440 protein-coding genes, 10 tRNA genes and 1 other RNA gene (2 of these 451 only partly in view) are annotated in these 452,230 nt (G+C 71.8%); 262 read left to right on the top strand and 189 right to left on the bottom strand.

Going from position 1 to position 452,230, the window contains the following annotated elements:
- Both JI751_RS03310 and JI751_RS03305 read right to left on the bottom strand, forming a co-directional pair.
- Window positions 1-157 carry the 5' end (the start) of a hypothetical protein gene (locus tag JI751_RS03310; RefSeq protein ID WP_201933335.1) on the bottom strand. The gene continues 479 nt to the left of window position 1, outside the view, so the window shows 157 of its 636 coding nt (coding positions 1-157); it begins with the start codon at window positions 155-157; the stop codon falls past the left edge of the window.
- Window positions 157-594: a MarR family winged helix-turn-helix transcriptional regulator gene (locus JI751_RS03305; protein ID WP_201933334.1), complete on the bottom strand. Its 438-nt coding sequence runs from the start codon at window positions 592-594 to the stop codon at window positions 157-159. The genes JI751_RS03310 and JI751_RS03305 overlap by 1 nt, the downstream gene beginning before the upstream one ends.
- 218 nt (window positions 595-812) lie before the next feature.
- On the opposite strand from JI751_RS03305, the gene trxA reads away from it, so the two are divergent.
- The gene (gene trxA / locus JI751_RS03300) at window positions 813-1,136 is read left to right on the top strand and encodes a thioredoxin (protein WP_201933333.1); all 324 of its coding nucleotides are present in this window, start codon (window positions 813-815) and stop codon (window positions 1,134-1,136) included.
- An 8-nt stretch (window positions 1,137-1,144) separates the two neighbouring features.
- Here the strand turns inward: trxA and JI751_RS03295 are convergent, their stop codons facing one another.
- On the bottom strand, window positions 1,145-1,789 hold the full coding sequence (locus JI751_RS03295) for a GNAT family N-acetyltransferase (RefSeq protein ID WP_201933332.1): 645 nt from the start codon (window positions 1,787-1,789) through the stop codon (window positions 1,145-1,147).
- Window positions 1,790-1,831: 42 nt separating this feature from the next.
- Between JI751_RS03295 and JI751_RS03290 the strand changes: the two genes are divergently transcribed.
- Together JI751_RS03290 and JI751_RS03285 are read left to right on the top strand one after the other, a co-directional pair.
- Window positions 1,832-3,046 carry a pyridoxal phosphate-dependent aminotransferase gene (locus JI751_RS03290; RefSeq protein WP_201933331.1) on the top strand — a complete coding sequence of 405 codons (1,215 nt, stop codon included), beginning with the start codon at window positions 1,832-1,834 and terminating at the stop codon, window positions 3,044-3,046.
- 65 nt (window positions 3,047-3,111) lie between these two features.
- Entirely contained in the window at window positions 3,112-3,885 is a 774-nt protein-coding gene (locus tag JI751_RS03285; RefSeq protein WP_201933328.1) for a lysophospholipid acyltransferase family protein, read from the top strand.
- Window positions 3,886-4,136: 251 nt separating this feature from the next.
- On the opposite strand, the gene JI751_RS03280 is transcribed toward JI751_RS03285, so the two are convergent.
- The 8 genes from JI751_RS03280 to rpmH form a co-directional block, all read right to left on the bottom strand.
- Entirely contained in the window at window positions 4,137-5,144 is a 1,008-nt protein-coding gene (locus JI751_RS03280) for a ParB/RepB/Spo0J family partition protein (RefSeq protein WP_201933325.1), read from the bottom strand.
- The gene (locus JI751_RS03275) at window positions 5,141-6,118 is read right to left on the bottom strand and encodes a ParA family protein (protein WP_307813864.1); all 978 of its coding nucleotides are present in this window, start codon (window positions 6,116-6,118) and stop codon (window positions 5,141-5,143) included. Before JI751_RS03275 ends, JI751_RS03280 begins: the two co-directional genes overlap by 4 nt.
- Window positions 6,119-6,299: 181 nt before the next feature.
- Window positions 6,300-7,040, bottom strand: a complete 741-nt coding sequence (gene rsmG / locus JI751_RS03270) for a 16S rRNA (guanine(527)-N(7))-methyltransferase RsmG (RefSeq protein WP_201933322.1) — start codon at window positions 7,038-7,040, stop codon at window positions 6,300-6,302.
- Window positions 7,037-7,588 carry a Jag family protein gene (locus JI751_RS03265; RefSeq protein ID WP_307813762.1) on the bottom strand — a complete coding sequence of 184 codons (552 nt, stop codon included), beginning with the start codon at window positions 7,586-7,588 and terminating at the stop codon, window positions 7,037-7,039. Before JI751_RS03265 ends, rsmG begins: the two co-directional genes overlap by 4 nt.
- Before the next feature lie 61 nt (window positions 7,589-7,649).
- Window positions 7,650-8,627 (bottom strand): membrane protein insertase YidC, encoded by a 978-nt coding sequence (gene yidC, locus JI751_RS03260; RefSeq protein WP_201933321.1) that lies wholly within the window; start codon window positions 8,625-8,627, stop codon window positions 7,650-7,652.
- Window positions 8,628-8,882 (bottom strand): membrane protein insertion efficiency factor YidD, encoded by a 255-nt coding sequence (gene yidD / locus JI751_RS03255; protein ID WP_201933320.1) that lies wholly within the window; start codon window positions 8,880-8,882, stop codon window positions 8,628-8,630.
- A complete protein-coding gene (gene rnpA / locus JI751_RS03250) occupies window positions 8,879-9,229 on the bottom strand; it encodes a ribonuclease P protein component (protein ID WP_201933319.1) in 351 nt (116 codons plus the stop codon). Before rnpA ends, yidD begins: the two co-directional genes overlap by 4 nt.
- 24 nt (window positions 9,230-9,253) lie before the next feature.
- Window positions 9,254-9,391, bottom strand: coding sequence for a 50S ribosomal protein L34 (gene rpmH, locus JI751_RS03245; RefSeq protein ID WP_307813760.1), 138 nt, complete (start codon window positions 9,389-9,391; stop codon window positions 9,254-9,256).
- Window positions 9,392-9,917: 526 nt separating this feature from the next.
- Here rpmH and dnaA point away from each other — a divergent pair.
- The 14 genes from dnaA (at window position 9,918) to JI751_RS03180 (ending at window position 24,313) form a co-directional block, all read left to right on the top strand.
- Window positions 9,918-11,354, top strand: a complete 1,437-nt coding sequence (gene dnaA, locus JI751_RS03240; RefSeq protein WP_201933318.1) for a chromosomal replication initiator protein DnaA — start codon at window positions 9,918-9,920, stop codon at window positions 11,352-11,354.
- A gap of 403 nt (window positions 11,355-11,757) precedes the next feature.
- Window positions 11,758-12,891 carry a DNA polymerase III subunit beta gene (gene dnaN / locus JI751_RS03235; RefSeq protein ID WP_201933317.1) on the top strand — a complete coding sequence of 378 codons (1,134 nt, stop codon included), beginning with the start codon at window positions 11,758-11,760 and terminating at the stop codon, window positions 12,889-12,891.
- 58 nt (window positions 12,892-12,949) lie between these two features.
- A complete protein-coding gene (gene gnd / locus JI751_RS03230) occupies window positions 12,950-13,906 on the top strand; it encodes a phosphogluconate dehydrogenase (NAD(+)-dependent, decarboxylating) (RefSeq protein WP_201933311.1) in 957 nt (318 codons plus the stop codon).
- 8 nt (window positions 13,907-13,914) lie between these two features.
- Window positions 13,915-15,063, top strand: coding sequence for a DNA replication/repair protein RecF (recF, locus tag JI751_RS03225; protein ID WP_201933310.1), 1,149 nt, complete (start codon window positions 13,915-13,917; stop codon window positions 15,061-15,063).
- Window positions 15,053-15,607, top strand: a complete 555-nt coding sequence (locus JI751_RS03220; RefSeq protein WP_201933309.1) for a DciA family protein — start codon at window positions 15,053-15,055, stop codon at window positions 15,605-15,607. Before recF ends, JI751_RS03220 begins: the two co-directional genes overlap by 11 nt.
- Before the next feature lie 282 nt (window positions 15,608-15,889).
- Window positions 15,890-18,106, top strand: a complete 2,217-nt coding sequence (gene gyrB, locus JI751_RS03215; protein WP_201933308.1) for a DNA topoisomerase (ATP-hydrolyzing) subunit B — start codon at window positions 15,890-15,892, stop codon at window positions 18,104-18,106.
- Between the two features lie 175 nt (window positions 18,107-18,281).
- Complete coding sequence (gyrA, locus tag JI751_RS03210; RefSeq protein WP_201933306.1) at window positions 18,282-20,972, top strand: DNA gyrase subunit A; 2,691 nt, start codon at window positions 18,282-18,284, stop codon at window positions 20,970-20,972.
- 3 nt (window positions 20,973-20,975) lie between these two features.
- Window positions 20,976-21,521, top strand: coding sequence for a DUF3566 domain-containing protein (locus JI751_RS03205; protein WP_201933305.1), 546 nt, complete (start codon window positions 20,976-20,978; stop codon window positions 21,519-21,521).
- A gap of 81 nt (window positions 21,522-21,602) precedes the next feature.
- A tRNA-Ile gene (locus JI751_RS03200) sits at window positions 21,603-21,676 on the top strand.
- Between the two features lie 43 nt (window positions 21,677-21,719).
- Complete coding sequence (locus JI751_RS20810; protein ID WP_236665528.1) at window positions 21,720-21,845, top strand: DLW-39 family protein; 126 nt, start codon at window positions 21,720-21,722, stop codon at window positions 21,843-21,845.
- Between the two features lie 23 nt (window positions 21,846-21,868).
- Window positions 21,869-21,944 (top strand) — tRNA-Ala (locus tag JI751_RS03195).
- A gap of 91 nt (window positions 21,945-22,035) precedes the next feature.
- The gene (locus tag JI751_RS03190) at window positions 22,036-22,572 is read left to right on the top strand and encodes a P-loop NTPase family protein (RefSeq protein WP_201933302.1); all 537 of its coding nucleotides are present in this window, start codon (window positions 22,036-22,038) and stop codon (window positions 22,570-22,572) included.
- Between the two features lie 176 nt (window positions 22,573-22,748).
- Window positions 22,749-23,081 carry a YciI family protein gene (locus tag JI751_RS03185; RefSeq protein WP_201934556.1) on the top strand — a complete coding sequence of 111 codons (333 nt, stop codon included), beginning with the start codon at window positions 22,749-22,751 and terminating at the stop codon, window positions 23,079-23,081.
- On the top strand, window positions 23,078-24,313 hold the full coding sequence (locus tag JI751_RS03180) for an RNA polymerase sigma factor (protein ID WP_201933299.1): 1,236 nt from the start codon (window positions 23,078-23,080) through the stop codon (window positions 24,311-24,313). The genes JI751_RS03185 and JI751_RS03180 overlap by 4 nt, the downstream gene beginning before the upstream one ends.
- Here JI751_RS03180 and JI751_RS03175 read toward each other — a convergent pair.
- Window positions 24,310-24,966: a hypothetical protein gene (locus JI751_RS03175; protein ID WP_201933297.1), complete on the bottom strand. Its 657-nt coding sequence runs from the start codon at window positions 24,964-24,966 to the stop codon at window positions 24,310-24,312. The two genes, JI751_RS03180 and JI751_RS03175, sit on opposite strands and share 4 nt — an antisense overlap.
- A gap of 72 nt (window positions 24,967-25,038) precedes the next feature.
- Between JI751_RS03175 and JI751_RS03170 the strand changes: the two genes are divergently transcribed.
- The 4 genes from JI751_RS03170 to JI751_RS03155 are packed head-to-tail and all read left to right on the top strand — an operon-like array spanning window position 25,039 to window position 28,034.
- Window positions 25,039-25,776, top strand: coding sequence for an SURF1 family protein (locus tag JI751_RS03170; RefSeq protein ID WP_201933295.1), 738 nt, complete (start codon window positions 25,039-25,041; stop codon window positions 25,774-25,776).
- Window positions 25,777-25,786: 10 nt separating this feature from the next.
- Window positions 25,787-26,167 carry a DUF3817 domain-containing protein gene (locus JI751_RS03165; protein ID WP_307813758.1) on the top strand — a complete coding sequence of 127 codons (381 nt, stop codon included), beginning with the start codon at window positions 25,787-25,789 and terminating at the stop codon, window positions 26,165-26,167.
- Between the two features lie 17 nt (window positions 26,168-26,184).
- A complete protein-coding gene (locus JI751_RS03160; protein ID WP_201933293.1) occupies window positions 26,185-27,027 on the top strand; it encodes a patatin-like phospholipase family protein in 843 nt (280 codons plus the stop codon).
- On the top strand, window positions 27,027-28,034 hold the full coding sequence (locus JI751_RS03155; RefSeq protein WP_201933291.1) for a lysophospholipid acyltransferase family protein: 1,008 nt from the start codon (window positions 27,027-27,029) through the stop codon (window positions 28,032-28,034). The genes JI751_RS03160 and JI751_RS03155 overlap by 1 nt, the downstream gene beginning before the upstream one ends.
- 89 nt (window positions 28,035-28,123) lie before the next feature.
- Here the strand turns inward: JI751_RS03155 and JI751_RS03150 are convergent, their stop codons facing one another.
- Window positions 28,124-28,939 (bottom strand): hypothetical protein, encoded by an 816-nt coding sequence (locus JI751_RS03150; protein WP_201933289.1) that lies wholly within the window; start codon window positions 28,937-28,939, stop codon window positions 28,124-28,126.
- Between the two features lie 173 nt (window positions 28,940-29,112).
- Here JI751_RS03150 and JI751_RS03145 point away from each other — a divergent pair, with 173 nt between their 5' ends.
- Together JI751_RS03145 and JI751_RS03140 are read left to right on the top strand one after the other, a co-directional pair.
- Complete coding sequence (locus JI751_RS03145) at window positions 29,113-29,625, top strand: peptidylprolyl isomerase (RefSeq protein ID WP_201933287.1); 513 nt, start codon at window positions 29,113-29,115, stop codon at window positions 29,623-29,625.
- A gap of 21 nt (window positions 29,626-29,646) precedes the next feature.
- Complete coding sequence (locus JI751_RS03140) at window positions 29,647-30,600, top strand: rhomboid family intramembrane serine protease (protein WP_201933285.1); 954 nt, start codon at window positions 29,647-29,649, stop codon at window positions 30,598-30,600.
- Between the two features lie 333 nt (window positions 30,601-30,933).
- On the opposite strand, the gene JI751_RS21700 is transcribed toward JI751_RS03140, so the two are convergent.
- Window positions 30,934-31,434, bottom strand: coding sequence for a cell division protein CrgA (locus JI751_RS21700; RefSeq protein WP_372440550.1), 501 nt, complete (start codon window positions 31,432-31,434; stop codon window positions 30,934-30,936).
- A gap of 29 nt (window positions 31,435-31,463) precedes the next feature.
- Here JI751_RS21700 and JI751_RS03130 point away from each other — a divergent pair, with 29 nt between their 5' ends.
- Entirely contained in the window at window positions 31,464-32,216 is a 753-nt protein-coding gene (locus JI751_RS03130; RefSeq protein ID WP_201933280.1) for a DUF881 domain-containing protein, read from the top strand.
- 10 nt (window positions 32,217-32,226) lie between these two features.
- Here the strand turns inward: JI751_RS03130 and pknB are convergent, their stop codons facing one another.
- Genes pknB through JI751_RS03095 form a run of 7 tightly spaced genes read right to left on the bottom strand, consistent with a single transcriptional unit; the run spans window position 32,227 to window position 40,765 of the window.
- The gene (gene pknB / locus JI751_RS03125; protein WP_201933277.1) at window positions 32,227-33,999 is read right to left on the bottom strand and encodes a Stk1 family PASTA domain-containing Ser/Thr kinase; all 1,773 of its coding nucleotides are present in this window, start codon (window positions 33,997-33,999) and stop codon (window positions 32,227-32,229) included.
- The gene (locus JI751_RS03120; RefSeq protein WP_201933274.1) at window positions 33,996-35,444 is read right to left on the bottom strand and encodes a serine/threonine-protein kinase; all 1,449 of its coding nucleotides are present in this window, start codon (window positions 35,442-35,444) and stop codon (window positions 33,996-33,998) included. The genes pknB and JI751_RS03120 overlap by 4 nt, the downstream gene beginning before the upstream one ends.
- Window positions 35,441-36,901 carry a peptidoglycan D,D-transpeptidase FtsI family protein gene (locus JI751_RS03115; protein WP_201933271.1) on the bottom strand — a complete coding sequence of 487 codons (1,461 nt, stop codon included), beginning with the start codon at window positions 36,899-36,901 and terminating at the stop codon, window positions 35,441-35,443. The genes JI751_RS03120 and JI751_RS03115 overlap by 4 nt, the downstream gene beginning before the upstream one ends.
- Window positions 36,898-38,304, bottom strand: coding sequence for an FtsW/RodA/SpoVE family cell cycle protein (locus tag JI751_RS03110; RefSeq protein WP_201933259.1), 1,407 nt, complete (start codon window positions 38,302-38,304; stop codon window positions 36,898-36,900). The genes JI751_RS03115 and JI751_RS03110 overlap by 4 nt, the downstream gene beginning before the upstream one ends.
- Window positions 38,305-38,317: 13 nt before the next feature.
- Window positions 38,318-39,580 carry a protein phosphatase 2C domain-containing protein gene (locus tag JI751_RS03105; RefSeq protein ID WP_201934552.1) on the bottom strand — a complete coding sequence of 421 codons (1,263 nt, stop codon included), beginning with the start codon at window positions 39,578-39,580 and terminating at the stop codon, window positions 38,318-38,320.
- On the bottom strand, window positions 39,580-40,056 hold the full coding sequence (locus JI751_RS03100; protein WP_201933256.1) for an FHA domain-containing protein FhaB/FipA: 477 nt from the start codon (window positions 40,054-40,056) through the stop codon (window positions 39,580-39,582). The genes JI751_RS03105 and JI751_RS03100 overlap by 1 nt, the downstream gene beginning before the upstream one ends.
- Window positions 40,049-40,765, bottom strand: coding sequence for an FHA domain-containing protein (locus JI751_RS03095; protein WP_201933253.1), 717 nt, complete (start codon window positions 40,763-40,765; stop codon window positions 40,049-40,051). Before JI751_RS03095 ends, JI751_RS03100 begins: the two co-directional genes overlap by 8 nt.
- Before the next feature lie 347 nt (window positions 40,766-41,112).
- Between JI751_RS03095 and JI751_RS03090 the strand changes: the two genes are divergently transcribed.
- The 5 genes from JI751_RS03090 to JI751_RS03070 all read left to right on the top strand — a co-directional run bounded on the left by JI751_RS03090 (window position 41,113) and on the right by JI751_RS03070 (window position 44,111).
- Window positions 41,113-41,198, top strand: a tRNA-Leu gene (locus JI751_RS03090).
- 55 nt (window positions 41,199-41,253) lie between these two features.
- The gene (locus tag JI751_RS03085; protein ID WP_201933251.1) at window positions 41,254-41,550 is read left to right on the top strand and encodes a hypothetical protein; all 297 of its coding nucleotides are present in this window, start codon (window positions 41,254-41,256) and stop codon (window positions 41,548-41,550) included.
- A 45-nt stretch (window positions 41,551-41,595) separates the two neighbouring features.
- Window positions 41,596-42,594 (top strand): PASTA domain-containing protein, encoded by a 999-nt coding sequence (locus JI751_RS03080; RefSeq protein ID WP_201933250.1) that lies wholly within the window; start codon window positions 41,596-41,598, stop codon window positions 42,592-42,594.
- Between the two features lie 24 nt (window positions 42,595-42,618).
- The gene (locus JI751_RS03075) at window positions 42,619-43,095 is read left to right on the top strand and encodes a glutathione peroxidase (protein WP_201933248.1); all 477 of its coding nucleotides are present in this window, start codon (window positions 42,619-42,621) and stop codon (window positions 43,093-43,095) included.
- Window positions 43,096-43,097: 2 nt separating this feature from the next.
- Window positions 43,098-44,111 carry a right-handed parallel beta-helix repeat-containing protein gene (locus tag JI751_RS03070; RefSeq protein ID WP_201933244.1) on the top strand — a complete coding sequence of 338 codons (1,014 nt, stop codon included), beginning with the start codon at window positions 43,098-43,100 and terminating at the stop codon, window positions 44,109-44,111.
- Window positions 44,112-44,125: 14 nt separating this feature from the next.
- On the opposite strand, the gene JI751_RS03065 is transcribed toward JI751_RS03070, so the two are convergent.
- Window positions 44,126-44,404, bottom strand: coding sequence for a GNAT family N-acetyltransferase (locus JI751_RS03065; protein ID WP_201933243.1), 279 nt, complete (start codon window positions 44,402-44,404; stop codon window positions 44,126-44,128).
- 61 nt (window positions 44,405-44,465) lie between these two features.
- On the opposite strand from JI751_RS03065, the gene JI751_RS03060 reads away from it, so the two are divergent.
- Complete coding sequence (locus JI751_RS03060; RefSeq protein WP_201933241.1) at window positions 44,466-45,845, top strand: NAD-dependent malic enzyme; 1,380 nt, start codon at window positions 44,466-44,468, stop codon at window positions 45,843-45,845.
- Window positions 45,846-45,973: 128 nt separating this feature from the next.
- Here the strand turns inward: JI751_RS03060 and JI751_RS03055 are convergent, their stop codons facing one another.
- Window positions 45,974-48,064, bottom strand: coding sequence for an MMPL family transporter (locus JI751_RS03055; protein ID WP_201933239.1), 2,091 nt, complete (start codon window positions 48,062-48,064; stop codon window positions 45,974-45,976).
- A 117-nt stretch (window positions 48,065-48,181) separates the two neighbouring features.
- Here JI751_RS03055 and JI751_RS03050 point away from each other — a divergent pair, with 117 nt between their 5' ends.
- Entirely contained in the window at window positions 48,182-48,682 is a 501-nt protein-coding gene (locus JI751_RS03050) for a MarR family winged helix-turn-helix transcriptional regulator (protein WP_201933237.1), read from the top strand.
- A 31-nt stretch (window positions 48,683-48,713) separates the two neighbouring features.
- Here JI751_RS03050 and ppgK read toward each other — a convergent pair whose 3' ends face one another.
- Window positions 48,714-49,469: a polyphosphate--glucose phosphotransferase gene (ppgK, locus tag JI751_RS03045; RefSeq protein WP_201933234.1), complete on the bottom strand. Its 756-nt coding sequence runs from the start codon at window positions 49,467-49,469 to the stop codon at window positions 48,714-48,716.
- A 92-nt stretch (window positions 49,470-49,561) separates the two neighbouring features.
- Window positions 49,562-51,226 (bottom strand): alkaline phosphatase family protein, encoded by a 1,665-nt coding sequence (locus JI751_RS03040; protein WP_201933231.1) that lies wholly within the window; start codon window positions 51,224-51,226, stop codon window positions 49,562-49,564.
- Window positions 51,227-51,418: 192 nt separating this feature from the next.
- Here JI751_RS03040 and JI751_RS21695 point away from each other — a divergent pair, with 192 nt between their 5' ends.
- From JI751_RS21695 to JI751_RS03015, 5 genes are all read left to right on the top strand, one after another.
- Window positions 51,419-52,903: a fatty acid desaturase gene (locus JI751_RS21695; RefSeq protein WP_201933220.1), complete on the top strand. Its 1,485-nt coding sequence runs from the start codon at window positions 51,419-51,421 to the stop codon at window positions 52,901-52,903.
- A gap of 77 nt (window positions 52,904-52,980) precedes the next feature.
- Window positions 52,981-53,541, top strand: coding sequence for a TetR/AcrR family transcriptional regulator (locus tag JI751_RS03030; RefSeq protein ID WP_201933219.1), 561 nt, complete (start codon window positions 52,981-52,983; stop codon window positions 53,539-53,541).
- A gap of 16 nt (window positions 53,542-53,557) precedes the next feature.
- A complete protein-coding gene (locus JI751_RS03025) occupies window positions 53,558-54,958 on the top strand; it encodes an MFS transporter (protein WP_201933218.1) in 1,401 nt (466 codons plus the stop codon).
- 10 nt (window positions 54,959-54,968) lie between these two features.
- Entirely contained in the window at window positions 54,969-56,231 is a 1,263-nt protein-coding gene (locus JI751_RS03020; RefSeq protein ID WP_201933217.1) for a M15 family metallopeptidase, read from the top strand.
- A 75-nt stretch (window positions 56,232-56,306) separates the two neighbouring features.
- Window positions 56,307-57,284, top strand: a complete 978-nt coding sequence (locus JI751_RS03015) for an NADPH:quinone oxidoreductase family protein (RefSeq protein WP_201933215.1) — start codon at window positions 56,307-56,309, stop codon at window positions 57,282-57,284.
- Between the two features lie 3 nt (window positions 57,285-57,287).
- Here the strand turns inward: JI751_RS03015 and JI751_RS03010 are convergent, their stop codons facing one another.
- Window positions 57,288-58,688 (bottom strand): hypothetical protein, encoded by a 1,401-nt coding sequence (locus tag JI751_RS03010; protein WP_201933212.1) that lies wholly within the window; start codon window positions 58,686-58,688, stop codon window positions 57,288-57,290.
- Window positions 58,689-58,853: 165 nt separating this feature from the next.
- On the opposite strand from JI751_RS03010, the gene JI751_RS03005 reads away from it, so the two are divergent.
- Window positions 58,854-60,797 carry a M13 family metallopeptidase gene (locus tag JI751_RS03005; protein WP_201933209.1) on the top strand — a complete coding sequence of 648 codons (1,944 nt, stop codon included), beginning with the start codon at window positions 58,854-58,856 and terminating at the stop codon, window positions 60,795-60,797.
- 53 nt (window positions 60,798-60,850) lie between these two features.
- On the opposite strand, the gene JI751_RS03000 is transcribed toward JI751_RS03005, so the two are convergent.
- A complete protein-coding gene (locus tag JI751_RS03000) occupies window positions 60,851-61,420 on the bottom strand; it encodes a hypothetical protein (RefSeq protein ID WP_201933206.1) in 570 nt (189 codons plus the stop codon).
- A gap of 168 nt (window positions 61,421-61,588) precedes the next feature.
- Here JI751_RS03000 and JI751_RS02995 point away from each other — a divergent pair, with 168 nt between their 5' ends.
- The 4 genes from JI751_RS02995 to JI751_RS02980 all read left to right on the top strand — a co-directional run bounded on the left by JI751_RS02995 (window position 61,589) and on the right by JI751_RS02980 (window position 64,975).
- Window positions 61,589-62,392: a 2-phosphosulfolactate phosphatase gene (locus JI751_RS02995; protein ID WP_307813749.1), complete on the top strand. Its 804-nt coding sequence runs from the start codon at window positions 61,589-61,591 to the stop codon at window positions 62,390-62,392.
- Between the two features lie 91 nt (window positions 62,393-62,483).
- Window positions 62,484-63,491 carry a GDSL-type esterase/lipase family protein gene (locus JI751_RS02990; RefSeq protein WP_201933203.1) on the top strand — a complete coding sequence of 336 codons (1,008 nt, stop codon included), beginning with the start codon at window positions 62,484-62,486 and terminating at the stop codon, window positions 63,489-63,491.
- Window positions 63,492-63,524: 33 nt separating this feature from the next.
- A complete protein-coding gene (locus JI751_RS02985) occupies window positions 63,525-64,478 on the top strand; it encodes a hypothetical protein (protein ID WP_201933202.1) in 954 nt (317 codons plus the stop codon).
- The gene (locus JI751_RS02980; RefSeq protein ID WP_307813745.1) at window positions 64,475-64,975 is read left to right on the top strand and encodes a sigma-70 family RNA polymerase sigma factor; all 501 of its coding nucleotides are present in this window, start codon (window positions 64,475-64,477) and stop codon (window positions 64,973-64,975) included. Before JI751_RS02985 ends, JI751_RS02980 begins: the two co-directional genes overlap by 4 nt.
- Here the strand turns inward: JI751_RS02980 and JI751_RS02975 are convergent.
- Window positions 64,972-65,496: a hypothetical protein gene (locus JI751_RS02975; protein ID WP_201933201.1), complete on the bottom strand. Its 525-nt coding sequence runs from the start codon at window positions 65,494-65,496 to the stop codon at window positions 64,972-64,974. The genes JI751_RS02980 and JI751_RS02975 overlap by 4 nt on opposite strands.
- A complete protein-coding gene (locus JI751_RS02970; RefSeq protein WP_201933200.1) occupies window positions 65,477-66,040 on the bottom strand; it encodes a hypothetical protein in 564 nt (187 codons plus the stop codon). The genes JI751_RS02975 and JI751_RS02970 overlap by 20 nt, the downstream gene beginning before the upstream one ends.
- Window positions 66,041-66,103: 63 nt before the next feature.
- Between JI751_RS02970 and JI751_RS02965 the strand changes: the two genes are divergently transcribed.
- The 4 genes from JI751_RS02965 to JI751_RS02950 are packed head-to-tail and all read left to right on the top strand — an operon-like array spanning window position 66,104 to window position 69,881.
- Window positions 66,104-66,484, top strand: a complete 381-nt coding sequence (locus tag JI751_RS02965; protein WP_201933198.1) for a YbaB/EbfC family nucleoid-associated protein — start codon at window positions 66,104-66,106, stop codon at window positions 66,482-66,484.
- The gene (locus JI751_RS02960) at window positions 66,481-66,795 is read left to right on the top strand and encodes a type VII secretion target (RefSeq protein WP_201933190.1); all 315 of its coding nucleotides are present in this window, start codon (window positions 66,481-66,483) and stop codon (window positions 66,793-66,795) included. The genes JI751_RS02965 and JI751_RS02960 overlap by 4 nt, the downstream gene beginning before the upstream one ends.
- Entirely contained in the window at window positions 66,792-67,649 is an 858-nt protein-coding gene (locus JI751_RS02955) for a hypothetical protein (RefSeq protein WP_201933187.1), read from the top strand. The genes JI751_RS02960 and JI751_RS02955 overlap by 4 nt, the downstream gene beginning before the upstream one ends.
- Before the next feature lie 42 nt (window positions 67,650-67,691).
- The gene (locus JI751_RS02950; RefSeq protein WP_201933185.1) at window positions 67,692-69,881 is read left to right on the top strand and encodes a RecQ family ATP-dependent DNA helicase; all 2,190 of its coding nucleotides are present in this window, start codon (window positions 67,692-67,694) and stop codon (window positions 69,879-69,881) included.
- A 3-nt stretch (window positions 69,882-69,884) separates the two neighbouring features.
- On the opposite strand, the gene JI751_RS02945 is transcribed toward JI751_RS02950, so the two are convergent.
- From JI751_RS02945 to JI751_RS02930, 4 genes are all read right to left on the bottom strand, one after another.
- Window positions 69,885-71,108: an RNA polymerase sigma factor gene (locus JI751_RS02945; protein WP_201933184.1), complete on the bottom strand. Its 1,224-nt coding sequence runs from the start codon at window positions 71,106-71,108 to the stop codon at window positions 69,885-69,887.
- A gap of 11 nt (window positions 71,109-71,119) precedes the next feature.
- Window positions 71,120-71,488: a YciI family protein gene (locus JI751_RS02940; protein ID WP_201933183.1), complete on the bottom strand. Its 369-nt coding sequence runs from the start codon at window positions 71,486-71,488 to the stop codon at window positions 71,120-71,122.
- Between the two features lie 209 nt (window positions 71,489-71,697).
- The gene (locus tag JI751_RS02935) at window positions 71,698-73,200 is read right to left on the bottom strand and encodes a DHA2 family efflux MFS transporter permease subunit (RefSeq protein ID WP_201934533.1); all 1,503 of its coding nucleotides are present in this window, start codon (window positions 73,198-73,200) and stop codon (window positions 71,698-71,700) included.
- Between the two features lie 252 nt (window positions 73,201-73,452).
- Window positions 73,453-74,640: a dipeptidase gene (locus JI751_RS02930; protein ID WP_201933182.1), complete on the bottom strand. Its 1,188-nt coding sequence runs from the start codon at window positions 74,638-74,640 to the stop codon at window positions 73,453-73,455.
- Window positions 74,641-74,719: 79 nt separating this feature from the next.
- Here JI751_RS02930 and JI751_RS02925 point away from each other — a divergent pair, with 79 nt between their 5' ends.
- Both JI751_RS02925 and JI751_RS02920 read left to right on the top strand, forming a co-directional pair.
- Complete coding sequence (locus JI751_RS02925; protein WP_201933180.1) at window positions 74,720-77,425, top strand: DEAD/DEAH box helicase; 2,706 nt, start codon at window positions 74,720-74,722, stop codon at window positions 77,423-77,425.
- A gap of 91 nt (window positions 77,426-77,516) precedes the next feature.
- Window positions 77,517-78,206: an SWIM zinc finger family protein gene (locus tag JI751_RS02920; RefSeq protein WP_201933178.1), complete on the top strand. Its 690-nt coding sequence runs from the start codon at window positions 77,517-77,519 to the stop codon at window positions 78,204-78,206.
- Between the two features lie 20 nt (window positions 78,207-78,226).
- Here JI751_RS02920 and JI751_RS02915 read toward each other — a convergent pair whose 3' ends face one another.
- Complete coding sequence (locus JI751_RS02915) at window positions 78,227-78,778, bottom strand: SACE_7040 family transcriptional regulator (protein WP_201933176.1); 552 nt, start codon at window positions 78,776-78,778, stop codon at window positions 78,227-78,229.
- A gap of 361 nt (window positions 78,779-79,139) precedes the next feature.
- Here JI751_RS02915 and JI751_RS02910 point away from each other — a divergent pair, with 361 nt between their 5' ends.
- The 10 genes from JI751_RS02910 to JI751_RS02865 all read left to right on the top strand — a co-directional run bounded on the left by JI751_RS02910 (window position 79,140) and on the right by JI751_RS02865 (window position 90,363).
- Window positions 79,140-79,847 carry a response regulator transcription factor gene (locus JI751_RS02910; protein ID WP_236665526.1) on the top strand — a complete coding sequence of 236 codons (708 nt, stop codon included), beginning with the start codon at window positions 79,140-79,142 and terminating at the stop codon, window positions 79,845-79,847.
- Window positions 79,844-81,040, top strand: a complete 1,197-nt coding sequence (locus JI751_RS02905) for a sensor histidine kinase (protein WP_201933175.1) — start codon at window positions 79,844-79,846, stop codon at window positions 81,038-81,040. The genes JI751_RS02910 and JI751_RS02905 overlap by 4 nt, the downstream gene beginning before the upstream one ends.
- Window positions 81,041-81,082: 42 nt before the next feature.
- The gene (locus JI751_RS02900) at window positions 81,083-82,633 is read left to right on the top strand and encodes a carboxyl transferase domain-containing protein (protein ID WP_201934530.1); all 1,551 of its coding nucleotides are present in this window, start codon (window positions 81,083-81,085) and stop codon (window positions 82,631-82,633) included.
- Between the two features lie 112 nt (window positions 82,634-82,745).
- Entirely contained in the window at window positions 82,746-84,698 is a 1,953-nt protein-coding gene (locus tag JI751_RS02895; protein WP_201933174.1) for an acetyl/propionyl/methylcrotonyl-CoA carboxylase subunit alpha, read from the top strand.
- The gene (locus JI751_RS02890) at window positions 84,691-85,617 is read left to right on the top strand and encodes a hydroxymethylglutaryl-CoA lyase (protein ID WP_201933173.1); all 927 of its coding nucleotides are present in this window, start codon (window positions 84,691-84,693) and stop codon (window positions 85,615-85,617) included. The genes JI751_RS02895 and JI751_RS02890 overlap by 8 nt, the downstream gene beginning before the upstream one ends.
- 59 nt (window positions 85,618-85,676) lie before the next feature.
- On the top strand, window positions 85,677-86,762 hold the full coding sequence (locus tag JI751_RS02885) for a hypothetical protein (RefSeq protein WP_201933172.1): 1,086 nt from the start codon (window positions 85,677-85,679) through the stop codon (window positions 86,760-86,762).
- Window positions 86,759-87,883 carry a hypothetical protein gene (locus JI751_RS02880; protein ID WP_201933169.1) on the top strand — a complete coding sequence of 375 codons (1,125 nt, stop codon included), beginning with the start codon at window positions 86,759-86,761 and terminating at the stop codon, window positions 87,881-87,883. Before JI751_RS02885 ends, JI751_RS02880 begins: the two co-directional genes overlap by 4 nt.
- Entirely contained in the window at window positions 87,880-89,073 is a 1,194-nt protein-coding gene (locus tag JI751_RS02875; protein WP_201933167.1) for a hypothetical protein, read from the top strand. The genes JI751_RS02880 and JI751_RS02875 overlap by 4 nt, the downstream gene beginning before the upstream one ends.
- 4 nt (window positions 89,074-89,077) lie before the next feature.
- Window positions 89,078-89,692: a maleylpyruvate isomerase N-terminal domain-containing protein gene (locus JI751_RS02870; protein ID WP_201933165.1), complete on the top strand. Its 615-nt coding sequence runs from the start codon at window positions 89,078-89,080 to the stop codon at window positions 89,690-89,692.
- A 128-nt stretch (window positions 89,693-89,820) separates the two neighbouring features.
- Window positions 89,821-90,363 (top strand): NUDIX hydrolase, encoded by a 543-nt coding sequence (locus JI751_RS02865; RefSeq protein WP_201933162.1) that lies wholly within the window; start codon window positions 89,821-89,823, stop codon window positions 90,361-90,363.
- Between the two features lie 4 nt (window positions 90,364-90,367).
- On the opposite strand, the gene JI751_RS02860 is transcribed toward JI751_RS02865, so the two are convergent.
- Together JI751_RS02860 and JI751_RS02855 are read right to left on the bottom strand one after the other, a co-directional pair.
- The gene (locus JI751_RS02860) at window positions 90,368-91,045 is read right to left on the bottom strand and encodes an EcsC family protein (protein ID WP_201933160.1); all 678 of its coding nucleotides are present in this window, start codon (window positions 91,043-91,045) and stop codon (window positions 90,368-90,370) included.
- Window positions 91,046-91,097: 52 nt separating this feature from the next.
- Window positions 91,098-92,438 carry a calcium-binding protein gene (locus JI751_RS02855; protein ID WP_201933154.1) on the bottom strand — a complete coding sequence of 447 codons (1,341 nt, stop codon included), beginning with the start codon at window positions 92,436-92,438 and terminating at the stop codon, window positions 91,098-91,100.
- 73 nt (window positions 92,439-92,511) lie between these two features.
- Here JI751_RS02855 and aat point away from each other — a divergent pair, with 73 nt between their 5' ends.
- The 3 genes from aat to JI751_RS02840 all read left to right on the top strand — a co-directional run bounded on the left by aat (window position 92,512) and on the right by JI751_RS02840 (window position 94,243).
- Complete coding sequence (gene aat / locus JI751_RS02850; RefSeq protein ID WP_307813739.1) at window positions 92,512-93,204, top strand: leucyl/phenylalanyl-tRNA--protein transferase; 693 nt, start codon at window positions 92,512-92,514, stop codon at window positions 93,202-93,204.
- A 67-nt stretch (window positions 93,205-93,271) separates the two neighbouring features.
- Window positions 93,272-93,766, top strand: a complete 495-nt coding sequence (locus tag JI751_RS02845; protein ID WP_201933146.1) for a hypothetical protein — start codon at window positions 93,272-93,274, stop codon at window positions 93,764-93,766.
- Between the two features lie 96 nt (window positions 93,767-93,862).
- Window positions 93,863-94,243: a ClpX C4-type zinc finger protein gene (locus tag JI751_RS02840; RefSeq protein ID WP_201933143.1), complete on the top strand. Its 381-nt coding sequence runs from the start codon at window positions 93,863-93,865 to the stop codon at window positions 94,241-94,243.
- Window positions 94,244-94,346: 103 nt separating this feature from the next.
- Here JI751_RS02840 and JI751_RS02835 read toward each other — a convergent pair whose 3' ends face one another.
- Complete coding sequence (locus JI751_RS02835) at window positions 94,347-95,228, bottom strand: Fpg/Nei family DNA glycosylase (RefSeq protein ID WP_201933140.1); 882 nt, start codon at window positions 95,226-95,228, stop codon at window positions 94,347-94,349.
- Between the two features lie 207 nt (window positions 95,229-95,435).
- On the opposite strand from JI751_RS02835, the gene JI751_RS02830 reads away from it, so the two are divergent.
- Window positions 95,436-95,699 carry a hypothetical protein gene (locus tag JI751_RS02830; protein ID WP_201933139.1) on the top strand — a complete coding sequence of 88 codons (264 nt, stop codon included), beginning with the start codon at window positions 95,436-95,438 and terminating at the stop codon, window positions 95,697-95,699.
- On the opposite strand, the gene zwf is transcribed toward JI751_RS02830, so the two are convergent.
- A complete protein-coding gene (zwf, locus tag JI751_RS02825) occupies window positions 95,700-97,121 on the bottom strand; it encodes a glucose-6-phosphate dehydrogenase (RefSeq protein ID WP_201934529.1) in 1,422 nt (473 codons plus the stop codon).
- 162 nt (window positions 97,122-97,283) lie between these two features.
- Between zwf and JI751_RS02820 the strand changes: the two genes are divergently transcribed.
- On the top strand, window positions 97,284-98,480 hold the full coding sequence (locus JI751_RS02820) for an ATP-binding protein (protein ID WP_201933138.1): 1,197 nt from the start codon (window positions 97,284-97,286) through the stop codon (window positions 98,478-98,480).
- A gap of 117 nt (window positions 98,481-98,597) precedes the next feature.
- Here the strand turns inward: JI751_RS02820 and JI751_RS02815 are convergent, their stop codons facing one another.
- A complete protein-coding gene (locus JI751_RS02815) occupies window positions 98,598-100,010 on the bottom strand; it encodes a dihydrolipoyl dehydrogenase family protein (RefSeq protein WP_201933136.1) in 1,413 nt (470 codons plus the stop codon).
- 183 nt (window positions 100,011-100,193) lie between these two features.
- Here JI751_RS02815 and JI751_RS02810 point away from each other — a divergent pair, with 183 nt between their 5' ends.
- Window positions 100,194-101,201 carry a TerC/Alx family metal homeostasis membrane protein gene (locus JI751_RS02810; protein ID WP_201933134.1) on the top strand — a complete coding sequence of 336 codons (1,008 nt, stop codon included), beginning with the start codon at window positions 100,194-100,196 and terminating at the stop codon, window positions 101,199-101,201.
- Window positions 101,202-101,371: 170 nt separating this feature from the next.
- The gene (locus JI751_RS02805; RefSeq protein WP_201933130.1) at window positions 101,372-101,725 is read left to right on the top strand and encodes a hypothetical protein; all 354 of its coding nucleotides are present in this window, start codon (window positions 101,372-101,374) and stop codon (window positions 101,723-101,725) included.
- A gap of 10 nt (window positions 101,726-101,735) precedes the next feature.
- On the opposite strand, the gene JI751_RS02800 is transcribed toward JI751_RS02805, so the two are convergent.
- On the bottom strand, window positions 101,736-102,359 hold the full coding sequence (locus JI751_RS02800) for a LysE family translocator (protein WP_201933127.1): 624 nt from the start codon (window positions 102,357-102,359) through the stop codon (window positions 101,736-101,738).
- 99 nt (window positions 102,360-102,458) lie between these two features.
- The gene (locus JI751_RS02795; protein ID WP_236665525.1) at window positions 102,459-102,956 is read right to left on the bottom strand and encodes a hypothetical protein; all 498 of its coding nucleotides are present in this window, start codon (window positions 102,954-102,956) and stop codon (window positions 102,459-102,461) included.
- A 288-nt stretch (window positions 102,957-103,244) separates the two neighbouring features.
- Between JI751_RS02795 and JI751_RS02790 the strand changes: the two genes are divergently transcribed.
- Complete coding sequence (locus tag JI751_RS02790; RefSeq protein ID WP_201933124.1) at window positions 103,245-103,694, top strand: DUF2087 domain-containing protein; 450 nt, start codon at window positions 103,245-103,247, stop codon at window positions 103,692-103,694.
- Window positions 103,695-103,711: 17 nt separating this feature from the next.
- The gene (locus JI751_RS02785; RefSeq protein WP_201933122.1) at window positions 103,712-104,053 is read left to right on the top strand and encodes a UBP-type zinc finger domain-containing protein; all 342 of its coding nucleotides are present in this window, start codon (window positions 103,712-103,714) and stop codon (window positions 104,051-104,053) included.
- A 12-nt stretch (window positions 104,054-104,065) separates the two neighbouring features.
- On the opposite strand, the gene JI751_RS02780 is transcribed toward JI751_RS02785, so the two are convergent.
- Complete coding sequence (locus JI751_RS02780) at window positions 104,066-104,503, bottom strand: DUF2177 family protein (protein WP_201933120.1); 438 nt, start codon at window positions 104,501-104,503, stop codon at window positions 104,066-104,068.
- Between the two features lie 97 nt (window positions 104,504-104,600).
- Between JI751_RS02780 and JI751_RS02775 the strand changes: the two genes are divergently transcribed.
- Together JI751_RS02775 and JI751_RS02770 are read left to right on the top strand one after the other, a co-directional pair.
- Window positions 104,601-105,434 (top strand): glycerophosphodiester phosphodiesterase family protein, encoded by an 834-nt coding sequence (locus JI751_RS02775; RefSeq protein ID WP_201933117.1) that lies wholly within the window; start codon window positions 104,601-104,603, stop codon window positions 105,432-105,434.
- Window positions 105,435-105,444: 10 nt separating this feature from the next.
- Window positions 105,445-106,377 (top strand): DUF5926 family protein, encoded by a 933-nt coding sequence (locus JI751_RS02770; RefSeq protein WP_201933115.1) that lies wholly within the window; start codon window positions 105,445-105,447, stop codon window positions 106,375-106,377.
- Here JI751_RS02770 and JI751_RS02765 read toward each other — a convergent pair.
- The 7 genes from JI751_RS02765 to JI751_RS02735 all read right to left on the bottom strand — a co-directional run bounded on the left by JI751_RS02765 (window position 106,359) and on the right by JI751_RS02735 (window position 112,761).
- Window positions 106,359-106,934 (bottom strand): hypothetical protein, encoded by a 576-nt coding sequence (locus JI751_RS02765; RefSeq protein ID WP_201933111.1) that lies wholly within the window; start codon window positions 106,932-106,934, stop codon window positions 106,359-106,361. The genes JI751_RS02770 and JI751_RS02765 overlap by 19 nt on opposite strands.
- A 163-nt stretch (window positions 106,935-107,097) precedes the next feature.
- Window positions 107,098-108,108, bottom strand: coding sequence for an adenylate/guanylate cyclase domain-containing protein (locus tag JI751_RS02760; protein ID WP_236665524.1), 1,011 nt, complete (start codon window positions 108,106-108,108; stop codon window positions 107,098-107,100).
- A gap of 5 nt (window positions 108,109-108,113) precedes the next feature.
- Entirely contained in the window at window positions 108,114-108,488 is a 375-nt protein-coding gene (locus JI751_RS02755) for a cyclic nucleotide-binding domain-containing protein (RefSeq protein WP_201933109.1), read from the bottom strand.
- Window positions 108,489-108,543: 55 nt separating this feature from the next.
- Window positions 108,544-109,788, bottom strand: coding sequence for an arginine deiminase (locus tag JI751_RS02750; protein ID WP_201933107.1), 1,245 nt, complete (start codon window positions 109,786-109,788; stop codon window positions 108,544-108,546).
- Between the two features lie 389 nt (window positions 109,789-110,177).
- On the bottom strand, window positions 110,178-111,329 hold the full coding sequence (locus JI751_RS02745) for a GNAT family N-acetyltransferase (RefSeq protein WP_201933106.1): 1,152 nt from the start codon (window positions 111,327-111,329) through the stop codon (window positions 110,178-110,180).
- On the bottom strand, window positions 111,311-111,910 hold the full coding sequence (locus JI751_RS21690) for a TMEM165/GDT1 family protein (RefSeq protein ID WP_307813736.1): 600 nt from the start codon (window positions 111,908-111,910) through the stop codon (window positions 111,311-111,313). The genes JI751_RS02745 and JI751_RS21690 overlap by 19 nt, the downstream gene beginning before the upstream one ends.
- Window positions 111,911-111,924: 14 nt before the next feature.
- Complete coding sequence (locus tag JI751_RS02735; protein WP_307813734.1) at window positions 111,925-112,761, bottom strand: prephenate dehydratase; 837 nt, start codon at window positions 112,759-112,761, stop codon at window positions 111,925-111,927.
- Between the two features lie 68 nt (window positions 112,762-112,829).
- Between JI751_RS02735 and JI751_RS02730 the strand changes: the two genes are divergently transcribed.
- From JI751_RS02730 to JI751_RS02695, 8 genes are all read left to right on the top strand, one after another.
- Window positions 112,830-113,222, top strand: a complete 393-nt coding sequence (locus JI751_RS02730) for a DUF4446 family protein (RefSeq protein WP_201933103.1) — start codon at window positions 112,830-112,832, stop codon at window positions 113,220-113,222.
- A gap of 86 nt (window positions 113,223-113,308) precedes the next feature.
- Complete coding sequence (locus tag JI751_RS02725; RefSeq protein WP_201933102.1) at window positions 113,309-113,716, top strand: hypothetical protein; 408 nt, start codon at window positions 113,309-113,311, stop codon at window positions 113,714-113,716.
- Between the two features lie 185 nt (window positions 113,717-113,901).
- Window positions 113,902-113,991 (top strand): potassium-transporting ATPase subunit F, encoded by a 90-nt coding sequence (locus JI751_RS02720; protein ID WP_201933100.1) that lies wholly within the window; start codon window positions 113,902-113,904, stop codon window positions 113,989-113,991.
- Window positions 113,991-115,649 (top strand): potassium-transporting ATPase subunit KdpA, encoded by a 1,659-nt coding sequence (kdpA, locus tag JI751_RS02715; RefSeq protein ID WP_201933098.1) that lies wholly within the window; start codon window positions 113,991-113,993, stop codon window positions 115,647-115,649. Before JI751_RS02720 ends, kdpA begins: the two co-directional genes overlap by 1 nt.
- On the top strand, window positions 115,646-117,739 hold the full coding sequence (gene kdpB, locus JI751_RS02710) for a potassium-transporting ATPase subunit KdpB (protein ID WP_372440543.1): 2,094 nt from the start codon (window positions 115,646-115,648) through the stop codon (window positions 117,737-117,739). The genes kdpA and kdpB overlap by 4 nt, the downstream gene beginning before the upstream one ends.
- A gap of 11 nt (window positions 117,740-117,750) precedes the next feature.
- Window positions 117,751-118,335, top strand: a complete 585-nt coding sequence (gene kdpC / locus JI751_RS02705) for a potassium-transporting ATPase subunit KdpC (protein WP_201933096.1) — start codon at window positions 117,751-117,753, stop codon at window positions 118,333-118,335.
- A 4-nt stretch (window positions 118,336-118,339) separates the two neighbouring features.
- Complete coding sequence (locus tag JI751_RS02700) at window positions 118,340-120,901, top strand: ATP-binding protein (protein WP_201933093.1); 2,562 nt, start codon at window positions 118,340-118,342, stop codon at window positions 120,899-120,901.
- Window positions 120,898-121,575, top strand: coding sequence for a response regulator (locus JI751_RS02695; protein WP_201933090.1), 678 nt, complete (start codon window positions 120,898-120,900; stop codon window positions 121,573-121,575). Before JI751_RS02700 ends, JI751_RS02695 begins: the two co-directional genes overlap by 4 nt.
- Before the next feature lie 95 nt (window positions 121,576-121,670).
- Here JI751_RS02695 and JI751_RS02690 read toward each other — a convergent pair whose 3' ends face one another.
- Window positions 121,671-123,245, bottom strand: coding sequence for a bifunctional phosphatase PAP2/diacylglycerol kinase family protein (locus JI751_RS02690; RefSeq protein ID WP_307813733.1), 1,575 nt, complete (start codon window positions 123,243-123,245; stop codon window positions 121,671-121,673).
- A gap of 59 nt (window positions 123,246-123,304) precedes the next feature.
- On the opposite strand from JI751_RS02690, the gene serS reads away from it, so the two are divergent.
- The 5 genes from serS to JI751_RS02665 all read left to right on the top strand — a co-directional run bounded on the left by serS (window position 123,305) and on the right by JI751_RS02665 (window position 127,204).
- The gene (gene serS / locus JI751_RS02685; protein WP_201933088.1) at window positions 123,305-124,570 is read left to right on the top strand and encodes a serine--tRNA ligase; all 1,266 of its coding nucleotides are present in this window, start codon (window positions 123,305-123,307) and stop codon (window positions 124,568-124,570) included.
- The gene (locus tag JI751_RS02680) at window positions 124,563-125,408 is read left to right on the top strand and encodes an HAD family hydrolase (RefSeq protein ID WP_201933086.1); all 846 of its coding nucleotides are present in this window, start codon (window positions 124,563-124,565) and stop codon (window positions 125,406-125,408) included. The genes serS and JI751_RS02680 overlap by 8 nt, the downstream gene beginning before the upstream one ends.
- A gap of 13 nt (window positions 125,409-125,421) precedes the next feature.
- Window positions 125,422-125,742: a DUF1905 domain-containing protein gene (locus JI751_RS02675; protein WP_201933084.1), complete on the top strand. Its 321-nt coding sequence runs from the start codon at window positions 125,422-125,424 to the stop codon at window positions 125,740-125,742.
- On the top strand, window positions 125,739-126,548 hold the full coding sequence (locus tag JI751_RS02670; protein WP_201933082.1) for a Cof-type HAD-IIB family hydrolase: 810 nt from the start codon (window positions 125,739-125,741) through the stop codon (window positions 126,546-126,548). The genes JI751_RS02675 and JI751_RS02670 overlap by 4 nt, the downstream gene beginning before the upstream one ends.
- An 80-nt stretch (window positions 126,549-126,628) precedes the next feature.
- Window positions 126,629-127,204: a hypothetical protein gene (locus JI751_RS02665; RefSeq protein ID WP_201933080.1), complete on the top strand. Its 576-nt coding sequence runs from the start codon at window positions 126,629-126,631 to the stop codon at window positions 127,202-127,204.
- Between the two features lie 10 nt (window positions 127,205-127,214).
- Here the strand turns inward: JI751_RS02665 and JI751_RS02660 are convergent, their stop codons facing one another.
- The 4 genes from JI751_RS02660 to mobA form a co-directional block, all read right to left on the bottom strand.
- Complete coding sequence (locus tag JI751_RS02660; protein ID WP_269090343.1) at window positions 127,215-127,871, bottom strand: bacterial proteasome activator family protein; 657 nt, start codon at window positions 127,869-127,871, stop codon at window positions 127,215-127,217.
- A gap of 180 nt (window positions 127,872-128,051) precedes the next feature.
- Complete coding sequence (locus tag JI751_RS02655) at window positions 128,052-129,020, bottom strand: NAD(P)H-quinone oxidoreductase (protein WP_201933078.1); 969 nt, start codon at window positions 129,018-129,020, stop codon at window positions 128,052-128,054.
- Window positions 129,021-129,024: 4 nt separating this feature from the next.
- Window positions 129,025-129,348, bottom strand: a complete 324-nt coding sequence (locus JI751_RS02650; RefSeq protein ID WP_201933077.1) for a DUF6457 domain-containing protein — start codon at window positions 129,346-129,348, stop codon at window positions 129,025-129,027.
- A gap of 82 nt (window positions 129,349-129,430) precedes the next feature.
- Complete coding sequence (mobA, locus tag JI751_RS02645; protein WP_201933076.1) at window positions 129,431-130,006, bottom strand: molybdenum cofactor guanylyltransferase; 576 nt, start codon at window positions 130,004-130,006, stop codon at window positions 129,431-129,433.
- A 32-nt stretch (window positions 130,007-130,038) separates the two neighbouring features.
- On the opposite strand from mobA, the gene JI751_RS02640 reads away from it, so the two are divergent.
- The 5 genes from JI751_RS02640 (at window position 130,039) to JI751_RS02620 (ending at window position 134,151) form a co-directional block, all read left to right on the top strand.
- On the top strand, window positions 130,039-130,806 hold the full coding sequence (locus tag JI751_RS02640; protein WP_201933075.1) for a carbon-nitrogen hydrolase family protein: 768 nt from the start codon (window positions 130,039-130,041) through the stop codon (window positions 130,804-130,806).
- An 11-nt stretch (window positions 130,807-130,817) separates the two neighbouring features.
- Window positions 130,818-132,041: a hypothetical protein gene (locus JI751_RS02635; protein ID WP_201933074.1), complete on the top strand. Its 1,224-nt coding sequence runs from the start codon at window positions 130,818-130,820 to the stop codon at window positions 132,039-132,041.
- Between the two features lie 48 nt (window positions 132,042-132,089).
- Window positions 132,090-132,317, top strand: coding sequence for a biotin/lipoyl-binding carrier protein (locus JI751_RS02630; RefSeq protein ID WP_201933072.1), 228 nt, complete (start codon window positions 132,090-132,092; stop codon window positions 132,315-132,317).
- A 6-nt stretch (window positions 132,318-132,323) separates the two neighbouring features.
- Window positions 132,324-132,980, top strand: a complete 657-nt coding sequence (locus JI751_RS02625; protein ID WP_201933070.1) for a Pr6Pr family membrane protein — start codon at window positions 132,324-132,326, stop codon at window positions 132,978-132,980.
- 160 nt (window positions 132,981-133,140) lie between these two features.
- On the top strand, window positions 133,141-134,151 hold the full coding sequence (locus JI751_RS02620) for an aldo/keto reductase family protein (protein ID WP_201933069.1): 1,011 nt from the start codon (window positions 133,141-133,143) through the stop codon (window positions 134,149-134,151).
- A 106-nt stretch (window positions 134,152-134,257) separates the two neighbouring features.
- On the opposite strand, the gene JI751_RS02615 is transcribed toward JI751_RS02620, so the two are convergent.
- Together JI751_RS02615 and JI751_RS02610 are read right to left on the bottom strand one after the other, a co-directional pair.
- Entirely contained in the window at window positions 134,258-135,529 is a 1,272-nt protein-coding gene (locus JI751_RS02615; RefSeq protein ID WP_201933068.1) for an MFS transporter, read from the bottom strand.
- Window positions 135,530-135,571: 42 nt separating this feature from the next.
- The gene (locus tag JI751_RS02610; protein WP_201933067.1) at window positions 135,572-136,048 is read right to left on the bottom strand and encodes a DUF2231 domain-containing protein; all 477 of its coding nucleotides are present in this window, start codon (window positions 136,046-136,048) and stop codon (window positions 135,572-135,574) included.
- Between the two features lie 123 nt (window positions 136,049-136,171).
- On the opposite strand from JI751_RS02610, the gene JI751_RS02605 reads away from it, so the two are divergent.
- Together JI751_RS02605 and JI751_RS21380 are read left to right on the top strand one after the other, a co-directional pair.
- Window positions 136,172-136,837: a response regulator transcription factor gene (locus tag JI751_RS02605; RefSeq protein ID WP_201933066.1), complete on the top strand. Its 666-nt coding sequence runs from the start codon at window positions 136,172-136,174 to the stop codon at window positions 136,835-136,837.
- Window positions 136,837-138,186, top strand: coding sequence for a HAMP domain-containing sensor histidine kinase (locus JI751_RS21380; protein WP_201933065.1), 1,350 nt, complete (start codon window positions 136,837-136,839; stop codon window positions 138,184-138,186). Before JI751_RS02605 ends, JI751_RS21380 begins: the two co-directional genes overlap by 1 nt.
- Before the next feature lie 146 nt (window positions 138,187-138,332).
- Here JI751_RS21380 and JI751_RS02595 read toward each other — a convergent pair whose 3' ends face one another.
- Together JI751_RS02595 and JI751_RS02590 are read right to left on the bottom strand one after the other, a co-directional pair.
- The gene (locus tag JI751_RS02595) at window positions 138,333-139,082 is read right to left on the bottom strand and encodes an ABC transporter permease (RefSeq protein WP_201933064.1); all 750 of its coding nucleotides are present in this window, start codon (window positions 139,080-139,082) and stop codon (window positions 138,333-138,335) included.
- 25 nt (window positions 139,083-139,107) lie between these two features.
- Complete coding sequence (locus JI751_RS02590; RefSeq protein ID WP_201933062.1) at window positions 139,108-140,370, bottom strand: COG4705 family protein; 1,263 nt, start codon at window positions 140,368-140,370, stop codon at window positions 139,108-139,110.
- A 91-nt stretch (window positions 140,371-140,461) separates the two neighbouring features.
- Here JI751_RS02590 and JI751_RS02585 point away from each other — a divergent pair, with 91 nt between their 5' ends.
- The 9 genes from JI751_RS02585 to chrA all read left to right on the top strand — a co-directional run bounded on the left by JI751_RS02585 (window position 140,462) and on the right by chrA (window position 148,744).
- The gene (locus JI751_RS02585) at window positions 140,462-141,136 is read left to right on the top strand and encodes a response regulator transcription factor (protein WP_201933056.1); all 675 of its coding nucleotides are present in this window, start codon (window positions 140,462-140,464) and stop codon (window positions 141,134-141,136) included.
- A complete protein-coding gene (locus JI751_RS02580; protein WP_307813730.1) occupies window positions 141,133-142,545 on the top strand; it encodes a sensor histidine kinase in 1,413 nt (470 codons plus the stop codon). Before JI751_RS02585 ends, JI751_RS02580 begins: the two co-directional genes overlap by 4 nt.
- 43 nt (window positions 142,546-142,588) lie before the next feature.
- A complete protein-coding gene (locus JI751_RS02575) occupies window positions 142,589-143,557 on the top strand; it encodes an ABC transporter ATP-binding protein (protein ID WP_201933054.1) in 969 nt (322 codons plus the stop codon).
- The gene (locus JI751_RS02570; protein ID WP_201933051.1) at window positions 143,554-144,423 is read left to right on the top strand and encodes a DUF2705 family protein; all 870 of its coding nucleotides are present in this window, start codon (window positions 143,554-143,556) and stop codon (window positions 144,421-144,423) included. The genes JI751_RS02575 and JI751_RS02570 overlap by 4 nt, the downstream gene beginning before the upstream one ends.
- A gap of 2 nt (window positions 144,424-144,425) precedes the next feature.
- On the top strand, window positions 144,426-145,208 hold the full coding sequence (locus JI751_RS02565; RefSeq protein WP_201933048.1) for a hypothetical protein: 783 nt from the start codon (window positions 144,426-144,428) through the stop codon (window positions 145,206-145,208).
- Between the two features lie 48 nt (window positions 145,209-145,256).
- Complete coding sequence (locus tag JI751_RS02560) at window positions 145,257-146,165, top strand: cation diffusion facilitator family transporter (RefSeq protein ID WP_201933044.1); 909 nt, start codon at window positions 145,257-145,259, stop codon at window positions 146,163-146,165.
- Window positions 146,166-146,230: 65 nt separating this feature from the next.
- Window positions 146,231-146,857: a DUF2238 domain-containing protein gene (locus tag JI751_RS02555; protein ID WP_201933042.1), complete on the top strand. Its 627-nt coding sequence runs from the start codon at window positions 146,231-146,233 to the stop codon at window positions 146,855-146,857.
- Window positions 146,858-147,071: 214 nt separating this feature from the next.
- Window positions 147,072-147,314, top strand: coding sequence for a hypothetical protein (locus JI751_RS02550; protein ID WP_201933039.1), 243 nt, complete (start codon window positions 147,072-147,074; stop codon window positions 147,312-147,314).
- 65 nt (window positions 147,315-147,379) lie between these two features.
- Window positions 147,380-148,744, top strand: a complete 1,365-nt coding sequence (gene chrA, locus JI751_RS02545; protein ID WP_201933037.1) for a chromate efflux transporter — start codon at window positions 147,380-147,382, stop codon at window positions 148,742-148,744.
- Between the two features lie 15 nt (window positions 148,745-148,759).
- On the opposite strand, the gene JI751_RS02540 is transcribed toward chrA, so the two are convergent.
- From JI751_RS02540 to JI751_RS02530, 3 genes are all read right to left on the bottom strand, one after another.
- Complete coding sequence (locus JI751_RS02540) at window positions 148,760-149,530, bottom strand: HAD-IIA family hydrolase (RefSeq protein ID WP_236665675.1); 771 nt, start codon at window positions 149,528-149,530, stop codon at window positions 148,760-148,762.
- Window positions 149,531-149,679: 149 nt separating this feature from the next.
- Complete coding sequence (locus JI751_RS02535; protein ID WP_201933029.1) at window positions 149,680-152,181, bottom strand: MMPL family transporter; 2,502 nt, start codon at window positions 152,179-152,181, stop codon at window positions 149,680-149,682.
- Between the two features lie 42 nt (window positions 152,182-152,223).
- Window positions 152,224-152,844 (bottom strand): TetR/AcrR family transcriptional regulator, encoded by a 621-nt coding sequence (locus JI751_RS02530; protein WP_201933028.1) that lies wholly within the window; start codon window positions 152,842-152,844, stop codon window positions 152,224-152,226.
- Between the two features lie 60 nt (window positions 152,845-152,904).
- On the opposite strand from JI751_RS02530, the gene JI751_RS02525 reads away from it, so the two are divergent.
- Window positions 152,905-153,372 (top strand): aminoacyl-tRNA deacylase, encoded by a 468-nt coding sequence (locus tag JI751_RS02525; protein ID WP_201933027.1) that lies wholly within the window; start codon window positions 152,905-152,907, stop codon window positions 153,370-153,372.
- A 54-nt stretch (window positions 153,373-153,426) separates the two neighbouring features.
- On the opposite strand, the gene JI751_RS02520 is transcribed toward JI751_RS02525, so the two are convergent.
- A complete protein-coding gene (locus tag JI751_RS02520) occupies window positions 153,427-154,464 on the bottom strand; it encodes a zinc-dependent alcohol dehydrogenase family protein (RefSeq protein WP_201933025.1) in 1,038 nt (345 codons plus the stop codon).
- 69 nt (window positions 154,465-154,533) lie between these two features.
- Window positions 154,534-154,620 (bottom strand) — tRNA-Ser (locus JI751_RS02515).
- 168 nt (window positions 154,621-154,788) lie between these two features.
- On the opposite strand from JI751_RS02515, the gene JI751_RS02510 reads away from it, so the two are divergent.
- Genes JI751_RS02510 through JI751_RS02495 form a run of 4 tightly spaced genes read left to right on the top strand, consistent with a single transcriptional unit; the run spans window position 154,789 to window position 159,728 of the window.
- The gene (locus tag JI751_RS02510) at window positions 154,789-156,684 is read left to right on the top strand and encodes a lysophospholipid acyltransferase (RefSeq protein ID WP_201933023.1); all 1,896 of its coding nucleotides are present in this window, start codon (window positions 154,789-154,791) and stop codon (window positions 156,682-156,684) included.
- Window positions 156,681-158,114, top strand: a complete 1,434-nt coding sequence (locus JI751_RS02505; RefSeq protein WP_201933022.1) for an HAD-IB family hydrolase — start codon at window positions 156,681-156,683, stop codon at window positions 158,112-158,114. The genes JI751_RS02510 and JI751_RS02505 overlap by 4 nt, the downstream gene beginning before the upstream one ends.
- Entirely contained in the window at window positions 158,111-159,523 is a 1,413-nt protein-coding gene (locus JI751_RS02500; RefSeq protein WP_201933020.1) for a wax ester/triacylglycerol synthase domain-containing protein, read from the top strand. The genes JI751_RS02505 and JI751_RS02500 overlap by 4 nt, the downstream gene beginning before the upstream one ends.
- Complete coding sequence (locus JI751_RS02495; RefSeq protein ID WP_201933019.1) at window positions 159,516-159,728, top strand: hypothetical protein; 213 nt, start codon at window positions 159,516-159,518, stop codon at window positions 159,726-159,728. Before JI751_RS02500 ends, JI751_RS02495 begins: the two co-directional genes overlap by 8 nt.
- Before the next feature lie 102 nt (window positions 159,729-159,830).
- On the opposite strand, the gene JI751_RS02490 is transcribed toward JI751_RS02495, so the two are convergent.
- From JI751_RS02490 to JI751_RS02480, 3 genes are read right to left on the bottom strand one after another with little or no spacing between them, the layout of a single operon-like run.
- Window positions 159,831-160,298: a GNAT family N-acetyltransferase gene (locus tag JI751_RS02490; RefSeq protein WP_201933018.1), complete on the bottom strand. Its 468-nt coding sequence runs from the start codon at window positions 160,296-160,298 to the stop codon at window positions 159,831-159,833.
- Window positions 160,295-160,750 (bottom strand): nucleoside deaminase, encoded by a 456-nt coding sequence (locus tag JI751_RS02485; protein ID WP_201934505.1) that lies wholly within the window; start codon window positions 160,748-160,750, stop codon window positions 160,295-160,297. The genes JI751_RS02490 and JI751_RS02485 overlap by 4 nt, the downstream gene beginning before the upstream one ends.
- 38 nt (window positions 160,751-160,788) lie before the next feature.
- Window positions 160,789-161,274 carry a tRNA adenosine deaminase-associated protein gene (locus JI751_RS02480; protein WP_201933017.1) on the bottom strand — a complete coding sequence of 162 codons (486 nt, stop codon included), beginning with the start codon at window positions 161,272-161,274 and terminating at the stop codon, window positions 160,789-160,791.
- A 271-nt stretch (window positions 161,275-161,545) separates the two neighbouring features.
- Between JI751_RS02480 and upp the strand changes: the two genes are divergently transcribed.
- The gene (gene upp / locus JI751_RS02475) at window positions 161,546-162,187 is read left to right on the top strand and encodes a uracil phosphoribosyltransferase (RefSeq protein ID WP_201933015.1); all 642 of its coding nucleotides are present in this window, start codon (window positions 161,546-161,548) and stop codon (window positions 162,185-162,187) included.
- A gap of 51 nt (window positions 162,188-162,238) precedes the next feature.
- Here the strand turns inward: upp and JI751_RS02470 are convergent, their stop codons facing one another.
- The gene (locus JI751_RS02470) at window positions 162,239-163,150 is read right to left on the bottom strand and encodes a putative endonuclease domain-containing protein (RefSeq protein WP_201933014.1); all 912 of its coding nucleotides are present in this window, start codon (window positions 163,148-163,150) and stop codon (window positions 162,239-162,241) included.
- Window positions 163,151-163,266: 116 nt separating this feature from the next.
- Window positions 163,267-164,307: a LacI family DNA-binding transcriptional regulator gene (locus tag JI751_RS02465; RefSeq protein ID WP_201933013.1), complete on the bottom strand. Its 1,041-nt coding sequence runs from the start codon at window positions 164,305-164,307 to the stop codon at window positions 163,267-163,269.
- 158 nt (window positions 164,308-164,465) lie between these two features.
- On the opposite strand from JI751_RS02465, the gene JI751_RS02460 reads away from it, so the two are divergent.
- The 17 genes from JI751_RS02460 to pntB all read left to right on the top strand — a co-directional run bounded on the left by JI751_RS02460 (window position 164,466) and on the right by pntB (window position 187,416).
- Entirely contained in the window at window positions 164,466-165,983 is a 1,518-nt protein-coding gene (locus tag JI751_RS02460) for a sugar ABC transporter ATP-binding protein (RefSeq protein WP_201933012.1), read from the top strand.
- The gene (locus JI751_RS02455) at window positions 165,980-167,053 is read left to right on the top strand and encodes an ABC transporter permease (RefSeq protein WP_236665522.1); all 1,074 of its coding nucleotides are present in this window, start codon (window positions 165,980-165,982) and stop codon (window positions 167,051-167,053) included. Before JI751_RS02460 ends, JI751_RS02455 begins: the two co-directional genes overlap by 4 nt.
- Entirely contained in the window at window positions 167,050-168,144 is a 1,095-nt protein-coding gene (locus JI751_RS02450; RefSeq protein WP_201933010.1) for an ABC transporter permease, read from the top strand. Before JI751_RS02455 ends, JI751_RS02450 begins: the two co-directional genes overlap by 4 nt.
- Window positions 168,141-169,196, top strand: coding sequence for a rhamnose ABC transporter substrate-binding protein (gene rhaS / locus JI751_RS02445; RefSeq protein WP_201933008.1), 1,056 nt, complete (start codon window positions 168,141-168,143; stop codon window positions 169,194-169,196). The genes JI751_RS02450 and rhaS overlap by 4 nt, the downstream gene beginning before the upstream one ends.
- Before the next feature lie 93 nt (window positions 169,197-169,289).
- A complete protein-coding gene (locus tag JI751_RS02440) occupies window positions 169,290-169,676 on the top strand; it encodes an L-rhamnose mutarotase (protein WP_201933007.1) in 387 nt (128 codons plus the stop codon).
- On the top strand, window positions 169,673-170,854 hold the full coding sequence (gene rhaI / locus JI751_RS02435) for an L-rhamnose isomerase (RefSeq protein WP_201933006.1): 1,182 nt from the start codon (window positions 169,673-169,675) through the stop codon (window positions 170,852-170,854). The genes JI751_RS02440 and rhaI overlap by 4 nt, the downstream gene beginning before the upstream one ends.
- A 33-nt stretch (window positions 170,855-170,887) precedes the next feature.
- The gene (locus JI751_RS02430; RefSeq protein ID WP_201933005.1) at window positions 170,888-172,930 is read left to right on the top strand and encodes a bifunctional aldolase/short-chain dehydrogenase; all 2,043 of its coding nucleotides are present in this window, start codon (window positions 170,888-170,890) and stop codon (window positions 172,928-172,930) included.
- Window positions 172,927-174,414: a rhamnulokinase gene (locus JI751_RS02425; RefSeq protein ID WP_201933004.1), complete on the top strand. Its 1,488-nt coding sequence runs from the start codon at window positions 172,927-172,929 to the stop codon at window positions 174,412-174,414. Before JI751_RS02430 ends, JI751_RS02425 begins: the two co-directional genes overlap by 4 nt.
- A gap of 2 nt (window positions 174,415-174,416) precedes the next feature.
- Entirely contained in the window at window positions 174,417-174,641 is a 225-nt protein-coding gene (locus tag JI751_RS02420) for a LuxR C-terminal-related transcriptional regulator (RefSeq protein ID WP_201933003.1), read from the top strand.
- A 37-nt stretch (window positions 174,642-174,678) separates the two neighbouring features.
- Entirely contained in the window at window positions 174,679-175,500 is an 822-nt protein-coding gene (locus tag JI751_RS02415; protein WP_201933002.1) for a (Fe-S)-binding protein, read from the top strand.
- Window positions 175,497-176,990: a lactate utilization protein B gene (locus JI751_RS02410; RefSeq protein WP_201932999.1), complete on the top strand. Its 1,494-nt coding sequence runs from the start codon at window positions 175,497-175,499 to the stop codon at window positions 176,988-176,990. The genes JI751_RS02415 and JI751_RS02410 overlap by 4 nt, the downstream gene beginning before the upstream one ends.
- Window positions 176,987-177,571, top strand: a complete 585-nt coding sequence (locus JI751_RS02405; protein ID WP_201932996.1) for a LutC/YkgG family protein — start codon at window positions 176,987-176,989, stop codon at window positions 177,569-177,571. Before JI751_RS02410 ends, JI751_RS02405 begins: the two co-directional genes overlap by 4 nt.
- A 100-nt stretch (window positions 177,572-177,671) precedes the next feature.
- A complete protein-coding gene (locus JI751_RS02400; protein WP_201932991.1) occupies window positions 177,672-178,787 on the top strand; it encodes a sensor histidine kinase in 1,116 nt (371 codons plus the stop codon).
- Window positions 178,784-179,449, top strand: a complete 666-nt coding sequence (locus JI751_RS21685; RefSeq protein ID WP_201932988.1) for a response regulator transcription factor — start codon at window positions 178,784-178,786, stop codon at window positions 179,447-179,449. The genes JI751_RS02400 and JI751_RS21685 overlap by 4 nt, the downstream gene beginning before the upstream one ends.
- Before the next feature lie 669 nt (window positions 179,450-180,118).
- On the top strand, window positions 180,119-184,306 hold the full coding sequence (locus JI751_RS02390; protein WP_201932985.1) for a family 78 glycoside hydrolase catalytic domain: 4,188 nt from the start codon (window positions 180,119-180,121) through the stop codon (window positions 184,304-184,306).
- 157 nt (window positions 184,307-184,463) lie between these two features.
- A complete protein-coding gene (locus tag JI751_RS02385) occupies window positions 184,464-185,996 on the top strand; it encodes a Re/Si-specific NAD(P)(+) transhydrogenase subunit alpha (RefSeq protein WP_201932976.1) in 1,533 nt (510 codons plus the stop codon).
- Window positions 185,997-186,000: 4 nt separating this feature from the next.
- The gene (gene pntB / locus JI751_RS02380) at window positions 186,001-187,416 is read left to right on the top strand and encodes a Re/Si-specific NAD(P)(+) transhydrogenase subunit beta (RefSeq protein WP_201932967.1); all 1,416 of its coding nucleotides are present in this window, start codon (window positions 186,001-186,003) and stop codon (window positions 187,414-187,416) included.
- Between the two features lie 6 nt (window positions 187,417-187,422).
- Here the strand turns inward: pntB and JI751_RS02375 are convergent, their stop codons facing one another.
- Window positions 187,423-188,448 (bottom strand): LacI family DNA-binding transcriptional regulator, encoded by a 1,026-nt coding sequence (locus JI751_RS02375; protein WP_201932958.1) that lies wholly within the window; start codon window positions 188,446-188,448, stop codon window positions 187,423-187,425.
- A 132-nt stretch (window positions 188,449-188,580) separates the two neighbouring features.
- Between JI751_RS02375 and JI751_RS02370 the strand changes: the two genes are divergently transcribed.
- The 5 genes from JI751_RS02370 to JI751_RS02350 all read left to right on the top strand — a co-directional run bounded on the left by JI751_RS02370 (window position 188,581) and on the right by JI751_RS02350 (window position 195,338).
- Window positions 188,581-189,864 carry a sugar ABC transporter substrate-binding protein gene (locus JI751_RS02370; RefSeq protein WP_201932956.1) on the top strand — a complete coding sequence of 428 codons (1,284 nt, stop codon included), beginning with the start codon at window positions 188,581-188,583 and terminating at the stop codon, window positions 189,862-189,864.
- Window positions 189,865-190,023: 159 nt separating this feature from the next.
- Window positions 190,024-191,631 carry an ABC transporter permease subunit gene (locus JI751_RS02365; protein ID WP_201932954.1) on the top strand — a complete coding sequence of 536 codons (1,608 nt, stop codon included), beginning with the start codon at window positions 190,024-190,026 and terminating at the stop codon, window positions 191,629-191,631.
- A gap of 1 nt (window position 191,632) precedes the next feature.
- Window positions 191,633-192,589 carry a sugar ABC transporter permease gene (locus tag JI751_RS02360; protein ID WP_201932952.1) on the top strand — a complete coding sequence of 319 codons (957 nt, stop codon included), beginning with the start codon at window positions 191,633-191,635 and terminating at the stop codon, window positions 192,587-192,589.
- A gap of 2 nt (window positions 192,590-192,591) precedes the next feature.
- Window positions 192,592-194,481 (top strand): alpha-amylase family glycosyl hydrolase, encoded by a 1,890-nt coding sequence (locus tag JI751_RS02355; protein ID WP_201932951.1) that lies wholly within the window; start codon window positions 192,592-192,594, stop codon window positions 194,479-194,481.
- Window positions 194,478-195,338: a phosphotransferase family protein gene (locus tag JI751_RS02350; protein ID WP_201932950.1), complete on the top strand. Its 861-nt coding sequence runs from the start codon at window positions 194,478-194,480 to the stop codon at window positions 195,336-195,338. The genes JI751_RS02355 and JI751_RS02350 overlap by 4 nt, the downstream gene beginning before the upstream one ends.
- Before the next feature lie 105 nt (window positions 195,339-195,443).
- Here JI751_RS02350 and JI751_RS02345 read toward each other — a convergent pair whose 3' ends face one another.
- The 3 genes from JI751_RS02345 to JI751_RS02335 are packed head-to-tail and all read right to left on the bottom strand — an operon-like array spanning window position 195,444 to window position 197,930.
- A complete protein-coding gene (locus tag JI751_RS02345; RefSeq protein WP_201932948.1) occupies window positions 195,444-196,178 on the bottom strand; it encodes a VIT1/CCC1 transporter family protein in 735 nt (244 codons plus the stop codon).
- Between the two features lie 52 nt (window positions 196,179-196,230).
- Window positions 196,231-196,785 carry an RNA 2',3'-cyclic phosphodiesterase gene (thpR, locus tag JI751_RS02340; RefSeq protein WP_201932946.1) on the bottom strand — a complete coding sequence of 185 codons (555 nt, stop codon included), beginning with the start codon at window positions 196,783-196,785 and terminating at the stop codon, window positions 196,231-196,233.
- Complete coding sequence (locus JI751_RS02335) at window positions 196,785-197,930, bottom strand: acyl-CoA dehydrogenase family protein (protein ID WP_201932944.1); 1,146 nt, start codon at window positions 197,928-197,930, stop codon at window positions 196,785-196,787. The genes thpR and JI751_RS02335 overlap by 1 nt, the downstream gene beginning before the upstream one ends.
- Window positions 197,931-198,052: 122 nt before the next feature.
- Between JI751_RS02335 and JI751_RS21680 the strand changes: the two genes are divergently transcribed.
- Window positions 198,053-199,831 (top strand): sensor histidine kinase, encoded by a 1,779-nt coding sequence (locus tag JI751_RS21680; protein ID WP_307813725.1) that lies wholly within the window; start codon window positions 198,053-198,055, stop codon window positions 199,829-199,831.
- Between the two features lie 231 nt (window positions 199,832-200,062).
- The gene (locus tag JI751_RS02325) at window positions 200,063-201,847 is read left to right on the top strand and encodes a sensor histidine kinase (protein ID WP_201932941.1); all 1,785 of its coding nucleotides are present in this window, start codon (window positions 200,063-200,065) and stop codon (window positions 201,845-201,847) included.
- Here JI751_RS02325 and JI751_RS02320 read toward each other — a convergent pair.
- Window positions 201,772-202,470, bottom strand: coding sequence for an NAD-dependent deacylase (locus JI751_RS02320; protein ID WP_201932937.1), 699 nt, complete (start codon window positions 202,468-202,470; stop codon window positions 201,772-201,774). The genes JI751_RS02325 and JI751_RS02320 overlap by 76 nt on opposite strands.
- Before the next feature lie 81 nt (window positions 202,471-202,551).
- On the opposite strand from JI751_RS02320, the gene JI751_RS02315 reads away from it, so the two are divergent.
- From JI751_RS02315 to JI751_RS02305, 3 genes are read left to right on the top strand one after another with little or no spacing between them, the layout of a single operon-like run.
- Window positions 202,552-203,355, top strand: coding sequence for an N-formylglutamate amidohydrolase (locus JI751_RS02315; RefSeq protein ID WP_201932935.1), 804 nt, complete (start codon window positions 202,552-202,554; stop codon window positions 203,353-203,355).
- Window positions 203,352-204,527 carry a peptidase MATCAP family protein gene (locus JI751_RS02310; protein WP_201932923.1) on the top strand — a complete coding sequence of 392 codons (1,176 nt, stop codon included), beginning with the start codon at window positions 203,352-203,354 and terminating at the stop codon, window positions 204,525-204,527. Before JI751_RS02315 ends, JI751_RS02310 begins: the two co-directional genes overlap by 4 nt.
- Entirely contained in the window at window positions 204,524-205,564 is a 1,041-nt protein-coding gene (locus tag JI751_RS02305) for a glutathione synthetase (RefSeq protein ID WP_201932920.1), read from the top strand. The genes JI751_RS02310 and JI751_RS02305 overlap by 4 nt, the downstream gene beginning before the upstream one ends.
- Window positions 205,565-205,579: 15 nt before the next feature.
- On the opposite strand, the gene arfA is transcribed toward JI751_RS02305, so the two are convergent.
- The gene (gene arfA, locus JI751_RS02300; protein WP_201932918.1) at window positions 205,580-207,118 is read right to left on the bottom strand and encodes an arabinosylfuranosidase ArfA; all 1,539 of its coding nucleotides are present in this window, start codon (window positions 207,116-207,118) and stop codon (window positions 205,580-205,582) included.
- A gap of 144 nt (window positions 207,119-207,262) precedes the next feature.
- Here arfA and JI751_RS02295 point away from each other — a divergent pair, with 144 nt between their 5' ends.
- The 6 genes from JI751_RS02295 (at window position 207,263) to JI751_RS02270 (ending at window position 214,810) form a co-directional block, all read left to right on the top strand.
- Window positions 207,263-208,549 carry an extracellular solute-binding protein gene (locus JI751_RS02295; RefSeq protein ID WP_201932917.1) on the top strand — a complete coding sequence of 429 codons (1,287 nt, stop codon included), beginning with the start codon at window positions 207,263-207,265 and terminating at the stop codon, window positions 208,547-208,549.
- 8 nt (window positions 208,550-208,557) lie between these two features.
- Window positions 208,558-209,535 carry a carbohydrate ABC transporter permease gene (locus tag JI751_RS02290; protein ID WP_201932914.1) on the top strand — a complete coding sequence of 326 codons (978 nt, stop codon included), beginning with the start codon at window positions 208,558-208,560 and terminating at the stop codon, window positions 209,533-209,535.
- Window positions 209,536-209,588: 53 nt separating this feature from the next.
- The gene (locus tag JI751_RS02285; RefSeq protein ID WP_201932912.1) at window positions 209,589-210,422 is read left to right on the top strand and encodes a carbohydrate ABC transporter permease; all 834 of its coding nucleotides are present in this window, start codon (window positions 209,589-209,591) and stop codon (window positions 210,420-210,422) included.
- Window positions 210,423-210,519: 97 nt separating this feature from the next.
- The gene (locus JI751_RS02280) at window positions 210,520-211,515 is read left to right on the top strand and encodes a LacI family DNA-binding transcriptional regulator (protein ID WP_236665660.1); all 996 of its coding nucleotides are present in this window, start codon (window positions 210,520-210,522) and stop codon (window positions 211,513-211,515) included.
- Window positions 211,512-213,800: a glycoside hydrolase family 3 N-terminal domain-containing protein gene (locus JI751_RS02275; RefSeq protein ID WP_201932908.1), complete on the top strand. Its 2,289-nt coding sequence runs from the start codon at window positions 211,512-211,514 to the stop codon at window positions 213,798-213,800. The genes JI751_RS02280 and JI751_RS02275 overlap by 4 nt, the downstream gene beginning before the upstream one ends.
- Complete coding sequence (locus tag JI751_RS02270; protein ID WP_236665521.1) at window positions 213,800-214,810, top strand: acetylxylan esterase; 1,011 nt, start codon at window positions 213,800-213,802, stop codon at window positions 214,808-214,810. The genes JI751_RS02275 and JI751_RS02270 overlap by 1 nt, the downstream gene beginning before the upstream one ends.
- A 4-nt stretch (window positions 214,811-214,814) precedes the next feature.
- On the opposite strand, the gene JI751_RS02265 is transcribed toward JI751_RS02270, so the two are convergent.
- The 6 genes from JI751_RS02265 to JI751_RS02240 form a co-directional block, all read right to left on the bottom strand.
- A complete protein-coding gene (locus JI751_RS02265) occupies window positions 214,815-215,120 on the bottom strand; it encodes a hypothetical protein (protein WP_201932906.1) in 306 nt (101 codons plus the stop codon).
- Between the two features lie 24 nt (window positions 215,121-215,144).
- Complete coding sequence (locus tag JI751_RS21675; protein WP_201932904.1) at window positions 215,145-216,311, bottom strand: sterol desaturase family protein; 1,167 nt, start codon at window positions 216,309-216,311, stop codon at window positions 215,145-215,147.
- A 15-nt stretch (window positions 216,312-216,326) separates the two neighbouring features.
- A complete protein-coding gene (locus JI751_RS02255) occupies window positions 216,327-218,837 on the bottom strand; it encodes a polynucleotide kinase-phosphatase (protein ID WP_201932902.1) in 2,511 nt (836 codons plus the stop codon).
- Complete coding sequence (locus JI751_RS02250; RefSeq protein ID WP_201932900.1) at window positions 218,830-220,263, bottom strand: 3' terminal RNA ribose 2'-O-methyltransferase Hen1; 1,434 nt, start codon at window positions 220,261-220,263, stop codon at window positions 218,830-218,832. Before JI751_RS02250 ends, JI751_RS02255 begins: the two co-directional genes overlap by 8 nt.
- Before the next feature lie 18 nt (window positions 220,264-220,281).
- Window positions 220,282-221,196 carry a nucleotidyltransferase domain-containing protein gene (locus JI751_RS02245; protein ID WP_201932898.1) on the bottom strand — a complete coding sequence of 305 codons (915 nt, stop codon included), beginning with the start codon at window positions 221,194-221,196 and terminating at the stop codon, window positions 220,282-220,284.
- A 110-nt stretch (window positions 221,197-221,306) separates the two neighbouring features.
- Window positions 221,307-222,257, bottom strand: coding sequence for a 1,4-dihydroxy-2-naphthoyl-CoA synthase (locus JI751_RS02240; protein ID WP_201932895.1), 951 nt, complete (start codon window positions 222,255-222,257; stop codon window positions 221,307-221,309).
- Window positions 222,258-222,386: 129 nt separating this feature from the next.
- Here JI751_RS02240 and JI751_RS02235 point away from each other — a divergent pair, with 129 nt between their 5' ends.
- Complete coding sequence (locus JI751_RS02235) at window positions 222,387-222,827, top strand: nitroreductase family deazaflavin-dependent oxidoreductase (protein WP_201932893.1); 441 nt, start codon at window positions 222,387-222,389, stop codon at window positions 222,825-222,827.
- A gap of 34 nt (window positions 222,828-222,861) precedes the next feature.
- Here JI751_RS02235 and JI751_RS02230 read toward each other — a convergent pair whose 3' ends face one another.
- From JI751_RS02230 to JI751_RS02200, 7 genes are all read right to left on the bottom strand, one after another.
- The gene (locus JI751_RS02230) at window positions 222,862-223,458 is read right to left on the bottom strand and encodes an ACT domain-containing protein (protein ID WP_201932891.1); all 597 of its coding nucleotides are present in this window, start codon (window positions 223,456-223,458) and stop codon (window positions 222,862-222,864) included.
- A 64-nt stretch (window positions 223,459-223,522) separates the two neighbouring features.
- On the bottom strand, window positions 223,523-225,280 hold the full coding sequence (recD, locus tag JI751_RS02225; RefSeq protein WP_201932888.1) for an exodeoxyribonuclease V subunit alpha: 1,758 nt from the start codon (window positions 225,278-225,280) through the stop codon (window positions 223,523-223,525).
- Between the two features lie 84 nt (window positions 225,281-225,364).
- Entirely contained in the window at window positions 225,365-228,736 is a 3,372-nt protein-coding gene (locus JI751_RS02220) for a UvrD-helicase domain-containing protein (protein ID WP_236665520.1), read from the bottom strand.
- 1 nt (window position 228,737) lies between these two features.
- Window positions 228,738-232,088, bottom strand: a complete 3,351-nt coding sequence (gene recC / locus JI751_RS02215) for an exodeoxyribonuclease V subunit gamma (protein WP_201932886.1) — start codon at window positions 232,086-232,088, stop codon at window positions 228,738-228,740.
- 43 nt (window positions 232,089-232,131) lie between these two features.
- Window positions 232,132-232,884 carry a flavodoxin family protein gene (locus JI751_RS02210; protein WP_201932884.1) on the bottom strand — a complete coding sequence of 251 codons (753 nt, stop codon included), beginning with the start codon at window positions 232,882-232,884 and terminating at the stop codon, window positions 232,132-232,134.
- Between the two features lie 112 nt (window positions 232,885-232,996).
- Window positions 232,997-233,170, bottom strand: coding sequence for a CsbD family protein (locus tag JI751_RS02205; RefSeq protein ID WP_129478206.1), 174 nt, complete (start codon window positions 233,168-233,170; stop codon window positions 232,997-232,999).
- Between the two features lie 95 nt (window positions 233,171-233,265).
- Complete coding sequence (locus JI751_RS02200; RefSeq protein ID WP_201932882.1) at window positions 233,266-233,445, bottom strand: hypothetical protein; 180 nt, start codon at window positions 233,443-233,445, stop codon at window positions 233,266-233,268.
- Between the two features lie 86 nt (window positions 233,446-233,531).
- On the opposite strand from JI751_RS02200, the gene JI751_RS02195 reads away from it, so the two are divergent.
- Window positions 233,532-234,356 carry a DICT sensory domain-containing protein gene (locus tag JI751_RS02195; protein WP_201932879.1) on the top strand — a complete coding sequence of 275 codons (825 nt, stop codon included), beginning with the start codon at window positions 233,532-233,534 and terminating at the stop codon, window positions 234,354-234,356.
- A gap of 13 nt (window positions 234,357-234,369) precedes the next feature.
- Here JI751_RS02195 and JI751_RS02190 read toward each other — a convergent pair whose 3' ends face one another.
- Both JI751_RS02190 and JI751_RS02185 read right to left on the bottom strand, forming a co-directional pair.
- Complete coding sequence (locus JI751_RS02190) at window positions 234,370-234,648, bottom strand: Rho termination factor N-terminal domain-containing protein (protein WP_201932876.1); 279 nt, start codon at window positions 234,646-234,648, stop codon at window positions 234,370-234,372.
- A 1-nt stretch (window position 234,649) separates the two neighbouring features.
- Complete coding sequence (locus JI751_RS02185) at window positions 234,650-235,084, bottom strand: SRPBCC family protein (protein ID WP_201932874.1); 435 nt, start codon at window positions 235,082-235,084, stop codon at window positions 234,650-234,652.
- A 59-nt stretch (window positions 235,085-235,143) separates the two neighbouring features.
- On the opposite strand from JI751_RS02185, the gene JI751_RS02180 reads away from it, so the two are divergent.
- From JI751_RS02180 to JI751_RS02160, 5 genes are all read left to right on the top strand, one after another.
- Window positions 235,144-236,364: a hypothetical protein gene (locus tag JI751_RS02180; protein WP_201932871.1), complete on the top strand. Its 1,221-nt coding sequence runs from the start codon at window positions 235,144-235,146 to the stop codon at window positions 236,362-236,364.
- A gap of 194 nt (window positions 236,365-236,558) precedes the next feature.
- Window positions 236,559-237,650, top strand: a complete 1,092-nt coding sequence (locus tag JI751_RS02175) for a sugar ABC transporter substrate-binding protein (protein WP_307813721.1) — start codon at window positions 236,559-236,561, stop codon at window positions 237,648-237,650.
- 116 nt (window positions 237,651-237,766) lie between these two features.
- Window positions 237,767-238,543 (top strand): ATP-binding cassette domain-containing protein, encoded by a 777-nt coding sequence (locus JI751_RS02170; protein WP_201932868.1) that lies wholly within the window; start codon window positions 237,767-237,769, stop codon window positions 238,541-238,543.
- Between the two features lie 10 nt (window positions 238,544-238,553).
- On the top strand, window positions 238,554-239,834 hold the full coding sequence (locus tag JI751_RS02165; RefSeq protein WP_201932865.1) for a sugar ABC transporter permease: 1,281 nt from the start codon (window positions 238,554-238,556) through the stop codon (window positions 239,832-239,834).
- Window positions 239,835-239,844: 10 nt separating this feature from the next.
- Window positions 239,845-241,074, top strand: a complete 1,230-nt coding sequence (locus tag JI751_RS02160) for an ROK family transcriptional regulator (protein WP_201932862.1) — start codon at window positions 239,845-239,847, stop codon at window positions 241,072-241,074.
- A 10-nt stretch (window positions 241,075-241,084) separates the two neighbouring features.
- Here the strand turns inward: JI751_RS02160 and JI751_RS02155 are convergent, their stop codons facing one another.
- From JI751_RS02155 to xylB, 3 genes are read right to left on the bottom strand one after another with little or no spacing between them, the layout of a single operon-like run.
- Window positions 241,085-242,266 (bottom strand): ROK family protein, encoded by a 1,182-nt coding sequence (locus tag JI751_RS02155; RefSeq protein ID WP_201932860.1) that lies wholly within the window; start codon window positions 242,264-242,266, stop codon window positions 241,085-241,087.
- A gap of 23 nt (window positions 242,267-242,289) precedes the next feature.
- Entirely contained in the window at window positions 242,290-243,456 is a 1,167-nt protein-coding gene (xylA, locus tag JI751_RS02150) for a xylose isomerase (RefSeq protein WP_201932857.1), read from the bottom strand.
- 28 nt (window positions 243,457-243,484) lie between these two features.
- Window positions 243,485-244,873, bottom strand: a complete 1,389-nt coding sequence (gene xylB / locus JI751_RS02145) for a xylulokinase (protein WP_201932855.1) — start codon at window positions 244,871-244,873, stop codon at window positions 243,485-243,487.
- A gap of 114 nt (window positions 244,874-244,987) precedes the next feature.
- On the opposite strand from xylB, the gene JI751_RS02140 reads away from it, so the two are divergent.
- Both JI751_RS02140 and JI751_RS02135 read left to right on the top strand, forming a co-directional pair.
- Entirely contained in the window at window positions 244,988-245,566 is a 579-nt protein-coding gene (locus JI751_RS02140; RefSeq protein WP_201932853.1) for a TetR-like C-terminal domain-containing protein, read from the top strand.
- Window positions 245,563-246,687 (top strand): SGNH/GDSL hydrolase family protein, encoded by a 1,125-nt coding sequence (locus JI751_RS02135; RefSeq protein WP_201932851.1) that lies wholly within the window; start codon window positions 245,563-245,565, stop codon window positions 246,685-246,687. Before JI751_RS02140 ends, JI751_RS02135 begins: the two co-directional genes overlap by 4 nt.
- Window position 246,688: 1 nt before the next feature.
- Here the strand turns inward: JI751_RS02135 and JI751_RS02130 are convergent, their stop codons facing one another.
- Window positions 246,689-246,952, bottom strand: coding sequence for a DUF1905 domain-containing protein (locus tag JI751_RS02130; protein WP_201932847.1), 264 nt, complete (start codon window positions 246,950-246,952; stop codon window positions 246,689-246,691).
- 109 nt (window positions 246,953-247,061) lie between these two features.
- On the opposite strand from JI751_RS02130, the gene glyA reads away from it, so the two are divergent.
- The 3 genes from glyA to JI751_RS02115 all read left to right on the top strand — a co-directional run bounded on the left by glyA (window position 247,062) and on the right by JI751_RS02115 (window position 250,731).
- A complete protein-coding gene (gene glyA / locus JI751_RS02125) occupies window positions 247,062-248,393 on the top strand; it encodes a serine hydroxymethyltransferase (protein WP_201932845.1) in 1,332 nt (443 codons plus the stop codon).
- A 31-nt stretch (window positions 248,394-248,424) separates the two neighbouring features.
- Window positions 248,425-249,435, top strand: coding sequence for an agmatinase (speB, locus tag JI751_RS02120; protein WP_201932839.1), 1,011 nt, complete (start codon window positions 248,425-248,427; stop codon window positions 249,433-249,435).
- Window positions 249,436-249,531: 96 nt separating this feature from the next.
- Window positions 249,532-250,731 carry a glycoside hydrolase family 16 protein gene (locus tag JI751_RS02115; protein WP_201932837.1) on the top strand — a complete coding sequence of 400 codons (1,200 nt, stop codon included), beginning with the start codon at window positions 249,532-249,534 and terminating at the stop codon, window positions 250,729-250,731.
- Window positions 250,732-250,774: 43 nt separating this feature from the next.
- Here JI751_RS02115 and JI751_RS02110 read toward each other — a convergent pair whose 3' ends face one another.
- From JI751_RS02110 to JI751_RS21360, 3 genes are all read right to left on the bottom strand, one after another.
- On the bottom strand, window positions 250,775-251,662 hold the full coding sequence (locus JI751_RS02110; protein ID WP_201932836.1) for a hypothetical protein: 888 nt from the start codon (window positions 251,660-251,662) through the stop codon (window positions 250,775-250,777).
- 17 nt (window positions 251,663-251,679) lie between these two features.
- A complete protein-coding gene (gene ldt-CoaP, locus JI751_RS02105) occupies window positions 251,680-252,477 on the bottom strand; it encodes a L,D-transpeptidase (protein WP_201932833.1) in 798 nt (265 codons plus the stop codon).
- Between the two features lie 77 nt (window positions 252,478-252,554).
- Window positions 252,555-253,091, bottom strand: a complete 537-nt coding sequence (locus JI751_RS21360; protein ID WP_201932831.1) for a hemerythrin domain-containing protein — start codon at window positions 253,089-253,091, stop codon at window positions 252,555-252,557.
- A 157-nt stretch (window positions 253,092-253,248) separates the two neighbouring features.
- On the opposite strand from JI751_RS21360, the gene JI751_RS02095 reads away from it, so the two are divergent.
- Complete coding sequence (locus JI751_RS02095) at window positions 253,249-253,428, top strand: hypothetical protein (RefSeq protein WP_201932829.1); 180 nt, start codon at window positions 253,249-253,251, stop codon at window positions 253,426-253,428.
- 24 nt (window positions 253,429-253,452) lie between these two features.
- Here JI751_RS02095 and JI751_RS02090 read toward each other — a convergent pair.
- Window positions 253,453-253,525 (bottom strand) — tRNA-Arg (locus JI751_RS02090).
- 185 nt (window positions 253,526-253,710) lie between these two features.
- Between JI751_RS02090 and JI751_RS02085 the strand changes: the two genes are divergently transcribed.
- From JI751_RS02085 to JI751_RS02060, 6 genes are all read left to right on the top strand, one after another.
- Complete coding sequence (locus JI751_RS02085) at window positions 253,711-255,549, top strand: phosphoenolpyruvate carboxykinase (GTP) (protein WP_201932826.1); 1,839 nt, start codon at window positions 253,711-253,713, stop codon at window positions 255,547-255,549.
- Between the two features lie 48 nt (window positions 255,550-255,597).
- Complete coding sequence (locus JI751_RS02080; RefSeq protein WP_201932822.1) at window positions 255,598-257,835, top strand: putative bifunctional diguanylate cyclase/phosphodiesterase; 2,238 nt, start codon at window positions 255,598-255,600, stop codon at window positions 257,833-257,835.
- Window positions 257,836-257,838: 3 nt separating this feature from the next.
- Window positions 257,839-259,266 (top strand): glycosyltransferase family 2 protein, encoded by a 1,428-nt coding sequence (locus tag JI751_RS02075; RefSeq protein WP_201932819.1) that lies wholly within the window; start codon window positions 257,839-257,841, stop codon window positions 259,264-259,266.
- A gap of 1 nt (window position 259,267) precedes the next feature.
- A complete protein-coding gene (locus tag JI751_RS02070) occupies window positions 259,268-259,558 on the top strand; it encodes a hypothetical protein (RefSeq protein WP_201932816.1) in 291 nt (96 codons plus the stop codon).
- Window positions 259,559-259,683: 125 nt separating this feature from the next.
- Window positions 259,684-261,519, top strand: coding sequence for a phosphoenolpyruvate carboxykinase (GTP) (locus JI751_RS02065; RefSeq protein ID WP_201932813.1), 1,836 nt, complete (start codon window positions 259,684-259,686; stop codon window positions 261,517-261,519).
- Window positions 261,520-261,651: 132 nt separating this feature from the next.
- Window positions 261,652-262,659, top strand: coding sequence for a TrmB family transcriptional regulator (locus tag JI751_RS02060; protein WP_201932797.1), 1,008 nt, complete (start codon window positions 261,652-261,654; stop codon window positions 262,657-262,659).
- Window positions 262,660-262,819: 160 nt separating this feature from the next.
- Here the strand turns inward: JI751_RS02060 and JI751_RS21355 are convergent, their stop codons facing one another.
- From JI751_RS21355 to JI751_RS02050, 3 genes are all read right to left on the bottom strand, one after another.
- Window positions 262,820-262,951 carry a hypothetical protein gene (locus tag JI751_RS21355; RefSeq protein ID WP_269090340.1) on the bottom strand — a complete coding sequence of 44 codons (132 nt, stop codon included), beginning with the start codon at window positions 262,949-262,951 and terminating at the stop codon, window positions 262,820-262,822.
- Window positions 262,952-263,123: 172 nt separating this feature from the next.
- Window positions 263,124-263,217: transfer RNA gene (locus JI751_RS02055), tRNA-Ser, on the bottom strand.
- A gap of 89 nt (window positions 263,218-263,306) precedes the next feature.
- Complete coding sequence (locus JI751_RS02050) at window positions 263,307-263,768, bottom strand: hypothetical protein (protein WP_201932794.1); 462 nt, start codon at window positions 263,766-263,768, stop codon at window positions 263,307-263,309.
- Window positions 263,769-263,824: 56 nt separating this feature from the next.
- On the opposite strand from JI751_RS02050, the gene JI751_RS02045 reads away from it, so the two are divergent.
- From JI751_RS02045 to JI751_RS02035, 3 genes are all read left to right on the top strand, one after another.
- Window positions 263,825-263,909 (top strand) — tRNA-Ser (locus tag JI751_RS02045).
- A gap of 141 nt (window positions 263,910-264,050) precedes the next feature.
- Window positions 264,051-264,920: an AAA family ATPase gene (locus JI751_RS02040; protein WP_201932789.1), complete on the top strand. Its 870-nt coding sequence runs from the start codon at window positions 264,051-264,053 to the stop codon at window positions 264,918-264,920.
- Complete coding sequence (locus JI751_RS02035; protein WP_201932787.1) at window positions 264,917-266,284, top strand: VWA domain-containing protein; 1,368 nt, start codon at window positions 264,917-264,919, stop codon at window positions 266,282-266,284. Before JI751_RS02040 ends, JI751_RS02035 begins: the two co-directional genes overlap by 4 nt.
- 17 nt (window positions 266,285-266,301) lie before the next feature.
- Here the strand turns inward: JI751_RS02035 and JI751_RS02030 are convergent, their stop codons facing one another.
- Genes JI751_RS02030 through JI751_RS02020 form a run of 3 tightly spaced genes read right to left on the bottom strand, consistent with a single transcriptional unit; the run spans window position 266,302 to window position 268,995 of the window.
- Entirely contained in the window at window positions 266,302-267,636 is a 1,335-nt protein-coding gene (locus JI751_RS02030; protein ID WP_201932785.1) for a hypothetical protein, read from the bottom strand.
- Window positions 267,633-268,577: a hypothetical protein gene (locus tag JI751_RS02025; RefSeq protein WP_201932784.1), complete on the bottom strand. Its 945-nt coding sequence runs from the start codon at window positions 268,575-268,577 to the stop codon at window positions 267,633-267,635. The genes JI751_RS02030 and JI751_RS02025 overlap by 4 nt, the downstream gene beginning before the upstream one ends.
- A gap of 4 nt (window positions 268,578-268,581) precedes the next feature.
- Entirely contained in the window at window positions 268,582-268,995 is a 414-nt protein-coding gene (locus JI751_RS02020; protein WP_201932782.1) for a hypothetical protein, read from the bottom strand.
- A gap of 175 nt (window positions 268,996-269,170) precedes the next feature.
- Between JI751_RS02020 and JI751_RS02015 the strand changes: the two genes are divergently transcribed.
- A complete protein-coding gene (locus JI751_RS02015; protein WP_201932780.1) occupies window positions 269,171-270,688 on the top strand; it encodes a potassium/proton antiporter in 1,518 nt (505 codons plus the stop codon).
- 3 nt (window positions 270,689-270,691) lie between these two features.
- Here the strand turns inward: JI751_RS02015 and JI751_RS02010 are convergent, their stop codons facing one another.
- Both JI751_RS02010 and JI751_RS02005 read right to left on the bottom strand, forming a co-directional pair.
- Window positions 270,692-271,195: a LytR C-terminal domain-containing protein gene (locus JI751_RS02010; protein ID WP_201932778.1), complete on the bottom strand. Its 504-nt coding sequence runs from the start codon at window positions 271,193-271,195 to the stop codon at window positions 270,692-270,694.
- Entirely contained in the window at window positions 271,192-271,488 is a 297-nt protein-coding gene (locus JI751_RS02005) for a type II toxin-antitoxin system VapB family antitoxin (RefSeq protein ID WP_201932774.1), read from the bottom strand. The genes JI751_RS02010 and JI751_RS02005 overlap by 4 nt, the downstream gene beginning before the upstream one ends.
- A 170-nt stretch (window positions 271,489-271,658) precedes the next feature.
- On the opposite strand from JI751_RS02005, the gene JI751_RS02000 reads away from it, so the two are divergent.
- Entirely contained in the window at window positions 271,659-273,368 is a 1,710-nt protein-coding gene (locus tag JI751_RS02000) for a helicase HerA-like domain-containing protein (RefSeq protein WP_201932772.1), read from the top strand.
- Between the two features lie 98 nt (window positions 273,369-273,466).
- Here JI751_RS02000 and eccCa read toward each other — a convergent pair whose 3' ends face one another.
- Window positions 273,467-277,471, bottom strand: coding sequence for a type VII secretion protein EccCa (gene eccCa, locus JI751_RS01995; protein WP_307813713.1), 4,005 nt, complete (start codon window positions 277,469-277,471; stop codon window positions 273,467-273,469).
- Between the two features lie 129 nt (window positions 277,472-277,600).
- Between eccCa and JI751_RS01990 the strand changes: the two genes are divergently transcribed.
- The 10 genes from JI751_RS01990 (at window position 277,601) to JI751_RS01945 (ending at window position 288,297) form a co-directional block, all read left to right on the top strand.
- On the top strand, window positions 277,601-278,992 hold the full coding sequence (locus tag JI751_RS01990; RefSeq protein WP_201932771.1) for a ubiquitin family protein: 1,392 nt from the start codon (window positions 277,601-277,603) through the stop codon (window positions 278,990-278,992).
- Between the two features lie 226 nt (window positions 278,993-279,218).
- Window positions 279,219-279,530 (top strand): WXG100 family type VII secretion target, encoded by a 312-nt coding sequence (locus tag JI751_RS01985; RefSeq protein ID WP_201932770.1) that lies wholly within the window; start codon window positions 279,219-279,221, stop codon window positions 279,528-279,530.
- A gap of 34 nt (window positions 279,531-279,564) precedes the next feature.
- Window positions 279,565-279,855, top strand: coding sequence for a WXG100 family type VII secretion target (locus JI751_RS01980; RefSeq protein ID WP_165354368.1), 291 nt, complete (start codon window positions 279,565-279,567; stop codon window positions 279,853-279,855).
- Between the two features lie 142 nt (window positions 279,856-279,997).
- On the top strand, window positions 279,998-281,380 hold the full coding sequence (eccD, locus tag JI751_RS01975) for a type VII secretion integral membrane protein EccD (protein ID WP_201932769.1): 1,383 nt from the start codon (window positions 279,998-280,000) through the stop codon (window positions 281,378-281,380).
- A gap of 11 nt (window positions 281,381-281,391) precedes the next feature.
- Complete coding sequence (locus tag JI751_RS01970) at window positions 281,392-282,822, top strand: type VII secretion protein EccB (RefSeq protein ID WP_201932764.1); 1,431 nt, start codon at window positions 281,392-281,394, stop codon at window positions 282,820-282,822.
- Window positions 282,822-284,153 carry a S8 family serine peptidase gene (locus tag JI751_RS01965; RefSeq protein ID WP_201932761.1) on the top strand — a complete coding sequence of 444 codons (1,332 nt, stop codon included), beginning with the start codon at window positions 282,822-282,824 and terminating at the stop codon, window positions 284,151-284,153. The genes JI751_RS01970 and JI751_RS01965 overlap by 1 nt, the downstream gene beginning before the upstream one ends.
- Window positions 284,154-284,225: 72 nt before the next feature.
- A complete protein-coding gene (locus JI751_RS01960; RefSeq protein WP_201932760.1) occupies window positions 284,226-285,167 on the top strand; it encodes a hypothetical protein in 942 nt (313 codons plus the stop codon).
- A 14-nt stretch (window positions 285,168-285,181) separates the two neighbouring features.
- A complete protein-coding gene (locus JI751_RS01955; protein WP_201932759.1) occupies window positions 285,182-285,892 on the top strand; it encodes an HAD family hydrolase in 711 nt (236 codons plus the stop codon).
- Entirely contained in the window at window positions 285,889-286,956 is a 1,068-nt protein-coding gene (locus JI751_RS01950) for a sugar phosphate nucleotidyltransferase (protein ID WP_201932757.1), read from the top strand. The genes JI751_RS01955 and JI751_RS01950 overlap by 4 nt, the downstream gene beginning before the upstream one ends.
- Window positions 286,957-286,995: 39 nt before the next feature.
- Complete coding sequence (locus JI751_RS01945) at window positions 286,996-288,297, top strand: UDP-N-acetyl glucosamine 2-epimerase (protein ID WP_201932756.1); 1,302 nt, start codon at window positions 286,996-286,998, stop codon at window positions 288,295-288,297.
- Between the two features lie 66 nt (window positions 288,298-288,363).
- Here the strand turns inward: JI751_RS01945 and JI751_RS01940 are convergent.
- Window positions 288,364-288,449, bottom strand: a tRNA-Ser gene (locus tag JI751_RS01940).
- Between the two features lie 104 nt (window positions 288,450-288,553).
- Between JI751_RS01940 and ffs the strand changes: the two genes are divergently transcribed.
- From ffs to JI751_RS01905, 7 genes are all read left to right on the top strand, one after another.
- An RNA gene (gene ffs, locus JI751_RS01935) (signal recognition particle sRNA small type) lies at window positions 288,554-288,643 on the top strand.
- Window positions 288,644-288,744: 101 nt separating this feature from the next.
- Window positions 288,745-290,883 carry a DNA polymerase III subunit gamma and tau gene (locus JI751_RS01930; RefSeq protein ID WP_201932750.1) on the top strand — a complete coding sequence of 713 codons (2,139 nt, stop codon included), beginning with the start codon at window positions 288,745-288,747 and terminating at the stop codon, window positions 290,881-290,883.
- A gap of 37 nt (window positions 290,884-290,920) precedes the next feature.
- Window positions 290,921-291,301, top strand: coding sequence for a YbaB/EbfC family nucleoid-associated protein (locus JI751_RS01925; RefSeq protein ID WP_201932746.1), 381 nt, complete (start codon window positions 290,921-290,923; stop codon window positions 291,299-291,301).
- A gap of 9 nt (window positions 291,302-291,310) precedes the next feature.
- Window positions 291,311-291,907: a recombination mediator RecR gene (gene recR, locus JI751_RS01920; RefSeq protein WP_201932743.1), complete on the top strand. Its 597-nt coding sequence runs from the start codon at window positions 291,311-291,313 to the stop codon at window positions 291,905-291,907.
- A complete protein-coding gene (locus JI751_RS01915; protein WP_201932742.1) occupies window positions 291,904-292,497 on the top strand; it encodes a DUF5063 domain-containing protein in 594 nt (197 codons plus the stop codon). Before recR ends, JI751_RS01915 begins: the two co-directional genes overlap by 4 nt.
- 68 nt (window positions 292,498-292,565) lie before the next feature.
- The gene (locus JI751_RS01910; protein WP_201932740.1) at window positions 292,566-293,846 is read left to right on the top strand and encodes an aspartate kinase; all 1,281 of its coding nucleotides are present in this window, start codon (window positions 292,566-292,568) and stop codon (window positions 293,844-293,846) included.
- Window positions 293,847-293,967: 121 nt separating this feature from the next.
- Window positions 293,968-295,008, top strand: coding sequence for an aspartate-semialdehyde dehydrogenase (locus tag JI751_RS01905; protein WP_201932738.1), 1,041 nt, complete (start codon window positions 293,968-293,970; stop codon window positions 295,006-295,008).
- A gap of 99 nt (window positions 295,009-295,107) precedes the next feature.
- On the opposite strand, the gene JI751_RS01900 is transcribed toward JI751_RS01905, so the two are convergent.
- The 5 genes from JI751_RS01900 to JI751_RS01880 form a co-directional block, all read right to left on the bottom strand.
- Window positions 295,108-295,980 carry a hypothetical protein gene (locus JI751_RS01900; protein ID WP_201932736.1) on the bottom strand — a complete coding sequence of 291 codons (873 nt, stop codon included), beginning with the start codon at window positions 295,978-295,980 and terminating at the stop codon, window positions 295,108-295,110.
- Between the two features lie 19 nt (window positions 295,981-295,999).
- Window positions 296,000-296,770, bottom strand: coding sequence for an alpha/beta hydrolase (locus JI751_RS01895; protein ID WP_201932733.1), 771 nt, complete (start codon window positions 296,768-296,770; stop codon window positions 296,000-296,002).
- A gap of 64 nt (window positions 296,771-296,834) precedes the next feature.
- Window positions 296,835-296,908, bottom strand: a tRNA-Pro gene (locus JI751_RS01890).
- A gap of 162 nt (window positions 296,909-297,070) precedes the next feature.
- Entirely contained in the window at window positions 297,071-297,706 is a 636-nt protein-coding gene (locus tag JI751_RS01885; protein WP_201932728.1) for a dihydrofolate reductase family protein, read from the bottom strand.
- Window positions 297,706-298,656, bottom strand: a complete 951-nt coding sequence (locus tag JI751_RS01880) for a metallophosphoesterase (protein ID WP_201932725.1) — start codon at window positions 298,654-298,656, stop codon at window positions 297,706-297,708. The genes JI751_RS01885 and JI751_RS01880 overlap by 1 nt, the downstream gene beginning before the upstream one ends.
- A gap of 26 nt (window positions 298,657-298,682) precedes the next feature.
- Between JI751_RS01880 and JI751_RS01875 the strand changes: the two genes are divergently transcribed.
- Window positions 298,683-299,141 carry a GatB/YqeY domain-containing protein gene (locus JI751_RS01875; RefSeq protein WP_201932722.1) on the top strand — a complete coding sequence of 153 codons (459 nt, stop codon included), beginning with the start codon at window positions 298,683-298,685 and terminating at the stop codon, window positions 299,139-299,141.
- Window positions 299,142-299,146: 5 nt separating this feature from the next.
- Here the strand turns inward: JI751_RS01875 and JI751_RS01870 are convergent, their stop codons facing one another.
- Window positions 299,147-301,507 (bottom strand): transglycosylase domain-containing protein, encoded by a 2,361-nt coding sequence (locus JI751_RS01870; RefSeq protein WP_201932719.1) that lies wholly within the window; start codon window positions 301,505-301,507, stop codon window positions 299,147-299,149.
- A gap of 194 nt (window positions 301,508-301,701) precedes the next feature.
- Here JI751_RS01870 and JI751_RS01865 point away from each other — a divergent pair, with 194 nt between their 5' ends.
- On the top strand, window positions 301,702-301,989 hold the full coding sequence (locus JI751_RS01865; RefSeq protein WP_201934476.1) for a WhiB family transcriptional regulator: 288 nt from the start codon (window positions 301,702-301,704) through the stop codon (window positions 301,987-301,989).
- Between the two features lie 50 nt (window positions 301,990-302,039).
- Here the strand turns inward: JI751_RS01865 and bagB are convergent, their stop codons facing one another.
- The gene (gene bagB, locus JI751_RS01860) at window positions 302,040-303,200 is read right to left on the bottom strand and encodes an ArsA family ATPase (RefSeq protein WP_201932716.1); all 1,161 of its coding nucleotides are present in this window, start codon (window positions 303,198-303,200) and stop codon (window positions 302,040-302,042) included.
- The gene (gene bagA, locus JI751_RS01855) at window positions 303,197-304,222 is read right to left on the bottom strand and encodes an ATPase BagA (RefSeq protein ID WP_307813705.1); all 1,026 of its coding nucleotides are present in this window, start codon (window positions 304,220-304,222) and stop codon (window positions 303,197-303,199) included. Before bagA ends, bagB begins: the two co-directional genes overlap by 4 nt.
- A gap of 100 nt (window positions 304,223-304,322) precedes the next feature.
- On the opposite strand from bagA, the gene JI751_RS01850 reads away from it, so the two are divergent.
- On the top strand, window positions 304,323-305,162 hold the full coding sequence (locus JI751_RS01850; RefSeq protein WP_201932713.1) for a CoA transferase subunit A: 840 nt from the start codon (window positions 304,323-304,325) through the stop codon (window positions 305,160-305,162).
- A 1-nt stretch (window position 305,163) separates the two neighbouring features.
- Complete coding sequence (locus JI751_RS01845) at window positions 305,164-305,832, top strand: 3-oxoacid CoA-transferase subunit B (RefSeq protein WP_201932708.1); 669 nt, start codon at window positions 305,164-305,166, stop codon at window positions 305,830-305,832.
- A 77-nt stretch (window positions 305,833-305,909) separates the two neighbouring features.
- On the opposite strand, the gene JI751_RS01840 is transcribed toward JI751_RS01845, so the two are convergent.
- Together JI751_RS01840 and JI751_RS01835 are read right to left on the bottom strand one after the other, a co-directional pair.
- Window positions 305,910-306,806, bottom strand: a complete 897-nt coding sequence (locus JI751_RS01840; RefSeq protein WP_201932705.1) for a hypothetical protein — start codon at window positions 306,804-306,806, stop codon at window positions 305,910-305,912.
- 20 nt (window positions 306,807-306,826) lie between these two features.
- The gene (locus JI751_RS01835) at window positions 306,827-307,231 is read right to left on the bottom strand and encodes a VOC family protein (protein WP_201932702.1); all 405 of its coding nucleotides are present in this window, start codon (window positions 307,229-307,231) and stop codon (window positions 306,827-306,829) included.
- A gap of 221 nt (window positions 307,232-307,452) precedes the next feature.
- Here JI751_RS01835 and JI751_RS01830 point away from each other — a divergent pair, with 221 nt between their 5' ends.
- The 7 genes from JI751_RS01830 (at window position 307,453) to JI751_RS01800 (ending at window position 314,973) form a co-directional block, all read left to right on the top strand.
- Window positions 307,453-308,514 (top strand): LLM class flavin-dependent oxidoreductase, encoded by a 1,062-nt coding sequence (locus JI751_RS01830; RefSeq protein WP_201932700.1) that lies wholly within the window; start codon window positions 307,453-307,455, stop codon window positions 308,512-308,514.
- A gap of 116 nt (window positions 308,515-308,630) precedes the next feature.
- On the top strand, window positions 308,631-309,686 hold the full coding sequence (locus tag JI751_RS01825; protein WP_201932697.1) for an ABC transporter substrate-binding protein: 1,056 nt from the start codon (window positions 308,631-308,633) through the stop codon (window positions 309,684-309,686).
- Window positions 309,683-310,525: an ABC transporter permease gene (locus JI751_RS01820; RefSeq protein WP_201932694.1), complete on the top strand. Its 843-nt coding sequence runs from the start codon at window positions 309,683-309,685 to the stop codon at window positions 310,523-310,525. Before JI751_RS01825 ends, JI751_RS01820 begins: the two co-directional genes overlap by 4 nt.
- Window positions 310,501-311,292 (top strand): ABC transporter ATP-binding protein, encoded by a 792-nt coding sequence (locus JI751_RS01815; RefSeq protein ID WP_201932692.1) that lies wholly within the window; start codon window positions 310,501-310,503, stop codon window positions 311,290-311,292. The genes JI751_RS01820 and JI751_RS01815 overlap by 25 nt, the downstream gene beginning before the upstream one ends.
- The gene (locus tag JI751_RS01810) at window positions 311,289-312,623 is read left to right on the top strand and encodes an LLM class flavin-dependent oxidoreductase (RefSeq protein WP_201932691.1); all 1,335 of its coding nucleotides are present in this window, start codon (window positions 311,289-311,291) and stop codon (window positions 312,621-312,623) included. Before JI751_RS01815 ends, JI751_RS01810 begins: the two co-directional genes overlap by 4 nt.
- Complete coding sequence (locus JI751_RS01805) at window positions 312,620-313,666, top strand: aldo/keto reductase (RefSeq protein ID WP_201932688.1); 1,047 nt, start codon at window positions 312,620-312,622, stop codon at window positions 313,664-313,666. The genes JI751_RS01810 and JI751_RS01805 overlap by 4 nt, the downstream gene beginning before the upstream one ends.
- Before the next feature lie 218 nt (window positions 313,667-313,884).
- Window positions 313,885-314,973, top strand: a complete 1,089-nt coding sequence (locus JI751_RS01800; protein ID WP_201932683.1) for an alkene reductase — start codon at window positions 313,885-313,887, stop codon at window positions 314,971-314,973.
- Between the two features lie 139 nt (window positions 314,974-315,112).
- Here the strand turns inward: JI751_RS01800 and JI751_RS01795 are convergent, their stop codons facing one another.
- On the bottom strand, window positions 315,113-316,501 hold the full coding sequence (locus JI751_RS01795) for an MFS transporter (protein ID WP_201932681.1): 1,389 nt from the start codon (window positions 316,499-316,501) through the stop codon (window positions 315,113-315,115).
- A 91-nt stretch (window positions 316,502-316,592) separates the two neighbouring features.
- On the opposite strand from JI751_RS01795, the gene JI751_RS01790 reads away from it, so the two are divergent.
- Window positions 316,593-317,627 (top strand): LLM class flavin-dependent oxidoreductase, encoded by a 1,035-nt coding sequence (locus JI751_RS01790; protein ID WP_307813702.1) that lies wholly within the window; start codon window positions 316,593-316,595, stop codon window positions 317,625-317,627.
- Here the strand turns inward: JI751_RS01790 and JI751_RS01785 are convergent.
- Genes JI751_RS01785 through JI751_RS21670 form a run of 3 tightly spaced genes read right to left on the bottom strand, consistent with a single transcriptional unit; the run spans window position 317,621 to window position 320,721 of the window.
- Entirely contained in the window at window positions 317,621-318,019 is a 399-nt protein-coding gene (locus JI751_RS01785; RefSeq protein ID WP_201932675.1) for a low affinity iron permease family protein, read from the bottom strand. The genes JI751_RS01790 and JI751_RS01785 overlap by 7 nt on opposite strands.
- A 9-nt stretch (window positions 318,020-318,028) precedes the next feature.
- Window positions 318,029-318,703 (bottom strand): response regulator transcription factor, encoded by a 675-nt coding sequence (locus JI751_RS01780; RefSeq protein ID WP_201932672.1) that lies wholly within the window; start codon window positions 318,701-318,703, stop codon window positions 318,029-318,031.
- Window positions 318,700-320,721: a sensor histidine kinase gene (locus JI751_RS21670; protein ID WP_201932669.1), complete on the bottom strand. Its 2,022-nt coding sequence runs from the start codon at window positions 320,719-320,721 to the stop codon at window positions 318,700-318,702. The genes JI751_RS01780 and JI751_RS21670 overlap by 4 nt, the downstream gene beginning before the upstream one ends.
- Window positions 320,722-320,902: 181 nt before the next feature.
- Here JI751_RS21670 and JI751_RS01770 point away from each other — a divergent pair, with 181 nt between their 5' ends.
- The gene (locus tag JI751_RS01770; RefSeq protein WP_201932667.1) at window positions 320,903-321,523 is read left to right on the top strand and encodes a hypothetical protein; all 621 of its coding nucleotides are present in this window, start codon (window positions 320,903-320,905) and stop codon (window positions 321,521-321,523) included.
- 55 nt (window positions 321,524-321,578) lie between these two features.
- Here JI751_RS01770 and JI751_RS01765 read toward each other — a convergent pair whose 3' ends face one another.
- From JI751_RS01765 to JI751_RS01755, 3 genes are all read right to left on the bottom strand, one after another.
- The gene (locus tag JI751_RS01765; protein WP_201932662.1) at window positions 321,579-323,999 is read right to left on the bottom strand and encodes an ABC transporter permease; all 2,421 of its coding nucleotides are present in this window, start codon (window positions 323,997-323,999) and stop codon (window positions 321,579-321,581) included.
- On the bottom strand, window positions 323,999-324,745 hold the full coding sequence (locus tag JI751_RS01760) for an ABC transporter ATP-binding protein (RefSeq protein ID WP_201932660.1): 747 nt from the start codon (window positions 324,743-324,745) through the stop codon (window positions 323,999-324,001). Before JI751_RS01760 ends, JI751_RS01765 begins: the two co-directional genes overlap by 1 nt.
- Before the next feature lie 167 nt (window positions 324,746-324,912).
- The gene (locus JI751_RS01755) at window positions 324,913-325,761 is read right to left on the bottom strand and encodes an SDR family oxidoreductase (protein ID WP_201932657.1); all 849 of its coding nucleotides are present in this window, start codon (window positions 325,759-325,761) and stop codon (window positions 324,913-324,915) included.
- 83 nt (window positions 325,762-325,844) lie between these two features.
- On the opposite strand from JI751_RS01755, the gene JI751_RS01750 reads away from it, so the two are divergent.
- A complete protein-coding gene (locus JI751_RS01750; protein ID WP_307813698.1) occupies window positions 325,845-326,573 on the top strand; it encodes a TetR/AcrR family transcriptional regulator in 729 nt (242 codons plus the stop codon).
- On the opposite strand, the gene JI751_RS01745 is transcribed toward JI751_RS01750, so the two are convergent.
- Window positions 326,546-327,208 (bottom strand): response regulator, encoded by a 663-nt coding sequence (locus JI751_RS01745; protein ID WP_201932655.1) that lies wholly within the window; start codon window positions 327,206-327,208, stop codon window positions 326,546-326,548. The genes JI751_RS01750 and JI751_RS01745 overlap by 28 nt on opposite strands.
- Window positions 327,205-328,356, bottom strand: a complete 1,152-nt coding sequence (locus tag JI751_RS01740; protein ID WP_201932653.1) for a sensor histidine kinase — start codon at window positions 328,354-328,356, stop codon at window positions 327,205-327,207. Before JI751_RS01740 ends, JI751_RS01745 begins: the two co-directional genes overlap by 4 nt.
- A 92-nt stretch (window positions 328,357-328,448) precedes the next feature.
- Here JI751_RS01740 and sp36 point away from each other — a divergent pair, with 92 nt between their 5' ends.
- From sp36 to JI751_RS01720, 4 genes are all read left to right on the top strand, one after another.
- The gene (gene sp36 / locus JI751_RS01735; RefSeq protein WP_168218378.1) at window positions 328,449-328,601 is read left to right on the top strand and encodes a Sp36 family protein; all 153 of its coding nucleotides are present in this window, start codon (window positions 328,449-328,451) and stop codon (window positions 328,599-328,601) included.
- A 1-nt stretch (window position 328,602) separates the two neighbouring features.
- The gene (locus JI751_RS01730; RefSeq protein WP_201932651.1) at window positions 328,603-329,058 is read left to right on the top strand and encodes a RidA family protein; all 456 of its coding nucleotides are present in this window, start codon (window positions 328,603-328,605) and stop codon (window positions 329,056-329,058) included.
- A gap of 4 nt (window positions 329,059-329,062) precedes the next feature.
- The gene (locus JI751_RS01725) at window positions 329,063-329,932 is read left to right on the top strand and encodes an NUDIX hydrolase (RefSeq protein WP_201932649.1); all 870 of its coding nucleotides are present in this window, start codon (window positions 329,063-329,065) and stop codon (window positions 329,930-329,932) included.
- A 61-nt stretch (window positions 329,933-329,993) separates the two neighbouring features.
- Window positions 329,994-330,779, top strand: coding sequence for an MBL fold metallo-hydrolase (locus JI751_RS01720; RefSeq protein ID WP_201932647.1), 786 nt, complete (start codon window positions 329,994-329,996; stop codon window positions 330,777-330,779).
- On the opposite strand, the gene JI751_RS01715 is transcribed toward JI751_RS01720, so the two are convergent.
- Window positions 330,766-331,347, bottom strand: coding sequence for a hypothetical protein (locus tag JI751_RS01715; protein WP_201932644.1), 582 nt, complete (start codon window positions 331,345-331,347; stop codon window positions 330,766-330,768). The two genes, JI751_RS01720 and JI751_RS01715, sit on opposite strands and share 14 nt — an antisense overlap.
- A 131-nt stretch (window positions 331,348-331,478) precedes the next feature.
- On the opposite strand from JI751_RS01715, the gene JI751_RS20765 reads away from it, so the two are divergent.
- Both JI751_RS20765 and JI751_RS01705 read left to right on the top strand, forming a co-directional pair.
- Window positions 331,479-332,882, top strand: coding sequence for a helix-turn-helix transcriptional regulator (locus JI751_RS20765; RefSeq protein ID WP_236665516.1), 1,404 nt, complete (start codon window positions 331,479-331,481; stop codon window positions 332,880-332,882).
- Between the two features lie 9 nt (window positions 332,883-332,891).
- Window positions 332,892-333,419 (top strand): TIGR03086 family metal-binding protein, encoded by a 528-nt coding sequence (locus JI751_RS01705; protein ID WP_201932641.1) that lies wholly within the window; start codon window positions 332,892-332,894, stop codon window positions 333,417-333,419.
- Window positions 333,420-333,483: 64 nt separating this feature from the next.
- Here the strand turns inward: JI751_RS01705 and JI751_RS01700 are convergent, their stop codons facing one another.
- The 5 genes from JI751_RS01700 to JI751_RS01680 all read right to left on the bottom strand — a co-directional run bounded on the left by JI751_RS01700 (window position 333,484) and on the right by JI751_RS01680 (window position 337,826).
- Window positions 333,484-334,794 carry a WD40 repeat domain-containing protein gene (locus JI751_RS01700; RefSeq protein WP_201932639.1) on the bottom strand — a complete coding sequence of 437 codons (1,311 nt, stop codon included), beginning with the start codon at window positions 334,792-334,794 and terminating at the stop codon, window positions 333,484-333,486.
- Entirely contained in the window at window positions 334,791-335,288 is a 498-nt protein-coding gene (locus JI751_RS01695; protein ID WP_307813695.1) for a SigE family RNA polymerase sigma factor, read from the bottom strand. The genes JI751_RS01700 and JI751_RS01695 overlap by 4 nt, the downstream gene beginning before the upstream one ends.
- A 67-nt stretch (window positions 335,289-335,355) precedes the next feature.
- Window positions 335,356-336,582 (bottom strand): hypothetical protein, encoded by a 1,227-nt coding sequence (locus JI751_RS01690; RefSeq protein WP_201932637.1) that lies wholly within the window; start codon window positions 336,580-336,582, stop codon window positions 335,356-335,358.
- Window positions 336,579-337,070: a SigE family RNA polymerase sigma factor gene (locus JI751_RS01685; protein ID WP_201932636.1), complete on the bottom strand. Its 492-nt coding sequence runs from the start codon at window positions 337,068-337,070 to the stop codon at window positions 336,579-336,581. The genes JI751_RS01690 and JI751_RS01685 overlap by 4 nt, the downstream gene beginning before the upstream one ends.
- 78 nt (window positions 337,071-337,148) lie before the next feature.
- Entirely contained in the window at window positions 337,149-337,826 is a 678-nt protein-coding gene (locus JI751_RS01680) for a Crp/Fnr family transcriptional regulator (protein ID WP_201932635.1), read from the bottom strand.
- A 222-nt stretch (window positions 337,827-338,048) separates the two neighbouring features.
- On the opposite strand from JI751_RS01680, the gene nth reads away from it, so the two are divergent.
- The 4 genes from nth to JI751_RS01660 all read left to right on the top strand — a co-directional run bounded on the left by nth (window position 338,049) and on the right by JI751_RS01660 (window position 341,292).
- Window positions 338,049-338,705: an endonuclease III gene (gene nth, locus JI751_RS01675; protein ID WP_201934471.1), complete on the top strand. Its 657-nt coding sequence runs from the start codon at window positions 338,049-338,051 to the stop codon at window positions 338,703-338,705.
- Entirely contained in the window at window positions 338,702-339,310 is a 609-nt protein-coding gene (locus JI751_RS01670) for a TlpA family protein disulfide reductase (RefSeq protein ID WP_201932632.1), read from the top strand. The genes nth and JI751_RS01670 overlap by 4 nt, the downstream gene beginning before the upstream one ends.
- A 94-nt stretch (window positions 339,311-339,404) precedes the next feature.
- Entirely contained in the window at window positions 339,405-340,112 is a 708-nt protein-coding gene (locus tag JI751_RS01665; RefSeq protein WP_307813693.1) for an NUDIX hydrolase, read from the top strand.
- A gap of 4 nt (window positions 340,113-340,116) precedes the next feature.
- Entirely contained in the window at window positions 340,117-341,292 is a 1,176-nt protein-coding gene (locus JI751_RS01660) for a MarP family serine protease (RefSeq protein ID WP_201932630.1), read from the top strand.
- 38 nt (window positions 341,293-341,330) lie between these two features.
- On the opposite strand, the gene JI751_RS01655 is transcribed toward JI751_RS01660, so the two are convergent.
- A complete protein-coding gene (locus tag JI751_RS01655) occupies window positions 341,331-341,765 on the bottom strand; it encodes a phage holin family protein (RefSeq protein ID WP_201932628.1) in 435 nt (144 codons plus the stop codon).
- A gap of 180 nt (window positions 341,766-341,945) precedes the next feature.
- Between JI751_RS01655 and nhaA the strand changes: the two genes are divergently transcribed.
- Both nhaA and JI751_RS01645 read left to right on the top strand, forming a co-directional pair.
- The gene (gene nhaA / locus JI751_RS01650) at window positions 341,946-343,343 is read left to right on the top strand and encodes a Na+/H+ antiporter NhaA (RefSeq protein WP_201932627.1); all 1,398 of its coding nucleotides are present in this window, start codon (window positions 341,946-341,948) and stop codon (window positions 343,341-343,343) included.
- A 43-nt stretch (window positions 343,344-343,386) separates the two neighbouring features.
- A complete protein-coding gene (locus tag JI751_RS01645) occupies window positions 343,387-343,818 on the top strand; it encodes a VOC family protein (protein ID WP_201932625.1) in 432 nt (143 codons plus the stop codon).
- 106 nt (window positions 343,819-343,924) lie between these two features.
- Here the strand turns inward: JI751_RS01645 and JI751_RS01640 are convergent, their stop codons facing one another.
- The 7 genes from JI751_RS01640 to JI751_RS01610 form a co-directional block, all read right to left on the bottom strand.
- Complete coding sequence (locus tag JI751_RS01640; RefSeq protein ID WP_201932623.1) at window positions 343,925-345,058, bottom strand: sensor histidine kinase; 1,134 nt, start codon at window positions 345,056-345,058, stop codon at window positions 343,925-343,927.
- Between the two features lie 61 nt (window positions 345,059-345,119).
- Entirely contained in the window at window positions 345,120-345,806 is a 687-nt protein-coding gene (locus JI751_RS01635) for a response regulator transcription factor (protein ID WP_201932621.1), read from the bottom strand.
- A 6-nt stretch (window positions 345,807-345,812) separates the two neighbouring features.
- Window positions 345,813-346,226, bottom strand: a complete 414-nt coding sequence (locus JI751_RS01630; protein WP_201932618.1) for a hypothetical protein — start codon at window positions 346,224-346,226, stop codon at window positions 345,813-345,815.
- Window positions 346,227-346,288: 62 nt separating this feature from the next.
- Window positions 346,289-347,461 carry a molybdopterin-dependent oxidoreductase gene (locus JI751_RS01625; protein ID WP_201932616.1) on the bottom strand — a complete coding sequence of 391 codons (1,173 nt, stop codon included), beginning with the start codon at window positions 347,459-347,461 and terminating at the stop codon, window positions 346,289-346,291.
- The gene (locus JI751_RS01620; RefSeq protein ID WP_201932613.1) at window positions 347,458-348,096 is read right to left on the bottom strand and encodes a methyltransferase domain-containing protein; all 639 of its coding nucleotides are present in this window, start codon (window positions 348,094-348,096) and stop codon (window positions 347,458-347,460) included. Before JI751_RS01620 ends, JI751_RS01625 begins: the two co-directional genes overlap by 4 nt.
- Entirely contained in the window at window positions 348,093-348,755 is a 663-nt protein-coding gene (locus JI751_RS01615; RefSeq protein ID WP_201932610.1) for a TIGR04282 family arsenosugar biosynthesis glycosyltransferase, read from the bottom strand. The genes JI751_RS01620 and JI751_RS01615 overlap by 4 nt, the downstream gene beginning before the upstream one ends.
- The gene (locus tag JI751_RS01610; RefSeq protein WP_201932608.1) at window positions 348,752-349,408 is read right to left on the bottom strand and encodes a glycosyltransferase family 2 protein; all 657 of its coding nucleotides are present in this window, start codon (window positions 349,406-349,408) and stop codon (window positions 348,752-348,754) included. The genes JI751_RS01615 and JI751_RS01610 overlap by 4 nt, the downstream gene beginning before the upstream one ends.
- 114 nt (window positions 349,409-349,522) lie before the next feature.
- Between JI751_RS01610 and JI751_RS01605 the strand changes: the two genes are divergently transcribed.
- Complete coding sequence (locus tag JI751_RS01605) at window positions 349,523-350,845, top strand: hypothetical protein (RefSeq protein ID WP_201932606.1); 1,323 nt, start codon at window positions 349,523-349,525, stop codon at window positions 350,843-350,845.
- Between the two features lie 61 nt (window positions 350,846-350,906).
- On the opposite strand, the gene JI751_RS01600 is transcribed toward JI751_RS01605, so the two are convergent.
- The 5 genes from JI751_RS01600 to JI751_RS01580 form a co-directional block, all read right to left on the bottom strand.
- Window positions 350,907-351,956 carry an NAD-dependent epimerase/dehydratase family protein gene (locus JI751_RS01600; protein WP_201932604.1) on the bottom strand — a complete coding sequence of 350 codons (1,050 nt, stop codon included), beginning with the start codon at window positions 351,954-351,956 and terminating at the stop codon, window positions 350,907-350,909.
- On the bottom strand, window positions 351,953-352,753 hold the full coding sequence (locus JI751_RS01595; RefSeq protein WP_307813690.1) for an S-methyl-5'-thioadenosine phosphorylase: 801 nt from the start codon (window positions 352,751-352,753) through the stop codon (window positions 351,953-351,955). Before JI751_RS01595 ends, JI751_RS01600 begins: the two co-directional genes overlap by 4 nt.
- Before the next feature lie 92 nt (window positions 352,754-352,845).
- A complete protein-coding gene (acs, locus tag JI751_RS01590; protein ID WP_201932602.1) occupies window positions 352,846-354,855 on the bottom strand; it encodes an acetate--CoA ligase in 2,010 nt (669 codons plus the stop codon).
- Between the two features lie 96 nt (window positions 354,856-354,951).
- Window positions 354,952-355,674 carry a zf-HC2 domain-containing protein gene (locus JI751_RS01585; RefSeq protein ID WP_201932599.1) on the bottom strand — a complete coding sequence of 241 codons (723 nt, stop codon included), beginning with the start codon at window positions 355,672-355,674 and terminating at the stop codon, window positions 354,952-354,954.
- Complete coding sequence (locus JI751_RS01580; RefSeq protein WP_307813689.1) at window positions 355,671-356,219, bottom strand: sigma-70 family RNA polymerase sigma factor; 549 nt, start codon at window positions 356,217-356,219, stop codon at window positions 355,671-355,673. Before JI751_RS01580 ends, JI751_RS01585 begins: the two co-directional genes overlap by 4 nt.
- A gap of 246 nt (window positions 356,220-356,465) precedes the next feature.
- On the opposite strand from JI751_RS01580, the gene JI751_RS01575 reads away from it, so the two are divergent.
- Window positions 356,466-358,667: a beta strand repeat-containing protein gene (locus JI751_RS01575; protein ID WP_201932595.1), complete on the top strand. Its 2,202-nt coding sequence runs from the start codon at window positions 356,466-356,468 to the stop codon at window positions 358,665-358,667.
- 85 nt (window positions 358,668-358,752) lie between these two features.
- Here the strand turns inward: JI751_RS01575 and JI751_RS01570 are convergent, their stop codons facing one another.
- Both JI751_RS01570 and JI751_RS01565 read right to left on the bottom strand, forming a co-directional pair.
- Window positions 358,753-360,387 carry a monocarboxylic acid transporter gene (locus tag JI751_RS01570; protein WP_201932593.1) on the bottom strand — a complete coding sequence of 545 codons (1,635 nt, stop codon included), beginning with the start codon at window positions 360,385-360,387 and terminating at the stop codon, window positions 358,753-358,755.
- Between the two features lies 1 nt (window position 360,388).
- A complete protein-coding gene (locus JI751_RS01565; RefSeq protein ID WP_201932592.1) occupies window positions 360,389-360,742 on the bottom strand; it encodes a DUF485 domain-containing protein in 354 nt (117 codons plus the stop codon).
- A 208-nt stretch (window positions 360,743-360,950) separates the two neighbouring features.
- Between JI751_RS01565 and JI751_RS21665 the strand changes: the two genes are divergently transcribed.
- The 4 genes from JI751_RS21665 to JI751_RS21660 are packed head-to-tail and all read left to right on the top strand — an operon-like array spanning window position 360,951 to window position 364,560.
- The gene (locus JI751_RS21665; protein ID WP_201932590.1) at window positions 360,951-361,610 is read left to right on the top strand and encodes a phosphatase PAP2 family protein; all 660 of its coding nucleotides are present in this window, start codon (window positions 360,951-360,953) and stop codon (window positions 361,608-361,610) included.
- Complete coding sequence (locus tag JI751_RS01555) at window positions 361,607-362,509, top strand: NAD-dependent epimerase/dehydratase family protein (RefSeq protein ID WP_201932588.1); 903 nt, start codon at window positions 361,607-361,609, stop codon at window positions 362,507-362,509. The genes JI751_RS21665 and JI751_RS01555 overlap by 4 nt, the downstream gene beginning before the upstream one ends.
- 31 nt (window positions 362,510-362,540) lie before the next feature.
- Entirely contained in the window at window positions 362,541-363,533 is a 993-nt protein-coding gene (locus JI751_RS01550) for an aldo/keto reductase (protein ID WP_201932586.1), read from the top strand.
- Between the two features lie 19 nt (window positions 363,534-363,552).
- Window positions 363,553-364,560, top strand: a complete 1,008-nt coding sequence (locus tag JI751_RS21660) for an App1 family protein phosphatidate phosphatase (RefSeq protein ID WP_201932584.1) — start codon at window positions 363,553-363,555, stop codon at window positions 364,558-364,560.
- 220 nt (window positions 364,561-364,780) lie between these two features.
- Here the strand turns inward: JI751_RS21660 and JI751_RS01540 are convergent, their stop codons facing one another.
- Complete coding sequence (locus JI751_RS01540; protein ID WP_201932581.1) at window positions 364,781-366,079, bottom strand: FAD-binding protein; 1,299 nt, start codon at window positions 366,077-366,079, stop codon at window positions 364,781-364,783.
- A 96-nt stretch (window positions 366,080-366,175) separates the two neighbouring features.
- On the opposite strand from JI751_RS01540, the gene JI751_RS01535 reads away from it, so the two are divergent.
- The gene (locus JI751_RS01535) at window positions 366,176-367,123 is read left to right on the top strand and encodes an aldose epimerase family protein (protein WP_201932578.1); all 948 of its coding nucleotides are present in this window, start codon (window positions 366,176-366,178) and stop codon (window positions 367,121-367,123) included.
- Here the strand turns inward: JI751_RS01535 and JI751_RS01530 are convergent.
- The gene (locus JI751_RS01530; RefSeq protein ID WP_201932576.1) at window positions 367,113-367,526 is read right to left on the bottom strand and encodes a GNAT family N-acetyltransferase; all 414 of its coding nucleotides are present in this window, start codon (window positions 367,524-367,526) and stop codon (window positions 367,113-367,115) included. The two genes, JI751_RS01535 and JI751_RS01530, sit on opposite strands and share 11 nt — an antisense overlap.
- Window positions 367,527-367,596: 70 nt before the next feature.
- Between JI751_RS01530 and JI751_RS01525 the strand changes: the two genes are divergently transcribed.
- From JI751_RS01525 to JI751_RS01510, 4 genes are all read left to right on the top strand, one after another.
- Window positions 367,597-368,061: an SRPBCC family protein gene (locus JI751_RS01525; RefSeq protein WP_201932572.1), complete on the top strand. Its 465-nt coding sequence runs from the start codon at window positions 367,597-367,599 to the stop codon at window positions 368,059-368,061.
- Between the two features lie 207 nt (window positions 368,062-368,268).
- Window positions 368,269-368,472: a cold-shock protein gene (locus JI751_RS01520; protein ID WP_129475981.1), complete on the top strand. Its 204-nt coding sequence runs from the start codon at window positions 368,269-368,271 to the stop codon at window positions 368,470-368,472.
- A gap of 179 nt (window positions 368,473-368,651) precedes the next feature.
- Complete coding sequence (locus tag JI751_RS01515) at window positions 368,652-369,512, top strand: S1 family peptidase (protein WP_201932569.1); 861 nt, start codon at window positions 368,652-368,654, stop codon at window positions 369,510-369,512.
- 66 nt (window positions 369,513-369,578) lie between these two features.
- On the top strand, window positions 369,579-370,388 hold the full coding sequence (locus JI751_RS01510; RefSeq protein WP_201932566.1) for an SDR family NAD(P)-dependent oxidoreductase: 810 nt from the start codon (window positions 369,579-369,581) through the stop codon (window positions 370,386-370,388).
- On the opposite strand, the gene JI751_RS01505 is transcribed toward JI751_RS01510, so the two are convergent.
- From JI751_RS01505 to JI751_RS21350, 4 genes are all read right to left on the bottom strand, one after another.
- Window positions 370,385-371,179, bottom strand: a complete 795-nt coding sequence (locus tag JI751_RS01505) for an aldo/keto reductase (RefSeq protein ID WP_201932563.1) — start codon at window positions 371,177-371,179, stop codon at window positions 370,385-370,387. The two genes, JI751_RS01510 and JI751_RS01505, sit on opposite strands and share 4 nt — an antisense overlap.
- Window positions 371,180-371,299: 120 nt before the next feature.
- Window positions 371,300-372,040 carry an excalibur calcium-binding domain-containing protein gene (locus JI751_RS01500; protein WP_201932561.1) on the bottom strand — a complete coding sequence of 247 codons (741 nt, stop codon included), beginning with the start codon at window positions 372,038-372,040 and terminating at the stop codon, window positions 371,300-371,302.
- Between the two features lie 195 nt (window positions 372,041-372,235).
- A complete protein-coding gene (locus JI751_RS01495) occupies window positions 372,236-373,627 on the bottom strand; it encodes a sensor histidine kinase (RefSeq protein ID WP_201932558.1) in 1,392 nt (463 codons plus the stop codon).
- Window positions 373,624-375,261 carry an NAD(P)/FAD-dependent oxidoreductase gene (locus JI751_RS21350; protein WP_201932555.1) on the bottom strand — a complete coding sequence of 546 codons (1,638 nt, stop codon included), beginning with the start codon at window positions 375,259-375,261 and terminating at the stop codon, window positions 373,624-373,626. Before JI751_RS21350 ends, JI751_RS01495 begins: the two co-directional genes overlap by 4 nt.
- Window positions 375,262-375,573: 312 nt before the next feature.
- Here JI751_RS21350 and JI751_RS01485 point away from each other — a divergent pair, with 312 nt between their 5' ends.
- The 3 genes from JI751_RS01485 to JI751_RS01480 all read left to right on the top strand — a co-directional run bounded on the left by JI751_RS01485 (window position 375,574) and on the right by JI751_RS01480 (window position 377,546).
- Window positions 375,574-376,842 (top strand): NYN domain-containing protein, encoded by a 1,269-nt coding sequence (locus JI751_RS01485; protein ID WP_201932552.1) that lies wholly within the window; start codon window positions 375,574-375,576, stop codon window positions 376,840-376,842.
- Between the two features lie 89 nt (window positions 376,843-376,931).
- On the top strand, window positions 376,932-377,114 hold the full coding sequence (locus JI751_RS20740; protein WP_236665514.1) for a hypothetical protein: 183 nt from the start codon (window positions 376,932-376,934) through the stop codon (window positions 377,112-377,114).
- A 33-nt stretch (window positions 377,115-377,147) separates the two neighbouring features.
- Complete coding sequence (locus JI751_RS01480; RefSeq protein ID WP_201932549.1) at window positions 377,148-377,546, top strand: VOC family protein; 399 nt, start codon at window positions 377,148-377,150, stop codon at window positions 377,544-377,546.
- A 168-nt stretch (window positions 377,547-377,714) separates the two neighbouring features.
- Here JI751_RS01480 and soxR read toward each other — a convergent pair whose 3' ends face one another.
- A complete protein-coding gene (gene soxR / locus JI751_RS01475; RefSeq protein WP_201932547.1) occupies window positions 377,715-378,194 on the bottom strand; it encodes a redox-sensitive transcriptional activator SoxR in 480 nt (159 codons plus the stop codon).
- Window positions 378,195-378,243: 49 nt separating this feature from the next.
- Between soxR and JI751_RS01470 the strand changes: the two genes are divergently transcribed.
- From JI751_RS01470 to JI751_RS01460, 3 genes are read left to right on the top strand one after another with little or no spacing between them, the layout of a single operon-like run.
- Window positions 378,244-378,939, top strand: coding sequence for an SDR family NAD(P)-dependent oxidoreductase (locus JI751_RS01470; protein ID WP_201932545.1), 696 nt, complete (start codon window positions 378,244-378,246; stop codon window positions 378,937-378,939).
- Complete coding sequence (locus tag JI751_RS01465) at window positions 378,939-379,988, top strand: S-adenosylmethionine:tRNA ribosyltransferase-isomerase (protein WP_201932543.1); 1,050 nt, start codon at window positions 378,939-378,941, stop codon at window positions 379,986-379,988. The genes JI751_RS01470 and JI751_RS01465 overlap by 1 nt, the downstream gene beginning before the upstream one ends.
- Before the next feature lie 58 nt (window positions 379,989-380,046).
- Entirely contained in the window at window positions 380,047-381,303 is a 1,257-nt protein-coding gene (locus tag JI751_RS01460; RefSeq protein WP_201932540.1) for a PQQ-binding-like beta-propeller repeat protein, read from the top strand.
- Window positions 381,304-381,306: 3 nt separating this feature from the next.
- On the opposite strand, the gene JI751_RS01455 is transcribed toward JI751_RS01460, so the two are convergent.
- The 3 genes from JI751_RS01455 to JI751_RS01445 all read right to left on the bottom strand — a co-directional run bounded on the left by JI751_RS01455 (window position 381,307) and on the right by JI751_RS01445 (window position 383,911).
- Entirely contained in the window at window positions 381,307-382,389 is a 1,083-nt protein-coding gene (locus tag JI751_RS01455) for a serine hydrolase domain-containing protein (protein WP_201932538.1), read from the bottom strand.
- Window positions 382,376-383,557: an MFS transporter gene (locus JI751_RS01450; RefSeq protein WP_201932536.1), complete on the bottom strand. Its 1,182-nt coding sequence runs from the start codon at window positions 383,555-383,557 to the stop codon at window positions 382,376-382,378. The genes JI751_RS01455 and JI751_RS01450 overlap by 14 nt, the downstream gene beginning before the upstream one ends.
- Before the next feature lie 78 nt (window positions 383,558-383,635).
- Complete coding sequence (locus tag JI751_RS01445; RefSeq protein WP_201932534.1) at window positions 383,636-383,911, bottom strand: Fe-S cluster assembly protein HesB; 276 nt, start codon at window positions 383,909-383,911, stop codon at window positions 383,636-383,638.
- A 104-nt stretch (window positions 383,912-384,015) separates the two neighbouring features.
- On the opposite strand from JI751_RS01445, the gene JI751_RS21655 reads away from it, so the two are divergent.
- Together JI751_RS21655 and JI751_RS01435 are read left to right on the top strand one after the other, a co-directional pair.
- Complete coding sequence (locus JI751_RS21655; protein ID WP_201932533.1) at window positions 384,016-384,672, top strand: VOC family protein; 657 nt, start codon at window positions 384,016-384,018, stop codon at window positions 384,670-384,672.
- Window positions 384,673-384,714: 42 nt separating this feature from the next.
- Window positions 384,715-385,974, top strand: coding sequence for a hypothetical protein (locus tag JI751_RS01435; protein WP_201932531.1), 1,260 nt, complete (start codon window positions 384,715-384,717; stop codon window positions 385,972-385,974).
- Here JI751_RS01435 and JI751_RS01430 read toward each other — a convergent pair.
- The 7 genes from JI751_RS01430 to JI751_RS01400 all read right to left on the bottom strand — a co-directional run bounded on the left by JI751_RS01430 (window position 385,971) and on the right by JI751_RS01400 (window position 392,586).
- Window positions 385,971-386,429 carry a methyltransferase family protein gene (locus tag JI751_RS01430; RefSeq protein WP_201932529.1) on the bottom strand — a complete coding sequence of 153 codons (459 nt, stop codon included), beginning with the start codon at window positions 386,427-386,429 and terminating at the stop codon, window positions 385,971-385,973. The genes JI751_RS01435 and JI751_RS01430 overlap by 4 nt on opposite strands.
- 18 nt (window positions 386,430-386,447) lie before the next feature.
- Entirely contained in the window at window positions 386,448-387,962 is a 1,515-nt protein-coding gene (locus tag JI751_RS01425; protein WP_201932527.1) for a sodium/solute symporter, read from the bottom strand.
- Window positions 387,963-388,023: 61 nt separating this feature from the next.
- The gene (locus JI751_RS01420) at window positions 388,024-388,413 is read right to left on the bottom strand and encodes a hypothetical protein (protein WP_201932526.1); all 390 of its coding nucleotides are present in this window, start codon (window positions 388,411-388,413) and stop codon (window positions 388,024-388,026) included.
- A complete protein-coding gene (locus tag JI751_RS01415; protein WP_201932525.1) occupies window positions 388,410-389,123 on the bottom strand; it encodes a LytR/AlgR family response regulator transcription factor in 714 nt (237 codons plus the stop codon). The genes JI751_RS01420 and JI751_RS01415 overlap by 4 nt, the downstream gene beginning before the upstream one ends.
- Window positions 389,120-390,250, bottom strand: coding sequence for a sensor histidine kinase (locus JI751_RS01410; RefSeq protein ID WP_201932523.1), 1,131 nt, complete (start codon window positions 390,248-390,250; stop codon window positions 389,120-389,122). The genes JI751_RS01415 and JI751_RS01410 overlap by 4 nt, the downstream gene beginning before the upstream one ends.
- Before the next feature lie 40 nt (window positions 390,251-390,290).
- Entirely contained in the window at window positions 390,291-391,706 is a 1,416-nt protein-coding gene (locus JI751_RS01405) for a calcium-binding protein (protein WP_201934465.1), read from the bottom strand.
- 28 nt (window positions 391,707-391,734) lie between these two features.
- Complete coding sequence (locus JI751_RS01400) at window positions 391,735-392,586, bottom strand: class I SAM-dependent methyltransferase (protein WP_201932521.1); 852 nt, start codon at window positions 392,584-392,586, stop codon at window positions 391,735-391,737.
- Window positions 392,587-392,638: 52 nt separating this feature from the next.
- Between JI751_RS01400 and JI751_RS01395 the strand changes: the two genes are divergently transcribed.
- The 3 genes from JI751_RS01395 to JI751_RS01385 all read left to right on the top strand — a co-directional run bounded on the left by JI751_RS01395 (window position 392,639) and on the right by JI751_RS01385 (window position 394,765).
- Complete coding sequence (locus tag JI751_RS01395) at window positions 392,639-393,346, top strand: hypothetical protein (RefSeq protein ID WP_201932519.1); 708 nt, start codon at window positions 392,639-392,641, stop codon at window positions 393,344-393,346.
- Between the two features lie 26 nt (window positions 393,347-393,372).
- Window positions 393,373-394,089 carry a Fic family protein gene (locus JI751_RS01390; protein WP_201932517.1) on the top strand — a complete coding sequence of 239 codons (717 nt, stop codon included), beginning with the start codon at window positions 393,373-393,375 and terminating at the stop codon, window positions 394,087-394,089.
- 322 nt (window positions 394,090-394,411) lie between these two features.
- Window positions 394,412-394,765, top strand: coding sequence for a hypothetical protein (locus tag JI751_RS01385; protein ID WP_201932514.1), 354 nt, complete (start codon window positions 394,412-394,414; stop codon window positions 394,763-394,765).
- Between the two features lie 17 nt (window positions 394,766-394,782).
- Here the strand turns inward: JI751_RS01385 and JI751_RS01380 are convergent, their stop codons facing one another.
- Window positions 394,783-395,580 (bottom strand): HAD family hydrolase, encoded by a 798-nt coding sequence (locus JI751_RS01380; protein ID WP_201932511.1) that lies wholly within the window; start codon window positions 395,578-395,580, stop codon window positions 394,783-394,785.
- A 134-nt stretch (window positions 395,581-395,714) separates the two neighbouring features.
- Between JI751_RS01380 and ssd the strand changes: the two genes are divergently transcribed.
- The 7 genes from ssd to JI751_RS01345 all read left to right on the top strand — a co-directional run bounded on the left by ssd (window position 395,715) and on the right by JI751_RS01345 (window position 400,291).
- Window positions 395,715-396,725, top strand: a complete 1,011-nt coding sequence (ssd, locus tag JI751_RS01375) for a septum site-determining protein Ssd (RefSeq protein ID WP_201932508.1) — start codon at window positions 395,715-395,717, stop codon at window positions 396,723-396,725.
- The gene (locus tag JI751_RS01370) at window positions 396,722-397,891 is read left to right on the top strand and encodes a TadA family conjugal transfer-associated ATPase (RefSeq protein ID WP_201932504.1); all 1,170 of its coding nucleotides are present in this window, start codon (window positions 396,722-396,724) and stop codon (window positions 397,889-397,891) included. The genes ssd and JI751_RS01370 overlap by 4 nt, the downstream gene beginning before the upstream one ends.
- On the top strand, window positions 397,888-398,559 hold the full coding sequence (locus JI751_RS01365) for a type II secretion system F family protein (protein ID WP_307813681.1): 672 nt from the start codon (window positions 397,888-397,890) through the stop codon (window positions 398,557-398,559). The genes JI751_RS01370 and JI751_RS01365 overlap by 4 nt, the downstream gene beginning before the upstream one ends.
- Window positions 398,556-399,245: a type II secretion system F family protein gene (locus JI751_RS01360; RefSeq protein ID WP_201932485.1), complete on the top strand. Its 690-nt coding sequence runs from the start codon at window positions 398,556-398,558 to the stop codon at window positions 399,243-399,245. Before JI751_RS01365 ends, JI751_RS01360 begins: the two co-directional genes overlap by 4 nt.
- Window positions 399,246-399,384: 139 nt before the next feature.
- Window positions 399,385-399,564 carry a DUF4244 domain-containing protein gene (locus JI751_RS01355; protein WP_201932483.1) on the top strand — a complete coding sequence of 60 codons (180 nt, stop codon included), beginning with the start codon at window positions 399,385-399,387 and terminating at the stop codon, window positions 399,562-399,564.
- Window positions 399,564-399,944: a TadE family protein gene (locus JI751_RS01350; protein WP_201932480.1), complete on the top strand. Its 381-nt coding sequence runs from the start codon at window positions 399,564-399,566 to the stop codon at window positions 399,942-399,944. The genes JI751_RS01355 and JI751_RS01350 overlap by 1 nt, the downstream gene beginning before the upstream one ends.
- Complete coding sequence (locus JI751_RS01345; RefSeq protein ID WP_201932477.1) at window positions 399,941-400,291, top strand: Rv3654c family TadE-like protein; 351 nt, start codon at window positions 399,941-399,943, stop codon at window positions 400,289-400,291. Before JI751_RS01350 ends, JI751_RS01345 begins: the two co-directional genes overlap by 4 nt.
- Window positions 400,292-400,375: 84 nt before the next feature.
- On the opposite strand, the gene JI751_RS01340 is transcribed toward JI751_RS01345, so the two are convergent.
- Both JI751_RS01340 and sftH read right to left on the bottom strand, forming a co-directional pair.
- On the bottom strand, window positions 400,376-400,687 hold the full coding sequence (locus JI751_RS01340) for a hypothetical protein (protein WP_201932474.1): 312 nt from the start codon (window positions 400,685-400,687) through the stop codon (window positions 400,376-400,378).
- A 15-nt stretch (window positions 400,688-400,702) separates the two neighbouring features.
- Window positions 400,703-403,045, bottom strand: a complete 2,343-nt coding sequence (gene sftH, locus JI751_RS01335) for a DEAD/DEAH box helicase (RefSeq protein WP_307813678.1) — start codon at window positions 403,043-403,045, stop codon at window positions 400,703-400,705.
- A 175-nt stretch (window positions 403,046-403,220) separates the two neighbouring features.
- Between sftH and JI751_RS01330 the strand changes: the two genes are divergently transcribed.
- A complete protein-coding gene (locus tag JI751_RS01330) occupies window positions 403,221-403,556 on the top strand; it encodes an anti-sigma factor antagonist (RefSeq protein WP_129427178.1) in 336 nt (111 codons plus the stop codon).
- A gap of 201 nt (window positions 403,557-403,757) precedes the next feature.
- Complete coding sequence (locus JI751_RS01325; RefSeq protein WP_201932473.1) at window positions 403,758-406,097, top strand: sodium-translocating pyrophosphatase; 2,340 nt, start codon at window positions 403,758-403,760, stop codon at window positions 406,095-406,097.
- Between the two features lie 116 nt (window positions 406,098-406,213).
- On the opposite strand, the gene JI751_RS21650 is transcribed toward JI751_RS01325, so the two are convergent.
- Window positions 406,214-407,107, bottom strand: coding sequence for a phosphotransferase family protein (locus JI751_RS21650; RefSeq protein WP_201932472.1), 894 nt, complete (start codon window positions 407,105-407,107; stop codon window positions 406,214-406,216).
- Window positions 407,108-407,162: 55 nt separating this feature from the next.
- On the opposite strand from JI751_RS21650, the gene JI751_RS01315 reads away from it, so the two are divergent.
- Both JI751_RS01315 and JI751_RS01310 read left to right on the top strand, forming a co-directional pair.
- The gene (locus JI751_RS01315) at window positions 407,163-407,975 is read left to right on the top strand and encodes a metallophosphoesterase family protein (protein WP_201932471.1); all 813 of its coding nucleotides are present in this window, start codon (window positions 407,163-407,165) and stop codon (window positions 407,973-407,975) included.
- Window positions 407,972-409,438 (top strand): DUF7059 domain-containing protein, encoded by a 1,467-nt coding sequence (locus JI751_RS01310; RefSeq protein ID WP_201932470.1) that lies wholly within the window; start codon window positions 407,972-407,974, stop codon window positions 409,436-409,438. Before JI751_RS01315 ends, JI751_RS01310 begins: the two co-directional genes overlap by 4 nt.
- Here the strand turns inward: JI751_RS01310 and JI751_RS01305 are convergent.
- Window positions 409,431-410,090 (bottom strand): hypothetical protein, encoded by a 660-nt coding sequence (locus JI751_RS01305; protein WP_201932467.1) that lies wholly within the window; start codon window positions 410,088-410,090, stop codon window positions 409,431-409,433. The two genes, JI751_RS01310 and JI751_RS01305, sit on opposite strands and share 8 nt — an antisense overlap.
- Window positions 410,091-410,486: 396 nt before the next feature.
- On the opposite strand from JI751_RS01305, the gene topA reads away from it, so the two are divergent.
- From topA to JI751_RS01280, 5 genes are all read left to right on the top strand, one after another.
- Window positions 410,487-413,192 (top strand): type I DNA topoisomerase, encoded by a 2,706-nt coding sequence (gene topA, locus JI751_RS01300; RefSeq protein ID WP_201932464.1) that lies wholly within the window; start codon window positions 410,487-410,489, stop codon window positions 413,190-413,192.
- Window positions 413,193-413,273: 81 nt separating this feature from the next.
- Window positions 413,274-413,996 (top strand): hypothetical protein, encoded by a 723-nt coding sequence (locus tag JI751_RS01295; protein ID WP_201932461.1) that lies wholly within the window; start codon window positions 413,274-413,276, stop codon window positions 413,994-413,996.
- Between the two features lie 122 nt (window positions 413,997-414,118).
- On the top strand, window positions 414,119-414,757 hold the full coding sequence (tmk, locus tag JI751_RS01290; protein ID WP_307813676.1) for a dTMP kinase: 639 nt from the start codon (window positions 414,119-414,121) through the stop codon (window positions 414,755-414,757).
- The gene (locus JI751_RS01285; RefSeq protein WP_307813673.1) at window positions 414,754-415,929 is read left to right on the top strand and encodes a DNA polymerase III subunit delta'; all 1,176 of its coding nucleotides are present in this window, start codon (window positions 414,754-414,756) and stop codon (window positions 415,927-415,929) included. The genes tmk and JI751_RS01285 overlap by 4 nt, the downstream gene beginning before the upstream one ends.
- Window positions 415,926-417,482, top strand: coding sequence for an alpha/beta hydrolase (locus tag JI751_RS01280; RefSeq protein ID WP_201932456.1), 1,557 nt, complete (start codon window positions 415,926-415,928; stop codon window positions 417,480-417,482). The genes JI751_RS01285 and JI751_RS01280 overlap by 4 nt, the downstream gene beginning before the upstream one ends.
- Here JI751_RS01280 and JI751_RS01275 read toward each other — a convergent pair.
- Entirely contained in the window at window positions 417,479-417,922 is a 444-nt protein-coding gene (locus JI751_RS01275; protein ID WP_307813670.1) for an OsmC family protein, read from the bottom strand. The two genes, JI751_RS01280 and JI751_RS01275, sit on opposite strands and share 4 nt — an antisense overlap.
- Before the next feature lie 128 nt (window positions 417,923-418,050).
- Here JI751_RS01275 and JI751_RS01270 point away from each other — a divergent pair.
- Window positions 418,051-418,123 (top strand) — tRNA-Thr (locus JI751_RS01270).
- Between the two features lie 135 nt (window positions 418,124-418,258).
- Here the strand turns inward: JI751_RS01270 and JI751_RS01265 are convergent.
- Complete coding sequence (locus JI751_RS01265) at window positions 418,259-418,573, bottom strand: Dabb family protein (RefSeq protein ID WP_201932450.1); 315 nt, start codon at window positions 418,571-418,573, stop codon at window positions 418,259-418,261.
- Window positions 418,570-419,505: a quinone oxidoreductase family protein gene (locus JI751_RS01260; protein ID WP_201932448.1), complete on the bottom strand. Its 936-nt coding sequence runs from the start codon at window positions 419,503-419,505 to the stop codon at window positions 418,570-418,572. The genes JI751_RS01265 and JI751_RS01260 overlap by 4 nt, the downstream gene beginning before the upstream one ends.
- Before the next feature lie 59 nt (window positions 419,506-419,564).
- On the opposite strand from JI751_RS01260, the gene JI751_RS01255 reads away from it, so the two are divergent.
- Complete coding sequence (locus tag JI751_RS01255; protein ID WP_201932446.1) at window positions 419,565-419,804, top strand: hypothetical protein; 240 nt, start codon at window positions 419,565-419,567, stop codon at window positions 419,802-419,804.
- A 133-nt stretch (window positions 419,805-419,937) separates the two neighbouring features.
- On the opposite strand, the gene JI751_RS01250 is transcribed toward JI751_RS01255, so the two are convergent.
- A complete protein-coding gene (locus JI751_RS01250; RefSeq protein ID WP_201932443.1) occupies window positions 419,938-420,369 on the bottom strand; it encodes a GtrA family protein in 432 nt (143 codons plus the stop codon).
- Between the two features lie 143 nt (window positions 420,370-420,512).
- Here JI751_RS01250 and JI751_RS01245 point away from each other — a divergent pair, with 143 nt between their 5' ends.
- The 3 genes from JI751_RS01245 (at window position 420,513) to JI751_RS01235 (ending at window position 423,797) form a co-directional block, all read left to right on the top strand.
- A complete protein-coding gene (locus JI751_RS01245) occupies window positions 420,513-421,892 on the top strand; it encodes an L-serine ammonia-lyase (RefSeq protein WP_201932440.1) in 1,380 nt (459 codons plus the stop codon).
- Window positions 421,893-421,974: 82 nt separating this feature from the next.
- Window positions 421,975-422,997 carry an NADPH:quinone reductase gene (locus JI751_RS01240; RefSeq protein ID WP_201932439.1) on the top strand — a complete coding sequence of 341 codons (1,023 nt, stop codon included), beginning with the start codon at window positions 421,975-421,977 and terminating at the stop codon, window positions 422,995-422,997.
- Window positions 422,998-423,089: 92 nt separating this feature from the next.
- Window positions 423,090-423,797, top strand: coding sequence for a GAF and ANTAR domain-containing protein (locus JI751_RS01235; protein WP_201932438.1), 708 nt, complete (start codon window positions 423,090-423,092; stop codon window positions 423,795-423,797).
- A gap of 3 nt (window positions 423,798-423,800) precedes the next feature.
- Here JI751_RS01235 and JI751_RS01230 read toward each other — a convergent pair whose 3' ends face one another.
- Window positions 423,801-424,829, bottom strand: a complete 1,029-nt coding sequence (locus JI751_RS01230; RefSeq protein ID WP_307813667.1) for an alanine racemase — start codon at window positions 424,827-424,829, stop codon at window positions 423,801-423,803.
- 38 nt (window positions 424,830-424,867) lie between these two features.
- On the opposite strand from JI751_RS01230, the gene JI751_RS01225 reads away from it, so the two are divergent.
- Window positions 424,868-427,138 carry an aminotransferase class III-fold pyridoxal phosphate-dependent enzyme gene (locus JI751_RS01225; RefSeq protein ID WP_201932436.1) on the top strand — a complete coding sequence of 757 codons (2,271 nt, stop codon included), beginning with the start codon at window positions 424,868-424,870 and terminating at the stop codon, window positions 427,136-427,138.
- Here the strand turns inward: JI751_RS01225 and JI751_RS01220 are convergent.
- On the bottom strand, window positions 427,122-427,565 hold the full coding sequence (locus tag JI751_RS01220; protein WP_236665511.1) for an SRPBCC family protein: 444 nt from the start codon (window positions 427,563-427,565) through the stop codon (window positions 427,122-427,124). The two genes, JI751_RS01225 and JI751_RS01220, sit on opposite strands and share 17 nt — an antisense overlap.
- A 70-nt stretch (window positions 427,566-427,635) precedes the next feature.
- Here JI751_RS01220 and JI751_RS01215 point away from each other — a divergent pair, with 70 nt between their 5' ends.
- The 3 genes from JI751_RS01215 to JI751_RS01205 all read left to right on the top strand — a co-directional run bounded on the left by JI751_RS01215 (window position 427,636) and on the right by JI751_RS01205 (window position 429,549).
- Entirely contained in the window at window positions 427,636-428,115 is a 480-nt protein-coding gene (locus tag JI751_RS01215) for a PPOX class F420-dependent oxidoreductase (protein ID WP_201932434.1), read from the top strand.
- Window positions 428,116-428,155: 40 nt separating this feature from the next.
- Window positions 428,156-428,758, top strand: a complete 603-nt coding sequence (locus JI751_RS01210) for a rhomboid family intramembrane serine protease (protein ID WP_201932432.1) — start codon at window positions 428,156-428,158, stop codon at window positions 428,756-428,758.
- A gap of 182 nt (window positions 428,759-428,940) precedes the next feature.
- Window positions 428,941-429,549, top strand: a complete 609-nt coding sequence (locus JI751_RS01205; protein ID WP_201932424.1) for a flavodoxin family protein — start codon at window positions 428,941-428,943, stop codon at window positions 429,547-429,549.
- 3 nt (window positions 429,550-429,552) lie between these two features.
- On the opposite strand, the gene JI751_RS01200 is transcribed toward JI751_RS01205, so the two are convergent.
- On the bottom strand, window positions 429,553-430,224 hold the full coding sequence (locus JI751_RS01200) for an HAD family hydrolase (protein WP_201932422.1): 672 nt from the start codon (window positions 430,222-430,224) through the stop codon (window positions 429,553-429,555).
- Window positions 430,225-430,366: 142 nt separating this feature from the next.
- On the opposite strand from JI751_RS01200, the gene JI751_RS01195 reads away from it, so the two are divergent.
- Together JI751_RS01195 and JI751_RS01190 are read left to right on the top strand one after the other, a co-directional pair.
- The gene (locus JI751_RS01195) at window positions 430,367-431,023 is read left to right on the top strand and encodes a hypothetical protein (protein WP_201932419.1); all 657 of its coding nucleotides are present in this window, start codon (window positions 430,367-430,369) and stop codon (window positions 431,021-431,023) included.
- Window positions 431,024-431,091: 68 nt separating this feature from the next.
- Complete coding sequence (locus JI751_RS01190) at window positions 431,092-431,757, top strand: helix-turn-helix transcriptional regulator (protein WP_236665510.1); 666 nt, start codon at window positions 431,092-431,094, stop codon at window positions 431,755-431,757.
- Between the two features lie 67 nt (window positions 431,758-431,824).
- Here the strand turns inward: JI751_RS01190 and JI751_RS01185 are convergent, their stop codons facing one another.
- The 3 genes from JI751_RS01185 to JI751_RS01175 form a co-directional block, all read right to left on the bottom strand.
- Window positions 431,825-432,511: a helix-turn-helix domain-containing protein gene (locus JI751_RS01185; protein WP_201932417.1), complete on the bottom strand. Its 687-nt coding sequence runs from the start codon at window positions 432,509-432,511 to the stop codon at window positions 431,825-431,827.
- 417 nt (window positions 432,512-432,928) lie between these two features.
- Complete coding sequence (locus JI751_RS01180; protein WP_201932414.1) at window positions 432,929-433,939, bottom strand: SDR family NAD(P)-dependent oxidoreductase; 1,011 nt, start codon at window positions 433,937-433,939, stop codon at window positions 432,929-432,931.
- A 28-nt stretch (window positions 433,940-433,967) separates the two neighbouring features.
- Complete coding sequence (locus JI751_RS01175; protein WP_201932401.1) at window positions 433,968-434,438, bottom strand: hypothetical protein; 471 nt, start codon at window positions 434,436-434,438, stop codon at window positions 433,968-433,970.
- A 102-nt stretch (window positions 434,439-434,540) separates the two neighbouring features.
- On the opposite strand from JI751_RS01175, the gene JI751_RS01170 reads away from it, so the two are divergent.
- Genes JI751_RS01170 through JI751_RS01160 form a run of 3 tightly spaced genes read left to right on the top strand, consistent with a single transcriptional unit; the run spans window position 434,541 to window position 436,869 of the window.
- Window positions 434,541-435,722 carry a zinc-dependent alcohol dehydrogenase gene (locus JI751_RS01170; protein ID WP_201932400.1) on the top strand — a complete coding sequence of 394 codons (1,182 nt, stop codon included), beginning with the start codon at window positions 434,541-434,543 and terminating at the stop codon, window positions 435,720-435,722.
- A 2-nt stretch (window positions 435,723-435,724) separates the two neighbouring features.
- Window positions 435,725-436,660, top strand: coding sequence for an iron-containing redox enzyme family protein (locus JI751_RS01165; protein ID WP_236665619.1), 936 nt, complete (start codon window positions 435,725-435,727; stop codon window positions 436,658-436,660).
- The gene (locus JI751_RS01160) at window positions 436,657-436,869 is read left to right on the top strand and encodes a CDGSH iron-sulfur domain-containing protein (RefSeq protein WP_307813664.1); all 213 of its coding nucleotides are present in this window, start codon (window positions 436,657-436,659) and stop codon (window positions 436,867-436,869) included. Before JI751_RS01165 ends, JI751_RS01160 begins: the two co-directional genes overlap by 4 nt.
- A gap of 3 nt (window positions 436,870-436,872) precedes the next feature.
- Here the strand turns inward: JI751_RS01160 and JI751_RS01155 are convergent, their stop codons facing one another.
- The 4 genes from JI751_RS01155 to JI751_RS01140 all read right to left on the bottom strand — a co-directional run bounded on the left by JI751_RS01155 (window position 436,873) and on the right by JI751_RS01140 (window position 440,054).
- Entirely contained in the window at window positions 436,873-438,477 is a 1,605-nt protein-coding gene (locus JI751_RS01155) for a phytoene desaturase family protein (protein ID WP_201932395.1), read from the bottom strand.
- Window positions 438,474-438,911, bottom strand: coding sequence for an SRPBCC family protein (locus tag JI751_RS01150; RefSeq protein ID WP_201932393.1), 438 nt, complete (start codon window positions 438,909-438,911; stop codon window positions 438,474-438,476). Before JI751_RS01150 ends, JI751_RS01155 begins: the two co-directional genes overlap by 4 nt.
- Before the next feature lie 83 nt (window positions 438,912-438,994).
- A complete protein-coding gene (locus JI751_RS01145) occupies window positions 438,995-439,705 on the bottom strand; it encodes a GAF and ANTAR domain-containing protein (protein ID WP_201932391.1) in 711 nt (236 codons plus the stop codon).
- A 19-nt stretch (window positions 439,706-439,724) separates the two neighbouring features.
- Window positions 439,725-440,054, bottom strand: a complete 330-nt coding sequence (locus JI751_RS01140) for an ANTAR domain-containing protein (RefSeq protein WP_201932389.1) — start codon at window positions 440,052-440,054, stop codon at window positions 439,725-439,727.
- A 201-nt stretch (window positions 440,055-440,255) separates the two neighbouring features.
- Here JI751_RS01140 and JI751_RS01135 point away from each other — a divergent pair, with 201 nt between their 5' ends.
- Together JI751_RS01135 and JI751_RS01130 are read left to right on the top strand one after the other, a co-directional pair.
- On the top strand, window positions 440,256-441,221 hold the full coding sequence (locus JI751_RS01135; RefSeq protein ID WP_201932387.1) for a helix-turn-helix domain-containing protein: 966 nt from the start codon (window positions 440,256-440,258) through the stop codon (window positions 441,219-441,221).
- A gap of 146 nt (window positions 441,222-441,367) precedes the next feature.
- Window positions 441,368-442,204, top strand: coding sequence for a sigma-70 family RNA polymerase sigma factor (locus tag JI751_RS01130; protein WP_201932385.1), 837 nt, complete (start codon window positions 441,368-441,370; stop codon window positions 442,202-442,204).
- Between the two features lie 15 nt (window positions 442,205-442,219).
- On the opposite strand, the gene JI751_RS01125 is transcribed toward JI751_RS01130, so the two are convergent.
- From JI751_RS01125 to JI751_RS01115, 3 genes are read right to left on the bottom strand one after another with little or no spacing between them, the layout of a single operon-like run.
- Entirely contained in the window at window positions 442,220-443,644 is a 1,425-nt protein-coding gene (locus tag JI751_RS01125) for an NAD(P)/FAD-dependent oxidoreductase (RefSeq protein WP_201932377.1), read from the bottom strand.
- 14 nt (window positions 443,645-443,658) lie between these two features.
- Window positions 443,659-445,011, bottom strand: coding sequence for an aspartate aminotransferase family protein (locus JI751_RS01120; protein ID WP_201932374.1), 1,353 nt, complete (start codon window positions 445,009-445,011; stop codon window positions 443,659-443,661).
- Complete coding sequence (locus JI751_RS01115; protein ID WP_201932373.1) at window positions 445,004-446,539, bottom strand: CoA-acylating methylmalonate-semialdehyde dehydrogenase; 1,536 nt, start codon at window positions 446,537-446,539, stop codon at window positions 445,004-445,006. Before JI751_RS01115 ends, JI751_RS01120 begins: the two co-directional genes overlap by 8 nt.
- A 106-nt stretch (window positions 446,540-446,645) precedes the next feature.
- On the opposite strand from JI751_RS01115, the gene JI751_RS01110 reads away from it, so the two are divergent.
- Genes JI751_RS01110 through JI751_RS01100 form a run of 3 tightly spaced genes read left to right on the top strand, consistent with a single transcriptional unit; the run spans window position 446,646 to window position 450,082 of the window.
- Window positions 446,646-448,256, top strand: a complete 1,611-nt coding sequence (locus JI751_RS01110; protein ID WP_307813661.1) for a PucR family transcriptional regulator — start codon at window positions 446,646-446,648, stop codon at window positions 448,254-448,256.
- 49 nt (window positions 448,257-448,305) lie between these two features.
- Window positions 448,306-448,629, top strand: a complete 324-nt coding sequence (locus JI751_RS01105; protein WP_201932371.1) for a cupin domain-containing protein — start codon at window positions 448,306-448,308, stop codon at window positions 448,627-448,629.
- 25 nt (window positions 448,630-448,654) lie between these two features.
- Window positions 448,655-450,082 carry a gamma-aminobutyraldehyde dehydrogenase gene (locus tag JI751_RS01100; protein ID WP_201932369.1) on the top strand — a complete coding sequence of 476 codons (1,428 nt, stop codon included), beginning with the start codon at window positions 448,655-448,657 and terminating at the stop codon, window positions 450,080-450,082.
- Here JI751_RS01100 and JI751_RS01095 read toward each other — a convergent pair.
- The 3 genes from JI751_RS01095 to JI751_RS01085 form a co-directional block, all read right to left on the bottom strand.
- A complete protein-coding gene (locus JI751_RS01095) occupies window positions 450,076-450,639 on the bottom strand; it encodes a carboxymuconolactone decarboxylase family protein (protein WP_201932367.1) in 564 nt (187 codons plus the stop codon). The two genes, JI751_RS01100 and JI751_RS01095, sit on opposite strands and share 7 nt — an antisense overlap.
- Before the next feature lie 46 nt (window positions 450,640-450,685).
- Window positions 450,686-450,829: a hypothetical protein gene (locus JI751_RS01090; protein WP_201932357.1), complete on the bottom strand. Its 144-nt coding sequence runs from the start codon at window positions 450,827-450,829 to the stop codon at window positions 450,686-450,688.
- A gap of 64 nt (window positions 450,830-450,893) precedes the next feature.
- Window positions 450,894-451,067, bottom strand: coding sequence for a CsbD family protein (locus JI751_RS01085; RefSeq protein WP_201932354.1), 174 nt, complete (start codon window positions 451,065-451,067; stop codon window positions 450,894-450,896).
- Window positions 451,068-451,174: 107 nt separating this feature from the next.
- Between JI751_RS01085 and JI751_RS01080 the strand changes: the two genes are divergently transcribed.
- A complete protein-coding gene (locus JI751_RS01080) occupies window positions 451,175-451,603 on the top strand; it encodes a hypothetical protein (RefSeq protein WP_201932351.1) in 429 nt (142 codons plus the stop codon).
- A gap of 159 nt (window positions 451,604-451,762) precedes the next feature.
- Window positions 451,763-452,230: the 5' portion of a SurA N-terminal domain-containing protein gene (locus JI751_RS01075; protein WP_201932348.1), read on the top strand. The gene runs 300 nt beyond the window's last position; the window shows 468 of its 768 coding nt (coding positions 1-468); it begins with the start codon at window positions 451,763-451,765; its stop codon lies beyond the right edge, outside the window.

Below are 452,230 nucleotides of genomic sequence, written 5' to 3'. Positions count from 1 at the left end.
AGAGCATCGGGGCGACGAGGCGGGAGTAGCCGATGGGCGTCGTGCCGGCCGGTACGTCCGGACGGCGGGTGATCCAGCGCCCGAGGGCCAGGTAGAGCGTGATCTCCAGCTTGAGCGCGGCCCATGCCAGCCTCCGCGCGCGTCGTACGACGTCCATCACGCCTCCTCCATCAGTTGGGCGAACCGTTGGGTGGTCTCGTCGAGGACCTCGCCGAAGGTCGCCAGCCGCTCGGCCGGGACGTCGCCGAACAGCCGGTCCGCGAGGTCCGCGTGCGAGGTCGCCAGGCCGTCGACGGTGCGCGTGCCGAGGTCGGTGAGCGTCACGAGGGTGGCCCGGCGGTCGCCGGGGTGCGGCTCGCGGGTGACGTGGCCCGACCCGACCAGCCCGTCGACGAGCCCGGTCACGTTGCGCGGGGTCACGTCGAGGGCCGTGGCCAGGGACTGCTGGGTCGAGGGTCCGGATGCCCCGAGGACCCACAGGAGGTGTACGCGCGAGGTGCTCAGGCCCTCCTCGCGCTCGAAGCGGGCCAGGTCGGCCTGCACGAGGGTCGCGAGGTGCAGCACCCGGTCGAGCGCGTCCGTCGGGGTCGTCATGTAGTGAATCTACTTCACGATGTCCTCACTTCACCAATTTGCTTCGTGGTCCATGGCTCGTGGTCGTCCAGCAGGCCCTCCGACGACCCACACCCGCTGGACTACCCCGGGCTCGGCGTGGAGGGGAACATCTGTCGGTGGGGCGGTGTTGGATCAGAAGTACTAAGCCTCCGAGCTGACACCCCGCACCCGTGCGGGCACTACGAAAGGGAATCCCCGTGGCCAACATCGCCGCTGTCACCGACGCCGAGTTCGAGACCCAGGTCCTCAAGTCGGACAAGCCCGTCCTCGTCGACTTCTGGGCAGAGTGGTGCGGTCCGTGCCGCCAGGTCGCCCCGATCCTCGACGAGCTCAACGCCGAGCACGGCGAGAAGCTCACGTTCCTCAAGATGAACGTCGACGAGAACCCGGTCACGCCGTCGTCCTACCGCGTCACCGGTATCCCGACGATCAACGTCTACCAGGGCGGCGAGGTCGTGAAGTCCATCGTCGGCGCCAAGCCGAAGGCCGCGCTCCTCAAGGAGCTCGAGGGCCTCATCTGAGTCACAGCTCAGTGGCCGGAGGCGGCCCGCACCGATCCGATCGGGCGGGTCGCCTTCTGCGTGGGGCGTACGGCACCCCAGACCCGCTCCAGCGCGAGCTCGACCTCGTCCTTCCAGCTCAGCGCCGTCCGGAGCTCCATCCGCATCCGCGACGTCGTCGGGTGTGCGCGCTGGGTCTTGAACCCCACACCACCCCAGAACTCGGTGGGGAGCACGCACCCCTGCGTCCGCCCCCGCGTGTCGCCGTACGCCTCGATCGCGGTGTGGCCGCGCTGGACGAGGTCGGCGGCCATCGCCTGGACCAGGAGCCGGCCGAGCCCGCCTCCGCGCATCGCCGGCTCGATCCAGGCGGTCGCGGCGATGATCGCGTCGGGTGACGCCGGCGCCGTCGGCAGGACCGCGGCTCCGGGCAGGTAGGCCGCGGGCGCGTAGACGATGTGCCCGACCGTCCGGCCGTCGACGCGGACCACCCGACCGCACGAGCCCCACTCGCGCAGGACGCCGGAGAGCCAGCTCTCCTTCTCGGCGATGCGCTCCTGCTCGTCGAGCCGGGCGCGGTCCACCGGCCCCAGCTCCCAGAACAGGCACGACCGCACCGGATCGGCCAGCTCCGCGAGGTGGTCGACCGTCAGGCGCGCGGTCTTGCGTGACACGACTCTCAGGGTAGACCCGTGGGACGCCTGCGAGGATGAGGCGTGCGCCCGATCCGACAGAGCAAGAAGCTGCAAGGTGTCCGCTACGACGTGCGCGGGCCGATCCTCGTCGAGGCACAGCGGCTCGAGGCGGAGGGCCACCGGATCCTCAAGCTCAACATCGGCAACACCGCACCGTTCGGCTTCGAGGCGCCCGAGCAGATCCTCGCCGACATGATGCACCACCTGCCGCAGTCGCAGGGGTACGCCGACAGTCAGGGCATCTGGTCCGCGCGCACGGCCGTCATGCACTACTACCAGTCGCACGGACTGCGTGACGTCGGCGTCGAGGACATCTTCATCGGCAACGGGGTCTCCGAGCTGATCTCGATGGTGCTCCAGGCCTTCGTCGACGACGGCAACGAGATCCTGGTCCCGGCCCCGGACTACCCGCTGTGGACGGGTGCGGTCACCCTCGCCGGCGGCATCCCGGTGCACTACCGCTGCGACGAGGACGACGACTGGAACCCCGACCTCGCCGACATCGAGTCGAAGATCACCGAGAACACCCACGCGCTGGTGATCATCAACCCCAACAACCCGACCGGCGCGGTCTACAGCGAGGAGACGGTCAAGGGCCTGGTCGACATCGCGCGGCGCCACCAGCTGGTCGTGATGGCGGACGAGATCTACGAGAAGATCCTGTTCGAGGACGCGCAGCACCACCACGCGGCGACCTACGGCGGCAACGACGTGCTGACGTTGACGTTCTCCGGGCTGTCGAAGGCCTACCGCGTGTGCGGCTACCGTGCCGGCTGGGTGATGATCGCGGGCCCGAAGGAGCTGGCGACCGACTTCCTCGAAGGTCTCACGCTCATCGCCAACATGCGGATGTGCGCCAACGTGCCGGCGCAGCACGCGATCCAGACCGCGCTGGGCGGCTACCAGTCGATCGAGGAGCTGATCGGTCCCGGCGGCCGCTTCTACGAGCAGTCGATGCTCGCCCACCGCCTGCTCAACGAGATCCCGGGCGTCAGCAACGTGAAGCCCCGTGGCGCGCTCTACTGCTTCCCGCGGCTCGACCCCGAGGTCTACGCCATCGAGGACGACCAGGACTTCGTGATCGAGCTGCTCCGGGCCAAGAAGATCCTGGTCACGCACGGCACCGGCTTCAACTGGCCCACGCCCGACCACTTCCGGCTCGTCACGCTGCCCGAGGCGAGCGTGCTGGAGGAGGCGATCGGCCGGATCGCCGACTTCCTCGCCACGCGCCGCTGAGCCCCCGGCTGAGTCGCCGGTCACCATCCCTCGCGGCGCGCGTCGGCGGACCCTAGGCTTCGCGCATGCGTGACGTCACCTATCCCCCGATCATCGTCACGGCCAAGACGGCGTTCCGCGCTCTCGGCCAGAGCTTCCAGATGTCCGGCACCGAGCACGTGCCGCGCGAGGGCGGCGTGCTGCTGGCCTTCAACCACATCAGCTACGTCGACTTCATCTACGGCGGCTTCGCCGCGCACCCCTCGCGCCGGCTGGTCCGCTTCATGTCCAAGCGCGAGCTCTTCGACCACCGGTGGGTCGGCCCGCTCATGCGCTCGCTGCACCACATCGAGGTCGACCGCGGCGAGGGGATCGCCAGCTACCACACCGCAGTCGACTACCTGCGCAACGGGGAGGCGGTGGGGATCTTCCCCGAGGCGACCATCTCCCGGTCGATGGAGCTCAAGGAGTTCAAGTCCGGTGCCGTACGCATCGCGGCGGAGGCCGGCGTGCCCCTCGTGCCCGTCATCCTGTGGGGCACCCAGCGGATGATGACCAAGGGCCACCCGCGCGACTTCTCGCGCGGCAAGACGATCGCGATCCGGGTCGGCGAGCCGATGCACCCCACCGGCGCCAACCCGGTCGCCGAGACCGCCGAGCTGCGCTCGCGCATGAGCTCGATGCTGGCCGAGGTCGTCGCGGAATACCCCGCGGCCGAGCAGCCGCCGGGCTCCTGGTGGGTGCCCGCATCGATGGGCGGCTCCGCCCCCACGCCCGACGAGGCGCTCACCCTCGACGCCGCCGAGAAGCGCGAACGCGCCCGGAAGCGGGCCGAGAAGCGCGCCGCCAAGCGTCAGTAGCGACAGGTAGACAGGTCGATCTGTCGGTAGATCGCTTTGTCTTTTTGTTGTTTTGTCGACAATTCGCTGGGGGATGCGGTGTGTGAGGTGCGAGCGCCAGCGAGGCTCGAGCCCACGTCACGCCACGAGGAGAGCCGCTCCTCCTCCAGGGGTTTCGTCGCGCTCGTACGACCTCGTGCCTCGGTCGTGTCGCTTGCTCAACCTGGTCGAGCCCACGCGCCGACCTCGTGCCTCGGTCGACCCTGCTCGGCTCAGATGGGGCGGTCGTCCCGATTGCGGGGGTCCATGATGTCGACGATGCGGCGCAGGTCGTCGAGGCTGGCGAACTCGACGGTGATCTTGCCCTTGGCCTTGCCGAGGTCGACCTTCACGCGGGTCTCGAGGCGGTCGGAGAGCCGGTCGGCCAGGTCGGTCAGGCCGGGGGCGACGGGCTTGTTGCGGACCACCCGGGACGGGGCGTCGGGCTCGACACCCACCGAGACGATCTCCTCGAGCCCCCGCACCGAGATGCCCTCGGCGGTCACGCGCGCGGCGAGCCGGTCCTGGAGGTCGGCGTCGTCGACGGCGAGCAACGCGCGGGCGTGCCCGGCGGACAGGACCCCCGCGGCCACCCGGCGCTGGACGGCCGGGGACAGCTTGAGCAGACGCAGCGTGTTGGAGATCTGCGGTCGCGACCGGCCGATGCGCTGGGCGAGCTCCTCGTGGGTGCAACCGAAGTCCTCGAGCAGCTGGCCGTAGGCGGCCGCCTCCTCAAGCGGGTTGAGCTGCGAGCGGTGCAGGTTCTCCAGCAACGCGTCGCGCAGCATGTCGTTGTCGTCGGTCTCGCGGACGATCGCCGGGATCGTGTCGCGGCCGGCCTCCTGCGAGGCCCGCCAGCGCCGCTCGCCCATGATGAGCTCGTAGGACTCGTCACCGGTCTTGCGCACGACCACGGGCTGGAGGAGCCCGACCTCACGGATGGAGTGCACCAGCTCTGCCAGCGCCTCCTCCTCGAAGACGTGGCGCGGCTGGCGCGCGTTGGGACGCACCTGCGTGATGGGGAGCTCGGCGAAGTACGCGCCGGCCACCACGTGCGCGCCCTCGTCGGTCGCGGACACGCTCGCACCGTTGGTCGCTAATGCTGCGGGCGCGACCTCGGTGCCGGCGCTCGCCGGCGACTCGCCGGCGACCGTCTCGCTGGGAGCCGGCTGGCTGGGGGCGGTCGGGATCAGCGACCCCAGGCCTCGGCCGAGGCCACGGCGGGGCGGGTTGGCGTTCATGACGTGGGGGCTCCCTTGCTGGCGATCTCGCGCGCGGCCTCGAGGTAGGACAGTGCCCCGGCCGACGCCGGATCGTAGGTCATGACCGTCTGCCCATACGACGGCGCCTCCGACACGCGGACCGACCGCGGGACGGCCGTCTTGAGGACCTGGTCACCGAAGTGGCCGCGCACCTCGTCGGCCACGCCCGCGGCGAGCCTCGTGCGGGCGTCGTACATCGTGAGCAGGATCGTGGACACGATCAGCCGCGGGTTCAGGTGCTGGCGCACCATCTCGACTGTCTCGAGCAGCTGCCCGAGGCCCTCGAGCGCGTAGTACTCCGCCTGGATCGGGATGAACATCTCGCGGCCGGCCACGAGCGCGTTCAGCGTCAGGAGGCCCAGCGACGGCGGGCAGTCGACGAGGACGTAGTCGAACCGGTCGTCGCCGACCTCCTCGGCCGTGCCGACGAGAGGGTGCGCATTGATCGCGCGCGCCAGCCGCTGCTCGCGCGCCACGACGCTGACCAGCTCGATCTCGGCACCGGCGAGGTCGATGGTGGCCGGCACGACCCACAGACCGGGAAGGTCGGCGCACTCCGTCATCACGTCGGCGAGGGGCTGCCCCTCGACCAGCATGTCGTAGGTCGACGGGACCCCCCGGTGGTGGTCGACGCCGAGTGCGGTCGAGGCGTTGCCCTGGGGGTCGAGGTCGATGACGAGGACTCGCTGACCCAGCTGGGACAACCCCGCGGCCACGTTGACCGTCGACGTCGTCTTCCCCACGCCGCCCTTCTGGTTCGCCACCACCAGGACGCGGGTGGCGTCCGGCCTCGGCGCGCCCTGTCGCCGGAGACCTCCGGAGCGCGCAAGGACGGAGTGCTGCGCCGCCTGCGCGAGCGGAGTCCCAGCGTCGTGGTACGCGTCGTGCTGGTCCGCGAAGTCCGCAGCGGTGCGTACGTTCCACGCGGGTCGTGTTTCACGTGAAACAGACACGTCCGCCTGAGGAGAGGCCTCATCGGCGGTTTCACGTGAAACATCCACCGTCTGTGGAGAAGAGGACTGGTCCTGTGGATAACTGCGCTCAGATGCGGTGTCCTGACCGGTGGAAAACTTTCGCTCCGACTTGTCGGTGGCGTGCCGTCCACCCCAACCGCCGGGGTTGTCTCCGCTCACGTCACTGTGCCTCTCGTTGTGCTCGGCGCTGCTTCTGCCGTTGACGACTACTGCGCTGGGGTCCGCGGGCAAGGGGCCAACCTATCCGGCTCGGGTCGGCCCAGGACACCCGGAGGACCGTGGTCTGTGGATCCACGATCCCTGCCCCGAGCTCCAGCACCTCGGGCTCGGCGCACCGCCACGTGGTCAGGAGGCCCGCTGCCGCGGAGATCTCGTCGTGGACCGAGCGGCCCTTCATCGCCACCAGCGAGCCGGTGGGCGCGACCAGAGGCATGGACCAGCCCAGCAGTCGATCGAGTGGTGCCACCGCTCGCGAGGTGACCACGTCGAACGTCTCGGTGCCGTGGAGGTCCTCGGCACGACCGCGCACCACCCGGACGTGGTCCAACCCCAGCTCGGCCACCACCTCGTCGAGGAACGTCGTCCGGCGCAGGAGCGGCTCGACCAGGGTCATCGTGAGGTCGGGCCGAGCTATGGCCACGACGACGCCCGGGAGACCAGCGCCCGTACCGATGTCGCAGACGCGCGCACCCTGCGGGATCGCCTCTCCCAGCACGGCGGAGTTCAGCACGTGCCGATCCCACAGCTTGTCCGCCTCGCGCGGGCCGATCAGCCCACGCACCACGCCTTCGGTGGCGAGCAGCTCGGTGTAGCGCGCCGCCAGGCCCAGCCGGTCAGACGTGAACGCCCTCCGTGCCGCATCGGGCACGGAGGGCGTTTCACGTGAAACGTCGTCGCTCACGCCGGGAGGATCACCACGTGGCGCTTCGGCTCCGCACCCTCGGACTCGGACGAGAGGCCGGCGGCCGCCACCGCGTCGTGCACGACCTTGCGCTCGAAGGCGCTCATCGGCTCCAGGGAGAGCGGCTCGCCCTTCTCCTTCACCTCGGCGATCGACTTCTCGGCCAGCGCGACCAGACGTGTGCGCTGCTCGGCACGGTGACCGCCGACGTCGAGCATGAGCCGCGAGCGCTCACCGGTCTCGCGGTACACGGCCAGGCGGGTCAGCTCCTGGAGAGCCTCCAGCACCTCACCGTTGCGCCCCACGAGCTGCTGGAGGTCGGCGCCGTCGATCTGGACGCTCGCCCGGTCTCCCTCGACGTCCATGTCGAGGTCGCCGTCGAGGTCGGCGATGTCGAGGAGCTCCTCGAGGTAGTCGGCGGCGATGTCGCCCTCCGCCTCGAGCCGCTGGACCTTGGACGGTCGGCCGGCCTTGGCGTCGGCGTCACCCGCCGCGGGGGAGTCGTTCTCGACCTCGACGGTGTCGGTATCGGTCGTCTGCTCAGTCACGTGGAACTCCTGCTTCACTCGTGGATGCAGTGCCGCGAGGCACCGCCGAAACTCGTGGGGGTCAGCGCTTCTTCTTCTTGTTGCTGCTGCCCTGGGCCTTGGCGCGCTGCGCCTTGGTCTGGCGCTGCGGCTGCTGGCGCTGCGGCTGCGGCTTCTCCTCGACGAGGGTCGCCTGCTGAGCGGCGGCGGCGTCGGCCTCGGGCAGCTTGCCCTTGGCCTTGTCGCGCTCCTCCTTCGCCTTCGCGGCGGGCGTGCCCGGAGCCGGGTTGTTCCGGATGACGTAGAACTGCTGCGCCATGGTCCAGAGGTTCGAGACCGTCCAGTAGACGAGCACACCGATCGGGAACGCGATGCCACCGACCGCGAAGACCACGGGGAGCACGTAGAGCAGCATCTTCTGCTGCTGGGCGTACGGGCCCGAGAGCGCGTCGGCCGGCATGTTCTTGCTCATCAGCTGGCGCTGCGTGAGGAACGTCGTGGCCGTCATGGCGAGCACGAGGAACGCCGCGAGGATCATGACCTCGATGACGCCGCCGGTCTTGAGGAACGTCCCCGACACCGGGATGAGGTCGAAGATCTTCGAGTCGCCGAACTGCTTGGCGAGGGTCTCGTCGAGGAAGCCGTGCGCCTTGTCCTTCTTCGACGCCTGGTCGAGCATCCGGAACAGCGCCAGGAAGATCGGCATCTGCAGCAGGATCGGCAGGCACGAGGCGAACGGGTTGGTGCCCGAGTCCTTGTAGAGGGCCATCGTCTCCTGGGCGAGCTTCTCCCGGTCGTGGCCGTACTTCTTCTGCAGCTCGCGCACCTTGGGCTGGATCAGCTGCATGTTGCGACTCGACTTGATCTGCTTGACGAACAGCGGGATCAGCGCGGCACGGATGGTGAGCGTGAGGCCGACGATCGACAGCACCCAGGTGAGTCCACCGGCCGGGTCCATGAAGGTTGAGAAGAGCTTGTGGAACCCCACCAGGACGAAGGACACCGCGTAGTAGAGCGGCACCATGATCGCGTGGCCGATGGATCCGAAGAAGTCGAGCACTCAAGCTCCTCGAGTTGCAGGTGTCTTCGCGGCCGAGGTGGCGCGAGGGGGAACGGGGTCGTAGCCGCCGGCGGCCCACGGGTGGCAGCGAGCGATGCGGCGTACGGAGAGCCAGGTGCCGCGGACCGCCCCGTGCTCGGTGACGGCCTCGAGGGCGTACGCCGAGCAGGTGGGGTGGTAGCGACAGACCTGGCCGTAGAGCGGGCTGATCGCGAAGCGCCAGGCACGGATGAACCCGATGAGGAGGTGCTTCATGACGGGCTCACGCGCTCGAGCGTACGACCCAGGTCGTCGCCCAGAGCGGCGTACGACGCCTCGGCCGCGGCGGGCAGGGCCCGCACCACGAGAGCAGCACGACCCGGAAGCTCCTCCAACGAGGGGAGGTGCTCCCGGGTCAGGTGTCGAAGTCGTCTCTTCACGCGGTTGCGTGTGGCGGCGTTGCCCACGGCCTTGCTGACGGTGAACCCGACGCGCACCGGGCCCGTGACGTCCGGATCCACCCACAGGTGGACCACCAGCGTCGGGCTACCAGCACGGCGCCCACTCCTCACAGCACGACGGAAGTCGTCACTGTCGGTGAGGCGATGGGCCGCGGGGAGCACAGCGTGTGCCGCGGACCCTGGCCGTCAGACGGCCAGTTCCTTGCGGCCCTTGCGACGACGGGCGGACAGGATCGAGCGTCCGGCGCGGGTCCGCATGCGCAGACGGAAGCCGTGCACCTTGTGACGGCGACGGTTGTTCGGCTGGTACGTACGCTTGCTCACGGCTATTTCTCCGAAGGTTTCGAGGGATGTCCACTCCACTGAGAGGTCAGTGCGGCACGAACTGCATACTTCGGCCGGCACCGCCCACCCACGTGGCCGCCTGGTGGCGGATCGTGGACATGCGGCACCCGTCGACATGGAGCGACCGGCCAACGGTACGCGGTGGCGGAAGAGGGGGTCAAACCCACGAGCACCTACCCCGGTCGTGCCTGTGGATGACGTCTTGCCGCGGACCGCGCGAGGTTGTTACGTTCCGGGGGTCGCGATCTCCTCCCCACCGCGGTCCCACCAGGGATGACAGCCCACTGTGTCCCGGGTCACGTGCCCTTCCTCAGCGCCTCTGACCTGCAGAAACAACGGCGGGACCACCGGTGGCACGAGGTCGGGGCCTCCGGTCGAGTCGGTCGGGGCGGGCAGTTCACAGCTTGTGGACAACTCTGTGGACGCAGTCCACCCGGTGCCCGGCAGGAGCTCCAGTCAAGGCACGACACGAGCACGACAACAGTGAAGAGCGAAGGCGGTCCGGGTGGACGACCAGCAGGTAGATCTCGGGACGGCATGGCAGCAGATCGTCGAGGACCTCCAGCCCAACCAGCGCGCCTGGCTGCGGCCCAGCGTGCCGATGACGCTGCACGAGAACACCGCGATCATCGCCGTGCCCAACGACTTCACCCGTAACCAGCTCGAGGGTCGGCTGCGCAACCACATCGAGGACGCCCTCACCGAGGGCTTCGGGCGCGAGATCCGGATGCTCGTCACGGTCAACCCCGCCCTCGAGTCCGAGGAGCAGCCCCACATCGATGAATCGACAGATGGATCTGTCGCTTTATCGACAAACGAGCCGATGGCCGAGCCGGCGCCGATGGACTCCCTGGCCGAGAGCCACGAGCCGGTCAACACCGGCGAGCGGCGGTCGTCCGTCCTCGAGACCCGCCTCAACCCCAAGTACACGTTCGAGACGTTCGTCATCGGCTCGTCCAACCGGTTCCCCCACGCGGCCGCCGTCGCGGTCGCCGAGGCGCCGGGCAAGGCGTACAACCCGCTCCTCGTCTACGGCGACTCGGGCCTGGGCAAGACCCACCTGCTCCACGCGATCGGCCACTACGTCCGCAGCCTCTACAGCAACGCGAAGGTGCGCTACGTCTCCAGCGAGGAGTTCACCAACGAGTTCATCAACGCGATCCGCGACGACCGGCAGGACCGGTTCAAGCGGCGCTACCGCGACGTCGACGTCCTCCTGATCGACGACATCCAGTTCCTCGAGGGCAAGACCCAGACGCAGGAAGAGTTCTTCCACACCTTCAACACCCTCCACAACGCCAACAAGCAGATCGTGCTGACCTCCGACCGCGCGCCCAAGCGGCTCGAGGCGCTCGAGGACCGGCTGCGCAACCGGTTCGAGTGGGGGCTCATCACCGACGTCCAGCCGCCCGACCTGGAGACCCGCATCGCGATCCTGCGCAAGAAGGCGGCGATGGACCGCCTCACCGCGCCGCCGGACGTGCTCGAGTTCATCGCCTCGAAGATCCAGACCAACATCCGCGAGCTCGAGGGTGCGCTGATCCGGGTGACGGCCTTCGCCAACCTCAACCGGCAGGAGGTCGACATGACCCTGGCCGAGATCGTGCTCAAGGACCTGATCCCCGAGGGCGGCGAGCCCGAGATCACGCACGCGCTGATCATCGCGCAGACCGCGGCCTACTTCGGGGTCTCGCTCGAGGACCTCACCGGACCGTCCCGCGGCCGCCACCTCGTCATGGCGCGCCAGATCGGGATGTACCTCTGCCGCGAGCTGACGTCCATGTCGCTGCCGCAGATCGGACGCGAGTTCGGCGGCCGCGACCACACGACGGTGATGTACGCCGACCGCAAGATCCGCCAGCTCCTCGCCGAGCGCCGCGCCGTCTTCAACCAGGTCAGCGAGCTCACGAACCGCGTGAAGATGCAGGCCCGTCAGTCCTGAGTCGCCGACGCCCTCCGCACGTGTGGACAACATGTGGTTCGGCTCGGCCCGTCGTCCCCAGGCCCTGTGGACTCACCGGGACGAACCACACGAACGCCGGCTCGCTCCACATGCACGCGCGGCACGTCCCCGTGCGTCCCCACACGTCGTACACAGGTTGTCAGGGCGCTGACCTGCACGAACGAGCTTTGTCCACAGTTTCCACCGACCCTATGACCACTACGTACCTGAAGACTGGTCCCATCTCCCACCAACACCGAACACGCACTCCTCTGGGGAGAACCCTGCCGAAGCGTCGTGGGCCCGTGACAGGATGCACTTCCTACGCGCCCGCGCGTGGCCACGTCCTGCGCCCGCAGCGCACCACAACTTGTCGTGAGCAGTTCTTGCTGAGGAGTCCCTTGTGAAGTTCCGCGTCGAACGCGACGTCTTCGCCGATGCCGTTGCCTGGGCTGCCCGCAGCCTCCCGGTCCGTCCCAGCTCCCCGGTCCTCGCTGGCCTGCTGATCGAGGCCAGCGACGCCGGCCTGGTGCTCTCCACCTTCGACTACGAGACGTCGGCGCGCGCGACGCTCACGGCCGAGGTCAACGACGAGGGCAGGGCGCTCGTCAGCGGCCGGCTGCTCGCCGACATCTGCCGCAGCCTCCCGGCCAAGCCGGTCGAGCTCACCCTCGAGGGGCCGCGCGTCTCCCTCACCTGCGGCTCGGCCCGCTTCAGCCTCCAGACGATGCCGGTCGACGACTACCCGACGCTGCCGCAGATGCCGTCCGCCACCGGCACCGTCTCCAGCGCCGACTTCGCCCACGCCGTCGCCCAGGCCGTCACGGCTGCAGGGCGCGACGACATGCTCCCGGTGCTCACCGGCGTCCGCATCGAGATCGACGGCTCCACGATGGCGCTGCTCGCCACCGACCGATTCCGCCTCTCGCACCGCGAGCTCACCTGGAACCCGCAGTCGCCCGACGAGTCCGTCGCCGCGCTGGTCCCGGCGAAGGTGCTCGGCGACACCGCGAAGTCGCTCACCTCGGGTGCCGAGGTCACCATCGCGCTCGCCGCGAGCGGTGCCGGCGAGGGCCTGATCGGCTTCGAGGGCACCGGCCTGGGCGGCGTACGCCGCACCACGACCCGGTTGCTCGACGGCGAGTTCCCCAAGGTGCGCTCGCTCTTCCCGGCCGAGCACCTCACGGTCGCCAAGGTCAACAAGGCCGAGCTCATCGAGACCGTCAAGCGCGTCGCGCTCGTGGCCGAGCGCAACACGGCCGTCCAGATGAAGTTCGGCGACCACCAGATCGTGCTCGACGCCGGGTCCGGCGACGAGGCGATGGCGACCGAGGCCGTCGACGCCGAGATCAACGGCGACGACCTCACGACGGGCTTCAACCCGCAGTTCCTCCTCGACGGCCTCACCGCCATCGACGGGGAGTTCGTCGACCTGGCCTTCACCCAGGCCACCAAGCCGGTCGTCATCTCCGGCACCGACGCCGACGACAGCCAGACCTTCCGCTACCTCCTGATGCCACGCCGCCTGCTGAGCTGAGCGGCCTGCTGGTTGCTCGGCACCCGGCCACCTAGGGCGTGGGTCTACGCTCACGCCTATGGACATCGGACTCATCGGGCTGGGCAAGATGGGCGGCAACATGCGCGAGCGCATGCGTCGCGCGGGACTCACCGTGGTCGGCTTCGACCGCAATCCAGACGTCAGTGACGTCGACTCGCTCGGAGCGCTCGTCGAGGCGCTCCCGAGTCCCAAGGTCGTCTGGGTGATGGTGCCCGCGGGCGATCCGACGCGGGCGACGGTCAAGGAGCTCGCCGAGCTGCTCGCCGAGGGCGACGTCGTGGTCGACGGCGGCAACTCGCGCTGGACCGACGACATCGCCAACGCCGAGCTGCTCGCCGAGAAGGGCATCGGCTACGTCGACTGCGGCGTCTCCGGCGGCGTCTGGGGCCTGGAGAACGGCTACGCCCTGATGTACGGCGGCGACGCCGACGACATCGCCAAGGTCCAGGAGGCCTTCGACGCCCTCAAGCCCGAGGGTGACTTCGGCTCGGTCCACGCCGGCAAGGTCGGCGCCGGGCACTTCTCCAAGATGGTCCACAACGGCATCGAGTACGCGATTATGCAGGCGTACGCCGAGGGCTGGGAGCTGCTCGACAAGGCCGAGCTCACCGACAACGTGACCGAGGTCTTCCGCTCCTGGCGCGAGGGCACGGTCATCCGCTCGTGGCTGCTCGACCTGATGGTCACCGCCCTCGACGAGGACCCGGGCCTCAGCAAGATCGCCGGCTACGCCGCGGACTCGGGCGAGGGCCGGTGGACCGTCGAGGCCGGCATCGAGCACGGCGTCGCGACCCCCGCCATCACCGCCGCCCTCTACGCCCGCTTCGTCTCCCAGCAGGACGACTCCCCGACGATGAAGGCCGTCGCGGCGATGCGGAACCAGTTCGGTGGCCACGCCGTGAAGTCGTCCGCCCCCCAGGGCGGCGACGCCGCCGGCGAGTCGGGGGCCGAGCAGTCCGAGACGTCGAAGCAGGCCGGCGCCGGCGAGAGCTAGGACTCCCGTTGCACGTCGCACACCTCACCCTGCACAACTTCCGCTCCTACGCCGACGTCGACGTCGCGCTGGAGCCGGGGGCGACGGCGTTCATCGGCCGCAACGGCCAGGGCAAGACCAACCTCGTCGAGGCGATCGACTACCTCTCGCGGCTCTCGTCCCACCGGGTCGCCACCGACGCCCCGCTCGTGAAGGCCGGTGCCGACCAGGCCATCGTCCGCGCCTCGGTGGTGAAGGAGGGCCGGACGGCCCTGCTCGAGGTCGAGCTCAACCCGGGCCGCGCCAACCGGGCGCGCATCAACCGCTCTCCCCTGCCCCGGCCGCGCGAGATCGTCGGCCTGGTGCGGACGGTCGTCTTCGCTCCCGACGACCTCACGCTGGTGAAGGGCGACCCCTCCGACCGCCGCAAGCTGCTCGACGACCTGCTCGTGCTGCGTACGCCGCGCCTGGCCGGGGTGCGCTCGGACTACGACCGGATCCTCAAGCAGCGCAACAGCCTCCTCAAGACCGCCGGCATCGCGCGCGGGTCCTCGCGCGACGCCGCGATGTCGACGCTCGAGATCTGGGACGACAACCTCGCGCGCGTCGGCGCCGAGATCCTCGGTGCCCGCCTCCAGCTCGTCGACGACCTGCGCCCCTACCTCGGCAAGGCCTACGAGGCGGTCGCCCGCGGCGCGAGCCGGGACGACGCGGACCTGGACTACCGGGCGAGCGTCGACGTCGAGTCCTCGGGTGGCGACCTGCAGCAGGCGCTCCTCGACGCGATCGCCGCGAAGCGCAAGGACGAGCTCGACCGCGGGATCTCGCTCGTCGGCCCGCACCGCGACGAGCTGCTCCTCACCCTGGGCACCGGATCGGGACCGGACGACCTGCGCCTGCCGGTCAAGGGCTATGCCTCCCACGGGGAGTCGTGGTCGTTCGCGCTGGCACTCAGGCTGGCGTCCTACGACCTGCTGCGCGCCGACGGAGACGACCCGATCCTCGTGCTCGACGACGTCTTCGCCGAGCTCGACGCCGAGCGACGCAGCCAGCTCGCCGGGCTCGTCGCCGGCGCCGAGCAGGTGCTGGTCACCGCGGCGGTCGCCGCGGACGTGCCGGCCTCGCTCCAGGGCGTCCGCTTCCTCGTCGCCGACGGCCAGGTGACCCGTGACGAGTGACGACACCCCCGACCAGACGTCCGACCAGACTCCCGACGAGGCGCCCGAGCACCAGCCCGACGGGCTCGACCTCGCCCGCGCGGCCGCCAAGGCCGCGGCCGTCAGTCCGGGAGCGCGGCCGCGGAAGAAGACGGGTCCGTCCCGGCGGCGCACGTTCACGACGTCGTCCGGTGCGCGCGCCGACGACCGCGACCCCCAGCTCCTCGACGACGCGATGGGTCGCCTCATCGCCCACCACGGCTGGGAGGTGGACCTCAAGGTGCAGGGCGTCTTCGGCCGCTGGGCCGAGCTGGTCGGGCAGGAGGTCGCCGACCACTGCACGCCGGAGGCGTTCGAGGACGGCCGACTGGTGGTGCGCACCGACTCCACGGCCTGGGCGACCCAGCTCAAGCTGCTCGCCCCGAGCGTCGTACGGCGTCTCAACGAGGACCTGGGGCACGGCACCGTCACCGTGATCGAGGTGCTCGGCCCCCACCTGCCGACGTGGAAGAAGGGACGGCTCTCGAGCCGCGACGGACGGGGTCCGCGCGACACCTACGGATGAGCGGGTGCCCCGTCGAGGAGAGGCCCGATCTGCCGATCTGCGGGCCTCGCGGCGGTAGGGGGACCCACCGACCCCCCTGTTCGGCCCTCTGAACCGGCCTCATGTGGCCCCTGAGGGCCACTTTTTCCACCGATCCACCCCATCCTCGGGGCGGGTGCTTCGGTCTGGGGCCTCTGACCGGTAGTATGACAAGTCGAGTCGCACGCGTGGTTGCCCGGAGCAACAGCCGCGACTCGACTCATGTCGAACGCCCCTCGAGGGCGACGGGAAGAAGGCTGCGCCTTGAGCGAAGAGAACGTCGAGAACCACCCGACCACCGATTCAGCTCCCGGACCAGACCCCAGCGACAGCCCCTCGGAGGCCGAGCGCGCCGAGGCACTCGCGCAGACGGTCGAGGACAACGTCGAGGCCGCGGTCGAGGCCGTCGAGAAGCGGTCGTCGTCCGCCGTCGACAAGGACTTCGAGTACGACGCCTCGGCGATCACCGTCCTCGAGGGCCTCGAGGCGGTGCGCAAGCGCCCCGGCATGTACATCGGCTCCACCGGCGAGCGCGGCCTGCACCACCTGATCTGGGAGATCGTGGACAACGGCGTCGACGAGGCGCTGGCCGGCTACGCGACCCGGATCGTGCTGACGCTCCAGGCCGACGGCGGCGTGCGCGTCGAGGACAACGGTCGCGGCATCCCGACCGACACCGCCCCCGGCCAGGAGATGCCGGCGCTCACGATGGCCCTGACGATGCTCCACGCCGGCGGCAAGTTCGGCGGCGGCGGCTACAAGGTGTCCGGCGGTCTCCACGGCGTCGGCGTCTCGGTCGTCAACGCGCTGTCGACCCGCCTCGTCGCCGAGGTGAAGAACCGCGGTCACCTGTGGCGCCAGACCTTCCAGCTCGGCGTCCCCGACGCCGACCTCGAGCAGGTCCGCGAGATGGAGCCCGGCGAAGGCACCGGCACCACGGTGACCTGGTACGCCTCCGAGGACATCTTCGAGCACACCACCTACCACCTCGAGACGATCACCTCGCGCCTGCGCGAGATGGCGTTCCTCAACAAGGGCGTCGAGTTCGTCGTCCGCGACGAGCGGGCCGACGCCGAGTCGCGCGTCGACGCCGTCGAGGACGACACCATCGACAACTCGATCGACCACGCCGGCCACGACGCCATCAAGCGTGCCGAGGGCGGCGGCCTGGAGCAGGTCTTCAAGTACGACCGCGGCCTCGTCGACTACGTCGAGCACCTCAACCGCCGCAAGGCACCGGCCAACGTCAGCGTCATCTCCTTCGAGGCCGAGACCGCCGAGGGTGCGACCGGGCAGCACATGAGCCTCGAGGTCGCGATGCAGTGGAACACCTCCTACACCGAGTCGGTCCACACCTTCGCCAACAACATCAACACCCACGAGGGCGGCACCCACGAGGAGGGCTTCCGCGCCTCGCTCACCTCGCTCGTCAACCACTGGGGCGAGGAGTGGGGCCTGATCAAGAAGAAGGAGGACCGGGTCTCGGGTGACGACATCCGCGAGGGCCTGACCGCCATCATCTCGATCAAGCTCGGCGAGCCGCAGTTCGAGGGCCAGACGAAGACCAAGCTCGGCAACACCGAGGCCAAGGGCTTCACCCAGCGGATCATGAACGACCAGCTCGGCGCCTGGCTCGAGCAGAACCCGGCCGAGGGCAAGGAGATCGTCCGCAAGTCGCAGGCCGCGGCCAACGCCCGCATCGCCGCCCGCAAGGCGCGCGAGCTCGCCCGCGGTCGCAAGGGACTCCTCGGCGGCGGCGGCCTCCCCGGCAAGCTGAGCGACTGCCAGTCGACCAACCCCGAGGAGTGCGAGGTCTTCATCGTCGAGGGCGACTCGGCCGGCGGTTCGGCCCGCCAAGGGCGCGACCCGCGCATCCAGGCGATCCTCCCGATCCGCGGCAAGATCCTCAACGTCGAGAAGGCCCGCATCGACAAGGTGCTCGCCAACACCGAGGTCCAGGCGATCATCTCCGCGCTCGGCACCGGCATCCACGAGGAGTTCAACCTCGAGAAGCTGCGCTACCACAAGGTCGTGATGATGGCCGACGCCGACGTCGACGGCCACCACATCAACACCCTGCTGCTGACGCTGCTCTTCCGCTTCATGAAGCCGCTGATCGAGCACGGCTACGTCTACATGGCGCAGCCCCCGCTCTACCGCCTGCGCTGGAACAAGCCGGCCGAGCACGAGTTCGTCTACTCCGACGCCGAGCGCGACGCGCTCCAGGCCGACGGTCTCGCCCAGGGCAAGAAGCTGCCCAAGGAGAACCCGGTCCAGCGCTACAAGGGTCTCGGCGAGATGAACGCCGACGAGCTGTGGGAGACCACGATGGACCCCGACGCCCGCCTGATGCGGCAGGTGACCCTCGAGGACGCCGCCCAGGCCGACGAGATCTTCTCGATCCTCATGGGCGAGGACGTCGAGCAGCGACGCTCCTTCATCCAGCGCAACGCTAAAGACGTTCGCTTCCTGGATATCTGACAGGAGACGCGATGTACGCACGCTCGCCGCGTTGTCGGCGCTCGACGACCCGCTTCGCTCTGAGGTCGCCTTCGCGCCTCCGCCTTGCGATCGCACGCACCTCGCGCCTCCTGCCCACCTAGCCGGATATCGCGGAATCTAAGACTTCTAGTAGACGAGCCGAGAAAGACGAATCATGACTGAGACCCCCACCGGCACCGGCGGCGCAGGTGGCTTCGGATTCGGCGACGACCGCATCCAGCCGATCGAGCTGCAGACGCTCATGCAGCAGAGCTACATCGACTACGCGATGACCGTCATCGTCGGGCGCGCGCTGCCCGACGTGCGCGACGGGCTCAAGCCCGTGCACCGCCGCATCCTCTACGCGATGTACGACGGTGGCTACCGCCCCGACCGCGGCTTCTCGAAGTGCTCGCGCGTCGTCGGTGACGTGATGGGTCAGTACCACCCCCACGGTGACACCGCGATCTACGACACCATGGTCCGCCTCGCGCAGCCGTGGGTGCTGCGCTACCCGCTGATCAACGGCCAGGGCAACTTCGGCTCGCCGGGCAACGACTCCGCCGCCGCCATGCGCTACACCGAGTGCCGGATGGCGCCGCTGGCGATGGAGATGGTGCGCGACATCGACGAGGACACCGTCGACTTCCGCCCCAACTACGACGGTCGCTCGCAGGAGCCGACCATCCTGCCCTCGCGCTTCCCCAACCTGCTCGTCAACGGCTCGGCCGGCATCGCGGTCGGCATGGCGACCAACATCCCGCCGCACAACCTCATCGAGGTCGCCGAGGGCGCGACGTGGGCGCTCGAGCACCCCGACGCCACCAAGGAAGAGCTCCAGGACGCGCTCATCGAGCGCATCAAGGGCCCCGACTTCCCCAACGGCGCGCTCATCGTCGGCCGCCAGGGCATCGAGCAGGCCTACCGCACGGGTCGCGGCTCGATCACCCAGCGCGCGGTCGTCGAGATCGACGAGGACGCCAAGGGCCGGGTGATGCTGGTCATCAGCGAGCTCCCCTACATGGTCAACCCCGACAACCTCGCGCTCAAGATCGCCGAGCTCGCCGACACCGGCCGGATCCAGGGCATCTCCGACGTCCGCGACGACACCAGCTCGCGCACCGGCCAGCGCCTGGTGATCATCCTCAAGCGTGACGCCGTCGCGCGCGTCGTGCTCAACAACCTGTTCAAGCACACCGAGCTCCAGAGCAACTTCTCCGCCAACATGCTGGCGCTGGTCGACGGGGTGCCGCGCACCCTGCCGATCGACCAGTTCATCTCCAACTGGGTCACCCACCAGATCGAGGTCATCCAGCGGCGTACGCGCTTCCGCCTCGCCGAGGCCGAGCGCCAGGCCCACATCTACCGCGGTCTCGCCAAGGCGCTCGACGCCCTCGACGAGGTCATCGCGCTGATCCGCCGCAGCCCCGACGTCGAGGAGGCCCGCAGCGGCCTGATCGCGCTGCTCGAGATCGACGAGGTCCAGGCCAACGCGATCCTCGAGATGCAGCTGCGCCGCCTGGCCGCCCTCGAGCGCCAGAAGATCATGGACCGCCTCGCCGAGCTCGAGCTCGTGATCGCCGACCTCGAGGACATCCTCGCCAACGAGCCCCGCCAGCGGCAGATCGTCTCCGACGAGCTCAAGGAGATCACCGACAAGTACGGCAACGAGCGGCGTACGCAGATCATCGCCGCCGACGGTGACCTCTCGATGGAGGACCTGATCCCCGACGAGGAGCTCGTCGTCTCCATCACCCGCGGTGGTTACGCCAAGCGCACCCGCGCCGACCAGTACCGGCTCCAGAAGCGCGGCGGCAAGGGCGTACGCGGTGCGACGCTGCGCGGCGACGACGTCGTCCAGCACTTCATCGCGACCACCAACCACCACTGGCTGCTGTTCTTCACCACGGCCGGTCGCGTCTACCGGACCAAGGCCTACAACCTGCCCGAGGCGGCGCGCGACGCGAAGGGCGGCCACGTCGCCGGCCTGCTGAGCTTCCAGCCCGACGAGGACATCGCCCAGGTGCTGGCGATCCGCGACTACGAGCAGGCGCCCTACCTCGTGCTCGCCACCCGCACCGGCCTGGTCAAGAAGACCAAGCTCGGCGACTACAACAGCCCGCGCCAGGCCGGCGTCATCGCGATCAACTTCCGCGAGGACGACGACGAGCTGATCGGCGCCGAGCTGGTCGACGGCGACGACGACATCCTGCTGGTCTCCCGCAAGGGACAGTCGATCCGGTTCAAGGCCGACGACGACCAGCTGCGCCCGATGGGTCGCGCCACCGGTGGTGTGCGCGGCATGAAGTTCCGCGACGGCGACTCGCTCCTGTCGATGTCGGTCATCCGCGCCGAGCAGGTCGCGGCCGAGGAGGCCGTCGAGGGCGACGCGTCGGAGTCCGAGGAGGTCAAGGAGCAGTACGTCTTCACGATCACCGACGGCGGCTTCGCCAAGCGCAGCCGGATCAGCGACTACCGCCTCCAGTCCCGCGGCGGCATCGGCATCAAGGCGATGTCGCTCTCCAACGAGGACCGCGGCGGCCTGGTCGGCGCGTTCATCGTCGAGGAGGAGGACGAGGTCCTCTCGATCACCAGCGGCGGGCAGGTCGTCCGCAGCCCCATCGACGCCAACTTCCGGCCCACCGGACGCTCGACCATGGGCGTGAAGTTCGTGACGCCGAAGTCGGGCGACACGGTCGCGGTCGTGGCCCGCTCGGTCGAGGCGAAGGTCGTCGAGGAGGCTGAGGAGGCGGGTGCGGCTGCCGCCGCCGAATCGCCCGACGTGACCGACGGTGCAACAATCGAGGACCAGGACGCAGTCGATGCTGCTGACGAGACCGTCGCCGACGAAGACACCGAGGAGTGATCCATGGCGGACCGCACCGCGACTCCCAGTCGTACGACCGGCAAGCAGCCTCCCCGCAGGTCGCTGACCGAGCGGCTCCAGGACACCATGTCCAACGCCGCGCAGGAGCACCGCGCCAACGCCGAGACCGGGGCCGGGCGCGGTCGTCGGGCCTCGCGGGCGTCGGGACGACAGCCCCGTAGGGCACGGCTCCGGCTGACGCGGATCGACCCCTGGTCGGTCATGAAGACGTCGTTCCTGCTGTCGGTCGCCTTCGGTGTCGTGACCTTCGTGGCGATCTTCATGGTGTGGTCGGTGCTCGGCGCCGCCGGCGTGTGGGACTCGATCAACTCGGCCGTCGCCAGCATCGTCGAGGGCGACAGCGGCAACTCGACCTTCGACGTCACCGACTACGTCGGCATGTCGCGGGTGCTCGGCTTCACCCTCCTGGTCTCGGTGCTCGACGTCGTCCTGCTGACGGCGATCGCCACCCTGACGGCGTTCCTCTACAACCTCGCCGCCGCCCTCCTCGGCGGCATCGAGGTCACCCTGGCCGAGGACGAGAAGTGATCGGTGCCCTCCCCGGGGCCTCGATTCGCACCGCCTGACCACGGTCGGGTAATCTTCGGCGTCGTCGCACAGCGGCACTGCGGGCCTATAGCTCAGACGGTTAGAGCGCTTCCCTGATAAGGAAGAGGTCGGAGGTTCAAGTCCTCCTAGGCCCACTCCATCCCCACTTCCCTCTCGACCTGTCACGAGGAGAACCGCATGAAGAAGCTCCTGCTGGTCATCCTCGCCGCGGCCGGTGCCCTGGTCGCGAAGAAGAAGATGGACGAGGGCAAGAACGAGCAGGCCCTCTGGGCCGAGGCCACGGACACCGTCCACAAGGCCTGACGCTCGTCCCCTCTGCAACACCTGGGGCCTTGGCGCAATTGGTAGCGCACCTGCTTTGCAAGCAGGGGGTTAGGGGTTCGAGTCCCCTAGGCTCCACCACTCCCGCAGGAGATGTGCCCGCGCAACTGGTAGCGGCTCCGCCGTTCCGCAAGCAGGGGGTGAGGGGTTCGAGTCCCCTAGGCTCCACCAGATGAATCCGTGCCGCGTCCTGGTGTTCGGCGCGACGGCCTCAGGCGTCACCACCCTCGGCAGGGCACTCGCTGCCCGCTGGTCGGTCCCGCACGCGGACACGGACGACTACTTCTGGGAGCCGACCGAGCCGCCGTACACGGTGAAGCGGGTCGAGGAGCGACGGCTCGAGCTGATGCAGGAGATGTTCCTGCCCCGACGTGCCTGGGTGCTGACCGGGTCCGTGATGGGCTGGGGTGAGCCGTTGCTCGACGCCGTCGACGTCCTGGTGTTCTGCAGCCTCGACCCGGACGTACGCCTGGAGCGCCTGCGCGCGCGGGAGGCGGTGCGCTACGGCGACCGCATCCTCCCCGGCGGCGACCTGGCCACCACGCACGAGGAGTTCGTGACGTGGGCGGCGGGCTACGAGGTCCCCGACTTCGCCGGCCGCAGCCGGACACTGCACGAGGCGTGGATGACGCGGTTCAGTGGACCGATCGTGCGCCTCGACACCTCGCGCCCGGTCGCCGACCTGGTCGGCGAGCTCGCAGACTCCTGAGCGAGCTTGTGCGGTGGCTGTGACGTGGCAGACGCGTCACGATCACCGCACAGTCACGAAGTCACCGGATATCCGGGGACTTCCGGAGACCGGCGCTGTCGTATCGGCGAGACCCCGTTCGTGGTACTGGTGAGAGGTCGCCCGACGGGGGTGGCCGTACACCGCTGGAGATGACCATGCACTACCTCCTTTCCGTGATCGACGACTCCGCGAACCCCGGCCCGGCCGACGAGCCCGGCGCGGTCGAGGCGTTCAACGACCAGCTGAAGAAGGACGGCTACTGGGTGTTCGCCGGCGGGCTCGAGCGGCTCGACGCGTCCACCGTGGTCGACGCCCGGTCGGGCGAGACCGCGATCACCGACGGTCCGTTCGCCGAGACCAAGGAGTTCCTCGCGGGCTTCTGGGTGATCGAGGCAGCCGACCTCGACGTCGCGCTCGAGCTCGCCGCCGGCGGGTCGAGGGCCTGCCACCGCAAGATCGAGGTCCGGCCCTTCGACGGGATCGCGTGAGCGAGCTCGACGAGGTCATCGCACGGGTCCACCGCGACGAGTGGGCCCGGGTGGTGGCCACCATCGCGCGGCGGTTCGGCGACCTCGACGTCGCCGAGGACGCGACGGCCGAGGCCTTCGCCACCGCCCTCGAGCACTGGCGTGCCCACGGCGTTCCGCCCAACCCGGGCGGCTGGCTCACCACCACCGCCGGCAACAAGGCCCTGGACCGCGTACGACGTGAGGGCCGGCGCGAGGAGAAGCAGAAGGAGGCGCAGATGCTCAGCGACCAGCTCTCCGGTCCCGCCGAACCCGTCGGGGCGGTCGACGACGACCGGCTGCGGATGCTCTTCACCTGCGCCCACCCGGCGCTGGCGATGGAGGCGCGCGTCGCGCTGACGCTGCGGATGGTCGGCGGGCTCACGGTCGCCGAGATCGCGCACGCCTTCCTCGTCCAGGAGACGACGATGGCCCAGCGGATCACCCGCGCCAAGGCGAAGATCAGGGCGGCCGGCATCCCGTTCCGCGTGCCGGCCGCGCCGGACCTGCCGACGCGGGTCGCCGGCGTCCTGGCCGTGCTCTACCTCGTCTTCAACGAGGGCTACCTCGCCACCGGTGAGGGCAGCGAGCCGGTGCGGGCCGAGCTGACGGGCGAGGCCCTGCGCCTGACCCGGCTGGTGCGCGAGCTCCTGCCGGACGACGGCGAGGTGGCCGGCCTGCTGGCGCTGATGCTGCTCATCGAGGCCCGCCGCACCGCCCGCGTGTCCGCGTCCGGTGAGCTGGTCACGCTCGAGCACCAGGACCGTGCCGCCTGGGACCGGACGCTCATCGCCGAGGGGCACGCGCTGGTGCGCGAGCGCCTGGCCAGCGGGCAGGCGCCCGGGCGCTACCAGGTCCTCGCCGCCATCAACGCCGTCCACACCGACGCGCACGACCTCCGCGACACCGACTGGTCGCAGGTCGTCGCGCTCTACGACCAGCTCGTCCGACTCGACCCGTCGCCTGTCGTGGTGCTGAACCGGGCGGTCGCGGTCGCCGAGCTCGACGGTCCGCAGGTCGCGCTCGCCCAGGTCGACGCCCTCACCGAGGCGCTCGACGGCTACCACGCGTTCCACGCCGCGCGCGCCGACCTGCTCCGCCGGCTCGGCAGGAGTGCCGACGCGCGGACGGCGTACGACCGCGCGATCGGGCTCGCCGGCAACACGGCCGAAGCGGCCTACCTCACCCGGCGACGCGACGAGCTCGCGCGCTAGGAGCGGGCCCACTCGGCGAGGACCTCGGTCCCGTCCGGGCCGACCGGCACCCGGACGAGGACGTCCTTCCCGCCCGGCCAGTGGATCCCCATCCGGCGCCACAGCTCGGTGACGACCCACCCGTCGACCAGGTGGTGCTGGTCGTCGGGGTGCGCCTTCGGCGGCGGGCGCAGGCGCGAGCGCGCGCGACGTACGGACACCTGCTGGAAGTACGGCGCGATGGCCGCCCGGTCCACGCCGACCGCCTCCGCGACGACGTCCGCATCCCCGAGCCACGACTCGTCGTACTCGCCGGCGCCGAAGTACTCCGGGATGTTGACGTGCCGGTCGAGCTCGGTCCCGCGGTCGACCAGGTGGTGCGACCACAGGACGTCCTCGTAGATCATGATCGCCGACGCGAGCGTGCCGAGCCGGAGGGTCATCTCGACGGCCAGGGCCTCGGGTGGCACCACGTAGTGGGGCCGCAGGTGGACCCAGCCGTCCCTGGCCGGCGCGACGAGCACGTCGTGACGGGTGAGCTGCGACGTCGACGGGTCGAACTCGTAGTGCACCTCGACCGGGTGGCCGAGGCTCCGCATGAACGACTGGAACACGTCGGCGACCTCGTCGGCGTCGGTGCTGCGCAGTGCGACGGCGCTCTCCATGACACCCATGCGCGGCATGCTCGCACGCGGGGCCACGCACCGCTGGGGGTTCGCTCAGGATCGGCTGGGACAATCGGAGCCGTGACCGCTCCGCGCCGACCCGGCCTGCTGACCGACCTCGGCGCGGCGGCCCTCACCCTCGTGCTGGTCGGGATCGCGGGCTGGCTCGGGATGTGGCAGTACGACGCGTGGCAGGCGCACCGCACGGCCGAGGCGCGCGACCTGACCGACGTCGCGCCCGTGCCGCTGACCGACGTGATGGGCAGCGACGACCCGTTCCCGGGCCAGGACGTCGGTCGTCCGGTCGAGATGACGGGCACGTGGATCGACGGCGGGTTCTGGGTCCGCGACCGCACGCTCGGCGACCGCGACGGCTACTGGGCCGTGGCACCCCTCCAGGTCGACGACGCCGCCGTGCTCGTCGTACGCGGGTGGGCCGCCGAGCCCGACCCGACCCTGCTCGCCGCGACCGGCGAGGCCGACGTGACCGGCTGGCTGCAGGCGCCCGAGGGCAGCCTGGTCACCGACGACGACGCCGATGACGACGTCTTCCCCGAGATCCGGGTCGCCGACGCCGTCCAGCGCGTCGACGTCGACCTCTACTCCGCCTATGCCGTCAGCCAGACGCCGGCCGACGGGCTGGAGGCCGCCGAGCTCGAGGCGCTGCCGAGCCCGAGCCGCTTCACCGGCATCCGCAACCTGCTCTACGCCGTCGAGTGGTGGATCTTCGGGGCCTTCGCGGCCTTCATCTGGTGGCGTTGGCGGCAGGACGAGACCGCTCCCGAGGTCGAGGAGCTGCCGCTACCGGTCGACGGATAAGTTGGCGGTCGTGTCCCGCAACCTCACCGCCTACCGCGTGATGGCCACGATCGTCGGCGTCCTGCTCGTGGTCCTGTGCCTGGTCGGCGTCCCCCTCGCGAACTTCGACGGCTCGCCCATGTGGGGCGTCTTCGACAGCACGCCGGCCTGGGTGACGACCGGCTCCGACGTCAACGAGCTCGGCGAGATGATCACGACCTACCTGGGCGTCGCGCACGGCTGGCTCTACATGATCTTCCTGCTCAGCGCGTTCCTGCTCTCGCGCCGGGCGCGGTGGGACCTGCCCTTCACCCTGGTGACGCTCGTCTGCGGCACGATCCCGCTCCTGTCCTTCTGGGCCGAGCACCGCGCGACGCAGCGCGTGCGCGCGGAGCACCCCGAGCTGGCCTGAGTCACTAGGGTCGTGCCATGACCACCGCCTTCGTCCTCGGCGGCGGCGGGGTCCTCGGCGCCGTCGAGGTCGGCATGCTCCGCGCGCTCCTCGAGCGCGACATCGTGCCGGACCTCGTGCTCGGCACGAGCGTCGGCGCCCTCAACGGCGCGATGGTGGCGCGGCAGCCCGACCTGGCCGTGGTCGAGCGACTCACCGAGCTGTGGGCGGCCACCGCGCGCAGCCGGGACGTGTACGGCGACCGGCCGCTGCGCACCGTACGGCGAGCCGTCACCTCCGGCACCCACATCTACTCCTCCGCCCCGCTGCGCCAGCGCCTCGAGGAGGAGCTCGGCGACACCACCTTCGAGGACCTGCCGGTGCGCCTGGGGGTCTGCGCGGCGAGCATCGAGCGGGCGGCGGAGCACTGGTTCACCAGCGGCCCGCTCGTGCCGGCGATCCTCGCGAGCGCCGCCGTGCCGGGCCTGCTCCCGCCAGCCGAGATCGACGGCGAGCACTTTCTCGACGGCGGCCTGGTCAACTCCGTGCCCGTCGGCCGGGCCGTCGAGCTCGGTGCGACCCGGGTCTTCGTGCTCCAGGTCGGCCGCATCGACCGACCGCTCAAGCCACCCACCCGCCCGTGGGAGGTCGCCCGGGTGAGCTTCGAGGTCGCCCGCCGGCACCGCTTCATGCGCGACATGGCGACGATCCCCGAGGGCGTCGAGGCCCACGTGCTGCCGGCGGTCGGCACGTCGTCGAAGGACGACTCGCTGCTCGCCCACCGGGCCCTCCTCGATGGACACGGCGGCAGCGTGCAGTCGCGCATCGACGCGACGTACGACGCCTCCCGTCGCTACCTCGACGACGTGCTCGGCAGCTGATGAGCCCCGGCGTCTGGGCCCTGCGCCGACTCGTCGTCGCTCCGGCGGTGATCGCCCTGACGGTCGCGATCTGGGTGACCCTGCCGCTGTGGGTGATCGGCGCCGCCGCGCTGTCGCCGCTCCTGCCGGGCCGCTGGCGGGCGTTGCGGCTCTTCTGGGTCGCGGTCGTCTACCTGACCTTCGAGTCCCTGCTGCTCACGGTGATGCTCGGCCTGTGGCTGGCCAGCGGCTTCGGTTGGCGGATCCGGTCGCCCTACTTCGCCGGCATCCACTACGACCTGGTGCAGGGCACGCTCATCGTGTTCTTCCGCGAGGCACGTCGCGTGCTCGCGCTGCGGATCCGCACCGACGGACCGCACCCCCCGCGCACCCCGGAACGGCCCGTGCTGGTGATGTGCCGCCACGCCGGGCCGGGCGACTCGTTCATCCTGATGTACGCCCTGCTGCACTGGTACGCCCGCGAGCCGCGCGTCGTCCTGAAGAACACCCTCGCCTGGGACCCGGCCATCGACGTGGTGCTGCGGCGGATCCCGGCGAAGTTCATCTCGCCCAACCCCGAAGCGGGTGAGGACCTCGAGTCCCAGATCTCCGCCCTGGCGTCCGGGCTCGACCGCAACGACGCGTTCGTGATCTTCCCCGAGGGCGGCAACTTCACCGCCGAGCGGCGCGAGAAGGCGATCACCCGGCTGCGCAGGCTCGGGCTCGAGGGGATGGCGCGGCGTGCGGAGGAGATGACCCACGTGCTGGCACCCCGTCCGGGCGGAGTGCTGGCGGCGCTCGAGGCGGCGCCCGACGCCGACGTCCTGATGGTCGCGCACACCGGGCTCGACCACCTGGTGACGGTCAGCGACGTGTGGCGCGAGCTGCCGATGGACAAGCAGATCACCATGCGGTGGTGGCAGGTGCCCCGCGACGAGATCCCCGAGGGCCGCGAGGAGCGGATCGACTGGCTCTACGGCTGGTGGGAGCGCGTCGACGGCTGGATCGAGGAGAACCGGCCCGCGTGAGCGGCCGGACATGACTCGAGCGGTGGCCCAGCCACGTCCCGTACGTCGGAGATGTGGGTGGACCACCGCTCGAGGTGGTGGTGCGGGGACTACTTCTTGTCGGCCGGCACGTCGTCGATGTCGATGATCTCGGCGGGCTCGTCCGGGGTGGTCGCCTCGTGGGCCCCCTCGACCGCGTCGCTGATCGCCTCACCGGGCGCGCCGCCACCGACGTCGTCGGTGGCCGGCGGGTCGACGGTGACCACGTCGTCGGCGCTCACGTCGTCCGGCAGCGGGTCGGTCAGCGGGTCGGCGTTGGGGTCGACCGTCGTCGTCGCCGCACCGACGGGTGCAGCCGCGGCGGCGGGCGTCGCCGGGGTGGCGGGCTTGGCGGGCGCCGGCGGGACGTAGGTCGACTGCCAGCCGGCGTCGGCGTCCTGCTTGGCACGCAGCTTGCTGAACACCACGCCGCCGATCGCGAGGAGACCGCTGATCAGCAGGAACTTCTTGAAGCGGCCGCCCTTGGGCTCCGGCTCGACGCCGCGCAGCTCGTTGGCCTTGGCGACGGCGGCGTCACGGGTGGACGCGGCCTGCTCGGCGGCGACCGCGGCCACGGACGAGGCACGCTCGGCGGCGGTCGCGCGGTACTCGGCCAGGAGCGGGGCGGCCTTGTCGCGCGCCTCGGCGGTCTTCGCCGCGGCGACGGCCGCACCGGCGGTGGCGGCCTCGGCGGCACGCGTGCGGCCCTCCTCGATCAGGGGCGTCGCCTTGTCGCGGGCGTCGGAGATCGCGGGGCCGGCCTTGTCCACGGCCTGCTCCCACACCTGCTCGATCTGCGGGATGACCGTCTCGGTGAACTGGTCCGAGAGCTGCTCGACGTAGTCGTGAGCCCGGTCCATCAGGGACTTCTTGCGGCCGAAAGGCATGCGGGGACCTCCTCTTTCTGTGTCCGTCCATCTCACCATGCCCACCAAGGGGCGACCAGCCCCGTCCGGGTGGGGGACGGGTGCACGCGTACGGGGTGGGGTGAGCGTGGCAGGATCGAGGCGCACCAATCGTGGCTCAGACCCCAGACTCAAGATCCGAGAGGCAACATCCCATGGCCGACCAGAAGGCGACCCTCAAGACCAACCGGGGCGACATCGTCATCGACCTCTTCCCGAACCACGCCCCCGAGACCGTCGAGAACTTCGTCGGCCTCGCCGAGGGCACCAAGGACTACCGCGACGACGCGGGCCGCACCGGGGAGAAGTACTACGACGGCCTCGGCTTCCACCGGGTGATCGACGGCTTCATGATCCAGGGCGGCTGCCCGCTCGGCACCGGCACCGGCGGCCCGGGCTACACGTTCAAGGACGAGATCCACCCCGAGCTCGTCTTCGACAAGCCCTACCTGCTCGCGATGGCCAACGCCGGCCCGGGCACCAACGGCTCGCAGTTCTTCATCACCGTCGGCGCCACCCCGTGGCTCAACCGCAAGCACACAATCTTCGGCGAGGTGGCCGACCAGGCCAGCCGCGACGTCGTGGACGCGATCGCCACCTCGCCCACCGGTGCGATGGACCGCCCCGTCGACGCCGTGGTGATCGAGTCCGTCACCATCGAGCGCTGAGCGCCTGATCCACACCGCACGATGACCCAGCCCTCCGAGGGCCCGGCCGCGACCGGGGTGCCGACCTGCTACCGGCACCCCGATCGCGAGACCTGGATCCGTTGCCAGCGCTGCGAGAAGCCGATCTGCCCCGACTGCATGCGCGACGCGGCGGTCGGCTTCCACTGCCCCGACTGCCTCAAGGAGGCCAACAAGGGCTCGCGGCAGCACCAGGCGCTCTACGGCGGCGAGCGCAGCGCCGACCCGCGCCTGACGACGTTCGTCCTGATCGGGATCAACGCCGTCATCTGGTTGGCGATCACCGCCACCGGTGGCAGTGCCTCGCAGCTCACCCGGCTGCTCGCGCTGATCCCGCAGGGCGCCTGCGGGTCGCGTTCTGCGCCCGGGGGCGTCTACCCCGGAGTCATCGACCCACAGCTGTGCGAGCTCGTCAACGGGGGTGACGGCGAGTGGCACGCCGGGTTCGCCGACGGTGCGTGGTGGCAGCCGCTCACCAGCATGTTCACCCACGTCGACGTCTGGCACATCGCGCTCAACATGATGGCGCTCTTCATCCTGGGCCCGGCCCTGGAGCGGATCGTCGGTCGCGTCCGGTTCCTGATGGTCTACCTGGTCGGTGGCCTCGGGGGCAGCGTGCTCGTGCTGTTCCTGTCAGGCGCCACCTCGGCGACCCTGGGAGCGTCGGGTGCGATCTACGCCGTGCTCGGTGCGCTCCTGGTGACCTTCCGCAAGGCGCGGCTCGACACCCAGTTCCTGATGCAGAACCTGCTGCTCGGTGTCGTGATCACCGTCGTGGGCTGGAGGTACATCTCGTGGCAGGGCCACCTCGGCGGCCTGCTCGCCGGCGCGGCGGTCGCTGCGATCGTGGCGTACGCCCCGAAGTCCCACCGCTCGCTGCTCCAGTGGGTGGGCGTCGGCGCGCTGACCGTGGTCCTGCTCGGCCTCGCCGTCATCCGCGCGGCAGCCCTCACCTGACACCCGCTCCACCACGGCCCCCGCGCTCCGTCGTACGACGGGGTGGCGGGGGCTCTGTCGTCCCCCGGGGGATTTCCCACAGGTGTGCACACAGCTGTGGATAACTACACGCATGTAATTCTCCACAGCCGTTGTCCACAGTGTGGAAATCCGAACGCATGTTTGCGTGCTCCCCGGTCGACCGGGGATCACTGAACGTGTCGGCCCGACCAGACGCCCCGAAATCGACTCGAGCGGTGAGAGAGACGCCTTCCCTTCCCCAGGAAGGCGCCTCACTCACCGCTCGAGGCGCGGGACCCCGAGCTCCGCAGAGCTCTCAGGTCGAGGGAGAACCTACTCCCACTTGGTCGCGAAGCTGAACCCGACTGCCATGAAGGCGATGCCGACGACGAGGTTCCACTGGCCGAGGTCGTTGAAGACCCAGAGCTTCGAGAGGTCGTCGGAGAAGACGTAGAAGGTGCAGATCCAGATCAGGCCGACCAGGAAGCAGCCGAGCATGCCGGCCACGACGCCGCGCCCGCGGCCCAGCGGGGTCGACGGGTGGGCGGAGACGACGAGGCCGAGCATCAGCAGGCCGAAGCCGATGGCGTAGTTCCAGCGGCCCAGGTCGGCGACGGCCTGGGGCGAGCCCTCGACCGGCGGGAACGCGAGCGGGTTGCCACGGGCCTGGGTGTAGTAGAAGACCAACCAGGCGATGCCGGCGACGATCAGGAGCAGGCTGATCAGGAACCTGACGGAGAAGAGGCGGGTCTTCTCCTCGGTGGCGATCGAGCTGGACTTCGACACTGCTGCTCCTGTGGCTGGGTTCGACTGGACGACGCGGGAGGGCGGGATGCGCCCGACGGGGGGTTAGCGTAGTCGGCATGTCGCCGGAGCCCCATTCATCCCCCGGTCGTCGACGCGTCTGGCGCGTGGCGACGCCGCTGGTGGTGCTGGTCAGCGGGACCCTCTTCGGCGTGAGCGCGCAGCAGAGCGACGGACTCGACCTCCGCGGCGGCCGGTTGACCGATCTCGCCTCCGTCGTGCGGGCCGAGCGCGACGACGCCGGCGACCTGACGGCGCAGGTGGCCGCCCTCAACAGCGAGGTCGAGGCGCTGAGCGCCGGACTGGGCGACCGCTCGGTCGCGCGCGTGCAGGAAGAGGTCGCCACGCTGGTCGACCCCGCCGGCCTGACCGAGAAGGCCGGCCCGGCCGTGCAGGTGACCCTCGACGACGCGAGCTTCGAGGCGCGGGCGGCCTACGAGGACGACCCCAACGACCTCGTCGTGCACCAGCAGGACATCCAGGCGGTGGCCAACGCGATGTGGAACGCGGGGGCCGTCGCGGTGACCATCCAGGGCCAGCGGCTGATCTCGACGACCGGCATCAAGTGCTCGGGCAACCAGGTGACGCTCAACGGCCTGCCCTACTCACCGCCCTACGTCATCGTGGGCATCGGTGACCCCGCCCGGATGCAGGCCGAGCTGACCGTCGACCCGACCCTGGCGATCTACCGCAGCTACACCACGATCGCCGGCGGCGGCGTCTTCTGGGACATGGCCGAGCTGGAGTCGGCGGTCGCGCCGGCGTACGACGGTCTGCTCGACCTCACCTACGCCACTCCGATCCCGGAGTGAGCGGGCCTGCTCAGCCGGTCGGCGGGGGCGTGGTGGGGCTCTCGGTGGGCAGCGTCGGCGTCTCGGTCGGCGTCTCGGTTGGCGTCTCGGTCGGGACCTCCGGCTCCTCGTAGGCCGAGACGAAGATGGTGATGGTGGCGCCCTGGTCCTGGGTGCCCCCGGCGGGGATCTGGTCGACGACCGTGCCCTTGGGCTCGGTGGACGTCGCATCGACGCGTACGTCCGGGACGAACCCGGCCTCGCGGATGGTCCGCTCGGCCTCGCCCTGCTTGAGCCCGCGCACGTCGGGGACCTTGGACGGGCCGTCGGAGTAGACGACGACGATCGTGGTGCCCTCGGCGACGGGCGTCCCGGGTGCCGGGTTGGTGCTCAGCACCTGGAACCTCGGCTCGTCGGAGTCCTCCTCCTCGAAGCGCACCTTGAGGTTGGCGGCGACGAGCGTCTCGCGCGCCTCCTTGCGGAGCCTGCCCACGACGAACGGGACCTCCACCTCGGGCTTGCCCAGGGAGAGCACGAAGCTGATCGAGGCCCCGGGGTCCTGGAAGGTGTCGCGGTTGGGGCTCTGCTCGATGACGGTGTCGGCCGGGGCGGTGTCGGAGGTCTCGCGGTCCACCCGCCCGACCTCGAAGCCGGCATCGGCGATCGCGAGGCGGGCCTCGTCCTCGGTCATCCCGACGAGGTTGGGCACGGGCTCGCGGGTGGGTGCGTCGTCGAAGAGCATGTCGTTCATCAGGTAGGCGCCGAGCAGGAGCAGGCCGACGACGAGGAAGCCGCCGAGGAACCACCAGCCGGCGCGGCCACGCCGCGGCTCGTCCTGGCGCGGCGGCGGGGCGCCCACGGCGGCCGCGGCCATCGTGGTCGTCGCGTCGGGGGGAGGGGCGACGTATTGCGTCTCCGCGACGGGTACGACGGCCGGCGCGTGGATCGGGTGACCGGCGAGGTAGCGCTCGATGTCGGACTTCATCGCCGCGGCGCTCTGGTAGCGGTCCTCGACGCGCTTGGCGAGCGACTTCATCACGATCGCGTCGATCTCGGGGTCGAGCTGGTCGTCGAGGTCGGACGGCGGCGACGCCTGCTCGCGCACGTGCTGGTAGGCGACGGCCACCGGGCTGTCGCCCACGAACGGCGGTCGACCGGTCAGCAGCTCGTAGAGCAGACAGCCGGTGGAGTAGACGTCGGAGCGCGAGTCGACGGTCTCGCCACGGGCCTGCTCCGGCGAGAGGTACTGCGCGGTGCCGACGACGGCGGCGGTCTGGGTCATCGTCGAGGAGGCGTCGGAGATGGCCCGCGCGATGCCGAAGTCCATCACCTTGACGTCGCCCGACGGCGTGAGCATCACGTTGCCGGGCTTGATGTCGCGGTGGATGATCCCCGCGCGGTGGCTGTAGTCGAGCGCCGACAGCACGCCGCTCGTGATCTCGAGGGCCCGCTCGGGCAGGATCTTGCGACCCTCGCGCAGGATGTCGCGGAGCGTGCGCCCCTCGACGCACTCCATGACGATGTAGGGCTGGGCGACGCCGGAGCCGTCGGTCGCCATCTCCTCGCCGGTGTCGTAGGTCGACACGATGGCAGGGTGGTTGAGGGACGCGGAGGACTGCGCCTCACGCCGGAAGCGGGCCTGGAAGGTGGCGTCGCTCGCGAGGTCGGTGCGCAGGCGCTTCACCGCGACCGTACGGCCGAGTCGCAGGTCCTTGCCCTTGCGCACCTCGGCCATGCCGCCGCGCCCGAGGGGCTCGCCGAGCTCGTAGCGGCCACCGATCAGTGTCGGCTCCGGCTGCGTCATTGCTGTCCTTCCTGGCCGGGTGCGGGCGGGGCGTCCTTCGGGGGCTTGCCGTAGAAGGTGACCGTCACGGCATCGCCCTCCTCGAGGGTGCCACTCGGATCCACGGCCGTGACGACACCCTCGACCTGGTCGCCGGGGTTCTCCAGCTCGGCCTTCTCCGGCCGCAGCCCGAGGTCGCGCAGCTCCTTCTCGACGTCCTTGTGGTCACGCCCGACGTAGGACGCCGGATCGACCTCGACGGTCGTCGGCTCGGGCTCCGTCTCCGTCGGGGTCTCGGTCGGGGTCTCGGTGGGCGTCTCGGTGGGCGTCTCGGTCGGTGTCTCCCGCGGGGTCTCCGACGACTGGCTGGGCGTCCGGGCCGGGGTCTGCTCGTCGGCCGACGTCGGGTCCGTGTCGCGGCTGCCGAGCCAGATCGCGACGAGCACCGCGAGCAGGATCGCGGCGATGCCGACGAAGAGGCCCCACGGCATGGCGGGGCGCGTACGCCGTTCGCGCGGGGCGGCGGCGACGGGCTGCGCGGGGGTCGGCGGGGCCGCCATCACCTGGGTGCCGTCGGCGACGACCGGTGCGACCACCGGGGCGACGACGGTGGCGGCCGCCGCGGACGACGGCTCGCGCAGCGCCCGGGCGAAGGCCGCGCCGTCGGCGAACCGCGCGCTGGGGTCCTTGGACAGCGCACGGCGTACGACGCCCGCGAGGTCGGCCGGCACCGAGCCGGGCAGGTCGGGCACGGGGTTGCGCAGGTGGGCGACGGCGGTGGCGACCGGGCTGTCCGCGACGAAGGGCTTGCGGCCCGCGAGGCACTCGAAGGCGACGACGCCGAGGGAGTAGACGTCGGAGGCGGCCGTGGCGGTGCCGCCCTCGGCCTGCTCGGGCGAGATGTAGGCGGGCGTGCCCATCACCTCACCGGTCTGCGTGAGCGCCATCCCCTCCGCGGCGCGGGCGATTCCGAAGTCGGTGACCTTGACCCGCCGGTCGGGGGTGACGAGGAGGTTGGCGGGCTTGACGTCGCGGTGGACGATGCCGCCCGCGTGCGCCACGCCGAGCGCCTCGGCGGCCTGCGCGAGCAGGTCGCGCGCCACCTCGGGGTCGAGCGGGGCGTCCGGTCGCAGCAGCGCGGAGAGCGGCTGGCCCTCGACGAGCTCCATCACGAGGTAGGGGCGCGGCGTGGACGAGCCGTCGTCGAGCGAGCTCGCGCCGTAGTCGTAGACCGACGCGATGCCGGGGTGCTGGAGCGCGGCCGCGTGCCGGGCCTCGGTCTCGAACCTCTGCCGGAACAGTGCGTCGTCGGCGTACTCGGTCTTGAGCACCTTCACCGCGACGGACCGGTCGAGCACGGTGTCGCGGGCGGACCACACCTCGCCCATGCCGCCGGTGGCGATGCGGGACTCCAGGACGTAGCGACGGGCCTCGTCGACGTGGCCGCCGGGGGCGAGCGCGGTCACGGGGCGATCACCGCCTCCATGATCGACTTGGCGATCGGCCCGCCGAGGACACCGCCGCCGATCTCGTCGGGCGAGGTGTCGCTCGACTGCACGAGCACGGCGACCGCGACCTGCGGGTCGTTGGCCGGGGCGAACGACACGAACCACGCGTAGGGCGGCCGGTCGCCGCTCGACTGCGCGGTGCCGGTCTTGCCGGCGACCTCGACGCCCGGGATCTGGGCCGGCGCGGCGGTGCCGTCGGCGACGGTGGCGACGAGCATCTTGGTGAGCTCGTCGGCCGTGGTGCTCGAGATCGCCTTGCTGATGCTCTGCGGGTCGGTGCGGTCGAGCACCGACAGGTTGGGCGCGCGCACCTCGTCGACGACGTAGGGGCGCATCACGTCGCCGTCGTTGGCGATCGCGGCGGCGACCATCGCCATCTGGAGCGGCGTGGCGGTGACGCTCGACTGGCCGATGCCGGACATCGCCGTCTGCGGGGCGTCCATGTCGCGCGGGTAGAGCGACTTCGCCTGGCCGCCGAGGTCCTCGAGCGAGGTGTCGTTGAAGCCGAACTTCTCGGCCTGCTCGGCCATCGCGTCGTTGCCGAGCTCGTTGGCGAGGGTCAGGAAGGTGACGTTGCACGAGACCTGGAGGGCCTGGGTGAGGGTGATCCGGCGACCGCCGCAGTTGCCGTCGTCGTAGTTGCCGATGGTGGTCTCCGACTGCGGCAGCTGGAACCGGTAGCCGCCGGGGACCATCGAGTCGGCGTCGTAGTTGCCCGACTCGATCGCCGCGGCGGCGGTGACGAGCTTGAACGTCGACCCGGGCGGCAGCGTGGTGCCGATAGCGCGGTTGATCAGCGGCTCGCGCTCGTCGGCGTTGAGCTTCTTGCCGAGCGCGTCCACCGCGCTGAAGTCGTGGGAGGCGAAGCCGTTGGGGTCGAAGGTCGGCGTCGAGGCCATCGCCAGCACCCGGCCGGTGGTGGGCTCGAGCGCCACGACCGCACCCTGGGCGTCGCCGGGCAGCGCCTCGAGGCCGTTCCAGGCGGCGTCCTGCGCGGCTCGGTCGATGGTCAGCTGGACGTTGCCGCCCTTGGGGTCGGAGTTGCTCAGCAGGTCGACCAGCCGGGTGACGAACAGGCGCGAGTCGTCGCCGGCGAGCACCGAGTTCTGCGAGCGCTCGACACCGGTCTGGCTGAACCACGAGAAGTAGCCGGTGATCGGGGCGTACTTGAAAGGCTCGGAGTAGGTGCGCTGGAACTTGTACTTGTCGTTGGACGGCACGCTGCGTGCGATCGCCTCCTTGCCCACCAGGATCGCGCCGCGCTCGCGGGAGAACGTCGCGGTGATGATGCGGCGGTTGCGCGGGTCGTCGGACAACCCGTCCGCGCGGACGTACATCAGGTAGGTGGCGTTGACGAGCAGCGCGAGGAACAGCAGCAGGCAGAACACGGAGACGACGCGGATCGGCTTGTTCATCGCAGCTTCACCACCTGGGTCGACTCGCTGTCGTCGGACGTGTCGTCGGCCGGCTCGAGGCGCGGGGCGGGGCGCCGCGCCTGGTCGGAGATCCGCAGCAGCAGGGCGATGATCACCCAGTTGGCGACGAGCGACGACCCGCCGTAGGACAGGAACGGCGTGGTGAGGCCGGTCAGCGGGATCAGGCCGGTGACGCCGCCGATCACCACGAAGACCTGGAGCGCGACGATCGAGCCGAGGCCGACCGCCATCAGCTTGCCGAACCCGTCACGCGAGATCAGCGCGATCCGCAGGGCCCGCTCCACGATCAGGCCGTAGCAGACGATGATCGCCATGACCGCGGTCAGGCCGAGCTCCTCACCGATCGTGGAGATGATGAAGTCGGAGTAGGCGAACGGCACCCGCTCGGGGAACCCGTTGCCGAGCCCGCGGCCGATCAGGCCGCCCCAGCCCTGCCCGAAGAGCGCCTCGACGAGCTGGTAGCTCCCCGGGGACGCGTCGTAGTAGTCGAGCGGGTGCAGCCAGAAGTTGAAGCGGTTCTGCACGTTGCCGACGAACGTGTACGCCGCCAGCGCGCCGGCGCCGAACATGAGCCCGCCGACGACGAGCCAGCCGGGCCGCTCGGTGGCGACGTAGAGCATCGCGAGGAACAGCCCGAAGAAGAGGAGCGAGGAGCCGAGGTCGTTCTGGAGCACCAGGATCATCATCGAGACCCCGAACATCGCCAGGATCGGGCCGAGGTCGCGCCCGCGGGGCAGGTCGATGAAGACCACCCGGCGACCCGCGAGGGCGAGGGCGTCGCGGTGGAGGACGAGGTAGCCGGAGAAGGCGATCACCAGCAGCACCTTGGCGACCTCACCGGGCTGGAAGCTGAAGCCGGCGAGGTTGATCCAGATGCGCGCGCCGTTGATGTTGCGCCCGATCACCGGGAGGAACGGCAGCACGAGCAGGAGGATGCCGGCCAGGCCGGCGGTGTAGGTCAGCCGCTGCAGGACGCGGTGGTCGCGCAGCAGCAGGAGCGTGGTCACGAAGAGGACGACACCGAGGGTCATCCAGATCAGCTGCTGGCGTGCGAACGTGTGCTGGTCCTGGCCCATGGCCTCGTAGGTGAGGTCGAGGCGGTGGATCACCGCGAGCCCGAGCCCGTTGAGCGCGGCGACGAGCGGCAGGAGCACCGGGTCGGCGTAGGGCGCCACGACGCGCACGGTGATGTGCGCGGCGATGATCAACCCGGTGAGCCAGCCGCCGTAGCCGACCATGTCGGCCGGGACGGCGCCCTCGACGCCGAGGCCGACGGCGGCGTAGGCCCCGATGCCGACGGCCAGTGCGAGCACGAGCAGGAACAGCTCCGCGCCCCGGCGACGCCGGTGCACGAAGCCCATGAGGGGTCCGGTCTGACTCATCGCAGTCCGCCCGTCAACCGGCCTCGACGTCCTGGCGCGCGGCGTAGAGATCGACGGTCGTGCGGGCGGCGTCGAGGTCGTCGGCCTCGAGGCCCTCACGGACCGCCTCCGCGTCGATGTCGCTCAGCCGGTCGAGGTCGACGTCGGTGACCTCGTAGGCGTGGGAGAGGGAGATGCCGGGCAGGTCGGCGTCGATGCCGCGGAAGATCGCGACCCTGCCGTCCTGGTCGGACACGTAGAACTGCTGCTGGCTCCACGACCAGCCGGCCGCGACCACGATCCAGGCGATTCCGAGCAGGACCAGGGCCACCATCAGGCGGCGCAGCCAGCCGTAGCGTCCGGGCGGCCGGGGCGCGTAGCGCGCGGCCTCGGGGTCGATCGGGTCGGCGACGTAGGCGCCGGCCGGCACGTCCTCGCCGGGCACCGGCGGGATCTCACCCGTGTCGCCGGAGCGGTGGCCGCGGAAGAGCCCGCCGACAGCGCCCGCCACGCCGCCGCCGATGGGCATGCGGCGGGGCAGGTCGGCGGCCGCACCGACCAGGAGGGGCTGGAGGTCGTCGGACGGCGCCTCCTCGGCGACGTCGGCCACGATGCAGGTGACGTTGTCGGTGCTGCCGGCCTCGAGGCTCGCGCGTACGAGCTCGACCGCGGCGAAGTCGGGCGTCCCGGTGCCGAGGATGTCCTTCATCCGCTCGTGGGTCAGCGTCCCGCACGCGCCGTCGCTGCAGACGAACACGCGGTCGCCGGCCTCCGCGGGGAACTCGAAGAGGTCGGGCTCCTCGTGGCGTACGCCGTCGAGGGCCTTGAGGATGAGGTTGCGGTGCGGGTGGGTCCGCGACTGCTCCTCGGTGATCCGGCCCTCGTCGATGAGGGACTGCACGAAGGTGTGGTCGTGGGTGAGCTGGCGCAGCTCGCCACGGCGGTAGAGGTAGGCGCGGCTGTCGCCGATGTGGCCCACGCCGAACCGGTTGCCGTCGAAGAGCACGACCGTCGCGGTGGTGGACGTGCCGTTGAGGGCGGGGTCCTCCTCGACGATCTCCGCGATCCGGTCGTCGGCGCGGTGCACACCGCCCGCGAGCTGGCCGAGGATGTCCTCGTCGGGCTGCTGGTCCAGCTTGCGCAGCGCCTGGACGGCCGTGCTCGAGGCGAGGTCGCCGCGGACGGCACCGCCGACGCCGTCGCAGACCGTGAGCAGCCACGGACCGGCGTACCCGCTGTCCTGGTTCTCCCGGCGGACGCGTCCTACGTCGGAGATCGCGGAGTAGTGGAGGAACATCACTTCCGCAGCTCCAGGATGGTCTTGCCGACGCGGACCTGGACCCCGAGGCCGATGGTGGTGGGTTGGGTGATGCGGACCGGCCCGACGTAGGTGCCGTTGGTCGACCCGAGGTCCTCGACGAACCACTCGTCGCCGCTGGCGGCGACCCGCGCGTGGCGCGTGGAGACGTAGTCGTCGTCGAGCTTGATCGCCGCGTCGCTGCCGCGCCCGATGAGGAGCGGCGCGTCGGCGAGCTCGGCGCGGGTGCCGGGGTTCTCGCCCTCGACCACGACGAGGTGGGTGGGGGCGCCGCGGCGGGGCTTCCTGGCGGCCTTGCCCTTGCGGCGCTCGGGGACGGGTGCCGCGCCGCGGGCCGTCTCGGGCACGCGGGCGCCGAACATGTCGGAGCGGATCACCGAGATCGCGGACAGCACGAAGATCCAGAGGATCGCGAGGAAGGCCGCGCGGATCAGGAAGAGGGTCAGCTCAGACATTCCAGCCCCCGGCCTCGTCCCGCCCGCCGTCGATGCGGACCGTCATCTCGGTGTGCCCGATCTTGATCGTCGAGCCGTCGCGCAGCCGGGCGCGGCCGACCTTCGAGCCGTCGACGAGGATGCCGTTGGTGGAGCCGAGGTCGACCGCCTCGACGCCGTCGAGGGTGACCTCGAGCTCGAGGTGGCGCCGGCTCACGCCCGGGTCGTTGATCCGGAGGTCGGCCTCGGTGCCGCGGCCGATCACCAGGCCCGGTGGACGCAGCGGGTGGCGCGTGCCGTTGACCTCGAGGGTGGCGTGCGAGGCCCGCGTGCGGGTGCGCTGGTCGTTGTCGGTGACGCTGGCCTGGGCCTTGCTGCGGATGCGGAAGCGACCGGTGGTGAGGTCGTCGGCCTCCTCGAAGGCGACGGTGACCGGTCCGGTGAACACGTAGCCCTGCGCGTCGGCGTGGTCCTGGAGCTGGTCGACGAGGTCCTGCTCGAGCGCGCGGCCGAGGCCGAGCATCCGCTCGAGGTCGGTCGCGGACAGCTCGACGTGGAAGTCGTTGGGCACCAGCCGGCGCTGTCGGCTCATCACCTGTGCGTTGTTGTCGCACTCGCGCTGGAGGGCCGCGGCGATCTCGACCGGCTGCACCGCGCTGCGGAAGGCCCGGGCGAAGACGCCGGAGATCACGGACTCGAGCCGCTGCTCGAAGCGCTGCAGGGCGTTCATGCCAGACCTCCTCTCCTCACGCGTTCTGGTGGGCAGGCTTCACACGCCGCCCGGTCGGTGCCAGCGAGCGTACCGGCCGGTCGCCGTCGCGCCACGATGCCGCCCCGTCGGCGGTCGTACGGCTCGCTGCTGCCCGCGTGTGGGTGGCGGCACCCGACATCGCGCGGGCCGTGGGTGGCGGCGTACGACATCTTCTGGGCCGTGGGTGGCGGCGTACGACATCCGAGTCGGGCCGATCGATGTCGCCTGCCGCCACGGTCGGAGACGGCGCCGTCGTGTGCCGCCAGGGTGCCCGCGGCCGATTGGGAGCGCCCGTCACGCGTGGGGTATCTTTGCCGCTGCTTCACGCGCGAGTGGCGGAACGGCAGACGCGCTGCGTTCAGGTCGCAGTGTCCGAAAGGGCGTGGGGGTTCAAATCCCCCCTCGCGCACCACCTCGAAGGCCCCGGACAGTGTCCGGGGCCTTCGTCGTCCCGGCATGCTGGACGGGTGGACAGCGAGCCGACCGACGACGACAAGTGGCTCGTGGGGGACGGGCGACGCTGGCGGCGTACGGACCCAGCGATCCCCGACGACGCGCTCACGCGGCTGAAGTCCCACCTCGGCCGTGGCCGCTCCGGCGTGCGTACGGCGTCGGGCGACGCCGAGCTCGCGGCCACCCGGCACCGCACCCAGCTGGCCAAGGTCGGGCTGGGCGAGCGCGGGACCCCGTGGTGGGATCAGACCGACGACGAACGGCGTGAGCGCTGGGAGTCGGCGCTGGCCGAGCTCGACGCGCTGGACTGAGCCGCCGACCCGGGGGAGACTCCGGACACCAGACCGGGAGCGCCGATGGACGTCGAGCACTACCGAGCCGCGCGCCACCGGCGGCTCGTCGAGACCGCGATCGGCCTCGGCGTGCCGGAAGACCGGGCCGCGGAGGTGGTCGACCGGGTGCTCGACGCCCAGCGCCGCCGCATCCTCCGGTCCGCGGACCCGGACGAGGTCGTCCTACCGGCCCTGCGCGAGGAGGTCCTCGGCGGTCGCTCGCGTCGTCCCTCGCTCATCGTCGCCGGGTTGGTCGCGGTCGCGGCGACGGCCTTCGCGGTCCCGCTCCTGACCAACACCCCGGAGAGCGAGGAGGTCGAGCGCACCGTCGCGGTGCCGTCGCTCGTGGGCCTGACCTCGGCCGAGGCCGTGAGCCTGCTGGAGCGCTCCGGCATCACCGCGCGCGTCGACGAGGTGCCGCAGTGCGACCCGGCCGGGCAGGTGCTCGGCTCGGTGCCGCCCTCCGGTGACACCGTCCGGGCCGACCAGGCGGTGACGGTCGTCGCGACCGCGACCCCCGACTGGTCCTGCTCGCCGTCCGCCGGCCGCACCGTGGGCTGGGCGTTCCTGCGCTTCCTCGTGTCGGGCTCCGACCGCCCCCGGTTCGCGCAGGAGGTGCGCCTCTACGTCGACGGTGCCGCGTCGGGCACCGCCGACGGTCGCGAGCCGGCGACCTCGTCCGACTGGCGCTGGCGGGTGCGCGACCCGATCGTCGCCGGCGCCGTACGCCCGGTCGCCAACGACCTCGGGCAGCCCGTCATCTCGATCACCCGCGGGCGACCACCGCGCACCACGTGCGGACGGCGCACCCCGCGCCCGTCCGGCGTCTCGGCGGACTCCACCCGCGTGGTGCTCACCGGCGGACCGGACGAGTGCCCGCTGACGATCGATCTCTACGAGGACGACGACGGAGCGATCGCGGTCGTCTCCGTGGTCCTCCCGGGCGGCGTCGGCCTCGGTCCGCCGGCCTGGGTGCAGACCCGCGACGACCTCGACGCCCTCGACACCCCGGACGAGGGGTGAGACCCGGGTGGCAGACTCGGGAGCATGACGACTCTCTCCGACTTCTCGGCGCCGGCGATCGACGGCACGGACACCGACCTCTCGCAGTACGACGGCAAGGTCGTGCTCGTCGTGAACACCGCCTCGCAGTGCGGGTTCACCGGCCAGTACAAGGGCCTCCAGCAGCTGCAGGACACCTACGCGGACCAGGGCCTCGTCGTCCTCGGCTTCCCGTGCGACCAGTTCGGCAACCAGGAGCCGGGTGACGAGGCGGAGATCTCCGACTTCTGCGAGCGCAACTTCGGCGTGACGTTCCCGCTGTTCAGCAAGGTCGAGGTCAACGGCGACGGCGCCCACCCGCTCTTCGAGTGGCTGAAGGACTCCAAGGGCGGGATGCTCGGCAGCAAGATCAAGTGGAACTTCACCAAGTTCCTCGTCGGCCGCGACGGCCAGGTGATCAGCCGCTACGCGCCCACCACCGAGCCCGAGAAGCTCAGCAAGGACATCGAGAAGGCGCTGTAGCCGTGAGGCGGGCCGGGGTCCTCGCGGCGGCGGTCGTCGCGGTGGCGGTGGCGTCGGCTGCTCCCTCCTCCGGTTTCGTGACGGGCGCTGCGCGCCCTCCTCAACCATCGGTCGCCAGGACGGGCGGAACGGTCGTCGGCACCGGCACCCCTGCCTCGTGCACCTCGCGCGCCGTCGTACGGGCCGTGGCCAGGGGTGGCGTGATCACGTTCGACTGCGGCCCGCAGCCCGTGACGATCGAGATGAAGCGGACGGCCAAGGTCGTCAACACCTCCGCGTCCGTGGTGCTCGACGGCGGCGGGCTCGTCACGCTCAGCGGCGGGGGTGAGCGCCGGATCCTCTACATGAACACCTGCGACCGCGCCCAGGTCTGGACGACGTCGCACTGCAACGACCAGGCCGAGCCGCGGCTCGTCGTGAGGCGGATCCGCCTCGCCGACGGCGACGCGACCGGCGAGACCACCGACGGCGGTGGCGGCGGCGCGATCTTCGTCCGCGGCGGCCGGCTGAAGATCATCGACTCGCAGTTCGTCGGCAACCGCTGCGACCGGACCGGCCCCGACCTCGGTGGCGGTGCCGTCCGCGTCCTCGACCAGTACGCCGACCGCGCGGTGGTCGTCCGCCGCTCGACCTTCACCGGGGGCCGGTGCAGCAACGGCGCGGCGCTGAGCAGCATCGGGGTGTCCTGGCGGATCTCCGGGTCCACCTTCACCGACAACCGCGCGATCGGGCGGGGCGCCAACCCGCAGCGCACCGGCACCCCCGGCGGCGGATCGGGCGGCGCGATCTACCTGGACGGCGACGCGATCCACCTGCGCGTCCAGGACTCCACGATCACCGGCAACCACGCCCGCGAGGGCGGCGGCGCGATCTTCTTCGTCTCCAACGACCGCACCGGCACCCTGACGATCGACGGCTCGCAGCTGGCCGACAACCCGAGCGAGGGCTTCGAGACGCTGCCCGGGATCTTCTTCCTCGGCGCGAGCCGGACGATCACCGACAGCACGGTGCGCTGAGGGATCGCGCCACCTCAGTCGACGAGGTCGGCGTAGTCCGGGTGCTTCTCGATGTACGACGCCACGTAGGGGCACGACGGCACGACCCGCAGCCCGCGCGACCGGGCGTCGTCGAGCGCGCCCCGGGCGAGGGTCGCGGCGTGCCCCTGGCCGGCGTACTCGTCCCGCACCTCGGTGTGCACGAGCGTGATCACGCCGTCGCCCAGGCGATAGGCGAGGAGGCCGACGAGGTCGTCGCCGGAGCGCAGCTCGTAGCGGTGGTGGTCGGGGGAGTCGACGAACACTATGTCCACAACCCGAGCCTAGGCGCAGGTGACTTGTGCGTAACCCCGAGCGAGGGGGAGGGTGCTCGACATGGCAGCCACTGCGTCGTCGTACTCGATCACCATGCGGCTGTACACCGCACCCGACCACGGCGTCGTCGGTGCCGTCGCGACCCAGATCGCCGCGTCGGGCGGTGTGGTGACCGCGATCGACGTGACCGAGTCGCGCCACGACCGGCTCGTGGTCGACGTGACCTGCTCGGCCTCCGACGCCTCGCACTCCGAGGAGCTGGTCGCCGCGGTGGCCGGCGTCGAGGGCGTGACGGTGCACAAGGTCAGCGACCGCACGTTCCTGCTGCACCTCGGCGGGAAGATCTCGGTCAACAGCAAGGTGCCGCTGCGCACCCGTGACGACCTGTCGATGGCCTACACGCCCGGCGTCGGCCGGGTCTCGATGGCGATCTACGAGAACCCCGAGGACGTCCGCAAGCTCACGATCAAGGGCAACTCGGTCGCGGTCGTCACCGACGGCTCCGCCGTGCTCGGACTCGGCAACATCGGGCCGGGCGCCGCGATGCCGGTGATGGAGGGCAAGGCCGCGCTGTTCAAGCGGTTCGCCGACATCGACGCGTGGCCGATCTGCCTGGCCACCCAGGACACCGACGAGATCGTCCGCGCGGTCGAGATGATCGCGCCCGGCTTCGGGGGGATCAACCTCGAGGACATCGCCGCGCCGCGCTGCTTCGAGATCGAGCGCCGGCTGCGCGAGTCCCTCGACATCCCGGTCTTCCACGACGACCAGCACGGCACCGCCATCGTCGTGCTCGCCGCGCTGACCAACGCGCTGCGCTGCGTCGACAAGTCGCTGGAGACCGTACGGATCGTGGTGTCGGGAGCAGGCGCCGCGGGCACCGCGATCGTGACGCTGCTGCTCGCCGCCGGTGCGCAGGACGTCGTGGTGGTCGACCGGGACGGGGCGCTGTCGGCCGACGACTCCTCGCTGTCCGCCGCGCACACCGATCTCGCCGCCGCCACCAACCCGCGTCGCGCGACCGGCTCGCTGCAGGAGGTGCTCGTCGACGCCGACGTGTTCGTCGGTGTCTCCGCGCCCAACATCCTCGACGCCGAGTGGATCCCGACGATGGCGCCCAAGCCCGTCGTCTTCGCCCTGGCCAACCCCGACCCGGAGGTCGACCCCGCCGAGGCCGGGAAGTACGCCGCGGTCGTCGCGTCGGGCCGCTCGGACTACCCCAACCAGATCAACAACGTGCTGGCCTTCCCCGGTGTCTTCCGCGGCCTGCTCGACGCCGGCGCCGAGGACGTCACGGTCGACATGCTCCTCCGCGCGGCCAAGGCGATCGCCGACACGGTCAGCGCCGAGGAGCTCCACCCGGCCTTCATCATCCCGAGCGTGTTCCACCCCGACGTGACCAAGCGCGTCGCCTCCGCGATCAGCGGCCGCGAGAGCTAAGTACCGCTCGCTCCGCTGACATCACGGCGTGCTGGGCGGGCGAGTCGGACACTCGGAGGGGGTTGCAACGGCCACCAAGTGTCGGAGTCCCCGCACGTGCGGGGACTCCGACAGACCCCGTGGCCTCCCTAGCCCGAGACCTTCTCGCTGACCTTCCGCGGCCACCAGAACCGGTCGCCGAGGGTCAGGGCGAGCGCGGGCACCAGCACCGTGCGTACGACGAGGGTGTCGAGCAGCACGCCGACGAAGATGATCGCGCCGAGCTGGGCGAGCACCACGAGCGGCAGGACCCCGAGGACGGCGAACACCGCGGCCAGCAGGATGCCCGCGCTGGTGATCACGCCACCGGTGGCGGTCAGCGCACGGAGCATGCCCGTCCGGGTGCCGTGCTCGCGCGCCTCCTCGCGGGCGCGGGTGACGAGGAAGATGTTGTAGTCGACGCCCAGCGCGACGAGGAACAGGAACGCCAGGAGCGGCACCCCGGTGTCCATCGCGTCGAAGCCGAAGACCGAGCGGAAGAGCCACCACGACGCGCCCATGCTGGCGGCGTACGTCGCCACCACCGTCGCGACGAGCAGCAGCGGCGCCACGACCGAGCGCAGCAGCAGGAGCAGCGCGCCCAGCACGAGGGCGAGGATCAGCGGCAGGATCACCAGCCGGTCCTTCGCCGCGTAGTCGCCCGCGTCGAGCGACTCGGCGTCGCCGCCGCCGACGTAGGTGTCGTCGAAGTCCGCCACCGCGGCGCGTACGTCGACCACGACGGCCTGCGCGGCGTCGCTGCCGGGTGTCGCGTCGGGTACGGCGTCGATGCGGGCGATGCCGTCACCGGTGGTGGTGACCCTCGCGGAGTCGACGCCGTCGACCTGCTCGACGGCCTTCAGCACCTCGTCCGGGGTGGCACGGGTGACCACCTGCACCGGGTCGCTCGTACCGGCCGGAAAGGACTCACCGAGACGCTCGGCCGCCGAGATGGCCTCGGGCCGCTGGAGGAACTGGTCGGCGGGATCGAGCCCGGTCGTGATCGAGAGCGTGCCGGTCGCGAGCAGGGCCAGACCGGCGACGGTGCCGGCCACGAACGTGCGCGGGCGGCGGGCCACGGCGTCGCCGACGCGGTGCCAGAGCGAGTTCGAGTCGACGAGCACGGTGTCCCCGACGTGCGGCACGCGCGGCCAGAAGATCCAGCGGCCGAAGAGGACCAGCGCCGCCGGGAGCACCACGAGCGCGAACGTCGCCGCGACGACCACGCCGACCGCACACGCGACGCCGAGGCCGCGGGTGGTCGGGATGGCCGAGAGGACCAGGGTGAGGAGACCGAGCACGACGGTCGTCGCGCTCGAGAGGACCGCCTCGGTGGTGCGGGCCAGGGCGTGCGCCATCGCCTCGTGGCGCGAGTCGGTGGTCTTGAGCTCGTCGCGGTAGCGCGAGATGAGCAGCAGCGCGTAGTCGGTGCCGGCGCCGAAGACCAGCACGCTGAGGATGCCGACCGTCGACTCGTCCCACGCGAAGCCGGTGACCTCGAGCACGTTGGTCGACACCACGGCCGCGAGCCGGTCGGCGACGCCGACGACGGTGAGCGGCACCAGCCAGAGCAGCGGGCTGCGGTAGGTGATGATCAGGAGCAGGGCGACGACCGCGGCGGTCGAGAGCAGCAGCCGGAAGTCCGCGCCGTCGAAGACCTGGCCGATGTCGGCCTGGATGCCGGCCGGACCGGTGACCTCGACGGTGACGCCGTCGGGGGCGTCGGCCCGGAGGTCCTTGCGGAGCTCCTCGACCTTGTCGATGTTGTCGGTCGCCGACGACGAGGTGACCGGCAGGGCGACGAACGCAGCGGTCCCGTCCTCGGCGACGACCACCGGCGACTGACCGGCGCCACCCTGGGGCGCTCCCTCGGGAGCACCGCCGCCCCCGCTGGCCTTCAGCAGCTCGACGGCCTGCTGCGTGATGGCGCCCTGCGCGGCCTGGTCGAGCTCGCCCGAGTCGGCGGTCCAGAGCACGATCGCGACCTGCCCCTCGTCGTCGGGCAGCTGGTCGGCCAGCTCCACGGCGAGGGTGCTGTCGGCTCCCGCGGGGAGGGTGTCGGTCGGGCTCGCGTCGCGCTCGCCCTCGGGCACCAGGGCGAGCACCGCGATCGCGATCAGCAGGGGGACGAGTGCGACGAGCCAGGCCGTACGGCGTCCGGTGATGAAGCGAGCCGCGGCGGGGGTGCGGTGGGAGGACACAGGGGCTCCTGAGGTGACGGGAGGGAAGATCACTAGGAAGAATGGTTGCTAACCAAGTTACTCATCAAGTTAGCGGTATGGTGGGGTGCGACGCAACACGAGAGGTGGCACGAGGTCATGACGGACCAGGGACAGCCGACGGCACCGCCGTGGGTCGAGCGCGGGCAGGAGCCACAGCAGCCGCCGACGCTGCGGGCGCTGCGCGACCTGGTCAACGCCGGCAGCCGGGTCACCCACGCCGTGTCCCGGCGGGCCGGGCTGAGCGAGAGCGAGCTGGTCACCCTCGAGCACCTGAGCCGCGAGCAGATCGGTCCCGCCGAGGTGGCGCGCCGCCTCGAGGTCTCCACGGCCGCCGCCACCGGCATCGTCGACAAGCTCGTCTCGCGCGGCCACGTCGAGCGTCGCCCGCACGAGGTCGACCGTCGGCGCACCGAGCTGCACATCACCGACTCCGGGCGCGGCGAGATCATCGGGCACCTGATGCCGATGTTCGCCGCGCTCGACCGCCACGACGCCTCCTTCAGCGAGGAGGAGAAGGCGGTCGTCGAGCGCTACCTACGGGGTGCGACCGAGGCCTTCGAGCAGGTCGCCGGGCCGTCGCCGCGCGGCGGCGGCTGAGCCCGGGACTCAGTCGTGGCTCAGTCGTCGCTCAGTCGTCCTGGCCGGCCTTGCGGTGCGCGACGAGGGCGGCGCCGACGATGCCGGCGCGGTTCTCCAGCTTGGCCGGGATGATCTCGGTCTCGATCTCGATGAGGTGGCCGAACTTCTCCCACGACTTGCTCACGCCGCCGCCGACGACGAAGAGGTCGGGGGTGAAGAGGCGCTCGAGGTGGCGGAAGTAGCCCGTCAGCCGCTCGGACCACGCCTCCCAGCTCAGCCCCTCGCGCTCGCGCGCGCTGGTGGCGGCGCGGGACTCGGCGACGGCACCGTCGATCTCGAGGTGGCCCATCTCGGTGTTGGGCACGAGCTCGCCGTCCCAGATCAGGGCCGAGCCGATGCCGGTGCCGAGGGTGATGACCATGACCAGCCCGTCGCGCCCCTTGGCTGCGCCGAACTCGGCCTCGGCCAGGCCGGCCGCGTCGGCGTCGTTGACGACGTGCACCTCGCGGCCGAGCGCCTCGGTGAAGATCGCGTCGGCGTCCTCGCGGATCCACGACTTGTCGATGTTGGCGGCCGACAGCACCACGCCGCGTCGCACGATGCCCGGGACGGTCACGCCGACCGGCGTCGTCGACGACGGGAAGCTGTCGACGATCTGCTGGAAGACCGCGGCGACCGACTGCGGGTCGGCCGGCTTGGGGGTGTCGATCCGGACCCGGTCCTGCGCGAAGTCGCCGCGCTCGAGATCCACGGGCGCGCCCTTGATGCCGGTGCCGCCGAAGTCGATGCCGATGGGGTGCTCCATGGTGCAAACCCTAGGGCACCGCGTACGCCGTCCGGCCCGGTGTGCGACGGCCGTGGACGTGCCGTCGCACCCGGGCGGGCGGTGGCGCCGGTCTACTTGTTCTTGAGGGGCAGCGCGTAGGCGGTCCCGTCCGGGGTGAAGGTCGGCGTGATGCCCATCGCCTTCAGGATCGTCGGCATGATGTCGACCGATTTCACCTCGGCGTCGAGGTCGCGGTGGGAGAGGTAGGACCCTGCGAAGACGATCGGGACCTGCTGCGCCGAGCGCTGGATCCCGCCGTGGTCGCCCAGGACGGAGTACGTCGTGTCGTCCCGCAGCGTGGCGACCAGGTCGGGCCCGTACGGCGCGGCCTGGGTGTCGACGAGCTCCTGCGCCTTGGCGTCGAACCACGCCCTCTCGGCCTTGCCCATCAGCTGGTACTGGACCGGCGTCACGCGGGTGAAGCGGTCGCCGTCGCGTCGCCACACCGCGGTGACGTCGGGCATCGCCTTCATGAGCGTGGCGGCCTGCTCGACCTTCGCCGGGGCCTGGTCCGTGAGCCAGACGTTGAGAGAGGAGTCGCTGTAGGCGAAGCCCAGGTTGCCGGTGGCGACCAGCGGCTGGAGCGCGGGCTGCGGCTTGTCGTAGAAGACGTCGTTCTCCGGGTCGCCGTAGTACCAGTTGTAGTAGCCGTAGTCGTTGCCCGCGCCCAGCGTCCCGTGGAAGTGGCCCGCCTCCGCGGCGACCGAGCCGTGGTCGGCGGTCAGCACCACCAGGGTGCTGTCGAGCTCGCCGCTGTCCTTGAGCGCGCGCATGATCCGGCCCACCTGCTCGTCGGCGGTGCGGGTGGCGTACTCCATGTGCGTCATCGGGTCGTAGCCCGGCGTCGCGCCCTCCGGGTCGTTGACGCCACCCCACATGTGGGCCGCCTTGTCGACGCCGGGCAGGCTCACGAAGATGCCGCTCCAGCCGTCCTGCTCGTGGCCCATGATGTCGAGCACCGCGTCGGTCGCCCAGACGTCGCCACCCCGGTGCGCCGGGTCGTTGCCCACGACGTAGCGGTCGTCGGTGGCGGGGTAGAGCGAGGCCGGCAGCTGGCCGGTGTCGTAGATCGTGTCGCGGGCCACGACGTAGCGCGACCCGCAGTCGGCGGAGATGTATGCCGGCACGTTGACGCCGGTGGGCGCGCGTCGCCGTTGCGTGGCGCCCGTGGTGTCGCCGGGCACCGGGCAGGTCTTGCTGCCGAAGGTGATCACCGAGGTGCTCGCCGAGCCGGGGCCGCTGAGACCGTAGGCGGCGTACGCCTTGGGGCTCACGGTGAACACCTTGCCGGTGTCGTCGAGGTAGTCCGAGAGGTGGGGGGCACCCGCCGCCGTCTGCAGCGGCGTCATCTGCGCGGCCCCGAAGTTGCTGGTGAGCCAGAGCCCGCCCCGGGGGCCGGGCAGGAGCCCGTCGACGTCGCGGTAGCCCTCGTTGGTCCAGCCCATGTGCTTGGGCTGCATGCCGGTGGTGAGGACGTTGTGGGTGACGACGGTGACCGACCCGGTGTGGCCGAGGTAGCCGTTCGGGGTGTCGACGCCCTGCTGCATGAGCTTCTCGACGTTCTTCATGTGGTACTTCTCGACGATCTCCTTGCTGAGCGCGTCGACGACGATGACCACGACCTTGTCGGGCGGGCTCGCCTTGGGCTTCGCGGCGGCGCCGGGCGACCCGGCGGCGGCGAGCGAGGTGACCACCGCGAGGGCGGCCAGTGGGACGAGCAGGCGACGACGGGCCATGTGCACTCCTGGAGTTCGTGCGGACCCACACCCGCGGTCGATCCCGGCAATCTAGCCCCGCGCGCCGTCGCGTGGGAATGGGTCGACGGCGACGACCGGCGCTGGTCCAGCGCGGTTGACAAAAGCACGCCTCTTGTCAAACCGGTTTACAGATCGTATGGTCATGTAAACCCGATGCAGGAGGTCAGAGAGATGCCTGGCTACCCCACCCACATTCCTGGTCGCCTCGCTCCCAGCGGCACCGTCCCGGACGGCACGACGGAGCTGTGGAAGGACCGCAAGCGCTACCTGTGGCTGATCGGCCTCGTCGTGCCGAGCCTGGCGTTCATCGCGTTCGGCGGGTACGTCGCCACCGGCTGGAGCGTCTTCTTCTGGGTCGGCCCGATCGTGATCCTCGGGATCGTCCCGGCGATCGACCTGGTCGCGGGCCTCGACCGCTCGAACCCGCCGGACGACGTCATCGAGGCGCTCGAGCAGGATCGCTACTACCGGTGGATCACCTACCTCTTCCTGCCGATCCAGTACGTCGGCTTCCTCGGCGCGATGGCCGTCGTGGGCGGGTGGGACGTGTTCGGCGTGCTGGCCGACACGCCCCTGACGACCATCGACAAGATCGGGCTCGCGATCTCGATCGGCTGCATCGGCGGCATCGGCATCAACACCGCCCACGAGCTCGGCCACAAGAAGGAGGCCAACGAGCGCTGGCTCTCCAAGATCGCGCTGGCGCAGGTGTTCTACGGCCACTTCTACATCGAGCACAACCGCGGCCACCACGTCCGCGTGGCCACGCCGGAGGACCCGGCGAGCTCCCGGCTCGGTGAGAACTTCTACCAGTTCTGGCCCCGCACGGTGGGCGGCTCGGTGAAGTCCGCGTGGCGGCTGGAGAAGCGCCGGCTCGCCCGGCGCAAGCAGAGCCCGTGGCGCCTCGACAACGACGTGCTCAACGCGTGGGTCATGTCGATCGTCCTCTGGGCCGTGGTCCTCGCGGCGTTCGGCCTCGAGGTGGCGCCGTACCTCGTGATCCAGGCGGTCGTGGGCTTCTCGCTCCTCGAGGTCGTCAACTACATGGAGCACTACGGGATGCTGCGCCAGAAGGTCGGCGAGGGCGACCGGCAGCGCTACGAGCGCGTCCTGCCCGGCCACAGCTGGAACTCCAACAACATCGCGACCAACGTCCTGCTCTACCACCTCCAGCGGCACAGCGACCACCACGCCAACCCGACCCGGCGCTACCAGTCGCTGCGCGACTTCGAGGAGAGCCCGGTGCTGCCGACCGGCTACGCCGGGATGATCGTGCTCGCGATCGTCCCCGCCGTCTGGCGCCGGGTGATGGACCAGCGCGTGGTCGACCACTTCGGCGGCGACGTCTCGCTCGCCAACATCAGCCCGCGCAAGCGCGAGGCCTACCTCGAGCGCTACGACGCCGCCGGGCACGCGGCGCGCGTCGAGGCCGCGCGGATCGCGGCCGAGGTGCTCCCGGGCGCCGTCGACGAGGTGCTCGCCGCCCGCTGTCCCGGTTGTGAGTACGTCTACGAGGTCGCCGCCGGTGACGAGCACGAGGGCTTCGCCGCCGGCACCGCCTGGGCCGACATCCCGGCCGACTGGTGCTGTCCCGACTGCGGCGTGCGCGAGAAGGTCGACTTCGTCCCGTTCGAGCCCGAGCAATCGGTCGCCTAGCCCGGGTCGCCGGTCTCTCGCCTGCTGCGCGACGGCGTCGACCGGTGAACCCAGGCAGCGCCTCCTAGACTCGCTGCATGGCCTCCACCCGCGACCGCATCGTCGCGGCAGCCGTCGAGACGACCACCTCGTCGGGCTGGGCCGCGGTCACGATGGCCCGCCTCGCCGACACCGTCGGGGTCAGCCGGCAGACCGTCTACAACGAGGTCGGCTCCAAGCCGGCCCTCGCGGAGGCGATGGTGCTCGGGGAGCTCGCCCGCTTCCTCGGGATCGTCGAGCAGGCCTTCGACGCCGAGCCCGACGACCTCACCCGCGCCATCGAGGGGTCGGTCCGCGACGTGCTGACCTACGCCCGTGCCAACACGCTGCTCCACGCGGTCGTGAGCGCCACGCACGGCGCGGACACCGAGCTGCTCCCGCTGCTGACGACCAACGCCGGCTCGCTGCTCGGCGTGGCCAAGGACGTCGTCCGCGCCCGCGTCGCGCCGTACGGTCCCGGCATCGACCCCGCCCACCTCGACCCCGCGATCGACATGGTCGTCCGGGTGGTGCTGAGCCACGTGATGCAGCCGTCCTCCTCGCCGGAGCAGACGGGCGCGGACATCGCCTGGCTCGCCGGGCGCGTCCTCGCGGGCTGAGCCCTAGGCTCTGCTCGTGAGCGGAGACGCGGCGGGAGTCGCCTGGGGTACGCCGACCGCGCGGGGGATCATCGCCGCGGCGACCCTCGGTTCGGGGCTGACGTTGCTCGACGGCTCGGTGGTCAACGTCGCCCTGCGCACGATCGGCACGGACCTCGACGCCTCGCTGGTGCAGCTGCAGTGGGTGGTCAACGGCTACTTCCTCTCGCTGGCGTCCCTGATCCTGCTCGGCGGGTCCCTGGGCGACCGCTTCGGCCGGCGACGGGTGTTCGTCATCGGCACCATCTGGTTCGCCGCCGCCTCCTTGCTCTGCGGGCTCGCGCCGACCGCCGAGGTGCTGATCGCCGCGCGGGTGCTCCAGGGCATCGGCGGCGCGCTCCTCACCCCCGGCAGCCTGGCGATGATCCAGGGCGCGTTCGCGTCCGCGGACCGTGGTCGCGCGATCGGCGCCTGGTCGGGACTCGGCGGCATCGCGGCGGCCGTCGGACCACTGGTGGGCGGACTGCTCGTCGACCACGCCTCGTGGCGCTGGATCTTCCTCATCAACCTGCCGCTCGCCGCCCTCACCGTCTGGCTGGCCCTGCGCTTCGTGCCGGAGACGCGGGACCCGCGCACCCATCACGGCTTCGACGTCAGCGGGGCCGTCCTCGCGTCGCTGACGCTGGCGGCGCTGACCTTCGCCCTCACCGACTGGCACAGCCCGCTGATGCCGTACGCCCTGGTCGTCGCCGTGCTCAGCGGCGTCGCGTTCCTCGTCACCGAACGCCGCAGGTCGGAGCCGATGGTCCCGCTCGGGCTCTTCGCCGAGCGCACCTTCAGCGCCGCCAACGCGATGACGCTCGTCGTCTACGCCGCGCTCGGGGCGATCCTGTTCTTCCTCGTCCTCCAGCTCCAGACCGTCGGCGGGTACACCGCCCTCGAGGCCGGCCTCGCGACCCTCCCGGTGACCGTCGTGATGCTCGCCCTCGCCGCCCGTGGCGGGGCGCTGGGGCAGCGGATCGGCCCGCGGATCCCGATGACCTTCGGGCCCGTCGTGATGGCCGCCGGCACGACCTGGCTGATGGTGGTCGGGCCGGACGTCTCCTGGTGGCGCGACGTGCTGCCCGGGCTGGCCGTGTTCTCGCTCGGCCTGGCCCTCATGGTGGCCCCGCTGACCGCGACCGTGATGGCAGCGGCCCCGGACGACAGCGCGGGCATCGCCAGCGGCATCAACAACGCCGTTGCCCGGGCCGGGTCGCTCCTCGCCGTCGCGGCGCTCCCGGTCGTGGTCGGGCTCGGGGGCGACGACTACGCCGACCCGGCCGTCTTCGACTCGGCGTACGACACCGCGATGCTGGTCTGCGCCGGGCTGCTCCTGCTCGGGGGCACGGTCTCGTGGTTCGCGATTCCCCACCGGGTCCGCACACCCGCCGCCTAATCTCGACATCATGCGCGTACGACGGGGGTCGAGGTGGACGGGGGCTGCGGCGACCGCTGCCCTCCTCCTCGTGCTCAGCGCGTGCAGCGGCGACGACGGTGCGGAGGAGCCCGACCCGACCCCGGCCGGTCAGACGTCGACGACCGGCAAGCCCGAGGCGGCCAAGGAGACCAAGAAGACCAGGAAGACCAGGACGGCGGTGCCGGTCGCCGACCCGGAGCACGCGGTCGACCCGCCCGGCAAGCGCGACGGCCGGCTGTGGAGCGCCGACATCCTCGTGCAGTGGGACAAGGCCCTCGACGCCGCCACGGTGAAGAAGATCGAGAAGCTCAAGGGGGTCGCCCACACCGAGCGGATCGGCCTCGGTCAGGTCAGTCTCGAGAACCGCGTGCTGACGGTCGCCTCCGTCGACCCCGGTCGCTACCGCAACTTCACGCCGTTCGAGGTCGCGGACTCCCGGGTGACGTGGGACCGCGTCGCCGGCGGCGAGATGGCGACCGACAAGACGATCGCCAAGCGGCTGGCCGACAAGGACGGGATGATCCGGCTCGGCTCGGAGGACTCGGCCCCGACCCTGCACGTCGGGGCGTACACCCAGACCCCTCCCATCCCGACCATCGACATGGTGGTCAACACGGCCTGGGCCGGCGACATCGGGATGGCCACCGACAACGGCCTGCTGATCTCCACCACCAACATCGCGCCGGCGACGATCCGCAAGCCGCTCGAGAAGCTGGTCGGCAAGGACGCGTCGGTGCAAATGCTCGACGTCGCCTCGGTGCTCGGCCTCGACCCCGACGCCACGCTGACCGCGATCCCGACCGGCGGCAGCATAGGCAGCGTCGTCGGCACCTATCGATACACCGTCATCGGCGGCGGCCGGATCGCGCCGGAGTCGTCGTGGGTCGCGGCCAACATCCGCACCGAGGCGGTGCCGATCCTCGGCAGCGTGACCTGTCACAAGGACCTGTTCCCCCAGCTGCGCAACGCCCTGCTGGAGATCCAGCAGACGGGGCTGGCCGCGGAGATCCACCCCGACGAGTACGCCGGGTGCTACTACCCGCGCTTCATCGCCGGCACCACGACGCTGTCCAACCACTCCTTCGGCCTTGCCCTCGACCTCAACGTCCCCGGCAACGGCCGCGGCACGGTCGGCGAGATGAACCGCGCGGTCGTGGCGATCTTCGAGAAGTGGGGCTTCGCGTGGGGCGGCGACTGGCGCTACACCGACCCGATGCACTTCGAGCTGCGGGAGATCAAGCGCGCCGGCTGACCCACCCTCACGGTTGGTCGAGGAAGGACGAAGTCCTGTCACGAGACCCGGCGCCCGATGGCTAGGGTCGCTCCCATGAAGGCAGTCCAGGTCGTCACGCTCACCGGTCCCTCCGACGTCGAGGTGCGCGAGGTCCCCGAGCCGACCCCCACCGCGCACGACGTGCTCGTCGAGGTGCACAGCGTCGGCATCTCGTTCCCCGACCTGCTGCTCAGCCGCGGGGAGTACCAGTTCAAGCCGGAGCCGCCGTTCACCCTCGGCGTCGACTTCGCCGGCACGGTCCTCGACCCGGGTGCCGCGGAGTCGAGCGGCTTCACCGTCGGCCAGCGCGTCGCGGGGGTCAACCTCCACGGTGGCGCGGCCGAGCAGGTCGCCAACCCGGTGATCTTCACCTTCCCCCTCCCCGACGAGATGTCGTACGACGAGGGCGCCGCGCTGCCGATGAACTACCTCACGGCCCTGTTCGCGCTCGAGGAGCGCGGCGGCCTGCGCGAGCGCGAGACGGTCCTCGTCCACGGCGCAGCCGGCGGCGTCGGCACGGCCACCCTGCAGGTCGCCAAGGGCCTCGGTGCCCGGACCATCGCGGTCGTCAGCACCCGGGCGAAGGCCGACTTCGCGAAGGCCGCCGGCGCCGACGAGGTCGTGATCGGCCCGGACTTCAAGGACGCGGTCAAGGAGCTCACCGGCGGCAGGGGCGTCGACGTGGTGCTCGACGTCGTCGGCGGCGACGCCTTCACCGACTCGCTCCGCTGCCTCGCCGAGCAGGGCCGCATCCTCGTGGTCGGCTTCGCCGCCGGCCAGGGCATCCCCGAGGTCAAGGTCAACCGGCTGCTGCTCGGCAACACCGACGTCCGCGGCGTCGGCTGGGGGGCCTACGCCATGACCCGCCCCGGCTACATGCAGCAGCAGTGGCACCGGCTCGCCCCGATGATCGAGTCGGGTGTGGTCAAGCCGCCGATCGGCGCGACCTACGACCTCGCCGACTTCGGGCGGGCGCTCGTCGACATGGACGAGCGCCGCACCCTGGGAAAGTCGGTCGTGCGCGTCCGCTGACGCTCACCGACGCACCGTCAGCCTCACCGTCGCGTCGTCGTAGGCCCGCTTGGTCGCGCGGGCGGTGAAGCTCCCGGGTCGCCTCGCGGAGAACCGGATCGTGCAGCGACCCGCACCGTTGGTGGTGCAGCGCTCGCCGCCCGCCCTCACCTTGGCACGAGCGACGCCGCCGTCGACGTCGGTGACCTTGAGGACCACGGTCTGCGCGCGGCCGCTCGACCACCGACGCGGGCTCGCCCTGAGCGTCAGCTGGGCGGCGACGGAGCGGGCCAGGAGCCGGATCGGATCGCTGTCGTCGGCCGCGACCAGCAGCACCTCCGCGCGCAGGTCGGTCGAGGCCGACACCGAGACGCCGAAGCTGGCGAACAGGTCGGGCAGCATCGTCGGGCGCCTGTCGGTGTCCCACCCGCGCTCGGCCACGCGGGAGGCCCGGGGCTCGTAGCCGATCGGACCGGCCGAGACGACCCACAGGTGGCCGTCGGGGAGCACGGCCAGCTCGGGTGCGCTCGCCCCGTCGTGGCCGCGTACCCGGTGGACCCGGTTGGCCGTGATGTCCCAGAGGACGACCCGGTCGTCCAGCATGTACGCCGCCATCGGACCGACGCCGGGCCGGTTGACGAGCGCCATCGGCTGGCCGGGGTTGGTGAAGCCTCCCGGACCGCGCACCGGCGCTCCGAGGCTCGGCCACACCTGCCGGGCGAAGACGCCGTCGGCGCGGATGCTCTGGTAGACGACCCACACGGCCGACCCGCTGCTGATGAGCGAGGCGGACACCGCGTCCATGTCGGTGAACTCGGAGTTCGTCGTGGTGGGCTCGGCGGCCTCGGGGATCGCGCCGACGTGCCAGTGGAAGCCTCCCGTGTCGCCGTACCCGCCGAGCACGGTGCCGTCGGGCAGGTGGACGAAGGTGCTGCCGCCACCGCTGGCGTCGCTGACCGCGAGCACCTCGCGCGGCACCACCCACGTGGCGCCGCCGTCGGAGGAGACCGCGGAGTAGACGCCGCGGTAGGTGAAGAAGTTGGCGGTGTCGCCGTCGAGCGCGCCGCGGAACGAGACCCGGAGCCGCCCGGCAGCGTCGACCTCGAGGTCGACCGGGGTGCTGAGCTGACCCCACGTGTCCGTGAGCACCCGGGTCGTCGCCCCCTGGCGACCCGACGCGTCGATCGTGGTGTGGAGGTAGTTCGCGCCCGCGCCCTCGTCGATGATCCACACGACGTGCTGGAGACCGTCGCCGGTCCGTACGGTGCTCGCCTGCGCGAAGTTGGGAGACGAGCTCGCCGTGAGGGCGGTCCACGACCTCGCGGTCACCTGCGCGGACGCCAACGCGTTGCCCGGCGGGGCCCCGAGCGTGGCGGTGACGGTGAGGGCGATCAGTGGTGCAGCGAGCTGGTGACGTACGCGCATGGTTCCTCCCGATGGACACGGATCCCGATCGATCCAGAGTCCTCCTCGCGTCGGTGCTTGCCACTCGTGCGAGCACGTGGTCTGGACCGGTCTGGTCCAGCAGCGGGTCGAACCTTGCGGATGCGTGCGATGACCCGGTAGGCGCGCGGGGTTAGGGTCGCCCTCGTGACGATCCTCGACTCAGCACGCGACGGCATGGACCCCGACATCCGTCCCCAGGACGACCTCTTCGGCCACGTCAACGGACGGTGGCTGGAGGACACCGAGATCCCCTCCGACAAGTCGAGCTGGGGCGCGTTCATCGCGCTCGCCGACGCCGCGGAGCAGCAGGTGCGCGACATCATCACCGAGCTCGCCGACCGTCCGGCCGACCAGCTCGACGCCGACGAGCGCAAGATCGGCGACCTCTACGCCTCCTTCATGGACACCGAGACCATCCAGGCCTTGGGGCTCCAGCCGATCGAGGGGCTGCTCGAGCGCGCCCGCTCGATCGCCGACCTCACCGAGCTCGCCGCGTTCCTCGGGATGTTCGAGCGCATCGGCGGCCCCGGCCTCTTCGGCTCCTACATCACGCCCGACCGCGGTGACGCGTCGAAGAACATCGTCTACCTCGCCCAGGGCGGGCTCGGCCTGCCCGACGAGTCCTACTACCGCGACGACAAGTTCGCCGAGATCCGCGCGAAGTACGTCGACTACCTCACCACGCTGCTCACGCTGAGCAAGCACGCCGACCCGGCCGGCGCCGCCGCCCGCGTCCTGGCCTACGAGACCCGCGTCGCCGAGGGTCACTGGGAGGCCGCCGAGACGCGCGACGTGCAGAAGACCACCAACCACAAGTCGCTCGACGAGCTGCGCGAGCTGTGCCCGGCCTTCGACTGGGTCACCTACGTCACCGGTCTCGGCGGCACCGAGGAGACCCTGCGCACGACCATCGTGATGCAGCCAGACTTCTTCTCCCACCTCTCCACGGTGCTCGAGGAGACCCCGATCGAGACGTGGCGCGACGTGATGCACCTGCGCATCGTGCGCAGCTCGGCGCCCTACCTGCCCGACGAGTTCGTCCAGGCCAACTTCGACTTCTACGGCCGCACCCTCAACGGCACCCCCGAGCTGCGCGCCCGTTGGAAGCGCGGCGTCGACTTCGTCGAGGGCGCGATCGGCGAGGCCGTCGGCAAGGTCTACGTCTCGCGCCACTTCCCGCCGACCTCGAAGGCGATGATGGACGAGCTGGTCGCCAACCTCGTCACGGCCTACCGCCGCTCGATCGAGACGCTCGACTGGATGGGCGAGGACACCAAGCAGAAGGCGTACGACAAGCTCGACCGCTTCTACCCCAAGATCGGCTACCCGACGGAGTTCCGCGACTACTCCGCACTCACCGTCTCCGCCACCGACCTGCTGGGCAATGTTAACGCCGCGTCGGCGTTCGAGACCGACCGGCAGCTCGAGAAGGTCGGCCAGCCGGTCGACCGCGACGAGTGGCTGATGCTCCCGCAGACCGTCAACGCCTACTACCACCCGGGCACCAACGAGATCTGCTTCCCGGCCGCGATCCTGCAGCCGCCGTTCTTCAGCCCCGACGCCGAGGAGGCCGAGAACTACGGCGGCATCGGCGCGGTCATCGGCCACGAGCTCGGCCACGGCTTCGACGACCAGGGCGCCCAGTACGACGGCGACGGCAATCTCCACGACTGGTGGACCGCCGCCGACAAGACGGCCTTCGAGGCCAAGTCGCAGGCGCTCGTCAAGCAGTACGACGAGTTCGAGCCGCGCACCCTCCCCGGCGAGCACGTCAACGGCAGCCTCACCGTCGGCGAGAACATCGGCGACCTCGGCGGCCTGACCATCGCCCACAAGGCCTACGTCATCAGCAAGGACGGCAACGCCTCGCTCGACGACCGCCGCACCCTGTTCCTCAACTGGGCCCACGTGTGGCGCACCAAGCGCCGCAAGGAGCAGGAGCTCCAGTACCTCACCATCGACCCCCACAGCCCCGCCGAGTTCCGCGCCAACATCGTGCGCAACCTCGACGAGTTCCACGAGGTCTTCGGCACCGAGCCCGGTGACGGCCTCTGGCTCGAGCCCGAGGGCCGCGTCCGGATCTGGTGATCAGTGGAGCCCCGGGACGCACCTGGCGTCCTGGGGCTCCGCTGTCCGGTGCCTCAGTCCGGGACGTTGGCGCAGACGACGTCGAGGGTGAGGGTGTTGGCGAGGAGCGAGCCCAGCAGTGGCAGCGGGATTCCCACCGTCTGGAACGAGGAGTCGTCGACGCGCGTCACCTGGCTCACCAGGTTGCCGACGGGAGTGGCGAACGAACTCGTGGCGGCGATCGCCTTCTTGCCCGCGGGACAGGCAGCCGTCAACGGGTTCGTCGTCGAGCCCAGCCCGGCCGGGATGGCCAGGGTGTTGGTGATGACCTCGAAGCCGCTGAGCCCCGGAATGCCGGGGAGGCCGGGGAGGCCGGAGCTGCCCGCGGGACCGGCCGGGCCCGCCGGGCCGCGAGCTCCAGTGGCTCCGGTGGCACCCGTACGGCCCTTGAGCTTGGTCTGCGCCTTGGTCGAGAGGTCCTTGACCTTGAGGCTCTTGTTCTTGATGTCCTGGCTGGTGACCGAGTTGTCCTTGATCTGCTTGCCGCTGATCATCAGCGCGGCGGTCGCGCCGGCGCCGGCCGTGGCCAGCAGGGCGATGGCGGCGACGACCACCACCAGTGCGGTGCGGGGCGTGAGCGACATGTGCGATCTCCTGGTGTGAAGCACCCGAGATCGATGTTGACGTCCTGTGGACGTCCGTTGGTGATCGAGAGTAGGGCGAAGCCGGGTCGCGCGCCGGGATTTCGCGGAATCCGCCGGCCGTCGATCGCGGAGTTCCCGATCGCGCGGAGCCGGTAGTTCAATGACTCCGTGACACTGCCCGGCCACGACCAGTCCAGCTCCCGGATCCGCATGGAGTGGGGACCGACCGGCGCCGCGGCCGTCCCCGCCGACTACGCGGTGGTCGTCGACGTGCTGTCCTTCACCACCACGCTGAGCGTCGCGATCGAGCGCGGGATCGAGGTCTTCCCGTTCCGCTGGAAGGACTCACGCGCCACCGAGCACGCGATGCGCCACGGCGCGACCCTCGCGATCGGTCGCTTCGAGGCGCTCTCACGCGGCGACGCGCGCCACGTCTCGCTCTCGCCGGCCAGCCTGTCGGAGGTCGAGGGGATCGAGCGGCTGGTGCTGCCCTCGCCCAACGGCTCGACCATCGCCTTCGCGCTCGCCGACTCCGGGGCGCAGGTCGTGGGTGCCTGCCTCCGCAACGCCGGCGCGGTCGCCCGCTGGCTCGCACCCCGCGTCGCGGACGGCGCCAGCGTCGTCGTCGTACCCGCCGGAGAGCGGTGGTACGACGACACGCTCCGGCCCGCGGTCGAGGACCTCTGGGGTGCGGGGGCGGTCCTCGACGCGCTGGGGAGCGAGGACGAGGTCGCCACCGCCAGCCCGGAGGCGCGAATGGCCGTCGCTGCCTGGCGCGCCGCGCGGTTGCCCGACGACCTGCTCCGGTGCGCCGGCGGGGTCGAGCTGACCGAGGCCGGCTTCGTGGCGGACGTGGAGATCGCCGCGCAGCACGACGTCAGCGAGGTGGTGCCGCTGCTGGTGGGCGAATCCTTCCGGGACGCCACCGAGGTCCGCCCGACGGGGCCGCGGCTGCGTCGGGTCGACGGGTGACCTGACCGATCGCCTCTGGCGACGGGGCACGCGAGTCCCTACTGTGATCGTGGCCACACTCGGGTGGCCACTGTCTCGACAGGACTACTCGATGATTCGCACGTCTCGCCTCGCGGTGCTCGGTGCCGCCCTCGCCGGCCTCGTCACGCCGCTCCTCGTCCAGCCCGCCCAGGCTGCCGCACCGTCCTACGTGGCACTGGGCGACTCCTACGCCTCGGGCACCGGCACCCGCTCCTACATCGCCGACGGCACCAGCTGCCAGCGCTCCACGGCGGCCTACCCCAGCCTCATCGCCGCGGCCCGCGGCTACGCGCTCAACTTCCGCGCGTGCTCGGGCGCGACCGTCGCCGACGTCACCAACACCCAGCTCTCGGCGCTCACCTCGGCGACGAGCTACGTCTCGATCTCGGTCGGCGGCAACGACGCGGGATTCGCCGACGTGCTCACCGAGTGCGCGCAGCCGGGCTGGATGAGCAACTGCGACGGCGCGATCAACACCGCGCAGTCGTTCATCAACAGCACCCTTCCCACGCGGCTGAGCACCCTCTACTCCGGCATCCGCAGCCGCGCGCCGTACGCCAAGGTCGTCGTCGTCGGCTACCCGCGGATCTTCATGGGCGAGGACTGCAACGCCTTCACCTGGTTCTCCCCGGCCGAGGAGTCGCGGCTCAACCAGACCGCCGACCTGCTCAACAGCCGGCTCGCGTCGGCCGCGTCTGCGGCCGGCTTCTCCTTCGCCAACCCGACCAGTCGCTTCATCGGGCACGCCGTGTGCGACGCCGACGAGTGGATCAACGGCCTCTCGAACCCGATCAGCGAGAGCTACCACCCCAAGGCCACCGGTCACGCCGGCGGCTACACGCCGACGGTCAGCCCGCTGCTCACCGGTGCCGCCGTCGCGGTGACCTCGCAGGTGGTGGCCGACTCCGCCGCCAGCGCCGGCAGCCAGGCAGCGCTCCAGCAGCAGTACGCCGACGCGGACCGCACGATCGAGCCGGAGGTCTTCACCGCCCCCGACCTGACCACGCCTGCTGCCCGGAAGGCGGCTCGTCGGGCGGGCGTCGACATCGAGCGCTTCCTGGAGAAGTCCGGGTCGTGACAACCTCCGGGGATGCCGGCACGTCGAGGGGACATGAGTCCTGAGACCGACCTGCTGACCCGGCTCGACCGCGAGCTCGGCGGACTGCCCGTCGTCCCGGCGGAGGCCTACCTCCACGAGGGGCGGCGGGCACGCCGGCGTCGGACGGGCGCGGTGGCGCTGGCGACACCCGTGGCAGCCGCGGCTGCGATCGCCCTCGCCGTCTCGCTCGGCACGGGCGGGAGCGGCAAGGAGGCCTCGCTCGCCCAGGAGCCGACGGCTCCTGGCTCGCCCCCTGCGTCCCCGGCGATCGACTACTCCTACGACCCCGACTTCGTCGCGCCCGAGCCCAACAACGCCCTCGAGGCGCAGGACGGGCTCGCCGGCGTTGACTGGTTCACCACCGACGACATCCCCTCGTGGGCGCAGGAGTACGGCAACCACGGGCCGATCGCGTACGCGCCGGACGGACGGTTGTGGGTGGCGCCGGACGCCACCGTGCAACGCGTCGTGGTGGATCCCTACACCTACGGCGAGCCGGGCTTGGTGAGCTCGATCGCGGTCGAGGCGCTGTGCACCTGCGCACCGGAGGATATGGCGGACGACGTGGTCTGGGTGTGGATCTCGTCGGCGGGCGACGGGGAGATGGACACCCCGGGCGGTCGCACCGACGACTTCGAGCTCTGGGTCGACAGCGTGACTGCCTACCCGCAGGGCCGGCCGTCGGTCTCCGAGCGGTTCGCTCGCTTCGCAGGCGACCGCACGAGCCGGATGGTCGCCGGCGCCCCCGGGGTGCGCCTGCTCCACCAGAAGGCCGACGTGGACCTGGGCTCGGGTCGGGTCACGCACACCCGATCCGGCGCAGCCGAGGTGGAGTACGCCGGGGAGACCTTCTACGTCGTCGGCGTGGACCCGGAGGAAGGCGGGGAGTGGTACCAGTACTGGCCGGGCGACTCCCAGCCCGACTTCGCCTCGTTCCTCACGATGCTGAAGGGCAACTGGACGTGAGGGCCTACGACGCGGACTACGTCGAGTTCGTCGAGGCCCGGCAGGGCGTGCTTCGCCGGATCGCGTACGCCGTCTGCCGCGACGACGCGCGTGCCGAGGACGTGCTCCAGGAGGCGCTGGTCAAGCTCTACCTGGCCTGGCCGCGGGTCGGCGGCAGCGGTCGCGAGGAGGCGTACGCCCGGCGGATCATCGTCAACGCCGACCTCGACCAGCGCCGCCGTCCGTGGCACCGGCGCCGCTCGGCCGTGCCGGTCGAGCTGCTCGACAGCCCGGTGCGCGACGGGGCGGGAGCCGAGGACCGGCTCGAGCTCCTGACCGAGCTCCGTCGCCTGCCCGCGATGCAGCGGCGGACGGTCGTGCTGCGCCACTGGCTGGGCTTCTCGGTCGAGGACACGGCGCGCGAGCTGTCGATCAGCGAGGGCACGGTCAAGAGCCACGCGTCCCGCGGACTCGCGACGCTGCGGGCGCGGATGGGTGAGCAGGTCGGGACCGGCTAGCGACCCCACGTCGTGGAGAGCCCGGGCCGCTCCCGCACGACCGGCTCCAGCGCGTCGAGCAGCGGCTGGAGGCTCTCGAACCGCGCGGTGGTCACCTCGATCTCGATCCGCCCGCCCGATGGCGTGCTGCCCGTGAGCCGGACGTAGTGGTCCCACCGGCCCGGGGTGAGCGGGCCGAGGCTGCCCTCGCATCCCACCTCGACCGAGGTCAGGTCGGCGAGGTCGACGCCGGTCCGGGGCTCGCCGAACCGCGTGGTCTCGACGCGGGTCCCGGACACGCGTACGCCGCTCGTGCCGGCGTCGGCGGCGAGCGCGAGCGGGGCGCCGACGAAGATGAGCGTGCAGCCGATCGCCGTCAGCAGCGCGAGCCCGCGGCGGTCGTGCGTGCTCCGCCACGCCCGCCACGTGCGCCACACCGGCCAGGCGCAGAGGGCGGCCACGAGCAGGCATCCGGCGACGAGCGCCGTGCGGGGCTCGAGCTCGACCCAGGTGCTGGAAGCCTCAGCCGCGCTGGGTGCCACGGCCCCGGCCGAGGTCGGCGACGTACTCCTCGAAGAGCGTGCGGTGGACGTCGTGCGGCAGCAGCTCGGGCCGCCGCGCCACCACGGGCGCGAGCGCGAGGAGCAGCGGGTCGATGCTCTCGACGGTCTGCGCCGTCACCTTGAGGCCCCGCCTCCGGCCGTCGGTCGTCCGCCCGACCAGCGTGACCGCCTTGTTCCAGAACTCCGGGGTCGCCGCTCCGGCCGATCCGTCGACGCTCGGCCGGACCTCGACCAGGTCGTCGAAGGCGAAGGTGCGCACGTCCCGCTCCCCCCGGCGTACGACGACGCGGTCGGGGTGGACGACGATCGTGCGGCCTCGCGAGAACCAGATCGCCCACGCGGGAAGAACCACCATCACCAGGGCGACCGCTGCGGTCAGCAGCGCCCGTTGCGACCCACCCGCCGCCCAGGTGGCCGGGACCAGCACGATCCCGACGACGAGCACCCCGATCGCGAGGTTGCGGACGAGCGGTCGCGGGGTCAGGACGGTGGCCGGTTGGGACGCTCCGAGAGGGCTCTCCATGTTTGCCCACACTAGGGCGGGGAAGATGCTCGGTGCACCACCACACCCCAGGAGGACGAACCCATGAGCTCACGGCTCGACGCCTACCTGGCCGCGATGAACGAGTCGTTCGACGCGGCCGAGGCCCGCATCGACCAGGCGCAGGCCCTGGCCACCACCACCGAGCAGATGCGGGTGGAGGGAGAGTCCACCGACCGGATGGTCACGGTCATCGTCGACGGCACCGGCCAGATGGTCGACGTGCGCTTCGACGACCAGTTCGCCCGGCTCGACGCCGGTCAGCTGGCGCACGGCGTGCTCGAGGCGCACGCGCAGGCCAAGCGCCGGCTGAGCTTCGAGGTCGAGCAGGCCGCCCGTGAGATCTACGGGCCCGACGTGGCCGCCGCGGCCGCGATCACCGGGTCCTACCGCAGCACCTTCGGCTACGAGGAGTACTCCCGATGACCCTCGACGTCTCCCTCTCCGCGATGCGGAGCCACGCCGGCAAGGTCGACGCCCTCAAGGGGCAGGCCGACCGCGCCGTCCAGGCGGCCGACTCGGTCTCCTTCCACCCCAACGCCTACGGCAAGATCGGCGCCGCGCTGGTCTACCCGCTGATCGCGCCCCTCGAGGTAGCCGGCGTCGGCGCCACCCGCGCCGCGAGCGGCTCGCTGGCCGCGACCGCCACCGGCATGCGGGCCGCCGCCGACCTGTTCCAGCTCGTCGACGAGACCGTCGCCGAGCTCAACGAAGCCCTCCAGAAGGGTCTGTCATGAACGACCTCATCGCCCAGGCCGACCGCAACCCGGGCTTCAACGACATGACCGACGGTCTCAAGATGATCGACGGCGCCGCCGACTCCGCCGAGGCCTTCGGTCGCGGCGACTGGATCGAGGGCTCGGTCAACGGGCTCAGCGCCGGGCTCGACATGGTCGGCGCAGTCGTCGACCCGATCGGCACCATCGGGTCGATGTTCGCCGGCTGGCTGATCTCGCACATCGGGCCCGTCCAGGACGCGCTCGACGAGCTGCTGGGCGACCCCGCGACCATCGAGTCCTTCGCCCAGACCTGGCAGAACTGCGCCACGCACCTCGGCGGCCTCGCCGACGACTACCGCTCGGCGGTCGCCGGCGACCTGTCCGGTCTCCGCGGGATGACCATGGACGCCTACCGTGACTTCGCCGAGGTCGAGGAGTCGCTCGTACGCGGCATGGCCAACGTCTGCACCGGCGTCGGCGCCGGCGTCGCCCTCGGCGGCACGGTGCTCGCCGGTGTCCGCGAGTTCATCGTGCAGATCATGTCCGACGCCATCGGCCAGATCATCAAGCTGCTCGCCGAGGCCGCGGCCACCCTCGGCATCATGGCTCCGCACGCCGTCGTCACGGCGGGCAACAAGGCGCGCGAGCTGATCCAGCGCACCCGCACACTGATGACCGACCTGGCCAGGTCGCTCGACCGGTTCGCCGACCTGGTCTCCGACATCTCGCCCGCCCTCGAGAACGCCTCGACCGCACTGGCCAAGGCCTCGCGCTACGCCTCGCAGATGAACGAGACCGAGCTGACCGCCCTCACCCAGCTGATCAAGTCGGCCTCGCAGGTGGACAACTACCGCGATCCACAGCCTGCGTAGCCGGCTGCGCACGCAGTCGGTGGTGGTTGGTAGACAGGGCCCATGAGCACTGCGACCGCCGTCAGCGACGACGTACGACGTTCCGCGCGCGAGGCCGCGGAGGGGCACCTCCGGGCCCTCGTCGGTCCCAGGGACGGGCAGGGTGACGCCGTGCTCCGCGAGGACCAGTGGGCCGCCATCGAGGCGCTCGCCGTCGACGCACGCCGCGCACTCGTGGTCCAGCGCACCGGGTGGGGCAAGTCGGCGGTCTACTTCGTCGCGACCAAGCTGCTGCGCGAGGCGGGCGCCGGACCGACCGTCATCGTCAGCCCGCTCCTCGCGCTGATGCGCAACCAGATCGCCGCCGCCGAGCGCGCCGGCATCCGCGCGGTCACGATCAACTCCACCAACATCGACCAGTGGCAGCCGATCCAGGACCAGATCCAGGCCGGCGAGGTCGACGTCCTGCTCGTCAGTCCGGAGCGGCTCAACAACCCCGGCTTCCGCGACGAGGTGCTGCCCCGGCTCGCCGCGACCTGTGGCCTGCTGGTGGTCGACGAGGCCCACTGCATCTCCGACTGGGGCCACGACTTCCGCCCCGACTACCGCCGGCTCCGCACGCTCCTCGCCGAGCTGCCGGCGGGGATCCCGGTGCTGGCGACCACCGCGACGGCCAACGCGCGGGTGACCGCCGACGTCGCCGAGCAGCTGGGCGTGCACGCACCGTCTGCGTCGGTCGAGGAGGGTGACCAGCGCCCGTCGCGAGAGTCCTCCGACGAGGTGCTGGTCCAGCGCGGCACCCTCGACCGTGAGTCGCTGCGGCTCGGGGTGGTGCAGCTGAAGACACCGCAGCAACGACTCGCGTGGCTCGCCGACCACCTCGCCGAGCAGCCGGGCTCCGGCATCGTCTACTGCCTCACCGTCGCCGCCACCCAGGAGGTCGCGGGCTACCTCCGCGACCGCGGCCTCGAGGTCGCGGCCTACTCCGGCCAGACCGATCCCGACGAGCGGCACGCCCTCGAGCAGGCGCTCGTCGACGGCCGGGTCAAGGCCCTCATCGCGACGAGCGCGCTGGGCATGGGCTTCGACGCGAGCCTCGGGTTCGTGATCAACCTCGGGGCCCCGCAGTCGCCGGTGGCCTACTACCAGCAGGTCGGTCGTGCCGGCCGCGGCACCGACGACGCCACCGTCGTGCTGCTCCCGCAGATCGAGGACCGCGACATCTGGGCCTACTTCGCCTCCCTCGGCTTCCCGCGCGAGGAGCAGGTCCGCGAGACCCTGGCTGCCCTCGCCGAGTCCGACCGTCCGATGTCCACCGCCACCCTCGAGACGCGCGTCGAGCTCGGCCGCAACCGGCTCGAGTCGATGCTCAAGGTGCTCGACGTCGACGGCGCCGTCCAGCGGGTGCAGGGCGGGTGGGTGGCCACCGGTCGGTCGTGGGACTACGACGCCGAGCGCTACGCCCGGGTCTCGGAGGCGCGCGAGCGCGAGCAGCAGGCGATGCTCGACTACCTGAGGACCGACCGGTGCCGGATGCGGTTCCTGCGCGAGCAGCTCGACGATCCCGAGGCAGGCGACTGCGGCCGCTGCGACAACTGCGGCGGCCTCACCCTCAGCACCGACGTGAGCGAGGCGTCGGTGGCCGAGGCCGGCGAGCGGCTCGCGCGCCCCGGTGTGGTCGTCGAGCCCCGCAAGATGTGGCCCACTGCGCTCGCCCACCTCGGGCTCGACCTCAAGGGCAAGATCGCCGAGGGCGCCGCGCCCGGTCGCGCGGTCGCCCGGCTCACCGACCTCGGCCACGGGCAGGCGCTCCGCGCGCTGTTCCGTGAGGACACCCCCGACGGCCCCGTGCCGCCGCCGCTCGCGCAGGCGGTGATGGAGGTGATGAAGGACTGGGCGCCCGAGTGGGAGTCGCGTCCCGATGCCATCGTGGTGGTCGAGTCCGCGACCCGGCCGACCCTCACCCGCGACCTGGCCGAGGGACTGTCCCGCGTGATGCAGGTGCCGATCGTCGGCACCTGGGCGATCCGCGACCACTCCGTCCCGCCCCGCGCCGGCCAGACCAACTCGGCACAGCGCGTCGCCGCCACCCGCCGCCGGGGCGGGCTCGACGCCGAGGTGCCGCCCGGCGCGACCGTGCTGCTGGTCGATGACCAGGTCGCCACCGGGTGGACGCTGACGGTCGCGGCCGCCGCGATCCGCGACGCCGGCGCGAGCGCCGTGCTCCCGCTGGTCCTCGCCACCCAGGGCTGACGCTCACGACCCGTCGTCGAGCCTCCTCCGGTGCAGCCGGGTCGTCAGCAACCGGCGCTCGGCATCGTTGGTGGTGAGCTCGAGGGCCCGGCGGTTCGCGGCCGCGGCCTCGTCGTGTCGACCGAGGTCGCTCAGCAGCTGCGCCCGGGTGGCGTGGAACAGGTGGTAGTCGGCCAGTGGCGCGGCCAGACCGTCGAGCTGCCGGAGCGATTCGGCCGGCCCGAGCACCTGCGCCTGCGCGACCGCCTGGTTGAGCCGCACGACGGGCGAGGGGTCGAAGCGGGCCAACTCGTCGTAGAGGAGGGCGATCTGGAGCCAGTCGGTGTCGGCCCAGCTCGCGCCGGTGGCGTGCACCGCCGCGATCGCTGCCTGCAGCTGGTAGGGCCCCGGGCGACGCAGCGCGGCCGCCCGCTCGATCAGCCGCTCTCCCTCGGCGATCGCCGCCGCGTCCCAGAGCCCGCGGTCCTGGTCGCGCAGCAGCACGAGGTCGCCGTCGACGAAGCGTGCCCGGCTGCGCGCGTGCTGGATCGTCAGCAGCGCGGCGAGTCCCCACGCCTCGGCCTCGCGGGGCAGCGCGGTGGCGACGACACCCGCGAGCCAGACGGCATCGGCGGCGAGGTCACGGTCCTGGGTCGCGCCGGTCGAGGAGACGAACCCCTCGTTGAACATCACGTAGACCACCGCCAGCACGTCGCCGAGGCGCTCGGTGAGCTCGGACTCGGCCGGCACGGCCAGCGAGATGCGGGCCGAGACGATCTTGCGCTTCGCGCGCACGATGCGCTGGGCGAGCGTGCTCTCGTGCACGAGGAACGCCCGCGCGATCTGCGGGGTGGTCAGACCGACGACGGCGCGGAGGGTGAGCGCCAGCCGGGCCTCCGGTGCGATCGCCGGGTGGCAGCAGGCGAAGAGGAGGGCGAGCCGCTCGTCGGTGTCGCGCGCCCCCTGGTCGGGAAGGCGTACGTCGGCGCGTGCCGCGAGTGCCCGCTGCCGGTCGCGCAGCCGCATCCCGTCCATCGCGTTCCGGTCGGCGGCGACCTGGAGCCAGGCGCCCGGCCGCTGCGGAGGACCGTCGCGCCGCCAGGCCGACAGTGCCTCGACGACCGCGCCCTGCACGGCCTCCTCGGCCAGGTCGAAGTCGCCGAACCTCCGCGAGAGCCGAGCCACCAGCGGGCCGGCCTCCTCGCGCAGCGTGCGCGCGAGGAGGTCGTCCGAGCTGCTGCTGCTCATCCGGTCGTCCGTCATCCCTCCATGTGCGAGTAGTCCTCGACCATGGGGCGGATCTCGACGGCGACGCCCGGCAGGTCGAGCAGCGGCCAGGTCTTCACGACGGCGATGGCGGCGTCCATGTCGGCCACGTCGATGACGCTGAACCCGCCGATCACCTCCTTGGCCTCGTTGAAGGGACCGTCGACGACGACTGCGCCGTCGGCGGCGTGCCGGACGGTGGTCGCGGTCTCGACGCCGAGCAGCTCGGCGCCCGAGTCGGCCATCACGCCGGCGTTCTCGCCGAACCACTCGTAGACGCGCTTGTAGATCGCCTGGGCGGCCTCGGGGTCGGTGCCCGCGTCCAGGTCGGGACGGGAGGTGTACATCAGGACGTACTTCATGGTGGTGCCTCTCTGCTGCGGCCCCGCCGGTCGGGGTCGTTCACCACCCCGTCGCCGCCCGGTGCCGGAAATCGACAGCCTGCGCAGACTTTCCTGCCGACATCATGCTCGCCACCGGGGTCAGCCGTCAGGTGTGCTCGACGTCGGGAGCGACTCGGCCCGCCCTCCACGCAGGAGGACGGGCCGCTCGGTCGTGCACGTGGTGCGGGTCAGTGACCCATCATCGCCGTCGGGTCCACCGGGGCGACCTTCCTGCGCGGCAGGAAGGCGGCCGGGACCAGGCAGCACGCCACCAGGATCGTGGCGACGATGAAGACCGTCGCGAACGAGTCGGCCAGCTCGACCTTGCCGGATGCGGCGAAGCCGGTGAACTGGTCGACGGTCAGGCCGAGCTTGTCGGCGATCCCGGCGAGGACGTCCTGGTCACCCTCGGCCGAGCGTGCGGCGAGGTAGGCACCCGCCGTGTCGCTGCCCTTGATCTGGTTGGTGAGGATCACCGAGAACAGGGCCGTGCCGATCGAGGCCGCGACCTGCTGGGTGATGTTGAGCAGCGTCGAGCCGCGGGCCACGTTGTGCGCGGTCAGCGTCGCGAGCGCCGCGGTCATGATCGGCATCATCGTGCCGCCCATGCCGAGACCCATGATGAAGAGCGCCCCGAGGATGTAGGTGTAGGAGGTGTCCGCACCGATCTGGGTGAACATCGCCATGCCGACCGTGATCACCGTGATGCCGGCGAGGACGATCTTCCCGGGCCCGATCCTGTCGGCCAGGATGCCGGCGATCGGCATCGTGATCATCGCGCCGACGCCCTGCGGCGCGAGCAGCAGGCCGGCGCCGAGCGCGTCCTCGCCACGGACCTGGATGAAGTAGAGCGGGAACAGCAAGGACGCACCGAAGAACGCGATCGCGAAGAGCATCATCGCGATGATGGCGACCGTCATGTTCCTGTTGGTGAACAGGCGCAGCTCGACCAGCGGGTGGATGTTGCGGCGGTTGAGCGCCCACGGCACGAACGCGACGATCAGCGCGATGCCCAGGACGGCCGGCAGCCAGACCTCGGTGGCCGACACGGATCCGTGCTCGGGGATCGAGCTCACGCCGTAGAGGAAGGCCGCGAGGCCGGGGGACAGCAGCACCATGCCCAGCCAGTCGAAGGTCTCGGACGGCTCGACCTCGTCCTTCGGCAGCACGATCCAGGCGTAGACGATCGCGGCGATGCCGATGGGCAGGTTGATCAGGAAGATCCAGTGCCAGGAGGCGCTGTCGATCAGGGCGCCACCGAGGATCGGGCCGAAGATCGGGCCGAGCAGCATCGGGATGCCGAGCACGGCCATCACGCGACCGACGCGCTCCGGGCCGGCGGCGCGGGTCAGGATCGTCATGCCGAGCGGCATCAGCATGCCGCCGCCGAGGCCCTGCAGGACCCGGTAGAGGACCAGCAGCTCGAGCGAGGACGCGGTCGCGCACAGCACGGAGCCAGCGGTGAACAGGAGGACGGCCAAGAGGTAGAGCCGCTTGGTGCCGAAGCGGTCGGCGGCCCAGCCGGTGAGCGGGATGACGCTGGCGAGCGCCAGGGTGTAGCCGGTCATCGTCCACGCGACCTCGGCGGCGGTCGCGTCGAACTCGCGCTGGAAGGTCTCGAGCGCGACGGAGACGACCGTGATGTCGAGGATGGACATGATGGCGCCGAGGACGACCACACCGGCCACCATCAGGACGCTCTTGTCGAGCTTGTCGGAGCTGCCGGGCTGCGTCTCGCCGGGCTGGAGCTGCGTGTCGGTCACCCGCCAAGATTATTGGTTGCCACGGACAACGAACCAATCCTTTTGCCGACCCGGCAGGGTGCGCTGCGTCACCCCTCCCTCGCCCGGCGGGGTGGACGTCGTCCGGGCGCTGCTCCCGGTGCCAGGCCGGGCCGGAGTGACGCGCGTCCGTCGTACCGGGCACGCCACCCAGCGGGCAGTTCAGCTGCGGACGCCGTCGAGGTCCTCGATCCGGGCCAGGCTGGGGCCGCGTACGGCCTGGATGCGCCGGGCGGCGTCCTCCACCTCGCGCATCACGCGGAGGGTGTTGCGGCAGGTCAGCCTCGCGAGGTCGTCGGCGGACCAGCCGCGGTCCGCGAGCGCGGACAGCAGGGCGGGGTAGGTCGAGACGTCCTCGAGCCCGGTGGGCAGCACCTCGACGCCGTCGTAGTCGCCGCCCAGCCCGATGTGGTCGATGCCGGCGACCTCGCGCACGTGCTCGCAGTGCGCGACGACGTCGGCGAGGGTCGCGGTGGGGACGGGGTGGTCGACGACCCAGGCCTCCTCGAACGCCGCGAACCGTACGCCGTCGGACTCCAGGATCCCCTCGGCCTCGGCCGCCGCGACCGTCTCGCGGTGCGCGTCGGCGCAGGCGGCGTTCACGAACTTCGGCACGAAGGTCACCATGCAGACGCCGCCTCCCGCGGCCATCCGCTCGAGCACGTCGTCGGGCGCGTTGCGCCGGCTGTCGGTGACCGCGCGGGCCGAGCTGTGGCTGAAGATCACCGGCGCCTCGGCGACCTCGAGCGCGTCGCGCATCGTGTCGGCCGAGACGTGGGAGAGGTCGACCATCATCCCGATCCGGTTCATCTCGCGCACGACCTCGCGGCCGAAGGCCGTCAGGCCGCCGACGGCCGGCCGGTCCGTCGCGGAGTCGGCCCACGGGGTGTTCGCGTTGTGGGTGAGCGTCATGTAGCGGACGCCCAGCTCGTGCAGCCGGCGCAGCGTGCCCAGCGAGCAGTTGATCGAGTGCCCGCCCTCGGCCCCCGTCAGCGACGCCATCCGGCCCGACGCCCAGGCCGCCTCGACCTCGTCGGCGGTGGTCGCCCACGCCAGCTGGTCGGCGTACGAGCTGGTCAGGTGGCGGGCCGCGTCGACCTGCTCCAGGGTCGCGCTGACCGCGTCGTCGCCGGTGAGCCGGCACGGGACGTAGACCGACCAGAACTGCGCGCCCATCCCGCCGGCGCGCATCCGCGGCAGGTCCGTGTGGGTGGGGGTCCCGCCGGTGCCGACGTCGAGCCGCGTGAAGTCGTACGCCACCTGGGCGCGCGCCTCCCACAACAGGTCGTTGTGCCCGTCGATCACCGGGTGGTCCGCGAGCAGCGCCGAGAGGTCCAGTTCCGAGGTCATGGTGCTCGACCGTAGCGGTCGGGAACTCCCTGTCGGTCCGAGGCGTTAGCGTCAGGTCGAGCGCAACGAAGGGTGCTGCATGAATCTTGTCCCGGTGACCGGTCCCGCCAGGCTGCTGGTGGGGGAGCCGCCCCGGGAGGGCTCGATCGAGTTCACCGACGACCGGCGCACGATCGTGATGCCGATCCGTGGTGCGCTGCCGGTGCTCGGCAAGGTGCGCGACCAGGACGACCTCCACCCGTCGGTCGCCCTGCTCGCGGGTGCGGCGCTGATGGGCCTCCAGCTGGTGGCCTCCGGTCGCTTCGCGCCCGACCCCGAGGGCCGGCACTGGCAGGTGGCCGGTCTCGACCCGTCCGACGAGCAGCGGATCGCCGCCCTCGCCAGCTCGCGGGCGAGCGACGGCTTCGACGCCGCCACCGCCGAGGGCATGGTGCGCGGGCTCCTCGACGCGGTCGTCGACACGATGCCGCGCACCACCCCGGGACGCTCCCGCCACGGTTCGCGGCTGCCGGCCCGACCGGCGCCGCGACCCTCCACGCCCGACGACTTCAGCGACCAGCTCCAGCAGCGCATCGCCCGGATCCGCTCGCGGGGCCGTGACGACCGCCCGCACCTGGTGTCCATCTCGTTCCGGATCGAGGCCGACGAGGAGGAGCTCGTCGCCGGCGCCGTACGCCTCGTGCTCCAGGTCCACGCCGTCGACAACGCCGCCCACATGGCCGACGCCTCCGAGCTGTGGGCCGACACCGGTCCCGAGGCGGCGCACGGCTTCGGCGAGCGCGCACGCACCCACGCGGCCATCGCCCTGCGGTCCGCTGCCGACGCGTGGCCGGTGCTCGACCGGCTGCTCGACCTGCGGATCCCCGACGAGATCGGGCTCGACTCCGACGAGATCCTCTCCCTCCTCGACGGCGGGGCGGCGGCGCTGACCGAGGCCGGGCACCCGGTCATGTGGCCGAAGTACCTCGACCGGGAGGTCACCCACCGCGTCGAGCTCGGCCGGCAGCGCTCGGCCGTCGGGGTGCGCGAGGAGCCGCTCCAGGACGGGCTCTTCGGTCCGCAGGCCCTCTTCGGCTTCGAGTGGCAGCTGTCGCTGCACGGCGAGGAGCTGACCGACGACGAGATGGACGAGCTCTCGCGCGCGACCAGCCCGATCATCAAGCTGCGCGACAACTGGATCGCGGTCGACTCCTCGGTGATCAAGCGCGCCCGCAAGCGGCTGATCCGCACGATCACCCCCGTGCAGGCGCTCGCGGTGACCCTCACCGGGGTCGTCGACGTCGAGGACGTGCCCTACGAGGCGATCGTCGGCGCCAGCCTGCTGAAGGTCCGCGACCGGTTGCAGGCGGCTGCGACCGGCGACCTCGTGGACCTGCCGTCCGGGCTGCACGCCGACCTGCGCGACTACCAGCGGCGCGGGCTCAGCTGGCTGGCCGAGCTCACCTCGCTCGGCCTCGGTGCCTGCCTGGCCGACGACATGGGGCTCGGCAAGACGATCACGCTGATCGCGCTGCACCTGCACCGCGCCGAGGCGGAGAGCGCTGGTGGTCCGACGCTCGTGGTCTGCCCGGCGTCGCTGCTCGGCAACTGGGAGGCCGAGATCCGCCGGTTCGCGCCGGGCGTCCCGGTGCGCCGCCACCACGGCAGCGCCCGCGACCTCGACGGCGTGAGCGGCTTCGTGCTGACGACCTACGGGACCATGCGCAACGACGCGGCGCTGCTCGCCGAGGTCCCGTGGGACCTGGTCGTCGCCGACGAGGCCCAGCACATCAAGAACTCGCGGTCCGCCGCCGCGCGCGCCCTGCGCACCATCCCGAGCGCCGCGCGGGTGGCGCTCACCGGGACCCCGGTCGAGAACGACCTCACCGAGCTCTGGTCGATCCTCGACTGGGCCATCCCCGGCCTGCTCGGCAGCCGCAACGCCTTCCGCAAGGTCTGGGCGGGGCCGATCGAGTCGGGCCTCGAGCCCACCAAGGCGCGCCAGTTCGCCGACCTCATCGGTCCCTTCCTGCTGCGCCGACGCAAGTCCGACCCCGGCATCGCGCCCGAGCTGCCGGCCAAGACCGAGACCGACCACCTGCTCGGGATGACCCGCGAGCAGGTCGTCCTCTACGAGACGCTCGTGCGCGAGTCGATGCGCCGCATCGAGGAGGCCGACGAGGAGACCCGGCGCGGGCTGGTGCTCAAGCTGCTGACCGGCCTCAAGCAGATCTGCAACCACCCGGCCCACTACCTGCGCCAGGCCAACCCCAAGCTGCGCGGCCGGTCGGAGAAGCTCGAGCTCCTCGACGAGCTCGTCGGCACCGTGATCGCCGAGGAGGGCGCGGTCCTCGTCTTCACCCAGTACGTCGCGATGGCCCGGCTCCTCGAGCGCCACCTCGGCACCACGGGTGTGCCGCACCAGCTGCTGCACGGCGGCACTCCGGTGCGCGAGCGCGAGGCGATGGTCGCCCGCTTCCAGGCGGGCGAGATCCCGGTCTTCCTGCTGTCCCTCAAGGCGGGCGGCACCGGCCTCAACCTCACCGCGGCCGACCACGTGCTCCACTTCGACCGCTGGTGGAACCCCGCCGTCGAGGACCAGGCCACGGACCGCGCCTACCGGATCGGCCAGACCAAGCCGGTGCAGGTGCACCGGTTCGTCACCCAGGGCACCATCGAGGAGAAGATCGCCGAGCTGCTCACCCGCAAGCGCTCCATCGCCGACTCGGTGCTCGCCAGCGGCGAGACCGCACTGACCGAGCTCTCCGACGCCGAGCTCCGCGACCTCGTCGAGCTCCGTCGATGAAGCTCACCCCACGACGTTCTCCTCCCCCGCCCCGCTCCTCCGAACAACGCCGCGGGGACCCCGAGTGACTCCGAGGAACGATTCCCATCCCGTGACCCACCCGCGGCTGCCTGCCCGGCGTGGTGGCGGCTCCGGCACCTGGTGGAGCAAGGCGGTGCTCCGGGCGGTGGAGGAGGCCGCCTTCGGCGAGAAGGACCTCCGCACCGGCCGCGCCCTGGCCCGCGCCGGGGCCGTCGGCTCGATCACCGTCAGCGACGGCGGCGCGGTGGCGGCCGTGACCGACGGCCACGACGCGTGGACGGTCGAGGTGACCGTCCCCGTGCTCGACGACTCCGACGCGGCGGCGTTCACCGAGCTGGTCGCCGCGGAGTCCGGCCGCATCGCCGCGCTGCTCGCCGGGCAGCTGCCGCACGCCTTCGTCGAGGCCGTCGAGGAGGCCGGCGTCGAGCTGTTGCCGTACGGCGGTGAGCTGGGCTCGGCCTGCACCTGCGACGGGTGGCTCGACCCGTGCCCCCACGCCCTGGCCGTGCTGACCCAGCTCGCGTGGCTGATCCAGGGCGACCCGTTCGTGCTCACCCACCTGCGCGGGCTCTCCCGCGACCGGGTCATGCGCGACCTGCACCGCATCACGCGGCCCGCAGTGGACGTTGAGTCTCAAGGAGACTCAACGTCCAGCGAGGCGACCGACCCGGACGCGGTGGACGATCTCGTGATCGCCGAGGACGCCGCCGTCCGGGCGGCCCGGTTGCTGGAGCAGGACCGTCCGTTCGACGCCTGGTGACCCGAGGTCGGGACCCGTGATCAGGTGAGGCCGAGGGCTCCGTGAGCCATCTCGCGCAGCACGTCGTGCAGCTGCGGGTCGGGGAGACGGCCGCTGTGCGGCGTCGAGTTGAGCAGTCCGAACAGCACGTGGGACCGGGTGCGCGAGGCCTCCGGGCTCATCGAGCCGTCGTGGCGGCGGATCTGCGTCGCCCACACGTCGACGTAGGCGCGCTGGAGCGCGCGGACGCGCTCGCGTGCCTCGTCGGGCAGGCTGCTCCAGTCGCGGTCCTGGACGACGATGAGCGCGCGGTGGTCGATCGCGAACTCGATGTGCCACTCGACGAGTGCCTCGAGCGCCGCACGCGGGTCCTCGGCGCTGGCGACGCGGGAGCGACCCTCGGACAGCAGCGTCTCGCTGATGCTGACCAGCATCTCGGCCAGCATCGCGTCCTTGGACTCGAAGTGCTTGTAGAGCGCAGGCCCCGAGATGCCGCACGCGGCACCGAGCTCGGCGACGGACACACCGTGGAACCCCCGAGCGGCGAAGAGCTCGGCCGCGATGTCGAGGATCTGCTCACGGCGACTGGACACGTCGTCGAGGTTAGTGCCTGTTAACCCCTCGAGTGCCAGTTCGTCCGCAGAGCGTCGTGGCGACGGGAGCGTCACGTCGCGTCGCAGCTGTCGCTCCGGTTGCTCCCATATGGCGAGCGGAATCACACATGCCTCCCCTTGGTGCTTCCAGTGGGCTGCACCCCCGCAACAGCCCTCTGGTCTGATCCCCACGATCAACGCACCACGTGTGCCTCGAGTCTCGCTCGCGACCGGGGAGAAATCCAGTGGTGGCACCACCACCTTTCGACGGAGTTCCGGCCAACGACCTCCGTCGACGGGCGCGGAGAGGGTGGTGCCTGCTCTACCGACGCCCGGCGAGGCCCGTGGCTACAGTGCCGACATGTCGCAGATCCGAGTGGTCCTCGCCGAGGACGGGGACCTCCTCCGCGCCGGCGTCCTCGCGCTGCTCGACGGGTTCGACGACATCGACGTCGTGGCGACCGCGACCAACCTGCCCGAGCTCCTCGCCAGGGTCGAGGAGCACCGGCCCGACGTGCTGCTGACCGACATCCGGATGCCGCCCGACTTCACCGACGAGGGCATCCGCGCGGCAGCCGTGCTGCGGCGTACGCATCCCGGCATCGGCGTCGTCGCCCTCACGCAGTACTCCGACGTGGAGTACGCCCTCGACCTGGTCCGCGACGGCAGCGACGGTCGCGGCTACCTCCTGAAGGAACGGGTGGCCGACGTCGACGAGCTGGTGGCCGCCCTCCGTACGGTCGCCGCCGGAGGGTCGGTCATCGACCAGATCGTCGTCGACGCGCTGGTGGCGACCGGGACGCGCCGCCACGACTCGCTCCTCGACCGGCTGACCCCGCGCGAGCTCGAGGTCCTCTCCATGATCGCGCGGGGCATGACCAACAGGGCGATCGCCGACGAGCTGGTGATCACCGACCGGGCGGTGGAGAAGCACATCAACTCGATCCTGACCAAGCTCGACCTCCCCGCGGAGTCGCCCGTGCACCGCCGGGTCGCCGCGACGCTCGTGTTCCTGAGCGAGGCAGGCGTCGGTGGCGGCGTGAGCGGTCGGGTGGCGCCGCTCCGATGAGCCGCCTGCTCGCCGGGTGGGACTCCCTCGACCCGCCGCTCGTCCGGCTGCTGCGGATCAACCTCGTCGCGCTGACGTTCTCGACCGCGGTCCTCGGGACGGCGTACGTCCTGGGGTTCCGGCACACGGCCGTGCTGGTGGACCTCGCGGTGATGCTCCTCGCGACCGCGCTGATGCTGGTGACGCTGCCGCTCACCCCGCGCTACGGGGCGCGGGCGGTCCTGGTCGGCTTCGCGCTGTCGGCCGGCTCGTTCGCGGTGGGTGGCACCTACGCGACGCCCAACCTCTCGCCGCTCACCGCCATGTTGATGCTCGTCCCGATGCTGGTCGCGATCCCCTACGTCTCCCGGGCGTGGCTCAACGCCTTCCTCGTCTACGCGGTGGTGGGCAGCGCTGGCGTGGCGGCGCTCGCCGAGGCGCGTCGCGACGACGCGCTCAACGATCTCTGGTGGGTCAACGCCGTGGTGATCGCGTCGTCGTTGCCGGCCGTCGTGCTCGTGGTGACCTACCTGGTCCGCGACGCCTACCAGCGCCTCACCGAGAAGACCGAGCAGCTCGCGGAGTCGCGCACCCTCATCGTCGACGTCGCCGACGCCGCGCGCCGCAGCATCGAGCGCGACCTGCACGACGGGGCCCAGCAGCGGCTCCTGACCATGAGCGTGACGATCGAGCGCGCCCGCAAGGAGCTGCTGGCGGGGCGCCACGACGGTGCGGCCGTGCTGCTCGGCCAGCTCGCCGCCGACAACCGCGAGATCATGGGCGAGCTGCGTGAGCTCGCCCGCGGGATCTATCCGCCGCTGCTCGTCGAGCGCGGCCTGGTCATCGCCCTCCAGGCTATGGCCCGGCGCTCGGTCGTGCCGGTGACGCTCGAGGTGTTCGACGTCGGTCGCCAGACGCCGCAGGTCGAGGCGGCGGCGTACTTCTGCATCCTCGAGGCGCTCACCAACGTGGCCAAGCACGCCCGGGCCACGAAGGTCCTCGTGACCCTGCGGGGGCTGCCGCACCTCGAGTTCAGCGTGACCGACGACGGTCGCGGGTTCGACCGCCGTCAGGTCGAGCCGGGCGGGCTGCTGGGCATGGAGGCGCGCATCGCCGCGGCCGGCGGCATCCTCGAGGTGGTCTCGCTCCCGGGCCGCGGCACCACGGTGCAGGGGGAGTTCGCAGCACTGGACCCGCAGGTTAACGATCGCTAACCTAGCCGGGTGTCCGAGACCTCACCCGTGAGCACCCCGACCATGCGCGAGCTCGTCGACGACCTGCGCGCGCGGCTCGCCCGCGTCCGGCAGGGCGGCTCGGAGAGCGCGCGGAAGAAGCACACCGACCGGGGCAAGCTGCTCGCCCGCGACCGCGTCGACCGGCTGCTCGACGCCGGCAGCCCGTTCCTCGAGCTGGCGCCGCTGGCGGGCTACGGGATGTACGGCAGTGGGTCCGGGGGAGAGGGTGACGACTACGCCGTCCCGTCGGCAGGGGTCGTCGCCGGCATTGGCCGGGTCTCGGGCCGCGAGTGCGTCATCGTGGCCAACGACGCCACCGTCAAGGGCGGCACCTACTACCCGATGACGGTCAAGAAGCACCTCCGCGCGCAGGCGATCGCCCTGGAGAACCACCTGCCGTGCATCTACCTCGTCGACTCCGGCGGCGCCTTCCTGCCGATGCAGGACGAGGTGTTCCCCGACCGCGAGCACTTCGGCCGGATCTTCTTCAACCAGGCCAACCTGTCGGCGCAGGGGATCCCGCAGATCGCCAGCGTGATGGGCTCGTGCACCGCCGGCGGCGCCTACGTCCCGGCGATGTCCGACGAGACGGTGATCGTGCGCAACCAGGGCACGATCTTCCTCGGCGGCCCGCCCCTGGTGAAGGCCGCGACCGGCGAGGTCGTGACGGCCGAGGACCTCGGCGGCGGCGACGTCCACGCGCGTACGTCCGGGGTCGTCGACCACCTCGCCGAGGACGACGCCCACGCGCTGGCGATCGTCCGCTCGATCGTCGACACCCTCCCCGCGGTGAGCCCGGCCCGCGAGCCGAGGGCCGAGGTGGAGGAGCCGCACGAGCCGGCGGACTCGCTCTACGACGTCGTACCCACCGACACCCGCACGCCCTACGACGTGCGTGAGGTGATCCGGCGCGTGGTCGACGGCAGCCGGTTCCACGAGTTCAAGAAGCTCTACGGCGACACGCTCGTGTGCGGCTTCGCCCGGATCTTCGGTCACGAGGTCGGCATCGTCGCCAACAACGGCATCCTGTTCAGCGAGTCGGCACTCAAGGGCGCGCACTTCATCGAGCTGTGCAACCAGCGCAAGATCCCGCTGGTGTTCCTGCAGAACATCACCGGCTTCATGGTCGGCCGCGAGTACGAGAACCGCGGCATCGCGCGCGACGGCGCCAAGCTGGTCACCGCGGTCGCGTGCAGCGTGGTGCCGAAGTTCACCGTCGTCATCGGCGGCTCCTTCGGCGCCGGCAACTACGGCATGTGCGGTCGGGCCTACGACCCGCGCTTCCTCTGGATGTGGCCCAACGCGCGGATCTCGGTGATGGGCGGCGAGCAGGCCGCCTCGGTCCTCGCGACCGTGCGCACCGACCTGCAGGACGAGGAGGCGGTCGAGGCGTTCAAGGCCCCGATCCGCGAGCAGTACGAGACCCAGGGCTCGCCCTACTACGCCAGCGCCCGGCTCTGGGACGACGGGATCATCGACCCCGCCGACACCCGCCGCGTGCTCGGCATGGCCCTCGCCGCGACGTCCTACGCCCCGATCCCCGAGCCGTCCTACGGCATCTTCCGCATGTGATGGGCCTCGGTCCCGTGACAGGACTTCGTCCTTCCTCGACCAGCGGCACCGTTGGTCGAGGAGGTCGCGCAGCGACCGTCACGAGACCCGGCCACCAGGACCAGGAGAACCCATGAACACCCTCTTGATCGCCAACCGCGGCGAGATCGCGCTGCGCGTGATGCGTACGGCGAAGCGCCTCGGCTGGGGATGCGTCGCCATCCACACCGACCTCGACGCCGACGCGCCCCACGTGCGCGCGGCCGACCGGGCGGTGCGGGTCGGTTCCTACCTCGACATCGACGAGGTCGTGGCGGCCGCGCGCGAGACAGGCGCGGGCTACGTCCACCCCGGCTACGGCTTCCTGTCCGAGCGGGCGCCCTTCGCCCGCGCGCTGGCCGACGCCGGCATCACCCTGGTCGGCCCGTCGGCCGACGTGATGGACGCGATGGGCCGCAAGGACGCCGCCCGAGAGGTCGCGGTGGCGGCCGGGGTGCCGGTCGTGCCGTCGTACTCCCTGGCGGACGACAAGGACTCCTTCTCCTATCCCGTGCTGGTCAAGGCCGCGGCCGGCGGTGGCGGCAAGGGCATGCGCGTCGTGCGCTCGGCGAGCGAGTACGACGAGTCGTTCGCCGCCGCGCAGCGCGAGGCCCGGTCCTCCTTCGGCGACGACACGATCCTCGTCGAGAAGTACGTCGAGTCGGGTCGTCACATCGAGGTGCAGGTCATGGGGGACACCCACGGCACCGTCCTGCACTTCTTCGAGCGCGACTGCTCCACCCAGCGTCGCCACCAAAAGGTGCTCGAGGAGGCGCCGGCCCCGACGATCAGCGACGAGCAGCGGGCCGCGATCACGAGCTCCGCGGTCGCCCTGGCCGCGCAGTGCGGCTACACCGGCGCCGGCACGGTCGAGTTCCTGCTCGACAACGCCACCGGCGAGTTCTACTTCCTCGAGATGAACACCCGCCTCCAGGTCGAGCACCCGGTCACCGAGGAGGTCACCCGGGTCCGGTCCGAGAAGGGGAGCGAGCGGGTCGACCTCGTCGAGCTCCAGCTCCTCGTCGCGACCGGCGAGCCGCTGCCGTTCGCCCAGGACGCGATCACCCTCCACGGCCACGCCATCGAGGCCCGGGTCTACGCCGAGGACTCGTTCCACGGCTTCCTCCCGCAGGCCGGCGTCGCGACCGAGGTGACGTGGCCGGGCGCGCACTTCGCGGACGGCGTCGAGTCCGACCACGACCACGACACCGGGGCGGTCGTCGGGCGCCTGCGCGTCGACCACGCCCTCGAGTCCTTCCAGGAGGTGACGACGGCCTACGACCCGATGCTCGGGAAGGTGATCGCCTGGGGTCGGGACCGGGAGGACGCGCGCCGGAGGCTGGTCCGGGGTCTGGAGAGCACCCACATCCTCGGCCTCACCACCAACACGGGGTTCCTCGCGGCGCTCGCCCGCTCGGACGAGTTCCGTGACGCGACGATCGACACGGCGTGGCTCGACCACCACGAGGTGCCGGCCCCCGACCGCGACCTGGCCCGGCTCCTCGCCGCCCACGCGCTGGCGCCCCGCGAGGACGGGACGAGCGACCCGTGGCGGACCGACGGGTGGCGGATGGGCGGCGAGCCCGCACCGGTGGTCGTCGACGTCGACGGCCCGGTCACCGTCGAGCCCGCCTCTGCGTCGGTCGTCGTCTTCGAGTCCCACCAGTCGGGCCGGCACGCGTGGATCGACGCGGAGGTCGACGGACGGCGCGAGCACGCGACCGTGCGCGGCACCTCGTCGGCCGTCGAGGTGCTGCACCGGGGGCAGCGCTTCGTGTTCGACAGGCCAGACCCGTTCGCCGACCACGCCGGCGCGGCCGGTGACGGCACCCTGCTCGCCCCGATGCCCGGCACCGTCCTCGCGGTCAACGTCGCCGAGGGCCAGGCCGTGGCCGAGGGTGAGACGCTGGGCGTGATGGAGGCGATGAAGATGGAGCTCGCTCTCAAGGCGCCCTTCGCCGGCACGGTGACGACGGTCGGCGCCGCGGTGGGCGACCTCGTCAAGCTCGGCGCCGCGCTCTTCACCGTGGAGCCGTCCGATGGCTGACCTCCCGATGACCGTCCGCGCCGACGGCCTGCCGTCCGCCGTCACGATCTACGAGGTCGGTCCGCGTGACGGTCTCCAGAACGAGAAGGCGATCGTCCCGGTCGAGGTCAAGGCCGAGTTCGTACGACGCCTCGTCGCCGCCGGCCTGCCGATCGTCGAGGCGACCAGCTTCGTGCACCCCCGCTGGGTGCCGCAGCTCGCCGACGCCGCCGAGCTGATGACCGACCTCGGCGAGGAGGGTCGGCACCTCCCCGTGCTGGTGCCCAACGAGCGCGGCCTCGACCGGGCGCTCGCGCTCGGCCTGGAGCACGTCGCGATCTTCGGCAGCGCGACCGAGACCTTCGCGACCAAGAACCTCAACCGCACCTTCGACGAGCAGTTCGCCATGTTCGAGCCGACCGTGGAGCGCGCACACGAGGCCGGGATGGACGTCCGCGCCTACGTCTCGATGTGCTTCGGCGACCCGTGGGAGGGCGCCGTCCCGATCGAGCAGGTCGTCACCGCCGGCACCCGGCTCCTCGACCTCGGCGCGAGCCAGCTCAGCCTCGGCGACACCATCGGCGTCGCCACTGCCGGGCACGTCACGGCGCTCGTCGCAGCCTTCGCGGACGCGGGTGTCGGCACCGACCGGCTGGCGATGCACTTCCACGACACCTACGGCCAGGCGCTCGCCAACACCTACTCCGCGCTGCAGTCCGGCATCACCACGTTCGACGCGAGCGCCGGCGGCCTCGGGGGCTGCCCCTACGCGAAGTCGGCGACCGGCAACCTCGCCACCGAGGACCTCCTGTGGATGCTGACCGGGCTCGGCATCGACCACGGGGTCGACCTCGACGCCGTGGTCGCGACCAGCGTCTGGATGGCCGCGCACCTCGGCCGTCCGAGCCCCAGCGCCGTCGTCCGAGCGCTGGGCGCGTGACGCGATCGCCGGGTAGCCGGGGAAACTGACGGGGCCTGTCGACTGGCACAATCAGCGCCATGAGCCGTGTCGTCCACCTGCACATCGGTGCGCCCAAGACCGGGACGACCTACCTCCAGGACCGGCTGCTGCTCAATGCGTCGTCGCTGACCCGACACGGTGTGACCGTGCCGGTGGGCCGCGGTGGTCGCTCGGACCTGTTCCACTTCCGCGCGGCGCTCGACCTGCTCGACCAGGACTGGGGCGGCTCTCCCGGCCACGCCAACGGTGCGTGGGACGCCATGGTCAAGCGGGTCAATCGCGCCGACGGCAACGTCGTCATCAGCCACGAGATCCTCGCCGGTGCCAAGCCCGACAAGATCGCCAAGGCCATGAACGACCTCGCCGGCAACGAGGTGCACGTCGTCTACTCCGCGCGCGACCTCGGCCGCCAGCTGCCCGCCGCGTGGCAGGAGTCGATCAAGCAAGGTCGCAAGTGGCCGTTCAAGCGCTTCCTGACCAAGGTCGAGCGGGGCCAGACGTGGTTCTTCAACGCGATGGACCTGCCGCGCGTGCTGTCGCAGTGGGGCGCCAAGCTGCCGCCCGAGCGGGTCCACGTGGTCACCGTCCCGCACGACCGGGGTCCCAACGGCGACGAGCTGTGGCTGCGCTTCTGCCGTGCCTTCAGCATCGACCCTGCCTGGGCGCCACTGGACTCCGAGCGCGACAACCGGTCGCTCGGCATCGCCGAGACCTCGCTGCTGCGCAAGCTCAATCGTCGCCTCGAGCTCGGCGTGTGGCGCGAGCCGGCCTACGACAACCTCATCCGTGAGGTGCTCGCCCAGGAGGTGCTGGTCTCCCGCGCAGCGATCCCGGTGCGGCTGCCGCCCGAGCGTTTCGACTTCGCCGAGGAGCGCGCGCAGGCCTGGATCGACTGGGTGAAGGGCAGCGGCGTCGACGTCATCGGTGACGTCGAGGACCTCCGCCCCCGGCGCCCGGCCGAGGGCGAGGTGTGGCGCAACCCCGACCGCGTGCGCGCCAAGCTCGAGCTCGGGGCTGCCCTCGACGCGCTCGCCGTGATGACCCAGGAAGCCGCCAGCCGTGCAGCGGCCGACACCGTGAGCGACAAGGTGCGCCAGACCGTACGCCGGTTGCGCGACCGTTGACCGGCACCACCGACCCGTCCGCGCGCGCCCACGGCTGGGTCGCGCACCTGCGTGACGGGGGTACGACGCCCTGGCTCGCGTGGTCGGCCACCGGCACGCCGACCGCGCGCCCGCTGCCCGGTGCCCAGCAGCTCGAGCTGCTGCGCCGGCTCAACCTCGACCCCCGAGGTCCCGTGACCCCCGAGCTCGCGGACCGCGTGCTCGCCGCGCCGGCCGCCGGGCGCGGCAAGGCCGACCTCCCGCTCGTCGGGCTCCCGCACCGCGGCTTCGGCGCTGCGGCGGTCGACCCCGAGACGATCAGCGCCCACGAGCTGCTCCGGGTGGCGAGCGTCCTGCTCGCCGACGACCTGGTCGCCCTCGGCGCCGACCCGGTGGCCACCAGCTGGCCGCGGCCGTGGCGGCGCCGGATCCGCCTGGTCGGCGACCCGCTCGTGGCCACCGCGACCCGCGAGCACCTGCTGGGCGTGGGCCGTCCCGAGGGTGGTCCGCGCCCGTTCGTGGTCGCGATCGGCCGACCGCTCGACGAGCTGCTCGCCCGCACCTGGACCCAGCGCTGCTTCGAGACCGGCGCGACGCCGTGGGCCGAGTGGCTGCGGTTCTGGCGCGAGCGCGACCAGCTGCCCGACCGTGCCGACCTGGTGGCGTCCGTACGCCGCTGGGGCGGGCGCCGCCCGTTCGTCCGGGTCGTCACCGACCTCGACCGGCTGCCGCGCCAGGTCGGCGTCCGGTCGCTGCCGGTCGTGCGCGTGCCCGGTGCCGACCAGGCCGAGCTCGCGCGCCGGGTCGCTGCCGTCGTCGGGCTCCGGGTCGACCGGCAGGAGCGTCCGGGACTGATGCGGACCTTGCAGCGGCGGATCCCCGACAGCGGCGCCGCGCCCGTCGGCGTACCCGCCCGTGAGCACGAGTGGGTGGCGCGGTCCGCGGCCCGCACCGTCCGGGCCGTGACCCGTCGTGGCTACTCTGTCGTCGGCGACGTCGCGGACCTCCAGCCGCGCCCGGCACCGACGTCGTCCGTCCCGTCCGGTCCCGACGACCGGCAGGTGCTGGACCTGGCGATCCGGATGGTCGTCGACCCGGGCTGGCGGCGTGAGAGGCAGCGACGAGAGGAGGTGGAGCGGTGAGCACCAAGGTCCTGCTCCACGTCGGCTGCCCCAAGACCGGCACGTCCTACCTCCAGGACGTCCTCTTCCGGAACCAGAAGGTCCTGCGCGAGCACGACATCCTCTACCCGGCCGACCGCTTCGACGCCCACTTCCTCGCCGCGCTCGACCTGATGACGCTGCCGTGGGGCGGGCTGGAGACCGAGGCGGTCGGCGCCTGGGACTCGCTCGCCGCGCAGGTGCGCGACTGGCACGGCACCGCGATCATCAGCCACGAGATCTTCGCCCGCGCGACACCGACGCAGGTGGCGCGCGCGCTCGACTCGCTCGGCGACGCGGAGGTCCACCTCGTGCTGTCGGCGCGCGACCTCGTACGCCAGATCCCGGCGGAGTGGCAGGAGAACGTCAAGCACCGCAGCCACATCACCTACGCCTCGTTCCTCAGGACGATCCGCGACCCCGCGCGCGACTCGAAGATCGGCTCGTGGTTCTGGGCGGTGCAGGAGATCCCCGACATCCTCGACCGCTGGGGTGCCTCGCTCCCGCCGTCGCAGGTGCACCTGGTGACCGTGCCGCCGTCGGGCTCCGACCGCGGTGAGCTGTGGCGGCGGTTCTCGCACACCTTCGGCCTCGACGGGCTCGACCTCGACCTCGCCGCCGAGCGCGAGAACCCGTCGCTCGGCGTGCCCGAGACCTCGCTGCTGCGCACCATCAACCAGCGCGTCACCTCGGTCATCGCGCCGCCCGACTACCGCCCGCTCGTCCGCGAGCTGCTCGCCCACCAGACGCTGTCGCGCGGCGTCGCCTCAGCGCGCCTCGGCCTCGCGCCCGGCGACCACGCGTGGGCGCAGGAGCTGTGCCGCAGCTGGGTCGAGGCGATGGCCGACCGTGGGTATGACGTCAGCGGGTCGCTCGACGACCTGCTCGGGCCTGCACTCGGCACCTTCGCGGACCCCGACACCGTCCCCGCCGACGAGCTCCTCCCGCCCGCCCTCGACGCCATCTCGGCCCTGCTGGTCGAGGGCGCCCGCCTCCGTGCGGTCGAGGAGCGGCTCCACGAGGAGCTGCGCGAGGCCCGTGACGAGCGCGACCGCGCCCGGCTCACCCCCTCCTACCGCGTCAAGCGCAAGATCGTGACCTCGCTCGAGGACAGTGCCGCCGGTCGCGGCACCCTCGACGCCTATCGCCGGGCGCGCGGTCGGAAGCAGTAGCACCGTGCGACGGTCGTGGGAGGACGTGTACCTCGCCTTCGCGGAGGCGGCCGACTGGTTCGTCGCCACCGTCGCGCGCGTCGACGGCGCGTGGACCGGACCCGGGCTCGGCGAGTGGGACGTGCGCAGCCTGGTCGGACACACGAGTCGCGCGCTCCTCACCGTGGAGGCGTACGTCTCGCGGCCGGCCACGTCCGTGGTGGTCCCGTCGGCGATCGGCTACTTCGCGGCCACGAGCGCCGTCGCGGCCGGCCCCGACGTGGCCGCCCGGGGTCGGGACGCCGGCGTCGCCCTGGGCCCGGACCCGGCCGCCGCAGTCGCCGAGATCGCCGCCCGCGTGGTGCCGATCGTCGAGAGGTGCACGGGCGACGAGGTCATCGAGACCATCGCCGGCGGCATGCGCCTGGCGGACTACCTACCGACGCGCACCTTCGAGCTCGTCGCCCACACGATCGACCTGGCGTCCGCACTCGGGTTGCCGACCGACGTCCCGCCCCGGCCCGCGGCCGCCGCCCTCGAGCTGGTCGCCGGCCTGGCCGTCTCCGGCGGCCATGCAGGCCCGGTCCTGCGGGCCCTGCTCGGCCGGGACGGACTGCCCGAGGCCTTCACCGTCCTCTGACCGGGCTCGCCCATCGGTAGTCCAGTGAGGGATGGTCGTGCAAGGTCTCGATCAACGACCATCCCTCACTGGACTACCCCCGGCGTCACACGCCAGCACGGGCCCAGGCCGGATGACATGCTCGGGCCATGGACGCTGTCGACGAGGACGAACCCTTCCCCGCGCTCGTGGGTGAGGTCTACGTCGACTACGCCGAGGCGAGGATCAGGTACGTCAGCGGCATCGCGAAGGACGAGCTGGTCACGCGACTGCACCTCGTGGCGCTGACCGACGCGGGCGACGTGGTGGTCTGCCGCAGCTCCCAGGGCTGGCGCTTCCTGCCCGGCGGGACGCGCGAGGAAGGGGAGTCGCTCGTCGAGCTCGCTCGCCGCGAGCTGCGGGAGGAGGCGGGCGCCGCCCTCGTCGGCGACCTGCACTTCTTCTCGGCGCACGAGGCGGACAGCGACCGGGAGGCGCCGTACAAGCCGTACTTCCCGCACCCTCGCTCCTACTGGGCCTATGCCGTGGCGCATGTCGAGATCACGGGTGAGCCGCTGAACCCGCCGGACGGCGAGGAGGTCGTCGAGGTGCTGGCGCTCCCGGTCCATGAGGCTGCTGAGTTCCTGCGGGCTGATGACCCGATCCACGCTGACGTGGTCCTCGACGCCCACGTGCGGGGACTGCTCCGGTAGGGACCTACTTCTTGCGCGGGAGCAGCTCCCGGTCGGCGTAGCGGCCGATCTTCCAGGTGGCGTAGCCGTCGGCCCCGGCACCCACGACGCCGCCGACCACCGGCACCCGGCGACCGACGGTCGTGGCGAGCCGCTTGCCCGCCACGCGGGCGATGATGTCGGTCGCCACGACGGCGGAGACGACGCCGTCGATCGTCGGGTCGTGGGCCGGTGCGGTGGCGATGGCCATCGGCGTGCTCGGGATCTTCTTCCGCTTCACCAGGTCGTTGACCTGGTCCTCGCCGAGGAGCAGCGCGAGGATCGCGTTGCGGACGCGCGGGTCGTCGAGGTCGTGGCCGCGCAGGTGGGCGATGCCGGCGACCATCCGGCACTGGATCAGCGCCAGGCCGGTGACGTTGGCGGGGATGGTCACCGCCATCGTCACCAGGCCGCCGACGTTGGTCACGAACCCCTGGGCGCCGGCGAACCGGACGTTGTTCTCGATGACCTCGTGGATCGCGCGGTCCACGCTCCCGCGCTGCTCGTCGAGCTGCTTGTCGGCGGCGACGGCGGCGGGCGCGAGCGGCCCGACGCCGTCGATCGCCCGGTTGAGCGCCTCGCGCACGAAGCCCGAGGTCAGCCCGGGAGCGAGGTCCTGGATGCGCGGCGCGAGCTGGCGTCCGACGGTCGACTTGAGGCCCATGCCCCGATCGTACGGTCGGGTGCCACCCCGGTGCCGTACAGGAGGGCGGGCGTCAGCGGCGCCGCTCGCACGACGACACCCGCTCGCCGCGTAGGCACCGGTCGCGCCCGCTGCTGCCGTCGAGGCGGTCGCGACCGGGCCCGCCGTCAAGGACGTCGCGCGCCCAGCTGCCGGTGATCCGGTCGTCCCCGCCGCGACCGTAGGCGCGCACTGCGCGGTTGCTGTTCTCGAGGTCGGCCACGTCGTCGCCGCCGGTGCCGTACCAGGTGACCGGGCCGGCGTGCATCGCGTTGAGGTCGAGACGGGGTGCGGAGGAGAAGCGGACGACCGGCTCGCCCTCGATCGCGACGACTCCTCGGGTGCGTCCGATGACCACGCGCGTGCCCCGGGGCAGGTCGCGCATCACGTCGAGGCGTACCTCGTCGCGACCGGCCCCACCGTCGACCTCGACCACGCCGGGCTCGTCGACCACCGCCCACAGGACGTCGCGGCCGCCCTCGCCGTCGGCGACGGTGTCGCCCGAACCGCCGACGACGTCGCGACCGGGGCCGCCGAGGACCCGTGTCCCGCTGCCGGCGTCCGACCGCAGCGAGTCGTCCCCGGACCCTCCGGAGAGCACGTCAGCACCGTGACCGCCCACGATGTCGTCGTTGCCCGCGCCGCCGTCGACGACGTCGTCGCCCGGCTGGGGGTCGGCGCCGCGGGACCGGTAGCGGCTGAGGTCGTCGGCGTCGATCAGGTCGTCGCCTCCCTCGCCGGCGACGACGTCGTCACCGCCGCCGGCGGCGATCCAGTCCGGACCGTCGTGGCCCGTCAGCCGGTCGTCGTACGCCGATCCCTCGATGCCGCCGCCGAGGGTGATGGGGGCGAAGGTGTCCGTTCCCTCGCCGGTCGCGGTGCCCGCTCCGAGGTCCACGACCACGGGACCGGTGGCGTCCGCGTAGGACACCCGGTCCCAGTAGCCGATGTCGAGGTCGAACAGGTCCTCGGACTCGGGGTCGTGGCCGAGGTCGACGTGGTCGTCGCCCGGCCCGGGCGCGATGGTGTCGCCGAAGTAGTCGTCGTCGGGGAAGTACCGCTCGTCGAGGCCACCGAACAGGCGGTCGTCGCCCGGGCCACCCGTCAGGTCGTCGGCACCGGCGAGCCCGCAGATCCTGTCGTTGCCCCCGGCGCCGTCGATGTCGTCGGCCTGCGCGGTCCCGACGATGACGTCGTCGCCCGGCGTCCCGACGACCGGGTCGGTCCCGAACGAGCCCGGCTTCGGCGTGACGACGATGGTCGCGACCACCCCGTCGCACGTCTCGGCCGCTTGGGCCGGTGTGCCCGTCAGCCCGAGGCCCAGCGGCAGGGCCAGCAGGCCGGCGAGAGCGGTCAGGGTCGTCGTACGTCGCATGTCGTCCTCCGAGATCGGGTTCGGGCAGTACGACGCGCGGCGGCCGGCATCGGTTGTCGACTACGTTCGGGAGGTGCCGATCGCCCCCGCCCCGACGCCGTGGGGCTTCCCGCCCCGGTCGTCGTGGGACCCCGAGGACGACCTCGTCGCGGTCGGGGCGGACCTCGAGCCGGGCACCCTCGTCACCGCCTACGGCCTCGGGCTCTTCCCGATGCCGGTGACCCTGGGCGCCGAGGAGCACCTCGGCTGGTTCTCCCCGGTCGAGCGGGGCGTGCTGCCGCTGGACGGCATGCGGGTGTCGCGGTCGCTGCGACGCTCGGCGCGGGACTTCGAGATCCGCATCGACACCGCCTTCGACGAGGTGGTGGCCGCGTGCGGCAGCCCGGACCGGCCGGACGGCTGGATCAACGCCGACTTCCGGCAGGCCTACGGTCGGCTGCACCGCCTCGGCTGGGCCCACTCGGTCGAGGCGTGGCGTGACGGCCGGCTCGCCGGCGGGCTCTACGGCGTGAGCGTGGGCGGGCTGTTCGCAGGCGAGTCGATGTTCCACGTCGAGCGCGACGCGTCCAAGGTGGCGCTGCTCGCCCTGGTCGACCTGCTCCGCGACCAGCACGCCGACTGCCGGGTGCTCGACGTGCAGTGGCAGACGCCGCACCTGGCCTCGCTCGGCGTCGTACGCCGTCCGCGGGCGGAGTACCTCGAGTCGCTCGAGGCGTGCCTCCGGCTCCCGCCGCCGGCACCCTTCCGGGTGGACGACGAGGGGTGAGACGCGCAAGGGTGGGCGCCGACCACCACGCCACCGCGTGCGACCGAGCGACACCAGGGGGAGAACCATGGCCATCCGCACCACGTCCCGCACCCGCCTCACCGTCAGCGCCACCGTGCTCCTGATCGGCGCCGCGGCGTCCGCCTGCGGCGGAGGTGCCGGTGGCGGAGCCCCCACGGACGCGTCCGAGAAGGAGTTCTGCCAGACGCAGTCGAGCCTCCTCGAGGACCTCCTGCCCGAGGACATGGCCAACCCCGAGCTGCCCAGCGACGAGCAGATGGCCGAGGCGGTCAAGGACTGGGGTTCGAAGCTCGAGGAGGTCGGCACCCCCGAGGACATCCCGGACGACGCACGCAAGGGCTTCGAGGCGGTCGTCGAGCAGGCCAACGAGATCGACGCCTCCGACTTCTCGATCGAGAAGCTCGAGGAGCTCGAGGCCGGCGGCAAGGACGCCTCGGCCGAGGCCAAGAAGCAGGCAGCCGCCTTCGAGAAGTACCTCACCGACACCTGCGGCAACCCGCTCGACAACCTCGACCTGCCGGAGATGCCCGACTCCAACTAGTCCGTCCGGGGGGTGCTAGACCGCCCGAACTGACCCCGGCGGTGTCAGGGTGGGGCGGGTAGCATCGAAGCGAGGGGTCAGGGAGAGGACGACATGATGGTCGCGCGCGAGGGAAAGATCTGTTCGTTCTGCGCCACGCCGGGCTCGCGCGACCTCCAGCTCGTCGGCGGCCTCGGTGCGCAGGTCTGCGAGACCTGCATCGACGACTTCCACGCTCTCCTCCACGACCCGGAGAAGCGCGCAGCGTCGAAGGGTGCCTTCCCCTGGGAGGCGATGTCCGACGCGGAGGTGCTCGCGACGCTCCCGCAGATCATGGCGTCCGCGGAGCAGAACAACGCCTTCGCGCACGAGTGGGTCGACCTGCTCCGCGAGCGCAACATCTCCTGGGCCGAGATCGGCCGCACCCTCGGTGTGTCCCGGCAGGCCGCCTGGGAGCGTTTTGCCAGAAAAGGTGGAGACAAGTCCGAGACGGCGTGAGACGATCAGGCCTGAGTCAAGGTACGCTTGACAGTGCCGGGCGTCGGTCGGACTTCACGGGGGTGGGTCGGACCGACGCCCGTTGCCTCATTTCAGGCCACGGTCACTTCAGGAACTTCGACGTCCGCCGGTCCGCGAGCGGCTTGCCGCCCGTCTGGCAGGTCGCGCAGTACTGCAGGCTCGAGTCCGCGAACGACACCTCGCGCACGACGTCGCCGCACACCGGGCACTTCTCCCCGGTCTTGCCGTGCACGGCCAGGTTGGTCTTCTTCTCGCCCTTCAGCTCGCTGGCGGCGAGCCCGCTCGAGCGGCGCACGGCGTCGCCCAGCGTGCCGCGCACGGCGTCGTAGAGCGTCTGGAGCTCGTCGCCCTCGATGCTGCTGGCCGGCTTGTAGGGCGACATCCTCGCCGCGTGGAGGATCTCGTCGGAGTAGGCGTTGCCGATGCCGGCGATGATCGACTGCATCCGCATCACGCCCTTGATCTGCTTGCGGCCCTCCCGCTGGAGGATCTCGGACAGCACGTCGATCGTGAAGTCGTCGCCGAGCGGGTCGGGGCCGAGCCGCGCGACGCCCTCGACCTCCTGCGGGTCGCGGACGACGTAGATCGCCAGCCCCTTGCGGGTGCCGGCCTCGGTGATGTCGAGTCCCGGCTGGACGTCGAGGTCGGGGTCGTCGATCACCACCCGCGCGGCGAGCGGGTTCTTGCTGTTGGGGCGCGCGGGCAGCGCTGGCACCTCGTCGCGCCACCGGATCCAGCCGGCTCGCGCGAGGTGGATGACCACGTGGACCCCGCTCGCGTCGATGTCGAGGAACTTGCCGTGCCGGGTCACGTCGTCGACCAGCGTGCCGTGCAGTGCGTGCAGCGGCGGGTCGAAGGTCTTGAGCGCGCTGAACGCGGTCAGGTCGACGCGGCTGATCGCGCGGCCGACCAGACGACCGCGCAGGTCCTGGACGAGGGCTTCGACCTCGGGCAGCTCGGGCACGCAAGGAGTCTAGGGCGTGTCTCTCACGTCCATGGCCTGCTGCGCGCCGCCCTACGGGCACCTCGCTGCGTTGTCGTCAGTCGTCGATGCTGGCGCATCGCCTCCCTCCTCCGCCTTGCGATGCACTCCGCAGGACGACGCTCGCGACGGCCGAGACGTGACAGACGCGCCCTAGGCAGAACCACCGACGCGGGGTCAGAATGGCGCATGGCACAGCCGCGCACTCCTCGCACCGGGGCGGTCTTCCTCGACCCCCGCGGTGAGGACCGCTCGCTGCGCGTCACCTGGCACCAGGAGTCGCAGCTCGTCGTGCTGTCGCTGTGGCGCGACAACGTGTGCGCCGGCACCTTCCGGCTCGCCGCCGACGAGGTGCCCGACCTGATCGCGCTGCTGCGCCAGGGCCTCGACGAGGCCTACGACACCGCGCGCGAGCGGGTCGCGCGGCTGGAGCAACCGCACCAGGCGGGCTGACTACTTCTTCGCGCGCCACTCCCGCTCGAAGGGCAGCCGCCAGGCGTGCGGCGCCACCAGCTGGTGGATCGCGTTGGGTCCCCAGGTCCCCGGTGCGTACGGCTTCACCGGCGGCGGGTCGTCGAGCAGCGCGCGGGAGCGGTCCCACAGCGACTCGATGCCCTCGGCGGTGGTGAAGAGCGTGTGGTCGCCGCGCATCGCGTCGAGGATGAGCCGCTCGTAGGCCTCGAGCACGTCGCCGGCCGTCTCGGTCTCGCCGGTGGAGAACTGCATCGACAGCTTCTGGAGCCGCATCCCCGGACCGGGGCGCTTGCCGTAGAACGACAGCGACACCTTGGACTCGTCGGCGAGGTCGAAGGTGAGGTGGTCGGGCCCGGCCGACCCGACGCCGGAGTTGGCGGGGAACATCGAGCGCGGCGCCTCGCGGAAGGCGATCGAGATGATCCGCTTGCCCTCGGCCATCTCCTTGCCCGTGCGCAGGTAGAACGGCACGCCCGCCCAGCGCCAGTTGTCGAGGCGGCACTCCATCGCGATGAACGTCTCGGTGTCGGAGTCGGGGGACACGCCGGGGAGGTCGGTGTAGCCGGTGAACTGGCCCCGCACGACGTCCCTGGTCTCGATCGGCATCAGCGAGCGGAAGACCTTGTTCTTCTCCTCGCTGATCGCGCGCGGCTCGAGCGCCGTGGGCGGCTCCATCGCGACGAACGCCAGCACCTGGAAGAGGTGCGTGACGACCATGTCCTTGTAGGCGCCGGTCGACTCGTAGAAGTTGGCCCGCTGGTCGAGGCCGAGGGTCTCGGGGATGTCGATCTGCACGTGGTCGATGAAGTTGCGGTTCCAGATGGGTTCGAAGAGCCCGTTGGCGAACCGGAACGCCAGGATGTTCTGCGCCGCCTCCTTGCCGAGGAAGTGGTCGATCCGGAAGACCTGCGACTCGGCGAAGGTCTGGTGGACCCTGGCGTTGAGCTCGATCGCCGAGGAGAGGTCGGTCCCGAAGGGCTTCTCCATCACCACCCGCGCCCGCTTGACCAGGTCGGCCTCGCGGAGCATGTCGATCACGGGCAGCGCGGCCTTGGGCGGCACGGAGAGGTAGTGGAGACGGCGTACGTCCTCGCCGAGCGCCTGCTCTGCCCGGTGGACCGCCGCGGCCAGGGCGTCGGGTCCTGCGGATTGGGGAACATAGGTGAGGTTGTCGTCGAAGTGGTCCCACTGCTCGGCCGTGAGCTCCTTGTGGGCGAACTGCTCGACCGCGGTCCGGGCGAACTCCTTGAACTGCGCGTCGTCCAGGTCCTCCAGCGAGGTGCCGACGATGCGGATCTCGGGAGCCAGGTCGGAGACGACGAGGTGCGCCAGCCCGGGCAGCAGCTTGCGCCGCGCCAGGTCGCCGGTCGCGCCGAAGAGGACGATCACGTGCGGATCCATCCGCTCGTGCGCGTAGCGCGAGCTCGCCCGCGACTCCGCCGGGTAGGAGATGGTCTGCGGCTCGTGCGACTCGCTCACGGGTCGATCGTGGCACCGAATGCGTGACTCGCCGAGTATCCCGGCGTATCAGGAAATTCGTAGATTCCCCGATAGCGTCTGATCGTGGACCCCATCCGGAACCCGTACGCCCCCGGCGCGGGCCAGCGCCCGCCGGAGCTGGCCGGCCGCGACGAGCAGCTCGCCGCCTTCGAGGTCGTCCTCGAGCGCGTCGCCAAGGGCCGGCCCGAGCGCAGCCTCGTGCTCACCGGCCTGCGCGGCGTCGGCAAGACCGTGCTGCTCAACGCGCTCCGTGGCGCGGCGGTGCGCAAGGGCTGGGGGACCGGCAAGCTCGAGGCCCGCCCCGGGCAGGGTCTGCGCCGACCGCTGAGCAGCGCGCTGCACCAGGCCGTCCGCGAGCTCGGCCACGGCGACGAGGAGTCCGTCGACCACGTGCTCGGCGTCATCAAGTCCTTCGCCCACCGCGACGCCGGGACGGCCGCGAAGCTCAAGGACCAGTGGAGCCCGGGCATCGACGCGCCGGCCGTACGCGGTCGCGCCGACTCCGGCGACATCGAGATCGACCTGGTCGAGCTCTTCACCGACCTCGGAGGGCTCGCCGCCGACGTCGGCAAGGGCGTCGGGATCTTCATCGACGAGATGCAGGACCTCGGCGCCGACGACGTCTCGGCCCTGTGCGCCGCCTGCCACGAGCTCAGCCAGTCGGGACTGCCGGTGATCGTCGTCGGCGCCGGACTGCCGCACCTGCCCGCGGTGCTGAGTGCGAGCAAGTCCTACAGCGAGCGGCTCTTCCGCTACCAGCGCATCGACCGGCTCGCGCGCGAGGCCGCCGACCGCGCGCTCGAGGCGCCGGCCGCCGACGAGGACGCCGCCTTCGAGGACGACGCGCTCGCCGCGATGTACGACGCCACCGGCGGCTACCCCTACTTCATCCAGGCCTACGGCAAGGCCGTGTGGGACCTCGCGCCCCGCTCGCCGATCACCGCCGCGGACGTCGCGGTCGCGGCGCCCGAGGCGCAGTCCGAGCTGGCGGTCGGGTTCTTCGGCTCCCGCTACGAGCGCGCGACGCCGGGGGAGCGCGACTACCTGATGGCGATGGCCGACGTCGCCGCCGAGCGACCCTCCGACGACGAGGACTCGGTGCCCAGCGCCGACGTCGCGGCGCGGCTCGGCAAGAAGCCGCAGTCGCTCTCCCCGGCCCGCGACTCACTCCTCAAGAAGGGCCTCGTCTACTCCGGCGAGCGCGGCCGCATCGCCTTCACCGTCCCCCACTTCGGGCGCTACCTGCGCGAGCGCGGCTGACCCGTTCCCCACCTACCGGTGGTCGAGGAGGGACGAAGTCCCGTCACGAGACCCGGTCTCCCTGGATCTGGTTGCGTGACGGTCGCTGCGCGACCTCCTCGACCAGCGAGACGCAGGTCAGGCAGGCGGGCGGCGGAGCTCGGCGGGCAGCTCCTCGAGGAGCCGGAGCCAGAGCTCGGAGGCGGTCGGGTACGACGCCACCGCGTGGCGCAGGACGTGGACCGGGACCCCGCCGACGATGGCGACCGTCGCGGCGTGGACCAGCTCCCCGGCCTCGACGCCGACGAACGTCGCGCCGAGCAGCAGGTGCGTGCTCGCGTCGACGACGACCTGCGAGTCCCCGACCACGGTGTCGCGCAGCAGGCCGGTGCCCGCGGCTGACGAGGTCGGCACCCGCGAGACGACGACGTCGTGGCCGGCGGCACGTGCCTCGGCCTCGGTCATCCCGACGCTCGCCACCTCCGGGTCGCTGAAGACGACCTGCGGGACGGGCGCTTCGCGGTCCGGCTCCCACGCGACCTCGCCGGCGGCAGCCGCGGCGATCCGCGCACCGACGACGCGTGCCTGGTGCTTGCCCCAGTGGGTCAGCGGCGGACCGCCGCTCGCGTCACCCACGGCGTGCAGCCACTCTGGCAGCCGCCCGGCCGACACGTCGTCGGCGGTGAGGCCGACGGAGTCGAGGCCGAGGTCGTCGAGCCGCGGCGTCCGGCCGATCGAGAGGAGCAGCTCGTCGGCCTCGAGCTCGCCGGCCGACGTGGTGAGGGTGACGGTCCCGCCGTGGACCCGGCCGATCCCGGTCGCCTCCGGTGACTGACGGCGTACGTCGCTCACCTCGGTGCCGAGGTGGACGGTGATCCCGCGCTCGCGCAGGCCGGCCAGCACGGCCTCGCCGGCGAAGGGCTCGGTTCGCCCGAGCAGCCGCTGGTCGCGCACCACGAGCGTGACGTCCGAGCCGAGCGCCTTCATCCAGATCGCGGCCTCGCAGGCCACGACTCCGCCGCCGACGATGGCCAGCCGGTCGGGCACCTCGACCACTCCGGTGGCGTCGCGGGAGCCCCACGGGAGGGCGTCCGCGTACATCGGGGGCACGACAGGCTCGCTGCCGGTCGCGATCACGACCGCCCGGCGGGCGACGACGTCGACGTCGCCGTCCGACGACGTGACCCGGACCGTGCGCTCGCCGACGAGCCGACCGGCGCCGCGGACGACCGCGATGCCGGCGCCGTCGGCCCACGTGTCCTGGCCCGCGTCGTCGTAGCTCGAGACCCAGTAGTCGCGCCGCTCGAGCAGCGCCTTCGGCGCCACGTGCGCGGTCGAGACGCCGCCGAGGTCGGCGGTCAGGTCGGCCACCGCGATCGGTCGCAGCAGCGCCTTGCTGGGCATGCAGGCCCAGTAGCTGCACTCGCCGCCGAGCAGCTCGCGCTCGACGATCGCGCTCGACATGCCCGTGCCCTCGACGGCGTACTGCGCCGCGTTCTCCCCCGCCGGACCGCCGCCGATCACGACGACGTCGTACTCCCGTGTCTCCATGTCGTGGACGATACGTGTCCGCCGTGGACTTGGGATGCGCTTGCCGGTTCAACTAAACTGGGAGTGAGGGGAGTACCCCGCCAACACTCGTCGGTCACTACGGCGCCTCAGCAGGCGCCTCGGCGAGCGGCCTCACCACGGTGAGGCGGGAGAGACCTCAGGACATCCATCCTGAGGAGACCCATGTCGTCCATCGCGTCCCCCACTCTGTGGTTCCTGACCATCGGCGTGGTGCTCGCCCTGCTCGTCGTCGACTTCATCGCCACCCGTCGCCCGCACGAGGTGTCGATGAAGGAAGCCGTCGCCTGGTCGGCGTTCTACGTCGCCCTGCCGCTGCTCTTCGGCCTCTACGTCTGGAACGCCCACGGCGGCGATCGCGGGCTGGAGTACTACACCGGCTACCTCGTCGAGAAGACGCTCAGCGTCGACAACCTCTTCGTCTTCATGCTGCTGCTCGCGGCGTTCGCGGTGCCCGAGGTGCTCAAGCAGCGGGTGCTGCTCTACGGCATCGTCGGTGCGCTCGTGCTGCGCGGCATCTTCATCGCCCTCGGTGCGGCCGCGCTGTCCCGCTTCGACTGGGTCTTCCTGGTCTTCGGCCTCGTGCTGCTGCTCACCGGCGTCAAGCTGCTGCGCGACGCGATCTCCGGCCACGACCACGAGGTCGACGTCGCGGAGATGCGCGTGGTCAAGGTGATGAAGCGGTTCATGCCGGTCAGCGACGAGTACGACGGCGCGAAGTTCACCGTGCACAAGTTCGGCGCCCGCGCCCTGACGCCGTTCGCGCTGGTGACGGTCGCGGTCTTCGCGACCGACGTGGTCTTCGCGGTCGACTCGGTGCCCGCCGTCTACGGCATTACCGGTGACCCCTACCTCGTCTTCGTCACCAACGCCTTCGCCCTGCTCGGCCTCCGCGCGCTCTACTTCGTCCTCGAGGGAGCGCTCGGCGCGCTGGAGCACCTCAGCTACGGCCTGGCCGCGATCCTCGGGTTCATCGGGTTCAAGCTGGTGCTCCACTGGGCGCACCTGGTCTGGCCGTCGGTGCCCGACGTGCCGACGCTCATGTCGCTGTTCGTGATCCTCGGCATCCTGGGCGTCACGATCACCACGAGCCTGGTCGCCAACAAGCGCGCGAAGGCACAGGCCACCTCCACGGACGAGGACGAGCCGGTCGATCGCACCCCGGTGGTCTAGACAGACCACGCTCGTGGCCCCCGCGGTGGGTGTCGCGGGGGCAACGAGATCTCCACAAATCCGTACGTGCCGGCGTGTCACGTGGCGAGGCCCTACCGTCGTGTCCAGAAGAAAAGACGGAGACTCGGGAGAAAAATCACTGAATCCACGCCGGAACTGGAGGGTGAGCGATGTTTCAGTACGTCCTGTACGACGAGCCGTCGTTCGACGACGACATCCCCGAGTCACCGACCACGCCACCGTGGGCGCGCACGTCCACCGAGGACGTCGCGGACGCAGCGGTGGTCCACCTCGGCGGCTGTGCCGACACCGACTCGCCGCTCTACACCCTCCTGTGCTCGGAGCTCGGGGTCCCGGTCGCGGACTGGTCCGGAGCCACGGTGACGTCGGCACCCGGGCGGCACGTCGCCTGCGTGCTCGACGCCACCACGACCGTGGCGGTGCCGCTCGACGTGACCGACCGCTCGGTCGCGCTGCTCGAGCGCACGCTCGCGGCGCTGCACGTGTGGGAGCCGTCGGCCTGACGGAGCGGCCTCAGTCGACGGTGAGCATCGTCGCGCCGAGGCCGATCATCATCGTGCCGCCGGTGGCGCTGAGGGTGTCGAGACGCTGCGGCCGCCGGGCGAACCAGGTGCGAGCGGCACCCGCGGCGAGCGCCCAGGTGCCGTCGGAGGCCATGGCGAGCACGCCGAAGACCAGCCCGAGCAGCATCGTCTGGAGCCCGACCGACCCGGTGGGGTCGGTGAACTGCGGGAGGAAGGCGACGAAGAAGACGATCGTCTTGGGGTTGGTCGCGCCGACCGTGAAGCCGATGCGCACCGGGTGCCCGCGTCGCACCGGCGCGGCGTCTGCCATCGCGAGCCGGGCGTCGGCGCGGTGGCGGATGGCCTGGATCCCGAGCCACACGACGTACGCCGCTCCGAGCAGCTTGACCACGGTGTACGCCGTCGCGCTGGCCGCGACGACCGCGCCGAGGCCGATCGCCACGAGGGCGACCTGGGCCATCAGCCCGATCGCGTTGCCGACCACCGACAGCAGCGCCTCACGACGGCCGACCGTGAGGGCCCGGCCGATGGTGAACAGCAGGCTCGGGCCCGGCACCTGGATGAAGAGGATCGAGGCGACGAGGAACGCGAGCCACTGGCTGGACGACGGCATGGCCCCAGTGTGGGGCACGGACGCTCGATCGCTCACACCATTTCGCTGGTCGAGGTGCGAGCGGAGCGAGCCTCGCACCTCGACCAGCGAGGGGGCCGGTCAGCAGCCGCAGGTGTAGTAGGTGATGTCCCAGTGGTTGCTCTCGCGGGCGTAGACGTTGCCCGAGGGGGCGGTGTAGAGCGTCGCCCCGTCACCGCGCACCCCCGAGTAGGAGTAGTGGCTGGTGATGTAGCTGGAGACACAGGTCGTGGGGCTCACGTCGACCTTGTAGCCGTTGTAGTGGCTGTAGGTGCCCGACGCGTGGCCGACCTCCGTGCCGCCGGTGATCGTGATGGCGCAGCCGCTGATGGACTTGAAGGTCTTGATCCCGCTGACCGTCTCCTGGTTGATCTGCTCGTAGGACGTGCAGGTGGAGATGCTGCGGGTCGTGCAGCCGCCGCTCGACACGCGGGTGATGCCGACCGCCGAGAGCTGGCTCGCCGCCTGGGCGTCGGTCAGCTTGGTGACCGCGTGCGAGGGGCCGGCCAGCCCGGCCACCGCCATCAGCGAGGCCAGGAAGGTGAGCAGGAACCTGTTGATCGCAATGCGCATGCGCATGACTCCGTACGTCAGTGGCGAGACCCCCGATGGGCTCGCCGCTCACTCCACCTGACCAAGACCCTCGTGCGGGGTCAACCCCCGCGCAAAGTCTTTGCCGTGGCCCGCGAGTCTCTGGGAGACTCACCGCCGAGGGCGTCGTCCAACGCCCAGCCAGGCGCGTCGGCCCCAGCCCGAGCGAGGTGGCGAAGGGGAGCGGATCCTCGGGCGCACCACCTCCGTGAGTCACATCGATGACGCCCGCTGCAGCGGCGTGCTGGGGACGCAGCGCAGTCGAAGGTGATCGAGATGACCAGGGACAGTGACTTCAAGCAGGTCGTGCGCGCACGCATGGCCGGGACCGGTGAGAGCTACACCGCGGCGCGCGCGTCGCTCGAGCAGGAGGCGTACGACGCGGCGCGGGCGGAGCAGGAGCGGCTGGTCGGCCGGCTCTTCACCGACGGCCGCATCGCGCACGTCCCGGCCAGGCGCAAGGTCCGCGCGGCGGTGCTGCTGGAGGTGCTCGCGCGGTTCGAGCCGGGCCGTGAGTACGCCGAGCGGGAGGTCAACGAGGTGCTGCTCGGGGTGCACGAGGACTTCGCCTACCTCCGCCGCGAGCTGGTGAACTACCGCTACCTCGAGCGTCAGGACGGCCGCTACCGCACCGCGGCCCACGCTCCCGCGCGGTCCCCGATCGAGCGGCAGGAGATCCCGGCGTGGGAAGGCCACTGGCTGGAGGGCTTCCTCAGCGGACCGTGACGGTGCAGGGTGGGGCCATGAGCGAGGGGATCGATCCTGCCGTGGCCCCGTCCGGCCCGGGGTGCGTCGAGTGCGAGGAGGCCGGCGGCTGGTGGGTGCACCTGCGCCGGTGCGCGCAGTGCGGCCACATCGGCTGCTGCGACTCGAGCCCGGGCCAGCACGCGACCGCCCACTTCGAGGCGTCGGGCCACCCGGTCATGCAGAGCTTCGAGCCCGGCGAGGACTGGTTCTGGGACTTCGAGCGCTCCGTCGGCCTCGAGGGGCCGCGGTTGGCCGACCCGCAGAGCCACCCCGAGGACCAGCCGGTGCCCGGCCCCGCCGGTCGCGTGCCCGACGACTGGCGGCAGCACGTCCACTGAGCCCGACCCGGCTCAGCCCTCGGTCGTACCGATCCCCAGCCGACGCACCACTGCGTAGGTCGCGACGGACACGCTCGCCGCGAGGACCGTCCCCCACGCCAGGTCGATGGGCACCAGGCCCACGGGGAAGTCGCGCAGCACGGCGAGGTTCGTCAGGTCCCACGTGGCGTAGGTGACGAACCCGAAGAACGCACCCGAGCCCGCCGCGCGACGCCACGACGCCGCGGCCAGTGCCGGCGCGATGACGAACCACACCAGTCCAGCGACGAAGATCGCGTAGAAGGCCACGGCCGCGCCGAGGTTCGGTGAGTTGGCGAGCAGGTCACCGAGGAAGTGGTCGTAGGTGGGCTGGGCGAGGGTGCCGAGCCAGACCGCGTCGAGGAGGCAGAACGCGACCGCGGCCACGACGTACTGGACGGCGAGAGCGCGCGGCGTGGCCTCGGTGGTCATGACGCCACCCTCCCAGAGCGGTCCACGGTGCATCTCGGCGCGGCGCGCCCGGGAAGCCGGACGGGCCGATGGGCAGCCGGCGTGCCATGCTCAGCGCATGCGTCGTACGCCGCGCATCCGTCGCGCCCGTCAGCAGCAGGCCGAGTCGCGCACGCGACCGCAGGTCGTTGCCCACCGCGGCAGCAGCCACGACACCCCCGAGCACACCCTTGCCGCCTACGTGAAGGCGCTCGACGAGGGTGCCGACGCGCTCGAGTGCGACGTGCGGCTGACCGCCGACGGCCACCTGGTCTGCGTGCACGACCGCAACCTCAAGCGCACCGCGGCCAACTCCGGCATCGTGTCGACGATGAACCTGGCCGAGCTCGACGAGCTCGACTTCGCGTCGTGGAAGGACCCGTGGTCCGAGCTCGACGACGAGGCGCCGTCGCGCAACCCGCAGGACGGCAAGGTGCTGACGCTGCGCAAGCTGCTGGAGACCGTCGCCGACTACGACCGCCACGTCGAGCTGGCGATCGAGACCAAGCACCCGACGCGCTACGGCGGGCTCGTCGAGCGACGGCTGGTCGAGACGCTCGGCGACTTCGGCTGGACCGGTGCGGACTCGCCCGCCCGGGTGATGAGCTTCTCGCTCAACGCCATGAACCGCGTACGACGACTCGCCCCCGACCTCCAGGTCGTGATGCTCGTCGACAAGGCGCACCACTGGCCGGTGCTGCGCCCGATGGTGGCCGACGACTGGATCATCGGGCCGGGTGTCGAGGAGCTGCGCGACCACCCGGGCCTGGGCCGGCACCTGGCGAAGGCGGGCCGCGAGATCCACGTGTGGACCGTCAACACCGCCGAGGACCTCGAGATCTGCCTCGACCTGGGCGTCTCCGCCGTCATCAGCGACCGGCCGAAGTACATGCTGGAGCTGCTCGGCGGATAGGTTCTCGGGCATGGCCAAGAAGTCCCGCAAGCCCACCACGTCCGCCCCCGCAGCCGAGGGTGAGGTCGGACCCCGTCAGCCCTGCCCCTGCGGCTCCGGCAAGCGCTACAAGGCCTGCCACGGTGCGGCCGGCGGTGCAGCCCCGACCTTCGTCGCGCGTCCCTTCGAGGGGATGCCCGGCGAGTGCGACGTGATCGCGCTGCGCGAGCTGGTGCCCGCCGCGACCACTCCGCTGACGCTGAAGGACGGCGGCCGCACGATCCGCCTCGCGACCCTGCTCCCCGGCGCGGCCCCGGCGATGGTGCGCGAGTCCGGCGAGGTGTGGCTCGGCCTCCAGGTCCAGCACTCCTACGGCAACCCCGCCCGCGACCTCGGTGCCGTGCTCGAGCGCGCCCTCGCCACCGATGAGCCGGGCATCGTCGGCCTCCCGGCCGACCCGGGCGAGGGCCCGAGCATCCAGGACCTCATCACCGACACCAGCCTCGACATCACGGTCCACGACGGCTTCCAGTACTGGATCGACGACATCCCGGAGCGCGACGCGACCACGGAGGCCGCCCTCGAGCAGGCCAACGACGGCGTGATGCCGACGACGCGGCTCACCTCGGTCGAGGCGGCGTACTGGACCAACGTGGGCACCAAGGAGCACCTGCGCTGGGTCATGCCGCACCCCGAGGACCAGCTCCTCGACGCGCTCGCCCGCCTGCACGCTGCCGGCCAAGACTCGATCGCGGAGGGCTCGCGCTTCGTCGGCATGTTCCGCGCCCACGGACTGCTCGCCCCGGTCTGGGACCTGCCGCTCGGCACCGGCGCCGAGGTCCTCGAGGAGCCGGCCGCCCGCTTCGCCGCCGACCTCGAGAAGGCGCTCGCCAAGGGCGACCTGACGGCCGAGGAGCGCTCCGCCCGTGCCGGACTCGCCAACCGTCAGGTGACGATCCGGTGATACCCGTCCAACATCCGCGCCACAGGCGAGGAAGTTGGCGAACACAACCGGGCCAACGGTTGTGCCGCTGCTCGCGAGCGGAGTAGATTCGTGTCTGCCCGGTCGTTGTCGTTTCCCCCGTCGACAACGACCGGGTTTTCACTGTCCCGGGGTCCGTCAGAGGACGACCAGGTCGAGCCAGACCTCGTCCAGCCTCCGGCCGACACGTCGGCAGCGGAGACGACCAGGCGCGTGCGGCCGGTCAGACCGTGGACGGGCACCTCGCCATCGGCGTCGCCGATCGTGACCTCGCCCGACGGCGTGTCCAGGACCACGTCGCACACGACAGGCCTGTCGGGAGGGTCGAGGTCGTCGAGCACCCGGACGTGGAGCGTGCAGGTCGCCGGGTCGTCGTCGAGCCCGACGTCGTACGCGTGGCGCACGCACGGGACCACGGTGTCGCCACCCACGGTCACGAGCCGGTCCGGCTCGACGTCGGGGACGTGCCCGGCCGGGTCGCCCACGACCGCGATGCCCCAGTGCCACTCCCGCGTGAGGTCGAGCTGCCCGTCCGACATGGCGAGGAGCCTGGGCGAGCGGGGCGCGTGGGGGCCGGGGAGCGCTGGGCGGCCCGAGTGCCCGCGTCTTGAGCACTCGGGCCTGGTCCGCGCGTCACTCATGAATGACGGGTGAACCTGACTGTCGGTACCCCGTCGTCGCGATCGGATGCCCGGCGATCGTCTACGACTTCGCGGGCCGCACCCGCCACGCCTCGAGGTGGCTGAATCCCTTGGCCGAGACCCGGCGCAGCCGGCGCCAGCGGTAGCCTGGCCCGTCCTCGCCGGGAGCGTCCGCCTCGTCGGGGGTGAGTGCGTCGTGGACCCCCGCGTCCACCAGCACGGTGCCCGGGCGCGCGGCAGACGTCAGGCGGGAGGCGGCGTTGACGGTCGAGCCGAACACGTCACCCAGACGGCGTACGACGGCGCCGTGGGCGATGCCGGCCCGCACCGCCGGGAACGGGTCCTCCGCGTCGTCGCCGCGGGCCGTCAGCGCCAGGGCGATCTCCACGGCGGCGGCCGGGTCGGCGACCGTGAAGAGCACCTCGTCGCCGATGGTCTTGATGACCTGGCCGCCGTGGTCGACGACGAGGGTCGTGGTGTCCTGCTCGAAGCGGTCGACCCACTCGACGAGCTCGGCGCCGTCGAGGCTGCGGCTCCGGGTGGTGTAGCCGACGATGTCGACGAAGCAGACCGACAGCCGGGTCTCGGCGCTCGACAGCGTGCTGGTGTCCTCGAGCAGGTGCTGTGCCGCGCTCGCGAGGTGCCGGCGCCAGACGTAGGTCTGCAGCGCCTCGACCCGCGGCAGGACGTCGCTCGCGAGCTCCGTCAGCGCACTGGACGGGTCGCCGCCCTCGACGGCGACGCCCGCGAGCAGCGTGGTCTGCCACTCGGCGAGGCGGGCATAGCTGCGGCCCCAGGTGCGGACCAGCGCGGCCTGCGACTCGGGCGGCAGGATGCCGAGCCGGACGAGGTCGGAGGTGAGGCGCAGCGCCTCGACGTCGCTCTCGGCGAAGGCCACGTCGTCGTCACCTCGGTGCGGGAAGCCGAGCTGGTGCCACAGCTGCACGGCGAGCTCGAGCGGCACGCCGGCGCGCTCGGCGACCTGGACCCGGGTCAGGGTGGGCTCCTCGCCGAGGAGGTAGGCCTCCATGGCGCGCGCGATCTCGCCGGCGTCGTCGGGCTCGTCGGCCAACCGCGTCAGCTCCCCGCGACCCGCCCGGCAGCCGCCGCGCGGAGGGCGGCCCCGAAGGCCGGCACCTCGTCGGCGAGCGCCTCGATGCGCTCGCTGGTGAAGTGCACGACCTTGAGCGGCGTCAGCGCGACGACCGTGGCCGAGCGGAGGGTGCGGTTGACGATCGCCGCCTCGCCGACGACCGCGCCCGGACCGAGGGTGGCGATCTCGACGCCGCCCTTGCGGACCGAGACCTCGCCCTCGCAGATGAGGTAGGCCTTGTCGGCCGGGGTGCGCTCGGCGATGGGCGACCAGCCCTGAGGCAGCGTCAGCTCGTTGCCCGCGGCCAGGACGCGCTTGGCGTCGGCGGCCGAGAGGCCGTCCAGGATGGATTCAGTCATGCCTGCTCAACGATCCACGCAGTCGCGGGTGACGAGCATGTGTCCCACTCCACCTTCAGTCGACGTCGGCGTCCGTGCCCAGGGGTTCGCGCGAGATCGGGCAGCTCATGCAGCGCGGGCCACCGCGGCCCGAGCCCAGCTCGGAGCCGGCGATCCGGACGACCTCGATGCCGGCGTCCTCGAGCCGGTCGTTGGTCTCGTCGTTGCGCTCGTAGGCGACCGCGACGCGGGGTGCGAGGGCGAGGGTGTTGTTGCCGTCGTCCCACTGCTCGCGCTCGGCCGTCACCGGGTCGAGACCGGTGTCGATCTGGTGCAGCGTGTCGATCTGCATCGCCTTGGCGGCGGCGACGAGGAACGGCTCGGAGTCGCTGACGTCGAGGGAGAGGTCGGACTCGTCGGAGCCCTTGTCGCGCAGCGTCACGGTGACCGCGCGCAGGGTGTCGGCCACGTTGGGGTACATGACGACCTTGTCGACGTCGACCATCGTGCACACCGTGTCGAGGTGCATCGTCGCGCGCTCCTGCGCGATCGGGACGGCGAGGACCGTGTGGGCGAGCCCCGCGTGGAAGACCTGGCGGGCGAGCCGCTCGACGCCGGCGGGCGTCGTACGCTCCCCGACGCCGACCGCGATCACGCCGGGCGCGAGGAGGAGGACGTCGCCGCCCTCGACGTGCTCGTTGTGCCAGCCGTGGATCTTGCGCGTGCCGGCGAAGCGGGGGTGCTCGGTGTAGATCAGCTCGGTCAGCTGGGTCTCGCGCTTGCGCGCGGGCATCGCCAGGCTGGTCACGGCCACCCGGTCCTGCACCCACACGCTGGAGTCGCGGGTGAAGAGCAGGTTGGGCAGCGGGTCGATGAGGAAGTCGTGGGGGTCGAGCAGGCTGGTGACCAGGCCGTGGCCGCCCTTGACCTCGTCGTTGCGGATGCCGGCGGTCAGGGTGTCGGTCAGCTCGGCGGGCGTCTGGTCGCGGAGCGCCTGGGCGAGGTAGCGGCGCATCGTGTCGCCGAGGTGGAGGCCCGACAGCGCGCTGGTGATCGCATGGTTGCGGGCGAGCTCGCTCTCGAGCGTCTCGGTCAGCAGCTCGGTCAGGTAGAGGACCTCGACGCCGCGCTCGCGCAGGGTCGCGGCGAAGGCGTCGTGCTCGTCCTGCGCGCGGCTGACCCAGGGGATGCCGTCGAAGAGGAGCCGGTCGTTGTTGCGGGGGGTGAGCCTCTTGAGCTCGTTGCCGGGCCGGTGCAGCATCACGGTGGCCAGGCGGCCGACCTCGCTGTCGGCGCCGTGGGGCGCAGGGGTGGAGACCATGGCGCGACTCTAGCGGTGCCCGATCTCGACACGTGTCCGAGAAGTGGCCCTCCGGCGAAGTGATCGGGGGCCACGTCGCGAACACGTGTCGTCGTACGCCGTCACGCAGCGTCGGCGAAGCCCGGGAAGTGTGGCCGCCAGTCGTCGTGCAGGCGCAGGGGGACGCCCGGCATCCCGCGCGCCAGCAGGGCGCGGTGCACGCGGCCCAACGTCCGGAGGGGGTCCCTGTAGATGCCAGGGCTGATCACGACGCCGGGGCGTCGTCCGTCATCCACAGCCCGGCTTCGCCGGCGTACACGTGTCCGAGATGTTGCCCCCGGAACCCGCTGGCGGGGGCCACGTCGCGGACACGTGTGCGGCCACCAGGTCGTCCGACACGGGTCGAGCGGTCAGGTCGAGCGAGCCGCCCGCCACTCGTCGCGGAGGAGGCCGTACTCGTAGGAGTCGGTCCACCGTCCCTTGGACCAGAAGTCGCCGCGCTTGTGGACCTCGCGGCGCATGCCGAGGCGCTCGCAGAGGGCGGCGGAGCGGTCGTTGCGCGCGTCGAGGTTGGCGACGATCCGGCGCAGGCCGTAGTGCTCGAAGCCCAGCTCGAGCATCGCCCGTGCCGCCTCGGTGGCGTAGCCCCTGCCACCCTGCCCGGGGATGATCGTCCAGCCGATCTCGCCCTCGCTCAGGCCGGTGCCGCCGAGGATGAGGATCGAGTCGCCGACGACCTCGCCGTCGTGCTCGACGACCAGCCCGACGAACATGCCGTCACCCGGGTCCATCCGGCGGCGCACCATCTCGCCGACCTCGGCCGCGTTCATCGTCCGGGTCAGCAGCAGGCTGGCGTAGTCCTCGTCGGCCCACGCGCGGGTGAAGGCGGCCGCGTCGTCGGCCCGCCACTCGCGCAGCACCAGCCGCTCGGTGCGCAGCGGCAGCTCGGGCCGGACGGGCGTCAGGAACTCCCCGCGTGGTCTGTCCACCCACGTCTCCCGGCTCGTCGGACCGCCGAACCTGAGCCGGTCGTACGCCGTCATCGGCAGCAGCAGCGCGTCGAGGCCGGGCACCGCCAGCACCCCGTCGACGGCCTGGCCGAGCAATCCGCGCCCGATCTCGTCGTGCGGGTCGCGCCGCAGCAGGGCGACGGCCTCGGTGGCCTCGGCGATGCGCTCGGACTTCTGCCGCATCCGGCCGGGCGTGACGTCGCGCAGGCAGACGTACTGCCCGGAGAGGTACGCCGCCCACTCCTCCTCTCCGGTCGCCGGGTCGTCCTCCCAGAAGGCGACGAACCAGTCGTGCAGCCGGTCGTGCCCGCCCGCGACCTCGGCCAGCTCGCCGTGCGCGGCGGGGACCATGGGCGTGCCGTCGGAGAGGACGTACGACGGCAGCGGCAGGCGGTCCTCGAGCATGAGGCCCATCGCCGTGGGCGTGGCCGGCACGAAGTGCTCGCGGACGTAGGCGTCGTCCTCGGGGGTCATCGGGTGGTCGCCGTTGACGGCGACGAAGCGGTCGCGGACGGCAGCTGCGACCGGGTCGTTCAGCGAGTCATCTCCCACACCGTCAAGGCTGCCATGAGCACGCAGACCGTCGCACCCACATAGTGGAGGGCCGAGAGCCGCACCCGCTGCAGCAGCAGCCGGCCGACGATCACCGCGAGGCCGGAGACCGCGAGGAGCGCACCCCACGCGCCGAGGAACACCGACACCGGGTCGTCGTACTTCGCGACGAGGGAGATCGTCAGCAGCTGCGACAGGTCGCCCCACTCGGCGGCGAAGAGCACGAGGAACGACGTCACGATGACGCGGAAGCCCTGCGCAGTGGACCGGGCGGCGTACTCCTCCTCCGATTCCTTCTCGTCCTCGTCGGCCGAGCGGGCCTCGCGGAACAGGATGATCGCGCCGATCACGAACATCAGCGCCGCCACGGTGTGGATCAGCTGCTCGGGCAGGAACGACGCGGCCTTGCCGACGCCGACCGCGACGCCGGTCTGCACGAGGAAGGCGAGCGCGACGCCGATCCAGACGAACAGCGGGCGCATCTTCGTCGACATGACGAGCGTCGCGATGAACGTCTTGTCGGGCAGCTCGACGACGAAGATGGCGCCGAAGGCGAGGGCCACGACGAGGAGATCGATCACTTCTCGAGTGTGTCCTACTCGCCCCGGAACGCGTCCGCGGGGTAGACGCCGAGCACCTTCACCTCGGTGGTGAAGAAGGCCAGCTCCTCCAGCGCGTTGCGTACGCCCGGGTCGTCGGGGTGGCCGTCGACCTCGGCGAGGAACTGGGTGGCGGTGAAGTGGCCGCCGACCATGTAGCTCTCGAGCTTGGTCATGTTGACGCCGTTGGTCGCGAACCCGCCGAGCGCCTTGTAGAGCGCGGCCGGCAGGTTGCGGACGTTGAAGATGAAGGTGGTCACGACCGGGCCGTTGCCCCGCGGTGCCTGCTCGAAGTCGCGCGAGAGCACCACGAAGCGGGTCGTGTTGTGGTCCTCGTCCTCGATCTCCTCGCGCAGCACCTGGAGGCCGTAGATCCCGGCCGCCAGCGGCGGCGCGATCGCGGCCTGCGTCGGGTCGCCGGACTCCGACACCTCGCGCGCCGCGCCGGCGGTGTCGCCGGCCACGACGGGGGTGAGGCCGAGCTCGCGGATCACCCCGCGGCACTGGCCGAGGGCGTGGACGTGGCTGTGGACCGTGCGCAGCGAGTCGATGCTCGCCTCCGGCAGTGCCATCAGCGAAAACTGGATCCGCAGGAACCGCTCGCCCACGATGTGCAGGTCGGAGGTCGGCAGGAAGTGGTGGATGTCGGCCACCCGCCCGGCGATCGAGTTGTCGATCGGGATCATCGCGAGGTCGGCGTCGCCGGACTCGACGGCCGCGAAGGCGTCCTCGAACGACGCGCACGGCACCGGCTCCCAGTCGGGGTAGGCCTGTTGGCAGACCAGGTGGGAGTTGGCTCCGGGCTCTCCCTGGTAGGCGATGCGGCGGCTCACCCGGCGAGTCTTCCACGCGCCGCCGTGTCCGACCGGCCGTGACCGCCACCCGAACATAGGCTCAGCCAATGCTCGATGTGGTCGCCGTCGTCCTCGCCGCCCTGGCCTGCGTGCTCGCCGGCCTCGCGCTCCGCCGTACGACCTCGCGCCCCAGCGGCGACGGTGTCGAGGCGCTGCCCGAGGACGTGCACGGCCTGCGGCAGGAGGTCGCGGCCCTCAAGGCGGAGAACCGCGACGCGCTGCGACACCTCTCCGTCGTGCGCTACGACGCCTTCGGCGACGTCGGCGGGCACCTCAGCTGGAGCCTGGCGCTGCTCGACGACGCCGGCCACGGCACCGTCCTCACCTCGATCCACGGCCGCAGCGAGGCCCGCACCTATGCCAAGACGGTCGTCTCCTGGTCCTGCGAGCAGCAGCTCTCGCCGGAGGAGGAAGAGGCGATCGAGCACGCCCGTCCCTGACGGGAGGACCCGAACGCCGGACGCCCCGTCGGCGCGCGTGGGACGCTGTGCTCAGTCGAGACCACGGTGAGACCACGGGGGTGGTGATGGGTCGGGTCGGGTTCGCCCACGTCGTGGCCGCCTGCGCGGTCCTCCTTGCCGCGTGCGGCGGCGGGCCGGGGGCAGGTGCTCCGCGGGACGCGTCGATCGACGAGTTCTGCGAGGCCAAGGGCTGGATGGTTGCGGAGGGCATGGACCGCTTCTTCGAGAGCGGCCTCCCCTCCGACGACGAGCTCGTCGACCTCGTCCACGAGTGGGGCGACGAGCTGGCTCGCACCGGGACGCCGGACAACATGTCTGCGGAGGCGCGCGCCGGCTTCGAGAAGCTCGTCGGCCGCATCGACGGTCTGGAGTCCGGAGACGTCGACGAAGGCAGCTTCAACTGGGACGACGGCGCGTGGGAGGGCGAGGAGGAGAAGTCCTTCGCGAACTACGTGACCAACACCTGCCCCTGACCGCCCCCTGACAGGCCGGCGACCGGGCACGCGGCCAGCGCCGGAGGTCGTGGGTTGGGGGTCGGACGTACTGCCCGGACGCCCGTGCGTGCCGCGCGACACACGGTCGACAAGTGCTCGTCAACCGCCGCTAAGACGGCGTCAAGACCCCGTGGACCGGCCGTTCCGGGGAGGACGCTCGAGCCATGAGCCTCTTGTCCAGCCTGCTCGTGGTCGCGGTGGTCCTCGTCGCGCTCTACGTCCTCGCAGCACTGATCTTCCCGGAGCGTTTCTAGTGTCCGACACCCTCGGCGGTCTCCTCACGATCGCCCTCCTGGTGGCGCTCCTCGCTGCCGCGTACGTCCCCTACGGCGACTACATGGCGCGGGTCTACACGAGCACCACGCACCTGCGCGTCGAGCGCCTCGTCTACCGCCTCAGCGGCGTCGACCCCGACGCCGAGCAGGGCGCACGGTCCTACGCGTCGAGCGTCGTCGGCTTCAGCCTCGTGAGCATCGTGGTCCTGATGGGGATCCAGCTCGGCCAGGCGGCACTGCCGATGGACCGCGACCTGCCGGGCGTCCCGTTCTGGATGTCCTTCAACACCGCGGTGTCCTTCGTGACCAACACGAACTGGCAGTCCTACTCGGGTGAGTCGACACTGGGCTTCACCGCCCAGATGGCCGGCCTCGCGGTGCAGAACTTCCTCTCCGCCGCCGTCGGCATCGCGGTCGCGGTGGCACTCATCCGCGGCTTCGTCCGGTCGCGCAGCGGTTCGCTCGGGAACTTCTGGGTGGACCTCACCCGCGGCACGATCCGCATCCTGCTCCCGATCTCGTTCGTCGCCGCGATCCTGTTCGTCGCCGGTGGCGTCGTCCAGAGCTTCAGCGACACGACGATGCAGACGCTCGCCGGGCACTCGCAGGTCCTCACCGGCGGCCCGGTGGCGAGCCAGGAGGCCATCAAGGAGCTCGGCAACAACGGCGGCGGCTTCTTCAACGCCAACTCCGCGCACCCGTTCGAGAACCCCAGTGCGTACACCAACCTCCTCCAGGTCTTCCTGATCCTGGTCACCCCAGTGGCGCTGACCCGCACCCTCGGCACGATGCTCGGCAACCGTCGGCAGGGGGTCGCGATCCTCGGCGTGATGGGGATCCTCTACAGCCTCACGCTGGTCGCCGCCACCTGGTCGGAGGTGACCGGGCAGGGCGCCGCCGCGCAGGCCGCCGGCGCGGCGATGGAGGGCAAGGAGACCCGCTTCGGCGAGTGGGCGTCGGCGCTCTTCGCGGTGTCGACGACGGCCACGTCCACCGGGGCCGTCAACGCCTCGCACGACTCGCTGACACCTGTCGGTGGCGGTGCCGCCCTGTTCAACATGATGCTCGGGGAGATCGTCCCGGGAGGCGTGGGCGCCGGCATCTACGGCATCCTCGTGATGGCCGTCCTCGCGGTCTTCGTCGCCGGCCTGATGGTCGGGCGGACACCGGAGCTCCTGGGCAAGAAGATCAGCGCCAGGCAGATGACCTACGTCGCCCTCTACACGCTGACCACCCCCGCCCTCGTCCTGGTGGGCGCCGGGATCGCGATCTCACTGGACTCGACGGCCGATGCGATGGGCAGCTCCGGCGGTCACGGCTTCTCGGAGGTGCTGTACGCCTTCACGTCGGCGGCCAACAACAACGGGAGCGCGTTCGGCGGCATCACCGTGACGTCGGACTTCTTCCAGATCGCCCTGGGCCTCGCCATGCTCATCGGCCGGTTCCTGCCGATCGTGCTCGTCCTGCTGCTCGCCGGTTCGCTGGCCGAGCAGGGCACGGTGCCCGCCACCGCGGGCACGCTCCCCACCCACAAGCCCCTGTTCGTCGGGATGCTGGTCGGCGTCATCCTCGTGATGACCGGCCTCACCTACTTCCCGTCGCTCGCCCTCGGACCGATTGCTGAGGCCCTCGTATGATCTCCACCCTGACCCCGACCCCGCCCGAGACGCGGGAGCCGCACACCCACCACACCCGCCGTCCGGACGCCGGCATGACGCTCGGCGCGCTCGTCTCCCAGGGCAGCCGGCAGCTGCCCGAGGCGCTGCGCAAGCTGGACCCCCGCCACATGTGGCGCTCGCCGGTGATGTTCCTGGTGCTCCTCGGCTCCGTCGCGACCACCGTCGCGGCGATCGCCGACCCCAGCATCTTCACGATCTCCATCACGGTCTGGCTGTGGCTCACGGTCGTCTTCGGCAACCTCGCCGAGGCGGTGGCCGAGGGGCGCGGCAAGGCCCAGGCAGCGTCGCTGCGCGCCACCCGCACCGACACGGTCGCGCGCCTGCTCGCCGACGACGGCTCCGAGTCCGAGGTCGCCGCGACCCAGCTCGAGGTGGGGGACCGCGTCGTCGTCGAGGCCGGCGACGTGATCCCCGGCGACGGCGACATCGTCGAGGGCATCGCGTCGGTCGACGAGTCCGCGATCACCGGCGAGTCCGCCCCGGTCATCCGGGAGGCCGGCGGTGACCGCAGCGCCGTCACGGGAGGCACGCGCGTCCTGTCCGACCGGATCGTCGTACGGATCACGGCGGCGGCGGGCGACACGTTCCTCGACCGGATGATCGCGCTCGTCGAGGGCACGTCGCGCCGCAAGACGCCCAACGAGATCGCGCTGTCGATCCTGCTGGCGAGCCTGACGCTGGTGTTCCTGGCCGCCGTCGCGACGCTCGCCCCGATGGCCGACTACGCCGGAGCGCCGCAGGACGTCGTGGTCCTCGTCGCCCTGCTGGTCTGCCTCATCCCGACGACCATCGGTGCACTGCTCTCCGCCATCGGCATCGCCGGCATGGACCGCCTGGTGCGGGTCAACGTGCTCGCCATGTCGGGCCGAGCGGTCGAGGCCGCCGGCGACGTCAGCACGCTGCTGCTCGACAAGACCGGCACGATCACCTACGGCAACCGCCAGGCCAGCCGCTTCGTGGCGGCGCCGGGCATCGGCGCCGACGAGCTCCGTGACGCCGCCCGGCTGTCCAGCATCGCCGACCAGACGCCCGAGGGCCGCTCGGTGGTCGACCTCGCCCTGCAGCAGGGCGCGGACGACCGGGACCTGCCGACCGGCGCGGTCTTCGTCGAGTTCACCGCGCAGACCCGCATGTCCGGGGTCGACCTGTCCGACGGGACCGAGGTCCGCAAGGGCGCCGGTTCGGCGATCGCGGCCTGGCTCGGTGTCGAGCAGCCCGTCGAGGTGCACGACATCGTCGCGGACATCTCCCGCTCGGGAGGCACTCCGCTGGTGATCGGGCGCAAGGACGCCTCGGGTGCCGGTCGGGTGCTCGGCGTGATCCACCTCAAGGACGTCGTCAAGGAGGGCATGGCCGAGCGGTTCGCCGAGCTGCGCTCGATGGGCATCCGCACGGTGATGATCACCGGCGACAACGCCCTCACCGCCCAGGCGATCGCCGCCGAGGCCGGTGTCGACGACTTCCTCGCCGAGGCGACGCCCGAGGACAAGATGGCCTACATCCACCGGGAGCAGGAGGGCGGCCGGCTCGTCGCGATGACCGGCGACGGCACCAACGACGCCCCGGCGCTCGCCGCGGCCGACGTCGGCGTGGCGATGAACAGTGGTACGGCCGCCGCCAAGGAAGCCGGCAACATGGTCGACCTCGACTCCGACCCGACGAAGCTCATCGACATCGTCGAGATCGGCAAGCAGCTGCTCATCACCCGCGGCGCCCTCACGACGTTCTCCATCGCCAACGACGTCGCGAAGTACTTCGCGATCATCCCGGCGATGTTCGTCGTGGCCTACCCCTCGCTCGACAAGCTCAACGTGATGGGACTGGCGACCCCGCAGTCGGCGATCCTCTCGGCGGTCATCTTCAACGCCCTGGTGATCGTCGGGCTCATCCCGCTGGCGCTGCGCGGCGTGCGCTTCCGCGCCGCCTCGGCGTCCGCGGTGCTCCGTCGCAACATCCTGGTCTTCGGCCTCGGCGGCATCGTCGTGCCGTTCGTCGGGATCAAGCTCATCGACCTCGTCATCTCCACCATCCCCGGTCTCGGCTCCTAGAAGTGGGAAACATGTTCAGCGACCTCACCCGGCAGTCCCTCGCCGGACTCCGTCTCCTCCTCGTCATGACCGTCCTCACCGGCGTCCTCTACCCGGCCGCCGTGTGGGCGGCCGGCCAGGCCTTCGGCGACCGGGCCGACGGGTCCCCCGTCCGTGTCGACGGGGAGGTGGTCGGCTCCCGGCTCCTCGGCCAGCAGTTCGCGGGTGACGAGTGGTTCCTCTCGCGCCCGTCGGCCAACGACTACGACACCCTCGCCTCGGCGCCGAGCAACCTCGGCCCCCTCGACCCCGACCTGGTCGCCAGCATCGGCGACCGCTTGGCCGAGGTCGCGGCGCGCGAGGGCGTCGAGGAGTCGCAGGTACCCGCCGACGCGGTCACCGCGTCCGGCTCGGGCCTCGACCCGCACATCTCGGTGGCGTACGCCGAGCTCCAGGCGCCGCGCGTGGCGGAGGCCAACGGTCTCGACCTCGCCACGGTCGAGGACCTGGTCGAGGACAACACCGTCGGTCGGGGGCTCGGGTTCCTCGGCGAGCCGGGCGTCAACGTGCTCGAGCTCAACGTGGCCGTCGCTGCTGCCGTGCGTGGGGGAGACTGAGCGCATGGCCCACACCGGTGACCGCGGGCGGCTGCGCGTCTACCTCGGCGCGGCCCCGGGTGTCGGCAAGACCTACGCCATGCTCGACGAGGGGCACCGACGACGCGAGCGCGGCACCGACGTGGTCGTCGGCTACGTCGAGACCCACGGTCGCCCGAGGACGGAGAAGGCCCTCGACGGCCTGGAAGTCGTGCCACGGCGCTCGATCGACTACCGCGGCACGACGCTCGAGGAGATGGACCTCGAGGCCATCCTCGACCGGGCGCCCGACGTGGTGCTGGTCGACGAGCTCGCGCACACCAACGTCCCCGGCGGCGTCCACGGCCACGAGAAGCGCTGGCAGGACGTCGAGGCCCTGCTCGAGGCCGGCATCAAGGTCATCACCACCGTCAACATCCAGCACCTCGAGTCGCTCAACGACGTGACCGAGTCGATCACGGGCGTACGGCAGCGCGAGACGGTGCCGGACCACGTGGTCCGCTCCGCCGACCAGATCGAGCTCGTCGACATGAGCCCTCAGGCGCTGCGCCGCCGGATGGCCCACGGCAACATCTACACCGCCGACATGATCGACGCGGCGCTGTCCCGCTACTTCCGCGAGGGCAACCTCACGGCGCTGCGCGAGCTCGCGCTGCTCTGGCTGGCCGATCGCGTCGACGAGGGACTGGAGCGCTACCGCGACCAGCACGAGATCGACTCCACGTGGGCGACCCGCGAGCGCATCGTCGTCCCGGTCACCGGCGGTCCCGAGTCCTCCACCCTCATGCGGCGGGCCGCGCGCATCGCGACGCGTCGCTCGGGTGGCGAGTGGCAGGCGCTCTACGTCACGCGCCAGGACGGGCTGACCGGGATCTCGCCGGACCGGCTGACCCAGCTCGCCGCGAAGGCCGACGAGCTCGGGGGCTCGTTCCACACCGTCGTCGGTGACGACCCGGCCGACGCGATCCTGTCCTTCGCCCGCGCCGAGAACGCCACCCAGGTCGTCATCGGCGCCAGCCGACGCGGTCGGGTCTCCACCCTGCTCCGACCGGGGGTGGGTGAGCGGGTGGTCACCGGGTCGGGCGACATCGACGTCCACATCGTCACCCACGACTACGCCCGCCGCCGCTCGGCGAAGCCGCCGGTCGACAACCTCGGCCCCCGTCGCCGGCTGGCCGGGATGGTCTTCGGCGTGGTGGCGCCGGTGGTGCTGAGCGGCCTGCTCTACCTCACCGCCGACTTCCACGGGCTCCCGATCGAGGCGATGTCGCTGATGGTCGTGGTCGTCACGACCGCTCTCATCGGCGGTCTCTCGGCGGCCGTCGTCTCGGCGCTCGCGAGCGCCCTCCTGCTCAACTACCTCTTCACCCCGCCGCTCTACACCCTCACCATCGCCGAGCCGGAGAACGTGGTCACCATCGCGATCTTCGTCGCGGTCGGCATCGCGGTGGCCACCGTCGTCGACCTCGCCGCACGGCGTACGGCCCAGGCGAGGGAGGCACGTGCCGAGGCCGACGCCCTGACCGTGCTCGCCCACAGCCTGCTGACCTCGAGCGACGACGTCGAGGGGCTGCTCTCCTCGGCATGCCGGCTCTTCGGGGCCTCCGGCGCCGCCGTCCTGCGCCGTGGCGGATCGGGCGAGGACGAGGTCGTCGCGAGCTGCGGGTCGCCGCCGACCTCGGTCGATCGGGCGGACATGTCGGCCGCGATCGACGGTCAGAGCACGCTCGTGCTGTCGGGGGCGACACTGCCGGCGTCCGAACGCGGGCTGCTCAACGCCTATGCCGCCTACGCCAAGGTGATGGCGGAGCGGCGCCGGGCCACGGAGGCCGAGGTGGAGCGGTCGCGGCTGAAGGAGGCCGACCGGACGCGTACGGCCCTGCTCGCCGCCGTCTCGCACGACCTCCGCAACCCCCTCGCGGCGGCCAAGGTGGCCGTCGCGAGCCTCCGCTCGACCGACGTCACCTTCTCGCCGGAGGACCGGGCCGAGCTGCTCGAGACGATCGAGGAGTCCACCGACCGGCTCAGCGCCCTGGTGGCCAACCTGCTCGACATGAGCAGGATCCACACCGGCTCGGTGAGTCCGGTGCTGGTCGAGGTCGACCTGGCGGCGGCCGTACGGACCAGCATCGCGCCGCTGGCCGGCGGCGAGCGGATCGAGGTGGCGGTGGACCCCGAGGTCGTGGTGCTCGCCGACGCCGGGCTGCTGGACCGGGTGCTGGCCAACATCTGCGAGAACGCGCTGAAGTACACCCCCGTGAGCGCGCAGGTCCGCATCGACGCCGCGGCCGCGGGCGACCGCGTGGTGCTGCGGATCGCGGACACCGGACCGGGTGTCGAGGACCACGACCAGGAACGGCTGTTCGCCCCGTTCCAGCGGCTCGGTGACGTGCCCCAGCAGGACGGCGTGGGGCTCGGCCTCGCCGTGGCGCACGGCCTCGTGGAGGCGATGGGTGGGACCATCGCCACCGAGGAGACCCCCGGCGGGGGCCTCACCTTCGTCCTGGAGCTGCGCGCGCCCACGCACGACACCGACCACACCGACCAGCCCCACCAGCCCGACCAGCCCGACCGGGAGACCTCGTGACCTTCGTGCTCGTCGTCGACGACGACCCCGCGATGCGGCGCACGCTGTCGATCAACCTGCGTGCACGCGACTACGAGGTGGAGACCGCGGGCGACGGCCGGTCGGCGCTCCAGGTCGTCGACGAGCGGATGCCCGACGTCGTGCTCCTCGACCTCGGCCTGCCCGACCTCGACGGCATCGCGGTGCTGAAGCAGCTGCGCTCCTTCTCCCGGGTGCCGGTCATCGTCGTGTCGGCACGCACGGAGTCCGACGACAAGGTCGAGGCGCTCGACCTCGGCGCGGACGACTTCATCACCAAGCCGTTCTCCCTCGAGGAGCTGCTCGCCCGGGTCCGGGCGACGTCCCGCCGCGTCGGCCGCGAGGAGCCGGACCTCGTCGTCGAGGTCGACGGGCTGCGGCTCGACGTCACCGACTCCCGCGCGACCCGCGGTGACACGGAGATCCACCTGACGCCGATCGAGTGGAAGCTCGTCGAGGTCCTCGCCCGCCGCCGCGGCCGACTCGTGCGCCAGACCGAGCTGCTGACCGCGGTGTGGGGGCCGGCGTACGACACCCAGACCAACTACCTCCGGGTCCACATGGCGAGCATCCGCCGCAAGCTGGAGGCCGACCCGTCCCACCCGGTGCTCTTCGTGACCGAGCCCGGGATGGGCTACCGCTTCGCGCCCGGCTGACCTGCTGTAACGCCGGGTTACGAGCTGTACCCACCATCGTGCAAGGGGGTGGGTACAGCTACTAACCCGGCGTTACAGCGGGAGCGGAGGACGGGTCAGCGGGGAACCCGGACCAGCAGCCGGCCGTGGACGCACTCCATCCAGAGCTCGCGCCCCTCGCCGATCGAGTCGCCGTCGAGCTGGCGCGGGGTGGGTGCCGAGGCCTTGACCCGGACGCGCGCGCCGGTGCGGCGGTCGAGGGTCTCGTCGACGATCGTGCTCTTGCGCAGCACCCGCGAGGCGACCGTGATCCACGACAGGAACTGGCGCGGGTGGATGATCACGACGTCGAGGATCCCGTCGTCGATCGTGGCGTCGGGCAGGAGCGGCATCCCGGCCTGGAGGAAGCCGACGTTGCCGACGACGACGGTGCGGGCCCGGTGGGTCGTGGGCTCCTGGTCGTCGATCTGGATCTCCACCTTGATGGCGGGGAACATCAGCGACCGCAGTCCCGAGACGACGTACGCGATCCAGCCGATCTTCTTCTTGATCTCCTCGTTGACGCCCTCCATGATCGCGGCGTCGAAGCCCATCCCGGCCATCACCATGAAGTGGGTGTCCTCGATGCCGTCCCCGCCGACCTCCACGAGGTCGATCGCGCGGTCCTGGCCGTTGAGCGCGACGTCGATGGCGGCGCGGATGTAGAGCGGGATGTCGAGGTTGCGGGCGAGCAGGTTGCCGGTGCCGGCGGGGATGATCCCGACCGGGATGCCGGTGCCGGCGAGCTCCGCACAGACCTCGCGCACGGTGCCGTCGCCGCCGCACACGATGACCAGGTCGGCGCCCGAGACGGCCGCCTTCTCGGCCATGCCGGTGCCCGGGTCCTCGACGGTCGTGTACTGCCAGGTCGGCTCGGACCAGCCCGACTCCTTGGCCATCGCACTGACGACGGCGCGGAACTGGCCGACGTCCTCGACCTTGATCGGGTTGAGGATCACCGCGAGGCGACGCTCGTTGGTGAAGACCTCGGGCAGCGGCTCCGCCTTGGCGGCGGTCGAGCGGGGGCGCGGGTCGACGACCGCGATCGTGGCCAGGAAGACGAAGAGCGCGAGCAGCGTGCCGCCGATGACGTCGGTGGGGAAGTGCCGCCCGAGCATCATCCGGTCGAAGCAGACGACCAGCCACCAGACGACGACGAGCGTGATGCCGAGCCGCCGGAGGTTGGCCCGTCGCACGAAGAGGACGAGCAGCATGATCAGGAGACAGGAGTACGCCGCCACCGACGAGGCGTGGCCCGACGGGAAGCTGAAGTTGCTGTGCAGGTCGAGGGTGTCCTGCCAGTCGGGGCGGTCGCGGCCCAGCCAGCGCTTGAGGCCGGTGGTCGCGACCGAGGTCACGCTCATGACGACGACCACCACGAGGGCCGCCCAGCGCTGGCGTCGGAGCAGCAGCGCGCCTGCCAGCACGACGGTCAGGATCGTCATCCCGATCGTCCCGAACGCGACCTCGATCACCCGCAGCACGTGGACCAGGCCCGCGGAGTCGTCCGCCCAGTCCTCCATCGCCCGGCCCTCGACGTCGAAGGAGTCGAGGGGCGCGCGGTCCTGGCTCACGAGGAAGGCCAGGACGGCGAAGAGCGCACCGGCGAGGACGGCCCAGGCCACGGTGCGGTTGCGGGAAGCGGGGGTCACCCGCGAAGTATGCCCAAACCCCGTCGAGTCCCCCACGCCCGGACGGATAGCCTTGCGACATGATCGACCCGCGCCTCCTCCGTGACGACCCCGACCGCGTACGCGCCGCCCAGGCCAAGCGTCGGCTGTCCGACGACGTGGTGGACACGGCCCTCGCCGCGGACTCCGCGCGACGGCAGGCGATCGCCGACTTCGAGTCGAAGCGTGCGGAGCAGAAGGCCAGCGGCGCCCTCGTCGCGAAGGCGCAGGGCGAGGAGAAGCAGACCCTGCTCGCGCAGGTCAAGGAGCTCGCCGCCGGCGTGAAGGAGGCCGAGGCCGCGCGCGTCGCCGCCGAGGCCGCGTGGGACGAGGCGATCCGCGCGATCCCCAACATCGCCGACGACGCCGCCCCCGCCGGGCTCGAGGACGACTACACGGTCATCGAGCAGGTCGGCACGCCCCGCGAGTTCGACTTCGAGCCCCGCGACCACGTCGAGCTCGGCCAGCTGCTCGGTGCCTTCGACCTCGAGCGCGGCGCCAAGGTGTCGGGCTCGCGCTTCTACTTCCTCACCGGCATCGGCGCCCAGCTCCAGCTGGCGCTCGTCAACATGGCGATGGACCAGGCCCGCGCGCACGGCTTCATCCAGACGGCGGCCCCGTCGCTCGTACGCCCCCGCGCGATGGAGGGCACCGGGTTCCTCGGCCAGGCGGCCGACGACGTCTACCGGATCGAGGGCGAGGACCTCTACCTCGTCGGCACCTCGGAGGTGCCCATGGCGGCCTACCACTCCGACGAGATCCTCGACGCCGGCGCCCTGCCGCTGCGCTACGCCGCCTTCAGCCCGTGCTTCCGCAAGGAGGCCGGCTCGCACGGCAAGGACACCCGCGGCATCTGGCGCGTGCACTGGTTCGACAAGGTCGAGATGTTCGTCTACACGACCGTCGAGGAGTCCTACGCCGAGCACCAGCGGCTGCTGGAGTGGGAGAAGGAGTTCCTCGACAAGCTCGAGCTCTGCTACCGGATCATCGACACGGCAGCGGGCGACCTCGGGCTGAGCGCGGCGCGGAAGTTCGACTGCGAGGCGTGGATCCCGACCCGCCAGGGCTGGGGCGAGCTCACCTCGACCTCCAACTGCACGGAGTTCCAGGCCCGGCGCCTCGACATCCGTACGCGCGTGGACGGCTCGACGACCCCGGTCGCGACCCTCAACGGCACCCTCACCGCGGTCACCCGCGCGATCGTGGCGATCCTCGAGACCCACCAGAACGAGGACGGCTCGGTCACCGTGCCGCAGGCGCTGCGCCCCTACCTGGGCGGCCTCGAAGTGATGAAGCCCCTTGGTTGAGTGGACTCCCCGGGTCGTCGCGCTCGACATCGACGGCACCCTGCTCAAGTGGGTCGACGGGCAGACCGAGGACTACGAGACCATCCCCGAGCCGGTCCACGACGCGGTGCACCGTGCCCTCGACGCGGGCGCGCACATCGTGCTGTCGAGCGGTCGCTCGCCGCACGGCATGACCCGGATCGCCGACCTGCTGCACATCCCGCGTGAGGACGCCGACCGGCTGTGGATCGTCGCGTCCAACGGCGCGGTCGTCTTCCGCTACCCGCCGATGGAGGTCGTCCACGAGGAGACCTTCGACGCCGCCCCGGCGGTCGCGATGGTGCTGGAGCACCACCCCCACGCCCTGGTCGCGGTCGAGGAGCGCGAGATCGGCGGCTATCGCGTCAACCGGGTCTTCCCGGAGGGCGAGCTCCACGGCGAGCAGCTGATCACCCACGTCGACGACATCGTCGGCGAGCCGGTCAGCCGCGTGATCATCCGTGACCCCGAGGCCACCGCCGACGACTTCATCGAGCTGTCGGCCAGGCTCGGGCTGCACGGCACCGACTACGTCATCGGCTGGACCGCCTGGATGGACCTCTCGCCCGTCGGTGTCTCCAAGGCCTCCGGGCTCCAGCACGTGTGCGACGCCATCGGCGGCCTCGGCGCGGCCGACGTGCTGGCGATCGGTGACGGTCGCAACGACATCGAGATGCTCCGCTGGGCCGGTCGCGGAGTGGCGATGGGCCAGGCCGTCGACGAGGTCAAGGCGGCCGCGGACTTCGTCACCGACTCCGTCCACGACGATGGTGCGGCGGTCGAGATGTCGCGGTGGTTCCCCGCTCCCGAGCAGACCTGACGCGGGTCCGAGCATGCCCGACTCGTTCACCTTCACTGCGCCACTGTGGCGCTGGACGGCGCGCGAGGAGTCTGCGGACCAGGGTGCGTGGAGCTTCGTCACCGTGCCGCCCGAGGTGGCCGAGGAGGTCCGCGAGCGGTCCGGGGAGCCGCGCGGCTTCGGGTCCGTGCGCGTGCACGTCGAGGCAGCCGGGACGGCGTGGGACACGAGCGTCTTCCCCGACGCGAGCTCCGGCAGCTTCGTGCTCCCGGTCAAGAAGGCGGTCCGGGTCGCCGCCGACGTCGTCGAGGGCGACGATCTCACCGTGACGCTGTCCCTCCGAGAACCCACATGAGCGCCCGCGTGAGCGGGCGCCTGGTCGCGACCGACCTCGACGGCACCCTGCTGCGGTCCGACGGCACCGTCAGCGACCGCACGCGCGCCGTGCTCGACGAGCTCGACGACCGCGGCGTACCGGTCGTGTTCACCACCGGCCGGCCCGTCCGGTGGATGGAGGAGCTGTGGGACGCCGTCGGCGGGCACGGCCTGGCGATCTGCAGCAACGGCGGGATCGTGTACGACGTCGCCGAGCGCAGGGTCCGCGACTTCAGCGCGGTGCCGCGCGAGGTCGGTCTCGAGGTGGCCGAGCTGGTGCGCGCGGCCGTACCGGGGACGACGTTCGCGATCGAGCACACCTCGGGCTGGGCGAGCGAGGGCGGCTTCCCGCACCACCCCGACGATGCCGGGACGGTGCGCCGCGGACCGTGGGAGTCGATCTACGTCGACGACGTGGTCAAGGTCCTCGCCGTGCACCGCGAGCTCGACCCCGAGGACTTCTGGCGGCAGGTCGACGCGGCCGTCGGCGGGCTGGTCACCACCACGTGGTCCTCCACCTTCGCGCTCGTCGAGATCAGCGCGGCCGGCGTCACCAAGGCCACGACGCTCGCCGGGGTCGCTGCCGAGATGGGCGTCGGAGCGCAGGACGTCGTCGCCTTCGGTGACATGCCCAACGACCTGCCGATGCTGGAGTGGGCCGGCACGTCCTACGCGATGGCCAACGCCCACGCGTCCGTGCGCGACCTCGCCGACCACCTCGCGCCGGGCAACGACGAGGACGGGGTGGCCGCGGTGCTGGCCGACCTGTTCGGGCTGGCTCGCTAGGCACGTCAGTCGGAAATCGACCGTTGCGGGGCGGGGCGCAGCAGGTCGAGGTCCGACAGTCGTGCCATAGAGTGCGGCCCATGTTCCGAGCCGTCCGTCTTGCCGCAGCCTTGCTGCTCGCGTGCCTCGGACTCGTCTTCACGGTGACCTCGACGGCGTCCGCCGCCGACTGCACGTGCAAGCAGGCGGGGCTCGAGAAGCAGGTGGCCAAGGCGGACCTGGTCTTCGTCGGCACGGTCGACAAGGTCGAGGCGCAGGGCAACGGCTTCCTCTACGAGATTACCGCCTCCCGCGCCTACCAGGGCACGCCCGAGCGGAAGACGCAGGTGCTCTCGGCCGGTGGCCGCGACGCGTGCGGCCTCGGTGAGCTCGGTGTCGGCACGAGCTACGTGTTCTTCGCGACCGGCGCCGACACGCCGTACGCCGCCGACGCCTGCGGTGGCACGAGCGTCGCCAACCCGACGAAGGTCGACAAGGTCGAGGGCCTGCTCGGCCCGGGCACGGCGGTCGAGCCGCCCCCGCCGCCGACCGCCCAGCTGACCCCGATGGAGGATGCCGCGCCGGTCGGCTTCGCCCGGGCGGCAGCACCCGGTGCCGCGGCCGTCCTGGTCGGCCTCCTCGGCCTGGTCGTCGTACGCCGTCTGGCGCGCCGGTAGCCGGCTCGGGTCAGAGGTACATCCCGCTGGACGGCCCGTTGGGGTCGTCCTGGGGCTGCTCGCCGCCGGGCATGGTGGGCATGCCGACCGGCTGACCGTGACCCTGCTGGCCGCCCTGGCCCATCGGGAGGGCGCGGCGGATCTGCTCGAGCTGGGCGCGCGAGGCGACCTGCTGGGCGTAGATGGCGGTCTGGATGCCGTGGAAGAGGCCCTCGAGCCAGCCGACGAGCTGGGCCTGCGCGATCCGGAGCTCGCCCTCGGACGGGGTGGTGTCGTCGGTGAACGGCAGGGAGAGTCGGTCGAGCTCCTCGACGAGCTCGGGGGCCAGGCCCGACTCGAGCTCCTTGATCGACGCGGCGTGGATCTCCTTGAGCCGCTGGCGGCTGGCCTCGTCGAGAGGAGCCGCCTTCACCTCCTCGAGGAGCTGGCGGATCATGCTGCCGATCCGCATCACCTTCGCTGGCTGCTCGACCAGCTCGGTGATGTGGCGCTCGCCCTCACCGTTGCCCTCGCCGTCGGACTCGCCGGAGTCCTGGGTCATGTCGGGCAGCGCGCTCGCGGGGATGGTGCCGATGGGCTGGCCGTCCGGCCCGATCACGACGACCATGTCCTCGCTGTCGGAGCCTCGGGACTCGCTGGCGGACTCGGGCTGCTGCTGCTCGGTCATGCGCGCAACCCTAGTCGGGCGGCGGAAGCCTGCTGGAGCGGTGGTCGAGCCACATTTCCGAGGCCTCGAATGTGGGTGGGCCACCGCTCACGCGAGTGTCGTACGACGGCGCGCCGGCGGGCGGTGGTGCAGCCACATCTCGGGGTCCTCGAATGTGGGTGGGCCACCGCCCACGCAAGCTCAGAGGGTGAGGACGATCTTCCCGGAGTGCGACCCGTCCTCCATCAGCTGGTGGGCGCGCGCCACCTCCTCGAGCGGCATCGTCGTCTCCACGATCGGGCGGACGTCCCCGGAGGCGACGAGGGGCCAGACGTTCTCGACCACGCCGCAGCAGATGGCGGCCTTCTCGGTGACGGGCCGGGCGCGCAGCGAGGTTGCGGTGACCGATGCGCGCTTGCGGAGCAGGGCGTTGATGTCGAGCTCGCCCTTGGCGCCTCCCTGCATGCCGATGATCACGAGCCGGCCGCCGGTGGCGAGGGCGGTGACGTTGCGGCCGAGGTACTTCGCGCCCATGTTGTCGAGGATCACGTCGGCACCACCGGCGTCGGTGAGCACCTCGACGAAGTCGTCCTCGCGGTAGTCGATGGCGTGCGCGGCGCCGAGCGAGCGGCACAGCTCGAGCTTCTCCGGCGACCCGGCGGTCGTGAACACCTCGGCGCCCCGGGCGGCCGCGAGCTGGATCGCCATCGTGCCGATCCCGCCGGCACCGCCGTGGACCAGGAAGCGCTCGCCCTTCTGGAGGTGGGCGGTCATGAACACGTTGGACCACACGGTCGCGGCGACCTCGGGCAGGCACGCGGCCTCGACGAGGGAGACGCCGCCCGGCACCGGCATGACCTGTCCGACCGGCACCGCCACGCGTTCGGCGTACCCGCCGCCGGCGAGCAGCGCGCAGACCTCGTCGCCGACCGACCAGCCGGTCGCCCCGTCACCGAGCTCGACGATGCGGCCGCTGCACTCGAGCCCGATCGTGTCGGAGGCACCGGGCGGCGGCGGGTAGAAGCCCTGCCGCTGCAGGGTGTCGGCGCGGTTGACGGCCGTCGCGGCGACCTCGATCACGACTTCGCCCGCACCGGGTCGTGGTGCGTCGACCTCGCCGACGGACAGGACCTCGGGGCCGCCCGTGACGGCAGCGACGACTGCGCGCAAGGGGTCAGTCCTCGTAGCGGTCGGTGGAGTGGTCGACCGTCGAGTCGTCGGGCACGTCGTCGTCGACGTCGTCGGGGTCGGGGGCGTCGGCGGGCCGGTCCCAGCTCTCGGCGAGCTGCTGGGCCTTGCCCGCGAGCCGCTCGATCTTCTCGGGGTCGAGGTTGCCGGCACCTGCGGCGAAGCCGAGGAGGTACGCCGAGATCGGCGCGGCGGTCCTCTGCACCTCGTGCGCGGCGACGCGGGCGAGGTCGAGGATCAGTCCTTCGTCGACCTCGGTCTCGACGTCGAGCACGTCGGCGAGCTCATCGATCCAGTCGTGAAGGTTCACGGTCCCCATCTTGCTCACCCCACCCGTCGGCGGCAAGGCTGACCCGCCCTCGCCCGACCCTCATCCGATCCTCGTCCGACCTTCATCCGCCGAGGTCGCGCAGGTCGGCCCACGAGTCGATGTCGACCGCCTCGTCGCCGATCGCCGGCACCTTGGCGAGGTCGAGCGGAGCGAGCAGCCGGTGCAACGCCATGCCGTGCTGCGCCTCCAGTCCCGGTCGTACGCCGGCCAGGCGGGCCGCGTCGAGCACCCCGGCCAGCTGCCTCCGACCGTCGGCGCCGACCAGGAACGCGCCGTCCCGGCCCGTCGCGGCCTCGCGCAGCCGGCGCATCGTCGCGGGCGTCACGCGGGGCATGTCGACGGCGAGGACCCCGATGTGGGCCGGCCGGCGGAGCAGCACGTCGACACCGGTCAGGAGACCGGCGACAGGCCCACCGCGTGGCGGGTCCTCGTGGACGAAGGTCACCGGTCGCTCGGTCCGGACGCTCGCCGGCGCGACCACCACGACCTCGTCGGCGTCGACGAAGGCGTCGACCGCGAGCTCCAGCAGGGTGCGGCCGTGGAGCTCGACGGCGCCCTTGTCGATCCCGTCCATGCGGGCAGCCGTCCCGCCGGCGAGCACCACGCCGCAGAAGCGTGCCGCGAGGTCGAGGTCCATGCGGCCAGTCTCGCAGCCCTACGCTGGACGCCATGACCGAAACCCTGCGGGTCCGCGTGCACCAGTGGGCGAGCGGGCTGGATCCCGCCGCCAACCGGGCCCGTCTCGCCGAGGGCGTCACGCCCGGCGCCGACCTGGTGGTCCTCCCGGAGGCGTACGCGCGCGACTTCGGGGAGGCGGGCTCCGACGTGAGCGCGTTCGCCGAGCCCCTCGACGGCCCCTTCGCGAGCGAGCTCGACCGGGTCGCCCGAGCAGCCGACTGCACCGCCGTCGCGGGGATGTTCGAGGTCGCCGACGACCCCGCCCGGCCCTACAACACCCTCGTCGCCGCGGGCACCAGTGCAGGGCGCTACCGGAAGATCCACCTCTACGACTCGTTCGGCTACCGGGAGTCCGACCGCATCACCGGCGGCGCGACGGAGCCGGTGGTCATCGAGGTCGCAGGGTGGCAGGTGGGCCTGATGACCTGCTACGACCTGCGCTTCCCCGAGCTCGCGCGGCGCCTCGTGGACGCCGGCGCCGAGGTGATCGTCGTGCCGGCCGCGTGGCTGCCGGGCGACCGCAAGGTCGAGCACTGGCGCACCCTGCTGGCGGCCCGCGCGATCGAGAACACCTGCTTCGTGGTGGGCGCGGCCCAGCCCGAGCCGCGCTACTGCGGCCACTCCGCGGTCGTCGGCCCGATGGGTGAGGTGCTCGGCGAGGCAGCGGGTGGCGAGGCCACCTTCGAGGCCGTCCTCGACCGTGCCGACCTCAGCGCGACCCGTCGTACCAACCCGTCCCTGGCCAACCGACGGCTGTAACCTCCTCCGACGTGCCGACCACCCCCTCCGACAGCCCCCGCGGGTCCGCCCGCGGCAAGCGGGCCGCGGAGCGACCGCCGTCGCGGCTGCGCCGGCGCCGGGAGGCCGAGCCGAAGGAGCCGCCGCTCCCCGCGAAGGCCGCCCGGGACTCCGTGCCGGCGCCGGTCACGCCGCCCGACCGGGTCGGGTCGCCCGAGCCGCACGACCCCTCGACGGACGCGCCGGCACCCGAGGGTCCGCGCAAGGTGCTGCTGCTCCTCTGGTTCGCCGTGCTGCTGCTCGGTGCGGCGGCCCTGGGCGCCTCCGCGGTCGCCGGCATCCTCGGCCACGAGCCGACGGTCGAGGGCTTCACGCTCCCCGGGTGGCTCGACGGCGCCGGAGCGGTCGCCGTGGTGACCGCCCTGTCCTGGCTCCTCGCGACCCGTACGGCCGGCCGCGCGCTGGTCTCGGCGGGCCTCGCGCTGGCGCTCGGTGTCGCGAGCCTGGTCGTCGGCGGCCGGGTGCTGCCGACCGGGGCGGCGGTGCTGACCTGCGTGGTCGGCAGCGTGTACGCCGTCATGGTGACGGTGCCGGCGGTCACCTTCCTCAAGGCCGTCCGCGAGACCCTCATCGCATCCCTCGTCGCCGCCGTGACCGCCTTCGCGGCCGTCGGCTTCGAGCCCACGGTCGCCGCGGAGCGCTTCGACATCGCCGCGCTGCTGCTGGCGCTGGCCCTGGTCTTCACGATCGTCTACCGCCTCGGCGCCGGCCTCCACGGCCTCGGTCGACGCGGGCTGGTCATCGTCGCGATCGGGCTCGCCGTCCTCGTCGCGACCCTGGCGTACGCCGAGCTGCTGCGCCGCTACGGCGCCCAGACCTTCGTCTCGTCGGTGCTCGACTTCGCCGACGCCACGTCGGAGAGGATCGGTGCGTTCCCGCGGCCGCTCGTCGTGCTGCTCGGCATCCCGGCCATTGTCTGGGGCACCCACGTGCGTGCCCGTCGGCGCCAGGGCTGGTGGGTCTGCGCCTTCGGCGTCGCGGCGACCGTGCCGATCGCGTCGGGCCTGACGGCGATCGACACCTCCTACGCCGAGTCGGGACTGCGGGTGCTGTACTCCCTCGTGCTGGGGATCGTCCTCGGCTACCTCGTGATCCGCGTCGACCTGGCGCTGACCGGTCCGAAGGGCCGGGGCGCCCGTCGCGCCGAGGAGGCCGGGCCGCACCGTCCGGAGCCGAGCCGGTTCGCGGAGCTGTGAGCGGGGCCGATCGGCGGCTACGTGCCGGTAACCGCTAGCGTCGGGCGCATGGCCCGCAGCACCTCCCTCGAGATCGTGTCCGAGCTCGTCGCCAACGTGCTGACGATCGAGGTCGCCGAGGGCGACCGCGTCGAGGCCGGCGACACCGTCGTGCTGCTGGAGTCGATGAAGATGGAGATCCCGATGCTCGCCGAGCGGGCCGGGACGGTCACGGCGGTCAAGGTCACCGTCGGCGACGTGGTGCAGGACGGCGACGTCCTCGTGGTCCTGGACTGACGAGCGATGACCGCCACGCGTGCCCGGCAGGTGCACGTGGTCGTGGCGGTGGTGGCGTGGATCGCGCTGCTGCTCCAGCTCGCGCTGGTCGTCAAGGGGACGGTGATCCTCGACGAGACCGACCCGCCCGCGCTGCCGCTCCGCCTGGCGCGCTACTTCGCGTACTTCACGATCCAGAGCAACATCCTCGTCGCGGTCACCTCGAGCCTGCTCGCCCGCGACCCGGAGCGCGACGGGCGGGGCTTCCGGGTGGCGCGGCTCGCCGCCCTCGTCGGGATCACCGTCACCGGGCTCGTGCACTTCTTCCTGCTGCGCCCGCTCCTCGACCTCGACGGCGCCGACTGGGTCGCCGACAAGCTGCTGCACATGGTCGTCCCGGTCCTGGCCGTCGCGGCCTGGGCCCTCGTCGGCCCGCGGCCGCGCGCCGACCTGCGCGTGGCGGCGTACGCCCTGGTCTGGCCCGTGGTGTGGCTGGTCCTCACCCTCATTGTCGGCCGACTGTCGGGCTGGGTGCCCTACCCGTTCCTCGACCCCGACGAGGGCGGCTGGGGGGCGGTAGGGATCGCCTGCGCCGGCATCACGATCCTCTTCCTCCTCCTGTTCGCGCTCTACGCGTGGCTCGACCGGCGGCTGCGCCCGGTGCCTCGCGGGGTGGGCCGCTAACCCCCCGGTCGTCGCGAGAGCCGTCCAGCGCGTGCGATGGCAAGGCGGACGAGCGAAGGCGTGGCGCAGCCGCATCGAGCCGAGGACAACGCAGCCAGCGTGCATGATGGGCGGCTCGTAGCAGGCCGAGGGGTTTGCGGGACGCCCTAGTGTCGGTGGAATGGAATTTCGATACCTCGGCAACAGCGGACTGAAGATCTCTGAGATCACCTACGGCAACTGGCTCACCCACGGCTCCCAGGTCGAGAACGACGTCGCCACCCAGTGCGTGCGCGCCGCGCTCGACGAGGGGATCTCGACGTTCGACACCGCGGACGTGTACGCCAACACGGCGGCGGAGACCGTCCTCGGCGAGGCGCTGAAGGGCGAGCGCCGCGAGTCGCTGGAGATCTTCACGAAGGTCTACTGGCCGACCGGCCCGAAGGGCAAGAACGACACCGGCCTGTCCCGCAAGCACATCATGGAGGCGATCGACGGCTCCCTCGAGCGGCTGCAGACCGACTACGTCGACCTCTACCAGGCGCACCGCTGGGACCACGAGACGCCGCTCGAGGAGACGATGCAGGCGTTCGCCGACGTCGTCCGCCAGGGCAAGGCGCTCTACATCGGCGTCAGCGAGTGGACCGCCGACCAGCTCCGCCAGGGCGTCGAGCTGTCCAAGGAGCTCGGCTTCCAGCTGATCTCCAGCCAGCCGCAGTACTCGATGCTCTGGCGCGTCATCGAGGACGAGGTCGTCCCGGCCTCCCGCGAGCTCGGCGTCTCCCAGATCGTGTGGAGCCCGATCGCCCAGGGCGTGCTGACCGGCAAGTACAAGCCCGGAGCCGAGCCGCCGGCCGGCTCGCGCGCGACCGACACCAAGGGCGGGTCGGACATGATCGAGCGCTGGATGAAGGACGACGTGCTGACCGCCGTCCAGGGCCTCGAGCCGATCGCCGCCGACTGCGGGATCACCATGGCGCAGCTCGCGATCGCCTGGGTCCTCCAGAACGACAACGTCGCCGCCGCCCTCGTCGGCGCCTCCCGCCCCGAGCAGGTCGCCGACAACGTCAAGGCCGCCGGGGTGAAGCTCGACGACGACGTGATGAAGCGCATCGACGAGGCCCTCGGCTCGGTCGTGATCCGCGACCCGAAGCTGACCGCGGAGAACACCCCGAAGGGCCGCGTCGTCTGACCGTCGTGCGCCTGTGGTGGCGCACCCGCGCCGGACACGTGTCCGAGAGATGGCCCCTGGACCTGCGGATCGAGGGCCACAGCTCGGACACGTGTCCGCGTGAGCCTCAGGAGTACGTCGGCCGCGTGACGCGGTAGCGCACGAAGGCCGGTACGGCGAGGGCCGCCGCGACCGTGCCGACCACCACCAGCACGCCGCCACCCGCCGCGGCGACCGCCGCACCCGTGGCCGCGGCCGTGGCGCCGTGGGCGACGTCGGCGATGCGCGGGCCGCCGGCGACCACGACGATGAAGATGCCCTGGAGCCGCCCGCGGACCTCGTCGGCCGCGGCGGACTGCAGCATCGACGTACGGAAGGCGGCGGACGCCATGTCGGCGGCCCCGCCGATCGCGAGCATCAGGACCGCGACGCCGAGCATCAGCGCGGGGGCGTACGACGCCAGCATCGCCGCGACCCCGAAGCCGACCATCGCGAAGCCCCACACGAGGATCGCGACGACGACGGCGAGGCCCTGGCGCTCCACGCGCGACACCCAGCCGGACAGCACGCCGCCGACCACCGCGCCGAGCGGGATCGCGGCGAAGAGCAGGGCGAACGCCAGGCCGCCCTCGCTCGGTCCGCCGAAGTCGACGTCGGCCATCTCGGGGAACAGCGCCCGCGGCATCCCGAAGACCATCGCGATGATGTCGACGACGAAGGACATCATCAGCACCGGCTGGGTGCGGAGGTAGCGGAAGCCGTCGACGACAGCACCGAGGCCGGGCGCTACGGTCGCGCCGATCACCGGCAGCGCGGGCAGGCCGACGACGGCACCCAGGGTCGCGAAGAGGGTGATCGTGTCGAGCAGGTAGAGCCACGAGAAGCCGATGATCGGGATCAGCGCCCCGCCCACCAGCGGCCCCGCGATGCCGCCGGCCTGCATGACGGTCATGTTGAGCGAGTTGGCCGCGGGCAGCAGGTCGTGGTCGAGCAGTCGCGGCAGCAGCGCCGACCTGGTCGGCTGGTTGACCGCGAAGAACGCCTGCTGCACGGCGAAGAGCGTGAGCAGCAGCCACACGTCCTCGGCCCCCAGCGCGGCCTGCAGCCAGAAGCCGGCCGAGGTGAGGATCAGCCCCGTCGTGGTGACCAGCAGGAGCGTCCGGCGGTCGAAGGCGTCCGCGAGCGCACCGCCCCACAGCCCGAAGACCACCAGCGGGACCAGGCCGAAGACGCCGGTCAGGCCGACGTAGGCCGACGAGCCGGTCATCGCGTAGATCTGCGCGGGCACCGCCACGACGGTCAGCTGCGCGCCGATGACCGTGACGATGTTGGCCAGCCACAGGCGGCGAAAGTGGGGGTTGGCGAGCGGGCGGGTGTCCGCCAGCAGTCGCCTCTCCACCTCCGCAGGCTAGGCGAGGCCCGGACCCGGCCCCGCAGCAGGTCAGCCCGATGAGACCTGGTCGCCCCAGGCGGCGCGGGCGCCGGAGTCGCCGACGCGGTAGACCTGCACGCTGGTCGCGAGCGCGGCCACGAGGGCGAGCACGGCGACGGCCTTGAGCGACCCGGCCTGCGACGGCCGCGAGCCGGTGTCGGTGCTCCGGGGCGTACGCCGGTCGAGCCACACGAGCGCGGCGAGCAGGACGAGCATCGGCAGGGCGAACCAGATCAGCTGGTCACCCAGCTCCGCGTGCTCGCCGGGATTGCCGACGCGCTTCTCCAGCGCCTCGCCGCTCGACGTCGAGACGGGGATGAGGACCGTCGCCACGGCAGCGATCGCGACCAACAGCGGGCCGTAGGGTCGTCGCCACGAGGGACGTACGACGAGGGCGATCGTGCCGAGGGTGGCCAGTGGCAGCAGCACGACGACGGCGTGGACCACCAGCGGGTGGATCGGCAGGCCATTGATGAGATCGAACATGTCACCGACCCTAGGCCTCGAACCTGCACGCCACCTGACTGGAAGAAGGCGTTCAGTCAGGTTGTGTGCAGGCGCGATCGGGCAGGCTGGTCCCGTGACGTGCCCGGACCAGGTGATCGCCTGATGGCCCGCGTAGGCCTCTGCGAGGACGACGCGGCGATCCGTCGCGTCGTCGGCGACGCGATGCGGCTCGCGGGCCACGAGGTCGTCGTCGCGCACGACGGCGGCGAGGCGCTGCGCACGTTCGTCGAGGATGACGCACTCGACGTGGTGATCCTCGACATCGGCCTGCCCGACGCTGACGGGCGCGACGTGTGCCAGGCCCTGCGCTCGGCCGGCCAGTCGGCGCCGGTGCTGTTCCTCACGGCGCTCGGCGCGGTCCACGAACGGCTGGCCGGATTCAGTGCCGGCGCCGACGACTACCTCGCCAAGCCGTTCGACGTGCTCGAGCTGATCGCGCGCGTCGAGGCGCTCGCCAAGCGCGGCCGCCTCGTCGTCGCCGAGGCACCGACCGACCTCGTCCTCGACCCGGCCCGGCACTCGGTGTCCTGCAACGGCCGGGAGTCGATGCTGACGCCGACCGAGTTCCGGATGCTCGCGGCGATCACGTCGCGCCCCGGCGAGGTCGTACGACGTCGCGCGGTGGTCGCCGCCGCGTGGCCGCAGGGCGGCATCGTCAGCGACAACACCGTCGACTCCTACGTGCGCCGCATCCGGGTCAAGCTCCGGGAGGTCGACTCGCCCCTCGAGCTCACCACGGTGCGGGGCGTCGGCTACACACTGAGGTGATGGACGAGACCGCACCACCCGACTCCGAGCCGCCGGGGCTGCGCAGGTTCGCGCCGCAGTCCTTCCGGGCCTCGATCGTCGTCTCGACGGTCGGCTTCATGGCGCTCGCGATGGTCGTCGTGGTCCTCGGCACCCATCTCGTGCTCGAGTACGCCGCCAAGCGCGACATCCAGCAGGTGCTGCAGGACCGGTCCGCGGTGATGGTCGACCAGCTCGAGGAGATGTCAGGTGCCCTGAGCCTCACCGCGGACGACCTCCAGCCCGGCATGGTCGTCTACGACGCCTCCGGCGAGCGGGTTGCGGGGTCGGTCGAGGTCGAGGTCCGCGACGTCGCCGACTCGCTCGCGACCACGCGGACCGCCCGCCTGGCCCGAGGCGGCGAGCACGAGGACCGCTTGCTGGCCACCCCGTTCGTCACTGCGGACGGGGAGGCCGGCGTGCTCGTGGCGAGCCAGGAGTCCGGACCCTACGAGCGGTCGGAGCTGTACGCCTTCCTTGCCGCCGTCGTCCTGGGCGTGCTGGTCGTCGGGGCGACCGCCGTGATGGCGTGGCGCGTCACGGCGCAGGCGCTGAAGCCCGTCGCCGTGATGGCCGAGCGGGCCTCGGAGTGGAGCGAGCACGACCTCGCGCACCGCTTCGCGCTCGGTCCACCGAACAACGAGCTGGCCGCGCTCGGCGAGACGCTGGACCACCTGCTCGACCGGGTCGCCTCGGTCATCCGCTCCGAGCAGCGGCTGACCTCCGAGCTCGCCCACGAGCTGCGCACCCCGCTCACCGCGATCCAGGGGTCGGCCGACCTCGCGCTCCTGCGCGGTGTCGAGGAGCCGGCGGTGCGCGAGGACCTCGAGCAGATCGCCGCCTCCGCCCGCGAGATGGGCGCGGTCATCACCACCCTCCTTGACCTCGCCCGTGACCGCACGACGGCCGGCCGGGAAGAGTGCCGGGTCGCGGACCTCGTGCCGGGGCTCGTGGCGGCCGCCGCCGGTCGGGTCGAGGTCGTCGACCGGACCGCCGGCTCCACGGCCCGCATCGCCGCGCCCGCCGGCCTGGTCGTGCGCGCCGTCGCGCCCGTCGTGGACAACGCCGCCCGCCACGCCCGGCAGCGAGTCGTGGTCGAGGCCGTCGACCTGCCGGACCGGGTGGAGCTCGTGATCGCCGACGACGGCGACGGCGTCGACCCGTCCGTCCGCGAGCACCTCTTCCAGCCCGGCGTCTCCGCGGCCGGCGGTGCGGGACTCGGGCTGGGCATCGCCCAGCGGGTGGCGCGGTCCGTCGGTGGTGAGGTCGACCTCGACCCGCCCACGCCGGGCGGAGGAGCGCGCTTCCGCGTGCGGCTGCCGCGACGCTGAGGACCGGCAGTCAGGTTCCTTGCAGGTGCGGTGTCGCATCCTTCGTGAGGAGCGGGTCCGTCTTCCCCCGGGACGGACCCGCTCCCACCCCCAGCGGGTGACCGGGCTCGCTCGTTCCCCCCGGGGAAGGGTCCGCTCTCCGGAGGTCAGGACGGTGTGGCCGGCAGGTGGGGTGAGCGCCCCAGCAGCCGCGTGACGATCACCCCGGTGAGCGTCATCGCCAGCGCGATGCCGGCGAGCACGACGAGCTGGAACTGCGCAGCCACCGCCGGGCTCGCGCCACCGAAGAGCGCACCGACGAACGCGCCGGGCAGGGTGACGAGACCCGTCGAGCGGGTCTGGTCGAGGTTCGGCAGGAGCGACTCGCGCACGGCCTCCTGACCGATCTCGAGGTGTGCCCGCGACGGCGACGCACCGAGCGACAGCCACGCCTCGACCTCGTCGCGGCGGTGGCGCACACCCCGCAGGAAGTTGCGACCGGCCAGCGTCGCCGCGCTCATCGCGTTGCCGATGATGATCCCGGCGACCGCCACCAGGTAGCGCACCTCGAGGTCGACGAGGCGCAGGGCGAAGACCAGGACGAGCGCGGTCCCGGCGCCCGCGACGACGCCGAGGACCGCGATGCGTCGTCCGTGCCACAACTCGTGGAGCCGCCCGGACGCGGTCCAGGACGCCGTGGTCAGCATGAGGACGAGGAATGCGACGACGGTCCACGGCACGGTCAGGATGCCGCGGAGCAGCAGCGCCACGATGCCGAGCTGCACGACCGCACGGGCCAGCGAGGTCAGCGGCGCCCACCCGAGCCCGACGCCGGCGCGCCAGGCGACGGCGACCGTGCTGAGCACGACGACGAGCAGCCCGGCTCCGAACCAGGCGTAGTCGACGACGTCGTGCACAGCCCGACCGTAGCCGTCCGATGGGTCAGCCGAGCGTGGTGAGGAGCGCGCCCATCGCCTGGTCCTCGGTGGCGCGGTCGGGGCTCGAGGCGCGGACCGCGGTGAGCACGCCGTCGATCTGCGTGTCGACGAAGGTCCACGCCTGGCAGTTCTTCGGCTGCAGGGCGGCCTGGTCGTCGTCCCACGCGGTCTCGAGGTCGGTGACCCGGGTGGCCGCCGCCTGCGCGTCGCCGCCGTCGGCCAGGCTGCGGGTGTCCCGGACGATCGTGCGGTACTTCGCTACCTCGTCGCCGGGGAAGTCGCCGGCGACCTGCTGGGTCGCCTGCGCCTGGTCGAGGGCCGCGCCGCTGCTGCACGACGGTGCGGGGCCCTCCTCGGCGAGCGCGCTCTGGTGCGGCTGGGCGTTCGCCCAGGCGAGGAGCGCGACGGTGGCCGCGGCAGCAGCCACCATCACTGCGAGGGTGGCGCGTCGCCGCTGCGGCGAGGACTCCGGGACGTACGCCGTGTCGTCCTGCACCTCAATCACGTCGGCCTTGCTCCACGACAGGTAGGCGACCGTCGCGAGGATCGCGCCGAGGAAGATCAGGCTGGTGCCGAAGACGCCGATGCCGAGCCCCTGCTCGCTGCGCGGCAGGCCGAACCAGTCGCCGATGTTGGCGCCGAGCGGGCGGGTGAGGATGTAGGCGACCCAGAAGGCCAGCACCGCGTCGGCACCCGCGAACCACAGCAGGGTGACGAGCGCGATCAGGCCGAGGGGCAGCAGGATCGACAGGCCCGGTCCCCAGCCGGTCAGCTCGAGGGTCCAGTCGCCGGCCGCGGTGCCGAGCGCGAAGGTGACCAGCACGGCGAACCAGTAGAAGCCCTCGCGCGGGGTCGTGGTGATGCTGTGGATCGAGAGCGTGCGCTCGCGCGCCCACCAGACCGCGAAGGTCGCCGCGAGGAGCACCGAGAACACGGCGGTGCTGATCCAGAGCGGGACGCCGAGCTGGTCGGTGAGGATGTCGGTGTAGAGCGTCCCGGTCACGCTGACGACCACGACCGTCAGCCAGTAGGCGGCGGGCACGTAGCGGCGCAGGCGCATCTGCACCGCCAGCACGACGACGAACACGACGGTGAAGAGGAGCGCCGTGTTCACCAGCCCCACCCCGAGCGTCATGTTGATCCAGTCGGCGAAGCTCTCACCGACGGTCGTGCAGAGGATCTTGATCACCCAGAACCAGATGGTGACCTCGGGGACCTTGGTGAGCAGCTGCCGGGTCGTCGGCACGGGCACGGTGCGTGTGGTCATGGCACCACGGTGCGAGTGACAACCTGCCTCCTACCTGACTGGTGTGGTCGAGGGAGCGTTCCGGTGACGGCGAGGGGTGCAGAGTGGACGCATGCGCGTGCTGGTCGCCGAGGACGACTCCCGCCTCGCCGCGGTCCTCGCCCAAGGCCTGGCCGAGGCCGGGTGGGAAGTCGACGTCGTCGGTGACGGCCGGGCGGCGTACGCCAGGGCGCTGACCGAGCCCGCTCCAGACGTCCTGCTGCTCGACTGGATGCTGCCGGAGCTCGACGGACTCACCCTGTGCCGCCGCCTCCGCGACGTCGGCGTCACCACGCCGGTGCTCGTGCTCACCGCCCGGGGCAAGGTGCGCGACCGGATCCACGGCCTCGACGCCGGGGCCGACGACTACCTCGCCAAGCCGTTCGACCTCGACGAGCTGCTCGCCCGGCTGCGCGCACTCCTCCGGCGGTCGTCGTACGACGAGCAGCAGGCGGTGGCGGTCGGTGACCTCGTGGTCGACGTGGGTGCCCGGGCGGTCAGCCGGGGTGGGGTCGCCATCGAGCTCTCGGCCCGCGAGTTCGACATCCTCTGGCTGCTCGCCAGCCGCGCGGGCCGGGTGGTCTCGCGGTTCACGATCCTCGACGAGGTCTGGGACGGCGAGACCGACCTGCGCAGCAACGTGATCGACGTGCACCTCGGAGCGATCCGGGCCAAGGTCGACAAGCCGTTCGGGACCTCAAGCATCACCACCGTGCGCGGCGCTGGCTACCGGCTCGAGCGCGCGTGAACGTCCGCCGCCTCCCGCTGCGGGTGCGGCTCGTCGCCGGGTTCTCGGCCGCGATGCTCCTGCTCCTGGTGGTCGCCGGCGGGTTCGTCTACTGGCGCGTCCAGTACGCCCTCGACCGTGGCCTCGACACGGAGATCTCCGCCGCCCGCGGCGTGATCACCCCACTGGTGGACGCTGCCGGCACGGTCACCTCGGCCGCGGCGGCGGACGCGACCGGCACCGGATGGCAGGTGCTCGACGCCGGCGGAGCGGTGCTCGACTCGGGTGGTCCGGCGCCGGACCGACCACTCGTCCGACGCACCAGCCTGCCGACCATCGGGTCCAGCACCCTCGACGTCGGCAGCCTGCTGCCCGTCGCCGACGCGCCCTTCCGCGTGGAGGTGGCGGCCCTCGACGACGAGGGCGAGGCGGCATACCTCGTGATCGCGGTGCGCCGTGACCACCGTGACGAGGCGCTGCGCGAGCTGCTGCTCCAGATGTCGCTGGCCGGTCTGGGTGCGCTCGTCGTCGCCTCGCTGGTCGGCGACCAGCTCGCCCGGATGGCGCTGCGGCCGGTCGAGCGCTACCGCCGGCGGGCCGCCGAGATCGCGGCCGGGTCCTCTCACCTGAGGCTCGACGTGGACGACGAGCGGGACGACGAGGTGACCCGGCTGGGGCACACGCTCAACGAGATGCTCGCCGCCCTCGACGAGTCGCTGGACCGGGAGCGGCAGTTCGTCGGCGACGCCAGCCACGAGCTGCGCACACCGCTCACCCTGCTGCAGTCGCGCATCCAGCTCGCCCGTCGGCGCGAGCGCTCGGTCGCCGAGCACGAGGCGGTGCTCGCCGAGCTCGCCGTCGACGTGACCCGCCTGGCCGACCTCGCCGAGCGGCTCCTCGAGCTCGACCGCGAGCCCGCGGACGTAGCGCCTCCCGAGGGGGTGAGCGACCTGACCGCGGTCGCGCGCGGCGAGGTCACACGCTGGCAGGCGGCCCATCCCGACCGGGCGGCCGGGGTCGACGTGGCGACCAGCGACCCCGTCGAGGTCCGTGCCGACCGACAGTCGCTGGAGCGCATCGTCACCAACCTCCTCGCCAACGCCCTCGCGCACGGCGCGCCGCCGGTCCGGGTCGGGGTACGCCGGCAGGGGCAGGGGTCGTACGCCGTCCTCTCCGTGTCGGACGCCGGACCGGGCCTGCCGCCGGACCTCCTGGCGCAGGTCACGCGGCGGTTCAGCCGCGCCCCCGAGGCCAGGTCACGACCCGGCGCGGGCCTCGGGCTCTCCCTGGTCGAGCACCTCGTGGTGCGGTCGGGCGGGGAGCTGCGGCTGTGCTTCGACGGGCACCACGTCTCGACCGGCACGGCGACCGGGGAGGCCTGCGACCACGACGGCCGGATGACGGTGAGCGTGCTGCTGTCGCTCGGGTAGCGCCTTCATCGTTCCTTCATCCTCGGATTCCTACGTTGTGGGCATGACCCTGACAACCGATGCCGACCCCGCTGTGGACGTGGTCGGCGTGACCAAGAGGTACGGCCCGCTCGTGGCCGTCGACGACGTCTCGCTGCGGGTGGCGCCCGGCGAGGTGTACGGCATCCTCGGCCCCAACGGCGCCGGCAAGACGACCCTGCTCCGGATGCTCTTCGGCCTCATCCGGCCCGACAGCGGCACCATCGCCGTCTTCGGGCGCAGCTGGTCCCGCGACGACGTACGCACCCTGGACGGCGTCGCCGGCTTCATCGAGAGCCCGAAGTTCTACCCCTACCTGACCGGTCGGCAGAACCTCGAGGGGCTACGCCTGCTCGATGGCTCCGGCCTGCCCGACCGGCTCGAGGAGGTGCTCGACGTCGTCGACCTCACCGGCCGTGAGGACGACAAGGTCGGCGGCTACTCCTACGGCATGCGCCAGCGCCTCGGCGTCGCGGCGAGCCTGCTGCGCAGTCCGCGCCTACTGGTGCTCGACGAGCCCGCCAACGGCCTCGACCCGGGTGGCATCCGGGACATGCGGGCCCTCGTGAAGCGGCTCGCCGACGGCGGCCTCACGGTGCTGCTCTCCTCGCACCACATGGACGAGGTGGAGGAGATCTGCGACAACGTCACGATCATGAACCGCGGGTCGGTGGCCTTCCACGGCACCATCGACGACCTGCGCGCGATGGCACCCGACCCCGGACACCTGCTCCGCACCGGCGACGACCGGCAGGCCGTCGCGATCGGCCGCGCCCGGCACCCGGGCGTCGTCGTCGAGCCTGCGCCGGACGGCGGGCTCGTCGCCACGGGCTCCGAACGCGACCTGTCGGCCTACGTCGCCGACCTGGTCCGTGCGGAGGTGCCGCTGCTGGCCTTCACCCCGACGCGCACGCCCCTGGAGGCGCTGTTCTTCATGCTCACCGACGCCCGCCCGGACGACGTGCGACTGCGCGGGAAGGAGGCCGTGCGATGACCGCCAGCACCCTCGCCTCGCCTCGCCCGTCGAACACCTGTGCGAGGAAGGAAGCCGGCCTCGGCTCCGCGATCCTCTGGGAGACGCGCAAGCTGCGCGCCCAGCTGCGTTCGAGGGCTCTCCTCGTCGGCACCCTGCTCGCGCCGGTCGCCGTGGTGCTCGTCGTCGGTGCCCAGTCGCGGCCGCCCAAGGACAGCCTCTTCGGCCGCTTCTCCACCGAGAACGGCTTCGCGATGTCCCTGCTGGTCCTCGGCTTCGCCAGCCAGTGGATCCTCCCGCTCGTCACGGCGATCGTCGCCGGCGACGCCTTCGCGAGCGAGGACCAGCACGGCACCTGGAAGACGGTGCTCACCCGGTCGGTCAGCCGCTCGCGGCTGTTCTGGGCGAAGGTCCTCGTCTCGGTCGTCTTCGGGCTCGTGGCGCTGGTCGTGCTGGCCGCGGCCACCATCGGGGCCAGCCTCCTGATCGTCGGTCGCCAGCCGTTGACCGGGCTCTCGGGCCAGCTCATCGAGCCGGGCGCTGCTCTCGGGCTGGTGGCCGCGAGCTGGGCCACGATGGCTCCGCCGCTGATCGCCTTCACCTGTCTCGCGCTGCTCTTCTCGGTCTGGTCGCGCAACGCGGCCGTCGGCATCGCCGCCCCGGTCGTGATCGGCATGGTCATGCAGCTGGTGGGCTCGCTCGGCGGCATCGAGGCGATCCGCCCGTACCTGCTCACCACCCCCTTCGAGGCCTGGCACGGCCTCCTCGCGGAGCCCAGGTTCACCGGCCCGATCCTCGACGGCGTGCTCTCCAGCGCCGTGTGGAGCGGGGCCAGCCTGGTCGCCGCCTTCCTCGTCCTTCGTCACCGCGACATCACCGGAGGTTGACCATGCGTCGCTTCGTCATCAGTCTCGTCGCCGCGATCGTCGTCGTGCTCGCCGTCGGCGGCGCCGTCGTCGCCGGCTCGGGCGGCGGCAGCTCCATCACCCGCGCCCGTCTGGAGCGATCGCTGCCCACCACCTTCTCGAACCTGTACGCCGACCAGGCCGTGCTGCTCGGCCACCCTGGCGTCACTCCCGCGTCGCTCCACGCCACCGCGATGTGCGACAAGGGCGGCGCCGTCGAGCCCGACGTGGGCGCCGGCAGCAACTGGAACTGCCTGGTCAGCTGGACCGACCCCGACAACCCGATGCCGCCCGAGGGCTACGGCAAGTTCGAGCTCCAGGTCCACAGCAACGGCTGCTGGACCGCCGGTGGGCCCAGCAAGCTCGTCGGCTTCGCCACCCTCACCGACACGAAGGGCCGCGAGGTGACCAATCCCGTCTCGGAGTTCGACGGCTGCTTCGACCCCCACGGCGACAGCTCGCCCACCGGCGTCGAGTTCCCCTCACTCCTCGGCGTGACGACCACGGCCCTGCGCCCCGACAGAGACGGCCGCGTGTCGGTCCAGGCGACCTGCGGCACCGGCAGCGACGGGTGCCGCGGCACCATCACTGCGACTGCGGGCAGCACGGACCTCGGCACGGTGCCGATCGACGTCGACGAGGAGCAGACCGGCACGTTCTCCTTCGACACGCCCGTTCCGACAGCTGCCGCCGAGGTGACCTTCACCGTCCGCCTCACCCGGGGAGTGGGACCGTCCAAGCCGGTGACGCTGGAGATGCCGGCCTGACGGGCGACCTATCATCGGTCCTCCCAAGGACAGCCGAGGGGAGGACCGATGGGGCACGGGCACTCGCACGGCCACGCCGGCCACGCCGGTGGTCGGCACCGCTGGCGGCTGGCCGTCGCGTTCGGCCTCGTCGCCGCCTTCTTCGGCGTCGAGCTCGTGGTCGGCCTGGTCAGTGGCTCGCTGGCGCTGATCTCCGACGCCGGCCACATGGCCGCCGACGTGGTCGCCCTCGGCGCCGCGCTCGTCGCGACGAAGATCGCGACCCGGCCCGACGGCACCGGTCGTCGTACGTACGGCTCCTACCGCGCCGAGGTCTTCGCCTCCGGCTTCACGGTGCTCGTCATGCTCGGCGTCAGTGCCTACGTCGTCCTGGAGGCCGTACGCCGGATCGGCGAGGACGTCGCCGTGTCGTCCGGACCGATGCTGGTCGTCGGCGCGATCGGGCTCGTCATCAACCTCGTCTGCCTGGCGCTGCTGCGCGGCGGGGCGCAGGAGTCGATCAACGTCAAGGGTGCCTACCTCGAGGTGATGGCGGACGCGGCCGGCAGTGTCGGCGTCATCGCCGCCGGTGTCCTCGTCGGCCTCACCGGTGCGGCGCAGTGGGACACCGCGGTCGCCGTCGCGATCGGGGTCTTCGTCGCGGTCCGCGCGGTCATGCTCGGCCGCGAGGTGCTGGCCGTCCTCGGCCAGCACGCGCCCGAGGGGCTCGACCTCGACGCGGTCGTCCGCGACCTCGAGGGCGTCGCCGGCGTCGCGGAGGTGCACGACCTGCACGCCTGGACGCTGACCTCGGGGATGAACGTCGCGACCGCCCACCTCGTCACCGGTGTCGGCGCGGACCCGCAGGCCGTGCTGGCCGGCGCCCAGTCCACCCTGCGCGAGGTCCACGGCATCGAGCACGCGACCCTCCAGGTCGAGGTCACCCCCGCGCGGGAGTGCCGCGAAGCCACGTGGTGACGCGACTGCTGGCACACTGACCGGTCCACGCACCCCGTCGGGGGCGACGAAGGGTGGGGTTGCGCGTGTCCGAGATTGCCGTCGAGCGATCGGCGACGCCGACCTTCGCCAAGAGCGCCAACGTGTTCGCCAAGGGCGCCCTCGTGCTGATGCTGGTCTTCGCGGTGCTCTACCCCGACCAGGCCAACCTGCGCGACAAGGCCGCCGGCATGCGCGCCATCGCCTATCCGCTGATCTCGTTCACTGTGCCGCTGCTGTGGTGGGCGCAGTGGCGCGACCGGATGTCCTTCCCCTGGCTGCCCGACCTGCTGATCACGATCACCTGCTTCACCGACATCCTCGGCAACCGGATGGACCTCTACGACACGGTCGTGTGGTTCGACGACTGGATGCACCTCATGAACACCGGCCTCCTCGCGGCGGCGTTCATCCTGCTCACGCTGCCGCGCGACGTCGGCCTCGGCCGCGTCCTCGAGCGCGGCCTCGCCTTCGGCGCCACGGCGGCGATCGCGTGGGAGGTGGCCGAGTTCTTCGCCTTCATCAGCAAGTCGACCGAGCGCGAGTTCGCGTACGCCGACACGCTGGGCGACCTCTCGCTGGGCACCGCGGGTGCCGTGCTCGCGGCGCTGGTCATCCACCGGGCCTGGCGACGCGGGTACCTCCGCGAGCCCGCACCGCTCTCCGCGGCCTGACCCCCGGCGTACTCCACCGGGTCCTGGCTGCCCCGCCCGGGTAGTCCACCGGGTTCTGGCTGTCCGGAGGCCCTCAGGACGACCACATGCCGGTGGACTACCACCCGCGGGCGGAGCGGCAGGAGTGCTTGACGGAACTCACACCGCCGCAGACTTGGATCGTTCCAATTGCATCGCCACACTGGATGTAGCAGACCTTCCGAAGGAGAGTTCCATGAGACTGATCGACGAGCTCAACCAGCTGCACGACCACTACGCGCGCCAGGTCAACGAGGCCGTCGAGCGGGACGACATCGCGACCGCCGAGCAGCTCGCCCAGGGCTACGAGGACGACGCGATCCTCCTGATGGCGCAGCGCGAGGGCCTGACCCACCTGCTGCCCCTGAAGCGGTCCGCGCCCCACGAGAGCTCGCTGCACCGCCTCGTGCGCCGGCTCCGCCCCAGCCGCGCCGCCTGATCCACCGGGTCCAAACTCGACCGGCTGACTTGACTTAGCCGGACCGCGCGCGGTCGAGTGCTCCCGTGACCGCACCGGAGCAGTCGACCCGCGACGTCATCCCGCTGCGGGAGGCGACGAAGGCGTGGTTCGCGATCTCGCTGCAGACCTTCGGCGGACCGGCCGGCCAGATCGCCGTCATGCAGCGCACGCTGGTCGACGAGAGGCGGTGGATCGGCCAGCAGCGGTTCCTCTTCGCGCTCTCCTACTGCACGCTGCTGCCCGGCCCCGAGGCCCAGCAGCTCGCGACCTACGTCGGGTGGCTCCTCAACGGTGTTCGCGGAGCGCTCGTCGCCGGCATCCTCTTCATCCTGCCCGGCGTGGTCGCACTGCTCGTCCTGTCCGGCATCTACGTCGGCTTCGGCGACACCACCCTCGTCGAGTCGCTCTTCCTGGGCCTCGCGCCCGCAGTCATCGCGATCGTCGTGCAGGCCGTGGTCCGCGTCGGGCGCAAGGGGCTCGGTCATCCCGCCCTCGTCGCGCTGGCCGTGGCCTCGTTCGTCGCCCTCACCTTCTTCGCCGTGCCGTTCCCCGCCGTCGTGCTCGTCGCAGCGATCGCCGGCTGGGTGCTCGGTCGTCGGCTTCCCACGCTGACCGCACCGCCGAAAGCGGCGGCGGACGACGGCCCGCCACCGCTGATCAGCGACGACGCGCTGCACACCGAGCGCCCCTCGGGTCGCCGCGCCGCGCTGACCCTCGCGGTCGGCCTGGTCGCCTGGTGGGCGCCCGTCGCCGCAGCGGGGGTGCTGTTCGGTCGCTCGAGCATCTTCGTCGATCAGGGGGTCTTCTTCTCCGGGGCCGCGCTCGTCACCTTCGGCGGGGCGTACGCCGTCCTGGCCTACGTCGCGCAGCAGGCGGTCGAGGTCTACGGCTGGCTGGCGCCCGGCGAGATGGTCCGCGGCCTCGCCCTCGCCGAGACCACGCCGGGTCCGCTCGTGATGGTGGTGCAGTTCGTCGCATTCGTCGGCGCCTACCGCGCGCCCCGCGACCTCGACCCGTGGGTCGCGGCAGTCCTGGCGGCGTTGCTGACGACCTGGGTGACGTTCGTCCCGTGCTTCCTCTTCATCCTCCTCGGAGCGCCGTACGTCGAGCGGCTCCGCGGCAACCGCGACCTCGCCGCCGCGCTGGCCGGGATCACCGCGGCCGTCGTCGGCGTCATCGCGAGCCTCGCGGTCTTCTTCACCCTGCACATGCTCTTCGACGACACCCGCACGCTCACCAGCGGGCCGCTGGACGTCGAGCTCCCGGTCCTCACCGCGATCGACCCGGCGTCGCTCGCGATCACCGTCCTCGGGTGCGTGCTCATCTTCTGGCGCAGGTGGTCCGTGCTGCGCACCCTCGGCGCGTGCGCGCTCGCCGGGATCGTGCTGGGCCTGGCGATGGCGGCATGAGGCCGACCGGAGCGCTCAGTCCGCGTCGGGCAGGTACATCTCGCTGACCAGCGGGACGACGTCGGCGATCGAGTCGACGACCCGGGTGGGGCGGTAGGGGAAGTCCTCCACCTGGTGCCGCTCGGTCGCACCGGTGGCGACGAGGATCGTCCGCATGCCGGCCTCGAGCCCGCTGATGATGTCGGTGTCCATCCGGTCGCCGATCATCACCGTCGTCTCCGAGTGCGCCTCGATCTGGTTGAGCGCGCTGCGCATCATCAGCGGGTTGGGCTTGCCGATGAAGTAGGGCTGTCGACCCGTCGCGGTGCTGATCAGCGCCGCGACCGAGCCGGTGGCCGGCAGCATCCCCTGCGCGCTGGGCCCGCTCGGGTCGGGGTTGGTCGCGATGAAGCGCGCGCCGCCGTTGATCAGCCGGATCGCCTTGGTGATGGCCTCGAACGAGTAGGTCCGGGTCTCGCCGAGCACGACGTAGTCGGGGTCCTGGTCCGTCATCACGTAGCCGATGTCGTGGACCGCCGCGGTCAGCCCGGCCTCGCCCACGACGTACGCCGTCCCTTCCGGACGCTGGTCGTCGAGGAACTGCGCCGTCGCCAGTGCGGACGTCCAGATCGACTCCTCCGGCACGTCGATCCCGCTGCTGCGCAGGAGCCGCTGGCGCAGGTCGCGCGGGGTGAAGATCGAATTGTTGGTGAGCACCAGGAACGGGATGCCGTGTTCGCGCAGGGTGGCGATGAACTCCTTCGCCCCGGGGATCGGGTCCTCCTCGCGGACCAGCACCCCGTCCATGTCGGTCAGCCACGTGTTCACCGGTCGTTGGTCGCTCACGGGATCATTGTCGGGCACGTCGGCCCGGTCGTAGGCGCGCGGACCAAAGTCGTTCGACGGCGCGCGCCCGAGCGTGGCGGCGGGCTGCGCAGGCACTTCGGTCCGCGCGCCTACGACGACACCGGCGCTGTGGTGTCCGCGGCGGCGTGCACCGCGTGGGTCCGCTCGAGCCGGGCACCCTCGACGTCGACGTCCGGGAGGAGCCGGTCGAGCCAACCCGGCAGCCACCAGGCCGCCTCGCCGAGCAGGTGCATCGCGGCCGGGATCAGCAGCATCCGGACCACGAACGCGTCGAGCAGCACGCCGAAGGCGAGCCCGAAACCGATCGGCTTGATGGTCGCGTCGTGGGAGAAGATGAAGCCCGCGAAGACCGAGATCATGATGATCGCGGCCGCCGTCACGACCGACCGACCGGCGCGCAGCCCGTGCTGCACCGCCACCCGTGCCGGCGCCCCGTGCGCGTGCGCCTCGCGCATCCCGGAGACCAGGAAGAGCTGGTAGTCCATCGCGAGGCCGAAGAGGATGCCGGTCGCGATGATCGGGAGGAAGCTCAGCACCGGGCCCGGCGCATGCACCCCGAACAGGTCGCCGAGGAAGCCGAGCTGGAAGATCGCGGTGATCCCGCCGAAGGCCGCCAGCAGTGACAGGACGAATCCGAGCGTGGCGGTCAGCGGCACCAGGATCGAGCGGAAGACCAGCACCAGGATGAGCATCGAGAGCCCGACCACCAGCACGAGGTAGACCGGCAGCACGCTCGAGAGCTGGTCGGAGATGTCGATGCCCGCGCTGGCGTTGCCGGCGACGCCGAGGGTGGCCTCGCCGCCCGACGCCGTGTCGAGCGTCGTCGAGCGCAGGTTCTGCACCAGCTCCGCGGTCGACCGGTCCGTCGGGGACCCACCGGGGACGACCTGGAAGGCCAGGGCGGACCGGTCCTTCGACGCACCGATGGGCACGACGGCGTCGACGTTCCAGGCCCGGCCGAGCTGCGCGCCGAGTGCGGCCTGCTCGGCGGTCACCTCGTCCTCGGCGATCGGGCCGGGCAGGTCGGCGACGACCAGCAGCGGGCCGTTGGAGCCGGCGCCAAACTTCTCCGCCTGCACCTCGTAGGCCTGGTAGGCAGCCGAGTCGGGCGGCTGGGTGGAGCCGTCGGGCAGCCCGAGCCGCATCTGGGTCGCGGGCGCGGCGACGACCAGCAGGGCCACGATGCCGAGCCCGAGCACCGTCCACGCGCGGGCGTCGCTCATGGGCTCGTCGGCCGCGGTCGTCGCGTGGTCGTCGTACGACGTCCCGGTGGTGCGGGTGCGCTCGCGCCGCTTCAGGATCCGCGGGCCGACCAGGGACAGCACGGCCGGGGTCAGCGTGACCGCCATGAGGATGGCGACCAGCACCGCGACGGCACCGACGGTGCCCATGAGGCCGAGGAAGCCGACACCGGTGACGTTGAGCGCGAGCAGGGCCACGATCACGGTCACCCCGGCGAAGACGACGGCGTTGCCGGACGTGCCGTTGGCCAGGCCGATCGACTCGGCGAGCTCGACGCCCTGCTTCAGCTGGCGACGGTGGCGGTTGATGATGAAGAGCGAGTAGTCGATGCCGACCGCGAGGCCGAGCATCACGCCGAGCACGGGCGTGACGGACACGAACTCGACGAGCCCGGAGAACGACAGCGACGCCAGCGAGGCGATCCCGACCCCGAGCAGCGCGGTGACCAGCGGCAGCGCGGCGCCGAGGACGGTGCCCAGCATGAGGAAGAGGACGATCGCGGCGATGACGACGCCGGCGACCTCGCCCGGGCCGAGGATCGACGGGACGGTCTGGGCGATGTCCTGGGAGGGGTAGATCGCGACGCCGTCGATGGCGGCGTCGGTGACGAGGTCCTCGATCGCGGTCTTGGTCTCGACGTCGACCTCGTTGATCGAGACGGGGAAGACGACGTTGGCGACGGCGGCGGACCCGTCCTCGGACACCGTGCGGAAGCCGGACGCCAGCCGGCTCAGGGTCTCGCCCTGCTCGAGCTGCGGCGCCTGCTCGTCGATCGTCGCGCGCTGGCGGTCGAGCTCGGCCTGGCCGTCGTCGAGCTGCTGCTCGGCCGCGTCGAGCTGGGCGCGTACGTCGGCCAGCGTGCCGTCGGCGCGGGCCTGGCGGCGCTGCTCCTCGAGCGCGGCCCGACCGCCGTCGATCTGCCCCTGTGCCTCGGTGATCTTCACCCGACCGTCGTTCAGCTGCTCGCGCCCGCCCGCCACCCGCTCCGCGGCGTCGTCCACCTGCTGCTGCGTGGCGAACGGGTCGGTCACCTCGTCGACCCCGTCGACCTGCTTGATGCGGTCGAAGAGCGCGAGCACCTCCTGCCTCTGGTCGTCCGTCAGCGCGGACCCGTCGGTCGACTCCACGACGATCGTGCCATTGCCGCCGCCGGTGCCCTCGAAGTCGCGCTCGAGCTGGCCGGAGACCCGCGTGGTCGGGGTGTCGGGCAGGGAGATCGCCGAGGACAGCGCGCCGGCGAACGACGCGTACGTCACCCCGGTCAGGACGAGGACCGCGAGCCAGGCGCCGATGACGGTCCAGTGGCGGCGCGCGGAGAAGCGACCGATGCGGTAGAGGAGCTCAGCCATGGGGATGGCCTTTCGGGTACGGGGGTCGGGCGTGGGGGTGGGTCAGCCGGCGGTGCCGGTGCGCAGCCGGAGCAGCAGCCGGTCGAGCAGGTCGTCCCAGTCGCGGCGGGCGCGATCCGGCACGACGGTCGGCAGGTCGGGATGGGCGTCGAGCCAGAGCCCGGCGATGGTGGAGATGCCGGCGAAGAGCAGCGCCAGCCCGAGCTCGAGGTCGATCGGGTCCAGGTCGCGGGCGCGCAGTCGCTCGCGCAGGAGGCCGCCGACGTGGTCGAAGGCCATCCGCGAGATGCGCTGGGCGCGCTCGTCCTCGGGCTCGGGGCAGCCGAGCATCCGGTGGATGGTGGCGATCGCTGTCGCCAGGTCGACACCTCGCGTCGCCTCGCCGACCGAGTCGAGGGCGGCCCGGCCGCCTGCCTCGTCGACGCGCTCGAGGATCGCGGTGGTGGCCTCGGCGAGGATCTGCTCGCACGCGGCGACGAGCAGGTCGTCGACCGTGGCGAAGTGGTTGAAGACGGTGCGGCGCGACACCCCCGCGAGCTGGGCGACCTGGTCGACGGTGAACCCGTCGGACCCGTGCGAGGTCGCGAGGCCACGGGCGGCGTCGACGATGGCGTCGCGTCGTTGCAGGCGGAGCGCGCCGCGGCCGTCGTTCGGTGAGGTCACGCCCTGATTGTTGCACTCAGTGCAAGTAACTCCTGCATCGCCAGCCGTACGCTCGCCGGTGTGGAGGACCAGAACACCGCGCTCGTCGCGCTGACCGAGTCCGGGATCGCGCACACCGTCACCCGCCACGGCCGCGTCGGCTCGCTGGCCGAGGCCGCCGCCGCGCGCGGCGTCGAGCCGTCGGCGATCGTGAAGACGATGGTGGTGCGCCGCGGCGAGGGCGACCACCTGCTCGTCCTCGTGCCCGGCGACCGCCAGATCTCCTGGCCCAAGCTGCGGTCGGTCCTCGGTGTGAACCGGATCTCGATGCCCGACGCCGACGCCGCCCGCGAGGTGACGGGCTACGAGCGCGGCACCATCACGCCGTTCGGCACGCGTACGCCGCTGCCGGTCGTCGCCGACGAGCGGATCGTCGGGCAGCAGATCTCGCTCGGTGCCGGCGGCCACGGGGTCGCCGCGACCCTCGCCGGCGACGACGTCGTACGCCACTTCGGTGCGCAGGTCGCGGACGTCACCGATCCCGCCTGACCGCGCCCGCCCGATGGATTTCCACTCGAGTGGAAGCTCATCGCGACGCCGCGCTCAGGTCGTCGGATCGACGATGGTCATCCCCGCCACGGTGGCGGAGTCGAAGACCGGCAGAAGCGCCGCGGCCTCGTCCAGGCCGATCACACGCTCGACGAGCAGCTCCGGCTGGAGGTGGCCGGCCTCGATGAGCGCCAGCATCGCCGGGTAGTCGGCGGCGGCCATGCCGTGGCTGCCGAGCAGGTCGAGCTCCCACCCGATGACGCGGGCCATCGGGACGCGGGGGTGGCCCTCGACCGGCGGCAGCAGGCCGACCTGCGCCAGCCGACCACGGCGGCGGAGGGAGAGGATCGCGTCGGCGCAGGTCTGCTCGCTGCCGACCGCGTCGACCGACACGTGGCTGCCGCCGCCGGTGAGGTCGGCGACGGCGGCGGGTACGTCGACGCCGTCCGCGAGCACCGTGCGGTCGGCGCCGAGCCGGGCCGCGACGGCCAGTGCCTCGGGGTTGCGGTCGACCGCGACCACCCGGGCGCCGACGGCCTTCGCGATCATCACGGCGCTGAGCCCGACACCCCCGGAGCCGACGACCGTCACCCACTCGCCCGGCGCGACCCGGGCCCGGGCCACGAGCGCGCGGTAGGCGGTGGCGAACCGGCAGCCCAGGCTCGCAGCGGTCGCCATCTCGACGCCGGCCGGCACGGCGACCAGGTTGGTGTCGGCAGCGTGGAGCGCGACGAGCTCGGCGAAGGACCCCCAGTGGGTGAAGCCGGGCTGGTGCTGGTCCGGGCACACCTGCGCGTCGCCCTGCCGGCACCACTCGCAGCGACCGCACCCGCAGACGAACGGCACGGTCACCCGGTCGCCCACCCGCCAGCGCTCGACGCCCGACCCGATCTCGACCACCTCGCCCGCCAGCTCGTGCCCGGGCACGTGCGGGAAGGCGATGTCGTCGTGCCCCGCCCACGCGTGCCAGTCGCTGCGGCACACGCCTGTCGCCAGGACGCGTACGACGACTCCGCCCGCGGGCGCCGAAGGATCGGCCACGTCCCGCACCTCGGGCTGGTGACGGACGGCATCGACGACCACGGCGCGCATGGGCAGATCCTGCCCGGTCCGGAAGACGAAGATCGGGCCGGTCCGCGAGGGACCGGCCCGATCTGTCGGCGGTGGCGGTGGGATTTGAACCCACGGTGGGTTTGACCCCACACAACATTTCGAGTGTTGCACCTTCGGCCGCTCGGACACGCCACCGCGGGAGACCATACCGGAGGGCCAGCGGCACCAGGAATTCGGCAACGGGTCCACGAACTGGGCCCGTGCCGTGGTCAGGGAGGGCCAGCGACGGTAACTTTCGGCGCACACCTGTGCTCGCCGCCACGACACCCCGTGGGGCTGGCCGGAAAGGAGCGGTGCGCAGACGTGACTGCCGTCCGACGAGTCCGAGACCTCGCCCGCTCAGCGCTGCCGAAGAGCGTCGGCGAGCGGCTGCCCGCCGCCCCGCCGCAGGAGGTGACCGAGCTCCTCCACGACAAGCGCTTCCAGGCCGCGGTCGCCGAGCAGGCCACCGAGCAGGGGCGTCCGGAGGAGGAGGTCTGGTCGGAGGTGAAGGGCTACCTCCACGAGATGTCCGCCGCCCACGACGAGCGCACCGCCCAGGGCTGGGTGCGGATGGGCGAGTGGTTCCTCCGGGCGTACGACGTCCTGGTCGACGAGGACGACATGCACGCGCTCAAGCGCCTCGACCGCTCCCACAGCCTCGCGCTCGCCTTCAGCCACCGGTCCTACCTCGACGGCATGGTCATCCCCAACGCGCTGGCGGCGCGGCGGTTCTCGCCGACCTACACGTTCGGCGGAGCCAACCTCAACCTCCCCGTCATCGGCACGGTCGCGAGCCGCACCGGCCTGATCTTCATCCGACGCTCGACGCAGGAGATCCCGGTCTACCGGCTTGCGCTGCGCTCCTACATCCGCCAGATGGTGACCAACAAGCGCAACATGGCGTGGTCGATCGAGGGCGGTCGCACCCGCACCGGCAAGCTCCGCCCGCCGGTGCACGGCATCCTCAAGTACCTGACGGACACCGTCGACGGCGAGGACGCGCCCGACGTCCAGGTCGTGCCGGTCTCGGTGGTCTACGACCAGCTCCACGAGGTCTCGCTGATGACCGAGGAGGCGCGCGGCGCCAACAAGACGCCGGAGGACTGGCGATGGCTGGTGCGCTTCGCGCGGCTCCAGCGCAACCGGCTCGGCCGCGCCTACCTCACCGTCGGGGAGCCGTTCTCCCTGCGCGACCGGATGGCCGAGCTCGAGGCCGACGGCGTCACCGGGCACGCCGCCGTCGAGCGGGTCGCGCTCGACATCTCCCACCGGCTCAACCGCGCCACCCCGGTCACCGTCACCGCGATCGTCTCGCTCGCGCTGCTGGGCGCCGACCGTGCGCTGACCGTCGACGAGGTGCTCGACACCGTCGAGCCGCTCGCCGCCTACATCGAGGCGCGCCAGTGGCCCGTCGCCGGCGCGGCCGACCTCCGGGACCGTTCGACCATCCGCCGGGCGCTCGCCGAGCTGGCCCGCAGCGGCGTGCTGACGGCGTACGACGCCGGGACGGAGCCGGTCTGGAAGATCGGGGACGACCAGCACCTGGTCGCCGCGTTCTACCGCAACACGGTCATCCACATCCTCGTCGAGCGAGCCATCGGCGAGCTCGCGCTGCTCACCGTCAGCGAGCTCGAGCCCGACGCCGAGCTGCCTCCCGGCGGCGAGCTGCAGGTGGGCTGGGAGGAGGCGAAGCGGATGCGCGACCTCCTCAAGTTCGAGTTCTTCTTCCCGAGCCGCGCCGGCTTCGAGGACGACCTGCGCGCCGAGCTCCAGCTGCTGGTCGGCGAAGGTGTCACGGAGATGACGCCGGTCAAGGCGCGCGAGCTGCTGGTCAACGCGCGGCCCCACCTCGCCCACCTCGTGCTGCGCCCGTTCCTCGACGCCTACCTCGTCCTGGCCGACCGGCTCGCCGACCGCGGCGACAGCGCGGTCGACGAGGACGACCTGCTCAAGGACTCGTTGGCCGTCGGCCAGCAGTGGGCGCTCCAGCGGCGGGTGGCGAGCGCCGAGTCGATCTCGCTCGAGCTGTTCCGTACGGCGATGGCGCTGGCGCGGCACAAGGGACTGCTCGACGGCGGCGAGGGCGTCGGCAGCGCGCGCGAGGCCTTCGCGGCCGAGCTGCGGGAGGCCGTGCGCCGGGTCAACGTCATCGGCGAGATCGCGGGCGAGCCGGTGCAGGTCGTGCTGCCCGAGCCCTACCCGCAGGACGCCACATGAGTGGACTCTCCGACGAGGTCCTGGCCGCGATCGACGCGATCGAGGCCGGGCCGCAGGGCCCGACCGTCGGCGCGTTCTTCGACCTCGACGGCACCCTGGTCGCGGGCTACACCGCCGCCACGTTCTACGGCGACCGGCTCAAGGGCCGCGACGTCTCGCCCGCCGAGTTCCTCCGCACGGTCGTCACCGCGGTCGACGGCGAGCTCGGCGGCGACCCGACCCGGATCGCGCACGTCGCGTTCTCCGCGATGCGTGGCGAGTCCGAGGAGGCCTTCGCCGACCTCGGCGAGCGGCTCTTCCGCTCCAAGATCGCCGGCACCATCCGTCGCGAATCGCGCGCGCTGGTGATGGCCCACCAGCGGGCCGGCCACACCGTCGCGGTCGCGTCCGCGGCGACGAAGTACCAGATCGCGCCGGTCGCCCGGGACCTCGGCGTCGAGCACCTCGTCTGCACCCGGCTCGTCGTCGAGGACGGCCAGTTCACCGGTGCCACCGACGGCCCGATGCTGTGGGGCCGGCACAAGGCGAGCGGCGTACGGGCGTTCGCGCGCGAGCACGACGTCGACCTGTCGGCTTCCTACGCCTACGGCAACGGCTACGAGGACGTCGCCTTCCTCTCCTCTGTCGGCAACCCCACCGCCCTCAACCCCCACCGCGACCTGCGCTCCGCCGCCGCTCGGCTCGGCTGGCCGGTGCTCGACCTCAGCGACCCGGTCGGCGGCTCGCTGATCGCCGCCGGTCGTACGGCGGCGGCGCTGGCCGGCATGAACACCGGTGTGGTCGCCGGGCTGTCCCTCGGCCTACTGACGGGCAACCTCAAGGAAGGCCGCAACACCGCCATCAAGCTGGCGACCTCGTTGCCGATGACGCTGGCGGGCGTGCGGCTCAACGTGCTCAACCGGGAGCGGCTCTGGACCCACCGCCCGGCGATCTTCGTGGCCAACCACCAGAGCGCGCTCGACATCCCGGTGCTCGGCAACCTGCTCGAGCGCGACTTCACGATCGTCGCCAAGAAGGAGGCGCGGTGGGACCCGCGCACCTTCGTCGGCTCGATCGTGATCGACCCGGCCTACATCGACCGCGGCGACTCCGAGTCGGCCCGCGCCACCCTCGACGGTGTCGCCGAGCGGATCCGCAGCGGGACCTCGCTGATGATCTTCCCCGAGGGGACGAGGTCCGCGACGCCCGTTCTCGGCCCGTTCCGCAAGGGCGCCTTCCACCTCGCCGCGCAGGCCGGCGTGCCGGTCGTGCCGGTCGTGCTGCGCAACACCGGCGAGCTGATGCGGCGCAGCTCGTTCGTGCTCAACCCGGGCGTCGTCGACGTGTGCGTGCTCGAGCCCGAGACTGACTGGAGCACCGACGACATGAGCGAGCGGATCGCCGCGCTGCACACGAAGTTCGAGGAGACCCTGGCGAGGTGGCCCGCGTGAGCAAGAGTGAGGACTTCGAGCGCTGGGGTGGCGCAGCCGCGTGGACCTCTGGCATCGAGCTGACCCCGATGCAGACGCTGATGTGGCGCGCCGAGCGGCACCCCGTCCAGTCGTCCACCTCGACCGTGATCCTCGACCTCGACCGGGCGCCGGACTGGAAGCGATTCGTCGCGGCGACCGAGTGGGGCACCGGGCTCGTACGCCGGCTGCGCCAGCGCGTCGTCGACCCGGTCGTCCCCACCGCGGCGCCGACCTGGGCCGACGACCCGACCTTCGACCTCGGCTACCACCTGCGCCGCGAGCTGGTGTCGAGCCGCGAGGAGATGCTCGCGCAGGCGGCCCAGATCGCGCTGCGCCCCTTCGACCGCTCGCGTCCGCTCTGGGAGGGCGTGCTCTTCGAGGGCCTGCCCGACGGAGCGGCGTACGTCCTCAAGATCCACCACGCGCTGGCCGACCCGCTCGGCACCGTGCAGCTGCTGTCGATGCTCCAGTCGGGCAAGCGCGCGCACACCGCGCGCAAGCCGGTCGGGGACGAGGTCGCCGCTCCGGCCGCCGCCGAGCCGGTCGACCTCGCGGTCTCGGGTCTGCGCACCGACGTCGCGACGCTGCCCGAGGCGGCGCTCTCGGCGCTGCGCAGGGCCGGCGTCGCGGCGACCCGGCCACAGGCGGTCCTCGCCTCGACCCTGCGCTACGGCGCGTCCGTACGCCGCCTGGTCACCCAGGCCGCGCCGGCCTCGCCCGAGCTGTCGCCGCGCACCGGGAAGATGTGGTCGTTCCTCACCCTCGACGCGCCGCTCGAGCAGCTGCGCGCGGTCGCGAAGCAGGGGGGTGGCACGCTCGACGACGCCGCTGTCGCGCTGGTCCTCGGCGGCCTGCGGCGCTACCACGAGCGACGCGGTGGCGCGGTGCGGGAGATCCCCGTCGGCGTACGGGTGTCCCTGGCCCGGGCCGACGACCTCGGCAACCGCTTCGCCGGCGCGATCATCTCCGGCCCGATCGCGATCGAGGACCCGGTCGACCGCGTCGCGGCCGTCCGCGGCGAGGTGCTGTCGCTCCACACCGAGCGGGCCCTCGAGGTGCTGGAGGCGGCCGCCCCCCTGCTCAACCGGATGCCGGCCTTCGTGGGCGCCGGCGCGCTCCAGACCGCCGCCGTCCCCGACGCGTTCGTCCTGACGCTCCCCGGCCCGCCGCGCCGGCGCTACATGGCAGGCGCGGAGGTGCAGGGGATGTACGTCCTCGGCCCGCTCCCCGGCGCCGCGCTCACCGTCTGCCTGGTGACCGTCGGCGACACCGCGTGCATCGGCGTCAACGTCGACGCGAGCGCGGTCGCCGACCTCCGCGAGCTGGAGGAGTGCCTGGTCGAGGGCGTCGAGGAAATGATCTCGGTCACGGCGTCCACCAGTGGCTGAGGACGACCTCACGACGTTGCTGGGCGAGGCCGTACGGGACCTGGTGCTGTTCATCGAGCACCGTCCGGAGGGTGCCGACACGTCGTTCGACGTGCGTGCGCTGGAGGGTTTCGCGGACCTCATGAGTCGTGTCCCGCCTCGCGACAGGGTGCGGGTGAGGCGCCTGCTCGGCGACGAGGTCTACGGATACCTCGGCTGGGACTGAGCCCGCGGTTCCTGCGCGAGGTCGACCTGGAGACGTGTCCGCGATGTTGCCCCGGAAGCTCGAGATCGAGGGCCACGCCTCGGACACGTGTTGCGACGAGGGTCAGGTCGCGGTCGGTCCGACGTAGCAGAGCATCCGGTAGTCCTCGCCCTCCTCGATGTTCACGAAACCGTGGCGCTCGTAGAAGCGACGAGTGCCCGTGTCGACCTCGTCGACGTTGATGTGCATCTCCGGCGAGCCCTTCTCGACGGCCAGGCGGCGGCAGAGGTCGAGGACCAGCGTGCCGATGCCGTGGTCCCGGAGGGCGGGTACGACGTAGAGCTCCTCGAGCTGGGAGACCGGACCGTCGAACCAGATGGCCGGCCGCAGGCTCACCAACGCGAAGCCGACCGCGGTGCCGTCGTCCTCGGCGAGCACCGCGACGATGTCGTCGAGCTCCAGCAGCCGGGCGAAGCGGACCGACAGGACGTCGACGTCGTCGACCTCGGTCTCGAACTCGGTGTTGAAGTCCCACAGCAGCCGGGCGAGCACGTCGGCGTCGCCGACGGCGGCTCGCCGGACGGTCGTCATGTCGCCTCGTGCCTGCCGGGCAGGCGGTGGCGGGCGAAGAAGGAGTCGAGCAGCGCGGTCGAGTCGGCGGCCAGCACGCCGGCCACGACCTCGGGGCGGTGGTTGAGGCGGCGGTCGCGGACCACGTCCCAGAGCGAGCCGACCGCGCCGAGCTTGTCGTCGTACGCCCCGAAGACGAGGCGGTCCACCCGGGCGAGCACGAGGGCGCCGGCGCACATCGTGCAGGGCTCGAGGGTGACGACGAGGGTGCAGCCGGTGAGCCGCCACTCGCCGCGGGTGGCAGCGGCGGCGCGGAGCGCGACGACCTCGGCGTGACCAGTGGGGTCGCCCTCGGCCTCGCGGGTGTTGCGTCCGGTGCCGATGACCGCGCCGGACTCGTCGAGCACGACGGCACCGACGGGGACGTCGTCACCGGACAGCGCTGCCTGCGCCTCGGCGAGGGCCACCCGCATGGGCTCGTCCCAGGCCGCCCGGGTGGTGAGGGGGGCGCTCATGCAGACGTGAGGCCGACGGCGTCGTCGAAGAGGTCTCCGAAGCCGAGTCGGCTCGCGATGTCGGACAGCACGTCGTCAGGGTAGAGCTCGACGTCGTCGAGCAGCGCGCCCATGTCGTAGGCATGCACCCCGAGGTCGCCGAGCAGGTCGAGGTCACCGGCCGGCACCTCGACGTCGTCGTCCTCGGGCGGCGGCAGGCCGAGGAACTCCACGACCGAGTGCGCGAGCTCCCACTCCTCGGCCGCGGTGACGTCGGAGAGCAGGACGCGGGTGGTCGAGCCGGCCACCCGGACCAGCACGAAGAAGTCCTCGTCGACGGCGACCATGCCGACGGCTCCGTCGGGGCCGGAGACCTGGCGCAACGCGTGGCTGAGGGAGTCGACGGAGTCGAAGGCAGGCGAGGCGATGTCCTGCAGCTGCCAGTCGCCGTCCTCGAGGAAGGCGACCAGCGCGTAGTCGACCGCACCGTTCAGTTCGGACATGCCGACCCCTCCCCAGGCTGCGGACTCCTCCAATGTCGCAGAAGCCGGCTGGACCAACAAGGAGGTTTGCGACTCGTTCACCTCAGCGCCGACCACTAGTGGCGCGCGCCCGCAGCCTTGCGCGGACGGCGCACCCCGGGCACGCACCTCGCTGCGTTGTCGAGGCTCGACGGGCCTGGGGGCCCGCCTTCGCCCCTCCGCCTTGCGATGCGCGCACCCGGAGCACGCCTTCCATCGCAGGGCTGCGCGCACACACCACTAGGGTGACCCCATGCGCCTGCACGTCGTCGATCACCCCCTCGTCTCCCACAAGCTGACCGTCCTCCGCGACGAGAACACCGACTCGCCGACCTTCAGGCGACTCACCGACGAGCTGGTGACCCTGCTCGCCTACGAGGCGACCCGCGAGGTGCGCGTCGACCCCCTCGACATCACCACCCCGGTCGGCCCGACCACGGGCGTCTACCTCGCCCAGCCGAAGCCGATGGTCGTCCCCATCCTGCGCGCCGGTCTCGGCATGCTCGACGGCATGATGCGGCTCCTGCCGACCGCCGAGGTCGGCTTCCTCGGCATGGTGCGCAACGAGGAGACGCTCGAGGCGTCGACCTACGCCGAGCGCCTGCCCGACGACCTGTCGGGCCGCCAGTGCTACGTCCTGGACCCGATGCTCGCGACCGGCGGCACCCTCGCCGCGGCAGTCAACTTCCTTACCTCGCGCGGCGCCGACGACATCACGGCCATCTGCCTGCTCGCGGCCCCCGAGGGCGTCGCCAACCTCGAGGCCGGCCTCGAGGGCCTCGACGTCCCCGTCACCGTCGTGACCGCGGCGCTCGACGAGAAGCTCAACGACAAGGGCTACATCGTCCCCGGCCTCGGCGACGCCGGCGACCGGTTGTACGGCGTCGCGCACTAGCCGTTCCGGGTCGAGTGCGCCCGAGGCACTGGTCGCCACGGGGCTGCGCACTCAACCCACGGTCGGCACGCCGAGTGCCACCAGGTCCTGGATCACCTCCCACGGCTCGTGGCGGAGCTCCCATGCCGAGCACTGGACGACGACGCGACGCGCGTTGGTCAGCCGACGGTTGCGCACCCGGTCCTCGCTCGCCTGCATGACGTCGTCGTGGAAGGCGCCGTCGACCTCGAGGACCAGCACCCGCCCGTCAGGCAGGAGCCACTCGGCATCGGTGTAACGCGTGCGTCCGCGACGGTCTGTCCGCTGGCGCTGGGACCGCGGCGGCTCGACACCATAGGTCCGACAGGCCTTGCGGAGGTCGACCTCGGCCATCGAGTGCGCTCCGTCCGCAACATCGGTGAGGAGTGCGCGCAGGTCGCGCGAGCGGCGCAGGGGCGCCAGCCGATCGATCCAGCTGTCGAGCGCGTCGGTCGTGGTGAGGCGCTGTTGCACGGCCGCGGTGACCGCACCCAGCGCCGTACGCAGGTGGGGCTCGTGCGCGGCGAACATCAGGACGGCCGGCTCCAGCCGACAGGCCGGGAGGTCGCCTGAGCCGAGCAGCACCTTGTAGGGGCGCCGGGTGCGGAAGAAGCGGTAGCCCGGCAGTGGCTCGAAGCTGAGCGGGTTGCCCACCAGGATCGTGATCTCGTCGCGGTGCCATCGTTTCAACCCACGCCGCGTGGCCGCGCTGAGGGCGCCGACCATCGCCGTCGGGCCGCCGTGGAGCACGCCCAGCCACAGCGCCTGCTCTGGTGACAGTGGTCCAGTGGTCGTGCTGATGACCGCGGCCGAGCGTACGGCCCAGCGCCCGACTCGCAGGTGGTTGCGGATCTCTCCACGAGACACACCCAGCTCACGCAGCTGGCGGTGGCTGAGGAGCCCTGCCTGCGCCTCAGCGAGTCCTGCCCAGAGTCGATCGACCACCGAGGCAGTGTGCGCGGGCTGGAGTTCCCGCCGCTGGGCCTGTCCACAGGCCACCGTGGTTGAGTGCGCGGCCCCGCGGCGACTACTACCGCGGGCGCACTCGACCCGGAGCGAGGTCAGCCGAGGGTCGAGGTGCGGGCGATCAGCTCGGGGGTGAACTCGACCTGCTGGTGCTCGTGGTCGGGGTTGTTGACCTCGTCTATGAGCAGCTCGGCTGCCGTACGCCCGAGCGACTGCCGCGGCTGGCGGACCGACGTGAGAGGCACGGCCGCGCCGGCGGCGAAGGCGATGTCGTCGTAGCCGACGATCGCGAGGTCCTCGGGGACCCGCTGGCCGGTCGAGACCACCTGCTGGAGCAGGCCGAGCGCGATGAGGTCGTTGGCGCAGAAGACCGCACTCGGACGGCTGCGCCGCGGCAGTCCAGCGATCCGCTCACCGGCGATACGCCCCTCCTCGAAGGACAGCGCCTCGGTCGCGACGTGGATGAGGTCCGCCTCGGCGAGCCCGGCGTCGTCCCACGCGGCCCGGGACCCCTCCCAGCGCTCGCGGACCTGGCCGAGCGACCAGGGCCCGCCTACGTAGGCGACGCGGGTGTGGCCGCGGTCGACGAGGTGCTCGATGGCCACCCGTCCGCCGAGCCGGTCGTCGACGGTGACGGAGCAGAAGGCCCCTGCGGTGTTGGCACGGTCGACGATCACGAGGGGTGTGCCCTGGGCGGTGATCCGTGCCAGCTCGGGTGCGTCGGGGTCGACCGGCGTGATGAGGATGCCGTCCACGCGCTGCTGCTGGAGGTGGGCCAGGTGGGCGCTCTCCCGGGCATCGCGGCCGTCGCTGTTGCAGAGGAAGAGCGAGAGGTCGGCCTTCTCGGCGGCGAGCTCGATGCCGCGGGCTACATCGGTGAAGAACGGATTGGTGGCGTCGAGCATGACGTAGGCGAACGTGTTGCTGCGCCCCATCCGGAGCTGGCGGGCCGACTCGTTGAGCACGAACCCGAGATCGGCCATCGCCCGCTCGACGCGCTCACGGGTGCCGGCACTGACGCGGTCGGGGCGGTTGAGCACGTTGCTCACGGTCCCGAGGGAGACCTGCGCACGCTCGGCGACGTCCTTGACCGATGGCCGACGTCCGTTGCGCGCCGCTGGGGTGCTGATGGACATCGGGCTCCTCGGGACGACAGACCCTCGGAGAGTAGTCCACGTCCACTCCCGATGAAACGTGCCAAGAAAATTAGCGGCGGTGCTTGACGAATGTGACGCCTGCCACTTACTTTCCTCTCGACGTGAAACCTTTCAACGCCGACAGCAGGGATCCCATCATGACCGCCAGCGACACCGCCGCACCGGTGCTCGAGCTGCGCGACGTCTCCAAGTCGTTCGGCCCCGTCGTCGCCCTGCGCTCGGGCAGTCTGCGGGTCGACGGCGGCTCGATCCACGCCTTGATCGGGGAGAACGGCGCCGGCAAGTCGACACTCGTCAAGGTCGTCGCCGGCGTGCACCGTCGCGACTCCGGGACCTTCGAGCTCGGCGGCGACGCGGTCGACTTCTCCTCGACCGCCGACTCCAAGGCGGCCGGGGTCGCGGTGATCTACCAGGAGCCGACGCTCTTCCCCGACCTCTCGGTCACCGAGAACATCTTCATGGGCCGCCAGCCGCTCGCCCGCGGCCGCCGCATCGACCGCGCCGCGATGATCGCGGAGGCCGAGGGCCTCTTCACCCGCCTCGGCGTACGCATCGACCCCCGTCGCCCTGCCGCCGGCCTCTCCATCGCAGACCAGCAGATCATCGAGATCGCCAAGGCCATCTCGCTCGACGCCCGCCTCCTGGTGATGGACGAGCCCACCGCCGCGCTCAGCGGCGTCGAGGTCGACCGGCTGTTCGCGGTCGCGCGGAGCCTGCGCGACGAGGGTCGCGCGCTGGTCTTCATCTCCCACCGCTTCGACGAGGTCTTCGCCCTCGCCGACACCGTCACCGTGATGCGCGACGGCTCCTACATCGACACCCGCCGCATCGACGAGACCTCGCCGTCCGAGCTCGTGTCGCTGATGGTCGGTCGCGACGTCGACGACCTCTTCCCCAAGGTCGCGGCAACCATTGGAGAGCCGGTCCTGCGGGTCAGCGGACTCAACCGGTCGGGCGTCTTCCACGACATCGACATCGAGGTGCGTGCCGGCGAGATCGTCGGCCTGGCCGGGCTCGTCGGCGCCGGGCGCAGCGAGGTCGCGCGCGCGGTCTTCGGCGTCGATCCCTACGACAGCGGTTCGGTGACGCTCAACGGCAAGGACGTCAGGGCGCACGACCCGCGATCCGCTATCCGTGCCGGCATGGCCTTCATCCCCGAGGACCGCCGCAAGCAGGGCCTGGTCATCGACTCCTCCGTCACCCGCAACGTCGCCGGGGTGATCCGTCGCGGCATCGCGAAGGCGGGACTCATCACCGCGGGCATGGAGAGCAAGGCAGCAGGCCCCTGGGCATCGCGCCTCGAGGTGAAGACCAGCGCGCTCGACATGAATGCCGCCACGATGTCGGGCGGCAACCAGCAGAAGGTCGTCATCGCCAAGTGGCTCGCGACCAACCCGACGCTGCTGATCATCGACGAGCCCACCCGCGGCATCGACGTCGGCACCAAGGCCGAGGTCCACCGGCTCCTGTCCGAGCTGGCCGGCCAGGGCCTCGCGATCCTGATGATCTCCTCCGAGCTGCCCGAGGTCCTCGGCATGGCCGACCGCGTCCTCGTCCTGTGCGAGGGCCACATCACCGCCGAGCTCGACCGCGCCGACGCCACCCCCGAGGCCGTCATGCACGCGGCGACCCACCACCTCGAGGACGCCTCATGACCACCCCCACCCAGACCCCCCACGCCGAGGTCAGCACCGGCGAGGCCCTTCTCGTCCAGCCGAGCCGGATGTCCCCGACCCGTCGCGCGCTGACCACCGTGCTCCGCTCGCGCGAGCTGTCGATCTTCCTCGTCCTCGTGGCGGTCGTCGTGCTCGCGACGACGAAGAACAACAGCTTCCTCTTCAGCTCCGACGGCTGGCGCAACTTCCTGCTCAACCCGTCGATCCTCGTGCTGCTCGCCGTCGGCCAGGGCGTCGTGATCATCACCCGCAACGTCGACCTGTCGGTCGGCTCGGTGATGGCGCTGACCGCCTACCTCACCGGCCGGCTCTTCGTCGACCACCCAGGGCTGCCCATCGTCGCGGTGATCGCCGCGTGCCTCCTCCTCGGTGCGGTCCTCGGTCTGGTCAACGGGATCCTCGTGGCCTACGGCAAGGTCCCGGCCCTCGTGATCACCCTCGGCACGCTCTACATCTACCGCGGCATCATGCTCACCTGGGCAGGCAGCGACCGGATCAACGCCGGCGACCTGCCGCGCGAGTTCCTCCGTCTCGGCACCCGCTCGGTGCTCGGTGTTCCGATGCTGACCATCGTCGCCGTGGTGGTCCTGGCCGTGGTCGGCTACTACCTCCACACCGCCCGCGGAGGCCGCGAGCTCTACGCGATCGGCTCCGACCCGGACGCGGCCGTGCTCTACGGCCTGCCCGTACGCCGGCGGCTGCTCGCCGCGTTCGTCCTGAGCGGCGCGCTGGCGGGACTCGCCGGTGCGCTCTACACCGCCCGCTACGGCACGGTGAGCTCCGGCGTCGGCAGCGGCATCGAGCTGCAGGCCGTCGCGGCGGCGGTCATCGGCGGGATCGCGATCTTCGGCGGCAGCGGCACCGTGTGGGGGGCGGCCATCGGGGCCTTCCTGCTCGTCACCATCAACCGGGCGCTCCCGAGCCTGGGCATCGAGGACTTCTGGCAGCGCGCCGTCGTCGGCGCCCTGATCCTCGGCGCGATCGTCCTCGACCGGGTCCTCGCCACCAGACAGGCCCGCAAGCTCGCCGAATCGAGGGACAGGTCATGAGCACCACGACGCAGGCACCGACCCGCACCTACGCGGCGTACTCCGCGCCCCTGTGGCAGCGACTGCTCCTCACCCGCGAGATGGCCGTCATCGCCCTGACCGCGGCGGTGATCCTCTACTCAATCGCCAACGTGCCCAACTTCGACGGCCCGCTGACCATCAAGTTCCTGCTCCAGGACATCGCGCCGATCCTGCTGATCGCCCTTCCGATGACGCTGGTGATCATCACCGGCGAGATCGACCTGTCGGTCGCCAGCATCATGGGCCTGAGCAGCGTGCTGCTTGGCGTGCTGCACGAGGGCGGGATGTCCGTCCCGGCCGCCGCGCTGCTCGCCCTGCTGGCCGGCCTGGCCTGCGGTGCCCTCAACGGCTTCCTCATCGCGTACGTCGGCCTGCCGTCGCTCGCGGTCACGATCGGCACCCTCGCCCTCTTCCGCGGCATCGCGGTCGGGCTGCTCGGCACCAAGGCGATCACCGACTTCACCGAGAAGTGGTCAGACCTCGCCACCGGGACGATCGGCGAGACCAGGATCCCGCTCGTCATGATCCCCTTCGGGGTCCTCGCGGTCGGCTTCGTGGTGCTGCTGCACTTCTCGACCTTCGGCCGCGGTGTCTACGACATCGGCCTCAACGACGAGGCGGCGCACTTCACCGGCGTCGACGTGGCCCGCACCAAGATGGTGCTGTTCCTGCTCTCCGGCGTCGTCTCGGCGCTCGCCGGCATCTACTTCACCCTGCGGTTCGGCTCCGCCCGCGGCGACAACGCCACCGGCTACGAGCTCCAGGTGATCGCGGCGGTGCTCCTCGGCGGCGTCTCGATCTTCGGCGGCCGCGGCCGGCTCCACGGCGTCCTCGCCGGGGTCGTGCTGATCGGCGTCATCTCCAGCGCGCTGCGCCTGGAGAGCGTGACGGTCAACGTCACCAACATCATCGTCGGCCTGCTCCTCGTGGCCTCGGTGATCCTCCCCAACGTCCTTGCCGCAGCCTCGTCGAGGCTCCCGCGCAAGGCGACACCGGCGGCTCCTCGGGAGTCCCAACCCCCAGAGAACGCGGCATCCGCCGGCGTCACAACGAGAGGCAGTGACTCATGAAGTTCCACACCAGGAAGCCCACGGCTCTGGCCGCGCTCCTCCTCACCGCGACCTTCGCCTTTGCCGGATGCGGCAGCGACGACGGCGGTGACGGTGGTTCGGCCGATGGCGGCAGCGGTGGCAGCGGCGGTGGTGACCTGTCCATCACGATGCTCCCGAAGAACCTGGGCAACGCGTACTTCGACACCTCGACCAAGGGTGCGGAGAAGGCTGCGGGTGAGCTGGACGCGGAGTTCGAGGAGGTCGGTCCGGAGACCGGCAGCCCCGACGCCCAGGTGTCCTACATCAACACCGTCGCCCAGCAGGGCAAGAGCGCGCTAATCATCTCGGCCAACGACCCCGACGCCCTGTGCGACGCGATCGACGAGGCCCGCAGCGCGGACGTGAAGGTCGTGACCTTCGACGCCGACACCAACCCGGACTGCCGTGACCTGTTCATCAACCAGGCCACTGCCGAGGGCATTGCGACCAAGCAGCTGGAGCTGATCAGCGAGGAGATCGGCGGCTCGGGCGAGATCGCCATCCTGTCGGCGTCGGCCAACGCGACGAACCAGAACGCGTGGATCGCCACGATGGAGGAGGAGCTGGCCTCGAACCCGGACTACGCCGACATCGAGCTGGTCGACACCGTCTACGGCGACGACGACGACCAGAAGTCGTTCGACCAGACCGAGGCGCTGCTGCAGAACCACCCGGACCTGAAGGGCATCATCTCGCCCACGACGGTCGGTATCGCTGCTGCTGCTCGTTACCTGTCGGACTCGGAGTACAAGGGCAAGGTCGCGCTGACCGGTCTCGGAACCCCGAACCAGATGCGTGAGTTCGTCGAGGACGGCACCGTCGGCTCGTTCGCCCTCTGGAACCCGGGCGACCTGGGCTACCTGGCCACGTACGCCGCCGCGGCGCTGGTCGACGGCAGCATCTCCGGCGAGGAGGGCGACTCCTTCGAGGCCGGCGAGCTCGGCGAGTTCGAGGTCGGTGCCGACGGCACCGTGCTCCTGGGTGAGCCGTTCACCTTCAACGCAGACAACATCGGCGACTTCGACTTCTGAGTCGACACCGCACCGCACCCCCAGCTCCCGGGGCCGTCGGCCCCCAGCCGGTCGCCGGCCCCGGGAACACCACCGACCAGCGAGGAGAGTGCGATGCCCCGCGTCTGCTTCACCCTGCAGGTCCGCCAGGACCGGATGGCCGAGTACGCCGAGCGCCACGCGAGCGTGTGGCCCGAGATGCTCCGCGCCCTCCATGACACCGGCTGGCACGACTACTCCCTCTTCCTGCGAGACGACGGCCTCCTGGTCGGCTACCTCGTGACCGACGACCTGGCCGCCGCACAGGCCGGGATGGCCCGCACCGACGTCAACGCCCGCTGGCAGGCGGAGATGGCCGAGTTCTTCGAGGAGCTCGACCTGCCGCCCGACCAGGGCTTCCGGCAGCTGGACGAGGTCTTCCACCTCGAGGACCAGCTCGCTGCGCTCGACCCCGCACCGCACACAGACCCTCCCGCTCCCACAGGCCAGGACCCGTCATGACCACCAGCTTCTCCGCCATCAGCGACCGGCTCGGCGACCTCGCCATCGAGGTGCCCTCCTGGGCCTATGGCAACTCCGGCACCCGTTTCAAGGTCTTCGGCTCCGCGGGCACCCCCCGCACCGTCGAGGAGAAGATCGCCGACGCCGCCGCCGTCCACCGCTTCACCGGCCTCGCGCCGACGGTGGCGCTCCACATCCCGTGGGACCAGGTCGACGACTTCGCCGCCCTGGCGACGTACGCCAAGGAGCAGGGCGTCGCGCTCGGCACCATCAACTCCAACACCTTCCAGGACGACGACTACAAGCTCGGCGCGCTCACCCACACCGACGCGCGCATCCGGCAGAAGGCGATCGACCACCACCTCGCCTGCATCGACGTGATGCACGAGACGGGCTCACGCGACCTGAAGATCTGGCTCGCCGAAGGCACCAACTACCCCGGGCAGGGCGACATGCGCGGGCGCCAGGACCGCCTGGCCGAGAGCCTCCGCACGATCTACGACGCGCTCTCCGAGGAGCAGCGGCTCGTGCTCGAGTACAAGTTCTTCGAGCCGGCGTTCTACCACACGGACGTCCCGGACTGGGGAACGTCGTACGTCCACGTGGCCGCCCTCGGCGACCGCGCCATGGTGTGCCTCGACACCGGCCACCACGCCCCCGGCACCAACATCGAGTTCATCGTCGCGCAGCTGCTGCGGCTCGGGAAGCTCGGCTCGTTCGACTTCAACAGCCGCTTCTACGCCGACGACGACCTGATCGTCGGAGCGGCCGACCCCTACCAGCTGTTCCGGATCATGGTCGAGGTCATCCGTGGCGGCGGCTTCGGGGCCAAGGCCGACGGCACGCCCAACGACGTCGCGCTGATGCTCGACCAGTGCCACAACATCGAGGCCAAGGTGCCGGGCCAGATCCGCTCCGTGCTCAACGTGCAGGAGATGACGGCCCGGGCGCTGCTCCTCGACACCGACGCCCTCGACGAGGCGCGCAGCGACGGCGACGTGCTCCTCGCCAACGAGATCTTCATGGACGCCTTCTACACCGACGTACGCCGTGACCTGGCGGCGTGGCGCGAGGAGCAAGGCCTCCCCGCCGACCCGATGCGCGCCTACCTCGCGTCCGGCTACCAGCAGCAGATCGAGGCGGACCGCGTCGGCGGCTCGCAGGCCGGCTGGAACTGACCTCCCCCTCCCGAAGACGAAGGAACCCTCACCGTGAGTGACCTCAACCCCACCGTCGCCGAGCTCGTCGAGCGCTCGAACCGGCTGGGCGCCGACCCGAAGAACACCAACTACGCCGGCGGCAACACCTCCGCCAAGGGCACCGAGACCGACCCCGTCACCGGCGAGGACGTCGAGCTGCTCTGGGTCAAGGGCTCCGGCGGCGACCTCGGCACCCTGGCGCCGGGAGGCCTGGCGGTGCTGCGGCTCGACCGGATGCGCACGTTGGTCGACGTCTACCCCGGCGTCGAGCGCGAGGACGAGATGGTCGCGGCGTTCGACTACTGCCTGCACGGCAAGGGCGGCGCTGCTCCGTCGATCGACACCGCGATGCACGGACTCGTCGACGCCGCGCACGTCGACCACCTCCACCCCGACTCCGGGATCGCGATCGCGACGGCCGCCGACGGCGAGCAGCTGACCAAGGAGGCCTTCGGCGACAAGGTCGTGTGGGTGCCGTGGCGTCGACCCGGCTTCCAGCTCGGCCTCGACATCGCGGCCATCAAGGAGGCCAACCCGCAGGCGATCGGCTGCATCCTCGGCGGCCACGGCATCACCGCATGGGGCGACACGAGCGCCAAGGCGGAGAAGAACTCGCTCTGGATCATCCGCACCGCCGAGCGCTACATCAAGCAGCACTCGAAGAAGCTGCCCTTCGGTGCCCGCGTGAAGAAGTACGAGCCGCTGCCGCCGGCCAGGCGCCGCGCCCGGGCTGCTGAGGTGGCGCCGCTGCTGCGCGGCGTCGCGTCGCAGGACCGCCCCATGGTCGGCCACTTCACCGACGACAGGGTCGTCCTCGACTTCCTCGCCTCCAGGAACATGCCGCGCCTGGCCGAGCTCGGCACGTCGTGCCCCGACCACTTCCTGCGGACCAAGGTCAAGCCGATGGTGCTCGACGTCGCGCCGGGTGCGTCGATGGACAAGGTGCGTGAGCGCGTCGCCGAGCTGCACGAGGCCTACCGCGCCGACTACGCGGCGTACTACGACCGCAACGCCTCCCAGGACAGCCCGGCGATGCGCGGTGCCGACCCGCTGATCATCCTGGTGCCCGGCGTCGGGATGTTCAGCTACGGCAAGGACAAGCAGACCGCCCGCGTCGCCGGCGAGTTCTACGTCAACGCGATCAACGTGATGCGCGGCGCGGAGGGCCTGTCGACGTACGCCCCGATCGACGAGTCGGAGAAGTTCCGGATCGAGTACTGGGCGCTCGAGGAGGCCAAGCTCCAGCGGATGCCGAAGCCGAAGCCGCTCGCGTCCCGGGTCGCGCTGGTCACCGGCGCCGCCTCGGGCATCGGCCTCGCCACGGCGAAGAAGCTCGCGTCCGAGGGCGCGTGCGTCGTCATCGCCGACCTGTCGCTGGAGAAGGCACAGTCCGCAGCGGCCGGGATCGGATCGAGCGACGTCGCGGTGGGCGTGCAGGTCGACGTCTCCGACGCGGCCGCCGTGCAGGCCGCGGTGGACGCGACCGTCCTCGCCTTCGGTGGCGTCGACCTCGTGGTCAACAACGCCGGCCTGTCGCTGTCTCGCTCGCTGCTCGACACCACCGAGAAGGACTGGGACCTCCAGCACGACGTGATGGCCAAGGGCTCGTTCCTGGTCGCGCAGGCGGCGGCGAAGGCGATGATCGACCAGGGGATCGGTGGCGACATCGTCTACATCTCCTCGAAGAACTCCATCTTCGCCGGCCCCAACAACGTCGCCTACGGCGCCGCCAAGGCCGACCAGGCCCACCAGGTGCGGCTGCTGGCCGCCGAGCTCGGCGAGCACGGCATCAAGGTCAACGGCGTCAACCCCGACGGCGTCGTGCAGGGCTCCGGCATCTTCGCCTCCGGGTGGGGAGCGAACCGCGCCGCGGTCTACGGCGTGGAGGAGCAGGACCTCGGCAAGTTCTACGCCCAGCGCACGATCCTCAAGCGCGAAGTGCTGCCGGACAACATCGCCAACGCCGTCTTCGTCCTCTGTTCCGACGAGCTCAGCCACACGACCGGCCTGCACATCCCCGTCGACGCCGGCGTGGCCGCCGCCTTCCTGCGATGACCCTGCGCGTCGCGGCCGTCGACCTCGGGGCGACCAGCGGTCGCGTCATGGCCGCGCGCGTGGGACCTGGGCACCTCTCCCTGAAGGAGGTGCACCGGTTCCCCAACGGCGGTGTGCCTGTGGGTGGCTCGCTGTTCTGGGACGTCCTCGGCATCCACCGCGAGGTGCTCTCGGGCATCGCCGAGGTCGCGCGCACCGGCCAGTTGGACGGCATCGGGATCGACTCGTGGGCCGTCGACTACGGCCTGTTGGACCGCGACGGCGAGCTGCTCGGCAACCCCCACAGCCACCGTGACCCGCGCACACGTGACGTCCCCGAGGTGGTGGCGAAGACGGTGGACGTGCAGGAGCAGTACGCCGTCAACGGCCTGCAGCAGCTGCCGTTCACCACCGTCTTCCAGCTCGTCGCCGCCCGCGGCACCGCGGCTCTCGAGTCCGCCCACACGCTGCTCCTGCTGCCCGACCTGCTCGGCTACTGGCTGACCGGCGAGATCGGAGCCGAGCGCACCAACGCCTCCACCACCGGTCTGCTCGACGTGACGACCGGCGAGTGGTCGAGCGACCTGGCGCGGCGGCTCGAGCTGCCGTGGTCGATCCTCCCGCCGCTGCGTGACGCAGGGAGCGTGGTGGGTCCGCTACGGCCGGAGGTCGCCGCCGACCTCGGGCTGGCTCCGGAGGTACCCGTCGTCGCAGTCGGGTCGCACGACACCGCCTCCGCCGTGGTGGCCGTCCCCGCCGAGTCCGGATCGTCCTTCGGCTACATCTCCTCCGGGACATGGTCGCTCGTCGGACTCGAGCTCGACGGCCCCGTGCTGACCGAGGACGCTCGCCGCGCCGACTTCACCAACGAGGGTGGGGTCGACGGGACCGTCCGCTTCCTCAAGAACGTGATGGGTCTCTGGGTGCTCTCGGAGTGCCTACGGGCCTGGCAGGACCGCGGCACCCCGGCGACCGACCTCGCGTCCCTGCTCGCCGGCGCCAGCACCGCCGCGCCACTGCGCACCGTCGTGGACATCAACCACCCCTCGCTGCTCGGGCCCGGCAGCGCGACGGACCCGATGCCGGAGCGCGTCGTCGGGCTCGCTCGCGCTGCTGGGGAGCCGCTCCCGCAGACCCCCGGCGAGATCACCCGGTGCGTCCTCGACAGCCTCGCGCTCGCCTACCGCCGCCACCTGCGGACCGCCGCTCGGCTGGCCGGTCGCGACCTCGAGGTCGTCCACGTCGTGGGTGGCGGCTCCCACAACCACCTGCTCTGCCAGCTCACCGCGGACGCGCTCGGCGTACCCGTCCTGGCCGGTCCCGGCGAGGCTGCGGCCCTCGGCAACGCGCTGGTGCAGGCACGTGCCCTCGGCGCCGACCTGCCCGACCTCGCAGCGATGCGTGCCCTCGTCCGCGAGACGCACGACGTACGACGTCACGACCCGCGCCCCGGCCTCGACTGGGACGCAGCCGACGGACGGGTCGGTCGGGAACCCGCGGGTTAGACATGGGTGCCACCGAGGAGCGAGAGGCGGCGCACGACCGGCTCACGGCGGTGGAGATCTACGTCCTGCGCCTGATGGCGGAGGGTGACACCATCGACGTCGTGGCCCGCAAGCTGGAGGTGTCCGAGCGCACCGTGCGCCGCAAGGCGCGGAGCGCGTGCGACAAGGTGGGGTGCGAGACCACGATCGAGGCGATCGTGTGGGCCGTGCGGCACGGACTGTTCTGAGCGGGACCACGATGGATGAGACGAAAGGACCAGGGACGTGAGGGTCGCCCTCCAGGTCACGTGCGTGAACGACGCGATGTTCCCCGACACCGGGAAGGCCGTCGTGCGGCTCCTGCGCCGGCTCGGGGTCGACGTCGACTTTCCGGGGGCGCAGACCTGCTGCGGCCAGCCGATGGTCAACACGGGGTACCTCGACGAGGCGGTGCCCGTGGTGCGGACGTTCGTCGACGCCTTCGCGGGCTACGACGCGATCGTGACGCCGTCGGGCTCGTGCGCCGGGTCGGCCCGCCACCAGCACTCGATCGTCGCCGAACGCTCCGGTGATCCCGCCCTCGTCGCGGCCGTCGCCGAGACAGGACCGAAGACCTACGAGCTGTCGGAGTTCCTCGTCGACGTGCTCGGGGTGACCGACGTCGGTGCCCACTTCCCGCACCGGGTGACCTACCACCCGACCTGCCACAGCCTGCGGATGCTCGGCGTGGGGGACCGGCCGCAGCGCCTGCTCGAGGCCGTCCGCGGCATCACGCTCGTCGACCTGCCGCAGGCGAATGAGTGCTGCGGGTTCGGCGGCACCTTCGCCCTCAAGAACGCCGACACGTCCGTCGCGATGGGCGCGGACAAGGCGCGCCACGTCCGCGACACCGGCGCCGAGGTGCTGGTGGCCGGTGACAACTCCTGCCTCATGCACATCGGCGGGATGCTCTCGCGCCAGCGGGCCGGCGTACGCGTCATGCACCTCGCCGAGATCCTCGCCTCCACCGAGGAGTCGGCAGGCGACCCGGAGCCTGACAACCCGCTGGTCGAGGAGGTCGCGCAGCGACCGTCACGAGACCAGGGCGACGAGGGAGACTTCCGATGAGCGCCACCTTCGTCGGCATGCCCGCCTTCCCGACGGCCGCGCGGGCGGCGTTGGGCGACACCCAGCTCCGCCGCAACATGGCCCACGCCACCCACACCATCCGCGAGAAGAGAGCCGCAGTCGTCGCCGAGGTCGAGGACTGGGAGGACCTGAGGCTCGCCGGGGCAGGAGTCAAGGAGGCCGCACTGCGCGACCTGGCCACCCACCTCGAGACACTGGAGGCATCGCTGACCCGGGCCGGCGCGACGGTCCACTGGGCCCGCGATGCCGAGGAGGCCTGCGCGATCGTCGCGCGCATCACCCATGCCCACGGCGTCGACGAGGTGGTCAAGGTGAAGTCGATGGCCACCGCCGAGATCGGCCTCAACGAGGCGCTCGAGGCCGAGGGCATCGCGGCGTGGGAGACCGACCTGGCCGAGCTCATCGTGCAGCTCGGCGACGACCTCCCCTCCCACATCCTGGTGCCGGCTATCCACCGCAACCGGGCGGAGATCCGCGAGATCTTCAGACGACGCATGGGCGACGTCGGCCGCGCCGCGCCCGGGGGTCTCACTGACGATCCGACCGCGCTCGCCGGTGCGGCACGCGAGCACCTGCGCGAGAAGTTCCTGGGCGCAAAGGTCGCGGTGAGCGGCGCCAACTTCGCCGTCGCCGACAGCGGCACGCTGGTGGTCGTCGAGTCCGAGGGCAACGGCCGCATGTGCCTGACGCTGCCCGAGGTCCTGATCAGCGTCGTCGGCATCGAGAAGGTGGTCGCCACCTGGTCCGACCTCGACCCGATGCTGCGTCTGCTACCCCGCTCCTCGACCGGCGAGCGGATGAACCCCTATACCTCGACCTGGTCGGGGGTGACCCCCGGCGACGGCCCGCAGGAGGTGCACGTCGTCCTGCTCGACAACGGCCGCACCCGCGCGCTCGCCGACGACGTCGGACGCCAGGCGCTGCGATGCATCCGCTGCTCGGCCTGCCTCAACGTCTGCCCGGTCTACGAGCGCACCGGCGGCCACGCCTACGGCTCGGTCTATCCCGGCCCGATCGGCGCGATCCTCAACCCGCTCCTGCGCGGGGTGGAGGACGAGCAGACGGCCTCGCTGCCGTACGCCTCCTCGCTGTGCGGCGCGTGCTTCGAGGTCTGTCCGGTCCGGATCGACATCCCGTCCGTGCTCGTCGACCAGCGGGCGGCGGTCGTCGACTCGCACCGCGACGACCGCGTGCCCAAGGCCGAAGCGGTCGCGATGAAGGCCGCGGCGTGGGCGTTCTCCGACTCGCGTCGGCTCGCGTGGGCCGAGAAGGCGTCCGGCCTCGGTGGCCGGGTCCTGCGCCGCTTCGGTCGCACGACGCTCCCCGGCGGACGCGCCGCCGCCGGCCGACTGCCCGGGCCCGGCGCCGGCTGGACCGGGGCGCGCGACCTGCCCGCGCCGCCGGAGGAGTCCTTCCGGGCGTGGTGGGACAGGACCGGCGGAGGCCAGTCAGAGGGGGGCCACTCATGAGCGCCCGCGACGACATCCTCCGGCGTGTCCGCGAGGCACTGGACGGCGTGTCCCCCGCGGTGGAGGTGCCTCCGGCCCCCCGTGCTCCCGACCGGGGCGACCTGGTCGCGCTCTTCGTCGAGCGCGTCGAGGACTACCGCGCCGTCGTCACCCGCTGCACCGCAGCCGGGCTGGGCGGTGCAGTGGCCGACGCGCTCGACGGCCGCAGCAGCGTCGTACCTCCCGGGCTCGACCTCGAGGTCGTCGGCTCCCTCGTCGACGACGGCCTGACCGCGGTCGAGCTCGACGCCATCGACGCGGTCGTCACCCGGGCTGCGGTGGGCATCGCCGAGACGGGCACGATCGTCATGGATCACCAGCCTGACCAGGGCCGACGCGCGATCAGCCTCGTCCCCGACCTGCACGTCTGCATCGTCGACGCCGTCCAGGTCGTCGCTGACGTGCCCGACGCGATCGCGCTCCTCGACCCCGCGCGTCCCCTCACCTGGATCAGCGGACCGTCTGCCACCAGCGACATCGAGCTCGACCGGGTCGAGGGCGTGCACGGGCCACGGACGCTGCACGTGGTGCTGGTGGGCTGAGGCAGGTGGTGCGGCTGTGACGGTGGAACCACACCAGCACGCAAGGGCGCGCGCCTCCCTGCGCGCGTTGCTCACCAGCCGGCGCGGATCGCTGCGTGCCGTGGACTTCCTGCTCGGCCTGCTGGTGCTGGCAGGCACGTTCGCCAGGATCGCTGAGGGCGAGAGGTGGACGATCATTCAGCCCCAAGCCGCCAGCGAGCTCTTCATCTTCCTCGCGGCCGCGGCGACCGTTGGCTCCCGGCTGTTCCCGCTTCCCGCGCTCGCTGCGACGGCGACCCTGGATGCTCTCGAGCACTGGCATGCCCTAGGAGGTGTGGGCATCCACGTCGCGTTCATGATCTGCACCTTCATGGTCGCGGCCCACGGCCCCCGCCGAGCCTGGGGGTTCGTCGTCGCGGCGGCGTTCTTCGCGCAGATGGTCTTCATGTCCTGGAGCCTGGGCTGGTGGTGGGGCCATGCGTTCGTAATGGTGGCTGGGATGTCTGCCCTCCTGCCCGCCGCCCTCGGCGCCGCTGCCCGGTCGCGTCGGGCAACGGTGGCGGCCCTCCAGGCGAGGGCCGACGCGGCCGAGCGGTCTCGCGAAGCCGAGGCGCGCAAGCTCCGGGCGGAGGAACGACTGCGCGTCGCGCGCGATCTGCACGACTCCGTGGCCCATCAGATAGCGGTGATGAACCTGAACGCCGCCGTCGCATCCCAGGCACTGCCCGAGCAACCGGAGGACGCCACGCGGGCACTCGTCACGGTCCGGGAGGCAGGCAGGGCGGTCATCGCCTCGATCGGCGAGCTGCTCAGCGGACTACGGGAGGGAGACTGGGACGAACGCGAGCAGCGGTACGACATCGACGACCTGCGCCAGCTGGTGAAGGAGTTCAGCACCCTCCTGCCGGCGGTGAACCTGAAGGTTCAGCCGACGGCAGCGAGCGCGCGCACCGTCGACGCCGTGCCCTACCTCGTCATTCGAGAGGGGCTGACCAACGCCTACAAGCACGGCAACCACGAGGCACCAGTCACCGTCAGGCTCGAACGTCTGGCACACGCGTGGTCCGTGCGGGTCGTCAACGGGGCGGGTGACGACACGTCCCACGTCGTCGAAGGCTTCGGCATCCAGGGCATGCGGGAACGGGTGAGCGCGACCGGGGGGCAGCTGCACGTGTCGCGCAGCAATGGGCTCTTCGTCCTGACCGCCCAGGTGCCGGAGAAAGGCCAGGAGCTGTGATCGACGTCCTCGTGGTCGACGACCAGCAGCTCATCCGCAACGCAGTCGCCGACCTGGTGACGCGCGAGTCCGACATGACCCTGGCAGGCACGGCCCAGAACGGCGTGGAGGCGGTCCGGAAGACGCGCGAGCTGGACCCCGACGTCGTCGTCATGGACATCCGGATGCCGGTCATGGACGGTATCGAGGCCACCCACCTCATCACGCAAGATGCTGATCGGCCAGGCGCGCGCGTGCTGATCCTGACGACCTTCGAGGACGACGCCGACTACGTGGTACGCGGGGTCCGCAGCGGGGCGGCCGGATTCGTGGGAAAGGGAGCCGAGCCCGAGGTGATCCTCGAGGCCATCCGGACGGTGCACCGCGGTGAGGGGTTGCTCACGCCGCGCGCGACGAGGAACCTCCTGGACCGTTACGCCGGGTCGACAACGCCTGGACGACTCCACCCGGACCTGCATTCCCTCACGCCCCGCGAGGTGGACATCCTGCGGCTGGTGGCAGAGGGGAACACCAACCAGGCCATCGCCGAGCGTCTCGGCATCTCCGTCCTCACGGTCAAGACCCACATCAACCGCACCATGGCCAAGGTCGCGCGCCACGACCGAGCCCAGCTCGTGGTGCTCGCTTTCGAGACCGGCCTCGTCACCCCGCACTACCGCTGAACCAGCAGGCAGGCTCTGCCCGCTCACGAACGCCGGTAGGTCCGAGGCCGCGCGTGCCGGGGATGACAGCTACGAGCTGCGCGAGACCGGGCGCACTACTGCGGGTGCAGTAGGCGTAATTGCAGCGACGGGCTGACGCGGCAGCGGCCGAGGCGGGTTGTACTTCCGACGTGACGAGCCGTCCGGTCTTGAAACGTCACAAGCCGACTCGAGGAGCCACCGTGAACTCTGTGAGAGACGCTCGCACCGTCCCTGACCGGACCACGCTGAACATCCTGGCTGCCTTGTCTCGAGGCAAGTCCGTCACCGAGGCAGCGATGTGTTGCAACGTGTCCGAGAGCACCCTTCGACGCAAGCTGGCCCTCCTCCGCGAGCAGTGGACCGTCCAGTCCACCGTGCAGATGATCGTCCTCGCGGTCCGCCGCGGCCTCATCTGAGTAGTCGGCTCTGCCGCGCTGGCCGAAACCAGTCAACTCTGCAACGTTTCATTGACGGTTCGTGTGTCGTCTTCGTACGTTGTGACCGCCGTCACTTCTGGGCCCTACGTTCGCCCGCGATCGGAGACCGGCACCAGGGACGAGATCCCGGGCGCGGCCAGCGCACCCGGTCCGGCCTGCCCTTCGTCATCGGCCGATGCGATGACCCCTACCCGCACTCGAAAGGGTTCACATGAAGAGGAAGAAGACCACCGGACTGGTGGCGGCGCTGGGGCTCTCCCTGGCGTTGGGGTCGACGGCTGCCGTCCTCCCCGCACTCTCGGCGCAGGCGGTGACGTCCGACGCCGGGCTGGTGAAGCTCGAGACCAACGCGACCCCACAGGCGCTGGGGCTCGACGACCCCACGCCGATGCTGTCGTGGAACATCGACTCCGATGAGCGCGGCACGATGCAGACCGCGTATCGGATCGTCGTGGCGACCACCGCTGCTCGTGCGCAGAACGGGCAAGGCAACGTCTGGGACTCCGGCAAGGTGGACTCGGACTCGACCGTCGTCGAGTACACCGGTCCCTCGTTGAAGTCCCGCACTCGCTACTACTGGAGCGTCAAGTCGTGGGTGCCCGGTGAGACAGTCTGGTCCGAGCCGACCTGGTTCGAGACGGCCTACCTCGATGCGGGCGAGTGGAAGGGCAGCTGGATCGCCGGCGCACCTCGCTCCACGGCGACCGGGACTACCGCGGAGGGCCAGGCCGACGATGTCGCTCTGCTCCCTGACACGACGCTGGCAGCGGCGGCCGCTGCGGGCGCCACGAACCTGAAGGTCACGAACGTCAACGGCTTCACGGTCGGCCAGCAGGTCAACGTCGGGCTCGGCGCCGGCGCCCAGAGCGTCACGGTCCAGAGCGTCGGCACTGCGGCCGTGCGCACCACCTTGGCCGCCCCGGCCGCGAGCGGCACCGAGCGGATCTACCTGAACTCCGTGACCGGCCTGGCGGTCGGAAGCGAGCTGCGGGTGGGCTCGTCGACCGTGACGATCACCAGCGTGGGCACAGCGGCGGGGAACGCCAGCCGCACTCTCGTCGCCGATGTCGCTGCCAGTGACACCAACATCAAGGTCAACAACGCCGGCGGCTTCACCGCCGGGCAGCCGGTCCTGATCGGCTCCGGAGACACCGCTGTCATCCGGACCGCAGTCACCGTCGGCACCGCGGGAGCCACCGGCACTGGCATCACCCTTGACGCGGCGGTGGGCACCGCGTTCGCCTCCGGCGTCGCGGCCCGCGGCCTGGGGTCGGGGGTCGGGGTGACCGCTCTGGCGGCTGCCGGCGCGCAGGGCGCGACCGCCTTCGCGCCCGGGTCGGGGGTGGGCATCGACACGCCGCTCACCGCCGCCCGTGACGAAGGCGTCACGGTGCGGCGTGCCGGGAACGGCGATGTCTGCCGTCCCGTCGGCAACTCTCCCAATGCGGGCGTCTGCAAGCCCATCCGGCCGACCTTCCTCATGCGCAAGACCTTCCAGGTGCCTGCCCAGTCGGCCCACGGCAAGATCGTCAAGGCGCGTCTCTACTCGTCCGGCCTCGGCTTCAGCGAGCCGTCGATCAACGGCAAGAAGACGCAGCCCGCCGGTCACCTGAACCCCGGCTTCACCGACTACCAGGACAGCGTGCAGTACACGACGGACGACGTCACCGCCCTGATCCAGCAGGCTCCCTCGGCGGCCACCCCGAACGTGCTCGCCAGCGAGATCGGCGCCGGTCGCTACAACTCGGAGTCGGTCCCCAGCAACCACCGCTTCGAGACCGCGCAGTGGCGCGCGCAGGAGACTCTGCGTGCCGACCTGTGGCTGACGTACGCGGACGGGACAGAGCAGCTGGTGAAGTCCGACGACTCGTGGAAGACGAGCATCGACGGTCCGACTCGCTACAACGACTTCGACAACGGCGAGACCTACGACGCACGCAAGGTCATCCCGGGGTGGAACACCGCGGCGTACAACGCCGCGGGATGGAGCAACACGCGCTTCATCGACGGCCCCCAAGGTGACGTGATCTCCATGATCAACGAACCCACCGAGCTGGTGGCCGAGCACGAGGGTCCCTTCTACAGCTGGCGCACGCCGGAGGGGGCTCTTGCCTTCGACACCGAGCGGCAGCGCATCGGCTGGGCCAAGATCGCCGTGTGGGGCGCCGAGCCCGGTCAGGTCATCCGCGTCCAGTACATCGAGCGTCGCAACGACGACCTGAGCATCGACGACCCGAACGTCCCGGGCACCGGTCAGGACGGTGCACTCGCTCCTCCCGGCAGCCTTCAGCAGGGCTACTACGTCTCCGACGGCACCGGCACCGAGGCCAACCCCGAGATCTTCCAGATGAACTGGAACTTCGCAGGCTTCCAGTGGGTGCAGATCGACGGGAACGGTGGCGCCAAGCTGCCTGACAACGTCAAGGTGGACGTGAAGTCGGTCCAGGAGGTCCGCACGGCGTTCGACGAGGTCGGCACCTTCGAGACCAACGTGGACCTGCTCAACAAGATCTACGCCAACGTCCGCGGCTCGGTGTCGGCCGACTGGATCAACGGCTACTCGATGGACACGCCGACCTACGAGAAGGACGGCTGGACGGGTGACGCCCAGATCATCCTGCCCACGGTGGCGAACATCTTCGACATCCAGCGGAACCTGCAGAAGCTCTCGCGAGACGCCACTGAGTCGCAGTGGGAGGACGGCCAGGTCGGATTGCTGATCCCCGGCGCGCAGGGCTACGGGTACTGCTCGCCGAGCGCCACCGACCCGACGGTCTCCTATGTTCCGTGCGGCACGAGCCCCTCGCTCAACGTGTTCAAGAGCTCGGGCAACGGCGCCACTCCGATTTGGGACGCCTACCTGATGGTCCTCCCGTGGGAGAACTACAACCGCTACGACGACCTCACGGGCGTGAAGACGGCCTACCCCTCGATGATCCGCTACCTGGACGACTGGATCCAGGGCGGCAAGCCCTACGGTCAGGGCCCTGGCGGGTGGTTCGTCCGTGACGGTTCGGACGACTGGACGCTGAGCACCCACCTGGGTGACTGGGCCTTCGTTACCGGCGCAGACGGCAATGCGGCGGAGGGCACGAACCTCAACGTCGGTGGTCTGCAGGCGGCGTCGGGGACGGCGTTCACGGCGTACATCGTCAAGCTCACGGCCGACATGGCACGGCTCCTCGCTGAGGACACGGGGGACGAGTCCTACCTTGCCGACGCCGCTCGCTACGACGAGCTCTTCGAGAACATCCGCGCCGACTTCAACAAGCGCTGGTGGGATGAGGAGCGCGGCTTCTACGCCGAGAACCCGACGCAGGAGCTTCGGCAGGGATTCCAGGCCTGGGCCATCGGCTTCGGGCTCGTCGAGGAGCAGAACCGCGAGGCCCTCATGGAGAAGCTCGCCCGCGACGTCGCTGTCACCCGCTCTGGTCACATGATGATCGGGTTCGTGGGGATGCGGTGGATGTGGCCAGTGCTGACCGAGGCCGCACACCTCGGCGTGCCGCACGCCAAGGAGGCGCTCTTCTCAGTGGCACAGCAGACGACCTACCCGTCGTACGGCTACCACATCGGGCTGGGCTACACCGGCGTCGGTGAGTACTGGGAGGCCTCCACCCGGACCCGCAACCACCAGTTCCAAGGCTCGATCGGGCAGTGGTTCTACGAGGAGCTCGCCGGCATCAAGCAGGCCGCTCCCGGCTTCAAGGAGATCACCGTCCGGCCGCTCATCGGATCCGAGTACGGCGTCAACGAGGTCGCTGCCGAGCACGAGTCCCTCCACGGCCTGATCAAGTCGAGCTGGAAGGACACCGAGGACGAGCTGGTCATGGACGTGACGATCCCGGCCAACACCACGGCACGGGTGCACGTACCGGCCGAGGTCGCAGAGGCGATCACCGAGAGTGGCACCGGTACACCGAGCCCCGCGGCGTCCGCACCCGGTGTGACGCTCGTCGGTCCCGAGAACGACGCGATCGTCTTCGAGGTCGGGTCGGGGACCTACCGGTTCACCGTCGACAAGGCCTACGAGCCGACCGACCCGCCGCCGACCACGGTCCCGCCGACCACGGCCCCGCCGACCACGGTCCCGCCGACGACGGTCCCGCCGACGACGGTCCCGCCGACCCCGGACGTGGCGCCGAAGGTGCGGGTCAAGGACAAGGTGCGGGCCGGTGCGAAGCTCCGGATCCGCGGGCGTGACCTGTCGGTGAACAAGGTGAGCATCACCCTGGGCGGCAAGAAGCTCGGCACCGCGAAGGTGGCCGACGGCCGCTTCTCGGTGAAGCGCGGGGTGCCCATGAGCCTCTCCGGCAAGACGGTGCTGCGGGTGCTGGACCGCAAGGGCGAGGTCATCGTCCGGGCCACCGTCCGCGTGGTGAGGAGGAAAGCGGCGTAAGGGAGGTTCCTGAGCCGCTCCGAGCAGGGGGCCACGCCGTGCGGGCGTGGCCCCCTGTGGTCATTCCAGTGAGAGGGCCTTCCAGTTCGGTACGTTGTGCGCGGCCCGCACGCCGCTCCGGCTCGATCCGGTCGGAGCCCCCACCCAGGAGGCAGCAGTGCGCATCGGCATCCCGCGCGAGTCACGACCCGGCGAGACCCTCGTCGCGGCCACCCCGAAGACGGCGGCGCAGCTCGCCGCGCTCGGCTACGACGTGGTGGTGGAGCAGGGCGCGGGTGCGGCTGCCGACCAGCCGGACTCCGCCTTCATCGAGGCCGGCATCGACATCGGCACGAGCACCGAAGTGTGGTCGAGCGACGTCGTCGTCAAGGTCAATGCGCCCACCGACGACGAGATCGGGCTGCTGCGTCGCGGCGCCACCGTCGTCGCGCTGCTGGCGCCCGCCCGCAGCCCCGAGCTCGTCGAGAAGCTCGGCGCCGCCGGCGTCACCGCCCTCGCTATGGACGCCGTCCCCCGCATCTCGCGTGCACAGTCGATGGACGTCCTCTCGAGCATGGCCAACGTCGCGGGCTACCGCGCGGTGATCGAGGCGGCCCACGAGTTCGGCCGGCTCTTCACCGGCCAGGTCACCGCGGCCGGCAAGGTGCCGCCGGCCCGCGTCTTCGTCGTCGGTGCGGGAGTCGCCGGCCTCGCCGCCATCGGTGCGGCTGGTTCGCTGGGTGCGATCGTCCGCGCGTTCGACGTACGCCCCGAGGTGGCAGAGCAGGTCGAGTCGATGGGCGCACAGTTCGTCACCGTCGACATGGAGCAGGAGGTCAGCTCCGACGGCTACGCCAAGGAGATGACCGCCGAGCAGGAGGCCGCCACCGCCGCGATGTACGACGAGGAGGCGCGCGCCGCCGACATCGTCATCACCACCGCGCTGATCCCCGGCCGTCCCGCGCCGCTGCTGGTCACGGCCGACACGGTCGCGGCCATGCAGCCGGGCTCGGTCGTGGTCGACATGGCGGCGGCCAACGGCGGCAACGTCGCGGCGACGGTCAAGGACGAGCGGGTCGTCACCGACAACGGCGTCACCGTCCTCGGCTACACCGACCTCGCCGGCCGGCTCGCCGCCCAGACCAGCCAGCTCTACGGCACCAACATCGTCAACCTCCTCAAGCTGCTGACCCCCGAGAAGGACGGCCAGCTCACGCTCGACATGGACGACGTCATCCAGCGCGGCATCTCGGTGACGCGCGACGGCGAGGTCATGTGGCCGCCGCCGCCCGTGCAGGTCTCCGCCGCGCCGACGGCGGAGCAGACCGCGGTGCTCCCGGTCGAGAAGGCGCCGACCGCCCCGCCCGACCCCCGCCGGAGGGCGTACGCCGTCGGGCTCGCCGCCGTGGTCTTCCTCGCGCTCGCGACCCTCTCGCCGGCCTACTTCCTGCCGAGCCTCACGGTCTTCGTGCTCGCCGTCGTCATCGGCTTCTACGTGATCGGCAACGTCCACCACGCGCTGCACACCCCGCTCATGAGCGTCACCAACGCCATCAGCGGGATCATCGTCGTCGGTGCGATCCTCCAGGCGCCGATCGACCAGCCCGTCGTCCAGGTGATCGCCGGGGTGGCCATCCTGCTCGCCAGCATCAACGTCTTCGGTGGCTTCATGGTCACCCGGCGGATGCTCAACATGTTCCAGAAGGGCTGAGCCGGTGGTCGAGTTCGTCCAGGGCGCCTACATCCTCGCGGCGCTCCTCTTCATCCTCGCCCTCGCCGGCCTGAGCAAGCACGAGACCGCTCGACGCGGCAACCAGTTCGGCATGGCCGGCATGGGGCTCGCCGTCGGCGCGACCCTCCTGCTCGTCCTCGACCAGGTCACGTCGTACGACAGCGCCGCAGGCTGGTTCGGGGTGGTCATCATCCTCGTCGCGGGCTCCATCGGAGCCGTCATCGGCATCCGGCTGGCACGCGGGGTCGAGATGACCGGCATGCCCGAGCTGATCGCGATGATGCACAGCTTCGTCGGTCTGGCCGCCGTCCTCGTCGGCTACAACACCTGGATCGAGGTGGCCGACTTCGCGGGCTCCGCCGACGGGATCCACAACGCCGAGGTCTTCATCGGGGTCTTCATCGGCGCCGTGACGTTCACCGGCTCGATCGTGGCCAACCTCAAGCTCAGCGCGAAGATGAAGTCCGCGCCGATGACGCTGCCCGGTCGCCACCTGCTCAACCTCGGCATCCTCGTGCTGTCCGCGATCCTGCTGGTCTGGTTCATGAACGCCGACGGCTGGGGCGGGACCGCCCCCCTCGTGATCATGACCGTCCTCGCCCTGGTGCTCGGCTTCCACCTCGTCGCCGCGATCGGCGGCGGCGACATGCCCGTCGTCGTGTCGATGCTCAACAGCTACTCCGGGTGGGCGGCGGCCGCTGCGGGCTTCATGCTCGGCAACGACCTGCTGATCATCACCGGCGCACTGGTCGGCTCCTCGGGTGCGATCCTCAGCTACATCATGTGCAAGGCGATGAACCGCTCGTTCGTCAGCGTCATCGCCGGTGGCTTCGGCTCCGACGGCACCGTGTCGGGCGAAGACCGCGACTACGGCGAGCACCGCGAGATCCAGGCCGACGAGGTCGCCGCGCTCCTGGCCGACGCGTCGTCGGTGGTGATCACGCCCGGCTACGGCATGGCGGTCGCCCAGGCGCAGTACCCCGTCGCCGAGATGACGCGCAAGCTGCGCGAGAAGGGCGTCGACGTCCGGTTCGGCATCCACCCCGTCGCCGGCCGGCTTCCCGGCCACATGAACGTGCTGCTCGCCGAGGCCAAGGTGCCCTACGACATCGTGCTCGAGATGGACGAGATCAACGACGACCTCCCCGAGATCGACGTCGTGCTGGTGATCGGAGCCAACGACACCGTCAACCCGGCGGCGCTGGAGGAGCCCGGCTCGCCGATCGCCGGCATGCCGGTCATCGAGGTGTGGAAGGCCAAGGACGTCGTCGTCTTCAAGCGCTCGATGGCCACCGGGTACGCCGGCGTGCAGAACCCGCTGTTCTTCAAGGACAACACCCAGATGCTCTTCGGCGACGCCAAGGACAAGGTCAACGAGATCGTCGCCGCGCTGGGCTGACCGCCCTCACGCGGACTCGGGCGCACGCGCGGTCGAGCCACGCACCACCAGCTCGGGCCGGTAGAGCACCTCGCCCGAGTGCGGTCGCGCACCGGCCATCTGCTCGGCGATCTCCTCGCTCGCGGCCTGGGCGAGTGCCTCGGCCGGCTGGCGCACCGTGGTCAGGGGCGGGTCGGCGAACTCCATCATCTGGCTGTCGTCGCTGCCGACGACGGAGACGTCCTCGGGCACCCGCAGGCCCCGCTGCCGGACGGCCCGGATGACACCGAGGGCCATCACGTCCGAGCCGCAGACGATGCCCGTGACGCCCAGGTCGAGGAGGCGCTCGGCGGCGCGCCGGCCGCCCTCGACGGAGTACGCCGTGGTGTGCACGAGGTCCGCGGCCCGGTGGCCGTCCGGCACCAGGTCGCGCTCGCGCATCACGCGGAGGAAGGCCTCGCGCTTGCGCTGCGACGGGAGGTAGCGCAGCTGGCCGAGGGCGGCACCGATGCGGCGGTGCCCCATGTGCTCGAGGTGCTGGACGGCCAGCTCGACCGACGCGGCATCGTCGGTGGACACGGTCGGTGCCTCCAGCCCGGCGAGCGCACCGTTGACGAGGACGAAGGGGAGGTTGAGGTCCAGCAGCCGCTGGTAGCGGGCCGGATCGCTGTCGACGAGGGCGTGCACGCCGGAGACGAAGACGATGCCGGCCACCGAGTGCTCGAGGAGCATCGCGACGTAGTCGTCCTCGTGGACCCCGCCCAGCGTCTGGCTGCACAGCACGGGGGAGAGGCCGAGGCGTCCCAGCGCCACCTCGAGGTGGTGCGCGAGGCGCGGGAAGTACGGGTTCTCCAGCTCGGGGAGCACGAGTCCGACGAGGCCGCCGGCGCGTGGACGCAGTCGCACGGGCCGGTCGTATCCCAGGACGTCGATCGCCGTGAGCACCTGGCGACGGGTGTGCTGGCTGACCCCGGGCTGCTCGTTGAGCACGCGGCTGACCGTGCTGATGCTCACGCCGGAGCGCTCTGCGATCTCGCTCAGCCTGATCTTCACTCGCACACCCTAGTGACCGGGGTCACGATCCGGGGACGGCGTATGAAAAAATTTGCAGGGTCTTCCCAGTCATGAAATTCCGCTGCTACGGTGTGGCGGCCCTCACACTGCCGCACCTCGGAGGATTTTTTCATGCGCAGACTCACCCGCACCCTCGGCCCCGTGGCCGTCGCGGTGCTCGCCCTCACCGCCGCCGGTTGCGGCGGTGACTCCGGGTCGAGCAGCAGCTCGTCGAGCTCGGACACCTCGAGCTCGAGCCCGTCGGAGGACACCGGAGGCGGCGACGCCGACCTCCTCGTGTGGACCGACTCCCTCAAGATCGACGCCGTCAAGCAGGTCGCTGACTCCTTCGGCGAGGCCAACGGCATCACCGTCAAGGTCCAGGCCATCTCGGAGGACCTGCAGGGCAGCTTCGTCACCGCGGACGCGGCCGGCAACGGCCCCGACGTGGTCGTCGGCGCCCACGACTGGATCGGCAACCTGGTCCAGAACGGTGCGATCGACCCCCTCAACCTCACCCCCGACGAGCTCTCCGGCTACTCCGAGAAGGCCGTCCAGGCCACGACGTACGACGGCAAGCTCTACGGCGTGCCCTACGGCATCGAGGCCCTCGCGCTCTACCGCAACAAGGACGTCGTGCCCGACGAGCCGGCCTCCATGGACGACGCCATCGCCTCCGGCGAGGCCGCGGTGAAGTCCGGCAAGGTCGAGTCGGCGCTCAACCTGCCCGTCGGCGAGCTCGGCGACGCCTACCACATGGAGCCGATCCTGACCTCGTTCGGCGGCTACATCTTCTCCTACGACGAGGCCACGGGCTACGACGCCCAGGACGTCGGCATCGGCAAGGACGGCTCGATCAAGGCCGCCGAGGAGATCTCCAGGCTCGCCAAGGCCAAGGTGCTGCGCACCTCGATCAGCGGCGACAACTCCATCGCCCTGTTCACCAGCGGCAAGGCCGCCTACCTGATCTCCGGACCGTGGGCGCTCGCCGACGTGAAGAAGGCCGGCTTCGACTACGGCATCCAGCCCGTCCCGGGCTTCGCCGGCCAGGACCCCGCGCAGCCGTTCATGGGAGCCCAGGCCTTCATGGTCGCGGCCAACGGCAAGAACAAGGACATCGCGCAGGAGTTCGTCAACAACGGCGTCAACAGCGAGGACGCCATGATGACCCTCTTCGAGGGCACGCAGCTGCCGCCCGCGATGACCGCCGTGCAGGACCAGGTCGACGACCCCGACCTCACGGTCTTCACCGAGGCCGCCAACGGCGCCGCCCCGATGCCCGCCATCCCGGCCATGGCGTCGGTGTGGGAGCCGCTGGGCAAGGCGTACTCCGCCATCGTCAGCGGCAAGGACCCGGTCGCGACGATCAAGTCCGCCGGCGACACGATCAACAAGGCGATCGCCGACGCAGGCTGATCCACCCGCTGATCTCGTGCTGATCGACAGCGCCACGCACCCCGGCGGGCGGCACCAGCCGCCCGCCGGGGCCACCGGCCGCGCCTGACCGGTCCGCAGTCCCGCACGACCCGCACCACCCAGAACCCGGCCCCGCTCCTCCCGCGAAGGGGATACGCCATGGCGGACCCGATCGACTCCACCGACACCTCGCACCGCCGCACGCGCTCCTCGCGCAGGCCCGGCCGCGACGACGTACCCGCGATCCTGGTGAAGGTCCTCCTCCTCGGCATCGTCATCGGCACCGCGGTCGCCCTGACCCCGGCCCTGGTCGGCGAGGAGTCGTGGATCTTCCTCGTCGCGACCTGGCTGATCGCGCTGGTCCTCGTCGCGACGTACGCCACCGGGCGGGCGCTGCCGGCCAAGTACCTCGTGCCGGGCACGCTGATGCTGGCACTCTTCGTCGTCTTCCCGATCGCGCTCACGGCGAAGACGTCGTTCACCAACTACGGCGACGGCACGCGCAACGACCAGCAGACGACCGTCGACCAGATCGTCGGCTCGTCCGTCACCCGCGCCGACGACTCGCCCCAGTACAACCTGACGATCGCCACCGACGGCGACCCGTCCTCCGGCCCCTTCACCTACTTCCTCGTCCCGCAGGACGACCCGGAGACGGTCTACGAGGGCACCGAGGACGGCCTCGAGGAGGACCCCGGCGGCGTCACGGTCGAGAACGGCCGCGTCACCGCGGTCGACGGCTACACGATCCTCAACATCAAGCAGATCAGCGCCGCCTCCGACGCCCTCGACGAGATCGCCATCCCGACCGAGAGCGACACCTTCATCGTCCGCGACGGCACGAGCGAGGCCTTCGAGGGTGCGCCGACGCTCGTCTACGACGCGGACGCCGACACCATCACCGACGAGGCCGACGACGTCGTCTACACCGTCCAGCAGCAGGGCGACCGGGAGTACTTCGCCGACGAGACCGGCAAGCGGCTCTCCGACCAGTCGTGGACCGCCAACGTCGGCACCCGCAACTTCAACAAGATCTTCACCGACAGCCGCATCAGCAGCAGCTTCATCGGGATCTTCATCTGGACCGTCGTCTTCGCGACGCTCTCGGTGGTCGGCACGTTCCTGCTGGGGCTGGCGTTCGCGATCACGCTCAACGACCCCCGGGTGCGCGGGCAGAAGATCTACCGGGCCCTGCTGATCCTCCCCTACGCGATCCCGGGCTTCATCTCGCTGCTGCTCTGGTCGAGCTTCTACAACCAGGACTTCGGCCTGATCAACGACATCACAGGGCTCAACATCAACTGGTTCGGCGGCTCGTTCAGCGCTAAGGTCGCCGTCCTCCTCACCAACCTCTGGATGGGCTTCCCCTACATGTTCCTGGTCTCGACGGGGGCACTGCAGGCGATCCCGGAGGACCTGACCGAGGCGGCCCGCATCGACGGGGCGAGCGGCTTCGCCGGCTTCCGCCGGATCACCTTCCCGCTGCTGCTGGTCACCGTCGCACCCCTGCTGGTGGCGACCTTCGCCTTCAACTTCAACAACTTCGGTGCGATCTACCTGCTCACCGGTGGCGGGCCCTTCAGCCCGGACAACCCCACCGCGGGCGGCACCGACATCCTCATCAGCTACACCTACCGCCTCGCCTTCGGCGCCGGTGGCGTGCAGATCGGCTTCGCCGCTGCCGTCTCCGTCGTCCTCTTCGTGATCACCGGCGTCATCGCTGCCCTGCAGTTCCGCGCCACCCGCTCGCTCGAGGATGTGAACTGACATGACACAGGTCCAGGGCCCCCCGCCCGGCACGACGATCGTCGAGGACGCTCCCGCTGCCGCGTCATCCGGCCGTGGCAAGGGCGGCGACAAGGCGCCGCGGGTCAAGATGGGTGCGAGCCGGTGGTTCCGCGAGATCGGCTGGCGCCACCTGGTCGGGGTGCTCGCCGTCGTCTGGGCGCTGTTCCCGGTGTCCTACCTCGTCTCGGCCTCGCTCAACCCGCTCGGCAACGTGGTGACCTCGACGCTGATCCCGCAGGCGTTCAGCCTCGACAACTACACCAAGCTGCTCGACGAGCAGCCGTTCGGCACCTGGTACCGCAACAGCATCATCGTGTGCGCCGCCGTGGTGTTCGTCCAGCTGTTCTTCAGCGCCCTCGCGGCCTTCGCCTTCTCCCGCTTCCGCTTCACCGGGCGTCGCGGCGGCCTGCTGGCGCTGCTGCTGATCCAGATGTTCCCGCAGTTCCTCGCCGCGGTCGCCCTCTACCTGATGTTCACCGACATCGGCGCCGTCATCCCGGCGATCGGCCTCGACACCCTCGCCGGCTACATCCTGATGATGTGCGGCGGCTCGCTCGGCCAGGTGTGGCTGATCAAGGGCTTCTTCGACTCGATCCCGATGTCGCTCGACGAGGCCGCGATGCTCGACGGCGCCAGCCACGTCCAGGTGTTCTTCCGGATCATCCTGCCGCTCGTCCGACCGATCCTCGCCGTCTGCGGCCTGCTGGTCTTCGTCGGCGTGATCGGCGAGTTCCTGATGGCCTCGATCTTCCTGCGCGACGAGGGCAACAAGACGCTGGCGACCGGTCTCTACGGCCTCATCGACGCCGACCGGTCCAACAACCTGGGCGTCTTCGCGGCGGGGTCGATCATGACGGCCATCCCGGTCGTCCTGCTCTTCCTCTACCTCCAGCGGTTCATCGTCGGCGGCATCACCGCCGGCGGTGTGAAGGGCTAGGCGTGTCGGCAGAGCCCCACGCCCTCGACCCGCACCACGACGGTTCCCCGCTCTACGTCTCCACCCCGGCTCCGTCGCTGGGCGACGTGGTGACCCTGCGCGTCCGGGTGCCGCACCGCGAGGACCGTACGCCGGGCGCGACCGAGGTCGTGCTGCGCACGGTGCGCGACGGCGAGCCCGCGATCAGCAGGGCCGAGCGGGTCGACGAGGACGCCGCCGGCGCGTGGTGGGAGGTCGGCCTGCGCATCGTCAACCGGGTCACGTCCTACCGCTTCCTCGTCTCCACCGGTCCCGCCGACTTCCGGTGGCTCACCGCCACCGGCGTGCACGCGCGCGACGTGACCGACGGTGGGGACTTCCGGATCAGCACCCAGCACCGGCTGCCCGACTGGGTGCTCGACCAGGTCGGCTACCAGGTCTTCCCGGACCGCTTCGCGAAGACCGAGGTGACGGCCCCGGCGCCGGACTGGGCGATCCCGTGCGAGTGGGACCAGCCCGTCGTCCACCAGGGGCCCGACGTGCCGTACCAGTGGTACGGCGGCACGCTCGACGGGGTCGCCGAGCACCTCGACCACCTCGACCACCTCGGCGCGACCCTGCTCTACCTGACGCCGGTGTTCGAGGCGTGGTCCACGCACCGCTACGACGCGGTGTCGTTCGACCGCGTGGACCCGCTCCTCGGCGGGGACGCCGCCCTCCAGCGGCTCGGCGACGCCGTGCACGACCACGGCCTCCGCCTCATGGGCGACCTCACCACCAACCACACCGGCGAGCACCACGACTGGTTCGAGAAGGCCCGGGAGGACCCGGCGTCGCCGGAGCGGTCGTTCTACCGCTTCTCCGACGACGAGGAGCACGGCTACGCCGCGTGGCTCGACATCCCGAGCCTGCCCAAGCTCGACCACTCCTCGGCCGAGCTCGCCCGCCGGCTCTACGCCGGACCGGAGTCGATCGCCGCGCACTGGCTGCGCAACGGCCTCGACGGCTGGCGGGTCGACGTCGCCAACATGACCGGGCGGATGGGCGCCGACGACCTCGCCCACACCGTGGCCGAGGCGCTGCGCCGCACGATGGACGAGGTCGCCGACGACGGCTGGCTGCTGGCCGAGCACGGTCACGACGCGACCGCCGACCTCACCGGTGCCGGCTGGCACGGGACGATGGACTACGCCGGCTTCACGCGCCCGGTGTGGTGCTGGCTCAATGGCGGCGCTCCCGGCGGCCCCGGCATCCCGCACGGCCTCGACTACCTCGGCCTGCCCGTCGACATCCCGGTCCTCCCCGGCACCGCCGCCGTCGCGACGATGCGCGACGTCCACGGCTCGATCCCGTGGACGGCGTGGCAGGGCTCGACCATGCACCTCGACTCCCACGACACCCCGCGCTTCCGCACCGTCGCGGGTGGGGGCACCGACGGAGGCACCGACCTGGCCGGTCGCGGCCGTGACCTCCACCTGGTCGGCCTCGGTCTGCAGATGTCGATGCCCGGCGTGCCGGTGGTCTTCATGGGCGACGAGCTCGGCCTCACCGCCGTCGACGGCGAGCACGCGCGTACGCCCTACCCCTGGGCGCACCGCGAGACGTGGGACGAGCCGACGATGGCCGCCTACCTCCAGTGGATCGCGCTGCGCCGCGAGCACGTCGCGCTGCGCCGCGGCGGCCTGCGGTGGCTGCACGCCGGCGAGGACTCGATGACCTTCCTGCGCGAGCACCCGGGACAGACGCTCCTGGTGCACGCCGTACGCCGTCCCACGGAGCCGGTCGACCTGCCCCTGCACGCGCTGGGCCCGTCGCCCGCCCTCCGCTGCCTGGTCGGCGTGACGTCCTCGGTCGGCGACGGACGGCTCACCCTGCCCGGCGAGCCCGGCGTCTCCCTCCACGAGGTCGGGTGAGCACCGACCCGCTCGCGCTGATGCGGACGGCCGGCTACGACGTCACGCACGAGCTCGGCCGGGGCATGGAAGGTGTCGTCGCCGCCCTGGACGACGCGCGCGTCGTGAAGCTGTGGGACCGGCGTCCGCTCGACGAGGTCGAGCGGCTGCGCACGTTCTACGACGCCGTCGAGGCCGGGCTGGGCGCGGCCGGTGCGCCGATCGCCGTGCCGCGGATCCTGGAGGTCGCCGAGGCCGACGGCCTGGTGCTGACCGTGCAGCGACGGCTGCGGGGGACGTCCGTCGGCGGCGCGCGACCGGAGCCGGTGCTCGACGTGCTCGAGGCGCTGGCGCGGGTGCCGGCCCACCCCGACCTCGCGGTGCTGCCCGTGCCCGACGGCGAGCCGCCCTTCGACCCCGCCGTCCCGTTCGGCGAGTCGCTCGCCGCGCTCGTGGTGCGCCGCGCGCCGCTCGTCGACGGCCTCGAGGACGGAGCGGTCGAGGAGATGGCCGCAGCGCTGCGGGCGCTCACGCCCGTGCCTGCCCGCTTGGTCCACGGCGACCTCGGACCGGTGCACGTGCTGCTCGAGGACGGTCGGGTCTCCGGGCTGCTCGACTTCGGCTACGTCTCCACGGTCGGCGACCCGGCCTTCGACGCCGCCGTCGCCGCCTGCCTGCAGGACATGTTCGGTCCGGGCGCGGCCGACGCCACGGCCGGCTTCGACCGGCTGGCCGTGCAGCGGTTCGGCTACGAGCCCGAGGTGCTCGTGCTCCACCGGGCGGCGTACGGCCTGGTCACCGCGAGCTGCCTGGCCGGCTACCCGGGGCGGCACCTCGACTGGTGCCTGGCCCTGGTCGACACCTGGGCTCAGTCCTGACGCTTCGATGGTCCTTCCGTCGGTCGAGGAGGGACGAAGTCCCGTCACGAGACCAGGTCTCGTGACAGGCGCCAAGGCGCCTTCCTCGACCAGCGGGGGTGGGCGTCAGCCGAGGTGGATGCCGGCGAACGCGCCGATGGCGTAGGTGACGCCCATCGCGAGCAGGCCGCCGGCGACGTTGCGCACGACGGCGGGCAGGCGCGGGCTGAGCCCGATCCGGGCGCTCACGAACCCGGTGAGCGCCAGGGCGAGCACGACGCTCAGCACGGTCACCAGCACGCGCACGGCGTCGGGCACGAACGCCACGATGAGCAGCGGCAGGAGCGCGCCGACCGTGAAGGCCACCATCGAGGCCCAGGCGGCGTGCCACGGGTTGGTGAGGTTGTCGGGGTCGATGCCGAACTCGATGTCGGCGTGCGCGCGGAGTGCGTCGTGCTCGGTGAGCTCGCGGGCGACCTGCTTCGCGGTCTCCGGCGCGAGACCCTTCTCGACGTACATCTTCGCGAGCTCGCGCTCCTCGGTCTCCGGCATCTGCCGCAGCTCGGTGGCCTCGAGCTCGAGGATCGACTTCTCGGAGTCGCGCTGCGTGCTGACCGAGACGTACTCGCCCGTGCCCATGCTGAGCGCACCCGCGGTCAGCGCGGCGATGCCGGCGATCACGATGGTGCCGCGGTCGTCGGTCGCACCCGCGACGCCCATGACGACGCCGGCGGTCGAGACGATGCCGTCGTTGGCGCCGAGCACGGCCGCGCGCAGCCAGTTCAGCCGCGTGCCGACGTGGTCGCCGATGTCGTCGTGGAAGTGCCGGGGCTGCTCGTCGGTGCCGATCTCCGTGCTCACCCCCTGATCCTGACGGTGCGGGAGCGTGCTTTCAACGAAGGTGAGGCTGTGCTCAGGCGAGCGCGTAGGTGCCCAGGACCTCGTGGCGAGGGCGCCGACGCTGACCCTCGCCGAGGTGCGAGGCGACCAGTGCGACCTCGCCGACCTCCCACGCCGGGCCGTCGTAAGCGTCGAGGAGGCGGACCCACGAGGTGACGTTGGCCGGTCGTCCGAGGCGGGCGAGGGTGACGTGCGGGCGGAACCGCTGCCCGTCGACCCGCCCGCCCGCGCGCGACACGGCCGAACGGCTGGTGGTCGCGAGGCGCCCGAGCGCGTCGTCGTCGACCTCCAGGCCTGCGAAGAGGACGCGCGCCCCGTCCGCGTGCGGGAAGGCACCGCCGCCGGTGATCCGCATCCCGAACCGCCCGTGTCGCGCGGCCGCGTCGGTGAGCAGGTCGTCGAGCTCGTCGAGCGCCCGCTCGGGCAGCTCAGCGGTGAAGGCCAGCGTCACGTGCCACTGCCCGGGGTCGGACCACCGGAACCCCGCGGCTCCCCGACGCACGGACAGGAAGTCGTCGAGGTGCTCCACGACCTGCGCAGGAGGTACGACGGCGACGAAGGCCCGCATCAGAGCCCGAGGTCGCGCCCGATCAGCATCTTCATGATCTCGTTGGACCCGGCCCAGATCTTGGTCACCCGCGCATCGCGCCAGGCGCGGGCGACGCGGTACTCGTTCATATAGCCGTAGCCGCCGTGCACCTGGACGCAGTGGTCGAGGACGTCGTTCTGCACCTGCGAGGTCCACCACTTGGCCTTGGCGGCGTCGACCGGGGTGAGCTCCTGCTTGGTGTGCGCGACCACGCACTGGTCGACGAACGCCTGGGTGACGTCGATGCGCGTGACGAGGTCCGCGAGCAGGAACTGGGTGTTCTGGAAGGCGCCGATCGGCTGCCCGAACGCCTGGCGGTCCTTTGCGTACTGGATCGTCTCCTCGAGGATCTGCTTGGCGTGGGCGAGGTTGGTGATCGCCGAGCCGAGCCGCTCCTGCGGCAGGAACTGCATCATCGAGATGAAGCCGGTGTCGAGGGGACCGACGAGGTCGTCGTTGCTGACGCGCACGTCCTCGAAGGACAGCTCGGCCGTGTCGGACTCGTCCTGGCCGACCTTGTCGAGCACGCGGCCGACGCTGAAGCCGTCGAGGGTCGTGTCGACGGCGAAGAGCGAGATGCCCTTGGCCTTCTTCTCCGGGCTGGTGCGCGCGGCGACCAGGACCAGGTCGGCCGAGCCGCCGTTGGTGATGAAGGTCTTCGAGCCGTTGATGATCCAGTCGTCGCCGTCGCGCACTGCGGTCGTACGCAGGTTGGCCAGGTCGGAGCCGCCGCCGGGCTCGGTCATCCCGATCGCCGTGACGAGCTCGCCGGTCGCGGCGCGCGGCAGCCAGCGGGCCTTCTGCTCGTCGTTGGTGAGGTGCACGAGGTAGGGCACGGTGATGTCGGCGTGGATGCCGACGCAGCTCGGCAGGGTCATGTTGACCTTGGCGAGCTCCTCGGTGAGCACCGCGTTGAAGCGGTAGTCGTCCGCCTCCGAGCCACCGAACGACTCGGGGATCTCGAGGCCGAGGAAGCCCTGCTTGCCGGCCGCGATCCAGAAGTCGCGGTCGAGCCCGTGGTTCGAGGCGTACGTGTCGAGGTGGGGGACCACCTCGCGGTCCAGGAACTGCTTGACCGAGGAGCGGAAGGCCTCGTGGTCCTCGTCGTAGATCTCTCGCTTCATGAGGGCTATGTTACTCGCGGGTCACGAGGTGGTGGAAAACTTGACCAAAGGTCGCTCGCCAGCGTCGGCCGGGTCCGCGTAACGTGCCGTCCGCCAACCTCGTTATCGGGAACGGGAGCACGGTGAGGGAAGAAGACGGCCGGACGTACGAACGTCCACGAGGACAGGCGTGGGGCAACGATGCCCAGCGCGCGGTCCTGCACGCCATCGCCGAGGACGTCGCTCGTCGCTCGGACCACCGGGTCGTGGCCATCGAGGTGGTGCGCTCCGACGGCCACCTCGAGTTCGTCGCCATCGCGGGCGACGAGTCCGCCCGGGACAAGATGCTCGGGCAGGCCTCACCGCTGGAGCTGGGTCACATCCTCGAGCTCGGTGTCGAGATGGAGGGGTGGCGACACATCGCGGGCGATCGGCTCGACGAGATCACGCGCGCCTGGCTCGACGCCTACGGACACAGGCCCGACGTGCCCCCGTCGGAGCTGCCGGACGGGTGGCATCCCGACGACCAGATGGTGCGCCTGCTGTCGAACGAGGACGGCGAGCTCCGCGCCCTGCTCTACCTCGACGAACCGCTCTCCGGCCGGAGGCCGACCACGGAGACGGCGCGGACGATCAACGCCGAGTCGGGTGTGCTCTTCGACGCGATCATCAGCATCGTCGAGCGCGAGCTCTACGGAGAGCAGGTCCGCATGGTCGTCCAGGCGCGCCGCGCCTTCGAGACCGTACGACCCGGCCTGCCGTTCGACGAGCTGGTCCGCGAGCTCTCGCGCGCGCTGACCAGCGCGATGGACGTGGCGACCGTCGACGTGGTCGCGGCATCGTCGGTGGTGGAGGGGCTCGAGGACGGCCGCGACGAGGTGGCCGCGCTGATGCAGCGGCAGTGGGAGCGGCGTGGTCACGTGGTCGTCGAGCGCCAACGGACGTGGAGCATGCAGGAGGGGGCCATCGTCACCCCGCCCGCGCTGACCCGCCTCCTCGACACGCACGACCTCGAATCGGGGCTCCTCGTGCCGATCGGGGCGGGGGACGAGTACCTCGCCACGATGGCACTGGGCCGTGCCTCGGGCGCGCCCCGCTGGATCTCCTCCGAGATCCATGCGGCCACGATGGTGGCGGCGGACGTGGGCCGGTTGCTGCTCGAGGCGCGGTTGATGGAACGCGAGCGGGCCCTCAACGCCGAGATGCGCGCCACCAACGAGCACCGCCGCGACATGGTCGTCACGCTCGCCCACGAGCTGCGCAACCCCGTCAGCGTCATCTGGTCCCACCTCGAGCTGATGCAGCACGACGCCCCCACCGACATCGCCCGGGAGTCGCTCGACGCGATGGACCGGGCGGCCCGCCGGGTCGAGGACATGATCGATGCGCTGATGGCGCTGGCCGCGGTCAGCGACCCCGACCGCGCGGTCATCCGGGCCTCGGTCGACCTCTCCGCGACCGTTCGCGACAGTGACGAGTTCCTCGCCCAGGTCGCCGAGCGGGGCGGCGTGGACCTGGTCACCAGCGCGGCGGACGGCGTGGTGGTGCTGGGTGAGGAGGCCGCACTCCAGCGGATGGTCGCCAACCTGTTCTCCAACGCGGTGAAGTACACCCCCGCAGGAGGGCGGGTGTCCGTGACCCTCGAGGTCGACGACGGCGAGGCCGTGCTGACCTGCTCCGACACCGGGATCGGCATCAGCGAGGCCGACCTGCCCCACGTCTTCACGCCGTTCTTCCGGTCGGGGGACCCGGCCGCGCGCGACCGCCCCGGCACCGGCCTCGGGTTGTCCATCCTCGAGCGGGTCGTGCGTGCGCACGACGGGTCTGTCGACGTCACCTCGGAGGTCGGGGCCGGGACGACGTTCGTCGTACGGCTGCCGGTGGCACCGGGTGACGCACGGGCCGAGCCGGGCGCGGGCTAGGCCCGAGGACTAGGCGCGGACCACCCTTTCTGACCACCTGGAGCGGTCTAGACATACCCCTTCTCAACAGTTCCTCCACAGCATCCGGCAAGACGTGGGGAAAAACTTCCAGAGCCTCCGGCCCCCGCCTACGATCCGCGACAGGAGGACGAGACCGCCATGGACCAGGGGCGACCAGGGGAGCGCCGGACGCGCGACCTGAGTTGGGGTGACGCACGTGCTCGGGCGCTGATGCACGCCCTGGCGCGCGACGCGGCGACCCGTGCCGGGTTCCGGGTGTGCGCCATCGAGGTCGTCCGCCCGAAGGGGCTGCTGGAGTTCGTCGCGATCTACGGCGACATGACGAGCGCCGAGGAGCGGCTCGGCACCGCGTCGCGGCTGGCCGACATGCAGGCCGCCTTCGCCGACGGCGAGCCCTTCGGACACTTCATCTGGATCCCCGACGAGAGCTTCTCCGACAGCACCCGCGAGCTCATCGACGGCGTCGTGGTCGTGCCCGACATCCCGACCACCGGCAACCCCGACGACTGGCACCCGATGGACATGCTGGTCGCCCAGATCGCCGACGAGCGGGGCGACCTGCGCGCGCTGCTCTACCTCGACGTCCCGACCGACCTCAGGCGGCCCGACAAGGACCGGCTGCTCGAGATCTCCGACGAGCTCTCGATGACCCTGCGCTCGGTGGTCACCGCCATCGAGCGCGAGGAGTTCGCCGACCACATGCGGGTCATCCGGGCGACCCGCCGGCTGGCCCGGTCCAACCCGGCCCGGCACGACGTCCACCACCTCCTCCGCGAGGCCCGCGGCACGCTGCTCGGCGCGCTGTCGGTCGACGAGCTGGAGATCCACATCTTCCTCGACGAGGACGTCGAGACCCCGGACAGCCTGGGGCTGCAGATGGCTCCCGACGTACGCCAGGCGCTGGACGCCGCGGCCGCCCGCGCGTGGGCGGACCAACGGGTCCTCATCATCGAGCCGTCGCAGATCTGGGGCGACCCGGTGCTCGAGGCCGCGCACGCCGACTGGTTCGCCCGTGCCCTCGACGAGGCCGGCTTCGAGGCCGTCGTCGTCGCGCCCGTCGGGGTCGAGGACGAGGTGCTCGGCATGCTGATGGCGGCGCGCCGCACGGGCTCGCGGCGCTGGACCGACGGTGAGGGCGTGGCGGCCCTCGAGCTCGGCCACGACCTCGGTCGCGCGATCGCCAACGCCCACGCGACGCAGCGTGAGCGACGGCTGCTCGAGGAGCTGCGCGAGCTCGAGGAGGCCCGCCACCGGTTCCTGCGCGAGCTCACCCACGAGATCAACAACCCGATGACCGTGATCGCCGCCAACGCCGAGTTCCTCGCGACGGGCGAGCACCTCGACGAGCGCGACCAGCGGCGGGCGCAGGCGATCCTGCGCGGGACCGAGCGGCTCGGCGACCTGCTGGAGGGCTTGGCGATGCTGTCGCGGGTGAGCGACCCGCAGCACCCGCCGACGATGAAACGCATCGACCTCATGCCGATCGTCGACCAGACGCTCGGGTCGATGACCGCGGTGGCGGAGAAGGCCGGCATCACGCTCCACCTGGTCGGCGACCCCGGCCCCGCGACGGTGCACGCCGACCTGCGGGAGGTCGCGAGCGCCATCAGCAACCTCGTCGACAACGCCGTGAAGTACTCCAACGCGGGCGACGAGATCTGGCTCGGGGTCGAGCGCGGTGCCGACGGCTCGGTCACGTTCACGTGCCGCGACGAGGGCATCGGCATCTCCGACGCCGACCAGGCCAACCTCTTCGCGCCGCTGTTCCGCTCGACCAACGAGGACGCGCTCCAGCGCCCGGGGACCGGCCTGGGGCTCGGCATCGTGCGCGAGATCATGCAGCGCCACGGCGGCACCGTCGAGGTGGAGTCGCGGCTCGGGCGCGGCACGACCCTGCGGCTGCGCTTCCCGGCGCCGCCTCAGGAGGAGTTCGGGCCGCCGTCCCCGAGGACCTCGTCCACCCAGACCGGCACGAGGTGGGTCGCCGGCCCCTGACGTGACTCGGCGAAGTCACTGGCCCCCATGCTCGGCTCGAGGTTGAGCTCGAGGGTCCGCCCGCTCGCCCAGTGCACGAACGCGGCCGCCGGGTAGACGGCACCCGACGTACCGATCGACACGAACTGCTCGCACGACCACAGGGCTCGCTCGACGACGTCCATGCCGTAGGGGACCTCGCCGAACCACACGATGTCGGGGCGCAGCGCACGGTCGCCGCAGCCGGGGCACGGCGGGCGGTCGGCGAGCGGTCCGTCCCAGAGGTGCCGCTCGTCGCACGACGTGCACCAGGCCGACCGCAGGCTGCCGTGGATGTGGTGGACCCGGGTCGAGCCGGCCCGCTCGTGGAGGTCGTCGACGTTCTGCGTGACGACCAGGAGGTCGTCGCCGAGCGCCGCCTCCAGTCGCGCGAGGGCGACGTGCGCGGCGTTGGGCTCGACCCGCGACAGGGCCGCCCGCCGCTCGTCGTAGAACCTCTGCACCAGCGCCGGGTCGTCGTCGTACGCCTCCGGGGTGGCGACCTGCATCGGGTCGTGGCCCTCCCACAGCCCGTCGGCGTCACGGAAGGTGGACAGCCCGCTCTCCGCAGAGATCCCGGCACCGGTCAGGACGACGATCCGCACGGTCCAGTAGTAGCACCCCTCTCACCCGTGGGGGTGCGCGGCAGGACGGTCGTCGCCGCAGAGTGGGGTAGACAGTCGGACATGACGGACTTGGGAGGGACGTCGGACGTCGTCGCGTTCGCAGGTGACTGGCAGGGACCGGTCGTCGCGACCTCGGTGCACGCCGGCCACGGGCTGCGCCCGGAGATCGCCGACGCGATGGTGCTCGACGAGGACACACGGCTGCGCGAGGAGGACCCGTTCACCGACCGCATCGCAGCGGTCGTGCCGGACCGGGCGATCACGAGCCGCTCGCGGTTCGAGGCCGACCTCAACCGCCCGCGTCGCGAGGCGGTCTACCGCCGCCCCGAGGACTGCTGGGGCCTCGACGTGTGGCGCGGCGGCACGCTGTCGCGCGAGCTCTTCGAGGGCAGCCTGGCGACCTACGACGCCTTCTACGACGCCCTCGCGCCACGGCTCGACGCACTGGCCGAGCGCGGCCCCTTCGTCCTGCTCGACGTGCACTCCTACAACCACCGACGCAGCGGCGCGGACGCTGATCCCGCTCCGGCCGAGGACAACCCCGAGGTCAACGTCGGCACCGCCAGCATCGACCGGCAGACCTTTGGGCCCCTGGTGGAGCGGTTCGTGACCGACATCCGCGCCGGCGGGACCGGCTGCGGCCCCGTCGACGCCCGGGAGAACGTCTCCTTCGAGGGCCGCGCGCTCGCCTGGTTCGTCCACGACCGCTATCCCGGTGTCGGCTGCGTGCTCGCGCTGGAGTTCAAGAAGGTCTGGATGGACGAGTGGACGGCCGAGGTGGACGAGGAGCGGCTGAGCTGCGTGCGCGCCGCGCTCGCGGCCACCCTGCCGGGGCTCCACGAGGAGCTGGAGAAGCTGCGATGAGCGCCGAGGCGGGAGACGAGCTCAGCGCGTCCGACCTCGCGGTCGACCACCAGCTCGCGCTGCTCGCAGGCAGCTTCCGGTTCCTCCTCGACATCACCCCGGTCGACGCCGACGACCTGCGCGACGACTTCATCGAGGGCCGCGAGCCCGAGCCCCCGTTCACCTACCGCGAGCTCGAGGCCGACCCCGACGTCGTACGCGCCGAGCTGGCCGCCGTCGACCTCGGCGCCGTCGAGGACCCGGTGCTCGCGCAGCTGCTGCGCGCCAAGCACCGCGAGATGGAGCTCCAGCTCGACATGCTCGAGGCCCGCGACACCGAGGACTTCCTCCCGCTCAGCGTGGAGCTGTACGGCGGCGTCTCCCCGTCGCTGCGCACCCAGGCCGAGCAGCTGCTGGCCGGCATCACCCGCACCGAGCCGTCCGACGAGGCGCTCGACGCCGAGGAGTTCCTCGCCCTCGCCGACGAGGAGATCGCGCGCTACCGCGCGGAGGACCCCGACCTCGACATGCACGCGGAGATCCGCTCGGACGTCAACGGCGTGATGGTCTCCGGGGACGTGCTGCTGATCGGGCCGGAGACCAAGGTCCAGCGGGCGCGCGCGCAGGCGCTGCTGCACCACGAGGTCGGCACCCACCTGGTCACCCAGGCCAACGGCAGCCGCCAGCCGATCAAGGTGATGGGCGTCGGGCTCGCGGGCTACGACGAGACCCAGGAGGGCCTCGCCGTGCTGGCCGAGATCGCCTGCGGCGGGCTCACCGCCTTCCGGCTGCGCCAGCTCGCCAGCCGGGTCGTCACCGTGCACCGGATGATCGCCGGCGCGACGTTCGCCGAGGCCCACGAGGCGCTCGTGGCGGCCGACTTCCCCGAGGGCAGCGCGTGGACGACGGTGATGCGCGTCTACCGGTCCGGCGGGATGACCAAGGACGCGATCTACCTGCGCGGCCTGGTGGAGCTGCTCGAGCACCTCGGCGACGGCGGGTCGCTCGACCGGCTCTGGCTGGGCAAGTTCTCGCTGCGCGACCTGCCGCTCATCGGCGACCTGGAGGACCGGGGGCTGCTCAGGCCGCCGCGCGTCCTCCCTCGATACCTGCACGACCCGGAGGCCCACGCGAACCTCGCGCGGGCAGCCGGCACCGAAGACCTCGGCACGATCCTGGGAGGGAACGCATGAAGATCGGATTCGTCGTCAACGACATCGAGACCGAGAAGGCGGAGTACACCACCAACCGCCTCGCGATGGCGGCCAAGGAGATGGGCCACGAGGCCTGGTACATGGGGATCGGCGACTTCGCCTACGAGCCCGACGGCTCCCTGAGCACCAAGGCGCGGATGGGGCACGCCAAGTCGTACCGCTCCCTCGAGCGCCACATGGCCGACGTGAAGAAGCCCGATGTCGAGCAGCTGATCCCGATGTCGGAGTTCGACGTCGTGATGCTGCGCAACGACCCGGCCGACGACGCCGAGACCGACCCGTGGCGCAACAACGCCGGCGTGGCCTTCGGCCAGCTCATCGCTGCCAGCGGGGTGCTGGTCGTCAACGACCCGACCAGCCTCGCCAACGCGCTGTCGAAGGCGTACTTCCAGCACTTCCCCGAGATCGTGCGCCCCCGGACGCTGATCTCGCGCGACGAGGACATGATCGAGGCGTTCATCAAGGACCTCGGCGGCAAGGCGGTGCTCAAGCCGCTGCAGGGCTCGGGCGGCGCGGGGGTCTTCCTCGTGGACCGCAAGGAGGCGCCCAACCTCCAGCAGATCATCGAGGCCATCTCGCGCGACGGCTACGTCGTCGCCCAGGAGTACCTCCCGGAGGCGGCCAAGGGCGACGTCCGGATGTTCGTGATGAACGGCCAGCCGCTCACCGCCGACGGCAAGTACGCCGCGTTCCGCCGCACCAACACCACGAAGGACATCCGCTCCAACATGTCCGCCGGCGGCAAGGCGACGAAGGTGCAGGTCACCGACGCGATGCTCGAGATGGTCGAGATCGTGCGGCCCAAGCTGGTCAGCGACGGGATGTTCCTCGTCGGGCTCGACATCGTGGGCGACAAGCTGATGGAGATCAACGTCTTCAGCCCCGGCGGGCTCGGCAGCGCGCAGGCGCTCTACGAGGTCAACTTCGCACCGGCGATCATCGCCGAGCTCGAGCGCAAGGTGAACATCCGCAGGCACTACCCGGAGATCAACAACCACACGCTCGCGACGAGCTGAGGGCGAGCGGCGCGCTCACCCGGCGAGCGCCAGCGCGGTCCAGGACACGGGTGGGAGCACCACGCTCACCCGGCCGTCGGTCAGCTCGGCCGTGGTGTTGTCGATCAGCTGCACGCGCTCGGGGTCGTCGACCGTGTTGATCGCGAAGGGGTCGTCGTCGGACAGCGTCCTGCACTCCGTGACGCGGGTGACGGGGAGCCGGCTGACGTCGATCGTGACGGTGGCCGGGCGGTGCTCGTCACGGTTGACCAGGAACACCGCGCTGCGACCGGTCGTCTCGTCCCACGTGGCCACGGCGTCCACGACGTCGACCTCCCCGCGCGCGGCAGTCACGTGGCGGGACGAGGAGATCGCGACGTCGAGGCTGGACCCCCGCGCCAGCCGCGACGTGGTCGCAAAGGGGAAGAACGTCGTCTGGCGCCACGCGTGCGCGCCGGGCTCGGTCGTGATCGGCGCGATCACGTTGACCAGCTGCGCCATGCTCGCCGAGGTGACCCGGTCGGCGTGCCTGAGCAGCGACACGAGCAGGCTGCCGACCACGACGGCGTCGGCGACCGTGTAGGTGTCCTCCAGCAACCGCGGGGCGACCGGCCAGTTGCCGGTCCCGGTGATCTTGTCGACCTCCTCGTAGCGTCGGAAGTACCAGACGTTCCACTCGTCGAAGGAGATCTGGATCCGCTTGGCGGACCGCCTCTCGGCACCCACCTGGTCGGCCGTCGCCACGACCGTGTCGATGAACCTGTCCATGTCCACCGCGGAGGCGAGGAAGCTGCCCATGTCGTCGTCCTCGAGCTCGTAGTAGGCGTGGCACGAGATGTGGTCGACGTCGTCGTAGGTGTGCTGCAGGACCGTGCGCTCCCAGGCTCCGAAGGTCGGCATCCGCGACGACGAGCTGCCACAGACCACGAGCTCGAGGCTGGGGTCGAGCTGCCGCATGGCCCGTGCGGTCCGGGCCGCGAGCTTGCCGTAGTCGTCGGCGGAGCGGTGCCCGAGCTGCCACGGCCCGTCCATCTCGTTGCCGAGGCACCACATCCGGACGTCGTACGGCGCTGTGCGTCCGTGGGCGATCCGGGCGTCGGACCAGGTCGTGCCGCCAGGGATGTTCGTGTACTCCAGCAGGTCCAGCGCCTCGGCCACCCCGCGCGTGCCGAGGTTGACCGCGAGCATGACGTCGGCGCCCGCCCGTTCGGCCCACGCGGCGAACTCGTCGAGTCCCACCTGGTTGGTCTCCGTCGAGTGCCAGGCGAGGTCGAGGCGGGTCGGCCGCTCGTGGCGAGGACCGATGCCGTCCTCCCACCTGTAGCCCGAGACGAAGTTCCCGCCCGGGTAGCGGATGGTGCTGACACCCAGCTCCCGCACCAGCTCCAGCACGTCCGTGCGGAAGCCCCACTCATCGGCGAGGGGGTGGCTCGGCTCGTGGATGCCGTCGTAGATCCCGCGTCCGAGGTGCTCGACGAAGGAGCCGAACAGCCTCCGGTCGATCGCGCCGATCGTCGCGTCGGGGTCCAGGGTCAGGCGCGCGCCGAGCCCGGGTGGCGTTGCAGCGCGGTGCATGAGGCGGGTCCCCTCGCGGTGGGCGGTGTGTCGATGCGTGGATGGAAAACGTTATCGATAACGATTGACAAAGCCCAGAGCGGTGACTGAGGGTTCTGACATGTGGTCCACGTCACAAGGCGTGGCGAGTCAAGGAGGATCTCGATGTCCAGGAGTACCCGAGTGGCCGGACTGGCCTCTCTCTGCGCCGTCGCCCTGATGACCGCCGCCTGTGGCGGCGACGGCTCGTCGGAGGCGGACGACGCCAGCACCATCACGTGGTGGCACAACTCGAACAACGAGCCCGGCAAGGGCTACTACGAGCAGGTCGCCAAGGACTTCGAGGCGGACCACCCCGGCATCGACGTCCAGGTCAGCGCCATGGCGCACGAGGACATGGTCAGCAAGCTCGACGCGGCCTTCCAGAGCGGCGACGTCCCCGACATCTACATGGAGCGCGGCGGTGGCGAGCTCGCCGACCACGTCGAGGCCGGACTGGTCAGGGACCTGTCCGAGGATGCGGCCGACGAGATCGAGAACCTCGGCGGCAGCGTCGCCGGGTGGCAGTCGGAGGGCAAGACCTACGCGCTGCCGTTCTCGGTGGGCGTCGTCGGTTTCTGGTACAACAAGGACCTCTTCGAGGAGGCGGGCATCGACGCCCCGCCGACCACGATGGACGAGTTCTACGACGTGGTCGGTCAGCTCAAGGACGCCGGCATCGCGCCGGTCTCGGTCGGAGCCGGTGACAAGTGGCCGGCCGCCCACTACTGGTACTACACCGCTCTTCGCTCGTGCCCGCAGGACGTCCTCGAGGGCGCCGTGACGAGCCTCGACTTCTCCGACCCGTGCTTCGTCGAGGCCGGCGAGGTGCTCGAGGACGTGGTCGCCGCCGAGCCGTTCAACCCGGGCTTCCTGACCACCCCCGCGCAGGAGGGTGCGACGTCGGCGTCCGGCCTGCTCGCCACCGACAAGGTCGCCATGGAGCTGGCCGGGCACTGGGAGCCGGGCGTGATGCAGGGGCTCACCGACGACGGCAAGGGCCTGGGGGAGAAGACCGGCTGGTTCCCCTTCCCCGAGGTCGAGGGTGGTGGCGGTGACCCGACGGCCCAGCTGGGCGGTGGCGACGCCTGGGCCGTGGCCGAGTCCGCTCCCGACGAGGCGGTCGACCTGGTCAAGCTCCTCCTCTCCGACGACGTGCAGACCGGCTTCGCCGAGAACGACATGGGGCTGCCGACCAACCCGGCCGCCGGTGGCGCGGTCAGCGACCCGGCGCTCGCCGAGCTGCTGAAGGTCCGCGACGAGTCGCCCTACATCCAGCTCTACTTCGACACCGCCTTCGGCACGTCCGTGGGAGGCGCGATGAACGACGAGATCGCCCTGCTGTTCTCCGGCGACGCGACCCCGCAGGAGGTCGTGGACGCGACCCAGCAGGCCGCCGACCAGGAGATGTGACCGCACCCATGACGCAGCAGGGCGGCACCTTGGTCGCCACGCCACCGGAGGAGACGACTGCACGGCGCGACCCGCGCCGGGCAGTCGCCCCCCGGCCCCGGCTGGCGTGGCGCGAGCGCCTCGAGGTGCTGGTGTTCGTCGGTCCGGCGATCGCCCTGATGGCGGTCTTCATCCTGTGGCCCGTCGTCTCGGCGGTGCGGATGTCGTTCTACCGCTGGAAGGGCTTCGGCCCGATGGACGACTTCGTGGGCTGGGCCAACTACAGCCTGGTCCTGGGCGACGACGTCTTCCGGGGAGCGGTGGGCCACAACTTCCTCATCGTCGTCCTCTCGATCCTCGTGCAGCTGCCGCTGGGGCTGGGGCTGGCCCTGCTGCTCAACCGCAACATCCGGTTCCGCGGGGTGCTGCGCACGATCATCTTCGTTCCCTACGTGCTGGCCGAGGTCATCGCCGGGGTGATCTGGTTCCAGCTGCTCCAGCCCGGCTACGGGGTGGTCGACGGCCTGGTCGGGGCGGTCGGGCTGACGGCGCCCGAGCAGGGCTTCCTCGGCACGCCGGACCTCACGCTCTACACCGTGTTCGTCGTCCTCACCTGGAAGTACGTCGGCCTGGCCGTCCTGCTCTTCCTCGCGGGCCTGCAGGGGGTGCCCGCGGAGCTCTACGAGGCGGCGCAGATCGACGGCGCCTCGTGGTGGCAGACCCAGCGCCGGATCGCGGTCCCCCTGCTCGGGCCGACGATCCGCACGTGGGCCTTCCTGTCGATGATCGGCTCGATCCAGCTCTTCGACCTCGTCTGGGTGCTGACCGGGGGCGGACCGGCCAACGCGACGACCACCATGGCGACGTACCTCATCAACCAGGGCACGGCACGCGGGAACTACGGCATCGCCGGGGCAGCCTCGGTCGTGCTGTTCGTCATCGCGCTGGTGATGGCGGTCCTCTACCAGCGCCTCGTGCTCCGCCGCGACACCCACGAGGCCCGATGAAGGACCAGGGACGGACCGCAACGGCCACCAGGACGACGACGAGAGGACGCGTGATGACCGGGCGCAGGACGTTCGGCGGCGGTGGGCCACTCGTCTACTGCCTCGTCGCGGTGGTCGCCGCCCTCACCCTGGGCCCCGTGGCCTACGGCGCGCTCGGGGGGTTCCGGAGCAACGAGCAGCTGGCTCGTGACCCCGCGGGCCTGCCCGACCCGTGGGTGGTCGACAACTACCAGCGCGTCCTCACCAACGACAGCTTCTGGGTCTATGCCCTCAACTCCTCGGTCATCGCCGTGATCACCACGATCGTCACAGTGGTCTGCGGCGTGATGGCGGCCTACCCGCTGGCGCGCTACCAGTTCCGCTTCCGCGAGCCACTGTTCATGGTGTTCGTGCTCGGGCTGCTGTTCCCGCTCGCCGTCGCGATCATCCCGCTGTTCATCCTCATCACCCGGGACCTCCAGATGGGCAACACCTGGTGGGGCGTGGCGCTGCCGCAGGCAGCCTTCGCGCTGCCGATGACGGTGGTCATCCTGCGGCCGTTCCTCATGGCCCTGCCCAAGGAGCTGGAGGAGGCGGCGTTCATCGACGGCGCCTCGCGCATCGGCGTCTTCTGGCGCGTCGTGCTGCCGCTGTCCGTCCCGGGCATGGTGACCGTCGGCGTCCTCGCCTTCGTCGCGTCCTGGAACTCCTACCTGCTGCCGCTCCTGCTCCTGCGCGACAGGATGCGTACCCTGCCCCTCGGGGTCGCCGACTACTCGACCGAGTACTCGGCAGACACTGCCGGGGTGCTCGCGTTCACCAGCATCGCGATGATCCCCGCCCTCATCCTGTTCCTGACGATGCAGAAACGGATCGTCAGCGGGCTCCAGGGAGCGGTGAAGGGGTGATGTCCAGATGGTGAGGGAGGCCAAGCTCATGGAGACGACCGTGCCGGCGACCGACGGTGCCGGTGGTCGCGGACCCGGCCCTGGTGGTCGAGTGACCATGCAGCACGTCGCGGCGGAGGCCGGGGTCTCGGTGTCCACGGTCTCCAAGGTGATCAACGGCCGCTACGGCGTCGCCAGCGAGACGATCGAGCACGTCACCGGCGTGATCGAGCGCCTCGGCTTCGAGGCGAGCCTGGTGGCGCGGAGCCTGCGCAACCAGCGGACGAACGTCATCGGCGTGCTGGTGGCCGACTTCGAGCCGTTCAGCACCGAGGTGCTCAAGGGTGCCGCGGACGCGATCCGCGGCACCGGGTTCGAGCTGGTCGCCTATTCCGCGGGCGGTCGGGTCGATGCGCACGTGGGGTGGGAGCGCCGCTACCTGTCGCGGGTGATGGGCACGCTCGTCGACGGCGCGGTCCTGGTGACTCCGACCGTCACCGAGGTCCAGTACGACGGCCCCATCGTCGCGGTCGACCCGCACACGGGGCCGTCCAGCATGCCCACGGTGACGGCGCACAACCTCCAGGGGGCGACGCTCGCGGTCGACCACCTGATCGGGCTCGGCCACCGCAGGATCGGCATGGTCACCGGCCGCCCGGACCTCGTCTCGGCGCAGCTGCGCGAGCGCGGCTACCGGGAGGCCCACGCCCGCGCCGGGCTCGAGGTCGACGAGTCCCTGCTGGCGGCCGGAGCGTTCGAGCCCGAGCCGGCGCGTGCCGCGGCCCGGGCGTTGCTGACCCTGGCCGATCCGCCGACCGCGATCTTCGCGGCCAACGACCTGTCCGCGCTGGCCACGCTGGAGGCGGCCGCCGAGCTCGGCCTCAGCGTCCCGGACGACCTGTCGGTCGTGGGCTTCGACAACATCCCCGAGTCGGCACTGGCGGACCCGCCACTGACCACCGTGGACCAACGCATACGCCAGATGGGACGGGAGGCCATCACCATGCTGGTCACCATGATCGCGGGAGAGCACCCCTTGGAGAACGCACACGTCAACCTCGACACGACCCTCGTCGTGCGGCAGTCCGCCACGACTCCGGGGGGCACGTCGTGAGCGACGTGTGGCGCGATCCCTCCGCCCGTGTCGAGGACCGGGTGACCGACCTGGTCGCGCGGATGACGCTGGGGGAGAAGGTCGCCCAGCTGTCCGGTGTGTGGGGCGTCGACCCCGAGGTGGGCGACATGGCCCCGATGCTCCGTGACGCGATGGGTCCCGACCTGTCCTGGGAGGAGGTCATCGCCGACGGACTGGGGCAGCTGACCCGCCCCTTCGGCACCGAGCCCGTCGAGCCCGTCGAGGGGCTTCGCGCGCTGGCCGAGCGGCAGCGCCAGGTCATGGCCGCGAACCGGTTCGGCATCCCCGCCCAGGTGCACGAGGAGTGCCTGACCGGCCTGGCCGCGTGGCGGGCCACGGTCTACCCGTCCCCGCTGTGCTGGGCGGCGTCGTTCGACCCCGCCCTGGTGCAGGAGATGGGGGCCCGGATCGGCGCCTCGATGCGCAGCCTCGGCGTGCACCAGGGCCTTGCGCCCGTGCTGGACGTCGTCCGTGACCTGCGATGGGGACGGGTCGAGGAGACGATGGGCGAGGACCCGTTCCTGGTCGGCCTCATCGGCGGTGCCTACGTCCGGGGCGTCGAGAGCGCCGGTGTCGTGGCGACCCTGAAGCACTTCGCCGGCTACTCCGCCTCGCGGGCGGCGCGCAACCTGGCGCCCGTGGGGATCGGCCCGCGCGAGCTGGCCGACGTCATCCTGCCGCCGTTCGAGATGGCGCTGCGCGCCGGCGCGCGCTCGGTCATGAACTCCTACACCGACACCGACGGTGTGCCGGCTGCGTCGGACCGCACGCTGCTGACCACGTTGCTGCGTGACACCTACGGCTTCACCGGGACCGTCGTCGCTGACTACTTCTCGATCGCCTTCCTGCGCACGCTCCACCACGTCGCCGACACCAACCAGGAGGCTGCCCGTCTCGCGCTCGAGGCCGGCATCGACGTCGAGCTGCCGTCGCCCAACGCGTACGGCGACCCGCTGCTGGCCGGGATCGAGGACAGCTCGATCGACGAGAAGCTCGTCGACCGAGCCCTGGCCCGGGTGCTGCGACAGAAGTGCGAGCTCGGCCTGCTCGACCCGGGCTGGGAGCCCACCGAGGCGGACGAGGTGGACCTCGACGGCCCGGGTTCGAGGCAGGTCGCCCTCGAGCTTGCCCGGCGCTCGGTCGTGCTGCTCGCCAACGACGGTGCGCTGCCCCTGCGCGCGCGGTCCCGGCTGGCGGTCGTCGGCCCCCGCGCCGACACCTACCAGGCGATGCTCGGCTGCTACTCCTTCCCGATGCACGTGCTCGTGCACTACGAGGGTGTGGAGCGTGGTCTGGAGATCCGTACGCTCCGCGAGGCGCTCGCGGACTCGCACGACGTGACGTACGCACTGGGCTGCCCGGTGCTCGACGGCACCGACGAGCAGATCGCCGAGGCCGTCGCCGCAGCGGCGCAGGCGGACGTGTGCGTGGTCGCGCTGGGCGACCAGGCGGGACTCTTCGGCAACGGCACCTCCGGAGAAGGGTGCGACGTCGCGGACCTGCGACTGCCCGGGCGCCAGGACGAGCTGCTCGAGGCCCTGATCGCGACAGGCACCCCCGTGGTGGCGGTGCTCCTGGTCGGTCGGCCCTACGACCTGAGCCGGCACGCACCGGACCTGGCCGCCATCGTGTGTGGCTTCTTCCCGGGAGAGGAGGGAGCGCAGGCGCTGTCCGACGTGCTCACTGGCAGGGTCGACCCGTCAGGACGCCTGCCCGTCAGCTTCCCAGGCGCCGGCAGCACGCAGCCGTCGACCTACCTCGCCTCGGCTCTCGGACAGCGCAGCGAGGTCACCAACGTGGACCCCACGGCGCTGTTCCCCTTCGGCCACGGACTGTCCTACGCCCCGGCGACCTGGGGTCCGGTCACCTCGACCACCGGCCCGCGATGGGACGTCGACGGTGTCACCCGGTTGTCGGTTGAGCTGGGCAACGAGGCGGACCGGCTGGTCTCGGAGGTCGTCCAGGTCTACCTCCACGACGTCTCGGCCTCGGTCGTGCGCCCGGTGCGCCAGCTCATCGGCGCGGCTCGCGTCGACCTCGAGCCCGGCCAGCGCCGCCGGGTGACCTTCGACCTGCACGCCGACCTCACGTCGTTCACGGCTCGCGACCTGCTCCGGGTCGTCGAGACCGGCGCGGTGGAGCTGCACATCGGCGCGTCGAGCGCCGACATCCGCAGCACGCTCTCGCTCGAGCTGACGGGGGCGGCTCGCCACGTCGACGGGGACCGAGTGCTCGAGCCCGTCATCACGATCACCGAGGTCTGATGCGCTCGGACCTGCCCCTGTCCGAAGCGCGTGCCTACCGGCCGGACCTGATGGTTCCCGACGACCTGGCGGAGTTCTGGCGAGCGACCCTGGACGACGCCCCGGTGTCGTGGGATGCCGTGCGGGTCGACAACGGGCTGCTGGCGATCGAGACCCACGATGTCAGCTTCGCGGGCTTCGGCGGTGACCCCGTCCGCGCGTGGCTCCACCTGCCCGCACCCGGGCTGCGGAGCGGGCCGCTCCCCGGGGTGGTCCAGTTCCAGGGCTACAACGGAGGGCGCGGGCTCGCCCACGAGCACGTCTTCTGGGCGACGGCCGGCTACGCCCAGCTCGTCGTCGACACGCGTGGCCAGGGAAGTGGCTGGACGACGGGCGCCACGGGTGATGTCGGACCTGCGGGCCCGTCCCAGCCCGGATTCCTCACGCGGGGGATCGAGGACCGCGACACCTACTACTACCGACGCGCCTACGCCGACGCCTGTCGGGCGGTCGAGGTCCTGCGAGGACATGACGCCGTCGACCCGGCTCGCGTGGCCGTGGCAGGGGCCAGCCAGGGAGGTGCTCTGGCCCTGGCTGCCGCTGCCCTCGTCCCCGACCTGGTCGCGGCCGTCCTGTGCGACGTGCCCTTCCTGTGCGACCTGAGGCGGTCGGCCGACCTGGCGCAGGCCGAGCCGTGTCTCGAGCTGGTCCGCTACCTGGGGGCGCACCGCGATCGCGTCGAGCAGACCTTCGCCACGCTCGCCTACTTCGACGGTGCCGTCCTGGCCCGGCTGGCACGTGCACCGGCGCTGTTCTCGGTCGCCATGATGGACGTGATCTGCCCGCCGACCACGGTCTTCGCGGCGTTCAACGCCTACGGTGGGCCCAAGGGCGTCGAGGTCTACGAGTTCAACGACCACGAGGGAGGAGAGGCGTTCCAGCGCTCCCGCCAGCTCGTCTGGCTCCGCGCGGCGCTGGGCCCGGGTCGTGCCTCCCCGGAGATGGACGACCACGCCCTCCCCACCGGGTGATCGCTCAGTCGATGCCCCAGCCCTCGCGGAACTCCTCCGGGGTCAGCGTCTCCAGCTGGCGGCGCATCACCTCGAGGAGCACGGCGGCCGCCTCGGGCCCGCCGGCGGGCACGCGGAGCTCGAGCCCGCCGTCGCGGCGGCGCCGGACGACCACGACTCCCTCGTTGGTCAGGTCGAAGCGGCCCCCGGACATCGCGCACCACAGGTCGAGCGCCCCCGCGGCGAGCCGCCCGAGCCGGTCGCGCCGACGCGGCTCGACGTCGGCGGTGTAGACCTCGTCGGCCGTCGCGGGTTCGAGGGTGGCCGTCATGCGTCCAGCCTAGGTCGGCACCGATCAGGCGACGCCGGCTGCGGGTCGACGGGCGTACGCCCAGCCCGGCCGGCGCAGCAGGAACGAGAACCGGTCGTGCCAGTCGTCGGCCGCCGCGACGTCGGCCGCGATGTCGGCCCACTCGTGCGTCGCGATGCGCGCCGGGTTGTAGGAGTCGACATTGCTCGTCAGGCCGTAGACGACCGGCTCGTCCTCCTCCTCGAAGGTCCCGAACAGCCGGTCCCAGAGGATGAGGATGCTGCCGTGGTTGCGGTCGAGGTAGTCGCGGTTGGAGCCGTGGTGCACCCGGTGGTGCGACGGGGTGTTGAAGACCTTCTCCACCCAGCCGAGCCGCTGGATCGCCTCGGTGTGGATCCAGAACTGGTAGATCAGGTTGATCCCGCGCGCCTGCTCGATCAGCGCCGGGCGTACGCCGGCCAGCGCGAGCAGGCCGTAGGGGACGGTGAGGGTCACGCCCTCCGCGACGGGCTGGCGCAGCGCCGTCGAGAGGTTGTAGCGCTCGCTCGAGTGGTGCACCACGTGGACCGCCCACAGCCAGCGGCTCTCGTGGCTGGCGCGGTGGTTCCAGTAGTAGATGAAGTCCCAGCCGAGCACCGCCGCCACCGCGGCCCACGGACCGGTGCCGAGGTCGAGCGGGGAGCGGGCGAACAAGCGCTTCCCGGCCGTCATCGCCGCCCAGGTCGTCGAGGTCACCAGCGCCGTCGAGGCCACGGCGCTGACGGCGAGGGCGCCGTGCGTACGCCGCAGCACGGGGGCGATGGCCGGCCGCTCCTCGCGCGGCAGGGCAGGCCCGAGGCGGATGTCGGCGAGCTCGTCCTGCACCGCGCGCACCGCGGCCGGCACGGTCTGCGGCTCGGGCAGTGACCCGTCCCGCACCCGTCGGCGTACGACGTCACCGACGGTGGTCAGCACCGCTGCCGCAGCCCCGACCGCGAGCAACGTCCGGCCGTGCCGCCCGACGCCGGGGGTGACGGGGTCGAGCAGCCGTCGCGCGACGTAGGGGGCGGCCAGGCTGCCGAGGCCCATGCTGAGGCTCGCGACGGTGTCGGCGAGCTGGTAGTCACCGGCGCGCGTGCCGGGCTCGACGGGGTGCGCCCGCTGCCAGGCGTGCTCCGCGACCATCGCGCCGATGAACGCCGGGATGGCCGCCACGGTCAGGTCGATCTTCACCCGGCCATCATGCCGTCACAGCCGCGGGTCGACCGGCTCCGACTCCAGCGCGAGCACGGCGAACACGGCCTGGTGCACCTTCCAGAGCGGATCCCCGGCGACGAAGCCGGCGATCGCGTCCAGGCCGAGACCGTGCTCGCGCAGGGCGAGCTGCCGCTTCTTGCCGAGGTGGCGCTGGCGCAGGACGTCGAGCGACCCGGTGTAGTCCGGCCCGTAGATGATCCGGAGGTACTCCCGGCCGCGCACCTTGATCCCGGGCTGCACCCGGCCCTCGGTGAGGTGCGCCGGCTTCACGACCATGCCCTCCCCGCCCGCAGCGGTGAGGTCGAGCCACCACTGCGTCGCCGCCTCGCGCTCCTCGGGCGAGGACAGGTCGACGAAGCGGTGCCGCGTCGGCGTGATGACGTCGCCCGCGAGCCCGGCGAGCTGGTCGAGGTGCCACTCGTGCGACTCGGTGACCGCGAGCGCCCGGCCCTCGGCCGCGAGCACCTGGAACGGCGCCAGCGTGATCCCGTCGAGCCCGTCGGTCGGTCGGACGTATGCCGCGTAGGCGTCGCGGAACGCGTGGGCGTTGACCAGCCGCTCCCGGGTCCTCGTCGTCAGCGTGCCGACGTCGAGGCCCCGCGCGGCCGCCTGCTCCAGGACGGACAGCGCCTCCGGCAGCACGTGCCGCGCGGCTGCGCCGACCGATGCGTACTGCGCCTTGATCAGCTCGAGCGCCTTGGCCGACCACGGCAGCAGCTCGCAGTCGAGGGCCAGCCAGTCGGTGTCGAGCGACGCGAACAGCGGCTGTGCCGCCGACCTCACCTCGTCGACGAGCCCGCTGGTGTCCGGGAAGAACGGACGGCCGGTGCGCGTGTGGATGACGCCGGTCGTGCCGTCGGTGACGCCGAAGCGGCGTGCAGCCACGTCCGCGTCCTGCGCGATCACGGCGATGGCCCGCGAGCCCATGTGCTTCTCCTCGCACACCACTCGTGTGACGCCCCAGCCGGCGTACTCCTCGAACGCCTGCTCCGGGTGCTCGAGGTAGCCCTCGAGGGACGAGGTGGCGACCGGCGACATGGTCGGCGGCAGGTAGACCAGCCAGCGCGGGTCCACGGCGAACCGGCTCATGATCTCGAGGGCGGCAGCAGCGTTCTCCTCGGGCACCTTCACCTTGCCGGCGTGCGGCGACTCCAGCCAGCGGGTGCCGGCGACGTCGTCGATGGCGAGGGCGGACGGCTCCCGCTCGGTCACGGTCGGCGCGAGCGGGCGCACCGGCTCGTACCACTGCTGTTCCGCGGGGACCGAGACGATCTCGCGCTCGGGGTAGCGCAGCGCGGTGAGTGAGCCGCCGAAGACGACGCCGGTGTCGAGGCAGATCGTGTTGTTGATCCACTCGGCGGTCGGGACCGGGGTGTGGCCGTAGACGACCATCGCCTCGCCGCGGTACTCCTGCGCCCACGGGTAGCGGACGGGGAGTCCGTACTCGTCGGTCTCCCCGGTCGTGTCGCCGTAGAGCGCGAACGCGCGGACCCGTCCGGACGAGCGCCCGTGGTAGGCCTCCTTCAGCCCGGCGTGCGCCACCACGAGCCGGCCGTCGTCGAGGACGAAGTGGCTGATCAGCCCGTCCATGAAGCGGAGGGCGTCGGCCCGGAAGTCCTCGGGCTCGGCCTCGAGCTGCGCCAGCGACTCCGCGAGCCCGTGGGACACCTGGACCTTGGCGCCGCGCAGCGCCCGGACCAGCTTGGCCTCGTGGTTGCCCGAGACGCTGATCGCGGTGCCGGACGCGGCCATGCCCATCGCGAGCCGCAGCACGCCTGGGGTGTCGGGCCCGCGGTCGACCAGGTCGCCGACGAAGACCGCCTGCCGGCCCTCGGGGTGCGTCGCGTCGACGGCGACCCCGTCGACATAGGTGATCGACCAGCCCAGCTCGGTCAGCAGCGTGCGCAGCTCGGAGGCGCAACCGTGGACGTCGCCGATGATGTCGAACGGTCCGCGCAGGTCGCGCTTGTCGTTCCAGGAGCGCTCGCGCACGATCTCGACCGCGTCGACCTCCTCGGTCCCGCGCAGCACGTGGACCCGCCGGAAGCCCTCCTTGGTGAGCTTGCCGAGCGAGCGACGCAGGTCGCGGTGCTGCCGGGCGACGACGTGCGAGCCGAAGTCGCGGTCGGGCCGGGACGCGTTGCGCTCGTGCGCCAGCGACTCGGGTACGTCGATGACGATGGCGTCGACGAGGACGTTGTGCTCGCGCGCCAGCTTGACCAGCGACGCGCGCGCCGGCCGTTGCACGTTGGTGGCGTCGACGACCGTCAGCAGCCCGCGGCGCAGCCGCGTGCCCACGATGTAGTGGAGGACGTCGAACGCGTCGGGCGTCGCCGACTGGTCGTTCTCGTCGTCGGCGACCAGCCCGCGGCAGACGTCGCTCGAGACGACCTCGGTGGGCTTGAAGTGCGTGCGCGCGAAGGTGGACTTGCCGCTCCCGGACACGCCGACGAGCACGACCAGCCCCATGACGGGCAGGTTCAGCTGGCGTCGCTCAGTCATCGTCGTCCTTCGTGTCGGGCTTCTCGTCGCTCGTGCGCGTGAAGATCGCCAGCTGGGTGGGCGCACCGAGGGTGTCGTCGACCTCGCCGATCCCGCGGACCTCCACGGCGTAGCCGTAGGTGCGGCAGACCCGGTCGGCCCAGTCCACGAGCTCGGCGCGGGTCCACTCGAAGCGGTGGTCGGGGTGCCGCATGCCGACGAGGCCGTCGTACAGCACGTTGTACTCGCTGTTCGGGGTCGTCACGACCACCGCGCCGGGGCGGGCAGCGCCGAAGACCACCCGCTCGAGCGCCGCGAGCCGCGGTGGGTCGACGTGCTCGACCACCTCCATGAGCACGGCGGCGTCGTAGCCGGCGTAGCGCTGGTCCTCGTAGGTCAGGGCGCCCTGGAACAGCTCGATGCGCTCGGCCTGGCGCTCGCTCATCCGCTCCACGCGCAGCCGACGGGCGGCGTGCTGCAGCGAGCGCGTCGAGACGTCGCTGCCGGCGACCCGGGTGAACGACGACGTCCGGACGAGCCGCTGGAGGAACTGGCCGGGACCGCACCCGAGGTCGATCACCGAGCGGGCGCCGAGGTCGAGCAGGACCTGGTGGACCGCGTCGTGCCGCTGCGTGTTGAGGGGCACGCGCCTCTCCTCCGGCTGCGCGGCCTCCTCGTCCTCGGCGGGCTCGACGGCCTCCTCGAGGTCGTCGCCGAGCTCGGCCAGGCGCGCGAGCGCGGTGCGGGTGAGCGCCGTGCGTCGACCGAGGTAGCGCTGCGTGATCAGCGTCGCCTCGGGATGCGCGGCGAGCCAGCCCTCTCCCGAGCGCATCAGCTTGTCGACCTCGTCGGCGCCCTGCCAGTAGTGCTTGGACTCGTCCAGCACCGGCAGCAGCACGTGCAGCTGGTTGAGGGCGTCGGCGAGCCGGAGGGTGCCGGTGAGCCGGAGCCGGACGTAGCGCGAGTCGCCCCACTCCTCGATCGCCTCGTCGAGCGGGATCGGCTCGGCCTCGACGGTCCAGCCGAGCGGCTCGAAGAGCCGGTGCGCGACGGCCGCGCCGCCGCGGCACGGCAGCACCGGGATCGCGATCTCCAGCGGGATGGCCGAGTCGGCGAGCTCCTGGCGGGACCTGCAGGTGCCGCTGCGTGCGGTGCTGAACACGTCGGCCATCGCCACGCCGAGCAGGGACGAGGCGGCGTACGACCGGTCGTTGACGTACTGCGCGAGGCTGAAGTCGGGCGCGTTCCTCGCCCGCGAGCGCGCCAGCCGCACGGGGTCGACGTCGAGGACGAGGGCGACCGTGCAGCGCTCGTCGGTGGCCTCGGGGTAGAAGACGGTGACCGTGCCGAACGACTGGGAGAACTCCTGCACCCGGTCGGGGTGCTTGTGGAGCAGGTGGCCCAGGTCGGTCGCCGGGGTGTGGGTGGTCGTGACGGTGAGGAGCACTCCGGCATCGTGCCCGAGTCAGGGCGTCGCTGCCTCTCCATTCGGCGTCCGCTGCCAGTAGGCGAGGTGCGTGCGGTGGAGCCATGCGTCCACCCAGGCACGGTCGGGCTGGTCGGGCACGGTGCTCGACCCGCTCAGCGCGACCAGTCGTGCCTCGGCCGCGTCGATGGCGGCCACGACCTCCGCGAGCTCCACCTCGCCGCGTCGTACGGCACGCAGGCGCGAGAGGTCGGGCTCGGGGATCGGCAGCGTGATGCGGCCGGTGGTGAGCAGCTCGACGCCCTGGACGCCGAGCCGGAGGGCGTGCATGGCGAACTTGGTGTCGTAGCCGTGGACCGCGACCAGCTCGGGGCGGTTGGTGTGCGCGCCGACCTCGCCGGTCATCGCGGCCCGCTGCGAGCGGAGGTAGCCGATGAACCGGTCGGCCGCGAGCCTGGACACGAAGCGGTGGGCGTTGTCGACCAGCTCGGCGCCGACCTCGTCGCGGTGCACGACCTCCACGTCGGGGACGAACAGCACCAGCAGGACGGTCGGGTTGCCGGCCAGCGCGAGCGAGCACCACTTGCGCGCGGAGTAGATGATCACGTCGAGGTCGCCCGCGCCCGACCGGTTGGCGAGGCCGCCGGGCTGGTCCCAGACGGTGTGGCGCTGGTACTGCTCGAACGTCACCGGAGCGGCCTCGCCGCGCGTCCCGCTCGGCACCCGCGCGAGCCCGGTGACGTACGCCGACGGCTCGAGGCAGATCCCCATCTCGTCGCGGTCGTCCTGCCCAGCGATCGACGTCCCGTGGACGCCGGACCCGACCTGGACGCGCAGGATCGTCCCGTCCTCGGCGATCCGCCGCGCCTCCTCCGACGCGTGCGGGTGGTCGAAGCCCGCCGGCAGCGAGGTGTCGCCCTCGATCACCCGGGCGGGAGCGTCGTTGTCGGTCACCGGGCCGACGGTAGTCGCGGACCAGCGCCGGGACCTGCGGATATCTGAGGACGCCGTGGTCGGGTCACACACCGATCGACGTACGTCGCGTCCTCAGGTATCGCCTTCGCTCAGTAGTACCAGGGGTACGGCGACCAGTCGGGGTCGCGCTTCTCGAGGAACTGGTCGCGACCCTCCTGCGCCTCGTCGGTCATGTAGGCCAGGCGGGTGGTCTCGCCGGCGAAGAGCTGCTGACCGACCAGGCCGTCGTCGAGGAGGTTGAAGGAGTACTTCAGCATCCGCTGGGCGGTCGGCGACTTGCCGTTGATCTTGCGGCCCCAGTCGAGGGCGACCTTCTCGAGCTCGGCGTGCTCGACGACGCGGTTGACCGCACCCATCCGGTGCATCTCCTCGGCGTCGTACTCCTCGGCGAGGAAGAAGATCTCGCGGGCGAACTTCTGCCCGACCTGGCGCGCGAGGTAGGCCGAGCCGTAGCCGCCGTCGAACGAGCCGACGTCGGCGTCGGTCTGCTTGAAGCGGGCGTGCTCGCGGCTGGCGAGGGTGAGGTCGGCGACGACGTGGAGGCTGTGCCCGCCGCCCGCGGCCCAGCCGGGCACGACGCAGATGACGACCTTGGGCATGAAGCGGATCACCCGCTGGCACTCGAGGATGTGGAGGCGCGCGAGCTTGGCCTGGTCGATCGGGTTCGGCGGGGCGCCGGCGTCGCCCCCCGTCCGTTGCTCAGTTCCCTCGGTCTCGTACTGGTAGCCGAAGCGGCCGCGGATCCGCTGGTCGCCGCCGGTGCAGAAGGCCCACTTGCCGTTCTTCGCGCTCGGGCCGTTGCCGGTGAGCAGGACGCAGCCGACGTCGGCCGACATCCGCGCGTGCTCCAGCGTGCGCAGCAGCTCGTCGACGGTGTGCGGCCGGAAGGCGTTGAGCACGTCGGGGCGGTCGAAGGCGATGCGTACGGTGCCGTGCTCGCGGGCCCGGTGGTACGTCAGGTCGGTGAGGTCCTCGAACCCCGGCACCACGTCCCATGCCTCGGGGTCGAAGATCTCGCTGACGCCCTCGATCGCACTCATGCCGGGAGGCTATCGCCTGGGTAGTCCACCGGGTTCTGGCCGTCCCGCAGCGGGCTCGACGACCATTTCCCGGTGGACTACCCGGAGAGACGGTGGAAGAAGGGCCGTGCGCGTGGTGTTGTGTGAGGCATGGCACTGACTGGCACCTATGTCCCGAGCGCGACCGAGTGGGTCCGCAAGAACGTCGACGAGTACGAGGCGTCCAACGGCGAGGAGGGCGGCACGCTGCCCGGTACGCCGTACCCCGTCGTGGTCATCACGTCGGTCGGCGCGAAGTCCGGCAACCTGCGCAAGAACCCGGTGATGCGCGTCGAGCGCGACGGCTCCTACCTCGCGGTGGCGTCGAAGGGCGGCGCGCCCGACGACCCGGCGTGGGCCGACAACTTCCGGCAGCACCCCGAGGTCGAGCTCCAGGACAAGGCGGAGAAGCACACCTACTCGGTGCGCGAGCTCGACGGCGCGGAGTACGACGACTGGTGGGACCACGCGGTCGCCACGTGGTCGACCTACGCCGATTACAAGAAGAAGACGGACCGCAAGATCCCGCTCTTCCTGCTCGAACGCGCGTGACCTGAGGCTCGTGGCCTCCGTTCCGGGCGGGAGGTCAGCGGGCGATGGTGATCGCGAGCCCGAGCAGGTGCTCGAGGCGGGCGAGCTCGGAGTCGAGGAACTCCGGTCCGCCGCGGCGGCCCATCAGCACGACGTCGTCGCCGAACGGGGCGGCGCACTCGACGTAGACCTCGTCGCCGGGGAGGCGTACGGGCTCGGTGACCGGGGCGAACGAGAACTCGCTGGGGGAGGCGTCGGTCGCGTGGACCGCCTTCGCGCCGTCGGCCGTCACCCGCGCGGCCCAGTCGACGCGGAAGGCGATCGGCAGCAGGTCGATGAGCCGGTCCCGCGCGGTCGACGGGTCCTCGGTGAGGGACTCCACGACCTCGAGGTCGAGGAAGAGGTTGCCGCCCGCGGCGTAGCGGCTGATCCACAGGACGCTCACCCCGTCGAGCACGCTGCAGGCCGAGATGATCGAGTCGGGCATCGTGCCGGCCGGGATCTCGAGCAGCACGTCGTCGACCGCGAAGCCGTCGCGCTTCTCGACGATCTCGATCGCGTCGATGTCGCCCCCGGCCTCACCGATCGCGCTCGCGACGCGGCCCAGCGACCCCGGGACATCGGGGAGCTCGACACGCATCAGGTAGGGCATGCGACGAGGCTATCCCGATCGTGTGTCGGTCACGTTTCCGCATCTTGACCTGAGGACGCCGGGGTCAGGGCGCGGCCGCGAGGCGTACGGCGAGCCCGCTCGCGCGCTGCGCACGCCGGCCGATCGCCGCGCGGATCGCCGCCTCCGAGCCGACCACGCGCACGCGCGTCCGCGCCCGGGTGACCGCGGTGTAGAAGAGCTCGCGCGAGAGCAGCCGCGACTCCTCGTCGGGGAGCAGCACCGTGACCACGTCGGCCTGCGAGCCCTGCGACTTGTGGATGGTCATCGCGTGCATGGTCTCCACCTCGCCGAGCCGCGACGGCGCCAGGTCGCGCGGGCCGTCGCTCGCGGCGATGATCGCCCGCGGCCCACCCGGAGTGCGTACGACGACCCCGCTGTCGCCGTTGTAGACGCCGAGCTGGTGGTCGTTGGCCGTCACGAGGATCGGGCGGCCGATGTAGGCACGTTCGAAGAGCGGGTCGCCGGTCTCGGCGGTGAGCCACTGCTCGATGCGGCGGTTCCAGTGGCGCACGCCGTAGGGACCGTCGCGGTGCGCGCACAGGAGTCGGTGCTGGTCGAGCGCCCGGAGCGCGCCCGCGACGTCGCCGTGCTCGGCGGCGTCGCGGACGGCGAGCGCCGCGGCGAGGGCGGTGCTCCGGATCCGTGACGACGGGTCGGGCTCGGCGACCCACTCGACGGCCTCGTGGCCGGCAGCGAGGACCTCGAGCGCGCCGTCGGCGTCGCCGGTGCGCAGGGCCTCGGCCAGCGCGTGGATCTCGGCGCCGAACCGGTGGGTCGACTCGAGCGCCGCCACGGGTGAGTCGGGGCGTCCGAGGAAGCCCCGCACCACGTCGCTCAGCACCGCGCCGGCCTCGACCGACGACAGCTGGTGGGGGTCGCCGACCAGGACCAGCCGGGCCTCGGGACGCACCGCCTCGAGCAGCCGGGCCATCTGGGTCAGCGAGACCATCGACGACTCGTCGACCACGACGACGTCGTGGGGGAGGCGGTTGTCGCGGTGGTGGCGGAAGCGGGTGGAGTTGCCCGGATCCGGGCGCAGCAGCCGGTGGAGCGTGGACGCGGTGATGCCCGCCAGCCGCGCGCGATCCGCCTCGTCGAACGCCTCGGCCTCCTGGTGCACCGCCTGCTGGAGCCGGGCGGCCGCCTTGCCCGTCGGCGCCGCGAGCGCGATGCGCAGGCCGTCGGGGTGCTGGTCGAGCAGCCCGATCAGGAGGCTGGCAACCGCGGTCGTCTTGCCGGTGCCCGGCCCGCCGGTCAGCACGGTCGTCCACTGGCCGGCCGCGGCGAGGCACGCCGCCACCTGTTCGTCGTAGGACGACCCCGGGCGGGCCTGCTGCATCGCGGCCACGACCCGGGACATCGACGTCTCCATGAGTCCGGTGTCGACGGCGGGGCCGCTCGCGGCGCGGGCGAGCAGGTCGTCGACGACCTGGGTCTCCTGCTCGTGGTAGCGGTCGAGGTAGAGCAGGTCGTTGTCCCAGCGGACCAGTCCGAGCTCGACCAGCGGGCTCGCGGCGACGGCCGCGGTCCAGTCGTCGAGGGCGGGCCACGGCAGGGCCTCGGGGTCGGCGACGGTCGCCAGGTCGACGCAGACCGACCCTCCGCGCACCGCACGGACGGCCAGCGCGACCGCGAGCAGCACCCTCTCGTCGCTCTCGCGCCCCAGGCGGCCGAGGGCGAGGGCGATGTGCACGTCGGCGCTGGTCAGCACCCCGGCGGTGTTGAACGCGGCTAGCAGCCCGGTCGCTCCGAGCGCCAGCCGGGCGTCGGTGCTGTCGACAGGCTCGAAGAGGTCAGTCATCTCGGGGTCCCCGCGTCGTTGTCCGGAGGAGCGGAGCAGGGGAGGAGAACGTCGTGGGGTGCTCAGTCATTTCGGGGTGCTCAGTCATGGGTGGACTCCGTCGAGCAGGTCGGACAGGGCGGTCACGAGCGCGACGGGTGGCTGCCACGAGAAGACGCCGCACGGGCGCCCGTCGAGGACCGGGGTGTCCGGCCCGCACATCCCGCGGAGGTAGAGGTAGAGGACGCCGCCGAGGTGCTCCGCGGGGTCGTAGTCGGGCAACCGCCAGCGGAGGTAGCGGTGCAGGACGACCGTGTAGAGGAGGGCCTGGAGCGGGTAGTCGGAGTGGCCCATCGCCTCGTCGAGCACGGCGGGACGGTATTCCCAGGCGGTCGCCGGCGCGGTGCGGTCGCCGAGCCAGTTGGTCTTGTAGTCGATGGTGACGTAGCGCGTCCGACCCTCGACCGGCACGCGGACCACGACATCGATCGACCCCGTGAGGTAGCCGAGGAGCCGCTGGGACGCGAGGTCGGTGTCGCCGTCGAGGGTCTCGGCGAAGGCCAGCAGCGGGTCGCCGTCGGGGAGGTGGGCCCGCAGCAGGGGGCCGAGGTCGCCCAGCACGACGTGCGCCGCCGCGGAGTCGTCGTGCGGGGCGAGGTCGCCGCCCGCGAGCGGCAGCTCGAAGTCGAGCTCGCGCAGCCGGTCGGTCAGGCGGATCTCCCGCAGCGTCAGCCCGCCCGCCAGCGGGCCGAGCGGCGAGTCGCAGACCTGCACCAGCGCGTCGGCGAGCCTCTCGGCGTCGACCTCGACGGCCCACCACGCCCGGTGCTCCTCCACCTGCGCGAGCAGCTCGGCGCGCAGGTCGTCGGCGGCCGGGTCAACGTGCTCGAGCACCTCGTGGACCAGCGAGCCGAAGGCCGCGCCCACCGGCTGGTCGGCCATCGGCGACGCCACCGCGGTCAGCGTCAGGTCGGCTTCCGGAGCCGCTGCGTCGTCAGCGGGCTCGTCGAGCTCGAGGTCGTCGAGGTCGGGCGCGTCGTCGGGCTCCGACAGCACGCGGTCGGCCGTGCCCGCGTGCGGGGCACCGGCCGCGGCGAGCGCGGAGTAGGAGGTGCGTCGCCAGTCGGTGTCGACCCCGCGGTCGAACGAGCGCACCGACAGCGGCGGCAGGTCGCGGTCGATCGGGGTGGTGTCGACGGTGCCGGGGACGGCGAGCTCGGGCTGCGGTCCGCCCGCGGACTTCCAGCGACCGAGGATCTCGACGACCTCGTCGTCGCCGAGCACGGGCTGGTGGTCGTTGACGGTCGGGTGCCCTGGCGCACGGCCGAAGAGCATCCGGTGCAGCGGTGCGGGGGCGGTGTTGTTGGCGGTCGGGCAGTACCACGCGACGACCTGGGACTGCGCCCGCGTGAGCGCGACGTAGAGCAGTCGCAGCGACTCGCCCGCGTCCTCGTGCCGGCTGCGGATGACGGCGGCATCACGCCAGCGGCTCGGCCCACCGACGTCGCGGCACCGCTCACCACCGGCGTCGTGGAAGAGCGGCACCTCCTCGTCACGCACCCACCGGTCCCACAGGGTCGGGAGGTAGACGATCGGGTACTCGAGCCCCTTGCTGCCGTGGATCGTCACCAGCTGCACGGCGGCGGCGTCGGAGTCGAGTCGGCGGGTCCGCTCGGAGGCGACCTCGATCTTGTCGTCGGCCACCTGGGTGCGCAACCAGCCGAGCAGGCCGACCACGCCGAACCGTTCGCTGACCGTCACCTTGTGCAGCGCCTCGCCGATGTGGCGCAGGTCGGTCAGCGTGCGCTCGCCGCCGACCCGGCCGAGCACGCGCGCGGTCAGGCCGCCCAGGACCGCACTCTCCAGCACCGCTGCCACGCCCCGCGCCGCGAACACGTCGGCGAGGCGGCGTACGCGCTCGCTCAGCGCGTCGGTCGGGTCGTCGTCGGACTGGAGCTCCTCGGCCGTGCGGCCGAAGAAGTCCGTGAGCGCTGCGGCCCGCACGCGGTCGGCGCGGTGCGGTTGCTCGAGCGCCTCGAGCAGCGTCAGCCACTGGGTCGCGGCCGCGGTCTTGAAGACGGAGCCGCCGGCATTGAGGACCGCGGGCACCCCGACGGCGGCCAGGGCGTCCTGGGCGGCGAGCAGGTCGGCCCGCCGTGCGGCGAGCACCGCCACGTCCCTGGGGCGGACCGGTCGGCGCGGCTCGCCGGGGTCGTCGGTGGACAAGGTCGCCCCGCTGGTGAGCAGCCGCTTGATGTCGGCGGCGAGGTCGGCCAGCACCCGCTCGCGCCAGTCGCCGATGCGCGGCTTCTTGCGGCCGAGCTCCTCGTGGCGCACGACCCGCAGCCGGAACGGCGCACCGGCACCCTCGAGCCGTGACTCCGCGTGGTGGGCGGAGACGGGGTGCACGGGGATCCGGTCGTCGCCGAGCGCGGCACCCTCGATCAGCACGTGGAGCGAGTCGAGCAGCGGCTGGTCGGCGCGCCAGTTGACGCCGAGGGTCTGCCGGGTCGTGGCCTGGTCGGCGGCCGTGAGGTAGGTGACGATGTCGCCGCCGCGGAAGGCGTAGATCGCCTGCTTGGGATCGCCGATCAGGACGAGGGTGGAGACGCCGTGGAAGGCGCGCTCGAAGACCTGCCACTGCACGGGGTCGGTGTCCTGGAACTCGTCGATCAGCGCGACCTTCCACCGCGCCCGCATCCGGGCGCGGGCGGGTGAGTCGTCCGGCCCCAGCGCGTCGGCGAGCTGGCCGAGGAGGTCGTCATAGCTGAGCACGCCGAGCCGGCGCTTGCGACGGTCGATCTCGTCGAGCACCTCTCCGGCGAACCGCACGCGCGCGGCCGCGTCGCCGTCGGGGTCCTCGACCAGGGCCTCCTGCGGCGCCACCTGCGCGCGCGGGTCGTTGACCACCTCGCGAGCGAACGCGAGGGCCTCCTCCCGTGTCCAGGGCGCCTTGTCCCGGCGGGCGAACAGCTGGAGGTAGCGATCGTCGACGACCTCGCTGGTGAGCTGCTCGAGGTCCTCGACCAGCACCGCGCCGGTGTCGGTGTCGCCGGCGACCCCGAGGCTGCGGAGCACGAGCTGGCAGAACTGGTGGATCGTCGCGATGGTCGCCGCGTCGTAGGACGTCAGTGCGTCGGTGAGCCGGCCGAGCCGGGCCGCGCGCTCGGCGTCGTCGGCGTCGAGGAGCCACTCGTGCAGCGTGTTGTCCGGGTCGGCACCGGCCGGGTCGGCGAGCACGGCGGCGGCGCCGTCGAGCTGACGGCGTACGCGGTCGCGGAGCTCCTGGCTGGCCGCCCGGGTGAAGGTGACGACGAGCATCTCCTCCAGCGTCGCGACGCCCTCGGCGAGGTAGCGGGTGACGAGGGCGGCGATGGTCCAGGTCTTGCCCGTTCCGGCACTGGCCTCCAGCAGGGTCGTGCCGGAGGGCAGTGGACCGCGGATGTCGAAGGTCTCCATCGGAGGTGGCGTGGTCATCTCAGAGCCCCCGGACCAGCTCGACGGCGAGCAACGGCGACCAGACGCGGAGCGCGTAGTGGCCCAGGCGGTGGGGCCCCTCGCCGTCCTCGTCCGGCAGGAGCGGTGAGGCGAGCACCTCGTAGGGAGCGGCCTCGCCCCAGGCCCGGACGTGCCACTGGTCGCCGTCCTCCTTGGGGAAGCCGGTCTCGTTGAAGCGGGGCGTCACCCACTCGCCCTGCGCCTTGAGGTCGGGGTCGGCCTGTCCCTGCGCCCCGATCGCGAACTCCTCGGCGAACGCCAGGCTGGTCTTGATCGGGAGGGGCAGCGGCTCGCGCTGGCCACGCTCCATCACGTCGACGAGCTCGCGCAGGTGGGTGCGCGCATCGTGGTCGGGCATCGGCGAGATCTGTGCGCGGCGACCCGACCGGCCCCAGCGACCGATCGTGTGGGCGGTCCAGTTCTCGTCGGGGTGGCCGGCGGCGAGGGCGAGCGCGTCGAGCCAGGCGGCGAGGCGGTGCTTGGCACCGAGGCTGGAGTAGCTCACGGAGACGAGGTTGTTGCCGAAGACGCCCGAGACGGTGCCGGTGAGCCGGCGGTCGCCGAGGTCGATGTCGACGTCGAGGGTGCGCTTGGCGCCGGTTCGGTTCTCCATAGCGGTAAGAACCAAAGGGCGCGCGACCTTAATGATGTCCTCGAAAACGGATAGGCCCAGTTGCTCCGGGGGGAGCACGCCCGACAGCTTGATGGCTTCTCCTACGGCAATCGCGTCGGCGCCGTTCAACACCTCAGAGGCGAGATAGTCGCCGACCTGCCACTTCTCCAGCCCGTCGAGGGTGATCGGGACGGCGTCCTTGGTCTCCTCCACGTCGTAGGGGGTGGTCACCCGGAGCCGGTGCCGCAGGAAGCTCCGCACCGGGTGGGCGAAGAAGTCGTGCAGGTCGCTCAGCGACACCTCCGGCACCGGCTCGGGCGCGACGAGCGGGTCGGGGACGAGGGCCCGGGGCGCGGTCCGCGGCGCGCGCGCCGCCTCCGCACCCGCGAGCGCCGTGCGGTCGAAGGAGAACGGCCGGTCGACCGCGCGCACGAGCGCGCCGGAGGTCAGGTTGGCCTCGTCGAAGGGCTGGAGCGGGTGCTGGAGCAGGATGTCGGCGCGGACCGGCTCGCTGCAGGTGCGGTCGAGGGTGTCGAGCAGCTCGCCGAGAGGCACGGCCGGCGGCCTGTCGTCGTTGGTGTGCTCGCCGCGGCCGGCGTAGGTGATCACCAGCGTCTCCGTCGCGGCGCCGATCGCGTCGAGCAGCAGCTGGCGGTCCTCCGAGCGGATGTCGCGCTCGCCCGTCAGCGGGCGACGGGCCAGCACGTCGTCGCCGTCGACCGACTCGAGGCGCGGGAACACGCCGTCGTCGAGGCCGACCAGGCAGACGACCCGGTGCGGCACCGAGCGCATCGGCACCATTGTGCAGACGGTGAGCGTGCCGGTGCGGAAGTTGCTCCGCGTCGGCCGGCCACGCAGCCGGTGCCGCAGCAGCGCACGGAGGTCGGCATGGCGCAGGCGGGTCTCGTGGTCGCCGACGCCCGCGGAGATCCGGGCCAGCTCGCGGTCGAACTGGGCCACCCGCCAGGCGTCGTCCGGGCCGCTCGCAGTGAGGCCGTGCACGGCCGCGCCGAGCGCGTCGGTCCAGTCGGCGACCGAGGTGGCGTCGCCCGCCGCGCGGACGAAGGTGTGCAGCCGGTCGACCATCTCGACGAACGTCCCGACGAGCTCGAGGTGGCCGTCGCCGACGTCGTCGATCGGCAGGGTGGAGCGGACGTAGCGGTGGCCCTCGCCCGACATCGCGGCCCCGAGGAGCACCCGCTGGAGGCCGCTGAGCCAGGTGTTGGCGTCGAGGTCGAGTCCGAAGGCGCCGCGGTGGTCGCGGTCGTAGCCCCAGCGGATCGCCGCCTGGTCGACCCAGCGGGTGATCCGCTCGAGGTGGTCGTCGGTGAAGCCGAAGCGGGCCCGGACCGGCTCGGTCGCGGCGAGGTCGAGCACGGCCGTCGCGGTCATCCGACCGGCCGCGAGCTCGACGAGGTCGGCGGCGACCCCCAGCAGCGGGTTGGTCGCACCGGGCGAGCGGTCCGCGAGCCGGACCCGCAGCCGGTGGGCCGGGTGGCCGGCGGCCTCGTCGGCGACGTCGGCGAGGCCGAAGCCCGCCGAGATCAGTGGCGCGTAGGTCTCGATGTCGGGGCACATCACGAGGATGTCGCGCGGCTCGAGCGTCGGGTCGTCCTGGAGCAGGCCGACGAGCACCTCACGCAGCACGTCGACCTGGCGCGCGGTGCCGTGGCAGGCGTGCACCTGCACCGACTGGTCGGTCGCCGCCCGCACCCGGGTGGCGAGGGTCGCGGCGTCGGGCGAGCGGTTGGCGCGGAGGTCGGACTGGAGCCAGCCGAGGACGGTCGAGGGGTCGGCGTGCCCGGCGCTGTACTGGTCGGTCGCGAGCTCGCCGAGCGTACGGCGCAGCTCGCGCGAGTCGCGGCCGAGCGAGGCCAGGAGCGGGTGGGCGACCAGCGCGGCCGAGTCGTCGTCGGCGCGCGCGACCGGACCCACCGCCGCCGTCGGCGCGAGCGCCGCCCAGAGTGACGGCGAGGGCTGCGGGAGCCAGAGGTGCACGTCGCGGTGGCCACCGAGTGCGCGCAGCAGCTCGACCTCGGTCACCGGCAGCCGGGTGTGGCCGAACAGCGACAGCCGGCCGGGCAGGTCGAGACCCTCCGCGCCGCCCGCGAGGCGGGCGACCGTCTCGGCATGGCGGAGGTCGGGCGCTGGTGCGTCGACCTCGGCGACGAGCCGTCGCCACAGCTCGGCCTGCCACCTCAGGTCGGAGGCCAGCTCCTGCCCGTCGCCGTCGGTGTCGTCGCCCGCCCGCCAGTCGCGGACCAGCTGCGGGCGCTGGACGGCGTAGGACGAGAAGAGACCGGCGAGCCGTCGCGCGACGGCGTAGCGCCGGGCCGACCTCTCGTCGGTCGGGTCGCCGCCGCCGAGGTGGGTGGTGAGGTCCTCGAAGCCCGGTGTGCCCATCACGTCGTCGATCACCTCGAGCAGTGGCCAGGCCAACCGGTCGGGGCTCCACGGGTCCTCGGCGTCGCGGTCGAGCAGCATCGAGACCAGCGAGTGGGGAGTCACGAAGTCGACGCCCGCGCACACGCCGTCGCCACCGCGACTGCCCGCACCGAGCCGGTGCGACAGCCGCTGGGTGAGCCAGCGCTCGACGCCCCGCGCCGGGACGACCACCACCTCCCGCGCGAACGGGTCGGGCAGCGGGGTGACCAGCAGGTCCGCGAGGCCGTCGGCGAGCGCGTCGGTGCGCTCGGCGGTGTGGAGGTGCAGGGTCACGCGCGCCACCCTATGAGCGGCGACCGACATCAGGCCGCAGGCGTCACCGGTACTCGGGGTTGGGGTGGTCGGGGTCGGAGAGGTCCCAGTTGAACGTGCTGGTGCCGTGGGCCGGGATGCCTCCGGAGTCCTTGAGCCGCCGTGCCGCGTGCAGCATGTTCCACGCGGCGAAGACGGCGTTGCGGGTGGTCCAGTGGTTCTGGGCGCCACGGTCGTCGTCGAGGTAGGAGGGGCCCGGACCGGCCTCGCCGTTCCAGTAGGCGTCGACCTGCGGGGGAATCGTGAAGCCGATGTGGCTCAGGGCGTAGAGCATCTGCGCGGCGCAGTGCTTGCCGCCGTCCTCGTTGCCGGTGATGACGACGCCGCCGACCTTGCCGTAGTAGCTCCACTGACCCGCGGCGTTGAGCTCGCCGGACCAGCCGTAGAGCCGCTCGATCGCGAGCCTGGTCAGCGACGACTGGTCACCGAGCCAGATCGGAGTGGCGAGGATGACGATGTCGGCCGGCTCGACGAGGCTCCGGTAGAGGTCGGGGAAGTCGTCGGTCTCCCAGCCGTGCTCGCGCATGTCGGGCTGCACGCCGGGCGGGACGACGTGGTCCACGAGACGTACGACGTCCACGCGGGTGCCGACCCCTTCGAGCACCCGTCGGGTGATCTCGAGGAGGCCGTCGGTGTGGCTCGGCTCGGGCGACCGCTTGAGGGTGCCGTTGAGGACGACGGCCCGGAGGTCGTCGTAGCGGGTGGTCGCCGCGGCGACCTCGGCGTCGATGAACTGCGCCACGCTCTCGGGGATCATCCTGCGAGCCTAGGAGCAGACGGGCACCGCCGGCAGCCTCCGGATCCTTACGGTCCCGTGACGCACGAGAGCCGGCCCCCGCACCGCGGGGACCGGCCGACGCTCAGGGGACTCAGCCCTTGAAGACGTCCTTGATCTTCTCACCGGCCTGCTTGAGGTTGGCGCCCGCCTGGTCGCCCTTGCCCTCGGCCTCGAGCTGCTCGTTGTCGGTGGCCTTGCCGGTGGACTCCTTGGCCTGGCCCTTGAGCTCCTCGGCCTTGTTGCTGATCTTGTCGTCGAGACCCATCGTGGTTCCTCCTGTGATCGGGGCGACCGGTGCGGTCACTCTTCGAACGTGCCACGCGCACCGGCACCGGAAAGCACCCGATGGGGTGGGATCGGCTACGGGTCGATCGGTCGCGGCGGCGTGGCCGCTCGGCCCTCGAGCGCGGGGCCGGCTTGGCGCGGCGGCGGCGTGTGCTCGACCTCCTCGGCGCGCGACGCGTCGAGGCGCCAGATGAAGAAGCAGCCGACGATGGCCACGACGATCGCCACGGTGCCGATCAGGATCACTGTGCCCATGGAAGTCTCCTGGTGTGAGAGAGGAAAATACCTCTGCACTCATGTATAAGTTATCCGGACAACATGCACAAGTGTGAGGGGTGACGGTGGGACGAGCAGAGGGCTTCGGGATCGGGGTGCTCGCCGAGCGCACCGGACTCACGCCGACCGTGCTGCGCACCTGGGACAACCGCTTCGGCTTCCCGGCCGGCGCGCGTACGGCCTCCGGCCACCGCCGCTTCACCGACGCCGACGTCGACCTCGTCCACCAGGTGCTCGACCTGCGCGCGACCGGCGTCGGGCTCGGTGCGGCCATCGGGTCCGTCGAGCGCCGCCGGCGCCGACCGGACGAGTCGGTGCACGCGGTGATGACGCGCGACTTCCCGCACCTCGGCGTGCGGCGGCTGGGCAGGCGTGCCCTCGTCGCGGCGTCGTACGCCGTCGAGGACGAGGCGCTCGCCCGGGCCGAGCGCCCGCTCGTGCTGGGCACGTTCCAGGAGGGCGACCGGTTCGCCGACCAGCGCCGCCGGTGGGACGAGCTCGCGCGCACGGCCGCGTGGTCGGCCGTGGTGGCCGACTTCGACGACGACCTGTCGGCCGACCCGTCGGCGAGCCCGGCGCGGTGCCAGCTGGCCGAGGGCTCACCACTGCGCCGCGAGTGGACGGTCGTCACGGTGAGCGACGCCCGGGCCGCGCTCGTCTCGGCCTGGGAGGTGCCGGGCAGCGCCGGACCCGTCTACGAGTCCGTGGTGACCGGGCACCGCCCCGCGGCGATCGCGGCGGCGCGCGTCCTGCTCGACGCGGCCCGCGCGGCGGGAGCGGATCCGCCCGCGGACGTCGTACGACTCCTCGACGAGCCGGGCCGCGAGACCGCGGCCGTCGACGTCGACCGGATGTGGCTGAGGGCGCTGGCCCACCTCGATCGCGGCTGAGTCGCTCGGCGACTCAGTGGTGGCGGAGCGCCTCGATGAGGTCCACCTTGTTCATGCTCGAGCGTCCCTCGATGCCGAGCTCGCTCGCGCGCTTGCGCAGCTCGGCGACGGTGCGGTCCTCGTAGTCCTCGGCGCTGCCGCCGCGCTTGCCGACCTTGGACCTGCCCTGCGCGGCTGCGGCGTTGGCGATCCGCGCCGCCTTCTCCTTGCTCGCGCCCTCGTCGCGCAGCGCCTCGTAGACCTCGGGGTCCTTCACCGACGGCCCGGGCGAGCTCTTCTTCTTCGCGGGCACGTCAGACCTGCCGGTCGAGCGAGGCGCGGAGCTGGTCGACGGTCTTCCTCGCCAGGATCGGGAGGTACGCCGCCACCACGGGCGAGGCGAACCGGGAGAGCCCGCTGAACGACATCTCCGCGGTGTAGCGGACCTGCGAGCCGCGCCCGGCCGCGGTGATCTCGAAGATGTCGTGGCCCTCGAACTGCTCGTTGGTGCCGCGCAGGTGCACGCGCGTCGGCGGCGCGAGCTCGGCGGTCGTGTAGGTGATCTCGACCTCGCGGCCGAGGAACGTCGAGACGTTGCGGTAGGTCGTGCCGACGCCGCCGTCGCCCGAGGTGCGCTCGCACGTCTGCGTGCCCGGGTCCCACTCCTCGGCGTGGGTGAAGTCGGCGAGGTAGGCGTAGGCCGCGTCGGGCGTGGCGACCGTCGAGAAAGTGCGGGAGACCGATGGCATCCCGCCACGTTAGACAACGAGGGGCGCACGCGGGGCACCCCAACGGGCACACTCGGGTCGTGAGGTCCCGCCGCGCCGTCGTCGCAACCGTGGCCGCCGCGCTCGCGGCGGGCCTCGTCGCGTGCGACGACCCGCCCTCCGACCCGTCCTCCGACCCGCCGTCCGGCCTCGAACCGGTCGACGTCACCTGGACCGAGCGCCTGCTGCCCGACCCGGGCGGGCCGCCCGGCCGTACGGTCGTGCGCGACGCGGTCGAGTGCGGTGACGGCTGGTGGGTCGTGGGCGCGGTGTTCCTCGACCGCCCGACCGAGACCCGCGACACCCGGCCGGCCGCGTGGTTCTCGACCGACCGCGAGACGTGGACGTCGGTGCCGGTGGACGCGCGGACCTACTGGGGCAGGCGGGCGATCATCAACTCGGTGGCGTGCTCCCGCGACCGGGTGGCCATGCTCGGCGCGCGCTCCGGCGGTGCCCACGGCAACCCGCGCGTGACGTCGTTCTACGCCGACGGCAACCGGATCGTCGACGTCCGGGCCGTCTTCATCCAGTTCGGCGGGGTCACCGCGACCAACGTCGGAGCGGTCTCCGGCGGGCCGGAGGGCTGGCTGATCACCGGCAACCGGATCTCGGGACCGGGCGTCTGGGTCACCGACGACCCGCGCGAGTTCACCCGGGTCGAGGCAGAGCCCGGCCTGACCGACGACGGCGACCTCCAGTCGATCACCCAGGGCGGCGGCTGGGCCGGTAACGAGTGGATCGTCGTGGGCGGTGGCGCCCGCACCGGGCGGCTCATGGACCCCGACCCGCTCGCCTGGACCTCGCCCGACGGGCTGACGTGGCAGCCGCAGGAGATGCCGGCGACGACGGAGATCGAGGACGCCCAGCGGGTGGTGCTCCTCGACGACGACCGGCTGCTGGTGGTCGGGCGGAGCGGCGGGCGCTTCGCCGCGTGGCTGCGGAACGAGGGGGGTGACGACGACTGGGACGACGCCGTGACCTTCGGTGAGATCGCGGACGGTTCGGACTGGCGCGGAGCGCCCTACGTCGCGTCGCTCGCCCGGACGCCGCTCGGCGTCCTCGCCACGGTCAGCACCGGCGACCACTACGAGCTCTGGCGCACCGACGACGGCCGCGGCTGGGAGCGGGTCGTCGTACCCCTCGAGCCGGAGACGGCGGGCGACCACACCCTCGTGGCCGGCAGCGGCGAGGACGACCTGCTGCTCGTCGGCGACTCCGGCACCGGCGGCCGCGTCTGGACCGGTGCAGTGACGTCCGGCTGACGCACTGGTCCAGACCCGTCGGTACGCCATCCACGCGTGAGCGGTGACGTTTTCTGTAACAAAGCGGTCACAGCGGGCCGTGGCTCTGGACGTGACTGTCGTCACTCCATATGTTGTCCGACACAACATATGCACCCGCCTTGACGGTCCCGACGAGCCGAGGTGCGACCCCCAATCGCTAGGAGGCGGTTCGCGTGAAGCGGAAGCACAGCTTGGTCCTCGTTCCTCTGATCGGCCTGTCGATGGCGCTGACCGCGTGCGGCAGCGACGACGGTGGCGACTCCGGCACCGACGGCGGCGACAGCGGCAGCAGCGAGACCACCGGCAAGATCGGCGTGATCCTCCCCGACACCGAGTCCTCGGTGCGGTGGGAGAGCGCGGACCGCCCGGAGCTCGAGCGGGCCTTCAAGGAGGCCGGTGTCGAGTACGAGATCCAGAACGCCGAGGGCGACGCCGAGAAGATGACCACCATCGCGGACGGCATGATCGCCGACGGCGTCACGGTCCTCGCGATCGTCAACCTCGACTCCGAGTCGGGTGCGGCGATCCAGGAGAAGGCGGCCTCGCAGGGCGTCAAGACCCTCGACTACGACCGCCTCACGCTGGGCGGCTCGGCCGAGGCCTACATCTCCTTCGACAACAACAAGGTCGGCGCGCTGCAGGGCCAGGGCCTCGCGGACTGCCTCGGCGACAAGGACGCCAACATCGTCTACCTCAACGGCTCGCCCACCGACAACAACGCCACGCTGTTCTCGGCCGGCGCCCACGAGGTGCTCGATGCGATCAGCACGTACAAGGTCGTCGGCGAGCAGGCCGTCCCGGACTGGGACAACGAGCAGGCCGTGACGATCTTCGAGCAGCTCTACACGCAGGCTGACGGCGACGTCGACGGTGTGCTGGCCGCCAACGACGGTCTCGGCGGCGCCGCGATCTCCGTCCTGGAGAAGAACGGCGAGGCCGGCAAGGTCCCGGTCACCGGGCAGGACGCCACGGTCGAGGGCCTGCAGAACGTCCTCGCCGGCACCCAGTGCATGACGATCTACAAGTCCGCGAAGCTGGAGGCCGGCGCCCTCGCCGAGGCCGCCATCGCCCTGGTCAACGGCGACTCGCCCGCGACCACCGGTGTGACGAACGACGGCGAGCGCGACGTGCCGTCGGTCCTGCTCGACCCGGTGTCGATCACCAAGGACAACGTCAAGGACGTCATCGACGACGGTGGCCAGACCGCCGCCGACGTGTGCACGGACGACTTCGCCAAGTTCTGCGACGAGGCCGGTATCTCCTGATCGCTTGATCAGGCGACACTGAACGAGGCGCCCGGGTCGGCCTACCCGGCCCGGGCGCCTTTCGTTCGACCAGACAACGAATCCATGGCCCTCGTGGCCACGAGGGAGCAACGGACATGAGCGAGCCCCTGCTTGAGCTGCGCGGCGTCAACAAGAGTTTCGGTGTAGTACACGTCCTCCACGACATCGACTTCGCGGTCTACCCCGGCCAGGTGACCGCCCTCGTCGGCGACAACGGTGCCGGCAAGTCGACGCTCGTGAAGATCATCGCCGGCATCTACGGCCGCGACACCGGTGACTACCTCTTCGAGGGCAAGCCGGTCGAGGTCCACGGACCACGCGACGTCGCCGCCCTGGGCGTCGAGGTCGTCTACCAGGACCTCGCGCTCTGCGACAACCTGGACATCACCCAGAACATGTTCCTCGGCCGCGAGCAGACCAAGGGCGGGACGCTCGACGAGCCTGCCATGGAGGCCCGCGCCCGCGAGACGCTGGCCTCGCTGTCGGTCCGCACCGTGAAGTCGGTGCGCCAGACCGTCGCCAGCCTCTCCGGCGGCCAGCGCCAGACGGTGGCGATCGCCAAGGCCGTCCTCTGGAACTCCAAGATCGTCCTCCTCGACGAGCCCACCGCGGCCCTCGGCGTGGCGCAGACCCGCCAGGTCCTCGACCTCGTACGACGCCTCGCCGACCGTGGGCTCGGCGTCGTGCTGATCTCGCACAACATGGGCGACGTCTTCGAGGTCGCCGACCGGATCACGGCGCTCTACCTCGGTCGCGTGGCCGCTGACGTGCCGACGAAGGACGTCAACCACAGCCAGGTCGTCGAGCTCATCACTGCCGGCCGTTCCGGCAACCTCGGGATCTCCGAGAACCCCGCAACGGCGAGCGTCTGAGGAGGCGGCCATGACCACTGACACCAACGAGAGCGGCGGCACTGCCACCGTCGCCGACACCGACTTCGCGCGCGACAGCCTGCAGGCCCACTCGCTCGGCGAGGCCTTCCAGGCCTACCTCAACAAGCTCCGCGGCGGCGACATGGGCTCGCTCCCCGCGATCCTCGGCCTCATCGTCCTGGCGATCATCTTCGGCCTCGCCAGTGACACGTTCACCACCAAGCTCAACATCGCCAACCTGATCACCCAGGCCGGACCGATCTGCGTCCTGGCCCTCGCGCTCGTCCCCGTGCTGCTCCTCGGCGAGATCGACCTGTCCGCCGGCGTGGCCGGCAGCACCGGTGCGATGACGGCCGGCCTGATGATCGTCGACCACGGCCAGAGCTGGCCGGTCGCGTTCCTCGGCGCGGTGGTCGTCGGAGCCGTGATCGGCGTCGTGATCGGCCTGCTGGTGTCACGGCTCGGGATCCCGTCCTTCGTCGTCACCCTCGCCTTCTTCCTGGGGCTCCAGGGAGTCATGCTGAAGTTCATCGGCCAGGGCGGATCGGTGCGCTTCGACAACGAGTTCCTGCGTGGCCTGGCGATCAAGAACGTCGACCCCACCGTCGGCTGGATCGGTGCCATCGTGATCGTGGTCGTGTTCGCCGGGCTGTCCCTGCGGACCTACCGGACCCAGGTGAGCCAGAAGCTCCAGCACCCGCCGATGAGCGTCGTGGTCCTGCGGATCGCCGCGCTGGCAGTGATCCTGCTGGGCGTCGTCTGGTTCCTCAACCAGAACCGCAGCCGCAACCCCAACTTCCCCATCGAGGGCATCCCCCGCATGCTCATCGTGGTCGCCGTGCTGCTGATCGTGTGGATGTTCATCCTCAACCGCACCCGTTACGGCCGCTACCTCTACGCCGTGGGTGGCAACGCCGAGGCGGCTCGCCGTGCCGGTATCAACGTCGCCCGGATCCGTACGTCCGCGTTCGTCGCCTGCTCGATGATGGCGGCCGTGAGTGGCATCCTCCTGGCGGCCAACACGGGCAAGATCTCGCCCGGATCGGGTGGTGGCAACGTCCTGCTGTACGCCGTGGGCGCCGCGGTCATCGGTGGTGTCAGCCTCTTCGGCGGACGCGGTCGAGCCACCGACGCGATCATCGGCGGCCTGGTCATCGCCACGATCAACAACGGGCTCCTGCTGCTCAACAACGCCAGCTGGATCAACTCCGTCGTGACGGGCGGTGTCCTCCTCCTCGCCGCGAGCGTCGACGCGATCTCCCGTCGCCGTCGCTCTGCTGCCGGCGTCTAGGCGCCCGACCGTGAGCCCGCAGCGGCGCTCGGGCCTCGGGACCAACCAGGAGGCCATCCGGCGCCACAACCTCGGCACCGTGCTCCGGCACGTGCACGGCGCCGGCGAGATGTCGCGAGCCGAGCTGACCAGCCTGATGGGGCTGAACCGCAGCACGATCGCGGGGCTGGTCGGCGAGCTCGAGTCGCTGGGCATCACCGAGCGCGCCGACCCGGCCGAGGGTGTGCGCCAGGGTGCCGGACGGCCGTCTGCGGGCGTGCGGATCGCGGCGGACGGGCCCTACGTCATCGCGGTCGATCTCGGCGTGGACCGGGCGGTCGTCGCCCGGGTCGGCCTGGGCGGCCGCATCCTCCAGCGATCGCAGGCGCCGGTGCACAGCGACGGTGAGGCGTGGCAGGTCGGCGCGGCCGTCGCTGCGCTGATCCGCACCGTCGTCGAGGACGCGCCGGCCGCGTCGCCCCTCGTCGGCATCGGGATCTCCGTGCCGGGCCTGGTGCGACGCAACGACGGCCTCATCCGGCTCGCCCCCAACCTGGAGTGGCACGACGTGTCGTTCGGCGGGATCGTGCTGGCGGCGCTCGGGCTCGACGTCCCTGTCTGCCTGGCCAACGACGCCGACCTCGGCGCGCTCGCCGAGCACACCCGCGGCGCGGGCGTCGGCACCGACGAGCTCATCTACATCTCCGGCAACGTCGGTGTCGGTGCCGGGATCATCACCGGCGGCCACCGGCTCGAGGGAGCGGGCGGCTACGCCGGCGAGGTCGGCCACCTGCGCTTCAACCCGCAGGGCAGGCCGTGCCACTGCGGCAACCTCGGTTGCTGGGAGACCGAGGTCGGCGCGCACGCCATCGCCTCGGCGATCGCGTGCCCGCCCGACAAGGTGGTCCAGCTCGGCGAGGTCCTCGAGTCCTTCGGCAAGCCCTCGCCGGCCCTGCGGGCGACCGGCACGGCGCTGGGCCAGGGCCTTGCCAGCCTGGTCAACGCGTTCAACCCCCGCATGGTCATCCTCGGTGGCTACTTCAGGTCGCTCTACCTCCTCGTCGGCCGAGAGGTCGACGCCGGGCTGGCCGAGCGTGCGCTGCCCGCACCCCTGGAGTCGGTGACGCTCGCGCTCCCGGGCCTCGGTGCCGACTCGTCGCTGCTCGGGGCGGCCGAGATCGCGCTGGAGCCGCTCTTCGTCGACCCGGTCGCCGCGCTCGGCACGGCCATCGACGACGTACGCTCCCGCCTCGCGGGCTGACCCCGAGCGATCAGGCCAGCAGGTCGACCTCGCCGAGCAGCACCGGGCCGAAGGACTGCTCGGCCGCGCCCAGGGCGGCGGCCTCGATGCCGAGGGTGCTGGTCCGCAGCTCGGGCCTGACCTGTGCGGCGGAGACGAGCCGCTCGTCGAGGGTGCGACGCGCGGGCTCGAGGACGAGGTCACCCAGCACGGCGAAGTAGCCGCCCATCACCACGACCTCGGGGTCGAGGACGGTGCTCAGCACGGCGATGCCCAGCCCGACGTCGCGCCCGACGCGCTCGAGCCCGTCGCGGACGGACGCGTCGGTGGCCGCCCGTTCGGCGACCGCCTCGGCCGTCCGCAGCGGAGTGTCCAGCTCACTCATGTCGACGGCGGCGAGCATCGCCTTCATGCCGATCGACGCCTCCCAGCAGCCCCGCCTCCCGCAGCCGCACAGGGCGGTGGAGTCGCCGACCGCCATGTGGCCCACCTCGCCGGCGAACCCCGCGCCCCCACGTACGAGCTCGCCGTCCTGCACGATCCCGGCTCCGATGCCGACGGTGCCGGTGACGTAGAGGGCGTGGCTCGCACCGCGGGCGGCGCCGTGGTGCGACTCGGCGTACGCCGCGCAGTTGGCGTCGTTGCTGACGCCGACCCGCACGTCCGGGACCAGCGAGCCGAGCGCGTCGGCGAGATCAGCCCACTCGACGCGCAGGTTGGGCGCCCACGCCACGGTGCGGTCGTCGGCGCGCACGAGCGCCGGGACCGCGAGGGTCGTGCCGACCAGGACGTCGTCCGCCCCGACGTGCTCGTCGAGCGCGGACCGCGCGAGGTCGCTGAGGTCGTCGCTCGTGCCGCCCGCCCGACTGGTGGTGGAGACGATGTCACCCGCGAGGTCGAGCACCACGGCCGACACGTAGTCGACGTTGAGCTCGAGGCCCAGCGAGACGAACCGGTCACCCCGGAGGGCGACCGGGCGCCCGGGGCGACCGCGCACGCCCGGTCGCGACCCCTCCTCGGCGACGGCGCGCGCCGCCTCGAGGTCCGCGACGATCACACCGACCGTCGCCTTCGCGAGGCCGGTGTGCGTCGCCAGCTCGGACCGGGTGGACGGTCCGAGCTCGCGGAGCGCCCGGAGCACGGCGCCGGTGTTGGCGCGCCGCAGCCCCTCGGTGCCGGACGCCGAGCGCCGCAGCCCCTCGGTGTCGCTCACCGCACGCAGGTGTGGCCGCACGGTCAGCGGACGCCGTAGAGGTGCTCGAGCGCCAGCTGGTCCAGGTGCTCGGTCGCCGCGCCGATGGTGGCGAGCTGCTCGGGGTCGGGCAGCTGCCACTCGAGCAGCTGCTCCCAGCCCTCGCCCTCGCCGAGCGTGCTCTGGGCCAGCTCGGGCAGCCGCGCCGCCTCGAGTGCCGCCTGCACCTCGGGGTCGGCGCGGAACGCCTTCACCTTCTCGCGGAGGATGAGGTAGTTGCGCATGTTGGCGGCGGCGCTGACCCACACGCCGTCCTCGTCCTCGATCCGCGAGGGCTTGTAGTCGAAGTGCACGGGGCCGTCGTAGCCACCCGCGAGCAGCACGTCGACGATCCAGAAGGCACCGCGGACGTTGCCGGCGCCGAAGCGCAGGTCCTGGTCGTACTTCGGGCCGTTCTGGCCGTTGAGGTCGATGTGGTAGAGCTTGCCCTGCCACAGCGCCTGGGCGTAGCCGGCAGCGGCGTTCATGCCGGCCATCTCCTCGTGCCCGATCTCGGGGTTCACACCGACGAGCTCGGGGCGCTCGAGCTGGTTGATGAAGGCCAGCGCGTGCCCGATCGTCGGGAGCAGGATGTCACCGCGCGGCTCGTTGGGCTTGGGCTCGATCGCGAAGCGGAGGTCGTAGCCCTTCTCCGTGACGTAGTCGCCGAGGAGGTCGAAGGCCTCCTTCATCCGGTCGAGCGCGACGGCGGTGTCCTGCGAGGCGCCGTACTCCGCGCCCTCACGTCCGCCCCACGCGACGTAGACCTTGGCGCCGAGCTCGGCGGCGAGGTCGATGTTGCGCATCACCTTGCGCAGCGCGAAGCGGCGGATGTCGCGGTTGTTGTTGGTGAAGCCGCCGGCCTTGAAGACCGGGTGGCTGAAGAGGTTGGTCGTCGCGGTGGTGACGACGAGGCCGGTGTCGGCCAGGCCCTTCGTGAAGCGGTCGATGATCTGCTGGCGCGTCGCGTCGTCGCTGCCGAAGGGGATCACGTCGTCGTCGTGGAAGTTGACCCCGTAGGCGCCGAGCTCGGCGAGCTTCTCCAGCGCGTGGACGGTGTCCATCGGGGGGCGGGTGGCGCCGCCGAACGGATCCACGCCCTGCCAGCCGACGGTCCAGAGGCCGAAGGAGAACTTGTCCTCGGGGGTGGGCGTGGGGACATCGATGCTCATGAGGTGCCTTTCGGTGTTCGGCCGTACTTCAGTCGGTCCAGGTGGTGGTGCGCTCGCGGAGGTCTCCGTAGGCCTCGCGGACGTGGGGGGTGGGGTCGGCCTCGAGGACCGTGGTCTCGGCGGCCGGCCAGGCCGGGGGCGTTGCCGTGCCGGCGAGCGCCCAGGCGGCCTGCCGGGCCGCGCCGAGGGCGACGTACTCACCCGGGGGCGGCAGCACCACGGGGCAGCCGAGCACGGCGGGCGCGAGCTCGCGCAGCGCGGCGCTCTTCGTCGCGCCGCCGACCATGAGCACGCGCCTCGGCGTCTCGCCGGTCGCAGCGACCAGCCGGTCGACGGCGTCGGCGAGGGAGCAGAGCAGGGACTCGTACGCCGCCCGCGCGAGGTCCGCGCGAGTCGTGGCGGGCGTCAGGCCGGTCCAGGTGCCGACGGCGTCGGGCCGGTTGGGCGTGCGCTCGCCGCCGTAGTAGGGGAGAAGGGTGACCCCGCCCGCGCCGGGAGCTGACTGCAGGGCGAGGTCGGCGAGCCCGTCGTGGTCGACGCCGAGCCAGCGGGCCTGGAGGTCGAGGATCCCGGCGGCGTTCATCGTGGTGACCATCGGCAGGTAGCCGCCGCTGGCGTCGGCGAAGCCGGTGACGACGCCGGTGCCGTCGGCGACCGGCACGCTGCTGACGGCCGACGCCACGCCGGACGTGCCGACCGAGACGAGGACGTCGCCGGGCTCGAGCGCCATGCCGAGGGCGGCGCCCATGTTGTCGCCGGTGCCGCCGCCGATGGGCGTCCCGCTCGCGGTGTGGGCGGCGACGGTGCCGGGCGCGACGATGCGGGGCGTCTGCGCTGCGTGGCCGAGCGCCTGCTCGAGGAGGTCGTGCCGCCAGGCGTCGTGGCGGGCGTCGAAGTAGCCCGTGCCGGAGGCGTCGCCGCGGTCGGTGAACGGGTCGGTGCCCTCCGCCGCCAGGTGCCACGAGACGTAGTCGTGGGGGAGCAGCACCGTGGCGACCGCCGCCGCGTGGTCGGGCTCGTGGTCGCGCAGCCAGCGCAGCTTGGTGGAGGTGAACGACGCGACGAGGACGCTGCCGATCGCGTCGGCGCAGGCCTGCGGCCCGCCCATCTCCTCGATCAGCTCGACCGCGGCACCGGCGGAGCGGGTGTCGTTCCAGAGCAGCGCGTCGCGGACCGGCGTACCGGACGCGTCGAGCGCCACCATCCCGTGCTGCTGGCCGGCGACAGCCATCGCATCGGCGCGGTCGAGCAGACCGTCGGTCGCCTCGTCGACGGCGCTCAGCCATGCCCGTGGGTCGACCTCGGTGCCGGCCGGGTGCGACGCCGTACGCGCCTCGACGACCTCGCCGCTGTCGGCGTCCACCAAGAGGGCCTTGGTCGACTGGGTGGAGGAGTCGATGCCGAGGGTGAGAGCCACGTCACTATTAAGTACGAGTCTCGAACTAAAGTCAAGGTGGTCTGGCACGGCGGGGATTTGCAGATGAAATCTACGATGCATAGGTTTTGTCCTCATGAATGAAGGAGGTGTGTGATGCCGAGATCGGGACTCACCACTGCGCGGGTCGCCGAGGCTGCTGCCGAGCTCGCGGACGAGGTCGGCCTCGACGCCGTCACCCTGTCGGCGCTCGCGCGACGCTTCGACGTGGCCGCGCCGAGCCTCTACTCCCACGTCCGCAGCACGGCCGACGTCCGCGTCCGGGTCGCGCTGCTCGCGCTCGACGAGACCGCGGACCGGGTTGCGTCCGCCCTCGCCGGGGTCAGCCGACGCGAGGCGATCGCCGCCGTCGGCCAGGTCTGGCGGGCGTACGCCGTCGAGCACCCGGGGCGCTACGCCGCCACCCGGCTGCCGCTGGACGCGGACACCGCCGCCGCCAGCGCCGGCCCGCGGCACGCCGACCTGAGCCGTTCGTCCCTGCGCGGCTACGCGCTCGCGGACCACGACGTGACCCATGCCGTCCGGCTGGTCGGGGCGACCTTCCACGGCTACGCCGCCCTCGACGCGGCCGGGGCCTTCGGCCACGGCGGGCGCGGGGTGCCCACGTCCGACGAGACCTGGGAGCGCGTCGTCGACGGGCTCCACACCCTGCTGACCTCCTGGGAGGACCGATGATCGACCCCGCACTCGTCCACGGCGCCATCGAGCTCGAGCGCACGGACCGCGGCCTGCTGCCGCACCGGCTGCCCGCGTGGGCGCGGGCGCAGACGGACGACCCGCAGCTCCACCTCGTCGAGGCGCAGCCCGCGGGCGTACGCCTCGCGCTGCGCACCTCCGCGACCCGGCTCGAGCTCGACGTCCTGCCCACCAAGAGGCGCTACGCCGGCACGCCGCCGCGGCCCGATGGCTGGTACGACGTGCTCGTCGACGGCGAGCTCGTCCAGCGGCTCCAGGCGCCCGGTGGCAACGTCCTGGACGTCGAGATGATGACCGGAGCGAGCACCTTCACCGCCGGTGAGCCGCTGACGCTGGCGATCGCCCTGGCCGACGGCGAGAAGGACGTCGAGGTCTGGCTGCCCCACGACGAGCAGACCGAGCTGGTCGACCTGCGCGCCGACGCCCCTGTCGAGCCGCTGACGAGCGACCGGCCGCGGTGGCTGCACCACGGCAGCTCGATCAGCCACGGATCGATGGCGACGCACCCGACCGAGACCTGGCCCGTCGTCGCCGCGCGGCTGGCCGGCCTCGACCTCGTCAACCTCGGTCTCGGCGGCAGCGCCCTGCTCGACCCGTTCGTCGCGCGCACCATCCGGGACACCCCGGCCGACCTCATCTCGGTCAAGCTGGGCATCAACCTGGTCAACCAGGACCTGCTCCGCCGGCGCGCGCTCGGCCCGGCCGTCCACGGCTGGCTCGACACGATCCGCGACGGCCACCCGGAGACGCCGATCCGCCTCGTCTCGTCGATCCACTGCGGGATCCACGAGTCGACCCCGGGCCCGAGCGCGCCCGACATGGCGGCGCTCGCGGAGGGCCGGCTGGCGTTCGTCGCTGGCGGTGACCCGGCCACGGTGGCGCAGGGCGCGCTCACCCTGGAGGTGGTCCGGGAGGTCCTCGCCGAGGTGGTGGAGCGACGCGGCGACCCGCACCTGTCGTACGTCGACGGTCTCGCGCTCTACGGCGCCGAGGACGCCGAGCGGCTCCCGCTCCCCGACAACCTCCACCCCGACTCCGCGGCCCACCGGCTCATCGGCGAGCGGTTCGCGGCGCTGGGGGACTGGCTGGGGGACTGGTAGGTCAGCGGTCGGGGTCGACGACCAGCTCGACCTCGACCTCGTCGCCGGCTCCGCGACCGGTGCGCTTGCGCGTCTCGGCGTTGAAGGAGACGAGGTAGCGACCGCCCATCACACCGATCGTCGTCGTGTAGGTGTAGTCGCCGTCGATCGTGACGACCACTGGCACCCGCTTGCCGCGCTCGAAGGCCAGGACGACATCCTCGGGCACCACGATGCCCACGTTGTTGCCACCGGTGGCCTCGAGCGTGGTGCGGAAGACGGTCATGGGTGCAGTGTGGCTGAGTCCCGGATCGCGCGACAACGTGCCCGGCCGGCGACCACCGCCCCTAGGTTGTCGCTCGACCGCCTCGCCACCACTCTCCCCGGAGCCGACCATGACCGAGTCCCTCGCTCCCCGCCCCTGGCTGCCCGCGCCGGTCCGCGACCGCGTCGCGGAGGCGCTCGCCCCGCTCGGGGACCTCGACGCCCTCGGCGTGCAGGGCCTCCTCGCCGACCTGGTGGCGGACAACGGCCGCATCCACGACGAGACGTGCCTCAACCTCAACCCGGCCACCAACCGGATGAACCCGCGCGCCGAGGCGATGCTGTCGGCCCGCCTCGGGTCCCGTGCGTCACTGGGCTACCCGGGTGAGAAGTACGAGACCGGGCTGGAGGCGATCGAGCAGATCGAGGTCGTCGCCGCTGAGCTGGCTGCTCGTGTCTTCCACGCGTCGTTCGCTGAGGTCAGGGTGGGGTCCGGGGCACTGGCGAACCTCTACGCCTTCATGGCGGTCTGCGAGCCGGGCGACACGATCATCGCGCCGCCCGCGACCATCGCCGGACACGTCACGCACCACGGTGCCGGTGCCGCCGGGCTCTACCGGCTCCGCACGGTCGCCGCGCCGGTCGATGCCTCGACCTACACCGTCGACGTCACCGCGCTCGCGGAGCTGGCCCGGATGGAGCGACCGCGGATGATCACGATCGGCGGCAGCCTCAACCTCACCCACCACCCCGTGGCCCGGGTCCGCGGGATCGCGGACGAGGTCGGCGCTGTGGTGCTCTTCGACGCCGCGCACCTCGGTGGTGTGATCGCCGGTGGCGCCTGGCCCAACCCGCTCGACGAAGGCGCCCACCTGATGTCGATGAGCACCTACAAGAGCCTCGGCGGTCCCCCCGGTGGGCTGCTGCTGGGCAACGACCCCGTGCTCGCGGAGCGCATCGAGGCCATCGCCTACCCCGGTCTCACCGCCAACTTCGACGCGGGCAAGACGGCCGCCCTGGCCCAGACGATGCTCGACTGGCACGTCGCCGGCCGCGCCTACGCCCGCACGATGGTCGACACCGCAGCTGCGCTGGCCGAGGCACTCGTCGCCGCCGGCGTCCCCGTCTTCCGGCGCGACACGGTGGCCACCAGGTCGCACCAGTTCGCCGTCGAGGCAGCGGCCTACGGCGGTGGCCAGACCGCCGCCGCCCGCCTGCGGCGCGCCCACCTCCTGGCGTGCGGGATCGGACTGCCGCTCGACCCGGTCGACGGCGACCTCAACGGACTGCGCATCGGCACGCCCGAGCTGGTGCGCCTCGGGATGACGGTCGAGGACATGCCCACCCTGGCCGGTTTCATCGCGCGGGCGCTCACCCACGAGCCCGAGCCCGTCGCCGCCGAGGTCACGGCCTGGCGCAGCGGTTTCCGCGACATCCATTTCACGACCGACCGGCCCCACTGACGGACCCGCCGCCGGCCCCTAGAGTCCAGCCATGGCTCGCTACGGCGCTCAGTTCGGTCCCGACATCACGTTCCTGGGCGTGCCCGCCTGCGACCTCGACGACGAGTCGACCTACGCCGGCGCCGACGTCGTCGTGGTCGGTGCGCCGTTCGACGGAGGTACGTCGCACCGGCCGGGCACGCGCTTCGGCCCGCAGGCCATCCGGATGACCGACTACCTCCCGCACGACGGCTCGCGGCCCTCGCTCGCACTGCGCACCGACGGGCTCCAGGACCTGCGCGTCGTCGACGCCGGTGACGTCGAGATGCCGCCCGGCGACATCGAGCGTGCGCTCGGCGTGCTCGAGGCCGCGGTCGAGAAGGTGGCCCGTGCCGGAGCGATCCCGGTCGTCCTCGGCGGCGACCACTCGATCGCGTTCCCCGACGCCAAGGGCGTGGCCAACGTCCTCGGCCACGGCCGCGTCTCGATGATCCACTTCGACGCCCACGCCGACACCGGCGACATCGAGTTCGGCTCCCTCTGGGGGCACGGCCAGCCGATGCGCCGGCTGATCGAGTCGGGAGCCCTGCGCGGGGACCGCTTCCTCCAGGTCGGCCTGCGCGGCTACTGGCCCGGACCCGAGACGCTCGACTGGATGGCCGCCGAGAAGATGCGGTCCTACGAGATGACCGAGATCGTCCACCGCGGTCTCGAGGAGTGCCTGACCGAGGCCTTCACGATCGCGACCGACGAGTGCGACGGCGTCTTCCTCTCCGTCGACATCGACGTCTGCGACCCCGGGCACGCGCCCGGCACCGGCACCCCGGAGCCGGGTGGGCTGTCGGCCCGCCAGCTCCTCGACGCCGTACGCCGCATCTGTCTCGAGCTGCCCGTCGTCGGCGTCGACGTGGTCGAGGTCAGCCCTCCCTACGACCACGCCGACATCACCGCGGCCCTCGCCAACCGGGTCGTCCTCGAGGCGCTCTCCGCGATCGCCCGCAAGCGTCAGGACGAGCGCGACGGGACCACGTGGGATCCCGCGAGGCCGCTCCTCGACCGCTAGCCGACGGGACGTGTGGCCCGTCGTCGATTTGGGTCGAGGGCCGGTCCGGGAGACCCTCGAAGGACGACGACAGCCGCCACGAACGGAGAAGATCCCATGCCCGTACGCCGCGTGCTTGCCGGGGGCGCCCTCGCGCTGCTCCTGCCCGCCTCGCTCCTCACCGCTACCGAGACCGGCTCGGCCGCCGGCCCGTCCGCGCAGCCGGCCACCTCGACGGAGCGGGCGGCGACCCGCTCCCGGGTGCGCATCGCCGTGCTGCCGCAGATCGTCCAGCAGGGACGCCGCACCGCTCGCGCCGACGCCGCCAAGGTGGCCGTCGAGGCCACGGTGAAGCCGCGTCGGGCCGGTCGGCCCGTGCGGCTGCAGGTCAGGCGTGGATCAGGGTGGAAGAACGTGGGGAAGGCCCGCACGGACCGTCGTGGTCACGCGACCTTCTCCGCCCGGGCGCTGCGTCGCGGGGAGCCTGCGGCCTACCGTGTGACGACGCCCCGCTACCGCGGCCTCGCCCGCGCGGTCAGCCGTACGCGGAGCACCGAGCGCTGGCTCACCCCGACGTGGACCGACGAGTTCTCCGGCCGCGCCCTGGGCCCGGCGTGGAGCCACCGCGGACAGCGTTACGAGAAGGTGAGCCTCCGGCGCTGCTCCAAGGGCAGCCCGCAGTCCGTTCGCGTCAGCGGCGGCAAGGTGCGGCTGAGCGTCATCAAGGACCCGGACCGCTCCGGCACGTGCCGCGCGACCAAGCGGGGCAAGTCGTCCGGCCGCTACGCCTGGCGTCTCAACGGACACATCTCGACGCAGAACCGGGTGTCGTTCCGCTACGGCTTCGCGGCCGCGCGGGTCAGGATGCACGAGCGCCGGGGTCAGCACAGCAGCTTCTGGCTCCAGCCCCAGCGGTCGCAGGCCGGGACGCCTCGTACGGCGGGCGCGGAGATCGACGTGATCGAGTACTTCGGGAACAAGCACCCTCGAGGTGGGCTGACGAGCTTCATCCACTGGAAGAAGAACAACCGGGTGATCAAGACCGGGTCGTGGATCAAGAAGCCGCGCAGCTTCCTGAAGAACCGGCGCGACGGCTGGTCGAAGAACTACCACGTCTTCTCGGTCGAGTGGACGCCGAAGCACTACATCTTCCGCATCGACGGCCAGGAGACGTGGCGCACGAGCAAGGGAGTGTCCGGTCAGCCGGAGTACCCGATCCTCAGCCTGCTGTCCTCCGACTACGAGCTGTCGGAGATGAAGGACCGCCAGCTCCCGCAGCACATGTCCGTGGACTGGATCCGCATCTGGCAGGCGTGAGGCGATCGGCGCCCGCACCCCGCGCGGGCGCCGATCCCCGCCGTCACCCCGTGACGGGAGCCGAGGTCTTGACCGGCGTGGGCTTCGGAGCCTGCTTCGGGCCCTTGTTGGGCTTGGTCGGCGCCTGCTGGACGACCGGCTCGGCCTGCGGGCCGCCGCACGTGGCCGACGCGAGCACGGCGACCAGCTGACCGCCGACCTCGAGGCGCAGGCCCTCGACGGTGAAGTTCTCGCCGTCGGGCACCTGGTGGTTGAGGGTGATCTTCGCGACCGCGGCCAGCTCGGGCGGCAGCAGCTGGGTCTCGGGGGCGATTTCACCGGCGAGCACCGGCTGCGGCGCGCCGAGCACCTTGACGTCGCTCAGCGTGACGGTTCCGGTCTGGTCGGTGCACTGCGTCTTGAGCGTGCCGACCGTCGCGAGGTCGAGGATGTCGGTGTCGACCAGCTGGTTGCAGAAGGCCTGGGCGGCCTCGACGGTCGGCACCTCGACGACCGTGCCGAGGCCCGGGATCTGGTTGATCGCGTCGTTGATCGGGGTGAGCACCTGGTTGGCCTGACCGGCCTGGCCGAGCCCGGTGCACACCTGGTTGAGGTTGGCGATGCCGTCCTTGACCTCCGGCGGCAGCTGGGCGAGCGCGCTGCCGAGGGTCAGGTTGGTGACCGCGGCGGACGCGGCGTCGTCGCCGGCACTGACCTCGAGGACACCGCCGGAGGCGAGCGGACCGAGCTGGGCGGGCAGGGCGCCGCCGCCCGTCTGGGTGCTGGTGCCGTCGGACGCCACGGCCGGCTGGCCCGGCGTACCGCCCACGGAGGCACCGTAGGCCGACGAGCTGGAGACCGGGTCGCCGCTCGCGGTGGAGGTCGCCACGACGAGCAGGGTGGTGGCGGCCATCGCGATGCCGGCGATGCCGGCGGTGGTTGAGGTACGCATGGTGTTCTCCCGTTGGTTCACTGCTGATCGATGATGACGAGGGTGCCGAGCGGCACGTCGCGGAGCTGGTCGAGGGCATCGGCGGGCACGCGGACGCAGCCGTGGCTGATGGCCTGGCCGAAGACGGAGGTGTCCGTCCAGCCGTGGAGGGCGACGGTCCCGGGACCGCCCCCGTAGGTGTCGAGGGTGTCGCTGTGGGTGCCCAGCGGCAGGATCACCGGCGAGAAGCTCTGGTTCTCGTCGACGATCGAGCCGAGCAGGAAGGTGCGCCCGGTCGGCGTCGGCGTCTCCGGCGCACCCACCGCCACGCTCCACTCACCGATCGTCTCGCCGCTGCGGACGAGCTCCATCCGGCGCGAGCCGACGTGCACGCGCACCACGTAGGGCGTGTGGCGCTCGACGAGCTGCGCGGTCCGCAGCCAGCCGACGGACCCGTTGGGCCGCGACGGCAGCAGGACCTGGGTCCAGCCGGCCTCGCGGTTGATCACCGGCAGCCAGGTGTCGTTCATCTGCGTCGGCGTGACCTTGGCGAACGGCTTGCGACCCGGGGCGGCGTAGACCGGGAGCACGCGGCGCGGATGGACGACCTGCCCGTCGGTGGTGCCCGTCGGGTCGGGGTCGAGCGGCGCTCGGCCGAGCTTGGCCTTCGTGGTCGACGCGACGAGCTTGGTCAGGTCGACGTCCGCGGCGCCGCTGCGCTCGTCGGGCCTGCTGTCCCAGGTCGTCAGGACCGCGATCACGGTGACGACGACGAGCAGCAGCAGCACGCTGGTGAAGCGTGAGCCGGTGGTGTCGTTGGCCTGCTGATCGGTCATGGTCCCTCTCCTCCCGACCTGATCAACGAAGAAGTGACCGGTTGGTAACGGGGGACCGACAGTGAAATTGCGGCGTGCTAGACGCCGAGACCGAGCAGGCCGAGCGGCTCGGTCATCTCGATCTCCTCATAGGTGAAGTGCGACTCCAGGTCGGCCCGGAGGTCGGCGACCGCGTCGACCAGCTCCGCGACCCGCGACGGGTCGGCGTGCACCGCCACGGCCAGTCGGTCGACCCGCTCGAGGTGGTCGTGGATGACGAGGTGCTCCTCGGCCAGCCGCGCCGCCACCGGGGCGTACGTCTCCAGGGTCGCGACGGCCGGGAACATCGCCTGGTCCTCGATCGAGTGGTGCATCGTCAGGAACTGGCACACCTGTCGGCACAACCCGGACGCCTGCTGCGCGGTCAGTGCCGGTGCCAGGCCGTGCACCCCGGCGCGTACGACGTCCACGTCCCCGACGCCGTCGCGGACCTCCTCGACCGCCCGGGTCATCGCCTCGAGCTGTTGGCGGAAGTGGTCGTGGATCTGCCGGAGGTGGAGGCCCCCGACCTTCTGGTGCGGGGTCAGCTCGACGGCCCCCGCCACCCGCGGTCGGGTCGAGTCGTCGATCGGCACGGGGACGAGCCTAGGCGCCGGGGTGTGGCGACCTGGTCGTCGACCGGACGGACCACGCCCGCCCGGGACTTCGGCCCCCCACGTCGGGTCACTCGGACCTGCCCGCATGCCCAGACCTCGCGAGAGCGTGGTCCCACCCCACGAACCGGAGGTCCTCATGCCCGCCCACCAATACGTCCAGCACGACTGGCCCCCTGCCCTGTGGGCGCTGCTGCTGCTCGTCCTGGCGACCGTGGTCGTCATCGGGATGGGCCTGTTCCTCTGGGGCGCTGCTCGTCCGAAGCACTCCCAGTTCTCCGGCGAAGGTGCCGCGGACGCACGAACGGCCCGGTCGTGACGACCGGGCCGCTCCTTGCATCTGCGCGCCTGTAGGGATTCGAACCCCAAACCTTCTGATCCGTAGTCAGATGCTCTATCCGTTGAGCTACAGGCGCTCACCTGCGCTGGCCGACCGGCCCGCGAGGACTGGACGAGAATAGCCGACCCCCTCGGGCCGAGCGAAATCAGTGCCTCCCCCGAGGGCTGGTCCCACCCACTGAGACGATCCCCTAGGGTGCCTAGCACCCGCACACGCGACGCCGCGTCGACGACGTACGTCGCACGAGGAGAGGTAGCGCCGATGGCAGATCTCGAGGCAGTCATGGACGAGGCCGGGCTCACCAACCCGAAGGTCCGCGAGTTCGTGAAGGAGTACGCCGAGCTCACCGGCGCCGAGCGGATCGAGGTGGTCAACGCCTCCGACGACCGCCGTCTCCTGGACGAGGCCGTCGCGGCCGGCGAGCTGGAGAAGGCCGGCGAGGGGCGCTACTACTCCCGCAGCTACCACAAGGACACCGCCCGCTCCGAGGAGCGCACGATCGTCGCGACCAGCGACGAGAAGGACAGGGGCGTCTACAACAACTGGCGGCACTCCTCGGAGATGAAGCCCAAGCTCCACGACCTGATGCGTGGCGCCAGCGCGGGCAAGACGATGTACGTCGTCCCCTACCTGATGGCCCCGGCCGGCAATGCGCTCGCACCCTGGGCGGCCGGCGTCGAGATCACCGACACCCGCACGGTCGTGCTCCACATGATCCGGATGGCGCGCGTCGGCGTGCAGTTCGTCAACGACCTCGAGGACCCCGGCCACTTCGTGAAGGCGGTCCACGTCACCGGTGACCTGGAGAACCTCGGTCAGGGCACCGACGGCGACAAGCGCTACTTCGTGACCGTCGCCGACGAGCGCACGATCCTGCACTTCGGCTCGTCCTACGGCGGCAACGCGCTGCTCGGCAAGATCGCGCACGGCCTGCGGCAGGGGGCGTACGACGGCTGGGCGAGCAAGAAGTTCCTCGCCGAGCAGTACATGCTGATCGGGATCGACGACAAGGAGACCGGCAGGCGCTACCACATCTGCGGCGGCTTCCCGAGCGCCTCCGGCAAGACCAACCTGGCGATGATGGCCGCCCCCGACGCGCTCGGCGACCGCTATCACGTGTCGTTCTACGGCGACGACATCGCGTGGCTGTGGGTCGAGGAGGAGAGCGGCAAGCTCTACGGGATGAACCCGGAGTACGGCGTCTTCGGGGTCGCCAAGGACACCAACGAGAACACCAACCCCAACGCCCTCGCGTCGGTCGGCCACGGCACCGACTGCATCTTCACCAACGTCGCCTACAACCCGACCACCGGCGAGGTCTGGTGGGAGGGGCGCACCAAGGAGAAGCCGCGGGACCGCCACGGCTGGCTCGACTGGACGGGCTCGCCGGTCGCCGACCGCAAGGACGACGACACCGCTCCGTGGGCCCACCCCAACAGCCGCTTCACCACGACGCTCGCCAACGTCCCCAACATCGCGCAGGACTACGACGCCCCGATGGGGGTGCCGATCGACGCGATCATCTTCGGCGGCCGCACCCGCGACCGCGAGCCGCTGATCCGCGCGATCACCGACCTCGCCGAGGGCGTCTACGACGGCCTCACCCTGGGCGCCGAGGCGACCTCGGCCGCCGAGGGCAAGGAGGGGATCCTCCGCTACGACCCGATGTCCAACCGTCCGTTCATGGCCTACGGCGAGGGCGACTACGCGCGGCACTACCTCGACGTCGTCGGCGCGGCGACGGACCAGCCGATCTTCGCGCACGTCAACTGGTTCCAGCGCGACGCCGAGGACGGTCACTTCCTCTGGCCGGGCTACCGCGACAACCTGCGACCGCTGCTGTGGCTGCTCCAGCTCAAGAACGGCGAGGTGAAGGGACGGCGTACGGCTGTCGGCATCATCCCGACCGAGGAGGAGCTCGACCTGGAGGGCGTCGACATCGCTCCCGAGGACCTCGACCGGATCCTGTCGATCGACAAGGCGCGCTGGCAGCAGGAGATGGGCTTCCGCGAGGAGCACCTCGCCCAGTTCGACCGGATGCCCGAGGAGATCTGGGAGGCCCACCGGCGGGTCGCCGCGGAGCTCGATTCAGAGGTTTGACCCCGAAAACCCACACGCGGTGGGAAAGATCTACATAACATCAACTTTGTGTCAACAAAACGTCAACTCGGGGGTGCTGCCCTGTGGTCGGGCGACGGCAAGCCCGGTCTCGGACTGGCGGCGCCGTTCGCCGCGGTGGCCGCGGCGTGCCTCGCGGTCATCCTCGTGCCGCCCTACGTCAGCGCGTGGTGGGTCTACACGCTGGCCGCGGCCGTGCTGGCGTGCGTCGGCGGCTCCTTCGCGCTCTCGCTGCGGGAGGCCGAGCGGACGTGGCTCGACGCCGTGCCGGCGTACCTCATGTTCGTGTTCGTCGCCCTCGTCCACCACGCGGCCGGCGGAGCGGTCGGAGGGTCGTCGTCGGGCCTGAGCGCGGCCGTGCTGCTGCCGATCCTCTGGCTCGCGATCACCGGCACCCGGCGTGAGCTCGGGATCGCCAGTGGCCTCACTGTCCTGGTCTTCGTCGCGCCGATCGTCCTGGTCGGGCCCCCCGCCTACGGCTGGGGCGACTGGCGACGCATCGTGGTGTGGAGCGCGGTCGCGCTCGTCCTCGGTCCCCTCGTCCAGCGCATCGTGCACGACCTCGACCGGCAGACCCGCCGGGCGCGACTGGCCAACGAGCGGGTCGAGCGGTTGTTCGACGATGCCCCGCACGGGGTCGCGCTCCTCGACGCGGCCGGGGTGATCCTGCGGGTCAACACCTCGCTCGCGGTCACCGTGGGACTCGAGCCCTCGGAGATGGTCGGACACCACCTCGGCTCCTTCGAGACGCCGGGCGAGCACGCCATCGCCGACCACCTCGAGCGGCTGATGTCCGACCGCGTCGACATGGATGCCGAGTGTCGGCTCCGCGACTCCGGCGGCAACGACGTCGCGATCGCGCTGAGCAGCACCGTCGTCCCGGACCCTCAGGTCGGCGACATCGTCATGGTCAACGTGGTCGACATCTCCGACCGCCGTCGCTACCTGGACCGGCTGTCGCACCTCGCCGACCACGACGTGCTGACGGGTCTGGCCAACCGCCGGCGGTTCGAGGTCGAGCTGGAGCGTCACCTCGACCGGTGCCGCAGGCACGGTCCGGTCGGCGCGCTCCTGCTCCTCGACCTCGACAACTTCAAGCAGGTCAACGACTCGCTCGGCCACAACGCGGGAGACGAGCTGCTCGTGACGATCGCCGGCCTGCTCCGTCGATCGATCCGCAGCACCGACGTCGTGGCCCGCGTCGGCGGGGACGAGTTCGCCATCATGCTCACCGACGGCGACCAGGCCGCCACCCAGCGGGTGGCCGACCAGGTGGTCGAGCGGATCCGTGACCACGCGGCCACCCTGGACGGCGTACGCCGCCGGGTCTCCGCCAGCGTCGGTGCCGTCACCTTCGCCGCGGCCACCGAGCACTCCGCGGACATCCTCGCCCTCGCGGACATGACGATGTACGACGCCAAGGAGTCCGGGCGCAACCGCGTGGCGCTCCTCGCCGAGGGCGACTCGCGCAGCCCCCGCAGCTCGATGCGACTGCAGTGGCAGGCCCGGATCGAGGACGCGTTGGACAACGACCGCTTCGTCCTGCACTTCCAGCCGATCATGGACATCGCCACCGGGCGGATCGACTCCGCGGAGGTGCTGCTCCGGTTGCGTGGCGAGGACGGGGAGATCGTCCCGCCCGGCCGCTTCGTCTACATCGCCGAGCGCGCCGGCCTGATGCCGCGCGTCGACAGCTGGGTGCTGGACCGCAGCATCGAGATGCTCGCCCAGCTGCGCGAGCTGGTCCCGGACTTCTGCCTGGAGGTCAACATCTCCGGCGCGTCCATGGGCGACGCCTCGGTCGAGGCCACGATCCTGTCGGCGCTCCGACGCTTCGACGTGGACCCCAAGGCGCTCATCCTCGAGATCACCGAGACGTCCGCGGTGGCAGACGTCGCCCTGGCTCGCGAGTTCGCGGAGCGGATGGCCGCCATGGGGTGCCGGTTCGCGCTCGACGACTTCGGCGCTGGCTTCGGCTCCTTCTACTACCTCAAGCACCTGATCTTCGACTACGTGAAGATCGACGGCGAGTTCGTCGCCCACGTGCACCGCTCCTCCGTCGACCGCACGATCGTGCGCTCGATCGTCGGCATCGCCAAGGACCTGGGCAAGCAGACGGTCGCCGAGTTCGTGTCCGACCCCGAGATCTTCGACGTGGTGCGGGCCGAGGGCGTGGACTACGCGCAGGGATTCATGATCGGCAAGCCCGTGCCGATGGACGTCTTCGTCGAGGACTTCATGCTCACGCCGGCCGGGATGGTGGACTGAACGATGCAGATGTTGCAGCGCGCGGTCGGGCTCGCGATCATCGGCACGGCCGCGCTGGGTGCAGCCGCCCTCTGGGTGGCCGTCGCCTCGGGTGACCCAGCGGTCGGCGAGCGACCGTCCGAGGGCCTGCTGTTCGGCGTCTGGCAGGTCTTCTACGACACCGAGATGCCTCCGCGTCGGGTGCTGATCGCCGCCGTGGGCGTTGCCCTCCTCCTCGCGGCCGGCGTCGCCGCGCTCGAGCGCCGGCTGCTCAGCCGGGCCCGCCGCAGCGAGGACGGCAGCCGGATGCCGCTGGCCCCGAAGCTCGTGATGGCCGAGACCCGCGGGGAGTACGCCGGTCCGGTGACCATCACCGTCCTCATCCCTGCCCACAACGAGGAGGGCTGCATCGCCGAGACGCTCAAGTCGCTGCAGTCCCAGTCGCTGCCGCCGGCGCGGATCATCGTCGTCGCGGACAACTGCACCGACGCGACCGTGCGGATCGCGTACGACGCCGGCGTCGAGGTGTTCGAGACCGTCGACAACGCCCACAAGAAGGCGGGCGGGCTCAACCAGGCACTGGCGGAGGTGCTGCCAGGCCAGGGCGACAACGACTGCGTGATGGTCATGGACGCCGACACGACGCTCGACGCCGGCTTCCTCGCGGGCGCCGCGCGGCGGCTCACCGACGACCGTGCACTCATGGCGGTCGGCGGGCTGTTCTACGGCGAGGACGGGTTCGGCCTGATCGGGCAGTTCCAGCGCAACGAGTACACCCGCTACCAGCGCGACCTGCGCCGTCGGCGCGGCCGGGTCTTCGTCCTGACCGGTACGGCGTCGGTGTTCCGCCCGCGCGCGCTGCGCGCCGTGGCCGCCGAGCGCGGCAGGATCCTGCCCGGCGTCCCGGGCGACGTCTACGACACCGTCGCCCTGACCGAGGACAACGAGCTGACGATCGCGCTCAAGACCCTGGGCGCCCTGATGATCTCGCCGAGCGAGTGCACCGTCGTCACCGAGGTGATGCCGTCGTGGAGCGCGCTCTGGGCCCAGCGCCTGCGCTGGCAGCGCGGAGCGCTGGAGAACCTCGGTGCGTACGGCATGCGCCCGCAGACGTTCCGCTACTGGATGCAGCAGCTCGGCATCGGCTACGGCGTCATCGCGCTGGGTTCCTACCTGCTCCTCATCATCCTGATGGTGCTGGCGACCTCGGACTGGGTCTGGTTCCCGTTCTGGATCGGCATCGGGCTGGTGTTCACCCTCGAGCGCATCGTCACGGTCTGGCGTGGCGGACGTGGTGCCCGCCTGCTGGGGCTCTCGCTCTTCCCCGAGCTCTTCTACGCGATGTTCCTCAACGTGGTCTTCCTCAAGGGCATCCTCGACCTGACCCTCGCCCGGCAGGCCACCTGGAAGCACATCGTCCAGCCCGACTCGCGCGTGCGGACGGGGGTCTGACATGGCGGCCCTCGCCCCGGCCCTGGTCCCGATGGGGATCCTGCTGCCCGACAGCATCCTGCGCAACGAGGTGATCGCCGTGCTCGCTGCCTTCGTCGCGATCAACACGGTCGCCTACGTCGCGCTGGCCGTCGCCAAGATCCTGCCCAAGTTCTACCTCCGCGACTGGCTGGCGGCGCGCAACCGTCGTGCCGAGACCCGGAGCATCCACCCGGACGCCGCGGTCGGCGGACCCGTCGGTGGCTCGCTCGGCGAGCGGCTGGCGCAGCCGCGCCGGCGTACGTGGACGTAGCGAGACGCAGGTCACAACCCTTGGCACGATCCAATTCGTGCGTGCATTCACAAGCACTAGCGTCCCCGGAAAGTCGCCGACAACGAGGCCGCGCGAACCAGATGCCGCACGCTGAAGGAACGGTCATGACCGCAACGATCGACACTGCCACGACTCCCGCGACGACCCATGCAGGCATCCTCGCCTGGGTCACCGAGGTCGCCGAGCTCACCCAGCCCGACCGCATCCACTGGTGCACCGGATCCGACGAGGAGTGGGCCGAGCTCACCGCCTCCCTCGAGGCCACCGGCACCTTCACCCGCCTCAACCCCGACGTGATGCCCAACTCGTTCCACGCGGCGTCCGACCCCACCGACGTGGCGCGCGTCGAGGACCGCACCTACATCTGCTCCGTCGCCGAGCGCGACGCCGGCCCCACCAACAACTGGATGGAGCCGGAGAAGATGAAGGAGCTCATGCGCGGGCTCTACGCCGGCTGCATGCGCGGACGCACGATGTACGTCATCCCGTTCGTGATGGGCCACCTCGAGGCCGACAGCCCGATGTTCGGCATCGAGGTCACCGACTCGGCCTACGTCACCGTCTCCATGCGCGTGATGGCCCGCATGGGCACGGACGTGCTGCGTCGCATCGAGGAGCTCGAGTCCGCCGGTGAGTCGCCCGCCTGGGTGCCCGCCCTGCACTCGGTCGGCATGCCGCTCGAGGAGGGCCAGGAGGACGTCGCCTGGCCGTGCAACGACACCAAGTACATCGTCCAGTTCCCCGAGGAGCGGATGATCTGGAGCTTCGGCTCGGGCTACGGCGGCAACGCGCTGCTCGGCAAGAAGTGCTACGCGCTGCGCATCGCGTCGGTCATGGCCCGCGACGAGGGCTGGCTCGCCGAGCACATGCTCATCCTCAAGCTGACCTCGCCGCAGGGCGTCACCAAGTACGTCGCCGCGGCCTTCCCGAGCGCGTGCGGCAAGACCAACCTCGCGATGCTCAAGCCGACCATCCCCGGCTGGACCGTCGAGGCGATCGGTGACGACATCGCGTGGATGCGCATCGGCGAGGACGGCCGCCTGTGGGCGGTCAACCCGGAGTTCGGCTTCTTCGGCGTCGCGCCCGGCACCAACGAGCACACCAACCCGCACGCGATGGAGACCATCCGCAAGGGCAACTCGGTCTTCACCAACGTCGCGCTGACCCCGGACGGCAACGTGTGGTGGGAGGGCCTGGAGAACACGCCCGCCGAGGCCACGAGCTGGAAGGGCGAGCCCTGGACCCCCGAGTCCGGCGAGCTCTCGAGTCACGCCAACAGCCGCTACTGCACGCCGATCAAGCAGTGCTCGATCCTCGCCGACGAGTACGACGACCCGCGCGGCGTGCCGATCGACGCGATCCTCTTCGGCGGCCGCCGCAAGACGACCATCCCGCTCGTGACCGAGGCCCGCGACTGGAACCACGGCACCTTCATGGGCGCCACGCTCTCCTCGGAGACGACCGCGGCCGCCGTCGGCGCCGTGGGCGTCGTACGCCGTGACCCGATGGCGATGCTGCCCTTCATCGGCTACAACGCCGGTGACTACTTCGGTCACTGGGTCGGCATCGGCAAGGACAACGACGCGGCCAAGCTGCCGAAGATGTTCTACGTCAACTGGTTCCGCCGCGGCGACGACGGCGACTTCCTCTGGCCGGGCTTCGGCGAGAACAGCCGCGTCCTCAAGTGGGTCATCGAGCGCCTCGACGGCCAGGCCGCGGCGGTCGAGACCCCCATCGGCCACGTGCCGGCGCCGGGCTCGCTCGACGTCGACGGTCTCGACCTCACCGACGAGCAGCTCGCCCAGGCCCTCGCCGTGGACGTCGAGGAGTGGAAGGCCGAGCTGCCGCAGATCGAGGAGTGGTTCGAGAAGTTCGGCGACGACCTCCCGGCCGTGCTGTGGAGCGAGCTCGACACCCTGAAGGCCCGCCTCGACGCCTGATCGCTGCGCCTCGACCCGTCTACCCACGTGCGGAAGGCGGGTCGATGCACGTGCCGCCCCGTTTCGGCCGGTCCGCTGGGCCCCGTGTGGCACGATCCTCCCACTGGTCTCGTGGGAACTGGGAGGTGAGTCATGCCCTTCGGGCAGCACGAACGCGGCGTGTTCGAGGACGACTCCACCCCGCTCTACGAGGAGATCGTGAGTGCCGGCGGCGTCAGCGTCTCCGACCCACGCATCGCCCAGCGCGGCGAGCTCCACGAAGCCTTCCAGCTCCTGGTCGAGGTCGGCCTGGTCAACAAGAGCGACGACGGCGCCCAGTGGCGCGCGGTCGACCCGGCCGCGGTGCAGGCGCAGGTCGTGGCCCCGCTCGGCCAGCAGGGCGCGGAGCTGATCGCCGAGTCGGCGCACTGGGCACAGGCCTTCAGCACGCTCTCGCACGCCTGGCGCCGTTCACCGAGCGCTGTCGGCGGTCCGTTCGCCGAGCTCCGCGGAGAGGCGACGATCGGCACCTTCCTCGGTTCGCTTGTCAACGATGCGGAGGACGAGCTCCTCACTGCTCAGCCGCAGGACCGGCGCGGGGTCAAGCAGCTCGGGGCAGTCGTCGGCGCCCGTGACATCGCCGCGCTCAAGCGAGGCGTCAAGATGCGCACGCTCTACCAGCACGCCGCCCGGCGCGGCGTCGACACCCGCAAGTACGTCGCCGCGGTGACCGCCGCCGGTGCCGAGGTGCGCACCCTGGACGAGTTCTTCAACCGCCTGATCGTGGTCGACCGGAGGATCGCGATCATCCCCAGCCACGAGGGCGTCGACGCCGCGATGGTGATCAGCGACCGCTCGATGGTCGGCTACCTCGTCGACATGTTCGAGCGGCACTGGGAGCGCGCCCGCCCGTTCACCAGCAGCGAGACCTCCCTCATGCGCGACATCGCCGCCGAGCAGCGCGCGATGACCATCCGGATGCTCCTCGAGGGGCGCGCCGACCCGGCTGGTGCCAAGCGCCTGGGCGTCAGCCCCCGCACCTACGCGGCCTATGTCGCGGACCTCAAGAACGAGTTCGAGGTCGAGACGCGCTTCCAGCTCGGCTACGAGATGGGCAAGCGCGGGATCTCCGGGCGCGAGACGGACGAGCCCGCAAGCTGACGCTGCGACCCCGGGAACGAGGCGAGGGCAGCAGCTCGATGAGCTGCTGCCCTCGTGCCGGGACGGGCCTGTGGGGGAGGCCTCCAGACCAGAACTCGTGGGGGGTTGAGGGGTCCGTGTCCCGGCTTCTTCACTGCGTGCACATCATGGCACGACTGGATCAGTGGCTCTTGACCTTGGTGCCCCAGCTCGTGTCGATGCCGGCGTTGGCCGGGGCTGCGCCAAGACCGACGGCTCCGAATCCGAGGGCAGCCACGAGAGCGGCGGCGGCGATGCGGCGTACTGGAGTCATTTGACTTTCACCTCTATTGTCACGGTGTCACAGGGGATGACCTGTCCATTCTCTCGCACCCCCTGCGGCAGCGTCAGTGCGATGGTGCTGCAGGTCTGTGCATTGCAGGTTCTTGCAAAACTGCACGCGGCGCGATGGACCGGCCCCCTCACCCGAATGGGGGGCCGGTCTCTGGCGGAGGCGGAGGGATTTGAACCCTCGATGGGGTTTTAGCCCCAAACCCGCTTAGCAGGCGGGCGCCATAGACCGGACTAGGCGACGCCTCCATGCCCGGCTGTGGGCCGGGCGCACAGAAGGTTACAAGGCGCAGTGCGGGTGTGCCGAATCAGGTCGCACCGAGCGTGGTCGGAGCTGCTCAGAGCGGGCGGTGGCCCTGCCCGCGCCGGAGGTGCTGCTGCAGGTCGCGGACGAAGTCCTCGCGGTCGGTGGCGAGCACCTCGACGGGGATGGTGGTCGTACGACCGTCGCGCAGCCTCAGGACCACGACGGGCGCGTCGGCGATGGTCGTCGTCACCGCGTCCTCCACGTCCTTCCACCGCCCCGACGCCGTACCGACGCCGCGCACCCACTGCACGCGGTAGCCCTCAGGGGTGAACCGGACGACCCAGCCCTTCTGGCGCCAGGCCCACCAGTTGGCCGCCAGGACGACGAGGGTGATGCCGACCGGCACCAGGAGGAAGACCGTGTGCAGGTCGATGACCGCGATCGCGACGGTGCTGGCCAGGATCAGGACGGCGATCGCGCACAGCACCAGCCCCAGCAGTCGCGCCGCCACGGCGGGCGCGAGGCGGTGCACGGTCACGGTCTCGGTGCTCACCTGCAGATTTTCCCACGGTAGAGTTCCGCGGTGTGCGGCGCCTCTGCGCGGCACGAGGAGAGGTGCCGGAGCGGCCGATCGGAACCGCCTTGAAAGCGGTCGTAGGGAGACCTACCGCGGGTTCGAATCCCGCCCTCTCTGCTGAGGCCATCGCGGAGCGGTGGCCTCAGCAGAGACGTCTTTCACGGAAGAGCGTGAGCGCAGCGAGCGCCCGCGCCACCAACCGCGTTGCCAGAAGAGCTGAGCCGAGCCGCGTCACGGCGGCGGTCTAGGCTCGCCCGCGTGACGACGACCTGGTTCGAGTCCGCCGACGACGCGGCCGCGCGGCTGCGCGCGGCCGGCTACCTCACCGACGACGCCACCGCACTGACGGCGTACCTCGCGGGCGCACTCGAGAAGCCGCTGCTGGTCGAGGGTCCGGCAGGCGTCGGCAAGACCGAGCTGGCCAAGGCGGTGGCGCGGGCGGCGGGCGCGGAGCTGGTGCGGCTCCAGTGCTACGAGGGGCTCGACGAGGCGCGCGCGCTCTACGAGTGGAACTACAAGAAGCAGCTGCTCCGGATCCAGGCCAGTGGTGGTGAGGACACGTGGAGCGAGACCCACGACGACATCTTCACCGAGGAGTTCCTGCTCACCCGGCCGCTGCTGAGCGCGATCCGGCGCGACGAGCCGACCGTGCTCCTCGTCGACGAGGTCGACAAGACCGACGTCGAGGTGGAGGGCCTGCTGCTCGAGGTGCTGAGCGACTTCCAGGTGACCATCCCCGAGCTGGGCACGGTGACGGCGACCCGGCGACCGTTCGTCGTGCTGACCTCCAACGCGAGCCGCGAGCTGTCGGAGGCGGTCAAGCGTCGCTGCCTGTTCCTGCACCTCGACTACCCCGATGCCGAGCGCGAGCGGGCGATCGTCACCAGCCAGGTGCCCGGGCTGGACGACAAGGTCGCCGCGCAGCTCGTCGACGTCGTCGTACGCCTGCGCGAGCTCGAGCTCAAGAAGGCGCCCTCGATCGCGGAGTCCGTCGACTGGGCGCGCACGCTGATCGCGCTGCAGATCGGCGACCTCGACGAGGCGACCGTCGCGCGCACGCTCGGGGTCGTGCTCAAGCACGCCTCGGACCAGCAGCGCGCGATGAAGGAGCTGAAGCTCCCTCGATGACACTGCTCGACACCCACATCGGATTCGTCGAGGCGCTGCGCTCGGCGGGTCTGTCGGTGTCGCTGGCCGAGGGGCTCGACGCGATCAGCGCGCTCGAGAAGGTGAGCTGGCACGACCGCGAGACCGTGCGGGCGGCCTACGCGGCGACGCTGGTGAAGCGGCACCCGCAGCGGGTCACCTTCGACGCGGTCTTCGACATCTACTACCCGCGACTCATCGGCAGCGGGGTCGCCGGCGAGGACGCGGGGCCGGCACCCGACGGACCGCTGGACACCGGGCCCGAGCTGGCCCGGTTCCGCGAGGCGCTGGCCGAGGCCCTGGCGTCCGGCGACGAGCAGGCGTTGCAGGACCTCGCAGTCGAGGCGGTCGCGCGGTTCGGTGCGATGCCCGGCCGGGGGCCGGGCCTGTCGAGCTGGTCGGCCTACACCTCGCTCCAGCGGGTCTCGCCCGCCGAGCTGATGGACCGGCTCGTGCAGGGACTGCTGGCCGCGGGGCTCGACGACGAGCGGGCGGAGCGTACGGCCGGTCGGCGCATCGGTGACTTCACCCGCCTCGTCGAGGGCGACGCCCGCCGCCGGATCGCCGAGGAGAAGGGGCCCGAGCACGTCGTGGACGTCACCGTGCGCCCAACGATCGACCGGCTCGACTTCACCGCCGCCCGCCGCAGCGACCTCGAGGACATGCGTCGCGAGATCTACCCGCTGGCCCGCCGCCTCGCGGCCCGGCTCACCAAGGAGCAGCACGCGATGCGGCGCGGCCCCCTCGACGTACGCCGCACGGTGCGCGCGTCGATCGCCACGGGCGGGGTGCCGCTGACCACCCACCACCGACCTCGCCGCCCGCACCGCACCGACCTCGTCGTGCTGTGCGACGTGAGCGGGTCGGTCGCGAACTTCGCGCAGTTCACGCTGCTGCTCGTGTACGCCCTGCGCGAGGCGTTCAGCGGCGTGCGTGCGTTCACGTTCGTCGACGACGTCGTCGAGGTGAGCGACACGTTCCGTCCGGGTGCCGACGTCGTGGAGGTGATGGAGTCGCTGTCCGCGAGCATCTCGCACGCCGCGCTGTGGGTGCGGACCAACTACGGTCGCGCGCTCACCCGGTTCGCCGAGGAGCACGCCGACGCCATCGGCCCCCGGTCGTCACTGCTCGTCCTCGGGGACGCGCGCTCGAACTACAGCGACCTCGCCCTGCCCGTGCTGACCGACCTCGCCGGCCGCGCCCGCCACTCCTGGTGGCTCAACCCCGAGCACCCGCGCCACTGGGGCACCGGCGACAGCGCGGCCGAGCAGTACGGCCAGGTCGTCCCGATGGTCGAGTGCCGCAACCTCGCCCAGCTCGGGGAGTTCGTGCACCAGATCGTCTGAGCAACGGCGGGGACGGCTCAGCCGGCGAGGTAGCCCAGGTCCTGCATCCGGGCGATCTCGGCGCGCAGCTCGGGGTGCTCCGCGCTGTCGGCGGCCTTGGCGCCGGCGACGTAGAGCTCCGAGCCGGCGGAGGTGCCGGCGTCGAAGACGACCGTGAGCCGGTTGGGCGTCGAGGCGTTGATCAGCGACCCGAGGAGGGCGACCGGGTCGGAGCGGTCCTCCAGCGAGAGGACGCGGGTGGCCTCGGGGATCCGGGGCACCTGTGACGAGGGCGCACCGGCGGTGACGACCTGGTCGACGACGAAACGCGGCGAGCCGGCCGCGGCGGCGATCTCCGCCGCGACGGTGCCACCGGCCGCAGAGCCGACCAGCATCACGCGGGCGTCGTCCTCGGTCACGACCCTCTCGATCGCCCGGATCACCTGGCCGACCGACGTGGTCGGGTCGGCGCCGACGAGGCGCAGCCGTCCGGCCTCCGCGCCGAGGGAGCCCGGCAGGTAGGCGATGTAGCGGCCGGTGCCGACGCGCTGCACCGAGATCTTGCTGTCCTCGGCGAGCAGGGTGGCGATGAGCTCCTCGAGCGAGCGGGGCGGCTGGCCGGTGCCGGCCTCGGCCTCGGCCTCGGGCTCCTCCGCCTCGACGAAGGAGCCGGCCGAGTCGCGGAAAGCGGACACTGCGTCGGTCGGGAAGGGCTCGACGCCGATCGCGCGCAGGCCCCCGCGCGCCGCGTGGGCGCCCTGGTCGGAGGCCAGGACGCCGGCCGTGAGCAGCGAGCGCATGTGGAGGCCGTCGAGCAGGCCGCCACCACCGGAGAGGTGCTCCATGAGCTCGGGGTTGTTGTCGGCGAGCTCGCTCAGGTAGGCCGCGACGCCGTCGCGGTCCATCGCGTCGGTCTCGATCAGCCCGGCGCTGACGATGGCACCGCCGAGCGCGACCTCGGGGGCGAGGTAGCCGATGGCCCGGCCCGCGATGGAGCCGAGCGTCTTGTAGGCCGCCTGCTGGAGCTCGTCGATCCAGCGGTAGGTCAGCACCGTGGCACGTACGACGAGCGCGTCGGCGTCCAGCTCGACCGAGCGGGTCAGCAGTCCGTGCTTGCCCGTCATCGCGGCGCGGATGTCTTCCTCGACCTGGCCCCAGGTGGCCTTCGACAGCTCACCCGAGTCGACGACCTCGTCGTCGGCGAGGACCTCGGTGCCGAGGCGGGCGCGGGTGCGCATCTCGTTGCCCGAGGAGTCGAACAGGTCGGCGAGCGCCAGCATCTGGTCGTACTTGTCGGCCGCGACCGACGCCGACGAGTCGGTGGCCGGCGTCGCGTCGTCGGACGACGTGCGGGGGATGTCCAGGCCGCTCATCGCGCCACGTCCTCTCGGGTCGAGACCTGAGCGAGCACGGGTGCGAGCTCGGTGGCGAGGTCGTCGGGCCGGACGAGCGCGACGGAGACCCGGGCGCCGTCGTCGTGGCGAGGCGTGAGCGAGTGCCAGCCGTCGTTGAGGAGCACCCACGAGACCACGCCGACCGACGAGGTGGCGCCCTCGGCGACCTCGGCCGCGAGGATGCGGAGCCGGCCGCGGCTCTCGGAGTGGACGGCGGACAGGGCGGCGGTGGCCTCGGCCTCCCCGAGGACCTCGCCGTCGCCCCGGACCTCGCCGGTGGCCTGTGACATGAGGATCGGGACGAGGTCGGAGCGGGCGGACCGGACCGCCTCGCCGACCGAGTCGGCCAACGCGTAGGGCACGTCGAGGAGAGCGGGGACGCGCGAGGTGGTGAGCGGAAGGTCCTCGGGGACGGTCGTCACCCGGGCCAGCTCGACGGTCCACTGGTCGACCGGGAACCACGCGATCTCGAAGACGATGCCGTCGCACGTGGACAGGCTGGCGACGGCGCCGCCGGACTGGCGGTGCCAGGCCTTCACCTGGGTGGCGCCGGCCGCCACGTCCAGGTCGAGCGCGAGCCGGGGGGTGGCCAGCAGGCCGACCGCGCCGAGGAGGCCGGGGTCGGTGCCCTCTTCGGTGACGAGCCCGCGGCGGCGCATCGAGTCCTCGGGGTCGTGGAGGGTGCCGAGGGCGTCGGTGTAGGCCGAGTCCTCGGTGGCCCCACGGCTCGCCCCGAGGCGACCGGACAGGGCGCCCGCGTGGCCGGATGAGCCCTCGGGCTGGAGGTCGAAGGGGAGGGGCGCCCCACCGGCCATCTCGGCGACGAGGCGCAGCTCGGGCAGCGTCAGCGCGAGGCGCCGGGCCATGCCGTCGAGGAAGCTCGCCGGCGGGACCGGCGGCGTGGTCAGGTCGATGGTCACCATGTCAGAGTCCCGGGAGGTCGACGGTCAGCCAGTCGCGATGTCCGGCGGGGGGAGGGTCGAAGGCGACGAGGACCGCGTCGGCGTCGTCGGCCGGCGTGCCCTCGCTCGCCCGGGTGCGGGCGTCCTCGGTCAGTGTCGCGGCCTTGCGGGAGCGGATGTCGATGGCCTCCTTGAGCCGGTCCACCTCGGCGAGGTGCGCGGCCAGCGACTCGGCAGCGGTGTCGTGCTGGGCGGCGGCGGCGCGCAGGTGGCTCGCCCGCTCGCGGATGCGCTCGCGCATCGCCTCGGCGGCCTTGCCGTGCCACGGCACGGCCTCGGCCTGCGAGACGAGGCGGGCGGCGAGGGCGCGTACGTCCCCGCCCTGCTCGCGCAGCTGGGCCACGCGCTTGCGGCCCGCGGCAGTGTCGCCGTACATCGATCACGCCCTTTCGTCGGTGGCCGCCTACCCGCTGCAGCACGGGCCCAAACGTCCGCGCAGCGCATCCTCCCGCACCGGACAACGGTCGGGACACCTCGGCGCCACCGATAGGATCGAGTCCTCTGGCCGCCCCCGTCCACCCCGGATCTCCGCCCGATCGCACGAGGTGTGCATGACATTCGACGTCCACCAGCTCGACGTGTTCGTGCTGGTCGGCGCGGTCGTGACGCTTGCGGCGATCCTCGCGGTGCGGGTCTCGGCGGGAGCCGGGCTCCCGTCGCTGCTCATCTACCTCCTGATCGGCGTGCTGCTCGGCGAGGGCGGACCCTTCGCGATCCCCTTCGACGACGCCCAGCTCGCGCACGCGCTGGGGTTCGGCGCCCTCGCGATCATCCTCGCCGAAGGTGGTCTCACCACCGAGTGGCGGCAGATGCGCTCGAGCATCCGCCTGGGGCTGTCGCTCGCGACGGTCGGCGTCGCCGTGTCGGTGGCGGTCGTCGCCATCGGCACCCACTACCTCCTCGGTCTGCCGTGGGAGCTCGCCATCCTGCTGGGCGCGATCTGCTCGCCGACCGATGCGGCCGCCGTGTTCTCGGTGCTCCGCGCGCTCCCGCTGCCCAAGCGGCTCACCGGGGCGCTCGAGGCCGAGTCGGGGCTCAACGACGCGCCGACCGTCGTGCTCGTCGGCATCATCTCGACCGGCGCCGCCGCCGAGTCCGGGCTCCTCGAGGTCGCCGGCATCATCGTCTTCGAGCTGCTCGCCGGTGGCCTGATCGGCGTGGTGTGCGGGGTGGCGGGTGCGTGGGTGATGCGTCGGGCGGCGCTGCCGTCCTCCGGCCTCTACCCGCTCGCGGTTCTCTGCATCGCGTTCACGGCGTACGGCGCCGCGTCGTTCGTGCACGCCTCGGGCTTCGCCGCGATCTACGTCGCCGCGCTGATCCTCGGCAACAGCGAGCTGCCGCACCGCGTGGCGACCAGGTCGTTCGCCGAGGGTGTCGCCTGGCTCGCCCAGATCGGGCTCTTCGTGATGCTCGGCCTGCTGCTGTCGCCCGGCCGGATCGACGGCACCACCGTGGTGCAGGCGCTCGTGACCGGCCTCGTCCTGACGATCGTGGCGCGACCGCTGTCGGTGCTCGCCAGCAGCATCGCCCAGCCGATGGCGCTGCGCGACCTCGGCTTCATCTCGTGGGCCGGGCTGCGTGGCGCGGTGCCGATCGTCCTGGCGACCATCCCGCTCGCGGAGGGGGTCGACGGCGCCGACGACCTGTTCGACATCGTCTTCGTGATGGTCGTCGTCTACACGCTCCTCACCGGCCCGACCCTGCCGTGGGTGGCCCGACGGCTGCGCGTCGCGCGCCGCAACGAGCCGCGGGGGCTCGACGTCGAGGCCGCGCCCCTCGACCGCGTCGCCGCGGACCTGCTCCAGGTGACGATCGCGCCGACGTCGAAGATGCACGGCGTCGAGGTCGGCGAGCTGCGCCTGCCCCAGGGGGCCTCGGTCTCGCTGGTGATCCGCAGCGGCAGCTCACTGGTCCCCGAGCGGCGTACGGTCCTGCGCTCGGGCGACGACCTCCTCGTGGTCACGCCGCGCAAGCTGCGCGAGGCCACCGAGGACCGGCTGCGGCAGGTGTCGCAGAACGGCCGGCTCGCGCAGTGGCTCGGCGACCCGCGCCGCACCGACCGTGAGTAGGACTTACTCGGACCCGGTCGCGCGGCAGTAGGTCGCGTCCGCCTCGGCGAGCACGGACTCGACCTGCTTCTTCCTGAGGGTCTTGAACTTCTCGCCGACGACCACGACGATCCCGGCGCCGATCGCGTCGCCCGGGACGATCTTGGCCTTCTTGAACTGCTGCTGGACCAGCAGCACGGCGGGGTTCGTGGGCTCGGAGGACCAGATCTGCGTGGTGGCCGCGGGCAGCGGTGCGTCGCCGACGTCACCCTCGACGAAGCCCCGCTCGGCCAGCTCGGCCAGGGTGGAGCCGGCGAGCCCGGCGCGCTTGCTGCCGTTGAACACGCTGACCACGACCTGGTCGCGGCGCACCTCGCCGCCGGCGGCGACGTCCGTGGGCTCGCAGATCGCGACCGGCTCCTCCTTCGGCAACGGCTCGGTGAGCGCTGCCCAGCCCCAGACGGCGGCGACGAGCACCAGCGCGGCGAGGACGGCGAGGGTCAGGGCCGACTTGAGCGCGCCCGTCATTGATCGGCCTTGTGGACCCGGGCATGGAGGACGCTGCGCTGCTGGAGGGCGGCCCGGAGGGCACGGTGGAGTCCGTCCTCGAGGTAGAGGTCACCCTTCCACTGCACGACGTGGGCGAAGAGGTCGCCGTAGAACGTGGAGTCCTCGTCGAGCAGGGTGTCGAGCTGGAGGGTGTCCTTGGTGGTCACCAGCTCGTCGAGCCGGACCTGGCGCGGGGGCAGGTCGGCCCAGGTGCGCGAGGTCAGCCCGTGGTCGGGGTAGGGCCGGCCGACGCCCACCCGCTTGAAGATCACGCCGGTGATCATAACGACGGCACCGCGCGCCCCCCTCGTCGTCGCCTTCCGCCGTGACGAGGGGCTATGTCTCGATACGACCTGACGCGACCTCGTGCCTCGGTCGCGGGTCACTCGACCTCCTTCGCTGCACCGCGCGCGACTGCGTCGCTCGCGGCTACGCTCCGGACATGAGCGAGACCCCGGGGACGACGCCAGTGCCAGAGCCGACGCCGACGGAGGCCGCGCCCGCGGACGCATCAGCCGTCGAGCCCACTCCCGCCGACGCCGCGGCCGGCGAGGCGGTCACCGAGCCCAGCGCACCGCCGGAGCCTCCGGCTCCGACCGACCCGATCTCCGCGGCCGTCGCGCCGGGCTACCGGTTCGAGGGGCCGGCGCTCGAGCTCGGCGGGCTGATGCTCAACGCCGACGAGCTGAGCGACGTGCACATCAAGATCCCGCTGGGGATGCTCAACCGCCACGGCCTCGTCGCCGGCGCGACCGGCACCGGCAAGACCAAGACCCTCCAGCTGCTGGCCGAGCAGCTCAGCGCCAACGGCGTACCGGTGTTCGCGGCCGACATCAAGGGCGACCTGTCCGGCCTCAGCGTCGCGGGCGAGCCCAGCGACAAGCTCACCGCACGTACGGCCAGCGTCGGCCAGACGTGGACGGCGACCGGCTTCCCGACGGAGTTCTACGCGATCGGCGGCCAGGGCATCGGCGTCCCGGTGCGGGTCACGATGACCGCGTTCGGCCCGACCCTGCTCGCGAAGGTGCTCGGCCTCAACGAGACGCAGGAGTCCTCGCTCGGCCTGGTCTTCTACTACTGCGACAAGTCCGGCCTGCCGCTGCTCGACCTCGCCGACCTGCGCGCGGTGCTGCAGTACCTCACCGGCGACGAGGCCGGGAAGGCCGAGCTCAAGTCCATCGGCGGGCTCTCGCCGCAGACAGCCGGCGTGATCCTGCGCGAGCTGGTGTCCTTCGAGGCCCAGGGGGCCGGCGTCTTCTTCGGCGAGCCCGAGTTCGAGACCAAGGACTTCCTCCGCACGACCGACGACGGCCGCGGGGTGATCAGCCTGCTCGAGCTGCCCAACCTCCAGGACCGTCCGGCGATCTTCTCGACCTTCCTGATGTGGCTGCTCGCCGACCTGTTCCACGACCTGCCGGAGGAGGGCGACCTCGACAAGCCCAAGCTGGTCTTCTTCTTCGACGAGGCGCACCTGCTCTTCAACGACGCCTCCGACGCGTTCCTCGACCAGATCGCCCAGACCGTGCGGCTGATCCGCTCGAAGGGGGTCGGTGTCTTCTTCGTGACCCAGTCGCCGACCGACGTACCGGACGACGTGCTCGCCCAGCTCGGCTCGCGCGTGCAGCACCAGCTCCGCGCGCACACGCCCAACGACGCCAAGGCGCTCAAGGCGACCGTGAACACCTACCCGAACAGTGCGTACGACGACCTCGGCGAGGTCATCACGTCGCTCGGGATCGGCGAGGCCGTGGTCACCGTGATGAACGAGCGCGGCGCCCCGACCCCCGTCGCCTGGACCCGCCTCCGTGCGCCCGAGTCGCTGATGGACGCGGCCGAGACGTCGGCGATGGAGGCGACGGTGAAGGCCTCCCCGCTCGCCTCGAAGTACGCCGAGGGCATCGACCGCGAGTCCGCCCGCGAGCTGCTCGCCAAGAAGCTCGAGGAGGGCGCCCGCAAGGCTGCCGAGGACGCCCGGGTCAAGGAGATGGCCCGCGAGCAGAAGAACGAACGGGTCACGGAGAAGGCGAAGAAGGCCGAGAAGCCGAAGGACTCGATGGTGGAGAGCGTCGTGAAGTCGACGGCGTTCAAGGACTTCATGCGCACCGCCGCCCGCGAGATCGCCCGGGGGATGTTCAACTCCGGTCGCCGCTGACGGCTGGAGTCACCGGATGTCCGGTGACTCCCACGGTTGTCGGCCCAGATCTCGGCCGACAACCGTGGAGCTCGGGTGCCAAGTCCACCCGAAGCGGCTCACATGGTCGGGTCGAGCCAGGCCAGCTGGGCGGTCTGGGTGCCGCCGTCGCGGGTGACGACACGAGCCCGGCCCTCGGGTGCGGGCTGCGGGCGGATGTTGCCGATCAGCACGCCCTCGTCCCGCGGACCCGAGAGCATCACGCCCGGCATCGCGAGGTCGCGCAGCGACTGGATGACCGGCTCGTAGAGCGCGCGGGACGCACCGCCCGTACGGCGTGCCACGACGACGTGCAGGCCGACGTCGCGGGCCTGCGCCATGAGCGGCTGCAGCGACGAGACCGGTGAGGACTGGGCGGTGGCGACGAGGTCGTAGTCGTCGACGACGACGTAGACCTCCGCGCCGGTCCACCACGAGCGGCTCCGCAGCTGGTCGGGCGTCACGTCGGGGCCGGGGATGCGGCCCTCGAGGTAGGTCGCGATGTCCTTCAGCGTCGGCGTCGCCTGGGTGGCGGAGGTGAGGTAGTTGAGGAGGTACTCGTCGGGCACCTCGCCGAGCAGCGAGCGGCGGTAGTCGACGAGGACGATCTGCGCCTCCTTCGCCGTGCGGGTGCGCATGATCTCGTGGACGTAGGCGCGCAGCAGGGCGCTCTTGCCCGACTGCCCGTCGCCGAAGATGAGCATGTGCGGCTCGGCGTCGACGTCGAGGCCGATCGGCGCGAGCTCCTTCTCGTTGATGCCGAGGAGGATCTGGCGCTCGGGGACCATGCGGCGCACGGCGTCCTCGCGGACCGCCTCGAGGGTGACCTTGCCGGGCAGCAGCCGGAGCTTGGGGCCCTCCGGGCCGTGCCAGGCCGCGATCATCTTGTCGATCAGGTCGTCGACGCCGTCGCCGAGCGTCTCGCTGCTGCCGTCGCCGTCGATGCGCGGGAGGGCGCCGAGGAAGTGCAGCTTGGACGGCACGAGACCGCGACCCGGGCGGCCGGCCGGGACCAGCGCGGCGACCTTGCGGTCGACCTCGGAGTCGAGCGGGTCACCGAGGCGCAGCTCGAGCTTGGAGCCGAAGACGTCGCGCATCGCCGCGCGGTAGTCGGCCCAGCGGGTCGACGCCGTGACGATGTGGAGGCCGAACGTCAGACCGCGCGCGGCGAGCTGCTGGATCTCCATCTCGAGGTCGTCGAACTCGGCACGCAGCGTGCTCCACCCGTCGATGACGAGGAAGACGTCGCCCCAGCCGTCGTCGGCACGGCCCTGCGCGCGACGCGAGCGATAGGTCTCGATCGAGTCGATGCCGTTCTCGCGGAAGTAGGCCTCGCGCCGGTCGACGATGCCCTCGACCTCCGCCATGACACGGCGTACGACGTCGGGCTCGGAGCGGGTCGCGACACCGGAGACGTGCGGCAGCCGGGTCATCGGCGCGAACGCGCCACCACCGAAGTCGAGCACGAAGAACTGCGACTCCAGCGGCGTCGTCACCAGCGCCATGCTCGTCACGATGCTGCGCAGCAGCGTGCTCTTGCCGGACCGCGGGCCGCCGACGACGGCGACGTGGCCGGCCGCGCCGGTGAGGTTGAGCGTCATCGTGTCGCGGCGCTGCTCGCGCGGACGGTCCACCGTGCCGAGCGGGATCACGAGGCCGGGGACGTTGCGCCACTGCTGGGAGGTCAGGCCGTGCTCGGGGTGCGGCGCGAGGTCGGGCATCAGGTCGTCGAGCGTGTCGGGCACGTCGAGCGGCGGCAGCCAGACCTGGTGCGCCTCGGGGCCCTTGCCGATCATCCGGGTGACGGCGACGTCGAGCAGCGAGGGCTGCTCGCCCTGCTGCTGCGGCTGCGGCGCGACCACGTCCGCGCTCTCGTCGGGCGTCGGCTCGAGGGCCTGCACCTCCGAGATCGTGAAGGGCAGGATGCCGCGGATGCCGCCGCCCTCGTCGCGGGTGACCCGCGCGCGGCTCGACGGCGGCCCGGAGACGTACGCCGCCTTGAACCGGAGCAGCGTGGACTGATCGGGCTTGAGGTAGCCGAGACCCGGGACGGCGGGGAGCTCGTAGGCGTCCGGGACGCCGAGGACCGCCCGGGACTCGCCGGCGGAGAAGGTGCGGAGGCCGACCCGGTAGGAGAGGTGGGACTCCAGGCCGCGGAGCCGGCCCTCCTCGAGCCGCTGCGAGGCGAGCAGCAGGTGGAGCCCGAGCGAGCGGCCGAGGCGGCCGATGGCGACGAACAGGTCGATGAACTCCGGCTTGGCCGAGAGCATCTCGGAGAACTCGTCGACGACGATGAACAGCGACGGCATCGGCTCGAGCGGCTCGCCGTTGGCGCGGGCCTTCTCGTAGTCGCGGACCGAGGCGTAGTTGCCGGCGTCGCGCAGCAGCTCCTGGCGACGCGTCATCTCGCCGGACAGGGCGTCCTGCATGCGGTCGACGAGGGTGAGCTCGTTGGCGAGGTTGGTGATGACGGCCGAGACGTGCGGCATGTCCGCCATGCCGGCGAAGGTCGCACCACCCTTGAAGTCGACGAGCACGAGGTTGAGCTGCTCCGACGAGTGGGTCATCACGAGGCCGAGCACCAGCGTGCGGAGGAACTCCGACTTGCCGGATCCGGTCGCGCCGATCACCAGGCCGTGGGGGCCCATGCCCTGCTGGGCGGACTCCTTGATGTCGAGGTGGATCAGGCCGCCGGAGTCGCCGATGCCGATGGGCACGCGCAGCCGGTCGCGGACGGGCCGCGGGCGCCAGGCGGTCGCGGGGTCGTAGGCGAAGATGTCGCCGAGGCCGAGCAGGTCCATGTGGTCGGGCGTCGTCGAGGTGATGTCGACCGCGCCGCCGGCCGAGGCGGACTCGGCGCTCGCCGTCTTGAGCGGCGCGATGCGGCGGGCGAAGGCCTCCGCGGTCGCGAGGTCGCACTGGTCGGCGAGGGCCTTGATCGGCTCGCCGCGCAGCCGCAGCGCGCGCACCGGCCGCTTGCCGAGCTCGTCGGGACCGCCCGCGAACTCCAGCCGCAGCCGCGTCGAGTCCTCCAGCTCGTCCCACCGGGCCGGCAGGTCGAGCAGGGTGACGCCGTGCAGGCCGTCGGGCGGCACGATGTGGTTGCCGGGCGGCAGGTGCCCGCCGTCGATGACGAGCAGGATGTGCGGGGTCGCCGCGCGCTCGTCGGCGCCGAAGCGCGGCCGGTCGCTGAGGTCGGGCGGCAGCAGGTTGCCGAGGTCGTCGAGCGAGGTCGAGACCAGTCGCATCGGACCGACCGCGTCGGCCTCGCGGGTGCTCTGGGCGTGCGGGAGCCACTTCACCCAGTCCCAGTGGGTGAGGTTGGCCTCCGAGCTGAGCACCGCGACGATCAGCTGGTCGGGGTTCTGGAAGGCGGTGGCCGAGCAGATCATCGCCCGGGCCGTCGAGCGGGCCTCGTCGGCCTCGCCGCACAGCTCGATGCGGTCGAACGCGCGCAGGTCGATCGACGCCGGCAGGTTGGGCTGGAGCCGGTGCACGACGAGCAGCCGGTGCAGGGCGGAGGCGGCGGCCGGGTCGACCTGGTCGACGGGCGCGCTCTCCGGCGGTACCAGCTCGAGCGAGAGCGGCTGCGCGCACAGGCCGTAGCGCACGTGGAGGAAGTTGTCGTCGGTGCCGCTGTGCTCCCACAGCCGGGTGCGGTCCTCGGCGAGCGACGGCAGCGCCGACGGCTCCGGGTGGTGCCAGTTGAGGGCACGGCGCTGCTGGTCGGCGGCCTCGCGCGCGACCTTGCGGATGTTGCTGAGGTAGCGGAGGTACTCGGTGCGCGACCCGGTGACCTGCTGCGCGCGCTGCTTCCGCTGCCGGTCGATCTGGACGACGATGAAGCCGAGGGTGGCGAAGAGGAACATGCCCGCGGCCAGGAAGCTGCGGCCCCGGTTGGCGCCGCCGCCCATCGTCGCGACGAGCACGATCGAGCCGAGGCTGCCGAGCATCGGGATGGCGTTCATCAGCACGCCGCTGGCGCCCTCGCCCTCCTGGAGCTCCGGCGGCGGTTGCAGGACGATCTGCCCGCCCGGCATCTCCGGCTCGTCGAGCCGTTGTCCGCCTCGCAGTGTCGTGCTCACGCGTCCCCCGTTGCCTCACCCGATGAAGTCGCCCCGATGATAGGTGCTCCCTCCGGCGTCGCGACTGCGACCAAGGGCATGGCCTACTCTCCAGCGGAGAACCTGTTGGATCCACGCGAAGGGGGAATCGTGTCGGACGTCGTGGTGCCCGGCTCCGCCGACGCGACCATCGCCCTCAGCATCCACGGCCCGGCCGGGGTGCTCGACCTGGTCGTCCCGTCCGGCGCGACGGCGGTCGACGTCGCCCGCGAGTACGCCAAGCAGGCGAGCGAGTCGGGGGCCCACGCCGGCTCCGTGCCGGGCGTCCCGCTCCTGCAGACCGCACTGGGCGAGCGGCTCAACGCGGCCGTGTCGCTCGGCGAGGCCGGCGTCCAGCCCGGCGACGTGCTCGTCGCCACGAGCGGCGTGCACCGGCCGAGGAAGACGAACCTGCTCGACGCCGCCAAGAACGCCCCCGAGAGCCCCGCGCTCGCCTCGATGATCGCGACCGTCGCGTCGGCCGCCGCGGCGCTCGCGGCGTGGTACGCCGGCCGCGCGGGCGAGGAGACCTTCCGCACCGTGACGGTCGGGATCCTGCTCGCCTGCGCGCTGGTCGGGGTGCTCCCGGTCGGCCGACACCGCCGCCAGCGAAGCGCAGCGGCTCCGGCGTTCGCCGCGGCCGCCGCCTTCGCGGCCCTCTACGAGCCGGGCGTCCACCTGCTGCCGGCCATCCTGGGCGCCGCCGGGATCGCCGCCGCGGTCGTCGCCGGGATCGGCCGTGCGCTCGCGGCGCACAGCGACGAGACGAGCGTCGTGTGGATCGTCAGCGGGCTGGTGGTCTTCGCGTGCTGCGCCGTCCCGGCGATGCTCGGCTGGGACGCCCGGGTCTCGTGGACCCTCCTCGTCTTCCTGGCGATGATGGCCGCGCGCTTCGCGCCGTCGCTCGCCATCGACGTGCCCGACGAGGCGCTCCTCGACCTCGACCGCCTCGCGGTCACCGCCTGGTCGGCACGCGACACCCAGCGCAAGAGCCGACGCGGTCGCATCGTGGTCAGCTCGGACGCGATGGAGCGGCTCGTCCACCGGGCCTCGCGCATCGTCACCGGTGCGAGCGTGGCGATCCTGGTCGTCACCGTCACGGCGAGCCCGCTCCTGCTGCACAGCGCCACCATCGACCTCGACCGCATCGGCGCCCGCTGCCTCGTCCTCTTCGCGGGCCTGTCCCTGCTGCTCGCCGCCCGGTCCTACCGGCACGCCGCGGCCCGGGCCTTCCTCCGGCTGGCCGGCCTCGGCGCCCTCGCCGCGCTGGCCGAGCACCTCGTGGCCGGCCCCGGCGCCGGGCACCTCGACACCTTCTTCTACGTCGCCGTCGGTCTCGGCGTCGTCGCCCTCGCGGCCGCGGTCGCGACCGGACGCGGCTGGCGATCGGTCTGGTGGTCGCGCCGGGCCGAGGTCGCGGAGTCGCTGTGCGGCAGCTTCGCCTTCGCCGCGGCGGTCGTCGCAGCCGGCGTCTTCCGCAGGTTGTGGGAGATCACGTCCTGATGCGCAGCATGAATCCACCGAGACCTTCTCGGCTACGCGCCGCCGTGCGGGCGCTTTCGACGACGTTCGGTGGATTCATGTTTAGCCCCGATGCGGTCGGGTAGATGCACGTCAGCGCAGGGGGTCGGGACGTCTCCCTGAGCATCAGATCAACACCAAGACGGTGGGTCACCACCACACACCAGACACTCGGACGGTCAGACCGCCGGGGGAGAAGGAAACTTCCATGAGCGACATGTACGGCCAGACAGAGAAGGCCCTCTCCAAGGGCGCCGACCACGTCGACCAGGCCCGCGCTGACGTCAAGCAGAAGTGCGGCGTCCTCTCGGGCCAGATCCAGACCCTGATGTCCGGATGGGGTGGCCAGGGTGCGACCGCGTTCAACAACCTGATGATCTCGTGGGACCAGAAGCAGGAGACCATCCTCAAGGCGCTGGACCAGCTCTCCGCGTCGATGAAGGAGACCGAGCGCGACAACGTCTCGACCGACGAGAACCAGTCCGCCACCCACGCCAACCTCCAGGGCCGCCTCGGCTGACGCCGAGTCCCCACACAGACTTAGGAGATCGATGATGAGCTTCGACGGAATCAAGGTTCAGCACGGCCACCTCGACGCCGGTGCCGCCGACGTCATGAAGGCGGCCAAGGACATCGAGGCCCGCCTCGACCAGCTCGAGAGCGAGCTCAACCCGCTGCGCTCGGACTGGAACGGTAACGCCAAGATGGCCTACGACCAGGCCAAGGCCAAGTGGGACCAGGCCATGCAGGAGATGACCCTCCTGCTGCAGCAGGCCAGCCAGGGCGTGGACTCGTCCAACGCCGAGTACAAGGCGGCCGACGCTCGCGGTGCCAACCGCTTCTGAGCGTCCACTGCTCGACCGAGGCCGGTCGTCCCTGCGGGGATGACCGGCCTCGGGCCATTTGCGGGACGGTCTTCGCCTAGGCTGCTCCCCGTTCGGAATCCCGGCCCCCGGCCGGGACACGCTCATCAGGGGGAAGCGTCATATGAGTCAGGGGTCCTCGGTCGCCTCGGGCCTGGTCCGGGTCACGATCGCCTCGGGTTCACGTCGCGTCGACCTCGTGCTGCCGGGTTCGATCCCGGTCGCCGAGCTGGTGCCCGAGCTGGCCCGCTCGGTCGGCCTCCTCGACGCCTCCACCGTCTACGGCGGCTACCGCCTGGTGACGCAGGAGGGTCGGCTGCTCGCCGACAACGCCGGCCTCACGATGCAGGGCATCGAGGACGGCGGCCTGCTGACCGTCACCGCCGGCGTCGACGACAAGGCGCCCCGTGTGTACGACGACGTGGTCGAGGCGATGGCCGACGTCGTGGAGAACGAGCTGCGGCCATGGGAGCCGGCCGCCGGACGTCGTACGGCACTCGGGGCGGGCAGCGTCCTGCTCGGCCTCGGCGCGCTGGCCCTCCTGCTCCAGGGCGAGAGCCTGCTCGGCGGCGTCGCCGCCGCGGTGATCGCCGCGCTCCTCGTCGTCGGCGGGATCGTCCTCGCCCGCGCGCAGCAGGAGCCCGAGGCGGGCGTCGCGGTGTCCCTGCTCGCAGCCCTGTACGCCGGGGTGGCGGGCCTGCTGCTCGCGCCCGGCGACCTCCCGGCATGGAGCTGGCCGCTCGACGACGCCTTCTTCACCGACCCGCTGCTCTTCGCCGGCCTCGGCGTCCTCGCCGTCGGGCTCGTCGCGGTCGTCGGCCTCCAGGACGGCCGTCCGCTGGTGATCCCCGCCATCGTCGTCGGCGCCGTGCTCGTTGCCAGCTCGGTGCTGATCCGGGTCGCCTCGTGGGAGCCGGGCTCGGTCTTCACCGTGCTGATGACGCTGGTGGTGCTGGCCGGCAGCATCTTCCCCTGGCTCGCGCTGGGCGTCACCGGCACGAGCGTCGACCAGCTCTACTCGCTGCACGACATCACCGCAGACCCCGAGGAGATCGACCCCGACGAGGTGGCCGACGACGCCCGCGTGGGTCACGAGATCCTGCTCGCGGTGTCCGCCACCGTCGGCACGCTCCTCGTCCTCCTGGCCCCCTTCGCCGTCGACCGGGGCGTCTACGGCACGGTCCTCGCGGCGGTGTGCTGCCTCGCCGTCATGTTCCGCACCCGGCAGTACCGCACCGGCGCGGAGGTGCTGGCCGGCCTCACCTCCGGGATCCTCGGGCTGGTGTCCGTGGCGGTCTCGATGCTGCTCATCCACGACGGGTGGCGCGCCGGCGCCGCGATCGGTCTCGCCGCGGTCGGCGCGGTGCTGCTCGCCCTCACGCTCGTGCCCGCCTCCGCCTCCGTACGCCGCGGTCGGATGGGCGACGTCGTCGAGACGATGACGCTCATCGCCCTGCTGCCGCTGATGGTGCTGGCGGCCGGCTTCGTGTCCGCGGTGGCGGGCTGAGGAGCTGACGGGTGGCCACCAAGAAGGACCTCGTCGAGGCCCACGCGTTCAGCCGGCGGCGGCTGGTCACGGCGTTCGTGTCCGGCGCCCCCGGCGGCCGTGAGGTCGAGCCGGTGCGTCCCGGCCGGGTGCTGATCGGCGGCATCGCCCTGTCGGTGCTGCTGCTCGCCGGCGCCGCGATCGCCGGCTTCCTGCTGGGTCGTCCGCCCGCGCAGTGGCTCGCGCAGGGCAGCTTCATCATCTCCAAGGACACCGGCGAGCAGTACGTCGTCATGCAGGGCGAGCCCAGCCCTCTGCTCCAGCGGGTGCCCAACTACGTCTCCGCCCAGCTGCTGCTGGGCGACGCCGAGCTCACCCCGTTCACCGTCCGCGACAAGTACATCCGCACCGTCGCGCTCGGGGAGGACCTCGGGATCGAGGGCGCTCCCGCCGGCCTGCCCAGCGCGAGCGAGCTGGTCGACGACGGCTGGACTGCCTGCACCGGTGACGGCCTCGGCATCAAGCTGGCGGTCCAGGAGACCCCGGCGGTCCAGGACCTCACCGGGTCGGCGTTCCTCGTCGCGAGCGAGGGCAAGCAGTGGCTCATCGCCACCGCGCCGCCCGTCGGCGACCAGGAGGGCCGGGCCTGGCGCTTCGCGATGCCCGACGACGAGATCTCCGCCTCGACGGTCGGCAACCAGCTGCAGTTCGGCGCCACGCCGGTCGAGGTCGACGAGGAGTGGCTCAACCTCTTCCCGACCGCGTCCGGCACGGACCTGGAGAAGGAGTCCTTCGGGATCACCCGTGCCGGCCAGGCAGTGGGCTACGGCGACACCCGCACCGACCTCTCCCAGTTCGTGATCGGCGACCTCCTGATCTCCGCGGCGTCCGGTCGCTACTACCTGCTCGGCGACGACGCGCCGCAGCAGCTCTCGCCCTTCGCCGCGATGGTCTACGGCATCGTCGGCCGGCAGGCCGTCGAGGTCCCCAACGACCTCAACGCGAAGTTCGACGACACCACGGTCCCCGCCGAGTGGCCCACCAGCCTGCCGACGGCGGTGACGTCGGGGGCCATGTGCGCCGAGCTGCACCCCGGCCCGGCGACCGCCGCGCGGGTCAGCCTGGCCACCAACCCGACCGGTGCCGCGGACCCCGCCGGTGACGACCCGATCAGCCCGGGCCGCCACGACGTCGACGTCGAGCCGAGCGCCGGGGCCTACGTCCTCTCCGGCTCCGACGACGCGGCCACCGGCGGTACGCCCTACGTCATCGACACCAAGGGCGAGAAGTACCTCCTGGGGCCCCTCGTGCCGACCTACATCGGCTACGAGGACGTCACGCCGCCGCTGGTCCCGAGCACGTGGATGCAGTTCTTCGACACCGGTGTGCCCCTGACGACCAACAGCGCGCGCCGGGTGCCGGAGGACGCGCCGCCGGCCGACTCGGAAGCAGACGCAGGTTGATGCTCCACCCCACGACGGCCTCCTCCTCCGCTGCGCTCCCCCGGACAACGCCGCGGGGACCCCGGACCCGCCGACCGGGCGGTCGTCTGGTCCTCGCGGCCGGGATCCTCGCCGCCGCGGTCGTCCCGGTGTGGGCGGGCCCGGCGAACGCCGACCACGACGCCCCGTGCGCGGAGTCGGAGGTGCCGGGCTCCGAGCGCCTGGCCGACACGCACGAGAAGGTCAACCCCGCCTTCGACCGGATGCACGTGGAGCGGGCCCAGGAGCTCGCCACCGGCAAGGGCGTGAAGGTCGCCGTGATCGACAGCGGCATCGTGGGCGGCGAGGGCGCGGTGATCCCCTACGGCGGCCTCGCGGTCGCCGGCGTCAACCCCAACACCCGGCTCTCCGGGCACGGCACGATCGTCGCCAACCTGATCGCCGGTCCGCACGGGGTCGCGCGCGACGCGCAGGTCTTCGACGTGAAGGTCTTCGACGTCGAGGGTGCCGACACGACGCAGGGCGAGGTGCCGCTCACCTCCGCGGGGATGGTCGCCGCGATCGAGGACGTGATCGCCGCCAACCGGCGCGAGCGCTTCGACGTCGTCAACATCTCGCTCGCCGTCACCGCCAACGACCCCGCGCTCGAGGCGGCCGTGGCCCGTCTCGTCGCGCAGGACCTCGTCGTCGTGGCGTCGTCCGGCAACCGCGAGGAGGGTGACGCCGCCTCCGAGGACGACTTCAAGGGCACGCCCGGCAACAACGCCGACGTGTTCCCCGCCGACTACCCCGGGGTGGTGGCGGTCAGCGCGACCCCGCCCGACGGCGGCGACCCGAGCCAGTACGTCAAACCCAACACCGACACCGACGTCGCCGCCCCGACCCTGGGTGCGATCTCGGTCAACGCCACCGGTCAGGTGTGCGTCGTCCCGCAGGTCGCCACGTCGTGGGCCGCGGCCGAGGTCAGCGGCATCCTCGCCCTGCTGAGCGAGCGCTTCCCGCGCGAGACGCCCCGCCAGCTGGTCGCCCGGCTGGAGGCCACGACCGAGAGCGGCGGCGTACCGCCGTCCGAGGAGTCAGAGGAGTCCGAGGACGGCACCGTGGCGCGCGACCCGTGGATCGGGGCCGGCGTGGTCCAGGCGCACGACGCGCTGACCCGCCAGCTGAAGCCCGGTCGGCAGGGCAAGGTCGAGACGACCCTGCGCGAGACCCGGGCCGACGCGCAGGCGCCACCGGCGCCGCAGCGGGTCGACCTCTTCAGCACTCCGCGCGCGATCCTGCTGTGGTCGGGTCTCGTCGCCGGGGCGCTGCTCGCGCTCGCCTTCATGCTGCGTCCCTTGGTGCGTCGCTGACCGAACGGGCCACGACGCCGCTCCCGACGTGATGGAATCTGCGTCTGACGGCCGTCAGCGAGAGGAGGAGTGGTGGGCGACCTGGCCAAGTACATCGCGGAAGTCATCGAGTTCGTCGTGGCAGGCGTGCTCGTCCTCTTCTCGCTGCTCCTGCTCGGCTACGTCGTGGTCCGGCCCGACCTCGCCGAGCTGCCCGACGAGCTGCCGTTCCTCTCCTCCCTCGGCGCTCTGCTGCCGGTGGTGGGCGTCGCCTTCATCTACGCGCTCGGCATCCTCGCAGAGGGCATGAGCCGCATCATGTTCGAGCACGGGCTCGGCGAGCTCACCTTCGCCAAGCTCCGGGCCCGCGAGTTCGGGGTCGCCGTACCCGGTGCGGCGGTCAAGGCGGCGCACGACTCGGAGGTCGCGCACTACGAGAACCAGCGCGAGGAGTTCCGGATGTACGTGCTGGCGCACAGCCCGGCGCTCAGCGCCCAGGTCGAGGGCCAGCTCAAGCGGCTGCGCATCGAGCGTGCCGCCGCGTTGAGCGGTGGGATCAGTTCACTCGCCCTGCTCATCGACGTGGCCGTCATCTCGGGCAAGCACGACCTGGCCGTCCACGGTGTGCTGCTGGTCGTCCTGGTGCTCGCGTCCTGCGTCGCCGCTCGTCTGTGGCTGGTCGGGGAGCAGGTTCCGGGAGCGTCGGAGCTGGCCCCCGAACCAGCCGCCAGGGCCCGCGCGCTCCAGCTCTGGCTCACGGAGGTCCGCCGCAACCCGGCCCGGGCCGTGGCGCTGACGGGTGCGGTCCTCTCTGCGGTGCTGCTCGTCAGCATCGTCGCAGCGGCGGGAAGTGAGGCGGTGGCCCTCCGCGCCGCCCTCCTGGTCGGCGCGCTCGTCCTCACCGCCTGCTCCGTGGCGTTGTCGCTGGTCCGGCTCAAGCGCTACCTGGGCTCGATCGTCCGGTGCTACGACGCCCTGCAGAAGAGCTCCCCGTTCGCCGACGGGTCGCGGCCGGCAGGAGTCGCAGCGCCATGACCGATGGGCGATGCGTGATCTTCGATCTCGACGGCATCCTCGTCGACTCCGAGGTCCATTGGCGGGCGGGATTCCGGGAGACCATCGACGCCCTGGCGGTCGGCGCGGGTCTCGAACCGTTGGGGATCCCGGACGACGAGCTGGTCGCCTACGAGGGTGGCCGGGTGCCGGACACCATCCAGTCACTTGTGCGGGCCTACCTGCCGGCCCTCGCGCCCCTGAGCCCCGAGCGGCTCGGCGAGGCGACGGACACCTGTGTGGCCGCGTCATCGCGACGCATCGCCGTCGAGCCGCGTCGGATCGACGACAGCGTGCAGGCAGCCCGCGACCTCCACGACGCCGGCTTCACCCTTGCCGTCGCGTCGTCCTCGGCCGGGGCGTTCATCGATGCTGCGCTCCTGAGCATCGGCCTCGACGACGTCTTCGAGGTGCGTGAGTCGGCGTTCGACGTCGAGCACGCGAAGCCCCACCCCGAGGTCTACCTCAAGGCGATGGCCGCGCTCGCCACCGATGCCTCCCGATGCGTGGCCGTCGAGGACTCGGTCACCGGCGTACGGGCGTCGCTGGCCGCAGGGCTGTCCACGATCTGGCGCACCAGCGCGCCGCGTACCCTCGACGGCGTCGTCCCGTTGTCAGAGCACGACCTCCGAGCCCCCGGAACCCGCCCATGGCTGATCGCAGTGACGCAGGTCAGCTCCGACACGATCGCGAGTGCCTACCCATGACTGACACGTCCGACGAGCCGGTTGCCGTCATCCTGGCCGGGGGCCAGGGCTCGCGCCTGTGGCCGATCAGCCGCGACCGACGCCCCAAGCAGTTCCAGCCCGTCGTCGGCGGGCGGCCCCTGCTGACCGGCACTATCGACCGGCTGAGCGAGATCGTCGACCCGTCGCGCATCCACGTCTCGACCCGCGCCCGGTTCGCCGACGCGGCGCGCGCGACGCTCGGACCGGTGCCGCCGGAGAACCTGATCCTCGAGGAGGACCCGGCCGGCCCGGCGACCGCCTTCGCGCTGAGCATCGCCACGCTCGCGCAGAAGTACGGCAACGCGCCGGCGCTGGTCGCCCCGTCCGACCACCTCATCACCGAGGACGCGGCCTTCAACCAGGCCTCGCGCGACATGCTCACCCAGCTCGGCACGAGCCCGCAGTCGATGATCGTGCTCGGTGCCGAGCCGACCGGCTTCGACGGCACGCTCGGCTACATCCACACCGCCGGCGAGGGCGGGACCGTCGAGGTGATCACGAGCTTCTACGAGAAGCCCGACCCCGCGACGATCGACGAGCTCGGCGACCAGGGCGGGCTCTACTGGAACACCGCCTGCTACGGCGTACGGGTCCAGGAGGCGTGCAACGCCTACCGCGCCGCGATGCCGCTCGTCTTCGACGCCATCGAGAAGTTCGCCGCCGACCGGCCCGACGTCAACGGCTACACCGGCCCGGCGATCGGCGGCCACGAGCTCTACCCCCTGATCGCCGCCGGGATGGAGTGCCTCGTGGTCCCGCGCCACCTCGGCTGGAACGACATCGGCACCTGGAAGCGGCTGCAGAACGTGCTCGTCGAGCAGGAGCTCTACTCCATCGGCCCCGCGCTGCAGCTCGAGAGCGACGACGTGCTCGTCGCCAGCATGGACGGACGGCCGGTCGTGGTGCTCGGCGCCACCGGCCTGGTGGTCGTGACGCACGACGACGGGGTCTACGTCATGGACAAGCAGCGCGCGATGGGCGCCGGTCCCCTCGAGCACCTCCGCGCACTGGTCGCGGAGAGCCACCGACCCGACCTCCTCTGACCCACGCCCTCCCGCTCTCCCCGAATCGCGAAGGAACCCATGTCCCACGAGAACAGCCAGCACATCGTCGTCGTCGGCACCAAGCCCGACATCATCAAGCAGGCGCCGATCTACCACGAGCTGAAGAACCGGGGCCACGATGTGGTGCTGTGCCACACCGGCCAGCACTACGACCACAACCTGTCGCAGTCGATGCTCGACGAGTTCGGCGTGCGCGAGGACGTGAACCTCGAGGTGCGCGGCGGTGTCAACGACCTCGTCTCGGGCATCACCGCCAAGCTCGCGCTCTACCTGCGCGGCTTCGCCGAGCGCGGCGGGTTCCCCATCACGTACGTCCACGGCGACACCACGACCGCGATGGCCGGCGCGCTCGCGACCTTCGGGGAGCGCCAGGCGCTCGTCCACGTCGAGGCGGGCCTGCGCACCCTCTCGCCGAAGCCGGAGGTGCTCCGGGGCTGGCTCGACCAGGGCGCCGACCTGGACTGGGCAGCGTTCCGCGAGCAGTCGACCGACCGCACCAGCTGGTCCAAGGGCAGCCGCGAGCCGTCGCCCGAGCAGTTTAACACCCGCGTCGCCGACGCCGGCACCGACCTGCACGCCGCGCCCGTCGAGCTCAACCGCGAGTTCCTCGTCGACGAGGGCTTCGCACCCGCGGCCATCGACGTCGTCGGCAACTCGGTGGTCGACGCCCTCGCGCAGGCGATCGCCGGCAGCGACAAGAACCAGGTGCTCCAGAAGTTCCCGCAGATGGGCGACGGCTCGTTCCTACGCTTCTGCGTGCACCGCCGCGAGAACACCACCAACCGCGACCGCTTCAACCTGCTGATGGACGCGATGGAGGCGCTCCTCGAGCAGGGCCACCACATCCTCTTCATCCGCCTCCTCGGCACCGAGGCCGCCATCGACAACTTCGGCCGCCGTCAGTGGCTCGAGGACCTCGAGGCCAGGTACGGCGACGCGCTGATCTCGACGCCGGTGTGGGACAGCTACCTCGACGTCGTCGCGGCGATGTCGATGTGCGCGGTGATCGTGACCGACTCCGGCAGCATCGTGGAGGAGGCCAACGTGCTCGAGGTGCCGTGCGTGACGCTCCGCTTCGGCTCCGACCGCTCCGAGACCTTCCTCGCGGGCAGCAACTTCCTCGCACCGCCCATCGACAAGGCGCTGATGACCAGCGTCATCCACAACGTCTTCGAGCACCGCAAGGAGCTCTCCTGGGAACGCGTCTACCCCGAGGGCGCCTCGCGGATGCTGGTCGACGCCGTCGAGAAGCGGCTCGACGAGGGGAGCCTGCTGATCTCCGAGGAGTGGCGCTACGGGCTCAAGGCCCAGCTGCGCTGACCGGCGTACGCGCTGGCTCATCACGAAGGCCCCGCGCCCATCAGGGCGGCGGGGCCAACGTGTCGGCGGAGGTAGGGGGATTCGAACCCCCGAGGGCTATTAACCCAACCCGCTTTCCAAGCGAGCGCCATAGGCCACTAGGCGATACCTCCGCCGAGGAGCGTACCGGTCGTCCGGAGCGCGGTGAAATCGCCCGGGGTGCGGTTGGCCGCCCCTGGGTTTGGGCGCCGGATCGGCGCTCGCCTAGACTCCCCGCAACCCCCCACGCGGCGTCACCTCGCCCAATCCCCCAGGGCCGGAAGGCAGCAAGGGCAAGTGAGCTCTGACGGGTGCGTGGGGGGCCTTTGCATGTCCTGCTCACGTCGGGCTCACGTCGGGCTCTCGTCCGGTTCACCTCCGGGCCGTGCGCGGTGTCCTCTGTGGGTGGGCCCGGTTAGGGTTCACGACGTGGAGTCACCGCTCGCGCTCTATCGCCGCTACCGGCCCGAGACCTTCCAGGAGGTCATCGGGCAGGACCACGTGACCGAGCCGCTGCGCGCCGCCCTCGCGGCCAACCGGGTCAACCACGCCTACCTCTTCTCCGGCCCGCGCGGCTGCGGCAAGACCACGTCGGCGCGGATCCTGGCCCGCTCGCTCAACTGCGCGCAGGCGCCGATCTCCGACCCGTGCGGCGAGTGCGACAGCTGTCGCGACCTGGCGCGCGGCGGACCGGGGTCGATCGACGTCATCGAGATCGACGCCGCGTCCCACGGTGGCGTCGACGACGCGCGCGACCTGCGGGAGAAGGCGTTCTTCGCGCCGGTCCGCGACCGCTACAAGGTCTACATCATCGACGAGGCCCACATGGTCACCACGCAGGGCTTCAACGCCCTGCTCAAGCTGGTCGAGGAGCCCCCGCCGCACCTGCGGTTCATCTTCGCCACGACCGAGCCCGACAAGGTGCTGCCGACGATCCGCTCGCGCACCCACCACTACCCCTTCCGGCTGATCCCGCCGCGGCTGCTCAGCGACTACCTCTCCCAGCTCGCGGGCGAGGAGGGCGTGGCGATCGAGCCGGCCGCGCTGCCCCTGGTGGTCCGCGCCGGCGCGGGGTCGGCGCGCGACACGCTGTCCGTCCTCGACCAGCTGCTCGGCGGCGCCGGTGAGGCCGGGGTGACCCACAAGCTCGCCACCGACCTGCTCGGCTTCACACCCGACTCGCTGCTCGACGAGGTCGTCGAGGCGTTCGCGTCCCGCGACGGGGCCGGGGTGTTCTCCGTGGTCGACAAGGTCGTCGAGACCGGCCAGGACCCGCGCCGGTTCACCGAGGACCTGCTCCGTCGCCTGCGCGACCTCGTGATCGTCACCGCCGTGCCCGACGCGCCGGCGACCGGCCTCATCGACGTCCCGCAGGACGCGGGGGAGCGGCTCGTCGCCCAGGCCGCCCGGTTCGGTGCGATCGAGCTCAGCCGTGCCGCCGACATCGTCGCCGCGGGACTCACCGAGATGCGCGGCGCCACCGCGCCCCGGCTGCTGCTCGAGCTGCTGTGCGCCCGCGTCCTCCTGCCGGGCGCCGACCACACCTCCGACGGCGTGATGGCCCGGCTCGAGCGGCTCGAGCGTCGCCTCGACGTCACCGGCACGCCGGCCCCCGCAACACCGGTCGCGGCCGCGCGCGCCGCCGCTGCGCCCGCGCCCGCCTCGCCGCCGGCCTCGCCGGTGGAGGCCCCGGCCGCTGCTCCCGCCCCCGCCGCTCAGGCCGCGCCCGCACCGGTCCGCGACGAGCCCGCGCCGCCGCCCCCGGTGCCGACCTCCTTCCCCGCGCAGGACGGCCCGCCGCCGCCCCCGCCGATGCCGACGTCGGCCCCCGAGCCCGTCGTCGTCGCCGAGCCCGCTGCCGCCGCCCCGCCCGCGCCCGCCTCCGACGAGCCGGTCGCCGAGCAGCCGGGCGGACCGCAGGGCGGCCTCAGCCTCGTCGACGTACGCCGGCTGTGGCCCGACATCCTCGAGCAGACCAAGAACCGTCGCCGGCTCGCATGGATGGTGCTCTCGCAGCACGCCCACGTGGTCGACGTGGACGCCACCCGCCTCACGATCGGCTTCGCCAACGCGGGCGCGCGCGACTCCTTCGTCAACGGCGGGTGCGACGAGATCCTCCGCCAGGCGTCGATCGACGTCGTCGGGATGGACTGGAAGGTCGAGTCGATCGTCGACCCGAGCGGCGCGTCGGCCCAGGCGCCCGTCGTGCACCAGGCGGCCACCAGCACTCCCGCGGCCACGGACGCCGCTCCGGCCCCGTCGGCGCCGGACGCGCCGCCCGACTGGGTGACGGGTGGTCCCGCGCCGGCGGTCGAGGCCCCCAACGGCGAGCCCGTCCAGCCCCCGGCACCGGATCCCCAGCCGCAGGTCACCGCCGATGCCGCTCGCGAGGCGCTCGAGGCGGCCCGCGCCGGCGGCCCGGTCGCGCCGACCGAGCCCGTCCGCTCGGCCGACGACGACGTCGACCGCGACGACGACCGCGACGCCGAGTCGGCGGCGCTCGACACCGAGTCCCTCCTCAGCCAGACGCTCGGCGCCCGGCTGATCGAGGAGATCCGCAACGACTGATGAGCCGATCCCCCGTCCTTCCTCACCTGGAGACCCGATGACCCAGAACCCGTTCGACGCCCTCGGTGGCGGCTTCGACATGAATGCCCTCCTCCAGCAGGCCCAGCAGATGCAGCAGCAGCTCGAGGAGGCGCAGGCCGCGCTCGCCCGCCAGACCGTCGACGGCACCGTCGCCGGCGGTGCCGTCACCGTCACCGCCAACGGCGTGGGCGAGCTGGTCGGCGTCACCATCCGTGCGGGCGAGTTCGACGGCACCGACCCCGACGACCTCTCCGACCTCTCCGACCTGATCGTCGCCGCCTACCGCGACGCCCGGGCGAAGTCCGAGGCCCTGGCGGGCGACTCGCTCGGCCCGCTGTCCGAGGGCCTCGGCGGGTCCGGCGGCGGCATGGGCTTCACCCCGCCCTCGCTGGGCTGAGGACCTCCCTTGTACGAAGGCGTCGTCCAGGACCTCATCGACGAGCTGGGCAGGCTGCCCGGCGTCGGTCCCAAGAGCGCGCAACGCATCGCGTTCCACCTGCTGCAGGCCGAGCCCACCGACGTACGCCGGCTCGCCGACGTGCTGATCGAGGTCAAGGCCAAGGTGAAGTTCTGCTCGGTCTGCTTCAACGTCAGCGAGGACGAGCAGTGCCGGATCTGCCGCGACGAGCGGCGCGACCCGAGCGTGCTGTGCGTCGTCGAGGAGTACAAGGACGTCGTTGCCATCGAGCGCACCCGTGAGTTCCGCGGCCGCTACCACGTGCTCGGCGGTGCGATCTCGCCGATCGACGGCATCGGCCCCGACCAGCTCCACGTCAAGGAGCTCATGCCCCGCCTGGCCAACGGCACGGTCACCGAGGTCATCCTCGCCACCGACCCCAACCTCGAGGGCGAGGCGACCGCGACCTACCTCACACGCCTGCTGCTGCCGATGGGCTTGCGCGTGACCCGCTTGGCGAGTGGACTGCCGGTGGGCGGAGACTTGGAGTACGCCGACGAGGTCACGCTCGGGCGAGCGTTCGCCGGAAGGAGATCAGCCGAATGACCGACCAGACCGATCAGACCGAGAAGATCCGCTTCGAGGAGCAGATCGCCGACTCGGTGACGAGCTTCCTGCTCGCGCTGCGCGAGATCGCGCGCGAGGGCAACGGTGCGCAGGCCATCTCCCTGCTGCTGCTAGAGATCAGCCAGGTGCTGCTCGCCGGCGCGCGCCTGGGCGCCCAGACCGACTTCACCCCGCGCGAGGAGTTCCAGCCCGACGTCGGCCCCGAGGCCGACATCGACGAGCTGCGACTGCGCCTCGCCGAGATGCTCGAGGGTGTCGACGACTACACCTTCGTCTTCGACCCCTACGTGCCCGAGGTCGTCGAGAGCCGGCTCTCCGACGACCTCGCCTCGATCGCCATCGACCTGGAGAACGGGCTGCGCCACTTCCGCGCCGGCAACGTCGACGAGGCGCTCTGGTGGTGGCAGTTCTCCTACGTCAACAACTGGGGCAACCTCGCAGGGGCGGCGCTCAACGCGCTGATCACCGTCGTCGCCCACGACCGCTTCGACACCGACTTCGAGGCCGACGCCGAGCAGGTCGAGGTCGCCGATGAGATGCTGGAGAGCGCGCCCGCCGCCCAGCCGTAGAATTGGCTGCGTCCGCCGCCGACGGCGTCGACGGACACCGTCGCAACCGATCTTCCGAGGGACCAATCGTGGGCATTGTCGTGCAGAAGTACGGCGGCTCCTCGCTCGCCGACGCCGACGCCATCAAGCGCGTCGCGCGGCGCATCGTGGACGTCAAGAAGTCCGGCCACGACGTCGTGGTCGCCGTGTCGGCGATGGGTGACACGACCGACGACCTGCTCGACCTGGCCGCCGCCGTGACCCCGCTGCCCCCTGCGCGCGAGCTCGACATGCTGCAGTCCGCCGGCGAGCGGATCTCGATGGCGCTGGTCGCCATGGCGATCAGCGACCTCGGCTTCACCGCCCGCTCGTTCACCGGATCGCAGGCCGGTGTCATCACGGATGCGCAGCACGGCAAGGCCAAGATCATCGACGTCACGCCCGGGCGGGTCACCGAGGCGATCGCCGCGGGCCACATCGTGATCGTGGCGGGGTTCCAGGGCGTCAGCCAGGACACCAAGGAGATCACCACCCTCGGCCGTGGCGGTTCCGACACCACCGCCGTCGCCCTGGCGGCTGCGCTCGAGGCCGACGTCTGCGAGATCTACACCGACGTCGACGGTGTCTTCACCGCCGACCCGCGGATCGTGCCGAACGCCCGCAAGCTCGACAAGGTCTCCTACGAGGAGATGCTCGAGCTGGCCGCGTGCGGCGCGAAGATCCTGCACCTGCGCTGTGTGGAGTACGGCCGTCGCTACGGCATCCCGATCCACGTCCGTTCGTCGTTCAGCCAGCTCGAGGGCACCTGGGTCAGCAACGACCCGAAGCCCGGTCAGGAAGAGACCACCATGGAACAGCCCATCATCGCCGGGGTCGCCCACGACCGGAGCGAGGCCAAGATCACCGTGGTCGGCGTGCCCGACAAGGTCGGCGAGGCCGCGCGCATCTTCGAGGCGCTGGCCGACGCCCAGATCAACCTCGACATGATCGTGCAGAACATCTCCGCCGCCGCGACGAGCCTCACCGACATCTCGTTCACGCTGCCGCGCACCGACGGGCAGGTCGCGATGACCGCGCTGGCCCGGATCCAGGCCGAGGTCGGCTACGACAAGCTGCTCTACGACGACAAGATCGGCAAGGTCTCGCTCATCGGCGCCGGCATGCGCTCGCACCCCGGCATCACCTCCAAGTTCTTCGGCGCCCTGGCCTCGGCCGGCGTCAACATCGGGATGATCTCGACCTCGGAGATCCGGATCTCGGTGATCGTCGACGAGCACTCCGTCGACGACGCCGTCCGTGCCACGCACACGGCGTTCGACCTGGACGCCGACGAGGTCGAGGCCGTGGTCTACGGAGGCACCGGACGATGACGAAGGTCAACATCGGCATCGTCGGTGCCACCGGACAGCACACCCCACGCGGTTCTGTGCTCCTCCGCTTCGCTCCCCCGCACACAACCGCGCGGGGACCCCGTGCCGAGATGGAGTCCGCATGGTCTCGTTAGGGATAGTCGGTGCCACCGGACAGGTCGGCGTCGCGATGCGCCAGATCCTGCTCGAGCGCAACTTTCCCGCCGACCAGGTCCGCTTCTTCGCCTCCGCGCGCTCGGCCGGCAAGGTGCTGCCCTTCGGTGACCGCGACATCACCGTCGAGGACGCCGAGACGGCCGACCCGACCGGGCTCGACATCGCGCTGTTCTCCGCAGGTGCCACGACGTCCCGCGCCCTCGTGCCGAGGTTCGTCGAGGCCGGCGTGATCGTCGTCGACAACTCCTCGGCGTTCCGCAAGGACCCCGACATCCCGCTCGTCGTCTCCGAGGTCAACCCCGAGGCGATGTCCGGTGTGGTCGAGGCCGGCCGCGGCATCATCGCCAACCCCAACTGCACGACCATGGCCTTCATGCCGGTGCTCAAGCCGCTGCACGAGGAGGCCGGCCTCGCCCGGCTGGTGGTCTCCTCCTACCAGGCCGTCTCCGGCTCGGGCGTCGCCGGCGTCGAGGAGCTCTACGACGGCGTGGCCGCCGCAGGCGACAAGGCCCGTGAGCTGGCCTACGACGGCTCGGCGATCGCCTTCCCCGACCCGGTCAAGTACGTCGAGCCGATCGCCTACAACGTCCTGCCGATGGCCGGATCGATCGTCGACGACGGCCTCAACGAGACCGACGAGGAGCAGAAGCTCCGCAACGAGTCCCGCAAGATCCTCGGCATCCCGGAGCTCCCCGTGTCGGGCATCTGCGTCCGCGTCCCGGTCTTCACCGGCCACTCGCTGGCGATCAACGCCGAGTTCGAGCGTCCGATGTCGCCCGAGCGTGCCCGTGAGCTCCTCGCCTCGGCGCCCGGCGTCGAGCTCGACGACATACCGACCCCGCTCAAGGCTGCCGGGCGCGACCCGTCCTACGTCGGTCGCCTCCGCGCCGACGAGGGCGTGCCGGACGGCCGCGGGCTCGCGCTCTTCGTCAGCAGCGACAACCTGCGCAAGGGTGCCGCGCTCAACACCGTCCAGATCGCCGAGCTGATCGCCGCCGCCCGCTGATCGCTGCGTCGTCCAGTGATCCCCGGTCAGCCGGGGATCACTGGACATGTCGGCCCGTGCACGGCCTGACAGGTTCAGGGAGGGCCTGACAGGTCCTGCTCAGCGGACGTCGCGGGACTCCGCGACCTCCTGGGGTGCGTCGTCGCCGACGACGGCGTGGGTGACCCACCACGACGTGCAGTAGCCGATGACGGCGGTGACGGGTACGGCGACCAGTGCCCACGGCTCGTCCAGCGAGCCGAGCAGGAAGACCATCACCAGCACCGCGATGATGCCGACGGCCAGGAGGCTGGTGGAACCGTGCTCCGGCTCGCCGAAGAGGTCGAGCAGCCACGCGCCGGACACCGCGAGGAGTGCGAGCACGACGAGCAGGATCAGGAGGCCGGGGCCGCCTCCGCACGACGACGTACCGCGGACGGCCTCGCACGCGCGCGTCGCGAGCCACCAGAACAGCACCGCCAGGGCGCCGACCACCACACCGGTCGCCGCTGCGGCGGGCAGGCCGGAGAGCGGCAGCTCGCGGGGTTCGCGAGGCTGTGCGTCCTCCTCGATCTCCTGGTCGACCACTGGCACGACCACGGTCGGAGGCTCGTACGCCGCCGGTGCAGGCTCGGGCTCGGGCGCCGGAACCGGTGCGGGCCCAGGCGTCGACTCGGGGAGGGGCTGCGGCTCGGGCTCGGTCGTAGGAACCGGTGCGGGCTCGGGCTCGGGCTGGGGCTCCGGCTCCGGCTCCAGTTCGGGCTCCGGCTCGGGCTCGGGTTCGGGTTCGGGTTCCGGCTCGGGTTCCGGCTCGGGCTTCAGTTCGGGTTCGGGTTCGGGTTCGGGCTCGGGCTCGGACTCCGGAGCAACGTCCTCGCTCGCGACCTCCTCGGGCGGTGCCGTCTTCTTCCTCCGCCGGAGCGAGAAGGAGGGCATCTCCAGCGAGGGTCCCTCGTCCGTGCCGTCGTCGGCGGGCTTGCCCGTGTCTGCCATGGGGGCAGTGTGCCAAAGTTCAGCGCCGTGAGGACTCGGCCATCCAGGTGAGGACGTCCTGGATCTGGGCGTCCCAGAGCCCCCACTCGTGCACGCCGGGCCGGAAGTCGGTGGTGACGTCGAGCCCGCGCTCGCGTGCCGCGGCGACGAGTCGCTCGTTGGCCCCCATCAACCGGTCCTCCTCGGTGCCGCAGCCGATGTAGAACCGCGGAGCCGTAGCGGGGTCCACCGCGCCGAGCAGCTCGAACAGGTCGTCCTCGGGTCCCAGCTCGCCGCCGAACACCCGCTCGACGATCTCGGCGCGGTCGAGCCGCTCGCCGAGCTGTCGGATGTCCGCGACGCCCGACAGCGAGGCCACGCCCGCGTAGCGCTCGGGGTGGGTGACCGCGTGCTTGAGGGCCCCGTAGCCGCCCATCGACAACCCGGCCACGAACGTGTCGGCGGGGTCGTCGGAGACGCGGAGGAAACGGCGTACGACCTGCGGCAGCTCGTCGGACACGTAGTCCCAGTAGCGGTGCCCGTGCTTCTCGTTGGCGTAGAACGAGCGGTCGACCGCGGGCATCACGACGGCGAACCCGAGCGCGGTGGCGTAGCGCTCGATGGAGGTGTAGCGGAGCCAGGCGGTGTGGTCGTCGGAGAGCCCGTGGAGCAGGTAGAGCACCCGGGGCGGGTCCGTGAAGCCCGTCCCGCTCACCCCGATCTGCTCCTCGGTGGGCTGCGGCAGGACGACGGTCATCGAGGTCCCGAACGCGAGGGCGTCGGAGAAGAAGTCGCACGTCAGCAGGGCCATCGCTCCACTGTAGGGAGCCGGAAATGACGAACGGACCCACGTCTCACGTGGGTCCGTCCCGATGTCGGGCTGACAGGATTTGAACCTGCGGCCTCCTCGTCCCGAACGAGGCGCGCTACCAAGCTGCGCCACAGCCCGCCGCCCGGCCGAGAACCCCGGCTGGGCAACGCGGGCAACCATACCCGCTCGGTGAGGGCCGTCCGAAATCGCCCCTCACCCCGTGGACTGGGAGGGCGAGTCGGACACTGGGGGGCCGTTGCAACCCCCTCCCAGTGACGGAGTCCCCGCACGAGCGGGGACTCATGCAGGGCCGGTCGACCTCCGGGTCAGGGACAGGTGGGTGACCCCGGTCGAGGAGGAGGTGGCCTCGATGGCGTAGGTCTCCTCGAGGGCCTCGAGGCCGTCCCAGAGGCGCGTGCCGTGGCCGATCAGGATGGGTACGACGACGAGGTGGGCCTGGTCCACGAGGCCGGCGGCCAGGTAGTCGCGCAGGGTCGAGGAGCCGCCGCCGATGCGCACGTCGAGGTCGCCGGCGGCCTCCTTCGCGACCGCCAGTGCCTCCTCGGGAGAGGCGTCGAGGAAGTGGAAGGTCGTGCCGCCCTCCATCTCCATCGAGGCCCGCGGCCGGTGCGTGAGGACGTAGGTCGGCGTGTGGAACGGCGGGACCTCGCCCCACCAGCCGCGCCAGTCGGCGTCGTCCTGCCAGCCGGGCGGACCGAACTTGTTGGCGCCCATGATCTCGGCGCCGAAGCCGACGTCCCAGCGCTTCGCGAAGGCCAGGTCGACGTTGAACGGAGCGTCGTCCTGCCAGGTGGCGAACATCCACTGGTGGAGCTTGTGCCCGGCATGGCCGAACGGTGCCTCGAACGACTGGGGCTCACCGGCGCCGAAGCCGTCGAGCGAGATCGAGAAGTTGGTGACGCGGACGAGCGACATCAGGCCTCCTGGGCGGGACCGGTGGGGACGAGGGTCATCAGGGTGGCCTCGGGCCGGCAGGCCACCCGGATCCGGACGTAGGGGTTGGTCCCGAGCCCGGCCGACACGTGCAGCCAGGCCGAGCCGGCATCTCCGGGCGCGGAGTCCGCGGGGTGGCGGTGCAGGCCTCGGGCGCGGGCCGGCTCGATGTCGCAGTTGGTCGTCAGCGCGCGGCCTCCCCCGCTGAGGAGGGGCAGGCACACCTGCCCGCCATGGGTGTGTCCTGCGATGACCGCGTCGTAGCCGTCGGCGACGAACTGGTCGAGGACCCGGAGGTACGGCGCGTGGGTGACGGCGAGCCGCACGTCGGTCGCCGGGTCGGCCGGGCCCGCGACGCGCGCCAGGTCGTCGTACTGCAGGTGCGGGTCGTCGACCCCGGCGAAGGCGATCGAGGTGCCACCGACGTCCAGACGGCCGAAGCCGTTGGTGAGGTCGAGCCAGCCGGAGGAGCCGAAGCGCTCCTTGAGCTCGGGCCACGGCAGCTGGCGCCCGGACGTGTGCCGCTTGCCGGTGTCGGGAAGCAGGTAGAGGAACGGGTTGCGCATGCCGGGCACCCAGTAGTCGTTGGAGCCGAGGACGTAGACGCCGGGCACGTCGAGCAGTCCACCCAGCGCGTCAGCGACGACGGGCACCGAGCGGGAGTGCGCGAGGTTGTCACCGGTGTTGACGACCAGGTCGGGCTCGAGGGCGGCCAGTCCGCGCAGCCACTCCTGCTTGGCCCGCTGGTCCGGCGCCATGTGGATGTCGCTGAGGTGCAGCACCTTCAGGGGCGCGTGCCCCGGCGGCAGCAACGGCACCGTCACCCGGCGCAGGGTGTACTGCCGCGCCTCCCAGGCGGCGTACGCCGTCAGGCCCGCCCCGGCGAGGGCACCGAGGGCCGCGGTGCGCCGTACGACGGGGACGAAAGCCATTCGCCAAGGCTGCCACAATGGTGTGCATGAGTGCTCTGAAGGACCGTCTCCGCGCCGACCTCACCACCGCCATCAAGGCGCGTGACGAGGTGCGCTCCTCGACCCTGCGGATGGTGCTGACCTCCATCACCAACGCGGAGGTCGCCGGCAAGGAGGCCCGCGAGCTCACCGACGACGACATCCTCGGCGTGCTGTCGAGCGAGGCCAAGCGGCGCCGCGAGGCAGCCACCGCCTTCGCCGAGGGCGGTCGCGAGGAGATGGCGGCCAAGGAGGCCGCCGAGGGCGAGGTCATCGCGGAGTACCTCCCGACGCCGCTGACCGACGCCGAGATCTCCGAGCTCGTGTCGGCCGCGATCACCCGGACGGGCGCCGCCGAGGAGGGGATGCGCGCGATGGGCAAGGTGATGGGCGTCGTGACGCCCCAGGTCAAGGGTCGCGCCGACGGCGGCGCGGTCGCCGCCGAGGTGCGCAAGCAGCTCGGCTGATCCGCCTAGCGGTTGCCCCTGCCGCCGCCCTTGCCCTTCCCCTTGCCGCCGTTGCCCTTCGGCGGCGGCGGGACGTAGCCGGTCGAGGTGTAGATCGTGACGGTGTCGCCGCTGCTCAACGACGTGCCCGCGACGGGTGAGGTGGAGGCGACGAGGCCCTCGCCGACCTCGGAGTTGACCTGGCCGCCGTCGACGACGGTGAACCCGGCGTTCTCGATGGCCGCGGTCGCCGCCTCGACGGACTGACCCGTCACCTCGGGGACCAGGGTCAGCACCCCGGCGATCTCGTCGCCGGGCGGTGCCTGGAAGTCCTCGGAGGGGAGCTTGGCGGAGATCGCCGCCATCGCGTCACCCCAGATCGGGCCTGCGTAGCCCGAGCCGGACGCCTCGTAGATGATCTGTCCGCCCACGCTCTGGCCGCCCAGCTCGAGCCACTGGCCCTGCGCGTCGGCGCCGGCGATCATCGCCGCGGCGGAGATCGCCGGGGTGTAGCCGACGAACCACACCGAGCGGCCGCTGGTCGTCGTACCGGTCTTGCCGGCCGACGGCTTGTCGATGGCGAGGTTCTGCCCGAAGCCGCCGGGCTCCATGACACCGCGCAGGATGTCGTTGACGGCATCGGCGGTGGCGCCCGGCATGACCTGCTCGCACTGGGTCGAGTACTCCTTGAGCGGCTGGTTCTGCGAGTCCAGCACCTTGGTCACGGGTCGCGGGTCGCAGTGGAGCCCACGCGCCGCGAAGGTGGCGTAGGCCTGGGCCATCTCGAGCGGGTTGGAGTCGGACACGCCGAGGATCCACGACGGGACCTTCTGGGCGAGCGGGACCTTGACGCCCATGTCCTTCGCGAGCTGGAGCGGCTCGCACATGCCGGTCTCCACCTCCAGCTGGGCGAAGAAGGTGTTCACCGAGTTCTGGGTGCCGGAGTAGAGGTCGTAGGAGCCGAACCCGGTGGAGTTCTTGACGTCCCAGCCCATGCCGTCGCCGGCGTAGGGGCCGTCGCAGTTCTCGAACTCCTCGTCGTCGATGTGCATCTCCTGCGGCGAGTTGATCGTGGTGCTCAGCGGGATGCCCTGGTTGATCGCGGTGGCGAGGACGAAGACCTTGAACGTCGAGCCGGCCTGGAAGCCGTTGGCGGCGCCGTACTTCTTCGGGACTGTGTAGTTGATGGCGGTCTCACCGGCGGCCTTGTCCTGGCCCATCGGGCGCGACTGCGCCAGCGCGCGTACGTCGCCGGTGCCGGGCTCGACCATCGCCAGGCCGCCGATGGCCTGGTCGGTCTGGTAGACGTGGGCGGCGACGGACTGGTCGGCGGCCTTCTGCATGTCGAGGTCGATGGTCGTGTAGATCTTGAGGCCACCGTTGTTGAGCGTGCGGAGGCGCTCCTTGGGGGTGTCGCCGAGCACCGGGTCCTTGAGCAGGTAGTTGCGCACGTAGTCGCAGAAGAACGGAGCCTGCGACTGCTGGCAGCCGTTGGCGGCGTCGGTGACCTTGAGGGTCTCCTCGAGGGGGACGCCCTTGAGGCGCTCGGCCTTCTTCTCGGTGACCACGCCGAGCTGGGCGAGGCGGTCGAGGACGACGTTGCGGCGGCTCTCGGCGCGGTCGGGGTTGTCGATCGGGTCGTAGCCGACCGGGTTCTTGACCAGACCCGCAAGCGTGGCCGACTCCAGCAGGTTGAGCTTGCTGGCGTTCTTGGAGAAGAAGTGCTTCGCAGCCGCCTGGACGCCGAAGGCGCCGTCGCCGAAGTAGGCGATGTTGAGGTAGCGCTCGAGGATCCAGTCCTTGCTGTGGTTCTTCTCGAAGGCGATGGCGTAGCGCAGCTCGCGGATCTTGCGGGCGTAGGTCTCCTCGGTCGCGGCCTTGCGCTCCTCGTCGCTCTCCGCCTGGTAGAGCAGCGTCTGCTTCACCATCTGCTGGGTGATCGACGAGCCACCCTGGACCGAGCCGCCGTTGGCCTGGTTGGTGACGAAGGCGCGGAGCGTCCCCTTGAGGTCGAGCGCGCCGTGGTCGTAGAAGCGGTAGTCCTCGATCGCGACGATGGACTTCACCATCGGGCGCGAGATGGAGGTGAGCGGGACGTTGATCCGGTTCTGGTCGTAGAGCGAGGCGATGAGGTTGCCGTTGACGTCGTAGATCCGCGTCTTCTGCGACAGGTCCTTGGCCTCGAGCGACTCCGGGAGGTTGACCATGCCCTTGCTGACGTCCTTCGCGGCCACGCCGACCAGGCCCGCGAACGGGATGGCGAGGCAGGCGATGAGGACGCCCATGACCACCGCGACGGCGCCCATCACGGCGAGGTGCGAGGCGATGCGTCCGGCGTTCGGGCGCCCCTGGGGGCGCCTGGCGGGCGACGGCGTACGGGAGGACATGGGCACCAGAGTACGGGGGGAGGGCCTACCACCCTCAATTCCACTCGCGCAGCCGAATAGTCACATCGGACTATGCGAATTGAGCCACTCGGCCCCTGTCTGGACCGGGGCCAGGTCGTTTACTTTTCTACTCGAGATCGGGATGGCCGCTATGGGGGCGGCTGACCGGGCTCCATTGATCGTGGGGAATGACTATGTGGGTTGAGGACTGGGCATCGCGCGCCGCTTGCAAGGCGGACACGCCGGACGCACTCTTCGTGCGCGGAGCGGAGCAGAACAAGGCCAAGCAGGTCTGCGCGGGTTGCCCCGTGCGGACCGAGTGCCTGGCCGAGGCTCTGGACAACCAGATCGAGTGGGGTGTCTGGGGCGGCATGACCGAGCGTGAGCGCCGTGCGCTGCTCCGCCGTCGTCCCGACTCGTCGTGGCGCTCGATCCTCGAGACCGCCCGCACCAAGGTCGAGGCCCCGAGCGTCTCGGTCTGACCTCCGACGGATCCCTTACCCGCTCGTGCGGGGTACGAGCGGGCATCGGATCACTCCTCGTCGGCCAGCTTTCGGCCGATCTCCCGGAGGCCGTCGAGGTCGTGGACGTCGCCGGCCATGGCCGGCACGACCGTCGTCGGCACCTGCGGGTGCGAGGCCGCGAACCGCTCACGCAGGCGCTGCTCGCGCTCGACGATGCGGACCCGATCGGCGTGCAGCTGCAGCAGGCCCGCGGTCAGCGACGACGAGTCCTGGGCGCGCAGCCGGTCCGCCGCGGCGATCGCCTCCTCGGCCGACAGCTCCGTGCGTGCCGACGGGCTGGCCCGGTTGATCACGAGGCCGGCCAGCGGCATGTCGTCGTCGGTGAGCCGGTCCACGAAGTACGCCGCCTCGCGGAGCGCGTCGGGCTCGGGAGCCGCGACCACGATGAACGCGGTCCCGTCTGCCTGCAGCAGGGCGAACGTCTTCTCCGCCCGCTGCCGGAAGCTCCCGAAGAGGGTGTCGAGCGCGGTGACGAAGGTCTGGACGTCGCGCAGCATCTGGCCACCCAGGATCTTGCCGAGGGCATTCGTGACGACCGACAGCCCGGCCGTCATCAGCCGTGCCGGACCGCGCGCCGGCGCCACGAGCAGGCGGATCAGCCGGCCGTCGAGGAAGCTGGAGAGCCGTTCCGGGGCGTCGAGGAAGTCCAGGGCGGACCGTGACGGGGGCGTGTCGACGACGATGAGGTCGTAGGTGCCCTGACCGAGCGCCTCGCGGTGGAGCTGGCCGAGCTTCTCCATCGCCATGTACTCCTGGGTGCCGGCGAAGGAGCTCGACAGAGCGATGTAGAAGGGGTTCTCCAGGATCTGCTTCGCCTTCTCCGGGGTGGCCTGGCTCTCCACCACCTCGTCGAAGGTGCGCTTCATGTCGAGCATCATCGCGTCGAGGGCGCCGTCCCCGGAGGCCTCGATGCCGGCCACCGGCCGCGGCGTGTTGTCGAGCTTCTCGATGCCCATCGACTGCGCGAGCCGGCGCGCCGGGTCGATCGTCAGCACGACGACCTTGCGCCCCCGCTCGGCCGCCCGCAGGGCGAGCGCCGCCGACGTGGTGGTCTTGCCCACCCCGCCCGAGCCGCAGCACACGATGATCTCGGTGCCGCGGTCGTCGAGGAGCGCATCGACGTCCAGAACTGGCACTGGTCGACCTCCGTGGCGTCGGGCGGGCGTCATGCCAGGCCCTGCTGACGGAGGAGCTGGGCCAGCTCGAGCAGCGCGCCGCGGTCGATGCCGGCGGCCAGCCGGGGCAGCTCGTAGGTCGGGAGGTCCTCGGCCGCGACGAGCGCGCGCTGCTCGTCCTCGAGCTGACGGCGTACGGCGTGGTCGCGGCCCTCGTCGACCAGCGAGGCGACCAGCTCGGCGTCGACGTCGACCTTGGCGCGCGTGAGCTGCGAGGTGATCGCGGTGAGGTCGACCGCGTCGTCGCGCACCTGGGCGAGCGAGGCCGCGCTGAGGGCCTGCGGCCGCACGAGGTTCACGACCACGCCGCCGACGGGCAGCCCGGCGGCGCGCAGCTCGGCGACCGCGTCGCTGGTCTCCTGCACGGGCATCTCCTCGAGGATCGTGACCAGGTGCACGGCCGTCCGCGGGGAGCGCAGGAGGTTCATGATGTTGTCGGCCTGCGACTTGACCGGGCCCACCTTCGCGAGTCCGGCGAGCTCGGAGTTGACGTTGAGGAACTGACCGATCCGGCCGGTGGGCGGCGCGTCGAGCACCACGGCGTCGTACTGGACCTGGTCCTTCTTCCGACCTCCGCGCGGGCGCTGCACCGCCTCGTAGACCTTGCCGGTGAGCAGCACGTCGCGCACGCCGGGGGCGATGGTCGTGGCGAAGTCGATGACGCCGAAGCGGTCGAGCGCCCGCCCGGCGCGACCGAGTCGGTAGTACATCGCGAGGTACTCCAGCAGCGCCGACTCCGGGTCGATGTGCAGCGCGAAGACCTGGCCGGCGCGACCGCTCTCGTCCGGTGCGCCCTTGGCGATGCGGCGCTCCTCGTAGGGCAGCGGGTCGACGTCGAACATCTTCGCGATGCCCTGGCGACCCTCCACCTCGCACAGCAGCACGTTCTTGCCCGTCGTCGCCAGCGCCAGCGCGAGCGCCGCCGCCACGGTCGACTTCCCGGTGCCGCCCTTGCCGGTGACCACGTGCAGACCGACCTGCGGCCAGTCGGGGGAGCGGTCCGGGTAGGCGGTCACGGGACCAGCGTAGAGGCGGGCCGGGCACCCATCCGGAGGGCCGAAGTGTGGTCCCGGCCCACACAGTGGCGGCGCTCACACCCCCGCTAGGGTGCCGGGCATGGACAAAGTGGTCAGCTCGGCCGCCGCTGCAGTGGCCGACATCCCGGACGGTGCGACCCTCGCGGTCGGCGGATTCGGACTGTGCGGGATCCCGTCGGTCCTCATCGAGGCGGTGCTGGAGGCCGGCACGACCGACCTCGAGGCGGTCTCGAACAACTGTGGCGTGGACGAGTGGGGCCTGGGTCGGCTGCTCTTCGAGAAGCGGCTGCGCCGGATGATCTCGTCCTACGTCGGGGAGAACAAGGAGTTCGCCCGGCAGTACCTCTCCGGTGAGCTCGAGGTCGAGCTGACGCCGCAGGGCACGCTGGCGGAGCGGATGCGCGCCGGAGGGTCCGGCATCCCGGGCTTCTACACCGCGACCGGTGTCGGCACCCAGGTCGCCGAGGGCGGCCTGCCGTGGAAGTACGACGACGCGGGCAACGTCGTCGTGGCCTCGCCGCCGAAGGAGACCAAGGTCTTCGCGACGGCCACTTCGGATGGGGTGGTGGAGAAGGAGTACGTCCTCGAGGAGGCGATCGTCGCCGACTTCGGCCTGGTCCGCGCCTGGAAGGGCGACCGGCACGGCAACCTGATCTACCGCCAGTCCTCGCGCAACTTCAACCCGCTCGCGGCGATGTGCGGCCGGGTCACGATCGCCGAGGTCGAGGAGCTGGTCGAGCCCGGCGAGCTCGACCCCAACGACATCCACACCCCGGGTGTGTACGTCCAGCGCGTGGTGGCGCTGACCCCGGAGCAGGCCGCCGACAAGCGGATCGAGAAGACGACCACGCGACCGCGACCCGACTCGACCGAGGGTGCCCTCGTCGACGACGCAGCGACGCACGGGCTGGGAGGCTGACATGAGCTGGAGTCGTGAGGAGATGGCCGCGCGGGCGGCCTCGGAGCTCAAGGACGGGTCCTACGTCAACCTCGGCATCGGGTTGCCGACGCTGGTGCCCAACTACGTCGACGACGACGTGGAGCTGGTGCTGCAGTCGGAGAACGGCATCCTCGGCGTGGGTGCGTACCCCTTCGAAGGTGACGAGGACCCCGACCTGATCAACGCGGGGAAGGAGACGGTGACCCTGCGCAAGGGGGCGTCGTTCTTCGACTCCGCGCAGTCGTTCGGGATGATCCGCGGCGGGAAGATCGACGCCGCGATCCTCGGTGCGATGCAGGTCTCGGCCGCCGGCGACATCGCGAACTGGATGATCCCCGGGAAGATGGTCAAGGGCATGGGCGGCGCGATGGACCTGGTCCACGGCGCCAAGCGGGTGATCGTGCTGATGGAGCACACCGCCAAGGACGGCTCGCTGAAGATCCTCGACGAGTGCGACCTGCCCTACACCGGCAAGCGCGTGGTGCAGCGGATCATCACCGACCTGGCCGTCATCGACGTGATCGACCCGAGCACCGGCGAGGTGGCCCCGTCGGGCACCCTCGGCGACCGGGCGCTCAGGCTCGTCGAGCTCGCCCCCGGCGTCACCGAGGACGAGGTCCGCGAGAAGACCCAGCCCGAGCTGGTCTGACTCGGAAGTCCCCGGATATCCGGGGACCTGCCCGCTCACAGGTAGAGATCTCCACCTGTAAGCGGGAGTCTTGGGTGCTAAGTCCTGGACTCGGGGCCGCGTCTTCTCTCCAACCACGCCGCGAGGGCGCGCCGCGCATCCTCGTCGAGCGGGTTCGAGGGATCGGCCAGGATCTCGGCCTCGACGTGCTCGCGGGCGGCGTCGTACAGCGGCGGGGTGATCGCCCAGGGGACGTTGGCGACGTACCAGGGTCGGTAGACGCGCGCGCCCAGCGCCTGGAGCAGCTGCGTGATGATCCCCGGCCGGCCGCGGCGTACCCAGAAGCCGACGGCCCGGCCGACGACGGCGGCCACGGCGAGGGCCAGGGCCATCACGAAGACCGTCGAGACGATCTCGTCGCCCGCGAAGTTGTCGGTCAGCGTGAAGAAGTTGCCGTAGTAGACGGGGATCAGCACGTCCACCTGCTGCCGGAACGGCTCGACCTGGTCGGCCACCTCGGCCAGCTGTCGCAGGGAGTCGAGGTCGGGCCGCCCGTCGTAGGCGTTGCCGATGTGGCCGATCGCCTCGCGGACGTTGTCGAGGGTTCCGGAGATGCCGTCGATCTGGAGCGCGTCGCGGGCCGCGCCCACCTCGTCGTACGTCGACTCGATCGACTGCAGCGTCCGCATGCTCTCGTCCGCGGTCCGCTGGAGCTCGTCCTGCGGGAGCGTGTGCTCGTTGAGGTAGGTGATGGCGGACTGGATCTCCTCGCGGTGCGTGATGACGTACTGCGCCTCGTGCACCTTGTCGGCGAGGTTGGGCACCGCCCGGACTGCGTCACCGACCTTGCCGCCGGTGGTCTCGGAGTCGCTGAGCGCCACCGACAGCGCCGCGCCGGCGCCGTACGCCTTCACCAGCCACTCCAGGACCGAGCCGAGGAGCAGCCGACCGAGCTCCACCCTGCGCCGGATCGTCTGGAGGTCGAGGTCGGGCATGGGGGAGATCCTCGCAAACGTCAGGCGCCAGGGTCGTAGCCCTCGCCGCCGGCGCTCGCCGACCAGTCGGGAAGCTGCTGGAGCGCCCATCCGTTGCCGTCGGGGTCGGCGAAGAAGACGAACCGGCCCCAGGCCAGCTCGTCGACGTCGCTCACCTCGATCCCGCGGGCGACGAGGTCGGCGTGGGTCGCGTCGGCGTCGGCGATCACCATCTGCATGTTGTCCAGCGACCCGGGCTCCATCTGCGTGAGCCCCTTGCCGAACGCGATCGAGCAGGCCGACCCCGGCGGTGTCATCTGGACGAAGCGCACCTCGTCGCTGACCACCTGGTCGTGGTCGGTGTGGAAGCCGACCTTCTCGTAGAAGTCCCTCGCCCGGTCGACGTCGGTCACGGGCACCATCACCAGCTCCAGCTTCATGTCCATGGATCGAGGCTAGGACGCCTTCAGGTCATCCGGTGACCGCAATGGGTCGTGGTTTCCGGGCTCGCCCCCGCTCGTACGCCACTTGCCGACCGGGGATAACCGAGGACGTGGTGGTCGTGGTCGACGGTCGGATCCGTCCACCGCGTCCTCAGATATCGGGGATGTGGCTCCAGGTGTGCTATCTGTAGTAACCCAGTAGACAAATAGTTGAAAGGTGCGGCATGGAGTTCCTCTGGTACATCCCCAACCAGGTGATGGCCGGCCACCGGTCGGACCCGACGGTGGTGGGGCACAACAGCCTGGAGCGGCTGACGGCGCTCGCGCGGCTCACCGAGGACCACGGCTGGGGAGGGGCGCTGATCGGCACCGGCTGGAAGCGCCCGGACACGTTCACGGTGTCGACGGCGCTCGCTGCGGGCACGACGACCTTCAACCCACTCATCGCGATCCGGCCCGGCTACTGGACCCCGGCCCACTTCGCCTCCTCGGCCGCGACGCTCGACCAGCTCAGTGGCGGTCGGGTGAAGGTCAACATCGTGAGCGGACCGGACCACCAGCCGCAGTACGGCGACGACGAGGGCGACCAGGCCGCCCGGTACGCCCGCACGCGCGAGTTCATGCGGCTCGTACGCCGGTACTGGACCGAGGACGACGTGACGTTCGACGGCGATCACTACCGCGCCGAGGGCGCCACGCTCGAGCACAAGCCGGTCGCCCGCGAGGGACGCCCGCACCCGCAGCTCTACTTCGGCGGCGCGTCCGAGGCGGCCCAGCGAACCGCGGCCGCGGAGGCCGACGTGCAGCTGTTCTGGGGCGAGCCGCTCGACGGTGTCGCCGCGCGCATCGAGCACCTGAAGAAGCTGAGCGCCGAGCTCGACCGCGACCTGCCGCCGCTGGAGTTCGGCCTGCGGATCACCACGCTGGTCCGCGACACGACCGAAGAGGCCTGGGCCGACGCCGAGGCCAAGGTCGCGGCGATGGCCGAGGGCCAGCACGAGTGGGCCGCCGATCCGGGACGCCGCGTGGCCGAGGGCCAGCAGCGGCTGCTCGACCTCGCGGAGAAGGGTGACGTCCTCGACGACTGCCTCTACACCGCCCCGGGGCGCGTGGGTGGTGGCGGTGCCGGCACCACCTGGCTGGTCGGTTCTGCCGATGACGTGGCCAAGGCGCTGCGGCGCTACGCCGACCTCGGCGTCACCCACTTCGTGCTCAGCGACACGCCGTACGAGCAGGAGATCGTCCGCATCGGGGACTCCCTGCTCCCCCTGCTGCGCGGAGCCTGACGGCCCCGTCGGCCACCGCCTGCGTGACAGGGAACACGCTGCACCCGCTTTGTGTTGTTTGTCGACTGGCTTACATTACTTTGATCACCCCTGACCTCCCGACTAGGAGACCTTTGATGTCACGACGAGGGCTGAAGAGCCCCCTCATCCGCACTGCCCTGCTGACCGCCGCCGGCCTGATGGCGCTGTCGGCCTGCGGCGGCGCCGAGGCCGGGCCCAAGCTCGAGCTGACCGCCGCGCTCCCCGACAAGCCCGCCGACGGCACCGTCCTGCGCGTCGGCGACCCCGCGACGCAGGTCGCGCTCGAGACCTCCGGCGCCATCGACGACCTCGACGTCGACATCGAGTGGGCCAACATCACCGGTGGCCCCAAGACCCTCGAGGCCTTCCGTGCCGACGCGATCGACATCGGCTCCGTGGCCGACATCCCGCCGCTCTTCGCGCACTGGACCGGCACCGACGTCCGCATCGTCGCCGCTCGCGAGACGGTCGACCCCGAGACGCACCCGACCTACGAGCTCGGTGTCGCCCCTGGCGTCGACGTGACGTCGATCGAGGACCTCGCGGGCAAGAAGATCGCCTACAGCCCGGGCCAGGCCCAGGGCGCGCTGGTGCTCAACGTGCTCCGCGAGGCCGGCCTCAGCCAGGACGACGTCGAGCTGGTGGAGATGCAGAGCGTCGACGACGCCTTCTCCATCGCCCTGGGCAGCAAGCAGGTCGACGTCGCCCCGCTGCAGCAGGCGCTCGTGAAGACCTACCTCGCCAAGTACGAGCGCGACGGCGCGACCACCATCGAGTCGGGTGTGCGCGACGACGCCTGGACGCTCTACGCCCCGACCGCCGTGCTCGAGGACGCCGACAAGGCCGCCGCGATCAAGGAGTACGTCGCTGCGTGGGCGAAGGCCCAGCTGTGGATCTCCGAGCACCCCGACGAGTTCGCGAAGGCCTTCTACGAGGACCACGAGGGCCTGTCGGCCGAGGACGCGAAGTACGTCGTCGACGCCTACGGCCAGTACGCCGTGCCGACCAGCTGGGACGACTTCATCGCGCGCCACCAGGTCACCGTTGACACGCTCGTCGAGGGCCAGGACCAGGAGCCGCTCGACGTGGCGACCATCTACGACCGCCGCTTCGAGAAGGCCATCGCCGACGCTCTGGAGGGATCGTCGTGACGACCCTGACCGCTCCCTCGCGCCGCGCGATCTCGTCGGAGACCGAGGACGTACGCCCCTCGCGGCGCCGCCTCGGACCGGGTCAGCCGATCCGCTTCGGCGGGCTCGTCGGCATCGTCGCCCTGCTGGGGGCCTGGATCGTCGGCTCGGCCACCGGGCTCCTCGACCCGCGCACCCTGACCGAGCCGTGGACCGTCGTCGCGACGGCCGAGACGCTCATCGAGAACGGCCGGCTCCAGGAGAGCCTGGTGACCTCCGGCGTGCGCGCCGCTCTGGGCCTCGGCCTCGGGGTCGCCGTCGGCCTGGTGCTGGCGCTCGTCTCCGGGCTCTCGCGGGTCGGTGAGACCCTCATTGACGGCCCCATCCAGGTCAAGCGCTCGATCCCGACGCTCGCGCTGATCCCGCTGCTCATCCTCTGGCTGGGCATCGGCGAGCCGATGAAGATCATCACGATCGCCCTCGCGGTCTTCGTGCCGATCTACATCCACACCCACAATGGCCTGCGCACCATCGAGGGCCGGTATGCCGAGCTCGCCGAGACCCTCGGCGTCACCCGCTGGGAGTTCATCCGCCACGTGGTGCTCCCCGGCGCGATGCCCGGCTTCCTGCTCGGCCTGCGCTTCGCGGTGACCTCGTCGCTGCTCGCGCTGGTCGTCGTGGAGGTCATCAACGCCACGAGCGGGATCGGCCACATGATCACGCTGGCGTCCAGCTACGGCCAGACCGACATCATCGTCGTCGGCCTCGTCGTCTACGCACTGCTCGGCGTCACCGCCGACGCGGTGGTCCGCTTCATCGAGAGGAAGGCACTGTCATGGCGTCGTACGCTGGCGAGCTGAGTCCCCACCAGGACGCTGCGGTCCAGGTCACCGACCTGCACCGCAGCTTCAACAAGGCCGGTGGCGTGCTCAACGGCCTCGACCTCGAGATCGCGCCGGGCGAGTTCGTCGCCCTGCTGGGCCGCAGCGGCTCGGGCAAGAGCACGCTGCTGCGCGCGCTGGCCGGCCTCGACCGCGGCGTCGCGGGCACCGGTCGCGTCGAGGTGCCCGCGAAGGTGTCGGTCGTCTTCCAGGACTCGCGGCTGCTGCCGTGGAAGCGGGTCCTCGACAACGTGGTCCTCGGCCTCCGCGCGGGCGATGCCCGGGAGCGCGGCCTGCAGGCGCTCGCCGAGGTCGGCCTCGACGGACGCGACAAGGCGTGGCCCCACGAGCTGTCCGGCGGTGAGCAGCAGCGCGCCGCCCTCGCCCGCTCGCTGGTCCGCGACCCCGAGCTGCTGCTCGCGGACGAGCCCTTCGGCGCCCTCGACGCGCTGACCCGGATCCGGATGCACACGCTGCTCCGCAAGCTCTGCGAGGTGCACCAGCCGGCCGTGCTGCTGGTGACCCACGACGTCGACGAGGCCATCGTCCTGGCCGACCGCGTCATCGTGCTCGACGGAGGCGTCGTACGGCACGACGCGCGGATCGAGCTCGGCACCCGCCGCTCGCAGGCCGACCCGGCCTTCGCGCGGCTGCGCGCCCAGCTGCTCTCCGAGCTCGGTGTCGAGGACGACCACGACGCACCGCGCCCCACAGCCGGACGACTCAGTGAGAGGGCTGCCTCGTGACGCTCCACCTCAACCTCTTCATCTACCCCGACGGGCACCACGAAGCGGCGTGGCGGCGACCGGAGTCGCAGCCGGAGCGCATCACCGACATCTCCTACTACCAGGAGCTGGCGCAGCGCGCGGAGGCAGCGAAGTTCGACGCCGTCTTCTTCGCCGACGGTCCGGCGCTCGCGGACAACATCGCGTACGCCGCCCGCGCCGGGCTCGAGCCGATCACCAAGATGACCGCCATCGCGGCGGCCACCGAGCGGATCGGCGTCATCGGGACGTCGTCGACGACCTACAACGAGCCCTACAACCTGGCCCGGCAGTTCGCCTCGCTCGATCACCTCAGCAACGGCCGGGTCGGCTGGAACATCGTCACCACGTCGTCGGCCTCCGCGGCCCACAACTTCGGCCTCGACCAGCACCCGGTCCACGCCCAGCGCTACGAGCGCGCCGAGGAGTTCCTCGACGTCGTCACCAAGCTCTGGGACAGCTGGGAGGACGACGCCGTCGTCGCCGACCGCGGCAGCGGGATCTACGCCGACACCGACAAGATCCACCGCGTCGACCACGAGGGTGAGCACTTCCGCGTCCGCGGCCCGCTCAACGCGCCGCGCTCGCCGCAGGGCCGACCGGTCTACGTCCAGGCCGGGTCCTCGCCGGACGGCCGCTCCTTCGCGGCCCGCTGGGCCGAGGCGATCTTCACCGCGCACCAGACGCTGGAGAACGCCCAGGAGTTCTACTCCGACATCAAGTCCCGTGCGCGCGCGGCCGGTCGGAACCCCGACCAGCTGAAGGTGCTTCCCGGGATCAGCCCGTTCATCGGCTCCACGACGGCCGAGGCGCGCGCGCTCGAGGAGGAGTTCAACGACCTCACGCAGCCGGCGTACTCCCTCCAGCAGCTGAGCAACCTCGTCGGCGTCGACCTGACGGCGTACGACCTGGACGGGCCGTTCCCGACCGAGGTCGTGGCGCCGGTCGGTGACCGCGCCTTCCACAGCAGGTCGCAGCTCGTGCTCGACATCGTCGAGCGGGAGTCCCCGACGATCCGCCAGCTCTGCCACCGGCTCGCCGGCGCTCGGGGGCACCGGGTCTTCGCGGGCACGCCGGTCGAGGTCGCCGACACCATCCAGGAGTGGGCCGAGAAGGGTGCGGCCGACGGCTTCAACGTGATGCCGCCGTGGCTGCCGGGCGGGATCGACGTCTTCATCGAGGAGGTCGTCCCGATCCTGCGCTCCCGCGGGCTGTTCCGCACGGAGTACACAGGAAGCACGCTGCGCGACCACCTCGGGCTCTCCCGCCCCGCCAGCCAGTACGCACCCCGTCTCGAGAAGGAGACCGCATGACTTTCGAGCACTACCGACCGTTCGGCCGCACCGGCGTCCAGGTCAGCCCGCTGACCCTCGGCGCGATGATGTTCGGCGCGTGGGGCAACCCCGACCACGACGAGTCGATCGCGATCATCCACCGCGCGCTCGACGCCGGCATCAACGTCATCGACACCGCCGACGTCTACGCACGCGGCGAGTCCGAGGAGATCGTCGGCAAGGCGCTCCAGGCCCGCGCGGGCAGCCGCGACGACGTCTTCCTCGCCACCAAGTTCCACGGCAACATGCACGACGAGGACCCCAACCAGGCGGGCAACTCGCGCCGCTGGATCATCCGTGAGGTCGAGGACTCGCTGCGCCGCCTCCAGGTCGACCACATCGACCTCTACCAGGTGCACCGCCCGCGCCCGGAGGTCGACATCGACGAGACGCTCGGCGCGCTGACCGACCTCGTGCGGCAGGGCAAGATCCGCTACATCGGCACGTCGACATTCCTGCCGTCGCAGGTCGTCGAGGCGCAGTGGGTGGCCGAGAAGCGCGGCCGCGAGCGTCCCGTCAGCGAGCAGCCGCCGTACTCCATCCTCGCCCGCGAGGTGGAGCGCGACATCCTGCCGACCGCGCAGAAGTACGGCATCGGCGTGCTGCCGTGGAGCCCGCTCGCGGGCGGCTGGCTGTCCGGCCGCTACCGCCGTGGCGAGGACCCGTCGGTGACGTCGAGCCGGCTCAAGCGCCAGCCCGCGCGGCACGACCCCGCATCGCCCGAGAACAAGGTCAAGCTCGAGGCCGTCCACCAGCTCCAGGAGCTCGCCGACGAGGCCGGCCTGTCGCTGATCCACCTCGCCCTCGGCTTCGTGCTCGCGCACCCGGCGGTGTCGTCCGCCATCATCGGCCCGCGCACCCTCGAGCAGCTCGAGTCGCAGCTCGGCGTGGAGAAGGTCGTCCTCACGCCCGACGTGCTCGACCGGATCGACGAGATCGTCCCTCCGGGCACCACGCTCAACGAGGCGGACCGGGGTTACGCACCGCCGGCGCTCGTCGAGGCGGCGCTCCGGCGCCGCTGATGTCGGTGTGGGCAGGTCCCCGGATATCCGGGGACCTGCCCACTTACAGGTGGAGATCTCTACCTGTAAGCGGGCATCCCGGGTGCACAGTCCGTGCCAGGGCGTACGCCCGAGTGGTTGTGAGCCATCTCTCGAAACGCCTCGGAGGGGAACATCGACGGCCCGCGGGCCGCTGAGGAGGTCGTACAGTCCTCAACTTCCTGGAGGCACCACCCCTCATGTCCCGTGCATTCGAGTCCCTCACCGTCGGCCGCTGGCAGCTCCCGCAGCGCTTCGTCATGGCACCGCTGACGCGCAACCGCGCCGGTGCCGGCCACGCGCCGACGTCCCTGAACGCTGAGTACTACGGCCAGCGCGCCTCGGCCGGCCTCATCGTGACCGAGGGCATCGCGCCGAGCCAGGTCGGCCAGGGCTACCTCGACGTGCCCGGCCTCTACACCGACGAGCAGGTCGCCGGCTGGCGCCTCGTCGCCGACGCCGTGCACGCCCGCGACGGCGTGGTCGTCGCCCAGCTGATGCACGCCGGCCGGATCGCCCACGCCGACAACAAGGACGGCGTCGAGACCGTCGCCCCCAGCGCCGAGCAGGCGCCCGGCGAGATGGTCACCGCCCACGGCGGCCAGCCCCACGACGTACCCCGTGCGGTGACGACCGACGAGGTGGCCGGCCTGGTCGCCGACTTCGTCACCGCCGCCCGCAACGCGGTGGCCGCGGGCCTCGACGGTGTCGAGGTGCACGCCGCCAACGGCTACCTGCTCCACCAGTTCCTCGACCCGACGATCAACCTCCGCGACGATGTCTACGGAGGTACGCCGGACAACCGGGCGCGCTTCGTCGTCGAGGTCGTGAAGGCCGTCGCCGAGGCGATCGGCGCCGAGCGGGTCGGCCTGCGGCTGAGCCCGGGTCACCAGTTCAACGGTGTCGGCGAGGAGATCAACGCCGACCTCACCGCCACCTACCGTGCCGTCGTCGACGGCGTGGCCCCGCTGGGCCTGGCCTACCTGAGCCTGCTGGCCAGCCCGCTGGAGCCCCTCGAGACGCTGGTGCGCGACCTGCGCGAGCGCTTCGACGGCGTCGTCCTGCTCAACGACGGCTTCGGCGACGTGACCACGCTCGACTCGGTGGAGGAGCTGCTCGCCACCGGTCTCGCCGACGCGGTCGTCGTGGGACGACAGTTCCTCGCCAACCCCGACCTGGCCGACCGCTGGCGCCTCGGGGCGGAGCTCAACGAGCCCGACCAGGCCACGTTCTACGGCGGCGGCGCCGAGGGCTACACCGACTACCCGACGCTCGAGCAGGCCTCCTGACCTGCTGAGCCCCTGAGCCTCGCGCTCACCCAGAAACGTCCGGTCGGCCCTCTCCCCCGTGGGTCGGCCGGACTTCTGCTGTCCGGGTACCTAGGGACGATCTGGTAGGTCGAGGGGCCGGTTTCCACCCAGTTCGTCCCTAGGTGGTGGGTGGGGTGGGGGTGGTCGCCCGGCTGCGCGAGGCCGCCACCACGCCGAGCACGGCGGCCGCGGCCGCGAAGACGAAGACCGTCAGGAACGGGTCGACGGACCCGCGCTCGGCGGCGGCGAAGGCCGACCCCGCGATCGAGAGCGCGAGCGCGGCGCCGAGCGAGTCGGCGACCGTCAACGCCGAGGAGTTGAAGCCCCGGTCGCGGTCGGTCGACACCTCCAGCATCGCCACCCCGGTGCGCGGGTAGGCGAAGCCCATGCCCGCCCCCGCGAGGACGTACGACGCCGCCGGCAGCACGGCGGACGGCCCGTGTCCCGCGTCGTGGAGCAGCACCGACGCCGCGAGGGCGGTGAGGCCGGTCAGCACCAGGCAGGTGCCGACGACCATCGCCCGGGTGTGCGAGACCCGGCTGCCGAGCCGCGACTGCACCTGGCTCGCGGTCGCCCACGTCACGCCGACGCAGGTGAGCGCGATGCCGGCCCGGCCGGGGCTGAGCGACCAGTGGTCCTGGAGGACGTAGACGATGTAGGCCTCGGCGCAGAAGAACGTCGCCGCGAGGAGCCCGCGGGTCGCGATCACCGACGGCAGGCCACGACGCAGCGTGCGGGTGCCGGCGGGCAGCAGCCGGCCCAGCGAGAGCCAGACCGCGACGAGTGCGGCCACGGCACCAAGAGCCGTCACGCCGACAGCCGAGCCGAGCAGCTCGAGGACGAGCACCGCGACAGCCCCGAGCACGGCCCACCACAACCGCGACGCCGGTGTCGTCACGCCCTCGGTGTGCGGCTCGAGCCCGCGCAGCGCGGGTGCCAGCAGGACCAGCGCGATCGCGACGAACACGACCGTGCCGAGGAAGACCCAGCGCCAGCTCCACACGTCGGCGACGAGCGCGGCGAGCCCCGGGCCGAAGAGCGACGGCAGCACCCACGCGGCCGCGAAGGACGCGAAGACCGCGGGCCGCAGGTGGGCCGGGAAGCAGAGCCCGACCATGACGTACAACCCGACCGTCAGCGCGCCACCGCCCAGTCCCTGGAGCACGCGCCCGACGAGCAGCACCTCCATGTTCGGCGCCAACCCGCAGACGAGGAGCCCGACGGAGAACAGCGCCATCGACGCGAGCAGGGGCACGACGGGGCCGGTGCGGTCGCTCCACATCCCGGCCGCGACCATGCCGACCACGCCGCTCGCCAGCGGGGCGGCGAAGGCCAGCGCGAAGAGGTCGAGGCCGTCGAGGTCGCGGGCGACGGTCGGCATGACGGTGGCGACGGCCATCGCCTCGAAGGCGGCGAAGGCGATGAGCGCGAACATCGCGATCGTGGTCGCGGCGTAGGCCGGCGACAGGATCCGCTCGCGCGGCTCGGTGTCCATGGCGGTGCTCACTGTGCCGACGGTAGGACCTCAGGTGCACGTGAGGTCAATCGCTTGCGGAAGAGGGCGGAATAGGACGGCGTCCGCGGGCGCTGCACCGACAGTGACTGCCCTCTCCGTGCTCGACCTCGTGACCGTCCGCAGCGACCAGACCACCGGCGACGCCCTCGCCGCATCACGGCGTCTGGCGCAGACCGCCGACGAGCTGGGCTACACCCGCTACTGGGTGGCCGAGCACCACAACATGCCGGCCGTCGCATCCACGAACCCGCCGGTGATCATCGCGATGCTCGCCGCGGCGACGCAGCGGATCAAGGTCGGGTCGGGCGGCGTGATGCTGCCCAACCACGCGCCGCTGGTGGTCGCCGAGCAGTTCGCCCTGCTGGAGGCGGCGTTCCCCGGCCGCATCGACCTCGGCATCGGCCGCGCGCCCGGCACCGACCCGCTGACGAGGTACGTCCTCCGCGGCGGCAGCGCCGAGTCGGCCGACGACGCGGTGAGCAAGTTCCCGGAGTACGTCGAGGACATCCGCACGCTGATGTCGACCGAGGGCGTCGAGCTCCAGGTCGGCCCGCGGCGCCAGCCGTTGCGCGCGACCCCAGCGGCCCGCTCGGTCGCCGACATCTGGCTGCTCGGCTCGTCCGACTACTCCGCGCGGCTGGCCGCCGAGAAGGGCCTGCCGTACGTCTTCGCGCACCACTTCTCGGGTGAGGGGACCGGCACCGCGCTCGACCTGTACCGGTCGTCGTACCGCCCGTCGCCGGAGCACCCCGAGCCGCGCACCTTCCTCACCGTCAACGCCGTCGTCGCGGAGACCGAGGAGGAGGCGCGTCGCCGGGCGCTGCCCAACGTGCAGCAGATGATCGCACTGCGCACCGGTGCCCCGCTCCACCCGCAGCGGACCGTCGAGGAGGCCGAGGCGGTCGAGATGACGCCCGACCAGCGGGCCTTCGGTGAGGCGATGTCGAGGAAGTGGATCGTCGGCTCGCCCGACCAGGCGCGCGAGCAGCTCGAGAAGCTCGCCGCGGAGCACGACGTCGACGAGGTGATGGTGCACCCGGTGGCCGGCGCGTCGGCCGGCACCGACGCGACCACGTCACCGGCCCGCGAGGAGACGCTCCGCCTGCTGGTTCAGTGACGTTCCTCGAGGCCGACGGCCTCGCGGAGGTCGTCGATCGCCTCGCGCAGCTCGTGGCTGTCGTCGGTGAGCTGTGACTCCATGAGCGCGGCGAGCGCCTCGGCGATCACGTTGAGCTTCTCCTGCTGGGCCTCGGTGTTGCGGCGCCCGGCGTTCTCGAGGAGGACGAGCAGCAGCAGGGACAGCACGCCGCCGAAGGTGTGGATGGCCAGCTCCCACTTGGTGGTGCTCTTCCAGAGCGGGTAGCTCGCTCCCCAGAGGACGACGATCGCCACCACCACCGCGAAGAAGGGCGCCCTGCTGATCAGCTTCGTCGAGACCTCGACGAACTTCTCGAACGGGTCCAGCCCGTTGCTCGTTTCACGGCTCTCGGCCGCCTCGCTGCGCTCCATCCCCGGAATCTAGTGGTCGCGGACGCCCGCGTCGCCACCGTCTCGACCCAGCCCGGCGTCGCGTGCCCGGATGATCACGTCGGCGCGGTCGGTGGCCTGGAGCTTGGCGAGGATGCTGGTGATGTTGTTGCGGATCGTCTTGGGGGAGAGGAACAGCGTCTGCGCGATCTGACCGTTGTTGCGCCCCGCTGCGATGAGGTCGAGGATCTCGGTCTCCCGCTCGGTGAGCTCGGGGAACGGTCGGTCCGGCCGGGTCGCAGGCGCCAGCACCTCGGAGATCCGCGCGGCCAGCGAGGCGCCGAAGACCACACCGCCGCCGTGCACCGTCGAGACCGCGCGGACGATCTCGTCCTGCTCGGCGCCCTTGCGGAGGTAGCCGCGGGCGCCGGCGCGCAGGGCCGACAGGACCGTCCCGTCGTCCTCGCCCATCGTCAGGACCAGCACGCCCGTGCCCGGGTGGGCCGCCACGACCGCGCGGGTGGCGTCGATGCCGTTCATCACCGGCATCTGCACGTCCATGATCACCACGTCGGGCCGGTGCTCCTCGACCATCGCGACCGCCTCGGCGCCGTCGGACGCGCGGGCGACGACCTCGATCTCGGGCAGGGGGTCGAGCAGCGAGGCCAGACCGTCGCGGAAGACCGGGTGGTCGTCGGCGATCAGCAGCCGGATCGGATCCGTCATCCCGGCATCCTCTCCCCGTAGGGCAGCACCGCGCGGACGGTCGTACCCCCACCGTCGGGACACACGACCTCGCACCGGCCGCCGAGCTCCTCGGCACGCTCGCGCAGCGACAGCAGGCCGACGCCCGCGGTGACGTCCGGGCCGATGCCTCTGCCGTCGTCGGCCACCGTGACGGTGAGCGCGGTCGCCCCCGCGTCGAGGCGTACGTCGACCGCACCGGCGCCGGCGTGCTTGACCGCGTTGGCGAGCGACTCGGACACGATGCGGTAGGCAGCGACCTCGACGGCGGCCGGGAGGCCCGCGGCGCCGACGGCGGTGACGGTCACGTCCACCTCCGAGCGCACCCGCTCCGCCTGCTGGCGGACGGCCGCCTCGAGTCCGAGGTCGTCGAGGGCCGGTGGACGCAGGTCGTGCACGAGGCGGCGTACGTCGTCCAGGGCGTCACTGACCTCCGTCCGGGCCAGCCCGACGAGCTCGCGGGCGCGTGAGGGGTCGGACTCGATGGCGTTGCCCGCGGCCTGCAGCCGCAGCGCGACACCGCCGAGGACCGGACCGAGCCCGTCGTGCAGGTCCCGACGGATCCGGCGACGGTCGTCCTCGCGGCCGATCACCAGGCGCTCGCGGCTCTCCTGGAGCTCGCTCGCCAGCAGCCGCGCCCGGATCGCGACGGCGGCCTGCCGGACGAGGTCGACGAGCAGCCCCTGGTCGCGGTGGGACAGCATCGAGCGGAAGCCCTGCACCGGCAGCACGAGCCGGCCGACGTGCTCGCTTTGGTAGGCGATGTCGATCTCCTGCACCTCCGCGGGCGCACTGCCGTGGGTGGCCGACAGCAGACCGCCGTCGGGGGTGAGGACGTCGACGCGGACGTGCCCGACCTTGAAGGTCTCGGCGACGGCGCCGGCCAGCGCCGGGAGGGCCTCGTCGACCGACCCGGTCGTCTCGAGCCGTGCGGCGAGCGCCGACACCGCGCCGTACCGGTCGCCGCGTCGGCCCAGCAGGAGCCGGCGGACGAGACCCCCGAGCCAGGCGCGAAGCGGGCCGTAGACGACGACGGCGACGACCAGCACGACCAGTGTCACGTCACGCTCGTCGAGGCGCTCGCCCAGCATCCGGGTCCCAGCAGCGATGACCGCGAGGTCGACGGCGACCACGACGGCCGCGACGACCGCGGTCGTCAGCGTCCACGCCACCAGCGCGTCGACGTCGCCGAGACCCGGCCGGAGCAGGCCGATCGCGACCGAGACGGCGAGGGCAGCAACGGCGAGGTCGAGCAGGATCGTGGTGACGATGCCGCCCAGCGACAGCGTGCCGGCGGCGACGACCATCAGCACGCACATGATCCCGGCCCACAGCAGCCACCGGAGCTGCGTACGCTCGTGCGCCCCCGCCTGCCGGTGGCGCGTCCACACCAGCGCGACCGCGCCCACGATCGCCCCGAAGGTCAGCACCTGCGCGACGCGCAGCACGACCGTGAACGCGTCGTCGGAGAGCGGCAGCGACACCAGCTCGGTCGAGCCCACGGGTTCGCCGGCCGAGAAGACGACGGAGTCCGGCGCGAGCAGCAGCATCACCGGGAGCGCCGCCGACGCCACCAGCACGGTCACCGCGACCCGCCGCCACCGACCGGGCAGCAACCGGCCGGTCGGGTAGAGCAGCAGGAGCCCGACCAGGCCGGTGAGGAGGAAGGCGCCGAGGCGAGCGATGAACCAGTACGCCACATCGGAGCCGGGCAGGTCGTGCGCGAGGGAGTAGGGCGCCCAGCCGTAGAGGGCACCGTCGACGGTCCACACGACGGCCACGGCGCCGAGCAGCCGGCCCACCGCGTGCAAGGGGAGCGCGAGCAGCACCGCGACGGACGCGGCGGCCAGGAGCAGACCCGGCAGAGCGGTGGCGGTGGCCGGTTCGGTGAAGGCGGCAGCGCGCTCCTCGGCCGTCGTCGACAGGTCCAGCCAGACGGAGGCAGCGACCGCGAGCAGCGACACGACGGCGACGCCGACGGGCTCGAGGACTCTGCTCACGCGAGCAGTATCACTGCGCGGGTGTCCCGCCGTCCCGGGACCGAGGTCCCTCCGTGACGGGACCGGACGAGGGGACCGGGGTCGGGACGGCGCTCCCTGTGGGCCGGGGCGTCGGGACGGCGAGCCTTCCGGTGTGCCGCAGACCGCGGCTCCCACACCACACCTGACAGGAGTCACCATCGTGACGATCCAGCACTCTCCCGCTCCCGCCCGCTCCGACGTCGGCACCCCGGCTCCGACGGGCTCCAGCCCCCGCCACCCGTACGCCGTCCACGGCCGGGTCCTCACCGCCGGCGCCCTCGCCTGGTCGGCCTCCATGGCCTTCACGGGTCTCAACCCGGACGACACCGCCGGCCTCGTCATCCAGAGCCTGGGCGCAGGCCTCTTCCAGATCGGCCTCTTCTTCCTGCTCCGCACCCTGTGGCGCACCCGGGCGCTCGGCGAGGGCCGGCTCGCTCGAGGCGTGCTGCGCGTCGAGGCCGCTGCCGTGGCGCTCGCCATCGGTTCGACCTTCGTCGACGCCATCCAGGTCTCCGACCTGAGCCAGCCTGGCTGGGCGGCGCTCGACGCCTTCTGGCCCCTCTCGATGATGGGCATGTTCTTCATCGGCATCCGGATCGCCGTCGCGGGCCGGTGGAAGGGCGCCTCGCGCTGGTGGCCGATGGTCGCCGAGAGCTGGGCGGTCGTCACCATCCCGACCCTGGGCATCTTCGGCGAGTCCGCTGCGAACGTCGTGGCCTGCCTGCACCTCGTGGTGGGCTACGCCGTGCTCGGCGTGCTGGTCGCTCGTAAGACCGACTGACCGGCGCACGACGCAGGCCCCGGACCGCGCGGTCCGGGGCCTGCCTGTCGTGCGGTCAGTCCAGCGCCAGCCCGGCGGCCGGGGTGACGCGGGCCGCCCGGCGGGCCGGTAGGACGCACGCTGCCAGGCCGGCGACCGCAGCCACCAGCGCGATCGCGGCCAGCTGCCCGACCGGGATCCTCATCGTCACCCCCTCGACGACGGGGCTGATCATCACTCGCACCCCGACCCAGGCGAACACCAGCCCGATCGCCGTCCCCAGGACGGTGGCGACCGTCGAGAGCAGCAGTCCCTCCACTGCCATGGCCCGGCGCAGCTGCCGTCGGGTCAGGCCCATCGCCCGGAGCAGGGCGTTCTCCCGGCTCCGCTCGAGGACGGACAGGCCGAGCGTGTTCCCGATACCGATGAGCGCGATCAGCACGGCGATGCCGAGCAGCCCGACCACGGCCCCGGTCGTGATGTCCACCTGGAGGTCGACCCACGCGCGGTCGCCGTACCCGCCGCCGAGGACGGCCTGGTTGCCGGCCAGTGCCGCGAGGTCGCCGTCGAGGTCCTCCGCGTCGGCCCCCGGGGTGGCACGCACCCACGTCGCCACGGGTCGCGGGTCCGCGGTGAGCTCGGCCAGGGTGGCGACCGACACGAGGCCGGCCTGGCCCCACTCGGGACCGAGTCGCACGTCGAGGACGTGCTCGCGGCCGTCGACCCTCAGGGCGATCCGCTGGGACTCGAGGACCCGGTCGGCGACGCGCCGCGGCCACGAGTCGACCACGTCGAGGGACAGCAGGATCGTGCCGTCGGGCGGCGAGAGGTCGGTGGGTCCGCGCACCACGTCGGGGCGTCCGTCCACGCCGGCCACGGTGAGCGCCTCGCCGTCGACCGACGCGAGGACGCCGTCGAGGGTCGCGATGTCGGCCACGCCGTCGACCGCTGCGGTGCGCTCGACGAGCTGGTCGTCGAGCGGCGCGTCCACGGCGGTGAGCGTCACGTCGAGCGGGTAGTCGGTGTCCATCGCCTCGTCGAGCCCGGTCCGCGACGACGCCAGGCCGGTGAGGATGGCCGTGGTGAGGGTGACGCCCACCAGGAGCGACGCTGCCGTGGTGGCCGTACGCCGCGGGTTGCGCACCGCGTTGCCGGCGGCGAGGCGGCGTACGGGTCCGGTCCCGAGGAGGCGACTCGCACCGGTCAGCAGTGCCGGGACCAGCCACGGTCCGAGCAGCAGCACCCCGACGAAGGCGATCATCCCGCCGGAGAGCATGACCACGACGGATGCGAGCGACCCCGTCGTCACGGCGAGGGCGAGCAGACCGCTGCCCGAGCCGACGCACAGCAGCGCGAGGGCGACGCGCAGCCGGCCGGCCCGCGCCCGGACGTCCGGGCCGGTGTCGGGACGGAGGGCGGCGAGCGGTGGCACCCGGGTGACCTGTCGGGTGGGCAGCCAGGCGGCCGCGAGCGTGACGAGCACGCCGGTCGCGGCGGCGCCGACGACCCACCTCGGGTCCAGTGCCGCCGCGCCCATGTCGTCGAACCACAGACGCACGAGCGCGACCAGGCCGAGGCCGCCGAGCGCCCCGACAGCGACCCCCACGGCGGAGGCTGTCGCGCCTACCACGAGCGCCTCGACCCGGACCGAGCGACGGAGCTCGCGTGGCGTGACCCCGACGCATCGCAGCAGGGCGAACTCGCGCATCCGCTGGGCGAAGAGGATCGAGAAGGTGTTGGCGATGACGAGCACCGCGACGAAGAAGGCGATGGCGACGAAGACCAGCGCCAGGACGGCGATGACGTCGACGCCGCGCGAGATCTCCTTCTGCCGCTCGGCGACCCAGGTGTCCCGGTCCTGCACGGAGGCGCCGGGCACGAGGCGCTCCGCGACCTCGGTCGACCCGCCCCACGCGACCGCGTCCGCCCACAGGGTGTCGCGGAAGCGCTCGAGGGTGGGCCAGGGGACGTAGAGGTCGGCCCCCATCGCCGCCGGGCTGTCGACCAGCCCGACCACCTCGACCTCGGTGGCGGCCCGACCCGAGCCGATGCGCAGGACGTCGCCCACGACGACGCCGACGCGCTTCGCGGCGTTGACGTCGGCGACGGCCTCGTCGGCCGCGGCGGCCGTCCGCCCGTCCTCGACCTCCTGCCACTGCAGGCCGGGCCTGAGTGACGCCTCGGCGATGTCGGCCGACCGGCTGAGCTGGACCCCGTCACGCGAGACCGGCTCCATCGCGTAGCCCAGGACCAGCGCGGGCACGCCGTCCTCGGCCGCGCCGTCCATCAGCCGGACCGCGTCGCGCGCGTCGTCGACGCCCACGACGTGGTCGACGCCGACGACCGGGGCGCCGACGTCGGCGGTGAGCCCGGACCGCGTGGCCCCGGTGAGCATGCCGGTCACCACCACGAAGGCGACGCCGATCACGACCGCGACGGACGCGGCGACGTACCTCCTGGTGTGGTGGCGCAGCGACGCCAGCAGCACCCCGCGCATCAGGCGCCCCGCCCGGCCAGCGCAGCGACGAGCTCGTCCTGGCCGGGGTCGGTGAGGTGGGCGGTGACCGAGCCGTCGTGGATCACGACGACGTCGTCGGCGTACGCCGCTGCGGCGAGCTCGTGCGTCACCATCACGACCGTCATGCCGAGCTCGCATACCGAACGGCGGAGGTGGCCGAGCACCTCGGCGCTGGCCTCGCTGTCGAGGTTGCCGGTCGGCTCGTCGGCGAACACGATGTCGGGCTGCGTGACGAGCGCGCGGGCGATGGCCACGCGCTGCTGCTGGCCGCCGGAGAGCTGGCTGGGCAGGTGGCCGAGCCGGTCGCCGATCCCGAGGACGGCGACGACCTGGTCGTAGCGCTCGCGGTCGACCGGGCGGCCGGAGAGCTCGAGCGGGAGCACGATGTTCTGCCCGGCGGTGAGCATCGGCAGCAGGTTGAACGCCTGGAAGACGAAGCCGATGTGCTCGCGCCGGAAGAGGGTGAGCGCGGTGTCGTCGAGGCCCGCGAGGTCGCGACCGGCGACCGTGACGGTCCCGGCCGTGACGGCGTCGAGACCTGCGAGGCAGTGCATGAGGGTGGACTTGCCGGAGCCGCTCGGGCCCATGATCGCGGTGAACCGGCCGGCCGGCAGGTCGAGGTCGATGCCCCGCAGGGCCTGCACGGCGCTGTCGCCGTCGCCGTAGGTGCGGGTGAGGCCGCGGGCACTCGCCGCGGTGCTGGTTGTCTGGGCTGTGGTCGTCATGGGGTCAACGCTCGTCGTTCGCGACCTCGGGATCGTCGGCCCGCGGGAGTCACCTCGCGTCGGTCCGGGGACGGAGGCCGGGCGTCGTCGTACGACCGTGGGAGGACGCGGCACCCGAGCACGCGGCAGGACCAGGTGGCCCGGAGGGCGTCCTCGGAGGCCGGGTGTCAGGCCGACACGAGGGCGTCCTCCGCCGTCCGGGGCGTGCGGCCGAGGAGCTCGCCCAGCAGCGGGTCGGTGCCGGCGAAGTAGCCCGCCTGCGCGGCGCGGTAGAACCCGAGGAGGAAGCCCGACATGCGCTCCGGCGCACCGGCAGCGGCTTGCGCAGCGAGCCACTCGTCCTCGGTCAGCGGCGTGAAGGTGACGCTGCGGCCGGCGACCTCTGACGCGGTCGCGGCGAGCTCGGTGAAGGTCGGGGCGGCGGGCGCCGTCAGGGTCGTCGGGCCGTCGAAGGGCCGGTCCGAGAGCAGGATCGTGGCGGCTGCCTCAGCGACGTCCTCGCGTGCGGTCCACGACACTGGGCCGTCGCCGGGCACTGCGATCGTGCCCGTCTCACGCCAGGGCCCGGCCAGCCACTGCAGGCTGTGCGCGTAGAAGCCGTTGCGCAGGGAGGTCCACGGCACGCCGGAGGCCGCGAGGAGCTGCTCGGTGGCGAAGTGGACCGCGCCGGGGTGGAACGGGTTGTCGGGCGCCGCAGCCTGGTGGCTGGTGTAGAGGATCCGACCCACTCCGGCGGACGCGGCGGCCCGGATCGCGTCACCGTGCAGTGCCACGGTGTCGGCCGCGGGGTCGTTGGACGAGACGAGCAGCAGCTGGTCCGCGCCTTCGTAGGCAGCGGGGAGGGAGGCGGCGTCGGCGTAGTCACCCTGCCGCACCTCGACGCCGAGGCGGACGAATCGGTCGGCCTTGGTGACGTCGCGGGCGACCACGACGATCTCGCTGGGGGGAACGTGCTGGAGCAGGTGGTCGACGGTCGCGCCGTTGAGTGCGCCCGTGGCGCCGGTGACGATGATCATTGGTACGTCCTTCTTGTTACCGTTGATAACGCCACGATAGACATGCGCGATCGTCGATATCAAGACGCCGTTATCCTTGCTACGTGAGCGCACCACGCACGGACACGCGACGGGCCATCGTGGACGGGGCCGCCCGCCTGCTCCGCGAGGGTGGTCCGACCGCAATGACGACGCGTGGGGTCGCCGAGCTCGCCGGGGTGCAGGCCCCGACCATCTATCGCCTCTTCGGTGACAAGGACGGTCTCCTCGAAGCCGTCGCCGAGCACGTGATGGCGAGCTTCGTCGCCGACAAGACGGCCGAGATGGCAGCCTCGTCCGCGGCTGACGTCGACCCCGTGGACGACCTGAGGGCCAGCTGGCGACGCCAGGTGGACTTCAGCCTCGCGAATCCGGCGGTGTTCCGGTTGCTCAGCGACCCGGACCGGGTGGTCGGCTCGCCGGCTGCGCGTGCCGGGCGCGAGGTCCTCGCCTCGCGGGTGCACCGGCTGGCCGTCGCCGGTCTGCTGCTGGTGCCGGAGTCGCGGGCCGTCGACCTCATCCACGCGGCGGGGGTCGGCGTGATCCAGGCCCTGCTGGCCACCCCGGCCGATCAGCGTGACCCGGGGCTCGGTGAGGCGATGATCGACGCCGTCCTGGGTGCGATCCTGGTGGACGCCCCTGAGCAGCGCGAGGAGCCGAACGGTTCGCTCACCGCAGCCGTCTCACTCCGTGCGGTGGCCCCTGACCTCGACGTCCTCAGCCCGTCGGAGCGCCAGCTGCTGGTCGAGTGGCTCGACCGTGTGGCTCACGGCGTGACGAGGCCCGTCTCGTAGCCGAGCACCACCAGCTGGACGCGGTCGCGGGAGCCGGTCTTGGCCAGGATCCGGCCGACGTGGGTCTTCACCGTGGTCTCGGCGACGACGAGGTCGGTCGCGATCTCGGTGTTGGTCAGCCCGCGGGAGATGAGGGTCAGCACCTCGATCTCGCGCTCGGTGAGCAGGGCGAGGCGGTCGTCCGCCCCGGTCGGACCGGTCTGGTCGGGGAGGCCGGCGAAGTGGTCGAGCAGCCGCCGGGTGGTGCTCGGGGCGACGACGGCGTCGCCGGCCATCACCGCGCGGATCGCGCCGAGCAGGTCGGGCGGCGCGGCGTCCTTGAGCAGGAAGGCCGACGCGCCCGCGCGGATGGCGGCGAAGGCGTGCTCGTCGAGGTCGAAGGTGGTCAGCACGATCACCCGCGGCGCATCGGGCGTCGCGAGCAGCCGACGCGTGGCTTCGACACCGTCGAGGCGCGGCATCCGGACGTCCATCAGCACGACGTCGGCCGCGGTGACCGCCAGCCGCTCGAGTGCCTCGCCGCCGTCGCCCGCCTCACCGACGACCACCATGTCGTCCTGGCTCTCGACGAGCATCCGGAAGCCGGCGCGCACCATCTGCTGGTCGTCGACGAGGAACACCCGGACCGCGCTCACAGCGGCAGCCTCGCAGAGACCACGAACCCGCCACCGGCGGCAGGTCCGGCCTCCAGCACGCCACCGTGCGCGGCGGCCCGCTCGCGCATCCCGACGAGGCCGAGCCCGCGCCCGTCGGACGCACTGCTCGCCGCACCACGTCCGTCGTCGCGCACCTCGACCTCGAGGTCGTCCCCGACGGCGACGCGCACCGCGACGGTCGCGCCCGGGCCGGCGTGCTTGCGGACGTTGGTGAGCGCCTCCTGCACGATGCGGTACGCCGCCAGCGCGGCGCCGTCGGGCACCTCGGTCCCGCCAGGAGGCAGGTCGGCGTCGACCCGCGTGCCCGCACCGCGCGCCTCGGCCACCAGGTGGCGTACGTCGTCGAGGCCGGGCTGCGGTGCCACACCGGTGTCGCCGTCACGGAGCAGGCCGAGCAGCCGGCGCATCTCAGTGAGCGCCTCGCGTCCGGTGGTGGAGATCGTCTCGAGCGTCCCGGTCGCGACGTCGGGGTCCTTCGCCGCGGCGTAGCGTGCCCCGTCGGCCTGGACCACGATCACCGACAGCCCGTGCGCGACGACGTCGTGCATCTCTCGCGCGATGCGCGACCGCTCGTCGCGGGCGGCCAGCTCGACCTCGCGCTCGGCCATCCGCTCGGCCTGCTCGGCGCGCGCGACCAGCGAGGCGACGTACCGCTCGCGCTGCTGCCCGGCGAACCCCAGCGCCCAGGCAGCCGTGACGATCGCACTGATCGTCACGGCATAGGGCGCGAGGTTGCCCGGTGTGAGGTCGCCTGCGCCGAAGCCGAGCAGCCAGCGGACCGAGGCGACCAGCGCACCTGCGTACCCGACGAGCAGTGCGGTGACGCCCTGCCAGCGTGGCGCCCAGCGGGCGACGGAGTAGACGGCGACGGGAAAGGCGAGCTGCCCGACGACCGGCTCCTCCACGACGACCGCCTGCGCGAGGCTTGCCGCGGCGACCGCGAGGAAGACGGGCCACGCGTGCCGTCGGCGCCAGAGCAGGGGGAGGGCCTCGAGGACGGTGAAGACCGTCGACGCGGTCTGGCCGGCGACCACGTGGCCGGCGGCGAGGAGGACCAGCAGGCCGACGGCGGCCCGGTCGAACCAGCGCTGACCCCGCGGGCCGAGTCGCCACGGGTGCCGGTCCATGGGGCGAACGTTAGACCGCCGCTCGGCCGTGCGCGTCCGACCGTGGGAGGACGGCGGAGGCGTGCCCGTCGGTCCCGAGTAGGGTGCGATCCATGACCCAGTGGGAATACCAGGTGGCGCCGATTCCGCTCCACAACGAAGCGCTCATGCTCAACAACTTCGGCCAGGACGGCTGGGAGCTGGTGGCCATCCACACCAACGCCCAGGGCGGCCTGGTGGCCTTCCTCAAGAAGCCGAAGGCCTGACATGGGTGCGGAGGCACGCCTGGTCGAGCTGGGCATCACCGTCCCCGAGGTCGTCCCGCCGGTCGCGGCCTACCAGCCCACCGCGCGCACCGGCAACCTCGTCTTCACCGCCGGCCAGCTGCCCGCCCGCGACGGCGAGATGATCGCGGTCGGCAAGCTCGGCGGCGAGGTCACCGAGGAGCAGGGCTACGAGTGCGCCCGCCAGTGCGCGCTCAACGCACTGGCCGCGGTCAAGGCCGAGATCGGCTCGCTCGACGACGTGAAGCGCGTCGTCAAGGTGGTCGTCTTCGTCGCCTCGACGCCCGACTTCACCGGCCAGCCCAAGGTCGCCAACGGTGCGTCCGAGCTGCTCGGCGAGGTCTTCGGCGAGGCCGGCAAGCACGCCCGCTCGGCCGTCGGCGTCGCCGTGCTGCCGCTCGACGTGCCCGTCGAGGTCGAGATCACCGTCGAGGTCTGAGGGCATGGAGCGTCTGCCACTCCCGGAGGCGCTCGTCGCCCAGGCCAGGTCGTACGCCGAGGGCTCTGCGACGCCCGCCGAACCGCGGGACGCCGCCACGGTGGTCCTGCTGCGTCCCGGCGCGGATTCCTCCACGGGTCCGGAGATCTACCTGCTCCGGCGCCAGACCTCGATGGCCTTCGCCGGCGGGATGTGCGTCTTCCCCGGCGGTGGCGTCGATCCGCGCGACTACGCCGCCGACCTGGTCGACCGCGGCCTGTGGGCCGGCCCGACGCCGGCGGAATGGGCCTCGCTGCTCGGAGTCGACGAGCCCAAGGCGCGGGCGCTCGTCTGCGCTGCCGTGCGCGAGACCTTCGAGGAGTCGGGCGTCCTGCTGGCGGGGGCGGGTCCCGATGAGGTCGTCGCCGACACGACCGGTGCCGACTGGGAGGCCGACCGCGTCGCCCTGGAGTCGCGCGAGCTGTCGATGACGGCGTTCCTCGAGAAGCGGTCGCTGGTGCTGCGCACCGACCTGCTCGGCCCGTGGTCCGGCTGGCTGACGCCGGTCTTCGAGCCCCGTCGCTACCGCACGTGGTTCTTCGTCGCCGTCCTGCCCGAGGGCCAGGTCACCCGCGACGTCTCGTCGGAATCGTCGGCCGTGCAGTGGACCGCTGCCATGGATGCCGTCGAGCAGGTCGAGCAGCAGCAGATGATGATGATGCCGCCGACCTGGCTGACCTGCCTCGACGTCGGACAGCACGCCGACGTCGACGCCGTGCTGCGCGAGTCGCGCGACCGGACGGTCGACATCTACACGCCGGAGGTCGTGCGCGACGGGGACGACTGGATCCTCTCGACGCCGCCGCACTACAGCGCACTCATGGCGTCACGATGATCACCCCACGACGTTCTTCTCCGCCGCTGCGCTCCCCCGAACAACGCCGCAGGGACCCCGAATGAGCGCGTGGACCGGGGGCTCGTTCGGGGCGACCGGCACCTGCGTGCTGGCGCCCAACGCCAGCATCATGACCCTCGACGGCACCAACACCTGGGTGCTGCGCGACCCCGACTCGTCGCGGTCGGTGGTCGTCGACCCCGGTCCCTCGATCGACGCCCACCTCGACGCGATCGACGCGGCCGCCGGCGACGTCGCGGTCGTGCTGCTGACCCACCACCACGCCGACCACAGCGAGGCCGCCCGGGAGTACGCCGAGCGGCACGGGTGCGGCGTACGCGCGCTGGACCCGGCGCACCGGCTCGGCTCCGAGGGGCTCGGTGAGGGCGACGTCGTGGCGGTCGGCGGGCTCGAGGTGCACGTCGTCGCGACGCCGGGGCACACGTCCGACTCGCTGTCCTTCGTGGTCCCGCAGGACCGCGCGGTGCTGACCGGCGACACCGTCCTCGGCCGCGGCACCACCGTCGTCGCCCACCCCGACGGGGAGCTGGGGGCCTACCTCTCCTCCCTCCGGCGCCTGCACGCGCTCTGCGGCGAGCAGGGCATCACCACGGTCTGGCCCGGTCACGGCCCGGTCATCGACGACGCCCTCGGGGCGATCGACTTCTACCTCGCCCACCGCGAGCAGCGCCTCGAACAGGTGCGCGCCGCGCTGGCGACCCTGCCCGAGCAGGACGACCCGGCGCGCGCCGTGGTCGAGATCGTCTACGCCGACGTCGACCCGGTGCTGTGGGGTGCGGCCGAGCTCTCGGTCCGCGCCCAGCTGGCCTACCTCACGTCGTCGTAGCGCGACGGGCCCACAGCAGGCTGCCGAAGGCGACGACGAGCGCCACGTTGACCGGCACGGCCACGACGCCGATGTTGCCGATGTGGGCGATCGGCCACGCCACGATGGCCGCGAGGACGAGCGCCGCCTGCCACCGGTGGCCGAGGCGGGCCAGCGCCCACGCGACGAGGGCGAAGGACAACGGGAAGAAGAGGCCGAGCGGCTTGATCAGGTTGGCCGCGCCGGGCTGGTCGACGAGCGAGGCGTCGCCGAGCGAGAGATGGATGGCGTCGAAGCCGTAGGCGCTGTTGCCGACCGTGCCGATCACGCCGGTGAGCACGATCGCCGCGGCCAGGCGGGAGGTCCGGGGCAGCCGGGACGCGACGGCCAGGACGACGAGGCCGTACGCCATCGCGCCGAGCACGTGCAGCACCCCGGCGGTGGGGTCGTCCCAGCCGCGGACGGCGTACGTCGTGTCGGCGGCGAGGTAGAGGAGGGGTGCGACCGCGAGCGAGCCGGCGAGCAGCCGGTCGGTCGGGGTGGGCGCTGTGGCCTGGGTGGCGCCGGTGTCGGCGAAGAGGATGGTCATGCGTCCACGCTGGCGATGCGGCCGGCGGAGGACCACGGGGTTGACCCTGGACTCCGCTACCGGCCCGGTTTGAGTCCGGTTCCAGGGAGAACCCTGTGCCCTGCCGGCCCGTCCGGTGCCACGATGGCGCCATGAGCAGCACCCGGCTCCCGCGCGGCCTCGTGCCGCTGCTCGTCGTGAGCGGGTGCGTGCTGCTGGTGTCGTGGGGCCTGGCCGAGGGCCTCTGGCTGAGCAACCTCCACAACGGCCTGCTGGGGCTGTCGTTCTCCCTCGTCGGGGCCTACGTCCTCCTCCAGCGCCGCGACCACCCGGTCGGGGTGCTGATGCTCGCGGCCGGCGCGATGGCGGCCGTGATGTTCTGGGGCCGCCAGCTCGCCCACGCCGCCGACGCCACCGACCGGGGCGCGGTGCAGTGGGCCGCCTGGCTCGGCGTCTGGCCGATCGCGGCCAACATCGCGCTCGTGACGCTCGCGGTGCTCGTCTTCCCCGACGGCCGCCTGCCGTCGCCGAGGTGGCGTCCGGTGGCCCGGCTCGTCGTCGCCGTCGCGGTCGTCTGCTCGACGCTGTCGATGCTGTGGCCGGTGGAGTACGCCTCGGCCGGCGTGGCGCTCCCGCACCCCTTCGCCGGGGGTCCGCCCGCAGTGGTCGACGCCGTGTGGACGGTGCTGGCCCACCCGTCCTACGCCGTCCTCCAGCTGCTGTGGCCCCTCGCGATCTGGATGCGCTGGCGTGGCGCGACGGGCTGGGTACGCCTCCAGCTCGCGTGGCTGCTCCTGGGCGGCGCCGGTGCCGCGCTGGTGCTGGTCGTCGGGCTGGTCGGGTGGCGCTCGCCGACGCCGGGACTGCTCGCCGTCACGCTCGTCCCGGTGGTCGCCGGGCTGGCGGTGGTGCACGGCCGGCACGCCGCGGCGTACGCCGCCCTGACCTGGATGTCGCGTCGCGGTCCCGCAGCCGACGACCTGCCCACCGACCTCGCCCGCGCGACGTCGGAGGCACTGGGTGCCCCGGCGACGCTGTGGCTCGGGTCGGCCGCCGAGCTCCGCCCGGTCGGCGTACACCCGCCGAGGGCGGACGACCCCGCCCCCGTGGCGACAGCGGACCTCGGTGCGCGCGTGCACCGGCGGGTCGACCTCGACGGCGAGCGGGTCGGAGCGCTCACGGTGGACCGCGCCGAGGTGTCGCCCGCCGAGGGGCGGATCCTCGACGACCTCGCCGCCCAGGCGGCGCTGGTGCTCCAGCACCTCACCCTCGGCGAGCTGGTCGAGCGGGAGCGTCGCGCCGGACACCTCGAGGCGCTCACCCCGCGCGAGCGCGAGGTGCTCGAGCTGATGGCCGAGGGGCTCTCCAACGCCGCGATCTGCGAGCGGCTGCACCTGTCGGTGAAGACCGTCGAGCCGGCGGTGGGCTCGGTGTTCGCCAAGCTCCGGCTCCACCAGCAGCCCGACACCAACCGCCGCGTGCTTGCGGTGCTGGCCTACCTCCGCTCGGTCGACGTACCCGCTGAGGGGGTTGCGCCCCGGGCGTCCCGGGAGTGAGGTGGGGCCATGGACTCTCCCGTGGACCAGCTGGCGAAGGCGCTCGACCAGGCCGAACGGGCGCTCGGCACCGTTGCCGACGACAACCTCGACCACCCCACCCCGTGCTCCGACTGGACGGTGCGGCAGCTCGCCGCGCACGTCGCCGTGGGGCCGGGCACGTGGGCGCGCATGGCGCGCGGCGAGGAGGTGGACTGGAGCGCGATCCCCGACGTCCCGGACGGCGAGTGGACCTCCACCTTCCGCGCCGGGGCCGACGAGCTGCTCGAGTCGATGCGCGGTCTCCCCGAGGAGCAGCAGGGCAACGCGGCCTTCCAGGTCGCGGAGTACGCCGTGCACTCGTGGGACCTCGTGCAGGGCACCGGCGGTGCGGTGGACCTCGACGACTCCCTCGCCGAGACCGGGCTCGCCGCGATGCAGGGCGGGCTGACCGACGAGAACCGCCGGGGTGCCTTCGGGACCGAGGTGTCCGTGCCGGCGGACGCGTCGGCGTACGAGCGGCTCGCCGCGTTCTCCGGGCGGGACCCGCGGGCCTGACTGCCGGGTAGTTCAGGGGAAGGCGGTCGCCGGATGGCCTTCAGGACAGCCGTCTCACCCTGAACTACATCCCGGTCAGGCGGCGCCAGAGCCAGCGCAGGGCCAGGAGCACGGCGATCGCTGCCGCCACGCCGAGGCCGATGATCCACGAAATGTCGCGCTCCGGCGGTGGCGGGAAGTCGTACGTCAGCTCCTGCGACGACGTGCCGTCGAGGTCGGGGACCAGGTCGACCGCCAGGCTGAGCGTCGCGGCAGGCCCGACCTCGACCACGCCGACCGAGCGGCGCCACGTGCTGGTCGCATCGACCGCAGGCGTCGTGACGACGAGCTCGGCGACGTCGGGGTTGCTCGACTCCTGCACCAGCAGCAGCTGGAGCCGGTCGTCCAGCCAGCCCTGCGGCACGACGAACCCGTCCTCGAAGGTGCCGGCCGGGAACGGGTGCTCCAGCAGCTCCTCGGCGTCGATGTCGTAGGTGTACGACGCTGGACTGAGCGAGGAGCGCAGGGCGATCTGGCGCCCGTCGGGGGAGAACCGTCCGATCCCGAACCCGACGCCCCCCAGCTCCCGCTTGCTCGCGAGGGGTACCACGTCGCCCGTGCCGTAGATCCGCTCGAAGCCGCCGGACGCCCGGCTGAAGACCAGGGTCCCGTTGGCATCGACCGCCACGTCCTGGATGTTGCCGAACAGCTGCTGGGCCTGGCTGTCGGGCTCCGGTCCGGGGCGCAGGCGGCCCACCCACACCTCGGGTGAGTCATCGCAGATCCAAGCCAGCCACGACGAGTCGGACGACCACGACATCTCGCGCAGCCGCAGCCCCGCGATCGGCGGGAGGGGGCGGTAGGTGCTCGTGTCGCCGGTGACGAGGTCGAGCACGCCGACCGTGGCCCGACCGTCCTCGTCGTCGGCCCCCTGCCAGGCGAGGCGGGCACCGTCGGGGGACAGGGCGAGCGACTGGTTGACCCGGACCTCGTCCGGGTCCTGGCTGTTGGTCACCCAGCCCGCCAGGTCGAGCTCGTGGGGCACGCCGTCGACGGCGGTGATGACGACCGGCTCGCTGCTCTGCGAGATGAACGCCGCCGATGCCCGCCCCACCGCCAGGTCGCCCTCGGGGTCGAGGTCACCGGGGTCGACGATCGAGCGCGGGATCGCACCGCCCTCGACCACCTCGCCCGACGCCGTACGCGCCTCGCGGTCGTCACCTCCGACCAGGGTTGCAGTGCCTGCGACCGAGACGACGATCGCCAGCACGGCCGCGACCACGAGGACCTGTCCCCGGCGACGGGCGGCGACGCCCCGCTGCCAGAGGTCGTCGTCGACGGGCAGGGGGTCGACCGCGTCGCCCACGCGGTGCATCTGGGAGCGGAGGTCGTTCATCGGTCTGCTCCGATCAGCTCGGCCAGCTCGGGCGCGAGCGTCCGCAGCCGGGCCAGCGACTGGCGGGTCGTCGACTTCACCGTCGACGTCGAGAGCCCGAGCGCGCGCGCCGTCTCGACCTCGGTGAGGTCCTCGTAGAAGCGCAGCACCAGCACGGTGCGCTGCTTGGGCGTCAACCGGGCGAGCGCCTGGTCGAGCGTGAGCCGGAGGTCGGTGTCGGTGGCCGGGACCGCGCCGTCGTACGACTCCAGCGGGGACTCGGCGAGCTTGCGGCGCCGCCACCACGAGATGTTCTGGTGGTACATCGCCCGCCGGACGTAGGCCTCCGGCGAGGTGTGGATCCGCCGCCAGTGCCTCACGGCCTGCATCAGCGCGGCCTGCACCAGGTCCTGGGCGAGGTGGTGGTCCCCGGTCAGGAGGTACGCCGTGCGTGACAGCGCGGCGCTGCGGGCAGCGACGAACTCGTCGAAGCCTGCTGCGTCATTCGTGATCACGGTGCCCCCTTTCACGACGTACGACGCAGGCGCGGGCCGTGCCGGGTGGCACCAGGCGCGAGAAACTCTAGGCGCGCTTGACCATCATCCGGATGAAGGCGACGCCGACGAGCAGGATCAGCAGCCCGCTCATGATGACCCGCGCGACCATCCCGCTGGAGTCGCCCATCGGCTGCTCCTGTGCGAAGTCCCGGGTGAGCTGCTGGTCGGGGTCGCCGGTGAGGTCGGGGACGAGGTCGACGGCGATGCTCATGCTGAGAGCGGGAGGCAGCCGAGGCAGGAACTCGCGGTAGTCCACGTCGGACCCGGGTCTCTCGGGCGAAGCGATCAGGACCAGCCGCGGGTGCTCGACGACGTCGCTCTGCGGGGGGTCGATCGAGGCGACCAGGACGTCGTGCTCGACCCAGCCGATCGGCTGGACCACCGCGCCCTCCGGGTAGCGGTCGGCAGGAAGCTCGCTGACGGGGTCCGTGCCGGTCGCGGTCTCGAACTGCACGGCGTCGACGATGTCCGCGCTGTCCGGGATCACTGCGCTGACCCCACCGCCCGGCGCGACGATCCCGGTGAAAGGTGACGTGCCCGCGTCGCTCGTGGCCGGGTCGACGGTCCAGCCGACGGTCGGGGGCGGGTTCGTCCGCGTGGTTCTGCTCGTGGGCCTGCCGTAGACGTCGACCGCGATCCGGCCGTCGGCGGTCCACGACACGGCGAGCGGCGTGCCGGTGCCGGGAGGCGGCTCCACGAGGTCGCTCTCACCTGTGGTGAGATCGACGATGCGGTACCACGAGGTGATGAAGGTCTTCTGGCCCGGTTCGCGCTCGTCGACCGTCACCGTCGGATAGGCGAGCCGCCGTCCGTCCGGGGAGAGCGCCAGCCAGGAGCGGCGAGCGCTCTTCCCGGCGACCCGGAAAGCCTGTTGCGTCGGGAAGTCCGGCAGGAGCGTGCGGTGGGCCTTGCCGGTCGCTGCGTCGACCAGGACGGGCGTGGCGTCCTGGTCGACGTACGCCACCGAGGCGCTGCCGATGGCGAGGTCGGTGAGGAAGTCGTGCTCGGTGGGCGGGATGCGGCTCGGGAGTGCCCCGCCTGGCACGTCAGCCGGCTGCGGCGCCTGCCGGTCGGGACCTGTGGCGATCGCGCCGACCCCGACGACGAGCGCGACGACGGCGATCGCTGCGGCACCTCGGACGACGCGGGAGGTCCGCCGCGCGCGACGACCGCGGTCCCATGCGGACGGGTCGGGTGAGAAGGTCTGGGTCTCGGCGAGGGCGGTGAGCTCCTCGCGCAGGTCGGTGCTCATGCGTCTGCTCCCACCAGGTCGGCGAGCTCGGGGGCCAAGGCGCGCAGCCGCCGCAGGGCGTCGCGCGACATGGACTTGACCGCGCCGCTGGAGATGCCCAACTCGGCGGCCGTCTGGACCTCGGTGAGGTCCTCGAAGTAGCGCAGCACCAGCACCGTGCGCTGGCGGGGCGTGAGCCGGCGCAGGGCCTGCTCGAGGGTCAGCCGCACCGTCGGGTCGGCCGCGGGCACCGGGGCGTCGTACGACTCGAGAGGCGTCTCCGACAGCTTGCGGCGACGCCACCAGGAGATGTTCTGGTGGTACATCGTGCGCCGCACGTAGGCCTCGGGCGAGGTCTCGATGCGCTCCCAGTGCTTCGCCGCCTGCACGAGCGCGGCCTGCACGAGGTCCTCGGCGAGGTGGTGGTCACCAGTGAGGAGGTACGCCGTCCGCGCGAGGGCAGGACCGCGTGCGCGCACGAACGCGTCGAACCCGGATCGATCGGTCATCAGTCCCCCTTCACCTCGTCAGACGCACGGAGGCGTCTGGCCGGGGGTCGGGTCGGACGAAAAGTTGCGGAAGAACTTTCAGCGCGCGCGGCGGGAGAGGCGCTCGAGGTCCATGATCACCACGGAGCGGGGCTCCAGGCGCAGCCAGCCGCGCGAGGCGAAGTCGGCGAGCGCCTTGTTGACCGTCTCGCGGGAGGCGCCGACCAGCTGGGCGAGCTCCTCCTGGGTGAGGTCGTGGTGGACGTGGACACCGTCGTCGGCCGTACGGCCGAAGCGGTCGGCGAGGTCGAGGAGCGCCTTGGCGACGCGGCCCGGGACGTCGGAGAAGACGAGGTCGGCGACGACGTCGTTGGACTTGCGCAGGCGCGAGGCGAGCTGCGACAGCAGGCCGCGGGCGACCTGCGGGCGGCCCTCGAGCCAGCGGAGCAGGTCGTCGTGCGACAGCGAGCCGAAGGTCGCGTCGGTGACGGCGGTGACGGTCGCCGAGCGCGGGCCCGGGTCGAAGAGCGAGAGCTCGCCGAACATCTGGCCGGGGCCCATGATCGCCAGCAGGTTCTCGCGGCCGTCGGAGGAGGAGCGGCCGAGCTTCACCTTGCCCTCGGTGACGATGTAGAGCTTGTCGCCGGAGTCGCCCTCGTGGAAGAGGACGTCGCCGCGCCGCAGCGTCGTCTCGGCCATCGAGCTGCCGAGGGCGGTGGCCGCCTCGTCGTCGAGCGAGCTGAACAGCGGTGCCTGCCGAAGCACGTCGTTGTCCACGTCATTCCTCCAAGTCGTCGGACCCGCTGGGTCGGGATGATCCTAGCCGTGCTCCACCTCACAGGTGCGATTCCACCCACACCTCACGGGTGAGCGGCCCACGCGGGACTGTCGGTGGCGGACCGTACGCTGGGGGCCGTGCCCGCCCCCAGGTCCACCGCGAAGGTCCCCCAGGTCCCGCCCGCCAAGCCCGACACGACGCTCGTGCGACGGGCCCGCCGGATGGACCGGATCCTCGCCGAGACCTATCCCGACGCCGCCGCGGAGCTCGACTTCACCAACCCGTTCGAGTGCCTGGTGGTCACGGTGATCTCGGCGCAGACCACCGACCGCCGGGTCAACGCGGCGAGCCCGGCGCTCTTCGCGGCCTACCCGACGCCCGAGGCGATGGCCGCCGCTCCCCGCGAGCACCTCGAGCAGCTGCTCGGCCCGCTCGGCTTCTTCCGCGCCAAGACCGACTCGGTGCTCAAGCTGAGCCAGGCGCTCGTCGAGGACCACGACGGTGAGGTGCCGGCCCGGCTCGACGACCTGGTCAAGCTGCCGGGTGTCGGCCGCAAGACCGCCAACGTCGTGCTGGGCAACGCGTTCGGCCTGCCCGGCATCACCGTCGACACCCACTTCGGCAGGCTGGCGCGTCGCTTCGGCTGGACCGAGGAGACCGACCCGGTCAAGGTCGAGCTCGCCGTCGCCGCGCTGTTCCCCAAGCGCGACTGGACGATGCTGTCGCACCACCTCATCTGGCACGGCCGCCGCCGCTGCCACGCCAAGAAGCCCGCCTGCGGAGCCTGCCCGCTCGCGAAGCTCTGCCCGTCCTTCGGCGCCGGCCCGACCGACCCGATCGAGGCGGAGAAGCTCGTCACCACCCAGGGCCCCGCGTGAGGAAGCTCCTCGCGGCGCTCCTGCTCGCCGCCACGCTGACCGCCTGCTCGTCCGACGGCGGCATCAGCGTGCGGCCGCCCGACGTGCAGGTCGACACCCCCGAGCTGCGCGCTGCCAAGGACCGGATCGGGATGCTCGACTGCGAGCCCGGCACCGGCGAGCCCGTCGAGGGTGGGCTGCCCGACCTGACGCTGCCGTGCCTCGGCGGCGGCCCCGACGTCGATCTCGCCTCGCTGCGCGGCCCCGCGCTGATCAACCTCTGGCAGGCGCGGTGCGAGCCGTGCCGGCTCGAGATGCCGGCCCTGGAGAAGTTCCACCAGCAGTACGGCGACGAGGTGGCCGTGATCGGCATCGACTTCAACGACGTGCAGCCGGCCGCCGCGATGGCGCTGGCCGAGGAGACCGGGGTCACCTACCCGTCGATCGCCGACCCCGGCGGCGACCTGATGACCGAGGAGGCCTTCGCCATCGGCCGGCGTGGCCTGCCGGCGTTCCTCTTCGTCGCCGCCGACGGCACGGTCGCGGGCACCTCGTCCGGCGGCGTCGACTCGGTCACCGAGGTCAAGGGCCTCGTCGCGGAGCACCTCGGGATCGATCTTGACTGAGAGCACCCCGCGACGTTCCTCTCCTCCGCTGCGCTCCTCCGGGCAACGTCGCGTGGACCCCGACAAGCCTGACCTCCCGGGTTGGCTCGCCCCCGTGGTCGAAGCCGCCTCGACGATCACCGTGCACGAGCTCACCCGCTTCATGCCGCCCGAGGACAGCGACCCCCGCCGCGGCGCCGTGCTGATGGTCTTCGCCGACCGCGAGGGGGCGCCCGAGGCCCCCGACGACCTCGCCCACCGCGGCGAGCTGCTGCTCACCGAGCGCGCCCACCACATGCGCTCCCACCCCGGGCAGGTGTCCTTCCCCGGTGGCGGGCTCGACGACGGCGAGACGCCCGAGCAGGCGGCGTTGCGCGAGGCCTACGAGGAGATCGGCCTCGACCCGGCCGAGGTCGAGGTCTTCGGCGAGCTGCCCGAGCTGTGGCTGCCGCCGAGCAACTTCGCGGTCACCCCGATCCTGGGCTACTGGCGACACCCCGGCGACGTACGCATCGCGAGCCCCGACGAGGTCCACGAGATCCACCGCGTCGCGATCGCCGACCTGCTCGACCCCGACAACCGGATCAACGTCCGCCACCCGAGCGGGTGGATGGGGCCGGGCTTCCTGATCGGTCCCGAGCGCGACGTGATCCTGTGGGGCTTCACGGCGGGGATCATCGCCCGGCTGTTCTCCTACCTCGGCTGGGGCGAGGACTGGGACAGGGCGCGGGTGCGTGACCTGCCGGACCACATGCTGCAGGGTGTGCCGAGAGGCACCGACCTCGCAGACAATCCAGCGCAGAACACCCGGCTCGAGGAGTAGTGCAGTGAACGTCCTCGACTGGTGCCTGCTCGCACTCGTGGGGATCTATGCCCTCTCGGGCTACTGGCAGGGCTTCATCACCGGGGCGTTCGCGACCGCGGGCCTCCTGCTCGGCGGCCTGCTCGGCATCTGGGCGGCGCCTCTCGCGCTCGGTGACGCCGCGCCGTCGCTGTGGGTGTCGCTCGGTGCGCTGTTCATCGTGATTGCCGCCGCGTCGCTGGGCCAGGCGCTGTTGCAGTACGCCGGTTCCCGCATCCGCGCGCGCATCACCTGGCAGCCGATCCGGGCCGTCGACGCCGTCGGTGGATCGGCCCTGAGCGCCGTCGCCGTGCTCCTCGTGGCGTGGGCGCTCGGGGTCGCGGTCTCCGGCACGCGGATCGGTGGGATCACGCCGCTCGTGCGCGACTCGACGGTCCTCGCGAAGGTCAACACCGTGCTCCCGGCCGACTCGAGCCGCGTGCTCCAGACCTTCAACAACGTGGTCGGCACGACGTTCTTCCCGCGCTACCTCGAGCCCTTCGCGCCCGAGCGCATCGTGGCGGTCAAGCCCGGCGACAAGCGGATGCTGACCGACCCCGACGTGGTCGTCGCACAGTCGAGCGTGGTCAAGGTCCGCGGCACCAACGGCTGCGGCGGTGGCGTCGAGGGCACCGGCTTCTTCTACGCGCCGGGCCGGCTGATGACCAACGCCCACGTCGTCGCCGGGGTCACCCGGCCCGAGGTCGAGGTGGCCGGCTCGACCGTCGTCGCCTCGGTCGTGCTCTACGACGCCGACCTCGACATCGCGGTGCTGGCCCTGCCGGACACCGGCGTGCCGCACCTCAGGCTCGACACCGAGGTCGGGCCCGGCGACAACGTCGCGGTGCTCGGCTACCCCGAGGACGGCCCCTACGACGTCGAGGCCGGCCGGATCCGGTCGCAGCAGCGTCTGCGCTCGCCCGACATCTACGGTGACGGCACGGTCATCCGGCAGGTCTACTCGCTCCGCGCGCTCATCCGCCCGGGCAACTCCGGTGGTCCGATCGTCACCTCGGGCGGCGACGTCGCGGGCATGGTCTTCGCCGCCTCGGTGAGCGACAAGGACACCGGCTACGCCCTGACCGCCGGCCAGGTGAGCGAGTCGGCGGCCAAGGGGCTCACCCGGGAGAGCCCGGTCGACACCGGCACCTGCGTGCGCTGACGCCGTAGGTCGTCACGCTCACCGCAGGAGCGGACGCGTCAGCCCTTGCCCTTGAGGGCGTTGGGGATCTGCTTGCCCTGCTTGATCGCCTTCTCCGGCGCCTTGACCTGCTTGACCTGCTTGATGCCGATGAAGGCGAGCAGCCCCGCGATCAGGAGGTAGACCCCGAAGACGATCAGGAACGCCCAGTGGAGGTCGAGGCCGCTGCCGTTCCAGTGGATGAAGTAGGCCAGGGAGACCGACAGCATGATGATCGCCAGCAGGCCGAGGAAGGCCGCTGCGGCGAAGAGGCCGATCCCGACACCGCCGTGCTTGACGCTGACCTTGAGCTCGCTCTTGGCGAGCTCGATCTCCTTGGAGATGAGCGTCGAGATGTCGCGCTGGGCGTCCATCACGAGCTTGCCGAGCGTCGGATCGGTGTCCTTGACGATGTCCCGAGCCTGGTTCGGTTCCGGGGAGATCTGGTGCGCCATGCGGAGCGATCCTTCGGTGTACGACGGAGGTGTGCTGTCGGTCGCGACCCTACCAACGGGCCCAGGGCCACCCGCCGCCGTCTAGACTGGGGGACAGGTGAGCCGGGAAGTCTGGTCGGCCCGCGGCGTGCAGTCGCGGTCATGCGTTACCCCGTCGACCTCCAAAGGATGCGCCCCACCATGGCATCGACTCCTCCCCACCGCGCGCCCGACGACGACCTCTGGCTCACCGGGCCGGTCTACAGCGAGAGCGACCGGCCGCTGGCGCGGTTCGTCGCGCGGCCGGTGCGTGAGTTCCTCCGGGTCGAGGCGGCCGGCTCGCTCCTGCTGCTCCTCGCCGCGGCGGTCGCCCTCGTGTGGGCCAACAGCCCGTGGGCGTCGTCGTACGACTCCCTGTGGCACACCCACCTCGTCCTCGACGTCGGCCCGCTGCACCTCGACGAGTCGTTGCAGCACTGGGTCAACGACGCGCTGATGGTGATCTTCTTCTTCGTCGTCGGCCTCGAGATCAAGTACGAGCTGGTCAACGGCGACCTGCGCGACCCGAAGACCGCGGCACTGCCGATCGTCGCCGCGATCGGCGGCATGGTCGTCCCGGCCGGCCTCTACCTCGCGCTGAACCCGCCCGGTAGCGACGGCAACGCCGGGTGGGGGATCCCGATGGCGACCGACATCGCCTTCGCGGTCGGGGTGCTCGGCATCCTCGGACGACGGATCCCGTCGGCGGCACGGCTGTTCCTGCTGACGCTCGCGATCGTGGACGACATCGGCGCGATCCTCGTGATCGCGGTGTTTTACACCAGCGACCTGTCCCTGGGCTGGCTGGCGATCTCGCTGGGGCTGCTCGCCGCGATGGTCGTGGCCCGGCTGCTGCGCGTGTGGACCGTCGTGGTCTACGCCGTGCTCGGGGTCGGGGTCTGGTTCGCCCTGCTCGAGTCGGGCGTGCACGCCACGCTCGCCGGTGTCGCGATCGGTCTGCTCGCCCCCGCGACCCCGTTGCTCGAGGAGCGCGTCGCCCGCGAGCACGCGCGCGCGGCACTGCGCGACAACAAGCTCGACCCCGACGAGCTCGCGCGGCTGCGGTTCCTGCTCAAGGAGTCGGTCTCGGTCGTCGAGCGGCTCATCAGCACGCTGCACCCGGTGTCGGCGTACGTCGTCCTCCCGGTCTTCGCGCTCGCCAACGCAGGCGTCGAGCTCGGCGCCATCGGCAAGGTCTTCACCGAGCCCGTGGGTCTCGGCATCATGCTGGGTCTCGTGCTCGGCAAGCCGGTCGGCATCTTCGCCGCGTCCTACCTGGCCGTACGCCTCGGGCTGGGTCGCATGCCCGACCGGACCACGTGGCCGATGCTGTTCGGCCTCGGCGCGGTCGGCGGGATCGGCTTCACCGTCTCGATCTTCATCGCCGGGCTGTCGTTCCCCGGCGCCGACCTGCTGACCGAGGAGGCCAAGATCGCGATCCTGCTGGCCTCCCTCCTCGCCGCCGTCGTCGGTGTGGCGGTCCTCCTCGCCGCCACCTCCCGAGGTAGTTCAGGGGAGGACGGTCGTCAGGAGGACGCGGACTCGACCGTCTCACCCTGAACTACACGTGTCTGAGAATCCGGCCAAGGGGTACGGGGGCGGCATGGCACTCGTGAACAGCACCGGCTACGCCCACGTCCGACTGACCGTCACCGACATCGCCCGGTCCAAGGAGTTCTACGACCGGCTCTTCGGCTGGCCCGCCGCGATCGACAACTCCGGGCGGGTCGACGAGCCCGGCGTGCGCGACTCCGCCGAGGAGTTCTTCGGCGGCACCGTCTACCAGACCCCGCAGGGCACGCTCTTCGGTCTCCGGCCGGTGGGGACGCAGGGGTTCGACCCCGACGCGACCGGCCTCGACCACGTCAGCTTCGCGGTCGACTCCCGCGGCGACCTCGACTCGGCGCTGACCGCGCTGGACGAGGCCGGCATCGAGCACGGCGAGATCATGGACTTCCCGGACGCCGGGATGGCCATCCTGTCGCTCCAGGACCCCGACGACATCAACATCGAGCTGACCGCGCCCCTCGGCTGAGGCGATACCTGAGGACGTGGTGGACGAGATCGGGGCCTGAACCCGTTCACTCCGTCCTCAGGTGTCCAGGGACGATCTGGCAGGTCGGACGGCCGGCCCGCGTCGGTCAGGCGGGGAGGACGACCCGGAACCGGCAGCCGGCGGCGGCGGGGACGTTCTCGACCGCTACCCGGCCGTGGTGGGCCTCGACGATCCCCTTGACGATCGCGAGGCCCAGGCCGGCGCGGGCGGTGTGGACGTCCTGGAGCTCGCTGCCCTCGGGCGTACGCGACGAGGTCCCGCGGTAGCCGACCTCGAACAGCCGGTCGCGCGCGTCGTCGGCGATCCCGCCGCAGCCGTCGGTGACCGCGAGCTCGACGCCGCCGTCGACCGGCCGCGCGATCACGTGGACCGAGCCGTCGGCCGGGGTGTGGCGGATGCCGTTGACGATGAGGTTGGCGAGCACGCGGGAGAGGCCGGCGGGGTCGGCGTCGACCTGGAGGCCGTGGGGCACCTCGCCGCCGAGCTGTACGCCGCGGGCGCGGGCGACCGGGTCGGCGGCGGCGATCGCCTCGCTGACGAGGTCGCCGAGGGAGATGGCCTGCGGCTCGACGACGAGCTGGCCGGCGTGGATGCGGGAGAGCTCGAAGAGGTCGTCGACCATCAGCACCATCCGGTCGACCTCGCCGCGGATCTGCCGGTGGTAGCGCGACGGCTCGACCGCGACGCCGTCCTCCAGGGCCTCGGCCATCGCCCGGATCCCGGCCAGCGGGGTGCGGAGGTCGTGGGACACCCACGACACGAGCTCGCGCCGCGAGTCCTCCAGCCGCTGCTCGCGCTCGCGGGCCTCGGCCAGTCGGCGGTTGGCGTCGGCGAGGTCGCTCGCGAGCCCCTGGAACTCCGCCGGCCCGTGGCGGCCGGCGACCACCGCGCCGCCGTCACCGACACGGCGTACCTCCTCGCGCAGCGACTGCGACCACCGCACCAGTGCGGTCGCCAGCACCAGCGCGACCGCGAGCGACACCACCGCGGCGGCGCTCGTCACGATGAGGACGACGGAGCGGTCGTGGTCGGAGATCAGCATCTGCCGCGAGATGGCCTGCACGCCCACCAGGACCGTGAGGGTGGTGACGACGCCGACCACGGCGAGCTGCCAGCGCAGCGAGCGGTGCCGCAGCAGCCAGCCGGCGAGCAGGCCGGCCAGGCCGACGGCGACCCCGCTCCCGATCGCGACGAGCCAGATCTCGGCGAGGTCGCTCATGCGGGGTCCCCGCGGCGTCGTGCGGAGGAGCGGAGCGGGGGAGCAGGACGTCGTGGGGTGTTCATGAGGTGGTCTCCCAGCGGTAACCGACGCCCCAGACCGTACGCAGCCGCACGGGGTTGGTCGGGTCGGGCTCGACCTTCTCGCGCAGCCGGCGGACGTGGACGGTGACGGTCGACTGGTCGCCGAACGACCAGCCCCACACCTGCTGGAGCAGGTCGTCACGCGAGAAGGCGACGCCCGGGCGTGACACCAGGAACGCCAGCAGGTCGAACTCCCGCGTCGTCAGCGCGGTCTCCGCGCCGCCCCTCGTCACCAGCCGCCGGGCGCGGTCGACGACGAGGTCGCCGTCGGTGAGGACGGTCGGGGTGCTCGTGTCGAGGCTGCCGGCCGAGCGCCGCAGGATCGAGTCGACGCGGAGCACCAGCTCGCGCGGGCTGAAGGGCTTGGTGACGTAGTCGTCCGCACCGATCTCGAGGCCGACCACGCGGTCCTGCTCACTGCCGAGGGCGGTGAGCAGGACGATGGGGACGTCGGAGGCGACGCGCAGCCGGCGGGCGACCTCGAGCCCGTCGAGCCCGGGCATCATCACGTCGAGCACGATCAGGTCGGCGGGCTCGTCGCGCACGGCGTCGAGGGCACCGGGGCCGTCGACGGCCTCGCGGACCTCGTGCCCGGCGGCGCGCAGGTAGGACACGACGACCTCGCGGACCGTGGCGTCGTCGTCGACGACCAGCACCTTCGGCATCCGCCCTCAACCCCTCCGAGTGGCCCGGGGCGAGCGGAGGAGCCCCGCGACGGCCACGACGACGACCACGATGGCAGTCATCGTCCACCACGTCGCGGCATAGGGCCGGTCGAGGAGCGTGGCGTTGTCGGCGCGGGCCCCGGCACGGGTCAGCATCGGGATCGTGGCGATCGTGAGCGCGCCCCACACGACAAGCGCGATCGTCGCCGGCGCCCGCCACGCCTGCGGCAGCACCCGCGCGCCGACGAGGCACGTGCCGATCACCAGTGCGGAGAGCACGACGTCGTGCGCGACCACGCCGGCGCCGAACCAGATCGCGACCTCGAGCCACTGGCCCGGGTCCTGCCGGGTGAGGAAGAGGAGGGCGCCGTAGAGCCCGACGAGGACGCCGAGCGCGCCCAGTGCGAGTCGCGCCCTCACTCCGGGGTCCCTGCGGTGTTGTTCGGAGGAGCGGAGCGGGGGAGAAGGACGTCGGGGGGTGGTCATGTCGAGACCTCCAGCCGGGACAGCCACTTGGTCTGGAGCACGCCGGGCCGGTTGGGTGCGATCAGCCGGCAGGGGTAGCCGTGGTCGAGTGCCAGCGGCTCACCGGACAGGTCGAGGGCGAGCAGCGTGCGCTCGTCGGCGGCGAAGTTCGCCGGCAGGGTCGTGCGCCGGTAGGGGCCGCTCTCCTGGAGCGAGGTGATCGACACGTCGCGGTCCGCGGGTGCGTCGACCGACGCCAGCAGGTCGGCGAGCCGGACGCCGGACCAGGTGCCCTGCGCGCTCCAGCCCTCCACGCAGGCGATCGGCAGGCCGACCGTGTGCTGCGGCATCGCGCGCAGGTCGTCGTACGACAGCGCGGCGGCGACGGTGCCGTCGACGACCACCTCGAGCCGCCAGTCGGACGACGTCGCCGACTCCTCGACGCGCGCTGCCTTCGCGGACTTGTTGATCGGGACGCCGCCCGGTCCCTCGCCGGTGCGGACCGCGAAGACGGAGACGCGTCGCAGCAGCGGCACCGTGTTGCCGGCGGTCGCGAGGACGGCGACGCCGGCCGCGGCGAACGCCGTACGGACGAGGGCGCGCCGCGACAGCGGTCCGGGCTCGGTCGCGCCGGCCCGGTCGTGGGAGGTGGCGTCGATGTCGCTGGTGAGGACGTCGCGGATGATCGGCAGCTTGACGGCGATGTGCACGACGAGCGCGCCGATGGCGACCCACGCGATCGCGTAGTGGGTGGTGCGGAAGGAGAAGGAGGACCAGGGGTACCACTGGGCGGCGTTGGCCACGCCGGTCGCGAGCTGGAAGATCGACGCCGCGACGAGCACCGCGATGGATCCGCGCTCGAGGCCGGTGAGCACGAGCGCGCGCGGGTCGCGGAGCGGGAAGCCCTCGAAGAGCTTGGGCAGCACCGACCACAGCTTCACCAGCAGCAGCGGGATCGCGGCGATGCCGGTGACGACGTGGAGGCCCTGGGTGAGCCGGTAGCCCCAGCTCGGGCTGGTCGGGAACGGGATCGGGTGGCTGGGCAGCTGGGCGTAGTGGCTGATGAGTCCGGTCACGAAGCAGATGCCGAAGCTGATGCCGAGCCACAGGCCGACGCGCGCGGCGACCGCGGGGGAGCGCAGCCGCGACGTGAAGCTCTCGGGCGACGGGGGAGCGAGCCGCGCGGTCATGCCGCGGCCTCGGACAGGACGGCGGCCCACCGGTCCCCGAGCTGGTGCACGCCGCTGACGCCGAGGCCCGCGGCGTGGGCGGTCCGCGCGATGTCGTCGACGCCCAGGGTCGCCCACCGGAAGGGCCGGCTGCGGCAGTCGCTCGCCTCGAGCGAGGCCCAGCAGCTCATGACGGTGCTGCCGGGTCCTTCGAGCTCGACCACCACGCGACCGCCGGGCACCACCAGCGAGCGCACCCGCTGCAGCAGCCGGACCGGGTCGCCGCCGATGCCGATGTTGCCGTCGGCCAGCAGTGCGCTGTGCCAGCGGCCCTCGCCGGGCAGTCGGTCGAACACGTCCCGCTGCATCGCGGGCACCCCGCGGTCGGCGGTCATCGCGACCGCAGCGGGCACCACGTCGATGCCGAGCGCGATGTGGCCGTGCGTCGCCAGGGCCTCGGTGAGTCGACCCGGCCCGCAACCGATGTCGAGGGTCGGCCCGTCGCAGAGGGCGACGAGCGCGTGGTCGGTCTCGTCGGCCGACCGGCTCCAGAGGTGGACCGGGAGGGCGATCGGCTCGCCGCCGAGCCCGACGACGACGGTGGGCGCGCCGCCGAGGGCGCTGGCGAAGACCTCGCTGAAGGACTGCTCGATCACGACGCGACCTCCGCCCGCAGTGCGCGCCACGCCTCGGCGAAGCGGCTGTGCGGCGCCAGGCCGGCGACGAGGTCGGCGTCCTCGACCGTGTCGACGTCGGTCATGGCCGCGGCGTGCGCGACCCGGGCCCCGGCCCGCTCGAGCGCAGCCCGGGTCTCGACGCAGACGGTGTCGGTCGACATCTCGACCTCCGCCAGGTGGCGTACGACGTCAGGGTCGCGGCGGGCGAGCGCCCACCAGCCCCCGTCGGTGGCGGGTGCGAGCACGGCGTCGTGGCCGTCGATCGCGGCGGCCACCTCGCGGAGGGCGGCGCCGGTGACCTGCGGGGTGTCCATCCCGACCTGGACGACCAGCCCGGGGCCTGCGTCGAGGTGGGCGTTCACCAGCCGCTCGGCGAAGCCGTCGCCCCGCTGGGGCGTGATCGCCCAGCCGTCCAGGGCGGTCGCGATCTCCGCGCCGCGCACGGCCCCGGCCAGGTCGCCGGCGAGGCTGAGGTGTCCTGCGGCACCGGCGTCGTGGCAGGCGGCGAGGGTGTCGAGCAGTGCGGCGGCGGCGAGGTCGGCGGCCCGGTCGTCGCCGACGATCGCGCCGAGCCGGGTCTTCACGAGGCCGGCGACGGGCGCCTTGGCGACCACGAGGATCGTCAGGGGGCCGGTCATCGCAGCACCCGCATGAAGTCCCGTGCGGTGCGGGCCGTGCCCACGACGGACCCCGACACCTTGGAGCGGGTGCCGGCGGCGCGCGGGTGGTAGTCGACGTCGTGCTCGCTGACCCGCCAGCCCGCGACGGTGATCGCCTGCAACAGCTCGACGGGGTAGCCGAACCGACGGTCCTGCAGGTCGAGGTCGAGCAGCGCCTGTCGCCGGCAGACCCGCATGGGCGCGATGTCGTGGGCGTCCATGTCGATCCGGCGGCGCAGCCACGTGGCGATCAGCGCGTTGCCGACGCGTGCGTGCCACGGCCACACCCCGCGCTGCACCGGCCGACGTCGACCCACCGCGATGTCGGCCCGGCCGGACGCGACGTCGGCGAGCAGCGGGAGCAGCTGGTCGGGGTCGAACGACCCGTCGCCGTCCATGACCGCGACGAAGTCCGCGGTCGCGGCCTCGACGCCGGCGTGCACGGCGGCGCCGTAGCCCGGCGTCGTCTCGGTGACGACGCGCGCACCCAGCTCGCGAGCGACCTCGGCGGTGTCGTCGCGCGACCCGTTGTCGACGACGATCACGGAGAAGTTCGACGGGATCCTCGGGAGGAGGCCGCGCAGGGCGGGCCCCTCGTCCCGGCAGGGAAGCACGAGGTCGCAGGTGGTCACGCTGCCGACGCTGCCAGAACGGCGGGCCGCGGACCATGTTTCTCACCCTTACGAACCTGTGACGTGTGGCCGCCGGAGCGGGTCCCCGCGCACGCCGTCCCTAGGGTGGACGGCATGACCGACGCCCGTACCCCGCGCCGTGCGGCCGTGGGTCTGACCGTCGCCGGCGTCGTGCTGCTGGCGTCCTTCGTGGTCCCGCCACTGACCGGCTGGGACGTCGACGCGCGCAGCGACATGCTCGGCCTGCCGCCACTGCACGGCTTCGTCGACCTGCGCTTCTCGGCGGCATCGGTGCTGGCCATCCTGCTGGCCGCCGCCGGGATCTGGCGCGGCGAGGCACTGGCCCGCACGCTGTCGTGGCGCCGCCTGCTGCTGGTGTCGTACGTCGTCGGGCTGGCGTGGCTGCTCGCTCTCGCGCTGGTCGACGGCGGGGCCGGGCTGACGCGCGTGATGGACGCACCGAGCGAGTACATGGTCACCGCCCGCGAGATCACCGACGTGCCCGCGATGCTGCGGGAGTACGTCGACCGCATCCCCTACCGCTCGGCCGACAACTGGCCGATCCACCTCGCCGGCCACCCGCCGGGCGCCGTGCTCTTCCACGTCCTGCTGGTCCGGCTCGGCCTCGGCGGATCGCTCGTCGCGGCGCTGGTCGTCGTCGCGGTCGCGGCCACCATCCCGCTCGCGACCCTCGTGACCCTGCGCCGGCTCGGCGCCGAGGACCTGGCGCGGCTGGCCGCGCCGTTCCTCGTCCTGTCGCCGGCCGCGGTGTTCCTCGCGGTGTCGGCCGACGCGGTCTTCGCGGCCCTGGCCGCGTGGGGACTGGCGTCGCTCGCGGCAGCGGCCACCGCCTCCGGTCGCGCCCTCGTCGGCTGGGGCCTCCTGGCCGGCCTCCTGCTCGGCTGGTGCGTGATGAGCTCCTACGGCCTGCCGCTGCTGGGGATCCTGGCGCTGTCCGTGCTCTGGCTGGCGCGGTCGTGGAAGCCGCTGCCGGTGGCGGCGGCTGCGGCACTCGCCGTCGTCCTCGCGTTCGCCGCGTACGGCTTCGCGTGGTGGGAGGCCTACCCGGTGCTGCACGACCGCTACTGGGACGGCATCGCCAAGACCCGCCCGTTCGGCTACTGGGCGTGGGGCAACCTCGGTGCGCTCCTCGTCTCCGGCGGTCCGCTGCTGGGCGCCGGCCTCGCGGTCGCCGCTCGTCGCCACGCCGGGCCGGCGCGCACCGTGGCGGTGCTGGCCGGCGCGGCCGCACTGACGATCGCGATCGCCGACCTGAGCCGGATGTCGAAGGCCGAGGTCGAGCGGATCTGGCTGCCGTTCGTGCCGTGGCTGACGATCTCGCTCGCGCTGCTGCCCGGCAGCTGGCGGCGGTGGGGGCTGGGCCTCCAGGTGCTCACCGCGCTCGTCGTCGAGCACCTGCTCTACACGACCTGGTGATCACCGGGTCGAGTGCCGTCGAGGCAGTGGTCGCACCGAGGCTGCGCACTCGACCCAGTGGTCAGGCGCGCAGCGGGGCGGTGGCGAACTCCCGCAGGCCCTCGTCGGGGCCGATCGCGGCAGCGAACCCGAGCTCGGCGGCGGCCAGCTCGGGCGAGGCCACGACGTGCCGGACGTCGCCCGGCCGGAAGCCACCGGTCACCTCCGGCGCGATGTCGCGGCCGGTGCCCTCGGCGACCCGGGTGGCGACGTCGAGGATCGTCACCGGTTGCCCGGAGCAGACGTTGTAGGCCGACCACCGCGGCGTACTGCCCGAGGCGACCGCCTCGAGCGCGAGCACGTTGGCGCGGGCGACGTCGTCGACGTGCACGAAGTCCCGCATCTGCGCGCCGTCCTCGTAGACCTGCGGCGCCTCGCCGCGCTCGAGCGACGAGCGGAACATCGCGGCCACACCGCTGTAGGGGGTGTCGCGCGGCATCATCGGGCCGTAGACGTTGTGGTAGCGCAGGGCGACCGCGGCAGCGCCGGCCTGGCGCACCCACGACGACGCGTAGTGCTCCTGGGCGAGCTTGCTCGCGGCATAGCTGCTGCGCGGGTCGAGCCGGGCGTCCTCCGGGACGAGCTCCCAGGCGAGCGGGCGGTCACAGACCGGGCAGTGGTTGTCGAAGTCGCCGGCCTCCATCGCCGCTACCGCGCGCGGCGGCGGAGCCTGACGGCCGTGCTCGGCGCAGGCGTAGAGCCCTTCGCCGTAGACGACCATCGAGCTCGCCAGCACCATCCGGTCGACGTCCGCGTCGTGCATCGCGGCCAGCAGGGCGGCGGTGCCGAGGTCGTTGTGGGAGGCGTACGCCGGCAGGTCTCCGACCCGTACGCCCGCACCGACCAGCGCGGCCTGGTGGCAGACGACGTCGATGCCGCGCAGCAGGCCCGACCACTCGGCCGACCCGGCCTCGCGCACGTCGAGGTGGTGGACCCCGGCCGGCGGCGCGGACGAGCCGTGCGCGCTGTCGAGCATCAGGTCGACTCCGACGACCTCGTGCCCGGCGGCGGCCAACTGTCGCGCGATCGCGGTCCCGATGAAGCCGGCCGCCCCGGTGAGCAGCACCCTCATCGGCCAGGCACCTCGTAGGTCAGATCGATGCCGTCCGACCAGGTCGCGCACGTGCACCCGTCCGGGTCGGGGAGTGCGGCGATGGCCGCGGCGAGCAGCCCGGTGAGCCGGTCGAGGTTCTGCTTGAAGAGGGCGAAGACCTCGTCCTGGCCGACGCCGTCGCCCGACTCGGCGCCGGCGTCCATGTCGGTCACCAGCGCCAGCGGCGCGTAGCACTGGCCCATCTCGCGGGCGAGCTGCGCCTCGGGGGCGCCGGTCATGTTGATCAGGTCCCAGCCCTGCTCGGCGTAGTGCCGCGACTCGGCGCGCGTCGAGAACCGCGGCCCCTCGATCACGACCATCGTGCCGCCGACGCTGACGTCCTCCGAGGCACCGGCGAGGGCCCGCGAGACGCCCGGGCAGTAGGGATCGGCGAACGGCAGGTGCACCGCGCCCGACTCGACGTACGACCCGATGCGGCGGTGCGTGCGGTCGACGAGCTGGTCGGGGACGACGAGGTCACCGGGGGCGACGGTCTCGCGGAGCCCGCCGACGGCGCACGGCGCCAGCACCTGGCGTACGCCGAGGGAGCGCAGGGCCCACGCGTTCGCCCGGTAGGGGATGCCGTGCGGCGGGAAGTCGTGGTGCGGCCCGTGCCGCGGGACGAAGGCGACCTTCCGCCCGCCGACCTCGCCGATCGAGATCGGGCCCGACGGGGCGCCGTACGGCGTCTCGACCACGTGGTCGGTCGCGTCGGTCAGGAACGAGTAGAAGCCGGTGCCGCCGATGACGGCGACGTCCGCGCGCAAGGAGCTCACCTGTCCCACCCTAGGTCCGGTAGTTCAGGGGGAGATGGTCGCCCGGGAGGATCCCGGACAGCCGTCTCCCCCTGAACTACCGGAGCAGGACGTCAGTCCTCGGAGGCCGCCGAGCCTTCCTTGTCCTTGATCAGGTCCATCACCGTCGAGTCGGCGAGGGTGGTCACGTCGCCGACCTCGCGGTGCTCGGCGACGTCCTTGAGCAGGCGGCGCATGATCTTGCCGGAGCGGGTCTTCGGCAGCTCGGGCACGACCATGATCTGGCGCGGCTTGGCGATCGCGCCGATCTCCTTCTGGACGTGCTTGCGGAGCTCCTCGACGATGTCCGGCCCGCCGTCGCCCGCGGACTCGCGGAGGATGACGAAGGCGCAGACGGCCTGGCCGGTGGTCTCGTCGGCGGCACCGACGACGGCCGCCTCGGCGACCTTGGGGTGCGACACGAGCGCCGACTCGATCTCGGTGGTGGAGAGTCGGTGGCCCGACACGTTCATCACGTCGTCGACGCGGCCCAGCATCCAGAGGTCGCCGTCCTCGTCCTTCTTCGCGCCGTCGCCGGCGAAGTAGAAGCCCTGCTTGGGGTAGCGCGACCAGTAGGTGTCCTTGAAACGCTGGTCGTCGCCCCACAGCGTGCGCAGCATCGCCGGCCACGGCTTGGTCAGCACGAGGTAGCCGCCGGAGCCGTCGGGGACCGAGTTCCCGTCGTCGTCCACGACGTCCGCGCCGACGCCCGGCAGCGCCTTCATCGCCGACCCGGGCTTGCCGGCCGTGACGCCGGGCAGCGGGCTGATCATGATCTGGCCGGTCTCGGTCTGCCACCAGGTGTCGACGACCGGGCACCGGTCACCACCGATGACCTCGCGGTACCAGACGTACGCCTCCGGGTTGATCGGCTCGCCGACCGACCCGAGCAGCCGCAGCGACGACATGTCGTAGCCGTCGGGGATCTCGCGGCCCTGCTTCATGAAGGTACGGATCGCGGTGGGCGCGGTGTAGAAGATCGTGACCTTGTAGTCCTGCACGATCTGCCACCAGCGGCCCTTCTCGGGCGTGCCCTCGTACATCACCTGCGTCGCGCCGTTGGCGAGCGGGCCGTAGACCATGTAGCTGTGGCCGGTCACCCAGCCGACGTCGGCGGTGCACCAGTAGACGTCGGTGTCGGGCTTGAGGTCGAAGACCTCCCAGTGCGTGAACGACGTACCGGTGAGGTAGCCGCCGGTGGTGTGCAGGATGCCCTTCGGCTTGCCGGTCGTGCCGGAGGTGTACATGACGTAGAGCGGGTGCTCGGAGTCGTGCATCTCGGCCTCGTGCTTGGGCGAGGCGTTGTCGACGGCGTCGTGCCACCACACGTCGCGGCCCCCCTCTTCGCGACCGTGCCAGTCGACGTCCTGACCGGTGCGGCGCACGACGAGCACGTGCCGCACCAGGTCGCCGGTCTTCTCGACGGCCTCGTCGACTGCGGGCTTCAGCGCGGACGCGGCGCCGCGGCGGTAGCCACCGTCGCTCGTGATGACGACGTGGGCCTCGCAGTCCTCGAGCCGCGACGCGAGGGCGTCGGCGGAGAAGCCGCCGAAGACGACGGTGTGCGGGGCGCCGAGGCGGGCGCAGGCGAGCATCGCGACGACGACCTCGGGGATCATCGGCATGTAGATCGCGACCCGGTCGCCCTTCTTCACGCCGAGCTCGGTCAGCGCGTTGGCCGCCCTGGAGACCTCGTCCTTGAGCTGGGCGTAGGTGATGTCGCGGGTGTCGTCGTCGGGCTCGCCCACCCAGTGGAGGGCCACCTTGTCGCCGTTGCCGGCGTCGACGTGGCGGTCCACGCAGTTGACGGAGGCGTTGATCGTCCCGCCGACGAACCACTTCGCGAAGGGCGGGTTGGACCAGTCGAGGACCTGGTCCCACTTCTGGCCCCAGTCGAGGCGCTCGGCGGCCGCGGCCCAGAAGGCCTCGCGGTCGTCGTCCGCGCGGGCGTAGGCCTCCTCCTTGACGTTGGCGTCGGCGGCCAGGTCGGCGGGCGGCTCGAAGCGCCGCTCCTCACGGGACAGGTTGGACAGGGTCTGCTCGGACAAGGCTCTCTCCTCGGCGTGCGTGATCAGCGTCACCATCGAACCTACTGCCGAGAGGTTGGTCGTCGGGAGGTCGTCGGTGCGCGCGAGCGCCGGGCGGTCGCGCGAGCGCGACGGACGGACGGGTCCGATCGCTCAGAGGTCCGAGGAGAGCACGGTGTCGCCGCTCTCGTCGGTGACCAGCACCTGGGTGACGTCCTCGCGCATGGTCGCCGACTGCAGGAAGCAGGTCATCGGGCGCGTGCCGACCCCGCGGAACTCGCCGGCGGGCACGAGCCGTCCGTCCATCGTGCGGAACTCGACCCGGAAGGTCTCGCCCGCGTCGAAGCCCAGAGCCACGATGCGGAGCTCGACCCCCCACGTGTGGTCGACCAGGTCGGCGCTCTCGACCGTGACGTCCTCGTCCGAGCCCACGTCCATGGAGATGGCCTCCAGCGGGACCTGAGCGGGATCGGGAGCGGTGGCACGTCCGATGACCGCGCCGCCGACCAGGGCGACCAGGACGACGGCCGCTGCCGTCAGCGTGCCGACCCATCGGTGCCGACGCTGCTCGGCGGCCGCCGCGCGGCGCTGGGCGAGCTCGTCGGCATCACGCTCGGCACGAGCCTGCGACACGGCTCGGCGTACGTCCTCGCCGAGCGTGGGTGGTGGGACCGGGACGTCGCCGAAGGCCCGTGGGTCGACGAGGCCGAGGCGACCCGCCAGCGGCGCGAGCTCGTCGAGCTGGGCGCGGCACCCGGCGCAGCCGTCGAGGTGGGCGCGCAGGCGGTCCTCGTCGGGTCCGGAGAGGTGCCCCAGGGCGTACGACCCCAGCAGCTCGCGCAGCCCCCGGTGCGCGGCCTCGTCGTCGGCGCTCACAGGCTGACTCCCATCTCGTCCATCGCGGAGCGTAGGGCACGCATCGCGTAGAAGACCCTGCTGCGGAGCGTGCCGACGGGGATCGACAGCTCGGCGGCGACCTCGTCGTAGGGCCGGCCGAGCAGGTGCGTCTGCACCAGCGCCTCGCGGTGGTGGGGCGCGAGGCGCCGCATCCCTTCCTCGACCAGCCAGCCGTCGAGGACGGTGTCGGCGTGGTCCTCGACCGACCCCGCGGAGGCCTCGATCGTCGGCGCGTCCGCCAGGCTGCTCTGCCAGGGCCGGGCTCGCCGGGCACGCAGGTGGTCGATCATCGTGTTGCGGGCGATGCCGAAGAGCCACACGCGGAGCGAGGCCGTCTCGGGGTCGAAGCGGTGGCCGCTCCGCCAGGCCTTGACGAACGTCTCCTGGGTGACGTCCTGCGCCGCTCCGGGATCGGCGAGGCCGCGCAGTGCGAAGCGGTAGACCTCGGCCCCGTGCTGGCGGTAGGCCGCCACGACGCCGTCCTCGTCGTCGAGGGCCGGGACCGTGCCGTCGGGATCGCTCACACCACGCATTGTCCCGGTCACACCCATGCGTACGGCGCTCGGCCGGTCCGCGTTCAGTGGTCCAGACCTCGGGACGGCCGGAAGTCGGGTGAACGCCGGGACGGCGGGCGCCGTATCCACCTCTGTCGCCTCCCGGAACCGGGTGGAGACGCGAGGCGGCCGACACACCCTGCCGCCGGACGACGACCAGAAGGGCAGACAGAGATGTCAGCACTGAGGACAACAGGGCTGCGGGCGACCACCGGCGTGGCCGCATCAGCACTCGCACTAGCCGCCTTCGCGGTGGCACCGGCCAGCGCGGCCGACACGACGCAGGCGTCGGCCCAGGGCCAGTCGCAGCAGACCGTCGAGAAGACGCAGCAGGCGAAGACGCAGCGGGCGAGGAAGCAGCGCGTCTTCAAGGTGCGCACCGAGAAGCAGCTGCGCGCGGCCGTGCGCAAGGCCAACAAGACCTCCGGCAAGGACCGCATCGTCCTGCTGCGCTCGATCTCGTTCGCGACGGGCAAGAACGCCAAGGGCGGCGCCGGCCGCGGTGACCTCGACGTGCGGGGCAGCCTGGTCGTCATGGGCCGCGGGAAGTCGATCAACGCCAAGGGCGTCGACCGCGTGTTCGACGTGCGCAAGGGGAGCCGCCTGGTCATCAAGCGGCTGCGCCTGCGCAACGGCGCGCCGGCCGCGACCGAGAGCGGCGGCCTCATCCGCAGCCGGGGCGAGGTCCAGGTCCGCAAGTCGAGCCTGCTGAAGTCCACCGTCACCGGTGAAGGTGCGTCGGGCGGCGCGATCATGAACGACGGCGGGATGCTCCGCGTCGTCGAGAGCCGCGTCAAGCGCAACACCTCCGAGCGCGCGGGCGGCGGCATCGAGGCCAACGGCGGCTCGACCGTCATCGCCCGCAGCCGCCTCACCGGCAACAAGACCGGCGCGGTCCCCGGCAATGGCGGTGCCCTGCACCTGACCGGCACCGGCAGCGTCAAGGTCAAGGGCAGCCTGGTGGCCAACAACGACGCGGGCGCCGAGGGTGGCGGCCTGTGGAACTCCGCCACCGGCGAGCTCACTGTCGAGCGCACGACGTTCCGCAACAACGAGGCGGCCGGCGCGGAGGCCGACCAGGGTGGCGGCGCTCTCTACAACGACGGCGGTGTCCTGACGGTGCGCGGGAGCACCATCGAGAACAACGACGCGACCGGCGCAGCGGGCTCGGGCGGAGGAGTGCTGAACAACCTCGGCACGCTCACCCTGTCGACCACCGAGGTGCGGGGCAACACCGCACCTCGCGCCGGCGGCGGCATCGAGGCCAACGTCGGCACGACCACCGTGGTCGCCTCGACGATCGAGGGCAACAGCGCCGGCGCGGCCCCCGGCAACGGCGGCGGCCTGCACCTCACCGGTGCCGGCAAGGTCTCCGTCGACACCACGAAGGTGCTGAACAACAGTGCCGTCGAGGGTGGCGGACTGTGGAACGCCGCCACCGGAGCGATGTCGGTCTCGGGCTCCACGATCTCGGGCAACGTCGCTTCCGGTGCCGCTGCGGACCAGGGCGGCGGTGGCGTCTACACCGACGGCACCACGTCGATCTCGGGCTCCACGATCGAGGCCAACAAGGCGACCGGCACGGCGGGCTCGGGCGGTGGGGTGCTCAACAACCTCGGCACCCTCACGGTCAACGGCTCCACCATCAAGGACAACACGGCCAACCGCGCCGGCGGCGGGATCGAGGCCAACGTCGGCTCGACCTCGGTCATGCTCACGACGCTCCAGGGCAACAACGCCGGGACCGCTCCCGGCAACGGCGGTGGCCTGCACCTGACCGGCGCCGGCAAGGTCGAGGTCGGCCAGAGCAAGGTGCTCGAGAACGTGGCCGTCGAGGGTGGCGGCCTGTGGAACTCGGCGACCGGCACCATGACGGTCACCGGCACCCAGCTGCGCGGCAACACCGCCAGCGGTGCTGCCGCTGACCAGGGTGGCGGCGCGATCTACGACGACGGTGGCGCGCTGACCGTCAACGGCTCGACCATCGAGAGCAACAAGGCCACCGGCGCCGCCGGATCGGGCGGCGGCATCCTGTCGCTGAACGGGACGCTCAAGGTGAACGGGACCACCCTCAACGGCAACTCCGCGCCTCGCGCCGGTGGAGCCATCGAGGTCAACGCGGGCACGGCCGACCTGGCCGACGTGAACGCCGCTGACAACACCACCGGCGCTGCACCCGGCAACGGTGGTGCCCTGCACATCACCGGCGCGGGCACGGTCACCTGGACAACCGGGCGGATCACCGGCAACAGCGCCACCAACGAGGGCGGCGGCCTGTGGAACTCCACCACCGGCACCCTCACGGCGACCGGCATCACCTTCGAGGGCAACACCGCCCCCGAGGGCGCCGATGCCTACAACGACGGTGGCACGATGACCGTCAACGGTGCGGTGGTCCTCCCGATGACCGGGATCTGATCCACTCGCACGACCGCTCCACGCACGACGACGCCCCGGAAGGCCTGGCCTTCCGGGGCGTCGTACGTCGTGCGGGTGTCGGCGGTCAGTGCTTGGACGCCTGCTCGGCGCCGGCGCCGGTGAGGGCGCGGACCTCGAGCTCGGTGTAGCGCTCCTCGGCCGACGGCTCCTTCGAGGTGATGGTGCCGAGGTAGCCGAGCAGGAAGCCCAGCGGGATCGACACGATGCCGGGGTTCTCCAGCGGGAACCACGAGATGTCGATGCTGGTCGGCAGCAGCGAGAGGTTCTTGCCGGTGACCGCGTCCACGCCCTTGCCGCTGACGATCGGGCTGAAGATCACCAGTCCGACCGACGAGATCAGGCCGCCGTAGATGCTCCAGAGCGCGCCGCGGGTGTTGAAGCGCCGCCAGAACATGTTGTAGATGATCGCCGGCAGGTTGGCCGACGCCGCGACCGCGAAGGCCAGCGCCACGAGGAACGCGATGTTGAGCTTCTGAGCCGGGATGGCCAGCACGATCGCGATCAGTCCGATGACGCCTGCGGCGATCCGGGAGACCCGGATCTCCTCGGCCTCGGTGGCCTGGCCGTTGCGGAACACCGAGTTGTAGAGGTCGTGCGCCACCGACACCGACGAGGTCAGCGTGAGCCCGGCGACCACCGCGAGGATGGTCGCGAAGGCGACCGCCGCGATCACCGCCAGGAGGACTGCGCCTCCTGTCGAGCCCGGCCCGCCACCGACGGCCTCGGCCAGCAGGGGTGAGGCCAGGTTGCCGCCCGACGCGGCCACCTCGGCGTACGCATCCTTGTCCAGCAGCGCGGCGGCACCGAAGCCGAGGATCAGCGTGAAGAGGTAGAACACGCCGATCAGGCCGATGGCCCACAGCACCGACTTGCGTGCGTCACGCGACGTCGGCGTCGTGTAGAAGCGGATCAGGATGTGCGGCAGGCCCGCGGTGCCGAGCACGAGGGCGATGCCGAGGGAGATGAAGTCGATCTTCGACGTCGTCGAGACGCCGTACTTCAGACCGGGCTCGAGGAAGGCGCCGCCCTTGCCGCTGTTCTGCGCGGCGGTGCCGAGGAGCTCGGAGAGGTTGAAGCCGAATTTCGCCAGCACCAGCACGACGATGAGCGCGGAGCCCGCCATCAGGAGCACGGCCTTGACGATCTGCACCCACGTGGTGCCCTTCATGCCGCCGACGGTGACGTAGAAGATCATCAGCGCGCCGACGAAGAAGATCGTCAGGTTCTTCAACCCTTCGCTGCTGACGCCGAGGAGCAGTGCGACGAGCGCACCCGCACCGACCATCTGGGCGAGCAGGTAGAAGATCGAGACGACCACCGTGGACGTCGCGGCCGCCATCCGGACGGGCTTCTGCCTCATCCGGTAGGCCAGCTGGTCGGCCATCGTGTAGCGACCGGAGTTGCGCAGCACCTCGGCGACGAGGAGCAGGGCGACGAGCCAGGCGACGAGGAAGCCGATGGAGTAGAGGAAGCCGTCGTAGCCGGAGAGGGCGATGGCGCCGGAGATGCCGAGGAACGACGCCGCGGACATGTAGTCGCCGCCGATGGCGAGCCCGTTCTGGAAGCCGGAGAAGCCTCGGCCGCCGGCGTAGTGGTCGGCCGCACCCGAGGAGTTGCGGCTGGCCCAGATGGTGATGCCCACGGTGAGGGCGACGACGCCGAGGAACAGCGTCGTGGTGAGGATCTGGTGGCCTTCCATGTCAGCGCTCCCGTCCGTTGGTGCCGTCGTAGTAGGAGTCGGCCAGCTGGGCGGCCAGCGGGTCGAGCCGCGAGTTGGAGTAGCGGCTGTAGACGTAGGCCAGGGCGAACGTCGTCAGGAACTGCAGCAGGCCGAAGACCAGCGCGATGTTGATGTTGCCGACGACCTTGATGCTCATGAAGTCGTGGGCGAACATCGACATCAGGACGTAGAGCGCGTACCAGGCCAGGAAGGCCACGGTGGCGGGGATGACGAAGCCGCGATAGCGCGATCGCAGCTCCGCGAACTCCGGCCGCGCCGCCAGGTCGTCGTAGACGGGGTCGTGGCGTGCGGCCTGGTCGTGGGCGTCTGTCACGTCAGGGTCCTTCCGGGGACGGGTCACCGAGGTGTGACCGACGTCACCGTGGCACCGGACGTACGCCGCTCGGCAGGGGGCCGCGCGGGCCGGTCGGTCGGTGGACGCGGCGGAGCGACGGGCGGTCGGTGTCGTACGACGAGCGGTCGTCGGCACTCACCCCTGGGGGACTGCCGCTCGGCGCGTGCTGCTGGCACGCTCTGCTCTCGTGGAGATCAACCGCAGGACCCAGCAGGCCGCCCTCACCCTGACCGCGTGGTGGGTCGCCCTGACCGCCGCCGTCACGGCCGTCGGGTGGCTGATCACGCACCCGCTCGAGTCGACCGTCGAGCCGTGGGACGACGACATCGCCCGGTCCATCGCCGACCAGAGGACCCCTGACGGTGAGTTCCTCGCCAAGTGGGGCAGCCACGTCGCCGACACGATCGTCGGCGTGATCATCGCCGCGGTCGTGGCTCTGGTCCTGTGGCGGCTGCAGAAGACCCGGGTGCCGCTCGTCTACTTCACGGTGCTGGTCGCCGGCACGCTCGCGCTCTACCTCGTGGTGACGCTGCTGATCACCCGCGACCGGCCGCCGGTGAAGATCCTCGACCCGGGGCTGGTGCCGGACCACAGCTTCCCGTCGGGCCACGTGATGACGGCGATCGTCGTCTACTGCGCCCTCGCGATCTACCTCTTCCGGACCGTGCCGTCGTCCCGTCGATGGGCGTGGGTCCTGTTCCTCGCGCCGGTCATCGTCGCGCCGTCCCGGCTCTACGAGGGCGCCCACCACGTCACCGACGTGCTCACCAGCCTCGTCTTCGCCCCGATCTGGGTCGCGGTCGTCGCCCACGTGCTCCTGGGTCGCCCTGACAAGGTGGAGACATGACCTCCTCGATCGTCGTCGTGACCGGAGCCAACGGACTCGTGGGCAGCCACGTGGTGTCCGCGCTGAGCGAGAGGGGCGCGACGATCCGCGCGGTCGTACGCCGTCCCGGCACCGCGCCCGACGTGCCCGGCGTCGAGGAGCACGTCGGCGACTTCGGTGACGCGGCCTTCGCGGCGTCGGTCGTCGCGGGGGCCGACGCGCTCGTGACCACGGTCCACCCGCTCGGCGGCGACGCCGACGAGCAGCGGCGCATCGGCCTCGACGGCACGCTCGCCATCGCGTCTGCGGCGGGCGATGCGGGCGTACCGCTCGTCGTGCACATCTCGACTGCCGGCGTGTACGACCGCAGCCCGGGCACGGGCGACGTCACCGAGGAGTCGGCCTACGTCCCCGACGACTCCAACCCCTACGGCGTCATCAAGCGCGACCTCGACGAGGCGCTGGCGCGGCTGGGAGGTACGACCCGCGTCCTGGTGCGACCGCCGATGATCCTCGGCCCGGGCGAGTCGTCGGTGTGGAACACCGTCCAGCCGGCCGCCATCGCGCAGGACGAGTCGCGACGGCACGCGGTCGCCGACGCGACGGTGGCGTGGGTCCACGTCACCGACCTCGCCGCCCTCACCGCGGACCTGGCCACCGGTGCCATCCCGGTCCGCGACGACGTGTCCGCCGGCCCGGTGCTGGGCGGCTGCACCCCGGTCAACGTGGCCGCACCGCGCGCCACCCAGCGCGACTACCTCGGCGCGGTCTGCGACGCGCTCGGCGTCGAGCCGACCTGGGACGACCAGCCCGCCTGGACCGGCGCGATCCGCGCGGACCGCGCCGCGGGCTGGGGCTGGTCGCCGAGGGTCTCGCTCGACGAGGCGCTGGACGAGCTCCGGGCCGGCCTGCGTTCCTGACCCGTTGGCCGGCCCTGCAAGAGTGGCCGGCATGGAGCAGCGAACCCTCGGCAGGACCGGTCGCCCGGTCTCGGTGATCGGCCTCGGCACCTGGCAGCTCGGTGCCGACTGGGGCGATGTCAGCGAGGACGACGCCCGCGCGGTGCTGGAGGCGTCGGCCGAGGCGGGCGTGACGTTCTACGACACCGCCGACGTCTACGGCGACGGCCGCAGCGAGCAGCTCGTCGGTCGCTTCGTCGCCGAGCACGCCGACGCCGGGTTCGTGGTGGCGACCAAGATGGGCCGCCGCGAGGAGCAGGTGCCGGCCAACTACGTCGAGGCCAACTTCCGTGCCTGGCTCGACCGCTCGCGCCGCAACCTCGGCGTCGACACGATCGACCTCGTCCAGCTGCACTGCCCGCCCAGCGAGGTCATCGACGACGACGCGACCTACGACGTCCTCGACCGGCTCGTCGAGGAGCAGGTCATCGCGGCCTACGGCGTCAGCGTCGAGACCGCCGACCAGGCGCTCAGCGCGATCGCGCGGCCCCATGTCGCCAGCGTGCAGATCATTCTCAACGCGTTCCGGATGAAGCCGCTCGACGCCGTCCTGCCGGCTGCCGAGAAGGCCGGCGTCGGCATCATCGCCCGGGTGCCGCTGGCGTCGGGCCTGCTGTCGGGGAAGTACGGCCTGGACACGACGTTCGCCGAGGACGACCACCGCACCTACAACCGCGACGGCAGCGCCTTCGACGTCGGCGAGACGTTCTCCGGCGTCGACTTCGCCACTGGCGTCGAGGCGGCGCAGGAGTTCGCCCGGCTCGTCGCCGCGAGCGGCCTCGACGTGACGCCCGCGCAGGCCGCGATCGCGTGGGTCGCGCAGCTGTCGGGTGTCTCCACGGTCATTCCCGGTGCTCGCAACACCGACCAGGCCCGGTCCAACGCGGCCGCCGGTGCGGTCGGCTCCTTGCCCGACTCGCTGGTCGCTGCGATCGCGGACCTCTACGACCGTCGCATCCGGGAGCAGGTGCACGGACGCTGGTGACCCCGCCTACGGTGGCGTGGTGAACCTCAAGGGACTGGTCCTCGCGGCCGAGCGGGCCTGGGACTCGCGTGGAGGCGACAGCACTCCCGAGCACTTCCGGATCGAGCCCTACATCGGGCACGGCGGTCCTGCCGGAACGGTGGTGCGCGGCCGCGTGCTCGACAACCCGGTCGCCTCGGAGGCGATGCCCGAGGAGGGTGTGCGGGCAGCGACACGTCGTACGCTCCGGCACTTCGTCACCGACGAGCTGCCCGGGGTGCCGCTGCGGGTGACGGTCGCCGGCGTCTCGGTGGACGCCGAGTCCGACGCGGAGGGCTACTTCCTGGTGCGGGTGCCGACGCCGGCCGGCTCGCTGACCGCGCCGTGGACGACCGGGACCGTCGAGCTGCGGGGTGACTACCGCGGCGTCAGCGACGCCGAACCGGCGCTCGTCGAGGTGCGGGTCCCGGCGACCGACGCCCGGTTCGGTGTCCTCTCCGACGTCGACGACACGATCCTCGAGACCGGCGTGCAGCGGGCGCTGCGGATGGTCGTGCAGACCTTCACCGGCTCGGCGCTGACCCGGACGGCGTTCCCTGGGGCGCCGGAGCTCTACCGCGACCTCGCGGCCGGGGTGAACCCGGTCTTCTACGTCTCGTCGAGCCCGTGGAACCTCCACGCCTTCCTGCTCGCGTTCCTGCGGCACCGTGACTTCCCGCTCGGCCCGGTCCTGCTGCGCGACCTGCTCGGCAACCGGCACGGGCGCGAGCAGAAGCACACGCGGATCCGCGAGGTGCTCGACCTCCACCCGGACCTCTCCTTCGTGCTGCTCGGCGACTCCGGCGAGCGCGACCCGCAGATCTACGCCGACATCGTCCGCGAGTACCCCGACCGGATCCTCGCCGTCTACATCCGCGAGGTGCGCCTCAACCCGGGCGACGGGCGGGTGGAGGCGGTGTCGGACGCGTGGGGCTCGGACGTCCCGTTCGTGCTCTGCGCCGACTCCGACGCCGTACGTCTCCACGCGGAGGGCCTCGGCCTGCTCTGACCTCCGGCACTCGGGCCGTCGTGGCCCCGGGTGGGTGGCGGCACACAGCATCCGCGCTCGGCTGGGTGGCGGCACACCGCATGCCGGCGGCCCCGAGACGTGCCGTGTGCCGCCACCCACGGCCGGGGACGTGTCGTGTGCCGCCACCCACGGCCGGACGAGGACATGGCCGCCGTCGTGCGATCGAGGCGCGTACCGCCGTGCAGTGACCCCTCGGCGTTCAGGGCGTGCCGAGCACCCGGTCGACGACGGCATTGCGGAACTTCCCTGCGGGGTCCACCCGCTCGACCAGCGCTCGGAAGTCGTCGAGCAGTGGGTACTGGCCGTGGTCGATCCGGTCCCAGACCTTGCCCCAGTGCGGCCGGGCGCCGAAGGGCGACAGGGCGTCCTCGACGCGGCGGGCCATCGCGAGGACGGCCGCCGGCTCCCGCCGCCAGGTGAAGTGGAGCGCGACCGTCTCGCGCCCCTGCGCGGGCGACATCCACAGCTCGTCGGCGCGGATGCCGCGGATCTCACTCACGATGAGCAGCGCCGCGAGCTCACCGCTGGTGGCGTCGGCGAGGTCCGTGACCGCTCGCAGGGCAGCGGCGGCCGCCGCGGCAGGGACGAACCACTCCGACTGGATCTCCTCACCGAAGCTCGGCTGCCGATCGCCTCGGAAGTGGGGCAGCCGGTCGGACCACGGGCCGGGTGCGCCACGGACGGTGAGGTGGTCGCCCTCGCCGAGCGTGAGCGAGGCGGTGGTGGCCGGCACGGCCTCCGTGGCCCCGATCCAGTCCGCGGGGCTCCGGTCGTCGGTGGTGCGGGTCTTCACCAGCACCTCGGTCGGATCCGCGTCGTTCCACCGGCCGAAGACACTGACGCTGTACCCCGACGCGAGGACCGCGTCGATCTCCTCGACGACCTCGCTCCAGCGCAGGTGGGCGTAGAGGTCCTGGCGCACGTCGTAGGTCGGCTCCACGTCGAGGTCGAGCGAGACGACGGCCCCCAACGCGCCCAGCGCCACGACGGAGCCGTCGAAGTCCGCGTCGCCCCTGGCGACGGTGCGCAGCTCGCCGTCCGCGCCGATCAGCTCGATGCGGCTCACGGCCGCACCCAGGATGCGGTTGCCCGTGCCGGACCCGTGCGTGCCCGTCGACGTCGCGCCCGCCACCGAGATGTGGGGGAGCGAGCCCATGTTGGCCAGCGCGTGGCCGCGGGACTGGAGGTGCGCCGCCACGTCGTTGTACGGCGTACCGCCGGCGACCCGGACCGTACCGCGCTCGACGTCGAGCACCGGCTCGGCGACCAGACCGGTGAGGTCGAGCAGTGTCCCCTCGGTGTCGCACAGGGCGTTGAACGAGTGCCGGGTGCCGAGCAGTCGTACGCGCGCCGAGTCGCGGATGACCGTCTGCGCCTCCTCGACGGACCGCGCACGGACGTGGCGAGCCGCGCTGTAGGTGTGGTTGCCGGCCCAGTTGGTCCCCGGGGCCGAGGCCTCCGGGCGGGGCGTGACGTGCTCGGATGGTCGTGCGGACATGGCGCCTCCGTCGGTGAGGTGTGAACGTTAGCCAAGGGTCGTCCAGCCGAGGGTCGGTCCCCGCGTCACACCTGACGGTGGTCGAGGATGGAAGGCATGACCTCCCCACGCGTCTTCGGCCAGATGCCCGACGGACGCGACGTCCGGCTGCTGACGATCGGGTCCGCGCCAGGGCCGGTCGTCGAGGTGCTCACCCTGGGCGCAACGGTCCACCGGCTGCTGGTCGACGGCCGCAACGTCGTGCTGAGCCACGCCGATGTCGCCGAACGGCTGGCGAGCCCGGACTACGTCGGCGCGACCATCGGGCGCTACGCCAACCGCATCGCCGGCGGTCGCTTCGACCTGGGCGGTACGACGGTCCGGCTCGGGACGAACGACCGGGGCAACAACCTGCACGGCGGGCCCGAGGGCTTCGACGTACGGCTGTGGGACGTGGCGTCGCACACCGACGACGCGATCGAGCTGACGCTCACGAGTCCGGACGGGGACCAGGGCTTCCCGGGCGAGGTGACGGCCCGCGTGCGCTACGCGGTCGCAGGGAGCACGGTGATGGTCGAGATGTCAGCGACCGCCGATGCGCCGACGGTGGTGGGGATGACCAACCACGCCTACTTCGACCTCGACGGTGAGGGCACGATCGACGACCACGAGCTCGTCGTCGAGGCGGACCAGTACACGCCCGTCGACGACACGGGGATCCCGCTCGGCGAGCACGCGCCGGTGGCCGGTACGCCGTACGACCTCCGCTCGCCCGCTCCGTTGCGAGCATCGATCGACCACAACTACGTCGTGCGGGGCAACGGCCTCCGGCGGCACGCGGCGCTGTCGTCGGAACGGACGAGGCTCGAGGTGTGGAGCGACCAGCCCGGGCTGCAGGTCTACACCGGTGACGGATTCGACGGCACCGTCCACGCGCCCAGGTCGGGCGTCGCCCTCGAGCCGCAGCTCTTCCCCGACTCGCCCCACCACCCCGACTGGCCGTCGCCGGTGCTCGAGCCGGGGGAGACCTACCGCTCGACGATCGAGTGGCGCTTCAGCTCTTGATCATGAAGATCTCGGGGTTCGGCAGCGGCTCGAACCCGAACCGTGCGTAGACGTCGTGCGCGTCGCGCGTCGCGAGCAGGACGCGGCTGAGCCCGATCGGCTCGAGCCGCTCCATCACGCCCTCCACCAGCATCCGACCCACGCCGCGACCGCGGTGGTCGCGGTCGACGTACACATCGGCGAGCCAGCCGAAGTTCGCGTGGTCGGTGAGCACCCGGGCGTACGCCACCTGCTGCCCGTCGCTGGTGAAGATCCCGAAGTTGAGCGAGCTCCGCGCGGCCGTCTCGACGTTGTCGCGCGTGCGCCCCATCGCCCAGTAGGCGTCGGTGCTGAGCCACGGGTGGATGCGGTCGAAGTCCATGTCGGCGAGCTCGGTGCGGAGCTCGTAGCCCTCGGTCGTCATGCCGCCGATCCTGCCGCAGCCCCACTAGACCGGCCTTCCACCCCACCCACGGCAGGCAGATCATGAGTGCATGGGCGAGACGGAGCTCCACCTCGAACGCGTGGTCAGGGCGCCGATCGAGGCGGTCTTCGACAAGCTCGCCGACATCGAGTCGATCAACGAGTGGCAGCCGCACAAGGGCAGCATCCGGCGCGGCTCGCGCAAGACCTCGGACGGCCCGGTCGGGCTCGGGACGACGTACGAGGACCGGACGCTGTTCGGCAAGGCGCCCGGCGAGGTGGCGACGTTCGAGCAGCCGACGCGGCTCGTCTACCACTGGTGGCAGGACGCGCCGTGGGGCTCCCGGCTCGCCGAGGGCTGGCCGGGCTACACGCTCGAGGTGGTCAGCGCGCAGGAGACCCTCGTCCGCCACGACGCCCGCCTCAAGACGTACGGCCTCTACGGCCCCGCGACGCCGGTGATGAGGCGCATCGCCCTGCGCGAGCGGACCGCTGTGCTCGACGCGCTGGAGGCATCCTTCACCCGGGCGGGCTAGGTCGAAGGTCGCGGAAACGCCACAAGTGTGGTCGATGCCCTACTGTGGAGGGTGTTGAAGGGACGACCCCCAAGGTCGTCCTGGCCGTACAAGACGTACGGCTCGTGTCTTGTACTCCTGGTTTTCGGTTCGCTGGACTCCATCAGGTGGATGTCTTCAGCAGGTCGCCGGCACACAGCCCGCGAACGAAAACAAAGGAACAGCATCATGGCTTCAGGAACTGTCAAGTGGTTCAACGCTGACAAGGGCTTCGGCTTCATCGCGCAGGACGGTGGCGGCGAGGACGTGTTCGTCCACTTCTCCGCGATCCAGAGCAACGGCTACAAGTCGCTCGACGAGAACCAGAAGGTCGAGTTCGACCTGGCCCAGGGCCCCAAGGGTCCCCAGGCCGAGAACGTTCGCGTCTCCTGATCTGAACCACGAAGAGCCCCTGACCGCCTCGGCGGTCGGGGGCTCTTCTGCATGTGCACTGGACTAGTCCTTCGCGCTGACAAACCTGCACGGTCCCTGCGGTGTCGAGGTCCTTCCCGTCGCGCGGACGTGTGCCTAGCATCGATGGGCCCGGGGACCGACGAACGAAGGACGAGTGCATGCGATCTCGACTCAAGGCCGCCATGGCGGTGCTGGTGACCGCGCTGACGCTGGGTGCCATGACGGCGGCTCCAGCCGCTGCCGTGACCGGCGGTACGCCGGACGGCGACGCCCACCCCAACGTGGGGCTGATCCTCTTCTACGACGGCACCGGCCGGTTCCGCTGCTCGGCGACCCTCGTCACGCCCACGGTGCTGCTGACGGCCGCCCACTGCACGGACGGCACGAAGGGCAAGACGCTCGTGGACTTCCGGTCGGTCGTGAAGGAGACCGGCCCCAGCAGCGGTTACGCCGCCGCCGCGGATCCTGCCAACGGCTACACGCAGGCTGAGATCGAGGCGGCCGGCTTCCGGTCCGGCACGGCGTACACGCACCCCGAGTACTCCGACTTCACCGACCTGGACAACTGGAACGACGTCGGGGTGATCGTGCTGGACCGTCCGGTCACCGGCATCGAGCCGGCGAAGATCGCTCCGCTGAACTACCTGGACGACTACGCCCAGCCCAGGCTCAACAAGACGATCTTCACGTCGGTCGGCTACGGCACCGAGGTCCGCAAGCCCGACTCGGGCCCGCAGAAGCCGACCCCGATGACGTTCCCGCTGATCCGGAGATACGCCGACCAGCCGGGGCAGAAGCTGACCGACCAGATCCTCCAGCTCAACGGCAACCCCAACGACACCAAGGGCACCGGCGGGACCTGCTTCGGCGACTCGGGAGGCCCGACGTTCCTCAACGGCTACCTCGTGACCGTGACGAGCTACGCCTACACCGACAACTGCCGATACCTCGGTGGCTACCAGCGCGTCGACATCGAGGTCGCGCAGGACTGGCTCGCGCCGTTCCTCGCCACTTCCTGACCGGCTCCGGGCCCTCGACCGTCGCGGCGGTCGAGGGCCCTTCCGCGTCGTGGGAGGGTTTCGCCCATGCTGCCTGACGCGTTCAGCCTCGCCGGACGGGTCGCCTGGGTCACCGGTGCCGGCTCGCCGGACGGGATCGGCTTCGCGACCGCGTCGCTCCTCGGGGCCCTGGGTGCGGACGTCGCGCTGGGTGCGACCTCCGCCCGCGTCGAGGACCGGGTGGCCGAGCTGACCGAGCGCGGCGTTCGGGCCGTCGGTGTCATCGCGGACCTCACCGACGAGGAGCAGGTGCGCGACGCTCATGCCCGCGTGGCCGACGTGCTCGGCCCGCCGACGATCCTGGTGAACAACGCGGGGATGACGAGCACGAGCGCGCCCGCCTTCGGTCTGGCTTCCGGGAGCGGCGCGGAGACCGGCGGCGTCGACGGCCTGTCGTACGAGGCGTGGCGCTCGGCGCTGTCCCGCAACCTCGACACCGCGTTCCTCGCGACCCGCGCGGTCCTTCCCGGCATGCGCGAGGCCCGCTGGGGTCGGATCGTGATGGTGACGTCGGTGACCGGGGCGGTGATGGCGATGCGCGACGAGGCGGCGTACGCCGCTGCCAAGGCCGGGATGGTCGGCCTCGCGCGATCGGTGGCGGTAGACCATGCCGCCGACGGCATCACCGCCAACGCCGTCGCACCCGGGTGGATCGCCACGGGCAGCCAGACCGACGACGAGGTGCGGCAGGGACGTCGTACGCCGATCGGCAGGAGCGCGACGCCCGACGAGGTGGCCGCCGCCGTCGCTTTCCTCTGCACGCCCGGCTCGTCGTACGTCACCGGCCAGTGCCTCGTCGTCGACGGCGGCAACAGCATCGCCGAGGAGCGGGCCTAGCTGCCGCCGAGCCCGTCGAGCGTCGCCATGTCCTCGGCGCTGAGCTCGAACCCGCCGACGTCGGCGTTGGAGTGGATCCGGTCGGCGTTGACGGACTTCGGGATGACGACGGTCTCGTGCTGGAGGTGCCAGCGGATGATGACCTGGGCGGGCGTACGGTCCAGGCGCTCGGCGATCTCGCCGATCGCCGGGTGGTCGAGGGTGCCGCCGCGCAGCGCGCTGTAGCCCTCGAGCGCGACACCGCGGTCGCGGTGCTCGCTGACGGTCTGCGCGTCGAAGAGCAGCGGGCTCCAGCGGATCTGGTTGATGGCGGGAGCCTCGCCGGTGGCCTGGGTGACCTCGTCGAGGAGGGCTGCGTCGAAGTTGCTCACGCCGATCTCCTTGGTGAGTCCGGCGTCCCGCGCCTCGATGAACGCCTGCCAGAGCGTGGTGTTGTCCGAGCCGCTGCCCGGCCAGTGGATGAGCCAGAGGTCGACGTGGTCGAGCTGGAGCAGCTCCAGGCTCTTCTTGAGGGTGTCGATCTCCTTGCCGACGTTGTCCGGCGGGCACTTCGTCGTCACGAACACCTCGTCGCGCGCCACGCCGCTCTCGGCCAGCGCCCGCCCGACCTCAGCCTCGTTGCCGTACACCGTCGCAGTGTCGAGGTGCCGGTAGCCGGCCTCCAGCGCAGCGGCGGTCGCGCGCACGGCGTCGTCGCCCTTGATCTGCCAGGTGCCGAAGCCGAGGAGCGGGATCGTTGCTCCGCCGCTGAGGGTGAGGGTGTGGTCGGGTATGTGGGGAGAGTTGGTCATGCGTTCGACAGTAGCCACGGCTCGTCGGTGCCCGGTCACCCCTGAGGACGGCAAGCGGACGACTTGCGTCGCTGGCGGCGGACTGTCTCTCGTGTGAACAGCAGCTGAAGCGTGGGGTGGTCAGCAAGTGCCGTGGTAGCCCTTGGACCGGGCGATCGCCTTGCGCTCCCACCGCAGATAGGTGTTCTTGAAGCTGAAGCGCACGCTGCGATCGACGTTGGCGAAACCGGTGTCGATCTGGCTACCTCCGATGTCCCATCCACCCTTCTGGCGCTCCAGGGCGCGGTAGAGGTTGCCCTGCGCGTCGCGGTCGGGTGCCTTCTCGTCGATGTGGGATATCACGACCATGCCCGGCTTCACCCACGAGCGTAGATCCCTCTTGGCCGCCCTGGCCTCGCAAGATCGCTTCGGAACGGTGACCCCGAGAAGGTGCACGACTTCGGGAGAATTCGCGCCCTCGCGCACCTTGATCAACTGGCCGTTGATGACCCTCACTACGTGGATCACCTCGGCTGGGGGAGTCGGCGTCGGCGTCGGCGTTGGGATCGGAGTCGGTGTCTGAGTGGGTGTCGGAGTGGGTGTCGGCGTCGTCGCGGGCGTCGTCGGCGTCGTGCCGTAGGAGCAAGGGCAGGGGTTGCTCTCGCAAGCAACCCCGTCACCATCGGAGTCAAGAAAGTGGGGGTCCGAGTACGGACCACCGGCGGCCAGGAAGAACGACTGTGCCGAGGCCTGCGTGGAGAAATCGGTGCAGTCCATATCGGTGGCAGCCGATGCGCCTACGGCGCTAAGTCCAACCACTGCGCCCATCAGCAGCGCGAGGCTGGCAACGGCGGTGATGACGACGCGAAAGACGTGGGTCATTCTCGGGGACTCCCTCTGGTTCATGATCCCCGAGAGGCTAAACGTCCCCAACCCGTGCCGATGCCGAATCCGAAAATCGCATCGGCCGCGCCAACCTCGCTCCCATAGGTAGGAGCAGATCACTGAGCATGCGCCTCCAAGCGCTCAGAGAAGGAACCCCCGGTGCGTCAAGCCCCCGACAGTCGTCGGAAGGCCCTAACGCTCAACTCCCAGAGGCAGGCGCACGCGCACCACCGTCGCACCCGGAACCGACTCCACACCTATCTCACCCCCATGCCGCTCGACGATGATCCGCCGGGAGATGTCGAGGCCGAGGCCCGTGCCCTTGCCGACCTCCTTGGTCGTGAAGAAGGGCTCGAAGGCGTGGGCGGCGACCTCGTCGGTCATGCCGGGGCCGGTGTCGCAGATCTCGACGACGACGTGGCGCTCGTCGGCGTACGTCCGCACCGTCAGGGTGCCGCCGCCCTCCATGGCGTCGACGGCGTTGTCGATGAGGTTCGTCCAGACCTGGTTGAGCTCGCCGGGGTTGGCGGTGATCGGCGGGACGGCGTCGTCGTACTCGCGGACGACGGTGACGCCGCCCTCGCGGAGCTTGTGGCCGAGCATTATCAGGGTGCTCTCGAGGCCGTCGACGACGCGGATCTCCTGGACGGCGGCGCGGTCCATCTGGGAGTAGGACTTCACGGCCGAGACGAGGTCCGAGATGCGGCGGGTCGAGTCCTGCGCCTCGTTGATGAGGGCGGTCGTCGTGACGGCGGAGGCCACCCACTCAAGGCCCGCTTGGAGCGCCGGCCCCGACAGGGACGAAGCAGCCCGGTCGAGCAGGGACGACTGCACGCCCGCCGCAGCCAGGGCCGGAGCGATCGCCCACGACCGGTCGATGGTGTTGTCCTCGAGCCAGTCCGTGAGGGACTCCTCGAGGTCGGCCAGTGCGACACCGGAAGGCGCGGCGGAGACGTCGATCGAGCGCCGCAGCTCGTCGAGGGCGGTGAACTGCGCAGCGTCGATCCCTGCCCCGGCTAGCCGTTGGAGGGAGGCGAAGACGTCGTCGCTCGACTGCTGGAGCGCGCCGACCGAGCGGACCGCGGCCGACGCGGGGTTGTTGATCTCGTGTGCGAGCCCGGCGGCGAGCGTGCCGAGGGCCACGAGTGCCTCGCGCTCGCGGGCGTTGTGCTCGATGCGCCGGGCAGTCACGATCAGCCCGCACAGCAGGTGCACCGCGAACGGGAACCACTCCTGCCCGAACCGCGCCAGCTCGGAGGCACTCAGTCGGAAGACCCGGCTGGCGTCCATCACGCGCGCCGACCCCATGTAGACGCCGTGCTCGTCCCACGCGCGGAAGCCGCCGGCCCATTGGCCAGGGTTCTGGATGGTCACCATCGCGACCTCCTCGTTGCCGACCCGGCGCACGACGTCGATCCGGCCCTCGAGCATCACCCACCAGTGCTCGGCGGGGCGACCCTCGTCGAACATCCGGTCGCCCGGCTCGTACGCCACCTCCTCGCCGGCGGCGGCCAGCTCGGCCACCTGCTCGTCGGTGAAGCCGTCGAGGATCGAGATGGCGCGCAGCTCGGAGACCAGACTCATGTCGCCGCCAGGTAGCGGTGCACCAGGTAGACCGACATCGCGCCCTCGCCGACGGCCGAGGCGACGCGCTTCATCGAGTCACGGCGTACGTCGCCCGCGGCGAAGACGCCGGGCACGCTGGTCTCCAGTGCGAAGGGACCGCGCTCCAGTGGCCAGGCGGCGGAAGCGGGCAGGTCGGGCCCGGTGAGCACGAAGCCCCGCTCGTCGCGGGAGACGGCGTCCCCGAGCCAGTCGGTCCGTGGCGCGGCCCCGATGAAGATGTAGACCGAGCTGGTGGCGACCTCGTCGACCTCGCCCGCAGCACAGAGGGTGACGCCCTCGAGGTGGCCGTCGCCGCGGGTGCCGACGATCTCGGTCCGGAGCCGTACCTCGACGTTGGGGGTGTCGAGGATGCGGGTGACGAGGTACTGCGACATCGACGCCTCGAGCGACGAGCCGCGCACGACGAGCACGACCTTCGTGGCGTACTTGGCGAAGTTGAGCACGGCCTGCCCGGCCGAGTTCGCCGCGCCGACGACGTACACGTCCTCCCCGACGGTCTGCGGCGCCTCGCTCGCGCTGGCGCCGTAGTAGATCCCGCGGCCGACGAAGTCGTCGAGGCCGGGGGCGTCGAGACGGCGGTACGACACCCCGCTGGCCACCAGGACCGCGCGCGCCTCGATGTCTGCCGAGCCGTCGAGCAGCACCGCGCGTACGGGCCCGCGGGTCTCGAAGCCGACGACATCGCGCGCCAGCACCATCTCCGCGCCGAACCGTGACGCCTGCGCGACCGCGCGGTGCGTGAGGTCGGCGCCGGAGAGGCCCTTGGGGAAGCCCAGGTAGTTCTCGATCGACGCACTCTGCCCGGCCTGGCCGCCCGGGGCGTCGCGCTCCACCACGACGACCTGCAACCCCTCGGAGGCGGCGTACACCGCGGCCGCGAGGCCGGCCGGCCCGGCGCCGACGACGCAGAGGTCGTAGAGCGGCTTGGTCGCCTGGGTGTTGAGGCCGAGCGCGGTGGCGAGCTCGGTGGAGGTGGGGGAGCGGAGGACCGAGCCGTCGGGCAGCGCGACCACCGGGAGCTCGCCCTCGCCGGCGAGCTCGAGCAGCCGTGCGGCCTCGTCGGAAGAGTCGACCTCGAGCCAGCGGAAGGGCACGTGGTTGTGGGTGAGGAACGTCTTGACCTCGTGGGTCGCCTCGGACCAGCGGTGGCCGACGACGCGCACCTCGGAGTCGCGGTCGGGGTGGCCGTGCGTCCAGTCGCGGAGCAGCTCGTCGAGCACGGGGAAGAGGGTGTCCTCGGGCGGGTCCCACGGCTTCATCAGGTAGTAGTCGAGCCCGATCTCGTTGATCGCGCGGATCGCGACGTCGGTGTCGGCGTACGCCGTCAGCAGGCAGAGCTTGGTGTCGGGCGACTGCTCGCGCACCTGCTGGAGCACCTCGATGCCGGTCATCCCGGGCATCCGCTGGTCGCTCACGACGGCCGCGATCGGGCGGTCCTTGAGGAGCTGGTCGGCGAGGATCTCCAGCGCCTCGGGACCGGACGTCGCCCGCAGGACGCGGTAGTCCTGCCCGTATCGCTGCCGCAGGTCGCGCACCACGGCTGCGACCACCGCGACGTCGTCGTCGACCGCGAGGATGGCGGGCTTCGCCATCGGCGCACCTCCCCGTCGTCCGTCCGTCCTCGGACGTTACTTCCGCGACGGCGGGCAGAACAGGGTGGTCGAGACCAGTCGGGTGCCGCTCAGCGCGTACGTCGGGTGGCGTGCACCGCGGTCGCCGCGGCGTGGGCGACGGTGGCGGTGAGCATGCCGATGACCTGGGCGAACGAGCGGACGTAGAACGTGTTCACGCCGCGGAGTACCCCGGGTATGTCGCCGTCATGCGCAGTCCCCCGGTCGACTCGGCGGTGCACTTTCCGCGTGATTCCTCATCGCCGGTCTTCTCGCGGCGGCACACTTCGTCGCATGGGGGATGTTCGGAGCGCGCTCTACCTGGACTTCGACAATGTGTTCAGTGGGTTGCTCAAGCTGGACCCGGCCGTGGCCTTCCAGTTCGCGGAGGCGCCAGCGAAGTGGCTCGACCGCATGCGTACGGAGTCGGGTGCCTCGCGCCGCTGGCTCGTGCTGCGCTGCTACATGAACCCGTCCGGTTCGGTGCCGGACCCGCGTACGGAGGGCGCGCGCGTCACCTTCTTCAAGTTCCGCGGGGCCTTCACCGACGCCGGGTTCGAGGTGGTCGACTGCCCCCGCCTGTCGCACGCGAAGAACGGTGCCGACATCCGGCTGGTGATCGACGCGATCGAGGCGCTCGGTGCCGACGCGCACTACGACGAGTTCGTCATCGCGTCAGGTGACTCCGACATGACACCCCTCCTCGTGCGTCTGCGGGCAGCCGACCGGGTCGTCACCCTGATGTCGCCGTCCGACTCCGCGGTCGTCATGCAGGCGGTCGCCGACCGACTCATCGGCGGGGACGACCTGGTGGAGCTGATCGACACTCGCGTCGACGACCTGGAGGCGAGCCTCGAGATTGAGGCGGCGGCCCCGTCGGACGGAACGGCTGCAGCGGACCTGACCGAGGACGACGCGCGAGCGCAGTTCGCCCAGCGGATGACTGTGTACTACGCAGAGGCGACAGAACCGCTCAACCTGTCTGCGCTGGGTGGTCGCCTCCGCAACGAGCTGGGGCCGGTGACGACCGCCAGCGCCTGGTTCGGCAGCGGCGGCTTCCTGCGTGCGGTGCGCGCCCTGGACCTGCCCCGGATGCGCATCGAGGGCCACTACCTGTGGGACGAGTCGCGGCACACGCGGCCGTCCGATGGATCTGCCGAGGCGGCCGTCGTACATCCCGCGAACGTGCCCGAGGTGGTGGCAAGGGTGACCTCCGCCCTGAAGCTCACCGCCCTGACACCGGAGAGCTGGACACGCATCCACTCGTTCCTCGCCGCGTACGTCGCCACTCACGAGTTCAACCTCAGCGAGATGACCAAGGCGGCGCGGGACCAGCTCGGGGGTGACGGCCTCCAGATCAACAGGAAGGCGCCGTCGTTGGTGGTACATGGGGCGGCGTACGCCGGGTGCCCCCTCTTCCGCCAGCCTCCGCCGGCAGCGGACGAGATCGCGGACGCGTTCGTGGCCAACATCCTCGCCCGTGCAGCCGCCGCCGACGTCGAGCTCGCGGACCACGACGTGAAGGTCGTCCGCGAGTGGTTCGGGCGCCCTGTCAGCAGCTGACGGCATCACCAATATGGGCTAGCGGTCTGGTCCAGTCACCCGCCCGTGGCGCGCGCTTCAGTAAGGTGCCCGACCGGAAAGGCGTGGTCTTGGAGTGGTTGCTGCTGGTGTTGTGGCTCCTCATCGCGGCGGTGATCGTGTTCATACTCTGGGCGATCCGCCGCGCGGAGGGGTACCGCGGCATGCCCTCGATCCACATCCCGCGGCAACGATCCGAGTCGGCCCTCAAGGACAAGCCGGTCGGCGGGAAGCGCCGCGCTGACAGGCCTTGACCTCAGGTGCACCTGAGCCGGGACGATCGGGGCATGACCGATGTCCAGGAGTTCCGGATCACGCTGACCGTCGACGACTTCGACGCTGCCGTACGGGTCTACCGCGACGCGCTCGGGCTGCCCGAGGTGGCGGACTGGAGCGGCGACCAGGGGCGGGTGCTGCTGCTCGACGCCGGTCGGGCGACGCTCGAGCTCTTCGACGAGGCGCAGGCCGCGATGGTCGACGACCTCGAGGTCGGGCGGCGGGTGTCCGGGAAGGTGCGGTTTGCGCTGCGGGTGCCGGACGCCGCTGCGGCCGCTGCTTCGCTGGTCGACGCCGGCGCGACGGCGGTCGCGGACGCCGTACTCACTCCGTGGGGTGATCGCAACGCTCGGGTCGCTGCGCCCGACGGGATGCAGCTGACGTTGTTCACCCTCGGCGAGCCCGGGTAGTCCACCGGGTTCTGGTCGCGAGGGCGCGCGTTCTCCAGCCAATTCCCGGTGGACTACCCGCAGGAACCCGGTGGACTACCCCGACCGACCGACCCCGACCGACCGGGCCGGGTAGTCCAGTGACGTCTGGCTGCCGAACGGCCGTCCGGACAGCCACATCTCACTGGACTATCCGGAGGCACGCTTGGTCGGGTGGGGCTTGCGCAGGCTGTCGGGCAGAAGCTGGGCGCCGGGGCCCTGGGTCGCCGCCCAGTCGCCGGCGTTGGAGAAGGCGCAGGAGCGGAGGCTGAGGCAACCGCAGCCGATGCAGCTGTCGAGGCCGCCCTTGAGCCGCTGGAGTGCGGCGATCTGCTCGTCGAGCCTCGCCCCCCAGTGACGGGAGATGCGGTGCCAGTCGGCCTTGGTCGGAGTGCGATTGCCCGGCAGGCGGGCCAGCTCCGCACGGATCTCCTCGATCGAGAGCCCGACGTTGGAGGCCGCCCGGATGAACGCGAGCCGGCGCAGGACGCTGCGCTCGAACCGGCGCTGCCCGCCGCCCGAGCGGTGCGCCTCGATCAGCCCCTCGGCCTCGTAGAAGCGGATCGCCGACGCCGCGAAGCCGCTGCGCTGCGAGATCTCGCCCATCGGCAGCAGGTCACGAGCATCCATCAGAAGAACCCCTTGAACTCAAGTTCACTTGAACTTGAACGATGGTCGCATGGACACCAAGAACACGACAAGGGTGGCACTGATCACCGGGGGATCGGCCGGGCTCGGCCTGGCCCTGACCAGGGCGCTCGCGGCCGAAGGGTGGCGCGTGATCACCGACGGCCGGAGCGAGGAGAAGTTCAAGGAGGCAGACCTCCCCGACGGGGTGACGACCATCGTCGGCGACCTCACGGACGCCGACCACCGGGAGGGCCTGAGGGTCGAGGTCGAGAGGGCCGGACGCCTCGACCTGCTGGTCCACAACGCCAGCACCCTCGGCCCGCTCCTGATGAAGGAGCTCGAGGAGGTCGACATCGCCGACCTCACCCAGGTCTGGCGCACCAACATCGGCAGCCCGCTGGTCCTCACGAGCACGCTGCTGCCGTGGCTGCGCGAGGCGGACGGCGTACTCCTGTCGATCAGCTCCGACGCGGCGGTCAACCACTACGAGACGTGGGGGTTGTACGGCGCGAGCAAGGCGGCACTCGACCACGTGACGCTGACCTACGGAGCCGAGACCGGCCTCACGGCGTACGCCGTCGACCCGGGCGACATGCGCACCGCGATGCACCAGGACGCGTTCCCCGGCGAGGACATCTCCGACCGCCCGCTGCCGGAGACCGTGGTCCCGCACCTGCTCGCGCTCATCGAGCAGCGGCCGGAGACGGGGCGCTACCGGGCTGCTGACCTCAGGGGTGACGTCTGATGTCGCTGCTCACCGAGACCCCGCACACGCACTTCAAGGCGTCGGCCTTCGCGCCGCAGCCGGCCGAGGAGCGCGGGCTCGCCCGCGACGAGGTCCGCCTGCTGGTCGGCACCCCGGACGGGGTGTCCCACGAGCGGTTCCGGGACCTGCCGGACCACCTCCGCGCGGGCGACGTGCTGGTCGTGAACACCTCCGCCACGATCGCCGCCGAGGTCGACGCGACCACGGACGACGCCGAGATCGTGCTGCACGTCGCGCACCACCTCGACGACGGTGACCGCGTGGTCGAGCTGCGGACCGCACCCGACGCCGGCCGCGCGATCCTCGACGCGCGCCCGGGGCAGGAGGTCGTGGTCGGCGACGTGCGCCTCACGATCCGCGAGCCCTGGCCCGGCGCGGCCTCGTCCCCGACCGGTGTCGGAAACCGGCTGTGGCGGGCCTCGATCCGCGGCGACCTCGACCGTCAGCTCGCCTGGAACGGACGGCCGATCGCCTACGGCTACCTCGAGCGTCGCTACCCGCTCGCGAGCTACCAGACCGTCTTCGGCCGCCACCCCGGCAGTGCCGAGATGGCGTCGGCCGGGCGACCGTTCACCGACGCCCTCGTCACGCGCCTCGTCACGGCAGGCGTCCAGCTCGCGCCCGTCACGCTGCACACCGGCGTCTCGTCGCAGGAAGCGGGCGAGGCACCGGGGCCGGAGTGGTTCGAGGTCCCGCCGACCAGTGCGCGGATCATCAACGGCGCCCGCACCAACGGTGGCCGGGTGATCGCGGTCGGCACCACGGCGACCCGCGCGGTCGAGTCGGCGGTGCGCGGGTCGTACGTCGTCGCGCACCGCGGCTGGACCGAGCGGGTCATCACGCCCCAGGACCCGCCGCGGATCGTCGACGGACTCGTCACCGGCTGGCACGACCCGATGGCGTCGCACCTGCTCCTCGTCGAGGCGGTCGCGGGCGAGCGCCTGACGCAGGCGGCGTACGACGCGGCGGTGGCCGAGGGCTACCTGTGGCACGAGTTCGGCGACTCGGCGCTGCTGATGCGACGCTGACCGACAACTCATCGGGCCCCGGGCGCGTCATACGGGGACCTGACCCAAGGAGAAGTCCATGCGTTCGTCCATCGCCCTCGTCGCCGCGGCGGCCCTCGTCGTCGGCATGGGCGCGCCCGCGCAGGCGTACGACGTCCAGTGGCGCGACTCCAGCGAGCTGCCCGGCGACGGGCAGGTCCTCGCGGTCGACCAGGCCGACGGCGACGTGCTCGCGATGACCGTGCTCTTCCAGGGCAGCCAGGTCGTCCGTCGCCTCGACGGGCGCACAGGTGCGGTGGAGTGGAGCACCGAGGTGACCGGTGGCCTCACCTCGATCGAGGTCGACCCGACCGACGGCCGCGTCGTGCTGGCGGGGGCGTACCAGAGACCGCTGAGGATGGTGGTGCTCGACCGCGACGGTCAGGTGCTGCGCGACGAGGACACGGGCATCGCGATGAGCTCGGTCGCCGATCTCGAGGTCGACCCCGAGTCAGGGCTGGCCTGCGCGCTGGGGCCGGTGGGTGGCAAGCGTGACGCGTCGGGCTGGGTCACGAGCTGCTGGGACCGTTCGGGCGCGCTCGCCTTCTCGCGGGGGTGGAGACCGCGGGAGGGGCTGACGATCGCCGACGAGCTCCTGATCGACGCCGAGCGCGACCGCGTGTACGTCGCCGGCACGACGAGGCGCGTCGACCGTGCGCGCTCCAAGCGCCAGGACCTCGTCCTGCTGTCGTACGACACCGGTGGTGCGCTGCGATGGCAGAAGCGGAAGTCGGGGGTGGTCTTCCCCAGCCGTCTCGAGGCGGCCCTCGACCCTGCGCGCGGTCGGATCCACGTCCTGGCGGAGCCGACGACCATCCGGCAGCCGACGCAGCTGTTCTCCTTCGACGCCCGCGGACGCTCGAGGTTCGTCCGGAGCTATCGCGACGTCGGCAGCACCTTCGAGAGCGCGGTGGCGGTGACGCCGAAGGGGGACGTCGTCGCGGTGGTGGCCGCCGGGGACCGTACCTCGATCCGCACCTATCGTCCCTCGGGCCGGCTGCGCACCACCCACGTCGTGCGGACCGCCGATCGTGGCAACCCCGGCAGTCTCATCCCGCAGGTCGCCATCGACCCCGTCCGCGGCCGCGTGCACGTGGTCAACGACCGCGGCTTGGCTCGCGGTGCGGTCCTGTGGTCCTTCAACGCGGCCGGTCGTCGTACGTCGTCGGTGCTGGTGGACACCGCGAAGTCCCTCTTCCCCGTCTCGATCGCCCTCCACGCCGACTCCGGGACGGTGGTCACGTCCACCCACGCATGGCGGGAAGGCCTCGACCAGGTGGTGTCGGTGTGCCCGTGAGGCTCACGTCCTCGGTGCGTACGCCGTCCGGACCGCCTCCCACACGACCTCCCCGCGGTCGTGCCCGCCGAGGCCACGGGTGACGAAGGCGGCGCCGTAGCCGGCGGCCGGCTCGGCCCAGGCCGAGCAGCCACCCGCGCCGCCCATGCCGATCTCCGGGCGGCCGTCCTCCTCGTCGCGCTGGAAGCCCAGCGTCCACACCACCTCGCGGTCGAGCACGAGGTCGTGACCGGTCGCGGCCGGCGCGAGGTAGGCGCGCCACAACCTCGGCCCGAGCCGCTCGGCGACGAGTCCGTCGGGTCGGGAGAGGTCGTCGTACCAGCGAGCCAGCCCGAGCGCCGACGCGTGGAGCGCGACGGCCGGGAACGGCGTACGCCGGAAGCGCTCGGAGTTGAGCACCTCGGGGTCGAGCAGCCCATCGGGCCGGCCGAGGGCCGGTCCCCAGCGCGGGTCGGCCTCGTAGTCCGCGCGCCACGACGGTCCCATCTCGACGACCGCCGCCACGCGCTGCAGGTCGCGCTCGGGCAGGCGCAGGTGCAGGTCCCATCCACCCTCGGCCGCGATCCGGGCGAACCGGGTGGCGAGGTCCTCCCCGGTCGTGCGCCGGAGCACCTCGTCGAGCAGGTGGCCGTAGGTCAGCGCGTGCTCGGCCAGTCCCGCGCCGGGCTCGTGGACCGGCGTCGCCTCGGCCAACAGCGCGACCAGCGCGTCGTGGTCGTCGTACGCCACCTCGGCGGCGGCGTCCGGGAACGCTGGCAGGCCGGCCTGGTGGGCGAGCAGGTGGCGCATCGTCGTGGACCGCTTGCCGGCCGCGGCGTAGTCCGGCCAGACGTGGGCGACGAGGTCGTCGAGCTCGAACACGCCCTCGGCCACCGCGTCGAGGAAGGCGAGCGCTGCAACCGGCTTCGCGACGGAGTAGGTCATCACGAGCGTGGTGCTCGTCCACGGCTGCTCGCCGTCGACCGTGCCGGCCGCGTGGTCGACCTCGATGACCCCGTCGCGCACGACCGCGACCGCGCAGCCCGGATCGCGTCCGGACGCGACGAGCGCGTCCAGCGCTGCCGTGACGTCGTCAGGAGCCGTCATGGGCGGGGACTGTACGCGGACGCCGCAGGGCGAGGGGCAGTGTCGCCGCCGCGATCGCGCCGCAGATCAGGAAGGCGGTGGTGAACGAGGTGAGCTCGGCGATCACGCCGACCGCGACCGAGCCCAGCGCCGTACCCGCGTCGAAGCCGATGTTCCAGAAGGCGCTTGCCCGGTTGTGGTGCCGACGGGCGACCGCGGCGAACGAGATCAGCAGCGTGAGGTTCTGCAACCCTCCGTAACACAGCCCGAGCAGGAGCAGGGCGACGAGGAACGCGATGTCGCTGGGCCGTGCGACCGCCCACGCCACGCCGGCCATCGCCACTGCGGTGAGGGCGACCATGGGGACGACGAACCGCTGCGCGCCGTAGCGGTCGGCGAGCACGCCCGCCCGCCAGCGGCTGACCGCGGAGGCGAATCCCATCAGGAACAGGCCGGCCGCCGCGATCGACGGGCTGTCGACCGCCTGCGGGGTGAAGGTGACGACGGCGCCTCCGGCCAGGGTGACCGCGAGCAGGATCAGGATCGGGCTGAGCAGGTGGCGCAGGACGTCCTCGTCGTCGTCGACCGGATCGACCGGCGCGACCACCTCGGCGGTGGTGCGGCGGAGCGTCGACGCGAGCCGGAGCGCCGCCGGGATCCCGACGAGCGGCAGGACGTTGAGCGCGAACACCCACCCGAATCCGAAGGTCGCCGCGATCCACGGGCCGGCAGGGAGCAGGACGAGGTTCGGGATCGCGATCGCGAGGCCGTACGCCCCGATCGCCTCGCCGCGCCGCCGAGGGTCGACCAGGGCGGCGACCGCGGCGCTGCCGGTGACGGTGAGGATGCCGAAGCCGACACCCCGGAGCGCCGACAGCCCGAGGATCGCGGCGAGCCCGTCGTCGAGGCCGTACAGCATCCCGGGGACGCTCATCAGGCTGAGGCCGGCGGCGAGGACAGGCCCCCAGCCGAAGCGCTCCAGTGCGCGCGGGACCAGCAGCTGGGTGAGGACGGTGAAGAGGAGGAGGACGCCGTTGACGAGCCCGGACCCGGCGGTGCCCGCGCCGCCCTCGACCGCCCAGAGCGGGGCGACGGTGAGGAGGAGGGCGTAGCCGGAGAAGCCGGCACAGGTCATGAGGGCCAGCGCCGCCATCCCCGGCTCTCGCCAGATCGGCCCGCGCGCGCTCACGGCGGGCAGTCTAGGTGCGGACATAGGTGGAGCCCCGGGCCGTACCTACCGGCCCGGGGCTCCACTGACGCGTGTGGGTCAGGCCTGCTGGCCCAGCGCGAACTCGATGTTGCCCTCGGCGTCGACGCCGCCGTCGAGGATCTTGTCGTCGAGCAGCACCGCGGCCGCCTCGTCGACGTAGATGGTCGCGCCGTCCTGCTCGACGACCTGGTCGCCGGGGGCGGCCTGGTCGGCGGGGCTGACGGACAGCGACTGCCCGTCGGGCTCGGTGGCGATGCGGAGGCCGGAGATGGCCGGCACCTCCTCCTCGAGCTTCTTCACGATCTCGGTCACGTTCTCGGTGAGAGCAAGCATGGCTCTCCTTCCGAATAGCGAATGTGTCCCCTCCACCATCGCGGGGATCGGCCGCTCGATCAAACCGGGTCGCTCCCACGCCCGGACCCGCCTAGGTTGGCCGGGTGGCTTCTCGTCCCTACGCGCTCACCGTCCTCGCCGCCGATCCCGACAGGCTCGGTCTGTTCTGGCGCGACCTCCTGGGTGAGCACGACGTGCCGATCCCGCTCGTCTTCACGAAGGCCGACCTGCCGCGCCAGGGGTTGAACCAGATCCACTTCCACCTGACCAGCTACACCGCGACGCAGCAGGAGAACGTCGATCGCGCGCTGTCGCTCGGCGCGACCCACCTCGACGTCGGGCAGCTGCCCGACGAGGACCACGTGGTGCTCGCCGACCCGGAGGGCAACGAGTTCTGCGTCATCGAGTCGACGAACAACTGGCTCGCAGGGACGGGTTTCCTGGGCGAGGTGGCCGCGGACGGTACGCGCGAGGTGGGGCTGTTCTGGTCCGCGGCGCTCGACTGGCCGCTGGTCCACGACGAGGACGGCGAGACCGCGATCCGCACTCCCGACGGCCGGATGCTCATCGCGTGGGGCGGGCCACCGCTCAACGACAAATCTGCTCGCAACAAAATGCATCTCGTGCTCGTCACAACCGATGACCTCGACGACGAGGTGCAGCGCCTGGTGGCGCTGGGTGCGACCGAGGTCGGACGGTCGGGCGACGCGGTCGAGCTGGCCGATCCCGACGGGAACGAGTTCTGGTTGCGCCCTGCCTGACAGTCGTCGGGCGACAGTGAGGTCCTACCGGGAGGGGGAGCCGTGCGGCTCGTCAAGACAGCAGGGTCCGTAGCAGCAGCGCTCGCGATGCTCGGAGGTCTCGCCGCGCCGGCGAGCGCGCGGGCGCTCGACGTGGAGTGGCAGACCGACGCCGTGCTGAAGGCGTACGGCCAGTACCTCGAGGTCGACGAGGCGTCAGGTGACGTCTTCACGCTCCTCATGTACGCCGGTGACGGCACGGTGCTGCGTCGCCTCGACGCCGCGACGGGTGCCGTCGAGTGGGCCGTCCCGGTGCCCGGGATGACCGACTTCGTGTCCGACCCGACCACGGGCCAGGTCGTGCTGAGCGGCCTCCGGGACAAACGTCAGGTCGTGATGTTCGTCTCCGGGGGTGGCCAGGTGGCACGGGAGGTGGCCACGGACATCCCGGCGGCTCCGGTCGCGATGGCCGTCGACGAGACGACCGGTCAGGTGTGCAGCCTGGGGTCCAAGCGCAAGGCCGGCCAGTCGCTGATCACCTGGTACACCTCGTGCTGGACGTCGGCCGGGGACGCGGTCTTCACCGATGAGGAGGTGGTCGGGGACGGCAGGTCGTTCCCCAGCGCGCTCGACATCGACCCGAGGTCACACCGCGTGTACGCCGCCGGTACCTCCTCGGCGAGGAAGTTCAACGACGGTCGGGCAGGTCTCGTGGTGCTCCGGTCGTTCAACGCCTCGGGGAAGCTGACGTGGCAGGCGCGGACGAAGGTCCGGACGCCCGACGGCCGCATCCAGATGGCCATCGACTCCGAGCGCCGTCTCGTCCACGTCGTCGACCAGCCGGGTCGCATCGAGTCCCCGGTGTCGCTCGTGACGTACGACCGGCGCGGGAAGGCGCGGACCGTGCGCCGTTTCGAGGACATCGGCAGCATCTCGGACGTCGCGGTCGCGCTGACGCCCCGTGGACGCGTGCTCGTCGCCGCCGTCGACGTCGACCGCGCCGGCCTGCGGGTCTACAGCCCGCGCGGGCGGCTGCTGCGCAAGGCCAAGGTGCGCACCGAGCGCGACCGCTTCGAGGCCTACCACGCCGCGGTCGCCATCGACCCCGTCCGCGAGCAGGTGCACGTGCTCGGCGGGGGAGGGGACACGCCGTCGCAGGTCCACACCTTCACCACCCGCGGCAAGCGACTGTCCAGGGTGGTGGTCGACGACCGCCACGTCATCGAGGGAGACCTCGTCGTGCACCGGGCGACAGGTCGGGTGTTCGTCACCACGAGCCTCTTCCGGGAGGACCAGCAGCGGGTCACCGCACTGGGGGACTAGAGCCAGCGGCGCACCTTCGCGCGGTAGTCGTCGTACGGCTCGCCGAAGCGGGACTCGAGGAAACGCTCCTCGGGGAGGATCGCGCCCCAGAGGACGAGGGCGACGGCAAGCGGCAGGAGGACGAGCGCCCAGAAGCTCGACGCCAGCAGCGCGATGGCGAGGTAGAGGGCCAGAAGCCCCACGTAGAGCGGGTTTCGCGAGAGCCGGTAGGGCCCGGACTCGATCATCGAGGTCGTCGCGTCGCCCGGCAGGAGGCCGGTCTCGTGGTGCGCGAAGAGCCACAGCGACCAGCCGTTCCAGACCACGAAGACGGCGACCAGCAGCCAGCCGACGGGCACCCGCCAGGAGCCGGGCTCGACCGGGTCGTCCCAGGCCGCGCTGACGGCGAGGCCGGCGAGCAGGGGTACGCCGATCGCGACGGGCGGCCACAGGCGGAAGCTGACGACGTCGGTCATGGGCCGATTGTGCTCGTGTCAGCGCTGGAGGTCGACGGCCTCGGGAGTGTGGAGGCGGACCATGAAGCGGCCCGCGTGGGCGGGCACGGTGGCGGCGGTCAGCCGCGAGACGACGACCATCGTCAGGAACGACGCCGGCACCGACCAGGCGGCGGGCTGGCCGAGGAGCGCGGCCGTCCAGCCGGAGGACGACGACGTTCCCAGCGTCCAGGCGACGGCGGCACCCGAGCCGAGCCCGCCGACGAGCAGGCCGGCGACGGCGCCGGTCGGGGTGAGGCCGCGCCACCAGATGCCCAGCATCAGCAGCGGCGCGAAAGTGGAGGCGGTCACCGCGAAGGCCAGGCCGACGGTCCGCGCGACCGCGACGTCCTGGGCGGGAAGCGACATCAGCAGCGGCACGACGACGGCGATGACCGCCGCGACCCGGAAGGCCGCGACCCCGCCGAGCCGGCGCGTGCCCCACCGTCGGCCGGTCACGTCCTGCGACAGCACTCCGGCCACCGCGATGGTCAACCCCGACGACGTCGACAGGAAGGCGGCGAAGGCACCGGCGGTCACGAGTCCCGTCAGCACGGCCCCCAGCACGCCGCCCACCATCAGCGACGGCAGCTCGAGCACGAGCGTGTCCGACCCGCTGGCGACCAGGTCGGGTGCGTAGACGCGGCCGAGGGCGCCGTACACCGGCGGCAGGACGTAGAAGATGCCCAGCAGTCCGAGCACCGCGAGGGTCGTCCGGCGCGCGGCCCGGCCGTCGGGGTTGGTGTAGAAGCGGACGACCACGTGCGGGAGTCCCATCGTGCCGAGGAACGTCGCGACGACGAGGGAGTACGTCGTGTAGAGCCCGATGCCGCCGCCGGGCGTGGCGAGCGGGATCGACCACGACGCGGGTGCGGCGGACGCTGGATCGGCGGCGCCGTCGGCCATCCAGACCGCCAGCAGGACGAAGACGGGGACGAGGAGGGCGGTGAGCTTGAGCCAGTACTGGAAGGCCTGCACGAAGGTGATCGACCGCATCCCGCCCGGGCTCACCGACGCCAGCACGACGAGCGCGACGACGAGCGAGCCGGCCCACTGCGGCGCGCCGATCGTGGCGCGCAGGGTGACGCCCGCGCCCTGGAACTGCGGCAGGAGGTAGAGCCAGCCGATCGCGACGACCAGCACCGAGCAGAGCTTGCGGACGCCGCGCGAGCCCAGCCGGGCCTCGGCGAAGTCGGGCAGGGTGTAGGCCCCCGAGCGCCGCAGCGGCGCGGCGACCAGCACCAGCAGGACGAGGTAGCCCGCGGTCCACCCGACGGGGTACCAGAGCATCTCCGCGCCGAAGGTCAGCAGCAGGCCGGCGACGCCGAGGAAGGACGCGGCGGAGAGGTACTCCCCGCCGATCGCGCTGGCGTTGAGCCGCGGCCGCACGCTCCGCGACGCGACGAGGAAGTCGCTGGTGGTGCGCGAGATCCGCAGCCCGAAGGTGCCGATCGCCAGCGTCGCGACCGACACCAGCACGACGGCGACCACACCGGGCAGGATGCCGGTGCTCATGCGGGGTCCCCGCGGCGTTGTTCGGGGGAGCGCAGCGGAGGAGAAGAACGTCGTGGGGTGTTCATGGGAGGTCCTCGGGCACCACGGTCCCCACCAGGTCGGCGAAGTCGCGCTCGTTGCTCTCGACCCGGCGGATGTAGAGCCAGCCGAGCAGCACCAGCCACGGGTAGGTCAGCACCCCGAGCAGCAGCCACGCCAGCGGCACCGGCCCGACCCGCACCTCGCCGAGCGACGGGACGAGGTGGAAGGCCAGCGGCAGCAGCCCGACGGTGAGGCCGAGCGCCGCGATCACCTGCAGCGCGAGCACCAGCTGCTCGCGCAGCAGCGAGCGCATGAAGACCTCGCCCAGTGCGGACTCCGCGTCGATCTCACGCGCCCCCGCAGCCCGTACGACGTCCGCACGACGCCGCGGCGGTCCGGTCACCCGCACCCGGGGCAGGGGATCGCTCATGAGTCGCGCTTCGTGAGCACCGACCGCAGCTCGCGCGTGTGCCGCCGGCTGACCGGCAGCTCGGTGCCGCCGATCACGACGCTGACGCGGCCGCCCTCGCTGCGCACCTCCTCGACATGGGGGAGCGCGACCAGCACCGAGCGGTGGATCCGGACGAAGCCGGCGGGCGCCCACTGCTCGGCGAGCGACGACAGCGGCGTGCGGACCAGGTGCGAGCCGTCGGCGGTGTGCAGCCGCGCGTAGTCGCCCTGCGCCTCGACGTGGGTGATCTCGGAGCGGTTGATGAAGCGGGTGACGCCGCCGCGCTCGACGGGGATCTGCACGTCGCCCGACGGCGCCGGGCCGCCGGCCTCGACCACCCGGCGTACGGCCTCGGCGAGGCGTTCCTCGCGCACCGGCTTGAGGACGTAGTCGACCGCGCGCAGCTCGAAGGCGGCGACGGCGTGCTCCTCGTGGGCGGTCACGAAGACCACGGGCGGCGGGTTCTTGAAGCGCGACAGCACCTGCGCGAGGTCGAGGCCGGTGAGGCCGGGCATCTGGATGTCGAGGAAGACCGCGTCGACCTCCTCGGCCTGGAGCACCCGCAGCGCGTCGGTCGCGGAGTCGGACCCCCTCACCTCGCCGATGCGCGGGTCCCGGCCGAGCAGGAAGGTGAGCTCGTCGAGCGCGGGGCGCTCGTCGTCGATGACCAGCACACGCAGAGGACTCATACCTGCACTCCCGGGGCGAACTTCGGCACCCGCACGATCACCTTCGTGCCGGCGCCGGGTGCGGTCTCGACCACCAGACCGTAGTCGTCGCCGTAGGCGTTGCGCAGCCTCGCGTCGACGTTGCCCAGACCGACCGAGTCCATCGACGCATCGCCGGCGAGGGCCTGCCGGACCCGCTCGGGGTCCTCGCCGGTCCCGTCGTCCTCGACCTCGATCACGCACTCCTGATCGTGGTCGCGTGCGGTGATGGAGAGCCGACCGATCCCGTCGGCCTTGTCGGCGCTGGCCTCCAGCCCGTGGCGTACGGCGTTCTCGACGAGCGGCTGGATGCAGAGGAACGGCACCGCCACCGGCAGCACCTCGGGCGCGACCTGGAGCGTCACCTGGAGCCGGTCGCCGAAGCGCGCCTGCTCGAGCAGGAGGTAGCGCTCGACGGACCGGAGCTCCTCGGCGAGCGTCGTGTACTCGCCGTGGCGGCGGAAGGAGTAGCGGGTGAAGTCGGCGAACTCGAGCAGCAGCTCGCGCGCGCGGTCGGGGTCGGTCCGCACGAAGCTGGCGATCGCACCGAGGGAGTTGTAGATGAAGTGGGGGCTGATCTGCGCCCGCAGTGCCCGCACCTCGGCCTCCATCAGCCGGGTGCGCGAGAGGTCGAGCTCGGCGAGCTCGAGCTGGCCACTGACCCACGACGCGACCTCGTCGGCCGCGCGGACGAGGCCGCCGGTGGTGTGCGGGGCCCCGACGACGAGCGCACCGACGAGGGTGTCCTCCACGACCAGCGGGGTGACGATCGCCTGCGTCACCTGGCAGCCGCCGTCGTCGCAGACCAGGGTCCGCTCGTCGACGATCATCGTGCGCCCGGTCTCGGCGACCTGGCTGATCGTCGTGGCGAGCTGGCTGCGGTGGTGGGCGCCGAGGCCGTCCCACGCCAGCAGCCCGCTCGTGTCACCGAGCCCGGCGGCGGGCGTGCCGAGCAGTGCGCGCAGGTGGCCCACGGACCGCTCGGCGCTCGCCGACGTCAGTCCCTCGCGGAGCGCGGGGCTCGCGAGGGAGGCGTTGTGCAGGGCGCGGAAGGCGGCACGATCGGCCTCCCCGCCCAGCGACGTACGCCGCCACCTCCACCTCGCCACGCAGCAGACCCTAGGTGCCCGGCCGAGGCGTCGCTACGGGTCAGCGCTCGCAGGACCTACGACGCTCGGCGCGGCACAGGTCACGGCCCTGCTGGCCGTCGACCTTGTCGCGGCCGGGACCGCCGTAGAACGCGTCGTTCCCGTTGCCGAGGTCGGCACCGTCGTGGCCGGGGCCGCCGAAGACCGTGTCGTTGCTGCCGACGGCGTCGAACGTGTCGTTGCCGCGCCCGCCCACCATCCGGTCCTTCGAGCCCGCGCGACTGATGATCGTGTCGTGGCCGCGACCGCCGAGGAGCACCGCCGAGCCGATGCAGGTGTCGAACACGTCGAAGGTGCCGTCGGAGTGGATCGAGAGGCGATCGCGTCCGTCACGTCCGTCGATGCGGGCGTCGCAGCTGTTGGCGGCCAGGTCGTTCGGGCCGTCCGTGCCGACCAGGCGGGTACGCGCGGCGGAGACGAAGCCGTCCTCGAAGCCCCGTGCAGTGAACGAGCCGTCGTCGGTGGTCACCGCGCCGCTGCGCAGGTCCCACTCGACGGAGCCGTCCTCGGTGCCGAAGTCGAACCGGTCGCGCCCCTCGCCGCCCGCGAGCGTGCTGACGGCGGGAAGGGTGGCCATCACGCGGAGGCTGTCGTCGCCGGCACCGAGGTCACCGGTGAGGGGCATCGCGTCGAACAGCAGCAGCGACTCGGCAACCGCGCTGCCGCGGACCTCCAACGTCACGCCGGTGACGTCGGCGGGGCCCGCAGCAAACGACTCGACCGAGGTCCAGCGGCGCACGAGGGCGCCGTCGCGGCGCAGCTCGCCGGCCACGTTGTCGAGGAGCTGCGCTCCCGGTCGAAGCGCGAGCCCGAGCCGGTCGACACCCGACCCGCCGTCCAGGAGAGAGGCGTCGGTGAGGGTGCCGGCGTACGCCAAGCCGTCGTCGCCGTCGCCGCCCTGGAGCACGTCGCTGTTGGGCAGTCCGTCCTGCCCGCTGCGAAGGGAGTCGCCGCCGCCCCCGCCGATCAGCACGTCGGGGTCGGCGTCGGGGTAGCTGACGTCGGACCCGGCGACGACGACGTCGCCGGCCAGCACGTAGTCGTCGGACGCGCCACCCTCGAAGCGGTCGGCACCGGCTCCGAGCGTGACGTCCGCGCCCCACGACCGGGCGGCGGTGCCGTCGACCACGTCGTTGCCGGCCCCTGTGTCGATGCTGACGCCGTAGGTCGTCCCCCGCGGGCCGTCGCGCCCGGTGACACAGACCAGGTCGTCGCCGCCGAGCGTGTCGACCTGTCCGCTCCCGTTGGTCACGACGACGTCGCGGCCCTCGGTGCCGGTGATGACCTTGGTGCGCTCGCCGACGATCGTCGCGGCCTCGCCCCGGCAGGTCTCGCCGGCGGCTGACGCGGCGGTGGTCGGGGCGAGCAGGGCCAGGCCCAGCATCGCGGCAGCCGTCAGTGGCGTCGTACGACGCATGGTTCCCCCAAGAAGTGGTGCGGTGCGGTCAGCGGAAGTCGATGAGCAACATGTCCGTGTCGGTCCCGTCGCTCACGACCGGTCCCTCCTGTGACGGCGCGTCCCCGTCAGAAGTTGTCTGCTCGTCGCGATCGACGACGACAGCGCGGTAGCAGCGCGTGACGTAGGGGATCTGCATGCCGTCCATGCCGCGGCCGTAGTCGGCGTAGAAGGCACGCACCTCCTCGAGGTGCTGCTGCTTCTCGTCGTCGTCCATCACGAGGAAACTCGACCGCGACCGCGCGAGGTCGAGGATGCTCTCGCGGTTGACCTCCTGCCAGTGCTTGAAGGACGTCTCCTCCATGAAGCCGAAGAGGTCGCTGTGCACGAGGTGCTGCGCGGACGACGTGTTGCTGTCCTGCCGGCCGAGGATGTCGCCCATCCGGCGCACCCACGGGATCCGCTCGTCGCGGCTGTTCCACATCAGCGCGACGTGACCGCCGGGCTTGAGGATGCGCGCGATCTCCGGCAGCGCCACCTCGTGGTCGAACCAGTGGAACGCCTGCGCGACGACCACCACGTCGACGGAGCGGTCGTTGGCCGGGATCTCCTCGGCGGTCGCGACCTTGGCGCTGACCTCGGGCACCCGCTCGCGCAGCACCTCCAGCATCGCCTCGTCGGGATCGGTGGCGAAGACGGCGTGGCCGGCGTCGACGAGCTGGCGGGTGAGCTTGCCCGTGCCGGCGCCGAGCTCGAGGACGACCTTGGCCTCGCCGCCGGTCAGCCAGGCGACGGCTTCCTCGGGGTACGCCGGTCGCCCCCGGTCGTACGCCTCGGCGACGGTGCCGAAGGACCGTGCGCGTCCGCCGGTGGCTGGGGTCTCGGGGAGTTCGTCGCTCATCGTGGTCACCGTATCCCGCGGTCGGAGGCGGCAGCGCCCCTAGTGTGGGCGCGTGAGCTCGCTCGGACGCCTTGACGCGGGGCCGGTGCAGGAGACGGTCGCACGGCTCGAGTCGCGCATCGCGGCGCGCTTCCCCGATCGCGGCCTGCTGGCCGTCGCCGGTGAGCTCGTCGACCTGACCGCCCAGGTGAAGGGTGCGGCCCAGGACGTCCGCGACCGGCTGCGGTGGGTGCGGCTCGCGTCCCGCGCCGCGGCGCTCCTCGTGCTGGCGGCGACCGTGGTCGTCTTCGTGCTGGCCTCGCGCGACGCCGTACGGGCGGGGCCGGACCGGTCGTTCGAGTGGGTGCCGCTGATCGAGTCGACGATCATTGACCTGGTCTTCGCCGGCCTCGCGCTGTGGTTCCTCTACGCCCTGCCGCAGCGGCTCGTGCGTGGCCGCCTGCTCGACCTGCTCCACAAGCTGCGCTCGCTGGCGCACATCGTCGACATGCACCAGCTGACCAAGGACCCCGAACGGCTGCGGTCCGACTTCGTGCCGACCACCGCCACGGTCGACATCGGAGACCTCGACCGCAGCCAGATGGAGCACTACCTCGAGTACTGCTCCGAGCTGCTCTCGCTGATCGGCAAGGTCGCGGCCCTGTGCGCGGAGGAGTCGCAGGACTCCCTCGTGCTGACGACCGTGAGCGACCTCGAGACCTTGACGACGAGCATGTCGCGCAAGGTCTGGCAGAAGATCTCCCTGCTGCCGAAGAGCTAGCAACCGCCCGCCGATACCGTCCTCCCATGACCGATCCGCTCGCCTGGCTGACCGAGCTCGAGGGCGTCCCCTCGGCCTACGCCGGCACGCGTGACGGCATCGACGTGATGCTGCGTGACCGGGGGCTGCGGCGTACGTCGCCCGAGATGACCGCCGAGTCGCTGCTCCGCGGCGCCCATGCGAGCGCCGTGCTCGAGGGGTCTGCGTCGACGCTGGAGCAGGTGCGAGCGGGCGAGGTCGACGAGATCGCGGCCGACGCCGTCCGGCTCTCCGCATCCATGCTCGCGCTGGCCCCGCTGCTCAAGACCGCGCCGCTCCAGGCGATCGCGCGGCTGCACGCGGTCGTCGGGTCGTCGTCGTTGACCGCCGACGAGCTCGGCCGGCCGCGCGACGCAGCGTCGGCCGACCGGCTGCGCGGGGTGTCCGAGCTGCTCCTCTCCGGTACGTCGGCACCGGCGTTGCTCGTGGCCGCGATCGCGCACGCCGATGTCGCGACGGCCGCCCCGTTCGCCTCGCACAACGGGATCGTCGCCCGGGCCCTCGAGCGGCTGGTGCTGGTCTCCCGCGGCGTCGACGCCAAGTCGCTCGTCGTGCCCGAGGCCGGGCACCTCGCCCACCGGGCGGCGTACGAGTCCAACCTGCGCGCCTACCGCGACGGCGGTCCGAGCGGCGTCCACGCGTGGGCGCTGTACGGCGCCGAGGCGTTCGCCGCGGGGGCCGAGGCCTCGCCGCTGAGAGCCTGAACGTGCGAGCGGCACCCGTTCACGAGGATCGGGTGCCGCCGCTGACACGTGATGCCGTGGCTACCAAGCGTGCTCTTCTCAATCGCTGGCTCGGGCAGATCCCGAAGGACCAGCACCCCATCGGATGGGTGGATCGCCGCGTGGGTACCTGGATCACGTGCTGCTGTGGAGTTCTTCTTCAGTTCTAGTCCTCCGGGCCTGCACCTACAAGCCTTGACTTTCGCCCCGCCGGGCGCATCCGTGGCGTCTGCGCCCGAACCGCCTGGCCCAGGCCCGCGGGTACCGTGCCCCTGCCTGGCGACACGACACGACGGAGGATGGCGTGACCGACCACGGGTCCACCGACCGCCACGATGCGACCGCGTCGCCGCTCGACCGGACGGTGAAGCGGCTCGAGAGCCGGCAGCTGCTGCGCAGCGCGGTGCCGCTCATCGCGGCCGGCATCGGCACCACGTGGCTGTACGCCTACCTCGCTGTGTCGTCCGACCTCCGGCAGTTCTGGATCGGTGTTCCCCTCGCACTCCTCGGGAGCGTGCTCGCCGTCATCGGCTACCGCGGCCGGCTCCGGGAGATCCGCAGCCCGTGGCCCTCGACGGGGCGCCACTACCCGTGGCTGTTCCTCGGCTGGCTGTGCGTGATCGCCGGGCTGCTGGTCCCGCCCTACGCGCTGGCCTGACGGACCGGTCCGCGCGGTCAGGCCCCGGGAGCCCGCTTCCTGCGGTTGGCCCACATGACGCCGCCGGCGGCGACCGCACCGCCCACGGCGAGCGCCGCGAGGGTCGGCCTCGCCGGCGGCAGCGGGACACGTCGGCGCAGCGCGACAGGGCGTACGAAGCTCAGCACCGGCCACTCGTTGGCGGTCGCGATCCGCCGCAGCTCGCGGTCGGGGTTGACGGCGAACGGGTGCCCGACGACCTGCAGCATGTGCACGTCGGTGACCGAGTCGCTGTAGGCGTAGGACCCGGCGAGGTCGTAGCCGACGGTCTCGGCCAAGTGCTCGATGGCGCGCGCCTTCTCCTCGGCGTACGCGTAGTAGTCGATCTCGCCGGTGTACTTCCCGTCGACGATCTCCATCCGCGTCGCCACCACCCGGTCGGCGCCGAGCATCTGGCCGATCGGCTCGACCACCTCGGCGCCGCTCGCGGAGACGATCACGATGTCGCGCCCGGCCGCGCGGTGCTCCTCCATCAGCGTCACGGCCTCGTCGTAGACGAGCGGCTCGACGATGTTGTTGAGCGTCTCGTGGACGATCTCGCGCACCGTCGCGACGTCCCAGCCGGCGCAGAGCTGCGACATGAACTCGCGCATCTTGTCCATCTGGTCGTGGTCGGCGCCGCCGGTGAAGAAGACGAACTGGGCGTACGCCGAGCGCAGCATCGCGCGCCGGGAGATGAGTCCGCCCGCCTGGAACTCGCGGCTGAAGGCGAGCGTGCTCGACTTGGCGATGATCGTCTTGTCGAGGTCGAAGAAGGCCGCGGTCGGGCGGGACATGCGCCTCATCGTAGGGGCCGCCGGCCACGCTCGTGGGCCATCAGTCGTCCACAGGGGCCGTGGATGCGGCCTTCTCCACATGCCCCGCAGGCATCGGCTGCCCGGCGTCGGTCCTCGGGCCGAGCCTTGTCGCCATGGCCGTCCTCCTCCTCACCCGATCCGTCACCACCCACGAGACCGTCGTCGCGCTGTGCGCCGCGGCAGGCGTGGCGAGCGACGTCTGCGCGGACCCGTCGCTGTCCCTTGCGGCGTGGGGCGAGGCAGACCTGGTCCTGGTCGGCGCCGATCTCGCGGAGGAGGCCGTCGAGCTTGCGCCGCCGCGCAGGTCCGGCGTGCACGTCGTCGGGCCGGCACCGGGCGACGCCGTCTTCCGCCACGCCGTGGCCCTGGGAGCGGCGTCGGTGGTCGCGCTCCCCGAGGCGACGTCCTGGCTGGCAGACGCGCTGGCCGACGTGGGCGAGCGGGCGTCGCCCGGTCGCGTGGTCGGGGTGGTCGGCGGATCGGGTGGGGCAGGAGCCACGACGCTCGCGTGCGCGCTCGCCCAGTGGCACGCGGCCCGTGGCCCGACGCTCCTGGTCGACGGCGACCCGCTCGGACCGGGCGTCGACCGGCTGCTCGGCCTCGAGGGCCGTGGCGGCGTGCGCTGGGAGGGACTGGCCGAGACGGCCGGACGGCTCGGCGCGCGAGCGCTGAGGGAGGGCGTGCCGCGCGACGGTGCACTGGGCGTCCTGACCTGGGCGGGGGTCCGACGACGACTCGACGTGCCGACGGCCCGACGGATGCTCGATGCGGCGGTCCGCGGACACGAGCTCGTGGTGCTCGACCTGGCGCGACACGGCGGTCCGTCGCTGGTCGAGCTGGTCGACCGGTGCGACGACCTGCTGGTGGTCACTCCCGCCACGGTCCCGGGGCTGGCGGCGACCGCTCGCCTGGTCGCGCACCTCGGCTGCGCGGGGCGTGCCGGGCTGGTGGTGCGTCCGGGCGGGGTGGGCGACGCCGACGCAGCGCGCGTGACCGGTCTGCCGGTGGTGGCGACGCTGGGGGAGCAGCGCGGTCTGGCCGCCTCGGTCGATCGCGGACTCGGTCCGCTGTCCGCCCGCGGGCCCCTCGCTCGTGCGGCGCGCGACCTCCTGGACGCGGCATGAGCTCCCCTGCTGCTGTGCCGACCGAGGTGGTCGACGACGTACGCCGTCGGCTGGCCGGTGCGTCCGGCGACCTCACGCCCCATCGGGTGGCCGAGGCGTTGCGTGCGTCTGGCACGCCGGTGGGCGACGCGACCGTGCTCGCGGTGCACGACCTGCTGCGCCGCGACGTCCTCGGTGCCGGCCCCCTGGAGGAGCTGCTGCGGCTGCCCGACGTGACCGACGTGCTGGTCAACGGGCCCGACGACGTCTGGCTCGACCGTGGCCGCGGGCTCGAGCGGGCCTCGGTGTCCTTCCCCGACGACGCCTCGGTCAGGCGGCTCGCCCAGCGGCTCGCCGCCTCGGCGGGTCGTCGGTTGGACGACGCCACGCCGCACGCCGACGTCCGCCTGCCCGACGGCACGCGGTTCCACGCCGTGCTCGCTCCGGTGGCCCGCTCGGGGACGGTGCTCTCGCTCCGCATCCCGCGCGGTCGGGTGTGGACGCTGGCCGAGCTGGTGACCGCGGGTGCTCTGCCCCCGGACGGAGCCTTCCTGCTGGAGGAGGTCGTCGACGCGCGGTGCGCCTTCCTCGTCACGGGAGGCACCGGGACGGGCAAGACGTCGGTCCTGTCGGCCCTCCTGTCGCTCGTCGACACCGGCGAGCGGATCGTCCTCGTCGAGGACGCCAGCGAGCTGCGACCCGACCACCCGCACGTCGTCGCACTGGAGGGGCGACCGCCCAACATCGAGGGAGCCGGGGAGATCACCCTCCAGACGCTCGTGCGCCAGGCGTTGCGGATGCGGCCGGACCGGTTGGTCGTCGGCGAGGTGCGCGGCGCCGAGGTCGTCGACCTGCTGGCCGCGCTCAACACCGGGCACGGCGGCGGGTGCGGGACGCTCCACGCCAACTCGGCCGCCGACGTCCCGGCCCGGATCGAGGCCCTGTCGTTGGCCGCCGGTCTGCCGCGGGAGGCCGCGCACAGCCAGCTCGCGTCGGCGCTCGACGTCGTCGTGCACCTCGGTCGGGGGCGCGACGGGAGGCGTCGGGTGCTGGAGCTCGCGGTGCCGGAGCGCGAGCCGTCCGGGCTCGTGTCGTTGCGGACCGCGGCGACGTTCGAGCCCGACCGGGTGGTCCGTGGTCCGGCCGCGGGCGCGCTGGCCCGCCGACTGGGGTCGGTGGCGTGGTGAGCGGCTGGCTCGCGACGGCGCTGATGGCGCTCGCCGTGGCCGTGTGGTGGGCACCGCACCCACACCTGCCCCTGGAGGCGTCGACCCGTTCCCGTCCGTCGTGGGGGCGGTCCTGGGGAGCGGGTCGGCGCCGCGTGGCAGCGGACCAGGCGGCGGTGCTCGAGGCGTGCGACCTCCTCGCCGCCGAGCTCGCTGCCGGCCGACCACCCGGCGCGGCGCTCGCAGCCGCCGCCGAGCGGTGGCCGCCACTGGTCGCCGCGGTGGAGGCCATGCGCCTCGGCGCGGACGTCCCGGGCGCGCTCCGCTCGCTCGCCGCTGAGCACCGCGGCGCCGCCGACCTGCGCTGGGTGGCGGGCGCGTGGCAGGTGGCGCAGCGGTCGGGTCACGGCCTGGCCGCCGCTCTCGAACGCACCGCCGACAGCCTGCGGGCGCGACGTCGCACCCGACGCCTCGTCGACTCCGAGCTGGCCTCGGCACGCGCGACGGCGCGACTGGTCGCGTCGCTGCCGCTGGCCGTGCTGGTGATGGGGTCGGGTTCCGGGTCGGACCCGTGGTCCTTCCTCCTGCGTACGCCGCTCGGCTGGGCCTGCCTGGTGTCCGGGCTGGCGCTGGTCGCGCTGGGGCTGTGGTGGATCGAGCGGTTGGCCGACCGGGCGAGCGCGCCATGACCTGGGTGAGCGCCTTCGGAGCCGCGCTGGCGGTGCTGTGCTGGATGTCGCCCGGAGTCCGGCCGGCGGCGCGCGAGCGCGTCCCGTCCGGGTTCGGCCTCCGCCCCGTCGCTGCGGTGGGTGTCGGCGCCGGGGCCTGGCTGTTCGTGGGTGGATCGGCCGGGCCGGTCGCGGCGCTGGCGGCGGCCGCCGCTGCGTGGTGGGTCCTGGCGCGGGCGGAGGCCCCGTCGCGCCGACGGGAGCGCGAGGAGGTGGAGCGGACGCTGCCGCACCTCATCGACCTGTTCGCCTCGACGCTGCGTGCTGGCGCTGAGCCGACCGCCGGTCTTGCCCAGGTGTGCACGGCGCTGCCCGGCCCGGCGGCGGACCGGCTGGCGCCCGTCATCGACCGGTCCGCGTGGGGATCCTCGGGCGTCGAGGCGTGGCAGGCGATCCTCGACGATGACGAGCTCGCTCCGCTGGGTCGGGCGATGGTGCGCTCGCAGACGTCGGGCGCCTCCGTCGTGCAGACCGTGGAGCGGCTCGCCGACGAGCTCGCCCGTGAGTCCCTCGCACGTGCGGAGGACGCCGCGCGCCGCGTCGGCGTGAGCGCGGCCCTCCCGCTGGGCGTCTGCCTCCTGCCCGCGTTCCTCCTGCTGGGAGTGGTGCCGACGGTGGCCTCGCTCTTCGGCTCGGTCGCGCCATGACGGGCCACCCGACGTCCACAGGCCGGCGGGACACCTGCTCGTCCACAGGCCCACGGGTCCCCGGGTGCGGGCGGCTGCCGATCCTCCGAGGCTGGTCGGGACGGGGCTCGACAGGAGCCCCACGACGAGAGGAGTGCCGATGAGGATCGAGCGCCAGGAGCACGCAGAGGACGGCATCACCACCGCGGAGTACGCCGTCGGCACGGCCGCCGGGGCCGGGTTCGCCGGATTGCTCTACAAGCTGCTGACCGGCAGCTTCGGCGACCAGCTGCTGGGTCGGCTGTTCGACCACGTCATGGGTCTGCTCGGCATCGGCTGATGGGCGGACGGCGGGGCGCGCGGCGACGGGACGACCACGGCGCGGCGACGGCCGAGCTCGCGATCGGCATCCCGTTGCTGGTCGCCCTCACGGCCGGGCTGGTCTGGATGCTGGCCGTCGGCGCGGCTCAGGTGCGGGTCGTCGATGCCTCGCGAGAAGCAGCCCGGGCCGTGGCTCGCGGCGACGACGTGGCGTCGGCGGAGTCCGTCGCGCTGAGGATCGCCCCGGACGACGCGCGCGTCCGGATCGAGGCCGGCGACCGTCAGGTCACGGTGACGACCAGCGCGACGATCACCGGACCGGGTGGCCTGCTGGCCTCGCTGCCGGGCGTCACGGTCTCGGCCGAGGCGGTGGCGTTGATGGAGGCGGAGGCGTCGTGACGGCCCGCACCGATCGCGGAGGCGCCACTGTCCTGGTGGTGGCGATGGCCGGCCTGCTGATGTTCGTCATGACCGGGCTGGCCGCCGCCGGCGGGCTCGTGACCGCCCAGCGGCGGGCGCAGTCCGCGGCCGACCTCGCGGCGCTCGCCGGTGCGTCCCACCTCGACGACGCCTGCACATCCGCCCGTGAGGTGGCGAGCCGCAACGCCGGCGCCCTCGACGCGTGCCTCGTCGAGGGCCAGGAGGTCCTCGTCACCGTGTCGGTCGCCGGGCCGCGGGTGCCGTGGCGCGACGTGCGGGTCACGGCCGAGTCCCGTGCGGGTCCGCGGTCGCTGTCGCCGGGGTAAACCGGGAGGCTCGCCGGTGGACCGTGGAAGATCCGAGCCACCAGGTGACGTTCCGTGCTCAGCGAGCGCCCACGCGGGCCGGGGTCAGGTGCGGTCGCGGTCGGTGACCGTGTCGCCGTCCGCGCGGCGCTCGGCCTCGACCCGCTCGAGCTTGGCGTTGAGCTCGGTCAGCTCCTTGCGCTCCTTGCGGTGGGCGAGGCTGCGCTTGGTGCCCCACTTCGAGATCGAGAAGCCCCAGAGGATCGCGGCACCGGCGGCCACGCCGACCAGGAAGGCCTGGAGCGTGGTGACGTCGAGACCGAGCAGCTCACCGCCCGTGCCCGGCTGGCTCACGAAGAGCGCCGACAGGATCGCGATGCCGCCGAGAATCATGAGGACCAGACCCAGGATGACCATGACCCGAATCTAGCCCTATTCGCCACCACGCGGCGCACCCGCGAGGAGGGCATCCAGCAGCTGGATGGCGCCGACCTTGTCGAGGGGGTTGTTCTGGTTGCCGCACTTCGGCGACTGGATGCACGACGGACAGCCGCTGGTGCACTCACAGCCGGCGATCGCCTCGCGGGTCGCCGAGAGCCAGGCGACCGCGGTGTGGAAGCCGCGCTCCGAGAAGCCCGCGCCGCCCGGGTGGCCGTCGTACACGAACACGGTGAGCACGCCGGTGTCGGCGTGGCGGGCCGTCGAGACACCGCCGATGTCCCACCGGTCGCAGGTGGCGAAGAGAGGGAGGAGGCCGATCGAGCAGTGCTCGGCGGCGTGCGCCGCGCCCGGTACGTCGAGGGCGGCCAGGCCGGCCTCGGCCACGACGTCGTCGGGCACGGTCCACCACACGGCGCTCGTGCGGAGGGTGCGCTCCGGCAGGTCGAGCGGCTCCTCCGACAGCACCTCGCCGCCCGGCTGGCGTCGCCGGAGGAACGAGACGACCTGGTGCGAGACGTCCACCTCGCCGAGGGACAGCTCGCACCCCGCCCACGACCGGCGCTCGCGGGTGCTGACGATGCTGATGTCGGTGACCTCGCGGGCGGTCGTGCTGAACGACGGGTCGTCGCGTCGCATCGACGCGACGTGGTGCTCGAGGTCGAGGTCCTCGACGATCCAGGTCTCGCCCTGGTGGACGTAGACCGCCCCGGCGTGGGCCTGGTTGTGCGCACCGCTCGCGTCGACGGTGCCGACGACGCGGCCGGTGTCGGCCTCGATCAGCTGGACGGGCGAGCCGCCGGCGGAGCGGATGTCGGCGAGGTCGGCCGCCCGGCCGCGATCGGTCCAGAACCAGCCCCGCGGACGCTTCCGCAGCAGTCCGAGGGCCACGAGCTCGTCGACCACCTCGCGGGTGGTGGGCCCGAAGTGCGGCAGGTCGGCCTCGGTGAGGGGCGACTCCTGGGCGGCGGCGCAGAGGTGGGGGCCCATCACGTGGGGGTTGGACGGGTCGAAGACCGACGCCTCGACCGGCGCCCCGATCAGCGTCTCGGGGTGGGTGACGAGGTAGGTGTCGAGCGGGTCGTCCTTGGCCACCAGGATGCCGAGGGCGTCCTGCGCGCCCCGTCCGGCTCGACCCACCTGTTGCCAGAACGCGGCACGGGTGCCCGGGAAGCCGGCGATGAGCACGGCGTCGAGCCCGCTGATGTCGATGCCGAGCTCGAGGGCGTTGGTCGCGGCCAGCCCCATCAGGTCGCCCCGGCGCAGCGCGGCCTCGAGCGCGCGCCGCTCCTCGGGGAGGTAGCCCCCGCGGTAGGCCGCGACCCGGTCCGGAAGCGACGGATCGACCTCGGCGAGCAGGTCCTGGGCGGTGGCCGCCACCTGCTCGGCGCCGCGGCGCGACCGGATGAAGGCGAGTGTGCGCACGTCCTCGGCGACCAGGTCGGCCAGCAGGTCGGCCACCTCGGACGAGGCGGCCCGCCGCACCGGTGCGCCGTTCTCCCCGGCGTGCGAGGTGAAGGGCGGCTCCCACAGCAGCAGGGAGACGCGACCCCGGGGCGAGTCGTCGCGGGTGAGCGCGACGACGTCGAGGCCGGTCAGCCGCGACGCCGTCACCTCCGGCTGGGCGACCGTGGCCGAGGCGAGCACGAACGTCGGGTGCGCGCCGTACATCGCGCAGACCCGGCGCAGCCGGCGCAGCACGTGGGACACGTGCGCCCCGAAGACCCCGCGGTAGTGGTGGCACTCGTCCACCACGACGTACTGCAGCGAGCCGAGCAGCCGCGACCACCGGTGGTGGGAGGGGAGCAGCGAGCGGTGGAGCATGTCGGGGTTGGTGAGGACGTACTCGCCGTGGTCGCGCGTCCAGTCGCGCTCCTCGCGCGAGCTGTCTCCGTCGTGGGCGGCGAGGCGTACGTCGAGCCCGAGCGATGCGAGGCCGGAGAGCTGGTCGTGCGCGAGGGCCTTGGTCGGCGCGAGGTAGAGCACGGACGCTCCCCGTTCGCCGCGGGGCCCGCGCGCGGCGTGGATCGCCGAGAGCGCCGGCACCTGGTAGGCCAGGGACTTCCCCGACGCCGTGCCGGTGGCGACGATGACGTGGTCGCCGGCGTGGGCGGCGTCGGCGGCCACGACCTGGTGGCGCCACGGCCGCGCGACGCCCTGGGCGGCGAACGCGCCCCGTACGTCGTCAGGCACCCACTCCGGCCAGTCCTCGTGGACCGCCTCGCGTGCGGGCAGCACCTCGAGGTGACGGAGCCGGTCCTCGCGCCCGGGCACCTGGGTGAGCCGCCGCACGAGTTGCTCGACCGGAGGGAGCACGTCGGGGTGGGAGCGGTTCACGGACCGAGTCTGGCAAATGCCGCCGACAGCGACGGGCGCGGCGGGTCCGACGAGAAGTGTTGGGGACACCTGCGCAACGGGTGTGACTCGTGGTTTGATACCACCCGGAACAGGGGGACACACCGGGTGTCCTGCACGCGTCCAAGTCCGAGAATTCGGGAACCGGGGAGCAGTTGTGGATCTCACCCTTGCCACACGCGAGGTGGATGGTCGCGCCGTCGTCGCCGTCGGCGGGGAGATCGACGTCTACACCGCGCCCAAGCTGCGCGACTGCATCACCGAGCTCGTCGGCGCCGGCACCTACGACATCGTGATCGACCTCGAGGCCGTCGAGTTCCTCGACTCCACCGGCCTCGGTGTGCTGGTCGGTGGCCTCAAGAAGGTCCGCGCCCACGACGGGTCGCTCGACCTGGTCTGCACCCAGGAGCGGCTGCTCAAGATCTTCCGGATCACCGGGCTGGCGAAGGTGTTCGTCATCCACGACTCCGTCGGGCTCGCTCCCGGCGCCTGAGCGCCGCGCAGCAGACCGCCGCGCAGCAGACCGCCGCGCAGCGGACCGTCGCACCTCACCCCTCCGGGCACGCCCGGAGGGGCTTTGTACGTTCCAACCCGGTACCCCGGTGTGGTGTGGGTCACCCCGGCCCGTGATCTGGATCACTTCTGCGTAGACTCCGGCGCGTTCAACGATCTTTTACGTCCTAGGAGGACACGCATGACGGGGATCTTGCCCGCGGTCGTGAAGCCGGAGCTCGCAGGTGGAAACCTGGTCCTGGTCGTCGTCGTCGCCCTGATCGCGCTCGGCGCGCTCGGGATGGCTGCGATGTTCCGGTCCCAGGTCATGGCCGCCGGCGAGGGCACCGACAACATGAAGACCATCGCCCTCGCAGTCCAGGAGGGCGCCAACGCCTATCTGACTCGGCAGTTCCGGACCTTGGCCATCTTCGCGGCGATCGCGTTCTTCGCGCTGCTCGTGCTGCCGGCCGACGACACCACCGTGCGGATCTTCCGCTCGGTGTTCTTCATCGTCGGCGCCGGCTTCTCTGCAGCGGTGGGCTACCTCGGCATGAACCTCGCCGTGCGCGCCAACCTGCGGGTCGCCGCAGCGGCGGAGACCACGGGTCGCGAGCCGGCGATGACGATCGGCCTGCGCACCGGCGCCATGGTCGGCATGCTGACCGTCGGCCTCGGCCTCCTCGGTGCCAGCCTCGTCGTCCTGTTCTTCCAGGACGAGGCTCCCGACGTGCTGGAGGGCTTCGGCTTCGGTGCCGCGCTGCTCGCCATGTTCATGCGTGTCGGTGGCGGCATCTTCACCAAGGCCGCCGACGTCGGCGCCGACCTCGTCGGCAAGGTCGAGCAGGGCATCCCCGAGGACGACCCGCGCAACGCCGCGACGATCGCCGACAACGTCGGTGACAACGTGGGCGACTGCGCCGGCATGGCTGCCGACCTCTTCGAGTCGTACGCCGTCACGCTGGTCGCCGCGCTGATCCTCGGCTCGCAGGCCTTCGGCGACAAGGGCCTCGTCTTCCCGCTGCTCATCCCCGCCATCGGTGCCCTGACGGCCGTCGCGGGCGTCTACCTGACCAAGCCGAAGGCCGGCGAGAACGGCCTGACGACGATCAACAAGTCGTTCTACCTGTCCTCCGGCATCGCCGCGGTGGCCAGCATCGTGCTGTCGTACCTCTACCTGCCGAGCAGCTTCGCGGAGTTCACCAACATCGCCGTCGACCTGTCCGGCGCCGACGGCGACCCGCGGTTCATCGCCGCCTCCGCGGTGGTCATCGGCATCGTGATGTCGGCAGGCATCCTGGCCCTCACCGGCTACTACACCGGCACCGAGTACCGCCCGGTCAAGGACGTCGGCAAGACGTCCCTCACCGGCCCGGCCACGGTGATCCTGTCCGGCCTCTCGGTCGGCTTCGAGTCGGCCGTCTACACGACCCTCGTCATCGGTGCTGCCGTGTTCGGTGCCTACCTCCTCGGTGGCGCGGCCCTCACGGTGTCGCTCTTCGCCGTCGCCCTGGCCGGTTGTGGCCTGCTGACGACCGTCGGCGTCATCGTCGCGATGGACACCTTCGGCCCGGTCTCCGACAACGCACAGGGCATCGCCGAGATGTCCGGCGACGTCAGCGAGAACGGCGCGCAGATCCTCACCGAGCTCGACGCGGTCGGCAACACGACCAAGGCGATCACCAAGGGCATCGCGATCGCCACCGCGGTGCTCGCGGCGACCGCGCTGTTCGGCTCCTACGCCACCTCGGTGTTCGAGTCCCTCGCCGATGCCGACGTCAGCCCCGACGAGGCGTACCTGCTGGACTTCAGCGTCTTCAACCCGGCGGTCATCGTCGGCGTGCTGCTCGGTGCGGCCGTGGTGTTCCTCTTCTCCGGCCTCGCCATCAACGCGGTCGCCCGCGCTGCCGGCGCGGTCGTGATGGAGGTCCGCCGCCAGTTCCGCGACATCCCCGGGATCATGGAGGGCACCGGCCGTCCGGAGTACGGCAAGGTCGTCGACATCGTCACCAAGGACTCGCTGCGCGAGCTGATCACGCCCGGCATCCTCGCGGTGCTCGCCCCGATCGCCGTGGGCTTCGGCCTCGGCGCGACCGCACTGGCCGGCTTCCTCGCCGGTGCGATCGGCACCGGCACCCTGATGGCCGTCTTCCTGGCCAACGCCGGCGGTGCGTGGGACAACGCCAAGAAGCTGGTCGAGGACGGCCACCACGGTGGCAAGGGCTCGGACGCGCACGAGGCGACGATCATCGGTGACACCGTCGGTGACCCGTTCAAGGACACCGCCGGCCCGGCGATCAACCCGCTCATCAAGGTGATGAACCTGGTCTCGCTGCTCATCGCGAGCGCGGTCGTCTCCCTGAGCGTCGGCACAGACGAGAACGACGTCCTGCGTGTCGTGATCGCGCTCGTCGCGGTCGCGATCATCGCGGGCGCGGTGATCATCTCCAAGCGTCGCGAGGTCACGATCTCCGACGACGGGGACAACACCGGTTCGTCGTCGTTCACCCCGCACGACGTGCCCGACCCGCACAACGCCTGATCGCGTCCGGCGTCGGTGTCCGGCGCCGGGTCGCGATCCCCGGGTACCCGGGGAAACTGGAGCCTCACCCCCGAAACTTCGCGGGTGAGGCTCCAGTTTTGGTGGGGAGGCTCGGTCTACCCCTCGTCGAAGTGCGGGCGGGTGAGCTCGCCGGTGAGCCCGCCGAGCGCCGTACGGTCGTCGGCGTCGCCGACGTGCGGGCCCTGGAGCCACCGGGCGAACGACCAGATCTCCCCGAGGCGCCACTCGAGGTCGAAGAGCCGGACCATCTCGCGGTCGTGGGCGACGTCGCGGCCCTCGTGCACGAGCGTCGCGAGGTCACGCTCGCGCGGCGCGAGCACCAGCGACTCCCAGTCGATCAGCCACGTGCGCCCCTGCGCGAGCCACTGGTTGCGGACGTGCGGCTCGCCGTGCGTGACGACGTACGTCGACGGGTCGGCGAGGGCGAGCAGGCGCGCGTGCTCGCGCGCCCACGTCCCGATCTGGACGAGGTGCTCGCCCACGAGCTCGCGCGCGGCGGGGCCGAGCGGTCCGGACCACTCCTGCTGCAGCAGGTCACGGAGCAGGTCGCCCAGCCGGGGCTCGACCTCCGTCGACCAGGTGCGGGCACCGGCCGGCCGAGGCGCAGCGTGGAGCTCGGCGAGGAGTGACGGCAGCTCGGCGACCGACTCGGTCGGACGTGAGCCCTCGAGCCACCCGGTGACGCTGGCCTTGCGCGAGCCCAGCGCGACGACGTACGCACCGCTCGAGCCCGGCCGCGACGGCCAGACGAAGTCGAGGTCGAGGGAGGCGGCCGAGGAGTACGCCGCCTCGAGGCTGGCGAGCGTGTGCCGGGGGAGGTCGGGATCGAGGGTCAGGAAGAGCGTCGGCTCGCCCGCGACGTCGACGCGCCAGTGGTGCGCGCCCCAACCGACCGGCAGGTGCTCGACCGCGTCGGCGCGCGGCTCCCAGTGCTGGTGGACCAGGCCGAGGACCTCGTCGTCGGTCACGTCGGGTGGTCGCTCGAGCACCCGCCCATCCTCACACCCCCCGAGCCACGTCGGACGTGACGCCTACGCTGGCACCGTGCCTGATCCCACGCGCATCGCCCTCATCTCGGACGTCCATGGCAACCTGACGGCGCTCGAGGCGGTGCTGGCCGACATCGACAGGCGCGGGATCACCGCCGTCTACAACCTCGGCGACTACGTCGGGAAGGGGCCGCGCGGGCGCGAGGTGGTCGACCTGTGCCGCGAGCGCTGCGAGGTCAACCTGCTGGGCAACTGGGACGACTTCGTGCCCGATCCGGACCGGGAGTTCGACAGCGAGGCGCTGCAGTGGTGGCTCGCCCAGCTCGGGCCGGGACAGGGGGAGTGGCTGCGGTCGCTGCCCTTCAGCCACGACTTCCTCCTGTCGGGCCGGCGGGTGCGGCTGTTCCACGCGAGCGAGGAGACGGTGCACCGGCGCGTGCGCTACGTCCGTACGCAGGCCGAGTTCGAGGCGCTCTTCACCAACACCCCGGCCACCGGCTTCGAGTCGCCCGAGCCCGACCTCGTCGGCTACGGCGACACCCACGACCCGTTCTACGAGTGCCAGCTCGAGGGCCGTACGGCCTTCAACACCGGCGCCGTCGGCAACTGCATGGGCGACCCGACACCGCTCTACTGCATCCTCGAGGGGGTGCTCGGCTCCGAGGAGCCGGCGCCCTGGGCGGTCTCCTACGTCCGCGTCCCCTACGACGTCGAGGCCGAGCTGGCGGCGGCGCGCGAGCTCGGGATGCCGCTCTACGACGGCTACGAGCTCGAGCTGCGCCACGGCCTCTACCGGGGCATGCTCGACGAGTGGCGGTCGGGCGAGCCGGTCACCGGCTACCACGAGCGGGAGGCGGTGCGCGCATGACCGACCTCGGCTTCGTCGCCCCACTCCGCGACGCGCTCGTCGCCGCCGACTTCACCTACGACCGCGTGGCCGGGGACATCGGCGACGACGCGCACCGTGCGCTCGGCCGCAACGAGACCCTCCCCGCCCTGCGGCGTACGACGTCGGGGTCGCCCCTCGACACCCTGGTCCGGCTGTTCCTGCTGCAGGCTCCGGTGGCGCGCGACCACGCCGAGCGCGCCCTGCCCGGGCTCGTCGACCGGCTCTGCAACGCCGGCCTGCTCGAGCAGAGCGTGAGTGAGGTCGCCGCGCGGACCGACTGCCGCCCCTACGCGACGGAGGACCGCGACCTCTGGATCGTCTCCGACCTGACGCCCGGCCTCGACGGTGCGCCGGTCGCCGTCGGCCCCGACCACGTCCTCGGCATCTCGAGCGCGTCGACGAGCCTGGCGCAGCTGACCATGCGCGAACCCGTCGGCTCGGCCCTCGACCTCGGCACCGGCTGCGGCGTGCAGGCCCTGCACCTGGCCGGCCACGCCGACCGCGTCGTCGCCACCGACGTCAACAGCCGCGCCCTCTGGATGACCCGGCTCAACGCCGCGCTCAACGGTGTCGAGGTCGACGTGCGCAACGGGTCGTTCTTCGAGCCGGTCGCGGGGGAGCGCTTCGACCTGGTCTCGACCAACCCGCCCTTCGTGATCTCCCCGGCCACGGGCGAGCGGCTGGTCTACCGCGACTCCGGCCTGCCCGGCGACAGCGTCGTCGAGCACATCGTGCGCACCGGCCCCGACCACCTCACCGACGGCGGCTGGCTCCAGGTGCTGGCCAACTGGTCGGTCGTGGAGGGCCGGCCGTGGGACGAGCGACTCGGGTCGTGGCTGCGCGACGACTGCGACGCGCTGGTGGTGCAGCGCGAGACGCTCGACCCGGCGTCCTACGTCGAGCTCTGGCTCAAGGACTCCGGCCACCACGGCGGCCCGGACTACACCCGCCGCTACGACACCTGGTTGTCGTGGTTCGAGGAGTCCGGGATCGAGGGCATCGGCTTCGGGTGGATCAACGTCCGCCTCGGCGGGTCGGGGAGCCACCAGCTCCTCGAGTGGCCGTACGACGTCGAGCAGCCCATCGGGCCCGCGATCCACGCCTGGGGCGAGGCGGTCACCGACCTGCGCGGGCTGGGTGACGACCAGCTGCTCGAGACCACCCTCGTCGCCCGCGACGATGTCCAGCAGGAGACCGTCGGCCGGCCCGGTGCGGAGGACCCGGAGGCGATCGTGCTCCGCCAGCAGCGCGGCTTCCGCCGGGCCCGCACGGCCGACACGCTGGAGGCCGCCTTCCTCGGTGCCTGCGACGGCGACCTGACGGTCGGCCGGCTCCTCGGCGCGCTCGCCGCGCTGCTCGAGCGGGACGTCGACGAGCTGCGGTCGGCCTACCTCCCCGTGGTGCGCGAGCTGGTCCGCGAAGGCTTCCTCGAGGTCAGGTGACCTCGGGCAGTGCCCTGGCCCCCTCCGCAAGCGACCGGTCGCGCAGCTCCACGAGGTCGCGCCGGACCGAGGCGCAGAGCAGCTCGACCCGCCCCACCGCCGTGAGCGCGGGCGCGCCGGACGACCACGGGCGGGCACTGACCCAGCCGAGACGGCGTACGTGCCCGAGGACCTGCTGGCCGCAGGCGTTGAGCGAGGTGGTGCCGAGGTGGTCGGCGATCCGCACCTGCGTCACCGGGCCTTCGGGTCCGATGGCGGCGTTGGCCTTGCCGACCACCCACGCGACGCCGGCCGCGAGCCGCGCGGGCGTCATCCGCTCGGCGAGCTCGGGGTAGCGGTCCCGCGCCAGCAGCAGGCACTCGCGCAGAGGTGCCGCCAGCTCGGACGGGAGCAGTGCCTCCCGCAGGTCGGTCAGCAGCTCGTCGGCGACGAGCCACGGCTCGTCGGCCACGGGGTCGAGGTGCTCGCGCAGCCGCGGCATGGCGACGTGCGATCCCGTCATCGCGAGCAGGCCCTCACGACTGCCGGCCACGCAGTCGAGCCAGTGGAGCGCCTGGACGCGCCGGGGCAGCGGCGGTGGGCTCTGCACCACCTGCGGCCGGGCGGCGTCGTCATGGCGGCGCGCCACGTCGGCGTACGCGCTGTCCTCCACCCGCTCGCTCCAGGCGTCGACGAGGCGACCGTCGACGAAGACGAGGTGGCTGAGCCGCCCGCCCTCGTCGAGCCTCTCGCGGGTCGGGTGCAGAGCAGGTCGTCGTGGTAGCGGTGGTCGTACATCTCATCCTCCAGGTGACGGGACGGGGGTCGGTGTCCCCACCGTCGGCAGCCCGACCGACAGCGACGCTCCGCTCTCCACAGGGGCCGACGGTGGCCGGTCTGTCCACAGGGCACGAGGCCCGAGGTGGCCCGGTCCAGACCGGCGCTTCACGGAGGTGGACGTAGTCCACGCGAGGCCCTGTGGACGCCGCGGCGTGGTGAAAAACCGATCGGGCGCTACGGTGGCGGCGCCGAGCAACACTCGGCACGCATCAAGAGGGAGCAATCTGAAGTGGCAAAGCTCGTCATCGTCGAGTCCCCGGCCAAGGCCCGCACCATCGGCGGCTACCTGGGCAAGGACTACGTCGTCGAGTCCTCGATCGGGCACATCCGCGACCTGCCGAACAACGCGGCGGACACCCCGGCCAAGATCAAGGACAAGCCGTGGGGCCGCCTGGCGGTCGACGTCGACAACGGCTTCGAGCCCTACTACGTCGTGCCGCGCGACAAGAAGAGCCACATCGCCAAGCTGAAGAAGCTGGTGAAGGAGGCCGACGCCCTCTACCTCGCCACCGATGAGGACCGCGAGGGCGAGGCGATCGCGTGGCACCTCCTCGACGAGCTGAAGCCGCCGAAGGGCCTGCCGGTCCACCGGATGGTCTTCCACGAGATCACCAAGCCGGCGATCCTCGCCGCGGTCGAGAACCCCCGCGACATCAACGACGACCTCGTCGAGGCCCAGGAGGCGCGTCGCATCCTCGACCGCCTCTACGGCTACGAGGTCTCGCCGGTGCTGTGGAAGAAGGTCATGTCCGGCCTCTCCGCCGGCCGCGTGCAGTCGGTCGCGACCCGCCTGGTGGTCGACCGTGAGCGCGAGCGGATGAAGTTCCGCCTCGCGTCCTACTGGGACATCGACGCGACCTTCGACGCCGGCAGCGGCCACGACCCGCGGATGTTCCCCGCCAAGCTCTACTCCGTCGACGAGGTCCGCGTCGCCCGCGGCTCCGACTTCGACAACACCGGCGAGCTGAAGGGCAAGGGCGAGCGCGTCCACCTCAGCCGTGCCGACGCCGAGGCGCTGGCCGCCGGCCTCGCCGACGCGACGTACGACGTCCGCTCGGTCGAGTCCAAGCCCTACCGCCGCTCGCCCTACGCCCCCTTCCGCACGACCACGCTGCAGCAGGAGGCCAGCCGCAAGCTCGGGATGAGCGCCAGCGTGACGATGTCGGTCGCGCAGCGGCTCTACGAGAACGGCTTCATCACCTACATGCGTACCGACTCCACGACGCTCTCGGGCGCCGCGGTCGGTGCGGCGCGCGACCAGGTGCGTGAGCTGTACGGCGCCGAGTACCTGCCCGACGCGCCGCGGACCTACGCCTCCAAGGTCAAGAACGCCCAAGAGGCGCACGAGGCGATCCGTCCTGCCGGCGACACGTTCCGCACGCCCGCCCAGACCGGTCTCTCGGGTGAGCAGTTCCGCCTCTACGAGCTGATCTGGATGCGCACCGTCGCCTCGCAGATGAAGGACGCGGTCGGCAACTCGGTCACGATCCGCATCGGCGGCGCTGCCTCCGACGGTCGCGACGCGGTCTTCAGCGCGAGCGGTCGCACGATCACCTTCCACGGCTTCCTCAAGGCCTACGTCGAGGACATCGACGACGCCTCCAAGCGCAAGGACGACGCCGAGACCCGGCTGCCCAACCTCACCCAGGGTGCGGCGGTGACCGCCGCCACGCTCAGCCCCGAGGGCCACGAGACGAAGCCGCCCTCGCGCTACACCGAGGCGACGCTCATCAAGGAGCTCGAGGACCGCGAGATCGGTCGCCCGTCGACGTACGCCTCCATCATCGGCACCATCCTCAACCGCGGCTACGTCTACAAGAAGGGCACCGCGCTGGTGCCGGCGTGGCTGGCGTTCTCGGTGATCCGGCTGCTCGAGGAGCACTTCCCGCGGCAGGTGTCCTACGAGTTCACCGCCTCGATGGAGGACGTCCTCGACGAGATCGCCGGCGGTCGCAAGGACCGCGCGACGGAGCTCGGCGAGTTCTACTACGGCGCCGGCGACGTTGTCGGGCTCAAGACGCTCGTCACCGACCTCGGCGAGATCGACGCCAAGGAGATGGCGACCTTCCCGATCGGTGAGGGCATCGACCTGCGCGTCGGCCGCTACGGCCCGTACGTCGAGGGGCCGCCGTCCGAGGACGGCGACGGCGCCCCGGTCCGGGCCAACGTCCCCGACGACCTGCCGCCCGACGAGCTCACCGTGGCCAAGGCCAAGGAGCTGCTGGCCAACCCGGCCGGCGAGGAGCAGGTCGTGGGCAACCACCCCGACACCGGCCTCCAGATCGTGGCGAAGAACGGTCGCTTCGGCCCCTACGTCACCGAGGTGCTGCCCGACGACGCGCCCAAGAGCGCCAAGCCGCGCACCGGCTCGCTCTTCAAGTCGATGACCCTCGACACCGTGTCGCTCGAGGAGGCCGTCAAGCTGCTCGACCTGCCGCGCGTCGTCGGGACCGACGAGGACGGCACCGAGATCACCGCGCAGAACGGTCGCTACGGGCCCTACCTCAAGAAGGGCACCGACTCGCGGTCGCTCACCTCCGAGGACCAGATCTTCGACATCACCCTCGACCAGGCCAAGGCGATCTACGCCCAGCCCAAGCAGCGCGGCCGCGGTGCGGCCACCCCGCCGCTCAAGGAGCTCGGCAACGACCCCGTCTCCGGGCAGCCGGTCATCGTGAAGGCGGGCCGCTTCGGCGAGTACGTCACCGACGGCGAGTACAACGCCACCCTCCGCAAGGACGACACCGTCGAGTCGATCACCCTCGAGCGGGCGGCCGAGCTCTTGGCCGAGCGCCGCGAGCGCGGTCCGGCGAAGAAGGCGGCCAAGAAGGGCGCGAAGAAGGCTCCCGCCAAGAAGGCCGCGGCCAAGAAGACCACCGCCAAGAAGACGGCTGCGAAGAAGACGGCCGCGAAGAAGACCGCCAAGAAGTCCTGACGTCGACGGTGGAGCCTGCGGCCCGACCTAGGGGCGTCCCGCTCCACTGTCGCCGACCCCGTCCGGCACTACCCTTTCACCATGGGGGAGACGACGACGCTTTCGGTGCCTGCGCCACCGGCGTACGACGAGTGGCGGGACGGTCGCTGGCGGTTGACCGGTGCGGTCTTCGCGCTCGCCTGGCTCATCGTCCTCGTGACGATCCTGGCCGTGGGTGAGCGTCGCGCCGACCTGGGGTCGCTGCACGGCGTCCTGGCCGACGGGTCGGTCTCCGAGGTCGAGGTGACCGGCCTGCCCAAGGGGGGTCTGGGGCGCGGCTACTCGACCGTTCGCCTCGAGTGGGAGGCGCGCTTCATCCACCGCTACACCGAGATCCTGGTCGTCTCCTCGGATCGGCTGGGCCGGCGCGTCTCGAACCCGGACCACCTGCCCGTCGTGGTCGGCGACCCGGTGGTGACGTTGCAGGAGCTGCGACCTGACGTGGCGATCGTCAGGCACGACTACCGGAGCGGGAGCTGGTTCGAGGCAGCGGGATGGACCCTGCGCGGCGCTCCCGGATCGGCACTCCTGGTGCTATGGTTCGCGGCCCTGTTCATGGTGATGGGTGCGCCTGAGCCCTGGCGAGCGACGCGCTGGGCGTGGTTCTGGCTCGCGCTGGCGTCTCCGCTCATCGGAGCGATCGCCTATGTCCTGGTCGGCGGCCCACTCGGGGTGGGCCGGCCGCGCCACCCGGGCCGTCGGCTCACCGGCGGCTGGGCGTTCCTGCTCGCTGCCGTGATCTTCGGCGGCACCTCCGGCGCCTGACGCCGGTCGACGGACCGCATGCCCATCTGCCCACGCGCGGCGGGAGGACCCATGCCTGCGCGTCTCCGTCGCCGGCGGGCGCGGGACGGTACGTGTCCCACCCCGCCCGTAGGGTGTGCGACGTGAACCCAGGCGTCTACTCCGAGCACGGGCTCTTCGTGTGCTTCGAGGGGGGCGACGGGGCCGGCAAGTCCACCCAGTCGCGCCTGCTGCGCGACTGGCTGGTCGAGCAGGGGCGGACGGTGCTGCTGACCTTCGAGCCGGGGGACACCGAGGTCGGCAAGGAGATGCGCCGCATCGTGCTCGACCCGGCGACCGGTCACCTGTCCGACCGCACCGAGGCGCTGCTCTACATCGCCGACAAGGCCGAGCACGTCGACCACGTCGTGCTGCCCGCGCTCGCCCGGGGCGAGGTCGTGATCACCGACCGCTACGTCGACTCCACCCTGGCCTACCAGGGCGCCGGCCGGACGCTCGAGGTGTCGGAGGTCGAGGCCGTCGCCCGCTGGGCCACGGCCGACCTGCGCCCGCAACTCACCGTCGTGCTGGACCTGGCGCCGGAGGCCGGCCTCGGTCGCTTCGACGGGCGCGACCGCATCGAGGGCCAGTCGCTGGAGTTCCACCAGCGCGTGCGCCAGGGCTTCCTCGACCTCGCGGCCGCCGACCCCGACCACTACGCGGTCCTCGACGCCCGCGCGCCGATCGACGAGATCGCCGCCGCCATCCGTGCTCGCATCGCCCCCCTCCTGGAGACCCGGTGACCACCGCGACCACGACCGTGTGGGACGACCTCGTCGGTCAGCGCCCGACGATCGAGGTGCTCAAGCACGCCGCCGCCGGGACCGGGATGACCCACGCCTGGCTGATCACCGGCCCGCCCGGGTCGGGTCGTTCCAACGTCGCGCGCGCGTTCGCGGCGGCGCTGCAGTGCGAACGGCGTACGGGCTGCGGCCAGTGCGAGGCGTGCCGGCTCGGGATGAAGGGTTCGCACCCCGACATCACCTGGGTGAAGTCCGAGACCTCGGTGCTCTACGTCGACGACATGCGCGACCTCGTGCAGTCGGCGGCGAAGTTCCCCTCGATCGGCCGGTGGCAGATCGTCGTGATCGAGGACGCCGACCGTCTCGGCACGCCGGAGAACCCGCGCACCGGCAACGCCCTGCTCAAGGCGATCGAGGAGCCGACGCCCAAGACGCTGTGGCTGCTGTGCGCGCCGACCGTCCAGGACGTGCTGCCGACCATCCGGTCGCGCTGCCGCACGCTCACCCTGGCGACGCCCGGCACCGACGACGTCGCTCGGTTCCTCACCCGCAACGACGGGATCTCCGAGACCGTCGCCAGCTTCGCCGCCCGCGCCAGCCAGGGCCACATCGGTCGTGCCCGGGCGCTCGCCCTCGACGAGGAGACGCGCTCGCGGCGCCGGGAGGTGGTGAGCATCCCGGCGAGGCTGACCTCGCTCGGCGCCTGCATGACGGCCGCGACCAACCTCGCCGAGCTCGCCAAGGAGGAGACCGAGGCGATCACGGCCGACGCCGAGAAGCGCGAGCTCGAGGAGCTCCAGGCGATCTTCGGCAGCGAGCGCAAGGACACCGCCAGCCGCTCCTACCGGGCCGCGCTCGGCGCGCTGGAGAAGCTGCAGAAGCAGAAGGCCAAGCGCCGGGTGCTCGACGTGATCGACCGCGCGCTGATGGACCTGGTCTCGGTCTACCGCGACGCCATCGCCCTCGGCGTCGGGGCTCCCGGCATGCTCGTCAACGAGGAGCTCCGCGGCGACGTCCAGGCCGTCGCCCGGGCGGCCACGCCCGACGAGGTGCTGCGGATGATCGACGCGATCTTCACCGCCCGCGAGCAGATGCTGGAGTTCAACGTGCCGCCACAGCTGGCGCTCGAGTCGATGACGGTCGCACTGCGGCTGCCCGGAGGTCGTTCGTGAAGAAGGTCGTCGCCATCCTCGCGGTCGTCGCGCTCGCCCTCACGACGTTCGTCGCCGTCGGCCTCGCCGTCCGGGGTTCGCTCCCCGACGAGCCGACGGCCCGACCGACACCGTCGCCCACGACGCCGCCGCCGGCGACCGTGACGGCGGCGCCCGAGGCCGGCCTCGAGAACTACTACTCCCAGCGCATCGACTGGAAGCCGTGCGAGACCAACACCGACCAGGACTGCGGCACGCTCACCGTCCCGATCGACTACGCCGACCCCACGGGCGACACCATCGACCTCGCCCTGCTGCGGGTCCCCGCCAGCGGGTCGCGCGTCGGCTCGATGGTGGTCAACCCGGGTGGCCCCGGCGCACCCGGTACGTCCTACGCCGCCGCCGCTGCCCAGGTGTTCCGCCAGCCGCTCCTCGAGGGCTTCGACATCGTCGGCTTCGACCCGCGCGGCACCGGCCGTTCCGCACCGGTCGACTGCCTGAGCGACAGCGAGCTCGACGCCTACCTCGCGGGCGACCCCACGCCCGACACCCCGGCCGAGGAGCGGTCCTACGAGGACTCGGTCCTCTCGTTCGCCGCGAAGTGCGTGGCCAACTCGGGTCCCGACCTCGCCCACGTCACCACGATCGAGGCGGCGCGCGACATGGACGTCCTCCGGTCGGCGCTCGGCGAGGACACGCTGACCTACCTCGGGGCGTCCTACGGCACCAAGCTCGGCGCGACCTATGCCGAGCTCTTCCCCGAGAAGGTCGGCCGCCTCGTGCTCGACGGGGCCGTCGACGTGTCGCTCGACGCGCAGTCGATGGCGCTCCAGCAGGCCGAGGGCTTCGAGACCGCGCTCCGCGCCTACGTCCAGAACTGTCTCGACTCCACCGACAACTGCTTCCTCGGCGACACCGTCGACGAGGGCCTCGCCACGATCAGCGACCTGCTCGACTCGATCGAGGAGCAGCCGCTGCCGGCGGGTGACCGCGAGCTCGAGGTCGGCAACGCGTTCTACGGGATCATCACGCCGCTCTACAACCGGGACTACTGGTTCCTGCTGAGCACCGCGCTCACCTCGGCGCTCGAGGGTCAGGGGTCGGCACTGATGGACCTCGCCGACGCCTACGCATCGCGCAACCCCGACGGGTCCTACTCCGACAACTCCATCGAGGCCAACTACTCGATCAACTGCCTCGACGACCCGACGTCGGTCCCGTTCGAGAAGGTGTCGTCGCTGTTCCCGGCCTTCGAGGAGGCCTCGCCGACGTTCGGCCGGATCTTCGCGTGGGCGATGACGGGGTGCCAGGGCATCGAGGTGCAGTCGAGCGAGGAGCCGCTGACCATCACGGCCGAGGGCGCAGCACCGATCCTCGTCCTCGGCACCAGCCGCGACCCCGCGACGCCGCTGATCTGGGCCGAGGCGCTCGCCGGACAGCTCGACTCCGGCGTGCTCGTCGAGCGCGATGGCGACGGCCACACGGCCTACAACTCCGGCAACGAGTGCATCGACTCCATCGTCGAGGACTACCTCCTGGAGGGGGCAGTCCCCGACGACGGGACGACCTGCTAGCCCTCGAGCGCGGCGTCGAGCGTGATGTCGACTCCGGTCAGGGCCTTGCTGATCGGGCAGCTCGCCTTGGCCTTCTCGGCGGCCTCCGTGAAGCCGGCCTCGTCCAGGCCCTCGACCTCGCCGCGGACGGTGAGCTTGATGCCGGTGAGCTTGAAGCCGCCGGCCTCCTTGTCCTCGCCGAGCGACACGTCAGCGGTCACCTCGAGCGACTGCGGCGTCCCGCCGGCCTCGGCGATCAGGGCGGAGAGCTGCATCGCGTAGCAGGACGAGTGAGCGGCGGCGACGAGCTCCTCGGGGCTGGTCGTCCCGCCCGCGTCCTCGGCGGCACGCTTGGGGAACGAGACGTCGTACGTGCCGACGCCGGAGCTGGTGAGCTCGACCTGGCCGGAGCCGTCCTGGAGGCCGCCGTTCCAGGCGGTGCGGGCGGTGCGAGTGGGCATCATGGACTCCTGAGAGTGGCTGGGATGGGTCACTCCCGAACCTAGTCGGTCGGTCCCACCCCCGGATTTCTGTCCGGGCCGACGTGCTCCGTATACTCGCCGCGGTCGTCGAGCGCGTCTCGACGCCGGCCGCCTTAGCTCAGTCGGTAGAGCGAGTCACTCGTAATGACTAGGTCGTCAGTTCGATTCTGACAGGCGGCTCGAGAAGCCTCAGGGACCCGAGACCCTGGGGCTTCTTCTGCGTCCCGACCAAGATGCGGACGACGACGCCGAGCGCTCGTCGTTCCAGCGCGAGGTGATCGACGCGGCCCCATGAAGGCTTCGGTGACGTCGTGATCAGGCGACGTCGAGGTCGAAGACCAGGATCCCGTCGACGCCCCCGGCGGCAGCAGCGACGAGCTCGCCCGCGATGCGCTGGTGCTCGGGGTCGACGAGGTACGCGTCGCGAGCGGCCGCGTCGACGAAGTCGGCGATGAAGCCGTCGGCGTACCCCTTGTCCATCCCGGTCTCCGGGCTCACGTTGGGACCGCGGTGCACGGCGAGGAGGCCCGGCAGGCGATCGGTCAGCGCGGCCAGCTCGTCGAACAGCCCGACCCGGGTCGCTCGCGGGGTGTCCGGTGCGAAGCGGACGAGGACGCAGTGCCGGATCATCGGGGCACCAGGGCGAACTTGCCGCCGGGGTGGCCCTTCATCAGCAGCCTGGACGCCTCGACGGCGTCGGCGAGGGGGAAGGTGCGGGCCACGGGAACGATGAGGCGGCCGTCCGCGGCGAGCGCGACCAGGTCGGCGCGCACCGAGTCGCGGTAGGCCGAGCTGGCCGGCATCGAGCCGGCGATGGCGGTGATGCCGTCCCGTCCTGCCCTGTCGGCGGCCGCGATCGTCACGATGCGGCCGCGGTCGGCGACCAGGGCCAGCGAGACGTCGACCGCCTCGTCGGTCCCGACGCAGTCGAGAGCGGCGGCGACGCCGTCGGGGGCGAGGTCGCGGACCCGCTGCTCGAGCCCGTCGCCGTACGCCACCGGCTGCCCGCCGAAGCGCCGGACGGTCTCGAAGCTGCCCTCGCTCGCGGTGCCGATCACGGTCGCGCCTCGCAGGGCGGCCTGCTGGAGGACGCTGACGCCGACCGCGCCGGACGCGCCGTGGACCAGGATCGTGTCGCCCTCGCCGACGCCCGTGATGTGCAGCATCTCGGACGCGGTGCAGCCGGCGAGGAGCAGGTTCGCCGCCTCTCCCCACGAAAGTGACGCCGGCTTGGCGAGCACGTCCTTCGCCGGGACCGTCACCTCGCTGGCCCAGCCGCCGCTGATCCGGAACGCCAGCACCTCGTCGCCGACGCTCACCGGTCCCGACGCGATCATGGTGTCGGGACCGATCGCGGAGATGACTCCCGCGACCTCGTAGCCGACCGGGCGCGGGAAGTCCTGCGGCTTCCCGGCGGCGACGTGCTTGGCGTCGGCAGGGTTCATGCCGGCGGCGCGCACCGCGATCGTCACCTCCCCGTGCCCGGGGGGTGGGACGTCGTGGTCCTCGAGGGCGAGGACGTCGAGGTCGCCGGGACGGGTCGCGATCCAGTGCTGTGCCATGACGGCCACGGTAGTGCGGGGCCGGCCCCCCGATCGAACACATGTTCTATTCTGGGTCGATGCCGCGCCAGCCCCCGTTCCACGTGTGGGTCGACCTGACCGGCACGTGGGCAGGCGCGGCGCCCGGTGTCCTCCTGGCGTGGCGACACAGCGAGCGCCGCGGGTGGGAGGCCTGGGTCGTCCGCGCCGAGTCGTACTCCACCGGCATCGGGCTCGAGGTGCTCCTCACGCAGGCGTGGGTGCCGGCTGCTCTGGTGCGGCCGGCCGACGACCGGGAGCGGGCATCGCCTCGAGCCTGAGAGCGAGGTCCGCCAGCACCTCGGCAGCGGGACGTGGAGGCGGGTGCGGCATGAGCATGTCAGGACCGTACGGTCGCCCGACGCCGACGGCGGGGCCGTCCCGATGACAGGTGTGAACGTGACGTGAAGGCCGTCAGGTGCGGCCCGGCACCTGGGGGACCATGGCCAGCCGGAACACGGCGAAGCGGACGAGGCCGGTGCCGAGGTTGGCCGCGACCAGCACGGCGACCTCCTGGGTCCGCGACGGGGTGTCGACCAGGGCCTCGAGCAGCCAGAGCGAGCCGGCCGTCACGGCCAGGCTGAAGCCGAGCAGTGCGAGGCCCAGCGTCTGGTGCGTCACGGTCCGCTCCGGGCCACGCACGCCGAAGGTGATCCGGCGGTGACCCCAGGTCCCGGCGATGGTCGACACCACGAGCGCGACGGCGTTCGCCGGCTGGGCGCTGAGCTCGAGACGGAGGAGGAGGTACAGCAGCCCGTACAGCACGTTGAACGCCCCGCCGACGCAGGCGAAGACGACCAGCTGGAGGAGGATGGCGCGCCAGCGGGCGGGGCGGCTGGACGTCACGGGCGAAGCGTACGGCGTCACATCCCACGTTGCGCACCGTGCAACCCAACGCACTGGACGCAACGCACTACTTGCCCGGGCCCCGTGCAAGCCTCATCATGCGAGGTGTCGACCGCAACGGCGCGGGCGGCGGAGGGATCGCGATGACCATCAGCGTGTTCGACCTGTTCAAGGTCGGGATCGGTCCGTCCAGCTCGCACACGGTCGGGCCGATGCGGGCGGCGTACCTCTTCGTCGACGGGCTGCGCGCCGACGGTCTCCTTGCCGACGTCGCGCGGGTCCACGTCGAGCTCTTCGGGTCGCTCGGCGCGACCGGGCACGGGCACGGCAGCGTGAAGGCCGTCGTCCTCGGGCTCGCCGGCGAGCAACCCCACCTCGTCGACCCGGTGGCCGCCGACCCGATGGTGCAGGTGGTCCGCGACGGCAGGCGCCTGGACCTCGCCGGGACGCACGGCATCGACTTCGACCCCGACGACGACATCGTCATGCACCGCCGCAAGCGCCTCGACTTCCACACCAACGGCATGACCTTCCAGGCGTACGACGCGGCCGGCGCCGAGCTGCGCCGACGGGAGTACTACTCGGTCGGCGGCGGATTCGTCCTGGGCGAGGACGACCTCGGCAACGCGACAGTCGTGCCGGACGACACCCCCGTGCCGTACTCCTTCACCACGGCCGACGAGCTGCTGGCCATCACGCGCGAGACGGGCCTGAGGATCAGTGACGTGATGCTCGCCAACGAGCTGGTCCGACGCTCCGAGGGCGAGGTGCGCAGCGAGCTGCTGGCGATCTGGCAGGTGATGCGCGAGTGCGTCGACCGTGGCTGCCGGACGACGGGCGTGCTGCCGGGCGGGCTGAAGGTACGACGTCGCGCGGCCGAGCTGAAGACGAAGATCGACGTGGAGTGGGCCTCCGGCGTCACCGACCCGCTGGCCGCGATGGAGTGGGTGACGCTCTACGCGCTCGCCGTCAACGAGGAGAACGCCGCGGGTGGCCGGATCGTGACGGCGCCGACCAACGGTGCGGCCGGGATCGTCCCAGCGGTGCTGCTCTACTACCACCACTTCGTGCCGGGGGCCGACGACGACGGCGTCGTCCGCTTCCTGCTGACGGCCGCGGCGATCGGCCTGCTGTTCAAGGAGAACGCCTCCATCTCCGGTGCCGAGGTCGGCTGCCAGGGAGAGGTCGGCTCGGCCTGCTCGATGGCCGCCGGAGGGCTGGCCGAGCTGCTCGGCGGCAGTCCGGAGCAGGTGGAGAACGCCGCCGAGATCGGCATCGAGCACAACCTCGGGCTCACCTGCGACCCGGTCGGCGGCCTCGTCCAGATCCCCTGCATCGAGCGCAACGCGGTCGCCTCGATCAAGGCGATCACCGCCGCCCGGATGGCGGTCCGTGGCGACGGCTCGCACCACGTCTCGCTCGACAAGGCGATCAAGACCATGCGCGAGACCGGCCGCGACATGAAGGACAAGTACAAGGAGACCGCCCGCGGGGGACTGGCCCTCAACGTGGTGGAGTGCTGAGCTCCATCAGGGCAGCGCAGGCATAGACCGCGACCGGTCGGTGTTGGTCCGACGAGACGAATCCCCGAGGGAAGGACTCCTGATGCGTGCTGTGGTCTACACCGAGAGCGGCGACTCCGACGTGCTCGAGCTGGTCGAGCGGGAGGCCGCGGAGCCCGGACCGGGTGAGGTGCGGGTACGCATCGTGCGTGCCGGCGTGAACCCCACCGACTGGAAGTTCCGCGCCGGTGGCATGGGCAAGCTCGCCTTCCCCGAGATCGTGCCCGGCCAGGACGGTGCAGGCGTCGTCGACGCCGTCGGCGCGGGCGTCACGGACCTCGCGGTCGGTGACCGCGTCTGGACGATGCTCGCGCAGCACCAGCGTCCGGGCGGCACCGCGCAGGAGCAGGTCGTCATCCCGGCGGACCGGGTGACGGCGCTCCCCGACGCGGCGTCGTACGACCTGGGCGCCTCGCTCGGTGTCCCCGCGGTCACCGCCCACCGCGCCCTCACCACCAGCGAGGACGGGCCCGATCGGCTCGCGCCCGGCGCCCTGGACGGGACGACGGTGCTCGTCGCGGGCGGTGCCGGTGCCGTCGGCAACGCCGCGATCCAGCTGGCCCGGTGGGCGGGCGCGACCGTGATCAGCACGGTGAGCAGCGACGAGAAGGGTGCGCTGGCGACGGCTGCCGGCGCACACCACGTCGTCAACTACCGCGACGGCGACACCGCGGCCGCCATCCGCGACCTCGCACCCGACGGCGTCGACCTCGTCGTCGAGGTCGCCCCGGCCCAGAACCTCCGCCTCGACCTCGCCGTCATCAGGCCGCGCGCCACGATCGCGATCTACGCCAACAACGGTGGCGACGAGGTCGCGATCAGTGTGCGTGAGACCTTCTCGACCAATGCCCGCTTCCAGTGGGTGCTCCTCTACACCGTCGGCCAGGAGGCGCTGCGACGCGCTGCGGAGGACATCACCGCGGCCGTGGCCGACGGCGGCTTCCAGGTCGGCGAGGAGCACGGGCTGCCGCTCCACCACTTCCCGCTCGAGCGGACCGCCGAGGCGCACGCGGCTGTCGAGGACGGTGCCGTCGGCAAGGTGCTGGTCGACGTCTCGGAGGGCTGAAAGGGCGACCCCGGTTGGCACCCGGCGCAGCGGCAGTGAGAATGGCTCCTCGAGGGAGCCCGCCGCCTCGGCGGGCCAGCGGAGGAGTGACGTTGTCCGGGGAGCGCACGACCATGATGGAGTTCGCCGAGCTTGCCCGCGCCCTCGGCGCGGCAGGAGGCGAGAGCGACCGGCTGGGCATCGCCGTCGAGGCGGCCGTCGAGCTGATCCCCGGCTGCCTGCACGCGGGCGTGACCATCAACCGGGACGGCAAGTGCCACACGCTCGCGTCCTCCGGTGCGCTGCTGCACGTCATCAACGACCTCCAGAACGAGCTCGACGAGGGCCCGTGCCACACGCCCGGCCGCGAGGACGAGATCGTCGTGGTCGACGACCTGACGACCGACCCGCGCTTCGCGCGGTGGGGCGCTCGCGTGCACGCCGACCACCAGCTCGCGACGGTGGTCTCGATCCTGGTGTTTACCGCCCGCGGCTCCTACGGCACGCTCAGCATCTACGGCACCGGCCCGCACGCGTTCGACGCCGACGACCTCGCCACCGCCCAGGCGCTCGCCGGACACCTGGCGGTCGCGCTGGCGGCCGGACGCGAGATCGAGGGGATGGGTGCCGCCCTCCAGAGCCGGACGGTCATCGGGCAGGCCGAGGGCATCCTCATGGAGCGCCTCGACGTCGACAGCGACCAGGCCCTGGCCTACCTCAAGCGGATCTCGTCGCACACCAACACCAAGCTCGTGCAGGTCGCCGCCGACCTCGTGCGGACGCGCCGGTTGCCGGAGGCCCCGGACCGCTCGGCCGGCTGAGCCTCAGGTGTTGGCGCCCCGCGCGTCGACCCGCCACGTCGCGTCGCCGACGACGTACGCATCGGCGAGGTTGGCCGTGGTGCAGACGTGGTTGGGCACGACGCGCACGCGGGTGCCGCGCGGTGCGTCGAAGCCGGTGACGGTCGCGTGGTGCTCGGACAGCGCGGTGATGCGGGCATCCGGGTGGTCGAGCAACCGGCCGTGCCCGGTGGCGTACGACGCCCGGTCCGCGCCGAGCACCTTGCTGCCGGCATCGAGGACCACCCGGTCGGGGTAGCGGCCGACGACGGTCGCGACGACGGTGAGGGCCACCTGCTCGGGTGTCGCGACGCCGAGCTCCCACTGCTGCGCGTCGCCGAAGACGTACACACCCGGTCGCACCTCGGTCAGCACCTCGCCCCGGGAGAACTCGACCGACGGCGTCGACCCGCCGCTGAGGACCGGGCACGCGACCCCGACTCCGACGAGCGCGTCCCGGGCGACGGCCAGCTCGCGCTGCTCGTCCACGGCGGCGGCCGCGCGGCCGTCGGGGGAGTAGGCGTGGCCGGGGAACGTGAAGACGCCGTCGACGGCCAGGCCGGACTCGGCAGCGGCGGTCGCGACGGTGGCGGCGTCAGAGGCGGGCACGCCGCTGCGGTGGTGGCCGCTGTCGACCTCGACCCGCACACGGAGCCCCGACGAGGCCAGGGGTGCGAGCTGCCGGACGGACTCGACGGAGTCGACGCCCACCACGACCGACGCCCGCGACAGCACCCTCCGGAGGCGGGTGGCCCGCTCGTCGTCGACCCACAGCGGGTAGGCGACGAAGAGGTCTTCGCAGGCCCCGGCGAAGACCTCGGCCTCGGCGACCGTCGCGACGGTCAGCCCGACCGCGCCCGCGGCGAGCTGGAGCCGCGCAACCTCGAGCGACTTGTGGGTCTTGGCGTGCGGACGCAGGGCGAGGCCGACGGCGCTCGCCGCCTGCTGCATGGCGTCGATGTTGCGCTCGAGGACCTCGCGGTCGACGTGCACGTGGGGTGTGGGTCTGCTCACCTCGACATGCTCCCGCACCGACCCCCTACCCTTCGCGCATGGCGCACGACGTGCTCGACGAGCCCGCACCCCGGCTCACGATCGACGGTGTCCGTCGGCTGGTCGCCGAGCACTGGGGCGTGGACGCCGAGGTGACCCCACTCGCGAGCGAGCGCGACGTCAACGTCCTCGTCGGCTCGTCGCACGTCCTCAAGGTCGCCAACCCGGCGGAGTCGCGGGCGCTGCTCGAGATGGAGGTCGCAGCGATGCGGCACGTCGCGACGACCGACCCCGACCTCCCGGTCCCGCGGACGGTGCCGGCCGGAAACGACGACATCGTCACGATCACCGACGACGACGGTCGCGCCTGCCTCGCGCGGCTGATCACGACGGTGCCGGGCGACCAGCTCGAGGGACAGCTCATCACCGAGGACGTCGCCGAGCAGGTCGGCGCGGCCACCGCTCGTACGGCGCAGGCGCTGCGGGGCTTCTTCCACCCGGCCGCGGGCAGCCGGGAGCTCGACTGGGACGTACGCGCCCTCCCGCGGGTCGCGGCGCGGTGGGGCCTCACGGCCGACGACCCCCTGCACCCCGTCGTCGAGCGCGTGGCCGCGGTGCTGCCGCGCCTGGCCGCGCTGCCCAGCCAGGTCCACCACGCCGACGTCACGCTCACCAACCTGCTCGCGACCGACGGCACGATCACCGGAGTCATCGACTTCGGCGACATGTGCTTCACCGCCGACGTCGCCGACCTCGCGGTCGCGCTCACCTCGGTGCTGCGCAACACCAGCGACACCCAGGCCGCCTCGCCGTGGGAGCTCGCCGGTGCCGCGCTGCGCGGCTACCAACGCATCCGCCCGCTCTCGCCCGACGAGGTCGAGGTGCTCGGCGAGCTGGTGCTGTCGCGGCTCGTGCTCGGCACGATCATCTCCCGCGGTCGCGCGGCCGCCCACCCCGACAACACGGCGTACATCCTCCAGTACGACGACGCCAACACGCGTACGACGACCGAGCTGGCGCAGCTGTCCCCGAGCGAGCTGGCGCAGCGGCTGCACCGGCTCGCCGGGACCCGCGTGGTCGAGGCGGGCGACGACGTCGCGACCCGCCGGGCCACCGCGATGGGCGGCACGGTCGCGCCGCTCTTCTACGACCAGCCCCTGCAGATCGTCAGTGGCGAGGGCGCCTGGCTCACGGCCGCTGACGGACGGCGCTACCTCGACGCCTACAACAACGTCGCCGTGGTCGGGCACGCCGACCCGACGGTCGCACTGAGGGTCGGTCGCCAGCTCGGCCGGCTCAACACCCACTCGCGCTACCTGCACCCCGAGGTCGTCGAGCTCGCCGAGCGCATCGCCGCGACCATGCCCGACGAGCTGGACACGGTGCTCTTCACGACGTCCGGCACCGAGGCCAACGAGCTCGCCTGGCGGCTGGCGACCGAGTGGACCGGCGGCACCGGCGCGCTCATCGTCGAGCACGGCTACCACGGCACCACCCGGTGGATGGCCGACCTGAGCTCCAACGAGTGGCCGCCGGGGCACCGACCCGACGCGGTCGGCACCTTCCGTGCGCCGTACGCCGACGGCGACCTCTCAGCGGACGCCACCGCCGCGATGGTGCGTGCGGTCGCGCAGGACGTCGCGGCACGGGGACACCGGCCGGCCCTGCTGCTCGCGGACTCGGGGTTCACCAGTGAGGGCGTGCACGACGCGCCGCCGTCGTACGTCCGGGGGCTGCGCGACGGCGCCCACGCCGAGGGCGCGCTCTGGCTCGCCGACGAGGTGCAGATCGGCTACGGCCGCACGGGGCCGGCGATGTGGCGCTTCGCCACCTCCGGCGTGGTGCCCGACCTCGTCACCCTCGGCAAGCCAATGGGGGCGGGCTACCCGATCGGGGCGGTCGTCACGCGCCGCGAGGTCGTCGACCGGTTCGCCGAGCGCTGGGAGTACTTCTCGACGTTCGCCGCGACCCCTGCCGCGGCCGCCGCGGGCAACGCCGTGCTGGACGTCCTCGAGGACCGACGCCTGCCCGAGAAGGCCCTCGACACCGGCGCCCACCTCGAGGCCGCGCTCACCGACCTCGCCGCCGGCTCCGACCTGCTCGGCGACGTCCGCGCCCTCGGTCTGGTCGCCGGCGTCGACGTCGTCGACCGGCCGACGGCCCGGCGGCTGCTCCAGGCGCTCGTCGGCCGCGGCGCGCTCGCCGGCCTGACCGGACCCGGCGGCAACGTCCTGAAGGTGCGCCCACCGCTCGTCTGGGGCCGGGCGCACGTCGACCACTTCGTCGACGCCCTCGCCCGCGCGCTGGAGGACGTCAGGCCAGGCGGTTGAGCACCGTCGTCATGTCGTCCTCGGTGTCGCTGCCGATCTTCTCGAAGACGATCTTCATGATCGGGTCGGCCAGCTTGGCGGCGCCCTTCATCTCGATGTTCGCCTCGTAGGTCACCCGGCTGCCGGCACCGTCCGGGCTCGGCACGACGGTGATCGTGTCGGTGGAGGTGGCGCTGTCGTTGCGGCCGACCAGCACGATCGTGTCGGCCGTCAGGCTCTCGAGGGTGTAGTCGAGCTCGGTGCTGACGCCGGCGATCTTGGAGACGTTGTGCCAGGTCGACCCGACCTGGACGGGACCGCTCCCGTCCGTGCGGGTGCAGGACTCCGTGCCCGGGTCCCACTCCTCGGCGTTGCTGAAGTCCTTGAGGTAGTCGATCACCACGGAGGGCTGGGGGTGGACGTCGAACGTGCGGTTCACAGTGGTCATGCCGTCGACAGTAGGCACGCCGCTCCGCGGCACAGATCGCCCAGAGGGGTGCCCGCGCTAGCCTCGCGGGATGGCTCCCTCCATCGCGACCAACACCGACGTGGACCTCGAGCAGCTGCTGGACTTCGTCCGGCCGCGCCACCGGATGATCCTGATGACGCGCCGCGCCGACGGCTCGCCCCAGGCCTCGCCCGTCGCCGGCGGCGTCGACGACAGCGGCCGGATCGTCGTCGCGACCTATCCCCAGCGGGCGAAGACCCGCAACGCCCGCAAGCGCCCGGAGGTCTCGGTCGTCGTGCTGTCGGACGAGTGGGACGACGCGTGGGTGCAGGTGGACGGGACCTGCGAGGTGCTCGACGCCACCGACGGCGAGGAGGCCCTCGACGGGTTCGTGGAGTACTTCCGCAACATCGCCGGCGAGCACTCCGACTGGGACGAGTACCGCACGGCGATGGTCGAGCAGGGCAAGTCGCTGCTGCGGATCACGCCCACCCGGTGGGGCACGGTGTCGACCGGCGGCTTCCCGCCGGAGGTGGCCGCGCGCTCCTGATGGGGGGTCTCCCTTGTCAGCCCTTGTCACCATGGAGGGCATGCAGACGCGGCAGGGACAGCTCACGCAGCGCCGCGACAGCTGGCAGCAAGCAGCGCTGATCACCGGCGCGTTCGTCGTCGTGCTCTGGGCGCTCGAGATCGTCGACACCGCGACGGGCCACGCCCTCGACCCGTACGGCGTCCAGCCCCGCAGCGAGGACGGGCTGGTCGGCGTCGTCGTGGCTCCGCTGCTCCACTTCGGCTTCGGACACCTGGTCAGCAACACGGTCCCGGTCGCCGTCCTCGGCTTCCTGACCCTCGCGACCGGCATCGCGCGCGGCCTGCTCGCCACGGCGATCATCTGGGTCGTCGGCGGGCTCGGCGTCTGGGTCTTCGCGCAGCCCGACAGCAACCACGCGGGCGCGTCCGTGCTGATCTTCGGCTGGATCGTCTACCTCGTCGTGCGCGGCTTCCTCAACCGGAGCTCCACCGAGATCCTCATCGGCGTCGCGGTGTTCCTGCTCTACAGCGGCGCCCTGCTCGGGGTGCTGCCCGGTCAGCCCGGCGTCTCGTGGCAGGGGCACCTCTTCGGCGCGATCGGCGGCGTCGTCGCGGCCCGGGTGCTGACCCGGCGACGTCGTGACGACGACTTCTCCTCCTGACGCATGAGGCTCGACTACCGGGGTACCTGACTCGCGCTGGGGTCGCCCGCCGCGATCCCAGCCCCAGTTGTCGAGGTCCGTCGGGGGACTCACGCCGTACGCCGTGCGGAGGACCCCGACGGACCTCGCTTCATCTCATGGGCCTCGTCGCATGCAGGGGGCGACCTCGGGTACGGGCGGTCATGACTGATCTCTCCTGCCTCGTCCTGAGCTGCACCCTGAAGCGCTCGCCCGCCGAGTCGAGCTCCGATCTCCTCGGCTCGCAGGTGCTCGACGCGTTCCGCGACCTCGGCGTCGCCGGCACGATCGAGCGCGTGGTCGACCACGACGTCCGGTTCGGCGTCAGCACCGACGAGGGCGACGGCGACGGGTGGCCGATGCTGCGGAGGAAGATGCTGGACGCCGACATCCTCGTGCTCGTGACCCCGATCTGGATGGGCCAGCCCGCCTCCGTCGCGAAGGTCGTGCTCGAGCGTCTCGACGCGGAGATCTCCGAGACGGACGACGAGGGTCGGCCGCTCACCTTCGGCAAGGTCGCGGCGGTGGGTGTCGTCGGCAACGAGGACGGTGCCCACCACACGAGCGCCGAGATCTTCCAGGGTCTCAACGACGTCGGGTTCACCCTTCCGGCGCAGGCCGTGACCTACTGGGTCGGCGAGGCGATGCAGGCCGTCGACTACCAGGACCTCGACCGGACGCCCGAGAAGACGGCAGGCACGACCGAGGTCCTCGCCCGCAACGCGACGCACCTGGCGCGGCTGCTGAAGCAGTCCGCGTACCCCGCGGAGTGAGGATCAGCGCGCCGCGAGCAGACTCTCGTCGAGGTGGTCGAGCAGGTCCCGCGGACCCTCGTGGACCGCGACGGCGCCGGCTGCCAGCAGCCGCTCGGCGCTGACCCCGCCGCTCCGCAGCCCGATCGAAGCCACCCCCGCGGCGGCCGCGGACTCGACGTCCCACGTCGCGTCCCCGACCACCACGGCCGGTCCGCCGCCGGCCCGCTGCACCGCGAGCTCGACCAGGTCGGGCGCGGGCTTGCTCGCGGCCTCGTCGGACCCGGTGACGACGGCGTGCAGGCGGTGTCCGACCCCGGCGATGTCGAGGAGCTCGTCGACCAGGCCCGCCTCCGACGAGCTGGCGAGCACCACGCGGTGCCCGCGCTCGACCAGCGCGTCGACCAGCTCGGACGCCCCGTCGAGGGGACAGATGGTCCGTAGCCCCGCACGGAAGTAGGTGTCGTGCAGCCGCCGGACCTCGTCGCCCACGGCGCTCTCGGCGGACTCACCGGCGACCTCGGCGACCAGCCGGTCGCCGCCCATGCCGATGGACTCGTGGATGCGTACGGCGCCGACGTGGAGGCCGACGTCGTGGAAGGCGGCCTGCCACGAGGCCACGTGCTGGTAGACCGAGTCGACCAGGGTGCCGTCGAGGTCGAGGACGACGGTGGGGCGCAGGAGTGCAGAGCTCATCCTCGCGCCGTACCCCGACACCCCGCCGACATGCGCTCACGGGGGCCCGCGGGGCGCACGCCCGGGCGGGTGTGGTGGGGCGGGGTGCGAGGGGAGGAACATCGTGGGTTCTGGACCCATCGAGGATCGAGGGGCAACGCGCGTGGAGCTGCTGCCGCAGAGCAGGGAAGCCCTGGACGAGTACGTCACGCCCTCCGTCGACGACGTGGAGGGCCTGCTGCGCGTGATCGAGGGCTGGGCCGTGCGCACCGTTCCGGAGTGCGTCGCGCTGAGCGTGACGCTCCTCGACGACGACCTCACCTTCACCCTCGTCGACACCGATGCGGGTGCCGAGCGGCCGGTCGACCCGGCCGGTGACACCGCCCCCCGGCCCGACGCGGACTTCGCCCTCGACGAGCGCGGCTGGGCCGAGATGGCCCGCGAGCGCGCCTTCGCCGGCATCGCCAGCACCGTCTGCCTCCCGGTGGTCGAGGAGGGGCGGGCCGTGCTCAACATCGACCTCTACGCCTCGACCGCGCACGCGTTCCACGACCGGATCGACGGCCTCGTCGCCGCGCTCGGCGCCTGGCAGGCCGGTGCAGTGACCAACGCAGACCTGGGATTCGAGACCCTCCGCCGAGCCGAGGAGGCGCCCGAGCGGCTGCGGATGCAGCGCCTCGTCGACGTCGCGGTCGGTCTGGTGGCCGCTCGTGTCGGCGTCACCACCGACGCCGCCGCCGGCCTGCTCACCCAGGCGGCCGACCGGGCCGGTGTCTCCGAGTCGCAGGCCGCGACGGTCGCCCGGGTGCTGCTGGCCTGACGCCGGCTCGCGCGAGACGCTCCGGTCAGAGGGCGTATGCACCACGCCCATCGGGGTACCTCGGGGTCATGGATCGACAAGGCACCACAGCACCCCGGCACATCAAGGTCGCGATCATGGACGAGAGCGAGCTGGTCGTGCACGGCATCCGCGCCATGTTCGAGCCGCACTCCGCCGTCATCTCCGTCATGCCCTACCGCACGACCGGCCCGGCCCCGCTGTGCGACCTCACCCTCTACGAGCCCTCCGCCCACCGGCGTACGACGTCGGCTCCCCAGCGCTTCCCGACCCGCATGGTCGCCTTCGGCTGGGACTGCTCCCCCGAGGCCGTGTCGACCGAGATGTCGCGCGGTGCCGCGGGCTTCGTCAGCAAGTGGCTGCCCAGCCGGCGACTGATCTGGAACCTCCTCCAGATCGCCGACGGCCGCGTCGTCGTCGACGCTTGGTCCGGCAAGGGTGAGCCCGTCAAGCCGAGCGCCGACAAGTGGCCGCTGACCCACCGCGAGACCGAGGTGCTCTCGATGATCGCGTCGGGCCTGGCCAACCGCGACATCGCCGAGCAGACCAACCTCAGCATCAACTCGGTCAAGTCCTACATCCGTGGTGCCTACGCCAAGATCGAGGTGACCTCGCGGTCGCAGGCCGTCCTCTGGGCGATCCAGCACGGACTGCTGATGTCGAGCGACAACGTGGCCACCGCTCCGCGCCTCGCAGCGCAGCCCGCGCGCGTCTGAGGGACCCTCAGTCAGACGGGTCCGAAGGGCTCGTCTGGCTGCCTCGACGCCCGTGTCCTGACGCAGCTCAGGCGGCGCCGCCCCCGCTCGTGCCGCGCATCATCGCGCGGCAGTCCTCCCTCACTTCGTCGAGGTAGCGCACCTCTGCGCCGAGCTGGTGCACGGCCGGGTGGTCGTCAGGCGTGCCCTCGACCATGCGCTGCATCCGTTTCCAGAACGGCGACAGGCGGCACCTGATCGCCGGGTCTCCGATCCGCTTCGAGTGGTCGCGGGCACGGAACGCCTCGATCGAGGTCATCGACCGCAACCGCCGCGGCACCCACCACCCGGTCGCGGTGAGGTCCGTGTGCGCCGGATAACGCGAACCCCCGTGCGTGATGGCCCCGTCCGCACGCATGGGGCCCACCTCGTCTCCGGTCTCCTCGTCGTGGAACCGCATCCGCAACCGGGCCATCCGCAGCAGCCGCTCCATGACACTCATCCGCGGGCTGGTCCGACCGGTCTCCCACCGGGCGACGACCGACTGCGAGACGCCCAGCAGCGCGGCCAGCCCCCGCTGCGACACGTCGAGGATCCGCCTGATCCGGCGCACCATGCCCGGGATCCCGCCGTCGAACGGACCCATCTCCCACACGTCCCGCTCGGCCTGCGTCCAGTTCGCCATGCAGTCCCACGCCGCGCGCTGAGCCGCGAGCTGAGCCGCGAGCTGCTCGTCCACCAGCTCGTCAGCCAGCGCGTCCGTCTGTCCGTCCATGTCGTCACCTCTCGTCGTTCGCCCAGGGCGCCCGCCGGACCGAGCGCGTCGTACGACCAGCACAGACCCCACCACCGACAACCCCGCGACCTCATCCACAGCCAGCGAACCCAGCCGTCAGATCGCAGGCCTGTGGACACCTCGTGGCTCATGTCCTCCGCCCCGCGGGTGCACCGTCGCTGCGCCGGCCGGCACCCCTTGCCAGTGAGTCGCCGAGAGACTCACGGGCAACACGGGACGTGTCGGCTCGGCCACCCGCGCATGCCGACCTTGAGTCGCTCGGAGACTCACGGGCAAGCGAGGCTCGGGAGGCGAGGGGCATGGCATTGACGACGTGGCCGGACCGGTTGTCGCCGCTGTCGCGTCCGATGCCTCGGCTGGGTGTGACCACCGTCCGGGAGCTGGGACGCCCCCCGGTCAGCCGGCGTTGCCGTCCCTCAACGGGACGCCCGCGGGTCCCGCGGGCCGGCGGCGCCGGCGGACGACCTCGGCGAGGTTGGCGGCGATCCCGCGCAGGGCACTGCCCTGGTGCCCGCGGAGCCCGTTGCCGTCCTGCTGTGAGGCGAGGACGTTGCCCGGGCCGCGTACGACCGGTGCGACCAGGTCCTGCGCCACCACCGAGAAGAGCGGCCCCACGAGCCGGTCGTACGCCCACGGCAGCGCGGTGAAGCCGAAGCGGATCACGTCGTTGGAGACCCCGACCTGGCCGCCGCGCCACGGGTGGTCCGCGACGGTCAGCACCCGCCGGGCGATCGTCTCGGGGGAGCTGACCGGGAAGGGCGGGCGGCCGACCGAGTCGCCGTAGGTCGCGGCCTGCCGGTAGATCGGGGTGTCGACGCCCCCCGGCGCGACGTAGCCGAACCGGACGCCGGACCGGTCGCGGTTGTCGACCCGCAGCTGGCGCACGAGCCCGCGCACGCCCCACTTGCTGACGACGTACGCCGCCATGTCCGGGACCGCGATGTGGCCGATCACCGAGCCGACGAGCACCATGCTGCCCGCCCCGGCCCCGTCCCCCTGGGCGCGCAGCAGCGGGAGCGCATGACGGGCGAGGTTGACCGAGCCGAGCAGGTTCGTCGAGATGACGCCGTCGAACACGTCCGCCGGGACGTCGGCGATCTGGCCGTAGGCGACGACCCCGGCGCAGCCCACGACGACGTCGAGGCGTCCGTGGCGGGCGACGGCGGCGGACACGGCGGCGGCCACCTGCGCGTCGTCGGCCATGTCGGTCGGCACGACCAGGGTCGAGGCGGCGCCGAGCGAGTCGCAGTCGGTGGCGACGCGTGCGAGGGAGTCGGCGCCGCGGGCGAGCAGCACGACGTGGTCGCCCCGCACCGCCGCCAGGCGAGCGGTGGCCTCGCCGATGCCGCTGGAGGCGCCGGTGACGAGCACGACGCGGGGACGGGCGGTGGTCCGGGAACGGTGCATCCGGCCCCGTACCCACCCGGGCCCACTCCTACAGCGGGGCCTGGTCGTCGTACTCCGGGTCGCCCTCGACGTCCGCCGGCCGGGCCTCGTGACCGTCGCGGCCGCGGGTGCGGCGCAGCTCCTTCATCTCGGCCTCGAAGACGTGGCGCTGGCCGTCCATCAGCTCGTCGAGCGCGCGTTGGTGGAAGCCCTTGGCGGTGGCGTAGAACCCGTCGTCGTACTCCTCGACCATCTGGAACGACCACATGCCCGGCAGCGGGTTGGCGCCCAGCACGTCGCGGTCCATCGCGTCGGCGAGGTCGGTGTGGCCGGCCTCGCGCAGCAGCGCCTCGGCCTCCTCCATGGTGCTTTCCGCGCTGCCCATCAGGCGGTGGAAGGCGTAGAGGTGGCCGCGCGCGTCCTCGACGTGGTCAAGGGCGGCAGAGAGCTTGCCGACGGCCTCGACGGTCTCGTCGGTGACGCCCTCGGGGCGCCGGTGCTCGGGTGCGGGCCTGCTCATGACGCGAGCCTCACACGCGGCAGACCCGCCCGACCACCTTCCAACGGGGGACCGCCGTCGCCGGTCGTGCATGGCATCGGGAGGGCTGGGCACTGACCCGTCATGAGAGCAGTCACCTGGCAGGGCCGGCAGGACATGCAGGTCATCGACGTACCGGACCCCGTGATCGAGGACCCGACGGACGTGATCGTGGAGATCACCTCGACCGGACTGTGCGGTTCGGACCTCCACCTCTACGACCCGCTCACGCCGTTCATGACCGATGGCGACGTCGTCGGTCACGAGCCGATGGGCATCGTGCGCGAGGTCGGGTCGGCTGTCGCGACGCTGCAGGCGGGGGACCGTGTCGTGGTTCCCTTCAACATCAGCTGTGGCTCGTGCTGGATGTGCGACCGCGGCCTGTTCAGCCAGTGCGAGACAACCCAGAACCGCGAGTCCGGCACTGGCGCGAGCCTGTTCGGCTACAGCAAGCTCTACGGCTCCGTGCCGGGCGGCCAGGCCGAGCTCCTGCGCGTGCCCTTCGGTGACAAGCTCCCGATCAAGGTGCCGCACGGCCCGCCGGACGACCGCTTCCTCTTCCTCTCCGACGTGCTGCCCACCGCGTGGCAGGCCGTCGAGTACGCCGACGTCGAGGACGGCGGCACGCTCGCGGTCATCGGCGCCGGGCCGATCGGTGACATGGCCGCGCGCATCGCGATGCACCGCGGTCTCGACGTGATCGTGGTCGACAACGTGCGCGAGCGGCTCGCTCGCATCCACGGACGCGGCGGCCGGACCATCGACCACAGCGAGGTCGACGGAGTCGGTGACGCCATCCGCGCGATGACCGACGGTCGTGGCGCCGACGCCGTGATCGACGCCGTCGGCATGGAGGCCCACGGCTCTCCCGTGGCCGAGGTGGCCCAGAAGGCGCTCGCCCTGCTGCCCAAGAAGGTGCAGGAGAAGATGATGCTCACCGCCGGCTCGGACCGGCTGGCTGCGCTGATGAGCGCGATCGACTCGGTGCGGCGCGGCGGGACGATCAGCATCTCGGGTGTGTACGGCGCGCCCACCGACCCGCTGCCGATGTTCCAGCTCTTCGACAAGCAGGTGCAGATCCGGATGGGCCAGGCCAACGTGCACCGCTGGTCCGACGACATCCTCGACCTGCTCCAGCAGGACGAGGACGTGCTCGGCGTGGAGTCGTTCGCGACCCACCACCTGCCCCTCGAGGACGCCCCCGAGGCCTACCGGAAGTTCCGCGACAAGGAGGACGGCATGGTGAAGGTCGTGTTCACCCCGTGAGGATGCCCAAGCCGCGCGGCCCGCTCAGCGAGTGGGTCTCCGCGCGTCTCGCCACCCCGGTCGACGGCGGCCACGCCCCGTCCGCGGACGAGTGGGACGACGAGTGCATCGCCCTGTGGACCCTCCACGAGATGTCCTACCGCGGGTTCGAGGACGCCGCGGACGACGCCGAGTGGCAGCCCGCGATGCTCGGCGTGCGGCGCGAGCTCGAGGTGGCGCTCGAGCAGCGCCTGCGGCGGCGGTGGCCCGGTGCGAGCGCCGACGTCACCGACGTACCGGCCGCCCTCGAGGCGCTCGTCACCGCCGACGACGGCCCGTCGCTGGCCGACCACGTGCGCAGGCGCGCGACCACCGACGAGGTGCTCGAGCTGTTCCGCCAGCGGTCGGTCTACCAGCTCAAGGAGGCCGACCCGATGACGTGGGTGATCCCCCACTTGCCCACGCGGGCGAAGGCGGCGCTCGTCGAGGTCCAGTACGACGAGTACGGCGGCGGCAACCCCAACCGCATGCACTCGCACCTCTTCGCCCGGGGCATGGTCGCCGTCGGGCTGCGTGCCGAGTACGGCGCCTACGTCGACGACGCGCTGCCCGAGACCCTCGAGCTCAACAACGCGCTCTCCATGCTCGGCATGCACCGTCGACTGCGCGGTGCCGCAGTCGGCCACCTGGCGGCGTTCGAGATGACGAGCACGCTGCCCTCCCGGAAGATGGTGCAGGGCCTCGACCGGCTCGGTCTCGACGGTCCGATGGCCGCCTACTTCGACGAGCACGTCGAGGCGGACGCCATCCACGAGCTGCTCGCGGCGCGCGACATCTGCGGCGCGCTCGCCGAGGACGAGCCCGACCAGGCAGCCGAGATCCTCTTCGGCGCGTTCACCTGCCTCGACCTCGAGGCGCGCCTCGCCACCGCCCTGCTGACGTCGTGGGACGCCGCGTGACCGCGCGCCCCGAGGTCGAGGAGTTCGACCACCCCGACGTGGTCGTCGTGCCCCACGGCCCGATGCTGCTGCGCGGCGCCACCTCGGTGCAGGGCGTCGACGGCACCGTCCACGACGTCCGTCGCCCGGTCGTCGCGCTCTGCCGCTGCGACAAGTCCAGCCGGCTGCCGTTCTGCGACGGCACCCACAAGGTCATCCCGCGGCGCTGAGCCCTACGTCGTACGACGTCGGGGCAGCGAGCGCAGCCGGTGCTGCCACAAGGCGGCGCGGGCAGCGTTGGCGCCCGCGGCACCGTGGACGCCTCCGCCGGGATGCGCGGACGCGGAGCCGAGGAAGAGCCCGGGGACCCCGGTGGCGGAGCGGCCACGCATCGCGGGCACCGGGCGGAAGACGAGCTCCTGGTGGAGCTGCGACGTGCCGCCGTTGACGGCGCCGCCGACCAGGTTGGCGTTGCGCGACTCGAGCTCGTGGGGGCCGAGCACCCGACGGGCGCCGACCAGCGAGCCGAAGCCCGGTGCCCGCGCCTCGATCCGTGCCTGCATCCGGTCGGCGAAGCGTTCGAGGTCGTCGTGGTCCCAGCGGCCGCTGACCTCTCCGCCGGCATCGCCGCGGGTGGCCGCGGGCTGCGGGACGTGCGTGTAGGCCCAGAACGACTCGGTGCCGGCGGGGGAGCGCGACGGGTCGCTGGTGGTCATCTGGCCGGTGAGCAGGAACGGCCGGTCGGGGACCGTGCCCGACGCGACCTGCGCCAGAGTCCGGGTCATCTCCTCGACGGAGTCGGCGATGTGCACCGTGCCCGGCGCCGCGGCCGGGGTTCCGGTCCAGGGGACCGGTCCGGTCAGCGCCCAGTCGACCTTCACCGTGCCGGGGTCGAGCTCGAAGTCGCGCATGCCGCGCACCACCCGGGCCGGCAGGTCTTCGGTGTCGACGAGTCCCCCGAAGAGGTGCGGGGCCACGACGTCGGCCACCACGACCGGGGCGTCGTACGCCGCACCGTCACGCGTCACCACGCCGGCGACGGCTCCGTCGCGCACGACGACGCGGGTGACGGTCGCGTCGGTCTCGAGCCGTCCGCCCAGGCCGGTGAACCGGGCCACCAGCGCGTCGGTGAGCGCCTGCGCGCCTCCGCGCGGGACCGGGAACCCGACGGTCTGGCCGAGCATCGACATCAGCACCCCGAAGACGCCCGAGCCGGGTGAGTCCAGCGGGAAGTCGGCGTGGCCTGCGTTGCCGGCGAGCAGCAGGGGTCCGGCCGGACCGCCGAAGAGCTCACGTCCGAGCGAGGCCACCGGGGTCGCGAGTCGTCGTACGACGTCGAGGCCGCCGCTCCGGACGAGGCCGGGCAGCAGCCGTGCACCTGCGCGCACCGGCGGGAAGGGTGAGGTGAGGGCGTCGACGAGAGGACCGCCGATCCGGTCCCAGGTGCGGCAGAGGTCGAGCCAGGCCTCCCCGTCACCTGCGTGGAGCGCGTCGAGGCCGGCAGCGGTCAGGTGGCGGTCGCGGTGCAGCACCGCCCACTGCCCCTCGCCGAACGGGTGCCCGAGCACGGCCGGGGCGTGCTGCCACACCAGTCCGTGGTCCTCGAGCCGGAGCGAGGCCATCGCGCGCGACGCGACGGCGAGCGGGTAGAACGCGCTGAAGGTGTCGTGCACGAAGTCGGGGTGCACCTCCCGGTCGCTGCGGACGGCGCCGCCCGGAGTGGGCTGCGCCTCCAGCACCAGCACGTCCCAGCCGGCGTCGGCCAGCACGTTGGCCGCGACGAGCCCGTTGGGTCCTGCGCCGATGACGACGGCGTCGTGGCGGCGACCCGCGGTCACCGGGTGCGACCCTCCACCAGGTGGGCGAGCCTGTTCAGCGCCTCGACGTTGCGCAGGTGCAGCTGGGGGTCCTGGATCACCTTCGGGATCAGGGCACCGGGTCCGGAGGTGGCCTGCTCGACCATGGTGACGACCGCGCCGGCACCCCGGGGCTCGACGATGATCTCCACGTGGGCCTGGCCGGCCGGCCAGCCCCGGGCCAGCAGGAGCAGCCGCCGGTTCTCCTCGACCTCGAGCACCTCGGTCGTGTCGTCGATCAGGAGGGGCCATGAGCCCACGCTGTGGTGCAGCTGCGAGCCGACGTCGGGCCAGGTGTCGTCGACGCCGCGCATCCGGGCGGCCCCCACCACCCAGAGCGCGTAGAGCCAGCCGTCGGACAGCACCGACCACACCTGCTCCGGTGTCGCGGAGACGGGTCGGCTCGTCGTGCTCATGCGTGGCTCACCATGGTGTCCTCGTACCCCTGCCCGGGTCCACCATGCGGTCCGGAGCAGCCGCGCACGAGCAAGGGGCAGGCTCAGGACGGCAACGAGCCGTGGGCGAGCACGTGCTCGGCGACCTCGCCGACCTTCGTACGACGGCTGCGTGCGGCGGTGCGCAGGGAGTTGAAGGCGGCGACGGGGTCGAGGGACTCGCGAGCCATCAGGTAGCCGACCGCTCGCTCGATCACGACGCGGTAGTCGAGGGCGTACTGCAGCTGGCGGGCGAGCTCGCCGGCCGTGTGCGCCTGGACGGCAGCCGTGAGGGTGGTCGCGATGACCTCGGCGTAGCGGGCGAGGGCCGTCACCTCGCTGTCGTCCCAGTCGTGCGCTCGCTCGCGGTAGACGTCGAGCGTGCCGACGGGCACGCCGCCGATCCGCACCGGCGTGCCGAGCACGGCACGGATGGGCTGCATGGACATCGCGGCCGCGAGGACCGGCCACCGGTCGGTCTCGACGGTGACGTCGCGCGAGGTGACCACTGCCCCGCTGATGAACGCCTCGGTGCACGGCCCCTCGCCGGCCTCGGCCTCGGTCTGCTCGAGCATCCGACCCGGGCCGTCGGTGGAGGCGACGAAGCGCAGCACGTCCTGATCGTCGTTGATGAGGATGCCGGCGCCGTCGACGTCGAAGAGGGACACGCACGCGTCGAGCACCTGCTCGAGCGCTCCGACGATGCCGTCGTTGCCGTGCCCGGAGGTGGCGAGGCGGCGCAGGCTCTCGGCGAGGGCGAGTTCGTCGATGCTCATGGGACGCGATCCTAGGCGGCTACGCGGACGGACCGTGCGGCCATCCCGAGGCGGGCAGGTGGTGTTGGAACGAGCGGAGCAGGGCGAGGTCGTCGGGCGTGGCGGTGCCGTCATGGGTGGCGACGAGCACGCGGGCCACCGTGCGTACCTTGGTGTTGCTGTCCTGCGAGACCCGCAGGAGCGTGCGCCAGGCCTGCTCGGTGCTGCAGGCGTAGGTCGCCGACATCATGCCGATCGCCATGCCGATCGCGCGTTGCGACCGTACGGCTTCCTGGAGGTGGGCGATCTCGTCGCGCAGGTCGTCCCCGGGGAGGAGCGGCTCACCAGCAGTGGAGGATGTCCCGGACATGCATCACCTTTCAATGACGTCGGTCCGCGGACACAGGGCGGAGAGCAAGTCGTGCAGGTCGACATTACATGGTGGTACGCCCACCCTTGACAGGTGCTGGCACCCTCCGGTCGGCGATAGGATCGGGGCTGACTCCAGCCACCGGGTCGCCGTCCACTCCTCCGTCCAGGATGTCCAGTGCCGCATCGGTCTCGACGTGGGTTGCCGTCCACCTATGGCTTCGAGGGCACCGGTGACGACGCGCGCGCCTGGCTCGACGCGGCCTACGGAACACAGCTGCGGCTGTCGAGCGAGATCGGCACGGTGCGGCACGATCGGATCGACCACGGCGACGTCGTCTTCGACCACATCCGGATCGACGCCCGCTACTCCTTCGACTCCGACCCGATGCCGATGCTGGTGGTCGTCGACCTCCTGAGCGGCACCTACGAGTTCGTCCACGACGAGATGACCGACCGTGTGTCGGACGGTGGCTCGGTCCTCGTGGCGGGATGGGACATGCCGTTCTCCGGGTCGGCCGACCATCCCCGGCAGCGGTCGACCTCCCTGTCCCGGGAGGTCATGCTCGCCGCGGTCGCGGAGGCCGACCCGCACCACGCCGGCCGGCACGTCATCTTCACCTCCTACGTCCCCCGGTCGCCTGCGGCCGGGGCGCGGTGGCGGGCGACCGTCGACCAGGTGGGCGCGATGCTGGCGCCGGACGCGACCCCCGCCCAGGAGGACGCCGCGGGCCGACTGCTCGGCCACACCCTGCTGCACACGTTCGCCAACAACGTCGTCCTGCGCGCCACGCCGCCTGGCGGCAGCCCCGAGGACGTCGACGACTCCCCGTCGACGGTGCGTCGTGCCGCGCGCATCATCGAGGAGCACGCGTCGGAGGACCTCTCGCCCGGTGACCTCGCCCGCGAGTGCAACGTGACCCCGCGCGCCCTGCAGTACGCCTTCCGCAGGCACCTCGGCTGCACCCCGCAGGACTACCTGCGGCGCGTCCGGCTCGACCTGGTGCGCCAGTCCCTGCGCGACGGGTCCGTCGGATCGGTGGGTGACGCCGCGGCCACCAACGGGTTCTTCAACCCGGGCCGGTTCGCGGCGGACTACCGCCAGGTGTTCGAGGAGAACCCCGCCCAGACCCTGGCGCGGCGCCAGTCGGCCGAGGAGCCCCCCTAGGGGTGTAGTTGTGGCCCCGATCCGGGGCGCGGGGAGCGTGGACGTTCGCTTTCCGGCTGGTGGGGTGGTCTGGACCATGACACCGTCGGGGAGTCGTTTGCTGGAGACCACGGTGGACGCACCTACTGCAAGTTAGGAGCGAATCCGTGGTCACCACTGCGATCCTCCCCGAGCACACCCCTCTCGCCGTCCTCCCTGTCACCCGCTACGCGGTCGACGGCAGGGAACGCGCACGTCGCACCGACCACATCGTCGCCGACCTGCGCCTGGTGGAGTCCCAGACCCCCGACTCCCATGACCTCATCGACCAGCTGATCTCGACGAACGCGGGCGTGGCACGCTCCATGGCGGCCCGCTACCGCAACCGGGGCATCGACCTCGACGACCTCGAGCAGGTCGCCCTGCTGGGCCTCACCAAGGCAGCGCAGCGCTTCGACCCCGCCGCAGGCCACGACTTCCTGTCGTACGCCGTCCCGACCGTGCGCGGCGAGCTGCGCCGGCACTTCCGCGACGCCGGCTGGATGGTGAGGCCTCCGCGCCGGGTGCAGGACCTGCAGTCCCGCATCTCGCGGGCCCACGAGGAGCTGGAGCCACAGCTCGGCCGCTCGCCGCGCCCGAGCGAGCTCGCCGCGCACCTCGACGTCACCGTCGACGACGTCGTGGAGGCGCTGGCGGCCGACGGCTGCTTCACCCCCACCTCGCTCGACGGTCCGGTGGGTGACGGGTCCTCGTCGCTCGGCGACCTCCTCGGCTTCGAGGACCGCTCGGTCGTGGCCGCCGAGGCGCGCATCGTCCTGGAGCCCCTCGTGGCCACCCTCCCGGCCCGGGACCAGCAGATCCTGCGGATGCGGTTCGTCGACGAGGCGACCCAGCAGGAGATCGCCGAGACGGTCGGTCTGACGCAGGCGCAGGTGTCGCGCGTCCTGACGCGCATCCTCGCTGCCCTCCGCTCGGACCTGTCGGAGCCCCAGCCCGCCGCCTGAGCGCGCCGACTCGGTCTAGCTGTCGAAGCCGAGGCCGGCCGCGTCGAGGGCGCGCAGGAACACGTTGCGCCGCCCGCGACGGTGGTCGGCCCGGTCGAGGGACCAGCGCGTGAGGTTGATCCCGACCGAGGCGAACGGCTCGGGTGGGAAGGGCAGCGGCCGCTTGCGCACCATCGCGAGCTCCGTCCGCTCGGTCGGCTCGCCGGCGAGCAGGTCGAGCAGCACCTCGGCGGCGAACCGGGTCGCACCGACACCCAGCCCGGTGAAGCCCGCGGCGTGGGCGACCCGGTCGTCGTGGGTCAGGCCGTAGAACGCCGTGAACTGCGTGCTGGTGTCGATCGCGCCGGCCCAGCGGTGGCTGAACCGGACGTCCTCGAGCTGGGGAAAGGTCGCGAGGAAGTGCGACGCCAGGCGGGCGTGGCTGTCCGGCCGATCCTCGTGGCGGGCGGCCACCCGACCGCCGGCCGGGTAGATCGCGTCGTACCCGCCCCAGAGGATCCGGTCGTCCGCGCTCAACCGGGAGTAGTGGAACTGGTTGGCCAGGTCGCCGAGGCCCTGGCGCCCCGACCACCCGATCGACGCGAGCTGCTCGGCGGTGAGCGGCTCGGTCATCAGGACGTAGTCGTAGACCGGCACCGTCATCAGCCGGTTGCGCCGCAGCAGCGAGGGGAAGACGTTGGTCGCGAGGACGACGTGGTCGGAGGTCACGACTCCGCGGTCGGTGTGCACCTCCACGCCCGCTGACGTACGCCGCAGGGCGGTCGCGGCCGAGTGCTCGTGGACCTCGACCCGGAGGTCCGCCGCCACCCGGGCGAGCTCCAGCGCCAGCTTGGCGGGGTGGAGCAGGGCGGTCTCGTCGGGCTCCATCGCCCCGGCGAGGAAGAGCGGGCTGTCGATCTCGGCGCGGACCGCGTCCCGACCGAGGAAGTGTCGATTCGAGTGGGCAGGCTCGTCGCGGAGCCACTCGACCTCGTGCTCCTCGACGGCCACGGACAGGGTGCCGGTGCGCTCCCACTCGCAGTCGATCCCGAGGTCGCGGACGTCGGCCTCGAAGCCGGCGAGGTTGTCGTGGCCGAGGCGGGCCAGCGTGTCGTACTCGTCGGGCCAGCGGTTGCGGCCGTTGTCCTCGCCGTGGGTGAGCGACGCCTCGCAGAAGCCGCCGTTGCGGCCCGACGCCGCCCAGCCGATCGTCCTCGCCTCGAGCAGCACGACCCGACGGCCTGGGTCGCGCCGCTTGGCGTGCACCGCCGTCCAGAGGCCGAGGTAGCCGCCGCCGACGATCGTCAGGTCCGCGCGCGTCGACGCCGCCAGCTCGTCGTAGGTCGTACGGGCGCCGGCGTCGTCGAGCCAGAAGACCGACTGCCGGCTGCCGGCCAGCGCCCGCTCCACGACGCGGGGGTCGGGAGCGTGGCACTCGTAGGCCGTACGGTGCGCCGCCATGGTCGAGGGCGCGATCAGGCGGTCGCGTCGAGGGCAGCGTCCAGGATCGCGAGTCCTTCGCGGGCCTCGTCGTGGGTGGTCGTGAGCGGCGGCACGACGTGGATGCGGTTGTAGTTCACGAAGGGCAGCATGCCCCGCTCCTGACAGCACTTGACGATGGCTGCCATCTCCGGGCTCGACCCGCCGTAGGGAGCGAGCGGCTCGCGGGTGGCGCGGTCGCTGACCAGCTCGATCGCCCAGAAGGCACCGGTGCCGCGCACCTCGCCGATCCGGTCGTGCTTCTCCGCGAGCGCCCGGAGGCCGGGGCCGAGCACGTCCTCGCCGAGGCGGGCGGCACGGCCGACCACGTCCTCGTCCTCCATCGTGCGGATGGTGGCGACGGCCGCCGCGCACGACAGCGGGTGGCCGGAGTAGGTGAGGCCGCCGGGGTAGACCCGGTGCGCGAACGTCCGGTGGATCTCCTCGCTGATCGCGACGCCGCCGAGCGGCACGTAGCCGGAGTTCACGCCCTTGGCGAAGGTGATCAGGTCGGGGGTCACGTCGCCGTGCTCGACCGCGAACCACCGGCCGGCGCGACCGAAGCCCGACATCACCTCGTCGGCGATCAGCACGATGCCGTGGCGGTCGCAGATCTCGCGGACGCCGGCGAGGTAGCCCGGCGGCGGGACCATGATCCCGGCGGTGCCGGGGATCGCCTCGAGCACGATCGCGGCGACGGTGGCCGGACCCTCGAGCGCCACGACCTGCTCGAGGTGCTCGAGCGCCCGCTGGCACTCCTCCGCCTCGGTGGTGGCGTGGAAGGCGCTGCGGTAGAGGAACGGCCCGAAGAAGTGGACGGTGCCGGTCGAGCCGTGGTCGCTCGCCCAACGGCGCGGGTCGCCGGTCATGTTGACCGCGAGGTGTGTGCCGCCGTGGTAGCTGCGGTAGGTGGTCAGCACCTTGTGGCGACCGGTGTGCAGCCGCGCCATGCGTACGGCGTGCTCGTTGGCGTCCGCGCCGCCGTTGGTGAAGAAGACGTGGTCGAGGTCGCCGGGGGTGTGGCTGGCGATCAGGCGGGCAGCCTCGGACCGGGCGCCGTTGGCGACCGCGGGCGCGATCGTGCAGAGGTGGGCGGCCTGCTCCTGGATCGCGGCGACCACGCGCGGGTGCTGGTGGCCGAGGTTGGTGAAGACCAGCTGGGAGCTGAAGTCGAGGTAGCGCTTGTCGTCCGCGTCCCAGACGTGGCTGCCCTCGGCGCGGGTCACGACCATCGGCGTGATCTCGGCCTGGGCGGACCAGGAGTGGAAGACGTGCGCGCGGTCGAGCTCGTAGGCCCGCGCCGCGTCGTACGTCGTGCTCAGGTCCGAAGCGATCGTGGTCTCAGTCATTGCGCGGGAATCCCAGCTCGAGGCCGCCCTCGGGGCGGTTGGCGGGGTCGATCCACCGGGTGGTGACGACCTTGCCGCGGGTGAAGAAGTGGACGCCCTCGGTGCCGTGGGCGTGGGTGTCGCCGAAGAGCGAGCGCTTCCAGCCGCCGAAGGAGTAGTAGGCCACGGGCACCGGGACGGGCACGTTGACGCCGATCATGCCGACGGTGACGTCGGCCTCGAAGCGGCGGGCGGCGCCGCCGTCGTTGGTGAAGACCGCGGTGCCGTTGCCGTACTCGTTGGCGTTGACCAGTGCCACCGCCTCCTCGTAGGACTTCGCGCGCACCACCGACAGGACGGGGCCGAAGATCTCCTCCCGGTAGATGTCCATGTCCGGGGTGACGTCGTCGAAGAGCGTCGGGCCGAGCCAGAAGCCCTCCTCACCGCCGCGGGCCTTGACGTCTCGACCGTCGACGACGACCTTCGCGCCGGCCGCCTCGCCGGAGTCGATGAAGGAGCTGACCTTGTCGCGGTGGGCCTTCGTCACGAGCGGGCCCATGTCCGCCTCCTTGCCCTCGCCCGTCGCGGACCTGCCGCCGTCGCCGATCAGCAGGGTGCGGGTGCGGTCGGCGATCCGGGCGACGAGCTCGTCACCGATCGGGTCGACGGCCACGAGGACACTGATCGCCATGCAGCGCTCGCCCGCGCTGCCGTAGCCGGCGTTGACGGCCGAGTCGGCGGCCAGGTCGAGGTCAGCGTCGGGCAGCACGACCATGTGGTTCTTCGCACCGCCGAGGGCCTGGACGCGCTTGCCGTGGCGGCTCGCGGTCTCGTAGACGTACTCCGCGATGGGCGTCGAGCCGACGAAGCTGATCGACTGCACGTCAGGGCTGGTGAGCAGCGCGTCGACCGCGGCCTTGTCGCCGTGCAGCACGTTGAAGACACCGTCGGGCAGGCCGGCCTCGGTCCAGAGCGCGGCGAGCCAGTTGGCGGCGCTCGGGTCCTTCTCGCTCGGCTTGAGCACGACGGTGTTGCCGGCGGCGATGGCGATGGGGAAGAACCACATCGGCACCATGGCCGGGAAGTTGAAGGGGCTGATGATCCCGACGACGCCGAGCGGTACGCGCTTGGAGTGCACGTCGACGCCGGTCGAGGCCTCCTCGCTGTGGCCGCCCTTGAGCAGGTGGGAGATGCCGCAGGCGAACTCGACGACCTCGAGGCCGCGCGAGATCTCGCCGATCGCGTCGGAGTGCACCTTGCCGTGCTCGGCCGTGATGATCGCGGCGAGCTCGTCCTTGCGGCTGTTGAGCAGCTCGCGGAAGGCGAACATCACCTGCGTACGCCGTGCGAGCGAGGTGGTGCCCCACGCGGCCGACGCCTTCTTGGCCGCGGCGATGACCTGTGCGGCGTCGGCCTCGCTGGCCAGCGCGACGCGGCCGGTGACGCGGCCGGTGGCGGGGTTGGTCACGTCGGCCCAGCCGTCGGGGGAGCCGGACAGCGCGGCGCCGTCGGCCCAGTGCACGATGTCGGTCGTCTCGGGGGAGGTCATGGTGCCCATCCTGTGTGGACGTGCCGTTCACCGCGGGTGTCGGATCGTAGGATTACCGGTCCTCGTTCGGACATTCCGTCGCCCCCTCCACGCGTAGGCTGCGCGCGTGGCCGAGGTGACGCCGGGGGTGACGCTCGAGGAGGCCCTGGGCCTCCCGACGTTCCGTCGCGCCGTGCCGGACGTCGTCGCGGGCCGCGTCGGGCTCGACCGGCCGATCCGCTGGGTGCACGCCACCGAGCGAGCCGACGCGGGCTCGCTGCTGCGTGCCGGCGACCTGCTGCTGACGATGGGCACCGGCCTGCCCGACGACGATGACGGCCTCGCGTCCTTCGTCGACGCCCTGGCCGAGGCCGGTGCCGCGGGGATCGTGGTCGAGCTCGGCCGTCGCTGGTCCGCCGACCTGCCCGCGCCGCTGGTCGACGCCTGCGAGCGGCACGGCCTGCCGCTGGTCGTCCTCGGCCAGGAGACCCGGTTCGCTGCGCTGGCGCAGGAGATCGGCGAGCGTGTGGTGGACCGCCAGCTCACCGAGCTGCGCGAGGCGCAGCGGGTGCACGAGACCTTCACCGAGCTGTCCTTCGGCCAGGCCGGGCCGGTCGAGATCCTCCAGGCCGTGCAGCGGATGGCCGCCGGCCCGGTCGTGGTCGAGAACGCCCAGCACCGGCCGCTCGACTACTTCGCCGGCCCGGACGACGCCGGTGGCTTCCTCGACGGCTGGCCGGCACGGTCGCGGCGGGTCGAGGTCGCCGGCCGTACGGGCTGGGACGCCGCCAACGGGTGGCTGGTCACCCGGCTCGGCACCGCCGACCAGGTCTGGGGACGGCTCGTGATCGGCTCGCCGCAGCCGCCGTCTCAACGCCTGGTCGCCGTGGCCGAGCGCGCCGCCGCGGCGCTCGCCCTCCACCGGCTCCACGACCGCGACCGCGGCACGCTCATGCGGCGTACGCACCTCGAGCTGCTGTCCGGACTGACCGACGACCCCGACTCCGACGACGTGCTCCGCCGCTGCGAGATGGCCGGCTTCCCGGTGCGCCGCCGCTCCTTCGCGGGGGTGGTGGTGCGGCCGCGGATCGGTGCGGCCGCTCCCGCCGACCTCGACGAGGTCGCTGCGACCGTCGTCCGGGCCGCGCACGGGCTGCGGCTGCCGGCGCTGGTCTGCGAGGTCGAGCGCGACCTGCGGGTGCTGGTCTCGGCGGTGCCCACGGCCGACGCCGACGACCTCGTCGACCGGCTCGCGGCCCGCGTCCTCGCCCAGCACGACGTCGTGCTCGCGGCCGGGCGGGTGGTGGGCGAGCGGTCCGCGATCGCGCGCTCGGTCACCGAGGCGGGGCAGGTCGCCGACGCCGCCCCGCAGGTGCGCCGCGAGCACGACCCGGACGTGCACCGGCTCGCCGACCTCCACCTGCGCGGACTGCTCGCGCTGCTCGGCGAGGACGACCGGCTGCGCCTCTTCGCCGACCGCGAGCTGGCCGCGCTCAAGGGCCACGACCGGGCAGAAGGGGCGCGCACCGACCTCCTCGCCGCGCTCCGCGCGCTGGTGATGCACCCGGCCAGCAAGACCGAGGCCGCCGCCAGCCTGCACCTCTCCCGCGCGGCGTTCTACGACCGGCTGGCCCGGATCGAGAAGATCCTCGACGCCGACCTCGACGACCCCGACGTACGCGTCTCGCTCCACGTGGCACTGCTGGCAGACGAACTGTCCGGCGGGGCGGCCAAGTGACGACAGATCGTCGGCTGCCGTGCCGGAACGCCGGGGGACGATGACTGCCATGTTCCGAGTGCTCGACGTCGCCACCGACGTGCCCACCACGCCCCTCGACCCCGGCACCGTCCTCGACGGCGCCCCGGAGGCGGGGTCGCGCGCCCTCGCCGCGGTCGCCGGCGTCGAGGTCGGCGTGTGGGAGATGAGCCCCGGCACGGCCACCGACGTCGAGGTCGACGAGGTGTTCGTCGTCCTGTCCGGCTCGGCCACCGTCACCTTCGAGGACGGCGAGGCCGTCGACCTCGCCGCCGGCAGCGTCGTACGGCTCCGTGCCGGCGAGCAGACCACCTGGGTCGTCCGCGAGACGCTCCGCAAGATCTACGTCGCCTGACCCTTCGAGACAGAGGCCTCCCCTGATGAATGACACCATCCGCAACTTCATCGACGGCGAGCTCGTCGAGTCGGCCGCGACCGACTTCATCGAGCTGGTCGACCCGACCACCGGTGAGGTCGACGGTCGCTCGCCGGTGTCGACCGCGGAGGAGGTCGACCGGGCGTACGCCGCCGCCCTCCGCGCGTCGGAGTCGTGGAAGCGGCTCACGCCGGGTCGCCGGCAGGGCCACCTCCTCGACCTCGCCACCGCGATCGCCGAGCGGCGCGACGAGATCAGTGAGGTGCAGGCGCGCGACACCGGCCAGCCGGTGCGCTACATCGCGAGCGAGGAGGTCGACCAGGGCGTCGACCAGCTCCGCTTCTTCGCGGGTGCCGCACGGCTGCTCGAGGGCAAGTCGGCGGGGGAGTACCTCGAGGGCCACACCTCCAGCATCCGGCGCGAGCCGATCGGCGTCGTCGGCCAGGTCACGCCCTGGAACTACCCGTTCGCGATGGCGATCTGGAAGATCGCGCCCGCGCTCGCCGCGGGCAACACGATCGTGCTCAAGCCCAGCGACACGACGCCGCGCTCGACCGTGCTGCTCGCCGAGATCGCCGGCGCGATCCTGCCGCCGGGTGTCCTCAACGTCGTCAACGGTGACGCCACGACGGGCCGGCTGCTCGTCGAGCACCCCACGCCCGGCCTGGTCGCGATCACCGGGTCCGTCCGCGCCGGCATGGAGGTCGCGTCGTCGGCCGCCAAGAACCTCAAGCGTGCCCACCTCGAGCTCGGCGGCAAGGCTCCCGTCGTCGTCACGCCCGACACCGACCTGCCCCGCGCGGCCGAGCTCATCGCCGCCGCGGCCTACTTCAACTCGGGCCAGGACTGCACCGCCGCGACCCGCGTCATCGTGCACCGCAGCATCCACGACGAGCTGGTCGACCTGCTCGTCGCCGAGGCCGAGGGCACCCGTCCCGGCCCGCCGTCCGACACCGAGGCCGACTACGGCCCGCTCAACAACGCGACCCACTTCGCCAAGGTCGAGGCGTTCCTCGCCGACCTGCCGGAGCACGCCGTCGTCCGCACCGGCGGTGCGCGCCACGGTGACGCCGGGTTCTTCTTCGCCCCGACCGTCGTGACCGGCGTGCGGCAGGACGACCGGATCGTGCAGGAGGAGGTCTTCGGCCCCGTCCTCACCGTGCAGGCGTACGACGACGAGGCCGAGGCGGTGCGCCTCGCCAACGACGTGCCCTACGGCCTGGCTGCCTCGGTCTGGACCCGCGACCACGGCACGGCCGACCGGCTGACCCGCGAGCTCGACTTCGGGTGCGTGTGGGTCAACACCCACATCCCGTTCGTCTCCGAGATGCCACACGGCGGCTTCGGCCACTCCGGCTACGGCAAGGACCTCTCGGGCTACGGCTTCGACGACTACACGCGCATCAAGCACGTGATGACCGCCCACTACTGAGGGGCGCGCACCTCGTAGACAGCCAGCAGGTCGGCGAGGGTGCGGTAGTAGCCGACGAGCACGGTCAGCTCGGTGATCGTCTCGGTGCCGAGCACCACGACGAGGTCGGCGTACTCCTGGTCGTCGAACGTCGTGCGCCCGTCGAGCAGCCTCCGGCACAGCTCGTACGCCGTCTGCTCGGCGCGGTGGCCCGAGGAGAACGAGCCGTCGGCGATGGCGACCAGCTCGTCGTCGGTCAGGCCCACCGCGCGGGCGACGCGCTCGTGCGCGAACTGCTCGAACGCGCTGTGGGTGGCGGCCGCGACGGTGAGGATCGCGATCTCGCGGACACGGTCGGTGAGCCCGGTCGCGTAGCGGAGGGCGCTGCCCAGCTCCTGGAGCGGGCGGCCGAGCGCCGGCCCGTGGATCATCACGCCGAAGGGACCGGTGAGGGCACCGTCGGGCGTCGTGAGCGGGAAGTGCTGGGGCCCGACGCCGCGCGGCCCGCCGACGATGTCGTCGTACAACGCTCGCTGCCCGGGATCGAGGTCCTCGGGGAGCAGGTCGGGCAGGCGCACGCGGTCTCCTGGTCTGGGAGGTGGTCTGGCTTCGTGCCTGGGTGCGTCACGCGGCGGTGTCGCTCCGGTGTGACGAGGACGATCCTCGCTCGGCGAGCTTGCGCTTGGCGAGCGGCAGGCCGACGAGGGTCAGCACCTTCCAGAAGAGCCAGCCCAGCAGGGCGAACAGGTTGCGCTTGGGTCGGGCCACGTGGTCCTCCTCGGGGTGGTGGCGGGATCCGGGCGCCGCGCCCCGTGACGCGGCGCCCGACAAGTCACTTCTTGAAGGCGTCCTTGACGTTCTCGCCGGCCTGCTTCACGTCGGCGGCGGCCTGGTCCTTCTTGCCCTCGGCCTTGAGCTCGTCGTTGTTGGTGACGTCCCCGACGACCTCCTTGGCCTTGCCGGTGAGGTCCTGTGCGGCGTTCTTGGCCTTGTCAGCGATGCCCATGGTGGGCTCCCTTCTTCGTGGATGCGGTGTCAGGGATTGGTCGTGCGGAGCGGGCCGATCGTCACGCGCATGTGAGCCGGATCTCACGCCTCGGGCATGATTTGCGCATGCGCTTCACCGAGCACGAGCTGACTGTCGCCGTCACCGCCGCCGCGAAGATCGTGGCCGGCGGCAGGATCGGCAAGCCTGGAAAGGGCTTGGGAAAGGGCTTGGGCAAGGGGGAGGAGAAGTGGGAGGCGATGAGCAAGATCGACCGCTACCACCTCCTCGAGGCAGTGGGCGGCCAGGTGCTGCCCGTCCTGCTCGCGCTGCCCGACGTCGAGGTCGAGGCCGGGACCCGACCGACCTTCACCGACGCGCAGATCGCCACGGCCGTCGAGCAGACGATGGGCGAGACCGGCATCGGGCGGCTGGGCTCGACGAAGCTGGGGCAGAAGGCGGCGGTCGCCGCGCGCCTCACGCTCGTGCGTACGGCCCTCGCCCAGCTCCCGGTCCGGCAGGACCCCGACGCCCTGATCGTCCCCGACCACCTGTGAGGTGCCGCCTCGCAAGTCCCCGGATATCCGGGGACCTGCCCGCCCACAGGTAGAGATCTCTACCTGCAAGCGGGAGTCCTGGGTGCGAAGTCCGGCGGATCGGCCCCCTGAGAACCGCGTTCAGGTTCGGTGCGTACCGTCGAGATGGTGACTCACCTGATGCGAACCCGTACTGCCCTCGGCCTCGTGGCCGCCACCAGCCTGCTCGTGCTCTCCGCCTGCGGCGGCAGCAGCGACTCGTCCTCGAGCGACCCCTCGAGCGACAAGGACGCCTCGGCGAGCGAGACTCCCAGCGCGAGCGCCGACGCCGGCGCCGAGGGCGGGCCCGACCTCACCGGCATCCCCGACGTCGTGGCCGAGGTCAACGGCGAGGAGGTCACCAAGGACGAGTTCGTCCCGCTCTACGAGGCGGCGTTCCAGCAGGCGGCCGCCCAGGCGCAGAGCAGCGGCCAGGCCCCGGACGAGGAGCAGATCAAGCAGCAGACGGCCGACGACCTCGTCTCGACCGAGCTCCTCGCGCAGGAGGCGGAGTCCCGTGGCATCGAGGTGAGCGACGACCAGATCGACGCCGAGCTCGAGACCATCGCGCAGCAGAACCAGATGGCCTCCGCCGACGAGCTCCTGAAG

The sequence above is a fragment of the Nocardioides baculatus genome, from assembly GCF_016735675.1.
GTDB lineage: Bacteria > Actinomycetota > Actinomycetes > Propionibacteriales > Nocardioidaceae > Nocardioides > Nocardioides baculatus.
Note: the sequence above shows the minus strand (reverse complement) of the source record. Positions and strands in the feature narration are given on the sequence as shown.

Bases quoted from the DNA above. Each gene is read 5' to 3' on its own strand.
- JI751_RS03305 (WP_201933334.1), bottom strand. From the start codon at position 594: ATGACGACCCCGACGGACGCGCTCGACCGGGTGCTGCACCTCGCGACC.
- JI751_RS03285 (WP_201933328.1), top strand. From the start codon at position 3,112: ATGCGTGACGTCACCTATCCCCCGATCATCGTCACGGCCAAGACGGCG.
- JI751_RS03280 (WP_201933325.1), bottom strand. From the start codon at position 5,144: ATGAACGCCAACCCGCCCCGCCGTGGCCTCGGCCGAGGCCTGGGGTCG.
- yidD (WP_201933320.1), bottom strand. From the start codon at position 8,882: ATGAAGCACCTCCTCATCGGGTTCATCCGTGCCTGGCGCTTCGCGATC.
- gnd (WP_201933311.1), top strand. From the start codon at position 12,950: ATGGACATCGGACTCATCGGGCTGGGCAAGATGGGCGGCAACATGCGC.
- gyrA (WP_201933306.1), top strand. From the start codon at position 18,282: ATGACTGAGACCCCCACCGGCACCGGCGGCGCAGGTGGCTTCGGATTC.
- JI751_RS03205 (WP_201933305.1), top strand. From the start codon at position 20,976: ATGGCGGACCGCACCGCGACTCCCAGTCGTACGACCGGCAAGCAGCCT.
- JI751_RS20810 (WP_236665528.1), top strand. From the start codon at position 21,720: ATGAAGAAGCTCCTGCTGGTCATCCTCGCCGCGGCCGGTGCCCTGGTC.
- JI751_RS03190 (WP_201933302.1), top strand. From the start codon at position 22,036: ATGAATCCGTGCCGCGTCCTGGTGTTCGGCGCGACGGCCTCAGGCGTC.
- JI751_RS03185 (WP_201934556.1), top strand. From the start codon at position 22,749: ATGCACTACCTCCTTTCCGTGATCGACGACTCCGCGAACCCCGGCCCG.
- JI751_RS03175 (WP_201933297.1), bottom strand. From the start codon at position 24,966: ATGGGTGTCATGGAGAGCGCCGTCGCACTGCGCAGCACCGACGCCGAC.
- JI751_RS03160 (WP_201933293.1), top strand. From the start codon at position 26,185: ATGACCACCGCCTTCGTCCTCGGCGGCGGCGGGGTCCTCGGCGCCGTC.
- JI751_RS03155 (WP_201933291.1), top strand. From the start codon at position 27,027: ATGAGCCCCGGCGTCTGGGCCCTGCGCCGACTCGTCGTCGCTCCGGCG.
- JI751_RS03150 (WP_201933289.1), bottom strand. From the start codon at position 28,939: ATGCCTTTCGGCCGCAAGAAGTCCCTGATGGACCGGGCTCACGACTAC.
- JI751_RS03145 (WP_201933287.1), top strand. From the start codon at position 29,113: ATGGCCGACCAGAAGGCGACCCTCAAGACCAACCGGGGCGACATCGTC.
- JI751_RS03140 (WP_201933285.1), top strand. From the start codon at position 29,647: ATGACCCAGCCCTCCGAGGGCCCGGCCGCGACCGGGGTGCCGACCTGC.
- JI751_RS03130 (WP_201933280.1), top strand. From the start codon at position 31,464: ATGTCGCCGGAGCCCCATTCATCCCCCGGTCGTCGACGCGTCTGGCGC.
- pknB (WP_201933277.1), bottom strand. From the start codon at position 33,999: ATGACGCAGCCGGAGCCGACACTGATCGGTGGCCGCTACGAGCTCGGC.
- JI751_RS03115 (WP_201933271.1), bottom strand. From the start codon at position 36,901: ATGAACAAGCCGATCCGCGTCGTCTCCGTGTTCTGCCTGCTGCTGTTC.
- JI751_RS03110 (WP_201933259.1), bottom strand. From the start codon at position 38,304: ATGAGTCAGACCGGACCCCTCATGGGCTTCGTGCACCGGCGTCGCCGG.
- JI751_RS03105 (WP_201934552.1), bottom strand. From the start codon at position 39,580: ATGTTCCTCCACTACTCCGCGATCTCCGACGTAGGACGCGTCCGCCGG.
- JI751_RS03100 (WP_201933256.1), bottom strand. From the start codon at position 40,056: ATGTCTGAGCTGACCCTCTTCCTGATCCGCGCGGCCTTCCTCGCGATC.
- JI751_RS03095 (WP_201933253.1), bottom strand. From the start codon at position 40,765: ATGAACGCCCTGCAGCGCTTCGAGCAGCGGCTCGAGTCCGTGATCTCC.
- JI751_RS03080 (WP_201933250.1), top strand. From the start codon at position 41,596: ATGGACGTCGAGCACTACCGAGCCGCGCGCCACCGGCGGCTCGTCGAG.
- JI751_RS03075 (WP_201933248.1), top strand. From the start codon at position 42,619: ATGACGACTCTCTCCGACTTCTCGGCGCCGGCGATCGACGGCACGGAC.
- JI751_RS03060 (WP_201933241.1), top strand. From the start codon at position 44,466: ATGGCAGCCACTGCGTCGTCGTACTCGATCACCATGCGGCTGTACACC.
- JI751_RS03050 (WP_201933237.1), top strand. From the start codon at position 48,182: ATGACGGACCAGGGACAGCCGACGGCACCGCCGTGGGTCGAGCGCGGG.
- ppgK (WP_201933234.1), bottom strand. From the start codon at position 49,469: ATGGAGCACCCCATCGGCATCGACTTCGGCGGCACCGGCATCAAGGGC.
- JI751_RS03040 (WP_201933231.1), bottom strand. From the start codon at position 51,226: ATGGCCCGTCGTCGCCTGCTCGTCCCACTGGCCGCCCTCGCGGTGGTC.
- JI751_RS21695 (WP_201933220.1), top strand. From the start codon at position 51,419: ATGCCTGGCTACCCCACCCACATTCCTGGTCGCCTCGCTCCCAGCGGC.
- JI751_RS03030 (WP_201933219.1), top strand. From the start codon at position 52,981: ATGGCCTCCACCCGCGACCGCATCGTCGCGGCAGCCGTCGAGACGACC.
- JI751_RS03020 (WP_201933217.1), top strand. From the start codon at position 54,969: ATGCGCGTACGACGGGGGTCGAGGTGGACGGGGGCTGCGGCGACCGCT.
- JI751_RS03015 (WP_201933215.1), top strand. From the start codon at position 56,307: ATGAAGGCAGTCCAGGTCGTCACGCTCACCGGTCCCTCCGACGTCGAG.
- JI751_RS03010 (WP_201933212.1), bottom strand. From the start codon at position 58,688: ATGCGCGTACGTCACCAGCTCGCTGCACCACTGATCGCCCTCACCGTC.
- JI751_RS03000 (WP_201933206.1), bottom strand. From the start codon at position 61,420: ATGTCGCTCACGCCCCGCACCGCACTGGTGGTGGTCGTCGCCGCCATC.
- JI751_RS02990 (WP_201933203.1), top strand. From the start codon at position 62,484: ATGATTCGCACGTCTCGCCTCGCGGTGCTCGGTGCCGCCCTCGCCGGC.
- JI751_RS02985 (WP_201933202.1), top strand. From the start codon at position 63,525: ATGAGTCCTGAGACCGACCTGCTGACCCGGCTCGACCGCGAGCTCGGC.
- JI751_RS02970 (WP_201933200.1), bottom strand. From the start codon at position 66,040: ATGGAGAGCCCTCTCGGAGCGTCCCAACCGGCCACCGTCCTGACCCCG.
- JI751_RS02965 (WP_201933198.1), top strand. From the start codon at position 66,104: ATGAGCTCACGGCTCGACGCCTACCTGGCCGCGATGAACGAGTCGTTC.
- JI751_RS02960 (WP_201933190.1), top strand. From the start codon at position 66,481: ATGACCCTCGACGTCTCCCTCTCCGCGATGCGGAGCCACGCCGGCAAG.
- JI751_RS02955 (WP_201933187.1), top strand. From the start codon at position 66,792: ATGAACGACCTCATCGCCCAGGCCGACCGCAACCCGGGCTTCAACGAC.
- JI751_RS02950 (WP_201933185.1), top strand. From the start codon at position 67,692: ATGAGCACTGCGACCGCCGTCAGCGACGACGTACGACGTTCCGCGCGC.
- JI751_RS02945 (WP_201933184.1), bottom strand. From the start codon at position 71,108: ATGAGCAGCAGCAGCTCGGACGACCTCCTCGCGCGCACGCTGCGCGAG.
- JI751_RS02940 (WP_201933183.1), bottom strand. From the start codon at position 71,488: ATGAAGTACGTCCTGATGTACACCTCCCGTCCCGACCTGGACGCGGGC.
- JI751_RS02935 (WP_201934533.1), bottom strand. From the start codon at position 73,200: ATGGTGGCCGGTGTGGTCGTCCTCGGCGCCATCATGTCCATCCTCGAC.
- JI751_RS02930 (WP_201933182.1), bottom strand. From the start codon at position 74,640: ATGACCTCGGAACTGGACCTCTCGGCGCTGCTCGCGGACCACCCGGTG.
- JI751_RS02925 (WP_201933180.1), top strand. From the start codon at position 74,720: ATGAATCTTGTCCCGGTGACCGGTCCCGCCAGGCTGCTGGTGGGGGAG.
- JI751_RS02910 (WP_236665526.1), top strand. From the start codon at position 79,140: ATGTCGCAGATCCGAGTGGTCCTCGCCGAGGACGGGGACCTCCTCCGC.
- JI751_RS02905 (WP_201933175.1), top strand. From the start codon at position 79,844: ATGAGCCGCCTGCTCGCCGGGTGGGACTCCCTCGACCCGCCGCTCGTC.
- JI751_RS02900 (WP_201934530.1), top strand. From the start codon at position 81,083: ATGCGCGAGCTCGTCGACGACCTGCGCGCGCGGCTCGCCCGCGTCCGG.
- JI751_RS02895 (WP_201933174.1), top strand. From the start codon at position 82,746: ATGAACACCCTCTTGATCGCCAACCGCGGCGAGATCGCGCTGCGCGTG.
- JI751_RS02890 (WP_201933173.1), top strand. From the start codon at position 84,691: ATGGCTGACCTCCCGATGACCGTCCGCGCCGACGGCCTGCCGTCCGCC.
- JI751_RS02885 (WP_201933172.1), top strand. From the start codon at position 85,677: ATGAGCCGTGTCGTCCACCTGCACATCGGTGCGCCCAAGACCGGGACG.
- JI751_RS02865 (WP_201933162.1), top strand. From the start codon at position 89,821: ATGGACGCTGTCGACGAGGACGAACCCTTCCCCGCGCTCGTGGGTGAG.
- JI751_RS02860 (WP_201933160.1), bottom strand. From the start codon at position 91,045: ATGGGCCTCAAGTCGACCGTCGGACGCCAGCTCGCGCCGCGCATCCAG.
- JI751_RS02855 (WP_201933154.1), bottom strand. From the start codon at position 92,438: ATGCGACGTACGACGACCCTGACCGCTCTCGCCGGCCTGCTGGCCCTG.
- JI751_RS02845 (WP_201933146.1), top strand. From the start codon at position 93,272: ATGGCCATCCGCACCACGTCCCGCACCCGCCTCACCGTCAGCGCCACC.
- JI751_RS02840 (WP_201933143.1), top strand. From the start codon at position 93,863: ATGGTCGCGCGCGAGGGAAAGATCTGTTCGTTCTGCGCCACGCCGGGC.
- JI751_RS02830 (WP_201933139.1), top strand. From the start codon at position 95,436: ATGGCACAGCCGCGCACTCCTCGCACCGGGGCGGTCTTCCTCGACCCC.
- zwf (WP_201934529.1), bottom strand. From the start codon at position 97,121: ATGGATCCGCACGTGATCGTCCTCTTCGGCGCGACCGGCGACCTGGCG.
- JI751_RS02815 (WP_201933136.1), bottom strand. From the start codon at position 100,010: ATGGAGACACGGGAGTACGACGTCGTCGTGATCGGCGGCGGTCCGGCG.
- JI751_RS02810 (WP_201933134.1), top strand. From the start codon at position 100,194: ATGTCGTCCATCGCGTCCCCCACTCTGTGGTTCCTGACCATCGGCGTG.
- JI751_RS02805 (WP_201933130.1), top strand. From the start codon at position 101,372: ATGTTTCAGTACGTCCTGTACGACGAGCCGTCGTTCGACGACGACATC.
- JI751_RS02800 (WP_201933127.1), bottom strand. From the start codon at position 102,359: ATGCCGTCGTCCAGCCAGTGGCTCGCGTTCCTCGTCGCCTCGATCCTC.
- JI751_RS02795 (WP_236665525.1), bottom strand. From the start codon at position 102,956: ATGCGCATGCGCATTGCGATCAACAGGTTCCTGCTCACCTTCCTGGCC.
- JI751_RS02790 (WP_201933124.1), top strand. From the start codon at position 103,245: ATGACCAGGGACAGTGACTTCAAGCAGGTCGTGCGCGCACGCATGGCC.
- JI751_RS02785 (WP_201933122.1), top strand. From the start codon at position 103,712: ATGAGCGAGGGGATCGATCCTGCCGTGGCCCCGTCCGGCCCGGGGTGC.
- JI751_RS02780 (WP_201933120.1), bottom strand. From the start codon at position 104,503: ATGACCACCGAGGCCACGCCGCGCGCTCTCGCCGTCCAGTACGTCGTG.
- JI751_RS02775 (WP_201933117.1), top strand. From the start codon at position 104,601: ATGCGTCGTACGCCGCGCATCCGTCGCGCCCGTCAGCAGCAGGCCGAG.
- JI751_RS02770 (WP_201933115.1), top strand. From the start codon at position 105,445: ATGGCCAAGAAGTCCCGCAAGCCCACCACGTCCGCCCCCGCAGCCGAG.
- JI751_RS02765 (WP_201933111.1), bottom strand. From the start codon at position 106,934: ATGTCGGACGGGCAGCTCGACCTCACGCGGGAGTGGCACTGGGGCATC.
- JI751_RS02755 (WP_201933109.1), bottom strand. From the start codon at position 108,488: ATGACTGAATCCATCCTGGACGGCCTCTCGGCCGCCGACGCCAAGCGC.
- JI751_RS02750 (WP_201933107.1), bottom strand. From the start codon at position 109,788: ATGGTCTCCACCCCTGCGCCCCACGGCGCCGACAGCGAGGTCGGCCGC.
- JI751_RS02730 (WP_201933103.1), top strand. From the start codon at position 112,830: ATGCTCGATGTGGTCGCCGTCGTCCTCGCCGCCCTGGCCTGCGTGCTC.
- JI751_RS02725 (WP_201933102.1), top strand. From the start codon at position 113,309: ATGGGTCGGGTCGGGTTCGCCCACGTCGTGGCCGCCTGCGCGGTCCTC.
- JI751_RS02720 (WP_201933100.1), top strand. From the start codon at position 113,902: ATGAGCCTCTTGTCCAGCCTGCTCGTGGTCGCGGTGGTCCTCGTCGCG.
- kdpB (WP_372440543.1), top strand. From the start codon at position 115,646: ATGATCTCCACCCTGACCCCGACCCCGCCCGAGACGCGGGAGCCGCAC.
- kdpC (WP_201933096.1), top strand. From the start codon at position 117,751: ATGTTCAGCGACCTCACCCGGCAGTCCCTCGCCGGACTCCGTCTCCTC.
- JI751_RS02700 (WP_201933093.1), top strand. From the start codon at position 118,340: ATGGCCCACACCGGTGACCGCGGGCGGCTGCGCGTCTACCTCGGCGCG.
- serS (WP_201933088.1), top strand. From the start codon at position 123,305: ATGATCGACCCGCGCCTCCTCCGTGACGACCCCGACCGCGTACGCGCC.
- JI751_RS02675 (WP_201933084.1), top strand. From the start codon at position 125,422: ATGCCCGACTCGTTCACCTTCACTGCGCCACTGTGGCGCTGGACGGCG.
- JI751_RS02670 (WP_201933082.1), top strand. From the start codon at position 125,739: ATGAGCGCCCGCGTGAGCGGGCGCCTGGTCGCGACCGACCTCGACGGC.
- JI751_RS02665 (WP_201933080.1), top strand. From the start codon at position 126,629: ATGTTCCGAGCCGTCCGTCTTGCCGCAGCCTTGCTGCTCGCGTGCCTC.
- JI751_RS02660 (WP_269090343.1), bottom strand. From the start codon at position 127,871: ATGACCGAGCAGCAGCAGCCCGAGTCCGCCAGCGAGTCCCGAGGCTCC.
- mobA (WP_201933076.1), bottom strand. From the start codon at position 130,006: ATGGACCTCGACCTCGCGGCACGCTTCTGCGGCGTGGTGCTCGCCGGC.
- JI751_RS02640 (WP_201933075.1), top strand. From the start codon at position 130,039: ATGACCGAAACCCTGCGGGTCCGCGTGCACCAGTGGGCGAGCGGGCTG.
- JI751_RS02630 (WP_201933072.1), top strand. From the start codon at position 132,090: ATGGCCCGCAGCACCTCCCTCGAGATCGTGTCCGAGCTCGTCGCCAAC.
- JI751_RS02625 (WP_201933070.1), top strand. From the start codon at position 132,324: ATGACCGCCACGCGTGCCCGGCAGGTGCACGTGGTCGTGGCGGTGGTG.
- JI751_RS02620 (WP_201933069.1), top strand. From the start codon at position 133,141: ATGGAATTTCGATACCTCGGCAACAGCGGACTGAAGATCTCTGAGATC.
- JI751_RS02610 (WP_201933067.1), bottom strand. From the start codon at position 136,048: ATGTTCGATCTCATCAATGGCCTGCCGATCCACCCGCTGGTGGTCCAC.
- JI751_RS02605 (WP_201933066.1), top strand. From the start codon at position 136,172: ATGGCCCGCGTAGGCCTCTGCGAGGACGACGCGGCGATCCGTCGCGTC.
- JI751_RS21380 (WP_201933065.1), top strand. From the start codon at position 136,837: ATGGACGAGACCGCACCACCCGACTCCGAGCCGCCGGGGCTGCGCAGG.
- JI751_RS02590 (WP_201933062.1), bottom strand. From the start codon at position 140,370: ATGACCACACGCACCGTGCCCGTGCCGACGACCCGGCAGCTGCTCACC.
- JI751_RS02585 (WP_201933056.1), top strand. From the start codon at position 140,462: ATGCGCGTGCTGGTCGCCGAGGACGACTCCCGCCTCGCCGCGGTCCTC.
- JI751_RS02575 (WP_201933054.1), top strand. From the start codon at position 142,589: ATGACCCTGACAACCGATGCCGACCCCGCTGTGGACGTGGTCGGCGTG.
- JI751_RS02570 (WP_201933051.1), top strand. From the start codon at position 143,554: ATGACCGCCAGCACCCTCGCCTCGCCTCGCCCGTCGAACACCTGTGCG.
- JI751_RS02565 (WP_201933048.1), top strand. From the start codon at position 144,426: ATGCGTCGCTTCGTCATCAGTCTCGTCGCCGCGATCGTCGTCGTGCTC.
- JI751_RS02560 (WP_201933044.1), top strand. From the start codon at position 145,257: ATGGGGCACGGGCACTCGCACGGCCACGCCGGCCACGCCGGTGGTCGG.
- JI751_RS02550 (WP_201933039.1), top strand. From the start codon at position 147,072: ATGAGACTGATCGACGAGCTCAACCAGCTGCACGACCACTACGCGCGC.
- JI751_RS02540 (WP_236665675.1), bottom strand. From the start codon at position 149,530: ATGGACGGGGTGCTGGTCCGCGAGGAGGACCCGATCCCCGGGGCGAAG.
- JI751_RS02535 (WP_201933029.1), bottom strand. From the start codon at position 152,181: ATGGCTGAGCTCCTCTACCGCATCGGTCGCTTCTCCGCGCGCCGCCAC.
- JI751_RS02520 (WP_201933025.1), bottom strand. From the start codon at position 154,464: ATGCGCGCCGTGGTCGTCGATGCCGTCCGTCACCAGCCCGAGGTGCGG.
- JI751_RS02505 (WP_201933022.1), top strand. From the start codon at position 156,681: ATGAGTGGACTCTCCGACGAGGTCCTGGCCGCGATCGACGCGATCGAG.
- JI751_RS02490 (WP_201933018.1), bottom strand. From the start codon at position 160,298: ATGACGACCGTCCGGCGAGCCGCCGTCGGCGACGCCGACGTGCTCGCC.
- JI751_RS02485 (WP_201934505.1), bottom strand. From the start codon at position 160,750: ATGCGGGTGGCCCTCGCCGAGGCGCAGGCAGCGCTGTCCGGTGACGAC.
- JI751_RS02480 (WP_201933017.1), bottom strand. From the start codon at position 161,274: ATGTCCGAACTGAACGGTGCGGTCGACTACGCGCTGGTCGCCTTCCTC.
- upp (WP_201933015.1), top strand. From the start codon at position 161,546: ATGCGCCTGCACGTCGTCGATCACCCCCTCGTCTCCCACAAGCTGACC.
- JI751_RS02465 (WP_201933013.1), bottom strand. From the start codon at position 164,307: ATGTCCATCAGCACCCCAGCGGCGCGCAACGGACGTCGGCCATCGGTC.
- JI751_RS02460 (WP_201933012.1), top strand. From the start codon at position 164,466: ATGACCGCCAGCGACACCGCCGCACCGGTGCTCGAGCTGCGCGACGTC.
- JI751_RS02455 (WP_236665522.1), top strand. From the start codon at position 165,980: ATGACCACCCCCACCCAGACCCCCCACGCCGAGGTCAGCACCGGCGAG.
- JI751_RS02450 (WP_201933010.1), top strand. From the start codon at position 167,050: ATGAGCACCACGACGCAGGCACCGACCCGCACCTACGCGGCGTACTCC.
- rhaS (WP_201933008.1), top strand. From the start codon at position 168,141: ATGAAGTTCCACACCAGGAAGCCCACGGCTCTGGCCGCGCTCCTCCTC.
- JI751_RS02440 (WP_201933007.1), top strand. From the start codon at position 169,290: ATGCCCCGCGTCTGCTTCACCCTGCAGGTCCGCCAGGACCGGATGGCC.
- rhaI (WP_201933006.1), top strand. From the start codon at position 169,673: ATGACCACCAGCTTCTCCGCCATCAGCGACCGGCTCGGCGACCTCGCC.
- JI751_RS02425 (WP_201933004.1), top strand. From the start codon at position 172,927: ATGACCCTGCGCGTCGCGGCCGTCGACCTCGGGGCGACCAGCGGTCGC.
- JI751_RS02420 (WP_201933003.1), top strand. From the start codon at position 174,417: ATGGGTGCCACCGAGGAGCGAGAGGCGGCGCACGACCGGCTCACGGCG.
- JI751_RS02410 (WP_201932999.1), top strand. From the start codon at position 175,497: ATGAGCGCCACCTTCGTCGGCATGCCCGCCTTCCCGACGGCCGCGCGG.
- JI751_RS02405 (WP_201932996.1), top strand. From the start codon at position 176,987: ATGAGCGCCCGCGACGACATCCTCCGGCGTGTCCGCGAGGCACTGGAC.
- JI751_RS02390 (WP_201932985.1), top strand. From the start codon at position 180,119: ATGAAGAGGAAGAAGACCACCGGACTGGTGGCGGCGCTGGGGCTCTCC.
- JI751_RS02370 (WP_201932956.1), top strand. From the start codon at position 188,581: ATGCGCAGACTCACCCGCACCCTCGGCCCCGTGGCCGTCGCGGTGCTC.
- JI751_RS02365 (WP_201932954.1), top strand. From the start codon at position 190,024: ATGGCGGACCCGATCGACTCCACCGACACCTCGCACCGCCGCACGCGC.
- JI751_RS02360 (WP_201932952.1), top strand. From the start codon at position 191,633: ATGACACAGGTCCAGGGCCCCCCGCCCGGCACGACGATCGTCGAGGAC.
- thpR (WP_201932946.1), bottom strand. From the start codon at position 196,785: ATGCGGGCCTTCGTCGCCGTCGTACCTCCTGCGCAGGTCGTGGAGCAC.
- JI751_RS02335 (WP_201932944.1), bottom strand. From the start codon at position 197,930: ATGAAGCGAGAGATCTACGACGAGGACCACGAGGCCTTCCGCTCCTCG.
- JI751_RS02325 (WP_201932941.1), top strand. From the start codon at position 200,063: ATGCACGCCCTGGCGCGCGACGCGGCGACCCGTGCCGGGTTCCGGGTG.
- JI751_RS02315 (WP_201932935.1), top strand. From the start codon at position 202,552: ATGACGGACTTGGGAGGGACGTCGGACGTCGTCGCGTTCGCAGGTGAC.
- JI751_RS02310 (WP_201932923.1), top strand. From the start codon at position 203,352: ATGAGCGCCGAGGCGGGAGACGAGCTCAGCGCGTCCGACCTCGCGGTC.
- JI751_RS02305 (WP_201932920.1), top strand. From the start codon at position 204,524: ATGAAGATCGGATTCGTCGTCAACGACATCGAGACCGAGAAGGCGGAG.
- arfA (WP_201932918.1), bottom strand. From the start codon at position 207,118: ATGCACCGCGCTGCAACGCCACCCGGGCTCGGCGCGCGCCTGACCCTG.
- JI751_RS02295 (WP_201932917.1), top strand. From the start codon at position 207,263: ATGTCCAGGAGTACCCGAGTGGCCGGACTGGCCTCTCTCTGCGCCGTC.
- JI751_RS02290 (WP_201932914.1), top strand. From the start codon at position 208,558: ATGACGCAGCAGGGCGGCACCTTGGTCGCCACGCCACCGGAGGAGACG.
- JI751_RS02285 (WP_201932912.1), top strand. From the start codon at position 209,589: ATGACCGGGCGCAGGACGTTCGGCGGCGGTGGGCCACTCGTCTACTGC.
- JI751_RS02280 (WP_236665660.1), top strand. From the start codon at position 210,520: ATGCAGCACGTCGCGGCGGAGGCCGGGGTCTCGGTGTCCACGGTCTCC.
- JI751_RS02270 (WP_236665521.1), top strand. From the start codon at position 213,800: ATGCGCTCGGACCTGCCCCTGTCCGAAGCGCGTGCCTACCGGCCGGAC.
- JI751_RS02265 (WP_201932906.1), bottom strand. From the start codon at position 215,120: ATGACGGCCACCCTCGAACCCGCGACGGCCGACGAGGTCTACACCGCC.
- JI751_RS02255 (WP_201932902.1), bottom strand. From the start codon at position 218,837: ATGACTGAGCGACGCCAGCTGAACCTGCCCGTCATGGGGCTGGTCGTG.
- JI751_RS02240 (WP_201932895.1), bottom strand. From the start codon at position 222,257: ATGAGTGCGATCGAGGGCGTCAGCGAGATCTTCGACCCCGAGGCATGG.
- JI751_RS02235 (WP_201932893.1), top strand. From the start codon at position 222,387: ATGGCACTGACTGGCACCTATGTCCCGAGCGCGACCGAGTGGGTCCGC.
- JI751_RS02230 (WP_201932891.1), bottom strand. From the start codon at position 223,458: ATGCCCTACCTGATGCGTGTCGAGCTCCCCGATGTCCCGGGGTCGCTG.
- recD (WP_201932888.1), bottom strand. From the start codon at position 225,280: ATGACTGACCTCTTCGAGCCTGTCGACAGCACCGACGCCCGGCTGGCG.
- JI751_RS02220 (WP_236665520.1), bottom strand. From the start codon at position 228,736: ATGACCACGCCACCTCCGATGGAGACCTTCGACATCCGCGGTCCACTG.
- JI751_RS02210 (WP_201932884.1), bottom strand. From the start codon at position 232,884: ATGATCCCCGAGAGCGTGGCGCAGTTCATCGACGCCGAGGTCGCCGCG.
- JI751_RS02205 (WP_129478206.1), bottom strand. From the start codon at position 233,170: ATGGGTCTCGACGACAAGATCAGCAACAAGGCCGAGGAGCTCAAGGGC.
- JI751_RS02200 (WP_201932882.1), bottom strand. From the start codon at position 233,445: ATGGGCACAGTGATCCTGATCGGCACCGTGGCGATCGTCGTGGCCATC.
- JI751_RS02185 (WP_201932874.1), bottom strand. From the start codon at position 235,084: ATGCCATCGGTCTCCCGCACTTTCTCGACGGTCGCCACGCCCGACGCG.
- JI751_RS02170 (WP_201932868.1), top strand. From the start codon at position 237,767: ATGAGCGAGCCCCTGCTTGAGCTGCGCGGCGTCAACAAGAGTTTCGGT.
- JI751_RS02165 (WP_201932865.1), top strand. From the start codon at position 238,554: ATGACCACTGACACCAACGAGAGCGGCGGCACTGCCACCGTCGCCGAC.
- xylA (WP_201932857.1), bottom strand. From the start codon at position 243,456: ATGAGCATCGATGTCCCCACGCCCACCCCCGAGGACAAGTTCTCCTTC.
- JI751_RS02140 (WP_201932853.1), top strand. From the start codon at position 244,988: ATGCCGAGATCGGGACTCACCACTGCGCGGGTCGCCGAGGCTGCTGCC.
- JI751_RS02135 (WP_201932851.1), top strand. From the start codon at position 245,563: ATGATCGACCCCGCACTCGTCCACGGCGCCATCGAGCTCGAGCGCACG.
- JI751_RS02130 (WP_201932847.1), bottom strand. From the start codon at position 246,952: ATGACCGTCTTCCGCACCACGCTCGAGGCCACCGGTGGCAACAACGTG.
- glyA (WP_201932845.1), top strand. From the start codon at position 247,062: ATGACCGAGTCCCTCGCTCCCCGCCCCTGGCTGCCCGCGCCGGTCCGC.
- speB (WP_201932839.1), top strand. From the start codon at position 248,425: ATGGCTCGCTACGGCGCTCAGTTCGGTCCCGACATCACGTTCCTGGGC.
- JI751_RS02115 (WP_201932837.1), top strand. From the start codon at position 249,532: ATGCCCGTACGCCGCGTGCTTGCCGGGGGCGCCCTCGCGCTGCTCCTG.
- JI751_RS02110 (WP_201932836.1), bottom strand. From the start codon at position 251,662: ATGCGTACCTCAACCACCGCCGGCATCGCCGGCATCGCGATGGCCGCC.
- ldt-CoaP (WP_201932833.1), bottom strand. From the start codon at position 252,477: ATGACCGATCAGCAGGCCAACGACACCACCGGCTCACGCTTCACCAGC.
- JI751_RS02095 (WP_201932829.1), top strand. From the start codon at position 253,249: ATGCCCGCCCACCAATACGTCCAGCACGACTGGCCCCCTGCCCTGTGG.
- JI751_RS02085 (WP_201932826.1), top strand. From the start codon at position 253,711: ATGGCAGATCTCGAGGCAGTCATGGACGAGGCCGGGCTCACCAACCCG.
- JI751_RS02075 (WP_201932819.1), top strand. From the start codon at position 257,839: ATGCAGATGTTGCAGCGCGCGGTCGGGCTCGCGATCATCGGCACGGCC.
- JI751_RS02070 (WP_201932816.1), top strand. From the start codon at position 259,268: ATGGCGGCCCTCGCCCCGGCCCTGGTCCCGATGGGGATCCTGCTGCCC.
- JI751_RS02065 (WP_201932813.1), top strand. From the start codon at position 259,684: ATGACCGCAACGATCGACACTGCCACGACTCCCGCGACGACCCATGCA.
- JI751_RS02060 (WP_201932797.1), top strand. From the start codon at position 261,652: ATGCCCTTCGGGCAGCACGAACGCGGCGTGTTCGAGGACGACTCCACC.
- JI751_RS21355 (WP_269090340.1), bottom strand. From the start codon at position 262,951: ATGACTCCAGTACGCCGCATCGCCGCCGCCGCTCTCGTGGCTGCCCTC.
- JI751_RS02035 (WP_201932787.1), top strand. From the start codon at position 264,917: ATGACACTGCTCGACACCCACATCGGATTCGTCGAGGCGCTGCGCTCG.
- JI751_RS02030 (WP_201932785.1), bottom strand. From the start codon at position 267,636: ATGAGCGGCCTGGACATCCCCCGCACGTCGTCCGACGACGCGACGCCG.
- JI751_RS02020 (WP_201932782.1), bottom strand. From the start codon at position 268,995: ATGTACGGCGACACTGCCGCGGGCCGCAAGCGCGTGGCCCAGCTGCGC.
- JI751_RS02015 (WP_201932780.1), top strand. From the start codon at position 269,171: ATGACATTCGACGTCCACCAGCTCGACGTGTTCGTGCTGGTCGGCGCG.
- JI751_RS02010 (WP_201932778.1), bottom strand. From the start codon at position 271,195: ATGACGGGCGCGCTCAAGTCGGCCCTGACCCTCGCCGTCCTCGCCGCG.
- JI751_RS02000 (WP_201932772.1), top strand. From the start codon at position 271,659: ATGAGCGAGACCCCGGGGACGACGCCAGTGCCAGAGCCGACGCCGACG.
- JI751_RS01985 (WP_201932770.1), top strand. From the start codon at position 279,219: ATGAGCGACATGTACGGCCAGACAGAGAAGGCCCTCTCCAAGGGCGCC.
- JI751_RS01980 (WP_165354368.1), top strand. From the start codon at position 279,565: ATGAGCTTCGACGGAATCAAGGTTCAGCACGGCCACCTCGACGCCGGT.
- eccD (WP_201932769.1), top strand. From the start codon at position 279,998: ATGAGTCAGGGGTCCTCGGTCGCCTCGGGCCTGGTCCGGGTCACGATC.
- JI751_RS01965 (WP_201932761.1), top strand. From the start codon at position 282,822: ATGCTCCACCCCACGACGGCCTCCTCCTCCGCTGCGCTCCCCCGGACA.
- JI751_RS01950 (WP_201932757.1), top strand. From the start codon at position 285,889: ATGACTGACACGTCCGACGAGCCGGTTGCCGTCATCCTGGCCGGGGGC.
- JI751_RS01945 (WP_201932756.1), top strand. From the start codon at position 286,996: ATGTCCCACGAGAACAGCCAGCACATCGTCGTCGTCGGCACCAAGCCC.
- JI751_RS01925 (WP_201932746.1), top strand. From the start codon at position 290,921: ATGACCCAGAACCCGTTCGACGCCCTCGGTGGCGGCTTCGACATGAAT.
- JI751_RS01915 (WP_201932742.1), top strand. From the start codon at position 291,904: ATGACCGACCAGACCGATCAGACCGAGAAGATCCGCTTCGAGGAGCAG.
- JI751_RS01905 (WP_201932738.1), top strand. From the start codon at position 293,968: ATGGTCTCGTTAGGGATAGTCGGTGCCACCGGACAGGTCGGCGTCGCG.
- JI751_RS01900 (WP_201932736.1), bottom strand. From the start codon at position 295,980: ATGGCAGACACGGGCAAGCCCGCCGACGACGGCACGGACGAGGGACCC.
- JI751_RS01895 (WP_201932733.1), bottom strand. From the start codon at position 296,770: ATGGCCCTGCTGACGTGCGACTTCTTCTCCGACGCCCTCGCGTTCGGG.
- JI751_RS01885 (WP_201932728.1), bottom strand. From the start codon at position 297,706: ATGTCGCTCGTCCGCGTCACCAACTTCTCGATCTCGCTCGACGGCTTC.
- JI751_RS01880 (WP_201932725.1), bottom strand. From the start codon at position 298,656: ATGGCTTTCGTCCCCGTCGTACGGCGCACCGCGGCCCTCGGTGCCCTC.
- JI751_RS01875 (WP_201932722.1), top strand. From the start codon at position 298,683: ATGAGTGCTCTGAAGGACCGTCTCCGCGCCGACCTCACCACCGCCATC.
- JI751_RS01870 (WP_201932719.1), bottom strand. From the start codon at position 301,507: ATGTCCTCCCGTACGCCGTCGCCCGCCAGGCGCCCCCAGGGGCGCCCG.
- JI751_RS01865 (WP_201934476.1), top strand. From the start codon at position 301,702: ATGTGGGTTGAGGACTGGGCATCGCGCGCCGCTTGCAAGGCGGACACG.
- bagB (WP_201932716.1), bottom strand. From the start codon at position 303,200: ATGACGCCCGCCCGACGCCACGGAGGTCGACCAGTGCCAGTTCTGGAC.
- JI751_RS01850 (WP_201932713.1), top strand. From the start codon at position 304,323: ATGGACAAAGTGGTCAGCTCGGCCGCCGCTGCAGTGGCCGACATCCCG.
- JI751_RS01845 (WP_201932708.1), top strand. From the start codon at position 305,164: ATGAGCTGGAGTCGTGAGGAGATGGCCGCGCGGGCGGCCTCGGAGCTC.
- JI751_RS01840 (WP_201932705.1), bottom strand. From the start codon at position 306,806: ATGCCCGACCTCGACCTCCAGACGATCCGGCGCAGGGTGGAGCTCGGT.
- JI751_RS01835 (WP_201932702.1), bottom strand. From the start codon at position 307,231: ATGGACATGAAGCTGGAGCTGGTGATGGTGCCCGTGACCGACGTCGAC.
- JI751_RS01830 (WP_201932700.1), top strand. From the start codon at position 307,453: ATGGAGTTCCTCTGGTACATCCCCAACCAGGTGATGGCCGGCCACCGG.
- JI751_RS01825 (WP_201932697.1), top strand. From the start codon at position 308,631: ATGTCACGACGAGGGCTGAAGAGCCCCCTCATCCGCACTGCCCTGCTG.
- JI751_RS01815 (WP_201932692.1), top strand. From the start codon at position 310,501: ATGGCGTCGTACGCTGGCGAGCTGAGTCCCCACCAGGACGCTGCGGTC.
- JI751_RS01805 (WP_201932688.1), top strand. From the start codon at position 312,620: ATGACTTTCGAGCACTACCGACCGTTCGGCCGCACCGGCGTCCAGGTC.
- JI751_RS01800 (WP_201932683.1), top strand. From the start codon at position 313,885: ATGTCCCGTGCATTCGAGTCCCTCACCGTCGGCCGCTGGCAGCTCCCG.
- JI751_RS01785 (WP_201932675.1), bottom strand. From the start codon at position 318,019: ATGGAGCGCAGCGAGGCGGCCGAGAGCCGTGAAACGAGCAACGGGCTG.
- JI751_RS01780 (WP_201932672.1), bottom strand. From the start codon at position 318,703: ATGACGGATCCGATCCGGCTGCTGATCGCCGACGACCACCCGGTCTTC.
- JI751_RS01765 (WP_201932662.1), bottom strand. From the start codon at position 323,999: ATGCGCGGGGTGCTGCTGGCGTCGCTGCGCCACCACACCAGGAGGTAC.
- JI751_RS01760 (WP_201932660.1), bottom strand. From the start codon at position 324,745: ATGACGACCACAGCCCAGACAACCAGCACCGCGGCGAGTGCCCGCGGC.
- JI751_RS01755 (WP_201932657.1), bottom strand. From the start codon at position 325,761: ATGATCATCGTCACCGGCGCCACGGGCGCACTCAACGGCGCGACCGTC.
- JI751_RS01740 (WP_201932653.1), bottom strand. From the start codon at position 328,356: ATGGACCGGCACCCGTGGCGACTCGGCCCGCGGGGTCAGCGCTGGTTC.
- sp36 (WP_168218378.1), top strand. From the start codon at position 328,449: ATGACCCAGTGGGAATACCAGGTGGCGCCGATTCCGCTCCACAACGAA.
- JI751_RS01730 (WP_201932651.1), top strand. From the start codon at position 328,603: ATGGGTGCGGAGGCACGCCTGGTCGAGCTGGGCATCACCGTCCCCGAG.
- JI751_RS01725 (WP_201932649.1), top strand. From the start codon at position 329,063: ATGGAGCGTCTGCCACTCCCGGAGGCGCTCGTCGCCCAGGCCAGGTCG.
- JI751_RS01720 (WP_201932647.1), top strand. From the start codon at position 329,994: ATGAGCGCGTGGACCGGGGGCTCGTTCGGGGCGACCGGCACCTGCGTG.
- JI751_RS01715 (WP_201932644.1), bottom strand. From the start codon at position 331,347: ATGACCATCCTCTTCGCCGACACCGGCGCCACCCAGGCCACAGCGCCC.
- JI751_RS20765 (WP_236665516.1), top strand. From the start codon at position 331,479: ATGAGCAGCACCCGGCTCCCGCGCGGCCTCGTGCCGCTGCTCGTCGTG.
- JI751_RS01705 (WP_201932641.1), top strand. From the start codon at position 332,892: ATGGACTCTCCCGTGGACCAGCTGGCGAAGGCGCTCGACCAGGCCGAA.
- JI751_RS01700 (WP_201932639.1), bottom strand. From the start codon at position 334,794: ATGAACGACCTCCGCTCCCAGATGCACCGCGTGGGCGACGCGGTCGAC.
- JI751_RS01690 (WP_201932637.1), bottom strand. From the start codon at position 336,582: ATGAGCACCGACCTGCGCGAGGAGCTCACCGCCCTCGCCGAGACCCAG.
- JI751_RS01685 (WP_201932636.1), bottom strand. From the start codon at position 337,070: ATGACCGATCGATCCGGGTTCGACGCGTTCGTGCGCGCACGCGGTCCT.
- nth (WP_201934471.1), top strand. From the start codon at position 338,049: ATGGACCGGATCCTCGCCGAGACCTATCCCGACGCCGCCGCGGAGCTC.
- JI751_RS01655 (WP_201932628.1), bottom strand. From the start codon at position 341,765: ATGGCGCACCAGATCTCCCCGGAACCGAACCAGGCTCGGGACATCGTC.
- nhaA (WP_201932627.1), top strand. From the start codon at position 341,946: ATGGCATCGACTCCTCCCCACCGCGCGCCCGACGACGACCTCTGGCTC.
- JI751_RS01645 (WP_201932625.1), top strand. From the start codon at position 343,387: ATGGCACTCGTGAACAGCACCGGCTACGCCCACGTCCGACTGACCGTC.
- JI751_RS01640 (WP_201932623.1), bottom strand. From the start codon at position 345,058: ATGAGCGACCTCGCCGAGATCTGGCTCGTCGCGATCGGGAGCGGGGTC.
- JI751_RS01635 (WP_201932621.1), bottom strand. From the start codon at position 345,806: ATGCCGAAGGTGCTGGTCGTCGACGACGACGCCACGGTCCGCGAGGTC.
- JI751_RS01625 (WP_201932616.1), bottom strand. From the start codon at position 347,461: ATGACCGCGCGGCTCGCTCCCCCGTCGCCCGAGAGCTTCACGTCGCGG.
- JI751_RS01615 (WP_201932610.1), bottom strand. From the start codon at position 348,755: ATGACCGGCCCCCTGACGATCCTCGTGGTCGCCAAGGCGCCCGTCGCC.
- JI751_RS01605 (WP_201932606.1), top strand. From the start codon at position 349,523: ATGACCGACGCCCGTACCCCGCGCCGTGCGGCCGTGGGTCTGACCGTC.
- JI751_RS01600 (WP_201932604.1), bottom strand. From the start codon at position 351,956: ATGAGGGTGCTGCTCACCGGGGCGGCCGGCTTCATCGGGACCGCGATC.
- acs (WP_201932602.1), bottom strand. From the start codon at position 354,855: ATGGTGACGCTGATCACGCACGCCGAGGAGAGAGCCTTGTCCGAGCAG.
- JI751_RS01570 (WP_201932593.1), bottom strand. From the start codon at position 360,387: ATGGAAGGCCACCAGATCCTCACCACGACGCTGTTCCTCGGCGTCGTC.
- JI751_RS01555 (WP_201932588.1), top strand. From the start codon at position 361,607: ATGACCTCCTCGATCGTCGTCGTGACCGGAGCCAACGGACTCGTGGGC.
- JI751_RS01550 (WP_201932586.1), top strand. From the start codon at position 362,541: ATGGAGCAGCGAACCCTCGGCAGGACCGGTCGCCCGGTCTCGGTGATC.
- JI751_RS01540 (WP_201932581.1), bottom strand. From the start codon at position 366,079: ATGTCCGCACGACCATCCGAGCACGTCACGCCCCGCCCGGAGGCCTCG.
- JI751_RS01535 (WP_201932578.1), top strand. From the start codon at position 366,176: ATGACCTCCCCACGCGTCTTCGGCCAGATGCCCGACGGACGCGACGTC.
- JI751_RS01530 (WP_201932576.1), bottom strand. From the start codon at position 367,526: ATGACGACCGAGGGCTACGAGCTCCGCACCGAGCTCGCCGACATGGAC.
- JI751_RS01525 (WP_201932572.1), top strand. From the start codon at position 367,597: ATGGGCGAGACGGAGCTCCACCTCGAACGCGTGGTCAGGGCGCCGATC.
- JI751_RS01520 (WP_129475981.1), top strand. From the start codon at position 368,269: ATGGCTTCAGGAACTGTCAAGTGGTTCAACGCTGACAAGGGCTTCGGC.
- JI751_RS01515 (WP_201932569.1), top strand. From the start codon at position 368,652: ATGCGATCTCGACTCAAGGCCGCCATGGCGGTGCTGGTGACCGCGCTG.
- JI751_RS01510 (WP_201932566.1), top strand. From the start codon at position 369,579: ATGCTGCCTGACGCGTTCAGCCTCGCCGGACGGGTCGCCTGGGTCACC.
- JI751_RS01505 (WP_201932563.1), bottom strand. From the start codon at position 371,179: ATGACCAACTCTCCCCACATACCCGACCACACCCTCACCCTCAGCGGC.
- JI751_RS01500 (WP_201932561.1), bottom strand. From the start codon at position 372,040: ATGACCCACGTCTTTCGCGTCGTCATCACCGCCGTTGCCAGCCTCGCG.
- JI751_RS01495 (WP_201932558.1), bottom strand. From the start codon at position 373,627: ATGAGTCTGGTCTCCGAGCTGCGCGCCATCTCGATCCTCGACGGCTTC.
- JI751_RS21350 (WP_201932555.1), bottom strand. From the start codon at position 375,261: ATGGCGAAGCCCGCCATCCTCGCGGTCGACGACGACGTCGCGGTGGTC.
- JI751_RS01485 (WP_201932552.1), top strand. From the start codon at position 375,574: ATGGGGGATGTTCGGAGCGCGCTCTACCTGGACTTCGACAATGTGTTC.
- JI751_RS01480 (WP_201932549.1), top strand. From the start codon at position 377,148: ATGACCGATGTCCAGGAGTTCCGGATCACGCTGACCGTCGACGACTTC.
- soxR (WP_201932547.1), bottom strand. From the start codon at position 378,194: ATGGATGCTCGTGACCTGCTGCCGATGGGCGAGATCTCGCAGCGCAGC.
- JI751_RS01470 (WP_201932545.1), top strand. From the start codon at position 378,244: ATGGACACCAAGAACACGACAAGGGTGGCACTGATCACCGGGGGATCG.
- JI751_RS01465 (WP_201932543.1), top strand. From the start codon at position 378,939: ATGTCGCTGCTCACCGAGACCCCGCACACGCACTTCAAGGCGTCGGCC.
- JI751_RS01460 (WP_201932540.1), top strand. From the start codon at position 380,047: ATGCGTTCGTCCATCGCCCTCGTCGCCGCGGCGGCCCTCGTCGTCGGC.
- JI751_RS01455 (WP_201932538.1), bottom strand. From the start codon at position 382,389: ATGACGGCTCCTGACGACGTCACGGCAGCGCTGGACGCGCTCGTCGCG.
- JI751_RS01445 (WP_201932534.1), bottom strand. From the start codon at position 383,911: ATGCTTGCTCTCACCGAGAACGTGACCGAGATCGTGAAGAAGCTCGAG.
- JI751_RS01430 (WP_201932529.1), bottom strand. From the start codon at position 386,429: ATGACCGACGTCGTCAGCTTCCGCCTGTGGCCGCCCGTCGCGATCGGC.
- JI751_RS01425 (WP_201932527.1), bottom strand. From the start codon at position 387,962: ATGAGCACCGGCATCCTGCCCGGTGTGGTCGCCGTCGTGCTGGTGTCG.
- JI751_RS01420 (WP_201932526.1), bottom strand. From the start codon at position 388,413: ATGAGCGATCCCCTGCCCCGGGTGCGGGTGACCGGACCGCCGCGGCGT.
- JI751_RS01415 (WP_201932525.1), bottom strand. From the start codon at position 389,123: ATGAGTCCTCTGCGTGTGCTGGTCATCGACGACGAGCGCCCCGCGCTC.
- JI751_RS01405 (WP_201934465.1), bottom strand. From the start codon at position 391,706: ATGCGTCGTACGACGCCACTGACGGCTGCCGCGATGCTGGGCCTGGCC.
- JI751_RS01400 (WP_201932521.1), bottom strand. From the start codon at position 392,586: ATGAGCGACGAACTCCCCGAGACCCCAGCCACCGGCGGACGCGCACGG.
- JI751_RS01390 (WP_201932517.1), top strand. From the start codon at position 393,373: ATGACCGATCCGCTCGCCTGGCTGACCGAGCTCGAGGGCGTCCCCTCG.
- JI751_RS01380 (WP_201932511.1), bottom strand. From the start codon at position 395,580: ATGTCCCGCCCGACCGCGGCCTTCTTCGACCTCGACAAGACGATCATC.
- ssd (WP_201932508.1), top strand. From the start codon at position 395,715: ATGGCCGTCCTCCTCCTCACCCGATCCGTCACCACCCACGAGACCGTC.
- JI751_RS01370 (WP_201932504.1), top strand. From the start codon at position 396,722: ATGAGCTCCCCTGCTGCTGTGCCGACCGAGGTGGTCGACGACGTACGC.
- JI751_RS01360 (WP_201932485.1), top strand. From the start codon at position 398,556: ATGACCTGGGTGAGCGCCTTCGGAGCCGCGCTGGCGGTGCTGTGCTGG.
- JI751_RS01355 (WP_201932483.1), top strand. From the start codon at position 399,385: ATGAGGATCGAGCGCCAGGAGCACGCAGAGGACGGCATCACCACCGCG.
- JI751_RS01350 (WP_201932480.1), top strand. From the start codon at position 399,564: ATGGGCGGACGGCGGGGCGCGCGGCGACGGGACGACCACGGCGCGGCG.
- JI751_RS01340 (WP_201932474.1), bottom strand. From the start codon at position 400,687: ATGGTCATCCTGGGTCTGGTCCTCATGATTCTCGGCGGCATCGCGATC.
- JI751_RS01325 (WP_201932473.1), top strand. From the start codon at position 403,758: ATGACGGGGATCTTGCCCGCGGTCGTGAAGCCGGAGCTCGCAGGTGGA.
- JI751_RS01310 (WP_201932470.1), top strand. From the start codon at position 407,972: ATGACCGACCTCGGCTTCGTCGCCCCACTCCGCGACGCGCTCGTCGCC.
- JI751_RS01295 (WP_201932461.1), top strand. From the start codon at position 413,274: ATGGGGGAGACGACGACGCTTTCGGTGCCTGCGCCACCGGCGTACGAC.
- JI751_RS01275 (WP_307813670.1), bottom strand. From the start codon at position 417,922: ATGCCCACTCGCACCGCCCGCACCGCCTGGAACGGCGGCCTCCAGGAC.
- JI751_RS01265 (WP_201932450.1), bottom strand. From the start codon at position 418,573: ATGATCCGGCACTGCGTCCTCGTCCGCTTCGCACCGGACACCCCGCGA.
- JI751_RS01260 (WP_201932448.1), bottom strand. From the start codon at position 419,505: ATGGCACAGCACTGGATCGCGACCCGTCCCGGCGACCTCGACGTCCTC.
- JI751_RS01255 (WP_201932446.1), top strand. From the start codon at position 419,565: ATGCCGCGCCAGCCCCCGTTCCACGTGTGGGTCGACCTGACCGGCACG.
- JI751_RS01245 (WP_201932440.1), top strand. From the start codon at position 420,513: ATGACCATCAGCGTGTTCGACCTGTTCAAGGTCGGGATCGGTCCGTCC.
- JI751_RS01240 (WP_201932439.1), top strand. From the start codon at position 421,975: ATGCGTGCTGTGGTCTACACCGAGAGCGGCGACTCCGACGTGCTCGAG.
- JI751_RS01225 (WP_201932436.1), top strand. From the start codon at position 424,868: ATGGCGCACGACGTGCTCGACGAGCCCGCACCCCGGCTCACGATCGAC.
- JI751_RS01220 (WP_236665511.1), bottom strand. From the start codon at position 427,565: ATGACCACTGTGAACCGCACGTTCGACGTCCACCCCCAGCCCTCCGTG.
- JI751_RS01215 (WP_201932434.1), top strand. From the start codon at position 427,636: ATGGCTCCCTCCATCGCGACCAACACCGACGTGGACCTCGAGCAGCTG.
- JI751_RS01210 (WP_201932432.1), top strand. From the start codon at position 428,156: ATGCAGACGCGGCAGGGACAGCTCACGCAGCGCCGCGACAGCTGGCAG.
- JI751_RS01205 (WP_201932424.1), top strand. From the start codon at position 428,941: ATGACTGATCTCTCCTGCCTCGTCCTGAGCTGCACCCTGAAGCGCTCG.
- JI751_RS01200 (WP_201932422.1), bottom strand. From the start codon at position 430,224: ATGAGCTCTGCACTCCTGCGCCCCACCGTCGTCCTCGACCTCGACGGC.
- JI751_RS01190 (WP_236665510.1), top strand. From the start codon at position 431,092: ATGGATCGACAAGGCACCACAGCACCCCGGCACATCAAGGTCGCGATC.
- JI751_RS01185 (WP_201932417.1), bottom strand. From the start codon at position 432,511: ATGGACGGACAGACGGACGCGCTGGCTGACGAGCTGGTGGACGAGCAG.
- JI751_RS01180 (WP_201932414.1), bottom strand. From the start codon at position 433,939: ATGCACCGTTCCCGGACCACCGCCCGTCCCCGCGTCGTGCTCGTCACC.
- JI751_RS01175 (WP_201932401.1), bottom strand. From the start codon at position 434,438: ATGAGCAGGCCCGCACCCGAGCACCGGCGCCCCGAGGGCGTCACCGAC.
- JI751_RS01170 (WP_201932400.1), top strand. From the start codon at position 434,541: ATGAGAGCAGTCACCTGGCAGGGCCGGCAGGACATGCAGGTCATCGAC.
- JI751_RS01165 (WP_236665619.1), top strand. From the start codon at position 435,725: ATGCCCAAGCCGCGCGGCCCGCTCAGCGAGTGGGTCTCCGCGCGTCTC.
- JI751_RS01150 (WP_201932393.1), bottom strand. From the start codon at position 438,911: ATGAGCACGACGAGCCGACCCGTCTCCGCGACACCGGAGCAGGTGTGG.
- JI751_RS01145 (WP_201932391.1), bottom strand. From the start codon at position 439,705: ATGAGCATCGACGAACTCGCCCTCGCCGAGAGCCTGCGCCGCCTCGCC.
- JI751_RS01140 (WP_201932389.1), bottom strand. From the start codon at position 440,054: ATGTCCGGGACATCCTCCACTGCTGGTGAGCCGCTCCTCCCCGGGGAC.
- JI751_RS01125 (WP_201932377.1), bottom strand. From the start codon at position 443,644: ATGGCGGCGCACCGTACGGCCTACGAGTGCCACGCTCCCGACCCCCGC.
- JI751_RS01120 (WP_201932374.1), bottom strand. From the start codon at position 445,011: ATGACTGAGACCACGATCGCTTCGGACCTGAGCACGACGTACGACGCG.
- JI751_RS01115 (WP_201932373.1), bottom strand. From the start codon at position 446,539: ATGACCTCCCCCGAGACGACCGACATCGTGCACTGGGCCGACGGCGCC.
- JI751_RS01105 (WP_201932371.1), top strand. From the start codon at position 448,306: ATGTTCCGAGTGCTCGACGTCGCCACCGACGTGCCCACCACGCCCCTC.
- JI751_RS01100 (WP_201932369.1), top strand. From the start codon at position 448,655: ATGAATGACACCATCCGCAACTTCATCGACGGCGAGCTCGTCGAGTCG.
- JI751_RS01085 (WP_201932354.1), bottom strand. From the start codon at position 451,067: ATGGGCATCGCTGACAAGGCCAAGAACGCCGCACAGGACCTCACCGGC.
- JI751_RS01080 (WP_201932351.1), top strand. From the start codon at position 451,175: ATGCGCTTCACCGAGCACGAGCTGACTGTCGCCGTCACCGCCGCCGCG.